The sequence below is a fragment of the Deinococcus wulumuqiensis R12 genome (assembly GCF_011067105.1).
In the GTDB taxonomy this organism is placed as follows: Bacteria; Deinococcota; Deinococci; order Deinococcales; family Deinococcaceae; genus Deinococcus; species Deinococcus wulumuqiensis.
This window is the reverse complement of the sequence record NZ_CP049357.1, coordinates 30,001-475,428: the sequence shown is the minus strand read 5'-3', so window position 1 is coordinate 475,428 and position 445,428 is coordinate 30,001. Positions and strand designations below refer to the sequence as shown.

Here is a 445,428-nt window from a genome sequence, read left to right as displayed (position 1 = left end):
CTCGCCGGTGTAGCTCGTGGGGTGGGCGGCGACCTGTTCCGGGGTGCCCGTCGCCACGATGGTCCCGCCGCGCACGCCCCCTTCCGGGCCAAGGTCGATGACGTAATCGGCGCACTTCATCACGTCGAGGCTGTGCTCGATGATGACCAGCGTGTTACCGCCCTCCGCGAGGCGTTGCAGCACCTCCATCAGCTTGCGCACGTCCTCGAAGTGCAGGCCGGTGGTCGGCTCGTCGAGGATGTAAATCGTCTTGCCGGTGGCCCGCTTGGCCAGTTCGGTCGCCAGTTTGATGCGCTGCGCCTCGCCGCCCGAGAGGGTGGTGCTCGGCTGCCCGATTTTCATGTAGCCCAGGCCCACGTCGAGCAGCAGGCTCATCTTGCGCTCGATGGCCGGAATCGCCTCGAAAAACGCCTGCGCGTCTTCCACCGTCATGTCGAGCACGTCGGCAATCGTCTTGCCGTTGTACTTGACTTCCAGCGTTTCGCGGTTGTACCGCGCTCCCTTGCACACCTCGCAGGGCACGTAGATGTCGGGCAGGAAGTTCATCTCGATTTTCATCACGCCGTCGCCCTTGCAGTGTTCGCAGCGCCCCCCCTTGACGTTGAAGGAGAACCTCCCGGCCTGGTAGCCCCGGCGCCGCGCTTCGGGGGTGCGGGTGAACAGGTCGCGGATTTCGGTAAAGACGCCCGTGTAGGTCGCCGGGTTGGAGCGCGGCGTGCGCCCGATGGGGGACTGGTCGATTTCGATGACCTTGTCCAGATGCTCCATGCCCTCGATGCGGTCGTACAGCCCCGGCGAGGTCTTGGCGCCGTTGAGTTCGCGGGCGAGCGTGGCGTGCAGCACGTCGTGAATCAGGGTGGACTTGCCGCTGCCCGAAGGCCCGGTCACGACGGTCATGGTGCCGAGCGGAATGGCGATGTCCACATTCTGCAGGTTGTTCTGCCGCGCCCCGAAGACCTTCAGGAACTTGCCGTTGCCGCCCCGGCGCTCACGCGGCACCTCGATTTTCAGTTCGCCGCGCAGGTATTTCCCGGTCAGCGAGTTTTTGGCCGCCTTGACCTGCTCCGGGGTGCCGGACGCCACCACCTCGCCGCCGTGGACGCCCGCGCCCGGCCCCATGTCGATGAGGTAATCGGCCTCCAGCATGGTGTCCTCGTCGTGTTCGACGACCAGGAGGGTGTTGCCGAGGTCACGCAGGTTTTTCAGCGTGCCGATGAGTCGCCCGTTGTCCTTGGGGTGCAGGCCGATGGAGGGTTCGTCGAGCACGTACAGCACGCCGGTCAGCCCGCTGCCCACCTGCGTCGCCAGCCGGATGCGCTGCGCCTCGCCGCCCGAGAGGGTGTTGGCGGTGCGGTCGAGCGAGAGGTAATCGAGGCCCACGTCCACCAGAAACTTCAGCCGGGTGCGAATCGCCCTCAGGATGGGCGCCGCCACCGCCGCGCCGAAGGTGTTGAGTTGATATTCGTAGTGCAGCGGGCCGTGCGCCTTCGCGGTGCCGCCGGTATGCCCCTTCAGAAACGGCTGAATGGCGTCGTGGTCGAGTTCGCCGTCCTGAAGCTGCCGGAAGAACCCGTCGGCCTCCAGCACGCTCATGCCGCCCACCTGCGAGATGTTCAGGCCGCCTGCCCGCACCGCCAGAATCTCGGGTTTGTAGCGGGTGCCGCCGCAGGTGGGGCAGGGACGCAGTTCCATGAGTTCTTCGAGCTTCTCGCGCATGAACTCGGACTCGGTGTCGGCGTAGCGGCGCTCCAGGTTGGTGACGACGCCCTCGAACTCGGTCATGAAGCGCATCGTTTCCTTGCCGCCGCGCTTATAGACCACCGGGAACGCCTCGCCGGGGCCGTGCAGCACGGCTCTCTGTGCCCGCGCAGGCAGGTTTTTCCAGGGCGTCGTGAGGTCGAAGTCGAGGTGGGCGGCCAGGGCCTTGAGCTTGTCGTGGTAGTAGATGCCCGCGTCGGCGCCCTTTTTCGTCCAGGGGATGATGGCCCCGTCGTCGATACTCAGCTTTTCGTCGATGATGCGCTCGGGCGAGAATTCCTGCTTGAAGCCCAGGCCCGCGCAGTCGCCGCAGGCGCCGTAGGGCGAGTTGAAGGAAAAGGAGCGCGGTTCGAGTTCTTCCAGCACGCTGCCGTGTTCGGGGCAGGCGAACTTTTCCGAGTACAGCTCCTCGTGGGCCTCACCGTTCTCACCGGCATCCGGCAGCAGCACGCGCAGCAGCCCCTCGCCCCGGCGCACCCCGAGTTCCACCGATTCGGCGATGCGGCTGCGGTCGCCTTCACGTAGGGTCAGGCGGTCAATCACGATGTCCACGTCGTGTTTCTCGAACTTTTCGAGCTTGAGCTTTTCGGCTTCTTCCAGTTCGTAGAGCGTGCCGTCCACCCGCACGCGCGAAAAGCCCTCGCGCTTGAGGTCGGCAAACAGCTTGCGGTACTCGCCCTTGCGCCCGCGCACCGCCGGGGCGAGGAGAATGGCCCGCTTGTCCGGGAACTCCGCCAGCAGCCGGTCGGTGATTTCGGTGGGACTCTGTTTCTCGATTTTGCGCCCGCACAGGGGGCAGTACGGCGTGCCGACGCGGGCGTAGAGCAGCCGCAGGTAGTCGTGAATCTCGGTGACGGTGCCCACCGTGGAGCGCGGGTTATGAGAAGTGGTCTTCTGGTCGATGGAAATGGCCGGAGACAGCCCGGTGATGGCGTCCACGTCGGGCTTTTCCATCAGCCCCAGAAACTGCCGGGCGTAGGCGCTGAGGCTCTCGACATAGCGGCGCTGGCCCTCGGCGTAGATGGTGTCGAAGGCGAGCGTGGACTTGCCCGACCCGGACACGCCCGTGATGACCACGAACTGGTCACGCGGAAACGAAACGGTGATGTCCTTGAGGTTGTGTTCGCGGGCGCCCCGGACGGTCAACTGTGGCACAGAGGGATGGGGTTGGGTGGGTTGCATTCGGCTCCTTGAGGGCAGGCAAAAGGGTGGGGCGGGGGGCGCTGGAAGCTCTCGGCGGCCCCGGCTTTTTCCCCTGACGGCCTGGAATCGCGTTCTGACTGCGGCGTAAGTGGCCTGACCCCCTACGCTCTGAAACAGGGCATTCTAACAGGAGGTGCGGCAAGGAGGGCACGCCGGGACCACAAAAACCGCCCGGCACGGAGCGGGCGGCAAGCTCTGTCGGGGCGGCAACGGCTCAGGCGGCTTTCTGTCCCAGCACGGCCCGGACGCCTTTGGAGGTCACGCGGTAGTCCCAGCCGCGTGTGCTCAGACACGGCTCGATGAGGTGGCGGTCTTCGAGCCAGTGCAGGGCATTGCGCGAGACGGTTCGCCAGTCGAGTTCCTGGCCCTGGGCCAGCGCCAGCAGGAAACGGTGAGCCTGCCGCACGGTGGCGGCCGCGCTCGGCACACGAGGCGGAGAGGGGGCAGGAGCAAACGTCATGGTTGACAGCTTGCCAGCTGCGCACCGCAGGCAAATGACAGTCGCCGGAACATTCCTTCATTTTGGGGGGGTGGCTCTATCCTCCTCCCCATGACGTTTTCCGAACTCGACCCCCGCACGCTCACCGCACTGGGCAGCGCCGGGGCGCTGGAGGCGGCGACCTCGCCCCGCGCCCCGGCAGACGTGCTCAGCGGCCTCTCGGCGCACCCCAGTGCCCAGGTCCGCGCCGGGGTCGCCCGCAACCCCAACACCCCCGCCGAAGTGCTGGGCCTGCTCGCCGCGCAGTTTCCGCGTGAAGTGCTGAGCAATCCGGGCCTGCCGCTGCTGAGGCTCGCCCGCCCCGGCCTGCTGCTGGGGTTTCCTGCCGAGGGGGTCACGGCGCTGCTGGCCCTGCCCGACGCGCCCGCCTGGGTGGTGGACTCGGCGCTGCGGCACGAGGACTACGGGGTGCGTACGGCGCTGGCGGCCCGGCCTGACCTCGCGCCCGAGCGGGTCACGGCGCTCGCGCAGGACGCCGGGTGGCAGGTGCGCGAGGCGGTGGCGCAGCGCCCGGACCTGCCGGAAGCCCTGCTGCGCCAGCTCGCCGGGGACGACGACTACGACGTGCGCAAGGCCGTCGCCCTGCGCCCCGACCTGCCCGGCGACCTGCTGCGCACGCTGGTGGGCGACCCGCACAGCCTGGTCCGGGCGAACGTGGCGCGGCGGCTGGATTTGCCGCTCGACTGCCTGCTTTCCCTGGCGACGGGCGGTGACCCCGACGTGCTGGCGACGCTGGCCCGCCGCATCGATCTGCCCGGCAACGTGCGCGAGTGGCTCTCGGCCAGCCCCGAGCCGCTGGTGCGCTCGGCGGCGCTGCAAGCCTGGACGGTGCCTGCCGCGTGGCTGACCCGCGCCGAAACCGACGCCGACAGTGACGTGCGCTCGGCCCTGGCCCGGCGGCCCGACCTGCGCCCGGAGGTGATGGAACGCCTCGCCCGCGACGAAGCCGAGGCGGTGCGCCGCACGCTGCTCGAACGCAACGATCTGCCCGACGGCGCGGTTCTCGCGCTCGCTCAGGCCCCCGAACCCGACCTGCGGCTGCATGTGGCGAGTGCCGAGACGCTGCCCGCCGCCGCGCTGGACGTGCTGCTGACCGACGAAAGCGCCGACGTGCGGACCATCCTCGCCGTGCGGCCCGACCTCGGCCCCGAGCGGCTGTCGCGGCTGGCCGCCGACGCGAGCGCGGAGGTGCGCCGGGGGGTGGCGCTGGCCCCGGTCCTGCCCACCGACCTGCTGGGCCGACTGGCCGCCGACCCGAATGCCGGAGTGCGCCGCACCGTCGCTTCCCGCGCCGACCTGCCCGCCGAGCTGCTGCCCGTCCTCGCCGCCGACCCGGACGAAGGCGTGCGCCTGATGGTGGCCGGACGCGCTGACCTGCCCGCCGAGGTGCGGGAACGGCTGGCGGCGGATACGGACGAAAACGTGCGGCGGGAGCTGGAGGCCGGAGTTTCGGGGTGAAGCTGCCAGAACCGCAGCCTTTTACGCCCACAACGTAAATCCCCCTGCTACAATCCCCCGGTGACTGCTTCTCCCGGTGCGCCCGACCTGCTCCAGGCCCTCAACCCCACCCAGGCGCAGGCCGCCGACCATTTCACCGGCCCCGCACTGGTGATCGCCGGGGCGGGCAGCGGCAAGACGCGCACGCTGATTTACCGCATCGCCCATCTGATCGGGCATTACGGGGTGCAGCCGGGCGAGATTCTGGCGGTGACGTTCACCAACAAGGCCGCCGCCGAAATGCGTGAGCGGGCCAGCCACCTCGTGCCGGGCGCGGGCGACCTCTGGATGAGCACCTTTCACTCGGCGGGCGTGCGGATTTTGCGGGCCTACGGCGAGCACATCGGCCTCCGGCGCGGCTTTGTCATCTACGACGACGACGACCAGCTCGACATCATCAAGGAAGTGATGGGCAGTGTGCCCGGCATCGGGGCCGAGACGCAGCCGCGCGCCCTGCGCGGCATCATCGACCGCGCCAAGAGCAACCTGTGGACGCCCGACGACCTGGGCCGCAGCCGCGAGCCGTTCATCAGCGGCCTGCCGCGTGAGAGCGCCGCCGAGGTCTACCGCCGCTACGAGGCCCGCAAGAAGGGCCAGAACGCCATCGATTTCGGCGACCTGATTACTGAAACCGTTCGGCTGTTTCAGGAAGTGCCGGGCGTGCTCGACCGGGTGCAGAACCGGGCCAGGTTCATTCACATCGACGAGTATCAGGACACGAACCGGGCACAGTACGAGCTGACGCGGCTGCTGGCTTCGCGGGACCGGAACCTGCTGGTCGTCGGGGACCCCGATCAGTGCCTGCTTCCCGGCACCCTGATCTGCACGCCGCAAGGCTGGCGGCCCATCGAGACATTGCAAGTCGGTGACCGTATCTGCGGCACGGGCGGAAAGAACCGGGTCACAGGCGGCGAAATCACGCAGGTCAAGCGCGGCGAGTCGCACGGCAGGCACTGGCGGGTCAAGACGGCGAGCGCCGAGCTGACCGGCACGCCACATCACGTGGTGCTCGCGCGGCACCAGCCCATGCAGGGGCAGTGGTACGTCTCCCTGATGCAGCGCGAGGACCGGGGTTACCGCATCGGCCTGACGATGGGGGCGCGGCAAAACGGCGAGGGGCGCACCGACTACGGCTGCCGGGTGCGGCTGAATCAGGAGCACGGCGACAAGGTCTGGGTGCTGCGGATTTGCGACTCCAGGGCCGACGCGGCGTACTGGGAAGCGTATTACGCGGCGAAGTACGGCCTGCCCACGGTGCTGTTCCACGGCGTGGGGCGGCAACTCGCGCTCTCCGAAGCCCACCTTCAGCGTCTCTTTGCCGAACTCGACACGGCGGCGGCGGCGCAGCGCCTGATGGCCGACCTGCACCTGCACCCGGAGTTCCCGCACCACCGCCCGCAAAACGGCCTGCGGCGTCAGAGCGTCAACCTGGTGATGTTTCAGGATTTCCGCAGTGGGCAGGTGGGCTATCACCGCATTCAGTGGAGCAGTAGCCGCGCGGACGTGGCCGAGCGACTCTTGCAGGCTGGGCACGCGGTGCGCTCCAATGGCCGGGGCGGCTACCGCCTGGAACTCAGCCGCAAGGATTATCCCCAGGCGCTGGCCGAAGCGCAGCAAATCGCCCGTGACGGCGGCCTCGAATTGCAGCGCATGGCCCAGATCGGCGGCGTGATGTACGCCTTCTTGCCGCTTTCGCACCTGCACCCCGGCATGACGGTGCTTGTCGAGCGAGGCGGTGAACTCGTCGAAGAAGCCGTGGAAGCGGTGGACACCTTCGACTACGCCGGGCCGGTGTACGACCTCACCGTGTCGCCGCTGCACACCTACCTTGCGGGCGGCATGCTCGTCCACAACAGCATCTACAAGTTCCGTGGCGCCGACATTCAGAACATCCTCGACTTTCAGCAGGACTACCCCGACGCCAAGGTGTACATGCTCGAACACAATTACCGTTCGAGCGGGCGCGTGCTGGAAGCGGCCAACAAACTGATTGAAAACAACACCGAGCGCCTCGACAAGACCCTCAAACCGGTCAAGGAGCTGGGCCACCCCGTCACCTTCCACCGCGCCACCGACCACCGTGCCGAGGGGGATTACGTGGCCGACTGGCTGACCCGGCTGCACGGCGAGGGACGGGCGTGGTCGGACATGGCGATTCTGTACCGCACCAACGCACAGTCGCGCGTGATTGAAGAGTCGCTGCGGCGGGTGCAGATTCCGACCCGCATCGTGGGCGGCGTGGGCTTTTACGACCGGCGCGAGATTCGGGACATCCTCGCCTACGCCCGCCTCGCCATCAACCCCGCCGACGACGTGGCCCTGCGGCGCATCATCGGGCGGCCCCGGCGCGGGATTGGCGACACAGCGCTGCAAAAACTGATGGACTGGGCGCGGGAACACCGCACGACGATTCTGAACGCCTGCGCGAACGCCGCCGAGCAGAACATTCTCGACCGGGGCGCACAAAAGGCCGTCGAGTTCGCGCGGCTGATGGAAGCGATGTCCGAAGCCGCCGACAACTACGAGCCTGCCGCCTTTTTCCGCTTTGTCATGGAAACGAGCGGGTATCTCGACCTTTTGCGGCAAGAAGGACAGGAGGGGCAGGTGCGACTGGAAAACCTCGAAGAACTCGTCAGCGCCGCCGAGGAATGGTCGCAGGAGAACGAAGGCTCGATTGCCGATTTCCTCGACGACGCCGCGCTGCTTTCCAGCGTGGACGACATGCGCACCAAAGCCGAGAACAAAGGCGCCCCCGAAGACGCCGTGACGCTGATGACGCTGCACAACGCCAAGGGGCTGGAGTTTCCAGTGGTGTTCATCGTGGGCGTCGAGCAGGGGCTGCTGCCGAGCAAGGGCGCGATGGCCGAGGGACCGGGCGGCATCGAGGAGGAGCGGCGGCTCTTTTACGTCGGCATCACGCGGGCGATGGAGCGGCTGCTGATGACCGCCGCGCAAAACCGGATGCAGTTCGGCAAGACCAACGCCGCCGAAGACAGCGCCTTTCTGGAAGACATCGAGGGCCTGTTCGACACGGTGGACCCCTACGGCCAGGTCGTCGAGTACCGCGCCAAGACCTGGAAGCAGTACCGCCCCACCGTGCCCGCCGCGACCACAGCGGTCAAGAACACCAGCCCGCTGACCGCCGACCTCGCCTACCGGGGCGGCGAGCGCGTGCGGCACCCCAAGTTCGGGGAGGGTCAGGTGCTGGCCGTGGCGGGCGTGGGCGAGCGCCAGGAAGTGACGGTGCATTTCGCCTCGGCGGGCATCAAGAAACTGATGGTGAAGTTCGCCAACCTGACGAAGCTGTAGCCCGACGCTGTGGCCCGACTCATACGGATTCCGATTGAATCTGGTAGTTTCATATTCAATCCGAGCGGATGCGAGTAGGAAAAAATACGGATTCTGCGATATGGATGCACAGGCGGCGCTTTCCCGACTGTGCAGGAATTAAGCGGAATCCGTATCAGCTCCGGATGACGAGGTGCCGCACCTCCCCCGCCGGCACGCCGAGCAGCTCACGCACGGGCAGCGGGGACACCGCCTGCCCGCCCAGTTCGGTCAGCGCCACCCACTTGAAGCCGGTGTCGGCATTGTCGAGGACGCCGAACGCGCCGTGCGGCAGAGCGGCGGGCAGCTCCTCCATACGGAAATAAAGGCCGATTTCGTGCGGCGTTTTTCTGGCGGCCCGAAAAAGTTTTCGACCACCGCCGCGGGCCGCAGCGGGCCGCAGGGCAGGCCGGCTTCCTCCTCCCACTCGCGCCGGGCGCACCTCGCGGCGTCCTCGTCGGTCCTCAGGGTGCCGCCGGGCAGAAAGAAAAAAGGTTCGGGGGCGCCCGCCCCCCGCTTGTCTGGACGAGCAGTTCGCCGTCGCGCACGCACAGCAGGGCGGCGCGGACACTGAATTTCAAGCGCTCCAGGGGCAGGCGGATATCGGTCGTGGCGGCAATGTCTTCCCCCACTCCCCCCCAGACGTCCACCGAAAGTGGGGGTGAGCGTTAAGACCCGGCTGTCAGACCGGCTGTCAGAACCCGGTAAAAGTAGAGGTGGCACAATAGTGCCATGATGCCAGTTGAGAGACAACTCGTCATTACAGCGCTGGGATTGCCGCAGCGCACTCTCAACGGCAACGGCTACCTCATCTGTCAGACGACCGAGGGCGAGGTCGTGCTGTGGCTGGCTCCCGACCCGGCGCCACAGCTGCGGGTGCTCCGCGCGTTGACTTTGCCCCGCCGGGTGCGGCTGCCGTGCCTGCCGGACCGCGAGAACGCCGGGCGCTTCTGGGTGCCCGAGTCGGCCCGGGTGGTGGTCGTGGACAGCGCCGAGTGCGCGGCCCCGGCCCACCACTGCCAGCCTGCCTAACCCGCCCCCCTGCCCCGGCCCCGGCCCGGCGCTACAGTCCAGGCATGTTCAGCGTGACCCGTGAGAAACCGGCCCCGGCGGGCCTTCTTCTTCGTCTGGGGCGTTGAGCGCGAGTTTCCCAGCCGTTCTTCACGTGCCCCCCGCAGCCGAGTAGCTGAGGGGGCGTTTTTCGTCCGAAGGATTGATCTGGGGGAGGTCCATATGGGAATGACGATTGCCGAGAAGATGCTGGCCGCGCACAGCGGGCACGACACCGTGGTGCCGGGCCAGCTCATCGAGTGTGCCACCGACTGGGTGCTGTGCCACGAAATCACCACCCCCGCCGCGCTGCGGATGCTGGAGGAACGCGGCATGGACCGGGTGTTCGACCCGCAGAAGATCGTGGCGGTGCCCGACCACTCGGTGCCCGCCATGAACATCAAGGCCGCCAAGATGTACCAGAAGCTCAAGAGCTGGGTGCAGGAAAAAGGCATCGAGCACTTCTACGACGTGGGGCGCGGCGGCATCGCTCACGTGGTGCTGGAAAACACCGGCCTGATGAAGCCGGGGCAGACGCTGGTCAGCGGTGACAGTCACACCTGCAACGCGGGCGCACTCGGGGCGTTTGCGACCGGCGTGGGCTCCACTGACCTCGCGGGCGCCATCTATGCGGGCAAGGTGTGGTTCAAGGTGCCCGAGACGATGCTGATCCGGGTGACAGGTCAAACCAACCCCGGCGTGACGCCCAAGGACATCGTGCTGGAGGTCATCAAGCGCATCGGGGCCGACGGCGCGAACTACATGGTGATGGAATGGGTGGGCGACTACATCGACAACCTCGACATGGAGGGCCGCTTCACGCTGACCAACATGGCGATCGAGGCGGGCGGCAAGACCGGCATCGTGGCGGTGGACGACATCACCCGCGCCTACATGCAGCAGCGCGGCGTGTCGCCCGAGCAGTACACCGAGTACCAGTCCGACCCCGACGCCAAGTACAAGGTCGTGGTCGAGATTGACGCCGCGCAGGTCGAACCCACCGTCGCCTACCCCCACATTCCCAGCAATGGCCGCGTGGCGGGCAGTGACCGCATCGCCGTGACCCACGCCTACGTCGGCAGCTGCACCAACGGACGCATCAGCGACCTGCGCGACGTGGCCCGAATTCTGCGGGGCCGCAAGATTGCCGAGAACGTGCAGATGATCGTGGTGCCCGCAACCCAGGCCATCTGGAAGCAGGCGGCGCAGGAAGGGCTGCTCGAAATCTTCGTGGACGCGGGTGCCAGTGTCAGCTACCCCTCGTGCGGCGCCTGCCTGGGGATGCACTCGGGCGTGCTGGGGCCGGACGACGTGTGCATTTCGAGCAGCAACCGCAACTTCGTGGGGCGGATGGGCGACCCCTCGGCGCAGATTTACCTCGCCAGTCCCGCCACCGTCGCCGCGAGTGCGGTGGAAGGGTACATCGCCGACCCGCGCCGCTACGACGCCGAGGGCAACGACCGGAACGCGGCAGACTGAACGTGACCCCTCCCCCACCCTTCACAATGAGCTGCACATGACTCTAGATCCCATGAAGCTGCTTCCCCCCGGCGTGCGTCCCTTCGAGGCCGTCCTGCACCCCGGCGGACAGATGGACATTCGCGGCCTGGACGAGGAAGCCCAGGCCAGGCAGGTGGCCGAGGCCCTCAAAGCGACCCCGCTGGCGGACGTGCGCGAGGACGCGGCGCTGTGGCGGGTGCGCGGGCTGCTGATTCGCGGTCAGGCGCAGCTGTACGAGTACGCGGTGGCCGAGTCGGGCGCGGTGTCCGGTCCGGACGGCGAGGAGGGCTGGGAGGTGCGCCCCTTTCCCGAGATGCCCGGCGTGCCGGTGCAGGGCGACGGCTCGGCGCCGAACACCTTCGACGCGCTGCACTACCGCGAGGGCCGCATCGACCTCGAACCCGACGCGCCGGACGACCTGCTCGACGCGGTGGAAGACGCCGTGCGCGAGTACCACGGCACCGAAGGCGGCCCGCCCGGACAGACCTGGGCCGAGCGGCACGCGGCGGCGGGCGGCCCGGCGAGCGCCGTGCCCGAGGCGCGGCGGGTGCGGCTGCGGCTGGACGACGCGGCGGAGTTGCGGTTCGTTGCGCTGCCCGAAACGGCGGAGTACCTGCACGGCGGCGAGTGGCACGCCTACGCCCCCGCGCCGCAGGACCTCGCGCCGGGCAACCTCAAGCTGGGCGCCCCAGGGGACACGGACGGGGACGCAGATGAGGGCACAGACGAGGGCACGGACGAGGACAGCCCCTTCGACCTGTTTTCTTCGCTGTTCGACCTGCACAGCGTGACTGCCGAGCTGCACGCCGACGGGCGGGTGCAGGTGCAGGGCGAGAACCTCGCGCCGGAAGTCACGGACGCCCTAGAGCGCCACCTGAGGGCCGACCTCGGCGCGGGCGACCCGGAGAAATGGCAAGCGACCCTGCGCGAGCTGTTCGGGCTGGAAAGCGGCGACGAGGTGCCCAGCGGCCTGCGGGTGGGCCTGCTGCGTCAGATGGTGGAGGCCGACCCCGCGCTGGCGGCGCAGGCCATCACGCCCAGCGCCGTGACCTTCGACGGGCAGACCTGGACCGAACTGGACACGGGGGACGACGATGAGGAGGAGGACGACGAATGACGCGCCGCTCTCTGGCACACTGGAGCCATCATGGGTGAAGCCAAACGACGCAAACAACTCGGCCTGATGCCGACCGTCTTTCCTTTCAGCGCCGAACTGGGACGCGGCGGCGAGGTGCGGCTGGTGCAAGGACCGGAGGACGCCGCGCAGCGGGCGCTCATCGAAAAGGCGCTGCGCGACTCGCAGTCCTTCGGGGCCGCCTGGGACGCCGAATACCGCACGGTCACGGTGCTGAGCAGCCGGGGCAGCGAGCGCTACGCCACCCGCGAGGACGTGGAGCGCATTCCGGTGCCCGCGCTGCGCCAGATTGACGGCGAGCTGGCGCTGGGATCGGCGGGCAAGCGGATGGGCGCGGTGATTCCCGTGGAGGGCGGCAGCGTGCGTCTGCGCGATCAGCGCCACTCCTTCGAGGGTGAGACCTGGCAGACCCTGCCGACGGTGCGCGACCCGCAACAGCTCGTGCGAGGCCTCCAGCAGCACCCGGCTTTCGACATCAAGGGCGAGTCGCTGGGGCAGTTTCAGGTGGACCACTGGCTTGAGGGCCGCATCGACGTGACGCCCGACGTGGGCGAACTCGACGAGCAGGGCGAAACGCTGGAATTCTTCGAGACGCTGGTGCGCGAGTTCCACGGCCAGACCCTCAAAGAATGGATCGCCGCGCACCGCGAGGTTCTGGAGGCGCAGGAGGAGGAAGGCGACCTCACCCCCGAACGCCGTGAGGCGCTGACCGCCGCGCTGGACGAGGTGCCGGTGGCGCGGCGCTCGTTCTTCGAGATTCGCCGCTCGGCCCCGCTGCAAAGCCCGCTGATGGCGACCGCCTATTTCCGCGACCTCGAGTTTTATCTGCTCAGCGGCGCGGCGTACACCCTCGACGGCGACACCTGGCACCCCTACGAGGCCCCCGACGCCGAAATCGAGGGCGGCGGCCTGGCCCCCGAACTCGCCGAGTTCTTCGACCTGAACATGATTACCGTGACCGTCCACAGCGACGGGCGGGTGGAGTGGGACGAGGACGACGAACTCAGCGAGGCCGACATCCGGCAGCTTCAGACCGACCTCACCGAGTCCACCGGGGCCGGAAACCCGCAGGCGTGGGCCGAGTGGAACCGCACCATGCTTCAGGAAGTGCTGGGCACCGAACTGACGGTCCCGGACGGCGAGCCGCTCCCGGTGCCCGTCGCCGTTCGCCTCGACATTCCCCGCGACGTGCTGGGCGAAGACAACCCCCTGTCGCAGACCTACATGGAATCCGAAGTGACCTTCGACGGCGAGCACTGGCGCGACCTCTACAGCGAGGAAGTGCCGGAGGAATTGCTGCCGTTCGCCGCCGGGCAGGACAGCAACTGAGATGACGCTGCCGGCCCTGTTCCTGTGCGCGGCGCTGCTCTACGCGGCGTGGACCTGGCTGGGCGGGCGGCAGGTGCCGGCCCGTGAGCGCCCTGATTTGCTGGGCGGCTCCCTACTCACGCTGATTTTGCCCTCGCTGCTGACGTGGTACACCCTCGTGGAATACCCGGTCTGGGCTCATCTGACCTTTCCTTTCTCGCTGCTGGCGTGGGCAGCCCTGCTCCTGGTGGCCCTGACCGCCGGGCTTATTCAACTGGCCCGGGGGCGCCGGGCGAGCGGCTGGCCGCTGCTGGGGCTGCCCGCTGCGGCGCTGGGAACGGGCCTGCTGAACGCGGCTTTCTCGATGATTTCCCCCTTATACGGATTCCGCTTAATTCCTGCACAGTCGGGAAAGCGCCGCCTGTGCATCCATATCGCGGAATCCGTATTTTTTCCTACTCGCATCCGCTCGGATTGAATCTGAAACGACCAGATTCAATCGGAATCCGTATTATTTCGGCTTGGTCATTGACTGGCCTGGAACCTCGCCACTCGTCTCTTCGCACCCGGAGGTGCTCCCATGCCCACTGTTCACGTCTTTGCCCGTGACCACATCAACACCGACGAAATCATTCCCGCCCGCCACCTGACCACCGATGTGGAGTCGGAGCTGGCGAAGTACGCGATGGAGGACTACGACAAGGACTTCGTGCGGCGCGTGAAGGCAGGCGACATCATCGTGGCCGGGGCCGACTTCGGCTGCGGGTCGAGCCGCGAACACGCGGTGTGGGCGCTGCGCGGCGCGGGCGTGGCGGCGGTCATCGCGCCCAACTTCGCCCGCATCTATTACCGCAACTCCATCAACAACGGCTTCCTGGCGCTGGAGTGTGACGGCATCGTGGAAGCCTTCGAGGACGGCGACGAGGCCGACCTCGACCTGACGGCGGGCACCATTTCCAACAGGCGAACCGGGCAGACGCTGACCTTCGTGCCGGTGCCGCAGTTCGCGCTCGACGTGCAAAAAGCGGGCGGCTGGCTGGAATACATGAAAGCGGGCGAGGACGTGGAAGGCGAGCGGCTCGACAACGCGAGCACCTCGGCGGGCCACGGCCACGCGGGCACGCCGCTGGGTGACGACCCGGCCAAGGAAGACGGCCCCCGCCCCGCGCAGGTCACGCGCCCACAGGAGAAGCATCATGCCTAAAGTCATCACCCTGCCCGGCGACGGCATCGGCCCCGAGGTGACTGCCGCAGCGGTTCAGGTGCTGCGCGAGGTGGCGCCCGACGTCACACTGGAGGAACACGCCCTCGGCGGCGGCGCCTACGACGCGCACGGCGACCCCTTTCCTGCCCGAACCCGTGACGCGCTGGCCGAGGCCGACGCGGTGCTGCTCGGCACGGTGGGCGGCGCCCACGACAGCGCGTGGAACAAGCTGCCCCGGCACCTGCGCCCCGAATCCGGCCTGCTGGCACTTCGCAAGGCCCTGGGCTGCTACGCCAACCTGCGCCCGGTGCGTGTGCAGCCGGGACTGGAGCACCTCTCGCCGCTCAAGCCCGAGCTGGCGCGCGGCGTGGACATCCTCATCGTGCGTGAGCTGCTGGGCGGCATCTATTTCGACGGGGACCGCCAGATCGAGGGCGACAGCGCCTACAACACCATGCGCTACACCACCGCCGAGGTCGAGCGGGTGGCGAAAGTGGCGTTCTGGGCCGCCGAACAGCGCAAGGGCCGCGTGACCAGCGTGGACAAGGCGAACGTGCTGGAGGTGTCCGAACTGTGGCGGCGCGACGTGCAGGCGCTGCGGGACCGCGAGTACCGCTCTATTCACCTGAACCACGAGTACGTGGACAGTGTGGCGATGCTGATCGTGGCCGACCCCAGCCGCTACGACGTGATCGTCACCGAAAACCTGTTCGGGGACATCCTTTCCGACCTCGCCGCCGTGATTCCCGGCTCGCTGGGCCTGATGCCCTCGGCGTCCCTGGGCGACGGCCCGGGCCTGTTCGAGCCGATTCACGGCTCCGCCCCCGACATCGCCGGAAAGGGCGTCGCCAACCCCGCCGCCGCCATCATGAGCGTGGGGATGCTGCTGCGTCACGGGCTGGAGCGCCCCGACGCCGCCAACCAGGTGGACCGGGCGGTGGCGCTCGCCCTGCGCGAGCAGCCCACCCGCGACCTCGGCGGGCAGGCCGACACCCGGACCTTCACCCGCGCCGTGATGAGGGCGCTGGGGGCCTCGCCGAGCGTGGGCTGAGCCGGGCAGCCGCAGTAGAGGGCACAGGAGTGGAAGGCACGGAAGTGGGGGGCTACGCCCTCCATTTCTTTTTGCGCTCGCCTACACTGCGGCTGTGTCTTCTGCCATGTCCCCCGCCGTTTCCTTTTCCGGCCCCCAACGCATTCCTTACCCCGGCGGCTGCGTGACCGAACCCGCGCCCTACGCGCTGGACTACCTGCTGAAGTGGTCTGCCGACGTGACGGTCAGGGGCGAAATTCACCCCAACAAGCAGGTGTTCGCTTTCGTGCGTGAACTGCTGGCCGACCCCGCCGCGCACGGCCTGACCCTGGCCGACGCGGAAGCGGCCCGCGACCTGTTCGTGGAGCTGGCGGGGCAGGCGCTGGAAGCCGAAGGCGGCGACCGCGAGTGGCTGCGCCGGGAGTTCAGGCGCTGAAGAGGGCGGGCGCCGCGCTGGAAGGTCTGACCCTGCTGCCCGCCGAACCCGGCGAGGCGCTGCACACCCGCACCGAGCGCACCCTGCGGGCGGCTATCTCGCAGGGGCGACTGCCGCAGGGGGTCCGGCTGCCGGGGCACCGCCCACTCGCGGCGGCGCTGGGCGTGTCACGCAACACGCTGGTGGACGCCCTGTCGCAACTGGAAATCGAGGGGTACGTGGAGGTGCGCGGGCGCAGCGGCACGCGGGTCTGTGTGCCGCCGGACGAGGACATGCCCCCCTCTCCCCCACCCCTGCCGCTGAGTGCCTGGGCGCGGCGGGCGCTGAGTGGGCAGGTGGAAGACGCGGGCGGCGAGTACCCCTTCGATCTGCGAATCGGGCAGCCGGTGCCAGAGCTGTACCCGGCGCGGGCCTGGGCGCAGGCTCTTGCCCGCCGCGCCGCCGCGCCGCGTGAGGGCGAGGGATTGCGCGACCCCCTCGGCCCGCCCGAAACCCGCCGCGCCCTGGCCGCCTACCTGCGCTCGGAGCGCGGGGCACAGGTCACGCCCGAGATGATTTTGCTGACCGGGGGCACGCAGTCGTCTCTCGACGCCCTCTCGCGCATCCTGCTGGAACCGGGGCGGCTGGCGGTGACCGAGCAGCCCGGCTACCCCGGCGCCCAGGCCGCCTTCGCCGCGACGGGGGCGCGGCTGCTCGGCGCGGCGGTGGACGACGGGGGGCTGCGGCCCGCCGAGTTGCCGCAGCGGGCCGACCTCCTTTACCTCACCCCCGCGTGCCAGTACCCCACCACCGTCACCCTCGGCGCGGCGCGGCGGCAGGCGGTCATCCGCTGGGCGCGGCAGGCGGGCGCCTTCGTGCTGGAAGACGACTACGCCGCCGACCTGCACCACCGGGGGCGGCCCCCCAGCGTGCTGCAAGGGCAGGCGCCTGACCGGGTGATTTTGCTCGGCAGCTTTTCCAAGAGTCTGGCGCCCGTGACCCGCAGCGGCTTCGTGGTGGCGCCGCCCGAAGTGACCGAGGTGCTGTCGCGCACCCGGCCCCTGACCGACCGTGTGCCCGGCGTGCTCGACGCCCTGGCGCTGGCCGACGTGCTGGCCTCGGGCGCCTACGCCCGGCACCTGCGCCGCGCCCGCGCCCTGCTCGCGCACCGCTGCGGGGCGCTGCTCACGGCGCTGCGGGCCGAACTGCCGGGGTGGAACGCCCTGCCCGCCCGCGCCGGGCTGCACCTGTACGTGCGCCTGCCCCCCGGCAGCGACGAGCAGGAAACGGTCGCCCGCGCCGCACGTCTGGGCGTCGGCCTGACCCCGGCACGGCCCCTGGGACCGGCCCACGAACCGGCGGTGCTGCTCGCTTTCGGGCACCTCAGCCCCGAGGCGCTGCGGCAGGCGGTGCGGCGGCTGCGTCCCCTGAAATAATACGGATTCCGATTGAATCTGGTCGTTTCAGATTCAATCCGACTTGCAAAGCTGCGCAGCAGAGCGGATGCGAGTAGGAAAAAATACGGATTCCGCGATATGGATGCACAGGCGGCGCTTTCCCGACTGTGCAGGAATTAAGCGGAATCCGTATAAGGCCACCATTTGAGACAAGCGTTACTATGAGTTGCAATGCGCGTTCTGTTTGTTGCTCTGGCAGCGACCCTCGCCTTGCTCTATTTCACGCTGGGGCTGCGTCTGGGCTATGTCACCCTGACCGAGACGTACCTGCTGCATGCGAAGGGCACCAACACCTACGCCTTCCGCACGCTGGAAGACAACCAGTTCGTCGGCGTGACCGGCTCGTGCCGGGTTCGCAGTGGCCGCGCGACCGTGCGCCTCTACGGACCCCAGGGCAACCAGCTCGCCGGACAGGTCTGCCAGTCGGGGGGAAAGTCGGGGGAAAACAACGAGTGGAGCCTGAACGTCCTCGGCGGCGGGGAGACGGGCAACTACCGCGTCGTGGTGGACTTCGACAGGTACACCGGCAGCATCAACCTCAAGGAAACGCGGGCGGGCAGCCAGTAGGCAGCGGGCCGCCTACCCCGGCAATGTCATACGGATTCCGATTGAATCTGGTAGTTTCAGATTCAATCCGAGCGGATGCGAGTAGGAAAAAATACGGATTCTGCGATATGGATGCACAGGCGGCGCTTTCCCGACTGTGCAGGAATTAAGCGGAATCCGTATTACTCACCCCGGCAACGTCACCTGCGGCACGAAGGTCGCCCGGTTGTCGGTCACGCGGCTGCGCCCCTCGCGGATGCCCAGGCCGCACACCTCGTCGCCCGCCACCCACACGCCCATGACCGGGTAGCGCGGGCCGTCCTCCGTCTGGAAGGCAGGCAGCTCGGTATACGCCTGCTCCACCAGCGGCAGGTCGCCGTAATCGCCGGGGGTCACGGCCTCGCCGGGCAGCTGGACGTTTTGCCCTTCCCGGGAAAATAGCGGCTTGCGCACCACGTCCTCGCCCAGGGCGCCCGGCGTGAGCGCAGCGGGCAGCAGCAGGCGGTGACCGGGGTTGAGTTCGTGCAGCAGCGCCAATAGCCCCTTGCTGGACGTGACCGCCTTCCACAGCGGCTCGATGAAGCGGGTGGTGGTGGACGCCAGAAACAGCGCGTCACGCGATTCCCAGGCGTACTCGAAGGGCCACAGCCAGGTCAGGTGGGCAATCGGCAGGTCCCAGGTGTCGAGCAGCTGGGGGTGGGCGGGGTTCGTTCCCACCTCGTCGGCGGCCAGAAAGGAGCCGCGCACGCCCGCCGCCTCTGCCAGTTCGCGCAGGTAGGTGACGGTGGCGATGTCTTCCACGTTGCGCCCCGCCGAGAAATGCGCCTGCCGCACGCCCCGCGCCGCGTACAGGTGCGCCCACTGCTCGCCCAGCCCTTCGTGAATGGTGTTCCACTGCGCCGCGCCCGCCGGAAGCTGCCCCGCCTCCAGGCGGTCTTCGAGCCAGTGCCACTGGCAGACGGCTGCCTCGAGCAGGCTGGTGGGCGTCTGCCCGTTGACCTCGAGGAGTTTGGGCGGGCCGCTGCCGTCCCAGGCGAGGTCGAGCCGCATGTACACGGTGGGGTCGTCGCGCTCCCACGACTCGCGGATGGCCGAGTGCAGGAAGGCCGGAATCCCCAGTTCGGCCAGCCGCCCCCGCTCGATGGCGTACCCCGTCGCCTCCAGAATCAGGTCGGTCAGGAGTTGCGAGTCGCGCCGCAGGTCGGCCACCTGCCCCGGCGTGAAGGCGTAGCAGGCCTCCTCGCCCCAGTAGGGCACCGGGTGTTCGGGGGCAGGCGCGTACCACGTCATGCCGACCGCCTGAAGCCGGGCTTCCCAGTTCGGGCGCGGAGCGAAAGTCAGGCGCCGCACCTCAGCCCCCGAAGCCGCCGCTGCGGGCGCTGGAGGTCAGGCCGCCCCGACGGGTGCCACCGGCCTTGAACGAGCCGTAGCTGCCGCGCTTGCTGTCGTAGCTCAGGCCGGTAGGCGCGGGGTTGCCGCTGGCGTCGTAGCCGACGTAGCGCTGGGTGCCGCTCTGGTTGTAGTAGTAGGGGCCGTAGTACATGAAAGAAGCGCCGCTGCCGGACACGGAACTGCTGCGGGCACAGGGGTTTTGCAGGCCTTGCTGAATCTGCGCCCGGTAGTACGCGGCGCACTCCTGGTAGGAATTGAACTGCATGCGCTGGTAGCGGCTGATGTCCACGTCGTCGCGGCACGACACCAGCAGCGCAGGCAGGGCGGCGAGCAGAGGCAGCACGAACGTCTTGGTCATGCTCCGAATACGGAAGGCGTGCCGAAAGGGTTGCCTGTCACGTTGGGGGGAACATGGCCCCGTGTCGAGTACACTCGCCCCCATGCCCGAAGTGCCTGCCCCGCTGACCTTCACCGCCGAACCCGGACGCCTCGACGCGGTGGTGTCTGCCCTCAGCGGGGTCAGCCGCTCGCAGGTGGCGGCGTGGATCGAGGCCGGACGGGTCGAAATCGACGGCGCCCCGGCGGGCAAGGCCAGCCAGAAGCTGCGCGGCGGCGAAACGCTGCGGGTTGCTCCCCCCGCCCCGGCTTCCGCCCATGTCGAGGCCGAGCAGGTGCCGCTGGACGTGCTGTTCGAGGACGAACACCTGATTGCCGTGAACAAGCCGCCGGGCATGGTCACGCACCCCGCCCCCGGCCTCACCTCCGGCACGCTGGTCAACGCGCTGCTGGGGCGCATGCGGCTGCCCGAACAGGAAGACTTCGACACCGAGGGCGGCTACCGCCCCGGCATCGTCCACCGCCTCGACAAGGACACCAGCGGCGTCATCGTGGTCGCCAAGACGGTGGCCGCGCACGCCCGCCTCGCCGCCGCCTTCAAAGACCGCGAAACGAAAAAGACCTATCTGGCGATTGCAGCGGGGCAGTGGAAAGCCGAGCGCCCCGTGCAGGTGGACGCCCCCATCGGCCGGCACCCGGTCCAGCGCCAGCGCATGACGGTGGGCGGGGCGGGAGCGCGGGAAGCGCAGACGCTTTTCACCCCGCTCGAGGCCCACCCCGACGGGCACGGACGCACGCTGGCCCTTGTCCGCGCCCAGCCGCGTACCGGACGCACCCACCAGATTCGCGTGCACCTCGCGCACCTCGGCAGCCCGATTCTGGGTGACGCCGTGTACGGGCGGGCGAGCGAAATCATGACCCGGCACGCGCTGCACGCGCAGTTTCTGGAGGTGCCGCACCCGGTGAGCGGCGAGACGCTGCGCCTGCACGCCGCCGTCCCCGAAGACCTGCTGAGCGCGTGGGTGGGCCTCGGCGGGCGCTGGGAGCCGGGGTGGGATGAGGACCCGGAATAATACGGATTCCGCTTAATTCCTGCACAGTCGGGCCTGTACAGTTGGGAAGGCGCCGCCTGTGCATCCATATCGCAGAATCCGTATTTTTTCCTACTCGCATCCGCTCTGCTGCGCAGCTTTGCAAGTCGGATTGAATCTGAAACTACCAGATTCAATCGGAATCCGTATAACGAAGCGCCCCGGCCTGGGTGGGAGAGCCGGGGCGAATACGGACCGCGCCGCCTACTTCAGCAGCACCGGCTTCGCGTTCAGCTTCATCCGCAGCAGGGTGTAGGGCTTCACGCGCAGGTCGCGGCCGAAGTGGTAGCCGCCCTGCCGGTTGAGCTGGTCGTTGAGGACATACAGGTAGCCGCCCTGAATCGCCAGCGTGTCGGGCCAGATCAGGCGGGGGTCACGGGCCAGCGTCTGCAGTTCGCCGGTGGGCAGGCGGCGCACCAGGGCGCCCTGCTCGTAGTTGGTGATGTAGATGTTTCCGGCGGTGTCCTCGGCCAGGCCGTCGGCGGCGCCCTTCTCGCCCAGGTCCTTCACCTGCTTTTTCACCTCGGCGTCGCTGAGGTTGGGGTCACGCAGCGCGGCGGTCGGCACGGCGTAGAGCCGGCGCGAGGCGGTGGGCGCGTAGTAGAGCGTGGCGCCGTCGGGGCTGATGGCAAGCGAGTCGGCCCCGAAGCCCAAGTGGGTGGCCGGGCCGCCCTTGGGCCGCTGGAAGAGGGCCTGCCCCTCCACGTAGGGCACGAAGCCAGGCACGGGCTTAACGGTCTCGTCGCCCGTCAGCTTGCGCCACGATTTGCCGCTGGCGAGGTCCACCACGATCAGCCCCGAGCCGCTCTTGGCCCCCGAGTCGGTGATGTACGCCACGCCGCCCGCGCCCTGCCGCAGGTCAATCCGCAGGTCGTTGAGGTAGGTGTTTTTCAGGGCGACCTCGGCGGGGAAGTGGATGGTCCTGATGACCTGATTGGTGCGGGTGTCGATGCCCACCAGCTTGACCGCCCGCTGGTCGAGAATCGGTCCCAGGTTCCTGGTGCCGGTGTCGAGCACCCACAGCCGGTCCCGGGCGTCCACCAGCAGCCCCTGCACGCCGATGAAGGTGGTGTCGGGCTTCGATAGGTCACGGGTGTTGATGGCGCGGTTGGGGTAGGGCACTTCCCGCCCGCCCTTGATCTCGGCAATCGAGAAGGGCACGTCGTCTTCCCAGTTGGGGTAGGACACGAACATGCGGCCCTGCGAGTTGACGGTCACGCCGATGGGCATGTGGCCGTAGAAGCGGTGCACGACTTCGAGCTTGCCCGCCGCCTGCGATACGGGAGCGCTCGGGAGGGCACGCGGCAGCGCGACGGCGGCGGAGGACAGCAGCGCGAGGCTGGTCAGGTAGGCGGTCAGCTTGATTTTCATCAGGGGTATAAGACGCCCGCTGCCCGGTCCGGCGGATGTGAGCGGCGGGAGCTTTAAGGAAGCATAAACGGCGGTCTGGACGTGTTTTGCCGGGGTTCTATGGCCTCTGGCGGGCGAGTCATACGGAGCTGAACTCTTCTTCAGAGCTGTCGGAAAAGCGCCGCCATCTCTTCCACGCCGCTCAGCTCCGTATTTTCTTTGCTCATACGGATTCCGCTTCATTCCTGCACAGTCGGGCCTATACAGTTGGGAAGGCGCCGCCTGTGCATCCATATCGCGGAATCCGTATTTTTTCCTACTCGCATCCGCTCTGCTGCGCAGCTTTGCAAGTCGGGTTGAATCTGAAACGACCAGATTCAATCGGAATCCGTATCAGGCGGCGGGGAACCTCACAGCCCCCCCGCCGCCAGTTCTGCCGCCCGCATCAGCGCCGCCGCCTTGCTGCGCGTTTCCTGCTCCTCCAGCTCCGGCACGCTGTCGGCCACCACGCCCGCCCCGGCCTGAATGTGAACGCGGCCCCCGGTGATGACCATCGTGCGCAGGGTCAGCGCCATGTCGAGGCTGCCGTCGAAGGCCACGTACCCGAAGCAGCCGCCGTACGGCCCGCGCCGCACGGGTTCGAGTTCGTCGATGATTTCCATCGCCCGGATTTTGGGCGCGCCGCTGACCGTGCCCATCGGCAGCACCGAGGCGAGCGCGTGCAGCGGCGTCTGCCCCTCGCGCAACTCGCCGCGCACCCCGGACACGATGTGCATGACGTGGCTGTAGCGCTCGACGGAAAAGGCGTTCTCGACCCGCACCGTGCCGTAGGCACTGACCTTGCCGATGTCGTTGCGCCCGAGGTCCACGAGCATCAGGTGCTCGGCCCGCTCCTTTTCGTCGGCGAGCAGTTCGGCGGCAAGTCGGTCGTCCTGCTCGGGCGTTTCGCCGCGCCTGCGGGTTCCGGCAATCGGGCGGGTGACCACGCTGCGGCCGTCGCTGCGCAGCAGGCTCTCTGGGCTGCTCGCCACCAGCGTCACTTCGCCCAGGTTCAGGTAGCCGAGGTAGGGGCTGGGGTTGACCCGCCGCAGGGCGCGGTAGAGCGCAAAGGGGTGCAGGTCGCCCAGGTCGGCGCTGAAGCGCTGCGAGGGCACGAACTGGAAGATGTCCCCGGCCAGCACGTAGTCCAGCCCCCGGTTCACCACCTCCATGAACTGCGGCGGCGTGAAGTTGCTCTGGAAGTGCGGTGCGGCGCTGGGCCGCGCTCCCGGCACCTCGGGCAGCGGGCCACGCAGCCGGGTCAGCAGCCGCTCTGCCTCGGCCTCGGCGTCGGCCTGCGCCGGGGCCGTCGCCACCACCACCAGCCGGTGCCGGAGGTGGTCGAACACCACCATGCCGCGCGGCGCGACGAACAGGGCGTCCGGGAGGTTGAGTTCGTCGGGGTTGCCGTCCGGCAGCGTTTCGTAAGCGCGGACGATGTCGTAGGCGGCGTAGCCCACCGCGCCGCCGATGAACGCGGGCAACCCGGCCGGAAGCGCGGCGGGGCGGGTCGTGACCGCGTAGAGCCGGGCCAGCGGGTCTTTCTCCTCGCCCGCGAAGTCGCCGAAAATCCCGCTGCTTTCCACCTGGCCTGCGCGGTACACGAAACGGCCCTGTTCGCCCACGCCGATAAACGAGTAACGGCCCAGCTTTTCACCCGCCTCCACACTTTCGAGCAGGAACGACACGTCTTCGCCCTGCGCGGCCTTGAGGTAGGCGGTCACGGGCGTGTCGAGGTCGGCATTGAGTTCATGAACGGCGAGACAGGTCTGGGGGGACATGGCAACCTCCTGGCGAGGACTGAAAAAACGCCCCTGGCAAAGAGCCGGGGCGTGTGCAGGTGAAGGAAAACGCGGCACTCAGACCCAGCGGAAGCGGGGCCACCACTGAGCGCGGCAGGCGAACATGGGCCGAGGGTAGCGCGCAGACGGCCCGGCGGGGCGGGGGTGTCTAGCGCAGCGGGAGACGCAGCGGGAAACAGACCGGGAAACAGGCGCCGCCCCCCCGCCACCGTCACCCCGCCAACGTCACCCCGCGCCCGGTTCATGAGCGGCCTTGCGCTATACTGGGGTCCAAATCCTCGAACCAGGGGGTGGGTGCTGAAGTTCTCGGCCCACCTTTTTTCGTGGAGGAGGTGGTGAAGCACGCTGACCCTGGGGACGGTCCCTGGGGAAGCAGCGAAAACAATATGAATAACAAAACGAATAACAATTCGGTGCTTTTTGACCTGGCGGACGGCGCGGTGCGTCCCCTGGGCTTCGAGGTGCTCGAAGTGACCCAGCAGCGCGAAGGCGGCGACCTGATCGTGCTGGTGCGAATCGACCGACTCGACGAGCAGCCCGTCACGATGGACGACCTGACCTCGGCCAGCCGCGCCGCCGAAGCCGAGTTCGACCGGGCCGACCCCGTGGAGGGCGAGTACCGCCTGGAATTCGAGTCGCCCGGCGGCAAGCGGCCCCTGCTGCGGGGGCGGCACTTCGAGCGCATGCTCGGTCTCAAGGCCAAGGTCCGCAGCCTGCCCGGACGCGGCGAGCACCACTTCACCGCGCCCATCAAGGCCGTGTCGGGCGATGAGGTGACCTTCGACCGGGCAGGCCAGGACCTCACCCTCAACGTGGCCGACATTCAGGCCTGGCTCGCCGAGTTTCCCGACCGGCACCGCTAAGTCCCCCGAAGTTAATCTTTAGATTGACCAAGCGGACTTGCAAAGCGGCGAAGCAGAGCGAGTCTCGAAAAAAGTACGTCGAACCGGGAATGGAGCGTTTGCGGCGCTGTTCCGAAAATACGGAATGTCAGGTTCGATGTCCTTAGGTCAGGCGCGGGGAAAGCAGGCCTGATTCCTGCCCCCGGCCCCGTTTTTCAACAGTTTTCAAGGAGTGGTTATGTCCCAGGACGTGAACTTTGCGGAGGCGCTGCGTGAAGTGGCGCAGGCCCGCAACATCAATGAGCTGCAACTGATCGAGGCCTTCGAGCAGTCGTTGCAGCAGGCGTATGTCCGCAACGTCGAACCCGACAAGCGCATCGAGGTGCACCTCGACCCCCAGAGCGGCGTGCTCGAAGTGCTGATCGTGCGCGAGGTGGTCGAAAAGGTCGAGAACGAGGACACCCAGATTTCGCTGGCCGACGCCCTCGAACTCGACCCCGGCGTGGAAATCGGGATGGAGATGGAGTTCCCGGTGGACCAGGAGAAGTTCTCGCGCATCGCGCTGCAGGCCGCCAAGCAGACCCTGACCCAGAAGATGCGCGAAACCGAGCGCAACGTGGTCTTCAACGAGTACAAGGACCGCGAAGGGCAGGTCTTGAACGCGCAGGTCGTCCGCAGCGACAACAAGGGCAACTGGTTTGTCGAACTCGGCGCGGGCGAGGCCATCTTGCCCCCCCGCGAGCAGATTCCCGGCGAGAAGCTGACCCCCGGGGGCCGCGTCAAGATCTACCTCAAGGAAGTCCGCAAGACCCCCAAGGGGCCGACCATCCTGGCGAGCCGCGCCGACGAGAGGCTGCTCGACTACCTGCTCAAGCAGGAAATTCCCGAGGTCGCCAACGGCATCGTGGAGGTCAAGGCGATTGCCCGTGAAGCCGGGCAGCGCTCCAAGGTCGCGGTGTTCTCGCACAACTCCAACGTGGACCCCATCGGCGCGTGCATCGGGCACCGGGGCAACCGGATTCAGGCCGTGACCGGCGAACTCGGACGCGAGCGCGTGGACGTGATCCTGTGGGACGCCAACACCCGCGAGTTCATCCGCAACGCGCTGTCGCCCGCCAAGGTCGGCCCCATCGAGGTGCTGACCGACAGCCGGGACGCCACCGTGACCGTGACCCCCGACCAGCTTTCGCTGGCGATTGGCAAGGGCGGGCAGAACGTGCGCCTCGCCGCCAAGCTGACGGGCTTCAAGATCGACCTGCGCGAAACCGCCGCGATCAGTGACCTCGACGCCGCCATGCAGCAGGCGCTTCAGGAGGAGCAGGAAGGCGGCGCGGGCCAGGGCGCGGCTCAGTCGGCCTTCGACGCGCTGTTCAAGGACTCCAAGTCGGTGGCGACGGCCAGCCCCGACGACGTCAGCCCCGAAAGCTGAGGCCCGCCGGGAGGTTCTGAAGATGCCTCTGCCCACGCCGACGCATGTTCCGGAGCGCACCTGCGTCGCCTGCCGCCGCAAACGGCCCCAGGGCGAACTGCTGCGCCTGACCCCGCAGGGCCAGGGGTGGGTGGTCCAGCAGCGCAACCGCACCGGACGAGGGCTGTACGTCTGCGCCGATTCGCCCGCGTGCTGGCAGGAAAAGCCGCTGCGCCGGGCTTTTCGCGCCCAGGCCGGAGTGGTCAGCGCCCTGCTTCAGACCCACCCCACACCCTGACCATGAACACCGAGAGCGCGGTCATGTAGTTCCCGCTTTTTCCCCCTTTTCACTCACCCGGAGGTGAGTCATGTCGAAAGTCCGTATTTACACCCTCGCCAAGGACCTTGGCGTCGAAAACCACAAGATGCTCGAAATCCTCGACGGTCTGGGCGTCTCGTACAAGAGCGTGAGCAGCACCATCGACGAGGAGAACGTCGAAATCATCAAGCAGATTCTGGCCGACGAAGCTGGCGGTGACGCTGCGGGCACGGCCACGGCTGCCGCTGCTGCCGACACCGCTGCCCCCACCGACACGGCTGCTCAAGCCGAGCCGGAAAACGAAACCCCCGCCGCGCCCCAGGCCGACGCCGCGCCTGCCCGGGAAATCCCGCACCGCGCGCCCGTCGTGACCATCATGGGCCACGTGGACCACGGCAAGACCAGCCTGCTCGACTACATCCGCAAGACCCGCGTGGCGGCCAAGGAAGCGGGCGGCATCACCCAGCACGTCGGGGCGTTCGAGGCCAAGACCAGCAAGGGCAAGATCGTCTTTATCGACACGCCCGGCCACGAGGCCTTCACCACCATCCGCGCACGCGGGGCGAACGTAGCCGACATCGCCATCATCGTGATCGCCGCCGACGACAGCCTGATGCCCCAGACCCGCGAGGCGATTGCCCACGCGCAGGCCGCCAAGGTGCCGATGCTGATCGCCATCAACAAGGTGGACCTGCCGCAGGCCGACCCCGAAAAGGTCAAGACCGACCTCACGCAGCTCAACCTCGTGCCCGAAGAGTACGGCGGTGACGTGGTGGTCGTGCCCGTGAGCGCCAAGACCGGCGAAGGCGTGGAAGACCTGCTGGAATACATCAGCCTGACCGCCGAACTCGAAGACCTGCGGGCCGACCCGAAGGGCGACTTCAGCGGCGTCATCATCGAGGGCCGGGTGGACAAGCAGGCCGGGGTGCTGGCCACCGTAATGGTGCAGGAAGGCACGCTGCACGTCGGGGATTTCCTGGTCGTGGGCGAGAACTACGGCAAGATCAAGGCGATGACCGACAGCAACGGCGGGCGCATCAAGGAAGCCGGCCCCAGCACCCCGGTGCAGGTTCTGGGCTTTTCCGAGGTGCCGAGCAGCGGCGAAACGGTGGTCAGCGCCAAAAACGAACACGCCGCCCGCGAACTCGTGGCGCAGCGTGCGAGTGACCGCCGCGACGAGGAAGACGCCCGCGAGCGCCGCAAGGGCCAGCGCAGCCTCGCCGACCTGCTCGGGCCGCTGTCCGAAGTCCACACCGTCAACCTGATTTTGCGCGCCGACAGCCAGGGCAGCATCGAAGCCATTCAAGGCATCCTGGCGCGCAAGGAAACCGACGACGTCAAGCTCAACGTGATGCTCGCGGGCATCGGGGCACCGACCGAAGGGGACGTGCTGCTCGCCAGCACCGCCGAGGCGCAGATTCTGTGCTTCAACGTGACGCCCTCGGCCGCCGTGACCAAGGTCGCCGAGAACAAGGAAATCCCGATCAAGGCCTACCGCATCATCTACGAGATGATCGACGAGGTCGACCGCCTGATCAAGGGCAACCTCGAACCCGTCTTCGAGGAGCAGTACCTGGGCCGCGCCGAAGTCCGCATGGTCATCCGGCACCCCAAGAGCGGCAACATCGCCGGGTCGTATGTCACCGACGGCATGTTCAAGCGCAACGCCAAGGCCAAAGTCACGCGTGGCAAGGAAGTCGTCTACGAGGGCACCGTGGTGGGCCTCAAGCGCTTCAAGGACGACGTGCGCGAAGTGCAGCAGGGCTACGAATGTGGCATCAACCTCGACTGGAACGACGTGATGGAAGGCGACATCATCGAGGCCAGCGAAATGGTGGAAGTCGAGCAGAAGTAAGGGGGCTGATGGCAGAAAGCTGATGGCTGAAGGCCGATGGCTGATGGCTAAAGGCTGAACAGGGGGCGGTTCTCCGGACGGGGGGCCGCCCCTTTTCCGTGCCAGACTTCGCCCATACCACTGGAACCCGTGGCCCTGACCGACGACCTGCTGGTGCTGCGGCCCTTTGAACCGCGCGACGTGCCCACGATTGTGGCGGCGTCCACCGAGAAGCAAAAACCCCCCGCCGCACGCTGGCAACGGGGGAAGGCTGAGGAAAGGTCAGAACGTAAAGCTGCTGTCCTGGGCAGCGCCCTGGGCGTTGGTGTCGTCCTGGAGGGTGCCCTGGTCGTGGCGATGGTCGCCCTTTCCACGTGGGCCGCGCTCCATGTCGCCGCCGCGCCCGTGCATCCCGTGTCCCCCACGCCCGCCGGGGCCGCGCCCACCGAAGGCGAAGGGGTTGTCGTTGAGGCGCTGCTTCATCTCGGCGGCGCGGTCGCTGGAAAAGTCTCCGGCCCGCACGCCCTGGTCGATGGTGGCGCTTCCGGCAGCGGTGGCCGCCGCTTTCAGCCTGTCCACGCTGACGCCGAGCTGCGCGGCGAGCTTTTGCAGAAACACGTCGGCGTAGTTGGTACCGCTGCGGGGGGCCGCCTGACCGGGCTGGCTCTGGGTTTGGTTCTGGGGAATGCCGGGCTGGTTGAGGGTCTGGCCGGACTGCGTGGGCTGGGGCTGCGTGGACTGGGTGCTCTGCGCGGCGAAGGCGAGGCCGAGGGTCAGGGGCAGGGCGGCCCAGGCGATCAGGGGAAGGCGGGTTTTCATGCGGTCACACTCCTTGAAGGGGGGGGCCTTAATAGGCGGGCCGGGGACCGTCCCCGACCGTGACCGGAGCATGCCGGGGAGCGGTTAAGGGGACGCTAAAACGCTTCCGGCCTGTTGCGGCGCCTGCCCGCACCTGTTCGGTGGTCGTCGTGCTGCCCACTGGCCCACGCCGACGAACTCCCCTGGCCTTCTGCCATAAGCCTTCCGCCTTCTGCACCATCAAGCCCCCGCCGCCCCCAAAAGGGAGCCAAAGCGGAGGCTGGGGCGTGGTTACACATATGCTACCATCAGATATGCGCGTCGTTCTGGATACCAACGTCATTTACGCCGCGCTTCGCTCCGGCACCGGGGCATCCAACGCCCTCCTGCGCCAGCTTGGAACAGGAAAATTCGAGTTTTATCTTTCTGTCGCTCTGGTGCTGGAATATGAAAGCGTCCTGAAACGGGAGGGGCAGGCGAGCCATTACACCCTGGCCGATGTGGAAGCCCTTATTTCCTATCTCTGTGCGACTGGGAAGGCGCAAACCATCCACTTTCTCTGGCGGCCCCAACTCCGTGATCCGAAAGACGAACTCGTGCTAGAGCTGGCCGCCAACGCTGGCTGTCAATACATCGTCACCTTTAATACCCGTGACTTTATTGGAAGCGAGAAATTCGGCGTTCAGACCATCACCCCGGCTCAATTTCTTGCCCTGCTTGGAGGTCAATCATGACTGCACTCAGTGTCCGCCTGCCCGAAAGCCTGCACGCCCAGCTCAAGCAACTGGCCCAGCAGGAAGGCGTCAGCATCAACCAACTGATTGTGCTTTCGGTGGCCGAGAAAGTATCCGCTCTGAGAACAGAGGACTTTTTCAGGGAGCGGGCCGCCAAAGCTGACCGCGCTGCCTTCCTCGCCGTGCTGGACAAAGCGCCCGACGTGCCGCCCCTCCCCGGCGACGAACGCCCCTAACCCCGCGCCCCTTCCATCAACCATCAGCGAAGCGAACCATCAACCATCAACATTCCGCCCCCGCCGCCCCCAAAAGGGAGCCAAAGCGGGGGCTTGAGCAGGATAGGCAATTTCAACTAGAGTAACTGTCGGACGCACAGACATGAAAATGTCAGCCAACTGCGCTAAAATTCTGTACGTGTCATCGCCCCAAATGAGGGAAGAATCTATGGATCAAAAGCCACAAAATACGCTGCCTAAAGTAGTTGAGGTAGTTCCAGAGGCGATGCGAACTCCTGTTTACGCCAATGCTTTTCGCGCCACATTTACCCCCTATGACTTTGAGGCAATTTTTGCCCATGTCTCGACAACTAATTCAGTGCGTGAAGGTGAATTTGAAGCTAGATTAACAGCGCGTGTTGTTCTTCAGCCAGTTCTAGCTAAGAGGATGCTAGCCAATCTCAAAGAAGCTGTTGAGGATTATGAACAACAATTTGGGGAGATTAGGGAGGTCGAAGATGACTTACACGAACGCACCAGTAGCGAAAAGGAATGATCTAGTTTGTGCAGTAGCCATACTAACTTCTGCTTCTGTTGTTGGAATGGGAGGTTTTGTGGTGCGGGCACCAATAGCTGAGTACAGTGTTGCCGCTTTTAGGACTGGTAATCCTGTGTCTGTTGTAAAAGCTTCTAAGAGGTCAAGCTTGTCAAAGAGAATGCAGTCAAAAAGTGCAGAAATTGCACGTTTGCGCCGGGAGAAATTTAATCCCTTGGCGGAAGACAATAATCCGTCTAGAGAGGACTTTTCTAAGTTGATTGAAGACGCGCAAGCCGCAGTCATCCGTAATTCTGCATGATACCAGGGGATGTTTACCGTTTTAATTTTCCAAAACCAGAGGCAGACCAACGAGTAATTGGTTTGCCTCATATGGTTGTGGTCGTAAGCAGTCAGGGAATTCACTATACCGTTAATGCCTGCCCAATTTCATCTGCAAAAAACTATGAGAAGGATTTAGCAAGAGGATATCCGACCTTAGTCAAATTGGATGGCTCTAAATATGGTTTCTTACGGCACGATTCTGTAATATTGGCTGATCAAATCTTTTGTCTTACAACAGATAGGCTGGAACCTTCTCCGGAAACGCCCATTGGTAGACTTTCTAACGACGATCTGGAACAGTTGAAGGGGGCAATTTTTGATTTCCTTCAACTTGGTCAGGAAGAAGAATAAATTATTGCAAGGGCAGCCTCCATCCCCCGGAGGCTGCCCCTTCCTTTTCCCCTACTTCCCCTACCTCAAGCCCCGACGTAATCCTCAATGGGCGGGCAACTGCACACGAAGTTTCGATCGCCGTACACATTGTCCACGCGGTTCACGGCGGGCCAGTACTTCCACGCCTTCTGCGCGGCGCTGGGGAACGCTCCCGTTTCGCGGCTGTAGGCGCGGTTCCACTCCGCGTCCAGCAGGTCGGCCTGGGTGTGGGGCGCGTGCTTCAGCGGGCTGTCTTCGGCAGTAATCGTGCCGTCCTGCACGTCCTGAATCTCGCGGCGAATGTTCAGCATGGCGTCTACAAAGCGGTCCAGCTCGGCTTTCGGTTCGCTTTCGGTGGGTTCAATCATCAGCGTGCCCGCCACGGGGAAGGACATGGTGGGGGCGTGGAAGCCGTAGTCCATCAGGCGCTTGGCGATGTCCTCTTCGGAGATGCCGCTGGCCTGTTTCAGCGGGCGAATGTCCACGATGCACTCGTGCGCCACGCGGCCCCCCTTGCCCGTGTACAGGATGGGGTATGCCCCTTCCAGCCGTTTGGCGATGTAGTTGGCGCTGAGCAGGGCGACCTGGGTGGATTTTTTCAGGCCCGCCGCGCCCAGCAGCTTGATGTACAGGTACGAAATGGGCAGGATGCTGGCGCTGCCATACGGCGCGGCGCTGACCGCCCCAGTCTGGCTGCCGCTGCTGTAGGCCACGCTGTGACCGGGCAGGAAGGGCGCGAGGTGGGCCTTCACGCCAATCGGCCCCATGCCTGGGCCGCCGCCGCCGTGCGGAATGGCGAAGGTCTTGTGCAGGTTCAGGTGGCTCACGTCGGAGCCGATCAGGCCGGGTTTGGCGATGCCCACCTGCGCGTTCATGTTCGCGCCGTCGAGGTACACCTGCCCGCCGTGCGCGTGAATCAGGTCGCAGACTTCCTTGACGTTTTCCTCGTACACGCCGTGCGTGGAGGGGTAGGTAATCATCAGCGCGGCGAGGTGGTCGCTGTGCTTCTCGGCCTGGGCCTTGAGGTCTTCAAAGTCGATGTTGCCCTTCTCGTCGGTCTTGACCACCACCACCTGCATCCCCATCATGGCGGCGCTGGCGGGGTTGGTGCCGTGGGCGCTGGCCGGAATCAGGCAGATGTTGCGGTGGCCCTCGCCCTGAGCCTCGAAGTACTTGCGGATGACCAGCAGGCCCGCGTACTCGCCCTGCGCCCCGGAGTTGGGTTGCAGGCTCACGGCGTCGTACCCGGTGATGTCGGCCAGCCACGCTTCCAGCTGTTGCAGCATCTCGGCGTAACCTTCCGTCTGGTCGGCGGGCGCAAACGGGTGCAGGTTGCCGAACTCGGGCCACGTCACCGGAATCATCTCGGTGGTGGCGTTCAGCTTCATGGTGCAACTACCCAGCGGAATCATGCCGTGCGTCAGGCTGTAATCCTTGTTCTCCAGTTGCTTGAGGTAACGCAGCATGGCGTGTTCGCTGTGGTGCGTGTTGAAGACGGGGTGCGTCAGGAAGTCGGACGTGCGCTTCAGTTCGGCGGGGATGCCGTCCACCGCTTCGGCGTCCAGCTTTTGCACATCGGCAGCTTTGCCCGTCACCACTTCGATGATGTCCGCGAGGTCTCCCACCGTCACGGTTTCGTCGAGGCTGATGCCGACTTTGCCATCCTGAATGCGGAAGTTGATGCCCTTCGCTTCGGCGCGGCTCTGGATGTCCTGCCCGCCTTCAAAGGTCAGCGTGTCGAAGAAGGTTTCATTCGTCCCCATTCCGGCGTCGTTCAGCGCCTTCGCCAGAATCCCCGTCAGGCGGTGGACGCGCTCGGCAATGGTCTTGATGCCTTCCGGCCCGTGGTAGACGGCATACGCGGCGGCCATGTTCGCCAGCAGCGCCTGCGCGGTGCAGATGTTGGAGGTGGCCTTCTCGCGGCGGATGTGCTGCTCACGGGTCTGCATCGCCATTCGCAAGGCGGTGCGGCCCTTTACGTCCTTGCTCACGCCAATCACGCGGCCCGGCATATTGCGCTCGAAGCCCTTCTGACAAGCCAGGAACGCCGCGTGCGGCCCGCCGAAGCCCATCGGCACGCCGAAGCGCTGGGCGCTGCCGATCACGATGTCGGCCCCCTGCTCGCCCGCAGGCTTGACCAGCGCCGAGGCCAGCAGGTCGGTGGCGACAATCAGCGCCGCGCCGCCCGCGTGGGCTTTGTCGGCAATGGGCTGGAGGTTCAGCAGTTCGCCGTGCGTGCCGGGGTACTGCACCAGCACGCCGAACGCGCCCTCGGGAATGTGGTCGGCGTGCCCGGTCTGCACTTCAAAGCCGAAGTACTCGGCGCGGGTCTTGACCACGTCCAGCGTCTGCGGGTGCACATTGTCGGCCACGTAGAACACGTTGCCTTTGCTCTTGCCCTGGCGCTTGGCGAGGGTCATCGCTTCGGCGGCAGCGGTGGCTTCGTCCAGCAGCGAGGCGTTGCTGACGGGCATGCCGGTCAGGTCCTGCACCATCTGCTGGAAGTTCAGCAGCATTTCCAGGCGGCCCTGGCTGATCTCGGCCTGGTAGGGCGTGTAGGCGGTGTACCAGCCGGGGTTTTCCAGCATGTTGCGCAGAATCACGCCGGGCGTGTGCGTGCCGGAGTACCCCATGCCGATGTAACTGCGGAACACCTTGTTTTTCTGCGCCACCGCTTTCAGGTCGGCCAGCGCCTGCGCCTCGGTCACGCCCGTGCCCGCGCTGAGGTCGCCGTCAAACTGAATCGCTTCGGGCAGGGTCGTTTCGGTCAGTTCGTCCAGGCTGGACACGCCCAGCACTTGCAGCATCTCGGCCTGCTCAGCCTCGCTGGGGCCGATGTGCCGGGCGGTGAAATCGTTGGTCTGGAGGAGGTCAGAGAGGGAACGGGTCATGGGTGCTCCTTGGGGTAGCTCTGGGCTCTGGGCCATGAGCTTCGAGAAAAAAAGAGGATTCAGCCTCGGTTGAAGAAGGTGTCGCGACGAAAAGAAGGGCGGGCCACCAGCCGCTTCTGGCTCATGGCCCACCACTCACGGCTCACGGCCCAGCTCAGTGAGCCTGCGCGTCGTAAGCCGCCGCGTCCAGCAGCTCGCCTTCTTCGGTCACTTCGATTTGGAACAGCCAGCCGCCTTCGTAGGGGGCGCTGTTGACCAGTTCGGGGCTGCCGCTCAGTTCTTCGTTGACGGCCACGATTTTGCCGCTGGCGGGAGCGTAGATGTCGGAAGCGGTCTTGACCGACTCCACGACGGCGACGGCTTCGCCTTTCTCGACTTCGCGGCCCACTTCGGGCAGTTCGACGTACACCACGTCACCGAGCTGGTCCTGGGCGTGGTCGGTGATGCCGACTTTGCCGTCCCCGGCGAGCCATTCGTGGGAGGTGGCGTATTTGCGGTCGGTGGGGGTAGTGGTCATGTCGGGTTCTCCTTGGGTTGAAAGTGCTGAAAGTGCTGATGGCAGAAGGCAGATGGCGGACGGAACTCAGGCTAGAGCAAAGCCGGGGCTTCTGCCTTCGGCCCTACGCCTTCTGCGTGTAGAAGGGGATTTCCGCGCGTTGCGCCGGGTGGTCTTTGCCGCGCACTTCCACCTCGTAGGCGTCGGCGTCGGTGCTTTCGGCGCTTACCAGGGCCATCGCAATCGGGTGGCCCAGGGTGGGGCTGGTGGTGCCGGAGGTGACGTGTCCGACGACCTGCCCGCCGACCTTGACGGGGTAGCCCTCGCGCACGGGCACCTTGTCCAGCTTCAGGCCGATGAGTTTCTGCGTGGGCGTCTGTCGCAGCCCCTCGCGCCCGAAGTGTTCCTTGTCCTTCACGACCCAGCCATAGTGGCTGCTCAGCGGGTGAATGTCGTCGCCGAACTCGTGGCCGTAGAGGGGGAATCCGGCTTCCAGGCGCAGGGTGTCGCGGGCACCCAGGCCAGCAGGCGTGATGCCGATGCCGAGCAGCCTGTCCCACATCGCCTCGGCATCTTTGGCGTCCACGAAGACCTCGAAGCCGTCCTCGCCCGTGTACCCCGTGCGGGCCAGGCGCACGTCCTGCCCGAACAGCTTGGCCGAGAAGTAGGCGTTCTTCTTCTTGGTGCCGAGGTCGGTGTCGGTGTGGGGTTGCAGCAGTTCGGCGGCTTTCGGCCCCTGCACGGCGAGCAGCGCCCACCGGTCGGACTCGTTGGCGAGCTTCACGTCGAAACCGCCCGTCAGCGCGTTCAGGTGCGCCCAGTCCTTGTCGATGTTGCCCGCGTTGACCACCATCAGGTACTCGCCTTCGGCGGCCATGTAGATGTAGATGTCGTCCACCAACCCGCCCCGGTCGTTGGGCAGCCAGTTGTACTGGGCGCGGCCCGCCCTGAGTTTGCTCACGTCGTTGGGCGTGACGTGTTGCAGGAACTTCAGGGCGTCGGGGCCGGTGATGCGGAATTCGCCCATGTGAGAGACATCGAACACGCCTGCCGAGGTCCGCACGGCTTCGTGTTCGGCTTTCAGGCCGCTGTACTGCACGGGCATGTCCCAGCCGCCGAAGGGCACCATTCTGGCCCCGGCTTTCTGGTGCGCGGCGTGCAGAGGCGTCCGCTTCAGCGGTGTGGCATTGGTTTCGGTCACAAGGAAACTTTAAGGGACGCTCACGAGGGGCGTCCGGGGGGTATGGACAGGTTGGCAGGTAGGCTGCGGGGGTGACGCCTTCTTTTCTGCTCGCGCTGCTGCCCCCACCTGAGCTGGGCGCCCGTCTCGGCAAGTTCCGCGACCGCCACGACATCCGAGACGCGGCGGCGGTGCCTCACATCACGGTCAAGGCCCGGAGTGGGTTGGACGACTCGGCGGGCGAGGTGGCGCGGGCCGTGGCCGCGAAGCAGACGCCCGTGCGGGTGCAGGTCGGCGGGCCGCGCCTCTTTGGGAACGGGTCGGCGCTGTATCTGGCGGTCCACAGTCCGGAGGCCGTCCGGCTGCATCTGGCCTTGCTGGACGCCCTTCGCCCGGCCCAGCGCTTCGGCTCCGAGGGACCGGGGATGACGCCTCACCTCTCGCTCGCCCTCGCGCGGCGGGGGGTGGACTTGAAAGCGTTGCTGCTTGCGGCTCAGGCCGAATTTGCCGACCTGGACGCGGAGGGGCTGACCTTCACTGCCCGGACCGTCACCCTGATGAAAAAACCGGGGCCGGGCGGCTTCTACGCGCCGGTGGAGGAATGGCCGCTCGGTGAGGGCGCCTACGGTGAGGAGGGGAGCACTCCCGTTTCCTGAGCGCATGACCACCCTGATCATCGGTGCGACTGGCGGCATCGGCGCCGCGACCGCGCGGGCGCTGGCGGCGCGCGGCGAGACGGTGCTGCTTTCCGGGCGCGACGAGGCGAAACTGAGCGCGCTCGCCGGCGAACTTGGTGCCTGGAGCCGCGCGGCGGACGTGGGCTTCGAGAGCCACGTCAAAGCCCTGCTGGACGCCGCTGCCGAGCAGGCGGGAACGCTGGATACCCTCGTCTACGCGGCGGGGGCGGCGCTTCCCGGTCCGCTGGCGGGGGCCGACCCCGCGCAGGTGCGGCAGGTGTGGAACGCCAACTATTTCGGGGCGCTGTGGACGCTCAAGCACGGGCTGGGGCGGCTCGGGGCCGGTGGGCGGGTCTACCTGCTCGGCGCGCGCCCCGAACTCGTCACGGCGCGCGGGTTCTCGCAGTACGCGGCGAGCAAGGCGGCGCTCGCGGCCCTGGTATCGGTCACCCGGCTGGAAGCGCGCGGCGCCGGCCTGACGCTGGTGCTGCCGCCCGCCGTGGACACCGGGCTCTGGACGCAGGTGGGCCGAGTGCCCAGGGGAGCGCTTGCCCCAGAGGAAGTCGCACGGGCCATCGTGGAGGACCGCGCCGGGGCGGGGGAAACAGAACTGCGGGTTCAGGGTTGACAGAACAGCGGCCCGGAGCTTCCCCCAGGCCGCACTCGATGTGCAGGCTCAGCGGACGCCGGGCACCAGGGCGAGGTCGCGCAGGCTCACGCCTTTCAGGGTCGAGACGAGCGTGAGGGCGTTTGCCATGCCCGCCGTCAGCGAGACGCGGTAGAGGTTGGTGTTGCCGCCGCTGCTGACGGTGGCGTAGGCACCATCTGCGCCCACGATGTCGAACCCGGTCATCCCCGCGCTCACGCTGACGCCGAGCGGGGCCACCGTCTTGAGAGTGCTGAACTGCGGCCCCACGTCGTGCAGGACGAGGGTGCCCTGCGCCGCGTCGAACGAGTAGAGGGCGGTCGTGGCTCCGGTCGGCGCCGCTCCCGCTGCGCTGTCGTTGAAGCTGTTCGTATAGGCCGAGGCCACCAGACGCGGCGTCTTGCCGGCGTTCGCGTCGCCCGGCGCGTACACAAAGGTGCCGTCCTCGGTCAAGGTGCCGGCTGGCGAGGCGGACGGCACCGGCGCCGTGTTCACCGTCAGTCGGTAGTTCTGGTTGTTCTCTCCGATCACGCGCAGGCGGTTGGCGACCGGGTTGAAGTCCACCGTGACGATTCCCCGTCCCACAGTGGAGCCGTCGGCAGTGGCTGCGCCGGTAGATGTGTTGATCGTGTAGACGCGCCCGGTGCTCGCTACCCCGTAAAGTCGCCCGTCGGTGTTGCGGTAGTCAATGCTGATGAGGGTGTCGCCCGCGCTCAGGCCAGTGACCGGCATCGTGCGGTAGCTCGCCGCCGCGTTGCCGGTGCCGAACATCGCCAGGGCGCCGCTGCTCGTCAGGCCGTAGGCGCTGACTCCGGCCGGGGCCTCGGGCGCCATCATCGTGCTGCACGAGCCGAGCAGGAGGGCAAAGGACGCGAGGGCGGTCTGGGTCCAGATTTTCATAGTGGGCCTCCAAAAAAGGAGCCAGACCGGCTGAGTGAACAGTCGACCGGGCTTCGCGGTGTCGCTGAGCCCCCACACTACAGGTCCGGGTTCCTCATCTGCCTTGGCCCAACGTTGTACCAGGGGAGGGAGATCATTTCGCCGCGCTGACACCGCGCTCGGTTGCCACCCAGCCCACCCGCACGTCGTGCGCCTCGCCGGGCAGCTCCGGCAGCAGCAGGGCGGACCACACCACGCCGACGAGCAGCCCGGCGTATCCGGGCAGCAGGCGGTCATAAAAGCCGCCGCCGTAGCCCAGGCGCGTGCCGGAGCCGTCATACGCGAGGCCCGGCAGCAGGACGGCGTCCACGCTGCCGAGCGGAAGCTGCGGCGCGGTGGCCGGGGGTTGCAGGTACCCGGCGCGGCTGACCTCGGTGGCGCTGGCGTAGGGGTGCAGGGTGAGGTGCCGCTCCGGTTTGTAGCGGGTGCGGGTGGTCAGCAACTCGAAATCGGATTGCAGGGCCGACACGTCCGGTTCGCCGGGCAGCGCGTGGTAGGCCAGCACCCGCCGCGCCCCCTGCGCGTGCAGAAAGTCACGCAGCTGGGTGGCAACGGCGGGCGAAGCGTCCGGCTGCTCACGGCGCACGGCGAAGGCCCACTCGCGCCACTCGGGTTTGGGGGCGCCGCAGGGGGGACGGGTCATCTCAGCGGCGGCGGCCCATCAGGAACCACGCGGCGGCGGCGGCCAGGAAGCCTACGCCCACATAGCTCCAGAGGTTGGGGCCGGGGGTTTGCTGCACGGTCACCGGGGGCGTGTTGGCAGGAACCGGGTTGACGTTGTTGACCACCACGTCCGGCCCGTCGAGGGCGTCGGCGACGCTGCTCACGGCGGTAAAGATCAGCGCGTATTTGAGGATGTCGTAGCCGATGCCGTGCTGGCGGTAGTAGCTCTGCGGATAGGGGTAGTAGCGTCCCGGCTGAAGCTGGTACTGGTACTGACTGCTCGGCGCGGCGCTGTAGGTGATGGCGCTGCGCGGCACCCCGGCAGGCAGCTTGACGCTTTTCCAGTTGTTCACCTGCGCGGGCTTGACCTGGGCGGCGGCGGCGCGGTTGGCGGGGTTTTGCGCGACGCTGGCGGTGGTGGGCAGGGTGCTGCGCTGCGCCGAGCTGGGCGTGCGCGTGGTGGCCGAGCCGGTAGTAGGAGGGCGGGTGTAGGTGCTGCCCGAGGAGGAGTTGGCCGGGGCCGAGTTGACAGGCGGCGAGTAACGCGGCGTGGACGGCGTGCGGTAGGTGGGCGCGCTGGGGGTGCGGTAGGACGGAGCGCGGTAGCTGCCGCCCGAGCTGCGGCTGCCGCCGAAGCCCCCACCGCTGCGGCGGGCGGCGTCGGTCGTGCCGCTGCCGAGGGCCAGGCCGGTCAGAAGAAGGACGAGCGCGCGTTTCATCACTCCACAGTACGCGGCGCGGCGGGCAGAAGTTGCGCTTCCCGCACCTGAATCAAGGGGGGATGAACACGGCTGGGATGAAGACATGAACACGACCTAGACGCCTGCGGCCCCTGCCCGCCCGCCGGGTCTACACTCCCGGGCATGTCGGCCCAGCGCGTCCCCTTTTTTTATTGGTTCGGTTCCCACCGGGCCTAGCCTCGCGCTGTTCTTTTTCCCGCCCGGTGACGCCCCCAAAAGGCCCACCGGGTTTTTCTTATCTCTCCAAAGGACGTGTCCCATGACCCAGCCCCCAGCCCCTTCCACCACCGAGAACCTCAACGTGACCGGCTTCACGCCGCTGCCCACCCCGCGTGAACTCAAGACCGACGTGCCGCTGACCCCCGCCGCCGAACGCACCGTGCTGGCCGGGCGCCAGGCGGCGCAGGCCATCCTGAGCGGCGAGGACGACCGCCTGCTGGTCGTGGTCGGCCCGTGCAGCATTCACGACCACGCGCAGGCGCTCGAGTACGCCCGGCGGCTGGCGGCGCTGCGTGAGCGGGTGAAAGACCGTCTGGAAGTGCAGATGCGCGTGTACGTGGACAAGCCGCGCACGACGGTGGGCTGGCGCGGTTACCTGCTCGACCCCGACATGGACGGCAGCAACGACATGGGCAAGGGCGTGCGCCGCACCCGTGAACTGATGGTGGCGGTGAGCGAACTCGGCCTGCCGGTGGCGACGGAACTGCTCGACCCTTTTGCGCCGCAGTACCTGTTCGACGCGGTGGCCTGGGCCTGCCTGGGCGCACGCACCACCGAGTCGCAGACCCACCGGGTCATGGCGAGCGCCGTGAGCGCCCCGATGGGGTTCAAGAACGGCACGGGCGGCGGCATCAAGCTGGCGGTGGACGCGATCATGGCGGCCCGACACCCGCACGCCTTTTTCACCATCGACGACGACGGGCGGGCGGTGATTGTCCACACCAGGGGCAACCAGCACGGGCACGTCATCCTGCGCGGCGGGCGCAAAGGCCCCAACTACGCGCCGGGCTTCGTGGCCGAGGCCGCCGACCTGATGAGCGGGGCCAAGCTGCGCCCGGCGGTGATGGTGGACTGCTCGCACGCCAACTCGGGCAGCGACTGCACCCGGCAGGGCGTGGTGTGGCGAGACGTGCTGGGACAGCGCCTCGCGGGTCAGTCGGCCATTCGCGGGCTGATGCTGGAAAGCAACCTGATGGCAGGCAAGCAGAGCATTCCGGCCGACCTCTCGCAGCTGCGCCCCGGCGTGAGCGTGACCGACGCCTGCGTGGGCTGGGAAGAAACCGAGGCGCTGCTGCTCGAAGCCCACGCGCGACTCAGCGAACAGAAGGCCTTGCAGGAGACGTTGGTGGCCCGTTAGGAAGAAGTTATACGGATTCCGATTGAATCCAGCAGATTTCTGGATTCAATCCGACTGAAAGGAGTAGGAAAAGATACGGATTTCGCTAAATTCCTGCACAGTCGGAACTACACCGCCTGTGCATCCATATCGCGAAATCCGTATCAGCCGCCTATCATCTGCCAGGGCTAGCCTCGGGGTATGCGTTTCAAGACCCTCTATACCCTTCCCGCCGCGCTTCTCAGCACTGCCCTGGCCGGAGGTGCCGGACAGCCGCAGGCCGCGCCGCTCAAGCTCTCTCAGGACACCCACGTCTACGCCTGCCAGAACGGGCAGACGGTGCAGGTGGCCTACGTCCGGGCCGACACTGCCGGGCAGGGCGGTCCCTCTTTCGCGGTGCTGAAGTACCGGGGCCAGAGCTACGGCCTGGCCGAAGCCGTTTCGGGCAGCGGCGCCCGCTACGTCGGCCACGCCGGGCTGAACACCGCCAGCGGCCTGGAATGGTGGGAACACCAGGGCGAAGCGACCCTCAGCACCTTCAGGGGAAACGACGCCCGCACCACCAGCACGCTGCTGACGTGCAAGGTCGCTCGCTGACAGGTTCGCTGGCCGCGCGAAGTGCAAACCAGAGCCATATCGCCCCCTCTCCTTCGGTCCCGTCTCCCACCCGGAGGCGGGGCTTTTTGCTGGCACAACATCCCAGCGTAAGCCCTCGCACATCCCCCTGGCCCCCAGCGCGGCAAACTGCGCGGGTGGCAAGACGCGAGAACACCTCCCCCGCAAAGCGCCCCGGCGGTGGGCGCCTTTCCAGCCAGCGGCCCAGCAAAATCTGCGTGCGCTGCGGTCTGCCTTTCACGTGGCGCAAAAAGTGGGAGCGCGACTGGGAACAGGTGCGGTTCTGCTCGGAGCGTTGCCGCCGGGGAGGAGCGGCGTGAGCGCGGTGTGCGGCACCGTGCCTCAACTCGGACTGGTGTGCCTGACGGTGGGGCCGGAGGTGCGCTTTCGCACGGTCACCCTCAGCCGGTACCGTGTCCTCTCCCCCGCCGAGCGCGAGGCCAAGCTGCTCGACATTTATTCCAGCAACATCCGGACACTGCGCGGGGCGGCTGCCTTTTGCGCGGCGCGGGGGATTCGGCTCTACCGCCTGAGTTCCAGCCTCTTTCCCATGCTCGACCTTGCGGGCGACGACACCGGAAACGGCGTGCTGGCGCACCTCGCGCCGCAACTGCTGGAAGCGGGGCAGGCGTTTGTGGATGCGGGCATTCGCGTGCTGATGCACCCGGAGCAGTTCATCGTCCTGAACTCCGAGCGGCCCGAGGTGCGCGAGTCCAGCGTGCGGGCCATGAGCGCCCACGCCCGCGTGATGGACGGGCTGGGACTGGAGCGCTCAGCCTGGAACCTGCTGCTGCTGCACGGCGGCAAGGGCGGGCGCGGGGCCGAACTCGCCGCGCTGATTCCCGACCTGCCGGAGGGCGTGCGGCTGCGGCTGGGTCTGGAAAACGACGAGCGGGCCTACAGTCCGGCGCAGCTGCTGCCCATCTGCGAGGCCACCGGCACGCCGCTGGTCTTCGACGCCCACCACCATGTCGTCCACGACAACTTGCCCGACCAGGAGCATCCCAGCGTGCGCGAGTGGGTGCTGCGATCGCGGGCGACGTGGCAGCCCCCCGAATGGCAGATTGTCCACCTCAGCAACGGCATAGACGGCCCGCAGGACCGCCGCCACTCGCACCTCATTGCCGACTTTCCCAGCGCCTACGCCGACGTGCCCTGGATAGAAGTGGAGGCCAAAGGCAAGGAAGAAGCGATTGCGGCGCTGCGGCTGCATCCGGTCTTCTCGGGACAGTCGGTTCACATTTGACAGCCAGACGTTAGAATGGGCCATGAGACACTTTTGGGTGGCGGCGTTGCTGGCGGGCCTGGGAACGGCGGGCGCGGCGGGACTTCTGGGCACTTCGCAGTCGGTGAGCACCAGCGCGTTCTGTCAGCAGTACAAATGCACGCTGCTGGGCAACGGTGGGCGCGAGTGGCTGTACGACCTGAAGGTGCCGGGCAGCCAGCTTCTGCTGGTGCAGCGCGAATCGAGCGAACCGGGCAGCCGCGTGACCGAAGTCAGCCTGCTGTCGGACAACGACGAGGTGAACGCCGAACTCGACCGCAAGACCTTCGGCGACGTGCAGAAAATGGCCCTGGGCTTCGTGTCCAACACCGGGCGACTGGAAAGCTGCTACGCCCTCGACGGCGCCACCTACCGCGTCATGGCCGACGCCCCCAACGAGCGCACCCGGCGCATTTACTGCGACTGGGACGAAGCCTATACCCGTTTCGTGATCGAGGCCGACCGCAACTTTCTGGCCCGCACCGCGCCTGCGAGTGTGCCGACCACCGGCCCGACCAAGCTCAACAACTGGTATTTCAGCGGCTGCTACGTGGCTGGAAGTGCCAGCGAAGACCTCCCCACCGGCAAGCCCGCCCGCTGCCTGCTCGTCGTCACCACGAAGGGCGCGGCGTCGCAGGTGGTCCGCGCCGAGTTCCAGTACGAAATCGAGTATGTCCAGAACGGCCAGTACGTCAAGAAAATCCTGCCCGAAAAGGAGTACTGGTGGCCGGGCCGGGTGCAAAAAGCCCTCGACCCCCGCGTGACGCAGCAGGGCCGCACCGTCAAGGCCGACCTCAGCCTCGCCATCCGGAACGTGCCGGGCCGCCGGGTCATCAGCCTGAACACCATCGCCAAACTGACCTTCGCCAACGGCGCGGTCAAGACGGCCTATGAGCCGCTGACGGTGCGCTGAGGCCCAACGACTCTGGGGAGCGGTCTCTCTCACCTTCCACACCCGCACCCCTCCCGAAGCGTCAGCCGGCGTCTGATAAGCTGACCCACTTGTGAAGCCCCCTCGCCGCGCCCCGCTCCTGCCCGCCTTGCGCTGGCCCGCAGCGGGGCGCGTGGCATTGGCGTGGCCTGGGCTGGCGGCACTCCTGTCGCTGCTGGCGGTGTGGCTGGGTGCGCCTACGCCCGCGCCCGAAGTTCCGCCCCGGCTGACCGCAGGAAGCCTCACCCCACCCCTGCCCGAACTGCGCCCCGCGCCGCAGCCTGCGCCCAGTGTGCCGCTGCCCGCCGCGCCGCCGCCCGAACCGCTGTGGCTGGCGCGGGCGCGTCCGCTGACGCTGTGGCGAGCGGCCCAGTGGCAAGCTCCCTGCTGGCGTCCCCAACTGGCGATGCTGGGCCGCTGGCAGCTTGAAGGCTGAGGGCTTAGAGCATTTGACGTAAAAAACTGGTCTGGACGCCCCCTCACCCCTCGCTGCGCGAGGCCCTCTCTGCAAGCAGCTTTGCAAGTCCCACGAGGGGAGAGGGTCAAGAACGCAAGTCTCATTCTGTCAAATGCTTTAGACCCTTAGACGCTTACACCTTTAGACCCTCAAACCCAACGGAGCCTTCATGACCTACGGCAACAAACAACCCCGCAAGATGAACGGTGCGAGTCGCCGTCCCCCACCGCCGCGCAACAACAGCGCCAACAAACCGAACCCCTGGACGGCGCTGCTGCTGCTGCTGACCCTGCTCGGCAGCCTGCTCTACATCTGGCGGCCCTGGGAGCACCGCAACAACCTCTGGTCGCTCTGGAACGACCAGTACCAGTTCATGACGCTGGGCCTGGACCTCAAGGGCGGCCTGCGCATCGAACTGGCCCCAGAGTCGGGCACCGCCACCCGCGACGAACTCGACCGGGTCAAGACCGTCATCGAAAACCGCATCAACGCGCTGGGGGTCGCTGAACCCACCGTGACCGTCTCGGGCGGCAAGCGCGTGGTGGTCGAGATTCCGGGGGCCACGCCCGCCGTGCAGGACCGCGCGCGCAACATCATTCAGCAGACCGCCCGCCTCGAATTCCGCATCGTCAACACGGATGCCCAGCCCGACCCGGCGCTGCGTGAGAAAAATCCGCGCAGTGGCGGCTACACCCTCGCGCAGCTTGGGCCTGTGGTGGCGACCGGGGAAACCATCGAGGACGCCACCTCGGGCACCGACCCGCAGTCCGGGCAGTGGGTCGTCAACTTCAAGACCACCGACGCCGGGGCCAAGACCTTCGGGGACTTTACCGGCAAGAACGTGAACAGATTGATGGCGGTGGTGCTCGACGACCAGATTCAGTCGGTCGCCACCATCAACCAGCGCCTGTTCCGCGACATCCAGATCAGCGGCAACTTCACGGCTGACGAGGCCAGCCAGCTCGCGCTGGTGCTCAAGTCCGGCGCCCTGCCCATCAAGGTCGTCACCGCCGCCGAGCGTTCCATCGGGCCGTCGCTGGGCGCCGACGCCATTCGCAGCGGCGCGATTGCCGCGCTGGTCGGTGTCGGCCTCGTGTTCGTGATGCTCTTCGCGTACTACGGCCTGTGGTTCGGACTGGTGGGCGCCCTGGGCCTGCTGTTTTCCGCCGTCATCATCCTGGGCATCCTGGGCGGCTTCGGCGCGACGCTGACCCTGCCGGGCATCGCGGGTCTGGTGCTGACCATCGGCGCCGCCGTGGACGGCAACGTCATTTCGTTCGAGCGCATCAAGGAAGAACTCGCCCGGGGCAAAGGCATCAGGAACGCCATCGGCGCCGGGTACGAGCACTCCACCGCCGCCATTCTGGACGTGAACGCCGCGCACCTGCTCTCGGCGCTGGCGCTCTACAACTACTCCACCGGGGCCGTCAAAGGCTTCGCCGTCACCCTGATTATCGGTGTCATCGCGTCCACCTTTTCCAACCTGGTCTTCGCCAAGTGGTTCATGGAATGGCTGGCGCAGCGCAAACCCAACATGACGGCGCCGCAGTGGATTAAGCAGACGAACTTCGACTTCATGAAGCCCGCCAAGATCATCACCACGCTGTCGGTGCTGCTCGCTCTGGCCGGCGCGGGCCTGCTGGCGACCAAAGGTCTGAACTACGGCGTGGACTTCGTTCCCGGCACCACCCTGACCACGCGGGTGGCCGGAAACGTGAGCACCGAGCAGGTGCGCAACGCCGTCATCGGCGCGGGCGTGGGCAAGGTCACGGGCCAGAGCGCCACCATTCAGCGCGACAACACCCCCGGTCAGCAGGGCGCGACCTATACGGTCAAGGTGCCCGAACTGACCGCCGCCGAGGTCAAGCAGCTCAACGCCGCCATCACCAAGCTGCCGCAGGGACAGGTGCTCGCCAGCGAGACGGTGGGGCCTGCCGTGGGCAAGGAACTCACCCAAAAGACCGTCTACGCCGCGCTGCTGGGCCTGGGCCTGATTCTGGTGTATGTCGGCTTCCGCTTCGACTTCATCATGGGTCTGGGCAGCATCCTCGCCGCCATTCACGACGTGGCCATCGCGATGGGCCTGTTCGCGCTGCTGGGCCTGGAATTCACGGTGGCGACGGTGGCCGCGCTGCTGACCCTGATCGGGTACTCGCTCAACGACTCCATCATCGTCTCGGACCGCATCCGCGAGAACCTGAGAACCATGCGGGGCCGCAGCTACCGCGACATCGTCAACACGGCCATCAACCAGACGCTCTCGCGCACCATCATGACCTCGGTCAGCACCATGCTGCCGCTGGTCAGCCTGCTGATTTTCGGCGGCCCGGTGCTGCGCGACTTCAGCCTGATTCTGCTCGTCGGCATCCTGGTCGGCACCTACTCCTCCATCTACATCGTCGCGCCGCTGGTGGTGTACTTCGAGGAGTGGCGGGACCGGAACAGGGCGAGCAAGCCGGTGGCAAGCTGACAGCGCAGATGGCAGAAGGCCGATGGCTGATGGCCGATGGCTAAAAAATGAAAAGCGCCCCCCGCCTACGCACTCGGCGGGGGGTGCTTTTTGCTATCTGCCATGAGCCATCAGCCTTCTGCCTCCTTCAGCTCGAAGCCCCGCTTCGTCTCGTGCAACTTTGCGAAGGCCACTTCCGGGTCGTGGGGCGTGCAGATGATGGCGCCCTGCTCGAACCACTGCGGCAGGTATTTTTTGCGCTGCTCCAGGCAGGTGACGGGGTAGAGGTCGTAGCCCATCACGTAGGGGTAGGGGGCGTGGGCGGTGGTGGGCACAAGGTCGGCGGTGTAGACCAGGGTTTGCCCGCCCGAGCGCAGCACCACGCCCTGTTGCCCGAGGTTGTGGCCCGGCAGCGGCAGCACGCTCAGGCCCGGCAGCAACTCGGTTTCGCCGTCCACGAAATCGAACAGCCCGGCCTCGTGGATGGGCAGGAAGGTGTCGGGGATATAGCTGGCCCGGCTGCGTTCGTGGGTGTGGGTGGCATCACTCCACTCCTGCTTCTGCACCACGTAGCGGGCGTTCGGGAAAGTCGGCTCGCCGGTCAGCCCAGTGTTGCGCCCGCAGTGGTCGAAGTGCAGGTGGGTGTTGATGACGATATCCACGTCGTCCGGCTCCACCCCCGCGTCGCGCAGGCCCCGGAACACGGTTTCGTCGCGTTCCAGTGCGTACATCTGCTCGAACTTCTCGCCGCCCCGGTCCCACATGCCGGTGTCTATGAGCACATTCTTTCCGCCGAGCTTGATGAGCAGGGGGTTGATTCTGAGCCGGATGCGGTTTTCCTCGTCCGGGGGCGCCACCTTTTCCCACAGCACCCGGGGAATGGTGCCGAACATCGCGCCGCCGTCGAGCCGGAAGGTGCCGTCGGTGAGCGAAAACACCTCGGCCTCGCCAATCTGCCGCCGTTTGAGCCAGGTCATGGCGTCACTTTACCCTGGCACGGGGACACGTCCCAACAAACGTTCGTTTTGTGTAGGCCCAGCTTGTGTAGGCACAGCTTGTGTAGGCACAGCCGCTTGAACCCTAATACTCTGCCCGCAGCGGCTCATCTGCCCGGCAAGACACCCCCGCAGACTGGCCGGGTGATTACCCGCATTGCTGGAAAGACCATTCTCGCCATCGTGCTGGCCGGGGGGCGTGGCAGCCGCCTCTCCCCGCTGACCGACGAGCGGGCCAAACCTGCGGTGCCGTTTCTGGGCACCTATCGCCTGATCGACTTTACCCTTTCCAACCTCGTCCACAGCGGCATCTCCGACGTGTGGGTCATCGAGCAGTACATGCCGCACGGCCTGAACGACCACCTCTCGGGCGGGCGGCCCTGGGACCTGGACCGCACGCGCGGTGGGCTGGTGGTGATGCCGCCCTTTTCCAACGCCGAGAACGAGGAAGGCGAGTTTGCACAGGGCAACGCGCACGCGCTGGCGCAGCACGCGCACCTGATCCGGGAATTCAACCCCGACCTGATCGTGGTGCTGAGTGCCGACCACGTCTACCGGCTGGACTACTCGGAGGTCATCCGGCAGCATATCGAGCACGGCGCGAGCGTCACGATGGTCACCACCGACCTGGACGATGAAAAGCAGGCCACCCGCTTCGGCAATGTCCGTGCAAAGGGCGGCGCAAAGGGTGGACAGGTCACCGAGTTCGCCTACAAGCCCGACGAGCCGCTGGGCAAGACCGTGACCGCCGAGGTGTTCGTGTACGACGCGGACATCATGCTTTCCACCCTGGGGAACCTGCAAAAGCAGGGCGCACTGGGCGACTACGGCGAGCAGTTGCTGCCCGCTCTGGTGGCTCGGGGCGACGCCTACGCCTACCCCATGTCAGGCTACTGGATGGACGTGGGCACCCTGGACGCCTACCTGCAAACCCACCGCGACTTTCTGGACGGCAAAGGCTTTGACCTGGACGACCCGAAGTGGCCGTTTATCACTTCCAGCATCAGCCGCCCGCCGACCCGCATCGAAAAGTCTGCCCGACTGGACGCGGCCTTCGTGTGCGGCGGCGCGGTGATTGCCGGGGAAGTCGTACGCAGCCTGATCGCTCCGAACGCGGTGGTCGAGGCAGGCGCCGTGGTCCGCGACTCGGTGATTCAGCCGGGCGCCGTGGTTCGCGCCGGGGCGCAGGTCAGCCGCGCCGTGGTGGACCAGGGGGCCGAGGTCGGGCCGGGGGCCAGGGTCGGCGGGCAGACGGCCAACAGCCGCCCCAGCGTCATCGGCGCTTACGCCCACCTGGAAGAAGGCGCACAGGTCGGCCCCGGACAGGTGGTCGCCCCGCGCACCCGCGTCCGGGCAGGCGAGGAAAGCCGCAAGGTTCAGCCCCTGGACGTGGACGACAGGGCAGGCAGGAAATAGGGAAACGGCAGAGGGAGGGGCACCGCGCCGAGCGAACCCAGCCGGTGCCCCTCCCCCTGTCCTGCTCAGCGCGAGATGCCCTGCTCAGCGCGAGATAAAGACGATCAGGAAAGCGAGCAGCATAAACAGCCCACCGAGGACGGCGGTGGTGCGGACCAGACCGCCTTCAACGCCGCGCCCGCCGAGCAGCGAGCCGCCCGAAGCCATGCTGGCCGAGAGGCCCGCCTGCTTGGGGACTTGCAGCAGCACGAAAAACACCAGGCCGACGCAGATGGCGGCGAACAGAATCAGAAACAGGGTCAGGATGGGGGTCATAGGGGAAACCTCGGGGAACAAGGGAATCAGGGACAGGAAATCAGGAACAGGCGCCGCGAGCGGCGTAACGGCTCAGTGTACCGGGCCGGGGGTGAGGCGGGATGAGGGGGGCATGCCCCTTAGCCCCGAATCTGCCCGTCCCCCTGCACCACCCATTTGGTGGTCGTCAGTTCGCGCAGGCCCATCGGTCCCCGGGCGTGCAACTTCTGGGTGCTGATGGCGACCTCGGCCCCCAGGCCCAGTTGCCCGCCGTCGTTGAAGCGGGGGCTGGCGTTGACCATCACGGCGGCGCTGTCCACGTCCTGCACGAAGCGCCGGGCCTGCGCCTCGTCACGGGTCAGAATCACGTCGGTGTGCCCGCCGTGCTCGGCGATGAAGTCCAGCGCCTCGTCCAGCCCCGAGACGGTGCGGATGCTGGCGGTCAGCGCCAGAAACTCGGTGCCGTAGTCGCCCGGCTGCGCGGGGCTGGCCGTCAATCCGGCGCGGCTGAGTGCTTCCAGCGCCTCGGCGTCGGCCCGCAGCTCCGTGCCGCTCTCCAGCAGCGCACGCAGCACGCCGGGCAACGCAGGCAGCGCGGCGCGGTCTATGAGCAGGGTGTCGAGCGCGTTGCAGGCACTCGGCTTCTGGGTCTTGGCGTTGCGAATCAGGTCGGCGGCGGTCTGCACGTCCTGCGGCGTGCGGGTAAACGAGCTGTCCAGGTAAAGGTGAACGACCCCGATGCCGCCCACGATGACCGGCACCGTCGCGTTTTCCACGCAAAAACGGTGCAGCCCCGCGCCCCCACGCGGAATGATGGCGTCCACGCAGTCGTCGAGCCGCAGCAGTTCGAGCATCCGGGCGCGGTCCGGGTCGCGGATGACCTGCACGGCGGCCCCGGGCAGGCCCTCCCCTTCCAGCGCGGCGCGGATGGCCTCTTCGAGGGCGGCGTTGGAATGCACCGTCTCCTTGCCTCCGCGCAGAATGGCCGCGTTGCCCGACATCAGCGCCAGCGCCGCCACGTCCACGGTCACGTTGGGGCGGCTTTCGTAGATGACGCCCAGCACGCCCAGCGGCACCCGGCGCTGCGAGACGCGAATGCCGCTGGGAAGGGTCTTTTCCCCGGTCTGCTCGCCCACCGGGTCGGGAAGCGCGGCCACCGCTTCCACGTCGCGGGCGATGGCGGCGAGGGCAGAGGCGTCCAGCCGCAGCCGGTCCACCATGTGCGCGGGCAGCCCAGCGGCTTCGGCGGCCTGCACGTCCCGCACGTTGGCGGCGAGAATCCCGGCCTCGCGCGAGCGCAACTCGTCGGCGAGCGCCCGGAGCGCCTGCACCTTGCGCTCGGTGGGCAGGGACCGCAGCACGCGGGCGGCGCGGCGGGCACGCTGGCCCAGTTCCTGAACACTCGGGGCCTGAACGGTGGGGAGAGAATCGGCCTGCGTCATCTGCCGAGTCTACGGGGTGCGTCCGGGCGGGAAAGCACGCAAATGCCGGACGCGCCCCAGGGCAACAGGTCCCAGGGCAGCGGGAGCTAGAGCAGCACCAGATCGTCGCGGTGAACGGCCTCGTCGCCGTAGGTGTACCCGAGCAACCCCTCGATCTCGCGCGAGTGGTGCCCGCCGAGGCGCCGCAGGTCGTCGGCCCGGTAACGGGTCAGGCCGCGCCCGAGTTCCTGGCCGTCCGGGGCCAGCAGGCGCACGGTGTGGCCGCGCTCGAAGTCGCCTTCCACCTGCCGGATGCCCGCCGGAAGCAGGCTGCTGCCGCGCTCGCGTACCGCCTGCGCCGCGCCGTCGTCGAGCAGCAGGCGCCCCTGGGCGATCTCGGCCAGAATCCAGCGCTTGCGGGCTTCCAGACGGGTGCCCGACGCCAGAAAGCGGGTGCCGAGGGCCTCGCCGTCCACCACCCGGCGCAGGGCTTCAGGCGCGTCGCCGGGGGCGATGACCACAGGCGTTCCGGCGCGTGTAGCGATTTCGGCGGCCTGAATCTTGGTGTGCATGCCGCCCGTGCCCCGGTGGCTGCCCGCGCCGCCCGCCAGCGCCCAGACCTCGGGGGTCACGCGCTCCACCACCGGAATCAGGGTGGCGCCGGGGTCCATGCGCGGGTCGGCGGTATACAGCCCCGGCGCGTCGGTCAGGATCAGCAGCAGGTCGGCCCCGACCAGATTGGCGACGAAGGCCGAGAGGGTGTCGTTGTCGCCCACCTTGATCTGGTCCACCGCCACGGTGTCGTTCTCGTTGATGACCGGCAGCACGCCCCGGCCCAGACAGCCTTCCAGCGTGGTCCGGGCGTTGAGGTAGCGCGTGCGCTCGCGGAAATCGTCGGCGGTGAGCAGGAGCTGCGCCGCCCGCAGCCCATAGAGGTCGGCCAGCGACGCGTAGAGGTGCATCAGTTGCACCTGTCCCACCGCCGCCAGCAGCTGCTTTTCGGCCAGGGTGCGCTCACGCGGCGGAAAGCCCAGCGCCTCCCAGCCCGCCGTGACCGCGCCGCTGGTCACCAGCACGACCTCGTGCCCTCGCGCGTGCACGGCGGCGATGTCGCGCATCAGGTCCACCAGCCGGGGCCGGTGCAGGCGGTCGGTGCCTGCGGTCAGAACACTGGTGCCGAGCTTAAGGACAACACGCATGCCAGGCATGCTAAGCCGCAAAGGGAGAGAGGAGAGGGCAGAAGGTTAGCCCTCTGCCCTCTCCTCTCTCCCTTTTACGTGCGCTTGCGGCGGCGCAGGCGGTCCATCGCCGCTTCGAGACTCAGGCGCATCCGCTCCAGGGCCTGGGCGAGATCACCGATTTCGTCGTTGCGCTCCATGCGGACCGGGCGGGTCAGGTCACCGAGCGAGATGGCGTCGGCCACCTCGACCAGCCGTTCGAGCGGCCCCACGATCTGCCGGGCGGCGCGGGCGGCGAAGGCGAGGGCGAGCAGCAGGCCCAGCAGGGTGGTCAGCACGACCAGCCCCAGGGTGCTGCGCAGGCTGGCGGCGGCCTGCGCACTGGCGACCCCCACCGTGACCCGGCGCACCACCGGGGCCGAGTTTTCCTGGCCCGCAGGCACCGCCCGCAGGACGCCCCCGCTGCCCCGCACGATGCTGACACGGCTCACGGCGTAGTCCTGGTTGCCGACCCGCAGGCGCCCCGCCGGGCGAGCACTGCCGCTCCAGGCGGCCAGCCGGGTATTGAGCGCGGCGAGGTCGGAGGTGGCCGCCGAACGCAGCGTGGCGTTGCCGCTGGGCACCTCCAGGCGCACGAAGCCCACGTTGGGGTCGCGCGCGGCCGCGCCCAGTTGCGCGGCCTGGGCCGCCGCACCGCCCGGCAGGGTGGTTCCGATCACCGAGGCGAGGGTCTGGGCGCTGCTCTGCATCAGCCGCTGCTCCAGCCGGGGCAGGGTCAGCAGCAGCAGCCCCAGGGTCAGCAGCCCCGAGAGCACCAGCGGCGCCAGGGTGCCGAGGCGAATCTGCTGGGTCAGGCTGTGACGGGGCTGGGCGTTGACCACCGCTTCGTCGCCCACCTCGGTCAGGAACTCGGTGGACTGACGCGGCGCGGCGCCCGCCGGACGCGACACCTGCAACGTGTCCGACTCGGGCATGGACAGCGAACCGGTGAAATCGGCCCAGTCGTCGTTCCCCGTTTGATTACCCGCACCGTCACCTCCCACTGCGGGCGCCTCCCGGTCCGGACGCCCCCGCGCCGGAGCGGGCGATCTGGCCCAGTCGGGCAGGACATCGGGGTCGGCGTCGTTCACGTCCAGCGGAGGAACCTGCGGTGCGGCCCCCGTGCCAGCGCCAGCGACACCCGTCAAGCCACCCGCAGTCGAGCCGGTTGGAGTCAGGCCTCCGGCCACCGCCCCGACCACCGTGCTGGAGGACGCAGGCGCCGAGAAAAGGTCGGCAAAGAGGTCGCTGCTCGGCGTAAAGGGATCGCTGGCCCCCGCCGACGCGAAGGGGTCCGGCGCCCCGGCGGAGGACTGGCCGGCGGAAACCGGGTCAGCGGGGGCTGCGGGAACTGGCACTGGGGCCGCTGCTCCCGGCCCGTCGGCGCGGACCTCTTCAAGCGACACCTGGGCGCCCACCGACTCGAACACCTGCACCAGCAGCTCGGCGCGGGCCTGCGAGGTGGGCTTCATCAGGCGGCCCGAGCGCCGGGCGGCGAGGCGCTGGGCCTGTTCGGCACTCAGGCCGAAGCGGCTGACCAGCTGCTCTTCCAGCTGCGGGCGAATCTCCTCGGGAACGGGTTGGCGAATCAGAACCGTGTACTTCATGTGGCTTTCCTCTCGGGCAGGCGGGCCTCTCGGGCAGGCAGCGGACCATCAGGGTGGGGGCAGAGACATCGGCGCGAACTCAGGCCAGCCTCCGCGCCCGCAACTGCCGCACGAACTGGTGCAGGTGCGTTTCGTCCAGTTCCGGCGCGACGGCCCCCAGCAGCGCCGAGAGGGTGGCCCCCTCCCCCACCTGCTCCAGCGCGTCGTCAATCAGGAATTCCCCGATGGGGCCGACCACGCTCACCAGAGCCTGGGTCACGTTGCCCAGCACCGCCTCGGTGACCGGCTGCTCGCGGCGCAGGGCGCGGCTGGTCCAGCTCTGCGCCTGTTCCAGCGCCCGTTCCACGTCCTCCTGACTCAGCTCCAGTTGCGAGGCGATCTGTGCCAGGGTCCGCTTGCCGTCCACCAGATCAAGAACCCGCCACGCCGCGTAGGGCAGCGAGGTTTCGTCGCGCAGGCCGCTGGGCCAACGGGGAATGTCGTGGGTCCAGCGGGTCACAGCGTCTCCAGGCCGGTGGCCGCCCAGCCGGGGCCGCGGCGCACCCCGTCGAGCGGCAGGGTCCGCAGGTCCAGCCGCAGTTGCCGCAGGCTCAGCCGGTAGGCCGCGAGCAGCGCGGGCAGCAGTTCCTGCATCGGCACGTCGTCCTCGACCGCCAGTCGGCCCCGAATCAGCGTCACCTCACCTGCAAACGGGTCGAGGACCGGGTGCCGCCCGGCCAGCTGCATGCTGACCTGCTTCCAGACCTCCTCGAACCTGGGCGCGGTCCGGGCGGTCACGGCCAGCACCTCACGCCAGGTGCTGACCAGCAACTCGCGGTTGTGCTGCTGTCTGGACGACAGCGCGTGACAGGTCGCGCCTGCGGGGGGCAGCACGCCCGAAGTCACCCGCCCCCCCTCCCAGAACGAGCAGTGGGGCCCGGCGAGCAGCACCCCCTGAAACCGCTCGCGCTGCAACCGCTCGTGGACGGCGGGCCAGGGCAGCGGCAGCGGGCGCGGCGCGGTGTGGCGGCACTCCCACAGCACCTCGGCCACCAGCGGGTCGGTCAGGGTCAGGGTGACCCAGGCGCGGGACAGGCCACGCATCGCCACGTCCAGCGTGACCTCACTGCCGCTGGCCGCGAGGCCCCCGAGCAGTTGCCCGCCCACCCACACGAACCGCGCCCAGCGGCCCTGCTGCTCCACGTCGAGCACACCGGTCAGGCCCTGCTGCTGCAACGTCTCCAGCGCCGTGAGCACCTCGGTCCAGGGGTAGAAGTCGGTTGAAAGGCGCCGGAACACGACCTGGTCCTGGGGCACAGGCAGGCGTAGCGGCGCGGCGGACGTGGGGGGATGCGGGTTCTGGGTCATGGGTGAGCAACGAACAGGATGAGCAGCAGACAGGTCGCAGGAAACGGAAGCCGGGGGCAGAGTTCAGACTTGGCCTTGCCCATCATGACACCCGCCGGGGTCTTACCCCCAACTTATACGGATTCCGCTTAATTCCTGCACAGTCGGGCCTGTACAGTTGGGAAGGCGCCGCCTGTGCATCCATATCGCGGAATCCGTATTTTTTCCTACTCGCATCCGCTCTGCTGCGCAGCTTTGCAAGTCGGATTGAATCTGGTAGTTTCAGATTCAATCGGAATCCGTATTACAATCCTCTGTCCGTCTCCCGCGCCGCCCCCACAAAAAGGCCCCGCCCGGAAGGTCCAGGCAGGGCAGGGCGGCAAGGGCAGGAGCTTAACCGAGCTGGTCGAGCACGTCCTGCACGCGGGCTTTCAGGTCGCCCCGGTCCTGCGGCGCACCGAGCTGGTGCAGGCCGCCGTGGTAGGCGTCGGGGTCCCCGAACAGGCGCGAGAGCAGGTCGAACTCGCGCTGCGAGCGCAGGCTGGCGTCGTCGCGGAACATCGTCACGTACTGGTCCTGAAACGCCCAGTCGCTGAGCTGCCCGTCGAGGTAGGCCCGCATCAACTGGCGGTAAGGCTCCACGTTGTCGTCGGTGGCGAGTTGCGCCGCGCCGCTGCGCTGGGGCACGTGCTGGCTGAACACCGGCGCCAGGGCTTCGGGGGTGATGTCCCAGTTGTTGACCTCGTACTGCGGCTGACCATTCTGAAACAGGATGAACTGCGGGCTGTGGTGGGTGATGCCGGTCATCTCCGCGACGTGGTTGCTCGCCGGGCGCCAGTCCACCACCCGGATAAAGCCGATGGGGAGTTCGTAACGCTGCAGGAAGGTCTCGATGACGCCGAAGCCCTGCATGGTCTTGTGGCAGGTTCCGGCTTTGAACACAGCGGCCTGGGGGTGGTCTTTCAGGAACTGGTCCACCTCTTCCGGCGTCGTCAGGGGTTGCAGCACTTGGTCTTGGCCTTGAGTCATGCCCACAGCTTACCCGAATGCTTTACAAAATGAACCGGCGCAACCCTTCATCGGTCACTCCACGTCCCACACCTGCACCTTGAGATGCGCGGCACCGGGATAGTCGCGCCCCGGCCCCAGCGCGGCGCTCAGACGTCCGCGCCGCCCCGCCGTGTCCAGCCCGTGCTCGATGAGGCGCGTCAGGCCGCCCGCCGACACCCCGGCGTGGTTGAGCAGCGCGAGGACGCGCCCGTCCGGAGCCGTGACCCCGCAGGCCTGCGCGAACAGCCGCCCGTAGTCCTTGTCGGCCCGCCACGTTCCGGCCTTCGAGCGGGCGAAGCCGGGCGGGTCGAGCACGACGAGGTCGAACAGGTCGCCCCGCTTGCGCAGCCTTTCGAGCCACCCGAACACGTCGCCGTACAGAAAGTCCGGGTCGGGCGCCGCCAGCCCGCTCAGGGCGTAGTTGGCCTGCCCCCACCCCAACACCTTGCGCGAGAGGTCCACGTTCTTGACGGTTTGTGCGCCGCCGAGGGCCGCGCTCAGGCCAAAGCCGCAGGTGTACGCGAAGGTGTTCAGCACCCGCCCCCCTGCCGAGTGTTCGCGCACCCAGCGCCGCGCCGGGCGAGCGTCGGAAAACAGCCCCAGGCTGAGGTCGGCACCGGGCCGAATCAGGAAGGGCACCCCTTCTTCCAGCACCGTCACCTCGGGCCGGGCCGCGCCCCACACCGGGTCGGGCGGCGAGAGCCGTTCGCGGGCCACGTTCGCCAGGTGTCTCGCCTCGGGCGGGCGGCGCTTGAGGTAGACCCCGGCCAGCCCCGCACCCTCTCCACACTGCGCGGCCAGGGCGTGTTCGGCCTCCGGCCCCAGTTCGGCGTACAGGCTCAGCACCCCGGCGTCTCCTGCCACGTCCAGCGCCCACACACCCCCGGTTTCGGTGATGTGGACCGCGCGGTAAAAGGTGGTACCCGTCTCCGGCAGCCCCGCGCGGCGGCTCAGGGCGCGGGCGAGCAGGTCAGGCGCCGGCAAAACAGTCATTCCCGGATTGTACGCAGTGACGGGAGGGAAAAGAAAAAGCCGGAGCGGTGGCCCCGGCCTGTTCATCTTCTCTGGTGCTCAGGGCCGCCCGCCCATCAGCCACCACGTCAGCGCGGTGGCGATGCCGGTGACCACCCAGAAGCGCAGGGTGACGTGGGTTTCGGGCCAGCCGCTGAGTTCGAAGTGGTGCTGAATGGGCGTCATGCGAAACACCCGCTTGCCGCGCGACTTGAACGACGCGACCTGAATCACCACGCTCAGCACGGCGATGACGGGAATGATGGCGGCAATCGGCAGCAGCCACACGTCCGAGTACAGCGCGTAGGCTCCGGCGGCCACCGCGCCGATGGCGTGGCTGCCCATGTCGCCCATGAACACGCGGGCGGGGTGGGCGTTGAACCACAGGAAGCCCAGCAGCACCGCCACCATCAGTGCGCTGATGGGCGACACGGCCACCAGCGGCAGCAGCACGATCATGCCCACCCCGGCGAGCAGACCGTCGAGGCCGTCGGTGAAGTTGAAGGCGTTGACGCTGCCCACCATCACGAAGGCGATAAAGAGCATGTCGAAGATGGGATAGCCGCCGACGGACATGAAGCCGGGCAGCAGTTGATGGCTGGCGAGCGGCGCGGCAAAGCCCGCGAACAGGAGCGCGACGAGCAGTTGCAAGGGGAACTTCTCACGGGCGAGCAGTTCCTTTTTGCCGCCGAACTTGCGCGAACGGATTTTCAGGAAATCGTCGATGCCGCCCACCACGCCCATGCCGAGCGCGGCAAGCAGAATCATCACCTCGCGGCTGAGGTTGGCCTGCCCGATGCCGCCGAAGGCCAGCAGCGCCAGAAACACCAGCACCAGCGCCAGCACGAACGCCACGCCGCCCGCCGTGGGGGTGCCTTCCTTGACGAGGTGGGTCTGCGGGCCTTCCTGCCGGACCGGCTGCCCCCAGCCGAAGCGCTTGCTGTAATGAATAAACAGCCCAAGCAAAAACCACGACAGCAGCGCCGCCAGGACCATCATGGGCGCACCTGCCGGGCGATGACCCGGCCAGAGCGCCGGTCACGAAGTGGGAAAAAAGGCAACGTCATCTCAGTGACGAAGCGTACCATGAGGGGCTGCACCCTCTCGGCTCAGAAGTGTGGGGGCCGGAAGTGACGCGTCCCGGCCCCCGCGCTCCCCTTGCCCCTTACTTTTTCATCTTGAGACTCGGCGGCACCTGACCGCCGCCGCGCGGCAGTTTGGGCATCCGCATGCCTTTGCCCTTGCCGCCGGTCATCTGGCCGAGCATCTTCATCATTTCCTTCATCTGCTCGTGCATTTTCAGCAACTTGTTGATGTCCTGCACGCTGGAGCCGCTGCCCTTGGCGATGCGCTTGCGGCGGCTGCCGTCAATCATCTTGGGGTTGCGCCGCTCTTTGACCGTCATCGAAGAAATCATGGCGTCGATGCGCTGAAGCTGCTTTTCGTCGATGGTAAAGCCCTCGGGCAGCGCGCGGCTCATGCCGGGAATCATCTTCATCAGGTCGCCCAGCGGCCCCAGCTTGCGAATCTGACGCAGTTGCAGCAGCAGGTCTTCGAGGTCGAAGTCGCCGGGTTTCTTGACGTCCATGGCCTTGAGGTCGGCTTCCTGCGCCCGCTCGATCAGGCCCAGCACGTCGCCCATGCCCAGGATGCGCCCGGCCACCCGGTCAGGGTAGAAGGGTTCGAGGCCGCCGATTTTTTCGCTGACCCCGGCAAAGTAAATCGGCTTGCCCGTGACCGAGCGGGCCGAGAGCGCGGCGCCCCCACGGGCGTCCCCGTCCATCTTGGTCATGATCAGGCCCGACACGCCGATGCGCTCGTCGAAGCTCTGGGCGACGTTGAGCGCCTCCTGCCCGGTCATGGCGTCCACGACCAGCAGCGTTTCGGTGGGCTGCAACTCGGCCTTGAGCGCGGCGAGCTGGTTCATCAGCCCTTCGTCGATCTGAAGGCGCCCGGCGGTGTCCACGATGACGAGGTCACGCGGGTCGCGGGCCAGATGCTCCTCGATTCTGGCCTTCGTCTCGGCGGGCGTTTCACCGTCGTTCACCTTCAGCACCGGCACGCCGACCTGCTTGCTCAGCACTTCGAGCTGGTCGCGGGCGGCGGGGCGCTGGGTGTCGGCGGCGACGAGCAGCACCCGGCGGCCCTGCTTCTTGTAGTGCGCGGCGAGTTTGCCCGAGCTGGTGGTCTTGCCCGCGCCCTGAAGGCCGACCATGAACCAGACGTTGTGCTTCTTGTCGAGCGAGGGCTGCGCCGACTCGCCCCCGAGGGTCTGAATCAGTTCGTCGTGAACAAGCTTGATGACGGTCTGCCCGGCATTGAGCGAGCCGAGCACCTGCTGGCCCACCGCCTGCTCGCTGACGCGGCCCACGAAGTCCTTGGCGACGGTGAAGTTCACGTCGGCTTCGAGCAGCGCCATGCGAATCTCGCGCATCGAGGCCTTGACCTGCGCCTCGGTCAGCTGGCGCTCGCGGCCCAGCTTTTCCAGAATGTCCTGCAATTTGTTGCCCAGCGACTCGAACATAGTTCGGGCAGGCTAGCAGGTTGGGGGGCGAACAACAGGGAATCGGGCGCCGTCCGCACTGCGGGGCCAGCCCGTCGCCCGGAATGCCCGCCGCTCTCACCCCCGCTTCGGCCCGCGCCCGATGCGCAGCACGTCGGTCACGTTGGGCACGGCCAGCAGCGCCGAGCGCACGACCTCCAGCTGGCCCGGGTTGCCCACGGCGAGGCGCAGGTGAATGTGGGCGGTGCCCCCCGCGTCGGCCCGCGCCTCAACCTTCAGCGAACTGGTCTTCTGGTCGCTCAGGACCTTCATCACGTCGGCCAGCAGGTGCGAGCGGTCTTCGGCGACCACGTCGAGGTCCACGATCAGTTCCTGCTCACTGACGGCGTTCCACGAGGCGGCCACGCAGCGCTCGGGTTCGCCCGCGAGCAGCCGGACCATGTTGGGGCAGTCGATGCGGTGGATGCTGACCCCGCGCCCCCGCGTGAGGTAACCCATGATCTGGTCGCCGCGAATGGGCGAGCAGCAGTTGCTGATTTTGGTCTGGGTGGTAAAGCCCTCGACATAGATGCCGTGTTCGGAGGGCTTGACGGCGGCGGGCCGGGGTGACCTGGGCGCCGCCTGCTCCTGCGCCAGCGTGGGCGAGAGGATGCGGGCCACCACGCTGGGCGTGAGCTTGCCCGCCGCGAGTGCGAGGTAAAGCTCGTCGGGGTTGCGGGTGCCGAGCAGTTTCTGGGCAGCCTCTTCGAGCAGCTTGGAGCGCATCAGCTGCCGCACCGCCAGTTGACGTCGCCGCAGGTAACGCTCCAGCAGGTCGTGCCCCTTTTGCAGCCCCTCGTCGCGCTTTTGCTGGCGCGAGTAGGCCCGAATCTTGGTGCGGGCGCTGCGGGTCGCCACGAAATTGAGCCAGTCCTCGCTGGGCTTGCCCTGCTTGCTGGTCAGCACCTCCACCATGTCGCCGTTTTGCAGTCGGTGCGAGAGCGGCACGATGGAACCGTTGACCCGCGCCCCCACCGCCGTTTCCCCGATGCGGGTGTGGATGTGGTAGGCGAAGTCGATGGGTGTGCTGCCCGCCGTGAGCGACACCGCCAGCCCTTTGGGGGTAAAGACCCGCACCCGCTGCGAGAGGATGTCGTTTTTGACCGCGTCGATGTAGTCGGACGCGTCCCCGATTTCGTTCTGGATTTCGCGCAGCTGGGCGATCCAGTTCTCGCGGTCTTTTTGCGCGAGTTGCCCGCCCTGTTTGTAAATCCAGTGCGCGGCCACGCCGTACTCGGCCACCTCGTGCATCCGCAGCGAGCGAATCTGCACCTCGATCGGCTGACCGCTGCGCGAGATGACGGTGGTGTGCAGGCTCTGGTAGCCGTTGGGTTTGGGCACGGCGATGTAGTCCTTGACCCGGCCCGGCAGCGGGGTCCACATGGAATGCACCACGCTCAGGGTGTGGTAGCACACGCGCTTTTCGCGGTTTTCCTCGGCCCGCTCACGGCGCGACTCGTCCACGCCTTCGGGCACCGCCAGCGGGCGGGTCTTGAGAATCACCCGCAGCGCGAGGAGGTCGAAAATCTGCTCGAGGGCCTTGCCCTCCTTCTGCATCTTGTTGTGGATGCTCCACAGGTGCTTGGAGCGGCCCGCAATGTCGATGTCCTCCACCCATTCGAGCAGTTCGAGGTCGTCTTCCAGCGCCCCGCGCAGTTCGGCCACCGCGTTCACGATCAGGTCGTCGCGCTCTTCCTGGCGGGTCCGCAGCCGGGTCTGCAGGTACTCGTAGGCGTCGGGGTGCAGGTACCGGAAGCTGAGGTCTTCGAGTTCCCACTTGATGCGCCCGATGCCGAGCCGGTGCGCGAGCGGGGCGAAAATCTCCATCGTTTCGCGGGCGATGCGGGCCTGCTTTTCGGGCTTCATGCTGCCCAGCGTCCGCATGTTGTGCAGGCGGTCGGCGAGCTTGACCACGATGATGCGCAGGTCCACCGTCATGGCGATGAGCATCTGGCGCAGGTTCTCGGCCTGCATGTCGCGCCCGTCGCCCGGCACCTCGGCCTGCTGGTTGCCCTGTTTGGAGAGCTTGCTGACCTTGGTTTCGCCCTCCACGATGCGCCGCACGTCAGGACCGAAATTCGCTTCGATCCGCTCGAAGGTCACGCCCTCCACGTCTTCCACCGTGTCGTGGAGCAGCCCGGCCATCAGGCTGTCGGTGTCCATGCCCAGCCGCGCCAGGATGACCGCCACCGCCACCGGGTGGGTGATGTACGGCTCGCCACTTTTGCGCCGCACCCCGGCGTGCGCGTCACGGGCAAAGACGTAGGCGGCCTCGACACGCCCACGCTCGACATCGGGCCGGGATTCGATCAGGGCGCGGAGTTCCGCCATGCCGTGGTCAGGGTCGGGGGGGAAAACGGCGGGGGACAGCTCCGGCATCGGCGCAGCATAGTGTCTGCGTCTTGAGGCCACGTTGAGGTGGCTCACACATGGGAGCGGGGACCAGAAAAAAGCCTGCCGCTCAGGGCAGACCGTCGGGGTTCAGCGGCGCTCGCGCACGCGCACGGGAATCGGCACCGGACGTGGCCGGGTCGGGCCGCTCAGCGTGCCGCGCAGCCATTCCAGAAATTCTTTCAGGCCTTTCATACCTCCAGTCTAAGAGCTGAAGGGTGAGCGGAAGTGGCCCGCAGATGATGTCCGCTTCATGTCGGCCAGCAGGGACAAAACTCCTTTCCAGAACTCCGGGCGGGCGCTGGACCCTTCACAGCTGTTTCACTGTCCCGCCCTGCGGCGGACCCAGGCGCTAGGCTCACCGCATGGATCAGGACCTTCAGATCGAGAAGTACCACGAGGGCAACGGTCAACCTGCCGAAAAAGGCAAGATGGTCAGCGTCCACTACACCGGCACCCTGGAAAACGGGCAGAAGTTCGACTCCAGCCGTGACCGGGGCCAGCCCATCGAGTTTCCGCTGGGCGTCGGCTACGTGATTCCCGGCTGGGACCAGGGCATCGCGCAGATGCGGGTGGGCGACAAGGCCCGGCTGACCATTCCCGGCCACCTCGCCTACGGTGAAGCGGGCGTGCCCGGCGTGATTCCCCCGGGCGCCACCCTGATTTTCGATGTCGAACTGATGGACGTTCGCTGACCCCAGCCAGCGCCTACAGCGAGAAAGGACCGGCCCCCTCCCACGCGGAAGGGGGCCGGTCGCTTGCGGCGCTCAGCGCTCGTCTGATACGGATTCCGATTGAATCCAGCAGATTTCTGGATTCAATTCGACTGAAAGGAGTAGGAAAAGATACGGATTTCGCGATATGGATGCACAGGCGGTGTAGTTCCGACTGTGCAGGAATTTAGCGAAATCCGTATGGCTCGCTCTGGGTGCCGCCTTCCAGCGGAGCGTCGAGGACGTTGGTGTCGTCCGAAACATAGTTGCCGTGTTCGTCGAGCATTCCGCCCTGTTCCACGCCTGCGTCGGCGGTGCCGGGGCCGTCCTGCACCACGCCCGACTGCGGGGTGGGGAACTTGGTGGCGCTTTCGGAATCGGTGCTGCGCTGCTGCTGGGGGATGTCGGTCTGTTCGTCACTGCGGCGTCCGGTCATGGCAGGCACTGTAGTCCCCCGCCACAGCGGGCAGGTGTGCCGGACTTGAGGACAGATTTATGAGAACGCGGAGGCTGGAAGCCGACTGCTACACTGGCGGACATGGCCCGTCAACCAGAAATCGGTCTTGCGCTTCTCCGGCTGGTGCTGGGTGTGGTGTTCGTGGCCCACGGAATTCAGAAAATCACCTGGGGCGACCTCAGCCCGCTGGTCGAGCAGTTCCGGGCCTGGGACGTGCCCTATCCGCTGCTGACCGCGCCGCTCGTCGCCACCATCGAAACCGTCGGCGGCGTGCTGCTGTTTCTGGGGCTGGCGGCCCGCACGGTGGCGTTTTTGCTCAGCTGCATCATGTTCGGCGCCATCTGGTATGTCCACTGGGGGCGCACCTTCTTCGCTCCGGCGGGGCTGGAGCTGCCGCTGCTGCTGCTCGGGGGCAGCCTCGCCATCATGTTCGGCGGCCCCGGGATTCCCTCTATGGACCGCGTGAACTACCGCATCCCCTATTTCGGGCGCACCACCACCCGCGTCTATGAAGAAGAGCGGCCCCGGCTCTAGACTCCCAACATGTTGAAAATACAGCGGCTGGGCGCAAGCCTGGTCTTGAGCGGCTGCCTGCTCGTCGGGTGTGACACCGCAGCGGAAAAAAAGGCCTCAACAGACGTCAAAGTGCAGCAGGACGCCGAGTTTTACCTGCGGTCCTGTGCGCGCAGCCTCGAAGCTCTGCGGACCCGGCCCGAGGGCGACGGCACGCTCCCCGCTGCGGTTGCGGGCCAGCCGTGCGACTCGGCGGCGCTCGGGGACTACAATCTGCCCGCCGAAATGTCCGATACGGTCAAGAGCAGCGTCATCCGCATTGACGACGAGCGCCTGAGCGCCTACACCATCGAGATCACGGGCCTGGACGGCAAGCTCTACAGCTACCGCGACCGGGGTGTCCATGCCGCGCAGCAGGAAGAGGACGCCATTTACGCGGACGACAAGAGCACCGTCTTTCCGCAGGAACGCGCCGAGGACGAGAAGAGGACAGGTGGCCCCAGGCTGGAAGAAGGTTCCTCCACGCCCTGACCGGGCAATTCAGAACCGCAGTTCCAGGCCCACCCCGGCCCCGAAGTGCCCGGTCAGGGTGCCCCGGGCGTAGGCCCGCCAGCCCAGCGGTCCCAGCACCGGCCCGCGCAGGCCGCCTTCCGCGTAGAGGTTGAGGCCCTGGCGATACTCGGCGCCCGCGCTGGCGAAGGCGTCCACCTTCGTCAGCGGCAGGTTGAGGTCGCGCAGGGTCAGCGCGGCGGCGTAGCGGTTTGCACCCTGCCAGCCCTTCTCGGCACTGCCTTCGACGCCCAGCGCCCCGATACGCGGTACGGCCAGCAGCGAACTGCCCAGCCGCACGCCGTAACCCGCCTTACTCACGTCCGCCCCGGCCCAGGTGGTCGCGCCCACCGTACCGGAAAGAGACATCAGGGCCAGGGCCGCCACCATCTGAAGCTGTCGCATGAAGGCAGGCTAGGGCGCCGGACCTGACGGGGGATGAGCGGGAAGGGCCACTTCCCAGCCGCCAGGCCGGGCTTCAGCCGTCCAGCCGCACCTCGGCCACCTTCGCCAGCAGGCGGAAGGTCTGGAACAGGTGATAGGCGCTGTCGCTTTCCCAGCCCACCGTCACGGCGTCCACGCGGGTGATGCCCGGCACGCGCTCGCAGGCGTCGGCGCGGGATTGGTGGTCGAAACTGAGCTGGCAGGGCGCGGGCCAGCGGGTGACGTGGGGAGCAAGCGAGGCGGCGCGGCGCACCCCGGCTTCGGCCCCGGCCCGGATGCGGCGCACGGCTTCTGCGGGGTGCAGGTGAAGGGCGGCGAAGCTGCTCAGCCCTTCCTTGACCGCCACCGTCTCGACCCCCTCGCCCAGTTCGGCGCGGATTTCGTTCATGGCGACGTCGTCGCCGGACGCAAAAGCGACAGGCACGCCGTACTGCCCCGCCAGCAGCGCGTTGAGACCGTACTCGCCCGTGTCCACGCCGCCGACCCGCACGTTGCGGACAAACCCGTTCCAGGTGTGCGCCAGGGGGCCGCGCATACTCCCGGCGCGGGCGTGGTAGCCGACAAACAGCAGCGCCCCCACGCCGCTTTCCTGTACGCCCTGCACCATGCTCAGCGGCTTGTCGTTGCCGGTGGTGTAGCGCACCCGCTCGGGCAGCAACTCGGGCAAGAGGTTGCGCATGGTGTCGTGGCTGTCGTTGACCAGCACCTCACTTGCACCCGCTGCAAAGGCACCCTCGGCAGCGGCGGCGGCCTCGCGGGTCATCTGAATCCTGGCCTTTTCATACTCGCTGCCGCTCACCGGTCCCCCGAACTCGGGCGGGCTGACCTGCACCCACGACGCGACCCCACAAATGCCTTCCATATCCACGCTGATGACGACTTTCACGCAAATCAGAGTAAAGGTGCGGCGGAAAGGAAGGTAGACTGCCCCCATGCCAGAACTCCGTAAAAACGAGCAGCAGAGCCGCTATGAAATCGTCCTGGGCGACGAGGTCGTCGGATTCGCCGAGTACCGCCAGGAGGGGGAAAACGTCGTGATGCCGCACACCGTTGTCAACCCTGACCACGAAGGCGAGGGCCTGGGCAGCCAGCTTGCCCGCTTCGCGCTGGACGATATCCGCGCGGCAGGCAAGCAAGTGGTGCCGTCATGCGCTTTTATTCGCGGCTACATCGAGAAGCACGCCGAATATGCCGATCTGGTGGCGCAGGGCTGAGAACAGGGAAAAGGGAGCGCGGCAGCGGGGGAAAAGACCCAGGCTGCCGCGCCCCCTTTTTCGTCATTGATTGCTCGCCACCCACAGCAGCAGCGCAATCAGCAGCAGGTCTATGGCCCAACTCGAAGGCCGCTTGAGCCGCTCGTCGCGCTGCGCCCGCCAGACTTGCAGGCCCAGCCGGGCAAACAGCAGCCCCGCAATCAGGTACGGACTCGGAGGGGGGCCACCACTCAGCAGCGGCCAGAGCAGCAACCCAGCGAGCAGCAGCAGAAGCAGCAGGCTGACGGCGGTCAGGGGGCCGGGGCCTGCGCGGTTCAAGCCTTTTCCCCGCCTTCCGGGTCGGCAGGTTCAGCGGTCAGGGGTTCGGCATCTGCCGGAACGCTCGGACCGTCCACGCGGGCGGGGGTGTCGGCAATCAGGCGCTTTTGCTCGTTGGGCTGGGGCGAGACGGCCCGCTCTAGTTGCACAGCCTGGGCCGATTGCCGCGCCGCTTCCACCTGTTCGGGCGTCAGGGACGGCACGGGCGACAGGGCGGGAGCGGCGGGCTGCACGGGTTCCAGTACCAGCACGCTGCTCGGGGGCAGGTTCAGGTGCAGGCGGTGGGTCTGGCCGTGGGCGGCTTCCTCACGGGCCATGAGGTCGGGCTGCTGGGTGCCGAAGCCGCCGAACTCGCCGTCGTCGGTGGAGAGCACGACCCGGTACTCGCCGCCCTGTGGCACGCCCACCGCGTAGCCCTCACGGTAGACCGGGGTCAGGTTGGCGACCACCAGACTCCAGGCCGCGCCGCGCGGGTCGCGCCGGACAAACGCATAGACCGAAGCGTCGGTGTCGTCGGCAGCAATCCAGGCCATGCCTTCCTCACGGGCGTCGCCCGCGTGCCAGTCGGGACGGCCCACGTACAGGGCGTTCAGGCGCCGCACCAGGTTCATGACGCCCCGGTGGTCGGGCTGCTCGGCGTGGTACCAGGGGAGCGCTACATCGTGGTTCCACTCGGTGCCCTGCGCGAAGTCCTGGCCCATGAACAGCAGCTTCTTGCCGGGCGTGGTCCACATCAGCGCCAGAAAAGCGCGGTAGTCGGCCCGCTGCGCGTACCAGTCGCCGGGGTGCTTGAGGACCATCGGTTTTTTCAGGTGAACGACCTCGTCGTGGCTGATGGCGAGCACGTAGTTTTCGCTGGTGCGGTAGACGTTGAAAAAGGTCAGCTTGTGGTGGTCGTACTTGCGCCACAGCGGGTCCTGCTTGAAGTACGCCAGCGAGTCGTTCATCCAGCCCATCGCCCACTTGTAGTCGAAGCCCAGGCCCTCGGGGGTCGGCGTGGTGATGCCCGGAAAGGACGTACTTTCCTCGGCGATCATCAGGCAGCCGGGGGCCATGTGGTGCGCGACTTCGTTCAGGCGCTTGAGAAAGGCGATGGCTTCGAGGTTCTCGCGCCCGCCATGAATATTCGGGACCCACTCGGTCCGCGAAAAGTCCAGATAAAGCATGGAGGCCACCGCGTCCACCCGCAGGCCGTCCACGTGAAAGTCCTGAAGCCATTTGAGCGCCGAGCCGATGAGGAACATCACGACCTCGTTGCGCCCGTAGTCGAAGATGTAGGTGTTCCAGTCCTGGTGAAAGCCCTTGCGCGGGTCGGCGTACTCGTAGAGCGGCGAGCCGTCGAAGTGCGCCAAGGCGAACTCGTCGGTGGGAAAATGGCCCGGCACCCAGTCCAGCAGGACGCCGATGCCCAGGCCGTGCAGGTGGTTGACCAGATATTTGAAATCTTCCGGGTTGCCCAGGCGACTCGTCGGGGCGTAGTAGCCCGTGACCTGATAGCCCCAGGAGCCGTCGAAAGGGTGCTCCATCACGCCGAGCAGTTCGACGTGCGTGTAGCCCATATAGGTCACGTACTCGCCCAGCCGGTGCGCGAGGTCGCGCCAGTTCAGGAACCAGCCGTCGTCGCGCCGCGCCCACGACCCCACGTGGCACTCGTAGATGCTGACCGGCTGCTCCAGTGCTTGCCCGCGCCGCACCCGCTGCGCGAGCCACTCGCCGTCGGTCCACTCGAAGCCGCGCTGCCACACGATGCTGGCGGTCTGGGGACGCACCTCGAAAAAGGTGCCGTAAGGGTCGGCCTTGTCCACCGTGCGCCCATCCTGCCCGGTCACGCGGAACTTGTAGCGCTGGCCCTGTTCGGCCCCCGGCACGAAGACCCCCCAGAAGCCGAAGTCGAGGCGCTGCATGGGATGCGAAAAGCCGTCCCAGCCGTTGAAATCGCCCACCACACTGACATGCTGGGCGCTCGGTGCCCACACGGCGAAACGCACGCCCTGAACGCCGCCTTCGGTGGTGGGGTGGGCGCCGAGCAGGTGGTCGGGCCGCACCAGGTCAGCGGTCACCAGTTTTTGCAGGTGCTCATGGCTGAGCGCGAGGGGAGGCAAAGACATGCGGCGAGTCTAGAGCAGTTCTCCGAATTACGTGATGCGCGGAACGGCACCCCGCATCACTCCATTCTCTGCTTCGCAGCTTTGCAAGTCCGCCCTGCTCAGTGTTTTGCACTCGCTCTCTTCGAGCTGTCCCAGTCCGCTCGCCAAAAAGACGTTGCGTCTTTTTGTCAAATGCTCTAACCGCGTGTCCTGCCGGGGACGGGCGCGGGGGGGCGAAACTGTGAAAGGTCTAATACGGATTCCGATTGAATCTGGTAGTTTCAGATTCAATCCGACTTGCAAAGCTGCGCAGCAGAGCGGATGCGAGTAGGAAAAAATACGGATTCCGCGATATGGATGCACAGGCGGCGCTTTCCCGACTGTGCAGGAATTAAGCGGAATCCGTATAAAGCCCGCCTCATGGTGGGGCAGCATCCCCTCGGCGCGGGCCGTCGGGAGCACAATGGACACATGACCCAGGACAACGCACCCCGCCCCGATAAAACTCTGCCCGACCACGCCCAGACTGACCGCCCGCTGGAGCAGGCCATTTTCGCCGGAGGCTGCTTCTGGTGTACCGAGGCCGTGATGCAGGACCTGCGCGGCGTGGAACAGGTCGAGAGCGGGTATATCGGCGGCAGTGTGCCCAACCCCGACTACCGCTCGGTGTGCGGCGGCCAGACCGGGCACGCCGAGGCGGTGCGCGTGACCTTCGACCCGGCGCAGGTGAGTTACCGCGACCTGCTGGGGCTGTTTTTCGCCACCCACGACCCCACCACCCTCAACCGTCAGGGCGCCGACGTGGGCACCCAGTACCGCAGCGCCCTGTTTCCGCTGAGCCGGGCACAGGAAGAAACGGCCCGCGAACTGATCGGTCAGCTCACTGCCGAGAACACCTTCGGGCGGCCCATCGTGACCAGCATCGAACCGGCGAGCACCTTCTACGTGGCCGAGGCGTACCACCAGAACTACTACAAGAACAACCCCGGCCAGGGCTACTGCATGGCCGTCATCTCGCCCAAGGTCGCCAAGCTGCGCCAGCATTACGGCGATAGATTGCGCTGATGCGGCCACTGTGGCAGACCGGGGCAGCCGGGGACACCGCGCAGCTTCTCGCCGGAGAGGGGCGGGCGGCGCTGGTGTGGGCGGGCGGCAGGCTGGAAGCCGACACGGTAGAGGAACTGCTGCTTCTGGCCGCAGCGGACGCCCGGCTGCCCGGCGAGCTGTACGCCCGATTGCTCGATGACCTCGACCTGCTGGCGGGTGGCCCGGCGCGGGCCTGGGAGCCTTGATACGGATTCCGATTGAATCTGGTCGTTTCAGATTCAATCCGACTTGCAAAGCTGCGCAGCAGAGCGGATGCGAGTAGGAAAAAATACGGATTCACCTCGGGTGCGGCGAGATTCGCGGTAGTGGGAAGGTAAAAATGCCGTGCAGAGCGCGGGAGCGGTCTCCGCCTTCCAGTCCTGCCCTCGTCATCGCGTGGATGTCCCCCCTCGCCGGATGGATTTCACTTCCGATCGCTTTCCACAGCGCCGAGCAAAAGGTCCCCCACAACATGGTTTGCGCCTCGGTTGAACACTCATTTGCCGCCGCACCCGAGGTGATTCCGCGATATGGATGCACAGGCGGCGCCTTCCCAACTGTATAGGCCCGCCTGTGCAGGAATTAAGCGGAATCCGTATTGACGCACTGAGTGAATCCCGGTGGCCCAGGGTCAGGACAGCGTTCCCTCGGCCAGATGCAGCACTTCCCGCCACACCTGCGCCGCGTCGCTGGGACGGGCCGAGCGGTCGGGGGCCAGCAGATGCTCCCGCAGGCGCACCAGCGGGTCGGTGCAGGAGGGCGCGGGTTCGCCGGGCTGGGGCAATTGCCCGTGCAGGCCCCAGTACAGCAGGATGCCCACGCTGTACAGGTCGCTTTCCGGCCCCTGCGCTTCGCCCCGGCCTGCCTCGGGACTCTGGAAGGCCGGGGTGCCGATGCGCAGCCCTGCGCCTGTCGCCTCCCCCACCGGGCCGCTGAGGTCGTAGTCCACCAGTTTGGCGCTGCCGTCCTCCTCGACCATCACGTTGTCGGGCTTGACGTCGCGGTGCAGGATGCCGCGCCCGTGCAGGTAGGCCAGGGCTTCGAGGACATGCGTCAGGGTCAGCAGGTAGGCCCGGCGGTCACGCTCCAGCGCCGGACGCCGCCGGTAACGCTCGAACAGCACCTGGCCCCGCGCGTAGGCGACCAGCAGCATCGGCTGCCCCCCGATCTGCCCACGCGCGAGCACCGGGGCGAGCCGGGGGTGCAGCAGCCCCACGCCGTGCTCGTACTCGCGCTGCGCGAAGGCGGCGAGGTCAGGCGGAAAGACCTTGACGGCCCGCACCTGCCCCCGCCCCGTCACCGCCAGATACACGACGCTGTGTGAGCCGCGCCCCAGCACCCGCACCAGCCGCGTGCCGTTGTCGAGAAGCTGGCCCGCGACGGTCATGGGTTCAGCTTAGAGCAGTTCTCCGAATGACGTGATGCGCGGAACGGCACCCCGCATCACTCCATTCTCTGCTGCGCAGCTTTGCAAGTCCGCCCTGCTCAGTGTTTTGCACTCGCTCTCTGCGAGCTGTCCCAGTCCGCTCGCCAAAAAGACGTTGCGTCTTTTTGTCAAATGCTCTAGCGAGGACGCCGGACGCCCGGTGAGGACCGGGACAAAGGGGCGCTGAGGAAGGGGGTGGCTGAGGAGAGGGGGACGTCCCCTCGTACGGATTCCGCTTAATTCCTGCACAGTCGGGCCTATACAGTTGGGAAGGCGCCGCCTGTGCATCCATATCGCGTAACCCGTATTTTTTCCTACTCGCATCCGCTCTGCTGCGCAGCTTTGCAAGTCGGATTGAATCTGAAACTACCAGATTCAATCGGAATCCGTATCAATCCTCGTCGTCCCGGAGGTCGCGGTCGTTCGCGTCCCCTTCCTCCGCGTCCCAGTCCTCCTCCAGCGCGGTGCGGCGCGGAGACACTTCATCACGCTCGGCGCGGAGGTGGTCTTCGCCTTCCTCACCGGCCAGCACCGCCTGGGCGCGGCCCAGCACCGGCACGTCGCCCGCCGTCAGGCCGTAGCGCTCGGCGAGGTAGGCCGCCACCCACGCGCCGAAATACCACAGGGCGAGCTGTCCGGCGTAGGCGCTTTCGCTTTCACCCGGGAAGGGCACGTGAATCACCTCGTCGATGCGCGATTCCAGCACCTCGCGGGCCACGGCCAGCGCGGGGTCGAGGTCCCCGAGCAGCAGGGCGAGGCGCCCGTCGCCGTGTTCGTGCTGGGCCTCGAACGCGCCGGTGACGACGGGGAGAGGGTCGCCCAGCACCGGCACCCCCAGCGTCTTGCCCATGCGGGCGAGCAGTTGCTGCCACGCCTGCGGAAGCGCGTCGGCGTCGGGCGCGGCGAGCAGCAGCGGAGCGCGGCCCCACAGACTCCAGGCGAGCGTGCGGGCCGGGTTGTCCTCCCCCGCATCGGGGCCGCAGCGCGTGGCGAGGTCAGCCAGCAGCCGCTCGGCTTCCTGCGCGTCCTCGGCGTGACCGGTGGCGTAGGCGAGCGCCTGGGCGAAGTGGTAGGTCGCCAGCGCCCCGCCGGGCACCAGCACGTCCACCTCGTGCGCCGCGCCCCCGGTCGTCACGCGCCGCACCGCCGCGCCCGCCACCTCGGCGAGTTCGGCGTAGGTTCGCGCCGCGTCCTGACTGTCGGGGCTGGACAGCACGAACTGGGTGCCGGTGCGGGTAAAGTTGCCCGTCACGCCGGGCAGCACGCTCGCCAGCTGGGCGGCCAGGGTGCCTTCGCCCACGCCGACCACCGCGTAGGGAGCGGGTTCGGGGCGCTGGGGGCCGGAATAACTGCCGGGCAGACGGGAGAGGAGAGCGAGAAAGTCGGTGCTCATGGGCAAGAGTGTACGGGGCGCCGCGCGGCAGGAACGGCGCACGGACCTCTCTTGGCGCCCGCCGCTCAGGGCAAAGGCCAGCGCACCGTGCCCAGTTCGTCGGTTCGCCAGACCTTCGCCCCGGCAGCGGCGATGCGGTCCAGCACGGCCCGCGTGGGGTGGCCGTAGGTGTTGCGCCCCACACTGATAAGAACGTCGCTGGGGGTCGTCTGCCGCAGCAGCGCCTCGCCGGTGCTGAAGCGGCTGCCGTGGTGCGCGGCCTTGAGCAGCGTGAGGTCGCCCGCGCCGACCAGGGCCTCGGCGGGGTCGGGCAGGTCGCCGAGCAGCGCGGCCCGGAACTCGCCGTCTTCCACCCGCAGCGCCACCGAGTTGTCGTTGTCCTCGGTGGACCAGACGTGTCCGGCGGGCCAGAGGGCCGTCACGCTGACCGGGCCAGCCGTCACCCGGTCGCCCCGGCGAAGCTCGCGCACTGGGACCTTCCGTTCGTGGGCAGCCGAGAGAACGGCGTCCAGCACCGGGTCTTCACCCGGCTTCTTGAGGTGGCCCACCCACAGTTCGCCCACCGGAAGGCCCCGCAGCACGCTGGACAGGCCCTCGACATGGTCGGTGTCGGCGTGCGTCGCCACCACCACGTCCAGTTTTCGCACGCCCAGCGCCCGCAGAGCAGGCAGCACGGTGCCCCGGCCCACGTCGTAGTCGCTGCCGACCGAGCCGCCGCCGTCGATGAGCATCGTCAGACCCGGCACCCGCAGCAGGGTCGCGTCGCCCTGGCCCACGTCCAGAAACACCAGTTCGCGGGGCGGGCGAAGCTGTCCGGGCAGCCAGGTCAGCGCGGCGCAGGCGAGGGCTGCCGTCAGCGCCGCCTGTCCGCGCACCCGGCCCAGCAGCCAGCCTGCCCCCGCCGCTGCCGCCAGTGCATAGGCGACAAAGCCGCCCGCGCCGAGGTTGCCCCAGGTCAGCACCGGGGCACTGCCGAAGGTCTGCGCGACCCACAGCAGCGCGGACGCGAGGGGGGCCACCGCCCAGTTCACCAGCCCCCCCGCCGGACCCAGCAGCCCCGCGACAAACCCCAGCGGCACCAGCGCGGCCATGAGGGGCGCGGCGAGCAGGTTGGCCGGCAACCCCACCAGCGGCAGTTCCCCGAAGGTGTGGGCGATGACGGGCAGCGTGGCGAGTTCGGCCAGGACGGTGGCCGAGAGCGCCAGCCGCAGCGCACGCGGCCAGCGCGCCGGGAGCCGCTCGGCCAGCCGGCCCGAGAGCAGCAGGCCCAGCACCGCCAGAAAGGAAAGCTGGAACCCGATGTCCAGCAGCCACAGCGGAAACAGCAGCAGGCAGGCGACCGCCGCCAGCGCGACCACCCCCAGCGGGTCGAGTCGGCCCCGCCCCACCATCAGCGCCAGAAGCGCCGCCCCGCCCATCAGCACCGCGCGGGTGATGCTGGGGGTCGCACCGACCAGGAGCAGCAGATACACCGGAAGCAGCGCGGCGGGCAGGCCGTACTTCCATACGGGCCGCGCCCCCAGAGCGCCGAGCAGCCAGATGAGCGTGCCGGTCAGCAGCGCCACGTTCTGCCCGCTCAGCGCCATCAGGTGCGCCAGCCCTGCGCGGGCGAAAGCGTCGCGCACCGAAAAGCCCTCGTCGAAGCTCTCGCGCCCGATGTCGCCGCGTTCTCCCAGTTCCACCGCCGTCATCAGCGCGGCGGGTCGGGAAGGCAGCCCCGCGCTCAGGCCCCGGCGAAACCAGCCGCGCAGCCCCTGTTCCGGAACGTGCCGCTTGACCTCGGCCCGCACCAGCACCGTTTTCGGGGTGGGCACCAGCAGCCCGCCCTGCGAGCGCAGCCACGCCGCTTGGTCGAAACCGCCGGGCGTGCGCCGTCCTTCCGGGCGAATCAGGCGACCAGAAACCACCAGTTCGCCCGGTCCCTGTTTGGGCTTGGGCGCGAGGGCCACCCGCGCCGCCGGGTCGTCCAGCGTCAGAAACTGCCCGTCCCAGTGCCCGCGCAGCGTCACGAGGGCGCCGACCCAGGGGGCCATGCGGTCCGGTTCGCGGGCCTGCAAGTGCGCCGAGCCGAAGCCGAGCACCGCGCCGAGCAGCACCAGCGAGGCCAACAGCGGACGGGCGTCGAGCACGCTCAGCAGCGTTCCGGCCAGCAGCGCCAGAGCGCCCCAGGACAGCCCCAGGTGCAGCAAAATCCCGCCGACCATGCCGAGCGCCAGCGGCACCGACCACGCCAGCCGCCCGCCCTGGGCACGGGAGCCGGGCGGAGGAGGCCGCACCTCGCCCGTCTGCGGGTCGTGACCCGTCACCACTTCACCAGCGGGGCGAGGTCGCGCAGGGTGGCTTCACCCACGCCCTTCACGCGGTCGAGGTCGTCGAGGGAGCGGTAGGGGCGCCCGGCAATGATCTTCCTTGCCAGGGCCGGGCCGACGCGGGGCAGGGCTTCCAGTTGTTCTGCACTCGCCGTGTTCAGGTCCACCCGCCCACTGATGAGGGGAGTCACACTCGGGGTGGCCGGATAGGTCGGCGGCTCGCCCGGCGTTCCGGCCTGGACCGGGGGCAGCGCCGTGCGGGTCACCGAAGGCACCTGCGGGCGCGGCAGCAGCGCGGGGCCGAGGGTCAGGGCGCCGACCAGCAGCGTGCCAGCAGCCAGAAGAGCTTGCCAGACCCGTTCTTGAGGGGGCATGGAGCGAAAGTAGCAGGCGAAAGCAAGAGGCGTCTATTTCGAATACGCCTTATCCAGCTCCTCCTCTTGCATAGCCCATATGAGATTGAGCAGGGCTTCACCACTGGCAGCGCGAACAAGAGTCCCAGGTCGGCGCAGTTCACCCAGGACATCGGACAACTGATGGACGGTAATACCCGCCTGCATCAGTAATTCCTTTTCCAGGGGTTCATAGAGCTTATGAATGACAACTTCTCGCGTCCAAGGGCCAGGAGCAAGCCGACTGCGTAACGCGCTTTTCTCGGGATGGTCAAACTTTTTGGCGACCCATTCCGCAACTCCCTGTTGAAGCTCGTCCAGCTCACGCTTCCGGGCACTTGTTGCCTTACGGTTAGTTGCTCGCTGAGTCGCTTGGGGTACCCGTGAAAGATAACTGGCAGGACGGTGGCTGACCTGCACTTCAAGGTGCCGACATTCCCAGCCTTGAGGGTTAAAGCGGACCGCCAGCAAATCTATCTCATGGACACCGAGCCTGACACCGCGCAGACAGAAAAATCCCTGACGGGCAAGCCACTCCTGTACAATTTCCTCGGCAAGAAGTGCCACGCCGACAGTGTAACTTTTCCCTGCTGCCCCGCTAGACTGCCCGGCGATATGCCCGCTTTTCAGACCGCCGCCCAGCTTGCCCGCGCCGTAAAGAGTGGCGAAACGACCCCCCAGCAGCTTCTGGAACAGGCCCAGGCCCGCGCCGAGGCCGTGCGTGACCTCGGCGCCCTGGTCAGCCTCAACGAGCACGCCGGGGAGCAGGCCGCCGCCGTGCAATCGCGTGTGCAGGCGGGCGAACACCTGCCGCTGGCGGGCGTGCCCATCGTCATCAAGGACAACATTAACGTGACCGGCACGCGCACCACCTGCGGCAGCAGAATCCTGGCGAACTATGTCAGCCCCTACACCGCCACCGCCGCCCAGAAGTTGCTGGACGCGGGCGCGGTGGTCGTCGGCAAGGCGAACATGGACGAGTTCGCCATGGGGTCGAGCACCGAAAACAGTGCCAGCGGCCCGGCGCTCAACCCCTGGGACCGGGAGCGGGTGCCGGGCGGCTCCTCGGGCGGCAGCGCGGTGGCAGTGGCGGCGGGCATCACGCCGGTCAGCCTCGGCAGCGACACGGGCGGCTCGGTGCGGCAACCTGCCGCGCTGTGCGGCGTATACGGTTTCAAGCCGACCTACGGGCGTGTCAGCCGCTACGGTTTGGTGGCCTACGCGAGCAGCCTCGACCAGATCGGCCCCTTTGCCCGGAGTGCCGAGGACCTCACCCTGCTGATGAACGTCCTGGCCGGACACGACCCGCGTGACGCCACCAGCCTGAACGTGCCCGCCGACTTCACCGCCGGGAACGCCGACACGCTGCGCGGCCTGCGGGTCGGCGTGGTCCGCGAGTCGCTCTCGGGCAACACCCCCGGCGTGGAAGCCACGCTCAAGGCGACCCTGGACGCCCTGCGCGGCGCGGGGGCGGTGGTGGGCGAGGTCGGCCTTCCCGCCCTGAAATACGCCATTCCGACCTATTACCTGATCGCCATGCCCGAGGCGAGCAGCAACCTCGCCCGCTTCGACGGCATGGTCTACGGCCAGCGGGCGCCGGGCAGCGACGTGACCCAGAGCATGACGCTCACCCGCGAGCGGGGCTTCGGCAAGGAGGTGCAGCGCCGCATCATGCTCGGCACCTACGCGCTGTCCAGCGGCTACTACGACGCCTACTACGCGCAGGCGATGAAGGTCCGGCGCCTGATTGCCGACGAGTTCACCGCCGCCTTCGGGCAGTACGACGTGCTGGTCACGCCCACCAGCCCCTTTCCGGCCTTCCGGCGCGGCGAAAAGACCAGCGACCCGCTCGCCATGTACGCCGCCGACGTGGACACGGTGGCCGTCAACCTCGCGGGCCTGCCTGCCCTGAGTGTCCCCGCCGGATTCGAGGAGGTGGACGGCAAACGTCTGCCCGTCGGCGTGCAGTTCATCGCGCCCGCGCTCGGGGACGAACGCCTGATTGCGCTGGCTGGCAGCCTGGAAGCCATCGGCGCGGTGCAGATGGACACGCCGCAGGACTGATTGCCAACCTCACGAAAGGGCCGGACACCTCAGCGTGCGTCCGGCCCCTTCTCTTTTCCCTTCTCTTCGGGTTACTCGCGCACGCGCAGACGCACGTCCACGTTGCCCCGCGTCGCCACGCTGTAGGGGCAAACCTCGTGGGCGGCGTGCATCAGCGCCTCGGCCTGCTCGTGGGCGATGCCGGGAAAGTGACCTTCGAGTTCCACGTCGAGCGCAAAGGCCAGCCCCGACTTTTGCAGGCCCACGCGGGCGGTGATGGTGGCGTCTGTGGGCAGTTCGACCTTCTGGCGGCGGGCGACCACACCCAGAGCGCCCTGAAAGCAGGCGGCGTAGCCAGCGGCGAACAGTTGCTCGGGGTTGGTGCCGGGGCCGCCGTCGCCGCCCATCTCTGCAGGCATGCTGAGGCTGAGGTTCAGGCGGTCGTCGCTGCTGCGGGCCGTTCCGGCGCGGCCTCCGGTGGCCGTGGCTTCGGCGGTGTAGATGTTGGACATGCCTGGAGTATGGCCGATCCCGGCTGCCGTGAACGTGAGCGCGAAGGGGCTAGACTTCCCCCCGTGCCCGGTCCCGAAGTGCTGCTCTACGGTCTCCCCCTCGCCTTTCTCGCCGGATTCATAGACGCGGTGGCGGGGGGCGGCGGCACCATCACGCTGCCGACGCTGTTTTTCATGGGCCTGCCGCCCGCGCAGGTGGTGGCGACCAACAAACTGCTCGCCATCTTCGGCTCGGCGAGTTCGACGGTGCAGTACTGGCGTAAGGGGCATGTGGACCGGGCGCTGGTGCTGCGGCTGATTCCGCTGGCGCTGGCCGGGAGTGCGCTGGGCGCGTACCTCGTGCGCTTCGTGGACCCCGACGCCTTCAAGACCCTGGTCGGGTTCGTGATTCTGGGGGTCGGCGCCCTGGTCCTCGCCAACAAGAACTTCGGCCTGGAAGACCGTTACCCCGGCCTGACGCCCCGCGTGCTGGCGCTGACGCTGCCCGGCACCTTCGTCATCGGCATGTACGACGGCTTTCTCGGCCCCGGCACCGGCACCTTCGCCATGTTTCTGTTCGCGCTGGCGGGCTTCAATCTGGTCAGGTCCAGCGGCAACGCCCGCACCGTCAATTTCGCCACCAACCTCGGCGCTTTTTTCGCCTTTCTGGTCGGCGGGCACATGGTGTGGTGGATCGGCCTGCCGATGGGCGTCGCCAACGCGCTGGGGGCCACGCTGGGCGCGAGGATGGCGATGCTGCGCGGCTCGGCCTTCGTGAAGTGGATGTACGGCCTGATCGTGCTGCTCGTGGCCGCAAGGCTGTTTCTGACCCGCTGATACGGATTCCGCTTCATTCCTGCACAGTCGGGCCTATACAGTTGGGAAGGCGCCGCCTGTGCATCCATATCGCGTAACCCGTATTTTTTCCTACTCGCATCCGCTCTGCTGCGCAGCTTTGCAAGTCGGATTGAATCTGAAACTACCAGATTCAATCGGAAATCCGTATGATACGGGTCCGGGCGGCCTGGAACAAAGGGAGGAGCGCTTTTTCGACAGTCCGGCTCTGGCGCGGCCAGCCGGTGCGAGGCCCGAACGTCAGGCCGGTTTGACCAGCACACTCTCCCCGGCCTGCAAGCGCGTTTTGGTGAGCACGTCGGGCGGAATCAGAATCAGCGCTCCCACTTCGGGGTGCCCGCGCACGGGAAAGCGGTAGCTCTTGCCGCCCTCGTCGCGTACGCCCACGTGCTCCGGCAGCCGCCCCAGGTCGCCTTTCCAGCGCTCCACGATCATGGCGTCGACCAGCACGGCTCCCGCGACCTCGTGCGTGACCGCGACCAGCAGCCGGGCGGTGCGCAGCCGCCGCTCGCGCAGCAGGCCCAGACGCGCCAGGCGAGCGGCGAGGGCCGCGGCCCCGGGGTCGGCGGCGAGGTCGCCCAGCGGCACCTGCGCCCGAATCCGGTCCAGCACCTCCCACTCGGACAGCGACCAGGGAAAGGCCGCCAGCCGTGCGGGGTCGGTCACGCGGGCCGGGCCGGTAAACGGCAGTTCGGGCGCAGGCAGCTCGCGCAGCGCGGCGTAGGCCACCACGTCGAGGGGCACGTCGAGCGGGCGGTGCGCACTGCGCACACCTTCGTCGAACTGAAAGTGTCCGCTCGGCTCCCGCAGCAGCCCCACGAGGGCCTCGGCCCCTTCCAGGTCACTTTCCCCCGGCGCGCCCCGCAGCCGACGCAGCGACACCCGCCGCACCTGTCCCCCTTCAAGCCAGCACTGAAACAGGGCGCCGGGCCGCTGCACCCGCAAGACCCCGGTGCGTTTGCCCTGGGCCAGCAGCAGCAGCAGTTGCAGGACATCGAAATCTGCAAGATTACTCAGGGTCATCACGAACCGCCTTGCCGGGAAGTCTAGAGCATTTGACAAAAAAAGCTGGGCTGGACGGCCCCCTTTCCTCTGTCATACGGATTCCGATTGAATCTGGTAGTTTCAGATTCAATCCGAGCGGATGCGAGTAGGAAAGAATACGGGTTACGCGATATGGATGCACAGGCGGCGCTTTCCCGACTGTGCAGGAATGAAGCGGAATCCGTATCACATGCTCTGGCCGAGGCCTCTGCCCCGTGTCTTCCGTCAGCCGCGCTGCTTGCGGCCTTCCTTCTGGCTTGCTCGGTCTGGACAGGCATACACCCAGGCGTCGCTCAACTGCGCAGGAGGTGCGAGAAATCGGCGCCCTGAAGCGGCGGCAACTCCTGAAGGCTGCTCAGGCCGAATTCCAGCAGGAATTTCTCGGTGGTGCCGTAGAGCAGCGGCTGGCCCACGGCGTCGCTGCGGCCCACCACCTTGACCAGTTCACGTTCCTGCAAGGTGAGCACCGTGCCCGCGCTCGCCCCGCGCATCGCTTCTATCTCGGCCCGCGTGACCGGCTGGCGGTAGGCGATGATCGCCAGCACTTCCAGCGCGGCGCTGCTCAGGGTCGGCAGCGGTGGGGGGGCCAGCAGCGGGGCGAGGTGCCCGGCCAGCGGCGGCGGCACGATCAGGCGGTAGCCGCCCGCCACGGCTTCCAGGGCCATGCCCAGTCCGGCGGCGTCCAGCGCGGCCCCGAACGCCTGCACCGCCCGCAGCGCCGCGTCCTCGCCCAGTCCCAGCACGCTCGCCAGTTCGCGCAGCCGTACGGGACGCCCCGCCGCCAGCAGCGCGGCCCCGATCAGGGCCTGGGGCGACCCCGCCGCTCGCTCTGGAGGGGAGGTGTCCGTGCTCAAAGCGTTTCCACCCGCACGCCCAGCGGGGCCAGCCGCGCGGCGAGTTCGGCGCGGCCCAGGCCCCCTTCCCGCAGCACACGGGCCACCTGCTCGCCCGGTGCGGGCAGCCGCAGCACGGTGCTCGGCACGGCCAGGGGCCGGGGGGCCTGTCCCGCCGCGTCCGGAACATCCGGCAAAAGCAGGTCGGCCAGGGCGTAGGCCTCGGCCTCGGCCTGGGAACTGGCCGCCGCCTGACCGCTGGGGTTGAGGCTGGTGGTCGCCAGCACGCCCCCGGCGGCCCGGAGCAGCGCCAGCGCCACCGGATGCGCGGGCACCCGCAGGCCCAGCCAGCCGTCCGGAGCGACGGCCCCTGCTCCCGCGCCCCACGCCCGCAGCCGCTCGGGCTGGCCGGGCGTCACGACGGTCAGCGGCCCCGGCCAGCACCCGCTGAGGGCAAGGAGTGCGGGGCTGGGCACGGCCAGGGCCAGGGCGGTGGCCGCGTCCAGGCAGGAGAGTTGCAGAGGCTTGTCGGCTTCGCGCCCCTTGCGGCGGTAGAGTTCGGCGGCAGCGGCGGGGCGGGCGGCCAGGCCCCAGACGGTTTCGGTGGGGTAGGCGACCACGCCCCCCCGGTCGAGAATCTGGGCGGCGGCGCGAAAAAGGTCAGGGTCGGGGGCAACGTCGGACATGGTCGGCAGGGCGGGCGCGGACATGTAAGGTTCGCGCAAGACGCTGCTGACTATACTCACTCCCATATGCCGGCCTACGAATATCGCGCCCGGGACCGGGGAGGACGGGTCCTCAAATCCCAGATGGAGGCCGAGTCCGAAGCCCAGGTCCGCGACGCGCTCCGGGCCCGCAACCTGATGATTCTGGATATCAAGGCCCCCAAGACGGGCCTGAACGCCGACATCAAGATTCCGGGACTGACCGACCGCCCGCCGGGCCTCAAGCAGGTGGCGGTGTTCAGCAAGCAGCTCGCCACCCTCATCAACGCCGGGGTGCCGCTGGTGCAGTCGCTCGCCATCTTGCAGCGTCAGCTCGACAACAAGACGTTCGAGAACGTCATCAAGAAGGTGCGCGGCGAGGTGGAATCGGGCGTGCCGCTCAGCGAGGCCCTGCAGGAGCACCCCAAGATTTTCGGGCGCCTGTTCATCAACCTCGTCCGCGCCGGGGAGACGAGCGGCACGCTCGACACGGTGCTCGACCGCATTGCCGACTTTCAGGAAAAGCAGCTCGCCCTCCAGGGCAAGATCAAGGGCGCCCTGACCTACCCCACGGTGGTGCTGGTGTTCGCCATCGGCATCACGTACTTTCTGCTGACCACCATCGTGCCGCAGTTCGCCAGCATCCTGACGCAGCTCAACGCGCCTCTGCCCTTCATCACCCGGATGCTGATGGCGGTGTCGAGCTTTCTCCAGAATTCCGGCCTGCTGATTCTGGCGTTCATCGCCGTCACCGTCTTCGTCTACCGCTGGTACTACCGCACGCCGAAGGGCCGCTACGTCATCGACGACATCAAGCTGCGCATGCCGGTGTTCGGAAACCTGATTCAGAAAAGCGCCATCAGCTCGTTTGCCCGCACCTTCGGCCTGCTCATCAGCAGCGGGGTGAACATCATCGAGTCGCTGGAAATCACCAAGGGCACCGCCGACAACGCAGTGGTCGAGGAAACCATCGAGAACGCCAAGAACGTGGTCGTTTCCGGCGACCAGATGAGTTCGAGCCTGGCGACGAGCAAGGTCTTTCCGCCGATGGTGGTCAGCATGGTCGCCATCGGGGAAGAAACCGGGTCGCTCGACAACATGCTGAACAAGGTCGCCGACTTCTACGACCGCGAGGTGGACGAAGCCGTCGAGAGCCTGACCGCCGCCATCGAACCCATGATGATCGTGTTTCTAGGCGGCATCGTCGGCCTGATCGTGGCTGGGATGTTCCTGCCGATGTTCAGCATCATCGGCACGCTCAGCCAGTAAGCGGCGTTTGCCGCTCCGCTGCCCCCGTCCGTGTGGCGGGGGCCAGTCCTTTACCGGCGGGCCGCGTCGAGCGCGAGCAGCACGAAGCCCGCAATCATGAGCACGCCGCCGATGGGCGTAATGGCCCCCAGCCAGCGCAGGCCGGTCAGCGCCATCAGGTACAGCGAGCCGCCGAAAATCACGGCGCCGAGCAGCAGCGGCCAGCCCGCGCGGGTCGAGAACGGCAGGGCGCCGAGCAGCATCAGCGCGAGCGCGGCGTACATCTGGTAGCGGGCGCCCGTCTCGACGTTGGCGAGCATGGCGGGGTCGAGCCGGGTTTTGAGGGCGTGCGCGGCAAAGGCGCCGATGGCGACACTCAGGGCGGCGAGCAAAGCTCCGGCTTGCAGGGCGAGACGAGCGGTCATGCCCCCAGGGTAGTGGGAAAAGGGCGGGGAGCGTGTCCTCCCTGGGCCCGCCACGCCCGGCCCAGGGTGGGAGGCCTGGGCAGGAGCGAGGGAGTTTGGGGGGGGAAGGTGGGAATCGGTGGTAAAGCGTGGTGAACGCTGTTACACTTTTCACGTCAGTTCAGGAACGTGCCCCCCGTGGTGCGGGGCTGGGCTGCCTTTACTTTTACTTTATTTCAGAGACGTCGGACGGCCCAGCCGCCCGCGTGCTGAAAGTGCCGAGGAGAGGACCCCCGTTGCCGTTTGGTGAATACCCCTATACGATTGACGACAAGGGCCGCGTGGTCATGCCACCGGCCTTCCGTGAATTCGTGGAGGACGGCCTGATTCTCACGCGCGGCATGGAAGGGTGTCTGTACGCTTTTCCTCTGCCGGGCTGGAAACGGGTCGAGGAACAGCTTGAGGGCCTTCCCCTCACGGACGCCGGGTCGCGGGCGTTCGTGCGGTTTTTCTATTCCGGGGCCAGCAAGGCGCGGCTCGACAACCAGAGCCGGGTCAGCATTCCCCAGACCCTGCGCACCTTTGCGGGGCTGGAAAGCGACGTGATCGTGGCCGGTGCCCCCGGCAGGCTGGAACTCTGGAACCCCCAGCGCTGGGAAGCGGCCATCGCGGCCGTGCAGGCCGAGCCACCTCAACCTGACCTTCTCGCCAACTTCGTGGCGTGATCATGATGACTGCAAATCAGGGGCCTGTGTCCCCTTTTCCCGAAACTCCCGACTCCGAAGCCTCTCTCTCCCACGTTCCGGTGCTGGCCGCCGAAATCGTGGAGGCCCTGGCCCCGGCCCCCGGCAAGGTGTTTGTCGACGGGACGCTGGGCGGGGCCGGACACACCCGGCTGCTGCTGGAACGCGGCGCGACCGTGTACGGCATCGACCAGGACCCCTACGCCCTGGAGCGTGCCCGGCAAGCCGGACTGCCCGGACTGCACGTTCTGCAAGGCAACTACCGCGACATGGCCGGGCTGCTCGCCTCGGCGGGGGTCACGCAGGTGGACGGCATTCTGCTCGACATCGGCGTGAGCAGCTTTCAGCTCGACGACGCCGGGCGCGGGTTTTCGTACCACACGGAAGCCCCGCTCGACATGCGCATGAGCCAGAGCGGCGAGTCGGCCGCTGACGTGGTCAACGACCTGGACGAAACCGAACTCGCCGCGCTGATCTACGAGTACGGCGAGGAAAGGCACTCGCGCCGCATCGCCCGTTTCATCGTGCAGGCGCGGGACAAAGCCCCCATCGAGACCACGGTGCAGCTCGCGGAGATCATCAAGCGGGCGTATCCGGGGTTTTCCAAGGGGATTCACCCCGCCCGGCGGACCTTTCAGGCCCTGCGCATCTACGTCAACGACGAACTCGGCGCCCTGCGCGACGGGCTGACGGCGGCGCAGAGCCTGCTGGCCCCCGGTGGGCGGCTGGCCGTGATCAGCTTCCACTCGCTCGAAGACCGCATCGTCAAGCGCTTTTTGCTCGGCAGCGACGTGCTGACCCCGCTCACCAAGCGGCCCATCGTGGCCGCCGAGAGCGAGCAGGCCGACAACCCCCGCGCCCGCAGCGCCAAGTTGCGGGTGGCCGAGCGGGCCGCCGTGCCCGCGCCGGAGGCGAGCTAGGTGCCGCGCCAGGGCCTGCTGAGCGCCGACCCAGCGCTGTGGCGGCGCCGGGCGGTGCGGCTGCTGCTGACCTACCTGCTGCTGACGTTGACGCTGCTGAGTGCCCGCTCGCTGACCCGCCACGTGCGCCCCGACCTGCTGGCCGCCCGTGAGCAGGAACAGGCGCTGACCCAGGAACGTGACCAGCGCGAACTGCGCGTCCAGACGCTGCTCGCCGACACCCGGGTGCGGCAATGGGCGCTGCAAAACGGCATGGTGCTTTCCGCCGAGGCCCCCAAGACCTTCCGCGACCTGGGCACCCAGACGGTGCCGCCGCTGCCCCAAGCTCCCGCAGAGCCCCTGAAGGTGAAGATCCAATGGAACTGAAAATTCGTAGCCGCTCCCGCCTGATGCAGATCATCGCCCTGATGATGTTCGCCACGCTGGTGTGGGCCTACGCGCAAATCGAGTGGGGACCGCCCAACTCCATCACCGTCAAACATCAAACCGTGCGCGGCAGTGTGCTGGCGAGCGACGGCACCGTGCTGGCCCGCACGCTGGGCGACAAGCGCGTCTATCCCCAGGGCACCCTGGCCGGGCAGGTGCTGGGGATGCTGGGCGACTCGGGCGGCCTCGAAGGCATCGAGCGCACCTTCGACGACTCGCTGCAGGCCGGGCAGGACGTGCGGCTCACGCTCGACCCCTCGGCGCAGGCGATTGCCGAAACCGCGCTCGCACGCGGCGTTCAGACGCACCAGGCGCAGTACGGCACGGTGGTCATGCTCGAAACCCGCACCGGGCGCGTCCTGGCCGCCGCCACCTATCCGCCCTTCGACCCGGGCAACTGGCGCGGCAAGGCGGACACCCAGGAACGGGTCAAAAACCGCGCCTTTCTCGACGCCTACGAACCCGGCTCGACCATGAAGGCTCTGACCATCGCCGCCGCCCTCAACGACGGCATCACCACGCCGGGCACGGTGTACGACACCCCCATGCGCCGCCACGTCGGCGGACGCTGGGGCCACAACATCGGGGACGCGGTGGACCATCCGCCGAGCCTCACCACCCAGCAGGTGCTGCGCTACTCGTCGAACGTGGGTATGAGTCACATCGTCGAGGGCTTTACCTACCAGAAGCTGCGCGATTACCTCGTCGCCTACGGGTTCGGGCAAAAGGTGAACCTGACCGGCGCCGTGACCGCGCAGGGCATCCTCAAACCCATCGAGAAGTGGAACGACCTCGAGCGGGCCACCAACTCGTTCGGGCAGGGGGTCAGCGGCACCACCCTGCAGGTGGCGGCGGCCTACAACGCGGTCGCCAACGACGGCCTGTACGTCTCGCCGCGCCTGATCGAGGGCGCTCCGGCAGGCGAACGCCACGAGGTGGTCCGCGCCAGCTCGGCCCGTGCCGTGCGCGACATGCTGAAAAACGTGGTGGTCGAGGGCAAGTTCGCCAGCATCGACGGCTACGACCTGAGCGGCAAGACCGGCACCGCGCAGGTGGCGACCGAAAACGGCTACTCCAGCAGCGTGTACAAAAGCACCTACGCCGGGTTTTTCCCCAGCGATACCCCCCGCGTCACCGTGGCCGTGATGATTCACGGCGCTCAGGGCGAGTACCACGGCTCGCAGGTCGCGGCGCCCGTGTTCCGCGAAATCGCCTCGGGCATGCTCTCGGAATGGGGTACTGCGCCCGAAGTCACGGCCAGCGAACCGGCCAAGTAAGACGAATTCATACGGCTTCGAGCACCGGGTCGCATATCAAATCCAGTGTTCGGAGCCGTATGATACGGGGCTGGGCTTTACTCCGCACATCCGAGGAAAGCGCCCGAATGTGCTCTGCTTCGCAGCTTTGCAAGTCTGCTTCGCCCAGCCCCGTTTTTTCTTCTACTCGCTCTGCTCGGAAAAATAGTTTGAATACCCAAACTCTTTTTCAAAGCCGTATGCCCTACATCACCGAGTCGCTTTCCCGCAGCAAAATCGGCAGCTCGAAGGCGGGCGCCAGCCACTGCCGCTGCTCGTGAATCGCCTGGGGCGGGCAGGAGCGCAGACAGGCCATGCAGCCGGTGCAGGCGGACAGGTCGAGCAGCAGCCGCACGCCGCCTTCGGGTTGCAGGTCGCGGGTGATGGCCTGGGTAGGGCAGACGTTGGCGCACACCGGGCAGTCGATACAGGTCTCGTCCACCACCGGCGCGGGCCAGTCGATGCCCACGTCCTGCGGAAGCGGCGTGCCCAGCGCCTTTTTGCGCCACTGCCACTCGGCGGGGGTGCGCTCTGCAGGTTCGGACCAGTCCACGAAGGGCAGCGGGCGCTCGGGCAGGCGCTGGGCGAGTTGCTGCGACCCGCTGCGGAACAGGGCACCGAAGGCCCCGCGCCGCGTGAGGTTCTGCGCCCGCTCGCCGTCCTCCGGCACCGCCGGGCGCAGGGTCACTTCGGCGGGGCGGCCCGTGGCGCGGCGCAGGGTCTGGGTCTCGTGCAGCGCGTTCAGGAGGCGCTGCGGCACGTCGGGGCGGCCCACCGAACAGGAGCCGCACTCGCCGTGAATCAGGGTCAGCGGAATGCCCCAGCCCCCCGCCGCCGTGAGCAGGGCGGGGGTGACGCGGCCCAGGCAGGGCAGTTGCGGCCCGCCCGCGCCGCTTTGCGAGCAGGTCAGGGTGGCTTCGCTGGCCGCGCCGCCGCGCTGCCCCTGCACACTTTCCAGGGGCGCGAGCAGGTCGTATTCCAGCGCCCCCGACGGGCAACTCTGGACGCACAGGCCGCAGCCGGTGCAGCGCTCAGGGTCGATTTCGACGGCGTAACCTCCGGCGTTCACCGTCACCGCTTCGTGCGGGCAGGCCTCCACACACACCGCGCAGCCCCCCACCGCGTGCCGGTCGAGCAGGCAGCGCGGCTGGGTGTACCGGGGCACGAGGTTGCCCATCTCGCCGAGTTGGTCCAGAACGCCGCGCAACATGGGGGCGAGTATGCGGCCCGGCGCGGCAAGGCACAAGGAGCAGGGTTACGAGGGGCCGGCCCCCTCCTCCCCCTCACCTGCACTGCCACAGACAACGCCCGTCCCACTTTCCCGGCAGGCGCTAGCCTCGCCCCGATGTCCAGTTCTCCTCTGCCCGGTCTGCGGGCCGCCGACTCGCCCCCCACCTTCTTACCCGGCCCCGCCGAGCGGCCCCTGGGCGACCTGCCGCTGACCGTGCTGGTCGGCGTGACCGGCGTGGGCAAAAGCACCGCGCTGGCGGCGCTGCGGGAGGCGGACCCCGCGCTGAAGGTGCTGCCCGACCGCCGGGAAGTGACCGACGCGGTGATGATTCTGCCGCTCTCGGGCGGGCCGGTCAGCGACCGTGAGGAACGCTTTCGCCTGACCGCGCTCTACCGCCAGACCCATCCCGGCGGCATGGCACAGGCGCTGGGGTCCCTGCTCGCCGACACCGGGCACTGGGGCGAACAGCCGGTGTTCGACGGCCTGCGCGGCGAGGACGAGGTGCGCTACGCCGCCGCGCACTTTCCCCGCTGGCGCTTCGTGGCGCTGGGGGCGCCCGACGCGGTGCGGGTCCGGCGCTTGCTGGGCCGGGGCGACCACTTCGACCAGATTCGGACGGAAGGCGCCGAAGACCTCCGCGCCGCGCTGGAAGGATTGAAGGGCAGCGCCGAGGTGTTCACCGCCGCCGAACTCGACGACCTCGCCGCGCTGGTAAAGGAAGGCCACCGCCCGGAGGACATCCTCGCCAAGACGAAAATCGTGCTGAGCGAGCGGCGCAACTACGACCCCGCCGCCGCCGAAGCCGCGCTGCGGACCCTGCCCCCCGAGCGGGCGCTGATGCTCGACACCGTGCAGCTCTCGCCCGAGCAGGTGGGCGCGGCGGTGCGGGCCTGGGCCGGGGGCAAGGCGTGAGCGCGGCGGTCCGGACGATCGAGGCGATTTCCTACCGTCTGCCGCTGACCTCGAAGCTGGCCTGGGGCGCCCACTCCGCGCTGAGTGCCGCCGAGCACGTGCTGGTGCGCGTGACCCTGACCGACGGCAGCGTGGGCGTGGCCGAGGCGACCCCGCGCCCGACCATCTACGGCGAGACGCCCGGCAGCGTGGTGGCCATCCTGCGGCACCTCGAACCCGCGCTGCTGGGGGTGGACATCGGGGACGAGGCGGCTCTGAACCGGGTCCGGAACGGCGTGGCGGGCAACCACACGGCGCGGGGGGCGCTCGACATGGCGCTGTGGGAAGCGCGGGCGGCGTCACGCGGAGAGAGCCTCTTCGACACCCTTCTGGGGCCAAAGGAGCGGGTGCGTGTCAGTTTCATCCTGGGCATCGCCACGCCCGCCGAGATGCTGGACGAGGCCGAGCGGGTGGTGTCGGCGGGCGTGCGCTGCCTGAAGGTGAAGGTGGGACGCGACGCGGCGCATGACCTGAAGGTGATTGCCGAACTGCGCCGCCGCTACGGGGACGACGTGCAGCTCTACGCCGACAGCAACGAGACGCTGACGCCCGACCTCGCGCCCGACGTGCTCGCGGCGATGCGGGACGCCGGGCTGACCTACGTGGAGGAGCCGCTGCCCGTCCGTGACCTGCGCGCCCGCGCCGCGCTGCACGCCGCCGGGGTGCTGCCCATCGTGGCCGACGACTCGTGCTTCACGCCCGCCGACCTCGAACGCGAACTCGATTTCGACACCTTCGACGTGCTCAACGTCAAGACCGCCCGCAACGGCTTTACCGACGGGCTGCACATGCTGCGCCGCGCCGCAGAACAGGGCAAACGCGGCATGGTCGGCTCTCAAGCGAGCACCGGCCTGGGCACCCTGCACGCCGCGCTGCTCTCCACCCAGGCCGAAGTGACCGAGCCGTGCGAACTGAGTTTCGTGCTCAAGCTCGGCGCCGACCTGCTGAATAAGCCCATCGAGTTCCGGGACGGCTGGCTGAACGTGCCGGAGCTGCGTGAACACGGGCTGGACGAGGCGAAGCTGGCGCAGTACCGCGTTTGATACGGATTCCGATTGAATCTGAAACTACCAGATTCAATCCGACTTGCAAAGCTGCGCAGCAGAGCGGATGCGAGTAGGAAAAAATACGGATTCTGCGATATGGATGCACAGGCGGCGCTTTCCCGGCTGTGCAGGAATTAAGCGGAATCCGTATCACTCGTCGCTGATGTCTTCGGATTCCAGAATGGCCCGGTAGTCTTCGAGGCTCTCGCCTTCGCCGAGGTCCTTGGCGATTTTTTCGATGGCGAGGCGCACGACCTCGCTCTTGCTGATCAGGCGCTCGGGGCTGGAGAGTTCGTAGGCGGTGCGGGTCAGCAGGGCGTCCTGCTCCTCGCTGATGACCACCTGCAAGCGTTTGCGTTCCTTTTTGGGCATCGCACTCCTGTTCCGCGCTGGGCGCGGCGTCAGCGGGCAGAGTAACACGCGCCCTACTCAGGGGCAACAGTTGCTCACCAGCCGCACGAGGGGGCAGATGTGTAGAACTGCCCTTTTCAGAGGGGCAAATTGAGGAGAATGTGTAGGATACACACAAGGCGCCTGACGGAGGCCGCTTCCTGCCTGGGGAGGACTCCGTATACTGGGCCGCAATGAAGTCCATCGGCTCCTATGTGGTGTTGCGCGAAGTCGTCGTGGGCGAGGGGCGCGGCGCGGCGCCCGCCTCCGCAGAGAGCGCGGCGGGTGAGGAGCTGTCATTTGAGGCCCAGCCCCGCCGCCGCGCCACTTTCCGCACGCTGTGGGCCGCCGACCGGCTGACCGGGCTGCCGGTGTTGCTGCACCCGCTGACCGCCATCGCCGCCGCGCCGCGCCTGCCCGCGCACCCGCGCCTGCTGCCGTTTACCGACATGGTGGTGGAAATGGCCGGAGCCTACCTGGTCACTGAGTTGCCCCCCCAGACCCGCCCCGCCCGCGACCCCATGCAGGCGGCGCGGGGGGCGCTGGAGGCCCTGAGCTTTCTGCACGCCCAGGGGCTGGCGCACGGCTCGCTCGACGCGGCGCAACTGTGGGACGTGGACGGACAACTGCGCGTGACTGGCGCCGGGCTGCCGCGCCCCGGCCTGCGCCCACAACCGCTCGACGACCTGCGTGACCTGGTGGCGGCCCTCGAAACGCTGGACGCCCCACCCACCCTGCTCGCGGCCCTGCGCGGCGCCCCCGACCTGAGCAGCGCCCGCGAATTCATGGACCTGCTCGACATGGGCCTGTCCGGGCAGCAACTCGCGGGCGCCCTGCCGCATGTGACCGCGCTCGGCCCGGCCCCGGAACCGCCCCCCGCCATCTTCGACAGTCCCGCCGACATCGTGCTGGGGGGCGCCCTGGCCGACGACCTGCTGGGACCGGCACCGGAGCTTTCCCCCGCATCCGGGGAAACAGGGGCGGAGACCAGGGCAGCGGAGAACGGGGCAGCGGCAGAGGGCGTGCCGGTGACCTCTGCCGCAAGCGGCGAAGCACCTGTTTCGTCCTCCTCTGCCCCCCCAGCCCCGGTTTCTTCCGCTCCCCTTCCCCGGCTTTCACGGGACCTGACCGCTCCTGCCGGGCTGCCGCTCAGGGAGGCAGCTCCCGAGCAGGACACGGTGCCCGAAGTCCTGGTGGTCGCGGCCCGGACCGGCCGTTCCGAACCGGCCCTGTCCACTTTCGCCGTGCCCACTCCCCCTGTATCGGACCTGCCCAATTCCGGCGTGACCGACTCTGACGTAACTGGGCCTGCCATGACTGGGCCTGCCATGACTGGGCCTGACCTCCCCGCCGCGCTTTTTGCGGGTCCGGGCAGTTCCGTGTCGAGCGGCCCCGCGCAGGAGGCGGCAGCGCCGGAGGTTGCGCAACCCCACGCGCCTGTGGCCCCGGAACCGGGGGCGGCACCTGGAGCGCCCGCGTCGGCCCGGCCCCGTGCCGTTCGCCGGGCGGCGGGGCGCGAAGCCCGCGAGCGGCTCAAGGCCGACCACCGCCGCCGCCTCGACCTCAGCGAGTTGCGACTGCGCCGCACGGCCGCCGAGGTGGAAAAGCTCCATGCCCCTCCCGGTCTGGTCTCCTCGCCCCTGTCCGTGGAGCCTCAGGCGGCCCCCGCCGACGAGCAGGCCGCCTCGCCCCAGGAACGCCGCCGACTGGAGCAGCAGGCCTGGGAAGAACAGGCGGCCCTCGACGCCGAGCTGGCCGCCGCCCGCCGGGCCCTGGCCCCGAGTGAGCGCCCGGCGAGCGTGCTTGTCCCCGGCGCCGCCGTGCTGGGGGGCGAACTGGCCGAAATCGCCGAGGTGCAGCGCCGGCCCCGCACCTTGCCCCTGCCGGCCCGCGCCCAGGGCGTGGTCCGTGCCGCCCGGCAACTCGCGCCGATTCGCATGGGCTGGGGCCGCGACGGTGAGCGGCAGGTGCTGCGGCGGCGCGGCCCGCGTGAGGAACTGCTGCGCTGGCTGCTGCCCACGCTGGGGGCCTTGCTGCTCGCCTTCGCGGTGGCGGCCCTGCCCCGCGCGGTCCGGGGCGGCGCCGCGCCCTGCTGCGAGGTCCAGTTCCGGCTGCTCGCCGCCGAGGCGGGCAAGCAGGCCACCCTGACGCTGCTGAGCAGTCCGGCAGGCAGCGGCTGGCAGGCCGGAACCCCTCTGGGCCGGATTCCCGGCACCGTGCGGCTGCCCGCGCCCGGCAGTTACCGCATCAAGGTCAGCGCCGACGGGTACGCGCCCGCCCGGATAGACGTGACCGCGCCGCGCCGCGAGCCGGTCACGGTTCAGCTGGGCCGCTGAACCTGCCCGCCCGGGGGCGGTGAAGGGCGCGGCTCTCCCCTGGCCCCGGCGCCGTGCCACAATCGGAGCCGTGAGCATCGTCATTCTGGATTTCGGCAGCCAGTTCACCCGCCTGATCACCCGGCGTTTCCGGGAACTCGGCGCGTACTCGGTGATTTTGCCCGGCACCGCGAGCCTGGAGCGCATCCGGCAGGAAAACCCCCAGGGCATCGTCCTCTCGGGCGGCCCCAGCAGCGTCTATGACGAGGGCGCCCCGCGCCCCGCGCCCGGCGTGCTCGACCTGAACGTACCGATTCTGGGCGTGTGCTACGGCATGCAGTACCTCGCGCACGAGGCGGGCGGCGACGTGAAGCGGGCAGGCAAGCGCGAGTACGGCAAGGCCGACCTGACCGAGTACGGCGGGCGGCTGTTCGAGGGCATTCAGGGCGAGTTCGTGGCCTGGATGAGCCACTCCGACTCGGTCACGCAGCTGCCCCAGGGCTATCAGGTGGTCGCCCGCACGGAAGACACCCCCGTGACCGCCATCGAAAACAACGAAACGCGGCGTTACGGCGTGCAGTTTCACCCCGAAGTGGTGCACACCCCCAAGGGCGGGCAACTGCTTGCCAACTTCCTCGACATCTGCGGCGTGAACCGCGACTGGAACGCCGAGCACATCGTGGACGAACTGATTGGGGGCGTGCGGGCGCAGGTCGGCGACTCGGGCCGGGTGCTGCTGGGCATCTCGGGCGGGGTGGATTCCTCGACCCTGGCGCTGCTGCTGGCCCGCGCCGTCGGTGACCGCCTGACCGCCGTGTTTATCGACCACGGCCTGCTGCGTCTGGGCGAGCGCGAACAGGTCGAAGCGGCGCTGCGGCCCCTGGGTGTGAATCTGGTCACGGTGGACGCCAGGGACGAGTTTCTGGGGCAGCTTGCGGGCGTCAGTGACCCCGAGCAGAAGCGCAAAATCATCGGGCGCGAGTTCATCCGGGCCTTCGAGCGCGAAACGGCCAAGCTGGGCGAGTTCGAGTTTCTGGCCCAGGGCACGCTGTACCCCGACGTCATCGAGTCGGCCGGGGGTGAGGGGGCCGCGAACATCAAGAGCCACCACAACGTGGGCGGCCTGCCCGACGACGTGAAGTTCAAGCTGGTCGAACCCTTCCGCACGCTGTTCAAGGACGAGGTGCGCGAGATTGCCCGCCTGCTGGGGCTGCCCGACCACATCCGGATGCGCCACCCCTTCCCCGGTCCCGGCCTCGCCATTCGCGTGCTGGGCGAAGTGACCGAGGAAAAACTCGACATCCTCAAGCGGGTGGACGACATCTTCATCTCGGGGCTGCGCGAGTTCGGGCTGTACGACGGCTGCTCACAGGCGCTGGCGGTGCTCACCCCCATTCAGTCGGTCGGCGTGATGGGCGACGAGCGCACCTACTCCTACACGGCGGCGCTGCGGGCGGTGACCACCGACGACTTCATGACCGCCGAGTGGGCACGCCTGCCCTACGAATTCCTGGCGACCATGAGCAACCGAATCGTCAATCAGGTGCACGAAATCAACCGCGTGGTGTACGACATCACCGGCAAGCCGCCCGCCACCATCGAGTGGGAATGACCGCCTGATACGGATTCCGCTTAATTCCTGCACAGTCGGGCCTGTACAGTTGGGAAGGCGCCGCCTGTGCATCCATATCGCAGAAGTCCGTATTTTTTCCTACTCGCATCCGCTCTGCTGCGCAGCTTTGCAAGTCGGATTGAATCTGAAACGACCAGATTCAATCGGAATCCGTATGACAATCCCTTTCGCCCCCGGCCCGACGGCTGGGGGTTTTCTGTCCTTTTACTTTTTGCCCTTCCCGACCCCGAACAACGCCAGCCCCCACGCCATGCTCGGCCCGGCCAGCAGCGCGAAGACGAGGGTGCCCCAGCCCAGCGGCCCGCCGAGCGCCGTGCCCGCCGCGAGCACGACGAGTTCCACCACCGTGCGGATTCGGGCCACCGGCCAGCCGTACACGCGGTTCAGGCCCAGCATCAGCCCGTCACGTGGCCCAGCCCCCAGACCGGCACCGACATACGCGCCTGTGGCGAGGCCGAGCAGCGCGACCCCCAGCAGAAACTGCGCCCAGCGCCCGGCCAGCGTGCCCGGGGTGTGGACCAGCGGGGCCAGGGCGTCCAGAAACACGCCGATGAGCAGCACGTTGAGCAGCGTGCCGACCCCCAGCGGCTCGCGCAGGTTCAGGCGGGTGTACGCGAGCAGCGCCAGCCCGACCAGAATGCTGACCTGTCCCACGCTCAGGCCGGCGTGGGCGCTCAGGCCGAGGTGAAAGACCTCCCAGGGCGCCACGCCGACCCGCGCCTCGATCATCAGGCGCAGGCTCAGGCCGTAGCCCAGCAGCCCCGCCAGCAGCAGCAGCAGGCGCGGCAGCGAGGACCGGGGCAGCGGGGGACGGGACATAGAGGCCGAGGCTAGCACCGTCAGTAACCCCGCTCTAAAGAGCGAGGCTTGTATCTGGATTCCATCGCAATTCCGCGTACCTCGAAAGGCGAGCGGCTTTGACTTCAACATCCGACACATCAGGGCGTACTGACAAAACACCCGTACTCATCCAGTCCTGCCGGACAAGCATCGTTCTCAAACCGATATTCACACTCGCCACCCTATCCGCGTGACCCCTATGACCACAGACCTCACAAACAAACTCCAGGCCAGCACCAGGGCGGTTGTCTTTCGAGACGTGGCCGCACTTGTGGCAGGCTTGGCTGGTGTAGTTGGCATCTACCCGCACGGCGAGAGAGCCGTGCAGCGGTGCCTTGTACGCCAGCATCGTTTGGAGTTCCGCGAACGACCACTGACTGCGGCGGCGCTTCGCTTTCCGCGCCTTCTTACTGGCCTTCGGATTGCTGCGCCCCTCGGTGCGGTCGCGGATGTTGGTCAGGTCTTCCAGGCCAAAGATCGAGCCTGGAAAACGGGTGAGGAGCATCTTGCTCAGAACGTGGTTGCGATCAGCGACAAACCGTCTTTCCCGTCCGCTCACGGCGACCAACCTACGAGTCGCGGAACGGGTGCCTTTGCGCTGGAGGGATTTCCTTGTACGAGCGAACTGGTCTTTTCGCTGCCCGGTTGCCGCCCCCTTCTCGAAGAGCGATTTGCCATCCTTGTCGGTGGCGACGAAGTGATACCGCTGGCCTACATCCACACCGACCACGTTTTTGTGGTCAGTCGGCTGCGGGTCGGGAAGCTCGATGTTCAGGGCGACGATCAGGAAGTATTGCTTCCTCGACTTCTGGTAGTAGAGCTTGGCGGCTCCCGTCTCGCAGCCTTGCTGAATGTAATCAAGGTGCTTCTGATGGCCGTCGAACTCCAAAACCAACCGTCCGTCAAGCGTTCCGATGCTGACCCGTCCATCTTTCTTCCACGAGTAGTCGCGCTGGTATTGGTATTCCAGCGTGCGACTGACGAACTTGGGCGCAGAATCCAAGCCCTTGTAACGCTTCTTGGTGAAGCCTTTTTCGCGGGACTTGATGTTCTGCTTCAACTTCGTCCACTGCGTCTTGTAGCTGGCAGCGACCTGCCTCTCGACGGTACACGCAAGCTGTGCCCCCAGTCCGAACTTCTCCCGCAGTGGCTTGTAGGTCACGGCGTGGAGCTTCGGGGCCGAGGACGTTTTGTCCAGCTTAAACGCTTCTTCGGAGGCGAAGTTCAGAGCGTCACGGTAGGCCAAAGAAACCGCGTCCAGCTTCGCCTTTTGTTCCGGCGAGTGACGCAACTTCAGCTTGGCGCTGATCGTAACCCTCATAAGAGCAACCTAGCATGGTGAAGAAATTGAAGCGAGAGGCTTCGGCCTATGTCTCGCCGCCTACGGCGTCGTCTCCATTCCTCCCCGCGCTAAAGCACGGGGTCTCCTGGAGTTTCCTATGAAAGTGAGGGCACCCGTGACGGCGCGGCCCCGGCCAGGGCGACTACACTCGGGCGCGTGAACATCGAGCCGCTTTTCCCCGGCGTGGCCCGGACCACGCTGTACGCCAACGTCTACCTGCTGCGCACGCCGCAGGGCCGGGTGCTGCTCGACACCGGCACGGTGAACCACGCGCCCGCTTTCACCCGGCTGCTGCGCTCCTTCGACCCCGACGCGGTGGTGGTCAGCCACAGCCACATCGACCACGCGGGAAACGCCTTTCTCGCGGCGCGGCTGGGCTATCCGGTGCTGGCCCACCCGCTGGAACACGTCCGGCTGCTCGGCCAGGACCACACCCTGCCCTACCCGGCGGGGCGGCCCAGGACCGGGCGGCTGATTTCGCGCCTTCACCCCCGGCCCGGCGCAGGGCAACTTCAGGCCGTCGGGCCGGGCGAATCGGTGCGCGGCTGGGAGGTCGTTCACCTGCCGGGGCACACCGACGGGCAAATCGGGCTGCGGCGCGGCGGGGTGCTGCTTGCCGCCGACGCGGTGCTGGGCCACCCCCGCACCGGGGCGCACCTGCCGCGTGAGGTCTACAACTGGAACCACGCCGTCGCCCTGCACACCCTGGGACGGATGGCCGCCCTCGACCTGCAGGCGGTATTGCCAGGGCACGGTCCGGCGCTGAGCATCGCGCAGCTGCGGGCGCGGGCCGGGCGTGACGTCGCTCCGGGCGCCGGGGAATAGACAGGGCCTTCACGTCCCGCACGTCATTTTCCGCGCTACTCTGCGCCCCGTCATGTCGCGTCCTCCGTCTTCCCAGCCTTCCGGCGCCGCCGCCGTGCTGATGCTGGTGATCGGGGGGCTGATCGCGGTGGCGGCTGAACCCGCCTGGCGAATGCTGACCGGGCCGCTGCTGGGGCTGCTGCTCGTCACGGTACTGGTCCTGATGGCCGGGCCGCCGCGTTCCCGCCCTGGCGCCGTTTCGCCCGCGCCCCCCCGGTCGCCTGCTCCTGTTCCGCCTTCGCCGGTCTCCCCTGCTCCTACCGCACCTGTACCCGGCCCCAGCGCACGTTCGCTGGCCGACCTCAGCCCGCGTGAGTTCGAGCTGCATGTGGCCGAACTGATTTCGGCCCTGCCCGGCTGGCAGGCGCAGGCGACGCGGGGCCGGGCCGACCAGGGCGCCGACGTGCTGGCGAGCGGTCCCGGCGGCGTGCGGGTGGCGGTGCAGGTCAAGCGCTACCGGGCGGCGGTGGGCAACGGGGCGGTGCAGGCCATCGTGGCGAGCAAGGCCGTTTACGACTGCACGCACGCGGTGGTCGTGACCTCTGGCCCCGGCTACACCCGCTCCGCCCGCGAACTCGCGCAGGCCAACGGGGTGGGCCTGTGGCAGGCGGGCGAACTGGCCACGCTGCGCCGCTGCGCCCGGCAGGGAGTGGCCCCCCCACCGGAACTGCTGCCGGGCCGGGCCGGATATAGCGGACAAAAGCCCAAATCGCCGGGAAGCAGGGGGTAAACTCGCTGCCATGAGTGCGCCCGCTGCCCCCCAGACGTCGGCCCAGAGCCAGGAAGACCGTTACCGTTACAAATTTGCCCAGGAAGGCATCACCTTCGACGACGTGCTGCTTCAGCCCCGGCACTCGCAGGTGCTGCCGCACGAGGTGAATATCGGTGCCCAGCTCACCAAGCGCGTCCGGCTGAACATCCCTTTCGTGTCGGCGGCGATGGACACCGTGACCGAGACCAACATGGCGATTGCCATGGCCCGCGAGGGCGGCATCGGCGTGATTCACAAGAACATGCCGATCGACCACCAGGCCGAAATGGTGCGCAAGGTCAAGCGCTCTGAAAGCGGCATGATCGTGGACCCCATCACCCTGCCGCCCACCGCCACCGTGCGCGACGCCGACCGCCTGATGGGCGAGTACCGCATCAGCGGCGTGCCGGTCACCGACCCCCAGGGTAAGCTGCTGGGCATCATCACCAACCGCGACCTGCGCTTTATCGACGACCTCGACGTGGCGCTGGGCGACGTGATGACCCGTGAACACCTCGTGACCGTGCCGGTCGGCACCGACCTGGAACAGGCCCGCGAACTGTTCAAGCGCAACCGCATCGAAAAGCTGCTGGTCACCGAGGGCGAGTACCTGCGCGGCCTGATCACCATCAAAGACATCGAAAAGACGGTGAAGTACCCCAACGCCGCCAAGGACGACCTGGGCCGACTGCGCGTGGCCGCCGCCATCGGCGTTTCGGCGGACCTGATGGACCGTGCGGACGCACTCGTGCAGGCGGGCGTGGACGTGCTGGTGCTCGACTCGGCGCACGGCCACAGCCAGGGGATTCTGAACGCGCTGGCGAAGGTCAAGGAGCAGTTCGACGTGGACGTGATCGCGGGCAACGTCGCCACCCGCGCTGGAGCGCGTGACCTGATTCTGGCCGGGGCCGACGCGGTCAAGGTCGGCATCGGCCCCGGCTCGATCTGCACCACCCGCGTGGTGACGGGTGTGGGCGTGCCGCAAATCACCGCCATCTTCGAGGCTTCGGCGGCGGCGATGGACGCGGGCATCCCGGTGATTGCCGACGGCGGCATCAAGCAGACCGGCGACGTGCCCAAGGCGATTGCGGCGGGCGCGAACGTGGTGATGATGGGCAGCATGCTCGCGGGCACCGACGAAGCCCCCGGCGAAACCATCCTGCGCGACGGACGCCGCTACAAGTCCTACCGGGGCATGGGCAGCCTGGGGGCGATGGACCAGGGCAGCGCCGACCGCTACTTCCAGGGCGGCAGCCGCAAGTTCGTGCCCGAAGGCATCGAAGGGATTGTGGCGCACAAGGGCACGGCGGGCGAGGTCATCTACCAGTTCGTCGGCGGCCTGAAGTCCAGCATGGGCTACTGCGGCGCACCCGACCTGCAAACCCTGCGCGATGCGGCGCAGTTCGTGCGCATCACGGGTGCGAGCCTGATCGAAAGCCACCCGCACGGCGTCACGATTACCAAGGAAGCGCCCAACTACGGCGGACGCTGAGGGACGCAGAGGGTCAAGGGCAGAGGGCAAAAGACAGGTTTTTATCTTGACGGGGTAAAAGGAAATGTAGAGGGGAATTTCATGCGCTTCTGACCCTCTACCCTGGTGGGAGAGGGCCTCGCATAGCGAGGGGTGAGGGGGCATCCGAGCGACAAAAACGCCCTATAGCCCAAGGAAAATCTTTTTGTACTGGGTGGAGATAAAAACCTGGGCAAAAGAAGGGACGCTTTCCCACGGGGGAGGCGTCCTTTTCCTGTGGCGGGCGCGGCCCTACTCGGCGCCGCTTTCGGGGGGCACGCGGCCCTCCAGTTTGGCTTCGGTGGCCTGCTCCGCCCGCGCCACGTCCTGCTCCTTGATTTCGCGCTGCTCGTGGTCGTTTTCGAACAGTTCGCGCCGCGCCCGCAGCTTGGACTGCGGCTGCTCCAGGTCGCTGCCCGACCCCTGGTGAACCTTCTGGAACAGTACCAGCGCCCCGCCTGCCAGCGCCAGCGAACCGGCGAAATACAGCGTATCCAGCGGCTTTTCCCAGCGAATGAAATGTTCCAGGAACGTGACGCCCAGAATCACGATGACCACCGACACGACCTTCTGTTCCAGGTCGGCCAGACTCTCGACGCCCAGCGCGGCGGTCAGGTTCAGCGGCTTGATAAAGAGCGAGTACAGCCCTATGCCGATGAGGTAGAACACCACCGCCTTGAGCATGGTGCCCACGACCTCCAGAAACTCCACCGCCAGGGTGCCCGACTGACTCTTGATGCCGTGCGTGAACATCTCGCGCCAGGTTTCGTAGATGGTGCTCAGGGCAATGAGGGTCCCCTGCAAAAACAGGCTGAAGGCGACGAGCAGAACGGCAATCACGGCGACCAGGACGATAAACCGGGTGCGCCCGATCAGTTCGCTGAACCACTCGCGCTTGGACGGCTCGGTGCCGGAAGGACGGAAAGCGGACATAGACCCTGAGCGTAGAGTCATTGCCTGCACGCCACACTGCGCCGCGCTTTAGCTGTCCTGCACCTTCAGGAGACCGGGGGCGCCCGCACAGGTCACCGACTCCCCCCGCCCCCCGAGGTCACCGCAATCAGCGCGTCCCAGCTGTCGGGCTGCTCGGGGTCGTCCAGCGCGGCTTTGTTGCGCCCGGTAAAGCCGCACTTCTGGCAGCGGTGAACCAGAATCCAGCCCTTTTTCCCGCTCTGCTCGGCGCCGACGGGTTTCATCAGGCCGTGACAGTCGCAGGCGCGGTCGCCGGGCAACACGTCCACATGTTTGGAATGCAGGCACACCGGGCAATGGTTCCTGACCGAGCCGTTTTGCAGCGGCTGCACCTCTGCGCCGCAGTTGCCGCAGGTGAACGAATTGTTGGTGCCCTGCACGGTAAATCTGCGCCCGGTCATGCCCGCCCCCGCGCCGCCCAGCGGCCATCCAGAAAGGCGCGAATGGCGGGGTGCCCCACCAGCAGCAGCCCGCAGGCGATAAAGGCCAGCCCCGCCGCGCTGACCACCCAGCCCTGCCAGCTCACCTGCCCGGCGAACATCCCACCCATGAACACCAGCAGCCCCGCCACGATGCTCAGGCCCACCGTGACCCGCCACGACCACACGCCGCCCCGCCACACGCTCCGCAGCAGCAGGGCGGTCCCCAGCGCGTAGGCCAGATGCCGGGGCACCTCGCTCGCCTGGCCTTGCACCAGCGCGGCCACGAAGGGAAGCACGGTCAGCACAAACAGGCCGCACAGCGTGGCGAGGGTGTAGGTCTGCCCGGCAGCGGCGAGCGCCGGGTCGAAGGGAGACGCGGGAGAAACGGGGGGCGGCACACTCACGCCCGCCATTTGAGCATGCCGCGCGGCACAATAGGGCCATGAAAATCATCAGCGTGAACGTGGGCCAGCCCACCGCCCTGCAAGTGGGCGAACGGACCGTCGTGACCGGCATCCGCAAGCATCCGGTGCCGGGGCGGGTGCGGGTGGACGAACAGGGCTTAGAAGGCGACCGCATCATGAACCGGCGCTACCACGGCGGCCCCGACCAGGCGGTGTACGTCTACACCCGCGAGGACTACGACGCCTGGGAAGAGCGGCTCGGGCGCACGCTGGAGCCGGGCGCCTTCGGCGAAAACGTGCTGATCAGCGGCGCAGAGTCGGCCGAAGTTCGCATCGGGGAGCGCTTCACGCTGGGCGAAGTGGTGCTGGAAGCCACCGCCCCCCGGATTCCCTGCGGCACGCTCGGCGCACGCATGGAAGACGCCGGGTTCGTCAAACGCTTCGTGCAGGTGCGCCGCCCCGGGTTCTACGCCCGCGTACTCACCCCCGGCGAAATCGGCAAGGGCGACCCGGTGACCCGCATCCCTGCCCCCGACGGTGCGCCCAGTATCGGGGAACTGTTCGACGCCGACTTTGCCAAGGACCGCGACCCCGCCGCGCTGCGGGCGTGGCTGGCGTTTCCCCTCGGGCAGCGCCAGCGCAAGGACGTGGAAAAGTGGCTGGCAAAGGGCGAAGGGGTTTGAGACTGCTCTGAACAATCCCCTTTCTTGCAGAGCTTTCCAGGTCTGGGGAGAGGGGTCAGGGCTGAACTCAGGCCGTTTCGCGCACCACCAGCCGGGGCATGAACTTTCTGGCCCGCGCCGGACCCTTGTACCCGCCCAGCCGGGAAAGCAGCAGCGTGGCCGCCTCGTGGCCCATGCTCTCGACCGGCTGGTGCAGTGTGGTCAGGCCCCGGCCCGCCGCCCAGGGCTGGTCGTCGAAGCCGATGACGCGCACGTCTTCACCAATCCGCAGGCCCCGCGCGGCCACTTCGTCCAGCAGGGCCGCCGCGAGCAGGTCCGCCGCCGCGAAGACCGTGCAGGGCAACTCGGCCTGGTCGAGCAGCTCCGCCGCCACACGCCGGGCGGTCAGGGGGTCGAAGCCCGCTGTGGCTTCGCCGGCCAGGGGTCGTCCGGCGGCGCCCAGCGCGGCCAGGAACCCGCTGCGGCGCTCCTCGAACACGCGGGTGACGAAGAGCTGGTCGAGTTCGGTTTCCACCCAGATGGCGTAGACAGCGCCCGGCAGCGTCGCGGCGTACTCGCCTGCCACCTGCCCCCCCGCCACGTTGTCCATGTAGGCGCAGTCCACGCCCTCGGCGTAGGCGTCGACCAGCACGGTGGGCTGCTGGGTCTTGACGCGCCTTTCGGTCAGCAGCGTGGTCAGGTTGTAGGTCGCCATCACCAGTCCGTCGGCCTGGTACGCCAGGGTGTGCGAGCCGAGATACCGCTCCAGCCGCGAGCGGTCGAGCAGCGGAAAAATCGCCACGTCGTAGCGGGCCTCCTGAAAAGCGGTTTCCAGGCCGTCGAGCAGCCGCACATAAAACTCGGTGGTGACGACCGGCAGCAGCACGCTGATGGTGTAGCTTTTGCCCCCGGCGATGCGGCGGGCGTGCGGATTGGGCGTGTAGTCCAGTTCGGCGATGGAGCGCAGCACGCTCTCGCGCGTGGAGGGCTTGACCGAAGGGTGGTTGTTCAGGACCCGCGACACGGTGCCGACCCCGACCCCGGCGGCGCGGGCCACATCCTGAATGGTGGGAGGACGCATCTGCCGGGCAGCATAGCGCGAATGGAACCCGCTTCCATGCGCCGGGGACAATCCGGCCCGCCGCCGCCGCCTAGACTGCCCGCCGATGGGCCGAGCGTTCCCCGGCCCTCAGGGAAACCCACTGTGACCACTTCCAGAAAGACGCTGACCGCCGCCGGACTCGCTGCGCTGCTGGCCCTGTTGCCCGCACTGGCAAGCCAGAGCACACACGCGGCCCCGGCGAGCAAATGGACCAAAGCGCCCGCCAAAACGCAGCCCCTGCCCGTGACCGTTCAGGGCGCGACGGTGGCCGCCGTGCCGCCGAGCATCAAGGACACCGCCGCCTACATGACGCTGACGAACAGGAGCAAGCAGCCCATCAAGCTCGTCGGCGCCGCCACCTCGCTGGCCGCGCACCCCATGCTGATGATCACCACCAGGAGCGGCGGCATGATGGGCATGAAGATGGTGCCCTCGCTGACCATCCCCGCCGGCGGCAAACTCACCCTGCACCGGGGCGGCGACCACGTGATGCTGATGGGCCTGAAACGTCCGCTGAAGGTGGGCGAGACGGTCACGCTGACCCTGACCGCCGAGGACGGGCGCACCCTGAAGGTCAGCGCCACCGTCAAGAAGAACTGAGATGAGCACGGACCTGAGCAGGCCAGGCACCCTTTCCCCCGCCGAACCGGGCCAGGGGGCGGGGCGGCCCTGGTACGTTTCGGCGCTGCTGGCGCTGCTGGCCGTCGCGCTGGTCCTCGGCGGCGCGTGGCTGTTCGTCCGCGTCCGTTCGCCTTTTCCTTTCTACGGCACGGCGTATCCGCAGACCCCCGCCGCTGCGTCCTTCAGCGGCACCGGGGCGGACGGGCAGCCCTACACCTTTTCGCCTGCGGGCAAGACCAGCGCGGTGTTTTTCGGCTTCACCCACTGCCCCAACATCTGCCCGGTCACGCTCGGCTTTCTCAATCAGGTGCGCGAGAAGCTGACCCCCGAGGAGCGGGCCGACTTCCGCGTCGTGCTCGTCAGCGTGGACCCGCAGCGCGACACGCCGGAGCTGCTGAACGAATACCTCGACTACTTCGGCGGCGGCGAAGCGGTCAACATTCCCGAACCGAAGCTGAGCGAGGTGGCGAAGGCCTACGGCGTGGGCTACCGCCGCTCGGCGGTCAAGTCGCCGCAGGAGTATCAGGTGGACCACACCACCGCCACCTACCTGATCGACTCGGCGGGCAAGCTGCGCGTGCTGTGGGACTACACCCAGCTCGGTCAGGTGGACCGCGTACTGGCCGATGTCCGTTACGTCATGAGGAACCCAGCGAAATGACCACTTCCCTGCCTGCGCCTCCCGTTTCTGCGCCTCCCGTTTCTGCGCCTCCTGTTTCCGCGCCCCCCGTGTCCGGCGGCACCGACCTGAACCCCAGCGCCGCGCAACTGCTCGCCTTTACCCCCGACTGGCCCATGCTGGCGCTGCTGGTGCTGAGCGCGGGGGCGTACTTCTGGGCTTTTGCCCGCGCCCGGCGCACGGAAGGGGGCCGCGCCCGCTGGCCCGGGTGGAAAGTCGCGCTGTTTTCGCTGGGCCTGGGGCTGTGGTACGTGGCGACGCAGACCGGCACCCGCGCCTACACCGGGCAGAGCATGGCGCTGTACATGGGCCGCCTGATGGTGCTGGCCGAGGTGGTGCCGCCGCTGCTGGTGCTGGGGCTGCCGCGCGGCATCACGCTCTCGCGCCAGTCGCCGCTGGGCCGGGTGCTGGGGCTGCTGCTCGACCCCTGGGTCGCGCTGGCGGTGTGGACGGCGGTCATCATCTTCTGGAACATTCCGGCGGGCTTCAACGCCAGCGTGGTCAGCAACACGGCGGCCCCGCTGCTGCCCACGCTGTACCTGCTCAGCTCGCTGCTGGTCTGGGGCGTGGTGCTGCGCCCGCTGCCCACCGTGCAGGCCGCTGGCGTCGGCAACCGGGGGGGCTTCGGCCTGCTCGCCGCCCTCCCGATGATGGCGGTGGCCGCCGTGTGGCTGTACTCGCGCGAGGTGCTGTACACGCCCTACGTCAATGCGCTGTGCCTGTGGAACCTCACCCCGCTGCAAAACCAGCAGATTTCCGGCTGGATCATGATGATTGCGGGGCTTCCGGCGATGGCGCTCGCCTTCGTGCAGCTCATGATGTGGCTGCTCGCGCTGGCCGACGGCGAGGGCAACCAGACCAGCAAACCCGGCTGACGATTCCGCCTGTCGCTTCGGGTAGTTGAGAGAGGCGCTTGATGCATCCGCCGCATCGAGGGCCTCTCTTTTCAGCTCCGCACCCCGTAGCATGACCCCACCATGAAACCTGTTGCCCTCTGCCTCCTGGCGGCGCTGCTGTGTGGCGCTCAGACGGCCTCTGCCGCCCCCACCGCCGCCCCGCTGCCCCTCACCCCGGCGCCGCAGGCCCGGCTGCTCTCGCCGCTCGCCCGGCCCGTGCCGCAGCCGAGAGAGGCGAGCTATCCGGCGGGCACGCTGCCGCTTGCGGGCCTGGGGCTGAAGGTGGTGGGCACCACTCCTGAACTCGCCTGGGCCGCCCGTGACCTCCGCGCCGAGTGGCAGACGCGGCTGGGGCAGAAGCTCCCCGACGGCGGCGCCAGAACGGTGACGGTGGGCACCGTCGGCGACGCGGCGCTGGCGGCCAGAGTGAAGGCGGCGGGCCTCCGGGCCGAGGGCGCCGAGGGCTACGCGCTGCTGGTGGACGCTTCGGGCGCGTACGTGGTGGGGGCCACCCCGCGCGGGGCGTATCTGGGCGCCCAGACGCTGCGGCAACTGCTCACGCCCCAGGGCCTGCGCTTTGCCCGCATCAGCGACGCGCCGGTGATTGCGGACCGAATCGCCATGCTGTATCTCGACCAGTACAGCAAGGGTGTCAATGACCGGCTGCTTCCGATGCTCGCGCAGCTCAAATACAACAAGGTCCTCATCATGGCGAACTACGTGCAGTGGGACGCGGCCAGGGCGGGCGGCTGGGCGCACCCCGGCGGCGCGAGCAAGGCCGAGGCGCGGCGGGTGGCCGAGCTGGCCCGCAGCCACGGCCTGGAGCCGATTCCGCTGATAGAAACGCTGGGACACGTGGGCTGGATGTTCTACGGAGGCAAAAATCTGGACCTGCGCCAGGACCCCGACTCGCAAAACCCCTTCGCCTACGACACCCTCAACCCGGCGACCTACGAGCGCGTCGTTTTTCCGGTGCTGAAAGAAATCGTGGAGGTCTTCGGGCCACGGGTCGTCCACATCGGACACGACGAGGTGCGCAACCGTGACCGCTTCCCGGCGCGTGAAAACGGCAAGGCGGCGGGCTTCGAGAAGCTGTTCGTGGACGACACCGTCAAGATTCACGGCTTCCTGAAGGCGCGAAACGTCGGCACGATGATCTGGCACGACGCAGCGTTCGCCGACTCGGTCATCGCCACCCTGCCCGCCCGCCTCCCCAAAGACATTCAGGTCGCCTACTGGAACTACGGCGCGAGCACCGGCAGCGACACGCTCTCGCGCATCAAGGCGCTGGGGTTTCCGGTGCTCGGCGCGAGCTGGAAGGACGCGGGCAACCCCGAAGGCATGGCGCGGGCGGCGGCGCAGGTGGGCGCGGGCATGATTCAGACGCGCTGGAACGGCTATTTCGGCAACCCGTCGGTGTGGGACGGCATGGCCGAGCAGGGTGTGGCCTACGTGCGGGCGGCGAACGCCTTCTGGAACCCGCAGGCCCCCGCCTTGCAGGGCGCCGCTGGCCTGTACCGCGACCTGTACCAGCCCGGCAGCTACTCGCCGCAGGCCGGGTACACGGTCAGCCTGAAAGGGGTCGCCAACCGCACCTTTGCCGACCAGGGCGGCGAGGGCTGGATAGGCAAAGGCCCCGACACCGACCTCCGTGCGCTGGGGCAGGGTGTCAAGCGGGTGGGGGCGTACGCCTTCGACCTGTCCGGCGCCGTGATGACGCGCGGCGAGCGGGCCGCCGTCGCGGGGCTGCCGGAGCGCGTGACCCTGAACCTCGGCGGGCGGCGGGCGGCGGGGCTGGTCTTTTTGCATACGACCGGCTGGCCCGGCAACGACCGCGAAGGGGTGGGCCGCTACGAGGTCGCCTACGCCGACGGCAGCCGCGTGAACGTGCCGCTGGAATACGGGCGCCACATTCGCGCCTGGACCGAGCCGCTGGGCACGCCGGGCGCCGAGAAGTTCAGCATGGTCGCCGCGCCCGTCTGGATCGGCCAGACCCGCGACGGCCTGGACGTGGGCCTGAGTGCCCTGGAGTGGACCAACCCCAAACCCGGCGTCGGCATCGCGTCCGTCACGCTGGTCAGCGAGGGCAAAGGCGCCAACCCGGTGCTGCTGGGCCTGACACTGCTCGGCGGGCAGTAGTCGGCCTCTGCGCCCGCGCCCCGACATTCCGTGCGGCATAGTGGGCGCCGATGCCGAGCGGACGCGTTCACAACTTCATCAACCTCGGGACGTTCGCGGTGCTGGGGGCCGCCGCCGCCTACCTGCAACGCGAACGGCTGTGGCCCGACCCGACCTTTACCCTGACCCCCGCCATGACGCTCAACTTTACCTGGGCCTTTCTGGTGGGGACGTTTCTGCTCTCGCCCGACCTCGACCTCTCGGAAGGCCGGGTGGACAGCAAACGCCGCTGGGGGCCGCTGGGCTTCCTGTGGGTGCCGTATGGCCGAATCTTCAGCCACCGGGGGCTGTCGCACACCTGGGTCGTGGGGCCGCTGACCCGGCTGCTGTACCTGGGCCTGATTGCCGCTGGCGTATGGGCACTCGCCAAGTTCGCCTTGCCGCAGCTCGGACTGGGCTGGCCGCGCCTGCCGCAACCGCTGCCGTACAAGGTGCTGCTTCCGGTGGCGGCGGGCTACTACCTCAGCCAGTGGCTGCACCTGCTGGCCGACGGGGTCTACCCCGACCACGACTTCCGGCACGCCCGGCGCAAACTGCGGCGGCGCTGAGGGCCGGTTGCTGGGGGCCGGTTGCTGGGGGCCGGTTGCTGGGGGATTGTCGAGAAGGCTCTTGCCCTGCTCTGGCGAGGTGTTGTGAAGCCGTTAAGTAGGCTGGTGTTTTCCTGAATCGTGTGCGGCCCGTGCGCTGCGCGCCCGACGGCCTCGGAATTCTGCGTTTCCCGGTGGCTCGGCGGGGAATGACTTTAACCCCCTCCAACGCCGTCTGAGCAACGCCGTCTGAGCGCGGAGGGGCCTTTTTCCATCAACCAGGGACCATCAGCGAAGCGGAACCATCAACATCACTTCTGCCCGCTCTGCTCCCACTCGGCGCGGCCTGCTTCGTTCAGCGCCCGGAAATCGTCGTCGCTGAGGGTGAGGCCAGCGGCGGCGACGTTTTCTTCGAGGTGCTTCACCTTGCTGGTGCCGGGAATGGGCAACATGACCGGGCTGCGGCGCAGCACCCAGGCGAGGGCCACCTGCGAGGGCGTGGCCCCGAGGCGGGCGGCGGCATCGGTCAGCACACTGCCCTCGGCCACGAGCTTGCCCGCCGCGAGCGGATACCAGGGCAAAAAGCCGATGCCTTCGCGCTCGCAGTGGTCGAGCACGGCTTCGGACTTGCGGTTGGTCAGGTTGTAGAGGTTTTGCACGGTGGCGACGGGAAAGACCTGCCGGGCGGCCTCGATTTCCTCCACGTTCACCTCGGACAGCCCGGCGAAACGAATCACGCCGTCGTCGAGCAGTTGCCGCACGGCGCCGAACTGTTCGTCACGCGGCACCTTCGGGTCGATGCGGTGCAGTTGCCACAGGTCAATCTGTTCTACCCCCAGGCGACGGCGCGAAATGTGCGCCTGCTGAATGAGGTACTCGGGGCGGCCACAGGGAGGCCAGACGTTGGGGCCGGTGCGGGTCAGGCCGCCCTTGGTCGCCACCACGAGGCCGGGGTAGGGGTGCAGCGCCTCGCGGATGAGTTCCTCGCTGACCGCCGGGCCGTAGGAGTCGGCGGTGTCGATGAGGTTGACGCCGAGGCCCGGCAGCGCCCGCAGGGTCGCCAGTGCGCCTGCGCGGTCGGCGGGGTCGCCCCACACGCCGTCGCCGGTCACGCGCATGGCGCCGAAACCGAGGCGGTTGACTTCGAGTTCGCCGCCGATGAGGAAGGTGCCGCTCGTTGCTGCATTCGGGGTCTGGGACATGCTGCGCAGGATAGGCGACGAGACGCCGCCAGCACAGCAAGGGAGAATAGGATTGCGAACGGAAAAGGAGACGGGGGCCGCCCCTTTCTCCGGACAGCCCCCGCCGCGAACGTCTCGCCTCTGTTCATACGGATTCCGCTTCATTCCTACACAGTCGGGCCTAGAGCATTTGACAAAAAGACGCAACGTCTTTTTGGCGAGCGGACTGGGACAGCTCGCAGAGAGCGAGTGCAAAACACTGAGCAGGGCGGACTTGCAAAGCTGCGAAGCAGACTGGTACAGCTCCGCAGGAGAGAATGGAGTGATGCGGGGTGCCGTTCCGCGCATCACGTAATTCGGAGAACTGCTCTATACAGTTGGGAAAGCGCCGCCTGTGCACCCATATCGCGTAACCCGTATTTCTTCCTACTCGCCTCCGCTCTGCTGGGCAGCTTTGCAAGTCGGATTGAATCGGAAACTCCCAGATTCCATCGGAATCCGTATCAGTTGCCGCTCGTCGCGGGCTTGAGGCGGTCCAAGCCTTCCTGCGCCTGCTTGTAACCGGGGGCGAGTTTCAGGGCCTTTTCGTAGTTCTCGCGGGCTTTGAGGTGGTCGGGAGCAACGCCGGGCACGCCGCGCTCGTAGGACAGGCCCAGGTAATAGGCGTACTCGGCGGAGCCGCTGCTCAGCGCCACGGCGCGGGTCAGGTTGTCGCGGGCGGCTTTCAGGTCGCTGCTGTCGAGGTCGAGACGCCCGAGGTAGTAGTAGAACTCGGGGTAGCGCAGGGGGTCGAGCCGCACGGCCTGCGCGAGTTGGGTGCGGGCGCCCGCGCGGTCCCCGGCGAGGTAGCTGACCACGCCGTACTGCCCGGTGGCGTAGGCGTTGCCCGGCACCAGCCGCGCCGCCTGCGCCGCTTCCACGCGGGCCGAGGTCAGGTTGCCGCTCAGGGCGAGCAGTTTGGCGTAGTAGGCGCGGTTGTACGGGTCACGCGGGTCGAGAATCACGGCCTGTTGCAGGGCGCTGATGGCGAGCGGCAGTTGCCCGGTGGCCGCGTACATGTCACCGAGGTTGAACAGAATCAGGCTGTTGTCGGGGTTGAGGGTGCTCGCCTGCCGGAACGCGTCGATGGCCTGGGCAGGCTTGCCCTGAAGGCGGTAGATGTTGCCGCGCTCGTTGAGCAGCTTGCTCTGGGCCAGGGGCCGGTCGGCTTCGGGCAGCGCCGTCACGGCGCGGTCGGCCTGCTGCAGTGCGGTGAGCGCCGCGTCGAGGTTCCCGGCCACCCCGGCGCGGTTCCCACTGCCGATGAACTGCTGCTGGTACGCCTGCGAAAGCGCCACGTACCCGCTGACGTTCTGGGGGTCCACCGTCGTCAGGCGGCGCAGGGTGTCCAGGGCAGGGGCGTAGAGCCGCAGCCGCACCTGCGAGCGCCCCAGGCCGAGCAGCGCCTGCACGTTGCCCGGGTCAAGTTCGGCGGCGGTGCGGAAGGCCACATACGCCTGGTCGAACTTGCCCTGGTCGTAGTACAGGTTGCCGACGACCACGTAGTTGGCGGCGGGTGCCCGGGGGGCGGGAGCGGCAGCAGGGGCCGGGGCAGCCGGAGCCGGAGTTATGGGAGCAGGGGTCACGGGAGCAGGGGCGGGAATGGGCGCGGCAGGCACACTGCTCTGGGCCAGGGCGCCGCCGGGGACAGCGCTGCCGAACACGGCGGCACACAGCAGGGTCAGGGTCAGGAAACGTCGCACGAAAAAAACCTCCAGAGAGGGCGAAGAGGAAACGGGAAACAGGGAAGGCAAGGAACAGCCGGAAACGGAGCAGGAGGGACGGGAAGCGGCGCGGTCTGTTCCGGCATGATACGGGGGCAGGCCTCGTCAGGCAGGAGGGAGTGCCGCAAAGCACTGACCGCCAGCATCGCCGGGCCGTGTGATGGGGGTCTGAACGAACCCTGGCTGAACAAACCTGGCTGAACGGGCCTGGCGGCGCTGGCCCCGGCTATGCTGCCCGCATGACCTCCGGCGAGTCCGCTGTCTCCCCCGCCCGCCCCCGCCGCCTGGGACTGACCGGCAGTATCGGGGCGGGCAAAAGCACGGTGGCCCGCCTGCTGCGTGAGCGCGGCCTGACGGTGATCGACGCCGACGCCGAGGCCCGGCGCGTGACCGAGCAGCCCGAGGTGCTGGCGGAGCTGGAAGCGGCTTTTCCTGGCGTGGTGGTCGGCGGCACGCTGGACCGGGCGGGGCTGGCGGCGCGGGTGTTCGGCGACCCGGCGCTGGTGGCCCGCCTGAACGCCCTGACCCACCCCCGCGTGCGGGCACGGATGGCGGCGCTGGAAGCGGAAGCCGCCGCACGCGGCGAACGCTGGGTGGTGCAGGACATTCCCCTGCTGTTCGAGGGCGGGCTGGAAAAAGGCATGGACGCCGTGCTGGTGGTGGACGCCCCGCTGGAGCTGCGGCTGGAGCGTGCCCTGGCGCGGGGCGGCCTGACCCGTGAGGACATCCTGGCCCGCGACGCCCGGCAACTGAGCAGCGAGGAAAAACGCCAGCGGGCCACCCTCGTCCTCGACAACAGTGGCCCGCTGGATGCGCTGGAGCGGCAACTCGACGCCGCGCTGCGTCAGCTCGGGATTCTTTGACCTCGCCCTGAAAAAATGGAATGGGCGCAGACGCCCCCTCCCGGTTTACTTGACCTGAATTTCCACCGAGTTCAGCACGTCGGCCTCGGTTCCAGCAATCGGCCCGGCGTTGTCGTAGTTGCGGGTCAGGCCGTTGACCGTGTCCATGCCGCTTTCCACCTGCCCGAAGATGGTGTAGCCGCCGTTGAGGAACTCGGTAGGGCCGAACGTGATGAAAAACTGCGAGCCGTTGGTGTCGGGGCCAGCGTTCGCCATCGCCAGCACGCCCGCACGGTTGAAGGTCAGGCTGCTGCGCTCGTTGGCGAAGCTGTAGCCGGGGCCGCCGGTGCCCCAGGCGTCCTTCTGGGCCAGGTCGGCGCTCTGGGGGTCGCCGCCCTGCGCCATAAAGCCCTCGATGACGCGGTGAAAGCGCGTGCCGTCGTAAAAGCGATTGAGGGCCAGGAAGACGAAGTTGTTCACGGCCAGCGGCGCGGCCCCCGCGTCCAGACGGACCACCACGTCGCCCTTGGAGGTCTTGAGAACGGCGCGGTAGCTCTTGCTCGCGTCGATCACCTGCTCGGCGGCGGTGAAGCTGGTGCGGCGCTCGGCGCTCAGGGGAGCCAGGGCCGTCCACTCGCTGACCGGCGTGACCGGGGCCGGAGCAGCGGTCTGGGGAGCAGGAGTCTGGGTGGCCGGAGTTTGGGTCACGGTGGCGGCGGTGGTTTCCGTCACGGTGGCGGGGGCCGCAGGCGCGGGCGTGGCTGGGGTGCTCGTAACCGGCGCTGGGGTCGCCGGAGTGGAGGTCACCGGAGCGGGGCTTGCCGGAGCGGGGGACGCCGGGGGCGTTTCGGTCACGGTCGTGGTGGTCGTCGTGGTCGTTTCCGTCGTGGTCTGTGCGGCGGTCGCCGGGGCCGCAGGCTCCTCGGTCACGGTGGCGACGATGCCTGGGCCTTTGAGGGGCGGGTTAGGCGTCAGCACGGCGGTCTGGGTCGGGGCGCAGGCCACCAGGCCCAGGCCGAGCAGCGGGGTCAGCATCCATTTCTTCATGCCCTCAGCCTAGGGGCCGCGCCGCAGAGGGTGATGAAGGCATGTCTACCAAAACGTTATACGGATTCCGATTGAATCTGAAACTACCAGATTCAATCCGACTTGCAAAGCTGCGCAGCAGAGCGGATGCGAGTAGGAAAAAATACGGATTCTGCGATATGGATGCACAGGCGGCGCTTTCCCGACTGTGCAGGAATTAAGCGGAATCCGTATTAGCCCTCCTGTGGCCTTCAGCCCTCGTCCAGCGGCAGGCTGGTCGTGTACTTTTCCTGCTTGACGACGATGGTGCTGTCGGTGTTTCGCACGCCGGGAATGGCCGCCAGCACGTCCACCAGAAAGCGCTGGTAAGCGTCGAGGTTGGGCACGCAGACCTTGAGCAGGTAATCGGTGTCGCCCAGGCAGAGGTAGCACTCCAGCACCTCGGGCCGCGAGCGCATCTGCTCGGCGAAGTCCTGAAAGCCCTGTTTGGTCTGCTTGTCGAGGGTCACGCGCACCATCACCATCAGGTCGCGGTTGACCAGCTTGGGGTCGAGCAGCGCCACATAGCGGTGAATCACGCCTTCTTCTTCCAGACGCCGCACCCGCCGCAGCGTGGGCGCGGGCGTCAGGCCGATTTCGTCGGCCAGTTCGGTGTTGGCGATGCGGGCGTCGCGCTGCAGGATGGACAGAATCTGCCGGTCGGTGGGGTCCAGATCGGGAAAGGGACGCGAGTTGGACATTTCGCCCTCAAATTACCCCAGTTCGCGCAACCGCGTTGCGAAAAAGCCTGCAAAGTTCCTCGCGGTGGCAATCCTCAGCGGCGGCGCCCCTGCTACCATTGCGCCACTTTCAAAGAGCAATCGCCCCCGTGCCAGACGGCAACGGGCGGCCCTGAGGTGAGACATGCACGTAGGACTTCCCAAGGAAATCAAGGTCAAGGAAAACCGGGTGGCGCTGACCCCCGGCGGGGTGGCGACCCTGGTGCGGCGCGGGCACCGGGTGACGGTGGAGCGCGGCGCGGGCGCAGGCAGCGGCCTGCCCGACCACGAGTACGAGCAGGCCGGAGCGACCCTGGGCAGCGCCGCCGACGCCTGGGGCGCCGAAATGGTGGTCAAGGTCAAGGAGCCGGTTGAGAGCGAGTACGGCCACCTGCGGGGCGACTTGCTGCTCTTTACCTACCTGCACCTCGCCGCCGACCGCCCGCTGACCGACGCGCTGATGCAGGCCGGAACGACGGCGGTGGCCTACGAAACCGTGCAGCTCGCCGACGGCAGCCTGCCGCTGCTGACCCCCATGTCCGAGGTCGCCGGGCGCCTGAGCGTGCAGGCGGGGGCCTACCACCTGCAAAAGCCGGTGGGGGGCAAGGGCGTGCTGCTCGGCGGCGTTCCCGGCGTGCAGCCCGGTCACGTGACCATCGTGGGCGGCGGCGTGGTCGGCACCAACGCGGCCAAGATGGCGATGGGCCTGGGGGCCAAAGTCACCATTCTGGACGTGTCGCACCGGCGCCTGACGTATCTGGACGACGTGTTTTTCGGTAAGCTGACCACCATGATGAGCAGCGAGGCCAACCTCCGCGCCCTGCTGCCGCACACCGACCTGCTCATCGGCGCGGTGCTGATTCCGGGCGCCAAGGCCCCGCACCTCGTCACCCGCGACATGCTGGGCCTGATGGAGCCGGGCAGCGTCATCGTGGACGTGGCGGTGGACCAGGGCGGCTGCGTGGAAACCATCCACCCCACCACCCACGACGAGCCGACCTATGTCGTGGATGACGTCGTGCACTACGGCGTCGCCAACATGCCCGGCGCGGTGCCGCGCACCTCCACCTTCGCGCTGACCAACGCGACGTTCCCCTACGTGCTGGCGCTGGCCGAGCGCGGCGTAGGCGCCCTGAAACGCGACCCGGCCCTGGCCGCAGGACTGAACACCCACCGGGGTCAGCTCACCTACGCGGCGGTGGCCGAGGCCTTCGGGCTGAGCGGGCAGGACGTGGCGGCGGCGCTGGCCTGAGCCTCCTCGCCTCCGCTTTGTCACAATGAACCTCATGGACAGCGCCCTCAACATTCCGCACCAGATTGACCTCACCGGCTTTCCTGCTGGTGTCAGCGTCACCCACGAGCGCGGCACCCAGGGCGTGTTGCTGCGGGCCGAGCAGGGAGAGCGCGGCCTGGAGCTGTGGCTGACCGACGAAGCGATGAAGATGTACGGCCCCGGCCCCGCCGTGACGATGGCGCTCAGCCACCTCAAACAGGCGGTGGAGGCCGGGTTGCCGGAGAAGGAAGAGGGCGCCTACCACCGGGCGGTGTTTCTGGGGGATTGATACGGATTCCGCTTAATTCCTGCACAGTCGGGCCTATACAGTTGGGAAGGCGCCGCCTGTGCATCCATATCGCAGAATCCGTATTTTTTCCTACTCACATCCGCTCTGCTGCGCAGCTTTGCAAGTCGGATTGAATCTGAAACTACCAGATTCTATCGGAATGCGTATTAGCCCTGACGCTGCTGGTCCTGTTCGCCTGCGTTCTGGCCGCCCGCATTCTGGCCGCTCTTTGCCGCCGCTTCCTGGCGGGCCTTTTCGGCGCTGGCCTGAAGCTCCTTCGCCATCTTTTCGGCATTCACGCGGGCCTGCTCGGCCATCTTGGTGGCCTCGGCGCGGGTCAGGTCGGCAATCTGGCGCACCTGCTGGCGGGTTTCACTGGTGGCGTCCTTGAGCTGGGCGTCCATGGCGGTCAGGCCCGCCTCGTACTGCTTTTTGGTGGCGTCGGCGCGGGCGCGGGCTTCCTCGGCGGCGGCGCGCTGGGCGGCGTTTTCGGCCTCGTCGTCACCGATGCGCGAAGCGATGTCGTAGGCCAGGGCGCGGGCGCGGTCGGCAAGTTCGTCGGCGCTCTGGCGGGCAATGTTCACCATGTCGTCGATGAGCTTCTGGTGGTCGGGTTTCGTCATGGCCCCAGCATGGCGCCCTGGCGCGCAGGGGCGGTGAAGCGGGCTTGAGGCTTTGCAATGAAAAGCAGAGTGGGGCCGGGCGCAGGCCGCTATCTTCCCCCCGTGACGCTGTTCGACCCGCCCGCTCCCCTCGCCGAACGCCTGCGCCCCCGCACCGTGTCGGAGGTGGTGGGGCAGTCGCACCTGCTGGGGCCGGGCAAACCGCTGACCCGCGTGCTGCAAAGCGGGCGGCTGGGGTCGCTGATTCTGTGGGGGCCGCCGGGGGTGGGCAAAACCACGCTGGCAAGGCTGCTGGCGGGCGAGGTGGGGGCGCATTTCATCCAGCTCTCGGCGGTGTCGGCGGGGGTCAAGGACGTGCGCGACGCGGTGGCCGAGGCCGAACGCGAGCGGGCGCGGGGGCGGCGCACGGTACTGTTTCTGGACGAAATCCACCGCTTCAACAAGGCGCAGCAAGACGCGCTGCTGCCGCATGTGGAGTCGGGCCTGCTGACCCTCATCGGCGCGACCACCGAAAATCCCAGTTTCGAGGTCAACCCCGCGCTGCGCTCGCGTGCCCGCACGCTGGTCTTGCAGGCACTGACGCAAGAAGATGTGCTGGGGCTTTTGCGCCGCGCCCTTCAGGACGAGCGCGGACTACCGGGGGTGGAGGCGCAAGACAGCGCACTGAACCTGCTCGCCCGCCTCGCCGAAGGGGACGCCCGCCGCGCCCTGAGCACGCTCGAAGTGGCGGCCACCCTCGCCGACCCCGTGACCGAGGAAGCCGTCACCGAGGCCTTCGGCAAGCACCTCCCGGCGATGGACAAGAACGGCGAGGACTTCTACAACCTGATTTCGGCGCTGCACAAGTCGGTGCGGGCCTCGCACCCCGACGCCTCTCTCTACTGGCTGGCCCGGATGCTTCAGGGCGGGGCCGACCCGCATTACGTCGCCCGCCGGATTGTCCGCATGGCGTCCGAGGACATCGGGCTGGCCGACCCGCAGGCGCTGCGGCTGTGCATTGCGGCGCGGGACAGCATGGAGTTTCTCGGCAGCCCGGAAGGCGACCTCGCGCTGGCGCAGGCGGTGGTGTACCTCGCGCTGGCCCCCAAGAGCAACAGCGTGTACGTGGCCTGGAAAAAGACCGTGCGGGCCGTGCAGGAGGGCGAAAGCCTGCCCGTGCCGCTGCACCTGCGCAACGCCCCCACCGAGCTGATGAAGGGCCAGGGCTACGGCAAGGGCTACGCCTATTACTTCGACGACCCGGCGGGGTCTTTCGCGCAGAACTACCTGCCCGACGGCGTGCAACTCGACCTCTACCAGCCCACCGGCGAAGGCTGGGAAGCCCGCATGACGGAACGCTGGCGCAAGCTGATGACCGCGCACGAGGGGGTGGATGGATGATGGGTGCGCTTCGCTGATGGATGATGGAAGAAGGCTGGCTTTTCGACCCTCGTGTCGAATGCTCTAACGGTCTCACCATTTGGCCGTTAGACGGTCTGACGGTTTGACCTTTTAAGCCCTGCGCAACATCTGGGCGTTGAACACCGCCGAAGCCCCACGCGGAATGCTAAGGCTCTGAAACTCTTCACCGCGCAGGGTCTTGACCAGAAAGACGAGCTGAAAGACGTGCCCGCTGGCGTGCAGGGCTGCCCGCTCCACTGCGCCGAGCACCGTGTGCGCCTCGCCGCGAATGGTCAGGGTCTGCGTCAGGTCGTCCGGGCGCAGGTGGTCGAGCGCGTCGAGAAAGACCTGCCAGCCGTCGTCCCAGCGGGCGATGAGTTCGGCGGGCGAAAGCTGCGCGTCCTCGAATTCGGCGTCACGGTCACGCGTGGGCGACTCGCCCTCCACGCCTTCGCGGTAGCCGCCCAGCAAGCCGCCCCAGCGCGAGCGCAGGTTGCCCGCCAGATGCTGCACGATGACCGCCACTGAGTTGCCTTCGGGGGCCAGCACCGTGTGCCAGTGCTCCTCGGGCAACTGGGCCAGCGCCCGGTCCCCGAGTTGTTTGGTTCCGCGCAGGCGCTCGCGGACTTCGGAGAGGTAAAGCGTTCCCAGGTCCATCTCAGTATTCTCCACGGCGGGCGGCCAGATGGCCGATGACTTGAGTGAGGGCCGAACGTGCCTCCGTGAGCCAGCCGCGTGGGGCGGCGCGTTCGGGTGTAGCGGTCAGTGCGGCCACCTTGCGAAAGACCTCACGGGCCTCGGGCAGGAAGGTGGCCCCCATGAACACGTGGAAACCGCCGTCCGTCAGGTGCAGCCGCGCCTCGCTGCCCGCCGCCTGCACCCGCCGGACCAGTTCGGTGCTGTCGGGCAGCAGCAGGTCCGCCGTGCCCTGAAACACCTCCAGCGGCGGCAGCCCCCGCAGGTCGGCATACAGCGGGCTGAGCAGCGGCTGGCGCGGGTCTTCGCCGCCCGCCCACCACGCTCCGGCCTGCACCGCACCGTCCACCCCCAGCATCACGTCAAAGGGTTCGAGTGCCCGCGCCGCCGGGTTCGCCAGCGTCAGGTCCACCCAGGGCGCGAACAGCAGCAGACGCCGGGGGAGCGGCAGGCCCAGGTCACGCCAGCGCAGCGCCTGTCCCAGCGCCAGCCCACCCCCAGCCGAGTCCCCGGCAAGCAGGATGCGCCCGGCGGGGACGCGCTCCAGCAGGTCACGGTAGACCTGTTCGAGCAGCGCGTAGGTGGCGCGGTAGCGGTGTTCGGGTGCCAGCGGATAAATCGGCACGGTGACGCTCGCCCCCGTCACCCGCATCAGTTCGGCCACGATGGCCCAGTGTGCGGGCAGGAGGGCATGGATATACGCCCCGCCGTGGGTGTAGACGATGTGCCAGTCGCTGGCCCCCGTGCGCGGCGTGAGGGTGAACACGGGCTGTCCGTTCACCCGGCGCTCTGTCACCTCTGCCGTGGCCCGCAGGCTGCCGGGAAGCGCGGCCATGACGGGATAATACGGATTCCGCTAAATTCCTGCACAGTCGGAACTACACCGCCTGTGCATCCATATCGCGAAATCCGTATCTTTTCCTACTCCTTTCAGTCGGATTGAATCCAGAAATCTGCTGGATTCAATCGGAATCCGTATAAGGCCGCCCCAGCGTGCGCTGCGCGAGGGTCCGGGCGTCGCCCAGCAGTTTGGGCTGTCGCCGCAGGACGGTTTTCACGAGTTCCATAGCCGGGCTGCTCATCATTTCCCCCGAATTCTTTCCAGCAGCGCCGTGTTCCTGGCCTCGCGCTGCCGGGACGCCGCGATCTGCCACGCCGAGGCCGACCCCGCCGAGAAGAAACGGTCTTTGGCCCGCGTGAGGGCCGTGTACACCAGATTGCGCGAGAGCATCGGCATGTGCGCCTCGTGCAGCACGCCCAGCACCGTGTCCCACTCGCTGCCCTGGGCGCGGTGGACGGTCAGCGCGTAGCCGAGTTGCAGGTTGAACAGTTCGGCGCCCGTCAGTTCCACCACGTTGCCGTCGAAATCCACCGTCAGGCGCGACCCCTCGGCCTTCAGCACCGTGCCGAGCGTGCCGTTGAAAATCTCGTTCGTGTAGTCGTTTTTGGTCTGCACCACCGTGTCGCCCGGTCTGGCTTCGCCTTCAGCAATCCGCACGCCACCCTCGCCGGGGTTGAACAGGCTTTGCAGGTGGTGGTTGAGGTGGTCCATCCCCAGCGGCCCCTTGCGCATGGGGGTCAGCACCTGCACCGCGCCCGGCCCGCCGAGTTCGCGCACCATCAGCGCCACGCGCCGCGCCCCGCCGTCGGGGTCGGTTTCGGTGAGGTTCAGGCGTTTGTCGCCCCAGTGCGGGGCCTGACCGTGCAGCAGGCCGTGCGCCGCCTGAATAATCGGGTTCTTGGCGGCCTGGCGGTAGACCTGCGTGAGCCGAATGGTCGGGGCCGCCTGCGCCAGCGCCAGCAGCGGCAGCCCCGCGTCCACCGGCGGCAACTGGTCGGTGTCGCCCACCAGCAGCACCCGCGCCCCCGGCGCCACCGCCGAGAGCAGCGAGAGCATCAGCGCGTCGCCCATCATGGACACCTCGTCCACAATCAGGAGGTCATACGGCGCGGGTTCGAGGGGGTTGTGCCGGAAGCCCTGCGGCCCGTACCCCAGCAGGCGGTGAACGGTACTCGCCGTGCGGCCCGTGACCTCGCCCAGCCGCCGCGCCGCCTTGCCGGTGGGGGCGCACAGCCCGACTTCCAGCCCCAGCGACTCGGCGAGGTCGGTCACGGCCCGCGTCGTGGTGCTTTTGCCGGTGCCCGGCCCACCGGTCAGCACCACCAGCCGATGTTCGCCGAGCAGGTCCAGCACGTTTCCCTGCTCGTCACTCAGGCCCTTGCGCGCCTTTTTGGGCACTTTGCCGTCCCTGTCACGGGGCCAGTCGTCGTTGCCCGCGCCGTCTACCGGCGGGGTGGCGAGCAGCGTACGAATCAGGCTCGCCAGTTTCTTCTCGGCCCGCAGGACGTGGGGCAGGTAGATGCGGGGTTCCTGACCGCCTTGCCCGGCCAGGAGCGGCGAATCGTCCTCCGCCAATCTACCGAGTTCCACCGCCGTTTCCACCGCCAGCCTCGCCTGCCCCGGCGTGACGCGGGTGTAGTGGACGACGCCCTTTTCGGCCCGCGCACGCGGCAGGAAGCTGTGCCCGGCCTGGGTGCCCGCCAGTTGCAGCGCGTACACGGCGGCGGCGGTCAGGCGGCGGGGGTCGTCGGGCGCCCCGCCCCGCGCCTGCCAGAGCTTGTCGGCGGTCAGAAAGCCGATGCCCTCGACTTCGGTCAGGGTAAACAGGTCCTTTTCCAACCTGTCCAGCGCGTCGGCCCCGAAGTGCTTGACCGCCCGCTGCGCCTGGTTGATGCTCAGGCCCAGGCCCTGCAACCCCGCCAGCAAGCGCCGCTCTAGCCCTTGCTGACTCCAGCTGCTCACCATCTTGTGCAGCGTGGACTCGGTGACGCCGGGGATTTGCAGGAGCTTTTGCGGCTCGTCTTCCAGGATGTCGAAGGCCGCCGCGCCGAACGTCTTGGCGATGCGTCCGGCCAGCACCTTGCCCACGCCGCCCACCCGCGCTTCGAGGTACGCCGCCACGCCCGCTTCGGACAGGTCGGCGGGCATGGCCTCCAGCACCATGTTGACCACCCGGTACTGGTAGCCGTACTCGCGGTGTTCTTCCATCAGCACCTCGGCGCTGAAGGTGTCGCCCACGTCGAGCGGCGGCATGATGCCGATGACGGTGGCGTCGGGGTCCTCGCCCTGGTCGTTGCGGAGGGTCGCACTCATGACGGTAAAGCCGGTGTCGGACCGGAACCGGACTTTGTTGACCCCCCCGGAGACTTGAAACGGCTCGGCAGGCAGGGCAGCAGACATGCCAGGCAGGATAGCGCGGAAGGCCGATTACGTCATGAGCGTAATCATGTGGGCGTGCCGGATCTGTTATACGGATTCCGCTTAATTCCTGCACAGTCGGGAAAGCGCCGCCTGTGCATCCATATCGCGTAACCCGTATTTTTTCCTACTCGCATCCGCTCGGATTGAATCTGAAACTACCAGATTCAATCGGAATCCGTATTACAACGTCTCACGAATGTCCGGGTGAAAAACGTGGAATTTTACGGGTCATGGCGGGGGACCGGGTGGGCATACTGCGTGACGGAGGCCCCATGCTTGCCGTGACCACCGAATCCACTGCGGACATTCTTCCCCTTCAGCTGGGATACAGCGGTATCCAGCTTTTGCCCGTGCCACTCGGCCACCAGGGCCGGGTCTACTCCGAGCGGGAGTTGCCGCCAGACCAGCTCGTCAACCTGATCCGGGCGACGGGCGAACCGGCCCGTACCCTGCCGGTTCCCGACGAGGCGGTGGCACGGACCTTCGAGGCGGCCCTCCAGAGTTCGAGGTCGGGCCGGCTGGTGCATGTCGCCTCGGGCAGCCGTTTTACTCCGCATCACGAGGTCGCGGCGCGGGTGGCGGAGAGATTCGGGGGACGGGTGCAGGTGATCGACGGCGGGACGGTGAGTTACGCGCTCGGGGTTCAGGCGCTGCACGCCGCGCACCTCGCCGATCAGGGGGCGGACTCCGGGCAGATCGGCAGTGCGCTGAGCGAGTTGCGGGAACGGACGCTGCTCACCTTTGCCGTGGAAAGCCTCGATTTTCTGCGGGTCAACGGACGCATCGGCAACGTCGCGGCCTTTATCGGCAACTGGCTCGGCCTGCGGCCCGTGCTGGCGGTGGAGGCGGGCGAGGTGGTGAACAAGTCGCGGGTGCGCGGTCAGGACGCCGCCGTTCGCACGCTGCTGAGCGCCACCCACCAGTTTCAGCGTCAGACCGGCGAGACACTGCGGCTCTACTGCGGGCACACCATCGGGGGCGAAGGAGGCGCCGGGCAGCTCCAGGCCCAGCTTCAGGCCGTCTACGGGAACCCGCCCGCCCCGCTGCACCCGCTCGGCAGCGGCCTGACCGCCAACGTCGGCCCCGGCACGGTGGCGGTGCTGGCTTTTCCGCGCCGCTTCGGGCTGGGCTACGCCTGATACGGATTCCGCTTAATTCCTGCACAGTCGGGAAAGCACCGCCTGTGCATCCATATCGCGGAATCCGTATTTTTTCCTACTCGCATCCGCTCGGATTGAATCTGAAACTACCAGATTCAATCGGAATCCGTATGAACTCGGGGACCCGGCCCTTACCTAGCTGACGGCCTGACTCTCCGGCGGCCCGCCCGGTTCTCCCTCGCCCACTGCCCCGAACGCCAGCGAAATCGCCAGCATGTCGTCGAAGCCACGCTGCGCCCCCGCGCCGTCGCCGCGCTCGATGCCGTCCACGATGCGCTCGTGGGTGGCGAGGTTGTCGGCGAGCTGCCCGGTGGCTTTCAGGTGGGCGATGCTGCGGCGCAGCTGTTCCATCAGCGGGCGCTGAATGGCCCGCATCAGCCGGGTGACCACGCGGTTGCCGGCGACCTCGGACAGCAGCAGGTGAAACCGCATATCGGCCTCGGCGTAAGCGTCCACACTGCCTGCCGCCGCCTGCATCGCGGCCACCGCGCCGCGCAGCGCCTCCACCTGGGCCGGGGTGGCCTGCTGCGCCGCCTGGGCGATGGTGAAGGCTTCGAGCATGCGCCGTGCCTGCATCAGTTCCTCGAACTCCTGCTCGTCGCCCACCGCGCCCAGCCAGCCGTCGAAGGTGGGGCCAGCGTCGCCCACACTCCGCACCACCGTGCCGCGCCCCGGAGTTGCGCTGACCATCCCCGCCGCCGAAAGCACGCTGACCGCCTCGCGTACCCCCGCCAGGCTGGTGCCGAATTGCTGCGCCAGTTCGCGCTGACCGGGCAGGCGGTCGCCGGGCTGGTAGGTGCCGCTCTGGATCAAGTCGCGTAGTTGTTCAGCGATATCGGCCCCGACCGAGCGGCGTCTGGGCAGCGGACGAATAGCGGAAGTGGAACGGGCGGACATGAAGCCCCAGTGTAGCCCCGGAGTGTAGCCCCGGCAGAACACGCGGAAAACAGCCCCCCGCACACCCCCACTTTTTGCACCCGCTCCAAAGATTGTTCAGAACAATTGACATTTGGGACAAAGGCCCTTAGTCTCAAGCCACTTTCACAAAGCTCAGAAACAGGCGGCGGGTTCAGGGCCGCCCAGGAGGAAGGCTATGGAACAAGCCGCGTCGGTCTGGACGCAGAATTACGCGCCGATTGGGGGAAGCCTCTGGCTGTCCACCCTGGCCGCGCTGATTCCGGTCGTTTTCTTTTTTGTCGCTCTGGTGGGCCTGCGGCTGAAGGGCTATGTGGCGGGCGGGCTGACCGTGCTGCTCGCCTTTCTGGTGGCGGTGCTGGGCTACGGGATGCCGGTGGCGAAAGCAGTTTGGGCCACGCTCTACGGCTTCGGCTACGGGCTGTGGCCGATCGCCTGGATTATCGTGGCGGCGGTCTTCCTGTACAAAATTGCCGTCAAGACCGGGCAATTCGAGGTCATCCGGCAGTCGGTGCTGAGCATTACCGAGGACCAGCGGCTCTTGGTGGTGCTCATCGGCTTTTGCTTCGGCGCGTTTCTGGAAGGGGCCGCCGGATTCGGGGCGCCGGTCGCCATCACGGCGGCGCTGCTGGTGGGCCTGGGGCTGAATCCCCTGTACGCGGCGGGCCTGTGCCTGATTGCCAACACCGCGCCCGTGGCCTTTGGGGCGCTGGGCATTCCGATCACGGTCGCGGGCAACCTCACCAACATCCCGCCGTTCACCATCGGCCAGATCGCCGGGCGTCAGCTCCCGCTGCTGGCGCTGTTCGTCCCGTTCTTCATGGTCTACCTGATGGACTCGGGCAAGGGCGGCATGAAAGCTGGGATGAAGGGCGTGCGTGACCTGTGGCCCGCGCTGCTGGTCGCCGGGCTGTCCTTTGCGGTCACGCAGTACCTCACCTCCAACTTCATCGGGCCGGAACTGCCCGACATCACCTCGGCACTCGTCAGCCTGGTCGCCACCGCCGGATTCCTGAAGTTCTGGCAGCCGCGGGAAATCCAACCTATCCCCGCGCCGCAGACGGTGGGGGCGGCCTACCGGCCTGTCCAGATGGCCAACATGACCGCTGGAAGCGTCCTCAAGGCCTGGTCGCCCTTCCTGCTGCTCACGCTGTTCGTGGTGATCTGGAGCCTGCCCGCGTTCAAGGCGCTGTTCGACCTCAAGGCGCCGGGGCCGCTCTCGTGGATGGTGCTGCACTGGGACGTGCCCACGCTGCACAACGGGGTGATGAAGGTCTCTCCCATCGTGACCGAGCCGACGCCCTACGCCGCGAGCTACAAGCTCGACTGGTTTTCCGGCACCGGGACGGGCATTTTCCTGGCCGCGCTGGTCAGCATGGCGGTGCTGGGCATGAAGCCGCGTGAGGGCGTGCAGACCTTCGTGGAGACGCTCAGGGAACTCGCCTATCCCATCCTCAGCATCATGTTCGTGCTGGGCTTCGCGTACATCGCCAACTACTCCGGCCAGAGCGCGACGATGGCGCTGGCCCTCGCGCAGACCGGGCACCTGTTCCCGCTGTTCTCGCCGGTGCTCGGCTGGCTGGGCGTGTTCCTGACCGGCTCGGACACCTCGTCGAACGCGCTGTTCAGCGGACTACAACAGGTCACCGCGCAGCAGATCGGCGTCAACCCCGCGCTCACCGTCGCCGCCAACACCACCGGGGGCGTGACCGGCAAGATGATTTCGCCCCAGAGCATCGCCGTGGCCTGCGCCGCCGTGGGCCTCGTTGGGCGCGAAAGCGAACTGCTGCGCTTCACCGTCAAAAAGAGCCTGGGCTTTCTGGCGGTCATCATGGTCATCACGTACCTTCAGGCGTACGTGGTGCCGGGGATGATTCCCAGGTAAGGCCCCGTCCAGGGGTCGGGGGTCGAGATTCGGCCAGCTCGACCTCTCGACTTTTTCACCCTTTTCCAGTTTTTCTTTCCAGAGGAGAACCCTCATGCACATAGACCTCTTCCTCACTTGCGTCAACGACGCGCTGTTTCCCGGCACCGGGCAGGCCACCGTGCGGCTGCTCGAGCGGCTGGGCCACAGCGTCAACTTCAACCCCTGCCAGACCTGCTGCGGCCAGATGCACCTGAACACCGGCTACGCGGGCGACGCGCTCGACCTCGCCCGCAAATTCGTGCGTGACTTCAGGGACTCCGAAGTCGTGGTCACGCCCAGCGGCTCCTGCGCGGCGATGGTGCGCGAGCTGTACCCCGAAGCGGCGAAGTGGGCCGGGGACGAGGAGCTGCTGCGGGACGTGGAGGCGCTGGCCCCCCGCGTCTACGAACTCTCCGAGTTTCTGGTGAACAAGCTCGGCGTGACCGACGTGGGCGCGTACTACCCGCACCGCGTGACCTACCACCCCACCTGCCACGCCATGCGCTCGCTGCGGGTGGGCGACGCGCCGCTGAAGCTGCTGCAAAACGTGCGCGGCATGACCCTGCTCGAACTGGAAGGCGCGAACGAATGCTGCGGCTTCGGCGGCACCTTTGCCGTCAAAAACCCCGACGTGAGCGCGGCCATGCTCTCGGACAAGACGCGGCACATCATGGACACGGGGGCCGAAGCCTGCACCGCCGGGGACAATTCCTGCCTGCTGCACATCGGCGGCGGGCTGCACCGCCTCCGCAGCGGCACCCGCACCGTGCATCTGGCCGAGATTCTGGCGAGTACCGAAGGGAAGGTGTTTGCATGAGTAACCACGGAGGACTTCACCCCGCCCAGCCCTTTCCGCAGGCCGCCCGCGAGCAGGTGCTTAAGGCGCAACTGCGGGCCAACCTGCGCAAGGTCACGCACACCATCCGCGACAAACGGGCGAACGTGGTGGCCGAGTTGCCCCACTGGGAGCAGCTGCGCGACCTCGGCGCCGCGACCAAGGACGCTTCGCTGGCGAACCTCTCCGACCGCCTGCTGGAACTGGAACAGAGCGTCCGGGCACGCGGCGGGCAGGTGCACTGGGCCAGGGACGCGCGGGAAGCCCGCGAAATCGTGGCCCGGATTGCCGAGGCGCACGCGGTGGACGAACTGATTAAGGTCAAGTCCATCACGTCCGACGAAATCGAGCTGAACAAAGCATTGGAAGAAAAGGGCATCCACGCCATCGAAACCGACCTCGCCGAACTCATCGTGCAGCTGTCCAACGACCGCCCGAGTCACATCCTGGTGCCGGCCATCCACCGCAACCGGGCCGAGATTCAGGCGCTGTTCAATGCCGAACTGCCCGGCGAAGGCCAGCTTTCCGACACCCCGGCGGAACTGGCGGCGGCGGCGCGGCGCTACCTGCGCCACAAGTTCCTGACGACCAAAATGGCCGTGTCGGGCGCCAACTTTGCCATTGCCGAAACCGGGACGGTGTGCGTGGTGGAATCGGAAGGCAACGGGCGCATGTGCCTGACGCTGCCGGAGGTGCTCGTCAGCATCATGGGCATCGAGAAGGTGCTGGAGAAGGTGGAAGACATCAGCGTGTTCATGGAACTGCTCCCGCGCAGCTCCACCGCCGAGCGCATGAACCCCTACAACTCGTTCTGGAGCGGCGTGACGCCCGGCGACGGCCCGCAGGAGTTTCACCTCGTGCTGCTCGACAACGGGCGCACGAACGTCCTCGCCGACGAGTTCGGGCGCCAAACGCTGCGCTGTATCCGCTGCTCGGCCTGCCTGAACGTCTGCCCCGTCTACGAACGGGCGGGCGGGCACGCCTACGGCTCGGTGTATCCCGGCCCCATCGGCGCGATTCTGACGCCGCAACTGCTCGGCATGCACGACAAGAACGCCAACACGCTGCCCGGCGCCTCCAGCCTGTGCGGGGCGTGCTACGACGTGTGCCCGGTCAAAATCAACATTCCGCAGGTGCTGATTTACCTGCGCACACAGGCCAATCTTCAGAAGGCCAACGTGCAAAAGGGCCTGAGCGCCGAGGCCCTCGCCATGCAGGGCATGAAATTCGTGATGTCCGAGGGCTGGCGCTTCGAGGGCGCCCTGAAACTCGCCCGCGTGGGCCAGGGGCCGCTGGTGCACGGTGACGCCATCACCTCGCTGCCGGGCCTGCTCGGCGGCTGGACCCAGGTGCGCGACCTGCGCCCCTTTCCGAGGGAGGGTTTCCGGGAGTGGTGGAAGCAGAGAGCAGAGGGCGAAACCGAAGCCGCGCCGCCCGCCGTCGTACAGAAGGCCGAGGAAGGCCCCACCCCGCCGCAGAAGGACGAAGGCGGCAGGTTCGGCGCCGAACCCTCCCGCGAGGACACGCTATGACCCCCGAACACAATTTCCCGTCCAGCACCGAAGCCCGGCTGGACATGCTGACCACCATCAACCGCGCCATTGCCGGGACCAGGCCGCAACCGCTGCCGCCCTACCCGGTGTCCGTGCCGCTGACCCGCGCCGAGATTCTGCACCAGTTCGAGGACCGGATTCTGGATTACAAGGCGGCCTACACGCACGTTTCCGCCGCCGAGCTGCCGGGGGCGATTGCGGCGGCGCTCGGAGACGCCCGGCGCGTGGTCGTGCCCGCCGGGGTGCCCAGCGAATGGCTCACGCCCGGCCTGGACGTGCTGCGCGACGAGCCCAGGCTCTCCAACGCCGAACTCGACGGGGCCGAAGCCGTGCTGACCGGGTGTGCCGTCGCCATCAGCGAGACGGGGACCATCATCCTCGACCACCGCGAGGACCAGGGCCGCCGGGCACTCTCGCTGATTCCCGACCTCCACGTGTGCGTGGTGCGCGGGGAGCAGGTGGTGCAGACCGTCCGGCAGGGCGTGGACGCCGTCGCCCAGAGTGTGCGCGAGGGCCGACCTCTCACCTGGCTTTCGGGCGGCAGCGCCACCAGCGACATCGAACTGGTGCGGGTGGAAGGGGTCCACGGGCCGCGCCGCCTGCACGTGATGGTCGTCGGCTGATACGGATTCCGCTTAATTCCTGCACAGTCGGGAAAGCGCCGCCTGTGCATCCATATCGCAGAATTCGTATTTTTTCCATGCGCTCCGCGCAAAATTGCGCCCGGACATGTCCGGGACTCAATTTGAAACCGTATGATACGGACGCTTTCTCTCCCCCTGTCCTGCCCCTGTCGCCGCGAGGTGACGGGGGCGGTTCGGCTCAGGCGAACCCTCGGGCGAGGGGAAGCCCATGCAGGGGGTACAGGCGGGCCAGGACGGATACGGTTCTGAACTCTATTCCGCCCATCCGGGCACAGCACCTCAAGTAGGCTCTGCGGCGCAGCCCCACACCACACGTCCGTTCGGAAACAGTACAACTGCTCGGCTCCGCGCTGGGGCGGGCGGTGGAGAGCGGCCCAGTTCTCTTTCCTGGCCCGTCTCTTTCCTGGCCCGTCTCTTTCCTGGCCCGAACTCCGGTTACGCTGTGCCGATGTTGCGTTCGCTGCTGTGGGTGCCGGGTCTGGTCCTGGTCGGGATAGTGGTTCACGACCTGCTCAAGGTGACGATGCAGGGCGGCGACGGCACTCTCAGCCAGACGGTGCACCAGCGGGTGTACCAGCTTCTGCACGCGCTGGCGCGGCGCACCGGCAACCGAATCGTGCTCGCCTGGGCCGCGCCCACCATAATCGTCTCGGCGCTGCTCACGTGGACGCTGGGGCTGTGGCTGGGCTGGACGCTGGTGTTCTGGTCCTCGCCGGGCAGCGTGGTGGGCGCCGACAGCGAGTCCCCGGCCACCTTCTGGAGCGTCGTGTACTACGTCGGCTACACCATCAGCACGCTGGGGCTGGGCGACCTCAAGACGACGGTGACGCCCTGGCGAATGCTGACCAGCGTGGCGGCGCTCAGCGGGTTCGTCAATCTGACCTTCGCCATCACCTTCGTCGTCCCGGTGGCCGAGGCCCGGCTTGAGCGGCGCGAACTGGCGCGGCTGCTGCGGCGCTCGGGACCGGACGCGCAGGCGCTCGTCATCGGGGCGCTTCAGGACCACCCCGACGGCCTGCAAAGCCTGATTTCGGGGCTGCACCAGACGCTCAACACTCTGGAAACCAAGCACAACCACGCCCACTACCTCCACCGCTTTCATGACCGGGCAGCCTTAGAAAGCCTGTCGCTCGCCCTGCCCGCGCTCGGCGAGGCGCTGCTGCTTATCGAGTGCGCGCTGCCCGGCCCGCCGCCGCCCGGCCTCAAGCTCAGCCGGACGCTGGTGGACAGCCTGGTGCGCGGGCACGCGAAACACTGCCCCTCTCCCCTGCCCGCCGTGCCCCCGCCGCCCTCGCTCGCGCCGCTGCACGCCGCCGGTATCGCCACCGTGGACGAGGCCGAGTTCGCCGCCTGCCTCGCGCAGCACGCCGAGCACCGCCAGTTCCTGCGGGCGATGGTGGAAGAAGGGCTGTGGAACTGGGCGCAGGTGGCGCGGACGGTCAGAGATCAGGCGGACGGAGACCGGGGAGGCCAGTCCACAGCCGCCCGGCCAGCGCCGCCTGCTCCTGTGCGCTGAGTCCGTAGGCCGCGAGATAAGCGCCCACCCCGCCCCACTTCTCGTCCAGATGGCTCAGCGCCGCGAGAATCTCTTCTGCCCGAGTGTGGGAAAACGGCTCCAATGCCGCCCATCCCTCGGGCGTCTTGCGTTCCCGCTGAGCGGCATAGAAACCGGTCAATTCTTCCCCGGTTCGGGCATAGTCCTCGCCGATCTGCGCCCGCGTCCGGCCCGCGAGTTCCCCGCACAGCGCCGCGATGAGGCCGGTGCGGTCCTTGCCCGCGTGACAGTGGATGAGAACCGGGCCGGGAGGCGCGTCCAGAATCGCGCCGAGGATGGTGACGATGTTGTTCGCCGCGTGGTCGAGGTGCGCCCGGTAGAGGTCGGCGTTCGTCCGGGCAGCGGCCGTCGCTTCGTTCATGGCCCGCACCCGCCAGGGCAGCAGCGGCAGGTTGAGGTATTCGGTGCGTCCCAGAAAAGGCGGCGCGTCTCTCAACCGTTCGCGGCGGTCACGCAGGTCGATGACGCGGCTCAGCCCCAGTGCGAGCAGTTCGGCGCGGCCCTGTTCACTCATACAATTTCAAATTGAGTCCCGGACATGTCCGGGCGCAATTTTGCGCGGAGCGCATGGAAAAAATACGGTTTTAAGGAGATGGACGGGCATCCGGCGCCTTTCCGGATGCTCGGGAATCGGATTAAAACCGTATCAGGAAACTGAGATTGGCCGAGCGCCACAGCCCCGGCAGCGGGCGGCGAAAGTTGAGGGCACCATCGGGAGAGGCAGTGAGAGGCACCCGCGCAGGATGCCCCGGTTGTGCTGCGCCCCGGGGTGCGCCGCGCCGCTGTGATGGCCGCCATTTTCCGGTAAGTTGGAAGCGTCAGAAAAAACGCCCGTCTTTCCCTGGCTGGTCCCTCGCCGGGCGCCCAAGCCCCGGTGAAAGCGCGTCAGGTCGGACCCGCAGCGGAGCACCCGCCAAGGGGCGCCCCCATGAGGGAAAAATCGCTGTTTTTCTTCGTCTTTTCCGGTAAACTGGGGGGCGTTGAGGGAAGCGGCGCTGTTATGCTTTTAACATAATATGATATGCTGTTTCCATACCTGGCAGCGTGCCGGGACACTCATCTTTCCCCGCGACTGAGGGTGCATCCGCGCCCCCACCGCCCCCTGATTGGAGTGCCATGACCGGAACCGGAATTCAACCTGTAGACATCACCAGCGAAGTCAAGACCAATTTCATCAACTACGCGATGAACGTCATCGTGGACCGCGCCCTGCCCGACGTGCGCGACGGCATGAAGCCGGTGCAGCGCCGCATCATGTACGCGATGTTGCAAGAAGGGCTGATGAGCAACGTCAAGCACGCCAAGTCCGCCAGCGTGGTGGGCGAAGTGATGAAGCGCTATCACCCCCACGGCGACAGCTCCATCTACGACGCGATGGTGCGGCTCGGGCAGTGGTGGAACATGCGCTACACCCTGGTCGATCCCCAGGGCAACTTCGGCTCGATGGACGGCGATATGGCCGCCGCCATGCGCTACACCGAAGCCCGCATGACCAGGGTGGCCGAGGAAATCCTGGCCGACCTCGAAAAAGAGACGGTGGACCTCAAGCCCAACTACGACGAGACGACCACCGAGCCGACGGTGCTGCCCAGCGCCGTGCCCAACCTGCTCATCAACGGCGCGTCGGGCATCGCCGTGGGCATGGCGACCAACATCCCGCCGCACAACCTTACCGAAATCTGCAACGGCCTGTTGGCGCTGATCGACAACCCCGCCATCACGCTCGACGAGATGATGACCCACGTGCAGGGACCGGACTTTCCCACCGGCGGGCGCATCGCCAAGGCGGGCATCCGCGAAGCCTACGCCACCGGGCACGCGGGACTGAAGGTGCGCGGCAAGGCCCGCATCGAGGAAGGCAAAAACGGGCGCACCCAGATCATCATCAGCGAGATCCCGTACCAGCTCAACAAGACCAACCTGCTCCAGACCATCAGCGCCATGTACAAGGCGGGCAAGATTCCCGACATCGGGGCGCTGCGCGACGAGTCCGACCGCAAGGAACCCGTGCGGATCGTGATTGAACTCAAGCGCTCGGCGGCGGGCATGGGCACGCTGGTCCTCAACCAGCTCTACAAGTACACCCAGCTTCAGAGCAGCTACACGGTGATGAACCTCAGCATCGTCAATGGCGAGCCGCGCGTGCTGCCGCTGATCGACACCATGCGCTACTTCCTGGACCACCGCCGTGACGTGGTGACCCGCCGCACGGTGTACGACCTGCGCAAGGCCAAGGAGCGGGCACATGTGCTGGAGGGCTTACTCAGGGCCCTCGATCACATCGACGAAGTGATTGCGCTGATTCGTGCGAGCAACACCGGCGCCGAGGCCCGCGACGGCCTGATGGCCCGCTTCGGCCTGAGCGAGATTCAGGCACAGGCGATTCTGGACATGCGCCTGCAACGTCTGGTCGGCCTGGAGCGCGAGAAGCTGCAAGGCGAGTACGACGAGCTGCAAAAGACCATTGCCCGCCTGGAATCCATCCTGGGCGACGAGAAGCTGCTGTGGCGCGAGATCAAAAAGGAACTCCGCGACATTCGTGACCGCTACGGCGACGCCCGGCGCTCGGTCATCACCGAACTCGAAGAGGACATCAACAAGGAAGACCTGATCGCGGTGGAAGACATGGTGATTACCATGACCCGCGCCGGGTACCTCAAGCGCACCAACCTCGACGCCTACCGCGAGCAAAAGCGTGGGGGCCGGGGCAGCAGCGGCGGCAAGCTGCGTGAGGAAGACGCCAACACCGGGGTCTTCGTGGGCAGCACGCACGATTACCTGTTGTTCTTCACCGACGCGGGCCGGGTCTTCCACGAGAAGATCTACGACCTGCCGGAAGCGGGCCGTGACGCCAAGGGCACCCACATCCGCAACCTGCTGCCGGGCCTGCGCGACGACGAGAACATCGCCTCGGTGCTGTCGGTGGGGGGTTTTGACCAGCCGGGCAGCTTCATCTTCGCCACCAAGAACGGCGTGATCAAAAAGAGCCTGATCACCGACTACGCCAACATCACCTCGGCGGGCCTGATCGCCATCAACCTGCAACCCGGTGACGAACTGATCGGCGTGGACATCCAGCAGGACGGCGACGACGTGGTGCTGGCGACGAAGAACGGCCAGGCGATGCGCTTCGAGGCCCACCTGGTGCGCGACACGGGCCGCGCCACGCAGGGCGTCATCGGGATTCGCCTGCGCGAGGGCGACGAGGTGGTCAGCATGGCGCTCGTCCCCGGCAGCGACACCGAGGGCGAACTGCTGGCGATCAGCGAGTGCGGCCTGGGCAAGCGCACCAAGGTCAGCGACTACCCCAGCAAGGGACGCGGCGGCCTGGGCGTCATTACGCTCGACGTGACCGACAAGACCGGCAAGCTGGTGACCCTGGCGCACGTCGCGGGCAACGAGGAACTGATGGTCCTGACCGAAAAGGGCACCGTCATCCGCACCCGCGTCGAGGAAGTCCGCGTGACGGGCCGCAACGCCCAGGGCGTCAAGGTCATCAACATCGGGGACAAGGACCGCGTGATCGACGCCTTCCCGATTCGCAAGGAAGACGAGCTGTAAGGGAGGCGGATGGCCGGAGGCAGATGGCTGATGGCTAAAGGCGAAGGGGGCTGGCGCGTGGGCGCTGGCCTCTTTTTTGCTCTCTGCCCTCCCCCCTTCACCCTCTCCCCCATTTGACTTTTGTCCTGGCTTACCGTACGGTAGGTAGGCTATTGACCGCTCGGTAAGCGGGCGGGCGTACTTCCTGACTTTGCCGGAGGCCTTACCTATGGACGAAACCATCATTCAACCCGCCGTTCACTCTGCTGTCGGCGGCATTGCGCTGCTCGTCGCCCTCGTGACCACCGTGCTGACCTGGCTGGGGGCGCGGCGCGGCACGTTCGGCAAAGCGCAGGCCGCCGCGCTCATCACCCTTCAGGTCGTGCTGATGCTTCAGGCGGCGGTGGGCATCAAGCTGCTCGACCAGGGCATGGGCGTCATTCAAAAGTACGTGCATTACCTCGGCGGCCTCGGCTCGGTGGGCCTGCTGATGCTGTTCTACTGGCTGCCCAAGCGCAGCGAGGCCGACACCGCGAACAAGGCGGCGTGGCTGACCACCGCCAGCCTGCTGTTCGTCGTCATGACCTTCTTCATCGGGCAGATGTACGTCAAGGGGCAACTCAGCGGCTAATACGGATTCCGCTTAATTCCTGCACAGTCGGGAAAGCGCCGCCTGTGCATCCATATCGCGGAATCCGTATTTTTTCCTACTCGCATCCGCTCTGCTGCGCAGCTTTGCAAGTCGGATTGAATCTGAAACTACCAGATTCAATCGGAATCCCGTATTACAACAAGCACTACGTCTCGGGGCCGGGGCAGGTGGACTACCAGAAGTTCTACGGGCAGGCCGACCTGAACACCTTCCTGAAAGGCGCGGAAACGGCTCTGAACGCCATGAAGCGTGACCCCCGCGTGGACCCCCGCCGCATCTTCGTGTACGGCTGGAGCGAAGGCAGCAGCGTGGCGGCGCAACTCGTGCGCGACCACCCCGAGTTTTGCGTCACTGAGTCACGTCATTGGGCCACGTCACCGGGCCGCGCCGCGTCCGATTTCGCAAGGCAGGCCGGTCACGGAGTTCGTCCGTCCTCGTCTGTTATGCTGCGAGCGTAATGGCGACGGTGGCAGAACTGCAAGAACGACTCCGGCGCCCCCTCGCCGCTGAGCTGGCGGGGGGCTGCCATGACCGCGTGGTGGCGGGCGGTGTGGAAAAGCTGCTGAGTACGCCGCTGGCTGGCCCATTTCCCAGGGTGCGCGAGGTGCTCAGCGGCTACGGCCAGATGCGTGAGGACGAGCGGGCCGGGGCGCTGCGGGAGGCCCTCGCCCTGCTCGGCAACAGCAGCAAACCGGCTCGCCGCGCTGCCCCGACCAAAGTCGCGCCGCCACAGGCGAAAGGAGGCGAGCGCCTGCCCATTGACGCGCCGGTGGAGCGGCTGAGCACCGGCCCCGGCGGGCCGCGCAAGCTGCAAAGTCTCGGCCTGCACCAACTGCGCGACGTGCTGCACGCTTACCCCCACCGCCACGAGGACCGCCGCGCCCTGCCGGACCTTTCGGAAGTCGAGGAAGGCCAGAAGGTCACGGTGGAAGGCACAGTGGTCAGCAAGTTTCGCCGCAGCCCCAGGCCGGGGATGCTGATTCTGGAAATCGTGCTGGAAACCCCCAGCGGCGGGCGGGTCAAGGCGACGTGGTTCAACCAGCCCTGGGTGGAAAAGGGGCTGCGCGAGGGCGCCCGGCTGGTCCTCACGGGCCGCGCCAAGAAATTCGGGCGCCAGACGCAGCTCAGCGTGGAGCACATGGAAACGGTGGACAAGGCCGAGCAGAGCCTCAGCACCGGGCGGATTGTCGGCGTGTACGACGCCAAAGAAGGCATCAGCCAGGAGTTTTTGCGCCGGGCCGCGCATCAGGCGCTTCAGGCCGCGCCGCTCGACGACTATCTGCCGGCCCACTGGCGGCGCAAGTACGGCCTGACCGACCTTGCCGACGCGCTGTGGGGCATTCACTTTCCGCACGACGAGGCGCACCTGAAACGGGCCAACGGGCGCCTGCGCTTCGACGAATACCTCTTTCTGGAACTGCGGATGCTGCTTCAGGGCGAAGACGCCGTGCTGCAAGGCAAGCGCTTCGAGGCGCGGGGTGACGACATCAATAAATTTGAAGCCGCATTGCCCTTCCGCTTCACCAACGCGCAGCGCCGGGTGCTGCTGGAAATCACCGACGACATGCGCAGTGACAAGCAGATGGCCCGGCTGGTGCAGGGCGACGTGGGCAGCGGCAAGACGGCGGTGGCGGCCTGCGCCCTGTACCTCGCCGTGCGCGACGGCTACCAGGGCGCACTGATGGCCCCCACCGAGATTCTGGCCCGCCAGCACTACGCCAACTTGCAGGGCTACCTCGGGAAACTCGACGTGCGGGTGGGCCTGCTCATCGGCGCGATGACCCCCAAGCAAAAACTCGAAATGCAGACGCGGATTGCCGAGGGCGACGTGGACGTGGTGGTCGGCACGCAAGCACTTATTCAGGAAAACGTGCAGTGGGACAACCTCGGGCTGGCGGTGGTGGACGAGGAACACCGCTTCGGCGTGCAGCAGCGGCGAAAACTGCTGGCCTCGCGCCCCGACGTGCTGGTGATGTCGGCCACGCCCATTCCGCGCTCGCTGGCGCTGACGGCCTACGGCGACCTCGAACTGAGCATCATCGACGAATTGCCACCGGGCCGCACACCCATCGAAACCAAGCTGATTCAGGACACGGCCCGCCAGCAGGCCTACGGCTTCGTGATGGGCCAGATTCGGCAGGGGCGGCAGGCGTATGTGGTCACCGCGCTGATCGAGGAAAACGAGAACCTGGAGCTGCTCGCCGCGACCCAACTCGCTGACGACCTCAAGACCATCCTGCCCGAAGCCCGCACGGAGATGCTGCACGGCAAGATGTCCGCCGCCGAGAAGGATTATGTGATGGACCGCTTCCGGGCGCACGAGTTCGACATTCTGGTGTCCACCACCGTCATCGAGGTCGGTGTGGACGTGCCCAACGCCACCGTGATGGTGATCGAGAACGCCGAACGCTTTGGGCTGGCGCAGCTCCACCAGCTTCGCGGGCGCGTGGGGCGCGGCAGCCTTCAGAGTTACTGCGTGCTGATTGCCGGGGAAACGTCCATGAAGACCCGCAAGCGGCTGAAAATCATCGAGGGGTCCACCGACGGCTTCGTGATTGCCGAAGCGGACCTGAAGCTGCGCGGTCCCGGCGAGCTGCGCGGCACGCGGCAAAGCGGCATCCCGGATTTGCGACTGGCCGACCTTGCCAACGACGAAGAAATCATCATGCAGGCGCGCGAACTCGCCAAGCACATCCTGGCGAACGACCCCCGGCTGGAGCACCCGCGGTTGCAGTATTTGAGGTCGGAATTGCAGAACAGGTCGCAGAGTGTGGCGTATAGGGAGGTGATTTGATGACCTCATACGGATTCCGCTTAATTCCTGCACAGTCGGGCCTATACAGTTGGGAAAGCGCCACCTGTGCATCCATATCGCAGAATCCGTATTTTTTCCTACTCGCATCCGCTCTGCTGCGCAGCTTTGCAAGTCGGATTGAATCTGAAACTACCAGATTCAATCGGAATCCGTATCACCCCTCATCGTCCTGCGTGGCAATTCGGGCAGCGGCAAAAGCTCGGTGGCGCGTGCCCTGCGGGAGCGCTACGGCTACGGGCTGGCGTGGGTCGAGCAGGATTATCTGCGGCGAGTCCTGCTGCGGGAGCGCGACATTCCCGACGGAAAAAACATCGGCCTGATCGAAACGAACGTGCGGTACTGCCTCGGCGCGGGGTACGTCACGGTACTGGAGGGTATTTTGCACGCCAAACACTACGCGCCCATGCTTTCGCACCTGCACACTGATTTTGGCGGGCAGTGGTACTACTTTGACCTGCCGTTTGAGGAAACGGTGCGCCGCCACGCCACCCGCCCTCAGGCCACCGAGTTTGGCCCAGAGCAGATGCGCGCCTGGTACAGGGAACGCGACTTATACGGATTCCGCTAAATTCCTGCACAGTCGGGAAAGCGCCGCCTGTGCATCCATATCGCAGAATCCGTATTTTTTCCTACTCCTTTCAGTCGGATTGAATCCAGAAATCTGCTGGATTCAATCGGAATCCGTATTACTGCCCTTCGTAAACGACACCGTGATTGGCTCAGAGCAAACGCTGACGCAGACGGTAGATACCATCCTGCAAAAGCTTCACAGCACTCCCGCGTAAATCTCGCCCAAGCTCAACTCCAGCCCCAGGCACGGCAGAGGAATGACGCCCTCACCGACATATTCGGTCAGCGTCCAGCTTGCGCCTTCGCGGGCATAGGCGTACACCCGCCGCTCGTACTGGTCCACGATCAGGTAGGTCTGCAGGCTGGGCAGGGCGGTGTAGACGGCATATTTGGCGTGCCTGTCGGTGTGGGCCGTGCCGCGTGACAGCACTTCGACCAGCAGGCAGGGCGCGGTTTCCGAGTAGGGGTCGCTGTTCTCGGGGCCGCAGACGACCATCACGTCGGGGGAGTAGAAACTCTGCTGGGCGTCTATCCGCAACTTGATTTCGCTGGCGTAGGCGCGGCAGCCCTGGCGACGGGCGGCGGGGCGCACGACCTGCATCACGTTCATGATGACTTCGGCGTGGCTCTTGCTGCTGCCCGCCTGCGCCCACACGCCGTCCGAGTTGTCCACGGCGTACACGAAGCCGCCCACATACTCGCGCTTGACGGGGCTATCCACCTCGGTGCGGAGGTATTCTTCCACGCTCATTTTTTGGAAGGCGGGCTGGGTCATGGGGAAAGTCTACCGTCGCCCTGGCTCCCGCTTCAGCGCTGCTCGTCGGTGAAGGTCAGCCGGGGCTGCTTGCCGAAGGTCGCCTGCTCCAGCCTCACCCCGCGCCACTCGGCATTTTTCTCTTCGGGCAGTTGCAGGGTCAGGAAACGGCAGCGGCCCTGTTCGCTCATCAGCACCTTGGCGACGAGTTCGCCTGCCCGGATGCACTGGACGTCAGGGGCACAGCGGCTGTCCTGTACGCGCAGCACGGTGATTTTTTTGTCTGCGAGTTGCCCGGTCTGCCCCGGTTGCAGGGTGACACTGGCGGCAGAAGCGGCGGCGCTCAGGGCAATCATACGGATTCCGATTGAATCCAGCAGATTTCTGGATTCAATCCGACTGAAAGGAGTAGGAAAAGATACGGATTTCGCGATATGGATGCACAGGCGGCGCTTTCCCGACTGTGCAGGAATGAAGCGGAATCCGTATCAGGAGGGGCAGCACTCGGCTCATGACCGGATGATGGCTGCCCAGGCTGAAGTCGGGCTGATTTCCGCCGGGCAGTCTGTCCCGGCCCCCACTCCATGCTATTTTTTCCGTCATGCGCGTACTTCATACCGCCGATTTCCATGCCGGGCGGTTGCTCAAGGGGTTTGACCGGACACCCGAAATTCATGACGCCCTGACCGAAATCGCGGGGCTGGCCCGCACCGAGGGGGCCGACGCGGTGCTGGTGTCGGGCGACCTGTTCGATACCGGCAACCCGTCCGCCGACGCCGAAGCCGCCGTGTTCGACTTTTTTCTGCGGCTGCGCGACGCCGGGATTCCGGGCATCGTCATCGCGGGCAACCACGACAGCGCGGCGCGGCTGGATTCGGTGGCGGGGCTGCTCGGCTGGGTGGGGATTCAGGTGGTCGCGCAGCCCAGCGGCGACCCGCTGGCGATGGTGCGCGAGGTGGCGACGAAATCGGGCGAGCGCCTGCGGGTGGGCGCCCTGCCGTACCTCTCCGAGCGGCGGCTGATCAAGGCGGTGGACGTGCTGCAGGGCGACCTCGGGGCGCAGCGGCAGAAGTACCGCGAGAACATGGGGTTTTTTCTGCGCGAGCTGGGCCGGGGCTTCGAGCCGGGGGCGGTGAACATGCTCATGGCCCACACCACGATGGACGGCGCGGTGCCGAGCGGCTCCGAGCGCACCTTTCAGCTCGACCTGACCAACGCCTACACGGTTTCGGGCCTGCAACTGCCGCCCGGAGCGCAGTACGTCGCGCTGGGGCACATCCACAAGCCGCAAACGGTGTCCGACGCGCCGCTCGCCTGCTATCCCGGCAGCGTGATTCAGCTCGATTTCGGCGAGGCGGGCGAGAAGAAGCAGGTCAACCTGATTGAGGTCCAGGCCGGGCGCCCCGCCCGCGTGGAGGGCATCCCGCTGGCGAGCGGACGCGACCTGAAAACCGTCTACGTGGACCTCGACAACGTGGAAAAGCGGCTGGGCGAAGTGGCGGCGAGCGGCTTTTCCGGGCTGCTGAAGGTGGTGGTGCGTGCTCCCGCCGGAACCGCGCTGCCGGGTCTCAAGGACCGGGTGCTGAACATCACCCCGAACGCCCTGAGTGTGGAACTCGACGCGCAGCAGGAAGACCTCGCCGTGCCGGAACTGCGGCGCGAGGGCCTGACCCTGATGGAACTGTTCGAGCGCTACTGGCAGGAAAAACGCGGCGAGCTGCCCGGCGACGTGCGGGCGGCCTTTCAGGAAGCCGAGGCGCAGGTGCGGGAGGGGTTGTGATGCAGAGGGCACAAGGGAAGCAGAGGGCAGAGGCGAGAGAGAGGAGAGGGCAAACCGGAGCGGCGGCGCGGGCAGGGGCGGGCGCACTGTGAAGCCGCTGCACCTCAGCCTGCGCGGGTTCACGGCGTTTCGGCAGACCACCGACCTCGACTTTTCCGACCTCGAACTGTTCGCGCTGGTGGGGCCGACCGGCAGCGGCAAATCGAGCCTGCTCGACGCGATGACCTTCGCCCTCTACGGCGAAACGGCGCGGTTGGGTGCCACCGGCCTCGACGCCCTGATTTCGCAGGGCGAGCGCTCCCTGAGCGTGGCGTTCACCTTCGAGGCGGGCGGGCAGACCTACCGCGTGACCCGCACGCGCGGGCGCAAGCAGGCCGACAACGAGGTGCGGCTCGACCGCCTCGACAGCGACGGCGAGTGGACCGGCCTGAGCAGCGGCTCGCAAAAGGACATCTCACAGCGCATCGTGGCGGTGGTGGGGCTGGACTTCGACACCTTCACCCGCTGCGTGATGCTGCCGCAGGGCCAGTTCGCCGCGCTGCTGCACGGCAAAGCCAAACAGCGCCAGGAACTACTCGGGGAACTGACCGGCCTGGGCCGCATTCAGCAGATGCACGCCGTCGCCGCCGACCGGGTCAAGGAATTCAAGCACCAGTCGCAGAGCCTGGGCAGCGTGCTGGCCAGCGAATATGCCGGGGTCAGCGAGGACGCCGCCGCCGAGGTGAGGAGCCAGCGCGAACAGGTGAGCGCCGAGGCCGAGCGGCTGGTGCAGCAGCGCGAGGAGCTGCAAACCCAGGTGCAGCGCCTGCGCGAGCAGGAAAAGGTCTGGCGCAGCCGCGAGGACACCGCCCGGCGCCTGAACGTGCAGGAAAGCCGCGCCGGGGACGTGCGCCAGGGGGCCGAACGCGCCCGCCGCGCCCGGCAGGTGGCGGGGGTGCTGCCGCTGCTCGACGCCGCCGAGCGTGCCCGGATTGCCGCCGGGCGCCAGGCCCGCGAACTGCTCAGCGCCGAGGCGGAGCTGCGCCGCGCCCAGGCGCAGAGCGACCTCGCCGCCGAGCAGATGGCGCAGGCCCAGGTGCAGCAAGAGCGCATTCCCGTGCTGGAAGAAGAAGCCAGCGCCCTGCGCGAAGCCGAAGCCGACGCCGCCCGCCTGAAACGCGCTGGGGGCACCCCGCAACTCACGCACCGCGACCCCCTGCCCTGGAACGAGGACGCCTTCGAGGCGGCGCGGGAGGGGGCGCAGAAGCTGGAAAAACTGCGGGTGGAGCGCGCCCTGATAGAAACGGAAAAGGCCGCCCTGAAAGCCGCCCAGGAGCGCTACGCCCAGGAAGAACGCCAGCAGCAGGAAGAAACGGCGCAACTCGAACGGGTCAAGCAGGACGGCCTGAATGCCAAGGCGCAACTCGAAGCTGCCCAGCGACGCGAGGAAGAAGCGCGGCGGGAGGCGGGGCTGACGGCCTACCGTGCGCACCTGCATGAGGGTGAACCCTGCCCGCTGTGTCAGCAGATCGTTCAGCAGGTGCCCGGGGGCGAACGTGTCGACCTGGACGAGCTGCACGCTGAGGTCGGTCTGCTGCAAAAGCTGGTGCAGGAGCGGCGCGAACATTTCACCGACCTGCGCGGACAGCTCAAGACCCGGCAACTGTGGCTGACGGAAAAGGCCAGCGAATACCGCGACTGGGACGAACGCAACAAACAGCGCGAGCTGGACGCCCGGCAGCTGGAAAGCCACGTGTCCGGCAACCCGCAGGACGACCTTCAGCGCCTCCTGGCTTCTCTGGCCGCCCGCGTGCGGCAGGCCGGGGGCAACCCCGCGCAGGCCCGGCGCGACCGCCTGGCTGAGATTCAGAGCCTCCGCACGCGCTTTCAGGAGGCGCAGGCCGCCCTGGCACGTGCCCAGGGCGACCTCGCCGCGGCCCAGGCCACGCAGCAGGCCGCGCAGCGCATGAACGCCGAGCGCGAGGCCGACCACGCCGCCGCCGCCGCCGCGCTCGCTGCGGCCCTTGCCGGACTGAACCTGACCGCCGAGCAGGCGCGCACCGCTGGCCTGCCCGAAAGCGAAATCGCCGCGCTGGAAGAAGGCGCCCGCAAGCACGAGGCGGAAGTGGCACAGCTGCGGGCGGCGCTGGCCGACCTGGACCGGCAACTGGGCGTCTCCCCCTTCGACCCGGCGCACCTCGCGCAGGTCAGCCGCGACCTGACCGCCAGCGACGCCGCGCTGAGTGCCGCCCGCGAGCAGGCCGGGCGACTGGCCGAGCAGGAGCGCGGGCTGCGCGAGAAACTGACCCGCAAGGCCGACATCGAGGCGCAGGCGGCGCAGGCCGGGCGGCAGCTCGACACCTGGCAGACCCTGAGCAACGCCCTCAAGGTCAACGAATTCCAGCAGTTCATGCTGGCCGAGGTGGAAGCGCAGCTGCTCACGCGGGCGGGGCTGCTGCTGTTCGACATCAGCGACGGGCGCTACCGCCTGAGCCTCGAAAAAAACGAGTACGTCGTGCAGGACCTCTGGAACGCGGGCGAGGTTCGCGCCGTGCGCACCCTCTCGGGCGGCGAAACTTTCCTCGCTTCGCTCTCGCTCGCCATCGCCCTGAGCGACTACCTCGCGGGGAGCAAGGTGCTGGGCGCCCTGTTTCTGGACGAAGGCTTCGGCACCCTGGACCCGCAGGCCCTCGAAGCCGTCGCCACCGCGCTCGAAAACCTCCGCACCCAGGGCCGTATGGTGGGCATCGTCACCCACGTCGAAAGCCTCTCCGAGCGCCTGCCCAGCCGCCTGCTGGTGAGCAAGAGCATGGCGGGCAGCAACGTGGTGCGGGTGGACAGCTGAGCTGACCTTCTATCAACATCAGGTCAGTTTCATGCTTTACGCTGCCCGCATGACCCGGCGTTTTCCTCTGCTTCCGCTGGCGGCCCTGTGCCTCCTGACGCCCCTCGCCCAGGCCGCCGACCTGCGCCTTTACCCCTCGTTCGCTGAAGTCACGACCCCCCCGCTGAAGGTGGAGGGCGGCGCGGTCACGGTGCCTTTTCCCCGCGCGGACTGGGCCTGGACCGTGCCCGGCAGCCTGCGCCTGCTGGGGGTGCCGGTGACGCGCACGCGCGTGACGCCGGGAATGCATCCGCTTCAGGCCCACGAAGGCGAGGCCGTGCGGGTGCTGCGCGGCGGCCTGAACCTGCCCGGCACGTTGGTGGACGCGGGGGCCTTGCTCGTGCAGCTCGGCAGCGGCGAGTACCTGACGGTGCGCCCCGACGAACTCGCCCTGAGCACCCGCCCGCCCAGCAGCCGGGACGTGGCCGACGTGAAGGTGCGGTTTGAAACGGGCGGCGCAGGTGAAGCCAGGCTGCTGTACCAGACCCGCGCCCTGTCGTGGAAACCGCGCTACGACCTCGACGCGAGCGGCGGCGCGGCCACCCTGCACGCCCTGGCCGAGATTCGCAACGCGGGCGAGCAGGCCTTCAGCGGCGGGGCCGACCTCTACGCCGGAGACGTGCGCCTCGTGCCGGAAAACGTGTCGACGCCAGCATCTGTCGGCGTGGGGGAGCAGGGGTTTGGAGCCGCCACGACCAGCACAGCGGGCAATGTCGCGCAGGACCGCGCCGTTCTCAGTCTGGGCGAGGTGAGGGGGCTGCAACGCTACGCCCTGAGCCGCCCGCTGACCATCGGTCCCCGGGAAACGCAGACCTTGCCTTTCCTGACGCCCAAGCTGTCCACCTTTGCCCGCTACGCCCGCGTCAGCACCTATTTTTCACCGCAAAACTCGTCGGGGCGGGCGGGCCGGTTCTACAAGTTCACCGCCGACGCCGCGCTGCCTGCCGGACCCCTGACGGTGCGCGAGGACGGCGTGCTGGTCGGCACCGTCGGTCTGGGGGCCGCCACTGCCGGGCAACTGAGCGACCTGTCGCTCGGCGCCGACCCCGACCTGCGCTTCGCCCGCCGCGTGACTCTGCTGAACACCGAAAAGGACAGCGCCGGGCGCACGCTGAGCCGCAGCTACCGCGTGACCTACACCCTGACGAGCACGAAGTCGGCGGCCATCACCACCGAGGTGCGCGAGCAGGTCTACGGCCAGGGGGTCGTGGTGGACGGCAAAGCCCAGAACGGCAACCCGGCGACGGTGGTTCGCTACGCGGCGGTGCCCGCAGGCGGTCAGGCGAACGTGACGTTTACGGTCAAGGTGCGGGGAGGCTGACGGCGGGCAGTCTCGGGCTTACCCCCGGCGCTTCCTCGCCTGCCACGCGCCCGACGACCACAGCGCCACGCCAATCAGCACCGGCTGAAAAAACAGGCGGATGAACCGTTTGCGGTCGGTGTCCAGCCCGAAGGCGTCGGTGCGGGTCAGGTACTGCGAGATGTTGCCCGGAAACACGGCGACGAAAAAGGCCGCCAGCAGCCAGCCGAGCGGAATCCTCTTTTCCTTCCACAGCATGAACGCCGTGCCCAGGCTGATTTCGGCGATGCCCGACGCCAGCACCACGAAGTCTTCGTTCAGCGGCAGCGACTTGGGCACCTGCGCCTGAAATTCATCACGGGCGAAGGTCAGGTGACTCACCCCGGCGAAGGTCAGAAATCCACCGAGGCCGAGGCGGGCGAGCGTTTGCAGCGCAGATGTGGGGCGCGGTTTCATGCCTCTACGCTACTCTGATTCGCCCACAGCCCGACGACCTGCGCCTGCCGGGTGCGCGGGTCATGCCCCTCGGCCAGCCGCTCGGCGTAGGCGTCGGCCCAGCGGCGGGACGGGTTGAGCAGGGGAAGCTGCAGTTCGTCGGCGGCCCCGATGAAGTGAAACAGCGACCCGAACGCGGCGTTGTTCAGCGTGTGCCCGGTTTCGTGCGCCACCAGGCCCAGCGCGTCCGGCGTGACGAAGGCGAACTGGCCCAGACTGTAGCCCCCGCGAAACCCCGGCCACCACAGCCAGCCGCCGACCAGCACGACGGTTCCGGTGGCCCGGTCCATCCAGACCCGCCGCACCGAGGGCCAGGCGAGCGCGTTCAGCCCGAAGGCCCCCAGCCCCAGCACCGTCGCGGGCCAGCCCAGCGGCAGCAGCCAGCCCGACCACCCCAGCAGGTGCCGGAAGCGCGGGCGACAGGTCAGGTCAGACGCGGCCAGCAGGTTCAGCGCAGCGGCGCAAAGGCCGAGCGGCCCCACCCAGGGCAGCAGAGCGGCGGCGTTCAGCCCGGCATTCAGCCCGATGAGCACGCCGCGCCAGAGCGGTTCAGGGCCGCGACTGGCCCCGACATAGAGGAGGACGCTCAGTCCCCCCCACAGCGTGAGGGCCTCCCCCGGCGGCAATCTGACCAGCCCCCATGCCAGCAGTGTCCCGAACAGGGCGCCGGGCAGGGGCAGCGGAATCACAGGGAAAGTCTGCCAGAAGCGGAACGCTGCCGATGCCCTCTGCTGAAGAAGTCCCATTCGGGACGGGATGCATGACAGCCGGGGAGTTTGAGGGGCCAGCAACACGGGACAAGCAAAACGCACCCGGAGTTGCAGCTCTGGGTGCTGGAAAGGAGGTGATTCCTTAGGGCTAGACACCGTGACCTACTCCCCGGACTTCAGTCCGGGGCTTCTCAGCCCACGCATGACTTCTGCGTTCTGGACTGATGGCAAGGCCCTTGCCAGGATGTTCTTGGCTGCGTTGTGGTCGGCATTCGCCGTATGACCACAGTTCACGCACCTGAACTTCGCCTGCCCAATCCGATTCTCTCCGCAGGCGTGACCGCACTCGTGACACGTCTGCGAGGTGTAGCGGGGGTCTACGGCGATAACTGTCCGTCCGGCGCTTGCAGCCTTGAGGGACAGGAGAGAAAAGAACTGACCCCATCCAACATCGTGGATGCTGCGGGCCAAGTTCCCTTTGCCCATTCCCAACACGTTGAGGGCTTCGTGCGCCACCAAGTCGTTCTCTCGGATGAGCTTGGCAGCCGTCTTGTGGTGGAAGTCCAGCCGTTGCCGGGCGACCTTCCGGTGCAGCTTGGCAACAGCGGCTTTGGCTGTCTTGCGGCGATTGGAGCCGCGCTTCCTCCGGCTGAGCGTGCGCTGAGCTACCCGGAGTTTCCTCATGGCCCCCTGAAAGTGCCGAGGATTCTCCACGAACTCTCCATCGGAGGTGATGCAGAACCAGGTGGTGCCCACGTCCACGCCCACCTGACTGCTCGTAGCGGGCAGCGGGGCAGCTTCCACCTCGCACACGTAGCTGACGTACCACTCCCCGCACTCCCGGCGGATGGTGGCCGTCTTGAGTTTGCCTTCCAAAGGACGGTGCAGCCGGATTCGGATGTTCCCGATTTTTGAGAAGAACGCGGTCTTGTCGGACACGCTGAACCCGGATTGCGGATAGCAGATGGAGTCGTACCAACCCGCGCCTTTGAAGCGTGGATAGCCCGGTGTCTGGCCTGCCTTGACTCTGCGAAAGAAAGCCTTGAATGCCTTCTCCAGTCGCTTGAGAACGTCTTGAAGCACCTGCGAATAGACGCCCGCGTATTCCGGCAGCGCGGCCTTGATTTCCGTCAGGTATTTCATCTGGTCGTAGGCTGTGACCGTTTTCCCGGCCTTGCGATAGGCGTCCCGGCGTTCCTGCAAGGCGGCGTTGTACAACCCTCGGCAGAGCCTCAGTTGCTCCAGCAGGGCGACTTCCTGAGCCTTCGTGGGGCGCAGACGATAGCGAAATGTCTTTAAGTGCGTGGTAGCCTGGATGTGCGTCACCTCCTCTAAAGGTGTTCGCCGTCCCCCGCGCCTGACTCCCCAGAAAGGCGGCGGGTTTTTGCTGCCCAAGCATACCACGGCGGGACGCTTTTGCCTCAGGCATAAGCATCAGCACCGCCCCCTTCGGGGGCCTGGGCTATCCATCTCCGGGTTGAAACCCGGAGCATTCCGCCCAGACCCTTTTTTGTAAGGGCCCTCTCGCCCCCGGCTTGCATCTGACAGCCCTCGCCCCGTGCGGGGGTTTTTGCGTGCGAGCCAATGAAAAGCCCCCGCCGAAGCAGGGGCCTTGTAGGACAGGAAGCGCTTACTCCTCGCTGTCGTTTTCCCAGTCGCGGGCGCGGGCCACCGCTTTTTTCCAGCGGCGCATCAGGCGGGTGCGTTCTTCTTCGCTCATCTGCGGCTCGAAGCGCTTGTCTTCCTGCCACTGGTGCGCGATGTCGTCGGTGGACTTCCAGTAACCCACGGCGAGGCCCGCAAGGTAGGCGGCGCCCAGCGCGGTGGTTTCGGTGACTTTGGGCCGGATGACCGGCACGCCGAGAATGTCGGCCTGGAACTGCATCATCAGGTCGTTGGTGCTGGCGCCGCCGTCCACGCGCAGTTCCTTGAGCTGCACGCCCGAGTCCTTTTGCATGGCTTCGAGCAGCTCGGCGGACTGGTAGGCCACCGCTTCGAGCGCGGCGCGGGCGATGTGCGCCTTGGTGGTGCCGCGCGTGATACCGACCATGGTGCCGCGGGCGTAGGCGTCCCAGTACGGCGCGCCGAGGCCGACGAACGCGGGCACCAACATCACGCCTTCGCTGCTGTCCACCGTGCGGGCGAGCGCCTCGATCTCGGTGCTGGAGCGGATGATGTTCAGGCCGTCGCGCAGCCACTGCACCACCGCGCCGCCGATAAACACCGAGCCTTCGAGCGCGTAGGTGCGCTCGCCGTCCAGCTGCCACGCCACCGTGGTGAGCAGTTTGTTCTGGCTCGGGACCGCCTCGCCCTCGGTATTCATCAGCATGAAGCAGCCGGTGCCGTAGGTGTTTTTCGCCATGCCCCTCTCAAGGCAGGCCTGCCCGAAGGTCGCCGCCTGCTGGTCACCGCCGATGCCGGCAATCGGCACCTGCGCGCCGAGCAACCCCGCCGCCGTCTTGCCGTACACCTCGGAGGAGTTGCGGACCTCGGGCAGCACGCTGCGCGGCACGTCGAGGATGCGCAGCAGTTCGTCGTCCCACTCGCCGGTGTGGATGTTGTAGAGCAGCGTGCGGCTGGCGTTGGTGGCGTCGGTGATGTGCAGTTCGCCGCCGGTCAGGTTGTAGACCAGCCAGGAGTCGATGGTGCCGAAAGCGAGTTCGCCCTTCTCGGCGCGTTCGCGGGCGCCGGGCACGTTGTCGAGCAGCCACTTGACCTTGGTGCCGGAGAAGTAGGCGTCGAGGACCAGTCCGGTCTTGTCTTGCAGGGTTTTGGCATACTGGTCGCGGATAGAGTCGCAGTAGCCGGCGGTGCGGCGGTCTTGCCAGACGATGGCGTGGTGAATGGGCTTGCCGGTCGCGCGGTCCCAGATGAGGGTCGTTTCGCGCTGGTTGGTGATGCCGATGGCGGCGAGGTCGGAGGCGCGGATGCCCGCGTTGCTCAGGGCCTGCTGCGCCACGCCGATCTGGGTGCTCCAGATTTCGTTGGCGTCGTGCTCCACCCAGCCGGGCTTGGGAAAGTGCTGCCGGAATTCCTGCTGGCCGACGCCCTTCATGTTGCCCTGGTGGTCGAAGACGATGGCGCGGCTGCTGGTGGTGCCCTGGTCGAGGGCGAGGATGTACTGGTCTGACATGTTCTTTACTCCTTTTCCTTGGAGGTGGCTTGGCGGCGGCGCTCAGCTTTCGGCCTTCTGCCTTCCGCCATCCGCCATCTGCCTCAACTCTTGACGTTGTACTCGGGGTCCACACCCTGCTGGCTGGTCAGTTGCCGCGCACTCTCGTGGGCGCGGAGCATCGCCTTGCCAATCATGGAGTCGTAGATCAGGGCGCCGAGCACCCCGCCGATCAGCGGCCCGATGACGGGCACGAGCCACACGCCGTTTTCGAAGCCGGTGTTCTTGAAGCCGGCGACGAGCGCAAAAAGGCGCGGGCCGAGGTCACGGGCGGGGTTGATGGCGTAGCCGTGCATGGCACCGAAGCTCATGCCGATGGCCATGACCACGAAGGCCACCGCCAGCGGACCCCAGGCCGCCGCCACGGGGTTGTTCAGCTTGTCGCCGATGGCGAGAATCAGCGCGACGAGCAGCGCGGTGCCCACGATCTGGTCAATCATGCCGGGCCAGAAGGTGCCCGCCACGCCGGGGAAGGTGGCGAACACGCCCGCCGTGTTGTCGAAACCGGGGTCGAACTGCTGCCACTTGGCGTAGTACACCGCGAACACGATGGCCGCGCCGAGGAACGCGCCGAGAAGTTGCCCCAGCACGTAGTGGGGCACCTTGGCCCAGGGAAAACGCCCGGTGACCGCCATCGCCAGCGTGACCGCCGGATTCAGGTGCGCCCCGCTGATGCCGCCGGAGATGAAAATCCCCATCAGCACCGCAAAGCCCCAGCCCAGCGTAATGTTGGTGTAGCCCCCGTTGACGATCTGCCCGGGAATCGGCGGGTTGGTGGAGGCGAACAGCACCACCATCGCCACCACACCGCAACCAAACAGAATGAGAACCAAAGTGCCGAGTAGCTCGGCGACAAACTCCTGCGCTGCCGTAAATTTCATTGTGCTCACCTCTCCTTTTTTTGTGACAAAGTTTACCTATTTTTCAGACGGACAGTCACGGGGGAAACCAGTCATAGGGGAAACCAGTCACAGGGGAAACACAGTCACAGGGGAAACTGGGTCGCCTGCCCGGCCACGATGTACCAGGTCAGAAACAGCGCCGAGACGAACGCCCCGAGGTAAGGCCGGTCGGTGCGGCGGGCGAAATAGGTCATGAACACGCCCAGAATCGCCAGAATCGGCAGGAACTGAATGGCGACGATCACGTTGAGCGGCTCGCCCGGCGTGAACAGTTGCCCGCGCGTGAGCAGCGTGCCGTACTGCACCGCCAGAAACAGCAGGAAGCCGCCCGCCAGCAGCAGCGCGTTGGTCAGCATGGACCCGCGTGCATGGCGGCGCATCTGGTTATGCAGCACCGTGGCCGTCATCAGTGCGTAGAGGGTGAAGGGAATCAGGTAGGCGAGGAACATCCGCAGGTGGGTCGGCGTCATGGGCTTCAGGCCGACGAACCAGAAGCGGTAATCCACCTTGAACAGGAAGTTGGTCAGCAGCAGCGACAGGTAGCCGACGCCCACCGCGCCCAGGGCCACCGCCAAAGCGCCCAGAACCTCGTTGCCCCGGCGGGGAGCAGGAGCCGTTGCGAGCGGGGCGCCCGCCGTGTCCACCGCGACCGCGAGGTCAGGCGGAGTCGTCGGAGCGGTCACAGCCTGCGCCCGGCGACCCGCGCCCGCGCGCCAGATGAGGTACAGCATCAGCGAAACGAGGGTGTTGACGAGCGCCCAGACCATGATCTGGTTGGTGATGCTCTGCGGCCACAGCGCACTCGGCTTGAGGACATTGCCCGCCCAGCGGAACAGCGGGAAGAAGGTAGCGATGGGCAGCGCCAGCATCACGAGCGCCGAAAACCACCAGCCGGCGCCGGTCAAACCACGCGGAGCGGAGGGCGCGCGGCGCAGCCCTTCAAACGAGCGGGTGTGCAGCAGCAGGCCGCCGGTGCCCAGCACCAGGGCAATAAAGCCCAGCCAGCCCAGCGTGGTGCCGACCTCGTTCCAGTGCCAGACCTGATTGCTGGCGGGCAGCGGGGTGCCGCCGGTCAGGGTGCGGCCGAACCAGTCGAGCGCATGCCCGATGGCCTCGTGCGACAGGTGGTCGCCGGGGTGGGTGGTGGCGGGCGTGTACAGCACCCGCGCCGTGCCCGCCGCCGGGTCGCCGTAGACCTTGCCGGGCTGCACTGTTTCGGTGGTCCCGAAGACCTTCTGCAGTTTGGGGCTGCTGGTCACGTCCTTGGCGCGCGGCACGTCCCACATCAGTTGCGAGAACTCGTCGTACTGGCTGAACACCAGCGCCAGGTTGCGCGGATACGTCAGGGTGCCCTCGGGAGCACGGCCCGAGCCGGTCGAGGAGCCTTCGAGCACCATCGCCTTGTACCCGTCGGGGTAGGCGGCGGCGGCGCTGAGGACGGTCCAGCCGCCCATCGAGTGCCCCTCCAGGCCGATGTTGTTCTTGTCCACGAGGTCGAGGCCGCGCAGGTAGGCCAGCCCCGCCGGGCCGCCGTAACCGCTCACGAAGGCCGGGGCGTCGCTGAAGCCGTGCCCGGCCTGGTCGAGGCTCAGGACCACGTAGCCGCGCCGGGCAAATTCGAGTGCGAAGTCCGACTGCACCTCGCGCGAGTTGATGTAGCCGTGCACCGCCAGGATGCCGGGCGCGGGTTTCTCGGCGCTCACGCCCCCCGGCACGTAGAGCAGGGCGCTGAGCTGTTGGCCGTTGGCCCCGGTAAAGCGCACGTCACGGATGCGGACCTGCCCCCCCGAGGACTGGGTCCAGGCCGCCAGCAGCCCACCGACGAGCACCAGCACCAGGCCCAGCACAAAAAGCTGAAGGCTGCGAGATGTTCTCAATTTGACTCCTTTGCAGCGGGTCGCCTGGAAAAGCGGCGCCCGGCAGCGAGCACGCCGGACACGCGGCGGGGGGAGGGGCCGGTGGAGAATGAGGCCAAAGCCCCGGTACGCCCCCACGCGGCCAGACGAGTCCAGATTTTGACGTGCTCTGACGTTGCCATCACACCACCCGCTGAACAGAAAGTCAATGCATTTGAACAGATGTTCACCTGCGGCCCTGCCCCACCGACTGCGGGTCAGGCTTCACCTATGCTGACGGCGTGAACGACGCCGCACCCGACGACCCGACCGACGACCCGACCGACGAACAGGCCGCGCAGGCCGTTCAGGTCGCCCGCCTCTACTACCACCAGGGCCTGACCACCGGCGATATCGCCCGCGAACTGGGATTGTCGCGCCCCAAGGTGAGCCGCCTGCTGGCGCTGGCGCGGCGCAACGGCACGGTGGACATCCGTATTCACGACCCGCAGGGCCACCCGCGCAGCGTGCAGGCCCGCCTGACGGGGCGCTGGCCCGGCGTGCAGGTGCAGGTGGTCGGGCTGCCGCCGCACTCGACCCAGGACCTGCGGCTCGAACGGGTGGCGCTCGCCGCCGCGCACTGGCTCGGCTCGGCGCTGCGGCCCGGCCTGGTGGTGGGGCTGGCGTGGGGCAACACCCTCGACGCCGTGAGCCGCGCCCTGACCCCGCGGCCACTGAGCGGCGTGCAGTTCGTGCAGCTCAACGGCAGCGCCAGCGTGCTGGAACTCAGCTCGGGCTTCGTGGGCGGCACCCTGACCCGCATGGCGCAGGCGGTACGCGGGCAGGCCCACCTGTTTCCGGTGCCCACCTTCTTCGACGACCCCGCCACCAAACAGGCCATGTGGCGCGAGCGCAGCGTGCAGCACGTCGTGCAGTTGCAGCGGCAGGCCGAGCTTCTCCTCTTCAGCGTGGGCAGCCCGTACGCCGCCCTGCCGAGTCACGTCTACGCCGCCGGGTATCTGGACCCCGATGATCTCGCGCAGCTCGAACGTGAGGGGGCCGTGGGCGACATCGCCACCATGTTTTTCCGCGCCGATGGCCGCTGGGACGGCCTGTCGCTCAACGCGCGTTCCAGCGGTCCCGACCTCGCGCTGATTCGCGAACACCCCAACACCGCCTGCATCGTGGCCGACCCCGGCAAGGCGGCGGCGCTGCGCGCGGCCCTGGACGGCGGGCTGCTGCGGACCCTGATCGTGGATGAGACGACGGCGGCGGGCGTGCTGGGCGAAAGCTGATACGGATTCCGATTGAATCTGGTGGTTTCAGATTCAATCCGAGCGGATGCGAGTAGGAAAAAATACGGATTCTGCGATATGGATGCACAGGCGGCGCTTTCCCGACTGTGCAGGAATTAAGCGGAATCCGTATGAGCGACCGGGCCCCCGGCTCAATCCCCAACTCGCCTTCACACCGTTATCAGGCCCGTCACCTGCGGCGGGGGCAGACTCGGGGCAACTCACCACAGGAGGTACCCCATATGACTGGACCCTACGACCGCCCGACTTCCCCGGCCAGCGAACCCACCGACACCCCGGCGCCCATGCCCGAGCGTTTGCCCGGCGGCGGCGATACGGCGCCCGTGATGGACCCGCCCACCAACCCGGACACCCCGGGAATGCCCGAGCCTCAGCCGACCTCTAATCCCGACCTGCCGGGGATGCCGGAGCCTATGCCTGCGATGTAAGCGGGGCAAGGGGAGAGGGTGGAGAGCAGAGGGTTTTGTCCCTTTTCTCTCCACCCTCTCCCCTTCCCGTTATACGGATTCCGCTAAATTCCTGCACAGTCGGAACTACACCGCCTGTGCATCCATATCGCGAAATCCGTATCTTTTCCTACTCCTTTCAGTCGGATTGAATCCAGAAATCTGCTGGATTCAATCGGAATCCGTATTACTTGCCCTTTTTGGTCAGCCGCCAGAGCGTGACGCCGTTGCTGAGCATCAGCAGCAGGCACAGCAGCACCATCGGCCACTGCTCCTTTTGCACGAAACGCATGCCCAGCATGCCCCAGCCGCAGAGCAGCGCCGTCACCAGCCAGATGCGCCACTGCGGCGCGTTCATGCTTTTTGCCTCATGCAAAGAGCATAGAGCAGTTCTCCGAATTACGTGATGCGCGGAACAGCGCCCCGCATCACTCCATTCTCCGCCCTGCTCAGTGTTTTGCACTCGCTCCGCTCGCCAAAAAGACGTTGCGTCTTTTTGTCAAATGCTCTAGAGCGCTCGCCCGGAGACAGGTGCCCCCTCAGGGTTTGGGAACCGGGGGCAGCGCCAGCGCCGCTTTGAGGGCGGCTTCGGCATTCAGCAGGCCCGTGCCACAGGTGCGGCGGGGGTCCGCGTCACAGCGTCCCGCCACGAAGGGCGTGACCTGCCGGGTCAGCAGGCTGCTCAGCGTCGCGCGGGTGAGGCCAGGGCGCACGCTGAGCAGCAGGCTCGCCACGCCCGAAACGTGGGGGGCCGCAAAGGACGTGCCGTTGGGTTCGCGTTCGCCCCCCACGCCGCTCACGCTGCTCGCCACCACGCCGTGCGCGGGGTCGCCGCCGGGCGCACCGAGCGACACCGTGCGGCCCCAGTTGGCGTAACCGGGGCGCTGGCCTGCCCCGTCCACACTCGTCACCGTCAGCACGCCCCGGCATCCGGCGGGCGAGTAGCCGCTCGCGTCGCGCCCGTCGTTGCCCGCCCCGACGACGACCAGGACGCCTCTGGCCGTCACCTCGTCCACCGCCTTCTGAATCCGGGCGTCGCAGCCGGTGAGCGGAATGAAGTCGGCAAAGAGGCTGAGGTTGAGCACCCGCGCCGGATTGGGGTTGCTCGGCACGCCGGGCACGCTCAGGCCCGCCGCCCAGCGCAGGCCGTCTATGAGGTCCTGCGGGGCGATTTCGCCGTTCACGTCGGCCACGCGCACATGCACGATGCGGGCACGCGGGTTGATGCCCGCCATGCCGCGCCCGTCGTGCGCCGCGCCGATGAGGTTGGCGATGACCTCGCCGTGGTAGGCGAATTGCCCCACCGCACTCGCGTCCCGGTCACGCCCGCCGCCGTCGCCCGCCCGCGCCGGGTCCGACACGAAGTCGTAGCCGCCGAACACCCGTCCGGCCAGTTCCGGCGAGGCCACGTGGCCCGTGTCCAGCACCGCCACCGTGACCGGAGACAGGGTTTTTTGCGTCTGCCACAGCGCCCACGCCTGCGGCATGCGAATGGCGGCGAGGTTCCACTGCCGGGCGTAGAGCGGGTCACGCGGAGAAAAGGGGGACAGGGCAGCCGTCACCGGGGAAGAAGCCGTCGCCGGGGAAACGGAAGGCGCGAGCGGGCCAGGCAGCAGGGGTCCGGCGGGCAGGGGGGCGAACGTGCCCCGCAGCGCCGGAACGGACGCGGGCGGCGGGACGGGTTGCAGGGTGGGCAGCGCGGGCGGCAGGGCGGACTGGGCGACCCCCGCCCCGGCGACCAGGGCAGTGAGCAGCAGGGCACGTCTGAACATTCGCCCAGTCTCCCCTGTCCGGCTGACCCACAGCTGAGCAAGCGGCCAAGGCGAGGCGAGAAGTGCCCCTTCTACAATGCCCGCATGACCCCCACCTCTTCCCCGACCCGGCCCGTCGTGGTGCTGACCGGCGCGTCCAGCGGCATCGGCCTCGTCACCGCCGAAGCGCTCGCCGCACAGGGGTACGCGCTGGTTCTGGCCGCCCGCCGCGCCGACACGCTGCACGCGCTCGCCCGGCGGCTGGACCCCAGCGGCAGCCGCATTCTCGCCGTGCCCACCGACGTGACCGACGACGCCTCGCGCCGCTCGCTCGTGCAGGCGGCCCATGACCGCTTCGGTCAGGTGGACGTGCTGGTGAACAACGCGGGCGTAACGGTGGAAAAGGGCTGGTGGTGGGACGACCCCGACCCGTTGCGGGTCCTGCGCGTCAACCTGGAGGCCCCCATCGAACTTACCCGGCTGGTGTTGCCGGAGATGCGCACGCGGGGCAGCGGCCACATCGTCAACATCGGCTCGGTGGCGGGGCGGGCGGCCACCAACGGCATGTACTCGGCGAGCAAGTTCGGCCTTCGCGGGTTCTCGCACGGTCTGCGGCGCGAACTGCTCGGCACGGGCGTTCACGTCAGCCTCATTGCCCCCGGCTTCGTGCAGAGCGAGATGACGGCGAAGGCCAACCTGCCCATGCCGGGGCCGGACGTCGTGGCGCGGGCGGTGGCCGACGTGCTGCGCCGCCCGCAGCCGGAAGTCATCGTGCCGCGCGCGTACGCCGCGCTCGCGCTGCTGAACAGTGCCGCGCCGCGCCTGGGCGACCTGCTGGTCAGCCGGGTTCTGATTGCGCGGCGGTATCAGCACGGGAAGAAGGGTCAGCACGGGAAGAAGGGAGAGTGACGGGCGGGGGGCGCCCCACAACGCGGAAGGGGACGCCCCAGCCCCCGGAGCATCCCCCCCTTTTTGCCCTCCAACTTCAGGGATGGCACCTGTCTGCGAAGGTCTGCTGGGCGCTGAGGTCACCCGCGATTTTGAGGTAAGCGCCGTTCTCGCCGAGTTCCCAGCTTCCGCGTTCGTCGGCCCACTCGGTATCCATGATCTGGAGGAAGGTGGCGCGGTGGCCGTCTTCGAGCACCGGGGCGATGACTTCCACCCGGCGGTCGAGGTTGCGGCTCATCCAGTCGGCGCTGCCGAAATAGACTTCGGGCTGCCCGCCGTTGCCGAAGGCATAGATGCGGGCGTGTTCGAGGTAACGCCCGAGCAGGCTGCGCACGCGGATGTGCTCCGAGAGGCCCGGCACGCCGGGGCGCAGGCAGCACACGCCACGAATCACCATGTCGATCTTGACGCCCGCCTGCGACGCGCGGTACAGGGCCTCGATCATGCCGGGGTCGGTGAGCGAGTTGAACTTGAGCCGCGCCCAGCCGCCGCGCCCGGCCTGCGCGTGCTCGATTTCGCGCTCCAGCAGGGCCTCGAAGCCGCTGCGGGCGGTATCGGGCGCGACGAGCAGGTGCTGGTACTCGGCCTCGGCGTAGCCGGTGAGGTGGTTGAACAGCTCGGCCACGTCCGCCCCGAGTTCGGCGTCGGCGCTGAGTACGCTCAGGTCGGTGTACAGCCGCGCCGTCTTGGGGTTGTAGTTGCCGGTGCCGACGTGGACATAGCGCCGCAGGCCCCCTTCCTCGCGCCGCACGATCAGCGTGACCTTGGCGTGGGTCTTGAGGCCGGTGATGCCGTACACGACATGCGCCCCAGCGCGTTCGAGTTTGCGGGCCGAGGAAATGTTGCGCTGCTCGTCGAAGCGGGCCTTGAGTTCGATCATGGCGACCACCTGCTTGCCGTTTTCGGCGGCGGTGCGCAGGGCGCCGAGGAGCCGGGGGTCGTCGCCGGTACGGTAGAGCGTCTGCTTGATGGCGAGCACCTGCGGGTCGCGGGCGGCTTCCTCCAGAAAGTTCAGCACGTTGACGAAGGAGTCGTAGGGGTGGTGCAGCACCACGTCGCCCTGCCGCAAGGTCTCGAAGATGCCGCCCTCGTCCTCGTCGAGGTCCGGCACGGCGGGCGTGAAGTCGGGGTAGGACAGGTCGGGGCGCTTCACCGGCAGGCCCATCAGGTCGGCGGTGCCGAGCGGCCCTTCGAGCATGAAGATGTCGGCAGGGTCGAGGTGCAGCTTGTCCTGCAGCAGTTCGAGCATTTCCGGCGGCATGCCGCCCACCATCTCCAGCCGCACCGCCGACCCGAAGCGGCGACGGCGCAGCCCGTCCTCGATGGTGGCGAGCAGGTCCTCGGCTTCTTCTTCCTCGAACTCGTAGTCGGTGTTGCGGGTCACGCGGAACACGTGGGTGGACAGCACCTTGCGGCCCTTGAACAGCTCGCCGATGTGCTCGGCAATCACGTCTTCGAGCAGCAGCAGATGTTCGCCCACGGCCACCACGCGCGGCAGCACACCCACCGGCACCTTGACGCGGGCAAAGTCGGGGTCCTCGCCCTTTTTGGTCCCCAGCAGCACCCCAAGGTTGAGGCTGAGGTTGCTCATGTACGGAAAGGGGTGGCTGGGGTCCACGATCAGCGGGGTCAGCACCGGCTGAATCTGGGCGAGGTAATGCTCGCGCAGCCCCGCCCGTTCGCGCTTGCCGAGGTCGGCCACCGTGCCCAGGCGCACGCCCTGGCCGCGCAGTTCGTGCAGCACCTGCCGGGCGGCCCGTTCGATTTCGCGCAGCATGGCGTGGGTCTGCTCGCGCACCAGTTTCAGGGTTTCGCGCGGCAGCAGGCCGTCGGGACTCGGGGTCTGCACGCCCGCCGCGATCTGGCGGTGAACTCCCGCCACACGCACCATGAAAAACTCGTCGAGGTTGCTGCCGCAAATCGCGGCGTACTTCAGCCGCTCCAGCAGCGGGTTGCGCTCGTCCCGCGCCTCGGCCAGCACGCGCTCGTTGAAGGCCAGCCACGACAGCTCGCGATTCAGAAAGCGGCTTTCGGGGTTGGCGACGGTGGTCAGCGTCCGCACCTGACCGGACGCGGCCCGGAGGGACTTCTTGTGTTCTCCCTTGGCTTCGGCAGGGGCAGACGGAACGGCAAAATCAGCAGGCACGGTGTTCACTCCTTGAGACATAGCGCACGGCTGCCAAGCGCAGGTCAGCCGACAACCGGCAAACGACAGAGAGACAAAAGAGACAGGCGCCGCAGCGCCGTGAGACTGGAACCGGACCCAGCATAGCGCCCGCACCGCCCGCCTAATACGGATTCCGCTTAATTCCTGCACAGTCGGGCCTATACAGTCGGGAAAGCGCCGCCTGTGCATCCATATAGCAGAATCCGTATTTTTTCCTACTCGCATCCGCTCTGCTGCGCAGCTTTGCAAGTCGGATTGAATCTGAAACGACCAGATTCAATCGGAATCCGTATAACCGGACGTTCAGCTCCCCGTCATGCCCCCAGCGCACACTGCGGGAATGACCTTCCTTTCTTCCCTTCTCCTGTCCGCCGCACTGTCGGGGGGCGGCGCCCCCACCCCGCCCGCAAGCCTGACGGCCCGCACCTGGGTTCTGACCGAGATTGCCCCAGGGGGCCGGGTGCGCCGGGTCAGCGGCGAGCGGCCCACCCTGACCGTGACCTCCCCGAACGTGACCCCCCCAACTGCAACCTCGCAGAGCGGAAGCCTGACCGTCAGCGGCAGCACCGGCTGCAACACCTACCGTGGCCCGGCGACGCTCAGCGGCCAGCGGCTCAAGCTCTCGGCGCTGGCGACCACCCGGCGCGGCTGCGCTCCGGCGGCGGCCCGGCTGGAAAACGACTTTCTGACGCTGCTGCGGGGGGCCAGCCACTACCGACTCAGCGGACAGACCCTGACGGTGTACGCGGGCGGCCTGTCGCGCCTGGTGTTTACCGCTGCTCCTGCCGCTGCCCCCGGAGGTTCCATGCCCACCCCACCGAGAACGCCCGCCACTGCAACGCCCCCCGCTGCGACCCCCCTGACTGCCGCGCAACTCGCGGGCGAGTGGCAACTGACCCGCCTGCGCGAAGGCGGGAAAGCGGTCAACGTGCCCGCCGACGCCCTGTTGACCTTCACCGCGAGCGGCGCGAATACCCTGCGGCTGAGCGGCTCGGCAGGCTGCAACCGCTTGATGGGCGAAGCCACCCTCGGCGGCGCGAACCTCACCTTCGGTCCCCTCGCCGGCACGCGGATGTTCTGCGAGGACATGGCGGCGGAGCAGGCCCTGACCCGCATGCTGCGGGGGACAGGGCAACTGGCCGTGAGCGGCAACCTTCTGACCTGGCGGGGGACCGGGGGCGAGCTGGAGCTGACCCGCCGCGCTGCGGTGACTGTGGCGGCTGATCTCGGCGGCACCTACCGCCTGCTGAGCGTCAGCGGCACCCCCGCCGACGCCAGCCGCGCGGTGCGCCTGACCTTCAACGCGGGGCAACTCGGCGGCTTCGACGGCTGCAACAGCTTCGGCGGCGAGTACCGGCTGGACAAGGCCGGGCAGCTCACGGCGGACAGCCTCATCTCCACGCTGCGGGCCTGCCCGGAGCAGACAGACCAGCCGAGCCTGACCGCGCTGCTGGGTAAGGCGCCCATGCTCCGGCTCAGCGGGCAAACACTGACGCTGGAAGCCGGGGGCGAGCAGTGGGTGTTCGAACAGGAATGAAAACGCCCGGCACGCTGTAGGCCCTCTACAGGGGGTGAGGGGGCCGTCGAGGAGGGGGGGCCAGAGAATCAATCTCTCTGGCCCCCCCCTCTCCCCTTTCTTCTCTTCAGACGCGCTTGAACAGCAGCGCCGCGTTCTGCCCACCGAAGGCGAAGGAATTGCTCAGCGCGTACTCCACCTGCGCCTCGCGTGCCCCTTCAGGGACGTAATCGAGGTCGCACTCGGGGTCGGGGTCGGTCAGGTTGATGGTGGGCGGCAAAATGCCGTCTTGCAGCGCCTGCGCCACCGCGATGGCCTCAATCGCGCCCGCCGCGCCGAGCAGGTGCCCGGTCATGGACTTGGTGGAGCTGACCGCCAGTTTCTTCGCGTGGTCACCGAAGACGTGCTTGATGCCCTGCGTTTCGTGCAGGTCGTTGAAATGGGTGCTGGTGCCGTGCGCGTTGACATAGCCCACCTGCTCGGGGTTCACGCCCCCCGTTCGCAGGGCCATCTTCATGGCGAGCTGGGCACCCGCACCCTCGGGGGCAGGCATGGTGATGTGGTGCGCGTCGGCGCTGACGCCAAAGCCGACCACTTCGGCGTAGATGGTGGCGCCGCGCTTCACGGCGTGCTCGTACTCCTCCAGCACCACCACGCCCGCGCCCTCGCTGAGCACGAAGCCGTCGCGCGACGCCGAAAAGGGACGGCTGGCATGCTCGGGGTCGTCGTTGCGGGTGGACAGCGCCTTCATGTTGGAAAAGCCGCCCACCGCCATCGCCGTGACCGAGGCCTCGGCGCCGCCCGCCAGCATCACGTCGGCCAGACCGAGCTGGATATACCGCGCCGCCTCGCCGATGGCGCCGGTGCCGGTGGCGCAGGCGGTGACCACGGTGCTGCTCGGCCCCATCGCGCCGTAGCGCATGGCGACGTGTCCGGTGGCCATGTTGGCAATCTGCATGGGAATGAACATGGGCGAGATGCGCCCGGCGCCGCGCTCCACGTACACCCGCGCCTGGTCCTCGAACGTCTTCATGCCGCCGATGCCGCTGCCGACCAGGGTGCCGGTGCGCTCGCCGCGAAGCTGCTCGGCGCTCAGGCCGCTGTCGCGCACCGCGAGTTCGGCGGCGGTCAGTGCCAGCAGGGTATAGCGGTCGAGCTTGCGGGCTTCACGCGGGTCCACAAATTCGTCGAGGGTTTCGCGCACCTCACCGGCAATCTTGCTGGCCGTGTCCTTGGGGTCGAAGTGGGTGATGGGGCCGATGCCGCTCCTCCCCGCCCGCTGCGCCTCGGCGTAGGCCGCCGCCCCGACGCCGATAGGCGTGACCGGACCGAGGCCGGTGATGACCACCCGTTTGAGTCCCGAAATCATGTCCTCTCCTTTTGAATCTTGCGGAATGGGAGCGGGGCACGGGAGAACTTCCCCCGCGCCCCGCCTCAAAACTGCGCCAAGGAGCGCGTTTTACTTGTTGTTCTCGATGTAGTCCACCGCCGCCTGCACGGTGCGGATGGTTTCGGCGGCTTCGTCGGGAATGGTCACGCCGAACTTGTCTTCCAGGCCCATGATCAGTTCCACGGTTTCCAGGCTGTCGGCGCCGAGGTCTTCCACAAAGCGGGCTTCGGGGGTCACCTTATCGGCGTCCACGCCGAGCTTGTCCACAATCACATCTTTCACGTCATCAAAAGTCGCCATTATCAAATTCCTCCTGAAACTGAAGTGCCCGCAGTGTACACGCCGGGCGCAAAATGGGGCGCGAGGCTGAACGGGGTGCAACGACCGCTGTCACACGCCCCTCAGTTCGGGTTCATGCCCCCGTCCACCCCGATGGTCTGCCCGGTGACGTACCCGGCACCGTCGGAGGCGAGAAAAGCCACCACAGCGGCGACTTCTTCCGGCTGACCGAAGCGGCCCAGGGGAATGTTCGCCTGGTACTTCTGCTTGGTGTCGTCGGGGAGCTTGCCCGTCATGTCCGACTCGATAAAGCCCGGCGCAATCGCGTTGACGGTGATGCCGCGCCCGCCGTACTCCTTGGCGAGGGCGCGGGTCAGGCCAATCAGGCCCGCTTTGCTGGCGACGTAGTTGACCTGACCGGGGTTTCCGGCGAGCGCGACCACGCTGGACACGTTGACGATGCGCCCGCTGCGGGCCTTCATCATGAACTTGAGGGCGGCGCGGCAGGCGGCGAAGGCGCTGGAGAGGTTGGTGGCGATGACCGCCTCCCAGTCCTCGTCTTTCATGCGCACGGCGAGGCCGTCACGGGTAATCCCGGCATTGTTGACCAGCACGTCCAGGCGCCCCATCCTGGCGAGGACGTCCTCGACGAGCTGTCCGGCATGGGCCGGCTGCGAGAGGTCGGCGCCGAACACTTCTGCCTGCCCGCCCGCCGCACGGATTTCGCTGGCCACCTGCTGCGCCTCGGCTTCGCCCCGGCCATAGTGCACGGCCACCGCGAACCCGTCCTGGGCCAGACGCAGGGCCATCGCCCGGCCCAGGCCCCGGCTCGAACCGGTGATGAGGGCGACGCGGGCGGGGGCGGAGGGGGTTTCGTTTTGGGTCATGGCGTTCCTTTTGTCATGGGCCTTTCGTCATTGGCCTTTCGTCATGGGCCTTTCGATATGGCCTTTCGGTACGGGCCTGTCATGGCCCAGCGTGGGGCCAGTTCGCGCGTGTTGCCGCGCTCAGTTCACCGGCGTCAGGGTCAGGCGCGATACCCACGCCGACGACAGCCGCTCGCCTCCGGTTTGGGTACTCAGGGCGCAGGTCCAGACGTTGGCGGCAGAGCGTTCGCAGCTCAGGTCGTAGACTTCCCGGCCGCCTCGCAGCAGTTGCGCCCCGAATTGCGGGCCGCTTTGCCGACCCTGCACCCCGAAGGTGCCCGCCTCGTTCCAGGCCAGGGCCGGAAGTTCGGCCTGACCGCGCACCTGCCCGCCTTCCTGGGTCAGCGCCAGGCGCAGGGCGGCCTGCTGCACGTCGGCGGTCCACTCGCCTGCCAGCGTGCTTCGCGTCTGCTGGGGCGTGAACTGTGTTTCAGGGGCCGCCGAGCCGCACGACGCGAGAAGGGGAAGCAGAAGGAGAGAGGAGAGGGCTGGCTTCATAGCAACGTCTATTTTCGCGTCAGAGGCCAAAGGCTTGGACCTGCTCGGTTGAGCCGACATTCATGGTTCGTGCCCCGGGCAGGATGCGCTTGACCAGCCCGGAGAGCACCGTGCCGGGGCCGAACTCGACAAACACGTCCACACCGAGTTCGCCCAGCGTCTGCACCGTCTCGAACCAGCGCACGCTGCCGGTGATCTGCCGCTCCAGCAGCCCGGCGGTGTGCCGGGGGTCGTCTACCAGTTCGGCGCTCACGTTGGCGACCACCGGAAACAGGAAGGGGCCGTACTCGGCGGCGTGCAGTTCGGGCGACAGCCCTTCGGCGGCGGGGCGCATCAGTTCGCAGTGGAAGGGGGCCGACACCTTGAGCGGAATGGCCTTGAGACCGCGTGCCTTGAGTTCGGCGCTGGCGGCGTCCACGGCGGCCTTTTCGCCCGAAATCACCGTCTGGGTCGGCGCGTTGAAGTTGGCGGGCTGCACCACGCCCCGGCTGCCCGCGCAGACTTCGGCCACCACCGCCGGGTCGCCCATGACCGCGCTCATGGCGCCGACGCCTTCGGGCACGGCCCGCTGCATCAGCTCGCCGCGTTTGCGGGTCAGGCGCAGCGCGGCTTCCAGGTCCAGCACACCCGCCGCCACCAGCGCGGAGTATTCGCCCAGGCTGTGCCCGGCAGCCACCATCGGCGTGAGGCCCGTGTGCGCCTGCCAGGCCCGGTACGCGGCCACCGACGCGGCGACGAGGGCGGGCTGCTGGTTGGCGGTGAGGGTCAGGTCGTCGAGCGGGCCTGTTTCGATAAGTCCGCGCAGGCCGGGCAACGTGCGTTCGGCGGTGGCGTAGACCTCCTCGGCCTGGGCAAAAGTGCGGGTCAGGTCGGCGCCCATGCCCACGGCGTGCGACCCCTGACCGGGAAACAGCGCGGCGATTTTGGGGGCGCTCATGCGGGCACCTCCCCTCGCTGCGGGGCCGCCGCCTGAAGGGAGGGCGCCCCGGCCCACCACTTCATGGTGCAGGCCGCCCAGCTCAGACCGCCGCCGAACACCACCATCAGCAGTTCGTGTCCGTCCTGAATCCGTCCGTCGTTCACGGCCTCGTACAGCGCCAGCGGCACGGTTCCGGCGCTGGTGTTGCCGTAGCGGTCGAGGTTGATGACGGTCTTTTCCATCGGAATCCCGAAGCGCTGCGTGGCGGCCTCGATGATGCGGATGTTGGCCTGATGGGGAATCAGCCAGTCCACGTCGCTGTTTTGCAGGCCGGACTTTTGCAGCACCTGCGTCCCCGAATCGCCCAGCACGCGCACGGCGAACTTGAAGACCTCGCGCCCGTTCATGGTGGGCACGTCGCGCATGACCTGTCCGTCGGGAAACTGGTCGGCCAGGTTGGAGATGTAGAGCGCCGGGCCGCCCGCGCTGTCGGCCCCCAGCACGAAGTCCTGAAAGCCATACCCGGCGGGCACCTCGCCCACCACCGCGCAGCCGCAGCCGTCGCCGAAGAGGATGGCGGTGTCGCGGTCGTTCTGGTCGAGCGCTTTGCTCAGGACTTCGCCGCCCAGCACCAGCACTTTGCCCGCGCTGCCGCCCAGAATCATGCCCCGCGCCATGCTCAGCGCGTACACGAAACCGCTGCACGCGGTGGACAGGTCGTAGGCACCGACTCCAGTCAGCCCGACCTGCCCGGCGACCAGCGCCGCCGTCGAGGGAAACATGGCGTCGGGCGTGCAGGTGGCGTAGATGACGAGGTCCACACCACTCAGCGCCTCCGGGTCACGCGAAAGCATGTCCTGCACGGCCCGGACGCCGAGGTGACTGGCAAACTCGCCGGGGGCGGAAAAGCGGCGCTCGCGGATGCCGCTTCTGGACTCGATCCAGCCCGCTTCGATGCCCATGCGCGATTCGAATTCCTCGTTGGAGACGACCCGCTCCGGCACGTACATGCCGATGGCGGTGATGCCGATACTGGTCATGGGGTCACGCTAGCACCCGCAGGCGGGCAGGCCGGAAAACGTGGATTGGGTTCAAGGCCCGGCCCACCACCGCGCAGCCGCCGCGCCCCAGCTCAGGCCGCCGCCGAAGCCCGCGAGCAGCAGCTGGTCGCCGTCCCTGAAACGGCCCTGCGACTCGGCCTCGGCCAGCGCCAAAGGGATGCTCGCCGCGCTGGTGTTGCCGTAGCGCTCAAGGTTGGTCACGGCGCGTTCGAGCGGCAGCCCGAAGCGCTCGCAGGCGGCCTCGATGATGCGGATGTTCGCCTGATGGGGAACGAGCCAGTCGATGTCGGCGGTGGACATCCCGGCCTGCCGCATCGCCTGTTCCGCGCTGTCGCCGAGGGTGCGCACCGCGAACTTGAACACCTCGCGCCCGTTCTGGGTCAGGTGCGGCCCCATCTCGGTGCCTTCGGGCAGCCGCAGCGCCGCGCCGCGCAGGTAGAGGTGCGGCCCGCCCGCGCTGTCGGCCCCCAGCACGAACGACTGAAAACCGTAGCCCTGCGGCACCTCCCCGATGACCACGCAGCCCGCCCCGTCACCAAACAGGATGGCGGTGTTGCGGTCGTTCTGGTCCACTGCGCCGCTCATGACTTCACTGCCGACAATCAGGGCTTTCCTGGCGAGTCCCGCCCGAATCATGCCGTAGCCCACGCTCAGGGCGTACAGAAAGCCGCTGCACGCCACGCTCACGTCGAAAGCGGCGGCTCCGCGTAAGTTCACGCCCCCGGCAATCAGCGCCGCCGTCGAGGGAAACATGGCGTCGGGGCTGCTGGTCGCGCAGATGACGAGGTTCACGCCGTCCAGGGCGCCGGGAAAGCGCTCTGACAGGTTCTGCGTGGCCCGGATGCCCAGCACGCTGCTGCTCTCGTCCGGGGCCGCGTGCCGCCGCTCGCGGATGCCGGTGCGCGAGGTGATCCAGTCGTCGGTGGTGTCCAGCCGCGCCGCGTAGTGGGCGTTGCTCACCACGGCCGCCGGAGCGTAGGCGCCCACCGCCAGAATGCCGATGGCGGGGGCCGAATGAGGTGCCGTCATGACCCTGACCGTAACACCTGCCCGGCGACTTGGGCAGGGCAACGGGGCTGTCTGAACCGGGTTCAAGGGGAGACGGCAGCCAGAAAACGAACACGCAGAAAACGAGCGGCCAGAAAACGGAAGGAGGCGCATCCCGCAGGACACGCCTCCCCTCATCTGAAAAAGCCTTATTCGGACTTCTGCTCGCCTTCGCCCTCGGCAGTTTCGGTCTGAGCGGTGTTGGTCTGGGCGTCTTCGGTGCTTTGGCCGTCCTTCTGGCCTTCGCCGCTGAGCTGCGCCAGCGCCTGCTGAAGGCCGCGTTCACGCAGCAGGCTGACGTAGTACGACTGGATGCCGTTCTGACCGAGCTGCTGCACGAGCTGCTGGGGGGCCATGCCGTTGGTCTGGGCCAGGTTCATCAGGGTCTGGTTGAACTCGGCGTCGCTGACCTGCACGTTCAGGTCGGTGGCGAGCTGCTCGAGCGCGAGGTCACGGCGCACGCGGGTCTCGGCATTCTTGGCGAGGTCGGCCTGGAACTCCTCGAGCTTGCCCTGCTCCTGCATGAAGGCTTCGTATTCCTTCCACTGCACGCCCTGACGGCGCAGGTCGTCCTGAATCTCGCTCATCATGCCTTCGCGGCGGCGGTCGATCAGGGCCTGGGGAATCTCGACCGTCATGCCCTGCACGAGGTGCTCGACGAGTTCCTCGCGGCGCAGGTTGTCGCCTTCCTGCTGGGCGCGGCGCTCGAGTTCCTCGCGCAGGTCGGTGCGCAGCTTGTCCATGGACTCGTAGTTCAGGCTGCTGGCGAACTCGTCGTTCAGCTCCTGAAGCTTCTTGCTGCTCACTTCGACGACCTTGACGCGCACGGTGTGCTCGGGGTGCTCGTGGTCGCCGTGCTGGTGGGCGGGCACGGTGATGTCCACCACGTCGCCCGCGCTCTTGCCCAGCAGGGCGGTGCGGACGTGCTCCTCGGCCATGTCGAGGTAGATGGGGTAGCTGCCGCCGTCCTCGCTGCCTTCCTCGCCGAGTTCCTGAATGGTCACCTGGTCGGCGGCCTCGATGGGACGCTCGGCCTTCTCGAAGGCGGCGTTGCGCTCGCGCAGGTCGTTCAGGGTCTGCTCCAGCACCTCGTCGGTGATTTCGGGGGCCTGGGCGCTGACCTTGAGGTCCTTCCAGTCACCGAGCTTGACCTCGGGGTAGGTTTCGCCCTTGACGGTGAACTCGAAGCTCTGGCCGCTCTTGACGTCCTGGGGGTCGATGGTGGCGTCGACGAGGTTGAGCTTGAGGTCACGCAGGCCCTGCGAGTAGTGGGTTTCGAGCAGGCGGTCGCGCACCTGAGATTCCACGTAGCCTTTGCCCACGCGGCTCTCGATGACCTTGCGGGGCGCCTTGCCGGGGCGGAAGCCGGGCACGCGCACGTCGCGGGCCAGTCCCGCCCACACCTGGTCATAGGCGCGGTTCACTTCGGCGGCGGGCACCGACACCTTGAACTCGACCTTGTTGCCTTCCTTGCTGATCAGCTCTGCCATGAGTCTCCCATCCTGCCACCCCTCCACGACTGGAGCGGTGGCTGTCCTTATCAGGTTGTGTTGCCGCCCTCTTTGTGCCGGGCCGGGGTCTGGACCCTGCGGCGGGCGGGCGGCAAGCCAACGGGGATGATACGGCTTTTGCCGCTGCAAATGCGAGGGCGAGGCAGCGGCGGCCCGGAGCGCCCGCTATCCTGCCCCCCATGACCGTGCCTTCCACCACCCCGGACTGGGCTTACGAGCGCGAACACTGGCGGCGCGGGCACTTCCGGGTGGCGGGCGTGGATGAGGCCGGGCGCGGCGCGTGGGCGGGGCCGGTGACGGTGGCGGCGGTGGTGTTGCCGGGGACAACGCAGGATTATCCCTTCCGCGACAGCAAGCAACTGAGCGCGGCGCAGCGCGAGGAGTACGCCGCCGAGGTGCGCCGGGTGGCGGTGAGCTACGCGGTGGAACACGCCTGGCCCGAAGAAATCGACCGCCTGAACGTGCTGGGCGCCACCCACGCCGCCGCGCTGCGGGCGATTGCCCGGCTGGAGCCGCCGCCGCAGGCCCTGGTGACCGATTACCTGCGCCTGCGCACCGACCTGCCGCTCAGCGCCCCCCCCAGGGCCGACGCCCTGAGCTACAGCGTGGCCGCCGCCAGCCTGCTCGCCAAGACTGAGCGCGACCGGCTGATGCGCGAGCTGGACGCGCAGTTTCCCGGTTACGGGTTCGCGGCGCACAAGGGCTACGGCGCCCCCGCCCACCGCGCCGCGCTGCGCGACCTCGGCGTGACTGAGCAGCACCGCCGCAGCTACGCGCCGATTCGGGCGCTGCTGGCGGCCCCGGAGCTGCTGCTTTGAGGGCCGACATCTGGCAGACTCCGGCCCATGAGTGAGCGTGTACTGGCTGGACAGGTGGCGGAGATGCCCGCAGGCTTTCAGGGCGAAGTGCAGGTGAACGGCGTGGGCGTGGTCGTCGTCAACTATGAGGGCGAGTTCTACGCCCTGCGGAACAACTGCACCCACAAGGACTTTCCGCTGCTGGGCGGCGACGTGTCGAGCGGCAAAATCACCTGCGAAAAGCACGGCGGCAAATTTGAGCTGACGACGGGCAAAGCGCGGGCCTTGCCTGCCGTCAAAGCGGTGAAGATTTATAAGACTGAGGTGGAAGGCGGGGCGGTGTACGTCTCGGAACTCTGAAGGCAGACGGTCAGGGTTTGGGGAGGAAGATGCCGGATTTGAGGTTGTTGAACGGCGTGTTCGTCAGCCGCAACAGCAGCACATCGTTTCCCGGCTGGGCAGGTTGCGCCGTCACGAAGTGGGCGTCCGGCGGGACTTGCAGGCTGACCTTGCCCTCAGCGTCCACCGTCCCAAGGCTTAGCGTGACAGTGTTGGCGACGTAAGCCCCGGCGGGACTCGTCGCAGGCTGAGAGGCTTTCCAACGGTAGGCGGCCACGACCTCACCGGGCCCGATCCCCGTCAGGAGAGTGCGCTTGGAGGTGTCCACCGCTTCGGTCAGGTCAATGCTCCACACACGCTGCCGGGAAAAGTCGAGCAGATTGTGGGCGGCACTCTGGGCGACCGCGCGGTACACGCGGGGCGCCGCCCCTTCCGCCTCGCCTGTCAGGGAGAAGTTACCCAACCCACCGACCTTGAACACGGGCCGGTCTGCGTCCTGCACAGTCACCGGAACGGGGAAGCCGGACATCGCCATCATGAAGAGGTCAACCGCGTCCAGGTATGCTTCGTCACCGCGCTTGAACCGGGGGAACAGCCCGCCGACCCGCCGCCCGCCCAGGGGCGCGTCGTAGAAGTGGATTTCTCCGTTCTGCGCCGTCTCTGCGCGGAGGCCGAGGGGCTGCATGGCTTTGGACATTTCGGAGAAGCTGATGTACCCTCCTGCGACGCGCCAGCGTCCTGATAGCAGTTAACCATCTCCGTCTTGACCAGCAGTGGTAAAGCAGGCTGAGCAGCGGTGGGCTTCACGCAGACCTGACGCGGCGCACTTGTCAGCACCGGCACCTGCAAGGTGGGTCCGGATGGCTGCGCCAGCGCGTACAGCCCCGCAGTCACGATGAGCGCGGCCAATCCTCCAATCGCTATCAATTTCGGCATGTTATGCACTCCGTTCATTCCGGCACTGACCCGCAGGGGTGGCCCCAGGTGCAACTCACGTCGGTAGGGGAAGAAGCTGCTGTAAGAGGCGTTCTCGAAATTCGTCATCCCAGCCTGCCCGCTTACGGTTCTTATTGACGGCACCCACTGACCCTTCACGACGCATCAGGTTCAAGGCCCATCTTCGCAAAGTCGCCAGATTCTGGGGGCCGTGGTCAGTCCGGGTTGTACTGTCATCTTCCGCAAAAGCAACGTCCAAAACCCAGTGGAGTGAATTTTCAATTTTCCAATGTGTCCTGACCGCGTACAACGCGGTCACTGAGCAGGCAGGTAACGAGGTGAGGAAAAATCTCTGCTCTGTCGCAGTTTTTCCGCGTACTGTTCGTGTGCTTTCGACCATAACCACGCTGCGCAATCCAGGCCAGTGGTAGTCGTCAAGATCAGGATGAGCGGGGAGAACCCAACTCGTTCGTTTCTCTGAGCGCCGTCGGTCTTCCCAGGTGCTGGCTCCGTGCAATTCTGTTTCTGAAATTTGACGTCTCAGTGCATCTGAGAACATCTCCTGAACGTCTTCAAACAGGTAGCCCTGATTCCCTTTGAGCGCCAGGAGATACTGGGCATGGAGAGCAACCAGCTTCTCAGCAACGGCGCGCTGGGTTCCCATGGCGTCAATCGTGACAATGCATCCAGAAACCTCAAGAAGTGCCAAGGTGTCGATCAGAGAGGGCAAGATGGAAATCTCATTTTGCTTTCCTGCAACTGGCTGAGCAGCGAGGCACAAGCGGTGCCTCGCAGACCAAACATTGACCATATGAACGCCCTGAACCTCGTGCTCAGATGTGCCGCGCAGTCTTTTTCCGTCAATGGCAACGATATCCCCTTCGAGTTGTCCGCCAATCGCTTGCTTGATCCAGTCCAGCGCGCTGGACTGGAAAGCCACGGGATCAAGACGAGCAAAGACACGACGGAACGTTTCGTGGTCAGGAACACGCCGGAAGTCGAGGAAGCGTCTCAACCAGTCCCGCTTGGACTCCGCGAATGCCTGAATCTCTGGAAAGGTGTCTGCCCCGCTCATCACTGCACACAGCGCCATGACCACGATAGTCACGAGGCTATGGTTCAGCCCACGGTGTTTACGCTCATCTGGAAGCTGGGCGAAGAGGCTCACAGCTAACTTCAACTGCTCATCGGTCATTCAAAGAGCTTGCCGGTTATTTCCTCCCGACGTGAGTTGCACCTGGGGGTGGCCCCAGTTCGGCCAGTGCCTGGGCAAGGGCTTGTTCGGGGGCCGCGCCTTGCCATTCGAGTTGCTCGGCGCGGCAATAGACGTGTTCTTCGAGTTCGTCCCAGACTTCCTGACGCTTGGCCGGGGGCAGCCCGGCGGTGGCGCGGCGCAGGTACGCTTCCAGGGCGGGGGGCGGGGCGGTCACGGCGGTCATGCTCAGGCCCCGGTGAGACGGTGAACGGCTCCGGTGAAGGTCTGAAATTCCTCGCGCTTCTGGGCCAGGCGCTCTCGCCCGAGGTCGGTGAGGGCGTAGTACTTGCGCGGCTTGCCGTTGCGCCCCGCTTCGCCAAACTGCGGCGCGAGCAGGCCGTCCACTTCCAGGCGGTGCAGCGCCGGGTACAGGCTGCCTTCCTTGAAATCGAAATACCCGTTCGTCCGCTCCCTGGCCTCCTGAATGATGGCGAAGCCGTACAGGGGCCGCCGCTCCAGAATGGTCAGCAGAATCAGGTCGAGGTTGCCGCGCAGCAGGTCAGGGTTCATCAGGGCTTCTCCTTGCGGGCGTGGGCTGTCCGGCGTCCCGGTCAGTTGCCGCCCCACATAGCTATGTCTGTCTACATAGTCTGTCTGGGTTACCCGAATGTCAAGCCTAGTCCGCCTATGGTTCATTCGGCAGATGTGCCGACAGAGACAGAGCGTCAAGCTAGGAGGATGCAACCCTGGATGCTGCGGGCGCCTGCTTACGACCTCTCCCCTGCCGATGAGGAGGCTTGCCAGGCAGCGCTGGGGGTGAAAACGGCGGCGTTGCTGCCGGAAGCACTGCCCAGATGGGTCTTTTTACGGTGGCTGGCGGAACAGGGGTTTTTGCTGCACGGGTCGCCTGTCAATGACCTCAAAGAGTTGCACCCAGCAGACAAGGCTTACAGACAACCCGACGAATTCAGCAACACAATCGGCGTCTACGCGGCGTCGGACGGCATCTGGGCGATGATGTACGCCCTCCGTAACCCTCAGACCACTCAAATGAGCGACATGTGCCTACGGCTTCGGGAAGAGGGACAGTGGAGCGAGATGCTTTATTTCATGTCTCTGGCACCCAGACAGGGGCAGGTCAACAGGGCAGAAGAATTGCTCACAAGAGGCTCGGTCTATGTTCTGAGCCGGGAAGGCTTTCAAAGCTCACCGCCTTACCATCATTCTGGTCTCGGTGAAGTTCAGGAAAGTCACTGGGTTTCCCCCTCCCCCGTCCGGCCCCTGTTTACCGTGCCCGTGCAGCCCGCCGATTTTCCCCTGCCCGTGCGCCTGCACGACCGGGCAACGGTGGACGCCCGCTGCCGGGCCGACCCCTGGGGCTTTCCCTGGCTGACTGCGCACCCTGGCTGGATGCGGAAGAATGACCTATGACCGACCGCCGCCTGTCCGCCCTGCTCTCGCTGAGCGCCGCTGACGCGCTGGGGGCCGCCACCGAGTTCAAGACGCCAGACACGATTCGCGCCCGCTACGGCCAGAGCATCACGACCTATCAGCCCGGCAGCGTGTTCGGGTTCGCGCCCGGCGAGGCCACCGACGACAGTCAGATGGTGGTCGCCACCCTGCTCGGCTACCGCAAAGGCGACGGGCTGAGTGGCGTGCTGGCGGGCCTGCGCGACTGGCTGTCCACCGCCCCCCCGGACGTGGGCGGCCTGACCCGTGCGGCCCTACATTTCGGCACCCTGGACGGTGGCGTGCGGGCCTGGGCGCAGAGCGGCTTTCAGTCGGCGGGCAACGGCGGCCTGATGCGAATCGCGGCGGTGTGGCTGCGCGGCTTTCGGGGCGAAGAGTTGGCCCGCGAGAGTGCGGCGGTCACGGCGCTGACCCATGCCGACCCGCGCTGCGTGTTCGCGTCGGTGTTTTTCACGGCCTTTCTGGAAGCGCTGGAACAGCAAAGCGCCTACGCCGACGCTGCCGAGGCCGCGCTGAAGGTGATGGACGCGACGGACGCCCGCACCCTGCTGCTGGATGCGGGTCTGTTCGGGGTGGACACCCGCGCCGCCTTCGACGCCTTCAAGAGTGCCGAGCGGCAGGCCAGAGCCGACGTGCGCCGGGTGGTCCACGAAGGACTGGGCGGGCGGGTCAAGTCGCAGAGCGGCTACGTGCTGGACACCTTGCAGGCGGCGCTGGCACACGCACAGGCCGACACCTGGCTGGGCTGCGTGGAGAGGGCCGTACTGCTGGGCGACGACTCGGACACGGTGGCCTGCGTGGTGGGCGCGATTTGCGGGGCGCGGGGCCTGAACGTGCCGGAGCATCTGCTGCCCGACCTGCGGTTGGGGCACAGCTGGGCAGGGTGGCAGCGGGAGTGGGCGTGTACGGCGCATTTTCCGGCGCTGCTGGCATGACCGAGCAGGAATTTCTGGCACTGGTGCGGCAAAACCCCATCAACGCCGCGATTCTGGACCGTCTGCCCCAGCTCGAAGCCTTCGCGCCGGGGGTCATGCTGGTGGCGGGGTCACTGTTCGGCACGGTCTGGAACGCGCAGGCGGGCAACGCGCCCACCGACCACATCAAGGACTACGACCTGTTCTCCTGGGACGCCGACCTCAGCTCCGAGGCCGAGGACGCCGTGATTCGGCAGACGGCGGAGTTGTTTGCCGACCTGAACGCCCCCATCGAGATTCGCAACCAGGCCCGCGTTCACCTGTGGTTCAACCCCAAGCACGGCCTGAATCGTCCGCCGCTCTGCTCTGTGCGCGAGGGTATAGAGCATTTGACAGAAAAAGCGCAGCGTTTCTGTCCGACTTGCAAAGCTGCGAAGCAGAGCAGAGCGAGTGAATTTCGACGAGCAGGACGGACTTGTAAAGCTGCGAAGCAGAGAATGGAGCAGGTGGCGGTGTTGTCCCGGCGCACGCGTAATTCGGAGAACTGCTCTAGACCAGTTTCTGATTGAGTGCACCTGCCTGGGCATCAACGCGCAGGGAACCGTCTACGCGCCCTACGGACTGGGCGACATGGAGGCGGGGCGGCTGAAACGCAACGCCCTCAACCATTCACCGGGGCTGTACGCCGCCAAAGCTGCCAGTTACCTCGCCCGCTGGCCCTGGCTGCTTGATACTGAGCAAGTGTCGCCCGGTGAACAGCAGGGGGCCGGGCCGCGCCGCTAGACTCTGGGCATGTCTGAAAACATCGTGATCGTGGCGGCCAAGCGCACGCCCATCGGCAGCTTTATGGGCAGTCTGAAAGACGTGTCGGCGGTGGACCTGGGCGTGACGGCGGCCAGAGCCGTGCTGAGCGGCGTCAGCGACGAGGTGCAGGCCGACATCGCCGACGTGATCGTGGGCTGCGTGCTGCAGGCGGGCCAGGGCATGAACGTGGCGCGGCAAATAGGGCGCGGGGCGGGGCTGCCCGACGCAGTGCCCGGACAGACGGTCAACCGCATGTGCGGCAGCGGCCTGCAATCGGTGGTCAGCGCCCTTCAGGGCCTCAAGTCGGGCGACGGGCAGATTTACCTCGCAGGCGGCACCGAGTCCATGAGCCGCGCTCCGTACCTGCTGCCCCGCGCCCGCGAGGGCTACCGGCTGGGACACGGCGAGCTGCTCGACACTATCCTGACCGACGGCCTGACCGACGTGTTCCACAACTACCACATGGGCATGACCGCCGAGAATCTGGCCGAGAAGTACAGCATTTCCCGCGAGGAGCAGGACGCCTTCGCCCTGGAATCCCAGAACCGCGCCGCCGCCGCGCTGGAAGGCGGGTTCTTTGCCGATGAAGTGGTCTCCGTCGAAGTCCCGGGCCGCAAGGGGCCAGTCACCTTCAGCCAGGACGAGTACCCCCGCGCGACCTCTCTGGAGGCCCTCGGCAAGCTGCGGCCCGCGTTCAAGAAGGACGGCGGCACCGTGACGGCGGGCAACGCCAGCGGCATCAACGACGGCGCGGCGATGGTGCTGCTCGCCACCGAGAGCTACGCCCGCGAGCGTGGTCTGCCCGTCCTGGCCGAAGTCAAGGGCTACGCGAACGTCGGTGTGGACCCCGCCGTCATGGGCATCGGCCCGGCCTACGCGGTGCCTCTGGCGGTCAAGAAGGCCGGGCTGACCATGAGCGACGTGGACCTCTTCGAACTCAACGAGGCGTTTGCCGCGCAGAGCCTCGCCGTGCTGCGCGACCTGGGCCAGCAGGGGGCCGAGGTGGACCCCGCCAGGGTCAACATCACGGGGGGCGCGATTGCGCTGGGCCACCCCATCGGCGCGTCGGGCACCCGCGTCCTGACCACCCTGATTCACCAGTTGCGGCGCACCGGCAAGGAAACCGGCGTGGCGAGCCTGTGCATCGGCGGCGGCATGGGGATTGCGCTGGTGGTGCAGGCCCGCTGAGGGCGCAGAGGGCAGAGGGGGAAGGGTGGAGGGTGAGCGGCCTCCGTACCCTTCCCCCTCTCCTCTCCACCCTCTACCCTACCCCCATGTCCGACGCCGCCACCGACCTCTTTACCGCCATCCACGCCAACAACCCCGAGGGCGTGCGGCTCCTGATTCAGGCCGAGCCGGAGCTGCTGCACTCGCGCAGTCCGTCCGGCCTCTCCCCCGTCCTGTTCGCGGCGTACTACCACCGGCCCTACGTGCTGGACGTGCTGCTCGCGGCCGGGCCGGAACTGGACGTGTTCGAGGCGGCGGCGACGGGACAACCTCTGCCGGAAGGGGCCGACATAAACGCCTGCAACGTGGACGGCTTCACGCCCCTGCACCTCGCCGCCATGTTCGGGCGCACCGAGGCGGCGCGGGCCTTGCTGGGCAGCGGCGCAGACCTGCACGCACCCAGCCGCAACCCACAGGCGGCAACGCCGCTGCACTCGGCGCTCGGGGGGCGGCAGTGGAACACGGCGCGGTTGCTGCTGGAGCGGGGCGCCGACGTGAACGCCGCGCAGCCCGGCGGCTGGACCCCACTGCTGCTGGCCGTGCGTGAGGGCGAGGCGGAGATGGTGGCCGAGTTGCTGTCACGCGGGGCCGACCCCCATGCCCGCACCGAGGACGGCGAGAGTGCGGCCGACCTCGCACGGGAGAACGGGCACGAAACGTTGCTGGGGCAGTTTCCGGCGTTGAGTGACCCGACTGACGAGGCAGGCGCGTGAGCACCCAGGACGACTTCAGGGCGCGGCGGCAGGCGGCCTTCGGCGCATCGCAGGTCGGGCAGAGCTACACCACACAGCCTCGCCTCCGGACAGATTAAACGCAGCAAGCAATGCGCCCACGCTGCACTTGGCTCAGCGTGGGCGGGATTTTACGGGGTTTTAGCGTCCCAGCTTTACTTCTTCGAGGCGTTCACCGTCAGCACGGGCGAGGTCCAGACTTCCTGGTGGGCGGGGTTGCTCGCGTCGCCCAGCGCCTTGAGCACCGTCAGGCGCACCACGTACTGACCGTTGGGCACGGGCTTGCGCTTGTCCTGCGCGTTGTCGCTCACGCCCCGGCTCCAGCGGACCTGGCCGTCCCAGGCGAAGTTGAAAAATCCGGTCGGGGTGCTGCTGCGCGGCAGGTACTCGTCCTCGCTGCTGTTGAAGAACTGGGTGTTGACGGGCTGCCCCGTCCGGGCGTCGAGCACGTCCATCCGCAGCGAGCGGGCAAAGTGGTCGAGGTGCACCTGGAAGACGGGCACGTCGCTGTCACGCATGGTGAAGGTCAGGTTGTCGGTGGGCACAGTGGTTCCAAGTGCCTCGTCGAAGCGCGCCACGCGGGGCGCCACGGTCAGCACCTTGAGGCTCTGGTAGTCGCCCGCAAAGCCTGCGTAGGGCACGCTCAGCGCCGTGCCGCCGCCCTGCGGGGTCAAGACCACGTAGCCGCCGTACACCGCCTGCGCGGGGGTGCTGCCGGGGTTGACCGTGACCGTCACCTGCGCGGCGCCGCCTGCCGGAACCGTCACGGTGGGGGCGCTGAAGCTCACGCTGGCGGCGGAAGGCTGGGACTTGACCGCGTAGTTGCCGGTGCTCGTCAGGGCACCCTGGTGCGACAGGACGTAGGTGACGGGCGCGGCGCCGCTGTTGTGTACGGTCAGCGTCTGGGGCGCCACGCCGCGCTCACTTTCCCCGAGCGAGAGCTTGGAGGGGGTCACGGTGGCGGTGGTCGTCACGGCACGCACCACGTCCACCATTCCGGCGCCCTGGCGGTGCACGTAGTCGAGCAGGCCGAGGCCCGGGTTGCCGTTCCAGGGCTTGGGGCTGGCGGTGTTTTGCAGCAGCGTGCGCATGTCCCCGGCGCGGATGGGCTGCCCGGCGCGGCGCTTGGCCTCGATGACCAGGGCCGCCACCCCCGCCACGTGGGGCGACGCCATCGAGGTGCCACTGAGGGTGGCGTAGCCGCTGGGGTCAATGCTCAGAGGGTAGGCCGCGCGAATCATGCCGCCGGGGGCGCCCACGTCGGGCTTGAGGTCGAGTTCAGCGCTCAGACCGAAGGAGGTGGAGGTATCGAGGGTGTTGCCCGTCGGCAGCGGGTAGCTGCCCACCCGGTCGGTCCAGGTGATGGTCGCGGCGGGGTCGGCGGCCACGCGGTCGTTGAGCACCTTGCCGAACGCGTCGGACACGCCCACCACCGGAATCTTGATTTCGGGGCTGCCGGTCACGCTGGCGGCGAGGGCGCCGGGCGCGTTGTTGTAGAGGATGACGGCAGCGGCGCCCGCCGCCTGCGCGTTGGCGGCCTTGGCATGGAAGGTGCAGCTGCCGCGCCGAATCAGCACCGCTTTGCCGCTCAGGCTGCCCTCAGGCAGCGGCGCACAGCCGTCGGCAGTCGAGGCCGGGGTGCCGGTGCGGGCCAGCGGCAGACTGCCGCTCGTCGGGGCGGCGGGCGAGGGGCTGGCCTGCTGGTAGCCGATGCGGGTGCCGTCAGGCGAGACGGTCAGTTCTTTCAGGGTGACGTGGGTGTTCATGAAGTTCGCCACGCCGATGACCTTGTCGCCCACGCCGGGCGCGCCCGCCGCCCACACGCCACCCGAGCCGCTGTTGCCGATGGACGCGGCCACGACCACCCCGGCGTCCACGAGGTTGCTCGCCGCCACCGCGCTGGGGTACTGCGGCCAGGAGTTGAACGACGAGCCGATGCTCATGTTCAGCACGTCCATGCCGTCTTCGAGCGCGCGCTCCATCGCCTGAATCATGATGTCGGCGCTGGTGCTGCCCTCGCAGCCGAACACGCGGTAGACGCCGAGTTGCGCTTCGGGCGCGACCCCGGGCACGTCGCCCGCCCCCGCCGCAATGCCGGCGACGTGGGTGCCGTGCCCGCCGCAGTCGTCCACGTTGTCCTGCCCCGGAACCGGCGTGTTGCGCCCGGTGTAGGCGTCGCCCACCAGGTCGTACTGCTTGACCACGCGCCCCGCGAACGCCGGGTGGTCGAGGTCGATGCCGGTGTCCATGATGGCGATTTTCACGCCCTTGCCGGTCAGCCCCAGCTCGTTGCGGGCCACGTCGGCGCCGGTCTGGGCCAGGGCGGTCAGCATTTCGGGGCGGCTTTCGTTCACCACGGCGGCGTCGGGCAGCGCCACGTTCAGCACCGGGTACACGCCGCGCACCCCGTCGAGGCTCTGGAGCTTTTTCAGTTCGCCGGGCGCCACGCGCACCGACAGACCGTTCCAGAGCCGGTCGAACTCCAGCCGCTCCTGAAACTTGATGCCCGCCGCTTTCGCCTGCTGCCGGAAGAGTTGCTTCTCGGCGGCGATGGCCGAGCGCTGCCCGCCCTTGCTCGTGGGACGCTCTCCGAACTCGATAAACCACAGCTGCGGCGTTTCGTCCTGGGTCAGCGGACCCGTCACCGTCTGGGCCTGGAGGGAGGTGCCCGGTGCAGCGGCCTGGGCCAGCGTGGGCGCGGTCCGGGCCTCCGAGGCGGCGGGCGAACCCTGCTGACCACAGGCGGCGAGGGAGAGCGAAAGCAGCAGCAGAGCAGCGTTGCGGGGAGCGTTCTTCATCAGGACTCCAGAAAAAGAATGAGGGCCAAGGAGCGTGAACCGGGCCTGCCAGCACTCGGGGGAACCAGTAGCAAAACGAAATTGTGAACCTTGTGAAGAAGACTATATAGGCTTCTCACTTGACGGTGTGAATTGGTTGACATTCAAGGGGGTGACTGTTGGGGCGAAGTGCGGTGGTTTCCCCAGGCTCCCGCTCCTCAAGACACGTCAAGGAAACTCCAACGCGCCGCCGCCCCCCAGCGCCCACAATGCCGCTATGGACGAACAGAACAAGACGACGGCCACCGGCACCGTGACCACCCACACCGATGCCGGAGCCGACAGCGCCCGTGACGTGCATCAGGCGACCTACACGACCACGCCTCTGGACAGCCGCGTGAGCAGTTCCAATGAGGGTCTCGGCGGTGCCGTCAGTCCGGTCATGCCCGACCCCAAGGAAGTGACGGGGCAATTCGACCACCTCGCCACCCGCGACCCCGAAGCGATGGAGCAGCGCCTGCAGACCCCCGAATTTGCCGGGGCCGAAACGACGGCGGGCCTCGGCAGCGAGTCTCTGGCCGGTCTGCCTGCGGGCGGTGACGTGGCGGGCTTCGGCGGTGCGGGGATGTTCGAAACTGGTCTGGGGCCAAGTGGCACCCGTACGAATGCCGACCCCAACGCCGGCTACACCGCCCCTGCCCTGAGCGGTCCGCCCCACGTCAGCGAGCAACCCGGCGACCTGCCCCCCGGCGAAACCGAGGAACTCAAGAGCCAGATCGAAAACCGCTGAGCCTCGCCCAGAAAGCGCCGCCCACAGCGAGAAATCCGGTGTGGGCGGCGCTTGTCTGTTCGCGTTCTGACCGTTGCTGCCCAAACGGGCGAAGGAGCGTTCAGGCCCGCATCAGCGGCGGCCAAACCCCCCAGGGCGTCCGGGGTCGTTGCGACCCGACGCGGGCGTGGCCGGAGCTGCCGGGGCCGCCGCACCCCGTCCGAAGTCGCCGCCGCGCCCGGCACCGCTGCTGGCCGCGCTGCTGTAGGCCGGAACCGGCGGCGCGGCGGGCGTCATGGCCGCGCCCCCCAGACCCGCCGAGGGGTCGTTGGCGAGGCGGGCGAATTCCTTGGGGTCGATGGCACGTTCCAGGCCCTTGTCGTAGGTGATCAGGTGCTTGCGGAACAGTCCGGCGAGGTAGGCGTCCATGGTGACCATGCCCTCGCGGGCGCCGGTCTGCATCACGCTGGTGATCTGGAAGGTCTTGCCCTCACGAATCAGGGCGCGGACTGCCGGGTTCGCCAGCAGAATCTCGTAGGCCAGCACGCGGCCCTGACCGTCGGCGCGGGGCAGAAGCTGCTGGGTCATCACCGCGACGAGGTTGTTGGCGAGCTGCACGCGAATCTGTTCCTGCTGCTCTTCGGGGAACACGTCCACGATACGGTCGATGGATTCGGGCGCCGAGTTGGTGTGCAGCGTGCCCATCACGAGGTGCCCGGTTTCGGCGGCGGTCACGGCGGCCTTGATGGTTTCGTAGTCACGCATTTCGCCCACCAGAATCACGTCGGGGGCCTGCCGCAGCGCGGCCCGCAGCGCGTCGTCGAAACTCAGGGTGTCGGCCCCGACCTCGCGCTGGTTGATGATGCTGGCCTTGTTGGGGTGCATGAACTCGATGGGGTCTTCGATGGTCAGGATGTGCAGCTTCTTGGTGGTGTTGATGTGGTCGATCATCGACGCCAGGGTGGTCGATTTGCCCGACCCCGTCGGCCCCGTCACCAGCACCAGCCCACGCGGGGCGCTCGCGATGTCGATGACGGTCTGCGGCAGCCCCATCTCGGCGATGGTGCGGACGGTGGTGGGAATCAGTCGCATGACGCCGCCCACATTGCCGCGCTGCATGAAGGTGTTCACGCGGAAACGGGCCTTGTCGCCCAGCGCGAAGGAAAAGTCGAGTTCGCGCTTTTCCTCGAAGGTGCGCTGCTGGCGCTCGTTCATCATCGAGTACATCAGCTTGCGGGTGTCGGTGGGCGACAGGGCTTCGAAGCCCTGCGAGTCGTAGGTGCCCGAGAGCTTGAACTGCGGGGGCAGTCCGGCGGCGAGGATGACGTCGGACGCGCCCTGGTCGGCGGCGACGCGCAGGATGTCGGTGATGTCGATACCGGAAGTCATGGTCATGGGTCAGGGTTCCTTTGGCGTTGCGGCTTCGGCGGGCTTCAGTTGGCGGTGGCGGCCAGCACTTCTTCGAGGGTGGTCAGGCCCTGCAAGGCTTTCTCGATGCCGTCCTGACGCAGGCTGCGCAGGCCGCTTTCGTTGAGCGCGATGTCACGAATCTCGGCGGCGGGGCGCCCGGCCCCGATGGCGCGGCGCAGCGAGTCGTCAATCACCATCAGCTCGTGAATCCCCATGCGGCCCTTGTAGCCGGTGCCGCCGCAACGCGGACACCCGGCCCCGCGCACCAGGTTGGCGCCGCGAATCTCGCGCTCGCCGATGCCCAGGCGCCGCAGCACTTCGGGGTCGGCGTTGGTGGGCTGCTTGCACTCGCTGCACACCCGGCGCACCAGCCGCTGCGCGAGCACGCCCATGACCGACGCCGAGATGTTGAAGTTCTCGACGCCCATTTCTTCCAGTCGGGTCACGGCGCCCGGCGCGTCGTTGGTGTGCAGCGTCGCCAGCACCATGTGGCCGGTGAGCGCGGCTTCCACGGCAATCCTGGCGGTTTCAGTATCCCGGATCTCGCCCACGAAGATGATGTCGGGGTCCTGACGGAGAAAGGCGCGCAGCGCGCGGGCGAACGTCATGCCGGTGGTGTTGTTCACCTGCGACTGCACGATGCCCGGCACCTCGTACTCGATGGGGTCTTCGATGGTCGTGGTGTTTTTCTCGGGCTTGGCGATGCGCTTGAGGGTCGAAAAGCAGGTGAACGACTTGCCCGACCCCGTCGGCCCGGTGACCAGAAAAATCCCGTTGGGCCGCTCGATGATTTCGGTGTAGCGGGCGTAGTTGTACTCGGAGAATCCAAGCTGCTCGAGTTCGGGGATGTTGCTCGCCTTTTGCAGCAGACGCATCACGGCCTTTTCGCCGTACACGGTGGGCAGGGTCGAGAGACGCAGGTCGAGGTCGATGCTGCCCTTTTTGAAGCGGATGCGCCCGTCCTGGGGAATGCGCCGCTCGGCGATGTCGAGGTGCCCCATGATTTTGAGGCGGGCCATAATCTGCTGCGCCGCGCCCTTGGGAAAGGAGTTCTGGTCGCGCAGCGCTCCGTCGATGCGGTAGCGCACCTTGACGCCGTCGTCGGTGGTTTCGATGTGGATGTCCGACGCGTCCTGCAGCGCGGCCTCGCGGATGATCGAGTCCACCACCTGCACGATGGCGCTCTCGTCGGCCACCGAGAGGTCGACTTCCTGCGACTGCTGGGTCTTGTTGCGCTCGGCGAGTTCCTTGTTGAGCTTCTCGAAGCCCTTTTCCCCGAAGTAGCGCTCGATCAGGCGGATGATGTCCTTTTCCGCCATCACGGCGGGCAGGATGTCCTTGCCGGTGATCAGCTTGAGGTCGTCGAGCGCAAACACGTTGCGCGGGTCCTTCATGGCGACGACGAGCGAGTTGCCCTGGAGACGCACCGGAACCACCACGTACCGCCGGGCGGTGGACTCGGGAATCATCAGCGCGACCTTGGGGTCCGGCGGGTTCTGGATGGGGTCGAGAAACTCGTAGCCGAGCTGCGCGGCCAGCGAGCGGGCGAGCATTTCGGGGCTGAGCTTGCCCGACTGCACCAGGGTGTCTTCGAGGCGGCCCCCGCCCACGTTCTGCTTTTGCAGCGCCGAATCCACCTCGTCGGGGCTGGCAAAGCCCAGTTCGGTGATGATCTCGCCCAGCGGCTTGACCTTGCCCTCGCGGGCCTGGACCTGAAGCGCCTCACGAAGTTGATCGCGTGACAGCGCCCCTTCCTGCACGAGCTGTTCGCCCAGGCGCCCGCGCTGGGGGTAGAACTGCTCGATCAATCGCTCGATGTCGCGCGGGCGCGTGAGCATCAGCTGCACCGGGCGCCCGATCAGCGCGCCGATGTCGGGGCGCTTGCGCGGGTCGCTGGTGAGCACCGTCACGCCCTGCTCGGTTTCGTCCACCGGCACGGCCAGGAGGCGCAAGGCGTCGGCGCGGAGCATACTGCCGAGCACTTCCTCGCCAGGGTGAAAGCCGCTGGGGTTGGGAAGGAAGGTGGTGCCTTCCTGCTCGGCCAGCACTTCGTAGAGCTGGTCTTCGGTAATCGCCCGCTGCGAGATCAGGGTGGCCCCGAGCGCCTCGCCGGTCTGCTGCTGCGCGTCGAGCGCCACCTGAAGCTGCGCGTCGGTGATGTAGCCGTGCATGATCAGCCGGTCACCGAGCTTGCCCCCGGCGCGCCCCGTTTCCGACACGCCGCTGGGCACCACGATGTCGAGGCCCAGTTCGGGATAGTGCGTCGCGAGCGCCCACAGCACTTCCTCGCGCAGCGCCTGATACGGTTCGATATCGAGGCCGCTGTCGTCCTCCAGGGTCTCGATAGAAAAGCTCGACAGCGGGTCCACCAGCGCCACCCGCAGCCGGTCGCCCTCCAGTGCGAAGGGAAACGCTTGCAGGTTGAGGGCCGTCTGGGGCCGAATCGAGCGCAGCGCCGCCGGGTCGGGCTGCACCGCCAGCAGGTTGACCAGCGGGATGCCCAGCGCCTCCTCGATGGCGCGGGCAATGCGTCTTTCGCCCACCATGCCCGAGTCGATAAGGACGTCGGCCAGCCGCCCCCCCACCTCGGCGTGCCGCTCCAGCGCCCGCTGCAAGTCGTTGTCGCCCAGATACCCCTGGTCCAGCAAAATCGCGCCCAGACGGCGGTCACCGATCGAAAGAGCCAAGTTCCATCCCTCCAGTCGCTCTGCCCGGCAGAAGCGTGAATCGTCGAGACTCAGGGTAAAGCCCCGCTTGTCACAACTTTATGCCGCAGGCGACACAGTGGGGCAGGCGACACAGTGGGGAGGTCATGCCACCCGGAAAAGGAGAGAAGGCATGTCACCACTTTTTCCGAGCAGAGCGAGTGGAAGAACGTGCGGGACGGACCTTCGCCTGATTCCTGGCACGTCTCCCGAGAGTTACCGGCGGGCCTGCCAGTCGTACCCGTAGCGCCTGAGCACCTGCCGCTCCACCATCCGGGCCAGGCGGGTGTGGGGCAGCGCGTTGTCGATCAGCGGCTCGACCAGCACCGTGTGCATTCCGGTCAGGTTGCCGCCCAGCACATCGGTAAACACCTGGTCGCCCACCATCGCCACCTGATGCGCGGGCAGGCCCAGCGTGTGCAGCGCCCGGCGAAAGGCGCGGGGGTTGGGTTTGCCCGCCATGCCCACGCCCCCGAACCCCAGTTTCGGCAGCCAGAAGGCCGCCCGCTTTGCAGTGGCGTTGCTCAGCAGGTACAGCCCGATGCCTGCGCCGCGCAGGTCGGCAGCCCAGGCAATCATTTCGGCGGCGTCCTCGTAACTGCGGTACGGAATCAGCGTGTTGTCGAGGTCCAGCACCAGCCCGCGCAGGCCCCGCGCCGCCAGAAACTCGGGCGTGATCTGCGAGACGTGGGCGATCAGGTCGTCGGGACGCAGCAGCGGTTTCATGCCTGCTCCCCCGCGTGAACGGGCAGCCCGATGACCGCCCACATGCGCCCGGTCTGCCCGTTGTCCCGGCGGTAGGAGTAGAAGTCGGCCTCGGTGGAGCAGCGCCCACTGACCCAGACGTCCCCCACTCCAGCTTCTTCGAGCAGGGCGCGGTTGGCCCCGGCGAGGTCGAGATGAATGCGCCCTCCCACGTCCAGCACGAAGTCCCCCAGCCTGGCGGCGCGAAACTGCGCGGCCACTTCCCCCCCCACCTCGTAGCGCTCGCCGCAGATACCGGGGCCGACGGCGGCGCGAATTCGTTCGGGGCGGGCGCCGAGGTTCACCATCTGCTCCACCGTCCTCTGCCCGATGCGCCCCACCGTGCCTTTCCACCCGGCGTGCGCCGCACCGACGACGCCCGCTTCCACGTCGGCGAGCAGCAGCGGATAGCAGTCGGCGGTGCCGATGGCGAGCAGCACACCGGGGGTACGGGTCACCAGCGCGTCACCCTCCCAGACGCCGGGGGCCTGCGCGTGAACGACCTGCACGCCATGCACCTGACTTAGCCGGGCAAAGTCCGCCGCCCCGAAGCCCAGCGCCGCCGCGAGCCGGGCGCGGTTTTCGGCCACCGGGCGCGGGTCGTCCCCCCGGTCGTCCAGATTCAGGCCCGCATAAGGCCCCTGCGAAACGCCGCCCGCCCGGGTGGAAAAGGCGTGTGGCAGCGGCAGGTTCGGCGCGTGAAGCAGCGGGAGGCCGGGGGCAGTCATCCCCAGAGTGTACCGGGGCCGCCGCCCTGGCTGAACCTGCTCCAACCATCTTTACCCCGCCACGCGTTAGAGTCCCCCGCATGAGTGTGACGATTGACCTTTCGGGCAAGACGGCCCTGGTGATGGGGGTCGCGAACGCCCGCAGCCTGGGCTGGGCGATTGCCGAACAACTGCTTCAGGCGGGCTGCCGCGTGGGATTTTCCTACCAGGGCGAGCGCCTGCGCGGTGAACTGGAAAAACTGACCAAGGACTGGGAAGGCACCTGGATTCAGCAGGCCGACGCCACCAGCGACGAGGACATGGACGCGCTGTTCGCCCGCGTGAAGGACGAATTCGGTGAGCTGCACCTCCTGGTCCACTCCATCGCCTTCGCGCCGCGTACCGCGATGGACGGGCGCTTTATCGACACCACCGCCGACGACTGGAACACCGCGCTGAATGTCAGCGCCTACACGCTGGTGTCGGCCTCGCGCCGCGCCGAAGCCCTGATGCCCAATGGCGGCTCCATCATCAGCTTGACCTACCACGCCTCGCAGCAGGTGGTCCCCAAGTACAACGTGATGGGCGTCGCCAAGGCCGCGCTGGAGGCCGCCACCCGCTACCTCGCCGCCGACCTCGGCGAGCGCGAGATTCGCGTCAACACCATCAGCGCCGGGCCGATGCGGACCATTGCCGCCCGCTCGATTCCCGATTTCGGCAAGCTGTACAACAAGGGGGCCATGAACGCGGCCTTCGGGCGCAACGCCACCTCCGAAGAAGTCGGCAAGCTCGCGCTCTTTCTGCTTTCCGACCTCAGCAGCGGCATCACCGGGCAGACCGTGTACGTGGACGCGGGCCTGAGCATCATGACGGTGAAAGAAGGTGCCGAAGGCTGAGCGCGAGTACGACAGAAAGCAGGACCGGAACAGAGTCGTCCGGTCCTGCTTTTTTGTTGCGCTGCTCAGGAAAATCAGTAGAACTTGGCGACCCGCTCCACGCTGTGGCGGTGGTGGGGGTAGCCTTCCTCGGCCCGCTTGCCCAGGGGCAGAATCCCGGCGAACTGCACGTGCTCGGGCAGGTCCAGAATCTGGCGCACCTTGCCGTGGTCGAAGCCCAGCATGGGCACGGTGTCGTAGCCCAGGCCACGCGCGGCGAGCATCAGGAAGCCGAAGGCGATGTTGGCCTGCGACAGCCCCCACTGCCCACGCTGCGCGGTGTCCTGCGCCCCGAAAGCGCCGTCGAACGTCGCCCGCTGCTGGGTGCGGCCCGCGTCGCCGAGGCCAGGGTGGGCGGTGTCTTCCGCCGTTTGCAGGGTGTCTTCCATGTCGCTGTAGATGACAATCACGGCGGGCGCGCTCGTCACCTGGGGCTGACCGTAGGCGGCTTCGCGCAGTTGCTCCTTGAGTTCGGGGGTCTGCACCACCGCAAAGCGCCAGGTCTGGGCGTTCCAGGCGCTCGGCGCGAGGCTGGCGAGGCGCAGGATTTCGCGCAGGTCATCCTGATTCATGGGTTCCTGCACGAACTTGCGGATGCTGCGGCGGGCTTCGATGGCTTCGGTCATGCTCAGCGGGCGCTGGGTGGCGGCGGGGGGCGTCTGGGTCGCAGTCATGGGCGACAAGTTAGGTCAATCGCTTTAAAAAGTCAAGCAATATGGTTTTTGTCATGCTTTGCTCTCCGACATGGTGTAGGATGCTTGGCATGAGCGACGCTGTTTTCACCACCCTCTGTCCTGCCTACCGCGCCATCGGCGTCTTGCAGGAAAAATGGGTGCTGCACATCGTCCGCGCTCTGCTGGGCGGTGAAAAAGGCTTCAACGAACTTGCCCGCGCCGTGGGGGGCTGCAACAGCGCCACCCTGACGCAGCGCCTGGAGAGCCTCGAAGACCTGGGGGTCATTGCCAAGCGCACCGAGGACGGCGGCGGCAAACTTGCCCGCAGCGTCTATTCCCTGACGCCTGCCGGGCAGGAACTGCAAACGGTCATCAACGCCATCGACGCCTGGGCCAGGGCGCACCTCAGCGAAAGCGAGCTGCCGCGCTGCACCGGATAATACGGATTCCGATTAATTTTGGCATAAAGGCCACAGTGGAAAAGGGTGTACTGGGAGAGAAGGTCTAGCTGCGTCTCAAGCCAAGCGCATTGCTGTCCGAGAACTTCACTAAGGGCGTCAAGGCTTTCAAAGCATCTGTTGGCTATGGTGGCGTCGGTTAGTTGCCAGAGTCGTTCAGCAGGCTGCAACTCTGGTGAATATGGGGGGAGGCGAACCGTTTCTATACCGCTTGGATGTCCCTGCTGTGCAGGGACGTGGAACCCACCACCATCTTCAACGACAAGAACGTGATGGTCTGGCCCCGCGTCCACACTTTCAGCAAAGGCCGTCATCACTGCTTGGTATGCGTCTTTGTTCAAAGTGGGAACAAGCCAAAAACGGCCTTCACCTGTTTCAGGGTTAACAAAGGCATAGATATAGAGCCATTCGTAGCGGGGTTGTACTGGACGAAGAGGTGTTTGCCTCGTTGGTGCCCATATTCCAGCGGATATGGGAAGCAACCCTACGCGGTGTTCGTCCATGCACCAGAGTGAGACGCGGGAATGGAGAAGCTCCGCTTGGCGAAGCTTCTCCCCTAATACGGATTCCGCTTAATTCCTGCACAGTCGGGAAAGCGCCGCCTGTGCATCCATATCGCGTAACCCGTATTTTTTCCTACTCGCATCCGCTCGGATTGAATCTGAAACTACCAGATTCAATCGGAATCCGTATAAAACTTTGTTTTGAATGCTTCCCTTGCCTCGTCACTGCTTCCAGTATGTCTGGGACGCGGTTTTTGTTTTGAAAATCCAGCAGCATCTAGCCACTCGTAGACTCTAGCCAGATGTACCTCTTTACCAAATTCACGCTGCACCCACTCATGAAGCTTTTTACCGTCCCAGAGGATACCTTGAGCAAAATCATCGTGAAGCTGAGCAGCAATGCGTTGCTGCTCAGCAGCAGTCAGAACAGTAGGCGCTCCCCGATTATCATGACGGGCGTCGCGTAGACCAGCTAGACCCAACTCGTGGTAGCGGCGGACAGTACGACGTGCCGCGTTGACTGAGTATTTAGTGAGGTCAAATACCTCGGATTCCGGTTTTCCCTCAGCGATGAGAGCAAGGAACTGTGCCCGTCGGCGTTCTACAGCACAAGTGCTACGCCGGTAGATGTCCCAAAAATCCTGGGGAACGTGACTGAACTGGACAGTCATATAGAGCTTTTTGACGGTCATATTCTGCCAATTTTAATCGGAATCCGTATAAGCCGTCAACAGGCGAACAAGCAGCGGAGGGAGCCTCGAAATCGGTGGCTCCCTCCGCTTTGGTGGTCCGGGCTTCAGTACTCGATGCTCTTCACCTTGTACTTCATCTGCTTGCCGCCTTCGAGGGTGACGACGAACGCCTCGCCCTTCTTGCGGCCCATCAGTTCCTTGCCCACCGGGCTGTCCTCGCTGATGCGGGTCAGGGTCCCGCCGACCATCGCGGCTTCGGCGGCGCTGACGACCTGAACCTTCATGTCCTTTTTGCTGGTTTCGTTGGACAGCTGCACGATGGCCCCGAGTTCGACGCGCCCGCCGTTTTCGTGGTCCTCGATCAGGGTGGCGCGGGCGAGCGTGTCCTCGAGTTCGTCGATGCGGGCCTCGATGTTCATCTTCTCGCGCTTGGCGTCTTCGAGGCCGGTGTCCTCGTTGTCGGCGCTCGTTTCCATCTGCTCCTGAAGGATGCGGGTGGCTTCGTTCAGGCGGTTTTGCTCCTGGGCCAGCGCCTTTTCGAGACGCTCGAAGCCTTCACGGGTGAGTCGGACTTGTTTGGGCTGGGTCACTTCGTTGCTCCTTACGGCGGCCGGTACCGGGCCGCTGCTTGATGGCAAATCACAGGTTCGGGGCTAGAATTCGCCGCGCATTCTGCCACAGCCCCCCGTCCCTGACAATGCGCTGGCAGGGCCGCACGTTAGCGCCGCCGTGACGCCCGCCGAAAGCGCCAGGGCCAACCAGGGCCAAACCGCTACTCTGCGTCCCGATGCCCGCTGCCGACCCTGCCCCTCCCCTGCCCGCACGTCTTTCCGCTTCCGTTCTGGGGGCCGGGGCCGCGACCTTCCTGACCCTCGGGGTGCTTCAGGCCATCTACGGCCCGGCCTTTCCCGCGTTCGAGGCCCGCTACGGGGTCTCTACCGCGCAGGTCGGGGTGATCGCCAGTGCCCACTTCATCGGGTCGGCGGCGGCCCCGCTGCTCGCCGGGCTGCTGCTCACGCGCCTGGGCCTGGGGCGGGTGGTGACGGGCGCCTCGCTGCTGCTCGCCGCCGGGGTCGTGCTGGTGGCCATGTCCCCCACCTGGCCGCTCGCGCTGCTGGGCGCCCTGCTGGGCGGGCTGGGGCTGGGCGGGGTTTCGGGGGCACTCAACGCCGCCTACGCCGTGGCGGGGACGCAGGCCATCAATTTCGTGAATGCCGTGTTCGGGGTGGGCAGCATGGTCGCGCCGCTGCTGCTGACCTTCGCCTCGCGGCAGGCGGGGGACGTGGCGGGGGGCCTGCCGCTCGCGTTCGCCACCATCGCCGGGCTGGTGGGACTGAGCCTGGTCGCCGCCGCCGCCTGGGGCCTGCCCCGGCTGGCCCACACCGCTGGCGACACCGCCGGGGCCGTGGACCGGGGCACCCTGGCGCTGTTCGCTGCCCTGATGCTGGTGTACGTGGGGGTCGAGGTCGGCACCGGGGCCTGGGCCGCCAAGACCCTCGCGGCGAGCGGGCACACCCACCCCGCCCTGGTCGTGAGCGCGTACTGGGGGGGCCTGACCGTCGCGCGGGTGCTGACCAGCCTGCTGGGGGAGCGGGTGGCCCCCGGGCGGCTGGTGCTGGGCGCGGCGCTTCTCACCCTGGTCGCCTCGGCGCTGACAGCCCTGACCACGCTCGCCCCCCTCGCCTACGCGCTGGTCGGGCTGGCGTGCGGCCCCATCTTTCCCACCGCGCTGGCCTGGGCCGCCCGGCACCTTCCGGCGCGAATGGTGCCCTTTTTGCTCGTCGGCGGCAGCGCAGGCGGCATCCTGATGCCCTGGCTGCTGGGGCTGGGCTTTACCCGGCTGGGACCGGGAGCGGTGCCGGGACTGCTCGCAGGGGCAGCGGGTGTGCTGCTCCTCCTGGTCGTGCTGACGCTGCGGCGGGTGGGCACCGGCGCGCGTGCCGGGTAGCGAAAAGAGCACGGCGCGACAGGAAAAGACAGAAGACAAGCCTCGCCTCCTCACCTCGCCCACTTTCGGACTTTCGCTGGCGTGCGATAATGGAGGTTATGAGTGTGATTCCCTACGTCATCGAGCAGACCGGACGCGGCGAGCGGTCTTACGATATTTACTCGCGGCTGCTCAAGGACCGCATCATTTTCGTGGGGACGCCCGTCGAATCGCAGATGGCGAACTCCATCGTGGCGCAGCTCCTGCTGCTCGACTCGCAAAACCCCGAGCAGGAAATCCAGATGTACATCAACTGCCCCGGCGGTGAGGTCTACGCGGGTCTGGCCATCTATGACACCATGCGTTACATCAAGGCGCCCGTCAGCACCATCTGCGTGGGTATGGCGATGAGCATGGGCAGCGTGCTGCTGATGGCGGGCGACAAGGGCAAGCGCATGGCCCTGCCCAACAGCCGCATCATGATTCACCAGGGGTCGGCGGGCTTCCGGGGCAACACCCCCGACCTCGAAGTGCAGGCCAAGGAAGTGCTGAAGCTGCGCGACACGCTGGTGGGGATCTACCACAAGCACACCGACCTGCCGCACGAAAAACTGCTGCGTGACATGGAGCGCGACTACTTCATGTCGCCCGACGAGGCGCTCAAGTACGGCCTGATCGATCAGGTCATCGACCAGACCCGCGACAGCCGGGGGGCCGAACAATGACCCGCGCCGCCGACCGCTGCTCCTTCTGTGGCCGCCAGCACCCGCAGATCGCGCAACTCATCGAAGCGCCGGGCCGTGCCGCCTTCATCTGTAACGAGTGCGCCGAGCGCGCCTTCGACCTCGTCAAGCAGCAGCGCAAGGAAGCGGGCAGCGAGTTTTCGCTGGAGGAACTGCCCAGCGCCAAGGAAATCAAGGCCTACCTCGACGAATTCGTGATCGGGCAGGACGAGGCCAAAAAAGCCCTCGCTGTCGCCGTGGTCAGCCACTACCACCGCCTGTCCAACCCCGACGCGGGGCTGCAAAAGAGCAACATCCTGCTCATCGGCCCGACCGGGACGGGCAAGACGCTGCTGGCGCAGTCGCTGGCGGAGATGCTGGAAGTGCCCTTCGCCATCGCCGACGCCACCACGCTGACCGAAGCCGGATACGTGGGTGACGACGTGGAAAACGTCATCGTGCGCCTCTTGCAGGCCGCCGAGTACGACGTGTCGGCAGCCGAGCGCGGCATCATCTACGTGGACGAAATCGACAAGATTGCCCGCAAGTCCGAAGGCACCTCGATTACCCGCGACGTGTCGGGCGAGGGCGTGCAGCAGGCACTCCTCAAGATCATCGAGGGCACGGTGGCGCAGGTGCCGCCGCAGGGGGGCCGCAAGCACCCGCAGCAGGAACTGGTGCAGGTGAACACCAAGAACATCCTGTTCATCGTGGGCGGCGCCTTCGAGAGCATGGCCGAAATTGCCCGCGCCCGCACCAACGTCCGCGCGGTGGGCTTCGGTGCCGAGCACAAGGGCGAGGAAAAGGAGGAAGTGCGTTTCCTGCCCGAAGACCTCGTGAAGTTCGGCCTGATTCCCGAGTTCGTGGGCCGTCTGCCGCTGGTCGTGCAGCTTCAGGACCTCGACGAAGACGCGCTGATTCGCATCCTGAGCGAGCCGCAGGGCGCCATCATCAAGCAGTACCAGGCGCTGTTCGGCTTTCAGGGCGTGAACCTGACCTTCAGCGAGGAAGCGCTGCGCGAGGTCGCCCACCGCGCCGCCGAGCGCAAGACCGGGGCGCGTGGCCTGCGGGCGGTGCTGGAAAAGGCCATGACGGACCTGCTGTTCGAGCTGCCCCGCGAGGACGTGAAGGACATCCGTTTCGAGGCCGAGCATATCGACGAGCCGCTGAAGGCACTTGAGTCGAAGGGACTCAAGAAGTCTGCATAAAGCAACTTAGCTTACAGCCAAAAACCCACCTGCGGCCCTAGACTCCGGGATACACCGCAGGTGGGGCTTTTGCCCTCCATGCAGTTGACTTTCCGAACTTTTCCGCATGCAAAGCGGCTTTCAAGGAGCAAACATGATTTGGGAACTTCCCGTCGTCGCACTCAGAAATATCGTGATTCTGCCCGGCGTCACCATGAACGTGGACGTGGGGCGCCCCAAGAGCAAGCGGGCGGTGGACGAGGCCCAGGCCGCCGACCGCCGCGTGCTGCTGCTCACCCAGCGTGACCCCCGCACCGACGACCCCACCCGCGCCGAGCTGTACGAGATGGGTGTGCTGGGTGTGGTCAAACAGGTCGTGCGGATGCCCGACAACACCTATCAGGTGCTGGTCGAGGCGCAGGAACGCGCCAAGGTGCTGGACGAAGTGCCCAGCGCCTACCTGCGCGTGCGGGCCGACACCCAGCCCGTGACCGAGCTGGCAGACGAGGACGCCCGCGTGGTCGGCGTGCTGGCGAGCGAAGTCAAGTCGGCCTTCGAGGAGTACCAGCGCCAGAATAAAAACCTGCGCCTGGACAACTATCAGCTCGAGGGCCTCAAGGCGCTGACCGACGTGGGCGCCCTGGCCGACCAGGTCACGCACCACGCCACCTGGACCCCGGAAGAAAAGCAGGCCGTGCTGGAAGCGAGCGACCTGCGAGCACGCCTGGAAGAGGTGCTCAAGCTCCTGACCCGCGACACCGAGCGCTTCAATATGGACAAGAAAATCGCTGGGCGCGTCAAGGAGCAGATGGACGCCAACCAGCGCGAGTACTACCTGCGCGAGCAGATGAAGGCCATCGGCAAGGAACTCGGCGGCGGCGAGGACAGCCCTGCCGAAGTGGACGCCCTGCGCGAGAAGATCGAAGCGGCGGGCATGCCCGAGTCGGTCAAGGAAAAGGCCCTCAAGGAGCTGCAACGCCTGGAACGCACTCCCGGCGGCAGCCCGGAAAGCACCGTCGTTCGCAACTACATCGACTGGCTGACCGACGTGCCCTGGAGTAAGCGTGACGAGGAAATCCTGGATATTTCCCGCACCCGCGACATTCTGGACAGCGACCACTACGCGCTGGGCGACGTGAAGGACCGCATCCTGGAATTTCTGGCCGTGCGGCAGCTGACCCACAAGGAAGGCGAGACCGAGGAGCAACGCAAGGAGCGCAGCGCCGAGGAGCGCACCGACGACGCCGAGCTGCGTGCGCCGATTCTGTGCCTCGTCGGGCCTCCCGGTGTGGGCAAGACCTCACTCGGCAAGAGTATTGCCCGCTCGCTCAACCGCAAGTTCGTGCGCATGGCCCTCGGCGGCGTGCGTGACGAGTCGGAAGTGCGCGGCCACCGCCGCACCTACATCGGCTCCATGCCGGGGCGCATCATCCAGGGCATGAAGACGGCGGGCGTGGTCAACCCGGTGGTGCTGCTCGACGAGATCGACAAGATGAGCAGCGACTGGCGCGGCGACCCCAGCAGCGCCATGCTGGAAGTCCTCGACCCCGAGCAGAACCACACTTTCCAGGATCATTACCTCGAAGTGCCCTACGACCTCTCGCAAGTCATGTTCATCACGACGGCGAACAGCCTCCAGACGATTCCCCGCCCGCTGCTCGACCGCATGGAAGTCATTCAGATTCCCGGCTACACGCAGCAGGAGAAGGTGGAAATTGCCCGCCGTTACCGCGTGCCGCGTCAAATCAAGTCGCACGGCCTGCTGGGCAAACTGGAAATCACGGACGCGGCGCTCAACCGCATTGTCGAGGAGTACACCGCCGAGAGCGGCGTGCGCAACCTCGACCGCCAAATCAGCAAGCTGGCCCGCAAAGCCGCCCGCGAACTGCTGGAAACGCCCTGGGACGGCGTGAAGGTCATCGACGCGCCGCAGATTCCCGACTTCCTGGGTGTGCCGCTGCACCGCCCCGACAAGATGGAGAAGGAACCGCAGGTCGGCGTGGCGCAGGGGCTGGCGTGGACTTCGGTCGGCGGCACCATGCTGCTGGTCGAAGCCCTGGCGACCCCCGGCACCGGCAAGGTCGTGATGACCGGCAGCCTGGGCGACGTGATGAAGGAAAGCGTGGGCGCGGCCATCGCCTACCTGCGGGCGCACGCCGCCGAGTACGGTGCGGACCCCGACTTCCACAAGAACCTCGACCTGCACGTCCACTTCCCCGACGGCGCGACGCCCAAGGACGGCCCCAGCGCGGGCATCACGATTGCCACCGCCGTCATCAGCGCCATCACGGGCCGCCCGGTGCGCCTCGACGTGGCCATGACCGGCGAAATCAGCCTGCGCGGGCGGGTGCTGCCCATCGGCGGCGTGAAGGAAAAACTGCTGGCGGCGCACCAGGGCGGCATCCGCGAGGTCATCATCCCGAAGGACAACGAAGCCCACCTTCAGGAAGTCCCCGACAGCATTCGCGGCGAACTGACCATTCACACCTTCGAGCGTGTGGGACAGGTGCTGGACCTCCTGCTGCTGCCCAAGCCGGAGCAGGAGGAGCAGGCCAGCGTGCCGCCGACCCTGAGCAAGAGCGTGCAGCCGGGAGCGTAAGCCTCAGCCTCAAATCCCACAGGGCATCCTGCCTGCGAGCGTTAGACTCCGGCAGGATGCCCTCCTGTTTGCCCGAGTTCACCGCCCAGACGCCCGAGCAGGCGCGGCTGCTGCTTTTGCCCCGTTATCAGGCGGTCCTGGGCGCGACGATGCAGGCGGAGGCGGTCAGCGCGGGCGAAATCGCGGGACACACGGGAACGCCGCTCAAGCAGGTGCATCACTGCCTGACCCGTTTACAGGAACACGGACTGGTCGCGGTGGTGGCCGAGCGCAAACGTGGCGGGCGGGCCATCAAGCTGTATCAGGCGGTGGCTGCCGAGTACCGCGTGCCGCTAGAATTGACCGACGGGGTGGATACCCTCGACCTGTTCGAGCGGTTGTTTCGCCCCTTCGTGTCAGGGTTTATGGAGGGTGCGGCGCAAGTTCAGCGGGGACATGCCGAAGAAGTGGTGCTGCAATGCGACCAGTTCGGCAATCTGGGCGCCAATTACGGCAGCTACAAGGGTGTCATTCCTGCGGGCGCTTACGGTACCTTCGGACAGCACAAGCTGACACCCCAGACACGGCAGGAACTCGAACACCGCCTGCGTGCGCTCAAAACGTGGGTGCAGGAACAGGCCCACACCGAGGAGAACGAGCCGGACGCTGAGGATTGCCTGCTGGGGCTGCTCTACACGCGGGGCGGACTGGAATGAGCGGGGTATTTGTAGCGCAAACGCGGGAGCAGGTGCGCTTGCTGCTGGATTCCAACTATGCCGGGCTTCTGAGCTGCCTCCTGACGCGGGAAAGCAGCGCTTCGGAAATCGCCGGGCACACAGGTCAAAATCTTCAACAGACCCACCACAAACTGACTCGGCTCCTTCAGGCGGGTCTAATCGTTCAAAGTGGTGTTCAACCCCGAAAAGGCCGCCCTATCAAGTTTTACCGGGCCATAGCCGACGAATACCGTATTCCTTTTGAACTGACGGACGCCGCCACGTTGGGCGAGCTGATTCAAATGGAACATAGCCCGCTGCTGCGCTCACATTACGCGGCGCTCAGTCGGGCAGGTGGACAGGATTTGCGGCTCTTTCGCTGTGAAGACGGGATGGCGCTCAAGGTGGATGATGAAGTCAAGCAAGCCAGAGGTATTTCGCACAGTGTTTTTCTGAATTACCGCCTCAGCGACGAGAAGGCGCGGGAACTGGAAAAGCGTTTGCAGGAGCTGGCGGGGTGGCTTTCTAAAGCGAGCGTAGGCCCGGCGGAGGAAGGGAAAGATTACCTGCTGGGGCTTCTGCTCTCGGAGGGCAGGCTGAACAGCTAGTGGATGACCAAGGGCATGAGAAGGCTTATAATGCTGCATGGGACGCCAAAAGCGATTCGTCGTCAACCTTCCTGAAGCTGAGCGTCAGAAGCTCATCGATATGACGAAGAAGGGAATGATCAGTGCGCGAGTCATGACTCGCGCACGTGTCCTTCTCCTGGCAGATGAACAGCTGCATGACAAGGTGATCGCTGAACGGCTGGCCGTCAGCAAAGGAATGATCGGTCAAATCCGCAGAAAATATGCGACTGACGGGGTAGCTGCTGCTCTTTACGAAAAACCGCGCCCCAAGCAGCCCCCAAAACTTGATCCGAAAGCCACGGCGATCCTGATCGCAGAAACCTGCTCGGATGCGCCAGAGGGGTACGCGAAGTGGACGATGCAGCTTCTCGCTGATCGTCTTGTCGCTTTAGGCGTCGTAGACAGTATTTCTGATGAGACCGTCCGAAAAACGCTTAAAAAAACGCACTCAAACCCTGGCAGGTCGAGAGCTGGTGCGTCTCCAAAGTAGGGGCAGACTTTGTCTGGCGTATGGAGGAAGTGCTGGATACGTACGCTTTGCCCTATGACCCTGAATATCCAGTGGTCTGCCTCGATGAAAAATCTGTCCAGCTTCTCGATCATGTTCGTGAGCCGCTCCCACCCGTGCCGGGATACCCGGCACGGGTCGATCACGAGTACAAGCGCTGTGGGACAGTTAATCTCTTTATCGAATTTGAGCCGCTGACGGGGCAGCGCAGTGTGACGGTGACTGAGCGGCGAACGTCACAGGAATACGCAGCTCGTTTGCAAGCATTGGATCGACGCTACCCAGAGGCGAAGAAAATCCGGCTGATCCAGGACCAGCTTTCGACCCATTCACCAGCAGCGCTCTACGACACATTGCCCGCAGAAGAAGCGAACCGCTTGAGAAAGCGGTTCGAGTGGATCTATACGCCAAAACACGCGTCCTGGCTGAATATGGCCGAGATGGAATGGGCCGCTCTGCAACGTCAGTGTCTGGATCGCCGTATAGCGGCGAAAGAAGCACTTGAGACGGAAGTTGCCGCCTGGGAGCGGCACAGAAACGCCAGGGCAGTCAAAGTGAATTGGGAATTCACGACCCAGGCAGCAAGAGGCAAAATGGCGCGTCACTACAAGCAAGTCGAATAGCCTCAATCATGCCCTTGGTCATCCACTAGTCAGCGCATTCTGGCTTTGAGTGCTTTGACTGCCGCGTCTGGCCCCCGCACACTCCCGCGCACGGAAGCCCGCCCCACTGCCTCCTCTATCAGGCTGGGAGTCACGTCGTCAGCGATGGTCAGAACGCCGATGATATTCAAATCGAGGCGGCGACGCTTACACTTTTGCGCTTCCAAGACGCTCCGGCTCAGGTGAGCAGTCCCTACAGTGAAAATCAAGCTGCTCATGCACTCACCTCTCCGGTTTCTGCATCGCGCCGCAAAATCCCCACCCAGGCCAGAGCACCCAGCACCGTCACAATGCCGCACACGGCGAAAATGCTGTTGATGCTGAGGCGGTCAGCGAACGGCGTGAGGGCCAGCAGCGTCAGCGGCATGCCTGCCATACCGACCATGCCCAGCAGACTCCCCACCCGCCCGAAGTATTCGGGGGCCACTCTTTTCTGAAAAATCACACCGATGCCCATGTTGCAAAAGGCGTTGCCCAGGCCCATACACACGGCCAGGACGTACATTTGCACCGCTGTCTGTGTAAAAGCCAGCGCGAGGACTGCCAGCCCCATGACCGTCATCCCCGCCACCGAAGCGGCGCGGGCGTTGACCCGCTGCCCCAGCCCAGCCACCAGAAAGCTGCCGCCTGCCGCGCCTGCCAGCAGCAGCCCGAAAAAGAGGCCGTAGCCGCGTTCGCCTGCGCCCAGGCTCAGCATCCTCTTGGGCAACAGCATGTCTATGGGAGCAAAAGAGGCGTTGACCAGCAGAGAGAGCAGCGGCAGGCCCATCAGCAGAGTGCTGCCGCGCACGTAACGCACCCCGGCCTTGAAGGTGTCCCAGTACCGTTCGTCGGCGGCGTGGGACGCACGGGCGGGCAACTGCACCAGCAGCAGCACCCCGGCGAACACGAGAAAACTCAGGCCGTCGAGCATCAGCGTCTGGGCGCGGCCCAGCGTGGCGACCAGAAACCCGCCCGCGACCAGGCCCAGCATGGTCATGGTCTGGGTGGCCCCCTGCATCAGCCCCGTGGCGCGTTCCAGCTCCCCGGCGGGCACCAGCCGCGCCACCATGCCCTGCGTGGCAGGCGCATAGAAAGCCCCCACCAGCCCTGTCATACGGATTCCGCTTAATTCCTGCACAGTCGGGAAAGCGCCGCCTGTGCATCCATATCGCGGAATCCGTATTTTTTCCTACTCGCATCCGCTCGGATTGAATCTGAAACGACCAGATTCAATCGGAATCCGTATCAGGAACGAGGCGGCGTAGATGATTTCGGTGGGCAGGTGGCCCCGCAGCGCCCAGAAGCCGACGCCCAGTTGCAGCAGGACGCGCAGGACGTTCCCCGCGACCAGCGGGATTTTGAGCGGAATGCGGTCCACCCACGCCCCCAGGAACGGCTGCAGCAGCGCGGGCAGCATCGCGAGCGCCAGATTCAGCCCCATCGCCGAGGCGCTGCCCGTCTGGTGCAGAACCAGAAAACTGGTGGCAATGCCTGCGAGCGCTGTCCCGAAGGCACTCTGGGCACTTCCTAGAGCAGTTCTCCGAATTACGTGATGCGCGGAACGGCACCCCGCATCACTCCATTCTCCGCCCTGCTCAGTGTTTTGCACTCGCTCCGCTCGCCAAAAAGACGTTGCGTCTTTTTGTCAAATGCTCTAGCCACCACAGCACGAAGTTTTTGTTCCAGAGCTTGACAGGCGCGGCAGCAGAGGAGAAGGTCATGCCCCTCAGCGTGCGCCGGGAGCTACTCCATGCGGGAGGTGGGGGCGTGGAGTAGAGGAGCCACCCTCACCGCTTCACGTTCACAATCGTGACGCCGTGCCCGCCCTGGTTGGCCTCGGCGTCGTGGAAAGACTCCACATTTTTGTCGGTCTTGAGGTAGTCGCGCAGGGTGCGGCGCAGCACGCCCATGCCCTTGCCGTGAACGACCCGCAGCGGCGATTCTTTCAGCGCCCGCGCCTCGGCGATGGCGGCGCGAAGTTCCTCCACCGCCGCTTCCACGCTCAGGCCGCGCAGTTGCAGTTCGTTGTCGAAGCGGCTGGGGGCGCTGCCGACGAAGCTCGGCTTGGGGGCCTTGACCTTGGCTTCGGGCACGAGGCGCACGTCACGGCGTTTGACGCCCACCTTCATCAGGCCGAGCTGCACCACGAGGTCGTCGCCGCGCATTTCCAGCACCTGTCCCTGGGCACCGTAGGCGGGCACGTCCACCTTGTTGCCCACCCGGATGGGGTCGCCGCGTTCCTCACGCTTGGGGGGGACAGGGCGGGCCTTTTGCGCCTGCACCCGCAGCTCGCGCAGTTCCTGCATCACGCGGGGGCGAGCGCTTTCTTCCTGGGCGCGGGCGCGGAGGGTGCGGACGCGCTCCACCGCGTCGGCGTACAGGCTCTCGGCCTTCTGCGCGGCCTCGGCCATCATTTCATTGCGGCGGCTTTCCAGGGTCTCGCGTTCGTGCCGCACCCGGCCCAGCTCGGCCTCGGCGTCACGGCGGGCGGCGGCGGCGGTTTCGAGTTGCTCGCCCAGTTCGCGCCGTTCGCGTTCCAGTTCGCCCAGCATCCGTTCCATCAGCCCCGCTTCCGGCCCCAGCAGTTCCCCGGCGCGGGCCAGCACGTCACGCGGCAGGCCCATGCGGTTGGCAATCGCCAGCGCGTAGGAGCGGCCCGGCTGCCCGACCTGAAGGTGGTAGGTGGGCGCGAGCGTCGTGACCTCGAAGCCCATGCTGGCGTTTTTCAGGCCCGGCGTTTCCAGCGCGAACAGCTTGAGCGGCGACAGGTGCGACGTGATGATGCCGCGTGCGTCCTGCTGCAACAGGGTTTCAATGAGCGCCTGAGCCAGCGCCGCGCCCTCGTCGGGGTCGGTGCCGCTGCCGAGTTCGTCCACCAGCACCAGCGTGTCGGGGGCCGCGTGCCGCAGCACATAGCGCAGGTGCTTGAGGTGACTGGCGAAGGTGGACAGGCTCGCCTCGATGCTCTGCTCGTCGCCGATGTCCACCAGCACGTCACGCACCACGGGCAGCCGCGCCGAATCCGCCGCCACGTACAGCCCGCACTGATGCATCAGCACGGCGAGGCCCAGCGTCTTGAGGGTCGCCGTCTTGCCGCCCATGTTGGGGCCGGTAATCAGCAGCAGTTTGGTTTCGCCCAAGTTGATGTCGTTGGCGACGGGGTTTTCGATGAGGGGATGCCTGGCTCCGCGCAGGTCGTACAGGCCGTCTGCCAAGGCCTCGGGGCGGTTGAGGCGCCAGTCGCGGGCGAGTTTGGCCTTGCTCGCAATCAGGTCCAGTTCGCCGATCGTGCTCAGGGTCATCGGCACGGCGCTGTCCTGGGCGAGCAGGGCCGACAGCTCGGTCAGAATCCGGCGCACCTCGGCTTCCTCGTCCAGAATCAGGCGGGTCAGTTCGTTGTTGAGCTGCGTGACGGCGGCGGGTTCTACAAAATAGGTCTGCCCGGTGGCGGAGGCGTCCACGATGATGCCCTGCACGCTCCCCACCCGGCTCGCCAGCACCGGCAGCACGTAGCGGTCACGGCGAATGGTGACGAGGTGTTCCTGCAAGACCTCCGACCACTGTTCGAGTGTCTGCGTCAGTTTGTCGCGGATGCGCCCGCGCAGAGGCTCGATGCGTTTGCGCAGGTCGCGCAGCCGGGGCGAGGCGTCGTCGCGCACCTGCCCTTCCCGGTCCAGGCTTTGCAGCACCCGCCGCACCAGTTCCGAGTGGTCGCCCAGGCCCTGCCCCACGTCGCGCAGCGGGCCGCGCGAGTTGGCCTCGATGGCCCGCTTCACCGTCATCGCCCCGTCGAGCGAGTAGGCGGCGTTGAGCAGGTCCTGCCCACTCAGCACCCGGCCTTCCCCGGCGCGGGCGTGCAGTTCGCGGATGTCATGAATGCCGCCCAGACTCAGGCTGACGCCGAACAGGGCGTCTTCCACCTCGTCGAGTTCCTGAGCGATGCGGTAGGCGTCGTCGCTCGGGCGCAGCGCGAGCGCCCGTTCTCGGCCCAGCGTGGTCGAGGCGCGGTCGGCCAGAGCAGCGGTAATTCGGGGAAAATCAAGTGCAGAAAGAGCGCGGGAATCGAAAGCCATCTTGAGACTGAGCATACGGGAGGGCCGGGCAAGACAACGTGCGCCGGGTGGCTTAGCCGCGTCCCGTCATCCAACCCGTGTCCCCGCACCCCGGCCAGGCGGCTTACATTGATCACGCGGCATGTCCGTATCCCCTGCCGAGGAGCCATATTCCCCTTGCCATGAGTGATACGGATTCCGATTGAATCTGGTAGTTTCAGATTCAATCCGAGCGGATGCGAGTAGGAAAAAATACGGATTCCGCGATATGGATGCACAGGCGGCGCTTTCCCGACTGTGCAGGAATTAAGCGGAATCCGTATGATAGGCCATGAGTGCTGGGCCATAAGCTCTGAACAGCCTCTTCATGGCTCATGGCTCAGAGCCAGTCGGCACAGCAGGCTTGAGACCAACTTGGCACGTTCTCAATAACTTCTGCCCCCGCCTGGTCCACAATGAACGCATGAAACTCGCCGAAGCCCTCATCGAACGCGCCGACCTGCAAAGGAGGGCCGCGCAACTCGAAGAACGCCTCACGCAGAACATGCAGGTGCAGGAGGGTGAGGTCCCCGCCGAGGACCCCCACGAACTGCTCAACGAGCTGCTGACCGTCCTGGACGCGCTGGAGCGGCTGCTGCCGCGCATTCACCGCGCCAACCTGACCGCCACGCTGCCCGGCGGCCAGAGCCTGACCGACGCGCTGACCCGCCGTGACCTGCTGGACCTGCGCCTGCGTGCCCTGCGCCGCGCCGCGACTGCCGCCGCCGAGCGCCAGACCCGCTACAGCAACAGCGAATTGAGGATGGTGGCCGTGATTCCCGCCCGCGAGTTGCAAAAACTGGCCGATACGCTGGCAAAGGAGCGCCGCGAACTGGAAGTCCAGATTCAGCAGGCCAACTGGCTGACCGAGCTGCCCGCCTGACGGCTGGACACCCTGCCTGACGGCTTGACACCCTGGCCTTCCTCCCCCACCCTGAGACGCGGAAGTGGGGGAAGCGCCCAGGCGAAGGCCTCCCTCGCGGCGGGGAAAACAGCCGCACCCATGAGGCTCCGGGACGGGGCCACCCCCGAACAGCGCACGTCCAGCACGTTTCACCCCTGACCGCGCACCGTTCACCTTGACCACCGTGGCCTTGATGGGCCTGCCCCCCGCTTCCGCCGCCGCGCCCCTCCCGGTGCGGCGGTTTTTCTGCTTCCCCAACCCCCGCTTATTGCCCTTCCCATCCACCGGCCCCGGCGACACCACACAATGCGGCCTATGGCTGAGCAAGCAGAACATTCTCCCCGCATTCTCGTGACCGGCGCGAGCGGCTTCGTGGGCCGCGCGGTCGTGGCCGAACTCACCCGGCGCGGCCATGAGGTCTTCGCGGGGTCCCGCCACGGCAAGGGCGTCGGGCAGGGCGTCGGCATCAAGCTCGACGTGACGAACGAAAAGAGCGTGCGTCAGGCGCTGCGGGACGTGCAACCGAGCGCCGTCATCCACCTTGTCGGCATCATCGCCGAGAGAGGCAAACAGAACTTCGAGCGGGTGCATATCGAGGGCACGCGGCATGTGCTGAGCGCCCTGCGCGACCACGACGACGCCCGGCAAAAGGCCCACACCGGCGACGAGATGGAGCGGCCTCGCCCCACCCGTTACCTGCACATGAGTGCCCTGGGTGCCGACGTTCTCAGCCCCAGCGCCTACTCGTGGAGCAAGGGCGAGGCCGAGGGGCTGGTGCGCCTGAGCGGGCTGCCCTGGACCATCTTCCGCCCCAGCCTGATTTTCGGCGTGGGCGACGATTTCTTCGGACGGGTGCTGAAAAACCTGGTGTCGGCGGCCCCGGTGGTGCCCCAGATCGGCGACGGCAAGTTTCCCTTCCGCCCCATCAGCGTGGAGGACGTGGCCCTGGCCTTTGCGGGCGCCCTGGAAAAGCCGGAGACGGTGGGGCAGACCTACGCCCTGACCGGACCGCAGGAATTCACCTTCCGCGAACTGCTCGACCTGGAGCAGCGGGTCCTCGGCCAGCGCAAGAAGGTGGTCCCGATTCCCCAGAAACTGATGGACCTCGCGGTGCCGGTCATCAGCAGACTGCCCGCCGCCCCCATCACGGGCGACCAGTACGCGATGCTCAAGGCCGGGAACACCGCGCCGAACGACGCCGCCCGCGCCGCTTTCGATCTGCCGCTGCACCGCCTGCAAGACCGCTTGCCGCACATTCTGGCCCGGAAGTAATCGCTGTTTTTAAGCAGAGGAAAGCCGCCCGGAATCGTTCCTGGGCGGCTCTCCTGCGCTTCTTTATTCCAGCTCGTCGTAGTGGTGCAGCAGCGCCGCTTCGGGGTCCCCCACCGAGGCGTGGTGGCGGGCCACGAGCTGCGCGACCCGGGGCCGGGCGCCCGCGTGGGCAAGCAGTTCGGCACCCAGTTCGGGATGCGCGGCGCGAATGCCCACGGCCCCGGCAGGCGGAAGCAGAATGCTCAGGCGGTGAGGAATCAGGCCGACCAGCACGCGCTCGACCACATGGTAGGGCCGCACGCTCTTGCCGCAGTCGTGCAGCAGGGCGGCGGCAAGCAGTTCGGGGCTGGCCTGCGGGTGGTCACGCAGCAGGTGCCGGGTCACGCGGCAGGCGTGTTCACGGTCACGCGGGTCCATGCTCCGGTAGACCCGCGTTTCTCCCGGGTTGAGCAGCGTCTCGGCCCAGCGGTCATCGGGGTGGGCGGCATCGGCCCGCAGACTGCGCGACAGCCGCCGGACCTTGCCCATGTACCCCCCCAGCTTGCGCCGCAGCCGGTCAGGAAAAGAAAGGCGCAACATGGGGGCCATCGTACCGCCTGCCGCTCGCTGTGGCCGCTTGGCTGACGGAAAAGACAAGAGGTGTCCGGGCACCACAAACAGGAGCGCCCCGGCATGAGGCGCTCCTGTGCAGCAAAGCGGCGTTCAATCAGCCGCCGTCTGTGCCCCACCTTCCTCGCCTTCCACTTCCAGCGCGGCGAGCTGACGCTCCACCGTCATGGCGGCGCGGGTGCCGGCACCGACGCTGGTGGCGAGCTGGCGGTACACGTAATCGCTCACGTCTCCGGCGGCAAACAGCATGGGAATGTTGGTGTAGATATCGTCGCGCACGTCCACGTAGCCGTCGTCGCGCAGCTTCACGAGGTCCTTGACGAATCCCGTGTTCGGCACATGCCCGATGAAGATGAACACCCCGTCGGTCGCCAGTTCGCTGACCTCGCCGGTCTTGAGGTGGCGCAGCTTCACGCCACTGACGCTGTCGCCGCCTTGGATTTCCTCCACCGCCGTGTCCCAGATGAACTTCATCTTGGGGTTGGCGAAGGCGCGGGCCTGGGCCACCTTGTTGGCGCGCAGGGTGTCGCGGCGGTGAATGACCGTGACCTCATCGGCGAACTTGGTCAGGAACAGCCCTTCTTCCACGGCGGCGTCGCCCCCGCCGACCACCACAACCTTCTTGCCCCGGTAAAAGAACCCGTCGCAGGTGGCGCAGGTGCTCACGCCTTTGCCCCAGAAGTTTTCCTCCCCAGGAATACCGAGTTTGCGCGGTTCGGCGCCGGTCGCCAGAATCACCGCCTTGGCGCGGTACTCGCCGTTGTAGCCCCGGACGGTGAACGGGTAGGGGTGGGCGCCCGCGTCGTGCTGCACGCTCTGCACCTCTTCCATTTCGACCTTGGCACCGAATTTTTCGGCCTGCTGGTGCATCCGCTGGGCGAGTTCCATCCCGGGAATCGGTTCGGGAAAGCCGGGGAAGTTCTCGACCTCCTCGCTCCAGGCGATCTGGCCGCCGGGCATGCCCTTTTCCAGAATCAGGGTGCTGAGTTGCGCCCGCCCGGTGTAAATCGCCGCCGTGAGTCCCGCCGGGCCACCGCCGATAATCACCACGTCATAGTCGTGAGAAGTAGGTGCTGTCATGCCGCTCAGCATAGCACGAAAGTCCCTTCTCCGGTTTACTTTTTAAACCATCGCGCAGGGCCGGGACGACAAGAAAAAAGAGAGAAGCCGCGTGAGCTTCTCCCTTTCTTTGGCTGGGGTACTAGGACTCGAACCTAGATTAACGGTGCCAGAAACCGACGTCCTGCCATTAGACGATACCCCAACGGTGTTCATCTGGCTGGGCCTTTCGTAAGGCGGAGGGGAGTATAGGGGGCCATGCGGGTCAGCGTCAAGCCCCCAGTTGCCTGTGTCAGCCGCCTGCATCCACGCACCGGGCAGGCAGCAAGGGGGCGAAACGCTTGACCGGGTCCAAGTCAGAGCGGCGGCGCAGCGGGGCGGACACCTGCCCTTCCCCTTGCCCCTGACGCATTTTTTCTGGTAAGATAAGGTGTTGCCGTGCGAGCAAGCCCTCTACCGACGCACTGTTCATCTGGACCCATCCGGAGCACCAGTCGGGGCAGGCGGCGAAAGCAGAGGGCAAAAGCACAGGTATCAGGCTAGGCCCGGAACGTTCCAACGTGAAGGTTTCGGGCCAGGAGGACAGGAGTTCATGGAAGACAACACCCAGACCCCCGCTGTCAACGGCGGGACTCAGCCCGCGACGGGCGACACCGGCACCCAGCAAGCGATGAGCGCCCAGACCGAACAGGCCCAGACGGAAGTCAGCCAGGGCGAGCAGGCGCGTCAGCAGGAGCAGGCGACCAAGACCCAGGCTCAGGAAGAGCGCGAGTACCCCGAGATGACCATGGAGGACATCCTCGCCGCCGAGGCGCAGGAACCCCAGTCGGTCACCCGTGGCGACATCGTGGACGGCACCGTGGTCTTTATCGGCCAGGAAGGCATTGCCGTGGACATCGGCGCCAAGGTGGAGGGCGTCATTCCCCTCAACCAGCTCGGCGAAGAACCCGTGACCCTGGAGCAGGCGCAGGAAATGTACAAGCCCGGCGACGCGATTGAAGCGTATGTCGTGCGTGTGGACCTGCCCAACAGCCAGATCGTGCTCAGCAAGAAGCGTGCCGAGCAGGACAAGGGCTGGCGCGTGCTGGAGCGCATGCAGGAAGCCGACGAGGCTTTCGAAGTCGAGGTGCTGGAAAAGGTGCGCGGCGGCCTGGTCGCGCAGGTCGAGGGCATCCGTGCGTTCCTGCCCGCCTCGCAGGTGGACACCCGCCGCGTCAACGACCTTGACCCCTACGTGGGCAAGCCCCTGATGGTCAAGCTCATCGAGCTCAACCGCAAGCGCAACCGCGTGATCATCAGCCACCGCGCCATCATGGAAGCCGAGAAGGCCAAGGCCCGTGAAGCCACGGTCGGCCAGCTTGAACCCGGCGCGCAGTTCGAGGGCGAAGTGGTCGAGATCACCGACTTCGGCGTCTTCGTCAACCTCGGCGGCATCGACGGTCTGGTGCACCGCAGCGAGCTGACCTACGGCCGCTTCAACCACCCCCGCGACGTGGTCAAGGTGGGCGACAAGGTGCAGGTTCAGGTCATTGACGTGGACGAGGGCCGCGAGCGCATCAACCTGAGCATGAAGGCCCTGACCCAGGACCCCTGGGAAGGTGCCACCGAGCGCTACAGCATCGGCCAGCGCGTGAAGGGCAAGGTCACCAACCTGACCAACTTCGGCGCCTTCATCGAACTGGAATCCGGCCTCGAAGGCCTGGTTCACGTCAGCGAGATGAGCTGGACCAAGCGCGTGCGTCACCCCAACGAAGTGATGAAGGAAGGCGACGAGGTCGAAGCCGTTATCCTGCGCATCGACCCCAAGGACCGGCGCATCAGCCTCGGGATTCGTCAGACCACCGACGATCCCTGGAGCGCCCTGCCTGACCGTTACCCCCCCGGCACCCCGGTCAAGGGCAAGATCACCGGCATGACCGACTTCGGCGTGTTCATGGAAATCGAAGAAGGCATCGAGGGCCTGATCCACATCAGCGAACTCGACCTCAACCGCGTGAACAACCCCGCCGACCTGTTCAAGAAGGGCGACGAGATCGAAGCCGTCATCCTGAACATCGACCCCGTGGAGCAGCGTGCCAGCCTGAGCCGTCGCCGCTTCCTGGGCGGTGGCCCCGTGCCCCAGCGCGGTGAAGGCGGCGGCCAGCGCGACTACGTCAGCCAGGGTGGCGGCAGCCGCCGTGACTCCACCTTCGGCGGTGGCGCCCAGCGCGGCGGTGGCCGTGGCGGACGCGGTGGCGCCGACTACGCCTACAACGCCAAGGACGCCCAGCAGGGTGGCAAGATCAGCACCAAGCTCGGCGACGTCTACGCGGACCTGTTCGCGCAGTTCGGCCTCGGCAGCGACAAGAAGGAAGAAGGCAAGAGCGAGGAGTAATCCTGCACCCTGCCTAGAAAAGACCGCCTCCCAGTGAGGCGGCTTTTTTTTGGTTTTTTTGGTTGTGGGCTTGACCCTCTAGATTTCTCCTCTGCGCATTTCTCCCCTGCGCTCTGTCCGGTCCACGATGTGGTGGACCCGGCACCGGGCCTCGTAGCTCTCCTTTGCACCGACCAGCACCACCGGGTCGTCGAAGCGGGCGGGCTGGCCGCCGATCAATCGCTGGGTGCGGGTGGCGGGGGCGCCGCAGACCGTACAGATAGCGGTCAGCTTGTCCACACTCTCGGCGCGGGCGAGCAGCTCCGGCATACACCCGAACGGCTCGGCGCGGAAATCGAGGTCAAGCCCGGCGAGAACGACCCGCACGCCCGCATCGGCAAGGTCGAGGGCCAGCGGCACCAGTTCGGGACCGAAAAACTGCGCCTCGTCGATGCCGACCACGTCCACGCCCTCGGGGGTGGCGCTCAGCAGTTCACCCTGGCCGGACAGGTGGGCGCGGATGGCCCGGGCGTCGGGCACCGCCACCGCTTCGAGGGTGCGCCCGGCGTGGCTGGCGACCTCGCTGGCGTGATAGCGGTTGTCGATGGCGGGCTTGAACACGGCGACCCGTTGCCGGGCAATCAGCGCACGGGTCAGGCGGCGAATCAGCTCCTCGCTTTTGCCGCTGAACATGGGGCCGACCACCACCTCAAGGTGACCACCGGAATAGGGAGAACGCAACACCCGGGGAGTATGCCAGAGACACCCGGAAACAGGAACGGTGCGCTGGTCTCATACGGATTCCGATTGAATCTGGTAGTTTCAGATTCAATCCGACTTGCAAAGCTGCTCAGCAGAGCGGATGCGAGTAGGAAAAAATACGGATTCCGCGATATGGATGCACAGGCGGCGCCTTCCCAACTGTATAGGCCCGACTGTGCAGGAATGAAGCGGAATCCGTATCAGGGCCGCTGCTGCGCTCCCTCGACCGCGTCGGCCTTGGCCCGCTCGGCGGGGGTGGCCGTGGGCAGGGGCGAGGTTGGGGCGCCCTGAGGCCGCTGCTTGCCCAGCACCTCGTCCACAGCCGCATTGATCCAGGCGAAGGCCCGGCGAGTGTTGGGCATGGTGTAGGTTTCATCGGCACCATGCTGCATGAACGCGTAGACCACCCGGCGCCCGTCCCTGGTCTGGAAGTAGCCGCTGTAGGTCAGCAGTTTCCAGCCGTTGCCCCCCTTGCCGCCGAAATAATTGATGTTGCCCGCGTGCTGCGCCTTCAGCGCCGAACGTCCGAAGCCCGTCGCCATGACCTCGCGCTGCCACTTCTGGGCACGGGGTGAGAGCCCAGGGCGCAGAAACTCGTGCGTGACCAGGGTGGCGAACTCGTAGGGGGTGCTGACGTTGTGCACCTTCAGGTCGTCGGCCGGGTCGTAGCGGTGGTCGAAATAGTCGTCGAGCTGCCGCTGAAGCTGGTCATAACGCTGTTTCTGGGCGTCGGCATCGATCTGCCGGGCGAGTTGCAGGCGCTGCGTTCCGGTGGCCGTGTCCCAGTCGCGGGCGCCGTTGAAAGCAGGCGACAGCCCCGTCTCGGCCACCCACCACGCCTTGGTCGGCAGAATCAGGCGGGTGCGGCACAGATGCAGGCGGTCGGCCACGTCCTGCACCTGCCGCAACCCGGCGCGGCGGTGCAGGATGTCGGTGGCGGTGTTGTCACTGAACTGAATCATGCGCTGCGAGAGTTCGCGCACATTGCTGTCGTCATAGGGATAATCGCCCAGGCTCTGGTTTTGCACCGTCACGTCGAACCGCTCGTTCGGCGACACCCGGCCCGCGTCGAACTCGCGCAGCAACGCCCACAGCACGGCCTGTTTGTAGGTGCTCGCCAGTGGAAACACGTCGTCGGGGTTGGAGGCCACGGCCCGGCGCGGCTCCAGGGTGCGGGGGTCCACCTCGGCCACCCACAGCCCCAGTCGCCCGCTGAGGGCCTGGGGCGGAGGCGGCGCCGGGGCCACCGCCGGGGCCGGGGGCAGGCAGTCGGAAGGGGTGGGGGGCACGTCAGGGGCGGTCGCCGGGACATCAGAAGCAGGCGCCGGGGTCGCGGGGCGAGCAGGTTCCGTCGGCACACCCGCCCGGACGTGGGACGAGTTCGCCGTCCGGTCCACCGCTTGCGGAGAGGGGGCCGGGTCCTGGCTTTCGCGGCTGCGGCAGGCGTTGATGGCGCCGCCCAGCAGCAGCAGCGCCAGAGTCAGGCGAATGGTGCCGCGCACGGTCAGGCGCTCAGGGGTTCGAGGGCCACCCCGACGGCGCCCGGCCCCGCGTGGGCCGTGACCACCGCGCCGATTTCGTGGTCGCCCATGTCACGCACCTGCCCGCCCCAGTCCAGCCCGCTCAGCTCGGCCCGCACGGCGGCGCGGTCCTCTTCCCCGCCCACCGTCGCCAGAAACGCCACCCGCGCTCCCCCGTGCTCGGACACGTAGCGGCGAACATGCTCGACCAGATCGGCCAGCGCCTTTTTCTGCCCGCGCACCCGGCCCCCGGCTTCGACCCGGCCCCCGCGCACGACCAGCAGCGGCTTGATGTTGAGCAGCCCGCCGAGCAGCGCGGACGCGCCCCCGATCCGGCCATTGAGCCGCAGGAAATCCAGGGTATCGACCGTGAAGCGCAGGTCGGCCTGCGAGGAGACGCGCTCCAGGGTCTGCACGACCTGCGCCGCGCTCTGGCCTGCCTGCACCAGTTCGGTGGCCCGCACCACCTGAAGTCCCAGCCCCAGCGTCACGGTGCGGCTGTCCACCACCGTCACCCGGTCCCCGAAGTCCTGCGCCGCCAGCCGGGCGCTGCCCACGGTGCCCGAAAGCTGCCCGCTCAGGTGCAGGCTGAGCACCTCGTCGGCCTGTTCCAGAGCGCGGGCATAGGCCTGAGCGAACTCGGCAGGACTCGGCTGCGACGTGCTGGGCATCGCGTTGCCCGCCCGAACCTGCTCCACCAGTTGCCGGGCGCCGAGCTGCACCCCGTCCTGATAGAGCTGACCGCCGAGCAGCACGTAAAGCGGAACACTCGTGACCCCCAGAGAGGCGAGGTGTTCCGGTGTCAGGTCACTCGTGGAATCCGTGACGATGGCAATTGACATTCCCGAATGTTAGCGCGCAAGGGCAAGGTAAAACACAATTCGCTTCCAGGTGCCCCTGTCCTGGCCTGTGGCAAGACAGAAAAAGGGCCAGCTCCCGCAGGAACCGGCCCCTCATACGGATTCCGATTGAATCCAGCAGATTTCTGGATTCAATCCGACTGAAAGGAGTAGGAAAAGATACGGATTTCGCGATATGGATGCACAGGCGGTGTAGTTCCGCCTGTGCATCCATATCGCGAAATCCGTATCAGTTCGGAAAACTCAGGCGCTGACGATTTCGCCGCCGTGCTTGCTGACGGCTTCCATCAGCACGTCCTGGGGCACGTTGTCGTCCACGGCGACCGCACGGCCACCCGCGTTCACGCGCTCGTGGATACGGTTGTAGTAGGCGTCGTCGGCCTCGTAGGTGTCGTAGCTGCTGCGTACGGCGCCGCCGGTTTCATCCACGCCCGCCGCGCCCCCCGCCGCGCCCACGGCCGCGCCGACGCCCGAGCCGAGGGCCGCCATGCCCAGAATCACCGGGAGGGCCAGGCCGCCGGTCGCCACCGTCGCCGCAGCAGCGGTGCCCAGCGTGGCTGCCGTGCCGAGCACACCCGCCGCCGCGCCGGTCAGGGCGCCTGCAACGGTGCCCTTGACGGCGCCCGCACCGGCGTCTTCAGCGGTGCCGCCGCCCTCCACGTAATCGGTGGTGGTGGTCGTCGTGGTCGTGGTGGGGGTCGCCACGGTTCCAGCCGTCGCGGCCTGCTGCACGCGGCGGTTCATGTTCATGGTGCCCACTTCAGGCTGCACCACGCCACGGCTCTGGAGGTCGGCAATAAAGGCGTCGGCGGCGGCCACGGTCGGGAACAGAATGTGTTTCATAGGTCGCAGTCTCACAGCCTGCCCGGTCAAGCAAATGAGAGTTCAGGAAATGTGGCTTGGGTTGCAGGGGAGGCGACGTTTAAGGAAGGGGGGCCTCCCACCCCCACCCGAAGCCGCATGACAGCACGCACCGGGCCTCGACCATCAGGCGGAGACCCGGTGCGTGCTGTTCGTGTTTTGCCGATTTGCCCAGCGGGTGCTGAGGGGGTGCTCATACGGATTCCGCTTAATTCCTGCACAGTCGGGAAAGCGCCGCCTGTGCATCCATATCGCAGAATCCGTATTTTTTCCTACTCGCATCCGCTCTGCTGCGCAGCTTTGCAAGTCGGATTGAATCTGGTAGTTTCAGATTCAATCGGAATCCGTATCAGTCGCGCTCGTCCTTCAGTCGCGCTCGTCTTCCGGGATGCTCGCCAGTTCGCCCCGGCGGGCGGCGCGGCGGTCTTCCTCGGCCTGCTCGGCGGCGTCGTAGGCTTTGATGATGCGCCCGACGAGGGGATGACGCACCACGTCCACCTCGGTGAACTCGTGCCAGCCGATGCCCTCAATCTGGCTCAGCACGCGCTTGGCGACGGCGAGACCGGACGTGATGTGGCGCGGCAGGTCAATCTGCGTCACGTCGCCGGTCACGACGACCTTGGAGGAAAAGCCCATGCGGGTCAGGAACATCTTCATCTGCTCGCCGGTGGTGTTCTGCGCCTCGTCGAGGATGATGAAAGCGTCGTTGAGCGTGCGCCCGCGCATGAACGCCAGCGGCGCAATCTCGATGACCCCGCTCGTGAGGTACGACTCGAACTTTTCCTGGTCGAGCATGTCCTGCAGCGAGTCGTACAGGGGCCGCAGATACGGGTCGATCTTGGCCTGAAGGTCGCCGGGCAAAAACCCCAGCTTCTCGCCCGCCTCGACCGCCGGACGGGTCAGGATGATGCGCTTGACCTTCTTGGCCTTGAGCGCCTGCACCGCCATCGCCACCGCCATGTAGGTCTTGCCGGTCCCGGCGGGGCCGACGCCGAAGGTGATGTCGGACTCGTTGATCAGGTCGAGGTAGACCTTCTGCCCCGGTGTCTTGGGCTTGAGGCCGCGCGGCAGGCTCAGGCCACTGACCTGGGTTTCCTGGGCCAGGCTGCGGCCCTCGCTGCTCAGCCGCGCCGAGCGCAGCAGGCTCTCGGGGGTGAGTTCACCGCCCGAGCGCACCACGTCCAGGGCGTCGCGCACCATGCGCTCGGCGCCTTCCACGTCTGCCGCGTCTCCCGTGATGGTCACGGTTTCGCCCCGCGCAATCAGTTTGGCCCGGGTCAGCTCGCGCATCCGGCGCAGGTTGGCGTCGTTCGCGCCGAGCAGAGCGTAGGCCTCGCGCTGGTCGGTCAGGGTGACCGTCGCCGTTGCGGCAGGTGCGGTGCCCGCAGAAGTGGGGGCGGAAGGCGTGCCAGTTTGAAAATCCGTCAACTTGTCTCCTGTTGTGGCCCGTCCGGGCACAGGTCTTCCCCATGAGGCGGGAAGGGAAAGAGGGCGAAAAAAGGCATTCGGATAGCGCCATTGTGTGACGAGGAGCGTCAGACCTGGGTATGCCGGTCCACATTTGCTTTCGGGCGGGCCGCGCCCCTGCAGGGTCGGGTCCCCACAGGCAGGATGACACCCGGCGCCCGTCCGGGCATCGGCCACTTGGCCGGGTCAGGCGGCCGATACCGGACGGAAGTCATCTTCCTGCCCCTCCATCCCATATGTTCGACTCGCTCGACTCGGAAAAAGGCTCCGAAAAAGAGATGACGCGCCTTATTTCCCGAAGTGTTCCGACACCGGCACAGCCCAGCAGCGCTCGGTCGGCCCCGGCAACCAGACGAGCGCCGCCCGTGAGCCGACGCCGAACAGCACTGCTTTTTGCCCGAACGCCTCGCCCCAGCTCCGCGCCTGCGCCAGAGACGCGCCGGGCACGAGCAGACTTTCCTCGGCCCACTCGCCGCTGCCGTTGACGGCAGGACGTGGGATCAGGCCCGCCTGGAGAACGCAGGCCAGAAGCCGCTCCTGCGCGGCGCAGTTGGCACTCTCAGGGGCCTGCTGCGCGTCCGGGTTCCAGGCGGTGACGATGGCCCATGAACCGCTAGCCCAGCGAGGAACGGGGCCGGGAATGGGGCTGAGGCGCACGCGCTCGCCGGGCGGTCCATAAAGCGCCGCCAGAAATGCAGCCCGCAGCGCCGGGTCGGGACGGGGGCAGGTCAACGCCCGCCGCCCAGCAGCCGGGCGTGGGCCGTTCACTCGTGGTCCTCCGTCGCGCCTTCTGCCGGAGTACCTTCTGCCGGGCCAGCTTCGTCGTCCGGGCCGCTGGTGTCCACCTCGGTCTTCATCACCTCGCGCAGGACACTGGTGGCGAAACTGCCCTTGGGAAGGGTGAAGGCCAGCACGTAGCCGTCGTCCTCGGGGCGCACCTCGGTGCCGGCGGGAAACACCCGAATCAGGCGGCGGTCGCCCTTGCGCGAGGCGAAGACCTGCGGGGTCAGGCCGAAAAGGGAAAGGGCTTCGGTTTCCAGCGCGCCCGCGTCGGCGGTGAGTGGCCTGACCTTGCGTCCGAACAGGGTGCCGGTGGCACTCACCTCGCCTCGCTGCGCCCGGGGGGTTTCGACCTGCGCGTCCTCGACCAGAAAGACGCCGCCGGTGTCATGTTTTTTCGCCATGTCGCCGGTCAGCAGCCGGTCAAAGGCGCCGCGTTCCAGCCGCAGACTGACCAGGGCGTTGAACACCGCGCTCTGCACGCTGCTTGTCAGGAAGCGGCGCACGCGGGGGTCACGCAGCTCCGACTCGCCGCGCAGCACCCGCAGGCCTTCCTCGGCATTGAGTCCGCCCAGGCCGAAGCGCTGGGGGCCGAAATAGTTGGGCACCCCGTGTTCGGCCAGCGCCGCCAGCGTCTCCCCGGCCTGTTCCGCCGTGCCCGGCGCCCCGCGCACCCGCACCACGAAGCGATTGCCGTGCAGATGCCCCAGGCCGAGCTTGTTGCTGTGGCGCGACGTGTCCAGAATCCGCACGCCGGGCAGCGAGAATTCCCCCAGGCGCGGCTCGACCTTGCCGGGCAGGCTCAGCCACTGGGTGGTCACGGCGTGGCGGTCCTTGAGTCCGGCCACCCCCACGTCGCGGTCACGCACGCCGAGCTGGGCGCACAACTCGCGGACCACATGGGCGGTGGTGTGCCCGGTCTTTTCTATGTGAAGGTACAGAAAGTCGCCGCTGCCGCCGGGCAGGTAAGCGGGCACCTCCTGCACCTGAAAGTCGGCGGGTTCGGCACGCAGGCGCCCGCCCGTGCCGGGAAACGTCGTCCGCTCGCGCAGCGCCGACCAGTCGAAGATGAGACTCATTGCGCCCGATTGTAAGCGCCCGCCGCCGGGCGAGGCTGCCAGCGGCGCCCGCGCTGCATGAACGGCCCCTCGCCCGCGCCGCATTTTTCTCCTGACCCGGCGGCGGACACTGGGGGCATGACGCGCCCGCCTCCCCCGCGCCCTTTTCCTCCACAGCCCCCCTCGCCCCTGGCCCCCGGACGTCCTCACCTGAAGGGAGCGGCGGGCCTGACGGCAGGTCTGATCGCCCTGCTCTGGGGGCAGGAGGTGGCCGACCAGTTTCTCTTCGGCACCCGGCTGGACGGCTACGGCATCGTGCCGCGTCAGGCGGGCAGTTTCTGGCACGTGTTCACCGCGCCCTTCCTGCACGACGGCTTCGCGCACCTGATCGCCAACACGGTGCCGCTGGCGGTGCTGGCCTTCATGACCGCCGTGCGCTCGGTGAGCCGGTTTCTGGTCGCCACCTTTTTGATCGTCCTGATCGGCGGCGGGCTGGTGTGGCTGTTCGGGCGCGGGGGCAGCGTACACCTGGGGGCGAGCGAACTGGTGTTCGGCTACCTCGCCTACCTGCTCGGCGTGGGGTGGTGGGAGCGCACGCCGGTCGCCGTCGTGGTGGCCGTGATCGCCTTCGCCCTGTACGGCGGCGTGCTGTGGGGCGTGCTGCCGGGCAACCCCGCCGTGTCCTGGGAAGCGCACCTCTTCGGCTTCGTGGGCGGGCTGATCGCGGCGGCCGTGCTGCACCGCACCCCCAAACCGGGCCGGGCGCGGCGCGGGGGATGAAGGGCGGCCTAAACGGGGTCACGCTTCTGTCAGACCGCGCGTGTCAGACTGCACGGCACGTCACCGGCTCCCCCCCGGAGCCTGACGAGGGACCCGCCTATGCGCTGTGAAATCCGACACACCACCGAGTACCGTTATCCCAAGCCCGCCTGGGATTCGTTCAACGAGGTCCGCCTGCACCCGGTGCAGGAGGTCCGGCAGACGCTGCGCTCCTTTCACCTGAGCGTGACGCCGGAAGCCGAAATCACGTCCCACAAGGACTATTTCGGGGCGCTGGTCCACCATGTCCACGTCCACGAGCCGCACACCGAGTTGCGCATCGAGGCGCAGGCCATCGTGGACACCCACGCGGTCACGTTGCCGCTTGCGGCCCCCATGAGCGTGCTGGAAGGGGCACGCGCAGCGAACATCGAGTTTCTGGTGCCCTCTCCCCGCGTGCCTGCCGGGGACTGGCCGGAGATCTTCGAGGTGCGCCGCCCGGCGCCGGACGACGACCTGCCGGGCTTTCTGAGCGACCTCAACACCGGGCTGCACCGCCGCTTTACCTACGACACCAAGGCCACTGCCGTCAGCACCCCACTGGCCGAGTTCGCGCGGCACGGGCGCGGCGTGTGCCAGGACTTTACCCACGCCATGCTGGGCATCCTGCGGCAGCTCGGCATTCCGGCCCGCTACGTCAGCGGCTACCTCTACAGCGGCGGCGAAATGCTGGGCGCCGAGGCCACCCACGCCTGGGTGGAGGCGCTGATTCCGGGCTACGGCTGGCTGGGCTACGACCCCACCAACAACTGCCTCGCGAACGAAAAACACATCAAAATCGCTCACGGCCGCGAGTACAGCGACGTGTCCCCCGTGCGCGGCACCTACTACGGCGGCGGGCAGGGCAAGCTGGAAGTGGCGGTCCACGTGTACGGCGAGCAGTAAACCAAAGCCCCCCCGCGCCTCTCAGCCGGGGGAACGCCTTCAATGGGCTTGACCTTTACGGGACGGCCTTCTTCTTCGCTCTGCTCGGGCAAAGAGAGAGGGCCTGTCATCCCTTTTTCAAAACACTGCTACCGTCCCAGCAGCAAACCGAGCAGCAGCGCCCCGACGGTGCCGTACGCCAGGGCCGAGAGCACCAGCGTCACCCCGGCGCCCACCGGGCTACGCAGGTTCATGCTCGACTGCACCGCCAGAAACCCGAAGAAGGCCAGCGCCAGAGCGATGACCACGTTCTGCACGAGCCAGCCCAGCACCGGCACGATGCCGATGAGGGTGCCCACGATGCTCAGCGGCACGAAGAACAGGGCGAAGGTGTAGGCGACTTCCGAGTACCGGCCCGTGCCGCCGAAGAGAAAGCGGCCGATGAGGTACACCGCGCCGGTAAAGACCAGAAACTGCGCGGGAATCCCGATCAGGCGCGAGAACAGCTGGCCGAAAAAGGTCACGTCGCTGTGAAAGACCGAAAACAGCGCGGCGATCACGCCGGAGACGGCGGCGGCGAGCAGAACGTAGAGCAGCGCCTGCCCGGTCCCGCCCCGACGCTCGAACCGCTCGAAGGTGCTGGGGGCCGGGCGGGCAAGTACCGCCGCACTCTGCGCGAACATGTCCGAAATCCGGGTGGGGGCCGTGAAGGGGGAAAGAGGAGGACGGGTCATGCCTTCCAGTACGTCCGGTGGTCGCCCCGGGTTGCGGCTGGGCGCCCTGGCCTAACGTTCATCTTCCTCGGCGTCCCGGCTGAAGCTGGGCGGCACCGGGGGCCGGGTGCGGTCTTGCCCGGTGACCGGGGCCGGAGCCGGAGCGGGCACCTGCGCCCCCTCGCCCGGACGCGCCAGCTTGACCTCCAGCGGACCGGAGGCGAAGGTCACGCTGCGCTGGGGCGAAGGAATCTCGATACCGGCCTGGTCCATCGCGATCTTGATGCGGCGGTTGAACTCACGGCCCAGGGCGTACTGGCTTTTGGGCAGCACCTTGAACAGCGCCCGCAGCGTGACGCCGTCGGGCGCGAGGGCCGTGACCCCCTGAATCTCGGGCGCATCGAGGAAATGGTCGTCCCACGCGGGGTCGCGGTAGAGTTCCTGGCTCACAGCGTCGAGCACCCTGAGCGCCTCGTCCACGTCGGCGTTGTAGGTCACGTCCACCGTCGCCACCACCCGCGACCAGTCCTTGCTGCTCACGCTGACCGTCTGGATCTGGCCGTTGGGAATGATATGCACGGTACCGTCGAGCGCCCGCAGCGCCGTGACGCGCAGGTTCAGCCGCTCCACCGTGCCGGAGAGCTGCCCGGTGCCCACGGCGATCACGTCGCCCACGCCGTACTGGTCCTCAAGCAGGATAAAAAAGCCGGTGAACACGTCGCGCACCAGACTCTGCGCCCCGAACCCCACCGCCACGCCCAGGATAGACACCCCGGCGAGCAGCGAGGTCGCGTTGACCCCGAGCGTCTGAAGCATTGCGATGGCGCTGACCACCACGATGATGACCTTGAGGGTCGAATCGGTCACGCCCTTGAGGGTCTGCACCCGCACGCTGCGGCGGTTGAACTCGTCTTCCACCACGATGCGCCCGGTGGCGGTGCCGACGAGGTTCCAGGCGATCATCGCCATCGCCAGCACGACCACCACCTTGCCCGCGCTGTTGCGAAAGCCCTCGCGGATATCGGCGCCGAGGTCGAAGAGAAAGGGCACGTCCGGCAGGTAGACGATGTGCGTGGCGCTCGCCAACCAGCCCACCACGACGCTGAGCAGCAACAGCCCTTTGAGCAGGGCGGTGAGCCGGGGGTGCTGGTACCTTTCCAGCCCCCGCAGCAGCGTGCGCCCCAGTCGGTAGAGCGCGTAGGCGACCACCAGGGTCAGCGCCAGACCCACCCACACCTGCGGCTTGGCGAGTTGAATCGTCAGAGCATCGAACATCCCCCCACTGTCTCATGAAGGCGTGGGGGGACGCAAAAAGAACCTGTGCCTTACCTCTTGTTCAAAGCGGTGTCAGGCGTCAAGTGCTTGCCTGAAACGCCGCTTCCAGCCGCTGCACGAGGTTGGCTTCGTGGGCGCGGGCGGCCCGCAGCACGGCGTTTTTGACGGCGCGGGCGTCGGCGCTGCCGTGGCCGATAAAGGCGAGGCCGCGCACCCCGATCAGGATGCTCGCTCCGTAGGTGCTGGGGTCCATCCGCTCGGCCAGGCCACGCAGCGAGTCGCGCACCAGCAGGCCGCCGAGCTTGCTCTTGACATTGCTGTTCAGCGCTTCCTTGACCCAGCCGAGCAGCACTTTGGCCTCGCCCTCGGCGAGCTTGAGCACCACGTTGCCGGTAAAGCCGTCGGTCACCACGATGTCGGTGGTGGACCGGAAGATGTCGCGGCCCTCCACGTTGCCGTAGAAGTTGATGCCCTGGCCGTGCAGCGCCCGCAGCAGGCCATGCGCCTCCACCACCAGAGCGCTTCCCTTGTGGTCCTCTTCCCCGATGGACAGCAGGCCCACGGTGGGGTCTTCGCGGTCTTCGAGCACGCGCAGGTACACCGTCGCCAGCCGCGCCCACTGCGCGAGATACGCGGCCTTCACGTCGGCGTTGGCCCCGGCGTCGAGCAGCGTGGTAAAGCCGCCCTGCGCGGGCAGGTGGGTCAGGATGGCGGGGCGGTCCACGCCCCTAATGCGCCCCAGGGTGAGCAGCGCCGAGGCCATCGTGGCCCCCGAGTGGCCCATGCTGACGGCGGCGGCGGCGCGGCCTTCCTTGACCAGCCGGGTGCAGACGTTGATGCTCGCCCCGGTGCGGCTGCGCACGTCGCTGGCGTGTTCTTCCATGCCGATCACGTCGGGGGCGTCCACCACCTCGATGGGCAGGCGGCTGCTGCCCTCGTGCTTGCCGAGTTCGGCGTGCAGTTTGACCCGGTCTCCCACGAGCAGCACCGACACCCCGCTGCGGGCGGCCTGCACCGCGCCGTCCACGTTGGGCGCCGCGCCGTGGTCGCCCCCCACCGCGTCGAGCGCGACCGGCAGGCGGCCCGCCGCCTTGGGCGCCGGGGCCTGGGCCGTTACCTGAGTCTGGGCGGTCGGCGGGGCCTCAGCGGTCATCGCCCACCCCGCCCGCTCCGGCCCCGTAGAAGGACGCCCGCAGCTCGCGGTCCTGGAAGCGGCCCTCGCTGCGTTGCCCCTCGCTGCGCTGGCCCTCGCTCGGCAGGCGGTAGCCGGGGCGCTCCACCTGCTCGCGGATGCTGGCGAGGTCCACGTACTCGTCGGCGGCGTTGCGCAGCTCGTAGCTGGTCATTTCGGGAATGCTCGCCACGATGACCCGTTTGCCGCGTGCCCGCAGCACCTCGACGGGCCGCTCGAAGTCGCCGTCGCCGGAGAGCAGCACCGCCACGTCGTAGCGGCTTTCGGTGGTCAGCAGGTCGGTCACGAGTTCGATGTCGAGGCTGGCGCGGCGCGAGGTGTCGCCGTGTTCGTCGGTGTTTTCGCGCAGCGGGCGGGTGCGGACGGTGTAGCCCATGTAGGTCAGCGCGTCCACGAAGCGCTTTTGCTTGTCGTCAATCTGCGCGGGCACGGCGGTGTAATAAAAGGCGTTGTAGAGGGCGCCCATTCCCGCGAAATGTTCGAGAATCTTGCGGTGGTCGAAGTTCCACCCCAGCCGCTTGGCCGCCGCGTAGACGTTGGCGCCGTCAATAAAAAGTCCAATACGTTCCATGAGTCTCCTGTCCCGTGCAGGATAGCCGATGCCCCCCGGCCCGGCGGAGGGCGCAGGCGTCCCGTCACCTGATGCCTGCATGACCCTGGACATTGAGAATGATTCTCAATATGGTGACACGGAGCTTCTGCCCTTCCCGCGAGAAGGCGCCAGGAGGCGAAAAGGAGAGCTTATGAGCGACGAAAACAACAAGGGCGTCGGCACGGCGGTGCAGGGCGTGGGCGGTCCCCGCGACGGGCGCACGGCTCCCGGCGAGCAAGGCACCACCCTGACCACCCGCCAGGGCCACCCTGTGCACGACAACCAGAACAGCCGCACCGTGGGCAGCCGTGGCCCGATGACGCTGGAGAACTACCAGTTTCTGGAAAAACTCTCGCACTTCGACCGCGAGCGCATTCCCGAGCGCGTGGTGCACGCCCGTGGCGCCGGGGCACACGGCGTGTTCAAGGCGACGGGCAAGGTCGGCGACGAGCCGGTGAGCAAGTACACCCGCGCCAAGCTGTTTCAGGAAGAAGGCAAGGAAACGCCCGTCTTCGTGCGCTTTTCCACCGTCGGTCACGGCATCCACTCGCCCGAAACGCTGCGTGACCCGCGCGGCTTCGCCGTCAAGTTCTACACCGAAGACGGCAACTGGGACATGGTGGGCAACAACCTCAAAATCTTCTTCATTCGCGACGCCATCAAGTTCCCCGACCTGATTCACAGCCAGAAGCCCAGCCCGACGACCAACATCCAGAGCCAGGAGCGCATCTTCGACTTCTTCGCGGGCACGCCCGAAGCGACCCACATGATTACCCTGCTGTACTCGCCCTGGGGCATCCCGGCGAGCTACCGCTTCATGCAGGGCAGCGGCGTAAATACCTACAAGTGGGTCAACGACAAGGGCGAAGGCGTGCTGGTCAAGTACCACTGGGAACCCGTGCAGGGCGTGCGCAACCTGACGCAGGCGCAGGCCGACGAAATCCAGGCGACCAACTTCAACCACGCCACCCAGGACCTGCACGACGCCATCGAGCGCGGCGACTTCCCCAAGTGGGACCTGTTCGTGCAGATCATGGAAGACGGCGAGCACCCCGAACTCGACTTCGACCCGCTCGACGACACCAAAATCTGGCCCCGCGAGCAGTTCCCCTGGCGGCACGTGGGCCAGATGACCCTGAACCGCAACCCCGAAAACGTGTTCGCCGAAACCGAGCAGGCCGCCTTCGGCACGGGCGTGCTGGTGGACGGACTGGACTTCAGCGACGACAAGATGCTCCAGGGCCGCACCTTCTCCTACTCCGACACCCAGCGCTACCGCGTCGGCCCCAACTACCTGCAACTGCCCATCAACGCGCCCAAAAAGCACGTCGCCACCAACCAGCGCGACGGGCAGATGGCCTACCGCGTGGACACCTTCGAGGGTCAGGACCAGCGTGTGAACTACGAGCCGAGCGTGCTGAGCGGCCCCAAGGAAGCGCCTCGCCGCGCCCCCGAGCACACCCCCCGCGTGGAAGGCAACCTCGTGCGCGCGCCCATCGAGCGCCCCAACCCCTTCGGGCAGGCCGGGATGCAGTACCGCAACTTCGCCGACTGGGAGCGTGACGAACTGGTGAGCAACCTCTCCGGCGCTCTGGCGGGCGTGGACAAGCGTATTCAGGACAAGATGCTCGAATACTTCACCGCCGCCGACGCCGACTACGGCCAGCGCGTGCGCGAGGGCATTCAGGCCAAGGAAGCCGAGATGAAGGGCCAGGACAAGACCGCGCCCGTCTACGGCACCGAGGCGAGCAGCCTGTACTGAGCTGTCCCGTTAGCCAATCAGCCAAAAGGTCGCCCCATGTGGGCGGCTTTTTTCATGCTCCGCCACTTTGCGTATTGGTCCGGCCCCCGCTCACCGTTAGCCTGACACATGGACAAGCCCACCTTCGTTCGGCCCCCACCTCTGCGCCCCGGCTCCCGCGTGGCGGCCCTGAGCCTCAGCGCGGGCTTCGTCACCGAGGTGCCGCACCGGTACGCGGCGGGGGTGCGGCAGGCCGCCGAATCGCTCGGCTGGGACATCGTGCCCGCGCCCAATGCCTTTCGCGGCCCGGAGTATCTGTACGCGCACCCCGAAGCCCGCGCCGATGATCTGCGCTGGGCGCTGCAAAACCCCGAGATTGACGGCATGGTCAGCATCATCGGCGGGGACGATTCCATCCGGCTGCTGCCTTATCTCGACCCCGAGCTGATTCGGGCGCACCCGAAAGTCTTTCTGGGCTACTCGGACTCCACTGTCACGCTGACGCAGTTTCTGAAAGCGGGCGTGATGGCCTACCACGGCCCCGCCGTCCTGACCGACCTCGCGGAAAACGGCGGCATCCATCCTTTGACCCGGCACGGGCTGGAACAGGCGTTCGGGACTGAGCCTTACGACCTCTCCCCCGCCCCGGAATGGACCGAAGCGAAACAGGTCTGGGACGAAGCCAGCCAACCCCACCGGCGCGAGTTTCAGCCCGGCGACGGCTGGACCTGGCTCCAGGGCGACGCTCCCGCCGAAGGGCACCTGCTCGGCGGCTGCGTCGAGATTCTGGACATGCTCAGCGGCACGCCCGGCGAACTGCCGCCCGCCCTGTGGCAGGGCGCGGTGATGGCGCTGGAAACGAGCAACGACGTGCCGCCGCCCTCTCAGGTGGGCTACTGGCTGCGGAACTGGGCGGCCAAAGGCGTGCTGCAAGGGCTGAGCGGGCTGCTGCTGGCCCGGCCCCGCGACTACTCGCCGCAGATGGTCGAGCAGCTTTACGTCTGGGTGCGCCGCGTGCTGAAAGAAGCGGGCCGCGAAGACCTGCCCGTCGTCGCCAATGTGGATTTCGGGCACACCTCGCCGCAACTCACGCTGCCGCTGGGCGCACGGGTGCGGCTCGACCCGGCGGCGGGACGGGTGACGGTCTGGCCGTAATACGGATTCCGCTCATACGGATTCCGCTTAATTCCTGCACAGTCGGGAAAGCGCCGCCTGTGCATCCATATCGCGTAACCCGTATTTTTTCCTACTCCTTTCAGTCCGATTGAATCTGAAACTACCAGATTCAATCGGAATCCGTATAAATTCCTGCACAGTCGGAACTACACCGCCTGTGCATCCATATCGCGAAATCCGTATCTTTTCCTACTCCTTTCAGTCGGATTGAATCCAGAAATCTGCTGGATTCAATCGGAATCCGTATAAGGCTCACGGAAAGGCAGCTTTGCCCGGTTGCCAGCCCCCCCCCGGCCCCCCGGCCCAGTGCCACACCCCCTGCGCGGGCCTCCGCTCCAGCGCGGCGCGAATCTCGGCCAGGGCGACGCGGCGGGCAAAGCGGGTGCGGGCGTGCCACGCGGCCAGGGCTTCCGGGCGGCCCAGACCGCGCACGGCGGCGGCGGCCCGGTTCACGGCGAGGTCGAACAGCGCGTCCGGCACCGCCCCCGCCGCGTCCTGCCCTGCCGGATTCGGCCCGGAAAGCGCCAGAAACGGGTGCTCCTCGGACACCTAGGCGCTCCCGGTCCGGCCCGCCAGGGCAGCAAGTTGCCCGGCGTGCCACACGCTGTGGCGGGCATTCAGGCGAATGAGTTCGGCCACCGTCATGACCTGCCCGCTGTAGGTCAGCTCGGCGCAAAGCTGCTCGGGCGAAAGCTGCCGCGCCTGCTCCACTTCCCAGGCCATCAGGCGGCGCAGTCCGGCGTCGTCGGGAGGGGGCACGGTGCCGGTCGCGGCGGCAACGGCGGCCCAGGACGCCCGTTTGGTCTGGGTCAGGTGCGAGATCAGCCCGCTGACGCGGTGATGTTGCACCCCGTCCAGCCCCGCCAGCGCACTCTGCACGCTTTCCTGCGGGGCGTGGTTGGCCTCGTCCAGCAGCAGGGCCAGTGCTTGGGGGGACAGGTCGGCGGCGTTCATGACAGCCCCCCTCATGACAGGCGCCCTCATGACAGACGGTAACCGTCACCGTCGCGCTGAAGCACACCGCGCTCCAGCATCCGCCCCGTCACCTCACGGGCCTGCTCGAAGCTCAGCGGGCTTTTTTCCTCCAGGTCACGCAGGGTAAAGCGCCCGCCGCTGCGGTAGGCGTATTTCAGCACCATGCGCTCCTGCACGTCGGCCCGCTCGCCGCCCGCCTCGGCCCGTTTCAGGCGGCGTCCGAACAGCGTCCAGACGAGGGCCGCGACCACCACACCAATCAGGAGGGCCACCGGCAGCATCTGCGTGGCGAAGGCGGGGTCGGCAAACCCCTGGGCAATTTCCAGCGCCCGCGCTTTGGCCGCCGCCACCTGCTCGGCACTCGCGCCCGCCGCTTCCAGTCGCCGCGCCTGACCGCGTGCCCGTAGGAAGCGGAAGACGCCGCCCGTATCGCCCCGCGTGTAGAACGCAGAAAAGGCGATCAGGGCGGCGGACGCTCCGGCAATCAGCGAGAGAAGAAAGCGGGCAAGACTCATGACCAGGAGAATAGTCCAGAGGCCGGCGCTGAGGGCAGACCGGAAGCACAAAAAAACTGCCCCCCCACCTGGGAGAGCAGTCTCGGGCAAACGCCCCGCCTTATACGGATTCCGCTAAATTCCTGCACAGTCGGAACTACACCGCCTGTGCATCCATATCGCGAAATCCGTATCTTTTCCTACTCCTTTCAGTCGGATTGAATCCAGAAATCTGCTGGATTCAATCGGAATCCGTATTACTGACGAGCGTTGCGCGAGGCGTCCACGAGCGCCTTGAAGGCTTCGGGTTCGCGGGCGGCGATATCGGCGAGCACCTTACGGTTGAGGTCGATGTTCGCGCGCTTCAGACCGTTGATGAAGGTCGAGTAGTTCATGCCGTGCAACCTTGCGCCCGCGTTGATGCGCTGAATCCACAGGCGGCGGAAATCGCGCTTCTTGTTGCGGCGGTCACGGTACTCGTAGGTCGCGGCGTTGAGCAGGGTCTGGAAGGCGTTGCGGTACTGCTTGGAGCGGCTGCCCCAGAAGCCCTTGGCGCGCTTGAGGACCTTCTTGTGACGGCGGCGGCGGACAATCCCGGTTTTGGCGCGTGGCATGGTTTATTTCCCCCTCGGGAGCATGAGTTTCATCCGGGACCACTCGGCCTTAGCGAGCACGAAGCCCTTGCCCTTGCCGCGAATCTCGTCGCCGCTCTTGCCGGTGTTCTGGTGGCGCTTGCCGCTCTTGAACGCCATGACCTTGCCGGTGCCGGTGATCTTGATCCGGCGCTTGGCCATCTTGTGAGTCTTCATCTTGGGCATACAGCCCTCCTTCGTAGTCCAGTCGCGCTCCCTCGGGAGGCTTCTGTCTGGGGTTCGGGCCGCGCACGCGCACAGGCGCGGAGCCGTTGGTCGCCCTGCCCCACTTGACCAAGCGAAGATTTTACACGCTGCGCCCCTGCTCAAGCAAGGGGGCCAGACAAGGGGCCAGGCAAGGGGGCCGGCAGCAGCGGTGGCCCGCCGCTTGCGGCTCAGGCTGGGGGCAAGCCCGCCGCCAGGCCCTCGGGCAGCGCCTTGGCGACGCGTTCCAGCGTGCGGCCCGCCGCCGCCTGCACCATCTTTTCAAAGGCCGCCCCGCCCCAGCCCTCGGCCTCCGGGGTGGCGAGGTGGGCCTCGAACTGAAACTGGAAGGTCATCTCGCCCGCCCCGCCTGCCGCCGCCTGCCCCGACACCGCGACCCAGGCCCGCTCGCCGGTCAGAGGCCGGGGAAGCAGCTCGGCGCCCTGAGGCGTGCGGCGCAGTTCGCTGCGAAACGGCAGGTCCACCTCGCCCAGCAGCGGAACAGTCACCAGCAGTTCGCCCCAGACCTCCGTCTCGCTGGCGTCCAGCCCCCGCAGGAAGCGCACCCCGGCGAGGGCCGCCGCCGGGTCACGCACGAAGGCGAGCGCCGCCGCCTGCCCGTGGGGGTGGCGCAGGCCGAAGGTCTGCTCGGCCCGCAAAATCACGTCTGCACCTTCTGCCTGCCCACTCAGTCCACCCACTTGATCACGAGCCGCCCGCTCTGCGCCGCTTCCTGCACCTCGGCGTCGCCCGCGCTGCGCAGCCGGGGCAGGTGGGCAAACCGTGGCGCGGCCGAGGCGTACCCCAGGCGAACCACCACGTTGTCGCTGAGTTCGTCCTTGCCGATGCGCCACACCAGTTGCCCGCCGAGCGCTTCCAGTTGCCGCGAGAGGTCGGGGGACAGCGGTGCAAAAGCCATGCCGGGCATTGTACGCCCGCGCCTCGCTTGACCCCCCGTGCCCCACCCACTACCCTGACCGCATGAGTGCTTCGGCTGTCACTGTGGCCCCCTGAGGGCGGTGCGCCGGGCCAGCCGCCCCGCAAGACATGCGCGGGCGGTTTTTTCCGGTCAGGAGGGAAGATATGCGCGTCGCCATTGTGGGAGCCACCGGGGCCGTCGGCCACGAACTGATGAAGGTGCTGGAAACGTCGAGCCTCAAGTTCAGCGAGCTGCAACTCTATGCCTCGCCGCGCAGCGCGGGCAGCACGCTGGAGTTTCGCGGGCAGCCGCTGACGGTGCAGGCCACGCCGGAGGGTGCGCTGCCCACCGACCTGGTGCTCGCCTCGGCGGGCGGGTCCATCAGCAAGGAAAAGGCCCCCCGCTGGGTGGAGGGCGGCGCGGTCGTCATCGACAACTCCAGCGCCTTTCGCTACGACGAGGACGTGCCGCTGGTCGTGCCCGAGGTCAACGGGGAAGCGGCCCTGAAGCACCGGGGCATCATCGCCAACCCCAACTGCACCACCGCCATCGCCGTGGTCGCCGTCGCGCCGATTCACCGCAAATACGGCGTGAAGCGCATGATCGTCAGCACCTATCAGGCCACCAGCGGCGCCGGGCAAAAGGGCATGGACGAACTGCTCGCCGAGACGCACAAGGTTCTGCACGGCCAGGACGCCGGGCATCAGGAGTTCGCCCACCCCATTCCCTTCAACGTGATCCCTCATATCGACGTGTTTCAGGACAACGGCTACACCAAAGAGGAAATGAAGGTCGCCTGGGAAACCCGCAAGATTCTGGGGGACGAAAGCCTGCTCATCAGCTGCACCGCCGTGCGTATTCCCACGCTGCGCACCCACAGCGAAGCCATCACGCTGGAACTGGAGCGGCCTGCCACCCCCGAAGACATCCGCGAACTTCTGGCAACGGCGGCAGGCGTAGAAGTGCGCGACAACCCCGACCAGAAGCTCTACCCCATGCCCCTGACCGCCAGCGGCAAGTACGACGTGGAAGTGGGCCGCATTCGCCAGAGCCTCGTGTTCGGCGGCGGCATCGACCTGTTCGTCGCGGGCGACCAGCTCCTCAAGGGCGCCGCGCTCAACGCCGTCCAGATTGCCGAGGACCTTCAGCGGCGCGGCGGGCTGCCGGGCCACTGAAGCCCTGAAGCACTCCTGATACGGATTCCGCTTAATTCCTGCACAGTCGGGAAGGCGCCGCCTGTGCATCCATATCGCAGAATCCGTATTTTTTCCTACTCGCCTCCGCTCTGCTGCGCAGCTTTGCAAGTCGGATTGAATCTGAAACTACCAGATTCAATCGGAATCCGTATGAAACGCCACGGAACACCTGCCGGGCCGCAGCGCGAGTTGCCGCCCGGCTTTCGGCGTTCCCCCGGGGTTCCGCCCCCCCTGGCGGCGGGCAGATGGCGCGGGCGGCTGGTCTACAATGCCCGCCATGAACAGTGACCCCGCAGACCTCACCCTTTTTCTGGCGCAGAGCGTGGTGGACCAGCCTTCGCTGGTGCGCGTGAGTCGGCGCGGCCCGACGGTGCTCGTGCGGGTGGCCCCCGGCGAGGAAGGCCGACTGATCGGCAGACAGGGCCGGGTGATTCAGGCGATTCGCACCCTGGTCCGTGCGGCAGGCGACCCCCGTGAGCGCGTGAACGTGGACCTCGACGCGCCGCGCAAGGCATGACCACGCCGCTGGAAGGTCCGCAGGGCACCACCCGGCTGGGGCACCTGCTGGGGCCGCACGGCGTTCAGGGCGGCGTCAAGCTCTACGTGCTGGGCGACCCGGCGCAGGTGCTGGCGCTCAAGCGGGTGTACGTGCAGACGCGGGGCTGGCTGAACCTTCGCCGCGCCGAGAGTGCCCCGCCCAGCGTGGTGCTGCACCTCGCGGGCGTGACCACGCGTGAGGGCGCCGAGCAGCTGCGCGGCCTGCACGTCTACGCCGCCGACGCCGAACTGCCCGCGCTGGAAGAGGGCAGCTTCTACTACCACGACCTGCGCGGCCTGGACGTGTACGGCGCCGGGGGCGAGCACCTGGGCAACGTCAGCGACGTGCTGGACGCCGGGCACCAGGACCTGCTGGTGGTGGATTACGGCGCGGGCACCTCGTTCGTGCCGCTTCAGGCCCCGTATGTGGAGATTGCGCTGGACGGCGGCAAACCGAGTGCCGTGCGCCTGAGCGCCGACGCTCCCGCCGGGCTGATCGGGCCGGAAAGCGCCGAGGACGACAGCGGCGCGGCGGAGTCCTGAGCAGGTGCTGACCTTTTCCTTTCTGACACTGTTTCCCGAACTGCTCGCTCCGTTCGCCTCGGAAGCCATCGTGGGCAAGGCGCGGGAGCGGGGGCTGCTCGACGTGCGGCTGGTCAACCTGCGTGACTTTGCGGGCAACAAGCACCTCAAGGTGGATGACACGCCCTATGGCGGCGGCGCCGGCATGGTCATCCGGGTGGATGTGGCGGCCCGCGCCCTGGCCGCCGCATGTGAGACCGGGCCGCCCCCCGACGAGGTGATTCTGTTTACCCCGGCAGGCCAGCGCTTCGACCAGCAGGTGGCCGAGGAGCTGGCGGGCAAGCGGCACCTCGTCTTTCTGTGTGGCCGCTACGAGGGGTTCGACGCGCGGGTGGAAGGGCTGGTGACACGCGAGCTGAGCCTGGGGGACTTCGTGATGATGGGCGGCGAGGCGGCGGCGGCCTGCGTGCTGGAGGCGGTGGCCCGGCTGCGCCCCGGCGTGCTGGGCGACGAGGACTCGCACCGGCAGGACTCCTTTTCCAGCGGTCTGCTCGACTACCCCGAGTACACCCGCCCCCCCGAGTGGGAAGGCCAGAACGTGCCCGACGTGCTGCGCGGCGGCAACCACGCGGCGGTGGGGCGCTGGCGGCGTGACCGGGCGCTGGAACGCACCCTGCACCGCCGCCCCGACCTGCTGCCCGGCGCGGGTCTGACGCCGCAGGACAGCGCCACGCTGCTCACGCTGGGCGCGACCCCCGAGCAGCTCACGGCCTGGAACGCGCCCCCGCCGCCCACCCCGAAAGGACGCCGCAGGAAAAAGGCGCCGCCCGGCGAGGAAACGGCCCCGTCCGGCCCTGACCGCAGCGAAGCCCTAACGCCCGAACAGCAGTGAGCTGAGGCGCCGCCCGCTCAGCACCCGCCCGATGACCGCCGGCAGCATCAGCACGAACAGGCCGTAGGCGGTGGTCACGGCGATGGTCAGGGCCACCGAGTCGGTGCGTTCGGGGGCGTACCAGCGCTCCAGCACCTGAAGCAGGAAGGGGTGAATCAGGTACACCTGCAAGCTGACCGTGCCCAGCGTGGCGACCAGGATGCGCAGCGGGTGCGCCGAGCGTTGCCACTGGTACGCCAGCCCCAGCAGGCCCAGGGCCATCAGGGCGCTGTAGGCCCAGTTCAGGGCGTGGTAGGCCACCGAGTCCACCGACTCGCCCAGCATCTGCCGGGTGGTGATGCTCAGGTACGGCGGAAACACCAGCACCAGCAGCCCCAGCACCCACCAGCGCCAGCGGCGGAACCACTCGGAAAACTCGCCCAGGCGGGCGCCGACACTGATGCCCAGCACGATGGGCAGGACGTACCACAGCACGGTGCTGCCGGGGTAGCGCACCTCCAGCACCTCGCGGTTGAGCAGGTAAGCCCCGGCCTGAAGCGCGGCGCCCAGCAAGAACGCGGCCCAAATCGGCGGGCGGCGCCGGGCAAACGGCAGCAGCAGCGGCAGCAGGAGGTAGACCTGCAACGCCACCAGCATGAAGTACAGGTGGTAACTCGCCTTGCCGTAGAGCAGGTAGAACGACCAGCGCTCGGGGTCGGTCAGCACCTCCGGCGGGCGGCGGCCACTGGCGACATACCACAGCACGTACAGCACGCTCCACAGCAGGTAGGGCCACCCGCCGCGCACGACCCGGCGCGAGTAGTAGCGCAGCGGCTGAAAGTCACGCAGCAGACTGCGCGTGAGCACCGTGGCCGACAGGAAGATAAAAGCGGGCACCGCGAAGTGCAGCGTGCGGTTGACAGCCGCCGTGACCAGGTAGGCGGCACTGCCTTCGGGCAGGTGGCGCAGGGTCACGGCGGTGGTGTGGTGGGTGACGACTTCCAGAATCGCCAGCCCCCGGAAAAAGTCCACCGCACTCAGCCGCGCGGTCGAAGCCGCCTGCCGCGATACCGTGACCGGCGCGGGAGCACTCGGCAAGGCGGGCGAGAGCGCCCCGGCCCCCGCTCCAGCCAAACCTGTTCCGGCCAGTGCCGCTTCGTGGGGCCGGACCAGGGCCATCGCGCCGTGTTCGGGCAGGCCGGGCAGTTCGTAGGGAGAAGCCAGGAGGTGCTGGCGCAGGCCGGGCTGCGACCCCGTCTGGCGGGCAAAGTAGTTGAGCGCCTTGTCGAGCTGCACCAGTCCCAGGCGGCGCAGCAGCGACGGCGAGGAGCGCCAGCCGGAGGTCACGGCCGGAGGCGGCCCGGACGCGAGACCGGCCGGGCGCGGCGGAGGGGCGAGAAGCGGGGCACGCTCCAGGACAGAAGAACCATTCGATTTCCCAGCATACCGGCTGCGGGACCGGGGCAGGTAGGGACAGGTCGGCCCGCCCCACGTCCGGCAGGCGCCGCGCTGTCACCCCGCTGGTCCTGCCGGGCGTGGAACCGCTCCCAGCGGGCACTGGCGGCGGCCGACGTGTTAGCGTTCGGGTCATGACCAAGCGCACGACCGACCCCGGCCAGACGTCTTTCGAACATGCCCTGGTGCTGGAAACCGCCCGCGTGACCGAAGGCGCGGCGCTGGCCGCCAGCCGCTTCATGGGCCTGGGAGACAAGAACGCGGTGGACGGCGCGGGCACCGAAGCCATGCGCACCCTGCTCAACAGCCTCGACATTCGCGGCACCGTGGTGATCGGTGAGGGTGAGATGGACGAGGCGCCGATGCTCTACATCGGGGAAAAGGTCGGCAACGGGCAGTACGAGGTGGACATCGCCGTGGACCCGGTCGAGGGCACCACCGTGACCGCCAAGGGCCTGCCCAACGGCCTGGCCGTCATCGCCCTGAGCGAGCGCGGCGGCCTGATGCACGCTCCCGACTGCTACATGGAAAAGCTGATCGTGCCCCCGCCCGCCGCCGGGCGCGTCAACCTCGACTGGCCGGTGGAAGCCAACCTGAGCGTCATCGCGCAGAGCCTGGAGCGCGACGTGGAAGACCTGATGATCACCATTCTGGACCGTGACCGTCACGCCGACCTGATTCGGCGCGTCCGCGCTGCCGGTGCCCGCGTCAAGCTGATCGGCGACGGCGACGTGGTGGCGGGCCTGGCGGTGGGCGTGCGCGGCACCGGCGTCCACGCGCTGATGGGTTCGGGCGGCGCGCCCGAGGGCGTGCTGTCGGCGGCGGCGTGCAAGTGCCTGGGCGCCGAGATTCAGGGCCGCTTCATCGCCGAGGACGACGCCATGCGCGAGCGCTTCGCCGCGATGGGCGTGGACGAAAAGCGCGTCTACCACACCGACGACCTCGCCCCCGGCAAGCAGATGGTCTTCAGCGCCACCGGCATCACCTACGGCGAACTCCTGAGCGGCGTGCGGCGCTTCGCGGGCGGCGCCCGGACCCACACCCTGGTCATGGGGTACGCCAGCCGGGTGGTGCGCTTCATCGACACCGTCCACCTCGAAGAAGACCACGCCCGCGTGACCATTCGCGTCTGATACGGATTCCGTCCAATTCCCCCATATTCGGAACCACACCGGATATGGGTCCATTTCCCGAAATCCGTATTTTTTCCTCCTCTGCTTCGCAGCTTTGCAAGTCCTTCCAGTCGGATTTCATCCCCCAAATCGGGGGATTCAATCGGAATGGGTATGAGGCCAGAGGGAGCAGACAGGGGGAGGCGTCCGGGCCTTCCCTTTTTTCTTTCCCCTCTTTCCCCCGCTTCGTTGTGCCGAGTTGTGCCTACACCTTCCAGCGTCCCGCCGCCAGCCCGTCCCGCACTTCGGAGACCAGCGGCGTCACAGTGTCCGCCGCCGTGACCCCCAGGAGCAGTTCTCCGAATGACGCATGCGCCCTGACAGCACCGCCACCTGCTTCATTCTCTCCTGCGGACTCGAAGAGCTGCTTCGCAGCTTTGCAAGTCGGACAGAAACGCTGCGCTTTTTCTGTCAAATGCTCTAAAAGGAGGCGTCGGGGCGCGGCAGCTTTGAGCCGGAGACCCCCATCACAGCGTCACCAGCCCGTCCGGGGTTTGCAGTTGGGCCGACAGCTCGGGTTGCGGCGCCTCGTAGACCTCCACTTCACCCACGAAGTTCAGGGCGTCCAGCGTGGCCCGCAGGGGGCCGGGGTCGGGGGTGCCCAGCCGCAGGGTGAGCAGCCGCACGCCCGAGTCGGGCAGCCGGGTGGGGGGCGCGGGCGTGTCCCAGACAATCAGCGAAGGCTCGACCCCGCCGCCGGGCAACTCGCCGCTGGCCGGAACCGTCAGCCGCCAGCGGTTCTCTCCCCGGCTCAGCGCCAGCACGTCGGGGTGATCGGGCAACCCGGGCACCGCCGCCACCCAGTGAATCAGGGCCGGGCCGTGTGCCAGCCTCTCCCGCATCTGCGGCGTGTCCAGCCCGAACCAGCGCGGGCGCGGCGGGGCCGGGGCGCCTGGGTTGACGGCGATGACTTCGAGGTAGCTCTCCCCCAGCGACAGCAGCCGGTTGTGGGTGCCGAAGGCGGGATGTTCGCCGCCGGGGAGCAGCCCCACGCCCAGGCGACCTTCCAGCCACGCCGCGCCTTCTTCCAGCGTGCGGGCGGCGACGACGAGGTGGTCGAGGCGGGCCGGGCCGGGCATGGCCTGCATGGGGTCAGGCCCCCCGGGGACGGCTCATGCCCGTGAGGTCGCCCAGCACGATGGCCGCCGCCTTTTCGCCGCTTTCCAGGGCGCCCTGGATGCCGCTCATGGACGTGACCTCGGAGGCAAGCAGCACGCCCGGCAAGCGGGTGGCGTGGCCCGGCAGCGTGGCCGCGTACCCGGCGGGCTGCTCGAACTGCGCGTAGGGAAGGCGCTCCAGCCCCAGCAGCCGCAGCGTGCCCGCCGCTTCCGCGCCGTACCAGCGGGACAGTTCGCCGCGCACGCGGGCGTCGAGCGCGGCGTCGTCCACCTCCGGCAGACCCAGCACCGTGACCGTCAGCAGATGCTGTCCGGCAGGGGCGCGCCCCGGCACCGCAAGGCTGGTCCACTGCGCGTTGTTGATGAGGCCAGCTTCGGCGTTCAGCAGCAGTCGGTGCTGGCCGGAAATCCGGCGCGAAGTGGCGTAGTAGAGGTAGGTGCTGGACAGGGCGCCCCGGGTCAGCGCCTCGCCGGTCAGGTCGCTGGCCGCAGGCGCGTCGGTCGCCACGATGACCTGCCGGGCGTCGATTTCTCCGGCGCTCGTCACGGCGGTCACGTGGCCGGGCCGGGGCAGCAGCCGCAGGACCTTCACGCCGGTCAGCACGTCGGTGCCCTGCGCGAGCTGGCGGCTGATTTCCCCCATGCCGCGCCGGGGCAGCGCCGCGCCGCCGTCCATGAGCATGCGGAAGTAGTAGCGAAACAGCCGGGCCGAGGTCGCCAGGTCGCGCCGCAGGAAAATGCCGCCGAAAAAGGGCCGGAAAAAATGGTCCAGGGCGGCCTCCGAAAACCCCTGGGCACGCAGGAAAGCCTCGGTGCTCTCGTCCGGGCCGGTCAGCAGTTCGTGGGCGGGTGAGGCACGCAGGGCCGCCGCCAGCCGCGCCACCCGCAGCTTGTCGGTCAGGGTCAGGGCGCCGGACTTCAGCGTGGCCGGCAAGCTGGCGAGGTCGTCCAGAGGACTGCCGAGGACGTCTTCCCGCTCGCCGCGCCGCACCGCCGCCGCCGAGGGCAAGGGCACGAGGTCGAGCGCGTCTAAGTCGAGTTGCCGCCGCGCCGCCGGATAAGCGGGAAACAGCACCTGAAACCCGGCGTCGAGCGTAAAGCCCTCCACCTCGCGTGAGCGCACCCGGCCCCCCACCTCTGCCGCCGCTTCCAGCACGCGCACCCGCCGCCCGGCCTTCGTCAGTATCCGCGCCGCCGTCAGGCCCGCAAGCCCACCCCCGACCACCAGTCCGTCCAACATATGCTCCAGCATAGGCGAGGGCTGAGCACATACGGTTGGGCACATACGGTTGGGCATGTAAGGCCGGGCAAGGACACCGCCCAGCCCGATTCGTCCACAAGAGTTCTGTCAGAAACGCCCCCTTATCCTGCGGTCATGTTCGGTCGCCGCGTTCCTCCCAACGTCGTCTTTCTGCTGAGCCTGCTGCTGGCGGTCGTGTGCGGCCTGGTGTGCTACAAGGCCCTGAGCGTGAGCAACACCGTCGGGGGCGTCATCGCGGGCATCTTCGCGCTGTGGTTCGCGGTGGACGCGGTGCGGTCGTTCGGCTGGAACCGGCAGAAATAAGAACTATTGATAACGTGCAAAGTTGGTCTCAAGCCTCCGCCGACTGGCGCTGAGCCATGGGCCATAGCTCATGGCAAGGGGAATATGGCTCCTCGGCAGGTGATACGGCCATGCCGCGTTCTCAAGAAGCGCCTGCCCGCTCCCCGACCGGTGCTAGCCTCGCTCCATGAGCAACCATCTGGAACAGGCGCTGCTGGACCGGCATGTGGCGCGCGGCCTGGACGACCTGCGGGCGCTGGTGGCCCTGCCGAGCGTGTCCGCACAGGGCCGGATGCTTCCGGAAACCGCCGAGGCCGTCTCGTCGCTGCTGCGCGAGGAGGGCTTCGCCGTGCGGCAGTTTCCCGGCACGGTGGCGCCCGTGCTGCTCGCGGAAGCGGGCGACGGCCCCTTTACCCTGCTGATCTACAACCACTACGACGTGCAGCCCGAAGACCCGCTGGAGCTGTGGGACACGCCGCCCTTCGAGCTGACCGAGAGGGACGGGCGGCTGTACGGACGCGGCGCCAGCGACGACAAGGGCGAACTCGCTTCGCGGCTGGCGGCGGTGCGGGCGGTGCGCGAGCAGCTCGGGCACCTGCCGGTCAAGGTCAAGTGGCTGATCGAGGGCGAGGAAGAGGTCGGCAGCCCCACCCTGGAACGCTTCGTGGCCGAGCACGCCGCCGACTTGCAGGCCGACGGCTGCTGGTGGGAATTCGGCGGCATCAGCCCCGAGGGGCAGCCCATCCTGTCGCTGGGACTCAAGGGCGTGATGTGCGTGGAGCTGCGCTGCCGGGTGGCCGAGAGCGACCTGCACAGCAGCCTGGGGGCCGTGATCGACAATCCGCTCTACCGCCTTGCCCGCGCCGTCGCCAGCCTGCGCGACGAACAGGGCAACGTGACCATTCCCGGCTTTCACGACGACGTGCGGGGAGCGAGCGAGGCCGACCGGGAGGCCATCGCCCGGATTCCCGGCGACGGTCAGGCGGTGCGCGACACCTTCGGGGTGCGCCGCCCGCTGGCGACGGGGCCGGAGTACCACCGCCGTACCAACCTGCATCCGGTGGTCAACATCAACGGCTGGGGCGGCGGCTACCAGGGCGAAGGCAGCAAGACGGTGCTGCCGGGGGCAGGCTTCGTCAAGCTCGATTTCCGGCTGGTGCCCGACCAGGACCCGGAGCGGGTCTTGACCCTGCTGCGCGAACATCTGGCCGCGCAGGGACTGGACGACATCGAGGTCGTCGAACTCGAGGCCCACCAGAAACCCGCCCGCGCCGACGCCGGACACCCTTTCGTGCAGGCGTGCATAGCCGCCGCCCGCGCCGCACACGGCAAAGACCCCATCGTCCACCCGTCGAGCGGGGCCAGCGGACCGATGTTTCCGTTCACCGGGGGCGCGGGGGGCGGCGGGCTGGGGCTGCCTTGCGTGGCGGTCGGCATCGGCAACCACGCCGGTCGGGTCCACGCGCCCAACGAGAACGTCGTGCGCGAGCATTTCGCCCGGGGGGTGGCGTTCGGCGCAGAGCTGCTGACCCGGCTGGGCCAGTGGGATGGGGGGCTGCCGAACCCAGGAACGCCCCCCGATGGGGGCAAGACCGCGCCCGGCGAAAGCGGGAGACAGGGCCGCTAGACTGAGGGGCGTGTACACCTGGTTCGATGCCCTGCTCGTGACGCTGCTCGCCATCGTGACGGCGCTGGGGGTGCGGCGCGGACTGACCGGGCTGATCTGGGGCCTGTGCGCCCTGCTGCTGTGTCTGCTGGTCAACGCCATGACCTCCAGCGCGGCCCTCGCGGCGCTGCTCTCGCTGCTGCTCAGCGGCGCGGCGGCCTACGCGGCGGCGAGAATCGTTCCTCAGCCCTACGCGCAGCCCTGGTTTCAGGTGGCGGGCGGGGTGGGGGGCTTTTTGCTGGGCACGCTGCTGATCTCGGCCCTGGCCCTGAGTTTTCCGCTGGAACGGCGCGGCGGGCAGGTCAGCTACCCGGCCCGCACCCTTCCCGAACCTCTTTACGGCGCAGTGGGCAACTCGGTGATTCAAAAGCGGCTGCTGGGCGTCTGGAACGGCAACCGCGTCCTTCGCCTGCTGGTGGTGCCGGACCGCGCCCACCCGCAGCCCTGAGCCGACTTTTTAAAGCCGTCCTATTCCCGCAGAGCTGCCCCTGTTCCCTCCCCCGCCGGTCGGAGTTCATCCCGTTTTCGACCCGACTTCAGCGGGACGCGTCATACACTGGGCGGGTGCCGTTTTTTGCCTCTGCCCGTTTCCCCAGGGTCTGCCGCCCCGCCGCGTCCCTGCTCGCCCTGCTTGTCCTGAGCGGCCCGCTGCCTGCCCAGGCGCAGCTCTGGGAAACGCCGCAGACCACGGCCCGCCAGCCCCTCCTGCGCGGCGCCAAGGCGGAACAGGGAGGCAAAGTTCTGCGTCTGGGCAGCACTGCGCTGACGCTCGACGTGGTGGCGGGCCGGGTGGTCGGTGTCCTGATCGAGGGCCGCGACACGGCGGGCGTGACCCGCGCCCTGGCCGGGGTCTGGGGCAGCACTGCCGAGGGGGCGGCGTCGTTGCAGCAGGCTTTTTCGCGCCCCGCTTTTCAGGACCGCGCCCGCCTGGGCAGCGTGCAGACCGCCGACGAAACCGGCACCGACCTGCTGGCCCTGCGGCTGACGGGCCGGGGCGCCGAGCAGCGCTGGCGGGTGTACGCCGCCGTGAACGTGCTGCCCGAAAGCGTTTTTCCGGCCACCCGCAACGTGACCGGGCAACGTGGGGCGCCCCATGTCCTCCACGTTCTCAGCGACTTCCAGTGCCCGGCCTGCCGCCAGTTGTGGGCCGAACAGCTTGCGGCGTGGCGGGCGCAGCCGGGCAAGTACCGACTGCACTACCACCACTTTCCACTCGACTACCATGCCAACGCCTTTGCCGCCGCCGAGGCCAGCGAGTGCGCGGCGAAACAGGGCACCTTCTGGAAGTACGCCGACCGCCTGTTCAAAGGCTTCGACGAGTGGGGGCAGGCCGGGGCGCCGCAGGCCGCCAAGCTGTTCGGCAGCTATGCCGGAACGCTTGGGCTCGACCGCGCCGCTTTCGAGCGCTGCCTGAGCACCCGCCAGACCAAGGCGGAGGTGCGCCGCCAGATGCAGGGGGCCGAAAAAACCTATCTACGCGGGACGCCCACCGTCTACCTCAACGGCGTCAAGCTGACCTCCTTCAGTGCCGGGGAACTGGAGCGCATTCAAGCGGTGACCCATGCCCGCCCCAGCGCCGCCCGCGTGATCGAGGAGCGGCTCAAGACCTTCCGCTGAGCGGGCGTGGCTCAGGGAGGGGCGCGGTGGCGGGCGTGGGAGGGAGATGTCCTTTGGCCTGAGCGAAGACCTGCCTCTTTTCACACCGCTGAGGAGCTGTCTCCTGTTCGGTGTGCTCAACCTTCGTGCTCTTGGTCAGAAGTGATACGACTTTGCAAAATCACGCCTTGAAGCCTGGGGTGCCAGAGGGGCTTATGCCCTGTCATACGGATTCACCTCGGGTGCGGCGCAAGAAGGGGCGAAAAAAGCGAAGCTGGGGTTATGCGAACCAGCCAGCTTCTGGAATATTTTAGCCTGCCCGACCTCTTCACACTGGCCTACGTCCTTGTCGACGACCATCTCCAACTGCTCAGCGCCATGGGAAGCTACCAGCTTCCCATGGCCCGCAACCGTCAGGCCACTCCTTCTGAACTGATCACTATCGCCCTCGTGGGCGACCTTCTTGGTCAGAAGAACAGCGAGACCTGGTTCGCCCTCGTTCGTCAGCTTTACGCCGACCTCTTCCCACACCTCCCCGAACGCAGTCGCTACCACCGCCATTTACTCGCAGCCAGGCATCTCATCGCATCTTTCGGGCTGTCCCTCAGCCCGAAAGATGCAGACATCCTCATTATCGACAGTAAACCCCTCCCCATTGCTCAGGGTGCCCGAATGAAGCGGCCCAGACAGCAGTCAGAAGCAAAAATAGGCCCAGGGAGTATGGGCTGGGTGATGGGCTACAAGCTTCACGGCGTCGTCGACACGCAGGGCTACTTCACGAAGTTTGCCATTGTCGCTGCCAACGAATCCGAGCAGGGCGTGGCCCGTGAGCTGCTCTCTGAATACGAACGCAGCCGCACGCTTGGGGACAAAGGCTACGTCGGGAGTGGCGTGTACGCCAAGTCACGGGAGAACGCGAAGACACCGGTGGCATGGCCACCGGTGCTGGGGAAACTAAGAAAGCGCATAGAATCGGTCTTTTCCAGGTTAGCGAGATGCTGCTCTCTGGGTGAGGTGCAGCTGAATTCCTTCCAGGCCGTCGTAGCCCGCACGTGCCGTGCGGTTGCGGCCCACAACCTGATGCTGCACCTAGAGCGCTACGTGCGTTCAGCAGCTTAGATTCCGCCGCACCCGAGGTGATTCCGATTGAATCCAGCAGATTTCTGGATTCAATCCGACTGAAAGGAGTAGGAAAAAATACGGATTTCGCGATATGGATGCACAGGCGGCGCTTTCCCGACTGTGCAGGAATTAAGCGGAATCCGTATCAGACTGGCCCTCTATTTCAACCCGTCGTCAAAGAGTCACTATTCTGGGAGGGCATGCAAAGCAGGAATAAAGGACGCGTTCTCATGGCACAGTCAATAGCTGTGCTCCTTCATCACGACGTTACGACCAAGCCACCGAAGGTGATGGCGTCGTGAATATCTTTGAATTCCGCACTGACATCATTGACCAGTACCGGAGTTATGTTTCGTCCTTCGTGCATATCCGCGACCCCCGAATCCGGGACTACGTGGACGGTGAGTTCGCTACAGGCACGTTCTGGCCAGACCCCCTGGTCCAACTCAACCCCAGTTTTCACGCTGGTGGCAACGTCGCGGATCTGGTGCGTGAAGGCGTCTTGCACCCGGCCTGTGCGGAGATCTTTGCGGTCCCTCAGAATGGTCAGCTCGCCCCGCTGAACTTACACCACCATCAACGCCAGGCCATCGAGCTGGCACGGCAGGGAAAGTCCTATGTCGTGACAACCGGTACGGGTTCCGGGAAGTCGCTGACATACATCGTTCCGATCATTGATCATGTGCTGCGGCGAGGCTCTGGGCGAGGCATTCAGGCCATCGTGGTCTATCCCATGAACGCCCTGGCCAACAGCCAGCTGGGAGAACTGGAGAAATTCATCGGCGACAGTGGCAAGGTCACTTTCCGGCGCTATACCGGTCAGGAATCCTTGGAGGAAAAGCGCGAGATCATCGCCCGTCCCCCGGACATCCTGCTGACGAACTACATGATGCTGGAGTTGATCTTGACCCGGCAGGACGAAGTGAAGCTGCTGGAGAGTGCTCAGGGGCTGCCCTTCATCGTGTTCGACGAGTTGCACACCTACCGGGGGCGTCAGGGAGCGGACGTCGCCCTCTTGATTCGCCGACTGCGTGAACGACTCAATGCTCCAGAGGCCATCTGCATCGGCACGAGCGCCACCATGTCCTCCAGCCCGAAGTACGCGGAGCGGCAGAGTGCTGTCGCCGGGGTGGCTTCCCGCATCTTTGGCGTGAGCATCCAGCCGGATCAGGTGATTGGTGAGACCCTGGAACGCTTCACGGTGGGTGACGTGAATTCAGTGGGACTGGCAGCAGCGGTCTATCAGGAGGTGTCTCCCGACTTTCATGCCTTCCGAAATGACCCACTGGTGCGCTGGCTGGAAGACGAGATCGGGCTTCGGTGGGATCAGGAGGCCCACCGCTACGACCGCCTCAAGCCGCAGGCGGTCTCGGGGAGCGGGGGCCTGGCCGAGCAACTTGCCCAGAAAACGGGACGCCCCGCCTCAGACTGTCAGAAAGCCTTGCAACAGCGACTGCTGGTGGGCAATGCGGTGCGGCATCCGGCCACGGGCAAGCCAGTCTTCGCCTTTCGTCTACACCAGTTCATCAGTAAGGCGTCCACCGTATACGCCACGCTGGGAGGCAGCGCGGAGCGAAGGGAAAATCTCACCCTACGCGGGCAGGTGTATGCGGACACCGAGCGTCAGCAGCGCCTCTACCCGCTGGAGTTTTGCCGCAACTGCGGTCAGGAGTACTACTCGGTCAGGCACACGCAGTCCAGAGGCGTGGAGGCGTTCGTGGCGCGGGGCGGTGAAGTACGCGAGGAAAGCGACCAGCGCGAAGGCTATCTGTACCTGAGTGAGGATTCCCCCTGGCCGCTGGATGAGGAGCGGATGCTGGGACGCCTTCCAGACGGCTGGCTGGAAGAAAAGAAGGGCGAACTGCGCCTCAAGAGTTCGCATAAGAAAGACCTGCCGACCGTGTATCACGTCAACCGACTCGGTGAGGTCGTCAGTCCAGCGGACGGCATACAGGTCGCATTCGTTCCCGACAACTTCAAGTTCTGCCTGCACTGCGGCGTGAATTACGTGGGGCGGGCGGGGAAGCTCACCAAGCTCGCCACCCTGTCGAGCGAAGGGCGCTCCACCGCCACGACGCTCCTGAGCATGGTCACCGTGCAGGAGCTGCGCAAGAGCGACCTCGGGGAAGCGGCCCGCAAAGTTCTGTCCTTCACGGACAACCGCCAGGACGCCTCCTTGCAGGCCGGACACTTCAACGACTTCGTGTTCGTGGCCCTGCTGCGGGCTGGCCTGGCGAAGGCGTTGCAGGCCGGGGAACTCACGCAGGAGAACGTCGCTCAGAAGACCTTCGAGGCGATGGGTCTGGACTTCGCCAGTTACGCCGCCGACCCGAAAGCCCGCTTTGGGGAGAAAGACCGGACCGTCAAGACCGCCCAGAACCTGGTGGGGTATGCGCTCTACACCGATCTGGCCGAAGGCAAGCGCCTGACCATGCCCAACCTGGAAGGCGTGGACCTCGTGCGTTTCGAGTACCCGTACCTGCGTGAGGTGTGCGAGGCGCAGGACCTCTGGGAAGGACTGCACCCGGCCCTCTCTCTGCCCCGCGAGGGGATCGTCGAGATCCGTATGGACGCGGCCCGCGCCCTGCTCGACTGGATGCGGCAGAACCTGGCGATCAAAGTGCCTTACCTGGACAGCGAGTACCTGAATGCGGTGATGCTCAACGTCGGGCTGATCAGCGAGGACAGTCACCTGTGGCTGCCACCGGACGAAGCTTTACGTCCCGTGACCAACGTGAACATCACGCTGCACAAGCAGGACTTCTTTCGTAAGGACTGGCAGACCCTCACCCTCGGGCCGATGAGCGCGGTCGGAAAGTACCTGATGCGCGAGAGCACCCTGAAGTGGACGCACAAAATCGGCCAGGCGGAAGTGGCCGTGATCCTGCCTGACCTCCTGAAGGCCCTCGGTGAATTCATTGAGTACAGCGAGGAGACCAACTCGTATCTGCTCAAGGGCACCGCCTTTACCTGGAATCCTGGGCCGGGCCTGCACGCTTACCTGGATTCCCTGCGGGTGGTGCGCCCACCAGATACGGACCCGCCGCGCGTCAACTCCTTTTTCCTCAATCTCTACCGCCAGCCGCCTGCGACTTTCCACGCCCTGCGCGGGCTGGAGCACACCGCGCAGATCCGCGCAGACGAGCGCGAGAAGCGGGAGAAAGAGTTTCGCGCTGGCACCCTGCCGGCCCTCTTCTGCTCGCCCACGATGGAACTCGGCGTGGACATCAGCGACCTGAACGTGGTGCACCTGCGCAACGTCCCCCCCACGCCCGCGAACTATGCACAGCGTTCAGGCCGGGCAGGGCGGGGCGGACAACCGGCTCTGGTCCTGACGTATGCCACCACGGGCAACAACCATGACCAGTATTTCTTCCGTCGCCCGAATCTGATGGTGGGAGGCACCGTCTCGACGCCCCGCATCGAACTGGGGAACGAGTCGCTGATCCGGTCACACGTTCACGCCATCTGGCTGGCGGAGACTCAGGCCGAGTTGCCCAGGTCGCTCGCGGAGCTGGTGGACATGAATGGTGAGCGGCCCAGCCTGAACCTGCAGCCGACGTACCAGCAAGCGTTCGGGGACGCGGGGGTGCAGCGGCGCACGTCGGCGCGGGCGCAGGTGCTCCTGGACTCACTGGACGTGGACCTGACGCAGACCGCCTGGTTTGGCCCGGACTGGCTGACGTTGACGGTCACGCAGGCTCCCAAGGAATTTGACCATGCACTGGACCGCTGGCGGGACCTGTACCGCAGCGCCCTGTCACAGATGAACCTCAACCACGCGGTCATGTCGGACGCGGGCAAAAGCCACCTGCACAAGCAGGCCAAGCAGCTTCACGCCGAAGCCTTCAGTCAGTTGCAACTCCTGCAAAGTCCGGACAGCGAACTCTCGGACTTCTACACCTACCGTTATCTGGCGTCTGAAGGCTTCTTGCCCGGGTACAACTTCGCCCGTCTGCCGCTTGCGGCGTACATGCCGGGGCAGCGCATCGGCAAGAAGCAGAACGACAGCTACCTCTCGCGCCCGCGCTTCCTGGCGCTCAGCGAGTTCGGGCCGAACGCCATCATCTACCACAACGGCGCAAAGTACGAGGCGCACAAAGTCATCGTCCCGGCACGCGGCGAAACCAGCGAACTGCCCGTCGTCACGGCGCAACGCTGCCCGCACTGCGCTTACCTCCACCACGGCGGCGAGCAGCACGCCCGTGACGTGTGCGAGCGTTGCGCTCAGCCCCTCGGACACCCGCAGCCGAACCTCTTCCGGATGACCAACGTCGCCACCCGCAGGCGTGAACGAATCGGAAGTGATGAAGAGGAACGCCGCCGCATCGGCTTTGAGGTCAGGAGCGGCCTGCGGTTTGCCATGCGTGGCGGAGTCACGGACCGTCTGGAAGCGGCGGCCATGAGCGGCGACCAAGCCCTGCTGAACCTCACCTACGGGGACAGCGCGACCCTGTGGCGCATCAACTACGGCTGGCGCAACCGCAAGGACAAGAACGAGCAAGGGTTCCTGTTCGACCCCGAGAGTTCCCAGTGGCTCTCGGACAGCGCGCTGGAACGCCGCAGGAAAGAGGCCAAAGGCAGAGAGCTGCCCGTCCAGCGCGTGATTCCTTACGTGGAAGACACGCGCAACGTGCTCTTGATCGAGCCGCGCGAGGGGCTGGACCTGAACACCATGGCGACCCTGATGAGCGCCCTGAAAAACGCGGTGCAACTCGTGTATCAGCTGGAAGACAGTGAACTGAGCGCCGAGCTGCTTCCCGAAGGAGACCACCCCGTTCAAATCCTGCTGTACGAAGCGTCCGAGGGTGGGGCGGGCGTCCTGAGCGACCTGGTGTTCCGTGACGGAGCACTCGGGGACGTCGCGCGTGAGGCGCTCCACCTGCTGCACTTCGACCCCCTGAGCGGGGAGGACCTCAGACGCGCCCCGCATGCCACGGAAGCCTGCGTCGCGGCCTGCTACGACTGCCTGATGTCGTACAGCAACCAGAACATGCACGACCTGCTTGACCGGTTCCTGGTGCGTGAGCTGCTGCTGCGGTTGACGGGCAGCCGTGTGGAGACGGGGACTCAGGGGCAACCGGAACACGGGGATCACCTCTCGGCGGCATGTCAGACCCCGCAGGAAAGCGAGTGGCTGGGCGCACTGCGGGAACGCGGTCTGCGGCTTCCAGCCCACGCGCACGCGGAACTGGAAGGGTTCATCCGTCCGGACTTCCTGTACCCGGGCAGCTTCGCCGCTGTCTTCGTGGACGGTGCAGCCGACGACAGGCCAGGGCGGGACGCCGCAGCGCGGGAGGAACTGGACAACATGGGCTGGCGCGTCATTGCATTCGGCGATTCAAGCGGCTGGGATGAACTGTTCAGGCGGCATTCCAGCGTTTTCGGGGAAGGGTAAACAGATGGCATTCGATATCGGTTCGATGGTGAAGGTACGTGGGCGTGACTGGGTGGTGCTGCCCGACAGCACAGAAGAATTTCTGCTGCTCAAGCCACTTGGAGGCAACGACGCGGAAGTCACCGGAGTCTTCGCCGGTCCCGGCGGTGAGGAGGTGCAGTCTGCCGCTTTCGCACTCCCCGACCCACGCGGCTTTTCCAACGCTGGGCGGGCGAAACTGCTGGTGAACGCCGCCAAACTCGCCATCCGCAGTGGCGCAGGCCCTTTCCGCTCGCTCGCGCGGTTGGGGGTCGAGCCGCGTCCCTACCAACTCGTGCCCCTCCTGATGGCCCTGCGTCAGACCCCGGCCCGCCTGCTGATTGCAGACGACGTGGGGGTCGGCAAGACCATCGAAGCGGGCCTGATCGCCCGTGAACTGCTCGACCGTGGCGAGATCAGCCGTATGGCCGTGCTCTGCCCGCCCCACCTCGCGGAGCAGTGGGTCGAAGAACTCCGGGCCAAGTTCGGGATCGATGCGGTGGCCGTGCTGCCGGGAACGGCCCGCCGTCTGGAGCGCGGCTGTAACCCAGGTCAGAGCGTCTTTGACCGCTACCGATTCGTGGTGGTCAGCCTCGACCTCGTAAAGTCGGACCGCTGGCGGCAGGATTTCCTGACCAACGCGCCCGAGTTCGTGATTGTGGATGAAGCGCACGCCAGCGCGGAAGGCGAAGGGATGGGCAGCAAACGGCACCAACGCTACCGCCTGCTTGAAGAACTTGCCAAAGACCCCGAACGGCACCTGATTCTGGTCACGGCCACCCCCCACAGCGGCAAGGAGGACGCCTTCCGCAGCCTGCTCAAGCTGCTCAACCCTGATTTTGCGAACCTGCCGCTCGACCTGAGTGGTGCGCAGAACGAAGCGGCCCGCCGCAGCCTCGCCCGGCACCTCGTGCAGCGCGGGCGGGCCGACATTCAGGACTACCTGCGCGAGGACACCCCTTTCCCGAAGCGGCATGACGCCGAACTCAAGTACACCCTGCACCCCGAGTACGCCGCGCTCTTTGACGATGTGCTCGCTTACGCCCGTGAGAGCGTGCACGTCCCCGGCGAAACGCTGGGCCGCACCCGCATCCGCTGGTGGGCCGCGCTCGGCCTGCTGCGTGCCCTGGCCAGCAGTCCGCAGGCCGCCGCCGCGACCCTGAAGGAACGGGCGCTGACGGCGGAAGGCGGAGAGGAACCCACCGACCTCACCCTGATCGACGCGGTGGGCCGCGAGCAGGTGTACGACCCGGATGCCGAGACCAGCGAAGCCACCGACCTCACGCCGGGCGCACAGGTGGAAGCGCCGGATACGGAAGCCACGCGCCGCCTGCTGAAACTGGCGGACCGGGCACTGGCCCTTGCGGATGGGAAGGACAACAAGCTGGGGCTGCTCACCACGCAGGTCAGGGACCTGGTGAAGCAGGGCTTTGCCCCCATCGTGTTCTGCCGCTTTATCGCGACGGCGGAGGCGGTGGCCGCGCATCTCGCGGGCGAGCTGAAAGGCGTAGCGGTGGACGCGGTGACGGGCCGCCTCACCCCGGACGAGCGCGTGACCAAAGTGGGCGAACTTGCCGCGCAGGAAAAGCGCGTCCTGGTCGCCACCGATTGCCTCTCGGAAGGGATCAACCTGCAGCAAGCCTTCAGTGCCGTCATTCACTACGACCTGCCCTGGAACCCGACCCGTCTGGATCAGCGGGAAGGCCGCGTGGACCGCTACGGTCAGGCGTCGGGGGAAGTGCGCGTCCTGACCATTTACGGCGAGGACAACCGCATCGACACCCTGATTCTGGACGTACTGGTTCGCAAGCACCGCCTGATCCGGGCCACCCTCGGCACCAGCATTCCCGCGCCCGAAGAAGCCGAGAGCCTGCTGGACGTGCTGCTGGCGAAAGTACTCGACATGGACACCCGGCAGGCCATCCAGCCATCGCTTTTCGCTGAGGTGCAGGACTTCGACGTGAAGTGGCGTGACGCGGCGGAAGGCGAGAAGAAATCGCGCAGCCGCTTTGCCCAGAACGCCATTCAGCCCGGTGAGGTGGCGGGGGAACTGGCTGCCGTGAGGAGTGCCCTGGGTGACACGAAAGCCGCGCAGGAGTTCGTGCTGGACGCCTTGCAAGGGGCGGGCGTGATCGTCTCGCCGCGCATGGACGGCACCTTTCAGGCCAACCCTGGACAGGCCGATGTGCGAGCAGAATTCCGCGACTTTCTGGAGCAGGCGCCTTCCTTCCGATTTGGGGGTACGCCTGAGCGTAACGTGACCGTCCTGGCGCGGAACCATCCCCTCGTGGAGCAACTCGCCAGCACGGTGCTGGGGCAGGCTCTGGACGACCCACAGCACGCCCTTGCCAAACGGGTGGGTGTCATCCGCACCAGTGGGGTAAGCGTGGTGACCACTCTGCTGCTGCTGCGTCACCGCTTTCACCTCACCGGGCGCAAAGGCAACCGCACCTGGCAGACGCTGGCCGAAGAACTCGACACGCTGGCCTACGTGCGCCGCGCGGGGCAGATCGAATGGTTGCCCGCCGAACAAGTTCAAACCCTGCTTGATCTGCCTGTGGAAGGCAACGTGGACGCCGCCGACAAGGAAACCCGTCTGAGGACCGCCGCCGAACTGCTCCAGAGTGAGGACATGCAAGCCGCCCTCAGCGAGCGGGCCAGGGCCAGAGGTGCCGAACTGCTTGCAGCGCACGAACGGGTGCGGGGCGCGGCGAGCGGGCAAGGAGCCACTTACAGCGTGGAACCCCCCGGCCCGCCTGACGTGCTGGGCGTGTACCTCTTCCTGCCAATTCCGAAGCTGAGCTGAAACCATTAAAATGACCACCAAGGTAGCCACATCTCTCGCTGCTCAGGAGAACCGCCTATGACCGTCAACACCACCAAGGGCAAGACCCCGCGCCCCAAAACCAGTGGCAGCAAGTCCCAGGATGCCCCCCGCCTGACCCGCGTAGGGGTCAAGGAATTTCGTGACAAGGCCACGCAACTGCTCGCCCAGGCCACCCCGTTTGCGGTAGAGCGGCATGGAAAAGTCATCGGGTTTTACACGCCGCTGGGGACCTCGCCCGAGCAGCAAGACAGGGTTGTGCAAGCCGCCACGCGCCTGGACCACACCATGAGCCGCGTGGCGGACGAACTGGGCCTCAGCCTGGATGAACTCGAAGACCTGCTGGTGAGGGAGGCGCAGTGACAGGAGAGCTTTTGCCTGAACGTCTGGTGGTGGATACCAATGTTCTGGTTTCGGAGTTGCTGCGGCGACGTGGGCGGCAGTGGCTGGCGCGAAGCAGCGTCTTGCTGTTTGCGAGCGAGCGGGTAGACGCTGAATTTCGCTATGAACTGGAGCGGCGCTTGCGGGCTGTTGGGGAGCGCGGTTCGGTTGGCACCAGCACGCTCACCCAGATGCACGCCGAAGCCCTGCTGCTCTACCGCGAACGGGTCAATATTCTCCCCGCCGAGCAGTACGCCGCCCTGGAAGCGGCTGCCTCCCAACGCATTCCCGCTGACCCAGACGACTGGCCCAGCGTGGCGCTGGCGCTGCTGCTGGACTGCGGCCTGTGGACGGAGGACCGCGACTTCTTCGGCTGTGGCCTGAGCGTCTGGCAAACAGCGGTTCTCTATGGGGTCAGCGCATGAAAGCCACTCAACTCGCCCACGTCCGCGTGCATGGCCTGGGCCTGACCGACGACTTTCTGCTGCAACTCTCTGACCGTGCCCAGACGAACAAGGTCAAGGAGGCCACGCCGCAGAGTTACGACCTGCCCCCCAAAACGAGCCTGGACGAAGCCATCCTGGACGCCTGGGAAAGCGCCCGCAAAGCCTGGAGCAAGCACCAGGAGTTCGGCACCGATCCCTTCACCGGCTGGGTCAGGCCGCTGCTGAGGGCGCTCGACATTTCCTTTGCTGGCACGGGAGCAGGTCGCATTCAGATCAGCGAAACCGGAGACGTGCCGCTCTACTTTGCCGCGCCCGTGAAGGTGGGGGACGAATGGCAGACGGTGAACCTCGACCGCGTGACCACACACGGCACCTTGCGCGCCAGTCCGCACGGGCTGATGCAGGGCTACCTGAATGCCGAGGACAAGTACCTGTGGGGCATCGTCACGAACGGCGAAACGTTGCGCCTGCTCCGCGACAACGCGCAGGTCACGCGCCCTGCCTACGTGGAGTTTGGCATTGCCGAGATGATGCGGGCCGAGGATGCCCGCGCCTTCCGCGTGCTGTGGCTGCTGCTGCACCGCTCACGCCTGATCGGGGGCAAGGGCGGCAAGCTGGAGATTTGGAACGAAGCGAGCAAAGAAACCGGAGCGCGGGCCACCGACACCCTGCGCGACGGTGTAAAAGTCGCCATCGAGCACCTGGGGACGGGCTTCTTGCAGGCCAACCCCACACTCAACGAAGCCATCAAGGATGACCGCCCCCTGCTGACCGAACTGCACCGCGCCTGCCTGAAGCTGGTGTACCAGTTGGTGTTCCTGTTCGTGACCGAGGACCGTGACCTGCTGTTCGCCCGCAATGACAGGGGCGATTACGTGCCCAACGCGCAGACCCGTGAGCGGGCCACGCACTACCTCACCCGCGCTCTGCGGGACAAGGCCGAGCGCCTGACCGGGCAACCCAGCCACTTTGACGCCTACCAGGGCTGGGAGCGGCTGCTGGGCTACGTCCGCACCGGATTTGCGCCGCTGGGATTGCCTGCGCTGGGCAGCCACCTGTTTGCCCCGCCCGAGCGCCCCGAACTGCAAGACCTGCGGCTCAGCAACCGCCAGTTCTACGCCGCCGTGCGTGCCCTGAGCGAAATCACGGTGGACGGCACGCGCCGACCCGTCAATTACGCGGGCCTGGACAGCGAAGAACTGGGCAGCATCTACGAAAGCCTGCTGGAACTCCTGCCCCGTATCGCGCCCGGCCCACGCTTTGAGTTGCAAACCCTGGCGGGCAACGAGCGCAAGACCACCGGCAGCTACTACACGCCGAGCAGCCTGATCGAGTTGCTGCTGGAAAGTGCCCTCGACCCCGTGATTGAGCAGGCCGTGCAAAAGGGCCAGACCCCCGCCGAGAAAATCAGTCACCTCAAGGCCCTCAAGGTCATTGACCCCGCCTGCGGAAGCGGCCACTTTCTGATTGCCGCCGCCCGCCGCATCGGGCTGAAGCTGGCGCAACTGGAAGAGGACACCACGCAGCCCAGCCCCGCCGCCCAGCGCCGCGCCACGCGCACCGTCATCGCCCACTGCATCTACGGGGCCGACATCAACCCGATGGCGACCGAACTGGCAAAAGTCGCCCTGTGGCTGGAAAGCCAGGACGCAGGCAAGCCGCTGGCCTTCCTCGACCACCGCCTGCGCGTGGGCAACAGCCTCCTGGGAACCACGCCGCAGGTGATGAACAGCGAGGACGAAATCCCCGAAAAGATGGTCAGAAACGTCCTGAAGCCCGCTGTCAAGGCCGAAACCCTGCACTTGCCCGACGCCGCTTACGCCGTGCTGGAAGGCGACGACAAAAAGACCGTTGCGGAACTGAAAAAGAAAAACAAAACCGAGCGGGAAGACCTGATTAACAAGGCGCACGGCGCACAGACCCTCTTTAACCTCACCGAAGACCTCGCCCCGATTACGGCGATGGTCAAGGCGCTGGGCAACATCGAACCCGAAAGCCTGGAGAGCGTGCAGGCGCAGGAAAGCACCTGGAACGCCATTCAGCACAACCGACAGCTCCAAGACCGCAAGCTGCTGGCCGACGCCTGGTGCGCTGCCTTCGTGCTGCCCAAAGTCCCGCACGCCCCCGCCATCACCACCCTCACCCTGCACGCCCTGAAAGCCAACCCGCAGGCCGAGAGCCTCGCCCCCCTCCGGCAGGCCGTGGCCGAGGCTGCCGCGCAGTACCACTTCCTGCACCCCCACATCGAGTTTCCCGACGTGTTTGGCGACGCGGGCAAAGGCGGCTTCGACTGCGTGCTGGGCAACCCGCCGTGGGAACGAATCAAGTTGCAAGAAAAGGAATGGTTCGCCCAACGTGTGCCCGAAATCGCTGCCGCGCCGAACGCTGCCGCCCGTACCAAACTGATTAAAGACCTCAAGACCGAGCGCCCGAAGATTTACGCCGACTTTTTGCGCGACCTACGCCAAGCCGAAGGCGAAAGCCATTTCATCCGTGCCAGCGGGCGCTATTCCCTCACGGGGCGCGGCGACGTGAACACCTACGCCATTTTCAGCGAAGCGAACCGCGACAGCCTGAACGCGCATGGGCGCATGGGCATCATCGTGCCGACGGGCATCGCCACCGACGACACCACCAAATTCTTCTTTCAGGATTTGATGGACAAAAAAGAACTTCATAGCTTGCACGACTTCCAAAGTGGCGGCGGGCTATGGAATGAAATCGGTCATGCAAGATTCAAGTTTTGCATTCTGACTGTGACAGGCGGAGAAACGTGCGAAGCCGCCACCTTCAGTTTCTTCTCGCGAACTGCTGAAGAGAGCCTAGAAGCTGGAAAACGCTTCACCATTTCGCCGCAGGAAATCGCCCTGCTGAACCCCAACACCCGCACCGCGCCCGTGTTCCGCAGCGCCAGAGATGCCCGAATCACCAAAGAGATTTACCAGCGCGTGCCCGTGCTGCTAAACGAGGCGACGGGGGAAAACCCGTGGGGCATTTCGTTTATGCGGATGTTTGACATGTCCAACGACTCTGGCCTGTTCCGCACCGCCGAGGGGCTACAGGCCGACGGCTACATGCTGGACGGCAACCGCTACCGCAAAGGCACGGTGGAAATGCTGCCGCTGTACGAAGCCAAGCTGATGCACCAGTTTGACCACCGCTTTGCAACCTACACGCCAGAGGGCGACACGCGGGATATGACAACCAGCGAAAAAGCCGACGCCGACGCCTTGCCCCTGCCGAGGTACTGGATACATAGGGATGAAATTGCTTCAAAGTTATCTGCTAAATCTATTAACGTAGGCGAAGGATATTTAATCGGTTGGCGAGACATAGCACGCAACACAGATTTCAGAACAACTATCCCAAATATCTTTCCGTCTGTAGGAATTAGCGGAGTTAATCTGATGTTTCCAGACATCTCCACGCCCATTTCAGCTCTGATAGCTCTATTGAATTCATTTGCAGTTGACTATGCTGCACGCCAGAAGGTGGGCGGAACACATGTAAATCAGGCCTACATTAAGCAATTCCCCGTCCTCCCTCCATCATCCATCACCCATCATCTATCATCCTTCATCACTCCCCGTGTTCTCGAACTGACCTACACCGCCCACGACCTCACGGCCTTTGCGCGTGACCTGGGCTACGGGGGCGAGCCGTTTATCTGGAACGACGAGCGGCGCTTCTGGCTGCGGGCCGAACTGGACGCGCTGTACTTCATCCTGTACGGGATTGCGCGGGAGGACGTGGACTATGTCATGGACACCTTCCCGATTGTGCGGCGCAAGGACGAGGCGGCACACGGGTCTTACCGGACGAAGGAAGCGATTCTGAGCGTGTACGACGAACTGCAAACGCTGGGGCTGGAGCGGCTGGGCGAGTACCGCAGCCGGGTGCCGGGCGGGGACGTGGCGGGGGGCTGGGGGCCAGCATGAAGACTTACGTCAGTTTGCGTAAGAATTCTGGTACTATGGAGCAGTACCATGACTAAGGTAAGCGGCAAACACAGGCGGACGCTGGAACAGATCTTCACGCGTCCAGTGCCGAATACCATTCGCTGGGACGATATCGAGAAGCTACTGATTCACCTGGGGGCAAAGATGTCAGAAGGCAGAGGCTCGCGTGTACGGGTTTATCTTCATGGCGAAGTGGCGGTATTTCACCGCCCCCATCCGAAGCCGGTAACTGACAAGGGTGCTGTAGCTTCAGTGAAACAGTTTCTGGAGAATGCCGGAATTCGCCCCTGAGTCAGACGGTGAGCTTTCTCAACTGATCTCTTAAGGCTCTTCAGAGAAGTAAGGATAAAAAAATGACGACTTTAGAACACAAAGGCTACGTCGGTAGTGTCACCTTTGACGCAGAGGCCGAAATCCTGCATGGCACGGTGATCAACACCCGTGACGTGATTACCTTTCAGGGCGAGAGCGTGACTGAAATCAAGACCGCATTCGTAGACAGCGTGGAGGATTATCTGGAATTCTGCGCTGAGTTGGGTCGTGAACCGGAAAAGCCGATGAGCGGCAAGTTTAATATCCGTATTTCGCCGCTGTTACATGCTCAAGCCGTGGCTACGGCAGCTTCCCTTGACATCAGTTTGAATAGGCTCGTTGAAGAGGCGCTATCGGAGAAAGTGGGACATAGCCGGGCCGTAGCAGCAGAAATTAGAGAAATTTTTGAGGAAGAGCCTTGTCGCAGCTCCATCAAAACAAGTTACACTCAGACCCTTTCCCGCGCTCTGGAACAGAATATTCGCTTCATGCCACCTCAAAGTATTTCCCTGAAGCAGGAAAACGAGAGCAAAAAGTCCAAGGTAGGAGGCTGAGCTATGCCCCGTGCTAAGGCAGAGCCTAAGACCCCAGTTCCAATGGACGGCGCTACATATAACCGCTTCGTAGCTGGAGTACATCCCGTCCGAATTGAGTTGAGCGAAATCGCTGCTCACGTCCAACCTTCTGATGCAGAGCAAATGACTCTCCAGGTGGAAAGCCAGTTTGAAACCAAGTGCATTAGCTCGGACGGCAAGTCCCGGAGTTTTCTCGTTGAAGCCCGGTTGCAATTGCACTTTTCAACCGGGGAGGGTCAGGAGGCTGGTCAATTCCTTTGCGTCTATCGCATGGCCTATCAATCGTCTGAGGCACTGACAGACGGCGCGGTTGATTTGTTTGTTCGGCGAAACGCTCCGCTGCAAGTGTGGCCTTTCATGCGCGAACTGGTCTTAAGCCTGACCCAGCGTTTCGGATGGGCTGGTTTTATGTTGCCCAGTTTCCTGATACCTCCTGCCTCAGCAGCTTCTGAAAATGCCTCGTCTCCTGTTCCAAAAGAGGGCACAGCAGCAAAAGACAAGAAACCGAGAAAAGCAAAGGCTGAGAAAAAGGAGTAGTTAGAGCATTTGACAAAAAGACGCAACGTCTTTTTGGCGAGCGGAGCGAGTGCAAAACACTGAGCAGGGCGGAGAATGGAGTGATGCGGGGTGCCGTTCCGCGCATCACGTAATTCGGAGAACTGCTCTAGAGGCTGTCAGGCTAGCGAGCCAAGAATTGGCTTTAATTTGTTTAGGAGCGTAACAGATACCGCGAGCCAGTGAAAGCCGAGGAGACTGCTTTGCAGCCTCTCCAAATCACGTGATAGACGGCGAAAACGTGCTGTCCAGGCGAATGTCCGTTCAACCACCCATCGCAACGGAAGCAGCACAAAGCCCGTCGCTCCAGTCGGGCGTTTCACCACAACAAGTTCCACATCGTTCAAGGAAGCATCAATCTGCGGCTGCTCTCCGGTGTACCCCTGGTCGGCGATAACGACATCAATGTGGTCACCAGTGACCTGCTGCACCTCGCGGCACAAGTCATAGACCTGCTCTCGGTCTTGCTCATTGCCAGGGGTGACGAGCAACGTCATGACATTACCCATCGTGTCGACAGCAGCGTGGATTTTGCTGCCCTTACGACGCTTTCCACCGTCATATCCAGCACGTCCGCCACTCTCGGGCGTGCTTTGCAGAGTGCGGCTATCCACGATGGCAACGGTAGGAACGCCCTCTTTGAGGGCGTCCTCGCGAACCAGTGAATGCAGGTCGTGAGCGAGGTTCTCGAAGCAACCTCGTTCAAACCACCGCATCAGTTGCTGATGGACAATTTTGTATGGCGGAAAGTCGTGTGGGAGGTACTCCCACTGACTCCCTGTGCGGCCAATCCACAGAGCGGCATTGAGGACTTCACGTATCGGGTAGACGCGCTGGTGAGCGTCTTCTGGAGCAAGCAGAAAGTAAGGCAGGATGAAGAGGTAAGTTTCGTCGTCCAGGTCGCTCTTGTAGGGTTTTCGCTCTGACAGCATGTCCCAGTTCTACACCCAGCCGTGACACCCTTACTATGCTATTTACATATTTTTTATAAAAAGTCAGATTGCTAGACTGACAGGCTCTAGAGCTTTCCGCCAAATTCGAGTCATGACTCCATCCCGTCCCAGTGAGCTTCCGCACGAGTCTCTCTGCATGAAGAAAGCCATCCTGTCGGTGTACAACGAACTTCTTACGCTGAGGCTGGAGCGCATTGGGGAGTATGTGAGCCGCGTGGAGCGCCTTGGACTGGGCGGGGACGTGGCTGGGGGCTGGCGGTCCACAACTGAGGGGGCGAAGGCATGACCCGACTGGTTGATGATTGGCGGAGCTTGGCGGCTGTGCGGCGTCAGCAAAGCACGAAATGGATTCTTCACCCGATCCCACACCAAACTGAGGAGACAAGATGACGGATTCACTTTCACCTGCGCCTTCGCAGGGGGCCGGGCCAACGTTTGAACTGAGGTCGGAGCACGGACAGGCCAGGGGTCAGCTGCGGGGGAACCAGTTCGTGGTGCTGGCGGGCAGCCACGCCAGAGCAGCCGAAGTGCCCTCACTGGCAAACCACGCCTACAATTCGCTGCGGCCCGCCCTGATCGCCCAGGGCAAATTGCAGGCGAACGCGGCAGGCCAGTTGATTTTTACCGAGGATGTTCCTTTCAACTCCGTCAGTGCCGCCGCCGTCGCCGTGCTGGGCCGCAGCGCCAATGGCAAGTTGGAGTGGCGGCTGGAGGCTCGGCCCGAAATCTCGTTCGGTGACTGGGCGGCCCAGACGCAGGGCGGCCCGGAGCAACCGACCGACGAGATCGAATCGGTGCAGAGCAGTTGGCAGCCTTTTTTTCACGCCCTGGCCGTCAAGGTGCTGGACTACCAGCAGCGTCAGCCCGAACTGGTGCAGGTGCTCAAAGACGCGGGCGTGGCCATCAACCACGATGAGGGGCAGCCGCTGGCCGAGATAGACCCTTTCACCTTCTTCTCGCTGATTCTCAAACATACGTCGGACGCCACGGCGCTGCCGCTCCTGGCGCGGGTGGGGGCGGGTCTGGGTCTCTCGCTCCCGGCCCCCACCGACCTGAAGGGCGTGCCCTGGAGCAACCCCATGAACGCCTGGTTCTTTGCCTACCGCAGCCAGAGGAAGGATTCGGATATTCCGACCCTGTGGGCGCTGGCACGTCAGGCCGTGGCGGGGCAACTGGACGCGCAGACCTTCAGGGAGGCCCTGGAAATTCGGAAGGTGGCCCTCCCGAAGCTCACGCAGGGGCTGTTCTGGCTCAATCCTGGGGCGTTCCTGGCACTCAACAGCGTCAATGTGCCCTTTTTGCAGTGGCACGGCGTCAAGACTGCGGGCAAGGTGCAGACGCTGGCCGAGTATCAGGAGGTGTTGCGGGCCGCCCAGGCACTGGCACCGGACTTCCTCTCTCTGTCCCATGCGGCGTGGCTACGGGGGCCGACCAGCAACAAAGTGGCGACGCTGAGGGACGGGCGCTTTCCCTTCACGGAATATCGGCAGGATGTGCAGGGACTGGTAGGCGACAAGGTCAAGGGCAACATGCTGCTGGAACAGCGTTACTCGCCGCTGCTGGTCGAACTGTTCCGGGAGGCCGAGCCTGAGCACCTGACCCCTTCACAGTCGGCCTACGGGGGCGGCCAGCAGTTGGCGGTCAAGGTCAGCTTGGGCGGCGGCGTGAAGATGAGCAGTGGGGTATTTGGACGCGCCCTGTTGTTTGCAGACGACAGCGGCTTTGAATATGTGCGCTTTCCGGCGGGCCTGACGTTGGAGATCGGCATTCCGGACGGCAAAGGCGACGGCCCCCGGCAAGCCCTGGAGAGGGAAAGTGTTCGGCAAGACCTGCTGGACGCGATGGTCAAGAGCTTGCCGCTCAGCACTCCGCCGACCCTGACACTCAACACGGATTTTGGCCCTCTCCAGTTGCTTCCCCTGACGCCGGAGGGGAGACAGGTCGCCAGTGACGCCCTGAGCACGTATGCGGCGGGCACGGGCAAAAGTCGGCGTCTGCGCGTGGGCATCTCACTGCTTCCCGCAGAGTTGGAAAGTCAACAGTTCACGCAACTTCTGGAAGCAGCCGTGAACTATGCCGATGAACTCAAGGCCGCCTTGGAACCCATCGCCCAGACCCCGGAGCGCCCCTCCCTTGATGACCTGGGCAAGGACGACGAAGAGGAGCTTGCTCCCAGTGTCGATGCCAGAATTCCCCTGAATCAGATTCTCTACGGCCCGCCAGGTACAGGGAAAACATACAATGTCGTCACTAAGGCTTTGGTCATTCTGGACGCAGGATTCATGGCCGGGCAACCTGACCGCCCGGCCATGAAAGCCCGCTACGACGAGCTTGTGGCCCAGGGTGCCATTTCGTTCGTGACCTTTCACCAGTCCTTCGGCTACGAGGACTTCGTTGAAGGCATCAAGCCTGTGATGCAGGGCGGACAACTGAGCTATGTGCTGGAAGACGGCATTTTTCTGGAAGCGGTTCGGGCGGCGGGCGGCGCGTTGCACCGGATGGGCGAACAGACAGCCCCCGCAGCGCGGGAGAGTGCCCTGGCGCAGACGCCGCAGCCAGAACCGTCGCCACTGCTCTCTCCCAATGCCCAGGTGTGGCGCATTTACATAGATGGTGGTGCGCCCATCAGCCAACTGCGCGACAAGGTGCTGGCGCGGGGCGAGATGCGCGTGGGGCACTTCGGGATGTCCCCACGGGACTGGAATACGGTCAGCGCCGACGAACTGCACAGCACCGCCGCCCTCTTCCGCGACGGCGTGCGCGTGGGCGACCTGGTCTTGCTGGCATCGGGGGTAGACACCGTATCGGCGGTGGGCGTGGTCACGGACGAGTACGCTTACGACCCGACCACTGATCCCACACTGAACCTGGAATATGTGCATAGCCGCACGGTGAACTGGCTGCAAACCGGGCTTAAGGCGAACGCTGAGGAATTGACGGGCAAGAGGTTTTCCCCGGTCACGCTCCAGCGGGTCAAGGACGTGAGCGCCGAAACAGTGCTGCAACGCCTGGGCATCGCGCCTTTGCCCTTCAAATCGCCCACCGCCAGCGAACCCGACCCGGTTCAAACCGAAGAAGCCGCGCCGCCGCGCCGTCACGTCCTGATCATTGACGAGATCAACCGTGGCAACGTCGCCAAGATTTTCGGTGAACTCATCACCCTCCTTGAAACTGGCAAGCGTGCTGGGCGGGCCGAAGCACTGACCGTCAAGCTGCCCCTGAGCCGCCGTGCCCTGAGTGTGCCGGACACCCTGTACGTGGTCGGCACCATGAACACCGCCGACCGCAGCCTCACCCAGCTGGACACGGCCCTGCGGCGACGCTTCACCTTCCAGCCGGTCTGGCCCGAGCCGGAGGTTTTGCGCGAACTGACGATCGACGGAATCACTCTGGACCTGCGCAAGTTCCTGTATGCCATCAACGAGCGCATTGAGCGTCTGCTCTCGCGCGAACAGATGATCGGGCATGCCTACCTGCTGGACATTCCGGGTGATCTGCCCGGGGTAGCGGGCGCCCTGCGCGAACGCATCCTGCCGCAGCTCGAAGAGTATTTCTTCGACGATTGGGGCAAGATCCGGGAGGTGCTGGACGACCCCCACAAGGAAGAACACCTGCAATTCGTTCAGGAACGCAAAATCGGCGGCGAAAAACGCCACCGCATCAACGAGGCGGCCTTTGGCGAACTGGAAGCCTTCCGCCTGGTGTACTCGCGCCTGAGCGACGACACCTTCCCCTTTGAAGCCTGATGGAAACCCACCTCACTTTGCGGGAGCACGACACCCTGGTCAGAGGTGAAGTGACGGCGCAGGGAGAGTGGAACGTCAGTACCCTGGCAGCTGAAGCCTTTGACGCTCTGCAAGCCCTGCTGACCGATAAGAGCGGCGAACTGGGTCCGGTAGCCACGCCGACCAAATTCAGTGGCAAGGACGCGCTCAAGCTCACCCAGTGGGTCGGGCTGATCCGCACGCCAGATGGCACGGCGGTGGAGATCTTACCCAAGACCCACGAGCGTCCTGGCTCACGTCATCACGACCCGGTGAATTCTCTGCGAATGAGCCGCGAAGTGCTGATGCGGATGCTGGTTGCCACCGACGAGCGTTTCCGTGCGGCTCCACCTGCCGACCTCGACCCCGCCAGGATGCCCCTCTTCGAGATGTTGCTGCGCTCGGTGCTGGAGGGCATCAAGCTGGCCGTCAGGCGAGGTGTGCCTCATATGTATGTGGCTGTGCAGGAGGAGCGGGCCAGCTTCAGAGGCCGCCTTGACCTGCCACGTCAGACCAGGCAACTGCCGCAGCGCCGACACCTGCTTCACGTCCAGTACGACGAGTTTTTACCAGATCGGCCAGAAACCCGCTTGACGCGCCTGACCGCCCAGCGCGTTCTCCGCCTCAGTCGTGTGGAGAGCACGAGGCGGCTGGCCCGTGAACTCTTGGTGGCTTTAGATGATGTGCCGCCCAGCCAGAACATTGACCGCGACTTCGCGCAGTGGCGTCTGGAGCGTGGGCACGTTCACTTTGCGCCCCTTGAGGGGCTGTGTCGCCTGGTACTCTACGAACTCAACCCCTTGGTCGGGGGAATGGCGGCGAGAGCGCAAGCGGTGCTGTTCGATATGAACAAGGTGTACGAGTCCTATGTGGCCTGGCTTCTGCGGGAACAGCGACCCAAGTGGACGATTCAGACGCAGGTCACGGAGGCTGCCCTGGGGACTGCGGGGACGCAAAGGGCTTTCCCGCTGCGGCCCGACTTGCTGATCACGACGGAGACTGGGCAAGTCATCGTGGCCGATACCAAATGGAAGCGGTTGAAGCCAGAAAAGGCCCCGACCTACGACATCCCGAATGCCGATGCCTACCAAATGCTGGCCTACAGCGAGGTCTTTCAGGCACAGCAGGCCATCAAGGAGGTGTGGTTGATCTATCCCCACCTTCCTGGGCTGCCGGAGAGTTTGACGCCCATCGCGCTGCCTGGAGAGCGCGTGCTGCAACTGTGCACGGTCAGGCTGTCGGATTCTTTTCCAATGGCCCCAGGAGCATCAGCGTCCTGATGGGGTGAAGCGTGATCGTTCTGGTCACGCAGTCACAGCCATACAGAGCATTTGACAAAAAGACGCAACGTCTTTTTGGCGAGCGGACTGGGACAGCTCGCAGAGAGCGAGTGCAAAACACTAAGCAGGGCGGACTTGCAAAGCTGCGAAGCAGACTGGGACAGCTCCGCAGGAGAGAATGGAGTGATGCGGGGTGCCGTTCCGAGCATCACGTAATTCGGAGAACTGCTCTAAGCGAACAGCTTCTTCGCACGCTGGAGTGCGCGTTCGCTTTCTCGCGCAAGCCATGCAGCCCTCTGATACGGATTCCGCTAAATTCCTGCACAGTCGGGAAAGCGCCGCCTGTGCATCCATATCGCGGAATCCGTATTTTTTCCTACTCGCATCCGCTCTGCTGCGCAGCTTTGCAAGTCGGATTGAATCTGAAACTACCAGATTCAATCGGAATCCGTATAAACAGAAAACCCCGCACGGGGCGGGGCTTATTTCTGGTGGGTCGCCTCGGACTCGAACCGAGAACCCGCTGATTAAAAGTCAGCTGCTCTACCATTGAGCTAACAACCCGAACCGGATGGCGTAGGGACCGCCAAAGCAGCGAGGGGGAAGATAGCATCTGTCGCCACCCAGCGCAAGACGCCACAGCACAAGCCCGGCACTCAGCGCCGCTTGCGCAGAAAATTGAGCCACCCGGCCTTCTGTGGCGCGGCTGCGGGCGCCATGTCTCCCAGGGCCATCTCGGGGTCGGGGTGGGGTGCGGTCTGCCACTCCTCGCCCACGGCAATCAGTCCGCCGTACCGTCCCGCCGCGTAGAGGGCGTGCCTGTGCTCCTCCTCCGGCGTGCGGGCGCGGGGGTCGGCCATCGCCTCAAGCATGGAGCGCAGACTGTCGTCCTCACAGTCCCAGCAGCCCTGAGAAAAGCTGGCTTCGATGCCGTAAATGCGGATTCTGACGGGCATGGACCCTCCGTGAAATGAGCAGGAGCAGTTGCAGGCCACCGGGTGCGGGCCGCAGGCAGATTGTCGAGCGGCGTCCAGCATAGCGCGGCGGCCTGCCCCTGACGGAGAGCGCTGTTTATCTTTGCCCAGTGCCCCCCCGCGCCCGCAGAACATACGGCGCAGAGCAGACTTCAGCCACTGTGGCTTTCAGGAAGCAGAGTTTTGGGAAGTCGATGTCCCCAGGTGCTTTTCCTGAAGCCCTCTCATACAAGTTTGAACTATACTACGCGCATCCAGAAAAAGCACCTGAATGCGCTCCGCTTCGCTCAAACTTGTATATTCTTCTACTCGCTCTGCTTCGCAGCTTTGCAAATCCGCTCGGAAAATAGATTTTATAGGAAATCTATTTTTCAAAGTGGCATCAGGACACCTTTTCGCCCAGCCGCCGCTCGGTGCCTGCCTGCAATTTGCGGACATTTTCCCGATGTTGCCACACCAGCAGCGCGGCGAGAAACAGCACGGCGGCGCGGTCCCAGTCGGGGCGCGGCAACACGAGGACCAGCGCAGCCACGATGAACGCCCCCATGATGCTTCCCGCACTCACGAAGCGGGTCAGCCACATGCAGGCGATGGCGAGGACGAAGGCGACCAGTCCGATCACCGGGTCGAGTATGGCGATCACCCCGAAACTGGTCGCCACCCCCTTGCCCCCCCGGAAGCCCAGAAAGGGGCTGAAGTTGTGCCCGATCACCGCCAGCAAGCCGCACAGCGCGGCCCAGCCCTCGCTGAGGCCCAGGGTGCGGGCGAGCAGCACCGCCAGCACGCCCTTGAGGATGTCGAACACCGCGACGGCCAGGGCCGGTCCCTTGCCCAGCGAGCGCAGCACGTTGGTGGCGCCGCTGTTGCCGCTGCCGACCTTGCGAATGTCCACGCCCCGCGTCCGTGCCAGCCACGCCGCCGCCGGGACCGCGCCGATGAGGTAGGAGAGCAGAAGGGCGAGCAGCGCGGTCGGGGTCACGGTTCAGAGTGTAGCGGGCGGCCCCGCCTACGAGAAAAACCCTGGTCCCGGTTCATTTTTGTTCTTGCCGCCTGTTCCGGGCGGTAGAGCATTTGACAGAAAGACGCCACGTCTTTTTGGCGAGCGGACTGGGACAGCTCGCAGAGAGCGAGTGCAAAACACGGAGCAGTGCGGACTTGCAAAGCTATGCGGGGCAGCTCTGCGAGTCCGGAGGAGAGAATGGAGTGATGCGCGGTGCCGTTCCGCGCATCACGTCATTCGGAGAACTGCTCTAAGCTGGGGCCATGCTGCTCGACCACGTCGCCATCGTCACCCCCGATCTGGACCAGGGCGCCGCGCCTTATGTCGCGCTCGGCCTGCGTCCCGAAGGCCCCGACGAGGACGTGGGCACCCAGGGCGTGCGCGTCCGGGCCTTCGTGGTGGGCGAAACCCTCATCGAGTTGCTGATGCCCACCCGCCCCGACAGCCCCATCGCCACCTTCCTGGAAAAAAGAGGCCCGGGCCTGCACCACACCGCCTACCGGGTCGAACACCTCGACGCCGAGATGACGCGGCTGCGCGGCGAGGGCGCCCGCTTCCTGTCCGAGACGCCGGGACCGGGCCGCGCCGGAACCCGCGTGGCCTTTTTGCATCCCAAATGGGGCCAGGGCACCCTCATCGAACTCGTCGAGCATCCTGCGGGCGGGCACGCCCACGGCGCCGTCCGTTGAGCCGCCGCCCCCCCCAACGGCGCTGGTGGCTGCCCGCGCTGGCGCTGCTGGCGGCCATCTGGACCCTGAGCAGCTCCGCCGACACGCCGGGGCCGCCACTGGCCCACCCCTTTGACTGGCTCGCACACTTCGTCACTTACCTCGCGCTGGGCTACTGCCTGGGCCGCGCCACTGGGCGACCCCTGACCGCGCTGGTGCTCGCCGCGTGGTGGGGCGCGCTCGACGAGGTGCATCAGGCGTTCGTGCCGGGGCGTGAAGCGGGCCTTACCGACTGGCTGTTCGACTTTCTGGGCGCCCTGATCGGCGCGGGCGTGGCCGGACGGCGCCGTTCCTTGCCGGAGGAAGGGCCCGAGGCCTGAACCTCTCTGTCGGCGTCCGGTCTTCTCGAGGTCGTGTGCCTTCAGCGTCCGGCGCGGGACACCCACCACGCCAGCAGCGGTTGCAGCGGCAGGCGGGCAAGCGCGACCCACGGGGGCGTGCCGAACTTTTCCGGATGCTGCGCCATGTAGAGATTGGCCGGAAAAACGGCGACCAGCAGCGCGAGCAGGCCCCAGCGGGCAGCGGGCCGGGTGGCGGGGTGCAGCAACCCCAGTCCGCCCGCGATTTCCGCCGCGCCGCTGACCAGCGTGGCGGTGCGCGGACTCACCGGCACCCACGGCGGCACGATCCGGTCGAAGAATTGGGGCCTGAGAAAGTGCAGGACGCCGATGGCGCCGAAGCCCAGCGCGAGAGGCAGGACGGAGCGGGGAGGGCGGTTCATGGCTCACCCTGCCATCCCGCCAGCCGACGTTTGCCCCGGCGTATCCTGACAGGTGATGACCTCACCTGATCTGTCCGCTCTGCTCGACCGTGAGCAGGCCAACGCCGAACTGTTCGAGCTGCTGCGTATTCCCTCGGTGAGCGCCGACCCCACGCGCAAGGCCGACATGACCCGCGCCGCCGAGTGGCTGCAACTCAAATTGCAGTCGCTGGGCTTCGCGGCCCGCGTGGACACCACGCCCGGCCACCCCATCGTGTACGCCGAGCGCCTGAACGCCCCCGGCAAGCCCACCGTGCTGATCTACGGCCACTACGACGTGCAGCCCGAAGCGCCGCTGGAAGAGTGGGTCACGCCTCCTTTCGAGCCGACCATCCGTGACGGACGCATCTACGCCCGGGGCAGCACCGACGACAAGGGGCAGGCGTTCGCGCACGTCAAGGGCGCGGAGCTGCTGCTCTCGCAGGGTGAGCTGCCGGTCAACGTCAAGTTCCTGCTCGAAGGCGAGGAGGAAATCGGCAGCGCCAGCATCGGCGACTACCTCACCGCGCACCGGGAAGAACTGAAGGCCGACGTGATCGTGGTGTCCGACGGCAGCCGTTTCGCCCCCGACGTGCCCACCATCACCTACGGCGTGCGCGGCCTGAGCTACGTGGAAATTCACGTGCAGGGCGCCAACCGTGACCTGCACTCCGGCAGCTACGGCGGCGCGGCGCCCAACCCCATCAACGCGCTGTGCGACATCATCGCCCGGCTCAAGGACGAGCAGGGCCGCGTCACCATCCCCGGCTTCTACGACGGCATCGAGCCGCTGACCGACGAGGAGCGGGCGATGTGGGCCAGCTTGCCCCACTCCGACGACGAGTTCGCCGCCAGCATCGGCGTGCCTGCGCTGCCCGGCGAGGAAGGCTACACCACGCTGGAGCGCATCTGGGGCCGTCCGACCCTCGACGTGAACGGCATCTGGGGCGGCTATCAGGGCGAAGGCTCCAAGACGGTGATCGCCGCCAAAGCGGGCGCCAAGGTGTCCATGCGACTGGTGCCGGGGCAGGACCCCGACCGGATTACGCAGCTCATCAAGGACTACGTGCCCACCATTGCGCCCAGGGGTGTCAAGGCCGAAGTCATCGGGCACCACGGCGGGCAGCCGGTCAAGTTCGACACGAACAGCGTGTGGGTGCAGGGCGCGAATCGGGCCTTGAAACGCGTGTACGGGCGCGAGGCCGCCTTTGCCCGCACCGGCGGGAGCATTCCCATCGTGGCCGACTTCGACCGCATCCTTCAGACCCCGGTGCTGTTCGTGGACCTCGGCCTGAACGAGGACGCGCCGCACTCGCCCAACGAAAGCTTCGCGGTGGCCGACTACCACAACGGCATTCTGACCAGTGCCTACCTGCTTCAGGAACTCGGCAGCGAGCAGCCGGGAGCGGCAGATTGACCCTGCGCCTCGCGTTTCTCGCCTCGCACGGGGGCAGCGCGGCGCGGGCACTCGTGCAGGCGTGCCGCGCCGGGGAGCTGGGCGCCGAAGCTCTCGCCCTGGCAAGCAACAACAGCCGCTCCCCGGCGCTGGCGTGGGCGCGGGAAGCAGGACTCCAGACCGCCCACCTCAGCAGCGCGAAGTACCCGGACCCGGACGACCTCGACGCCGCCATCCGTGACTTTCTGCTCGCGTCGGGGGCCGACACCCTGATTCTCAGCGGGTACATGAAGGCGCTGGGGCCGCGCACGCTGGGCGCCTTCGCCGGGCGGGTGCTCAACATTCACCCCAGCCTGCTGCCCCGGCACGGCGGACGCGGGCTGTACGGCGACCGGGTCCACGAATCGGTCCTGGCGAGCGGCGACCCGGAAAGCGGCGCCACCGTTCACCTCGTCACGGCGGGCATCGACGAGGGATCGGTGCTGGAGCAGGTGCGGGTGCCGGTGCTGCCCGGCGACACGCTGGACACCCTGAAAGCCCGCGTGCAGGCCGAGGAAGCGGCGCTGATGCTGCGAGCGGTGCGGAACTTCGCGGCGCAGCACGGCTAAAGCGAGTGTCAGAGGCGGAAGGTGGCTCCCGAGCTGCCTTCCGTTTTTATTAGAGCTTTCAAGCCCTGCTCGAGCGTCACCTTTCGCCTACCGCCCCCTAAAAAGCTGAGAAACGCAGGATTCCAGGGCCGTCGGGCGCGCAGCGTACGGGCCGCACGCGAACCAGAAACCCTATTCTCTCAGACCGCCCGTGCAACCGAAAATCACCGCCTGCCAAGCGATATCACCGCCAGGTGCATAGCGCCAGCGTCTAGAGCAGTTCTCCGAATTACGTGATGCGCGGAACGGCACCCCGCATCACTCCATTCTCCGTCCTGCTCAGTGTTTTGCACTCGCTCCGCTCGCCAAAAAGACGTTGCGTCTTTTTGTCAAATGCTCTAAGCCCCTGTCCCCCCTGGGGATAGGGGTTTGGGGTTGGGGCCAAAAGCTAAAGCTGAAGCCATTACGCCCTTGCCACGCCACCCCCGTCATCCCTGCACCAACTGCCCGAGAGCATTGGACATAAGAGAGCCACCGCCAAAAGATCCTTCTGCCGAGCGACTTTTCGGCCTCCCTCAGCTCAGGCAGAGGGTCGAAAAAGCAACCCTTCTTCTGTTAAATGCGCTAGTGGATGACCAAGGGCATGATTGAGGCTATTCGACTTGCTTGTAGTGACGCGCCATTTTGCCTCTTGCTGCCTGGGTCGTGAATTCCCAATTCACTTTGACTGCCCTGGCGTTTCTGTGCCGCTCCCAGGCGGCAACTTCCGTCTCAAGTGCTTCTTTCGCCGCTATACGGCGATCCAGACACTGACGTTGCAGAGCGGCCCATTCCATCTCGGCCATATTCAGCCAGGACGCGTGTTTTGGCGTATAGATCCACTCGAACCGCTTTCTCAAGCGGTTCGCTTCTTCTGCGGGCAATGTGTCGTAGAGCGCTGCTGGTGAATGGGTCGAAAGCTGGTCCTGGATCAGCCGGATTTTCTTCGCCTCTGGGTAGCGTCGATCCAATGCTTGCAAACGAGCTGCGTATTCCTGTGACGTTCGCCGCTCAGTCACCGTCACACTGCGCTGCCCCGTCAGCGGCTCAAATTCGATAAAGAGATTAACTGTCCCACAGCGCTTGTACTCGTGATCGACCCGTGCCGGGTATCCCGGCACGGGTGGGAGCGGCTCACGAACATGATCGAGAAGCTGGACAGATTTTTCATCGAGGCAGACCACTGGATATTCAGGGTCATAGGGCAAAGCGTACGTATCCAGCACTTCCTCCATACGCCAGACAAAGTCTGCCCCTACTTTGGAGACGCACCAGCTCTCGACCTGCCAGGGTTTGAGTGCGTTTTTTTAAGCGTTTTTCGGACGGTCTCATCAGAAATACTGTCTACGACGCCTAAAGCGACAAGACGATCAGCGAGAAGCTGCATCGTCCACTTCGCGTACCCCTCTGGCGCATCCGAGCAGGTTTCTGCGATCAGGATCGCCGTGGCTTTCGGATCAAGTTTTGGGGGCTGCTTGGGGCGCGGTTTTTCGTAAAGAGCAGCAGCTACCCCGTCAGTCGCATATTTTCTGCGGATTTGACCGATCATTCCTTTGCTGACGGCCAGCCGTTCAGCGATCACCTTGTCATGCAGCTGTTCATCTGCCAGGAGAAGGACACGTGCGCGAGTCATGACTCGCGCACTGATCATTCCCTTCTTCGTCATATCGATGAGCTTCTGACGCTCAGCTTCAGGAAGGTTGACGACGAATCGCTTTTGGCGTCCCATGCAGCATTATAAGCCTTCTCATGCCCTTGGTCATCCACTAGTTCCGGCCTTCTGGCACGACATACTCGATTTCACGGCGGTGCACGTAGGTTCTCTCACTGCCGGGCCGGTTGCTGGACGCCTCGATTCGCATTTCGGTCCAGTGGCCGTAGTCGTCATCCTGATAAGTGGTGCGGCTGACTTCGAAGATGTCGTCGAGATTGCTGTAGGACTCGTTGTAGATTTCGCGGCCCGCCGCATCGTATTCGCGCAACTCCACCGTGATGAGGCCGTCGGGGTAGGACGACGTGACCTCTTCCCGGCGGTGCCCACCTTCCTGCGGCAGCTGGGGCAGCACGGTGCTTTCGACCCAGCCCATGTCGCTGTCCGACACCTGCTCGTACACGCTGGCCGACACCAACTGCTCGCCGTCGAACACCCGCCGCGCCACCTCGCGCAGGGCGCCGCGCAGCCCTTCTTCCTCGCGCACCGGGCGCCCGGCTTCGTCGAAATGGGTGAGATGGACCCAGGTGTCGGGGGCCTGTTCCTCGCGCGGTGTGTAGGAGATGGTCAGCGTCCGCGCTTCGGGGTCGGCCCATTCGTAGCCGGTCACAGACGGGGAACGCTGAATCAGGCTCAGGCCGTCGGCCGCCCACTCCGCCGTGCGGGTTTCCATCGGGGCGTGGGTCACGATGCGGCGCACCTGCCCCGTGTCTCCGAGGTCGTGGCGGCGGCGCAGGGCGGCGAGGGGTCCACTGGCAGGCATGCCCCCACTTTGCCTGCTGGCGGGTGCCCTAAGCTCAGGCATGAAACACAAACGCGCCGATTACCGGAACTGGCACCGGGTGGAGCCGGGCACCGGCGAGCAGACGCAGCTGGAACTCCCCGGCGGCTGGCTGGTGGACTACCGCGCCGGACAGGTCCTTAAGCCTCTGCACGTGCCGGTGTGCGGTCAGCAGCGCACCATCCTCGACACGGGCTACCGCTGGGTTCACTACGCCCCGCGTGACCGGCAGCACGCGCTGACCGTTCACCTCGACCCGGCGGGGGTGCCGCAGCAACTTTACGTGGACATCTGCGCGGGCAGCGGCGTGGACGCGGACGGCTGGCCCTACACCGACGACCTGTATCTGGACGTCATCGCCCTGTGCGAGGTGCAGCCGGGTGGACGGTGGCACGTCACCGAAACCGAAATCATTGACGTGCCGGAACTCGAAGACGCCGTGCACAACGGCAAGGTCACGCCCGCGCAGTATGACCTCGCCTGGGCCGAGGCCCGCGCCGTGGAAGCCGCCTTGCGGGCGCAGGAGTTCGCGCCGCTGGAGGTGGTGCGCAGTTACCTGACCGACCCGTATACTTGAACCGAGTCCAAATTCACCCCACCGATGAGGTTCCCCATGACGCAGCAACCCCTACCCGCCCCCGCCGCCGACGCGGTCAAAGCCGCCCTGCACGCCATTCCCATGAACGCCACCGTCGGTGTGCACATCACCGATGTCGGCCCCGGCTGGGCGACCGGCGAGTGCCCCGACACGCCGCCCTTTCGCAACCACCTGGGCACCATTCATGCTGGAGCGCAGTTCCTGCTCGCCGAGGCGGTCAGCGGGGCAGCGTTTGCGGGCGCCTTCGTGCAGTACGTCGGCGAAGCGGTGCCGCTGATCGAAAAGCTCGACACCCACTACGTGGGCCGCGCGGTGGGCGACCTGACCGCCCGCGCCGAGATCGACCCGGCCACGCTGCCCGCCGCCTACGCCGAGTACGGGGCCGATGGCCGCGCCCGGCTGCTCGTGCGCGTCACGGTCAAGGACGGCGAGGACAAGCCGGTGATGGAAGCGCAGGCGCACTGGTATCTGCGCCGCCGCCCGCAGGACAAATAAGCGAGTCAGGCCAGGGGCCGGTTTTCCTTGACCTGGCCCCTGCCTCTGGGCTAATGTGTCTGCCGCTGCTGGAACTGGGCCTGCCCAGGAGTTCAGTCGTCAGTCCAGTTGTGGAACGGTGTCCGAGTGGTTGAAGGAGCACGCCTGGAAAGCGTGTATAGGGGCAACTCTATCGAGGGTTCGAATCCCTCTCGTTCCGCCAGAATTGAAAAAAAGACCGCACCTGCCTGGGCGGTCTTTTTTCTTTGGTCGGTGTCAATGGCTTTGCCCGCGACGATGGCCCGCCCGCCACGCGCTCAGCAGCGGCAGCAGCGACAGTGCGGCGCACACGTAAGCCAGCGCCGGAAAGCCCGAGCGCGCAATCACCACGCCGCCGAGCAGCGTTCCGGCCCCCGCCGCCACGTAGCCGAGGCCGTCGGTCACGCCCTGCGCGGCGGGAAACCGGGCCATTTCCTTGCTGCCGCTGACATTGACGAGGTTCCAGCCCAGACCCAGCAGGAACATGCTGACCGCCAGCCACGTGTGCCCCGGCAGCGGCGCGCTCAGGGCGGCGGCGGAGAGCAGCAGGGCGCCCGACACGTAGCCCGGACGCACACCCACCCGGTCAATCAGCGGGCCGGTCAGCCACCCGAACCCGAACATGCCCAAGATGTGCCCGCTGATCAGACCGGCGATGCCCGCGTGGTCCATTCCCATTTCGTGGGCGCGGTGGGGGGTCAGGCTCATCAGCGTGACCATCAGGCCCTGCGCCGCAGCGAGGGCCAGCGCCGTGCCGCGCACCCCCGGCAACGCGAAGGCTTGCCGCAGCGGAAGCCGGGCCGCCGCCGCCCCCGGCGCACGCAGCGGGCGCCACAGCCCCATCAGCCCCGCCGCCACAGCGAGGAGCACGCCGCCCAGCAACCAGCCGAAGATTTCCGCCGTGGTCCCCAGGCTCGCCGCCGCCCGCTCGATGGGGTGCGAGAAGCCGGTCATCAGGAACGAGCCCACCACGCTCATCAGCATCAGGGCGCCGAGTGCGGTGCCGCGCCGCTCCTCGGACACGCTCTCGGCCACCGCGTAGCGCGCCTGTTGGTAGCCGCCCTGCGCCGCGCCCATCAGCGCCGCCCCGACCAGAAAGACCGGCAGCGACCCCAGCTTGCCCCCGGCAAACCCCGCCACCGCGCCGAGTGCCCCCACCGTGAACGCCAGGCCCAGCCCCAGCCGCCGTCCGCGCGCGAGCATCAGCGCCCCGAACAGCCCCGCCGAGAGCGCCGCCGACGTGCTGATGAGGGTGGAGGGCAGCCCCACCAGCGACTCGAATCCCAGGTTGCCGACCACCAGCGCGGCCAGGATGGTGCTGACGTTGACCGCGCCTGTGGCGAGGGCCTGCGCGGCATAAAGCGGAAACAGCCGCCCCAGGTTCAGGGAAGCGGCTGGGACGGCGGCAGAATCGGACACCGGGACAGTGTAGTGCGGCGCACGGGCGGCTCAGCCTTCACCCAGTCGGGTCCAGCGCTCCCTGACCGCCTCGCGCAGGTAGGCGGCGGCGTCCTCGGTGCTGGCGCCGGGGGTAAAGACCTGGCCCACGCCCATTTCTTTCAGTTTGGGCAGGTCCTGGTCAGGGATGATGCCCCCGCCGAACACGATGATGTCCTCCGCGCCCTGCTGGCGCAGCAACTCGGTGACTTCCCTGAAGTAGTGCATGTGCGCGCCCGAAAGCACGCTCAGGCCGATGGCGTCCACGTCTTCTTGCACCGCAGCGTTCACGATCATGTCGGCAGTCTGGCGCAGGCCGGTGTAAATGACTTCCATGCCCGCGTCGCGCAGCGCCCGCGCCACCACTTTGGCGCCCCGGTCGTGCCCGTCCATGCCGGGCTTGGCAATCAGGACCCGTATACGGCGGTCTGTCCCGTCCATCTGTCTTCCTCCTGTTGGTGCTGGTCTGCCCGGCATTCTAACGGGCGTTAGGCATTCAGGGGGCAAGAGAGCAAAACGCCGCCCCTCACGTGGAAGGGCGGCCTCCGAACCCGGAGTTTTATTTGACGAACAGCATCTGACGGTAGGTGGGCATCGGCCAGTGCTTGAAGCTCATGATGCCCTCGAGCTTGTCGGCGGCGGCGCGCACCTCGTGCATGGCGGGCAGCACCCGGTCGCGCATGTGGTAGGCCTTCTCGTGGACTTCCTCGCCGCCAAGGTCGTTGTTGACCGTTCGCAGGCCGTCGAGCGCGTCGTAGAGTTCGTCGGCGAGGCGGGTCACTTCGCCGCTGATGCCCTGCACGGCGCGGCTTTCGCCCGCCCGCCCGAGTTCACCGAGGTAGGTCACGGCGGCGGGCAGAATCTGCGTCTGGGCCATGTACTGGGTGGTTTCGCCCTCGATGTTCACGGTCTTGAAGTAGATGTCGTACATGATTTCCTGCCGGGCGGCGAGTTCGCGCTCGTTCAGGATGCCGTGCTTCTCGAACAGTTCGAGGTTCTTGGGGTCAGTGAGGTGCTCGACCGCGTCGAGGGTGGTCCGCAGGTTGAGCAGGCCGCGCTCCTTCTCGGCTTCCTGGTGCCACGCCTCGGAGTAGCCGTCGCCGTTGAAGACGATGCGCTGGTGCTTCTTGTAGGTGTCACGCACCACCTCGGTCACGGCGTGGGCGAGGTCGGCGCCGCTGCGGAGCTTGCCCTGGAGTTCGCCGGTCAGTTGCTCGACGCTCTCGGCGATGATGGCGTTGAGCACCGTCACGGGAAAGGAAATGCTCTGCGAGCTGCCCACCGCGCGGAACTCGAACTTGTTGCCGGTAAAGGCGAAGGGGCTGGTGCGGTTGCGGTCCCCGGCGTGTACCGGAATCTCGGGCAGCACCTGACTGCCCAGGCCCATCAGCCCCGCCGAGTGGCTGCTGCCGCCCTCGCCACTGAGGATGCGCTCGAAGATGTCGGTCAGTTCGTCGCCCAGAAACACGCTGAGGATGGCGGGCGGCGCTTCGTTGGCCCCCAGTCGCCAGTCGTTGCTGGCACTGGCGACGCAGGCGCGCAGCAGCGCCTGGTAGTCGTCCACCGCCTTGATGACCGCCGCGCAGAAGAACAGGAACTGCATGTTCTCGCTGGGGGTGTCGCCGGGGTCGAGCAGGTTCTCGCCGTGGTCGGTGCCCATGCTCCAGTTGCAGTGCTTGCCCGAGCCGTTGACGCCCGCGAAAGGTTTTTCGTGCAGCAGACACACCAGACCGTACTTGCGGGCGGTGGTCCGCAGCACCTGCATGATGAGCTGCTGGTGGTCGGCGGCGATGTTGGAGTCCTCGAAGATCGGCGCGATCTCGAACTGCCCCGGCGCCACCTCGTTGTGGCGGGTCTTGACCGGAATGCCCAGCGCGTAGAGCTGCGTTTCGGCGTCGGTCATGAAGCTGAGCACACGGTCGGGGATGGCGCCGAAATAGTGGTCTTCGAGTTCCTGTCCGCGCGGGGGCCGGGCGCCGAAGAGGGTGCGCCCGGTCATGATCAGGTCGGGGCGGCGGTAGAAGTACTCCTCGGTAATCAGGAAATACTCCTGCTCGGCGCCCAGAGTGGAGCCCACGCGGGTGCCTTCGCTGGCGCCGAACAGTTCGAGCGCCGGGGCCACGGCCTTGTTCAGCGCTTCGACGGAGCGCAGCAGCGGGGTCTTGAGGTCAAGGGCTTCGCCCTTCCACGACGCGAACACGCTGGGGATGTACAGGGTGGCGCCGTTGGCGTGCCGCACGATAAACGCCGGGCTCGACGGGTCCCAGGCCGTGTAGCCGCGCGCCTCGAAGGTCGCCCGCAGGCCGCCCGAGGGAAAGGAGCTGGCGTCGGGTTCGGCCTGAATAAGCTCCTTGCCGGAAAACGACATGATCGCCACGCCGTCGCCCGCCGGGTTCAGGAACGAGTCGTGCTTCTCGGCGGTCGAGCCGGTGAGCGGCTGAAACCAGTGGGTGTAGTGGGTCGCGCCCTTTTCCATCGCCCAGGTCTTCATGGCGAGCGCCACAGTGTCGGCAATCGAGGCGTCGAGCGTTTCGCCGCGCTCGGCGGTCGCCTGCAACTTGCGGAAATCGGACTTGCTCAGCCGGGCACGGAGCTGGTCGAGCGTCAGCACGTCGCGGGCAAAGAGGGTGTCCACCAGTTCCTTGGGGCTGGCGGTCTGCTTGGCGTCCACGCGCCAGTTGCGCGCCACCGAGTTCACGTCGAAGTTCTGCTGGGTCATGGGACTCCTTCTCTGAAAGGGGGGGCGAAAGCCGACGGCCCGAAGTATAGGCGGGCCAGTGGCAAGGCGTCAAAGGTTCGTTCGCCTGTGTGGACCTAACTGTTTGACATTTTGCACGAAATGACCTGAAATTTGCGAAATGTTGTGATTTTTGTTCCCACCTGGTCAGACAAGCGAGCGCCCCGTGCAGCCCTTCACCCTCTGCACGGGCCGACGGAAGGGCGAGACACGCGAACCGCCCCTTGCGGATACGTTCTGGCCTGCCGGGGCGTAGACTCGGGGGCGTGCTGAACCTGCTGCGCCGCCCCGCCGTGACTCCCGCCGACCTCGACCGGGGACTGGACTCGCTCGGCCTCGACGGTACGCAAAGTGTGATTGTCCACGCCAGCCTGCGCGCCTTCGGGCAGCTCGAAGGCGGCGCCCGGACGGTGGTAGACCGTCTGGAACAGCGGACCTCGACGCTGGTGGCCCCGGCCTTTACCTACGCCACGCTGCTCTCGCGCCCGAGTTCACCCGTAAGGGCCACCTTTCACCGCGACTCGCGGGTCAGCCGCGACATCGGCAAAGTGCCGCAGGAAATGGTCGAGCGGGCGGCGGCGCGGCGCTCCTTTCACCCGGCGCTGAGCTTCGTGGCGCTGGGCGACGAGGCCGAGCGGATTGCGGCGGCGCAGAGCCTCGACAGCCCTTACCAGCCCATCGGGGCGCTGTACGACCTGGACGGCCACGCGCTGCTGATGGGCGTGGACTTCGGGTCGAACACCACCGTCCACTACGGCGAACACCTGGCCGGAATGCCACTGCTCACGCGCTGGGTGCCGCTGGACGGTCAGGTCTCCCCCACCGCCTTTCCCAACTGCTCGGCGGACTTCGCCAACCTCGAACCCTACGTGCGCGGGCGTGAGGTGCAGGTCGGCCCGGCCACCCTGCGGCTTTACCGGGTGCGCGACCTGGTGGACGAGACGGTGCGGCTGCTCTCGCACAACCCCGAAGCGCTGCTGTGCACCCTGCGCAGTTGCCGCTGCCAGCAGGTGCGTGACCTGGTGCGGCAGGATGGCCTGCGCCCCCGCTCCCATCAGGGTCTGCTCTAATACGGATTCCGCTTAATTCCTGCACAGTCGGGAAAGCGCCGCCTGTGCATCCATATCGCGGAATCCGTATTTTTTCCTACTCGCATCCGCTCGGATTGAATCTGAAACGACCAGATTCAATCGGAATCCGTATAAGCTGGACGCATGCTCCTGCTGCGTCCGCCCACGCCCGCCCAGGTGGCCGCTTTTCTGGCCCGCAGCCGCGAGCAGGCCCCCAGCTACGCCGAAACCGGCTGGAGCCTGAACGGGCGCGCCCCCGCCTGGGCACTCACCGGGCGCTGCCGTGTCCGGGTGGGTCAGGGGGAAGCGTGCTGGACGCGGGCCAGAGCGGCGCTCCGTGACGGCAGGATGTTTCAGGGCTGGGTGCTGAGGCCGCAGGAAGGCGTCCCCGTTCCGCTTGCCGAGCAGGGCGGCACGGTGGTTCTCCTGGTGCGCCACCTGGGGCCACTCGGACACGGACGCTGGGGCCTGTACAGCCTGATCGCCAACCGGGTGCTGTACCTCGTGGACGAACCGGCCCGTTACGGCTTCGGCTACGGCACGCTGCCGGGCCACCTCGTGCGCGGCGAGGAGCGGTTTTTGCTCGAACGGGACGCGGCGGGCACTGTCTGGCTTGAACTCACCACCTTTTCCCGCGCCGCCCTCCCCTTTTCCCGCTTCGCGCAGCCCTTCGTGCAGGCGGCGCAGCGGCGGGGCGCCCGGCACTACGCCCGGATGCTGGTGCAGTCGGCGGGATGTTGAGCGGTTTCAAAAAAGCCTCTGCCATTTGAATTTCTCCCGGCGCACAGTATCGGCATGACCAAAACCCATATCGTTCGCCGTGAGGAAGAACTCCTGGCGCTGCTCAGCCCGCAGTTCGGGTTCCATCTGCTCGGCCAGTTCGTTCAGCCGACCACCGCCAGCGAAGCCGCCCGGCGCCTGGGCGAAAGTGCCAGTAAGGTCAGCTACCACGTCGGCAAGTTGCAAAACCTCGGCCTGCTGGAACCTGCCGGGAACGGTGAAGGACGCGGGCAGCACTTGCAGGCCAGGGCGCAACGCTTCGTTCTCGACCCCGCTCTGCTGCCCGCCCTGGACAGCGAAACAGTACGCCCCATGCTGACCGCGCTGACAGAGGCGTTTCTGGCCGCCAGCGCCCAGGCCGAACCCGACCCGGCGCGGGAATACGTGCTGATGGACCTCACGCCGGACGCCGCCCACAGTCTGGCCCCCGACTGGAAGACCGAACGGCGCGGGGTGCTGGTGCAGCAGTTCCGCCTGCCGCGCGAACGCTACGCCGCGCTGATGACCGAGTTGCAGGAGCGGTTGCAACGTGAAGCCGATACGGGCGCAAAGGCCGAGCGGGACCAGTGGCACACCGTCGCCCTGCTCGGCTTTCCCGGCACGATGCTGCCTGTGGCCGAGAAGTAGCCCTGAACACTGGACTTTGAACCGCTTCCAATCCATAGAACCCCTACAATTTTCGGCATGACGCAAGCACAACCGGAGTGGTACAAGAGTGCCGTCTTCTATGAACTGTCGGTGCGGACCTTTCAGGACGGCAACGGCGACGGCAAGGGCGATTTTCCCGGTCTGACCTCGCGGCTGGACTACCTGAAAAACCTCGGCGTGGACTGCCTGTGGCTGCTGCCCTGGTTTCCCAGCCCCCTGCGCGACGACGGCTACGACGTGGCCGACTACCGGGACATTCACCCCGACCTCGGCACGCTGGACGACTTCAAGGTCTTTTTGCGCGAGGCCCACGCGCGGGGGCTGCGGGTCATCGGCGACCTCGTGACCAACCACACCTCCAGCGACCACCCCTGGTTTCAGGCGGCGCGGCGCGGCCCGACCCTGCCCGACGGCTCGCCCAACGAGTACCACGACTACTACGTCTGGAGTGGCGAGGGCAAGGAATACGCCGACACCCGCATCATCTTCACCGACACCGAGGTCAGCAACTGGACGCTCGACGAGCAGGCGGACAAGTACTACTGGCACCGCTTCTTCGCCAGTCAGCCGGACCTGAACTACGACAACCCCAGGGTTGTGGAGGAACTGCACGACGCCGCCCGCTTCTGGCTCGACCTGGGCCTCGACGGGTTCCGGGTGGACGCGGTGCCCTACCTCATCGAGCGCGAGGGCACCAACTGCGAGAACCTGCCCGAAACGCACGACATCCTGAGGGGCTTCCGGGCAATGGTGGACCGCGAATATCCGGGCCGCCTGCTGCTCGCCGAGGCGAACCAGTGGCCCGAGGAAGTCGTGGAGTATTTCGGCACCGAAGCCGAACCCGAGTTTCATATGTGTTTCAACTTCCCGGTGATGCCCCGGCTGTACATGAGCCTGAAAAAGGAAGACACGACCAGCATCCGCGAGATCATGGGCCGCCTGCCGGAAATTCCCAGTTTCGGCCAGTGGTGCACCTTCCTGCGCAACCACGACGAACTGACGCTGGAAATGGTCACCGACGAGGAACGCGCCTTCATGTACGCCGCCTACGCGCCCGACACCCGCATGAAAATCAACGTGGGCATCCGCCGCCGCCTCGCGCCGCTGCTCGACAACGACCGGCGCCGCATCGAGCTGCTGAACACCGTGCTGCTCGCCCTGCCCGGCAGCCCCATCCTGTACTACGGCGACGAAATCGGCATGGGCGACGACCTCGGCCTGCCCGACCGCAACGGCGTGCGCACCCCGATGCAGTGGAACGCGGGCACCAGCGGCGGCTTTTCCACCGCGCAGCCGCAAGGGTGCTTTTTTCCGCCCATTCAGGACCCGGTGTACGGCTTCCAGCGCGTGAACGTGCAGAGCCAGCAGCAGGACCCCAGCAGCCTGCTGAAGTGGACCGCCCGGCAGCTCGAACTGCGCCGCGCCCACCCCGCCTTCGCGCACGGCGACCTGAACTTCATCGAAACGGGCAACCCCGCCATTCTGGCTTTTACCCGCCAGCATGACGGCGAAACCCTGCTCATCGTCAGCAACTTTGCGGGCAACGCGCAGGCCGCCACCCTCGACCTCGCCGCCTACGTGGGCCGCGCCCCGGTCACGCTCGCCGGGGCCAGCCCGCTGGCGGTGGTTCCGGAGGGCGGCCAGTACCCGATTGTCATGGGCAAGTACGACTACTACTGGCTGCGGCTGAACTGACGCCGGACCGAAAAACGCCTCCCCGCCAAAGTTCGACGGTGGGGAGGCGTTTTCTGATTCCTTCTACTTGAGCACGCCCGTCCACACCAGCACGCCCCAGAGCAGCAGCGGCCCGATGCAGATGCCCGCCACCAGTTTGAAGAGGCGCCAGAGGTCGGTCAGCAGTTCACGCATGGGGCCAGGGTAACAAGTTCAGTCGTCTGCCGCTGTGACCGTCACCCAGGCCCGGCGCGGCTCTGTCCAGACCCGTCTCACTCCTCGTCGCCCAGCAGCGCCTGCACCTCGGCGGCGAGGTCGAGGCCGTACTTGTACGCCGCTTGACCCCCCACCAGCCCGGTGCCGTACTTGACCGGATAGTTCTTCACCTCACGCTCGAACACCGTCGCCTCGGCGCTGGCGTTCGTCTGGGGCATGACCGTTTGTAAAATCGGCGGGGTGTCCTCGTTCGTGTAGGCGAAGGCGGCTTTCAGGTCGCCCGGCAGCCGCGCCAGCCCCTGCTTGTGCTGCGAGGAATTGCTCTGGAACTTGGTGACGACCACGCCCAGGCAGCGAATCCTGAGGTTGCGGTCACGCCGCAGCTCGTCGATTTTGCCCGCAATCTGCGGAATCCCGTAGGTGCTCATCCGGTCGGGAATGGTCGGAATCAGGTAGTGGTCGCTGACCTCCAGCCCGTTTTGCGTGATGAACCCCAGGTTGGGCGGGCAGTCGATCAGCACGTAGTCGTAGCGCCCGAACAGCGGCCCGACATATTTCTGCACCACCGCCATCGGACTCAGGCTGTAGTTGGTGCGGGCCGCGATGTCCTGCATCCGGTCCTGCACGTCGATCAGCCGAATCGAACTCGGCAGCACGTCCACCCGGCCGTACTGAACGTCCTCGGGCAACTGGTCGATCATGTCCGCCGGAATCGTGTTGAGGTTGCTCGCGCCCCGTACGATGGCCCGCTCGGGACTGAAACTGCGGGTGCCGCCCAGCAGGTCCAGGAACAGGTGCGCCAGCGTCTGCCCGCGTTCGTCGGCCTGCTCCCAGCGCTCTTCTCCAATCAGCGCCAGGGTCGCGTTGGTCTGCGGGTCGAGGTCGAGAACGAGAACCCGCTTGCGCTTCATGAAGGCCAGCGTGTCGGCGAGTTGCACCGCCGTGGTGGTTTTGGCGACGCCGCCCTTGAGGTTGATGAAACTGATGACGTGCGGCATGAACAGGCCGAGTATAGAGCGGGCCAGAGCAGGTGCTGAGTGTTCGTCAGCAGCCTGCCCTGGCCGGTAGTGGAGGTCGGCGCTATTCCTGCGCGAAATAGGCAGCGGTGATGGCCGCGCCCACCCGGTTGAAGTCGCCGAGCAGTTCTTCCAGCGACGGATTGTCGTCGCCCACGATGTCCTCGATTCGGGCGTATTGCAGCCGGGCCACCAGCCAGCGCGACAGCCGCAGAATCTCGGGATGCTGCCCCGGATGCCAGCGCTCGATCTGCATCAGGGCTTCTTGCAGGTTTTCCGAGCTGTAGCGCACGCTGCGGGGAAAGTACTCGTCGAGCAGCAGAAACTCGCTGATCTTCTGCGGGTCGATGCCCGAATGCACCTGCTTGCGGTAGGCCTCGTAAGCGCTTGACCCCTTGAGCACGCTGACCCAGCGCTGGGTCTGGATGGCGCGGCCCGCCGGGTCCGACACCGGGGTCGCGTCGATGCCGCGCAGTCGGCTTTGCAGCACCCGCAGGCCGTTGTCGCCGCGCTCCAGCATCTGCCCGGCCCGCAGGAACGACCAGCCCTCGTCACGCGGCAGGGTGGCGAAGGCGATACCGAAAAACAGCTGCGAGGCGTCACGCGCTGCGTTGCAGTACTCGAACAGACCGTCGCGCTCCAGCATCGAATTGTTCTCGAAGCACAGCGTGAGGTAGCTGCGGTTGAGCGATTCCCACATCTCGCTGGGAATCCGGTCACGCAGCCCCCGCGCATTCTCACGCGCCCGCGTGACCGACGACGCGATGCTCGACGGGTTGTCGCGGTCGAAGGCCAGCCACGCACTCACCGAGCGGGCGTCCACCCGGCCATACTTGGCCCGCAGCTCGGTGTCTCCCCCGGTGTGTTCCAGCAGCGGCAGCCAGATTTCCCGCGCCCGCCCGCCCATTTCGAGGCTGGCGAAGTAGTTGACGTTCAGCAACCGGGCGGTGTTCTCGGCCCGCTCGACATAGCGCCCGATCCAGAACAGGTTCTCGGCCAGACGGGAAAGCAGCATCAGCGGTCCTCCTTACGGGCCGTCTCCGGGGACATGGCGTCCGCCGCGCCCTGGGCTTCCAGGTCATGTGGCTCGATCAGCGGCGGATGCACCGCTTCCTGCGCTTCCATCTCGACCTCCAATTCCGACTTTTCCAGTTCCTGCTGGTAAGAGTGCTGTTCCTGTCCGGTCACGCCCGGCGCCTCCTCTCCTGTGGGCCGCTCGGGAGCGTGTCCCGGCTCGTCCTGACTTTCCTCGTAGGCGTGGATGAGGGCCTGCTCCGCCAGCGCCTCGTGGCGCTCACCCAGGGGACTGCCCAGACCGACGGGCACGGCCCCGAAGCCCCCCTGAAGCTGGGTCTGCCCGCCCGCGCCCTGAGACTGGCTCTGGGACTGCCCGCCACCGCTCTGCGTCTGGCTCTGAGACTGGCCCCAGCTTTCGCCGCCCGAGAGGAGCTGGCTCATGTTGCTCGGCTGCCCCGGGCCGTCGTGCTCCAGCACCCAGGTGTCTTTGGAGCCGCCCCCCTGCGAGGAGTTGACGACCAGACTGCCGCGCCGCAGCGCCACGCGGGTCAGGCCGCCGGGCACGATGGTCACGTCCTGCGGGCCGACGAGGATGTAGGGCCGCAGGTCGATGTGTGCAGGCTCGAACGCCTCGCTGTCGCCGTAGAAGGTGGGGTGACGCGAGAGACCCACCACCGGCTGCGCGATGAACTCGCGGGGCGCGGCCTTCACCTTTTCCACGTACTCCGCGATTTCCTGCCGGGTCGAGGCGGGGCCGATCAGCATGCCGTAGCCGCCCGCCTCGCCCACGCCCTTGAAGACCAGCTCGGCGGCGTGCTCGACCATGTAGGCGAGGTGCTCGGGGTTCAGCCCCAGGTAGGTGGGCACGTTGCCCAGCTTCGGCTCCTCGTTCAGGTAGTAGCGAATCATGTCGGGCACGTAGGCGTACACCGCCTTGTCGTCGGCCACCCCGGTCCCGATGGCGTTGGCAATCGCCACCCGGCCCTGACGGTAGACCTCGACCAGCCCCGCCACCCCCAGCGTGCTGTCCCGCCGGAAAGCCAGCGGGTCGAGAAAATCGTCGTCTATGCGGCGGTAGATCACGTCCACCTGCTTGCGCCCGCCCGTGGTGCGCATCCAGACCCGGCCCCCGTCCACAAACAGGTCACGGCCCTCGACGAGCTGTACCCCCATCTGCTGGGCGAGGTAAGCATGCTCGAAGTACGCCGAGTTGTACATGCCCGGCGTGAGGACCACCACCGTGCCGTCCTCACGCGCCGACATCGACTTGAGCAGCGACAGCAGGGCCGTGGCGTAGTGCTGCACCGAGCGCACACCCTGACCCTCGAACATGCCGGGGTAGATGCGGCGCATGGCGTCCCGGTTGGACAGCAGGTAGGACACGCCGCTGGGCGAGCGCAGGTTGTCTTCCAGCACCAGATACTCGCCCTTCTCGTCGCGGATCAGGTCGGTGCCGACGATGTGGGTGTAGATGCCCTGCGGGACCTGGACCCCATGAACCTCGCGCCGGAAGTGGGCCGAGGTGTAGATCAGTTCGGAAGGAATCACGCCGTCGCCCAGAATCTGCGCGTCGTGGTAGATGTCGTTCAAAAAGGCGTTGAGCGCCCGCACCCGCTGGGTCAGGCCCGCTTCCAGATGCGCCCACTCCGAGGCCGGAATGACGCGCGGCACCGGGTCGAAGGGAAAGGTGCGCTCGGTGCCCTGGGCGTCGCTGTAGACGGTAAAGGTGATGCCCTGGTTGCGAAAGGCGAGGTCGAGCAGTTCGGTGCGGCGGCTGAACTCGGGCACCCCCAGTTGCTCCAGGTACTTGCGCACACCCGCGTAGTGGGGACGCACCTCACCCTCCGGGGTAAACATCTCATCGAAAAAACGCTGTCCTGGGTCGTAGTTCATCGGCACGGCGGACTTCCTCCCTCACTGGAATAGCGTCCAGCATAGCGGAGGCTGGGCGCCTCGCAGCTCCCACCGACGGTTCCCGGGCGCACAAAGTGCCAACCATAAAAAAACCCCCAACCGCTTGGGCTGGGGGCTGCACTCCGGTGGGAGGAAGCTTTTGCTCGCTCCACTCGGGTGATCAGGGCTGGGCCTGACCACCGAAGCAGGCTTACTTGAGTTCGACCTTGGCGCCAGCGGCTTCGAGCTGGGCCTTCATCTTCTCGGCTTCTTCCTTGGCGACGCCTTCCTTCAGCACGCCACCCTTCTCGCTCATGTCCTTGGCTTCCTTCAGGCCCAGGCCCGTGATGCCGCGGATTTCCTTAATGACGTTGATCTTGCTCGCGCCAGCGTCCACCAGCACCACGTCGAATTCGGTCTTCTCTTCAGCGGCGGGGCCAGCAGCGGCAGCGCCGCCACCGCTCACGGCCACAGCGGCGGTGACGCCCCAGGTTTCCTTGAGGCCGTCGATGAGGTCCGCGAGTTCCATGATGGTGAGTTGGCCGAGTTGGTCGATCAGAGCTTGTTTGTCGTATGCCATGAGTGTGTCCTCCGAAATTGGATTTTGGGTTGGAGCTGCAAAAATTGGGGCCAGGAAAGGGGCAGCGGGCGCTCAGGCGCTTTCGCTGCTGCCCTCGCCTTCGAGTTTCTCGCGGTAGGCTTCGAGGATGCCCACGAAGTTGCTGAGGTGGGCGCTGAGCACGCCAACCAGTTCCGCCTGCAGGGTGGTCTTGCTGCCGAGGCTCGCCAGACGCTGCACGACGGCCACGTCCACTTTGTTGCCTTCGACGAAGCCGCCCTTGATGGCAGGAATGCCGCGGTCGTTGCTGCCTGCCGCGTCGCTGAGGGCTTTCGCCACGCCAGCGGGATCTTCCTGCGCGAGCACCAGGGCGCTCGGGCCTTTCAGGGCGTCCGTGAAGTCACGGCCCCCGTCTTGCAGCGCGAGGTTGATCAGGGTGTTCTTGGCAACGATAAGCTGCCCGCCCTTTTCACGGATGTCTTTGCGCAGCTGGGTGAGCTGCCCGGCAGTCAGGCCCTGGTAGTCGACGACGTAGAACGTCTCGACGCCCTGGAGGCTGTCCTTGAGGCTGCCCAGCGTCTGCTGGTTTTTTTCGTTCGCCACGTTTGACCTCCTCTGTGGTGAACAAGTTCAGGTGCAATGTTCGCACGAATGCGCTTTCACCTGACAACTCGGCGGGATCTTTAAACGTGGCTAGCGTCCCCGCTGTCTTGGATGCCGAATGGAGGGCGAATTGGAAAGGTGCGAAGTTGCACCGGGGTGCCGAAATTGGGTGGAAGGAGCAGCGTGGCCCCTTCCGGAACAGCTTAGACCTGAGCCGCGCTGCCCAGGGCCAGCGGAATGCTGGGACCCATGGTGGTGGTCAGGTAGGCGCTCCGCAGGAACACGCCCTTGGCGGTCCCGGGCTTGGCGCCTTCGAGGGCCGAGATCAGGGCCTGGTAGTTGGCGCTGAGGTTCCCGGCTTCGAAGCTCGCCTTGCCGATGGGCGCGTGAACCACGCCGGTCTTGTCGTTGCGGAACTCGATGCGGCCAGCCTTGAGGCCCCGGACCATACCCGCCACGTCGGCGCCCACGGTCCCGCTCTTGGGGTTGGGGAGCAGGCCACGCGGCCCGAGCAGACGCGCGAGCTTCTGGCCGATCTGCGCCATCATGTCGGGGGTCGCCACCACGGCGTCGAACTCCATGAAGCCGCCCGCGATGCGCTCGATCAGTTCGTCGCTGCCGACCACGTCGGCGCCGGCGGCTTCGGCGGCCTGGACGTTTTCACCCTTGGTGATCACGGCCACGCGCACGCTGCGGCCGGTGCCGTGAGGCAGGGCCACCGTGCCACGCACGTTCTGGTCGCTCTTGCGGGGATCGATGCCCAGGCGGAAGTGGACTTCCACCGTTTCGTCGAACTTGGCGGTGGCGATTTCCTTGACCAGCGCGGCAGCCTCGTCGATGGAGTACTGCTTGTTGCGGTCGACCTTGCCCTCCAGGGCGCGGTAACGCTTGCCGTGCTTAGGCATTGGGGCCTCCTTCCACGGTCACGCCCATGCTGCGGGCGGTGCCGGCCACGGTGTTGGCGGCGGCTTCGACGCTGCCCGCGTTGAGGTCGGGCATCTTCGTCTTGGCGATTTCCAGCACCTGCTCCCAGTTCAGCTTGCCGACCTTGGCCTTGTTGGGGGTCGCGCTGCCCTTTTGCAGCCCCGCCGCCTTGCGGATCAGGTAGCTCATGGGCGGGGTCTTGGTGATGAAGGTAAAGGAGCGGTCAGCGTAGATGGTGATCTCGACCGGAATGATCGCGTCACCCTTGTCGGCCGTCTGGGCGTTGAACGCCTTGGTGAACTCCATGATGTTCGCGCCGTACTGACCGAGCGCGGGACCGACAGGGGGGGCCGGCGTGGCCTTGCCTGCCGGGAGTTGCAGCTTCACAATCCCCGTAACTTTCTTCATTGCGTTCCTCCTTAGCTCCCCCAGCAAGCCATCTCCGGGCTGGGGTGCCAGCGCTAAGTTCTGCCTACCGGGGTAGACAGCAACTTTTCTAGTGTAGCGGCTTTGGCATGCTTATGCCAAGCCCCCTGGGAAAAGACCCCAGGAAAGCCGCAGCGTTACTTGGCGACCTGCGAGAAGTCGAGTTCGACCGGCGTTTCCCGGCCAAAGATGCTGACCAGCACCTTGACCTTGGCCTGCGGTGCGTTGACCTCACTGACCACGCCGCTGAAATCGGCAAACGGCCCGGAGGTCACGCGCACCATGTCGCCTGCCTTGAGATCGACCTTGATGCGGGGGGCTTCTTCGGCGACCGGCTGCGCGGCGACACCCACCGAGGTGAGGAGCCGCTGCACTTCCTCAGGCGACAGGGGCACCGGCCGGGTCGCCGTACCGACAAAACCGGTCACGCCGCTCGTGCCGCGCACCACTTCCCACGACTCGCCCAGTTCGCCGGGCGCGTCGTCGTCCTCGACGTCCATCTGTACAAAGACGTAGCCAGGAAACAGCTTGCGTTTGACGTTGACCTTCTTGCCGCCTTCTTGCAGTTCGACGGCGTCTTCTTCGGGCTGGATGACCTGGAAAATCTTGGTGCGGTACATCCCCAGGCGGCGGGCACGGTCCATCAACTGGTCCTGAACCCGGTCCTCCTGGCCGACATAGGTGTGGACGGCATACCACTCGATACTCATGCGCTTACCTCCACTCCAGGGCCGCCCGGATGCCCGTTCCAAACAGCAGGTCCAACACCCAGACGATCAGGGTCAGGGCCACCACGAAAATCAGCACCGCCTGGGTGCCTTCGAGCACGTCCTGACGGCTGGGCCACGTGACCCGCGCAAGTTCCTCGCGGGCGTCACGGAAGTACTGAATCAGGTTCATGCCTTCACCTGCCTTCCAGGCAGAAAAAAGACCGAAGCTGCCCGGCTTTCACGCAGAAAGCCAGCGGCAGACTTCAGACCTTCTTCTCCTTGAAGACCACGTGCTTTTTGGCGACGGGGTCGTACTTCTTGAGTTCCAGCTTGGCCTGGGTGTTGCGGCGGTTCTTGGTGGTCGTGTAGTAAAAGCCCGTGCCAGCACTGCTTTCCATCTTCACGATGATGCGGGGTCCGTCTTTCGCCATGATGCTCTCCTTTGCGCCGCTCTCCCTTTGGCCGCTTGGGCCGGGAAAGCTGCTCCTAGCGCCTGCCTGGGCAGGAACAACGCTAGTAAAAACCCGCCGGTTGGCGGGCAACATTCCGATTATAGGCACTTGGGGAGGCCATGTCCACCCTGGCTGCCAAAAAGAAAGAGGGCCCGCAGGCCCCCTGATCGGTCAGGGTCTTACTCCAGGACCTTGGAAACGACGCCGGCGCCGACGGTGCGGCCACCTTCACGGATGGCGAAGCGCAGGCCTTCTTCCATGGCGATGGGCTTGATCAGTTCCACGGTGAACGTCACGTTGTCACCGGGCATCACCATTTCCACGCCTTCGGCCAGTTCCACCACGCCCGTCACGTCCGTCGTGCGGAAGTAGAACTGCGGACGGTACCCACCGAAGAACGCGCTGTGACGGCCACCTTCGTCCTTGCTCAGCACGTACACGCTGGCTTCGAACTTGGTGTGCGGCTTGATGCTGCCGGGCTTGGCGAGCACCTGACCACGTTCCACGTCGTCACGCGCCACACCACGCAGCAGCACGCCGACGTTGTCGCCCGCCATGCCGGAGTCGAGCAGCTTGCGGTGCATTTCGATGCCGGTGACGGTGGTCTTGCGGGTATCGGTCAGGCCGACGATTTCGACTTCGTCCTGGACCTTGACGGTGCCGCGTTCCACGCGGCCCGTGGCGACGGTGCCGCGGCCGGTGATGGTGAACACGTCTTCGACGGGCATCAGGAAGGTCTTGTCGGTGTCGCGCTCGGGGGTGGGGATGTAGCTGTCGACCGCGTCGAGCAGTTCCCAGATGTGGTCGACCCACTTGTCGGCGCCACGGGCAATCTTGGGATTGCCCTGCAGGGCTTCCAGGGCGCGCAGCGCACTGCCCTTGACGACGGGGAGGTCGTCACCGGGGAACTCGTACTTGCTCAGCAGCTCGCGCACTTCCATCTCGACGAGTTCGAGCAGTTCTTCGTCGTCGACCATGTCCACCTTGTTCATGAAGACGACGATGTAGGGCACGCCGACCTGACGGGCGAGGAGGATGTGCTCGCGGGTCTGGGGCATGGGGCCGTCAGCGGAACTGACGACGAGGATCGCGCCGTCCATCTGCGCCGCGCCGGTGATCATGTTCTTGACGTAGTCGGCGTGACCGGGGCAGTCGACGTGCGAGTAGTGCCGGGTTTCGGTCTGGTACTCGACGTGGGCGGTGTTGATGGTGATGCCGCGGGCCTTTTCTTCGGGGGCCTTGTCGATCTGGTCGTAGGCCAGGGTCTCGATGCTGGGGTCAGCCGAGGCCGCGGTGAAGGTGATGGCGGCGGTCAGGGTGGTCTTGCCGTGGTCGACGTGACCGATGGTGCCGATGTTCACGTGGGGCTTGGTGCGCTCGAACGTTCCTTTTGCCATGAGTCTTTTCCTCCTGGGTTTTGCCCGCAAGCGGACAAGCCTGAGCACTATATCAAAACTGCACTGGTCAGAGCAGGGTCAGCACCGCTCAAAATCGAAATGCGGCCTATGTAGCAGGCCGCATTTCTTTGTTGGAGCTCCTGATCAGACTTGAACTGATGACCTCTCCCTTACCAAGGGAGTGCTCTACCGCTGAGCTACAGGAGCACTTAAAAAGCGGGAAACGAGACTCGAACTCGCGACATTCAGCTTGGGAAGCTGACGCTCTACCAACTGAGCTATTCCCGCGCGGTGGTGGGCAGGGGCGGATTCGAACCGCCGTACACTTACGTGAACAGATTTACAGTCTGTCGCCTTTAACCACTCGGCCACCTACCCAAGTTGTCACTGCCTTCTCTCGCTTGGCCTTGATCAGCGGAAACCGCAGACAAGACTTGGAGCCACCCAGGAGAATCGAACTCCCAACCTTCCGATTACAAGTCGGGTGCTCTACCAGTTGAGCTAGGGTGGCACCTTCTCTGCACGGAGGGGGTTTCCAGGAAAACCCGGCCTCTGGGCGCGGAAATTCGCGTTTGTCGCGCTCACTTCCGGCTGTGAATAGTAGCACCGCCCCCCATACCTGTCAATCACCCCCGCACCTGCCCACGGAAAGGCGTCCGCATGGGCCTGTGCCCCTCTCCCCTCCCGGCACTGCCGCCCCCCTGGAATGAGCCATTTCGCGCATTCGCGGCCTCGGCCAGGAGGCGTATGCTGGCTTGCTTCCATGCCAGGGACACCCTCCGGGCACTGCTCCCTGACAGTGTGCTGGCTGCTCCGTTTTCCCTGTCGTCTTCCGCCTGTTTTCCGTGAGGTTTTCCTTGGACAGTTTCAGAACCCTATGGCCGTACCTGAAAATGCACCAGCGCCAGTACCTGATCGGCATCGTGGCCGTGATGATCGCCAACGCGGTGGTGCTGCTCCCGGCCTACTTCATCCGTCTGACCATCGACGGGCTGACCCGTGCGCTCGACCGCGACCCGGCCACCGTCGGCATTACGGCGGCGCAGGCCGGGCAGTACGCGCTGGGCATGGTGGGCGCGGCGCTGGTGTCGGGGGCATTCATGCTCCTGATGCGCCGCATGATCGTGATCGCGTCGCGTCAGACCGAGTACGAAGTCCGCCGTGACCTGTTCGCGCACCTGCAGACGCTCGACAAGAACTACTACGACCGCGCCCGCACCGGCGACCTGATGAACCGCCTGACGGGTGACCTCTCCGCCGTGCGCGAAATGCTGGGGTTCGGGGCCTGGCAGATCGTGAACATCATCTCGGGCTTCGTCACGGCCTTCGCGGTGATGTTCAGCCTGAGCTGGCAGCTCACCTTGATTGTGATCGCCGTGATTCCGATCATCGTGGGCCTGCTGGCGTACATGGCGCGGCTGATCAACGCCCGGCACAAGGCGGCGCAGGAGCAGAACAGTCTGATCGCGGCCAAAGCCCAGGAGAACTTCAGTGGGGCGCGGGTCGTCAAGGGCTACGCCATCGAGGAGCGCGAAATCGAGGACTACCGCGCCATGAACCTCGAACTGCTGCGGCGCAACATCGCCCTGATCAAGGTGGACGGACCGCTGCGGTCGTTCAGCAACCTGCTGCTCGGCGTGGCCTTCGGGCTGATCCTGCTGGTGGCGGGGCGGCTGATTCTGCAGCCCGACGCGACCTTTACGGTGGGGATGCTGACGCAGTTTCTGCTCTACATCGAGCGCCTGGCCTGGCCGATGCTGATGGTCGGTTGGATCACCGGGGTCACGCAGCGCGGCCTGGCGTCGTGGAACCGCCTTCAGGAACTGTTCGACGCCCACCCGCTGGTGCAGGACGAACCGGGCCGCACCGAAAGCGGGCTGCGGCCCACGCGGGGTGACCTCAGCTTCGAGAACGTGTCGCTGCGCTACGGGCAGACGCAGGTGCTCGACCACATCAATCTGCAGATTCCGGCGGGAACCTTTCTGGGCATCACCGGGCCGACCGGCAGCGGCAAGACGGTGCTGGGGCAGCTGATGACCCGCAGCATGGACCCCAGCGAAGGCGTCGTCCGTATCGACGGGCACGACCTGCGCACCGTGCCGCTTCAGCACCTGCGCGACGCGATTGCCGTGGTGCCGCAGGAGCCGTTCCTGTTCAGCGACACCATCGCCAACAACATTGGCTTCGGCCTGAACAACCACGAACTGCCCGAGGTGCCGACCCGCGTGAGCGTGGTGGGGCTGCCGATGCCTCCGGTGATTCCGCAGCACCCCGACCCCGAGCGGGTGCGCGAAGCGGCGCGGCTGGCGGGCCTGTCGGACGACGTGGAGAACTTTCCTGACGGCTACGACACCGTGCTGGGCGAGCGCGGCGTGACGCTCTCGGGCGGGCAGCGCCAGCGCACCGCGATTGCCCGCGCCATCGTGCGCGAACCGAAAATCCTGATCCTCGACGACTCACTGAGCGCGGTGGACACCGAAACCGAGCGGCGCATCATCGAGGGGCTTCGGCAGGTGGCGCAGGGCCGCACCGTCATTCTGATCGCCCACCGCGTCAGCACGCTGCGGCACGCCGATCAGATCGTGGTGCTGGAAGAAGGCCGCATCACCGAGCAGGGCACCCACGACGAACTGCTCGCGCAGGGTGGGCACTACGCCGAGCTGGAACGGTTGCAGCGACTGGCGAGCGACCTGGACGAGCACCCGACGCAACCCACGCCACAGGAGGTGTCCGCATGACCAACCCGTCTTCCGAGTACGACAAGGGCTTCGACATGGGCCTGACGCGGCGCATCATCGCCTACCTCGGGCCGTACAAGACCCTGGCGGCGTCGGGCGTGCTGCTCGCGCTGCTCACGGCGGCACTTCAGCCGCTGCCCACGCTCCTGCAGCGCTACGCCATCGACCATTACCTCGTGCCGTACACCAACGGCAGCAACCTCGACGCCGCCGCGCTCTATCAGGGCCTGACGATGGTGGTGCTGGGCTACGTGGGACTGAGGGTGCTGGAGTTCGCCCTGACCTACCTCTCCACCATCACGGTGGGGTATCTGGGGCAGAACGTGCTGCGCGACATCCGCGCCGACGTGTTCGGCAAGTTGCAGCGCCTGCACCTGCGCTACTTCGACCAGAACCCGGTGGGCCGCCTGATTACCCGTGTGACCAGTGACGTGGACGCCATCAACCAGTTCATTACCGGCGGACTGATTTCGCTGCTCACCAGCACCTTCCTCATCATCGTGTTCATGACGGTGATGCTGACGGTCAACTGGCGCCTCGCCCTGATCGCCTTTACCGTGCTGCCCTTCCTGTTTTTCGCCACCAACTTTTTCCGGGGCAAGCTGCGCGAGGCGTTCCGGGAAACCCGCACCCAGCAGGCCATTGTGAACTCCAAACTCAACGAGAACATCACCGGGATGCTGACGGTGCAGCTGTTCGGGCGCGAGCGGCGCAGTTCGCTGGACTTCGACCATTCCAACCGGGCGCTGCTGGGGTCGCTGGAAAACTCGGTGAAGTGGTTTTCGCTGTTCATGCCCACCGTGGCGGTGCTGGGGCAGGTCGCCATCGCCCTGGTGCTGTACTTCGCCGCCCGGCAGCTTCTGGGGGTGGACGTGGTCGGCACCGGCGCCGCCGCCGCGATTTCGGTGGGGACGCTCTTTGCCTTCGTGCAGTGGACCCAGCAACTCTTTCAGCCGATTCAGGACCTCGCCGACGTGTTCAACAACCTCCAGGCCGCCACCGCCAGCAGCGAGCGCATCTTCGGGGTGCTCGACACCGAGGAAGAAATCACCGACAAACCCGGCGCCAAGCCCCTGGAGAACTTCCGGGGACAGGTGGATTTCGACCGGGTGTGGTTCGCCTACAGCGAGGACGTGACGGCGCAGACGCCCGATGCCGACGACCGCTGGATTCTGCGTGATTTCGACCTGCACATCCGCCCTGGCGAGAGCGTGGCGCTCGTGGGGGCCACCGGCGCGGGCAAGACGAGCGTGACGGCGCTGGTCAGCCGCTTCTACGACGTGCAGCGCGGCGCGGTGAAGGTGGACGGCATAGACGTGCGCGACCTCGCGCAGCACGACCTGCGGCGGCATGTCGGGGTGGTGCTCCAGGACGTGTTCCTGTTCGCCGGGACCATCGAAAGCAACCTCACGCTGAACAACCCCGACATCCCGCACGAACGGGTGGTGGAGGCCTGCCAGTACGTCGGCGTCCACGACTACATTCTCTCGCTGGAACAGGGGTACCAGACCGAGGTGCGCGAGCGCGGCGCCACCCTCTCCACCGGGCAAAAGCAGCTCCTGGCCTTCGCCCGCGCCCTGATTCAGAACCCCGACATCCTGCTGGTGCTGGACGAGGCGACCGCCAACGTAGACACCGAGACCGAACTGCGGATTCAGGACGCGCTGAAAAAGGTGATGCAGGGCCGCACCTCCATCATCATCGCCCACCGCCTCAGCACCATCGAGCACTGCGACCGCATCATCGTGATGCGCCGGGGCCGCATCGTGGAGCAGGGCAGCCACGCCGAGCTGCTCGCACAGGGCGGGTACTACGCCAAGCTCAACCAGCTCCAGTACGCGGGCGCCGCCGACTGACCCAACCTCGACCCTGACCCGCTTGTCCGCCCCCGCTCCGGCTGGGGCGTTTTTCGCTGCGCCCAACTTGCAAGGCTTGATGACGGGCGAGCCTGACCCACCCATCACACCGAGTGGTGATAATCAGCACATGTCCGACCTTTCCCACCCCACCCATCTGGCCCAGGCCCAGGTGACGGGGCGGTTTCTGCGCATGCTGAGCATCATTCTGGAACTGCTCGCCGCCGTGCGCGACGCCGACGGGCGGGCCGAGTTCGCCGGGTTGACTGCGCGGGCGCACGAGTTCGAGAGGGAAACGAACCGGCTCGAACGCGAAATCGAGGACACCTGCCTCAGTGCCTTCGCCGCCGGGCTGAGCGAGGCCGACCTCGCCTTTCACCTGATGGTGTTTCGCAGCCTCGCCAACCTCGAACGGGTGGGCGACTACGCCTTCAGCGTGGCCCGCGACCTGGAAGCCTACGCGCCGCGTGCCCGCAGTTCGACCCTGCAGGACCTGCTGCCGCTGATCCGGCTGCTGAGCGAGATGGTCGAGCGCCTCGCCTACGCCTTTGCCGAGCGCGACCTGACGGCGGCCCGCGACGTGATTCGGCTGGACTTCGAGCAGGTGGACTCGCTCTATGAGCAGATGCACCGCGCTTCGCTCACCCGCCTGATGGAGCGGCCCGAGGACAACGAGGTGGCGCTGACCGCCGGGCGCATGGCCCGCAGTCTGGAGCGGCTGGGCGACCACCTCGTCAACGTGGCCGAGCGCCTCGAAACCCTGCTGCTGCGTGAGGGGCGCGTGGCGACGGGCCTGCACTGAGCGTCCGGGAGAGGGCGAGAGCATTTGACAGAAAAAGCGGAGCGTTTCTGTCCGACTTGCAAAGCTGCGAAGCAGAGCGGACTCGGAGAGCTGCCCGGCAGAGCGAGTGAATTCCAATGAGCAGGACGGACTTGTAAAGCTGCGAAGCAGAGAATGGAGCGGGTGGCGGTGCCGTCAGGGCGCACGCGTAATACGGATTCCGATTGAATCTGGTAGTTTCAGATTCAATCCGACTTGCAAAGCTGCGCAGCAGAGCGGATGCGAGTAGGAAAAAATACGGATTCTGCGATATGGATGCACAGGCGGCGCTTTCCCGACTGTGCAGGAATTAAGCGGAATCCGTATAATTCGGAGAACTGCTCTAGACTGGCCCCCATGTCAACACAAGAGATGCCGCGCTGGCGGACCGACGACCTGTACACCGGGCTGGACGACGCCCGCTTCACCGCCGACCTGGAGGCCCTGCGGAGTGAGGTTCGGGAGCTGACCGAGCTGTTCGACACGCAGGGCATTCGCAAGGGAGGCGCCGCCGTCAGCGCTGAGGCGCTCGCGCAGGCCATCGACGCGCTCAACAGCGTTTCCCGGCGACTGGGCGAAGTGCGGGCGTATGTCAACGCTTTTACGTCCACCGACAGCCGCGACGCCGCCGCGCAGCAGCGCATGGGCGAGCTGACCACGCTGGCACTGCCCCTCTCGCCGCTGCACTCCCGGCTGACCGCGTGGCTGGGCGGCGCGGAGGAAGGGCAACTGCACGACCTGTTCGCCGGGTCCGAACTGGTCCGGGACCACGAGCATTTCGTGCGCCGCGCGGTGACGTTCGCCCGGCACCAGATGACCCCCGCCGAGGAAGACCTCGCCGCGCAGTTGCGGCCCAGCGGCGCGGGCGGCTGGGCCAAGCTGCACGGCAACTTCACCAGCCAGTTGCGCGGCGAGTACCGGGGCGAGTCGCTGCCGGTCACGGCGCTGCGGGCACTGGCGACCGACCCCGACGAGAGCGTGCGCCGCGACGCCTTCGACGCCGAACTGAAGGTCTGGGAGCAGAGCAGCACGGTCACGGCGGCCTGCATGAACGGGGTCAAGGGCGAAGACGGCACGCTGGCCCGGCGCCGGGGCTTTGCCGAGCCGCTCGACGTGAGCCTGCTGCAAAACGGCATCGACCGCGAGACCCTCGGCGCCATGCAGGGCGCGGTGGTGCGCTCGCTGCCCGACTTCCGGCGGTATTTCGCGGCCAAGGCGCGGGCGCTGGGCAAAGAGAAGCTCGACTGGTGGGACCTGTTCGCGCCGCTGGGTGAGTCGCAGACCGAGTGGACCTACCCGGCGGGGGCAGACTTCGTGGAGCGGCAGTTCCGGGGCTACTCGGACAAGCTGGGAGACTTTGCCGCCCGCGCCTTTGCCGAGGACTGGGTGGACGCCGGACCCCGCGACGGCAAGCGCGGCGGGGCGTTTTGCATGGGCTGGCGGCAGGGCGACAGCCGCATCCTGATGAACCACAGCCCCAGCCTCGACAGCGTGTCCACCCTGGCCCACGAACTCGGGCACGGTTACCACAACCTCGTCAAGGCCGGGCGCACCCCGCTGCAAAAGCAGACGCCCATGACGCTGGCCGAAACCGCCTCCATCTTCTGCGAAACCATCATTCAGAATGCCGCGCTGGAGAGTGCCGAGGGCGCCGAAAAGCTGTACGTGCTCGAAACGCAGCTCCTGGGGCACGCGCAGGTCGTGGTGGACATCCACAGCCGCTTCCTGTTCGAGCGGGCGGTGTTCGAAAAGCGGGCCGAGCGTGACCTGACCGCGCAGGAACTGTGCGACCTGATGACCGGGGCGCAGCGCGAGAGCTACGGCGACGCCCTCGCCACGCTGCATCCCTACATGTGGGCCGTCAAGCCGCACTACTACGGCTCGACCTTCTACAACTACCCCTACACCTTCGGGCTGCTCTTTGGCCTGGGCCTGTACGCCCAGTACGAGAAGGCCCGCGCCGAGGGTCAGGCGCAGGACTTTCAGCGCCGTTACGACGAACTGCTGTCCGCCACCGGACTGGCCGACGCCCGCACGCTGGCGCAGGATTTCGGCATCGACCTGCACGCGCCCGACTTCTGGGAAGGCAGCCTGAACGTGATTCGGCGCCAGATTGACGAGTACGAACGCACGGTGGACTGAAGTCCGGGATGGGGGCGGCAGGGCGAGCCACAACAGGGCCAGCCCTGCCGCTTGCGCGTTTGGGGAGTGCGTGCTACTATCCCTCTCGCGCCGGAAACGGCACGCCACGCGCAAAGCGCACAAGTGTTCGGCAGTAGCTCAGTGGCAGAGCATCCGACTGTTAATCGGACGGTCGTTGGTTCGACCCCAACCTGCCGAGCCAGACAAAAACCCCCGCCCCCGTGGTGGGGGTTTTGCTTTGCTCTTGGGCAGGACAAAGGTTGGGCAGGGCAAAGGGAAGCGGCGGAGCACCCGGTTTTCTCAAGCTCCGGTCCGGTTGACCTTATCCTTGGGGGCGGGCCAGGACACTACACTTGGTTCATGCTGCCTCTGCTCAAACAGGTGCTCGACAACTTCAACTTCGATGTGGACGCCGAGCGTTCCAGGGAAGAGAACGTCGAGGAAGTCATCAAAAGCGCCGCGCTGCTTTCGGGGGCGGTGTCGGCCGAGCCGATTCCTTTTGCCGACATGCTGCTCATCACGCCCCTGCAGGCCAAGATGGTGCTGCACATCGGCAAGATCTACGGGTTCGATATCACCCCCGAGCGCAGCCGCGAAATCGCGCAGGAACTCGGCGCGACGCTGGCCTACGGCATGGTCGCCCGGCAGGTCATGCGCGGCGTGGCGAAGATGGCGCTGCCCGTGATCGGCGGCATCATCACCGCGCCCGCCGTGTACGGCTGGACCTTCGCGCTCGGGCGCATGGCGCAAAACCACTTCGAGCGCAAGGCGCAGGGGCTGCCCCCCGCAGGCCGACAGGAGCAGACCCGCGTGATTCAGGAGTCCAAGGCCCAGACCCGCCGGGTGCTGCCCAGCCCGCAGGACTTCAGCGACCTCGCCAGCGAACTGCGCCGCCGCGCCGAGGAAAAGGAAAAGGGCACCAAAGGGGCCTGATACGGATTCCGCTTAATTCCTGCACAGTCGGGAAAGCGCCGCCTGTGCATCCATATCGCGGAATCCGTATTTTTTCCTACTCGCATCCGCTCTGCTGCGCAGCTTTGCAAGTCGGATTGAATCTGAAACGACCAGATTCAATCGGAATCCGTATGATCAATGGTTCGGACAGTTTTGAGAACCTGGCTTCTGAATTGCGATGAATGCGGTGTTTTTAGCTCCTCCCCCCTTGCGGGGGAGGCTGGGAGGGGGGTAACATAAATGGCGTCCCAGACAACTAAATCGCAGTTTCTTCAGCCGAAAATTATGAATCTGTCCGAACCGTTGATGATACGGGGCTGGGCTTTACTCCGCACATCCGAGGAAAGCGCCCGAATGTGCTCTGCTTCGCAGCTTTGCAAGTCCGCGTCGCCCAGCCCAGTACTTTCTTTCCTCCCCGCGCTGAAAGCGGGCTAGGGAGCGGTTCTATCGGCCCTGCGCCGCTTCGCTCCGCTCGGAAAAACAGTTTGGATCCCCAAACTATTTTTCAAAGCCGTATGACCCGGCCTCCCCCATTCCCCCCTGCCCATCCCCTGCGGATGGGTTTTTCTCTGTCCAGGAGGCCCAGGCAATCGGTTCATTGCTCAAGAGAACGGGGTTGCGCAACTCACACACAGTCAATAGGCTGAAGCATGATCAAAGGCACCTTTTCTCTGCTTGCTGCGGGCCTGCTGTTGGTGGCCTGCGATTCCACGTCCGCGCCGCGCCCGCCGGTCAGCTACGCGCCCGAAGTCACGCTGAACAGCGACCCGGTGACCGACCCGCAGCGGGTGGACCTGCGGGCCACTGTGACCGCCCGTGACGCGGTGGAGCGTGTGGCGTTCTACCGCGACGGCAAACTGCTCGGGGAGGACCGGGAGGCGCCCTACACCTGGACCGACCGCATCGAGGACGGCGTGACCTACACCTATCAGGCCTACGCCTACGACGTGGCGGGGCGGCGAGGCGTCAGCGACTATTACGACGTGAGACAGTCCCCCGCCCTCGAAAGCGTCAGCGGCCAGCTGTACGACTTCACGTCCCTGACCGCGCCTGCCGAGGTCAAGCCCTGGTCCGGGGGCGCCGGGACAGCCGAACTGCTCGCCGGGGGACAGAGCGTGCAGAAAGCGCCGCTGGCCGCCGACGGCACCTTCACCTTCGACCTGAAGCAGAAGGCGCCTCAGAGCGGCTGGCTGCCTGCCACCCCACAAAGCCTGCTGACCCTGCCGGGGCTTTCCGGCTGTCAGGGAACGGCCAGCAGCAGCGACCCGGCGGCGCGGCTGGTGCTGGGCCAGGTCAAGGTCAGCGCGGGCAAGAGCGGCGACGCTGCGCCCCTTAAGGTGCTGCCGCCCACCCAGGCAGGCAACGCCCAGCTCAATTACTTTTCGCTGGGTACGCTGGTCTACGCCGACCGCGCCGTCAGCCTGACGGGTCGGCTGACTTGCCCAGCGGGCCAGAGCCGCACGGTGGTGGATTTCCAGTTGCCGCTGCAAAAAGGCTGGAACAAGGTCACGCAGCAGATCACGAAGCCTTCCGGCGCAGCGTTGCCCTCGCAAATCAGTTTTGCCAGCAACTTCCCGCAACCCGAGCAGTGGGTGCTGGTGCCGCAACTGCCCTGACCGGCGGCCCGCCAGCTTGACCCCCTGCCCCGCCCCGCGTCACAATGCGCGGGAGGCGACGAACCGCAGGAGTAACCGCAAGGGCGTTCACGAGCGAGCCTGAGACGGTGAGAGTCAGGCGAACAGGCAGGCGGCGAAGGGCAGCGGGGAGCCACAACCGGAAGGAAAGGTGCCAGCGAGTGTCTGGAACTGGGGTGGAACCGCGCATGTCCCGTGCGTCCCCGGATGAGCAAGCCACGAAAGGGGTGGCGACTCGTCCGGGACGTTTTTTGGTTGATAGTCGATAGTTGATGGTTGATAGAAAAATCCTTTCCCCATCAACCATCAACCATTGACCATCAACGGCGACTGAAAGGAGCCATATGCCCGCAACTTCAATGGAAGAACTCGTCAGCCTGTGCAAACGCCGGGGCTTTATTTTTCAGGGGTCCGAGATTTACGGCGGCCTGCAGGGGTTCTACGACTACGGCCCGCTCGGTGTGGAGCTGAAAAACAACATCAAGGCGGCGTGGTGGCGCTCCAACGTGTACGAGCGCGACGACATGGAAGGCCTGGACGCCTCCATCATCATGCACCGCATGGTGCTGCGGCACTCGGGGCACGAGGCGACCTTTTCCGACCCCATGATCGACAACAAGAAGAACAACAAGCGCTACCGCCTCGACCACCTGCTCAAAGACCAGAAGGCCGACGTGCAGGCCAAAGTCGCCGAAATCATGGGGGAAAGTGCGGACAACTTTGCTGCGCTGGTGGCCGCCCTGAACGCCAAACCCGCGCAGGCTTCAGCCGCGTTCAAGGAAGCGGGCGTGCGTGACCCCTTTTCCGGCGAGGTGGGCGACTGGACCGACCCCAAGCCGTTCAACATGATGTTCAAGACGACCATCGGCCCGGTGGCGGACGACGAGAGCTACGGCTACCTGCGCCCCGAAACCGCGCAGGGCATCTTCACCAACTTCAAGAACGTGGTGGACTCCACCAGCCGCCGCCTGCCCTTCGGCATCGCGCAGATCGGCAAGGCGTTTCGCAACGAAATCACGCCGCGCAACTTCATCTTCCGGGTGCGTGAACTCGAGCAGATGGAAATCGAGTTCTTCGTCGTGCCGGGTACCGACGAGGAGTGGCACGAGCACTGGCTGGAAAAGCGCCTGAAATGGTGGGAAGACCAGGGCGTGCCGCGCAGCAAGATCGAGATTCTGGACGTGCCGAAAGAAGACCTCGCGCACTACTCCAAGCGCACCTACGACCTGATGTACGACTACCCCACCCTGGGGCACGAGGAAATCGAGGGCATCGCCAACCGCTCCGACTACGACCTGGGCAGCCACACCAAGTCCCAGAGCGAACTCGGCCTGGTGGCGAAGGTGGAAGAAAACGCCGACTCCATCGCCAAGCTGACCATTCCACACCCTGAGACGAATAAGCCGGTCGTGCCGTTCGTGATCGAGCCGTCGGCGGGCGTGGACCGCGCCATGCTGGCGGTGCTGAGCGAAGCCTTTACCAAGGAAACGCTGGACAACGGCAACGAGCGCATCGTGCTGAAGCTGAAGCCCCACCTCGCGCCCATCAAGGTCGCCGTGATTCCGCTGGCCCGCAACAAGGAAGAAATCACGAGCGTGGCGAAGAAAATCAAGGCCGAACTGCAAGGCCTGGGCCTGGGCCGCGTGCTGTACGAGGACAGCGGCAACATCGGCAAGGCCTACCGCCGCCACGACGAGGTGGGCACGCCGTTTTGCGTGACGGTGGACTTCGACACCGTAGGCAAGGGCGAGGACGCTGCCCTCACCGACACGGTGACGGTGCGTGACCGCGACACGCTCGCGCAGGAGCGCGTGAAAATCAGCGAGTTGGCGGGCTGGATTCAGGCCAAACTGCGCTGATGAGCCTCAAACCGTCAAACCGCTGAATTCCTGTTCAGCACCAGCCCTCGCCTCTGCGCGGGGGTTTTTCGTTTTTCGGTTCCTCTGCCACAATCTCCCCATGACCCAACGAACCGAGGAGCAGTATCTCGACCAACTGATGCAAATTGAATTTGCTGTGCTGGGCTTTTTCGACGACCATCCGGAACTGACCGACGCGGTGGTGGACAGCGCCTACGAGGAACTCGCCAAACGCTACCGCGCCGAGGCGACGGCCCATGAGTACAAGCCGGGCAAGCTGGACGGCCTGCGGCTGGAACTCCACGACACCCTGCTGCCGCTCGCCGAGATGCTGGTGGGGCGGCCCGACAACGTGATGCCGTATGCGCCGGTCAGCGCCCAGGCCATGCAGGACGTGTTCAAGCGGCTGCGCGTCAGCATCAAGCGCTGGGGCAAGGTAGGCGGGCGGCAGGCGTATCTGAACTTCATAGGCGGGCAACTCGGCGGCCTGGAGCTCGACGGGCTGGACGAGGACTGAACCTACTCGCGGCGCAGCGGCAGCCAGTGGCTGAGCGTTCCGCCGCGCGTGATGGCCCACAGTTCGCCCGCCGCGCTCACCCCCACATCGGCGTAGTCGCCGCCGACCGTTTCCAGCCGCCGCAGCCGCCCACCTGAGGTTCCCAGCAGTTCCAGACCCCGGCCCGTGGCGGCCACCACTCTGGTTCCGCCCGGAATCCGGACCACGGCGCCCAAACGTTCCCCACACGGCAATGACGCCAGCGCCCGGCCCGTCGCCGCGTCCCAGAGGCGCACCTGACCGTCCGCCGAGGCGCTGAGCAGGCGCGCAGGCGAGAGAAACAGCAGGCCGACGAGTCGGGCGCGGTGGGGCGCCTTGCCCGGCTCGTCACCCAGCACCCGCAGGGGCCGCCCGGTCACGCCGCTGCGGAGAATGACCCCGCCGCCCAGCGAACCGCTCGCCACCCGCTTGCCGTCCGGACTGAAGGCGAGGGCCGAGGTCCAGTTGGGTTTCAGGCCGTCCCTGGCCGTGGGCGGCGTGACCGGCCAGAAGGCACGGGGGCGACCGACCACCACACGGACCAGCCACGTCTGGCTTACGGTATTGACCCCAGCCAGCACGTAGCTCTGACCGTCGGGCGCAAATGCCAGGGCACTGACGCCCGCGCCGTCGCTGCCCTCGCGGTTGTCCCTCAGCTTGCCCGTCCAGGCGTCGTAGTCGAGCGTCCCGGTGTGGGCCGACCAGAGGGTGCGGCTGTCGGGGCTGAACAGCAGCGTCTTGCCGTCTCCATTGGCGGCGGGCACCCGGTAGAGCCGCTGCATCTTCGCGGTGTCGCGCACCTCGATGCGGGTGTCGTAGGGCGCGTAGGCGGGCGTGCGCGGCGCCGGGCGGGTCAGCGCCAGCAAGCGCCCGTCGGGACTGACGGCGATGGGGGCGTGGCCCAGCCCAGGCCAGGTTTGCAGCAGGGTAAAAAAGCTGCCGGACGCCCCAGCGAAGCCGCTGAGTAGCGCCAGCATCAGCACCAGATGGCGGGTCATGCCGCCAGCTTAAAGGCCGGGCAGGGGCGGGCGCGTCCGCCTTTCGGTGGATGTTCCTTTCCTGGGAGCAGCCGCGGGCTAGACTGCCCCCCATGATTGGAAAGACCTTTACCACGGTGCTCGGCGGACGCGAACTGAGCATCGAGACGGGCAAGCTCGCCAAGCTGGTGAGCGGCAGCGTGACCGTGCGCTACGGCGACACCCTGCTGCTTGTCACCGCCCAGGCCAGCGACACCCAGAGCAAGCTCGACTTTTTGCCGCTGACGGTGGAATTCGAAGAGCGCCACTACGCCGTGGGCAAGATTCCCGGTTCCTTTCAGCGCCGCGAGGGCCGCCCCGGTGAAAAGGCCATTCTCTCGGCGCGCATCACCGACCGCCAGATTCGCCCGCTGTTTCCCAAGGGCTACCGCCACGAAACGCAGGTCATCATCACGGTGCTTTCTGCCGACGGCCAGAACGCGCCCGACGTGCTGGGGCCCATCGGCGCCGCCGCCGCGCTGAGCGTGAGCGACATTCCCTGGGCCGGCCCGACCGCCTGCGTGCGCGTGGGGCAGATCGACGGGCAGTACGTGGTCAACCCCACCACCGAGCAGCTCACCCGCAGCCGCATGGACCTCGTGGTGGCGGGCACCCGCGAGGCCGTGATGATGGTCGAATGCGGCGCCCAGACGGTGAGCGAGGAAGAACTGGTCAGCGCCATCGAGTTCGCGCACCGCGAAATGCAGGGCGTGATCGACCTGATCGAGCGGATGCAGGCCGAAGTAGGGCGCGAGAAATTCAATTTCCTGGTCGAGCAGGACCTCGCCCACGACTATGTGCCCGAACTGACCGAGAAGGCGCTGGCGGGCGGCCTGAAAGACGCGCTGCTCACCCACAGCAAGAAGGAACGCGGGCAAAAGACCAAGGCGCTGCGCGACTCCATCATCGCCGGGTACGTGCCCGACCCCGAGGCCGAGGGCGCCGCCGAACTCGTCACTTCGCTCAAGAACGCCTACTACAAGGTCGAAAAACAGGAACTGCGCCGCCTGATTCTCGAAGACGACCTGCGGGCGGATGGGCGCAACTCGAGGACCGTGCGTCCCATCTGGATTGAGGCCCGGCCTCTGCCGACCGCGCACGGCAGCGCCATCTTCACGCGCGGCGAAACGCAGGTGCTGGGCGTGACCACCCTGGGCACCGAGCGCGACGAGATTCTGATCGACGACCTGAGCGCGGAAAACGGCGACAAGTTCCTGCTGCACTACAACTTCCCGCCCTACTCGACGGGCGAGGTCAAGCGCATGGGCGGGCAGTCGCGCCGTGAAATCGGGCACGGCAACCTCGCCAAGCGGGCCATTCGCGCCGTGCTGCCAAGCTTTGAGGAGTTCCCCTACGTGATTCGCGTGGTGGGCGAGGTGCTGGAATCCAACGGGTCGAGCAGCATGGCCACCGTCTGCGCGGGCACCCTCTCGCTGATGGACGCGGGCGTGCCGCTCAAGGCCCCGGTCGCGGGCGTGGCGATGGGTCTGGTCATGGAAGGCGACAAGTACCGCGTGCTGACCGACATCCTGGGCCTGGAAGACGCGCTGGGCGACATGGACTTCAAGGTCTGCGGGAGCGCAGAAGGCGTGACCGCGCTCCAAATGGACATCAAGGTGGGCGGCATCACCCCGCAAATCATGCGTGAAGCGCTCGCGCAGGCCCGTGAAGGTCGCCTGCACATCCTGGGCAAGATGGCCGAGGTGCTCGCCGCGCCGCGCAGCGAACTCTCGCCCACCGCCCCACGCATCCTGAGCATGAAAATCAACCCCGAACTCATCGGCAAGGTCATCGGGCCTGGGGGCAAGCAGGTGCGCGAACTCGAAGCGATGGGCGCACAGGTCACCATTGAGGAAGACGGCACCGTCCGCATCTTCAGCGCGTCGGGCGAGAAGGCGGAGGCGGTCAAGGCCCGAATCGAGGAAGTCACCCAGGAAGCCAAAGTCGGCCAGGAGTACGAAGGCACCGTGGTCAAGGTCGCTCCTTTCGGTGCGTTCGTGAACCTGTTCCCTGGTCAGGACGGGATGCTGCACATCTCGCAGATCAGCGAGGACCGCATCGAGAGCGTGGACGAAGTGCTCAAGGTGGGCGACAAGCTGAAGGTCAAGATTGTCAACGTGGATGACCGGGGCAAAATCGACCTCATTCGCCCGGAGCTGGAAGGCAAGGTCGCCCCCCGCGAACCCCGCGCCCCACGCGGCGGCGACCGTGGCTCGCGCCCTCCCCGTGATGGGGACCGTGGCCCGCGCCGCGACTTCGGTGAGCGTGGTCCGCGTCCTGAGCGTCCCGAAGGCCAACGCACCGAAACCCAGCCCCGCAGCGATAGCCCCCGCGCCGAGCGCCCGGCGACGGCTCCGGCCCCCCAGGAAGGCGGCCAGAGCAGCGACACGCCCGCCGCGCCCGTGTTCCCGAGGCGCGAGGACTGAGCGCACAACCAGAGCTTCCGCCTGGGAGGAAGGGGCCGTGCAGGTGCCCTTCCTTTCTTTATGTGCGGGTGGCTTTGCGGCGGGCCATCAGCCCTGCAAACAGGCTCAGGGTCCCCAGCACGAGCGGAGCGAGGCCGGAGTAGACCGAAATTCCCGCAAAGAAGCCGAGGTAAAGAACCTACCCCCGCCAGTTCGCCCAGCACAGCCAGAAAGGTCAGTTTGGGCAAGTGCCGCCCCAGCGACCAGCCTCCCAGCAGGGCCAGCAAAGAGGCCGTGACGGTCACCGCCCAGTGCAGCGAGGTGACGACAGCAGGGGAACTGGCGACGGGCATATCCAAACTGCCGTTACGTCCTCTGCTCCCTGACAGTTCCCTGTGACGCCCTGGCCCGTAGGCTGGGGGGCGTGAATGCCGACTCCCTCATCGTCCTCTTCGCCGGGCTGCTGGGCCTGCTGGTGGGGTCTTTTTCCAACGTGCTGATCTGGCGTCTGCCGAGGGGCGAAAACATTGCCTTTCCACCGAGCCACTGCCCCAAGTGTGACCACGCGCTCAGCCCGCTCGACCTCGTGCCGCTGTTTTCCTGGCTGTCGCTGGGGGGCAAGTGCCGGTATTGCCGCGCGCCCATCAACCCGCGTTATCCGGTGGTGGAAGTGCTGACGGGTATCGGATACGCCGCCATTGCCGCCACGTTTCCGCTGGGGGTGTACGGGGCGGGCACGCTGGGGCTGATGGTGCTGTTCACGATTCTGCTCGTCGGCAGCGCGATTGACCTCGACACCATGACCATTCCCGACGAACTGACGCTGCCCGGCACCCTGCTCGGCGTGCTGTTCGGGCTGGCGGGCGCGGGCGTGTACGCAAGGGAGGGTCAACTGGGCCTGCCCAACGTGGCGCAGGCGGTGGACGGGGCACTGATGGGGGCAGGCGTCATCGTGCTGATCAGCGTGTTCGGGTCGTGGGTGCTGCGGCGCTTCCGTGAGCGGCAGTGGCCCGAAATGCCCATCGGCTACCAGCAGATCAGCCTGGGCTTGCTGGCGGGCGCGTGGCTGGGGCCGTGGTGGGGGCTGGGCGCGGCACTCCTCTCGGCGGGGGTCAACTTGGCCGCAAAGAAGGCCGTGCGGGTGCCTGAGCTGCTGACCCTGGGCGGCTTTCTGGTCAGTCTGACCCTGAGCAGCGCGGGCACGGGGCCGGGCCTGCTGGACATGCTGCGCGGCGGCCTGATGGCGGCGGGCGCCGTGTCCCTCGTGTGCGGCGTGTACTGGTGGATTTACTGGCGGCGCAACAAGGGGGCCGAGGACGACAGCACCGACGAGCAGAGCGACCCGGTGGCGATGGGCTTCGGGGACGTGAAGCTCGCCGCCGTGATCGGGGCCTTTCTGGGCTGGGAGCGGCTGCTGCTGGCGGTGGTGGTGGCGATTTTTGCCGGGGCCGTGCTGGGGCTGGTGCAACTGGCACTGAAAAAGGAAAACCGCGTCAAATTCGGCCCTTATCTCGCCCTGGGCGCCCTCGTCGCGCTGCTGTGGGGCGGGCCGCTGATCGCGTGGTATCGGGGCGTGCTGGGGCTGTAGGACGAGCTTATACGGATTCCGATTGAATCTGGTCGTTTCGGATTCAATCCGACTTGCAAAGCTGCGCAGCAGAGCGGATGCGAGTAGGAAAAAATACGGATTCCGCGATATGGATGCACAGGCGGCGCTTTCCCGACTGTGCAGGAATGAAGCGGAATCCGTATAAGGAGTCGAAGATGGACCCGACCAGAGTGAGATAGAGAAAGAGAAAGAGAGGGGGCCTTTCTGCTGAAACTTGCAGAAAGGCCCCTCTCCTTCATTCCGGCCTACAGCACCCGGAAGGCAAGGAACGCCGCGAAAATCCCGATGAGCGTCCCCACGAACACTTCGAGGTAGGTGTGCCCGAGCAGCACCCGCAGCGGCTGGGGCGCGAAGCCCTCGCGGACCACGGCACGGAGTTCATCCACGAGCTCGTTGAGCAGTCTGGCCTGCACGCCGGACGAGTGGCGCACGCCGGTGGCGTCGTACATCACGATCAGGGCGAAGGTGGCCGCGACGGCGAACAGCGGCGTGTTCCAGCCTTCGGTCAGGCCGATGCCAGTGCTCAGGGCCGCCACCATCGCCGAGTGGCTGCTGGGCATGCCGCCGGTTTCCATGAAGGCGCCGGGGTGCCAGCGGCGTTCGAGCAGCAGAATCAAAAGGACCTTGATCACTTGCGCCGACGTGGACGCGACGATGGCCGTCCACAGCCAGCGGTTCCCGAGCAGATCGGTCAGGGTGTTCACGGCGGGCGGAGAGGATCAGTCCTCGTGGCGGGGGTCGGGGCCGGGTTCGCTCACGGCGGGTTCGCCGCTTGCCCCCTCGTCTGCCCGCAGGTTGCGCGACAGTCCGGCCAGCACCCCGTTGACGAAGCGGCCCGAGTCGTCGCCGCCGAATTTGCGGGCGATACGCACGGCGCTTTCGATGACCGGGGGGTGGGCTTCGGGGGTGTAGAGCAGTTCGTAGGTGGCGAGGCGCAGCACGTTGAGGTCGGTCTGGGCCATCTGGTCGAAGGTCCAGCCCCGGATGGTGCGGTGCAGCAGGTCGTCGATTTCGTCCCGGGACTTTTCCAGCCCGCCCACGAGTTGCCCGGCAAACGCCAGCGCGTCGGGGCCGAGCTGCGGGAAGGTGTCGTCGCCCTCCCGCATGATGCCCTCGGCGCGGGTAAAGACGGCCTGGAGGGGCATTTCGCCCCGGTCGGCCTCGAACAGCACCCGGAAGACGAACTCACGGGCGGCGCGGCGGGTGCCCACCGGCTGCGCGGCTTTCTCGCGGCGGCGGGTCAACTCGCTCCCTGACCCTTCTGGACTCCTTGCCCCTTGTGGCTCTGCTGGGCGTCCTGGCTTTTGGGCAGGCACACGCCCTGCACGGAAACATTGACGGTCTTGACCTTGAGTCCTGTCATCAGCTCGATGTTCTCACAGATCGAGCGCTGGGCCTGCTGCGACACCTTGACGAGGTGCTGGCCGTACTCGATGTTCAGACCCACGTCCACCGACACCTCCTGCCCCTCGCGGGTCACGCGCAGGGCGCGGGGGCGCCGGGCGCCGGGCTGGTTGCGGATGACTTCGCCCACCTTGATGGGCGCGGGCGCGATTTCGATGCCCTCGATGCCGTCGAGGGTGGTGCTGGCGATGTCGAGCAGCACGCTCTTGCTGATGTCTACTTCGGGGGTGGTCATGCTCGGAAGCCTCCGGGCGCGGGAGAGTGAAAGTCCGCGCCACTTGTGGGAATCAGGGTAGCAGCCGGCGGTCAGCTTTCGGCAGCGGATTCAGATGAAGTGGGGACAGATGAAGGCTCGGCCCCGGTGCCGGCCTGCCCGCGCTCCAGCAGCAGCGCCGCCAGTCCCGCTTCGTCCAGCACCGGCACGCCGAGTTCGCTGGCGCGGGCGAGTTTGCTCCCCGCGTCCTCGCCCGCGACCAGATAACTCGTCTTTTTGGTCACGCTGCCGGTCACGCGCCCGCCCGCCGCTTCCAGTTCGGCCTTGATGAGGTCACGCGGGCGCGAGAGGGCGCCGGTCAAAACAAAATTTAGCCCCCTGAGCTGGTCGGTGCGGCTGACCTGTTCGGCCTCGGGAGACACGCCGCTGGCCCGGAGCCGGGCAATCAGGTCGCGCATGGCGGGGTCGGCCAGCGCCGCCGTCACGCTCTGCGCGATGATGCCGCCCATGCCGGGCACCGCCTCGATTTGCTCCGGCGTAGCAGAAAGCAGCTCATCCAGCGTTCCGAAGGCCCGCGCGAGCGCCTGCGCGTTGCGTTCCCCGACATGGTTCATGCCCAGCGCGTTGATGAGTCGCCACAGCGGGCGGGTCTTGCTCGCTTCCAGTTGGCCCAGAATGTTCTGCGCCTTCTTGTCGCCGCCGCGTTCCAGTCCGGCGAGCTGCTCGGCGCTCAGGCTGTACAGGTCAGCGGCGTCGCGCACCAGCTCCTGCTCCAGCAGTTGCGTGACCAGCTTTTCCCCGATGCCGCGCACGTCCATCGCGCCGCGTGAGACGAAATAGCGCAGGCGCTCGAAGCTCTGCGCGGGGCAGGCCGGGTTGGGACAGTAGGTGTTGGCGTCGCCTTCCGCCCGCACGGCCACGTGCCCGCAGACCGGGCAGTGGGTCGGGAACTCGAAGGGGGCGGCGTCCGCCGGGCGCCTGTCCAGCACCACGCCCATGATCTGCGGAATGACCCCACCCGACTTGCGAACCCGCACGGTGTCCCCTGGCCGCAGGTCCATCTCGCGGATGTAGTCCTCGTTGTGCAGCGTGGCTTTGCTGACGGTGCTGCCCTCGATCAGTCGGGGCGAAAGGTGCGCGAGCGGCGCGAGTTTCCCGGTGCGGCCCACGTTCACCGTGATGCTTTCGAGCACCGTTTCGACTTCTTCCACCGGGAACTTGTAGGCAATCGCCCAGCGAGGCGCGCGGGAGGTGAAACCCGATTCCTCCTGCAAGGCCAGCGGGTCGAGCTTGAGCACCGTGCCGTCGGCGTCGAACTCGAAATCGGCGCGGGCGGCCACCATGCGGGCGTGGTAGTCGGCGGCGGCGGCGAGGCCGTGCAGACGCTCGGCGTGGCGGCTGGTGGGAAAGCCCCGCGAATTCAGCCACTCCAGCACCTCCCATTGGCTCTGCGCGGGCACGCCATCGCGCTTGCCCAGGGCATAGAAAATCGCCTTGAGATGCCGGGTGCGCGTGACTTCGGGGTCTTTTTGCCGCAAGGCTCCGGCGGCCCCGTTGCGCGGGTTTTTCAGCAGCGGTGTGCCGAGTTCTTCGGCCTGCGCGTTGAAAGCGGCGAAGTCGGCCCGCGACAGGTAGACCTCGCCGCGCACTTCGAGTTCACCCTTCAGCCCGTCGAGGTTCTGCGGCAGACCGGGAATGGTGAGCACCTGCGCCGTCACCATCTCCCCCACCCGGCCATTGCCCCGGGTGGCCGCCCACTGCAACTCGCCGCCGAGGTAATACAGATTGACGCTCAGGCCGTCGATTTTCAGTTCGCCCGTAAAGGTGAAGTCGTCATGCTCGGGCGGCAGGTTGAGCGAGCGGGCCAGCTTTTCCTGCCAGTCGCGCAGCTCGTCGTCGTCGAACACGTTGTCGAGGCTGGTCATCTGGGTGGGGTGGGTCACCGGCAAAAACGCGCTGCCCGGGGCGCCGCCCACTGTCTGGGCCGGGCTGTCTCCCGCGGCCAGTTCGGGGTGCGCCGACTCCAGTTCGCGCAGTTCGCGGGCCAGACGGTCATACACGTCGTCGGGGACGGTGGGCGCGTCCTGCTCGTAGTAGGCGCGGTTGTGCCGGGCCACCTCGTCACGAAGGGCGAGGTAACGGTCGCGCAGGTCGGGCGACACGCCAGATGCGGCGTCCGGGTCGGTCACGGCGTCGGTCAGGTCGGCGGGGTCGGTCATGACTTCAGGGTAACGCACCCGCCAGTCGGGTCAGGGCAGAATGAACGGCTCGATTCCTGAAGCAGCGAACTCTGGCCCTCACCCCCGTCAGGGGAACGTCAGTCTTCTTGCCTTAAGCTCACCGTGGCTTCTCTATACTTGGTGCAGGTCTGACCAGACAACTTTTGCAGACCCCAGGCAGCCGTCATCCGCCTCCCTCTGCTTTCCACTTCCTTTCTGTTTTCCTCATTTCTGTTTTTCTAGGAGACCCATGAAAAAAATCGTCACCCTGGCCCTGACCCTGAGCACCCTCGGCGCTTCCGTCGCCTCGGCGCAGGCCGTGCGCGTGGGCATGGCCTACGACGCGGGCGGCAAGGCCGACAAGAGTTTCAACCAGAGCGCCTATGAGGGCAGCCAGCTCGCCGCCAAGAAACTCGGCGTGCAGGTCAAGGACTTCGAGCCGAGCGACCCCAGCCAGATCATCCAGGGCGTGCGCTCCTTCGCCAAGGAAGGCTTCGACCTGACGGTGGGCGTGGGCTTTGCCAACAACGCCAGCATCACCCAGGTCGCCAAGGAAAACCCCGACCTGTACTTCGGTCTGGTGGACGACGTGAGCACCGGCAAGAACGTCGCCAGCCTGGTGTTCAACGAGGAGCAGGGCAGCTACCTGGTCGGTTACCTCGCCGCCATGAACAGCAGCACCGGCGTGGTGGGCTTTATCGGCGGCATGAACATTCCCCTGATCCACAAGTTCGAGGCCGGCTACAAGGCGGGCGTCAAGGCCGCCAATCCCAAAGCCGTCGTCATCTCGCAGTATGTGGGCAACACCCCCGAAGCCTGGAACAACCCCGGCAAGGCGAAGGAAATCGCCGCCAGCATGAAGGGTCGCGGCGCCGACATCATCTTTGCGGCGGCGGGCGGCTCCGGCAACGGCCTGATCGACTACGTCAAGCAGACCCAGTGCCTCAAGGCCGCGCAACTGCCCAAGGGCGTGACCTTCAAGTCCAACAACTTCAAGAACGTGAAAAAGAGTGCGGCCTACACCAAGGCCTGCGCGGGCAACACCCGGCCCATGTTCTTTATCGGCGTGGACAGCAACCAGAACTACCTGGGCGACTTCGACAAGAACCCTGGCACCATGAACCACGGCCTGACGAGCATGGTCAAGCGGGTGGACAATGCCGTGTACGCCCTGATTCAGGAAGTCAAGAACGACAAGTTCAGGGGCGGCGAGCGCCGCTTCGGCCTCAAGGACGGCGGCGTCACCTACGCCGTGGACCAGTACAACAAGGGTCTGCTGCCCGCTGCCCAGATCGCCAAGGTCGAGGCCGTGAAGCAGAAGATCATCAAGGGCCAGATCAAGGTGCCGACCAAGTAAGCCTAAGCCCCTCCATCACCTGCCGCTCCTTCGGGGGCGGTTTTTTGTGGTGGAGGGTGGAGGGGAAAGGGAAGAAGAAGGCCCGGTTCTCCGTGAGGAGGCCGGGCCAGTCGGGCGAGGGAGCTTCAGGCTCCGGCGGCTCCGCGTTCCTCGACCACTTTGGCGACGGCAGCGGCAATTTCGTGAATCTCGGCTTCGTCCTGGCCCTCGACCATGACCCGAATCAGGTTCTCGGTGCCACTCGGACGCAGGTTGATGCGGCCCTTGCCTGCCAGTTTGCGTTCGGCGTCGACCACCGCCTGCTGCACGGCGGCGTCACGGGCGATGGCCTTCTTGTCCCCCACGCGCACGTTGACCAGGGTCTGCGGGAACATGACCAGGTCGTCGTGCAACTCGTCGAGGGTCGTTTCCAGCTTTTTCATGCTGGCGAGGGTCAGCAGCGCGGTCAGCACGCCGTCCCCGGTAGGCGACACGTCGAGGAACAGCACATGCCCGCTCTGCTCGCCGCCCAGGTTCAGGCCCTTGGAATGCAGGCGTTCGTGAACATAGCGGTCACCGACGGCGGTGCGCTCCAGCGGAATCCCGGCCTCGCGCAGTTTCACCTCCAGCGCCATGTTGGTCATGATGGTCGCCACCACCGCCTTTTCGCCGCGTGCCCGCGCTCCCAGCAGCAGCATGTGGTCGCCGTGAATCAGGTTGCCGCGCGAGTCCACCAGCAGCGCCCGGTCCGCGTCGCCGTCGAAAGCCACACCGAGGTCATAGTCGCCCTCACGCACGATCAGGCGCAGGTGGTCCATGTGGGTCGAGCCGCAGTCGCGGTTGATGTTGCGCCCGTCGGGGGTGGTGTAGACCGCGAACACGTCGGCCCCCGCCGCCTGAAACACCTTGGGGGCCACCCGGTACGCCGCGCCGTTGGCACAGTCGAGCGCGATTTTCAGCCCCGAGAGGTCGGGCGCGTGCGAGCGCAAAAAGGCAGTGTAGAGCCGCTCGGCCTCCGTATAGTTGGTCACGCTGCCGAGGTCCACTCCGGTCACCGGGGCGAAGTTCGCCACGTCGTCGATAGCCGCTTCGATTTCGAGTTCGGTGGCGTCGTTGAGCTTTTGCCCGTCGGCGCCGAAGAACTTGATGCCGTTGTCCTGGTAGGGGTTGTGCGAGGCGCTGATGACCACGCCCGCGTCGGCCTGAAGGTGCCGGGTCAGGTAGCTCACCCCCGGGGTCGGCAGCACGCCGAGATGAATCACGTTCACGCCCCGGCTGGTCAGGCCCGCCGCGAGTGCCGCTTCCAGCATGTCCCCGCTCTGGCGGGTGTCCTTGCCGATGACCACACTGGCGCGGGAGTTGCGGCGCTTGAGGACTTCGCCCGCCGCCGCACCGAGCCGCATGACCCAGTCGGAGGTCAGCGGAAATTCACCGGCGACAGCGCGCACGCCGTCCGTCCCGAAATACTTACGTTCAGTCATACCGCTGCCATGATACGTCGGTGAGTGGGATGTGTACGAGGCTCAAGATGTTCCACCGGAAGGCAGCCCGCTTGTTTCCGCATCTCCGGCACGGACGACGCTCCCGACGCGCCCCAGCCGGAGAGATGAAGTCTCTGAGGGAAGGGTCAAGGCAACCTTTCACCCCTGAGCGGCGTAATGGGAGCATGAGCAGCTTTTCAGGTGGGGGATTTTTCGGACGCAGCCATTCCAGCGGGCACCGGCGCGGCGGCATGATGCCCGGTGGGTACGTGCGGGGCGGGTACGCGCGGGGCCACTCGCACTCCAGCGGTCTGCGCGGAGGCATGATGGGCGGCCTTCTGGGCGGCAGCCACAGCAGCGGGCACCGGGGGCGCTACGTGCAGGGCGGGCATTACCGCCCCGCGCGGCGTGGTGGCCTGGGCTGCCTGGGCGTCTTTGCGGTGGGCGCGGCGCTGGTCGGCAGCGGGGTGGCGGGCCTGCTCTCGCTGCTGGGCTGAGCGCCCCTGAAGGCTTTCTGGTTTCAAGACGGCTGGGCCACCCTGCGCGCGGCAGGCCCGGCTTCTTTTGCCCGCTGCTGGCCGCGTGACCTCACGGCGGCGTTTCCCGGCCCCCGGCGGCTGGTCGAGAGCTGGCCGGGAGACGGCGCGAACTTTGCCCGCTACGACACGGCACACGGCCCGCTCTTTCTGAAGTACCTGCCTGCCGGAGAGCGCACGACGCGCTATTTCCGGCGGTTTCAGCGTGAAGTCACGTACCTGCGCGACCTCGCCCCGCTGGTGGACGTGCCGCACGCGCCGCTGCTGCATGCGGCGCTGAACGCCGAGCACCGGCGGGCGCACCTGCTCACGCCTGACCTGACCGCAACCACCTGGGGCTGGGGCCACTTCGGGACCGACGCCGAGCGGGAAGCGGGCCTGCATGACGTGGCCCGGCTGCTGGCGCACCTGCACGCGGCCTGGGCTGGGCATCCGGCGCTTGGGCATCCGGCGCTCAGGGGCGACTGGGCCTGGCGACCGGACGAGGTGACGCAGGAAGGGCAGGGGCTGGCGAAAAGGTACACCGGACCCCACGCGGCGGAGGTCGGCGCGGCGGGGGAACAGTTGCCCGCATTGCTCGCCGCCGCGCCGCTGCACACGCTCACGCACGGCGACATTCACTCCGGGCAGGTGCTGTGGCCGCGCGACGGGTCGCCGCCGCTGCTGATCGACTACGGACAGGCCCACCCCGGTCTGCCCGGTGACGACCTCGCCCACCTGCTCGCTGTGCGGTTGGATGCGGGGGAAAGGCAGCGCTACGGCGACGGCATGCGCGGGGCCTACTGGGACGAACTGGCCCGGCGCGGCGTGCGGCTGAGCCGGGCAGAGCAAACCGCGCAGGAGCGGGCCGGAGTCGCGCTGAACCTGCTGGCGACGGCGCGGCAGGCCGGGCGGGAACCGGGAGAAGGCGTGCGAGCAGCCCTGGACAACGTGGCGCAGGCGTGGGCGGAACTGGCCTGACAGGACTTTGGGAAAAGGGAGAAGCCCCCGAACGCGCTCCGCTCAGTCCAGACCCAGAAACGCCCGGTAACGTCCCAGTTCCCTTTCCAGCCCTGCCGCCAGTGCCCTGGTCTGCCGGACAGCGGGGAGAAAATGCAGGTCGGCCCGCAACTCTCTCCCCTCCACCTTCAGATTTGCCCAGCCCACCGCCTGTTCGCCGCTGAAGACGGGCAGGGCGTAGTACCCGAACTGCCGCTTTTCGGCGGGCGTGTACGCTTCGAGTTTGTAGGCCCAGCCGTGCAGATGCTCGAAGCGGCGGCGGTCCCACACCAGCGGGTCGAAAGGGCCGACGAGACGCACGCCCTGCGGGACAGGAGCGTCGGCCAGGGTCCATTCGGCGGGCCAGACGTAACGCACGCCCTCCACCACCGCGCCCGACAGTTCCTCGCGGACCGCACGTTTGAAGGCGGCCCGGAGTGCGCCGTGCAGATGCGGAAAGCCGGAGCGCGAGAGGGTGACCAGATACCCCAGGCTGGCTTCGGGAAGGGGGCCGTACAGGGCCGCGAGCAGATGCACCGCGCCGCGCAGCCGCTCCTCCTCGGGCAGCGGGCGCCCGCGCAGGGCCGCCAGATGGGGCGCCGGGCCGTAGAGCCGCACGCCGGACACGCGGCGGGTGACGCGGGCCTCGCCCCGGCGGTGCAGCGCGTCGAGGGCGCGGGTGGTGGCGCTGCTCTGGCCGCCCCAGGCGTTGCCGACCCGTCCGCGTCCGAGCAGGGCGTCGGCCTCGCGGGGGTGAAGTTCTCCGCGTTCCTGAAGCAGCCCGCGCACCTCGCCCAGCAGCTCGGGGTGTTCGCGTTCGATGCGGGACAGGCCGACCTCACGCGGATGCAGGAGCTTTTGCACGCCACGCGGAAAAAAGCCGTAGTTGGGCAGCATGTCCTCCTCGGCGTCGAGCTGGGGATAAAGGCGTTCGAGGTCGCCCGCGCGGTAGCCCCTGACCCGCTGCATCAGCGTCAAATCCTGCGCCCTGGCGGGAGCGCGGATGGGGTCGGCCTGCACGAAGCCCATAGCACCAAGGGCCGCCTGCACGTCCGGTTGCGGCGCGAGGGTGCGGAAGGTAGCAGCGCGAAGGGTGGGCAGGTCAGGCATGGTCGAGTTCCATGCTCGGCACGCCCGGCGACACCCAGGCGTTTCCCCGAATCAGAAAGCGCCAGGGCAGGTGACGCCCTTCCTTGATGCCCACACGGGCCGTTACGCTGATTTCCTCGTCCGCGAGGGGCTTTTCGGGGGCCAGCAGGTGCAGTTCCGGGCTGTTCACGGGCAGGTGACTGACCTTCATCGGGTCCAGGCCCAGCGCGTAGACCAGCTTGGCGGGGCCGCTCGTCAGGTCGCGCTGCCGGGTGACAGGGCGGTGGTCGAGCATTCTGGGCACGCCTTCCAGCGGCTCCAGCGCCCGAATCAGCACACTGGCGCTGATGCCTTCTTCGCGGCAGGCGACTTGCAGCAGCGGATGCCCGTGCGCGAACCAGAACAGCCAGTGCCCCGGCGGAATGCTCATTTCTATGCTGCGGGCAGCGTGAAAGCGTCCCGCCGTGCAAGCGGGGTCACGCGGGCAGTCGTAGGCCTCGGTTTCCACGACTTTCCCGCTCAGGCGGTGGCCGTCCGGGGTCACGCGAACCAGGGTCGCGCCCAGCAGCTCACGGGCGAGGCGCACGGGGTCGGCGCCGAAGTGGTCAGGAGAAAGGGTCAAGGGGTTCAAAGTCCAGGGTCTGCTCCCGATGCCGAGCAGCGAAACAGACGCCGCTTTCGCCACCGGCCAGCGGCTCTCCGCCCCTGTCCTCAGCCCTCGGTGCTCGCGCCGGGGCGGGTGGTCCACTGCGGGTCGGGCTGAATCACGTCGGCGATGGCCTTGCCGCGCTCCAGACCGCTGTTTTGCTCGGTCTGCACGGGGCGCAGCGCCATCCCCTCGGCGCACTCGATCTGGCACGACAGCCGCGCCTCGCCCAGCAGCCCCTTTTCCAGCAGTTTGTCGTGCTCGGCCAGGGTCATGGCGTCGGGTTCGCCCGCCGTAAAGACCACCCGGCAGGTCGTGCACTTGGCGACGCCGCCGCAGCGGTGCAGGATGTCCACCCCGCCACGTTCGAGGGCGACGTTGAGCCGCTCGCCCGAGAGGGCCTGAATCTGGCCGTAGCCTTCCACCTTGAGAGTGACAGGCTGGCCTCGCTGCTCGGCAATCACGGGTTCGGTCATGCGGTCAGGATACGGGATACTCCGGGCATGACCGCGCCGTTCCCCTTTCCCGTGCTGGGCAGCCTGCACGCCCTGCAAGTGCCGATTCCCTACCCCATGAAGACGGTGACGGTGCTCATCGACGCCCCGGCGCGGGGGCCGCTGACCCTGATCGACTGTGCGCTCGACACCCCGGAGGCGCGGGCGGCCATCGAGGACGGTCTGGCGCAGTTCGGCGCCCACTGGCCCGACATCGAGCGGCTCATCGTGACCCACCACCACCCCGACCACTACGGGCTGGCGGGACTGATCGAGGAGCGCAGCGGGGCGAGCGTGCAGATGCTGGACGTGGAAATCGGGCGCGGTGAGCGGTACTGGCACATGCTGCGCGAGTGGCTGCCCGGCCACCGCAAACACATGCGCGACCACGGACTGCCGGAAGCCTCGGTGGAGGGCATCCGCGCCGAGAATCCCCGCGTGCGCCCGGCCAGCCGCGTGCAACCGCTGCGCGAGGGGCAGACCGTGGACCTCGCCGGGCACACCTGGGAAGTGCTGTGGCTGCCGGGACACGCCGACGGCCACCTGGGGCTGTGGAACGAAGCCGAGAGCCTCCTGATCGCCGGAGACGCCATCTTGCCGCGCATCAGTCCCAACGTCGGCCTGTACGCCTACACCCGGCCCGACCCGCTGGGCGACTACCTGCAGACCCTCGGCAAGCTCGAAGCCCTCAACCCGCGCCGGGCGGTGGTCGGACACCATGGCCCGGTCATGGAAGGCGTGCAGGCCCGCGCCCGCGAACTGCGTGGCCACCACCACGAGCGGCTCGACTTTATCGGCGCCGAGGCCCGCCGGGAAGCCCGCAGCGCCTACGACCTGTCGCTGGCGATGTTTCCCCGTGACCTCGACGAGGGGGGCCGCCGCTTCGCCCTGGCCGAGACGCTCGCTCACCTCGAACATCTGCGCCTGCTGGGGCAACTGGGCCGCACCTGGGACGAGGCGGCAGAGGTGTGGCGCTACCACGGCTGACACGGGTTCCGGCTGGTTCCCCATGGAGAACGGGAAGCCGCGAAATGGGTGCTCCGTGACGCCCGGACTCGCTTTTTTGTCCACTCGCTCCGCTCGAAACAATGGGCCGGATGCCCAATCTCTTTTTCGAAGCTCTATCAGCCTTGGGCGGGGGCCTGCCCTCTATACTCGCCCGCATGACGGCATCCCAGACCGAGCTGCGGCGCATCATGGCCGCGCTGCAAGAACGTGGCCTGACCGTCGAAGCGGTGGAAGACGGAGCCTTGATTCACGACGGTGACGCCCGCGTGGCGCTGTTTGCCGAGCCGGACCACCGCGGCGGCGTGCTGGTGCGGCTGCACCTCGACCTCGACCTGTACGTCGAGGAAGACTCGCTGCCCGACATCCTGATGGGCATGAACCTGCTCAACCAGGGGCTGGACTACGGCGCCCTGATTCTCGACCCCCTCGACCAGGACGACACCGACCAGAATGGCAACGGCGAGGACGCGCCGCTGACTTTCGCCGTGCTGGGGCGCAGCGTGCTGTGGCTTTCGGACCTCGGCCCGGCTGAGCTGGAACGGCTGCGCGAGCACCTACGCCGCTTCGAACAGGAAGTCACCGAAACGGTGGAGCGCACCCTGCACGGCGGCGGCGGCATCAGCGCCTGACTTCCCCTGGCGCCTGACCTGCCCCGGCTCCCAACTGCCCCGTTCTGCCTTCCTCAGCGGTGGATAAAGTCGCGCACCTGACCGTAGACGGTCGCGTCATCGTGGAGGGCCGAGTGGGTCAGGCAGGCGGCCTTGGTGTTGGTGGCCCCGCTGAGCGCCACGCTGCTGTCGGGGTTGATGATGCCGTCGCACGGCGACCACCAGGTGCCGTAGCGGACGGCGCCCGGCGTTTCGTCCACGCTGTTGAGCGCGGCCAGGAAGGTCGAGCCTTGGCGCATCTCGGTGCAGGACGTGGTGAGGCAGGCCAGCGCGAAGTCGGTGCCGTGGTTGGGACCGCCGAGCGACACCCAGGCGTCCACCCGGGCGTCACCGCCGAGGTTTTTGAGGTAATAACGGCTGGAAAGCCCACCCATCGAGTGCGTGACGATGTCCACTTTCGTCGCTTTGGTCTGCGCCAGGATCGCGTCCACCTTCTGGCGAATCAGTTCTGCCGTCACCGCGTTCGACTGGGCCGTGTCGTACGACCAGGTCCACAGCAGGGCGTCGGACCACCCGTTCTGCCTGAAGCGGTTCATCATCGGCCCCCAGACGGAACCGTCGGAGTTGAATCCGTGTACGAACAACACCGGATGGCGTGCGGGCGCCTTGACCCCCTGGGCGGCGAGGTCCGCCGGGGCCAGAGGAGCAGAGGTCAGACTGCCGCAGCCCGCCAGCAGAGCGGCCGACAGGGGCAGCAACATGAAACGTTTCAGGGAAGTGAGCACAGGCGCCTCCACAGCACAGAATTTAAGGGTTCTACACAAAACTTATCAGGCACTCACAAAACCGGCAAAGGTGGGGGTCGGCTCATCCCCTCTTTCCCTGCACACTTCTTTGTCTTACTATGTAGTCATGCAAGGTAGAACTTCTGACGGCAATCTCCTTCGTGGCACGCTGGACTTTCTGCTGCTTGCCAGCCTGGAGGACGGCCCGCTGTACGGTCTGCGGATTATTCAGGACGTGCAGGAGAGAACCGGTGGGCACTTCAGTTTCAAGGAAGGCACGCTGTATCCGGCGCTGCACCGCCTGGAAGGGCGCGGGCTGATCACCGGCGAACTGCGCCCCAGCGACGCGGGCGGCCCGCCCCGCAAGTACTACGAACTGACCGAAGGCGGCAGGACCGAACTCGCCCGGCAGCGCGAAGCCCAGCGTGCCCATGCCCGCGCCCTGGCCCCCTTTTTGCAACTCCGGCGGCTGATGCGGGGAGGTCTGGCATGACCCCCGAAGACCGCTTTCTCCGGCAGGCCACGCGGGGCCTGAGCCACCGCAAACGGGCCGAAGCCCAGGCCGAACTGCGCTCGCACCTGCACGAACGCACCAACCAACTGATTCTGGCGGGCAAGCCGCTGCCCTCGGCCCAGGCGCAGGCGATGGAGGAACTGGGGGCACCGGCGGCTATCGCGCGTGGATTGCAGCGCACGGAGCAGGTGCATCCTCTGCTGAGTGCGGCCGTGTTCACGGCTTTGGCCGGGGTGCTGCTGGGGTTTCCGGTGGCCGACGCCTGGCTGGGCTGGCGCAGCAATCAGCAATTGGAAGGGATGCACCGTTCCGCTGCCGAACTGCGGGCCGAGGGCTACCTGACCCTGCCGGAACTGCGCCGCCAACTCAGCGAACAGGGGGTGACCCTGGCCGGATTTGGCCGCTGGCCCCGCCTGGAAGCCGCCGGACTGCCGAGCATTCCACTGAACGACGCCGCCTGTCCGGCACCAGTCGCCCCTGGTCTCCTGTTTCCCGAATTACGCTCCTCTCGGCTTTACGTCCAGCCGTACAGCCTGCCCTCCTGCATGGCGCAGGCTGGCTGGCCGCTGCAAGTGCAGCACGACTCGGTGATGTTTCGCGGCAAGACCATTCAGTATCTGCCGCCTCAAACGGCCCACTCCGCTCTGAGCCAATGGCCGACCTTCTGGCAGAGTCTGCTCTACCGTCCCCGCGTGGAAACGCTGATCGGCGCAGGCTCTCATCTCCTTCCCCTCACCGGGCAGAGTCGGCCCCAGCGCTACCGGGTAGACCGTCCCGCGCAAAGCCCGGTGCTGTTGCTGCTGAGGACGGAGAACCGGAACTTCAACTTCCTCGTGGCCCGGGTGGGACAGGACGGCACGGTCAATTTGCCGACGCTGACGCCCAAACTCGGCCTCGGCCCTGGAAGTCCCCTTCCCGTCAAGCTTTTCGAGAATGCCGCCACTTGGCGTCGAGCCGACCCCAAAGTCGCCGCTGCTGTCCTCGTTCCTCTCAGCACCAATACCGCCGACCCTATTCAGCTCAATCCGCTCAAGCTGACGCCGGTCGAGTAGCACGGGAACACGAAAAAGCCGCCCCACAACGGAGGCGGCCCTTTTTTCACATAACTTACGAACGGCTCTGCTTGCGCTCCAGCAGTTCGGCTTTCAGTTCGTCGAACTTCACGCCCTTGCGCTCCCTGGTGCCTTCGGGGGTGCGTTCGCGCACGCTGACTTCGCGGCCCTCCTGCTCCTTGTCGCCCACGATCAGCATGACCGGAATCTTGTGCAGTTCGGCGTCGCGCACCTTGGCCTGCATGCGGTTGGAGGAGTCGTCCACCTCGGCCCGCAGCCCGGCGCGGTGGAGTTCTTCGCGGAGTTGCTCGGCGTACTCGTTGTGGCGGTCGGCGATAGGAATAATCATCACCTGGCGCGGGGCCAGCCACAGCGGGAAGTCCCCAGCGTAATGCTCGATCAGGATGCCGGTAAATCGCTCGATGGAGCCGAAGGGTGCGCGGTGAATCATGATCGGGCGGTGGTCCTGGCCGTCTTCCCCGACGTAGGAGATGTCGAAGCGTTCGGGCAGGTTGTAGTCCACCTGAATGGTCCCGAGCTGCCACTCGCGGCCCAGCACGTCCTTGACCACGAAATCCAGCTTGGGGCCGTAGAAGGCGGCGTCACCGGGTTCGACGGTGTAGGGCAGGCCGACTTCCTCGACGGCCTCGATAATCTGGCGCTCGGCCAGCGCCCAGTTCGCCTCGTCACCCACGTACTTGTCGCTTTCAGGGTCGCGGGTGCCCACGCGGAAGCGCACCTCGTTCATGCCGAAGGTCTTGAGGACCAGCACCGTCAGGTCGAGCACGTCCAGGAACTCTTTTTTCAGCTGGTCGGGGCGCACGAACAGGTGGGCGTCGTCCTGAGTGAAGCCGCGCACGCGGGTCAGGCCGTTGAGTTCGCCCGACTGCTCGTAGCGGTACACCGTGCCGAACTCGGCCAGACGCACCGGCAGGTCGCGGTAACTGCGCGGCTTGCTGGCGTAAATCCGCACGTGGTGCGGGCAGTTCATCGGCTTGAGCATGTACTCCTCGTCGTCCACCTCGATGGGGCGGAACTGGCCGTCGGCGTACTTCTCGTAGTGGCCGCTGGTGCGGTACAGGTCGAGGTTACCGATGTTCGGCGTCACCACGCCCTGATAGCCGCGCTGGAACTGCTGCTCCTTCATGAAGTTGGTCAGTTCTTCGCGCAGCACCGTGCCGTTGGGGAGCCACAGCGGCAGCCCCTTGCCCACCAGCGGGTCGATGGTGAACAGTTCGAGTTCCTTGCCCAGCTTGCGGTGGTCGCGGCGCTTGGCTTCTTCGAGGTTATGCAGGTACTCGTCCAGTTCCTTCTGGGTGGCGAAGGCCACGCCGTACACGCGCTGCAGGATCGGGTTTTTCTCGTTGCCGCGCCAGTACGCGCCCGAGGTGCTCATCAGCTTGAAGGCCTGGGGCAGCTTGCCGGTGTTGGGGAAGTGCGGCCCCCGGCACAGGTCGGTGTAGTCGCCCTGCGTGTAAAAGGTGATCGGCTCGTCGTCGGGCAGCCCCTCAATCAGTTCGGCTTTATAGGGATCGTGGGCGAACTGCCCCAGGGCCTCGGCCTTGCCGATTTCGCGGCGGGTGAAGTCGAGGTTGCGGCCCAGGATGTCTTTCATCAGGCGCTCGATTTCGGGCAGGTCCTCTTCCCTGAGCGGCTCGGGCAGGTCGAAATCCTGGTACCAGCCGTTTTCGATGGCCGGACCGACCCCGCGCTTGACGCTTTCCGGCGCGTGCCCCTTGGCGCGGTAATACTCTCCCACCGCCTGACTCATGACGTGCCCGAGCGAATGCCGGAACAGCGGCGCGGCGTCGCCCGGGTTTTTCTTGGTGATCAGGGTGATGTTCGCGCCGTCGGGCAGGGGCGTCATCAGGTCGGTGAGTTCACCATTGGCCGTGGCCCCCAGCGCGTCCTGCGCGAGGCGGGGACCGATGGCCGCCGCCGCGTCCAGCGCCGTAGCACCGTCTTTGAGTTCAAGTTGTTTGCCGTCGGGCAAGATTACGTGCATGGTGTCTCCTTAAAGTTTCAAATCATGAAAAGACCCGGCCTGAATGCCAACCAACAAAACGCCTGAAAACCGCAGCGGGGGTTCTCAGGCGCTCAGAGTTCGCGTGTTCAGTCCGGGCATGGGGTAACTTCGGCGGCCCGCACCGCGCATCACCAGACCGGAGTGATGGGGTTCAGGCTTCATGCGGCCAGGATAGCGCGGGCCGGGGCGAAGGGTCTAGAGCATTTGACAGAAAGACGTAACGTCTTTTTGGCGAGCGGAGCGAGTGCAAAACACTGAGCAGGACGGACTTGCAGAGCTGCGAAGCAGAGAATGGAGTGAGGCGGGGTGCCGTTCCGCGCATCACGTAATTCGGAGAACTGCTCTAGGCCGCGTGTCGGGGAACTTCATGTCACAAAACCGCGTATCTCAGGGCATGACGGCGAAGCTCCCCTCCCCCGCCGCCCTCGCCCCCGTGCAGGTGCCGACGCCGAAGTGGTGGCCTCTCGCTGCTGGCGTTGTGGTGCTGGCCTTGTTGCTCCCGCTGGCCCTGACGGTGGCTCCCTCTCTGCTCGGCCTGCCGCGCTACGAGGTGGCAGGCGGGCAAATCGTGGCCCGTTCGCTGGCCGCCAGCACGGTGATTCCGGCGGCAACACCTGTCGAACGGGCGACGCTGCCACGTCTTTCCAAACGCATCGGCAGCAACATGCCAGGGTACATGGTGGGCCGCTTCACCTCGCCTGCCGGAGAATTGGCGGTATTTGGCAACGGCTCACGCGAAGGGCTGCTTTTTGCGACGCAGCCCCCGACCTTCATCACCCCCGCCGACCCCGACGCCCTGCTGAATGCCTGGAGCAAGGGAAACGTGATGACTTTCCGGCCTGCCGGGGTTCCAGCTGAGCAAAATATCTGGCCGCTGCTCCTGTTTCTGCCCCTGGCGGGTGTCGTCGCCTCTCTTTTGCTCACAAAGCCCCGTCTCACCTACGAAATCCATGACGACACCCTCACCGTCCGAACCCGTGCCAGCACGACCACGTTTCCCCGCCAAAACACGCAGGCCAGCCTGACCACCGACCCGCTGGGGATGCGCCTCTTCGGAACCGGAATGCCCGGCTACCACACCGGCAGCTTTGCCACGCGCTCGGGCAACGTGCAGGCGGCAGCGACCAGCGCCCGCCCTGTTCAAGCCCTCTTGCTGGAGCACGGCGGCAAGCGCTACTACCTCACGCCCAGCGACCCGGCAGCGGTGGCGGCGTGGTTCGGGCAGGGCTGATTTAGGGCTTCTCGGCAAGCACCTTCTTCAGCAGGTCGGGCCGGTCGGTGATGATGCCGTCCACGCCCAGGTCGCGCAGGCGGCGCATCTCGGCCTCGTCGTTGACGGTCCAGACCTGCACGGCGACGCCGCGTGCGTGCATGGCACGGACAAAACCGGGCGTGACAATCTCGATGCCCCGCGCCCGGACCGGCACCTGCATGGTCCGGCCCGGCGCGGGGGCCAGCCCGCTCAGCCCGACCTTGCTCAGCAGCACCAGTGGCAGCAATTCCCGCTCGGTCATGGAGGTCATGACTTCGGGGCACAGGCGGCGAAACTCGTTCAGGGCGAGGTCGCTGAAACTGGCCGCAATCACGCGCCCGGTGGCCCCAGCCTCACGCAGCGCGGCACAAAACGGCGCGGCGATGCTGGGTGACACCTGCTTGAGTTCGATGATCATCGGCGTGTTCGGAAACTCGCGCAGCACCTCGCGCAGTTGGGCCACCTGCACCCCCTGACCCCGGAAGGGAAACCCCTGTCCGCCCGCCGGGGTAAGGGTATATCCGGCGTCGGCTTTCAGGACCTCTTCCAGCGTCAGTTCTGCGATGCGGCCTTTCGTGTCGGTCAGGCGGTCGAGTGTTTCGTCGTGCGAGAGGACCAAAGCGCCGTCACGGGTGGCGTGCAGGTCCATTTCCAGCATGTCGGCCCCCAGCGCGACTGCGCCCCGGTAAGCGGTCATGGTGTTGCTGGGCCAGAGGTGTTCGCCGCCCTGGTGGGCGATGTTGAGCGTGCGCCCGGACACGTAGGGGTTGGAGGCGGCGGGCGTCACCGCACAGCCGACGAGCAGCAGGGCCAGGGCCGCAGGCCAAGATGTTCTGGACATGTGGCCCAGTCTGCCGCCCCGCTGTCAGCCGCAAGACAAGAAAAAGCCGGGCCACCCCACCTTCAGGGCGGCCCGGCCAGGAAAGGCTTTACAGCCCGGCTTCGGCCAGAAAAGCGTCCAGCTTCTGGGGTCGGAACCCGCTGAGGCTGTGCGCCACGTCGCCGCTGACCAGCGTGGGGACGCTGCGCTTGCCGCCGTTGACGCTCATGACGTACTCGGCGGCCTGCTCGTCCTGCTCGATGTTGATTTCCTCGAATGCAATGCCTTTTTGCGTCAGGGCGCGTTTGGCGACGTGGCAGTCGGGGCACCAGCTCGTCGTATACATCTTGATCATAGGCTCAGTTTACAAAATAAAGCACCCGGCGATGATGCCGGGCCTTGAGCGGAAGTTGAACCTGGGGCCGTTTCCCCGATGAAGACCTCAGCGCAGCAGCCGCGCCAGCAAGCTCAGGACCACGCTGACGATCAACATGCTCACCCAGGGCACGAAAACAAAGGTGTTGCCGTTCTGGTAGCGGATGTCCCCCGGCAAGCGTCCGAACCACCCGAAGAGGGTTCGCAGCAGCCCCGGCTGATATGCCCACAGCAGGCCGAGCACGATGGCAAGCACGCCCGCCAGAATCAGCAGTTTGGGAAGGGTGGTCATATTTAGCAGCCTAAAGGGGCTGGGCGCAGGCAAGCTGAGCCGTTCTGGAGCGCAGCTTTATGCAGCCCCGGAATTCAGCCCTAGAGCATTTGACAGAAAGACGTTATACGGATTCCGATTGAATCTGGTAGTTTCAGATTCAATCCGAGCGGATGCGAGTAGGAAAAAATACGGATTCCGCGATATGGATGCACAGGCGGCGCTTTCCCGACTGTGCAGGAATTAAGCGGAATCCGTATTACGTCTTTTTGGCGAGCGGACTGGAACAGCTCGCAGAGAGCGAGTGCAAAACACTGAGCAGGGCGGACTTGCAAAGCTGCGCAGCAGACTGGGACAGCTCCGCAGGAGAGAATGGAGTGATGCGGGGTGCCGTTCCGCGCATCACGTAATTCGGAGAGCTGCTCTAAGCGGCAAAAAAAACTGGCCTGTCACAGGGACAGGCCAGCGGGAGACAAAAGGGAATCATACGGGACTGGGCTTTACTCCGCACATCCGAGGAAAGCGCCCGAATGTGCTTCGTGTCGCCCAGCCCCGTATTTTCTTCTACTCGCTCTGCTCGGAAAAACAGTTTGGATGCCCAAACTCTTTTTCAAAGCCGTATCAGGCGCTCGGAGCGCTCTCGGGGGCCGGGGCAGCGGGCGCCGGGGCCACCACCGCTTCGGCCTCGCCGTCTTCGGGGCGCTCGGCCTTTTCCTTTTTGGGGGCAGCCGGGGCCTTGGGGGCCATGATCATGTTCATGTCCATGCCCATCATGCTGGGGTTGCCTTCGGGCGCGCCGATGTCGGCCAGCGTCTCGGCCACGCGGACCAGGATGCGCTCCCCGAGTTCGGGGTGGGTGCGCTCGCGGCCACGGAACATGATGGTGACCTTGACCTTGTGCCCGTCTTCCAGAAAGCGGCGCACATGCCCGGTCTTGGTCTTGAAGTCGTGGTCATCGATCTTGACGCGGAACTTGATCGCCTTGACTTCCTGGGAACGGGCACGCTTGCGGTTTTCCTTCTCGTTTTGCTGCTGCTCGTAGCGGAAGCGGCCATAATCGAGGAGGCGGCAGACGGGCGGCACAGCCTGCGGACTGACCATCACGAGGTCCAGCCCCTTTTCACGGGCCATGCCCATGGCCTCGCGGGTATCGATAATCCCGATCTGCTCCCCTTCCGCACCGATCAGGCGGACCTGCCGAACGCGGATCTGCTCGTTGACCTTAAGATCTTTCGCTATGGTTATCACCTCCGCCGCGCCCCACAGACCGGAGCGCGAAGGCGATCAGGACCTGTGCCGGGCGGCTTGCAACTGCGCCGTGTCTCGGCCAGTTCAGGAAGCCAGTCTACCACGCCCCGCGCCATTTTCCCTGCACCGCAGGCAAGAACGGTCAGCGATGAAGAAGTGCCGAACCCCGCCCCCCCCTGGCCTTCAGAAACCGATGTTGATGTCGAGCAGTTCGGTGGCGGCTTCGCCCAGCGCACTCTCGCTCTGCGACTGGGCGGCGCTGAAGTCGTCGAGGCTGGTCAGAGAATGGACCTGGATATGCCCGATGAGGTAGCGGTTGGTGCGAATCACCGCCCAGGGCGTGAGCAGCCCCAGGGACACGATGCGGGCGAGCGTGTTGGTCACCCCGATCCAGACCAGTCGCCAGGGCCGGAAGGTGGCCCCGGTCCGCACGACGCCGCCCAGCTCGAAATGGTTGAGCACGTAATGCATGCTGGCGGCGCGAACGTACTGCCACGCCAGCCCGTACAGCAGCCCCAGCGCGAGATACCCGCCCACTATGGCGATGATCAGGCCGGAACTCAGCCCCTCGAAGTCCAGGCCATCCAGCCCGCCGAGGAGGGTGACGCCACCGAAGGCCAGCGCCGCGACCAACGCAACCCCGAGCAGCGTCAGCGCGAAGCCCGCCAGCCCGATCAGGTAAAACGGCCCCAGACTGCCGCGAAAGTGCCCCCGCGCCGTGCCGTACTCCAGGCCCTGAGCCTGGTAGCGCCGCTGCATGAACCACGCCCAGGGCAGCGCCAGCGAGCCTGACAGCCCCGACACCAGGTTGGCGACCCCGTAGGCCACATAAGCCTCGCCCAGCGAGCCGCTGAAGCGGAAGGGCAGGCCCCGGTACACCGTGCTGCGGGCCTGAAAGCGCATGGACTGCCGCACCAGCCAGGGATAGGCCAGCGCGAACAGGGCGCCCAGCCCCCCCACCACCCACTGCCAGCCGCTGAACTGAAGCTCCTGCGCCGCCGTGAACAGCCCGAAAAAGGCCGCCACGATCAGGTAGCCGCGCAGCAGTGCGATAGGGCGGGCCGAATACTCGAAGTTCTGCCCGTCGAGCCAGGTGTGGCCGTAGAGGTACTGCCGGGTGCGAATCCGCGCCCAGGGGGTATACAGCCCCAGCGTGACCACCGTGAGCGCCATATTTACGATCCAGATGCGGAAGTATTCGCCGGGCTGCCCGGTAAACCGCAGCGGGTGGGTCTGGACCCCGGCGACCTGCGGCGCCTGCACCGCGCCCAGGGAATCGGCCGCAAAAGCCTGGGTGGAGGACGGCTCCCGGTCGGGCAGGGTCATGGCGCCCATAGTAGGGGACGCAGGCCGGTCCAGACGCCTGTGCTACCTTTGGCGACAAGATCATTTCCGGTGTGGTGGGCTTTTTTGGCCTTCAGGCGCCCGCTCCCACGCCCTGGCCTGGAGGCCCGATGCCGCTGCATACCCTGGACGACCTGACCCCCGACGTTCACCCCACCGCCTTCGTGGCCCCGAGTGCCGACGTGATCGGCCGGGTGAGCGTGGCGGCAGGTGCGAGCGTCTGGTTCGGGGCGGTGCTGCGCGGCGACAGCGAGGCGCTGCGGGTGGGCGAGCGCAGCAACGTGCAGGACGGCGCGGTGCTGCACGCCGACCCCGGCTTTCCCTGCACCCTGCACGAAGACGTGACGGTGGGCCACCGCGCCGTGGTGCATGGCGCGACCTGCGAGGCCGGAAGTCTGGTCGGGATGGGCGCCGTGATGCTCAACGGCTCACGCCTGGGCCGGGGCGCCGTGCTGGGTGCCGGGGCGCTGCTGCCCGAGGGCAAAGAGGTGCCGGACGGCATGCTCGCCGTAGGCACGCCGGCCCGGGTGGTGCGCCCGGTGACGGCGCCCCCCAACGCGGGCAGCTATGTCCGCAACGCCGAGCGCTACCGTGCGGGCCTGCGAACCCTGACCCCGACCGGGCCAGCGGCACCCACCGATCCCGCAGGAGAACCCACATGACAGACCCCCGCCGCCGCAACACGCGGCCTGACCGAATCCAGCCCGACCACGACCAGCCGACTCGCCTTGAAGCCGGCGTTCCGCATTCTGCGGTCACCCCGCATGCCCCGCCCCCTGACGCTCCGGTGCAGATTCGTCCGGTGCGGCGCGGTCAGGTGCCCACCACGTCCATCGAGGCGCTGAGCGGCGCGGTGTCGCCTGCGCCGCGTTCCGAAGAGCCGGTGCAGGTCCGGGCCTACCGTGACTCTGGCCGCTCTGCTCCCGCACTGGGGACAGAGGAGCCGGTGTTACCTGCCCGGCCCCGGTCTGCCCGTGCCCAGCCGCCCCGGGAACAGACGGCCTCCGCGCCCACCCAGCCTGGGCCTGCACCCCGGCCTTCCGGCAGAAAGGTGGTCCCGGAAGCCGCTCCCGATGCCGCTGCCCCCCAGGAAACTGCCCCCCAGGAAGCCGGGACAGCGCCGGTCAGCCCTCGCAGCGGCTGGCTGAGCAGCGCCCTGAACGACTGGCTCAAAGAACCCGACCCCAAGGCGGCGCCTCCTTCACGCCGCGAGCAGGCCGCTTCCCCCGAGGTCCGGCGCGAACCCTCTACGCGCACCCAGGTGATTCAGGCGGCACCTCAGGAAGGGCCACTGACCCCCACCAGCGATGACCGCGCCCTGCCGCGCACCCTGCAAGAAGCCCTGGCTTCCGACATGCTGCCCGACCTGCCGGTCGAACTGCTCGAGCGGCTCTGGGCGCAGGAAGAGGAGGCAGAAAGGGCACGTCCGCAGGACGCGGAACCCGCTGCACTGTCCCCTGAACCCGCCCGCCCGGAGGCCAGGCCGGAGCCGACGACCCCCGCACCGGCCCCCCGCGTCCCGCTTCAAGCGGTGCCCACGTCCCTGCCCGAACCGGCGCTTCCCCTCAGACCCATGCCGGAGGACGCGCACGCCGTCGTGCCCACCTTGCAGCCGATGTTTCCGGGCGCCGCGCCCTTCCTGGCCCGGTTCCTGCCGCTGAGCGCCCCGCTGCAACTGGGCCTGAGCAACCGCTTTTGCGACCTGCACGCCTTCCTGAAGTACCTGCACGAACTGAGCTGGTACGGCTACCTGCACGTCTCGGTGGGCGACCTCAGCACCTACGCGCTGGTCTACGAGGGCCGGGTGGTGGCCGCCGCCGCCGTCAACGCCACCGGCGAGCAGGCGCTGGGCGAGCTGTTGTCGCTCTACGAGCAGGGCGCCACGATGGCGACCTATCCCCTGCCGCCCACCTACGCGCACGTGCTGAGCGGCGTCGGGTCGCGGGCCTGGAAATTCGACCTGAACGAGGACTTCACCGGGCTGTATGTCCACCCGGACGGCGCCCTGTTCTACTCGCGCGGCGAGGTGGTCGCCGCCATGCCCGCCGGACTGCCCTACGAGGGGGCTTTTCCCGCACCCTTGCGGCCCCAGACGTTGATTTTGCCGCGTTCCTTCGCGGGCTGGGCGCACCGCATCTACGTGCCCACCCTGCGCGGACGCGACGCCAACAACCCGATTACCAGCGTCTACCACGGCTTCCGGGAAAAGTACGGCTCGGCGGGCGCCCAGCTCATCCGGGCGCTGGGCGAAGGGCAGACCCCCGCCGAGTACGCCGTGCGGGCCGACATGGCGCTGCACGACCTCGAACCGCTGCTGCAGGAACTGACGCAGGGCGGGTTTCTCAAGGAGCAGGGCAAGGACACCTGAACGCCTGCTCCCCTCAGGGCAAAGTCCGCTCTAAGGGGCGTTTGCGCTCCGGGTCACGGTGCGCGGGGCGGGCAGGCGCAGAATGCCGCCTATGAATGCCCCCTCTTCCCCGGTTCTCCGCTCTCTGGTGACGGGGACCCCACCCCACAGCGCCCTCCAGAGCGAGGTTCAGGCCGCCGCCCGGACCCTCTTTCCGCGTATGAGCGAGCGGCGTCAGATGCTCGACGTGTTCGCCAACGCGCAAATCGAGCGCCGCGCCCTCTCCCGGCCGCTGGAGTGGTATCTGGAACCGCGCGGCTTTGCCGAGAAAAATGCCGTGTTTCTGGAAGAGGCCCGCACCCTGATCGTCCGGCTGTCGCGCGAGGCGCTGCGGCAGGCCGAGCTGTCCCCCGCCGACGTGGACGCGGTGGTGGTGGTCAACACCTCCGGCCTGAGCACGCCCAGTCTGGACGCCTTCCTGATCGGGGCGCTGGGTATCAACCCCCACGCCGCCCGGCTGCCGATCTGGGGCCTGGGCTGCGCGGGTGGGGCAAGCGGACTGGCCCGCGCCGCCGATCTGGTGCGGGCCGGATACCGGCGGGTGCTGTACGTGGCCGTGGAGCTGTGCAGCCTGACGTTGGTCAGGGGCGACGAGTCCAAGAGCAATTTCGTGGGCACGGCCCTTTTTGCCGACGGCGGCGCGGCGCTGGTCGTCACGGCGCCCGAGGTGCCCGGCCCCCCGCCGCTGCTGTCGCTGCACGGCGCGTTTTCGACCCTGATCGAGGACAGCGAGGACATCATGGGCTGGGACGTGGTGGACGACGGCCTCAAGGTCCGGTTTTCCCGCGACATTCCGACCCTGGTCCACTCCATGATGCGTGAGAACGTGGCGCAGGCCCTCGCTGCCCAGGGCTGGACGCGGGAGGACGTGCAGACCTTCGTGGTCCACCCCGGCGGCGTGAAGGTGGTCGCCGCCTACGAACAGGCGCTGGGCCTGCCGGACGGTGCGCTGGACAGCAGCCGCGCCGTGCTGCGCGAGTACGGCAACATGAGCAGCGCCACCGTGCTGTTCGTGCTGGCCGAGGTGCTGCGACAGCGTCCCCAGGGCCGGGGCCTGCTGAGCGCGATGGGACCGGGCTTCAGCGCCGAGCATGTGCTGCTCGACTTCGCTCCCCAGGCGTAGTTCGGCGTTTGCCCCCACTTCGCTGCGCCCTCTACACTCCCCCCCATGATTGACCTGATCGCCCGCAAACGTCCCCCGGCTGGCCTGCGTCCGGCGCTGCGGGCCAGCCTCACGGCGGCCATGCGGCATTTCGGCGTGGAGGAGCGCGAGGTGACGGTGGTGCTGGTCGGTGACCGCGAAATCCGCTCGCTCAAACTGGAACACTGGGGCGAAGACGCCGCCACCGACGTGCTGAGTTTTCCGACCTGGGAACCGGGCGACCCCTTCATGCCGCCGCACCTGGGCGACATCATCATCAGCCTCGACACGGCGCAGAGACAGGCCGACAGCCGGGGCCACAGCCTGACCCACGAGGTGGCGCTGCTCGCCAGTCACGGCCTGACCCATCTCGTCGGCCACGACCACCCCCACGCCGAGGGGCTGGGCTTCGAGGAAGGGGCGACGGGCGCGGAGTGGCAGGTCTTTCATGACGCCTGGGCCGCTGCGCGCTCGGCGCTGCCTGCCGGGTGAGGCGGTGAACTCGGCGGGGTCGGCCCTCTCCTGGAAGCGCTGGCGGCGCTCGGCGGGGTTCGCCTGGGCGGGCGTGACGCACGCTTACCGCACCCAGCCCAACTTCCGCATCGAAACCTGGGCGGCGGCGCTGGCCGCGCTGCTGGCCCTGTGGCTGCGGGCGCCGCTGGCCCCGGTCGCGCTGGCCTGCGCCCTGGTGCTGGCGCTGGAACTGGTCAACACGGCGCTCGAAGCCGTGGTCGATCTGGTCAGCCCCGAGCGTCACCCGCTGGCAAAGGTGGCGAAAGACGCCGCCGCCGCCGCCGTGCTTCTCGCCAGCCTGGGCGCCCTGCTTGTGGGCCTGAGCACCCTGGGACCGCCGCTGTGGGCGTGGCTGCGGGGGCTGCCCGGGGTCGGCTGACCACAGACGCCAGAGTCAGCCGGAGAGACGGCGGGGTCAGAGGCCGGGCGCGTACTGCCCTTCGATCTGCACCAGTCGGGCGTGTTCGCTGCGCTCACTCTCGGCAATCAGGTCGGCCAGCGTCGTGCCGCCGAGGACCTCCCGCAGCGCCGCGTCCACGCGAAACCACAGGTTCTGGGTGCCGCACACCGACTGGCTGCCGCACACATGGTCGTCTTCCACGCAGGACACGGGGGCGATGCTGCCTTCCAGCGCCGTGACCACGTCGTAGGCGTTGATGGCCGAGGCGGGACGGGCGAGGCGGTACCCGCCGTGGGCGCCGCGCACGCTGCGCACGAAGCCCGCGCGGCGCAGGTTGCTGGCAATCTGTTCCAGGTAATGCTGACTCAGGCCCTGGCGCTCGGCAACGTCCTTGAGGGGCACCGCTTCACCCGAGCGGCGACCGATTTCAACCAGTGCCCGCAGGCCGTACTGAGCTTTGGTGGACACCCACATACAGGCCATTCTACCGCCCCCGTGCCCGGGCAAACGTAGGCTTTTCCTGTGGGGAAACGGGACAGGACGGAAGCACCCAAATGGCCGCTGAGCGCGGGCAAACGCCCCCTGACCGTGTGGTAGCCTGCGGCATATGAAGAACACCTTCGCCGTCACCATGACGCTGCTGCTGGCGCTGACCATCGGCGGGTCCTACGCGGGCTACCGCATTGCCACCACGCCGCATCACGAAGGGAGCGCCGCCGGGCACGAAAAAGGCGGCGAAAAGGCCACCGATGCGACGCACGCCGGGCAGCCCGGCAGTGAGGACAGCACCGCCGAGACCAGCCAGGACCACACCACCACCGAGAGCGCCGAGGCCGGTGCCCAGCCGGGCGAACCCAACCCCGAGGCCAACACCGACACCAGCGAGGCGACCGACGGCGTCAACAACGCGGGCAGCACTGCCGACGGCAACGACAACGAACCCGGAACCACCGGCAACACCCCCGAGAACATGGCCGCCGCGCAGCCCGACAACAACAAGGCGAGCGCGGGCGGCGACGTGACGGCGGGCCAGGAGAAGTACGCGGCGACCTGCGCGGGCTGCCACGGGGCGAACGCCGAAGGGGGCGTGGGACCGGCCCTCGCCGCCGTCAAGGACTGGAGCCTGGAAGACTTCAGCGTGTCTCTGCGCCAGGGCCGCACTCCCGAAAAGACCCTCAGCCCGGTGATGCCGCGCTTCGTGGCAACCCAGGTCAGCGACCAGGACATCGCCAACATCCACGAGTACCTCAAGGGCCTCTGAGCTTCTCCCTCACTTTCCGGTTTCCCCGCCTCCGATGTGGAGGCGGGGAAATCTTTTTGAGCTGTCGCCCGGAACTTTTCGCCTCCGGCCCGCGTACCCTCTGACGATGAACATTCCTTTCCTCGGCAACCTGCTCGACCTGCCCGCAGGCGTGACCCGTCCGACCTGGGTGGTGCTGGACGTGACCGGAACCTACCCGGAGCGTCAGCCGACCCAGCCGCTGGCCGCGCTGCTGAACAAGGCCGACACCATCGAAGCGCTGAGTGCCAAGGCGGAAAAACTGGCAGAGGCCGACTGGCTGCACGGCGTCCTGGTCAGAATCCATGAATTTGCGGCGGCCCCGGCGACTGCCCACGCTGTCCGCGAGATTCTGCGCCGCCTGAGCGAAAAGAAGCGCACGGTGGCTTACGTCCCGCAACTCACGATGACCGCCCTGATTGCCGCGAGTGGCGCGAAGGAAATCGCCGCGCCCGAGTCGGCAGATGTGCTGCTCGGCGGTTTCGCCCTCGAAACCACGTTCATGGGCGCTTTTCTCAAGAAGCACGGCATCGAGTTCGAGAACCTGCGCATCAGGGAGTACAAGGCGGCGCTGACCCGCTTCTCGCAGGACCACATGGACGACGCCAACCGCGAGCAGCTCGCCGCTTACGTGAGCGGCCTGGAAGCGGCCTGGGCCACCGACCTCGCTCAGGGACGCGGGGTGAGCGAGGCCGAGGCGCTGGCGTGGCTCGGCGCGGGGCTGACCTCGGCGCAGGGGGCGGCGGAAGCGGGCCTGATCGACAAGGTGGCCTACGAGGACGAGCTGATCGGCCCCGGCACCCGGCCTCTGGCGGCGGTGCTCGACCTGCTGATGCCCAAGAAGCCCAGCAACCCCAAAGCAGGCAAGGTGGCGGTGGTCCCGGTGGTCGGCGGCATCGTGACCGGGAAGAGCAAGAACAACCCCCTCCCCCTTCCGCTGCTCGGCGGACCGATGGCGGGGGCCGATACGGTGGTCGCGGCCCTGAAGCACGCCAGGGAGGACAGGGCGACCAAGGCCATCGTGGTCTATGTCAACAGCGGCGGCGGATCGGCGCTGGCCTCCGACCTGATCTGGCGCGAAATCGCCACCAGCGAAAAGCCCGTGGTGGTGGTCATGGGCGAGTACGCGGCGAGCGGCGGCTACTATCTGGCGACCCACGCCGACAAGATCGTGGCGAGTCCCTACACCCTGACCGGCAGCATCGGCGTGGTGAGCGGCAAGCCCGTGACCCAGGAATTCAACCAGCGTCAGGGCTTCCGGCCCGAGCGGGTAGGCCGTGACCGCGCCCTGATGTACAGCCCCAGCCGCCCCTACACCGACGAGGAACGGGCGCACATCGAAAAGGGCATCGAGGAAGTGTACGGGCGTTTCATCAGCCGCGTGGCCGAAGGCCGTGACCTGAGCCAGGAGCGCGTGGACGAACTCGGACGCGGGCGCATCTGGTCGGGCCACGACGCGCTGGAGCTGGGGCTGGTCGACGAACTCGGCGACCTGCACCGGGGCCTGGAACTCGCCCGCGAACTGGCCGACCTGCCCGCCGACGCCCCCACCTGGAACGCCACGCCGAAAAAGCAGGGGCCGTTCCCCGAATTCGTGGAAGAAGCGGCGCAGGCCGCGCAGGTCGGCGTGTGGCCCTTTGGCCGGGAGCGCGTGCTGACCTGGTTCGACCAGGACGTGAAGGTACGCTGATACGCTGAGCCGCAGGCCGCGCCGGGGTGCTCACCATGCTTACGCTCCGGCGTGCTGAGGTAGAGAGATGCTCAGCGACAACGCCATTCAGTTGATTTCCATTCTCGGGGCCGTGCAGATTCTGGCGGCCTATGTCCTGGGACAGATGGGCCGGATGCAGGTCGGCAGCCGCCCCTACAGCCTGCTGAATTTCGTGGGCAGCGGTTTGCTGGCCTTCGTGGCCGTGCTGGAGGTCAACTGGGGGTTCATCCTGCTTGAGGGCGTCTGGGCGCTGGTCAGCCTGGCGGCGCTGCTGTGGCCCAGACGCTTCGGGGGGCACTGAATTTCGTTTCATACGGGTCTGGACTTCACTCCAGCCAGCGCATCGCCACCCCTTTCTCCTCGACTACCGCGTCCTGCATGGGGCCGTCTACCTGCGCGATGTCCAGCGGAGTGTGCTGGTCGTCGTCGCCAAAGCGGTTCATCATGTCCAGCACATACACGGTTTCCCGCTGCGAAAGTGCCAGCACCTGCGCCAGCGTGGGGGCCATTTCATTGCGGCTGTAGCAAAAAAGTTGCGTGGGTTCCCCGCCGACCTCCACCAGGCGATAGAGCCAGTCGGGGAGGTCGTAGTTCAGGCTGGTGCGGTCAGATTGTGTCCACTTCGCCACGTCCAGCTTGGTCTGCCAGAGTCGCTGGAACTGTTTTCCGCTGAACACCTTGCCCAGCAGCGTGTCGCCTTGGGCCACGATTTCCAGCGTCAGGGCTTTCTTTTCGCGGTACTCTACGCGGCGGTCACGCACCTTGATGCGCACCCGAATCCAGGCCTGGGCCTCGGCGGGGGACAGTTCGTCGCGGGCAGTGCCAGGGTAGCTGACGCGCAGGGACGCCGTTTTGCGCTTGAACGAGGTGACGTAGTCGCGCCGCGCGGCGGGGGCGTTCTCCGCCAGCAGCTTCAGCAGGGCCGTCACCATCGGCAGCGGGTGACGCGGAGCCAGCGAACCCTCTATGCCGATGCGCTGTTGGACTCCACCCGACCACTTTTCACGCTTTTCGCGGGTCAGGCGGTGCTCTTGCATGAAGTCCCAGTCCTCATCCGAAAGCTCAGCGCCAGAGTGGGCCAGATTGACCGCTTCGCGCCCACCCTGGGCGACCACGGCTGCCATCATTTCACTGCTGCTGCCTGCCAGCGCGACTTCCAGATAATCCGTCCAGCAGTCGAACAGCGACAGCCCGAATTCCTGATTGTTGTGGCCCATGACCACGGCATACAGGCTATGGAGTTGCCCCTGGTCGTCTTGCCACTGCACGAACATGGGACGGTCATCCAGCCAGTTCCACGGCCTGGCCTTCATAAAACCGTCGAAGGCAGCCAGCACCTCCTTCGCTTCCTCTGGGGTGTGGCCCTGCAAAAAGGGCACGGTCTGTCTCGCGCCACCATTCGCCATGGCCAGCGCAAACTGTTGGGCGGCCTGACGCACCATGGCGTCCAGGTCGGGTGGCACGCCCATGTTGACCTGAATGCTTGCCTCGCGCAGCAGGTTGCCCCAGGTGAAGGCCAGTTGAGTGTCGTTGACCAGGAATTGCGCGGGGACATAGGCTTCCCAGGCGTTGTCCCCCTCGCCCTGGCCCATGCCCATGCTTTCCACCACGAAGCGCAACAGCTCTTCGGCGTTTTCCAGCGGCTGAAACAGCAGTGGCTCCGGGCTGTCGGGGCAGACCACCAGCGAGAGCAGCGCCTCCGACTCGCCTAAGCTCACCGGATGCGTGACCACCAGCCAGCTTTCGGGGCGGCGCGGCAGGTCTTCGAGTTCGCCCGCGATGTACCCAGCGGTCATTTCAGGCGGCGCAAATCCCATGAACATCTGCTGAATAGCCTCGGCCAGTTCGGGCGGCATTCCAGCGGGCTGGGTGCGTTTTTTAGGCATGGTTTCAGGATAATGGGAATTGGCCTTCTGGTACGGATTCCGATTGAACCTGGTCGTTTCAGATTCAATCCGACTTGCAAAGCTGCGCAGCAGAGCGGATGCGAGTAGGAAAAAATACGGATTCCGCGATATGGATGCACAGGCGGCGCCTTCCCAACTGTACAGGCCCGACTGTGCAGGAACGAAGCGGAATCCGTATGGCATAAACTGGGCTATGGCTCCTCAGCAAAAAGGAATGTGCCATGCCTGCGGGTATCTCGGCACCAAGGCCAGCATGACCGAACATCAGGCCAGTTGTCAGCAGCGGCAGACCGCCTCTGGCAAATCCCGCGAGGTGTTCCGGCTGCGCGTATCGGGCGGCGGCCCGTTCTGGCTGGACATCGAAGCGGCAGCCGATGCCAAACTGGACGATCTAGACGGCTTTCTGCGCGGCATCTGGCTGGAATGTTGCGGCCACCTCAGCGAATTCACGATTGGCCCCGAACCCGACTGGGCCGACGACCTCTGGGAAGCCAAGCCCAAGCCCAAAAAGGGCAAGAAGGCCGCGCCTAAGCTGTCTGAATTGCTGAGCGTGGGCCAGAAATTCGGCTACACCTACGACATGGGCAGCTCCACCGACCTGGAATTGACCGTACAGGCGCAGGAAATGGCCTGCGGAACAGAAAAAGTCGCGCTGCTGGCTCGTAACCTGCCGCCCGTATGGAAGTGCAGCGAGTGTGATCAGCCTGCCACCGTGCTCAACAGTTGGGAATACGACGAAGAAACGGGCCTACCCCTGATGTACTGCGACATTCACGCCGAGGAAGTGGACGAGGACACACTGCTCCCCGTGGTCAACAGCCCCCGCATGGGCGTATGCGGCTACGAGGGCGGCAACATGGACGAGTGGCCGCCAGCGGACGGGCAAGGGACAGCAAAAGAGTGACTCTCCGTCTCAATTCCACCGACTTCTGGCGATGGGCATACTCCGATTTTCTGTCCAATGCCCTGCGTGGCGTTCTGGCCGAATACATCGTGGCACAAGCCGCAGGTTGTACCCATCGTGCCCGCACCGAGTGGGACGCCTACGACTTATACGGATTCCGATTGAATCCAGCAGATTTCTGGATTCAATCCGACTGAAAGGAGTAGGAAAAGATACGGATTCCGCGATATGGATGCACAGGCGGTGTAGTTCCGACTGTGCAGGAATTTAGCGGAATCCGTATTACTGACCGACGACGGTATCAGAATTGAGGTCAAGTCTGCGGCCTATCTGCAAAGCTGGGAGCAGGAAAGGCCCAGCGAAATCCGCTTTGGTATCGGCCTCAAGCGCGGCTGGGATGCCACGACAAACTCGCAAACCAACGTTCCTGGCCGCGCTGCCGACCTCTACGTGTTCTGTTTATTCCACGAGCAGGCACGTGAACAGGCCGACCCGCTGAACCTGCATCAGTGGACTTTCTGGGTTTGCCCAACGAGCGTATTGAACGAACGATTTCCCAGGCAGAAAACCATCGGATTGGCCGCGCTGGAACGTCTGGGCTTGCCTCGGGTCGGTTTCGCTGCGCTGGCTCAACAGATTGAAGCGGCCAGCCTCCGCAGAAGCTGACCGCCACAGGCTAACGGCTCAGGCCGCCCCGACCTTCTCGGCAATGATGCCTTCGATGTACTTCACGACGCTCTGAAGCGGCACGCGGCTCAGCACGTCTTCCAGGAAGGCCGTGACCAGCATCTTCTCGGCCAGCTCCTTGCTGATGCCGCGCGAACGCAGGAAGAACAGGGCTTCCTGATCCACCGGGCCAGTGGTGCTGCCGTGGCTGCAACGCACGTCGTTGGCATTGATTTCGAGCTGCGGCACGCTGAAGTTGCGGGCCTCGCTGCTCAGCATCAGCGTGCGGTGCTTCTGGTAGGCGTCGGTCTTCTGGGCGTTCAGGTCCACCTTGATCATGCCGCTGAACACGCCCACAGACTCGTCGCTGTTCACGCCCTTGTACAGCAGGTCGCTGTGCGCGTGCGCGGCGGCGTGGTGCTGCAGGGTGTAGTGGTCAAAGTGCTGGTCTTCCGAGGCAAAATACAGCGCCAGCATCTCGGAATCCGCGCCCTGACCTCGCAGGTAGCTCTGCATCTCGGTGCGGCTCAGCGTCCCGCCCATCGTCACGACCAGGCTGTTCAGCGTGCCGTCGCGCTCCACGTCGCCGCGCTGACGCTGGATGTGGGTCACGCCCTTGCCCCAGTTCTGGATGGAGACGTAACGCAGACGCGCGCCCGACTTGACAACCAGTTCCACCGCGCCGATGGCGTAGGTGCTGGGGAGCTCCTCACTGTCCTGCTCGTCGATGAACGTGACCTGGCTGTTTTCCTCGGCCACGACCAGCGTGCGGGTCGCGGTGTACGTCCCGGCCTCGCTCATCACGCGGAAGGAGCCGAGGGGCAACTCCACTTCCACGCCGCGCGGCACGTACACGAACGCGCCGTTTGTCCACAGGGCCGCCGCCAGCGCCGAGAACTTGCCCTCGCTGGGGTCGGGCGACTTGCTCGGCGTGGTACCGGGGGCCGCAATGGTGGTGTCGTCGGGCACTTCGGCGGGCACGACCGAATAGAGGTACTGCTGCACCTTATCGGCGTGCTGCTCCACCGCCGTTTTCAGGTCGGTGAAAATCACGCCCTTCGCGGTCAGGTCGGCGGGCAGTTCGGTGCGGTACACCACGTCCGGCCCGTCGAACACCAGGAACGCCCCGGCATCGGTGCTGCTCAGGCGCTTTTGCACGCTCTGGGGCAGCTTGGCCTTGTCGCTGATGCTCTCGCGCTTGGGGTGGGGTTGCAGCGCGTCGAAATCCACGTCCACGCGGGTGTATTTCCAGGCTTCCACGCCCTCGCTGGGCACGTCCAGCGACGTGAACAGGTCAAGCGATTCCTGGCGCTTGGCGGTCAGCCACTCGGGGCCGCCCGTCTGTTGCAACTGTTCGGTGAATTTGGTCATGGATTACCCGACGCTCCCTTCCATCTCAAGCTCAATCAGGCGGTTCAGCTCCACCGCGTATTCAAGCGGCAGTTCCTTGGCAATCGGCTCAATGAAGCCGCGCACGATCAGGCCCGCCGCTTCGTCTTCGCTCAGGCCCCGGCTTTGCAGGTACAGGATCTGCTCGTCGTTGATTTTGGACACCGTGGCTTCGTGGCCCACGCTGGCGTCTTTTTCTTCAATCTCGATGTAGGGGTAAGTGTCGGTGCGGGCTTCTTCATCCAGCAGCAGCGCGTCACATTCCACGTTGGTCTTGCTGCCCTTCGCGCCTTCGTAGATCTTCACGAGGCCACGGTAAGAGCTGCGGCCCGAGTCCTTGGAAATGCTCTTGGACACGATCGTGCCGCTGGTGTGCGGGGCGAAGTGGACGATTTTCGCGCCCGCGTCCTGGTGCTGCCCGCGTCCGGCCATGGCGATGCTCAGCACCTCGCCCCGTGCGCCTTCTTCGAGGAGGTAGCAGGCGGGGTACTTCATGGTCACCTTGCTGCCCAGGTTGCCGTCCACCCACTCCATCACGCCATTGCCATACACGGCGGCGCGCTGGGTCACCAGGTTGTAGACGTTGTGGCTCCAGTTCTGAATGGTGGAGTAGCGGAAGCGTGCGCCTTCCTTCACCACGATCTCGATCACGCCGGAGTGGAAGGAGTCGGCGTTGTAGGCGGGCGCGGTGCAGCCCTCGATGTAGTGGGCCTGCGCGCCCTCATCGATGATGATGAGGGTGCGCTCGAACTGGCCGCTGCTCTCGGCGTTGATGCGGAAGTACGTCTGGAGGGGAATATCCACCTTGACGCCCTTGGGCACGTACACGAACGAGCCGCCCGACCACACCGCCGAGTTGACCGCCGCGAACTTGTTGTCCTCGGGCGGCACGATGGTGGCGAAGTGCTCGCGGAACAGGTCGGGGTACTGGCGCATGCCGTCCTCGATGGACAGGAACACCACGCCGAGCTTCTCCCACTCCTCTTTGAGGTTGTGGTACACCATTTCACTCTCGTACTGCGCGCCCACGCCGGCCAGCGCAGCGCGTTCGGCCTCGGGGATGCCCAGGCGCTCGAAGGTGACTTTCACGTCCTCGGGCACGTCATCCCACGAGCGGGCGTTGAAGCCTTCGGGCTTGATGTAGTAGTAGATCTCGTCGAGGTTCAGGCCGCTCAGGTCAGCGCCCCAGGTGGGCATGGGCTTGCTGTAGAAGATCTCCAGCGCCTTGAGGCGGAAGTCCAGCATCCACTGCGGCTCGTCCTTGGCCTTGCTGATCATCTCCACGACTTCGCGGCTCAGGCCCTTGGGCGCCTTGATGGCGTACTTTTCGGGGTTGCTCCAGCCGTACTCGTACTCTTTGTTGATCTGACTTGCTTCGGGATTGACAGTCATTTGGACTCCTTGAAAGGTGCAGAAGGCGGAAGGCCAGAGGCAGAAGGCAAAGATGCTAAAGCCGAAGCATTAGATGGCCTTTTGCCATCTGCTTTCAGCCTTCTGCGTTTTTAAGCCGTCGCCAGCTCTTTCACCCAGTCGTAGCCTTCGGCGTCCAGCTTCTTGGCCAGCTCGGGGCCGCCCGACTCGACGACGCGACCGTTCACGATGATGTGAACCTGGTCGGGAACGATGTAGTCCAGCAGGCGCTGGTAGTGGGTGATGATGAGGCCGCCCAGGTTCTCGCCGCGCATGGAGTTCACGCCCTTGGCGACGATCTTGAGCGCGTCCACGTCCAGGCCCGAGTCGGTCTCGTCCATGATGATGTAGTTGGGTTCCAGCATCAGCATTTGAAGGATTTCGTTGCGCTTCTTCTCGCCGCCCGACATCCCTTCGTTCAGGTAGCGCTCCACGATGCTTTCGTCCCATTCCAGTACGTCCAGGGCCTTCTTCAGCTTGCCGTAGAACTCGGTAAAGCTGACCTCTTCACCCTCACCTTTGCGGGCCTGCATCGCCAGGCGCAGGAAGTTGGCGATGGTCACGCCGGGAATCTCGACCGGGTACTGGAAGGCCAGGAACACGCCGAGGCGGGCGCGTTCGTCGGGTTCCATTTCCAGGATGTTCTGGCCGTCCACCAGCACTTCGCCCTCGGTGACGGTGTACTCGGGGTCACCGACGATCACCTTGGCGAGGGTGCTCTTGCCGTTGCCGTTCGGCCCCATGATGGCGTGCAGTTCGCCGCGCGGCACCACGAGGTTGATGCCCTTGAGAATCTCCTTGTCGCCGACGGTGGCGTGCAGGTTGCGGATTTCGATCTGGTGAGGTTGGGTCATAGCGGCTCCTTCAGCGAGAATTCTTTTTGAGAATGGTTCTCAACTTCCTCCGCCATTTTATCGGGCGCGCGGTCTAAAGTCGAGTAAGCTGGTGAGGATTCCGCGGGAAAGCCAAAAGAAAAACCCCAGCATTTCTGCTGGAGTCTTCTGGTGCCGAGGATGGGATTTGAACCCACACACCTCGCGGCGCTAGTCCCTGAAACTAGTGCGTCTACCAATTCCGCCACCTCGGCATGGTCTTTCGCTGCTCACTTTCGCGCTCAGCGCGTTTCAGGCTCAGTTAATTTACTCAGCGCTTCGAAATCTGTCAAGGGGTCCACCGCGGGGGCTGGGGGCAGGCGCACCGGAACAGCGGCCCAGGCACACTTTGCAGGTCATAGACGGCCCGCGCGCGGTCTGCTATCATCCCTATTTGTGCATCTTCCCTGTGAACTCTTCACGGGGTGACTGGTTGGAAGATGCGGCTGCGACTCGGAGACATCCGCGCAGCTTCCAGGCGGACTTTCCCCGCCAAGGAGAAAAAGCATGGCGAACAAGAGCAAGCTTGCCAAGCAGAAGCAGCGCGAAAAGACGGTGGCCAAGTACGCCGCCAAGCGCGCTGAACTCAAGGCTGCGGGCGACTACTACGGCCTGAGCCAGCTGCCGCGCGACGCCAGCCCCACCCGGCTGCACAACCGCTGCGAGTTCACGGGCCGTCCCCGTGGCTACGTCCGGTTTTTCGGCGTGAGCCGCATCGTGCTGCGCGAAATGGCCCACCGCGGCGAACTGCCCGGCGTCAAGAAAGCCAGCTGGTAAGGTCCGTCCTCTGAGTTCCGGCCCCGTGCCGGTCCCTGTCCGTGCCCTGCCGGATACGAACCACCCGACAAGCCGTGGTCATCGTCCGGAACTGGGAACAAGCCCAACAGAAGAAGCGTGGCGCGGTCACCGACTGTTCCGCCCATTTTCGAGAGGGAAGCCTGACCCGAAGTCGCCCGCAAGGGCCGATACCCGGGCCAATTGCGGGGCACTTTTGCCCCCGCCAACATGCCCCTGGAGGCATCATGTTGAGTGATCCCATCGCAGATATGCTGACGCGCATCCGCAACGCGACGCGCACGCATAAGGAAACCGTGGACATCCCGGCTTCCAAGTTCAAGGAAGAACTCGCCAAGCTGCTCGTACGCGAAGGCTACGTTCAGAGCGTTGAGCGCACCCGTCCCGAAGGCCAGAAGTTCGACGTGCTGCGCGTGACCCTCAAGTACGGTGACAAGCGCGAGCAGGTCATCAAGCACATCGAGCGCATCAGCCGCCCTGGCCGCCGCGCTTATGTCAGCGCCGAGAACCTGCCCCGCATTCAGCGCGGCCTGGGTGTGGCTGTGGTGTCCACCAGCAAGGGCCTGCTGCCTGACCGTGAAGCCCGCCAGCAAGGTGTGGGCGGCGAAGTCATCTGCGTCCTCTGGTAATTCCAGGACGCACCTGCCCAGACCGCACCTGTCCAGAATGTTCCTGGCAGGACGCTTAGACCTGACCCCGCCTGCCTGAGCAGCGCGGCTTAAGGAAGAAGGAGGACAAGATGTCCCGTATCGGTAGACAACCCATCGCCGTGCCCAGCGGCGTGACCGTGAACGCCCAGGACGGCGTGTTCAGCGTCAAGGGTCCCAAAGGTGAGCTGACGGTTCCCTACAACACGGAACTCAGCATCAAGCAAGACGGCGATCAGCTGATCGTCGAGCGTCCCAGCGACGCCCAGAAGCACCGCGCCCTGCACGGCCTGACCCGCACCCTGGTCGCCAACGCCGTGAAAGGTGTGAGCGACGGCTACACCATCAACCTCGAACTGCGTGGCGTGGGTTTCCGTGCCAAGCTCGCGGGCAAGGCGCTCGAACTGACCATCGGTTACAGCCACCCCGTCGTGATCGACCCCCCCGCGGGCGTGACCTTCGCTGTGCCCGAGCCGACCCGCATCGACGTGAGCGGCATCGACAAGCAGCTCGTCGGTCAGGTTGCGGCCAACGTCCGCAAGGTGCGTAAACCCGACGCCTACCACGGCAAGGGTGTGCGTTTCGTCGGCGAACAGATCTCGCTCAAGGCCGGTAAAGCTGGTGCGACCGGCGGGAAAGGGAAGAAATAATGGCCACCGCTACGACCATCCGTCGCAAGCTGCGGACCCGCCGCAAGGTACGCACGACCACTGTCGCCAGTGGCCGCCCGCGCCTGAGCGTCTACCGTTCCAGCAAGCACATCTACGCCCAGATCATCGACGACAGCCAGGGCCAGACCCTCGCTGCCGCCAGCAGCGCCGCCCTGAAGTCGGGCAACAAGACCGACACCGCCGCCGCTGTGGGCAAGGCACTCGCCCAGGCCGCCCAGGAAAAGGGCATCAAGCAGGTTGTTTTTGACCGTGGTTCGTACAAGTACCACGGACGCGTGAAGGCGCTGGCTGACGCCGCGCGGGAGGGTGGCCTTGACTTCTAACCGTCGCAACGACCGTATGGAGAGCAGCGAGTTCGAAGAGAAGATGCTCTTCGTCAACCGCACCTCCAAGACCTACCAGGGCGGGCGCCGCTTCCGCTTCGCCGCCCTCGTGATCCTCGGCGACCGCAACGGTCGCGTGGGCATGGGCATCGGCAAGGCCAAGGAAGTGCCGGTCGCTATCGAAAAGGCGAAAGCCGTGGCCCGCAAGAACATGATCACCGTGCCCGTGGAAAACGGCACCATTCCCCACGAAATCGTGGGCGAAAACAGCACCAGCCGCGTGCTGCTCAAGCCCGCAGGCCCCGGTACCGGCGTGATCGCGGGCACCGTGCCCCGCTCGATCGCCGAACTTGCCGGCATCACCAACATGCTGTCCAAGGAACTCGGCAGCCGCAACAAGGTGAACGTCGCCTACGCCGTGTTCGACGGCTTCAAGAACCTGCGCACCGCCAAGCAGGTCCGTGCTCTGCGCGGCACCGAAGCGCCCATGGGCCGCAGCGCTGCCAGCGAAGCCAGTGAGGGTCAGGCGGCGATGGGAGGTACCCAGTGAAGATCAAACTCGTGCGCAGCGTGATCGGTCGCCCTGGCAATCAGGTCAAGACCGTTCAGGCGCTGGGCCTCAGGAAAATCGGCGACAGCCGTGAAGTCAGCGACACCCCCGCCGTGCGCGGGATGGTCAAGACCGTCAAGCATCTGCTGGAGGTGCAGGAATGAAGCTCCACGACCTCAAGCCCACCCCCGGCAGCCGGAAGGACCGCAAGCGCGTGGGCCGTGGCCCCGGCGGCACCGACAAGACCGCCGGCCGTGGTCACAAGGGCCAGAAATCCCGCTCGGGTGCTGGCAAGGGCGCGTTCTTCGAGGGTGGCCGCAGCCGCCTGATCGCCCGCCTGCCCAAGCGCGGTTTCAACAACGTGGGCACCACCTACGAAGTCGTCAAGCTCTCGCAGCTTCAGGACATCGAGGAAACCACGTTCGACCGCGACATGCTGGAGGCCTACCGCCTCGTGCGCCGCAAGAACCGTCCCGTCAAGCTGCTCGCCAGTGGTGAGATCAGCCGCGCCGTGACCGTTCACGTGGACGCCGCCAGCGCCGCCGCCGTGAGGGCCGTCGAGGCCGCCGGTGGCCGGGTCGTCCTGCCCGAAGTCCAGACCCAGCCAGACGACGCTCAGAAGGCGGAGTAATGCTCCGCGCCTTCCGCGACGCTTTCCGGATTCCGGATCTTCAGCGGAAGATCGTCTTCACCCTGCTGCTGCTCGCCATCTACCGCCTGGGAAGCGCCATTCCCACCCCAGGTGTCAACAGCGCCGCCCTGAGTCAAGCGAACTCGGGCGGCCTGTTTGGGTTGATCAGCATGATTTCGGGGGGCAATCTTTCGCAGTTCTCGATCTTCGCGCTTGGCGTGTTGCCCTACATCACGGCGAGCATCGTGATTCAGCTGCTGACGACCACCATTCCTGCCCTGGAAAAGCTCTCCAAGGAAGGCGAGGAAGGGCGCAAGAAGATCAACCAGTACACCCGGTACGCGGCGGTGGGCCTGGGGGCTGTGCAGGCGCTGTTCTTCTCGCTCTACATCACCAGCAATCCGTCGTTCGTGGCGGTGGGCTGGGACCCCGGCGTCTTCACGGTGCTGGTCATGGTGCTGACCCAGGTGGCCGGCATCGCCTTCACCATGTGGATCGGTGAGCGCATCACCGAAGTCGGCGTCGGCAACGGCATCAGCCTGATCATCACGTCGGGCATCATCGCGGTGTATCCGCGTGAAATCGCGGCCACCGCCGAGCTGCTGCGCAGCGAGCAGACCAGCCTGCTGAGCATCCTGGCTTTCTTTGCCGTGATCGTGGCGACCATTGCCGGCATCGTCTACGTCTATCAGGCCGAGCGCCGGGTGCCCGTTACCTACGCCCGCGCCCGGGGCGGGGCCGCCGGTCAGGCACGCGGGGCCGGTCAGGCCACCTGGCTGCCCATCAAGGTCAACCAGGCCGGCGTGATTCCGGTGATCTTCGCCAGCGCCATGCTGATCCTTCCCAACCTGATCGCCAGCGCCACCGCGACCCGCGCCCCGGAAGTCAACGCCTGGATCAACTCCAACCTCACCTTCGGCCAGCCGCTGTATCTGGCGCTGGAATCGCTGCTGATCTTCGGGTTCACGTACCTGTACAACAGCGTGCAGTTCGACCCCAAGCGCATTTCCGAGCAGCTGCGCGAAGCGGGCGGGTTCATCCCCGGTGTGCGTCCGGGCGGCCCGACCGCCGAGTTCCTGGGGCGCATCAGTGGTCGCCTGAGTCTGTGGGGCGCGATCTTTCTGGTGCTGCTGACGGTGTTGCCGCAGATCGTGCAGCGGGCCAGCGGCATCACCACCTTCCAGTTCAGCGGCACCGGCCTGCTGATCATCGTGGGGGTGGCGCTCGAAACCCTCAAGCAGCTCGAGGCCCAGCTCACGGTGCGCCGTTACGACGGCTTCATCAGCAAGAGCCGCCTGCGTGAGCGCCGCAACAACTGAGTCCGGCTGTGCCGAGACCGCTCTCCTGACGGGGGGCGGTTTTTTGTGGCCGCTTCCTGCCTGGCACGGCGCGAGTTGCAACCTGATCTGGGCAGCGGGACGCCGGAAATGGACGGAGCCTTTATTCTGTATCTCACGGAGGACAAACACCCATGACACACAACAACAAGGTCGTGATTTTTCTCGGCCCCCCCGGCGCAGGCAAGGGCACCCAGGCGGCGCGGCTGGCGCAGGAACAGAGCCTCGTGCAGCTCAGCACCGGCGACATTCTGCGTGACCATGTGGCCCGGGGCACCGAACTCGGCCTCAAAGCAGGGCCGCTGATGGAAGCCGGACAACTCGTTCCCGACGACCTCTTGATCGCGCTGATTCGTGACCGGCTGGCCGACATGGAGCCGGTGCGGGTGATTTTCGACGGCTTTCCCCGCACCCAGGCCCAGGCCGAGGCCCTCGACCTGCTGCTGGAGGAACTGGGCGCCCCGGTGAGCGCCGTGCCGCTGCTGGAAGTGCCGGATCAGGTGCTGATCGACCGCATCGTGGAGCGTGGGCGTCAGGCGGTGGCCGAGGGCCGCGCCCCCCGTGCCGACGACAACGAGGAAACGGCCCGCAAGCGCCAGCTCGTCTACCGGGAGCAGACCCAGCCGCTGATCGACCACTACGCCCGGCGCGGTCACCTGTACACGGTGGATGGCCTGGGCACCCCGGACGAAGTGTACGAGCGGATTCTCAGCGGCGTGCACTGAGCCGCCTGCACTGATACGGGACCGAATAGAGCAAGGGAAGAGGGCGGAGGCACGCAGCACTCCGCCCTCTTCCCTGCTCCGGTTATACGGATTCCGATTGAATCTAGTAGTTTCAGATTCAATCCGACTTGCAAAGCTGCGCAGCAGAGCGGATGCGAGTAGGAAAAAATACGGATTCCGCGATATGGATGCACAGGCGGCGCTTTCCCGACTGTGCAGGAATTAAGCGGAATCCGTATTATCCCCCCAAGTAAGCGTGCAGCACCCGCTCGTCGTCCACGAGTTCGCTGCTGATGCCGCTGAAGGTCAGTTGCCCCGCTTCCAGCACGTAGGTGCGGTGGCTGGCGTTCATGGCGAGCTTGGCGTTTTGTTCGACGAGCAAAATGGTCATGCCCTGTTCGTTGAGTTCGCGGATAATGGTGAAAATCTCGCGCACGATGAGTGGCGCCAGCCCCAGCGAGGGTTCGTCGAGCAGCAGCAGCCTGGGGCGGCTCATCAGGGCGCGGGCGATGGCAAGCATCTGCTGCTCCCCGCCCGAGAGGGTGCCCGCGAGCTGGGCACGGCGCTCGCCGAGGCGGGGAAAACGCTCGTACATCTGCCGCAGGTCGGCCTGTACCCCGGCCCGGTCTCCGCGCACGTAGGCGCCGAGTTCGAGGTTGTCTTCCACACTCTGCCGCGCCAGCACCTGCCGTCCCTCAGGACTCTGCGCGACGCCGAGCTTGACCGCTTCGTCGGGCGGCAGGCGGGTGATGTCGCGCCCGGCGAAACGAATGGTGCCCGACACGGGGCGAAGCATCCGCGACACGGCCCGCAGCGTGGTGGTCTTGCCCGCGCCGTTGGCCCCGATCAGGGTGACCACTTCTCCCTCGCCGACTTCCAGGCTCAGGCCGCGCACCGCCTGAATCGCGCCGTAGTTGACGCTCAGGTTCTCGATTTCCAGCAGTGCCATCTACTCGCCTCCCAGATACGCTTCGATCACCTTCGGATCGCGCTGCACGCTCGCCGGGTCACCGATGGCGATCAGCTGTCCGAAATTCAGCACCGCCACCCGGTCACACAGGCCCATCACCAGCGGCACATGGTGCTCGATCAGCAGCACCGTCAGGTCGAAGCGGTCACGCACCTCGCGGATGAAGGCCGTCAGCTGTCCCTTTTCCGAGGTGTTCATGCCCGCCGCCGGTTCGTCGAGCAGCAGGATGCGCGGCTCGGTCGCCAGGGCGCGGGCGATTTCCAGTTTGCGCTGGTCGCCGTAGCTGAAGTTGGCGGCGAGTTCGCCCGCCCGGTCACTCAGGCCCACGAGGTCGAGCAGTTCCCAGGCGCGGCGCTCGGCCTGCCGCTCCTCGGCCTGCGCGGTGCCGAACACGCCCTGCCACAGGCCGGCGCGGGTCTGGCGGTGCGTCGCCACCTTCACGTTGTCCAGCGCCGAGAGGCCCCGGAACAGCCGGATGTTCTGAAAAGTGCGGCTGATGCCCAGTCCCGCCACCCGGTGCGGCGGCAGGCCGGTGACCGTCTGCCCGCGTGAAGTCAGCGTGCCGCTGCTCGGCGGGGTCAGGCCGGTCATCAGGTTGAACAGCGTGGTCTTGCCTGCTCCGTTCGGCCCGATCAGCCCGAAAATCTCGCCCTCGCGCACGTCAAAGGACACGTCGTTCACCGCCACCAGGCCGCCGAAGCGCCGCGTCATGTGGCGGGCTTCGAGCACGACGGGGCGCTCGCCCGGCGCGGTCATGGTCGGCCCTCCGCTGCCGTCACGGGCGGCAGGTCTGCGGGGCGGCGCGGCGGCGCGGGACGGCGCCAGCGTTCGAACGCCCCCACGATGCCCTGCGGCAGATACAGGCTGGCGACCACCAGCACCAGACCGTTGATGACCAGGCGCCAGTCGGCCAGAAAGCGCAGCACTTCCGGCACGGCGGTCAGCAGTGCCCCGCCCACCACCGGCCCCCACAGGTGGCGCGAGCCGCCGATCAGCACGAAGGCGAGAACCGCGATCGAGGCGTCGAAGGTGCCCTGCTTGGCGTTCCAGGTGTTGAGAAACGGCGCACTCATCGCGCCGACGATGCCCGCCAGCACCGCGCCGATCACGAAGGCCAGCACCTTGTAGTGGGTGGGGTTGATGCCCATCGCGTCGGCGGCGAGTTCGTCTTCCCGGATGGCGTGAAAGGCCCGGCCCACCCGCGAACGCGACAGTTGACGGGTAAACAGCAGGGTCAGCAGCAGCAGCGGCCCGAACAGCCACAGGTACTGAAGGGGCCGCTCGAACCCGAAGGCCTGCGGAATGGCGAAGATGCCGATGGCCCCCCCGGTGACCTTGAGGTTGAGCGCCAGCGTCTGCATGATCTGCACGAAGGCGATGGTGGCGAGCGCGAGGTAGATGCCGCGCAACCGCAGCGCCGGAAGCCCCAGCACCAGGCCCAGCACGCCCGAAAGCAGCGCCGCCACCAGCCAGGTCAGCGGAAACATGCCGTTTCCAAGCGTTTCACGCAGGCCCGAGAACGCCGGATTGGTCAGCAAAATGGCCGCCACGTAGCCGCCCAGAGCATAAAAGCCGGGGGTGGCGAGGCTGAGCTGCCCGGCCTGCAACGGAAAGTACAGACTCAGGCCCAGCAGTCCGGCCTGCACCATCATCACGATGAGCGAACCGTAGGTGGAAAAGAAGTCGTTCATGGGTTCACACCTTCTGAATCTGGGCCTTGCCGAGCAGACCCTGGGGCCGCAGCAGCAGCACGGCGAACAGCAGCGCGAAGGCCACCGCGTCCTTGTAGGCGCTGTAGTCGGCGGGCACGAAGGCCTCGGCCAGTCCGATCAGCAGGCCGCCCAGCACCGCGCCGGGAATGTTGCCCAGACCGCCGAGCACGATCACCGCCAGCCCCTTGAGACCGAAGGCCTGCCCGAAATACGGCCCGCCGATGCCGAAGGCCAGCGACACCAGCGTGCCTGCCAGCCCGCCCAGGAACCCCGAGAGGAAGAAAGTGATCAGCACGTAGCGGTCCACACTGATGCCGAGCAGACTCGCCGTACCGGGATTCTCGGCCACCGCCCGCAGCGCCTTGCCGACCTTGGTGCGCCCGATCACGTAGCCCAGAATGCCCAGCATGACCATGCTGACGGCGAAAATCACCAGTTGCACGCTGCGGATGACGACCACCTTGTCGCCCACGTTGAAGGTCAGGGCGGGCCGGAATTCGCCGTAGGCATTCGCCGGAAAGCTGTAGCTCTCGGCGCCGACGAGCAGCTGAATCAGGTTGACGATCACCAGCGCCACCCCCAGGCTGCTCACCAGCGCCAGCAGCGGCTCGGCCCCCCGCGCCCGCATGGGCCGGAAGGCGAGGCGCTCGATCAGGACCGCGATCAGCCCCGCCAGCGCCGCGCCGATCAGGGTCGCCAGCCCGAAGGCCCAGGGGTTGCCCGCGAACGGCGACCCGGCGGGAAAGAGGTTGATGCCTTTGAGCAGGCCGTTGTTCTCGAATTGCCCCGACACCAGCGCGTAGGTGAAGTACGCCCCCAGGGTAAACACGGCCCCCTGCGCGAAATTGATGATGCCCAGAATGGAAAACACCAGCGTGTACCCCAGCGCGAAAATCGCGTAGACGCTGCCGATTGCCAGACCGTTCATCAGGTTCTGAATCAGTTGACTGGGTTCCATGACCCCTCCAGAGGCTCAGCCCGGCACACAGAGTGCACAAAGAGTTCAGCCGTCAGAGCAAACAGCGCACCCGAACGGGGCGAAACGCTGCTGCCTGACGGCCGAGACATGCACGTGGGGCCTGCGTCGCTTATTTATCGAAGACGAACGAACCGTTCTTGGCGTCTTTCATCTTGATGCGGGCCACGAAGAATTCCTTCTGGTTGACCTCGCCGTCCTTGTCGAAGCGCAGTTCGCCGAGCGGCGTGCTGTATTTGCCTGCCAGCACCTGCTTGTTCAGTTCGGTGCGCAGGGCGGCCAGGTCCCAGGTGCTGAGCTTCTTCTTCTTGTCGATCACCTTCAGCGCGTCCACGAAGACCTGAATGCCTGCGTAGGCCTGCGCCGCGAACTGGGGCGGGTCCTTTTTGTAGAGCTTGCGGTACTCGCTGACGAACTTCTGGTTGACGGCACTCTTCTGCGAAGGGCTGTACGCCTGAGCGACCAGCACGCCGTCGCAGTCCTTCTGGCAGACCGGAAAGACGTTGGCGGTGTTGAAGCCGTTGCCGCCCACGATCAGGCCTTTGTAGCCGAACTGCCGCAACTGCTTGACGATGTTGCCCCCGTCGGCGGCCAGCGCCGAGACGACCACCAGTTCGGCGCCCGAGTTGATGACCGCCGTGACCTGGGTGGTGAAGTCGGTGTCGGTGGTCAGCGACTTCTGCACGGTCACGATGTTCAGGCCCTGAGCCTTGAGCGTGGACTGGAAGGTTTCGGTTTCGCTCACCGAGAAGGCGTCGTTCTGGGCGTACATCACGGCGACTTTCTTGATCTTGGGATTGAGCTTGAGCGCCTGCTTGACGGCGGCGGGCGCAATGACGGCAATCGGCGCCGAGACGCGGGCCACGTAGGTGCCGATCTGGGGAATGCCCTTGGCGGTGTTGCTGATGCCCAGCACCGGCACCTTGGCCCGCTCCGCGACCGGGTCGGCGGCGAACGCCTGCTGCGAGAGGGTCGGTCCGACGATGCCCAGCACCCGGCTCTTGTTAATCAGGGACTGAAAGGCGTTGATGGCCCCGTTTTCGTCGCCGCCCGCGTCCTGATAGACCAGCTTGATCGGGGTGCCGTTCACGCCGCCCGCTGCGTTGATCAGCTTCTCGGCGACTTTGGCCCCGGCCACCTGCTCCTGCCCGAACAGCGACACGTTGCTGGTCTGCGCCACGGCGACCCCCAGCGAGATGGAACTGACCTTCTGGGCCGCCGCCGGAGCACTGGCGAGCGCCGCACCCAACACCAGCAGTTTCGTCACGTTGTTCATACGTCCTCCCCACCCCAAGAAATGAGGCGCACATCAAAAGAAACTGAATGGTCCTTTCACTATGAAAAGACGCGGCAGTGAAGTCAAGCCGGCGGCGTGATTCTTCTAAACAGCCCGCTTTGTCCGTTATTGAGGGACACAGAGGCGGTGACGCGGCGCGGCGCGAGTGGTCGCCAGAGCTGCGCTTGCCCGCCGCGCCGTCAGGTGGTACTTTTATGTTTGGCTTGTATCAAGCCTGGAGGTTGCGTGGCAAGACGAAAGATGCCGGAACAGCGGGAAAAGAAGAAGAAGGACGAGTCCGATACCGTGCGGGCCGAGGGCGTGGTGGAAGAGGCGCTGCCCAACACCACGTTCCGCGTGAAGCTCGACACGGGGCACGACATCCTCGCTTACATCAGCGGCAAGATGCGAATTCACTACATTCGTATTCTGCCCGGGGACCGTGTGGTTCTGGAAATCAGCCCCTACGACACCACTCGTGGGCGCATCGTCTACCGCCGATAAGGCGCGGCCTTCAGGCTCTGACGACACCAAACAGATTCCCTTGGGTGCCTGCCGAGCAGGCCGGGGGTCGAGCGCTGCTCAAACGTCATGATGGACGAAGGCGGCGCGAGGAGGAAGCATGAAAGTTCGTAGCAGTGTCAAGAAGATGTGCGACAACTGCAAAGTGATCCGCCGCCACGGTCGCGTGCTGGTCATTTGCTCCAACGTCAAGCACAAGCAGAGGCAGGGTTAAGCATGGCACGTATTGCTGGTGTTGACCTCCCCCGCGAGAAGCGCGTCGAAATCGCGCTGACCTACATCTACGGCATCGGTCTGACCCGTTCCAAGGAAATCCTGGAGCGCACGGGCATCAACGCCGATACCCGCGTCAAGAACCTCAGTGAAGCCGAGCAGTCCACCCTGCGCGAAGCCATCGAAAAGACCTACAAGGTCGAAGGTGACCTTCGCAACGAAGTCGGCCAGAACATCAAGCGCCTGATGGACATCGGCGCTTACCGTGGTCTGCGTCACCGCCGCGGCCTGCCCGTGCGTGGGCAGCGCACCAAGACCAACGCCCGCACCCGCAAAGGTCCGAAAAAGACCGTCGCCGGGAAGAAAAAGGCCACGAGGAAGTAAGCCATGGCGAAACCCACCAAAGGCAAGGCTCCGCGCCGCTCCCGGCGCAACATCAGCGCTGGTCGCGCCTACGTGCACGCCAGCTACAACAACACCATCGTCACCATCACCGACCTGGACGGCAACTCGGTGGCGTGGTCCTCGGGCGGCACCATCGGTTACAAGGGCAGCAAGAAGGGCACCCCCTACGCTGCTCAGCTCGCCGCCGCCGACGCCGTGAAGAAGGCCCAGACCTCCTTCGGCATGGCCGCCGTGGACGTGATCGTGCGTGGCAGCGGCTCGGGCCGTGAACAGGCGATCCGCGCCATTCAGGCTTCGGGCATCGAAGTCCGCAGCATCATGGACGACAGCCCCGTGCCCCACAACGGCTGCCGCCCCAAGAAGAAGTTCCGCGCCTAAAGCGCACGCGCGCGCCCACCTGCCCCGGTTTCGTCGGCTCAGGCCTGAAGCTGTACCACCAGCGAGAAGCCGGGCACCAGAGGGCCGCAAGACCCAGTGCAAGCTGACACAACCGACACAGCGCACTGTGACAAGGAGTTATTACATGGGTCGTTTCCGTGGTTCCATCACCAAGCAAAGCCGCCGCGAAGGCATCAACCTCGCGGAAACCGAAAAGGTCCAGAAGTACCTGGACCGCCGTCCCTACGGCCCCGGTCAGCACGGCCAGCGCCGCAAGGGTCGCCCCAGCGACTACAGCGTGCGTCTGCGTGAAAAGCAGAAGCTCGCCCGTCTGTACGGCATGAACGAAAAGCAATTCCGCAACCTCTTCGAGGAAGCGAGCAACGTTCCCGGCGTGACCGGCACCGTGTTCCTGCAACTGCTGGAGCGCCGCCTGGACAACGTCGTGTTCCGCATGGGCTTTGCCAGCACCCGCCGTCAGGCCCGTCAGTTCGTCGGCCACGGTCACATCCTGGTCAACGGCAAGAAAGTGGACATCGCCAGCTACCGCGTGAAGATCGGCGACGAGATCAGCGTGGCCGAAGGCAGCCGCAGCATGGGCTTTATCCAGGAGAACATGGACGCGCAAAAGCGCCGCCGTGTCAGCCCCTGGGTCGAGATGGATCATGACAACTTCAAGGGCACCTTCTCGCGCCTCCCCGCACGCGAAGACCTCGCCCTGCCGATCAACGAAAACTTCATCATCGAGTACTACTCGCGCTAAATCAGGAGGCCCCAGTGGAGCAAAAGCGCCCTCAACTCAAGGCCCGCGTGGACGGCGACTACGGCGAATTCGTGCTGGAGCCGCTCGCGCGTGGTTACGGCGTCACCATCGGGAACCCTATCCGGCGCATCCTGATGTCCTCGATTCCCGGCACCGCCGTGACGAGCGTGTACATCGAGGATGTGCTGCACGAATTCAGCACCATTCCCGGCGTCCGGGAAGATGTCATTCGCCTGATTCTCAACCTCAAGGAACTGGTCGTGAAGTTTCACACCCCCGGTCCCAAGACCCTGACCCTGCGTGCGCAGGGCGAGGGCGAGGTTCGTGCCAGCGCCTTTGAAGTGCCCACCGACGCCGAGATCGTCAACCCCGACCTGGTCATCGCCAATCTCGCCGAAGACGGCAAGCTGGTGATGGAAGTCCGCGTCGAGGAAGGCGAAGGCTACGTGTCGGCCGACAAGCACGCCACCAAGGACCGCATCAACTCGATTCCCGTCGACGCGATGTTCAGCCCGGTGCGGCGTGTGGCCTACCACGTGGAAAACACCCGCGTGGGTCAGCAGACCGACCTGGACCGCCTGATTCTGCGCGTCTGGACCGACGGCAGCGCCGGTCCGCAGGAAGCGCTGGACAAGGCCGTCGAGATTCTGCGTGATGAACTGAGCGTGTTCGGCAACGTCGAAACCATGCCCGCGCTGGAAAACAGCTACGCGGCTGCGGCTCCGGCGGCGGTCTACGACCCGGCGACGGCCACCCTGCCCGCCAGCGTCTACGACAGCCCCCGGCAGCCCGACCTCGGCAGCCTGAGCATCAACCCGCAGCCCTTCCCCACCGATCAGGACACGCCCCGCGTGACCCTGGAAGGCCTGGGGCTGACCACCCGCGTGCTGCACTCCCTCAAGGAAGAAGGCATCGACTCGGTGGACGCGCTGTGTGCGCTTTCCGACCGCGACCTGAAAAAGGTGCCCGGCATCGGCGAGCGCAGCCTGGACGAGATCAAGCAGCAACTGGCCCAGTTCGGCCTCGCGCTGCGCGACTGACGTTCCTGGCGGCCTGAGCTGCCCACGCTGCCTGTTCCGTATCTTCCCCGGCCCCCACTTTCCCCGGCCCCCGCAGGGCCGCCGATCCAAGGAGAACCACCATGCGTCACGGTAAAGCCGGTCGCAAGCTCAACCGCAACAGCAGCGCCCGCGTCGCCCTGGCCCGTGCCCAGGCGACCGCCCTGCTGCGCGAGGGCCGCATCCAGACGACCCTCACCAAGGCCAAGGAGCTTCGTCCCTTTGTTGAAAGCCTGATCACCACCGCCAAAGGTGGCGACCTGCACTCCCGCCGCCTGATCGCCCAGGACATCCACGACAAGGAAGTCGTGCGCAAGGTCATGGACGAGGTGGCCCCCAAGTACGCCGAGCGTCCCGGTGGCTACACCCGCATCCTGCGCGTGGGCACCCGTCGCGGCGACGGCGTCACGATGGCCCTCATCGAACTGGTCTGAGCTTCACCACACCTCTTCTCCCCTGCTTCGGCGGGGGAGTTTTTTTGTCGGGACAGGGTGCCTTTCTCCAGAACGGGAAGGGCACCCTGTCCCAGACCTTCAGAGCATGGGGAGCGCAGGCAACACGTCGAAGCCTTCGGGCACGAACAGGCTGCCTTCCGTCACCCCTTGCTCCGAGACGGTGCGCAGGCGGGCTTCGAGGTCCCGGACACCGATTTCACCGTTCAGGAAGGCCCGGTGCGCCTGAACCACTTCGCGCACCTGCTCGGGCGATTCATGAACGAATTCGAGGCGGAAGTGACGCAGCCCGGCCTTCAGCCAGTCGTGCAGGTGAGGCCCGGCAATCTGGGGGCGGCCCTCGAACACCGTGTTGCGGCAGCCCACGTCGGCCATGACCGGGTGCTGCACGCCGCGTTCGTCCTTCAGCGCCACGCGGTGAGACTCGCAGGGGTGGCCGCAGTTGGTGTAGTCGGTGCCGTCGCTGAGAAAACGGCAAAACACGCAGTGCTCGGTGTGGAAGACAGGGAGGTGCTGGTAGGCGATGACTTCCAGACGTTCGGGGCCGACCAGCCCGGCGAGTTCCGACACCTGCCGGGCGTTGAGGTCGTGGGTGGGGGTCAGCCGGGTGAGGTTCATGTCCAGCAGGGCGCGGGCGGTCAGCACGTTGGCGGCGTTGAGCGAGAAGTCGCCGGTGAGCGGCGGCAGGTTTTCCACGTCCTGCAAACCTTCCAGCAGGCCGCCGGAGCGCACCAGCAGCTCGGCATTCAGCCCCAGCAGGAACTTTTCGAGGTTCTGCTCGGTGGGCTTGAGGATGCGCGGAGAAGCGACCCGCACCGGAATCCCCGCCGCCCGGACTTTTTCCACACTGGGCTTGAGGCCGTACAGCTCCAGATAATCGAGCGTGACCGAGTCGGGGCGCTCGGTCAGCGCGGCGCCCAGTTGCTCGGGCGTGCGCACGAGGACATGAATCTGAGGGGAGGTGCCGCTCGCCGTCTCTCTCCCCCCGCCCCCGGTCATCAGCGTCTGCTCCAGCCTTGCAGCGGCGTGACGCTCCGGCGCCCGCCCGCGCAGCTCCGTCAGGCGCTCCACCGCTTCCCGGCGCAGGGCGTTGAGCGCCGAGACGGGAAGAAAGCCCGCGCCCTGCAACTCCGCCGTCAGCCCGGCGAGGTGGTAGCCGGTGCCGCCGAGTTTGCCGAGCTGCTCGGTCAGGGCCGCTTCGTCCAGAGCGCGGTTGCGGGCCTCGGACAGCGGGGCGTCGCCACGGACGGTCACGCTCTGGCCCTGCTCGTGGGTCAGCGTCAGCGTGGCCACCTCCCCCACCCGGCCCACGAACCGCGCCGTGACCGGGCGGGTGTAGAGCGGGTCGGAAGCGTCGAGCAGCGGTTTGACGCGGGCGCTGAGCGTCGGGTCCTGGGTGCGCCACACCGGGTCGCCGGGCCGAACGCGGTCGGGGTTGACGGCCCCTTTGGCGAAACGGAGTTCGGCGGTGGTTTTGCCATCTGCCATTTGCCTTCTGCCTTCCGCATTCACCTGATAAACAAACCCTCCCTCCTCCTTCCCCTCAGGTTTGCGCCAGTTGGCGGGGTCGAACACCAGACCGTCGCCGGGCCTGACTGGCTCGGTGAGTTCGACGAGGACGCCGCGCTCGGTCAGCCCCACCACCGTGCCGACGCGCACGCCCCGGTGCCTCGGCGCCCGGCCCCGCACGACGCGCTGGTGGTTGGTGCCCGCCATGAAGTGCGGCCCCAGCCCGCGCGAGTAGACCTGTTCGAGGTCCTGTTCCTCCTGCGGGGTGATGCTCAGCGGGCGCCCGGCCCACGCCTCGTCCACCGCCTTGCGGTAGGCGGCGGTGGTCAGCGCGACGAACTCGGCGTCCTTGTAGCGGCCCTCGATTTTGAGGCAGTCCACGCCGATGCGGACGAGGTCCGGCACCTGATGCAGCGCGTAGAGGTCGCCCGGCGAGAGCAGGTAGCGGGCGTCGCCGAGGTCGCGCTGAACGCCGTCCACGAACATTTCGTAGGGCAGTCGGCACGCCTGGGCGCACTGGCCCCGGTTGGCGCTGCGCCCGCCCCACGCTTCGGAGGAAAAGCACTGGCCCGAGTAGCTGACGCACAGCGCCCCGTGCACGAAGGTTTCGAGTTCCACGTCGGTCTGCTGGGCGATGCGCTCGATGTCCTTGAGGCTCAGTTCGCGGCCCAGCACCACCCGCGAGGCCCCGAAGCGCCGCGCCAGCTCCGCGCCCTCCGCACTGGTGATGCTCATCTGGGTGGAGCCGTGAATGGGCAGGTCGGGGCAGATGTCGTGAATGAGGCGGGCGACGCCGAGGTCCTGCACGATCAGGGCGTCCACCCCCGACTCGGCCAGATGGATGATCTGCCGCTCGGCGTCGCGCAGCTCACGGTCGAACACCAGCACGTTGAAGGTGACGAAGCCCATGACGCCGCGTTCGTGCAGGCCGCGCATCATCTCGGGCAGCGCCTCGGCGTCGAAGCCCACCTTGGCCCGCGCATGGAAGCCCGCGCCCGTGCCGTCGGCCCGCCCGTCGCCCTGCAAAGGATTGACGCCAAAAAACACCGCGTCGGCCCCCGCCTCCACAGCGGCTTTCAGTTGGGCGTGACCGCCGACGGGACTCATGACTTCAGGTTTGACGGCAGGGCGCGGCATAACGGGTCACTGTAGCGCGCAGACACGAAAAGAGGTGTGGGGCAGGCGCCCTTTTCCTCCCTTGCCGGAAAAATCCTCGTGCCGGAGACCGCTGCTCGGGCCTCACGGCCCCCGGGCGTACAGGTCCACGCGGGTGCTCGGGCGCACGTCGTCCCGCGCCGCGATGCTGATGACCGCCGCACTGTTGCCCTTCTCGCGCAGGGTGGTGAGCAGGGTCACGAGGTCGCCCACGTCGAGACTGGGGTTGACGATGTACTCGCCCGGCACGCCACGCAGGGTCAGTTCGAGCACCGTGTCCTGCATCAGTTCGGACAGCTGGTTCTGGAGCGTGGCCGGGTTCTGGAGGTTGACCGTCGCCCGGCGAATCGGCTGCCCGGCGCGGTAAAGCAGCGTGTTGGCGCGGGCGTCGCAGATGAGTTCGACCGGCAGGCCCACCACGCTGTTCTGAGCAGCGCGGCAAATCACGAAGGCGCTGGTGTTCAGGCCGCGCAGCTTGGTTTCCAGGGAAGCGCGCGCCGAAGGCCCCAGGCGCACGGCCGGACCCTCGGCCCCCGGACGGGCACCGCGACCGGCGGCGGTGGCCCCGGCGACCTTGAGAAAAGTGTCGAGATTGCGCACCGAGGGCACCACCCCGGCGTAGACGAGTTCGTTTTTGGGGTAGGCGAGTTCAGCCGTGCGGCTGAGGCTGAGTTCGTTTCGGGTGCTGGAATACTCGGCCTGCAGGCGCGAAAGGCTCTGACGCGTCTGGGCAAGGTCCTGGGAGAGTGCGGCGTTGCTGTCCTGCAGTTGCCGCTGCTGGCTGCGGAGCGCGGCGAGGTCCTGCCGCACGCGGTCGCGGTCCTGCACCGCGCGGTCACGGGCCTGCACCGCCTGGGTGCGCTCGGTCTGCAGGCGGTCACGCTCGGCCACCAGTCGGTCGCGGGCCTCCAGCGCCGCCTGACGCTCGGCCACGGCCTGGGTCCGGGCGGCGACGGCGGCGTCACGCGCCCCGACCGCCTCGTCGCGGGCCGCGCCTGCCTGCTGCGCCTGCGCCTCCAACGTCCCGACCTGGGACCGCAGCGCCGCCGCCCGCTGCTGGGCCTGCCGGACCTGCGCCTGGGCCTGCCGCTGGGCCTGGGCCACCTGCTGCGCGGCGCCGGAACGCACCTGTCCGAGCTGGGTCTGGGCGGCCTGCTGCGCCTGCCGAACACTCGCCTGCGCGGCGGCCTGGGCCTGGGCCTGCACCTGTTCGGCGCGGGCCTGGGCCTGCCGCGCCTGCTCACTCACCCGCGCGGCGCGGGCCTGCGCGGTCTGGGCCGCCGACTGAGCCGCCGCCGCCTGACGCTGCAACGCCTCGGTGCGGGCCTGGGCCGCGTCGGCGCGGGCCTGGGCGTTCTGGGCTTCCTGCTCGGCCTGGGCGCTGCGGAGCTTGAGGTCGAGCACCTGCGAGTCGAGCTGCGCGGCGCGGGCCTCGCTCGCCTCAAGCTGCTCCTGAGACGCCGCGAGACGCTTGCGGCTGGCCTGGGCCTGGGCTTCCAGGGCGCGGCGCTGCTTGCCCAGCGCGGTAAGGCGGGCCTGAAGTTCCTGCGCCTGCCCGGTGAGCTTGGCGCTCTCCGCCCGTGCCGCCGCGAGGTTCTGGCGGGCCACGGCGAGTTCCTGCCGGGCGGCCTCGCGTTCCCCGGCGGCCCTTTGCGCCTCGCTGCGGGCGGCCTCACGCTCGGTGCGGGCGGCCTGCAACTCGCCCTGAACGGTGCTGACCTCCTTTCTCAGCGCCTCGATCTGGGGCCGGAGCTGGTCGGCCTGCGCGATGGTCTGCACCGCCGAGCGGTTGAGCAGCAAAAACGCCGCCAGACTCGCCGCGCTGATGCCCATGCCCGAGAGCACCGCCACGATGGTCGCCGTCTGCTTGGGCCGCAGACCGAACCAGCGCAGATGCTTGCGGCCCGCTTTCTTGGCGATGGTGTCGGCGGCGTAGGCCACCACGCCGGAAAGCACCACCACGAAGGGCAGAAAGAGCCACAGCACGCCTCAGCCTCCCCTGACCCTACTTCACAACTCGAAGTCGTCGCCGAGGTAATGGCGCCGGGCGTCCTCGTCCTGGGCGAACTGCTGCGGGGTGCCCTCGAACTTCACTTCGCCGTCGAACATCAGGTACACCCGGTCACACAGGGCGATGGTTTCGCGCACGTTGTGGTCGGTGATGAACACGCCGATGCCCCGGCGGTCGCGCAATTCGCGGATGAGGCGCTGAATCTCGCGGATGCTCTTGGGGTCCACGCCGGTAAAAGGCTCGTCGAGCAGCAGGTAGTCGGGGTCGGTGGTCAGCGCCCGGGCGAGTTCCAGCCGCCGCCGCTCGCCGCCCGAGAGCTGGTAGGCGTAGGCGCCTGCGAGGTGGGTCAGGCCGAACTCGGCCAGCAGGTCGTCGGCCCGTTTTTCCTGCTCGGCGCGGGAGAGTTTTTGGTATTCCAGAATCGCCAGCAGGTTGTCGCGGGCGGTCAACTTGCGAAAAGCGCTCGGTTCCTGCGGCAGGTATCCCAATCCCAGCCGCGCCCGCTCGTGCATGGGCAGCCGGGTCAGGTCGCGGCTGCCCAGCGCAATCTGGCCCCCGCCAGGGCGAATAAAGCCCACCACCATGTAAAAGGTCGTGGTCTTGCCTGCGCCGTTGGGACCGAACAGCGCCACGATTTCACCGGGCGACACCCGGAAGTCCACCCCCCGCACGACCTGCCGCTTGCCATAGGTCTTGCTCAGGCCCATCGCCGTCAGTTCGGGGCGGGCGGGCGTGGGCGCAGGAACAGGCATGGCGGCGGGGGCAGTCACGGTTTTCAGCGTAGCACGGGCCTTTTAGGGGTCTGTGAGGAGGGCGGAGAGTCGAGGGTGGTGGGCCAAAAATATGTTCTGGCTCCCTTTGAGGGGAGCTGGCAGCGAAGCTGACTGATACGGATTCCGCTTAATTCCTGCACAGTCGGGAAAGCGCCGCCTGTGCATCCATATCGCGTAATCCGTATTTTTCCTACTCGCATCCGCTCGGATTGAATCTGAAACGACCAGATTCAATCGGAATCCGTATGAGGGGTAGACCACGGCCATCTGCCATTTGCCATCCGCCTTCAGCCATCCGCCTCCCCCCGCTATCCTCTCCCCATGCACTTCACTGTCATCGTTCTGGATTCCGTGGGGGCGGGGGCGCTGCCCGACGCCGAGCAATTTGGCGATGGGGGCGCACACACCCTCAACCACACCCTCGAAAAGGCCCCTGTGGCGCTCCCCAACCTCGCCCGCCTGGGCCTGGGCCGCGTGCCGACGGTCCAGACTTCGGCCCAGACCATTCCCGCCGATGTGGACGTGGCAGGCGCCTATGGCCGGATGCGCGAAGTCAGCCCCGGTAAGGACACCAGCACGGGCCACTGGGAATTCATGGGCGTGCAGCTTCAGCACCCGTTTCAGGTGTTTCCCGACGGCTTCCCGCCTGCCGTGATGGACAAATTCGACGCGGCGACGGGGCGCGGGCATCTGTGCAACCAGCCCTACAGCGGCACCGACGTGATTCGGGATTTTGGGGAAGAACACGTCAGGACGGGGTTCCCCATCGTGTACACCAGCGCCGACAGCGTGTTCCAGATTGCCGCGCACGAGGACGTGGTGCCGCTGGAGACGCTCTACGCCTGGTGCCAGGCCGCCCGCGAGATTTTGCAGGGCGAGTACGCGGTGGCCCGCGTGATTGCCCGGCCTTTCCGGGGCCAGCATCCCTTCGAGCGGGCAAACGAGCACCGCAAGGATTACTCGCTCACGCCGCCGCCCACCGTGCTCGATGCCCTGAAGGAGGCGGGCAAGGACGTGGTGGGCATCGGCAAGATTCCCGACATCTACGCCGGGCAGGGCTTTACCGAGAGCATCCACACCGACGACAACGCCGACGGCATCCGCAAGACGCTGGAGCGCATGAAGCGCGGAGTAGACGGCCTGATTTTCACCAATCTGGTGGACACCGACGCCAAATTTGGACACCGCCGCGACCCGGCGGGCTACAGCAACGCCCTGGCCGAGTTCGACCGCGCCCTGCCCGAAATCCTCGCCGCGCTGCCGGAAAGCGGCACCCTGCTGATTCTCTCCGACCACGGCAACGACCCGACCTGGCACGGCACCGACCACACCCGCGAATACGGCCTGCTGCTGGCCTATCGCCCCGGCCTGGGTGCGCGGGATTTGGGCGAACGCGAAACCTTTGCCGACGTGGGTGCAACGGTAGCGGAAGCGCTGGGGGCGGCGTGGAACGGCCCCGGCACGTCCTTCTGGAACGACTTGCAATGAGCCTGCCGAGTGCCGAAACCTTCGCCATGACCCTGACGCTGGGAGGACGCTACGCCGGGCAGCAGGACTGGGCCATTCACAGCGAGCGCGGCACCCTGACCGCCCGCGTGCAGACCGAGTTCGGCGGCGTGCTGCCCGAAGTGCGCCGGGTACAGACCAGCCGGATGCACGCCCAGACCCTGACCAGCCTGCACTACGCCGAGGGCGACGGCTATGGCCGGGCGAACTTCGAAACCGGCTTCGACCGCAAGACCGGCGTGGTCACGCTGCGCCAGGGCCGCGACGAGGCGCAGGCCCCACTGACGGTAGACCACCACGACCCGGTCAGCCTGCTGCTGTGGCTGCGCACGCTGGGCGGACAGGACCGCGCCGAGGCGCACCTCACGGGCGGCAAGGCATTGATTCAGCGCCTCGCGGACCTGGAGGTGGACGGGCACCCCGCCTCCGTCTACTTTCTGCGGCCCGGCGGGGCTTACGTGTACGTGGAGCAGGCCGCGCCCTGGCGGCTGCTGCGCCTGATTCAGCCCACCGACTTCGGCCCCATCGAGGCGAATCTGGGCGGCAGTGCCCCACCCCGGCGGCAGGGTGGCAGCAAGGGGCGGCGGCGGGTCGGATGAACCGGCAGCTGTTTGCCGCGCTGCTGAGTGTCTGCTCGCTGGCGACGGCAGCACCGGCCACCCTGCGCGACCCCCGCGTGGACGCGGCGCGCCAGACGTTTACCCCAGCGCAGCAGCGCATCCTGGACGCGCTGGCAACCCGGATTCAGGCCCGCCCGGCGGCGGTTCCGGCCTTGCAATGGCGGGGCGGCGGGCTGGACGGCGGCGCGGCGTGGCTGTCGTTCAGTGCGCCTTTTCGCACCCGGACCCCCGAACGGCTGGACGTATTTTCGGTGGGGCAGACGGAAGGTCTCCACTTCCTGCTGGTCCTGACCCGGCCCGGCGAGCGCGAGCAGGTGTGGCTGCTGGAGCCGACCGACATGGGCAACTGGGCCAATTACTACGCCCCCAAAACGATTTATACGGATTCCGCTTAATTCCTGCACAGTCGGGAAAGCGCCGCCTGTGCATCCATATTGCAGAATCCGTATTTTTTCCTACTCGCATCCGCTCTGCTGCGCAGCTTTGCAAGTCGGATTGAATCTGAAACTACCAGATTCAATCGGAATCCGTATTACACGGCCCGCGACCTCAATCTGGACGGGCGGCGCGAACTGGTCATCGAGTACGCGGGGGGCATCGGTGACGGCGGGGGTGGACAGTCCAGCACGTCCCTGCTGCTGCTGGATTTCAATGCCCAGGGGCCGAAAATCTGGGGCAGTCTTCCCGTGAACGACGCCGCATTCGGCCCCGACGGTGAAGTGTTCCGGCAGGCGGCCTACGTGGTGCAGGTCGAAAAGGGCAAAACGCCCCGCTTTCAGGGCCTCTTTCTCAAGACGCTGAGCAAGTCCTTTGCCGAGCGTGAGCAATACGCCGCGACAGGGAAAGTCGTCCCGCTCAAGCTGGACCCCACCCCCCCCTTCAAGTTGACGCGGCTGTGGTAAGGGCAGGCGGCACGACCTCTACCACCTCGTCCTCCCCCAGCGGCTCGAACTGCGACCTCAGCATGCGGTAGGTGTTTTCGGCGACGTGCAGATGCCCCGGCTCACGCTCGTTGCGGGCGAGTACACGGGCAAGGGCTTCCTCGTCGGGCAGGGACAGGGCGTAGAGGCGAAATTCGGCCCCCACCTCTGCCGCTGCCGCCCGCAGGTGGTCGCGCTCCGAGCGTTTCCAGGCCCCGCCGTCCAGAATGACGTGCTGACCGAGTTCCAGACACCGCCGCCAGCACCTTTCCATCAGGCCGCGCACCCGTTCCTGGGCCGCGCGGTATTCGCTTTCGGGCGGGTCCACGCCGTAGAGCGACACCATCCATTCGTCTGCCGAGAAACGGATGCCGGGCAACTCGCGCTCCAGCCGCCGCGCCAGCGTGGTTTTGCCTGCGCCGATGTAGCCGTGAAGGACGTGGAGGGTACCGGGCATACGGGCAGTCTAGGGGCTGGGACGTGCGGCCACGTCGCCGCGCCTATCCTCTCCCCATGCAAGTGCTTCAAGGGGCCGAGGCCCGCGCCGCCCTGACCCGCAGTTTTTCGCAGATTCCCGTGCCGGGCGCGGTGCTCGCGCGCATCGAACAGACTTTTGGCGAGCGCCTGACCCCCGAACAGGTCGTGGAACGCATCCTGACCGACGTGCGGGGGCGCGGCGACGACGCCCTGCGCGACTGGACGGAAAAACTGGACGGCTCCCGACCCGCAGAGATAGAAGTTTCCGCCGCCGAACTGCACGCCGCGCAGGTGGACCCCGACCTGCACGCCGCCATTCGCCTCGCCGCCGAGCGGGTGCGGGCCTTCTACCTGCAGCAGCCCGCACACGGCTTTCTGGAACACGGGCCGGACGGGGCGCTGGGGCAACTCGTGCGCCCGCTGGGACGGGTGGGCGTGTACGTGCCGGGCGGCCTCGCGCCCCTGATTTCCACCCTGATTCACACGGCGGTTCCGGCGCAGGTGGCGGGCGTGCCCGACATCGTGGTCACGACGCCGCCGGGCAGGGACGGGAATGTTCACCCGGCGATTCTGGTGGCGGCCCGCGAACTGGGGATTTCCCGCGTGTTCAAGGTCGGCGGGGCGCAGGCCATCGGCGCCCTCGCCTACGGCACCGCCAGCATTCCAGCGGTGGACAAGATTGCCGGGCCGGGCAACCTGTTCGTGGTCATCGCCAAGCGCATGGTCTACGGTCAGGCCGGAATCGAGAGCCTGCCGGGGCCGACCGAGACGCTGGTGGTGGCCGACGACTCCGCCGACCCACGCTTCGTCGCCGCCGACCTGCTCGCCCAGGCCGAGCACAACGGGGCCGAACCGGTGCTGGTGAGCACCAGCCGCGAGCTTTTGCTGCGTGTTCAAACCGAACTGAATGAACAACTGGAAAACCTGCCTGAACCCAACCGCTCCTGGGCGCGGGACAGCGTACAGGCCCGCATGAAGGTGGTGCTGGCGAGTGACCTCACCGAGGCGCTGGAGCTGGCCAACCTCTACGCGCCCGAACACCTCTGCCTGCTCACCCGCGACCCCTGGAGCCTGCTGGGGCAGGTGCGGCGGGCGGGCGGCGTGTTCGTGGGCGAGGCGAGCATGGAGGCGCTGGGCGACTACGTGGCCGGGCCGAGCCATGTGATGCCCACCGGGGGCACCGCCCGCTTCATGAGTCCGGTCAACGTGCGCGACTTTCAGAACATCATCAGCGTGGTGGGCATAAACGCAGACACACTGCGCCGCATCGGGCCTGCCGCCGCCGTGCTCGCCCGCGCTGAGGGGCTCGAAGCCCACGCCCGCGCCGTGGAGAGCCGTCTTTCATGACCGCCGAGGGACAGGTGCAGACCGACCCGGTGAGCCTCGTCATCCGCCGCCGCATCCGGCCCGGCAAGGAGGCCGAGTACGAGGCGCTGCTGGCCGAAGCGATCGGCATGCTCGCCCGGATGCCCGGCCACCGGGGAACCGGCATCGTGCGCCCCGCCGCCGGGGACCGCGAGTACACCCTGATGGCCCGCTTCGACAACGTGGACAGCGCCGCCGCCTGGGAGGGGTCGCCGCAGCGCCTCGCCTGGCTGGAGAAAATCGGCAGGGTGGTGGACGAGGACCTCAGCTTCGAGCGGCAGCCGGGGCTGGACTTCTGGTTCACGCCGCCCGCCGCGCCCACCCTGCGCCAGCCGCCGCGCTGGAAAATGGCGCTGCTCACCCTGGGCGTGCTCTACCCGGTCAGCCTGAGCCTGAACTGGCTGCTGGGGCCGCACATCGGTCACTGGGCGCTGCCGCCGCGTGTGCTGGTACAGTCGGCGCTGGTCGTCATGCTGATGACCTACCTGTTCATGCCCCTGGCGACGCGGACAGCGGCGGGGTGGCTGAGCAGCAAGGTTTAGAGCAGTTCTCCGAATTACGTGATGCGCGGAACAGCACCCCGCATCACTCCATTCTCCGCCCTGCTCAGTGTTTTGCACTCGCTCCGCTCGCCAAAAAGACGTTACGTCTTTCTGTCAAATGCTCTAAGGGTCAAAAGGTCGAAGGGTCTAGGGTAAGGCGCATGCCTCCTTAGACCCTTCGACTCTTGGACTACGCCTTCAGCCGCTTTTCCTCCTGCACCACCAGCGTCGCGCCGTCCACGCCGACAATCCGCACGGGGGTTCCGGCGGGCAGTTCCGGTCCCCGCGCCCGCCAGTCGCTGTCGCCCACACGGACACGGCCCACGCCGTTTTCGATGGGGGTCACGACGGTCACGGTGCGCCCGACCAGCCGCTGAGCGCCCGTGTTGAGGGTGTCGCCTTCCGTCCCGCCGAGGGCGAGCCGCGCGACGTAGCGGCGGCCCAGCCACACGGCGGCCACGCTCAGCCCGGCGAAGAGAAGCAGTTGCCCCGTTACGTCGAGAAAAGGCAGCACGAAGGTCAGGAGGCCCACGCCGAAGGCCGAGAGCGCCAGCCACACGAAAAAGACGCCGGGCGCAGCCACTTCCAGCATCAGGAGGATGGCCCCCAGCACCCACCAGTGCCAGGGGTGGACCGAGTTCCAGGTGGGAAGCCAGTCGGGCACGGCTCAGCCCTGCCGCTTGGGGGGCACGGCACCGACCGGCACCGGCGAGGACACGGGAACGGGCTGCACCGGCTGCGGCTGGCGCGGCATCTGTGGCATGGGCGGCATCTGGGCGGGCTGGCTCTGGCCGGGGCCGAAGGCTTCTTTCGCCACTTCCGCGATGCCCTGCAAGCTGCCCAGGATGCTGGTGGCTTCGATAGGCAAAATCAGGGTCTTCTGGTTGGGGGCCGAGGCCACGTCGCGCAGGGCCTCGACGTACTGCTGGGCGATGAAGTAGTTCACGGCCTGCACGTTGCCCCCGGCAATCGCCTGACTGACCACGCGGGTCGCCTCGGCCTCGGCCTGGGCGCGGCGTTCGCGGGCTTCGGCCTCCATGAACGCGGCCTGTTTTTCACCCTCGGCCTTGAGGACAGCGGCCTGCTTCTCACCGTCGGCCTTCAGAATCGCGGCCTGCCGGAAGCCCTCGGCGTCGAGGATGTTGGCGCGCTTTTCGCGCTCGGCCTTCATCTGCCGGGCCATGCTCGCCACGAGGTCGGCGGGCGGCTTGATGTCCTTGACCTCGATGCGCGTGACCTTGACGCCCCACGGCTCCGTGGCCTCGTCCACCACGACGAGGAGTTTGGCATTGATGGTGTCGCGGTTGCTGAGCAGCTCGTCGAGGTCCATGCTGCCCGTCACCGTGCGGATGTTGGTCATGGTGAGGTTGAGCACCGCCTGTTCGAGGTTGCGGACCTCGTAGCTCGCCTTGGCCGCGTCGAGCACCTGATAGAACACCACCGCGTCCACCGTGACCAGCGCGTTGTCCTTGGTGATGATTTCCTGGCTGGGCACGTCGAAGACCTGCTCCATCATGTTGACCTTACGCCCGATCTGGTCGATGTACGGAATGATGAGGTTGAGCCCCGGCTTGAGGGTGCGCTGAAATTTGCCGAAGCGCTCCTGCGTCCACTCGTTGCCCTGCGGCACGCTCTTGATGCCCGCAAACAGCGTGATAATGACGAGCAGCAGCAGCACGACCACGAAGATGGTGAATCCCATAAGTTGCCTCCTTACTGCTGTCTACGCGGCGTTCATGGGGAAGGTTCCCTAAGCCGCAGCGTGTCGGCGTCCAGCGTCAGCACGTCCAGACACTTCAACCTGTCCCACAGCGCGAAGGCGTCCAGGCCGTTTGCCCGCGCCGCCAGCAGGCTGATGACGGTCCCGTGCGCGACGATGGCGACAGACGGCTGAGGGTTGACCTTCAGAACGGCGCCCACCGCGTTGGCAAAGCGGCGATGGGCGTCGTCGGCGCTTTCCTCGCCCACCACGACCTGCCCCGGCTCGGCGAAGAAACGGCGGAAACGGGCCTGAAACTCGTCTGGGGACGTGACCTCCTGGCCGTAGCGCAGATGCTCGTGCAGGCCCAGCATCGGGCGGCAGGGCACCCCCAGCGCGGCGGCGAGGGCCTGCGCGGTGGCCTTCGCCTTGGGTTCCTCGCTGCACACCACGAGGTCGGGGCGCGGGTTCAGGCGGGCGAGGAGGTCGGGCAGGCGGACCAGCGCGTCCGGCGCGAGGAACCACTCGTGGGCGGGCACACCGGGAACGAGGGTCGGCTGGCCGTGTTTGATGAGGTGCAGGGTGCGCGGCATAGGCTATGCAAGCACGGAAAAGGCCGCATGGCGCCCGCCAGATGGCGGATTATACGGATTCCGCTTAATTCCTGCACAGTCGGGAAAGCGCCGCCTGTGCATCCATATCGCAGAATCCGTATTTTTTCCTACTCGCATCCGCTCTGCTGCGCAGCTTTGCAAGTCGGATTGAATCTGAAACGACCAGATTCAATCGGAATCCGTATTACACTTCGCCCTATGGCCCTGCCCCTCGTTCAGCTCGAACACGTCAACGTCGTCGCCGGGGGCCAGACCCTGCTGCGGGGCGTCTCGCTGACGGTTCGGCCCGGCGAGGCGCTGCGGTTGACCGGGCCGAACGGCGGCGGCAAGACCACGCTGCTGCGGCTGCTGGCGGGTGAAGTCGCCCCGGTGGGCGGCACGCGGCGTTACGCGCTCGGCGGCGAGTGGCAGCCCTCGGCGGTGCAGGCGCGGCGCACCCTGAGCGTGGTGGGGCCGGACGCCGAAGCCTTCTACCTGACCCGCGACTGGGAAGTGGCGGTGCGCGACGTGCTGCTGGCGGGCGCGGAAGGCGAACACCTGCGGCTGTGGGAGGCGACCCGCGAGCAACTCGCCCGGCTGGAAGAAGTCGCCGCCCTGACCGGGCTGGAGCCGCTGCTGGAGCGCGACTTCCGCACCCTCTCGCACGGGCAGCGGCGCCGCGCCCTGCTCGCCCGCGCCCTGATGCCCCAGCCCGCGCTGCTGCTGCTCGACGAATTCACCGACGGCCTCAGCGAAGCCGCCCGCGCCGAACTGGGCGAGGTGCTGCGCGAGGTTCACGCCTCGGGCGTGGCGCTGGTGCTGGCGACCCACCGGCCCGAGGAGGTGCCGGAGGTGGGGTGGCGGACGGTGTGGGTGGAGGGGGGGGGAGTTGTAGAGGGGAGAGAGTGGAGAGAGGAGGGAAAAGAGCAGAAACCCTCCGCCCGCACTTTCTTTTCTCCCCTCCACCCTTCACCCTCTCCCCTCATCCAGCTTCATCACGCCCAAGTCTTCCGCAACGGCCACCGCGCCCTCGGCCCGCTGAACTGGACGTGGGAAACGGGGCAGCACTGGCTGGTCACGGGCGAGAATGGCAGCGGCAAAAGCACCCTGCTGCGCCTGATTGCCGGAGAGCTGCACCCGGCGCTGGGGGGCGAGGTCAGGCGTCCCTTCCTGACGCGCGACGTGCTGAGCGAGCGGCGCAGGCACATCGGGCTGGTGTCGGCGGAAGTGGGCATCCGGCAGCGCGTGAGTCTGTCGGGGCGCGAGTGGACGGGGCGTGACGTGCTGGCGAGTGCTTTCGCCGGAACGGAAGGCTTTGCCGAGGCCCCGACCCCCGAACAGGCGCGGGCGGTGGACATGCTGGCCGAGCGCCTCGACCTACAAGACCTGCTTCCCCGCCCCGCCGAAACGCTTTCGCAGGGGCAACTGCGCCGCCTGCTGCTCGCCCGCGCCGCACTGCCCCGCCCCCGGCTGCTGCTGCTCGACGAGGGCCTGGACTTCGTGGACGCCCGCAGCCGCGCCTTGTTTCTGAGCCTGCTGCCCGAACTGGTGGCAGGCGGCACACATTTGCTGGTCGTCGCGCACCGCGAAGCCGACGCGCTGCCGGGCCTGACCCATCATCTGCATCTGGACGGCGGGCGACGGGCGTGAGCGTCAGACTCGGCTCACTTTCAGGCCCTAGTCTGGCGGACATGAAGTTTGCTGCCCTTTTCTTCTCTCTGCTGCTGGCTGCCCCCCTCGCGGCGGCGCAGGCGGCGGCTCCCTCGGCGTCCGCGCCCACCGTCGCCAAGTCCAACCTCGTGACCCTGCCCGGCTACAGCCTGACGGCGGCGGGCGGCTGGATCATGCTCAAAAACACCTACCAGGGCGACCCCACGCTGGCGGGCGTGGCGCTGGCAGGCCCGGCGGTCAGCGGAAAACTCAACCCCAGCTTCATCGTGACCGTCACCGATGTCAGCAAGGTGCCCAAGGTCAACCGCACCCTGGGGGTCGCCCGGGACGTGCGGGCCGAAGAACTGCCCACCGTGGTCCAGGACTTCAAGTGGCTGGGCGAGCGCACCGTCAAGGTCGGCGGCACCCTGGGCGTGCTGTGGAGCTACAGCGGCAAGGAGCAGGGCGTGACCCACCGCTGGACCCAGCTCATGACCCTGAAGGCCGACCGGCTCTACACCGCCACCCTCGCCCTGCCCGAAGGCACCCGCACCGACGTGGCCGCCGCCGGGCGCGAGATGCTCGACTCGTTCAAGCTGCGCTGAACCCGGAAGACAAAGGGGCGCCTCAGCTTGTGCTGGTGCGCCTTTTTGCTGGCCCGCCACCGGGAATTCTACCGCCCTTCCAGTCCGTCCGCGATTCCGTCGAGGTAGGCCGCCAGCGCTTCGTGTCCCGGCAACTGCCAGTCGGCGTGGCGGGCCAGCAGCGGCAGGGTGCCCACCTGCACGGCGTATCCGGCGACTTCGAGCATCACCTCGTCGTTGTCGCTGTCCCCGAAGGCCACCGTGCGCTCCAGCGGCACCTCCAGCAGCTCGGCAATGCGGGCCAGCGCCGCCGCCTTGTGCGCCCCGGTGGGGGTCACGGTCAGGAAGTGCGGGTAGGGGTCCTGTGCGCCGGTCAGCACCAGATGGGGGTGAGACTCACGCAGCCGCCGCGCCAGGGTCACCACCTCGGGGTGGTAGAAGCCCGCCTTGACGATGCCGGTCTGCGGGGCCTCGCTCAGCGGGTGGTAGCCCCGCGCCAGCATCCAGGGTTCGGGGTCGCGGTCCGGCGGCAGGTCCACGTAAATCGCTTCCGGGGTAAACAGCACCAGCCGGACGCCCTGCAACTCGTGGGCGAGCACCGCCTGCAGGTCTTCGGGTGAGAACTCGGCCTGCGCGTGAAGCTGACCGCCCACCTCGATGCGCCCGCCGTTGTTGGTCGCGGTGGCGTCGGCCTGCACGCCCTCGCGCACGCTGCGCGGCGGAATGTCGCGCCCGGTCACGATCGCGAGCTTGACCCCCAGCGAGCGCAGCCGGGCCAGTGCCCGCGCCGTTTCGGGGGGCAGTTCGGTGCCGCCGTCCTGAATCAGGGTGCCGTCGAGGTCGAAGGCGAGCAGCAGCGGCAGGCCGGTGGGAAAGGGAAGGGAGGAGGAAGCCGTCATGCGGCTCAGGATACGGGCGCGCAGGGGGAGGCCGGGGAGGGGCGCGGCCCTCCGGGGCAGGGGCCGTCGCTTATGGGGGCCGTCGCTTATCATGGTCGCTGTGAGTTTTCCTCCGCCCAGCCCCCGCGCTTCTTTTTCCTCGCCCGAAACCACCCGCGAACGCATCCAGACCGAGGCGGCGCGGCTGTTTGTCGCCAGCGGCTACCACGGCGTGAGCATGCGCGAGGTGGCCGAGGCGGTCGGCGTGACCAAACCGGCGCTCTACCACCACTACGCCGACAAGGAAGCCCTGTTTCTGGCGATGCTCGACGGCGCCCTGGCGACCCTGGGGCGGCTGGTGGAGCACGCCGGGCAGGAACAGGGCATCCGGGCGCAGCTCGACACCCTGATTCGTGACCTGCTCGACACCGCCCCCGAGCAGCGGGTGGGCCTGCAACTCGCCTCCGAACTGCGCCACGTCTCCCCCGAGCGCCGCGCCGCCTTCGAGGGCGAGTACCGCCGCGTGTGGATGGGCGGCCTGACCACCCTGATCGAGGAAGCGGCGGAACGCGGCGAACTGCGCACCGACCTGCCCCCCAGCGTGCTGACCCGCGCCCTGCTCGCCCTGACCTATCCCCTGGTGAGCGGTCCCCCCATGCGCGAACCCCATCAGGCGGCCCAGGCCCTGCTCAGCGTGTACCTCGACGGCGCCGCGCCGCGCTGAGCCACACACGCCGCGCTGAGCCAAGACAGGAAAGCCGCCCCACTCACGGCGAGTCGGGGCGGCTTTCGTGACGCTTTGACTTCTTTATACGGATTCCGATTGAATCTGGTAGTTTCAGATTCAATCCGAGCGGATGCGAGTAGGAAAAAATACGGGTTACGCGATATGGATGCACAGGCGGCGCTTTCCCGACTGTGCAGGAATTAAGCGGAATCCGTATTACTTCTTGGGCGCGTCGATGGTCTTGGTCACGGTGGTCTTGGTTGCCGGGCGGGTGCCGGGGGCCACCTTCTGCACGGTCTGGCCCAGGCTGGCGGTTTCCTTTTCGACCTGCTTGTTGATGATGACCTGCTGCACGATCCCGATGATGGTCGAGAGGATGATGTACAGCGTCACGCCCGCCGGGAAGGTCAGCGCGAAGTACAGGAAGACGAGGTAGATGATGGCCTGCTGGCGGAACATCTCCGGGGTCTTGCGCGTCATCACGTACAGCTGCCCCAGGTTCACGATCAGGTACAGCACCGCCAGGATGTAGAAGGGGTCAGGGATGGCGAGGTCGGGCAGCCACAGGAAGCCGCTGTCGAACTCGAAGTTGCGGACGGTGGACCACAGCGCGATCAGGACCGGGAAGGGCAGCAGCGTGGAAAAGCAGCCCGCCGGGTTGACCTGGTAGTCGCGCATGAGTTGCGCCATTTCCATCTGCATGGCCCGCTGCGACTCGGGGTCGGTCTTGCCCTTGTACTTCTCCTGAATTTCCTTTTGCAGCGGCTGAATCATCTGCATCCGGGCGGTGGTGCGGCCCTGCGCCTGCATCAGCGGCCACATCACCAGCCGCAGCAGCACGGTCAGCGCCATGATGACCAGGCCCCAGTTGCCGATGACCTTGTACAGCGACTCCATCAGCTTGACGATGAGCAGGCTGATCTGCCCGAAGAAGTTGGGCTTGAACAGCCCCGGCATCTCGGTGTAGCCGCTCTGGTACAGGTGAATGAGTTCGTTCTTGCCGCCGTACACCTCAATGTTGCTGGTGGCAGGCAGCACGGCGGTCACGAGGCCCTGTGGCCCGCCGGTCAGTTGCACGTCTACCCGCGTGCCCTGCTGAGGCCGCACGATCAGCGCGTGGGCAATCTGGCTGGGGTTTTCCTGAAGCGCGGCGTACTGGATGTTCTGAACGCTCAGGGTGCCGCTGCCCTGCACGCTGGCGGGCTGCCCACCGACCGGAACGGCCTGCACGCGGGGGTTGTCGGCCTTGCCCAGCCCCGGAAACAGCATGTTGACCTGTTCCGGCCCGTTCTTTACCTCGGTCCTGACATCCACCTTGAAGTTGCGCGGGTGCAGCGTGACCGTCTTGGTGACCTGCACGCCGTTCTGGGTGTACCGGAACACCGCGTCCTGACGGTTGGCGGCGAGGTCGGTCTTCACCTGGGCGGGCTGCGTCTGGGCAGGCCCCGCCGGGTCGAGCACGTCGGCGGCCTGCACCGCGAACGCCTTGCGCCCGGCCACCATGTTGACGATGCCGCCCTTCTGGTTTTGCAGGGCGCCGAAATCGTAGGTGCCGTCGGCCTTTTTCTTGATGTACGGCGTACCGGCGTAGCTCTTGACGTACCAGCCGATGACCTCGCCCCGGGCGTTGAACACCACGTCCTGAAGGTTGCTGGTCGCGATGTACTCGTCACCGGGCTGAGCGTCGAAGTCGGCGACGATCCACTCGGGGGTGATCGCCTTGCCGAAGGTGGGCAGCGGGCCGGTCTGGGCACAGCCGCTGAGCAGCGCCGCGCCGAGAACGGCAGACAGGGGAAGCAGAAGTTTTTGTGTGGAATTGGTCATGAAGGTTGGTCCGTTGGGGGATGGTCGTGGGGACGCGGGCGGCGGGCGGGAAAACGGGCAGGCACCGGGTCATGCCCCCCCGGCACCAGGGGATTACAGCGCAGGACGCGCCACAGGGCGAGCCAGCCGCCCCGCAGGGTTCCGTGCCTTTCCAGCGCCTGTGCAGCGTACTCCGAACAGGTCGGGCTAAAGCGGCAGGTCGGCGCAGGCTTGCGCGGCGAGAGCGCACGCTGATACCAGCGCACCGCCCGCACCAGCACCCGAGCGGCACTCATGACTTTTCCACCGGGCTGCCCGGAGAAGCGGAAGTCGGATTCACCTCAGCGGATACGCGCCCGCCAGCAGAACGGTTCCCGTCGCCCGGGCGACCCGGTTTGCCTCCCCTGCTCTTGCTGCCTTTTTTCAGGCCCGCTGCGCCCCGGTCCAGCGCCCGGGCGAGGGCGGCCTGCAACTCGGCAAACGGCGCGGTCAGCACCCCGGGATTGAGCATCAGGATGGCGCGGCAGGCGGGCAGCCCCCCCGGCAGCAGTTCGGGCGGCATGGTCCGCAGCGCTTCACGCACCCGGCGGCGGGCACGGTTGCGTTTGACGGCGTGTTTGAGGGTCTTTTTGGACACCACCAGTCCCACGATGGCGCGGGGCCGCCAGCGTTCGCCGTGGCGGGGGCGGTAGTCGGTCAGGCGCAGGGTGAACAGCGGGTCACGCACCGCCGCGCCGTGCGCCCGGACCTTGCGAAACTCGCGCTCGCCCCGCAATGAGGCCAGCGCCAGCGGGCGGCGAGGTGAAACCTCGGTGCCCGTGGCGCTGGTGGTGGAACGCTGAGAAATAAGTGGCTCCCGAGCCCGGGACTTACTCGTCGCTGACGGTGAGCTGGTGACGGCCCTTGGCGCGGCGACGGGCCAGGATGTTACGGCCGGACTTGGTCTTCATGCGGGCGCGGAAACCGTGGGTCTTGGCCCGCTTGCGGTTGTTGGGCTGGTAGGTACGCTTCATTGCTACTCACTCCTTGGGGGGGTCTGTTCGTCTGCTTCCGGCGCGGCGCACCCGACAGAGTGCGGAACCGGCGAAACGATACGCCCCGAATTCGGGGCAAACTCGACCAGTGTATCACGGCGCGGCCCGGGGCGGTACATCCCCGCCGGGCGCACGCGGGCAGGCGCTATGCTGCCTGCTGTCCGTACAGCACCAGCGTAAACAACAGGTTTTCTCACTCATGTTCCCCGGTTTCCCGAGCCAATCATTCACGGGAAAGAGCAGGGGCATCCAAGGAGTAGGCGACATGGCCGAAGTGATTCTCGAACACGTCAACAAGCATTACGGCACCAAGCACCACGCGGTCAAAGACTTCAACCTGCACATCGCCGACCGCGAATTCATGGTGTTCGTCGGGCCGTCGGGCTGCGGCAAGTCCACCACCCTGCGCATGATCGCGGGCCTGGAAGACATCAGCGACGGCGTGCTGCGCATCGGTGACCGCATCGTCAACGACGTGCCGCCCAAGGACCGCGACATTGCGATGGTGTTTCAGAACTACGCGCTCTACCCGCATATGAACGTCTACGAGAACATGGCGTTCGGCCTCAAACTGCGCAAGACGCCCAAGGAAGAAATCGACAGGCGCGTGCGCGACGCCGCCCGGATTCTGCAAATCGAGCACCTGCTCGGGCGCAAGCCCAAGGAACTTTCGGGCGGGCAGCGTCAGCGCGTGGCGATGGGCCGCGCCATCGTGCGCGAGCCTTCGGTGTTCCTGATGGACGAGCCGCTGTCCAACCTCGACGCCAAGCTGCGCGTGGAGATGCGCTCGCAGATTTCGCAGCTGCACCGCCGCCTGGGGGCCACCATCATCTACGTGACCCACGACCAGGTCGAGGCGATGACCCTGGGCAACCGCATCGTGGTGATGCGCGACGGCGTGATCATGCAGGTCGACACCCCCATGAACCTCTACGACTTCCCGCAGAACAGGTTCGTGGCGGGCTTTATCGGCAGCCCCTCCATGAACTTCCTGACCGCCCGCGTGCAGAACGGGCAGTTCGTGGTCGGCCAGAGCGGTCAAGGACAGCAAGGACAGGTCGCGCCGCTGGGCCGCCTCGCCGAGAGCCTCAAGGCGTATGAAGGCCGCGAGGTGTCGCTGGGCATTCGCCCCGAGCATGTGGGGCTGGTGGGCCACAGCGACCTGCCGCAGGGCAACAACGTGCTGCGCGGCGAAGTGGTGGTCGTGGAGTCGCTGGGCGCCCAGACCGACCTGATTGTGGACGTGGCGGGGCAGCATCTCACCGCCAAGGTCGAGGGCATGGCCCCGGTGCAGCCCGGCGACAGCGTGGACCTGCTCATTGACCAGACCCGCCTGCACGCCTTCGACAACGAAACCGAACTGGCGATTGACCGGGGCACCCCCACCGGCACGCGCGGCCAGATGGACACCGGGGGCCTGGGCTACGAATACCCCGGGCAGGCGGCGACCACGGCGGGCCAGAGCGTGCCCGGCAGCGTCACGGTCATCCAGACCGACGCCCCCCGTTGAGGCGCTGAAGTCATGAACTGCCGGGAGGTCTCCAACAGGGGGCCTCCCGCTGCCTTTGGCGGGCGGGCCGTAGCCAGCCCAGGCACCCGTATAACTTGACAGACGGAAGGCCGTTTCCCAGTTTATTTGACGATTGGCAACTTCTCATCTTCTCTTGGTTTACAAAGGAGCGCTATGAAGAAGGTTCTGCTTGCCCTGACTGCCCTCACCCTGCTCGCCACCGGCGCCGAAGCCCGCACCTGGGCCGAAATCAAGAAATCCGGGACCGTCAAGGTCGCCACCGAGGGCGCCTTTCCGCCCTTTAACCTGATGAAGGGCAAGACCCCCACCGGCTTCGAGGTCGAACTGGCCGAAGCCCTCGGCAAGCAACTGGGCCTGAAGGTGCAGTGGACCGTGCTGCCCTTCGACAGCCTGCTCATCGGGCTGAATCAGGACCGCTACGATTTCGTGATCGCCTCGCACGGCATCACCCCCGAGCGGCAAAAGGCGGTGGACTTTTCCAGTCCCCACTACTGCACCGGCGGCGCCATCGTGACCCGGCCCGGTGGCCCCCTGACCGCCAAAGCTCTGGCAGGCAAGTCGGTCGCGGTGCAGGTCGGCACCACCTACCTGGAAAATGTCCGCAAGGTGCCGGGCGTGCGTGACGTCAAGACCTTTCCGAAAGACACCGACGCCCAGGCCGCGCTGATGGCGGGCCGGGTGGACGCCTGGGTGGGCGACAAATTCACGGGCCTGGACCTCGTCAAGGCGCAGAAAGGCAAGGTCGTGCAGGGTGAGCTGCTGTTCCGGGAAAAAATCGGCATGGCGGTCAAGAAGGGCAATGCGACGCTGCTTGGGGAACTCAACGCCGCGCTGTCGAAGGCGCAGGCCAACGGCACCTACGCCAAGCTGAGCAAGCAGTACTTCGGTCAGGACGTGCGCTGCCGCTGAACTGGCGAATGTAAGCCCGTTTTCCCGCGAAGCTGGCACCTGCAAAGTCAACAACGGTCGCCAGGAGGACGGGCAGCGCCTGACCGTCAGGAAGCGCAGATATAGTAGTTCCCGATGCCGAAGATTTCTTTCCTGCTGTGGACCGCTCAAGGTCGCCCCTGGAGGCGGCACCGATGACTTCTTCCGCTCCGACGCCCGGCAAGACGCCGCAGGGGGCCGGCACCCTCGCGCTCTGGATTCTGGGCGCCGCCGCCGCCTTCGCCGCACTGTTTTTCCTGATTACCCTGGTGCTGCGCCAGATGCCCGAGCCGGTGGGCCAGTACGCCGACCTGTTCGTGGAAGGGGCGCAGATGACCCTCAAGCTCACGCTGGTCAGCGGACTTATCGGCCTGCTGGTGGGCATGCTGGCGGGCATCATGAAGACCAGCCCGAGTGCGCTGCTGCGGGTGCCCGCGAGCTTTTTCATCTGGCTGATTCGCGGCACGCCGCTGCTGGTGCAGATTCTGTTCGTGTACAACGCGCTGCCGCCGCTGCTGGCCGCTATCGGCATCAAGCTCGAACTCAACGAGTTCTGGTCGGCGGTGATTGCGCTGGCGCTCAACGTGGGCGCCTACAACGCCGAAGTGATTCGCGCCGGGATTCTGGCGGTGCCCAGGGGCCAGACTGAGGCCGCCCGCAGCCTGGGCCTGAGCGCCGGGCAGACCATGAACACGGTGATTTTGCCGCAGGCGCTGCGCATCGTGGTGCCGCCGCTGGTCAACAACCTCGTGGCGCTGCTCAAGGATTCCTCGCTGGCGTCCACCATCGCCCTGCTCGAACTCACCCTGTCGGGCCAGCGCGTGAGCAGCGAGAGCTTCCAGCCTATTCCGGTGCTGACCACTGTGGCCGCCGTGTATCTGGCGCTGACCACCGTGCTGACCCTGTTTACCGACCAGCTGGAAAAGCGGGTGAAAATCGCCAGCCGCTGACCCGGAATCAGGCGAGCGGAGGAAAGAGAGACGGGCTGCTCTCTGCCCTCCGCTCTCTGCTCTATGCTGTGGGGCGTGAGTGCTGCTGAACCGCCTGCCGGGGGACGCGCCGCCATCCGGCTGCTGCAAGGCTACCTCTGGCACCCCGAGGGAGCCGACGTGGACCTGGAATCGTTCCTGCCACGTGAGCTTGACCTGTCGAATACGCCCGGCCTGTCGGAAGACGACGCCCATGTGCTGTGGGACCAGGTGCAGCCGCCCTTTGCCTTTTTCGAGAACGGCGAACCGACCGCCAGCCAGACCTTCTACCAGTTCACGGTGCTGCGCGTGTACGACGAGCGCCCCAGCAACGAGGACCTGCACGACGACGCCACGGTGGCGAGTCAGGCCCTGAACCCGCTGCTGGAAGGCACGCCTGAGGGTGTGGGCTGGCAGATCTGGGAAGACCTGCGCGACCTGTGAGCGCCTGGAGGCTGTGGTGATCGCCTGGGTGGACCTGCTGATCGAGGGGGACTCGCACCCCCGCCGCTTCGATTCGTATGCCACGCTGCGGGCCTACGTGCTCAAGCTCGAGCGCCTGAGCGAAGACGCCGCCGACGAACTGATGGTCGCGGGCGTGGTGCGCCCTCCCCTCGCCCGGCGCGAGTACCGCATTCAGCGCCTGCCGCTGCCGGACGCGAACGGGGCGGACTGAGCCGAGACTGGCCGGGACGAGTTCTAGACTGCTCACGCTCTAGACTGCTGCCATGTCCGCTCTTTCCCGTTTCGCCGTGCTCGGCGTCCTGCTGCTGACCCCGGCCCTCGCTGCCGTGACTCCACAGGAGGTCGAGCGGACTGCCGATACTGCCGCCCTCGCCGTGGACGGCCTCATCGCTCCCTGCCCGGCCAGCGTGCGGCAGGCGTCGGCGTCGGCCCGCTGCGTGACGTCCGACCTGAACCTGGCCGCGACCCGCAAGGCCCTCTCGGCAGCGAGCAAGCTGAGTCTCTACGGGGCGTGGCGCACCGACGGGCAGGGGCGGGTCTACAACTGGGTCACGCTGCCGAGCGGCTACGTCAACATCGGCATCGTGCCCGGCAGTGACGGGGCCGGGACATCCCTGATTCTGCTGACGCCCTCGGCGCAAAAGCCTGCGCCCCAGCCAGCGGCGACTCAGCCAGCGGCACAGCCGCCGACCACCCAGCCCACTGCCGCAGCCAAAGCCCAGGCTCCGGCGCCCGTTCCTGCTTTCAAACGTGCCCTGCGCCTGACCCACCCCCGCATGAACGGCGCGGACGTGCGGCAGCTTCAACTGCGCCTGATGGTCGTCTCGAAGGTGGACCCCGGCCAGGGCGGCGACGGCTGGTTCGGGCCGGTGACCGAAGCCCACGTCATCGTCTTTCAGATTGCCAACGGCCTGAAACCGACCGGCGTGGTGGACCTGACGACGTGGAACGCGCTGTTCTCGGCGAACGCCAGATACTTCGACGCACAGGCCGCGCAGGAACTGGCGAAACGGCGGCGCTGAGGGGCGTCCGTCACAGCCTGCCATGTCCGGGCGACCTATCCTCTTTTCATGACCTCTGTGCCCACCGCTCGCCCCCGCCGCCTGCGCCTGACCCCCGGCCTGCGCGCGCTCTCGCGTGAAACCCGCCTCAGCCCCGAGCAGTTCATCTTCCCGATGTTCGTGCATGAGGGCGAGAGCGACACCGAGATTTCCACCATGCCCGGCGTGCTGCGTCACTCGATTCCCAGCGCGGTGGACAAGGCGCGGGAAGCGCAGAGCCTCGGCATCCGTGCGGTGATTCTGTTCGGGATTCCCGATGAGAAAGACGAGGTGGGCACGCAGGCCTACGCCGAGGAAGGCGTGGTGCAGCGGGCGACCCGCGCGATTAAGGCCGCGCTGCCCGAGATGGTCGTGATTGCCGACACCTGCCTGTGCGAGTACACCTCGCACGGCCACTGCGGGCACCTGCACGAGGTCAGCGGCCACTGGACGGTGGACAACGACCCGACCCTCGACCTGCTCGCCCAGACCGCCGTGTCGCAGGCCCGCGCCGGGGCCGACATCATCGCGCCGAGTGCCATGATGGACGGTCAGGTGGCGGCGATTCGGGCCGCTCTGGACGCGGCGGGCTTCGCGCACATTCCGGTCATGAGCTACGCGGTCAAGTACGCCAGCGCCTACTACGGCCCCTTTCGTGAGGCGGCGGGCAGTGCGCCCAGCAAGGGAGACCGCGCCAGCTACCAGATGGACCCCACCGGCGGCTACCGCGAAGCCCTGCGCGAAGCCCGCCTGGACGCAGAGCAGGGAGCCGACTACCTGATGGTCAAGCCCGCACTGGCCTACCTGGACGTGATGCGAACGGTGCGTGACGCCTTCGACCTGCCGATGGTCGCCTACAACGTCAGCGGCGAATACTCGCTGGTCAAGGCCGCCGCAAAGTTGGGCTACATGGACGAACGCCGCACGGTCCTCGAAACCCTGACCGGCATGGTGCGGGCGGGGGCCGATGCGATTATCACTTATCACGCTCTGGACGCGGCGCGGTGGTTGAAGGAGGCGTAAACGCGTATAAGGGTCTAAAGGTCGAAGGGTCTAAGGAAGCCGGAGCCGAAGCTCTAGCCCTTAGACCCTTCGACTCTTCGACCCTTAGACTTTCCCCATGACCTCCTCCCCCATCCGCGTGGACTGGATTCCCACGGCCCTGTGGCCGGGGCAACTTGGCCTGACCTTCGCCCCCGGCAAGAAGGGCGAGAGTCTGCTGCAACCCGGCGTGGTGCACCGGCGCAGCGTGGAAGGCGACATGCAGGAACTCGCGCGGCAGGGCACGAACGTCATCGCGCCCTTGATTGAGGAGTTCGAATTCGAGATGCTGGGCATGGACGGCTACCACGAAAAAGCCGAGGCCCACGGCCTGAGCATCAGCGCCTGCCCCATCGTGGACGGCGACGTGCCGAGCGACCCGCAGCGCTTCGGGGAATTTCTGGACGAACTGATGGAGGGGCTGCTCGACGGCAAAAACGTGGTCGTCCACTGCCGGGGCGGGCTGGGACGGGCGGGGCTGACGGCGGCGTGCCTGCTGGTGCAAGCCGGAATGGAGCCGGGAGAGGCGATGGCCCTGGTCAGAAAAACCCGCCCCGGCGCGATTGAAAACAGCCGTCAGGAGAAGTTCGTGCGCGAGTTCGGCGGGCTGGGGGCCTGAGCGTGGCCGACATCCACCCCGTCCTGACCGGAGAAAAAGTCATCCTCGCCCGCGTGCGCCCGGAGGACGTGCCGGTGATGGCGCGGCACTTCGCCAACCTCGAACTCACGGCGTATCTGGGGGCCATCGGCGGCGCGTTCAGCCTGGAAGACGAGCAGGCGTATTTCGAGAGCATCAGCAAGAGCAAGCCCGACGGGGTGACCTTCGGCATCTACACGCGGGAGGGGCAGACGTACATCGGCGGCGTTGACCTACGCACCATCAACCACCGGCACGGCACCGCCGAACTGGGCGTCAGCATCCACGACCCCGAATACTGGGGCGGCGGCTACGGTTCGGAAGCGGTGCGGCTGATGGTCGAGTACGGCATGTACTTTCTGGGGCTGCACAATATTCAACTGAACGTGTTTTCGTACAACACGCGGGGCATCGCGGCTTACAAGAAAGTGGGTTTCCGCGAAATCGGGCGGCGGCGCGGGGCGATTCGGCTGGGCGGGGAACGCTTCGACGCGGTGCTGATGGACATCACGGCGGACGAGGTGGACATGTCGCGGATGCGCGGGCTGGTGCGGCTTTTGGATGATAGATGATGGGTTCGCTGTCTTGGGCAGAACGGCACCTGTATAGGGCCTGCCCGCTGCGCTGATGGATGATGGAGGGGAAAGTCAGCCCTTTGAAGGACGACAGCGGAAAAGATGTGGGATAAGGTCAACTCGTGCAAAAGCTTCGGCCTGCCCTAAAATTCGCGTTCTGGACGTACTTTTGGACGCTGGTTTTCTTCTCAGTGTTCATTCTGTTGGCTAGGAAGATGGATAATTTTCGGCGGGCCGAATTGGGCGATACCTCCCCTTGGTGGAGTCCCGTAGGCCTCTGGGATGACCTCCAAATCTCCTGGTTTCTCCCACTGCCCATTTTTGCCGCTGCGCTGCTGGCGTTTTGGCTCGCGCCGCGCTGGGGCAAAGGGCTGATGCTGTTGCTGACGCCGCTGCTTCTGACGGTCTGGGTCTGGTCGCCTTACGGGATGGACGCAGAAGGAATCGTTTCGCTGATGCTGCTGATTCTTCCCGCTGCCCTGCTCGCCTCCGTCCCCGAAACACTGCGCTCGCGCCGGGGCCGCCCACAGCTCAAATAATCTTCAACCGCTTTTCTTCCTCGTAGACCCGCTCCAGCACAAATTCTTTGAGCAAGGTTTGATAGGTCGTGTTTTTCCGCTCGGCCAGCACGCGCAGGCGCTGCTCAAGGTCGGTGCCGAGGCGAATGCTGGTCGGTGTGGATTTGCGTGGGCGTGGAGGCGGCAGGAAGTCGGCCTCCTTATGCTCCGGCTGCAGCAGATGCTCAGCCAGGGCGTGGGTGTTCCAGAAAGCGACTTCCTCAGCCTCGCTCTCGAAGGCGGGAATCTGGCTCATGTCGGTGATGATGGTCAGGTCAGTCATTTGGCATTCCTCCGGTAAGCAGGCGCAGGCACCCTCTGGGCATCAGTCGCCGCTTCCTCGGCTTCCTCTGACTCGATATTGTGCCGGGATATTGACATCGTCCCACACAAAACCCATGAGCATGTTGTAGCGCATCTGTGACTACACAGATACTTTACACCGCAGCCGCGTAGCATAGCCCCATGACTGTTGAACGCATCCATCTCGCCAAACCACGCGGCTTTTGCGCGGGCGTGGTCATGGCGATTCAGGCGGTAGAAAAAGCCGCCCTCCGCGAAGAAAAACCCGTCACCGTCTATCACTCTATCGTGCATAACCACACGGTGGTCGAGCGGCTCTCCGAAGGCGGGCGGGTGCATTTCGTGGAAGATTTGGACACGATTGAAGCCCTGCCGGACAGCGGCGACACCGTGATTTTCAGCGCCCACGGCATCAGCCCGGCGGTACGCGAACGGGCGCGGGCGCTGGGCCTGAGCACGATTGACGCGACCTGCCCGCTGGTCACCAAAGTCCACACCGAGGCCAAAAAATATGCGCGGGAAGGCTACACCATCCTGCTGATTGGCGACAGTGCCAAGCATCAGGAGGTCATCGGCACGCGGGGAGAAGCGCCCGAGAACACCATTCTGGTCGGCGTGCTGGGCAAAACGGGCGCAGGGCTGCACGACCCGCACACGGTCGAGGTGCCCGACCCCGAGCGGCTGGTGGTGCTGACCCAGACGACCCTCAGCGTGGACGACACCCGCAAGACCATCGAGATTCTGAAGGGGCGTTTTCCCGCGCTGGTGGTGCCGCCGAGCGAAGACCTCTGCTACGCGACCAAAAACCGCCAGGACGCCGTGAAGAACATCGCCCCGCAGGTGGACGCCTTTCTGGTGCTGACCTCCACCCACAGCAGCAACGGGATGAGGTTGCTCGAACTGGCCGAGGCCGAAGCGGGGCGCGCCTACCGCCTGGAAACCGCCGCCGATTTGCAGGCCCTTGAGCAAAATGGTGACCTGGACGGCGTGCGGAGCCTGGGCATCACCTCGGCGGCCAGCACCCCCGACGACCTCGTGCAGGACGTGGTGGCACACTTCCGCCGCCTCAATCCCGAGTTGCAGGTCATCGAGGAAGGCGAATGGGAAAACATCGAATTCCGCGAGCCGAAGAAGATTTTGCCGACGCAGGCGCTGCCGCGCACGATGCAGTCATGACCCCGGACTAAAGTCCGAGGCTTGTGTCTGGACTCCACCGCAACTCCGAGTACCTTTTCAGGCGTTCAGCTTTGGTTTCAGTGTCCGACACATCTCGCCCAGCAGACCCAGCTTGCGGGTCTGCGCTTTGAGGGCGACCAGGGGTGCATGACAAACACCCCGTGCTTGCCCAGTCCTGCCGGACAAGCAATGCCCTGAGTCCTACGTTCCTTGCCCCTACGAGGTCGCTATGAAGCTGATACCCACAGCTTTCACAGACAAACATCAGTCCCTTGTGCGGCCTGTTCTCTTTTGAGCAGTGTCCACACTTGGGGCAGGTTTGGCTGGTGTAGTGGGCATCCACTTTGATCACCATAGAACCGCGCAGAGGCGCTTTGTAAGCCAGGAAGCCCAGCAATTCGGCGTAACTCCACCTTGCACGTCTACGGTTTGCCTTCCGGGTTTTCTCGGAACTGTTCTTCCGGCTGCGCCGTTTGGTGCGGTCACGGACTCCAGTGAAGAGGCGAGGGGAAAGGGAGGAGGGCAGAACGCCCCCAAACCCTTTCCCCTCTTCCCTTTACTCTCTACACTTACACGTTGAACCCAAACATCCGCATCTGCCGCTTGCCGTCTTCGGTCATCTTGTCCGGCCCCCAGGGCGGCGTCCAGACGAATTCCACGTTGACATCGTTCACGCCGTCCAGACGGCCCACGGCCATTTCGGCGTCGGCGCGGATGAGATCCTGCACCGGGCAGCCCACGCTGGTCAGGGTCATGGTGATGTCCACCTTGCCATCTTCCATCACGTCCACGCCGTAAATCAGGCCCAGGTCGACCACGTTGACGGGGATTTCGGGGTCTTTGACGACCTTGAGGGCCTCCAGCACCTGCTCTTCGGTAGGCAGCGTCATTGGCCGCGCACCGAGGGGAGGCCGTCTTCGAGCCAGGCGTTCGTGCCGCCCTTGAGGTTGACCACGTCGCTGTAGCCCTGTTCCAGCAGCAGTTCTCCGGCACGCTGGCTGCGTGCCCCGCTGCGGCAGATCATGACCAGCGGCTTGTCCTTGGGCAGTTCGGCGTAGCGGCTTTCGAACTCGCTGAGCGGAATGAGCTGTGCGCCCTCGGCGTGGACGTTGTCGAACTCCTCCTGTTCGCGCACGTCCACCAGCAGTGCGCCGCCCTGCACCAGCTTTTGCCCCTCGGCGGGGGTGACTTCTTTGAGATTCGTCATGAGGCCAGGATACCGAATGGGCTACCCTGTCGATATGAGCATTCATCTCAATGCCGAACCCGGCCAGATTGCCGAAACCGTCCTGCTGCCCGGCGACCCGCTGCGGGCCAAGCACATCGCCGAAACGTTCCTCGAAAACCCCGTGCAGCACAACACGGTGCGCGGCATGCTGGGCTTTACCGGCACCTACAAGGGCCAGCGCGTGAGCGTGCAGGGCACCGGCATGGGCATTCCGAGCTGCATGATCTACACCGAGGAACTGATTACCCAGTACGGCTGCAAAAACCTGATTCGCGTGGGCACCTGCGGCAGCTACCAGGAGGACGTGCGGGTGCGCGACATCATCATCGGGCAGGCGGCCAGCACCGACAGCAATGTCAACAAGATTCGCTTCGGCGAAAAGACCTTCGCGCCCATCGCCGATTTCGAGCTGCTGCTGCGGGCCTACCAGATTGCCCAGGAGCGCGGCTTTCGCACCCACGTCGGCAACATCATGAGCAGCGACACCTTCTACCATGACGATTTCGACCAGTACAAAATCTGGAAGGACTTCGGCGTGCTGGCGGTGGAGATGGAAGCGGCGGGCCTGTACACCGTCGCCGCCAAGCACGGCGTGCGCGCGCTGACCATCCTGACCGTCAGCGACCACCTGATTACCCGCGAGGAAACCACGTCCGAGGAGCGGCAGCTCACCTTCAACGGCATGATCGAGGTCGCCCTCGACGCCGCGCTGGGACTGGGCCAGAAAGCCTGATACGGATTCCGCTTAATTCCTGCACAGTCGGGAAAGCGCCGCCTGTGCATCCATATCGCGGAATCCGTATTTTTTCCTACTCGCATCCGCTCTGCTGCGCAGCTTTACAAGTCGGATTGAATCTGAAACGACCAGATTCAATCGGAATCCGTATGAGCAGAGCTTCCCGCGTTCCTCCCCTGGCCGCGGGGGAGGTTTTTTTGACCCTGGCCTGACGCTCGCCCTCAGCCAGTTCACCGGGCGAGGCGGTAAAACGCGGCGCATGAACCGGGTTCTCTCCCTCCTGCTTGCCCTCACCCTCGGCAGTTCCGCGCTGGCCTGCACGCCCGCGCAGTCGGCGCAGCGTGCCCAGGCGGCGGCGCGGGCCACCGTCACGCAGCGCATGAACACGGCGGCCTTCGTGTACGGCTTCCTGTACAGCAACGTGCGCCATGACGTGCAAATCGGGGCACCGACCATCCGGGGCAAGGTCGCCACCGTGCGCGGCACCCTGAGCATCCGCGCCACCGAGCGGGCGAGCGGCAAAGCGGTGCAGGGGCGCTATCCCGGCACCGTCACGCTGAGCAAGGTGGACGCGTGCGGCTGGAAAGTGACCGGGTACAAGCAGGGCTAGAGCAGTTGAGACAGGCTGATACGTCGGTAGGACTTGAAAAGAAGGCTCTGGCGGGGTCGTAGCGTAGAGGCTTTAGCTTCAGCTTTTGGCCCCAACCCCAAACCCCTCTCCCCAAAGGGGACAGGCGGCTCTAACGCTGGCGCTGTGCAAATGGCGGTAGTTTCGGTGGCCGGGCGGTTTTCCTCATACGGATTCCGCTTAATTCCTGCACAGTCGGGCCTGTACAGTTGGGAAGGCGCCGCCTGTGCATCCATATCGCAGAAGTCCGTATTTTTTCCTACTCGCATCCGCTCTGCTGAGCAGCTTTGCAAGTCGGATTGAATCTGAAACGACCAGATTCAATCGGAATCCGTATGAGGGGTTGAAAGGAGGCGAAGCAGCGACCTCTTTACGTCAAAGCTCCGAAATCGCCTCCCCTTTTCGCCGCAGCCTTGCCATGAAAAAGCCGTCCACGCCGCCCACCGGCACGGTCAGCACGCCCGCGCCTGCTGGGACGTGCGGCACGTCCAGTCCGGGCACCGCTTCCGCTGTGAAGTCGGGGTGGGCTGCCAGAAACCCGGCCACGACCCCTGGCCCCTCCTGCAGCGTGACCGAGCAGACGGAGTAGACGAGCACGCCCCCCGGCTCGACCAGCGCGGCGGCGTTGGGCAGCATCCGGGCTTGCAACTGCGCCGCCGCGTCCACCGCTTCCGGCGTGAGCCGCAGCTTGATTTCGGGGTGAGAGCGCAGGGTGCCGCTGCCGGTGCAGGGCGCGTCCAGCAGCACGAAGGGCGCGGGCGGCAGGTCGAGCGGCGCGGTCAGGTCGTGGGTCACGAACTCGGCCCGCAGCCCCAGCCGCCTGAGGTTGGCGCGGGCCGCCTCGTGCTTGCGGGCGACCACGTCCACGCTGGTCACGTCGGCCCCCCGCGTCGCCAGCATCGCCGCCTTGATGCCCAGCCCCCCGGCGAGGTCAAGGACTCGCGCCCCCCTGACCTCACCCAGCGCGTCCACGCAGGCGAGGCTGGCGGGGTTGATGGGCTGCGCCTGCCCATCGGCAAAGGCCCGCGTCTCGCGCAGCGGCTGGGCCAGTTCGACCCGCTCGGTGCCCTGCTGGCCGGGAAACACCACGTTCCCGTCCTCTTCCAGCATCCGCACGCCCGCGTCCGAGAGGCTCAGCCACAGCGGTTGCGGGGTCAACAGGTCGGTGAGCACCGCCTCCGTCTGCTCGCCGTACGCCTCGCGGTACACCCCCGCCAGCCACGCGGGAAGCTCGGGCACGTCGGCCTTCTCGACCCGGCGCAGCACGGCGTTCACCAGTCCGGGCGGGGCCAGTCGGGCGTCACGGGCGAGGTTGACGTATTCGTTGACCACCGCGTGCAGCGGCGTGTTCAGATGCAGTTTTTCGAAGGCCCCGGCCAGCAGCAGCGCCCGCGCCTTGGGGTGGGTCTTGCCCGTCAGCAGCGGCGTAAGCGCGGCGTCCAGCGAAGGAAAATGCCGCAGCGTGCCGTAGACGATGTGGGTCGCCAGCCCCGCGTCCCGTCCCGGCAGCCGGGCACTTTGCAGCGCCGCGTCAAGCGCCGTCGCCGCGAAGCCCTCGCCCGCCAGCACCCGAATCAGGACGCGCACGGCGACTTCGCGGGCCGGGTTGAAAGGCTGGGGACGACGGGGAGCAGCGGAGCGGGCAGGCGGGCGAGTCATCCGGGGCAGGATACAGGGAGGGGGTAGAGGGGGAAGGGTGGAGAGCGGAGGGTTAAAGACCCCTCTCCCCTCTCCACCCTCAACCCCTTCAGGCCGTCGGCGTCGCCTGCGGCTGAACCTTGGGGCGCATCAGCAGCGTCAGCACGAACAGCACTGCCAGAATCGCGCCACTGGCGACGTAGGGCGCACCGTGCCCGACGCTCTGGTAGAGGTTGGTCGCCAGCAGCGGCCCCACCATGCGGCCCAGGGCCAATGCCGAGGAGTTCAGGCCCGCCACTGCGCCCTGTTCGTCGCGGCCTGCGCTGAGGCTGAGGGCCGCGCTGAGGGTCGGGCTGAGAATCGCGCTGCCCACGCCGACCAGGGCCAGCGCCGCCGTGATGGGCCAGTAGGCGTGGGTCTGCGGAATCAGGAACATCCCGGCGGCCATGACGACCAGCCCGGCCAGAATCAGCGGGGTGGGGGGCAGTTTCTTGCTCAGGGGCCGAATCGCGCCGCCCTGCACCAGCGCCGCCAGAATCCCGAAAATGGCGAGCATGCCGCCCACCGTCTTGGCGGTCTGGGAGCCGCTGAGGTTCATGGCGTCCTGCACGTAGAAGGCGATGGTCTGCTCCATGCCCACGCTGGCGAGGGTCGAGAGGGCGCTGACCGCCAGAAACAGCGGAATGGCCCCCTTGCCGAGCAGGGCGCGGCGGTCTCCCTGCTGGGCCTGCGCCATGCCGGGGTGACGCGTTTCAGGCACCAGAAAGTAAGCCAGCGCCGCCGTGAACAGGCCCAGGCCCGCGCTGAAGTACACCGGCGCAATCAGACTGATGCCACTCAGGGCCGCGCCGATGGCCGGGCCGAACACCACGCCCAGGCCGAACGCCGCGCCAATCAGGCCCATGCTGGCGGCGCGGTCTTTTTCGCTGCTGATGTCGGCCATCATCGCCTGCGCGGTGGGCAGGGTGGCGCTGGAAAAGATGCCGCCGATGACGCGCGAGGCCACCAGCAGCGCGAACAGGGTGCCTGCCGCCAGGCCGCCGTTCATGCCGAGTTGTGCCAGCAGGCCGAACAGCCCGAAACTCACCGAAAATCCGACGAGGCCCATGATGAGGGTCGGGCGGCGGCCCTGACGCTCACTGCGGCTGCCCCAGATGGGCGAAAAGATGAACTGCATCAGCGAGTAGGCGGTGGAAAACCAGCCGATTTGCGCCGGGGTCAGCCCCAGCTCGCGGCCCAGCGGCCCGATGATGGGAAACAGCACGCTCAGGCCCAGCATGGCGATAAAGATGGTCAGAAACAGGATGATTTTGGTGCGCCCCGTGGCCTTGGTGTCCATGCCAGTGGCGGCGGGAGGAGGAGTCGCGGTCATGCAGCGGAGTATATACCTCTGGCTTACCGAGCGGTCAGGAGTCGTTGTGAGATAGATCGCAGTTCATCTTTGGATGAACCGAGCGAACTTGAAAAGCTGCAAACGCGGCCTTTTATGCGAAATGCTCTGAGTCACTCTCGCCCGCTATGCTGCCCCTCATGCGCCGTGTACGCCCGCCTGTTCTGAGTCTGAGCCTGCTGATGGCCTTGCCGCTCACGGCCTGTGCTCCCGCCAATACTCCGCTATACTGCTTTGCTGACCCCGCCCAGGTCTGGGGCGTGTCTCCCCTCCCCGCCGACGCCCAGCCCGAATGCCCCGATTCCGACACGGTGCGCGGTGAGGTCAGGAGCGGCAAAACCCGCATCGAGCAGTTCGCCCTCCCCGCAGACCAAGCCGAAACCGTCTTGAAACTGATGCAGGGCGCGGGCTACGCGGTGGTCAGCCGCAAACCCGACGACGGCATTCAACTCGAAGCCATCCTCAGAAAGGGCGGCGACCAGGTGATGTACTTCGCCGAGCACCAGCCGGGGCGAACTTTTGTGACGCTGACGGGGTACGGGCATGGGGAGTAAAGCGAAAGCAGGCATTGCCCGCAAACGCCTCATTTCAACTGCGTGCCGATTCGTATTTCCAGAGGGCGTGGTCTACAGCGGCCGCAGGCTGCCCTAGCCGCTCAGCGGCGCAGGAGATCGCCTGACGAATCAGTAGATAATCTGCCTCATCGCCGCTTTTGGGTTGCCAGCCACGACCGACGATATGCCCCACACGGCGCAGCAGGAGAGTATCCGGTTTGACGAAATCGGTGCGCCCCAGACACATCAGCAGGTAGGCTCCCAACGCGAGGCCCATACCTCTGACTTTGTACGGCGATTTGCCGTCCAAATTGACGATGCCTTGCATGACCAGACGCTCAAGCTCGCCACTTTCGCCCGTATCTGTGCAGGTGAAAGGTTGACCTGCCGGAAGTGCTTGCAAGTCGCGTTTGGTTTCATAGCCCTTGGCGGCAAAAAACTCGCACACGTCATACGCCACTTCAACTTTGGTGCGCCCAGAGATTTTGCCTCTATAGCCGAAGATATGTTCCGCCACCCAATCAAATCGTTCGGTGCTGGGACGAACGTCAGTCTCATCTCTCACGAAAGCAAGGAACCCGGAGAAAGTGAGTTCTGGAGTATCTCGCAACCCCGACTTTTCGGCAAAGGTAGCCAGCGCCTTTTCGACCACCGAAAACCTGACCTGAGAACTAAAAACGCAGTCCAGAACGGCGTATACACCACTTTTTCGCCAATCGGCATCAAAGAGGCCATTCGGCGCTATCCCTTCGTCTGCGAGGAAGGTGATAATCCTGTCACTCAATTCGAAGACGGTAGGTCGAGACATGCCCCAGGATAATGGAATGTCTCCCGACATTTCCCTTTGCCCGCCCCTATCCAATCCGTTACACTTGACCCGTGATTCGCTCTGCGCTTACCGACCGGGGACGCCTCGCCTAGCTTCAAGCTGCGTGCGAGTCGTCCCCGGTAGCGTGTGCGCCGGGGCGATTTTTTGTTGATGGTCGATGGGTGATGGTTGATAGACCAGCCTCAGCATTTGCAAAAGCCTCAGCCTCTTTTCTCCATCAACCATCAGCGAAGCGGAACCATCACCCATCAACCCCTCAAGGAGCACCTATGACCCAACCGACCAAACCCAACATCGTCCCCCCCCGCGCCGAGCGCTACAACCCGCACGCCATTGAGCAAAAATGGCAAACACAGTGGCAGGAGTCGGGCCTGTACAAGTTCGACGAAAACGCGCCCGGCGAGAAGTTCTACGCCCTGACCATGTTCCCCTATCCCAGCGGCAACCTACACATCGGGCACTGGTACGCCAACGTCGCGCCCGACGCCCGCGCCCGCTGGCTGCGGATGCGCGGGTACAACGTGCTGTTTCCGATGGGCTTCGACTCGTTCGGCCTGCCCGCCGAGAACGCCGCCATCAAGCATGGCATCAACCCCGCCGACTGGACGTACAAGAACATCGAGCACATGACGGGGCAGTTTCAGCGCATGGGGACGATGATCGACTGGAGCCGCCAGTTTGCGACCTCCGACCCCGAGTACTACCGCTGGAACCAGTGGTTTTTCATTCAGATGTACAAGCGCGGGCTGGCCTACAAGAAGGGCGGCCTGGTCAACTGGTGCCCCAAAGACCAGACCGTGCTGGCGAACGAACAGGTCGTGAACGGCCACTGCGAGCGCTGCGGCAGCCCCGTGGAGCGGCGCAACCTGAGCCAGTGGTACCTGAAAATCACCGACTACGCCGACGAACTGCTGGACTTCTCGCACACCGACATGCCCGAAAAGGTGCGGGCCATGCAGACCAACTGGATCGGCAAATCGGTCGGCGCGGAAGTCACCTTCGACACGCCCGTGGGGGGCGAAACGGTGTTCACCACCCGCCCCGACACGCTGATGGGCGCGACCTTCATGGTGCTGGCCCCCGAACATGCCAAGGTCGCGGCGCTGACCACCGACGAGCAGCGCGGCGCGGTGGAAGCCTACGTGGAAGCCGCCGGGCGCAAGACCGACGTGGAGCGCCAGCAGGAAGGCGAGAAAACCGGCGTCTGGACGGGCAGTTACGCCACCCACCCGGTCACGGGCGAGCCGTTGCCCATCTGGATTGCCGACTATGTTCTGGTCACCTACGGCACCGGCTCCATCATGGCTGTGCCCGCCCACGACGAGCGTGATTTCGCCTTTGCAAAGGCGTTCGGCCTGCCCATCAAGGAAGTCATCCGGCCCGAAGGCGCAGAAGGCATGGGCGAGAATCCCGAAGCCCCCTATTCCGGCGAAGGCCACATCGTGAACTCCAGCGAGTTCGACGGGATGCCCGGCGGCAAAGCGAGCATCACGGCCATCGTCGCCAAGCTGGAAGGGCGCGGCATCGCCAGGGCCAAGACCACCTACCGCCTGCGCGACTGGCTGTTTGCCCGCCAGCGGTACTGGGGCACGCCGATTCCCTTCGTCCACTGCCCCGAACACGGCGCGCAGCCCGTCCCCGAAGACCAGTTGCCGGTCAAGCTGCCGAAGGACGTGGAATTCACCCCCACCGGCCAGAGTCCCCTGAAGCTGGACGCGGAATGGAAGGCCACCACCTGCCCCGTCTGCGGCGGCCCCGCCGAGCGCGACACCGACACGATGGACACCTTCGTGGACTCCAGCTGGTACATGTACCGCTACCTGTCGCCCGACTACCATGAAGGGCCGTTCGACCCCAGCAAGGCGGGGCTGCTGCCCGTTGACCTGTACACCGGGGGCATCGAGCACGCGATTTTGCACCTGCTGTACTCCCGTTTCTGGACGAAGGTGATGCGCGACATGGGCCTGACCACGCAGCACGAGCCGTTCGCCCAGTTGCGCAACCAGGGCATGATTCTGGGCGAGGACGGCGAAAAGATGTCCAAGTCGCGTGGCAACGTCGTAGACCCCGACGACCTGGTGAGCGAGTACGGGGCCGACACCGTGCGGGCCTTCCTGATGTTCATCGCGCCGTGGGAAATTGGCGGCCCCTGGGACTCGCAGGGCATCAACGGCCCCTCCAAGTGGCTGGCCCGCGTCTGGAACCTGTTCTTCGAGGAAAAAGTCAGTGGCCCCGAGGAAAAGATGACGGACGCCGACGTGCGCTTTGCCGTTCACTCGGCACTGAAAAAAGTGGGCGACGACTTCGAGCGCATGAGCTTCAACACCATCATTTCCACGCTGATGGAACTGACGAACGCGCTGGTCAAGGCCAAGCGCAGCCCCGTGTACGGCACGCCCGTCTGGGACGAGGCGCTGGACATCTTCAACCGGATGCTGGCCCCCGTCGTGCCCCACATCGCCGAGGAAATCTGGAGTGAGCGCGGCAAAGAAGGCAGTGTCCACACCGCCCAGTGGCCTGCCGTAGACGAGGCAGCCGCCGTGCGCGACACCGTGACCATCGGCGTGCAGGTCAGCGGCAAGGTGCGCGGCGAGGTCAGCATTTCCAAGACCGCCACCCAGGAAGAAGCGCTGGGCGCGGCGCGGGACAACGCCGAAGTCGCCAAATACCTGGAAGGCAAGACGGTGGTCAAGGAGATTTACGTGCCAGGGCGGATTATCAACATCGTGGTGAAGTAGGCAAAGCCGAATCAAGGTGAACCGAGGTAGAGAGGCCAGGACAGACTCCTGCGCCTCTCTTTTCGTCGCCGGGAGAGTCACAGAGGCAGCCAAAGTCACCTCTTGCACCTTTAGCTTGTCTCGTGTCAAGATTGGGGTCGAAGCAAGTCTTTCTTCTCGTCACCCCAGGTTTTCCTGCACGCCCTGCGTCGGCGGGAACAGCCGTCCTATCCCCTGCCCGGAGACCGTATGCCTGACCTGCCGCCCCTGCCGCCTTCCGTTTTCAGCCTTCCCGCGCTGCCCCAGCGCTGGCACAGTTCGCCGGACTGGGTGCGCGACCTCAACGGCGAGCCGGTGTTCAGGAGCGTGGCGGGGCGCCCCGTGCTGGTGGCGATTCGCTGGGCGGACGACTGCGCTCCCCCCGGCTTCGCGCGGCTTGGGCCAGGGATGTTCTTCCCCGACGACACCGCCGAGGGGCAACGCTGGAAGACCCGCATGGCCTGGACGCAGCCGCACCCGCACCCGCCGCACGAACTGGCCGCCCGCCCCTGATACGGATTCCGCTTCATTCCTGCACAGTCGGGCCTATACAGTTGGGAAAGCGCCGCCTGTGCATCCATATCGCGTAACCCGTATTTTTTCCTACTCGCATCCGCTCTGCTGCGCAGCTTTGCAAGTCGGATTGAATCTGAAACTACCAGATTCAATCGGAATCCGTCTGAGCCGACGCGACCCCGGACCGAAGCGACCTCGGTGGGCCGAAAAAAAGCCCCTGCCGCAGCAGGAGCCGTTTCCTTCCAGTCGAACGGAATTATTCGCTATCGAGCGCGGTGTACTTGGTGTTGCCGGTGTCCACGTTCTCTTCCAGGGTGTCCTGGGACATGTCGGCACCAGGCTCCTGGCGAGCGCCCCGGCCAGGTTCCATGTTCATGTCGCGGGCCTGACCTTCTTCCACGGCGGTGGAGTTGGCGGGGTTGGGGTTCTGGGCATCGTCTTTGGTCATGGGTCCATGCTGCCGGGCCAGCCGACCGACCGAGTGAGAGGAAGGCCAGAAGACCTATACCGACAGGTTTTCCCCTTCCCAGGGGCCGCGCACTTCGCTGCGCCATCAGAGGGCAGTCAGGGTGTCAGGAGCCGAACAATTGAGGCGGGGGCACGTGGTATAGTCGCCGCTGCTATGGAGCCTCCCAGTTCTGGCTCTTCACGAGCGCCCAGCGAAGCCCGCCAGCAGGCGGATTTTTTACTGTGGCTGATTCCCATGACCGGACACCGACGCCGCCTTGCCCTGTTTTCTGAACGGGGCCACGCGGCGGGCAGCATGTGCCAGGCGGATGACCGGGACGCGAACATGGAGCGCGTCACTGCATGAACGACATTCTTGGAATCGTGGCGCTGTTTGCCCTGGTGCTGATGAACGGCTTTTTCGTGGCCGCCGAATTCGCCCTGGTCAGCGTGCGCCGCACCCGCATCGACCAGCTCGCCGAGGAAGGCAACGCCACCGCGCAGGCGACGCAAAAGGCCCTGCAAAACCTGGACCTGTACATCGCCGCCACGCAGCTCGGCATCACGATGGCGAGTCTGGCCATCGGCTTTGTCGCTGAACCGGCCATCGAGCACCTGCTGGAGCCGCTGCTGCAAGACACCGCCCTGAGCGAAAGCCAGCGCAAGGCGATTGCCTTCGGGGTGGCCTTTGCCATCAGCACCATCCTGCACATCGTCTTCGGTGAGCTGGCGCCCAAAAGCTGGGCACTGCAACGCGCCGAGCAGGTCTCGCTGCTCGTGACCCGCCCGCTGCTCGCTTTCACGCTGGTGTTCAAGTGGGCCATCAAGGGCCTGAACGCGCTCGGCAACGGCGTGGTCCGGGCCTTCGGCCTGCGTGGGGTCGCCGGGCACCATGCCGCCTACTCCGAAGAGGAAATCCGCATGATCGTCAGCGCGTCGAGTCAGGAGGGCGTGCTGGAAGACAGCGAGAAGGAACTCGTCTACAACGTCTTCGACCTGTCCGACACCACCGTGCGCGAAGTCATGCGCCCGCGCGTGGACATGGTGACGGTGGACAGCGCCCTGCCGCTGCGCCGACTGCTCGAACTCAACGCCGAGCACGGCTACTCGCGGGTGCCGGTCTATCAGGACACCGCCGACAACATCGTGGGCATCGCGCACACCAGCGACGTGTTGCGGCACCTCGACGAACTCGACCACCTCACCATCGCCGACGTGATGCGCCCGGTGTTTTTCGTGCCCGAAGCGATGAAGATCAAGGACCTGCTCGCCAAGATGCGGGCCAAGAAGTCGCACATGAGCATCGTGGTGGACGAATTCGGCGGCACGATGGGTCTGGTCACGCTGGAAGACGCCATCGAAGAAATCGTGGGCGAAATCTACGACGAGACCGACGAGGAAGAGGAGCAGCCCATCATCGTCATCGCCGAGGGCATCTACCTGATGGACGCCGGGCTGACCGTCCACGAGGTCGAGGAGCGGCTGGGCACCGACATCGAGGAGGGCGAGGCCGAGTACGACACGCTCGCGGGCTTCATGACCAACCACTTCGGGGACATTCCCGAGGTCGGCCAGAGCTTCGTCCACAGCGGCTGGGCCTTTACGGTGGAAGAGGCCGACCAGCGCCGCGTCGCCCGGGTGCGCGTCGAGCGGGCGCCCGAGTACGACCCCTTCGACGTTCCCGTAGAGTTGCCCCGTGACTGAACCGACTGCGGCCAGACCGACCCAGAACGCCCTGAACCTGACCCCCGACCCGCAGCTGCTTGCCGGGGCGCAGGCCGCCTTCAAGCAGGCCTACGCGCCGTACAGCCGCTTCCGGGTGGGCGCGGCGCTGCGGACCCCCGACGGGCAGGTTTTTTTCGGCGCCAACGTGGAAAACTCCAGCTTCGGCCTGACCCGCTGCGCCGAGCAGTCGGCGGTGCAGGCGCTGGCGACGGCGGGCGGGCGCACCTTCACCGACCTCGTGGTGTACTCGGAGGCTTCTCCGCCCGCGAGTCCCTGCGGGGCCTGCCGACAGATTCTCTTCGAGTTTGCGCCGGACGCCCGGGTGGTCTGCACCAACAGCCAGGGCGACATCGTCAGCGGTCTGGTGCGTGACTTTCTGCCGCACGGTTTCCGGCTGTCACCCGGGGACGCCGGAACGCAGGACAGCTGAATTTTCGGCCCTCGCGTGGGGCGCCGCTCCGTATCCGTTACCCTGAGCGGCGATGATTGACCGCTACCTGACCCCCGAAATGAAGGTTCTCTGGAGCGAGGCGAACAAGTACCGCGCCTGGCTCAAGGTCGAGCTGAGCGCCATGGAAGCGCAGTCGCGGCATGGCGAAGTGCCCGCCGAGGCCTACGCCACGCTGATGGAGAAAAGCGCCGCCGACCCGCTCGACGACGCCTTCGCGGTCAAGGTGGCCGAAATCGAGGCCGTGACCCGGCACGACATCGTCGCCTTTACCCGCGCCCTGACCGAGCGCTACGGCGAGGAGGCCCGCTTCATCCACCACGGCCTGACGAGTACCGACGTGGTGGACACCGCACAGAATCTGCTGCTCGACGAGGCGCTGGGCCTCATCATCACCGACGTGCAGACGTTGCGCGAGGTGTGCCGCACGCAGGCGCTGACCTACAAGCACACGCCGACGGTGGGCCGCACCCACGGCATCCACGCCGAGCCGATGACCTTCGGCCTGAAGTTCCTGAACTGGATGGCGACGCTCGACCGCGACCTCGAGCGCTTGCAGGTTGCCCGGAGCCGCGTGCAGGTGGTCATGCTCTCAGGCTCGGTGGGCACCTACGCGCACGTCTCACCCAAAATCGAGGAAGAAGTCGCCGAGAGCTGGGGCTGGCACGCCGCGCCGGTCACCAACCAGACGCTCGCCCGTGACCGCCACGCCGAGGTACTGGCCGCGCTCGCCATCCTGGGGACCACGCTGGAGAAAATCGCGGTGGAAATCCGCCACCTACAACGCAGCGAGGTGCGCGAGGCGATGGAGCCGTTCGGCAAGGGGCAGACCGGCAGCAGCTCCATGCCGCACAAGAAAAACCCCATCCTGACCGAGAACGTGACCGGCTTTGCCCGGTTGCTGCGCGGCTTTCTGGCGACGGGCCTGGAAAACGTGGCGCTGTGGCACGAGCGCGACATTTCCCATTCCAGCGCCGAGCGGGTGATTCTGCCCGACGCCACCGCCAGCGCCAGCTACGCCACCCGCCGCCTGACCGGGGTGCTGCGCGACCTGGTCGTTTTCCCCGAGCGGATGCTCAAAAATCTGGACGACCTCGGCGGTCTGGTGTTCAGCCAGCGCGTGCTGCACGCCCTGATCGACGACAAGGGCATGACGCGCGAGGCGGCCTACGGGATCGTGCAGCGCAACGCCCTGAAATCCTGGGAAAGCGGCGAGGGCCTGCGCGACCTGCTCCGCGCCGACCCCGAAAACCCCCTGTCAGACGAGGAACTCGGCGCCGCCTTCGACCTCCAGTGGTACCTGCGGCATGTAGACGACATCTACGCCCGCTTCGGGATGTAGACAAAACGAAAAAGAGGGGCGCGTCCAAATTGCGGGGTAGTTGTCTGGAACTATGACCGACAGGGGTTGAAATGGGAGCGCCCGGAGCCTATCTCCGGGCGTGTTTTCATCTCTCCCGCTCGATAGTTTCGTTTGCCAGACCCCCCATTGTCCAGACTTTCAGCAGTCAGGCCGTCAGAACATCACGCTTCGGAGGTTTTACGGATCAGACAAGCGCCGTCTTTTGCGGTGTCGCACCTGTGGAACCACTTTCAGTGAGACCAAGGGCACGCCGTACTGGGGTAGCAAATTACCACCTGAGCGCATTGACAGCGTCGTTGACCATCTCACCCATGGCAATTGCTTCTCATCTACAGCATCCCTCACACGCTGTCATCGCACAACCGTTGCCCGAATTATGCGTCAGGCTGGCGTTCATTTACAGCAGTTCCATAGTCAGCATGCTCGTGACCTTGAGGTCACGAGCATGCAAGCCGACGAGCGGCATAGCTTCGTTGGCGAGAAAGCTGAGCAAGCTTGGGATTTCACCGTCGTTGACCCCAAAAGCAAGTTCGTCATTGAAGGTCAAGTTGGGGCCAGAACAGCCGAATTGACGAAGGTTCTGCTGATCGGCGCAAGGAAACGACTTGCCACTCCCAACAACCTTGTCCTATTCACTGATGGATATTTGCCCTACCAGAGCTTATTTCCAGAATTGTTCGGTACGTCGTGGCAGCCACCGAGACAGGGAAAGCGTGGTCGCTTTCCACAAAAGGCTTACCGCATCCCACGGAGCCTGGCCCACGTCCGCGTCATCAAGGAGTACAGCGGGAAGCGGGTCGTGGGCGTAAGGACAGAGATTGCAGCTGGAACGCAGAAACGGGTCAACCAAGAATTGCAGAGCCTTGGCTACACCACGCCAAATACCTCAGCAGTGGAGCGCCAGAACGCGACGGCTCGACGGATGAATCCACATCTGGTACGCAAAAGCCTCGCGTTTGCGAGGCTTCCCTTTCATCGAGTGACATTGGCTCATCTGGTTCAGGGTGTCTACAACTGGTGTAGGACGCAAAGGGGACTACGTCAGTCGCTGATAGAACCTATCGGACGGAAAAAGTACCTTCAGCAGACACCAGCGATGGCGATTGGGTTGACTTCGCAGTGCTGGACAATCCGCGATCTTCTGAGCTTGCCCTGTGGCGCTCCCTGTCGGTCATAGTTCCAACGAACTACCAAATTGCGGACGTGCCCCTCTTTTGCTGCCTGTTTAGAGCGGGCTGAACACGAAGCGGTCGTACTCGCCGCCGCGCAGCACGCTCTCGGTGTGCTCGCCGAGGAAGGTCTGGCCGGTGATGGCTTCCAGCGCGCCCCACACTGCGCCGAGGGTAAAGGTGCACTTGCGGTCGCTGCCCTGCTCCTCGCCCGCGCTGCACACGGTGTCGAAGCAATCGACGATGTAGTTGTCGCCGTCCTTGACCACGCTGTGCACGCCGGTCAGGCGGGTGCCGTCCTTGCCGATGGCGCTGTTGAGCAGGTCAGCAAGTTGCTCGGTGGGCACGTTGCTGCCGGTCACGCCGAGTTCACCGGCGAGCTTGTGGCCGCGCACTTTGCCCGCGCGGGTAAACACCACGGCAGCGCCGTCCGGGCCGAGGGTGTCTTCGATGCCGGTAATCACGGCCTTGAAACAGACGACAGAGTTGTAATCACCGAGGGTGGGGCGCAGTTCGTTCATGGAAGGACTCCTTGAAAAAGGGAAGGTTCAGGAAGAAGGAAACGAGCGGAGTGCCGATCAGCCGATCAGAGGACGAGCGCGACGGTGCGCGCCGCGTCACGGGCTTCCATGTGCAGCAGGCCGAGGTTCATGCCGGTGGGGGTCACGACGGCGAGCACGCCTTTGCGCCCGGTGGCGTACACGTACACCTGACCGTCGACGCCGCTGACCGACATTTCCGTCAGGTCGCCGGTGCCGAGGGTGTCGTTGATGCGCTTGCCCAGACCCAGGGCGGTGGCAGCCATCGCGGCCACGCGGTTGGAGTCGGTGGTGTCGCTGAAGGTCTGGGCAATCGGCAAACCGTCGGTGGTCGCCACCAGGGCGCCACGCAGTTCGGGCAGGGAGGTGCGGAGGCTCTGGAGGGTGGCCTGAAGTTGTTGCTGCTTGCTGGCGGGTGCGGTCATGCGGTCTCCTTGTCGAGCTGAGAATTGGGGTCGAGCTGAGAATTGGGGTCGAGCCGAGGCTCGGGGGTCAGTTGGGCTTCGAGCAGGTGAATCAGCACCTGCCGGGCGCTGTCGGGCTCGGTGGCCTGCAAACCGATCACCTGTTCTGAAGGCAGGTCGAAATAGCTGGCGATGTCTTGCGGACTCCAGACGTCGTCCAGGTCCTGTCGGGTCACACCGACCACGAACGGCACCGGGTTCCGGCTGGTGATGAATTCGAGGATGTGCCGGGCATGCAGGAAGTCCTGCGGGCGGTCCCCGGCGACGAGAAGCACCAGACCCAGGGCGCCTTCGCACAGCACGTCCCACATGAAGTCGAAGCGGTCCTGGCCGGGGGTGCCGTACAGGTGCAGCTCAGTGCCGTCGAGAACCAGCGTGCCGAAATCGAAGGCGACGGTGGTGGTGGCCTTGCCGATGTCCTCGCTGGCGTCTGCCTCGGTGCTGACCACCGGCGTTTCGGACAGGGTTTGAACGAAGGTGGTTTTGCCTGCCCCGACCGGGCCGGAGACGACGAGTTTCATGGGAATCATGCGGCACTTCCTCCAGTCAGTCGGCGCAGGGCACTCAGCAGCCTGCGGACAGGGCCTGCGGGCTGGGCGCTGGCCTGGGCCTGCGCGGCGGCCCGTTGCGGGGCAATCAGGCCAGCGGCGCGAAAACGGTAAAGCTCGGCCCGGGCTTCAGGGAGGCTGACCCGCAACTGGCTGGCCAGGTCGCTGGCCGAGGCCCCACCGCGCAGCAGCGGGGAGAGAGACGCCCAGCTCGCCCGCAGCGACTCCGGCAGGGGCATGGACTGGGCCGACGCCACGACCTCGAAGCGGGTGTCCTGATGCGGCAACTGCTGATCGGGAATGGCGCTGCCGCTCAGCGCTTCCCGGATCAGCTCGTTCATGGGCAGCGCGAGCTGATACTCGGTCGGTCCCGCCTCAAAGCTGTACTCGCCGCGTGCGCCGCTGACCAGTTGTCTTACCGTGTCGCGGACCCGCAGCGGCTCGTTGACGGGAAAGCCGTCGACAAACACCGCCTGCAAGGTGCCCTGCCGCAGATGCAGCTCGACGCTGCGTCCGGCCAGAGCGGTGCGCATGAACAGCACCCCGCTGTGGCGCTGAAGCACCTTGATGATGTCGTTGAACGCGTGATACTCGAAGTCGCCGTAAATGGCCAAGATCTATCATCCGCCTCTTTGCCTGAATCTGGGGCCAGTCGGCTGAACACTTGCGCTCCCTTGGGCACCCGTCAAGGACTGTAAGCGCGGGGGTCTTACACTTGTCTCACCCTGCTCGGCGTTCCACTCTCCTTACCCTGGCCCAGCGGTCAGGGCTTGCGAAACCGGACACTGCCATAAGTCACAGCATACCGTCCGGGCACCAGAGCGCCGGCTCCGTGAGCGTCCGCGCCCATCAGGGGGACGTTCTCCCCTCGCTTTCCTGCGGTGTTCCGTCTGCCCCTGACTTCCCTGCCCCCTCCACCGGCCAGCCCGTGACCAGCGGCCCGAAATCCACCTCGCCGTGCGCCGATACCGCCAGCACCCGGCGTTCGGCCAGGCCCCAGATGGCCCGGTGTATGGCCATTTCACGCCCGGCGTCCCCTCCCGGAGCCAACGCGTCGAGCAGGGCGGTGTAACGCGGGGCGGGCGGCTGGCCCCCGCTGAGTGGGCAGGCGTCGGCCACGCGGGTGAGCACCCGTCGCTCCTCGGGGGTCACCGCGTGCTGGAGGGCCTGCGCCCGTATCTGCTGCTGGGCGGCCCGCTGCTCGCGTTCGTGGCGCCGGGCGGCCAGGGCCGCGTCCACTTCCGGCGACAAACCGCGCTCCTGCCGACGCTGCTCGATCAGTTCTTCCAGCCGCTGCTCGGCCCGGTCATGCACCTGACCGCGCAGTTCCTCGCCGCGCCCGCGCAGGCTGCCGGTCACGTCCTGCACGCGGGGGTCGGTCAGCGCCCGCCCGGCGAGCTGCGTCGCCAGCGCCCGCACACGCCCCGGCAGGTCCCGGCCCACGTCGCCCTGCGTGCCCGGTTCGTGGTCCCGCCGCTTTCCTGAGGGTTTGAACATGCTTCACGGTGTCATGTTCCGGCCACCTGCGAATGTGAGGTGGGAACCGGGGGCCTGGGCCGTCAGAGCCTTGAACAGAAAAAACTTAGTGTTTTCGTCCGACTTGCAAAACTCCGAAAGAGCGAAAGAAGTGACCTGGGGCGCCTTTCCACAGGGCGCGTACTTCGGAGAACTGCTCTAGCATCGGGCCATGTCTGCCCCCACCCGCCGCTTTCGCGCTGTCGCCGTGCAGCCCCGCTGGTCGGTGCAGGACTTCGGCGACAACGCCTCTTTTCGCCGCTGGCTGCGCTCGCAACTGGAAGCGGCGCGGCCCCACCTCGCGGCGGACCGGCCCACCCTGGTCGTCCTGACCGAACTCAACGGCCTGCCGCTGGTCCTGCGCGGCGACAGCTGGGCGGCGCGGCTCGGCACCTTCGAGCGGGCGGCGGCGGCACTGTTCGTTCGGCGGCTGCGGCGGGCTTTGCCGGTGCTGCTGCGCGAGCGCGTTTCTCCCATTCGCGCCCTGCAACTGGCAGGCAGCGACGCAAACGCCGCGCTGTACCTGGAAACCTGCCGCGACCTCGCCCGCGAGTACGGGGTGTACCTCTGTTGTGGCTCGGCCCCACTGCCGCGCTACCGACTGAGCGCTGCCGGACTAGAGCGCGAACCCGGCGTGCTGACCAACCAGACGGTGCTGTTCGGGCCGGAAGGCGAACTGATCGGCTGCACCGACAAGGTTCACCTCACCCCTGCCGAGGAGGCGGGCGGCGTGGACCTGACGCCGGGCCGACTGGGCGAGCTGCGGGTCTTTCCCACCCCGGTCGGGGACCTGGGAGTGGCGATCAGCCTGGACGCCTTTCGCCGCGACGTGATTGGACGCCTGGAAGAGCAGGGCTGCACGGTGCTGCTTCAGCCCGACGCCAACGCCGCGCCCTGGACCGCGCCCGAGGGCCTGCCGCCCGACCCGGCCCATGTGCGCGACCAGCCGGTGGCCTGGCTGGAATCGAGCTGGGCCGTCACCGAGAACAGCCCGACCATTCGCTACGCCGTGAACCCGATGGTGGTCGGCAACCTGCTCGACCTGACCTTCGACGGTCAGAGCGCCATTACCGGCCCCGCTGCCGAAGCGCCCGAGCCGCGCAGTTACGTGCTGACCGAGCCGCGTCCCGGCTTTCTGGCGCTGGCGCCCTGGGTCATGCCGAACACCACCGACCCCGCAGAGCTGCGGCGCACCGGCCAGCAGCTCGCGGCCCGCAGTGGGCACCCCCAGGAAAACAGGTACCTGACGACGGTGCTGCACGCCGATCTGGAGTTGCCCCCGTCCACCTGCCCCGCGCCACCCGCCACCCCGCACGAGGAGGCTCTGCGGGCCTGGCTGGAAGGCCGGGCCGCGCTGGAACGCCCGCAACGCGCCCGGACAGGCTGGTCGGGCCTGGCCGCCCTGGGCCTTCTGGGGGCCGTCCTGCTGCGACGTGCGCGTGACCGTTGACAAGTTTCGGGGTCGCCCCTATACTTCCTCTCGCGCTTGAGACGGCAAGGAGCGCACCCGCCGAGTCAGGGGGGTTGGCCGAGTGGTTGAAGGCAACGGTCTTGAAAACCGTAGTGGGGCAACCTACCGGGGGTTCGAATCCCTCACCCCTCGCCAAAGCTTCGCAAGAAGCACATGACAACCTGGAGAGGTGGGTGAGCGGCTTAAACCAAGCGTTTGCTAAACGCTCGTACGCCTTAAAAGTGTACCGCGGGTTCGAATCCCGCCCTCTCCGCCAAAGCAGTACCACCACAGGATGTGCCCGTAGCTCAGCTGGATAGAGCGTCTGACTACGGATCAGAAGGCCAGGAGTTCGAATCTCTTCGGGCACACCACAGCAAAAGCCTCCGCTTGTGCGGGGGTTTTTTCTTTTGTCTCGCGGCGCTTGTCCCCATCTTCGAGGCACCGGACCTTCAACTCACCGATGGGCCGTTTCCTCTTGAAACCCGTGCCCGGCGGCCACAGGAAAGTTAAGCAGGGCAGGCCTCGCCGCCTCCGGCCCGGCATAGGGTGAAGACATGAACGACCCGCTTTCGACGCCCGATGCCGCCTGGAGCTACGACACCGCCGCAGTACAGACCGGCATTTCGCGGGGCCTGGGCGAGACCATCGGCTTTCCCATCCACGCGGCGGCGGCCTTTCAGTTCGAGACGCTGGAGCAGGCGCAGGACGAGTTTCAGCACAATCAGGGCCTGAGTTACGCCCGGATTCAGAACCCCACCGTCCGGGCGCTGGAGGAGCGCATCACCGCTCTGGAAGGCGGGGCGGCCACGGTCGCACTCGCCAGCGGGCAGGCGGCCAGCCTCACCGCCCTGCTCAGCGTGTGCCGCGCCGGGGACCACGTGGTGTCGAGCGCCAGCCTGTTCGGGGGCAGCACCGGCATGCTGACCAACATCCTGCCGCTGATGGGCATCACGGCGACGCTGGTGGAAGGTGGCCCGGAGGAGATTGGCGCCGCCATGCAGGACAACACCCGGCTGGTGTGGGCCGAGATGATTTCCAACCCTTCGGGCGCGGTGGCCGACCTCGCCGCGCTGGCCGGGGTCGCCCACGAGCGCGGCGCTCTGCTCGCCATCGACAACACCTGCGGCGGAGCAGGCTACCTGTGTCGCCCGCTGGACCACGGCGCCGACATCGTGAGCCAGTCGCTCACCAAGTGGGCGGGGGGGCACGGCAGCGTCATGGGCGGCAGCGTGACCGTGGGCAAGCGGCACGACCTGAGCCGCAACCCGATTTTTGCCGGGGGCGAACCCAGCCTGCTCGCGCAGCGCGGCCCGGACGCCCTCGCCTGGCGGCAACGGTGGTTCGGGGCGCACCAACTCGGGATGACCTTGGCTCCCCACAGCGCCTTTCTCATCGCGCAGGGGCTGGAAACGCTGGCGCTGCGGCTTCAGCGCGAGTCGGACTCGGCGCTGGCCCTGGCCCGCTGGCTGGAGCAGCACCCCCGCGTGGGGGGCGTGAGCTACGCGGGCCTGCCCGGGCACCCGAGCTTCCCGCTGGTGCAGAAGTACCTGCCGCGTGGGGCGGGCGCGGTGCTGACCTTCGACGTGGACGACCCGTCGCGCTTTCTCTCGCGGCTGCGGGTGCTGCGGATCGCCCCCAACCTCGGCGACGTGCGCACCCTGGTCGTTCACCCCTGGACCACCACCCACGGACGGGTGCCCGAAGCGGCCCGGCTCGCGGCGGGGGTCCGGCCCGGCACCATTCGCATGAGCGTGGGCGTGGAAGACGTGGCCGACCTTCAGGCCGACATCGAGCAGGCGCTTTAGAGCATTTGACAAAAAGACGCAACGTCTTTTTGGCGAGCGGAGCGAGTGCAAAACACTGAGCAGGGCGGAGAATGGAGTGATGCGGGGTGCCGTTCCGCGCATCACGTAATTCGGAGAACTGCTCTAGAGCTGATAGCAGATAGCCCCTGCGCCTTAGCCATCCGCCATCAACCATCTGCCATTCGCCCTCCGCTCAAATCACGAATTCGCCCGCCCGCATCACCGGCTCGCGGTTGCCGTCCCTGGTGATGCCGTCCACGTCGATCTGGTCACTGCCGATCATCCAGTCCACGTGGGTCAGGCTGTCGTTGCCTCCTTTCGCGGCAAATTCCTCGGCGGTCATGTCCACGCCGCCCACCACGTTGAAGCGGTAGGCGCTGCCGATGGCGATGTGCGAAGCGGCGTTCTCGTCGTACAGGGTGTTGTAGAAAAACAGGCCCGAGCGCGAGATGGGGCTGGAGTGCGGCACCAGCGCCACTTCGCCGAGGCGGTGGCTGCCCTCGTCGGTGTCGATCATCTTGAGGAGGGCCGCCTCGCCCTGTTTCGCACTCGCCGCGGTGATGCGCCCGTCCCTGAACTCGATGCGGATGCCGTCGATCAACGTGCCCGCGTAGGACAGCGGCTTGGTGCTGACCACCACGCCGTCCACCCGCTCGCGGTGCGGAGCGGTCCAGACTTCCTCGGTGGGAATGTTGGCGGTAAACGTGATGCCGCCGGGGGTGTCCGCCGCGCCGCCGCCCCAGAGGTGGTCGTCGGCCAGGCCCACCGTCAGGTCGGTGTCGCCGCCCCGGAAGTGCAGGGCGCTGTACTGCTTTTGCGTCAGGACCTCGCGGCGGCGCTTGAGGTTAGCGAGGTGCTCCTCCCACAGCGCCACCGGGTCGGGCTGGTCGGCGCGGACGGCAGCAAAAATGGCGTCCCACTGCTGCTCCACAGCTTTCTCGGTGCCCGAATCGGGAAACATCAGCGTGGCCCAGCCGGGAATGGGCGCGCTGACCAGGTTCCAGTTCAGGCGGTTGGTCATCACCTGAAGGGAGTACGGCTTGCGGTAGGTCGCCAGCGCCCGCTGCCAGGTCGCTACGCGCTCAGGGTCCACCTTCGCCAGCAGGTTGGGGTCGGTGGCGCGAATGGCGATCACGGCGCCGCCCGCGTTCGCCGTTTCGAGCTCGGCGTCCACCCGCCACTTGCTGATTTCCTCGAAGGTGCCTTCGGGGGCGAGTTCGAAGCGGGCGAGCTGCACGTCGTCATCGTCCCAGCGCACGTCCACGAAGCCGGCGCCCGCCGCGTAGGCCTCACGCACGATCAGGCGGGCGAGCGGCGCGGCGTCCACCGGCGACTGCACCAGCACGCGCTGGCCGGGCTTGACGCCGAGGCCCACGCGCACGGCGAGGCGGGCATAGTTGTGCAGCTTCTGGTCGAAACTCAGGGTTGAAGTCATAGGCCGCAGCATACCGGGGGCCGGCAGAACGTGCGGCGACCCCTTCGTGCCTGGACCCCTGCCCCTTGACGAAAGGTGCGCCACCCCCTATGATTCTCCCCGCTGGTGTGACGAGGCGTAGCGCAGCCTGGTAGCGCACTACCTTGGGGTGGTAGGGGTCGTGAGTTCAAATCTCGCCGCCTCGACCAGCAAAGAAACTCCCTCCCTGTGAGGGGGTTTTTCTTTTTTACCCCTCCCTACGGATGCCGTTTTTTGGCCCCTCTGTGCTACGGCTGTGCTACGCGCTTTGGGGTGTCTGCTTTGCCCACTCCCTGCGGGAAATACGTAGAACTGGATTGGGCTGAGTAAGGGCCGAGGCGTCTGGGCGTCGAGAAGGGACCGACCTCGATTTCCAGGCGCCTCCCGAGTCCTTCCCCGGAGCGGGATGCCTTCCCACCCCCCGGCCTATGCTGGGGGCGATGAGTCCGACTTCCGCCACGCCGCCCGCCGCTCCTCCGCCCACGCCGCCGGAACCCGTGCTGGAGGGCAAAATGGCGCTTCAGAGCGTGCGGCTGTCGGACCGGGTGCGGCTGGTGCGCAACGTGCTGCCGCCGCTGATCGTGCTGGTGGTGGTGGTGGTCGAACTCCTGATCGCGCAGCTTCCCACCCGGGACGCCGAACTGGTGGCACACCTGCTGTTTTACGGGCTGGTCGGCCCCGCCGTGACCTTTTTCAGCGTGGAATGGATCGCCCAGGGCACCCGCGCCCGCGAACGCGCCGAGCGCGAGTTGCGCGACCTGTACGTCGAACTCAGCACGTCCAATGGTCAGCTCCGAGCGGTGCAGGAACTGATGCGCGACCTCGCCGACGCCCCCGACCTCGCGGCGGTGGTGGAGGTGGCGGCGCGGGGCGCGGTGCGCGTGACCGGCGCCACGCACGCGACCCTCAGTGTGCCCGGCGGCCTGAGCGCGACGGCGCGGGGCGAAACGCTGCTGTCCGGCCCCAGCGCCGACCTGCACCCGCTCAAGGTGCTGATTCCTGGCGGCGGCGCCATGACGCTGCATTTCCAGGCGCCCCCCACGCCGCCCACCGTGGCGCTGGTCGAAGCCCTGGCCGGGGAAATCGCCAACGGAGTCGAGGCCGCCCGGCAGCGCACGCTGGACCTGATGACGCTGTTCAGCGTGGACCAGTCCATTCGCGCCGAGCGCAACATGCGCCGCTTGCTCTCCCGCGTGACCCGCAACATGGCCGAACGTCTGCGGGCCGACGCCCGCGCCGCGTACCTGTTCGACCAGGACGGCGTGCTGCGCCTCGAATACGCCCAGGACTTTTCGGGCCGCGAGGAGGTGGGGGGCAGCCCCGCGCCCGCCTTCGCGCTGCGGGTGGCGCACTCGGGCACGCCGCTTCAGGCCGAGGGCGACGAGGCCGCCGGGGTCTTTGCTCACGCCGCCAGCGTCCTCGGCCTGCCGATGCGCGACGACCAGGGGCCGGTGGGGGTGCTGGTGCTCGGGGACGCCCGCGCCGACGCCTTCGAGGGCGCCCGGGTGCCGCTGCTGGCGTTCATGGCGGGGCAGGCGACGCTGGCGGTGCGCAACGCCCGCGCCTACCTCTACTCGGAAGAACTCGCCATCAGCGACGAGCGCGCCCGCATCGCCCGCGAGATTCACGACGGGGTGGCGCAGTCGCTCGCCTTCGCCGCCATCAAGCTTGACCTCGTGGCCCGCAAGCTCCGCACCGACCCCGAAAAGTCCGAGGACGACGTGAAGGAAGCGTCTGCCCTGCTGCGCGAACAGATTCGGGAGGTGCGGCGCTCGATTTTCGCGCTGCGCCCGGTGGACCTCGAGCGCTACGGGCTGCTCGAAACGGTGCGGCGCTACGTGGCCGACTTCGGCGAGCAGAACAGTGTGCGCACTTCCCTGGACGTAACCGGCGACATTCACCTGTCGCCCGGCGACGAGGCGGTGGTGTTCCGGATTTTGCAGGAGAGCCTCAACAACGTCGCCAAGCACGCCCGCGCCCGTGAGGTCACAGTCTCGCTCCACGGCGGCGAGCGGGTGAAGCTGCGCGTACAGGACGACGGCGTGGGCTTCGACCCCGAGGCCATCACGGGCCGCGTGAGCAGCGCCGGGGGCCTGGGCCTGGTGCAGATGCAAGAACGCCTTGAGGCACGGGGCGGCAGCTACCGCATCCTGTCGGCACCGGGGCACGGCACGGTGGTGGAGGCGGCGTTGCCGCAGCTTTAGAGCATTTGACAAAAAGACGCAACGTCTTTTTGGCGAGCGGAGCGAGTGCAAAACACTGAGCAGGGCGGAGAATGGAGTGATGCGGGGTGCCGTTCCGCGCATCACGTAATTCGGAGAACTGCTCTAGGGCAGATGGCAGAGGTCCGAAGGCAGATGGCTTTCGGTGGGGGGTGACTTGTCGACGGCGGGCATCAGGTCCATGCCGACTGAAGCTCCGTTTATTTTCCTGCGCTGGAGGAGCGGCGTCCTCTGACCTGCAGCGCCTCGTCCAGCAGCCGCCGCGCCACCTCGCGTTTGCTGACGCGCGGCCAGTCCTGATGCGAGCCGTCGGCGCGGACCAGCGTCACCTGATTGTCGTCGCCGCCGAACGCGGTGCCCTCGCGGGTGGGGTAGTTGAGCAGGATGAAGTCGGCGTTCTTGCGCCGGGCCTTGAGCGCCGCCCGCTCGACTCCGGCGTGCGTTTCCATCGCAAAGCCGACCAGCACGCGGCGCGGGTGGGCTGGCTGCTCGGCCCCCAGCCCGGCCAGAATGTCGGGGTTGGGCGTGAGATGAATGGTCACGTCGCCCGGCGTCTTGGCCTCCTTCTCGGTCTTGGGCGCGGCGGCGCGGTAGTCGGCAATCGCGGCGGTCATCACCACCATGTCGGCGCCCTGCGCGGCCTGCATGATTTGCGCCTGCATCTCCAGCGCCGTTTCGATGCGGACGGTCTGCACGCCCGCCGGGTCTTTCAGGTTCACCGGCCCTGTCACGAGCACCACGTCGGCCCCCCGCGCACGCGCTTCCTCGGCCACCGCGAAGCCCATCTTGCCGCTGCTGGGGTTGGAGATGAAGCGCACCGGGTCCAGATACTCGCGGGTCGGCCCCGCCGAGACGACCACCTTCAGCCCGGCGAGGTCCTGCGGCGTGTCCTCGCCCCTGAGCAGCTCCAGCGCCCGCGCCGCAATCTGTTCCGGCTCGCTCATGCGGCCCGTGCCCGACCCCTCGCCCGGCGTGCCGAAGGCGCCCGTTTCCGGTCCCAGAAACAGGTGCCCCCAGCCGCGCAGCCGCTCCACGTTGGCCTGCACGGCGGGGTGCAGCCACATCCGCTCGTTCATGGCGGGCACCCACAGCACTTTCCCCCCTACGCTCAGCAGCGTGGCGGCGGCGAGGGTGGCGGCATGGCCCCCGGCAGCTTCGGCCAGCAGTTCCGCCGAGGCCCCCAGCACGACCACCACACGGGCGCGGGCAAGCGCGAGGTGCTGGGCGCGGGGCTGCGGCGCGAACCACGTTTCGTCGGTGGCGACCTCACAGTTTCCGGCAGTGGCGAGGCTCAGCGGCGTGATGAACTGTTGCGCGGCGCGGGTGGCGATGACGGCGGTGTCTGCGCCCCCCTCCCGCATCCGGCGCAGGGCGGTGGGCGCTTTGACGGCGGCCATGCTGCCCCCCACGATGACGAGAATATCGGGGGTGTCGGCGGGGCCGGGAACGCGCGCGGTCATGCGGTCAGGATAGCGGCCCCCGGATGGTCAGGGCTGCACGGTCACGGGCAGGTCGAACACGCCCAGATCCAGATTTTGCCGGTCTACACTCATGTCATTCAGTTGCCCGCCTGCGTCCTGTTATGCATACGACCTTCTCTCGCCCTCAACTGACCGCGCCCCGCTCCCAGGAGACACACCATGTCTGCACCACTTCTCTTTCTCGTCGGCCTCGTTCTCGCGGGCATCCTGCTCCCCAGCGCCCCGGCCCGCCCTGCTCCCGCCCGTCCTGTCCCACCCCTGCCCGCCGTCGGCCTGAAAGTTTGAAGGAGCCTGCCATGAGCGATTTTGTCCCAACCCTCTCGCCCGTCCTTGACTTCCTCGACGACCACGGCGCCCCGAAGATTCACCCTTTGCCCGTCGCGCCCAGCGGGACACCATTCGAGGAGCGCCCTCAAGGAGTGTGGCGGGCGTGGGACGCCTTGCCTAAAACGCCCCTCATGGTCAGCGTCGGCGTGGACGGCGAGCCGGACTCGGGCGACCTGAACCTGGACGCGGCGCTCAGCGTGGCGGCGCTGCGCTCCTCTGAACGGTACTGGAGCGGTGGGGCGAACGATGTCTGGGTGACGCCCCTGCCCCTGGCCCTGCTCGGCATCGTGCAGCTTCCGCATTCCAGTGCGGGCAAGAGAACAGACCGCTCCCCCCGCCTGCCCGTGTGGGCGTCCACCGTGTTCGCCCCCGTCAGCGGGCAGCCGGGGAGGTGGGCCGCGCTGTGCATCGGACACGCCGACGAGGTGCGCGAGCTGCTCAGCTACATTCACGAGGTCGGGAAGCGCCCCGCCTGGGGGTGGACGGTGGAGCCGCTGCCCTTGCCGATGGAGCAGGCCCGCGCCCTGATTGAAGCCCAGCGCCCCATGCCGGGTCGAGATGCCCGGTGGACGCCGCCCTACCATCATGACTGGGGGGGGGCGGCCCTGGAAAAGCTCGCCGCAAGTGAGCGGGCTGCCCTTGCCGCCCAGCGTTAGCCGCAGGCACTCTCAGGGGGCGCCCTGTGTTCGGGGCGCCCCACGTAATCCCCAGTCGCCAGCGTGCCGAAGTCCAGCGCCTGCACCTGCTCCACCAGCCAGCGGGCCAGCGTGGACGGGGTGCGCTCGTGGCGTTCATAGACCCCCCCGTTCAACCGGAAGGCGGGGCAGGGAAGCGGCCCAGACCAATGCCGACGGTCTGTTCATGGGCGGAGTTTAACCCCTCTTGACAACCCCGACCGGCCTATTGCTTTAAGAGTTAAAGTACCCCCATGACCTGGCTGGTGCCCATTGCTATCGCTTCCGACGCGCAGGACGTGTTCGACCGCTTTCTGGCCGAACTCGAACGGCGACTGGCCGACCCGCAGACCGACCGCTACGTGCTGTGCCGCGAGGTGCTGGCCCAGGTGATGTACGGACGCGAGTATGCCGAGTTGCTCGCGCAGATGCCGATTGCCGCGCTGAACTGTGACGCCCGCAACGTCACCTTCGAGGCCGAGTACTACATGGCGACCGACCAGGAGAAGTTCGCCCGCGTCAAGCCGCTGCTGTGGCTGTGGAAAAACCTCGACCTCACGCCGTTCGGCCAAAACCCCGTGACGGGCATTCCGCTGCGGCGCGTCCTGGCGGGGTACATCTTTAGGAAGGTCGGCAAGAACTTCAAATGCTGGCAGAACGTGGAGTTCTCGGTGGGCTACAACATGGAAGTCGGGGACGACGTGGTGGTGCATCGGCACGTCCTGCTCGACGACATCGGCGGCATCGAACTGCACGACGGCGCCTCGGTCAGCGACTACGTCAACATCTACAGCCACACCCACTCGGTGCTCGACGGCCCCGACGTGACCCTGCGCAAGACCGTGATCGGCCGGGGCGCGCGCATCACCTACCACTCCACCGTGCTCGCGGGCAGCGTGGTGAGCGACGACGCGCTGCTGGCGACCCACGCCCTGCTGCGCAGCGACATTCCACCGCACGGCATCGCGATGGGCCTTCCGGCCAAAGTCACCCGCTTCAAGCAGCGCCCGCCGCAGGGGGCCTACGGCGTAGACGCCGCCCGCTGGGAACGCACGCCCGACCGCAAGGCGAACCCCGATTTTCCCGACCCGACGCCCAACCAGACCCGCACTCCGGACGAAGAAGTGGTGGCCGGGGAAGGTTGAATAGTCAGGAAGTGGGCGTTTGTCCGTCCGGCCCGCCCACTTTTTTCTTTGAGATTGGATTATTTGCGAAGGGTCGCGGTGCAGACCACTGTGTTGGCGGCGGACTGCTTGCAATTCGTCAGCGTGGCTGTCCAGTTTCCTGCAATGTTGAGGTTGGCGGCGGTTGTAGGAGCTGAGGCAACTTGGGCGCCAGTAGTGCTGCGAATAGGGACGTTGTCTACTCTTTCCCCAGAAATAGTGAGAACACGGAAGGTGTTTTGCGTTTTGGGCAGGTCAAAGAGGACACTCAGCTTTACTGGAACACCTCTGTAAGCATTTACGGAAGCCCCATATCGCTCAAAAGGCTTGCCACCAACGCTGATGGCAGAGGCTTTGAGATTGCCGCCATCAGGTGTAACCGTTTCAAAAGAAGAAGGCACCCAAGTCAAACCGGAATCACTTCTGACCGAATAAACAAAATCACAGCGCACGCCGTCTTTCGTTTGATAGCAGCCTGATAGCGCATAGGTGCCATTGCTCCCCTGCCATGTTTGTGCCCCGACCATCCCGCCAGCTAAAGCTAGGACAAGCGTGGTCCGCCAAAGAATTTTTGTCATGAGGTCAGACTACTCAACCGCCTGTCAGTCCTCAAAGTATTGCAACCGCTCTGTCTCCTGCGGGTGAATGTTCAGGCCACGTTCAGGTCGCTCACTGCGCCGCGTCCTAGAATTTCCATCATGACGAACCGTAAATCTTCTGGTGTGGGTGCCGCTGTCCTCGTCACGGTGGCGACCGTCGGCGCGGCGGCGGGGGCGGCGATGCTGGCCCGCAAGCGCAAGGGTGAAATCAAGGAGTTCGTGGTCGCCAACGTGCTGGAAAAACCGGCGGGCCGCTCCAGCTTCACCGACCTGGGGCAGGGGCTGGAGCGCGGCGGCACCTTCCTGACCGGGCGGGCGGAGCGGGCCGCCGACACCCCGGAAAACCGTGAGGTGCTGGCCCACATCATCGGCATCGAGCGCTGGGGCCAGAGCCGCCTTCAGGTCGCGCTCGGTCAGCGCGAGTTCGTGCGCGACGAGTACCGGGGCTACCGGCCCGCCGAGGGCGCCACGCTGCGGCAGTTGCAGGTGCTGCTCTCGCAGACCCGTGCGCGCACGGTGGACCTCGCGCGGCAATTGCACCTCAGCCCGCCGGACGACGACTTCGTGGTCGAGCACAACGGCCTGGGGCCGCTGACCGCCAAGGGCTGGCTGCGGTACCTCACCCAGCACGCCGACCTCGAAAGCCGCAAACTGAAAAGCGCGGGCGGCGCCGCCGTTCACGAGGAAGAGTCGCAGCAGGCACCGGCTTCGTAAACCGGCCAGGAGAGACGGACAGGAGAGAGGGGAGGAAGCGACATTCAGGCTTCCTCCCCTCTCTCCCGTTCAGGCCCCTTCCGGATGCAGGGTGCCTCCCTGGGGAACGGGCGCTTCTGGCCGCGCCGCGCCGGGCAGGTCGGGCAACGTGCCGCCCGCGAGGACGGTTCGCAACTCCTCTCCGCTCAGGCTTTCGCGGGCGACGAGTTCGTCGGTCAGACGGTGCAGGACGTGGGCATGCTCGCTGAGCAGCGCGTGGGCGCGGGCGTACTGGCCATTGAGGATGTCGGCCACCGCCGCGTCGATCTGCTCGGCGGTGTGGTCGCTGTAGGACGTCGGCTGTGGCCCGAAGCCCAGATAATTGCCGCTTTCCTGGGCCAGCGCCAGTTGCCCGACCTCGCTCATGCCCCATTCGGTGACCATGCGCCGGGCGAGACCAGTCGCCTGCTGAAAGTCGTTCTGGGCGCCCGTCGTCACTTCGCCGCAGGCCACGTCCTCGGCGGCGTGCCCCGCCAGTGCCACACAGATGCGGTCGAGCAACGCGGCGCGGGTGTGGTGCATCCGGTCTTCGGGCGTATACAGCGCCGAGCCGAGGCTGCGGCCACGCGGCACGACCGTCAGCTTGTGCACCTTGTCGGCGTGGGGGAGCAGCTGCGCGGCCAGCGCGTGCCCGACCTCGTGGTAGGCGGTCACCTTGCGGTCGGCTTCGCGCACCACCAGCGAGCGCCGCTCTGGTCCCATCAGCACCCGGTCCCGCGCCTCGTCCACGTCCCGCCCCGTAATCCGGCTGCGGCCTTCCCGCGCCGCCAGGAGTGCGGCCTCGTTCAGCAGGTTTTCCAGGTCGGCCCCCACCATCCCGGCGGTCCTTCGGGCAATCACGCCCAGGTCCACCGACACGTCGAGCGGTTTCTTGCGGGCGTGAATGCGCAGAATCTGTTCGCGCCCCCGCACGTCGGGGGCGTCCACCACCACCTGTCTGTCGAATCTGCCGGGACGCAGCAGCGCTGCGTCCAGCACGTCGGGGCGGTTGGTGGCCGCGAGGACAATCACGTCCTGCCCGCTGCCGAAGCCGTCCATTTCTACGAGCAGCTGGTTGAGCGTCTGTTCGCGCTCGTCGTTGCCGCCTTGCAGGTTCATGCCGCGTTTGCGGCCCACGGCGTCGATTTCGTCGATGAACACGATGCAGGGCGAGGCTTTCCTCGCCTGCTCGAACAGGTCACGGACGCGGGCGGCGCCGACGCCGACGAACATTTCCACGAAGTCGGAGCCGGAGATGGAGAAGTAGGGGACTCGGGCTTCACCGGCGACGGCTTTGGCGAGGAGGGTCTTGCCGGAGCCGGGGGGACCGACGAGGAGGACGCCGTGGGGGATGCGGGCGCCGAGGAGGTGGTATTTGTCGGGCTGGCGCAGGAAGTCGACGACTTCCTGCAGGTCCTGCTTGGCCTCGTCGCAGCCCGCGACATCGGTGAAGTTGAGCTTGATCTGGCCTTCGCTGACGACCGCCGCCTTCGACTTGGCGAAGGTGCCCGCCGCGTCGCCGTTTGCCCCGTTGCGGCTGCGAATCAGCAGGACGATCAATCCGCCGATCAGGGCCAGCGTGAGCAACATGCTCAGGGCGCCCAGAACGCTGACGCGCGGCGGCGCGACGTAGGTGACGGTGACGCCCCGCGCTTCCAGGGTGCCGAGCTTGAGCACCGGGTCGGCAGGCAGGGTACGGGCGCGGTAGGGCTGCCCGTTCGTCAGCCTGCCCGACACGAGGGCGGTGCCGCCCTGAAACGCGATGTCGGCGGTCTTGACCCGCTGCTCGCGCACGGCCTGCGTGAACTCGCTCAGGCCGAGTTCGCCCAAATTGCGCGGCGACCCCGACAGAATCAGCGCCAGCAGCAGCCCGGTGCAGGCGATCAGCGCCCAGCCCCACCACTTCATGCCGCTTCTCCTCCGCGCCCCCGTTTCATGGCGTCAGTCTACGGCGGCGCCCAAAAGCGCACTGGGGGCCGGGCAGCAAACGGGTCAGGGCCGGGTCAGAACACCACGGTCTTGTTGCCGTCCACCAGCACGCGGTCTTCGACGTGCGCCTTCACCGCGCGGGCCAGCACCTGCCGCTCCACGTCGCGCCCCAGCCGCATCAGGGTGTCGGGCGTTTCGCGGTGGGTGACGGGCACGACGTCCTGCGCGATGATCGGCCCGGCGTCGAGTTCCTCGGTCACGTAGTGGCTGGTCGCGCCGATGAGTTTCACGCCCCGGTTGAACGCCGCGCGGTAGGGGTTGGCCCCCACGAAAGCGGGCAGGAACGAGTGGTGGATGTTGATGACCGGGCGCCCGAACCCGCGCAGAAAGTCGCCGCTCAGAATCTGCATGTAGCGGGCCAGCACCGCGAAGTCGGCCCCCGCCTCGCGCAGCAGCCGGACCTGCTCGGCTTCGGCCTGCGCCTTATTGTCCTTCGTCACGGGAATGACGTGAAAGGGAATCCCGAACATCTCGGCGTCGCGGCGCAATTCCTCGTGGTTGGAGAGAATCAGCGGAATCTCGACATTCAGTTCGCCCCGGCGCTTGCGCCACAGCAGGTCCAGCAGGCAGTGGTCGTACCGGCTCACCAGCACCGCCATCTTCTTGGGTCTGGACGTGAGGTTCAGGTGCCACTCCATGCCGAAGTCCCGCGCCACCGTCTCCCCGAAGGCCCGCTCGAACGCTTCCCGGCTCTGCTCCAGGCCGCCGAGAAAAAACTCCATGCGCATGAAAAATCGCCCGCCCGAGGGGTCGGTGCTGTGCTGGTCGCTGTGGACGATGTTGGCGCCCTGGCCGTGCAAAAACTGCGAGACGGCGGCCACGATGCCTGGGCGGTCGGCACAGGAGATGGTCAGGGTCGCGGTCTGCGGAAACTGGGGAGCGGGCGCACTCATCCGGCGAAGATACCCGACGCTCGCGCCGCCGGGCCGTGAGCGGTCTGGACGGGGCCGGATGCCTTACCCTCGGCCCATGACCTCGCTGCTCGCCTACGACCCCGAACGCCACGCCGAACTGCTCGCCCACTACTGCCTGTCCGCGCAGCCGGGCGAGCGTCTGCTGGTCGCCGCCAGCACCGCCGCCGAGCCGCTGGTCGCCGCGACCAGCCGCGCCCTGCTGCGGGCTGGGGCGCGTCCCGCCGTGCGCCTGAGCTACCCCGGACAGGACGAGGACTTTGCCGCCCTGGGCGCAGACGCGATTCTCGACGAGGTGCCGCAGGCCGACCTCGACGACATGCGCGGCATGGACGGCTCACTGCGGATTCTGACGCCGGACGCCGCCCGGCCCACCGACGCGGCCCGCACCGCCCGGCTGCTGGCCGCCCGCGCGGGCCTCGCCGCGCTGCGCTCGCAGAAAAAGTGGAGCCTGACGCTGTATCCCACCCCCCACGCGGCGGCGCAGGCGGGCATGTCCCTGCCCGAGTTCGAGGACTTCGTGATGCGGGCGATGTTCCTGGACCGTCCCGACCCGGTGGCCGCCTGGGGTGAAGTGCGCCAGACGCAGGCCCGGCTCATCGAGCGCCTGACCCGCGCCGACGTGGTGCGCATCGAGGCGCCCGGCACCGACCTGACGCTGCGGGTGGGGGGCCGGACCTGGGCCAACAGCGACGGCAAGCGCAACATGCCCAGCGGCGAGGTCTTTACCGGGCCACTGGAAGACAGCGCCGAGGGGGTCGTCACCTTCACCGTGCCCGCGTCCTATCAGGGCGTGGTGGTGCGCGGCGCCCGGCTGGTCTTCCGCGCCGGGCAGGTGGTCGAGGCCAGCGCCGAGGAGGGGCAGGAGGTGCTGCTCGCCGCGCTGGACACCGACCCCGGCGCCCGGCGACTGGGCGAACTGGGCATCGGCACCAATTTCGGGATTCAGCGGGCGAGCGGCAACATCCTGTTCGACGAGAAAATCGGCGGCACCGTTCACCTCGCCCTCGGCAAGAGCTACCCCGAAACGGGCGGCCTGAACGCGAGCGCCGTCCACTGGGACCTGATCACCGACCTGCGCGGCGGCGGGCGGCTGTCGCTCGACGGCGAAGTCTGGCAGGAAGGGGGGCAGTTCCGGGTCTAAACCCTGGCAGGCGGGCGGGCGCCCTATTCTCGGGCCATGACCCGCCCGCATGTTCCCTCCGGCGAGGGCCGCACCCAGACCCTGGAACGCACCGAGACGAGGCAGCCCCGGCTGTGGCGCGTGCTGCTGCTCAACGACGACTACACCCCGATGGACTTCGTGGTCATGGTGCTGGAACGGTATTTCCGCAAGGCCGAGCAGGAGGCGCAGCTCATCATGCTCGCCGTGCACCACAAGGGGCAGGGCGTGGCGGGCGTCTACACCCGTGACGTGGCCGAAACGAAGGTCGCGCAGGTCACCGCGCACGCCCGGCAGGAAGGCCACCCGCTGCGGGTGGTGGCCGAACCGGAAGGGGAAGGATAGTGGCGGTTCCCGACTTTCAAGCGTTTATGCGCCCGATTCTGGAGAAGATAGACGACGGCAACCCTCACCGCCTTTCGGAGCTTTACCAACGCTTGGCCGCATTTTTCGCCCTGACTCCGGAGGACCTCGAAGAACTGCTTCCGAGTGGCAAGCAGGCCAAATATCACAACCGTATTCTCTGGGCCAAGTTTCACCTTGACCGGGCAGGGCTGCTCACGACACCGGCCCGGGGCGTTTTACAAATCACGGAGTTGGGCCGAGACTTTTTGAGGCGTTATCCACAGCATATCGGGATGCGTGAATTGCAGACCGTTCCGGCCTATGCCGAATTTATCCGGAGAAACCGTACGCCTGCCCAGGCGGAACCTACGCCCGGGGCGCTTTCCGCCGAGTTGTCTGTCGGCTTGGCGCCCGCTGAGCAGATAGACGCCCTTTACGCCGAACTCAATACCAGTCTGGCCGAGGAACTGCTCACTCAGGTCAGTGCGCTGTCGCCCGCACAGTTCGAGCGGCTGGTGGTCGAAGTGCTGGTGGCGATGGGCTACGGCGGCAGCGTGCGCGACGCCGGGCAAGCTCTGGGACGCAGCGGCGACAACGGAATTGACGGGCTGATTAAGCAGGATCCGCTGGGCCTGGACCGCATCTACTTGCAGGCCAAACGCTGGCAGAACACGGTCCACAGCCCGGAAATCCGCACCTTTTCGGGAAGTCTGACCTATCACAAGGCCGCCAAGGGCGTGTTTATCACCACGTCCACCTTCAGCGAGGGTGCCCGGGCGACTGCTGGACAAATCGGCAACATCATTTTGCTCGACGGTCACGCACTGTCCAGGCTGATGATTGAGTACGGGGTGGGCGTGCTGACCCGCGAGACGTATCAGATTCGCCGGGTGGACCTTGAATATTTCGAGGAACTTTGACCTCGCCCGCTTAAACTGCGGGCATGTTACTGGTCACGGGTGCGGCTGGACATCTGGGCAACGTTTTTATCCGGCATCTGCTGGAACGCGGGGAGCAGGGCGAACAGGGCATTCGTGCCATGATTTTACCCGGAGAGGACCGCTCGCCGCTCGCCGGGCTGGACGTGGACATCGTGGAGGCCGACATCACCCGGCCAGAGATGCTGCCTGCCGCCTTTGGGGGCGTGACGCAGGTCGTGCATCTGGCCTCGCTGGTCAGCATCGGGGACGCGCAGGGTAAGCGGGTGGAGCACGTCAACGTCGGCGGCACCCGCAACATTCTCGACGCCTGCCGCGCGGCGGGGGTGCGGCGGCTGCTGTACGTGGGCAGTGTCCACGCTTTCCTCGCGTCCGGGCGGTCCCTGGACGAGTCGGCGCCACTGGCCCTGAACGCGGCTTCGGCCTACGAGCGCACCAAGGCCGCCGCGACCCGGATGGTGGTGGTCGCGCCCAGCGGGGTGTTCGGCCCCTTCGATTTCAAACGCAGCGAGGTGGGCACCAGCATCCGCAACTGGGTGGCCCGGCCCTTTACCGTGATGCTGCCGGGCGGCTACGACTTCGTGGACGTGCGCGACGTGGCCGAGGGGCTGCGGCTGGCGCTGGAAAAGGGCAGGCGCGGCGAGGTCTACCTGCTGAGCAACGACTGGATTGAAATGGGCGGCATGGCGCGGGAAGTGATGAACCGGGTGCATGGCCGCAGCCGGATGCTGACCCTGCCGCTGTCCGTGTCACGCAAACTGGCCCAGGTCACCCTGCGCGACAGCCAGCGCCGGGGCGTGCGTCCGGTGCTGACCCCCTACGCCCTGGAAACCATGCAGGCCACCTACCGCGTGGACTGGAGCAAAGCCCGGCAGGAACTGGGATTCAAGCCGCGTCCACTGCGCCAGACCATCCACGACACGGTGAAGTGGTGGCAGGACAACTGGGACGCCGGGGGCCAGAGACGCTAGAGCAGTTCTCCGAATTACGTGATGCGCGGAACAGCGCCCCGCATCACTCCATTCTCTCCTGCGGAGCTTTGCAAGTCCGCCCTGCTCAGTGTTTTGCACTCGCTCTCTGCGAGCTGTCCCAGTCCGCTCGCCAAAAAGACGTTGCGTCTTTTTGTCAAATGCTCTAGGCGGCGCGGGCCACCGGAGCGGTTCATAATGACCGTTCCCCGGGGCAGGCGAGGAGAGCGGCTGCCCCGGCGCCCGCCCCCGTTTCCGAAGATTCCGAGGAGTTGCCCGTGATTTCCGACCCCCTGCAAGTGTCCATCCAGCACGCCGCCGACCTCGCGCAGGCGGCGGGGCACGAGTACGTGACCCAGGAGCACCTGCTGCTCGCGCTGCTCGACGACCCCGACACCAAAGAGGCCCTGACCGCGCTGGGGGCCGACCTGGACGCCCTGCGCGAGGCCCTGACCGAGGCGCTGGCCGACCTCGACATCCTCGACGACCCCGACCCCGATTTCACCCTGGGCGTGCACCGGGTCGTGCAGGGCGCGGTGCTTCAGCTGCACGCGAGCGGCAAGGGCCACGAACAGGCCACCGGAGTGCGGGTGCTGGCCGAACTGCTCGACGAGGACGACTCGCCCGCCCGCGCCGCGCTGGAGCGTCAGGGCGTGACCCGGCTCGACCTGCTGAACTACCTCTCGCACGGGGTGGCGAAGGTGCCGGGCAAGACCCGCGAGCGCCGCGTGGCCGGGGTGGACGGCGAAGCGGCGGCGGAAGGCGAGGCCACCGAGGAAAACCCGCTGGACGCCTACGCCCAGAACCTCACCGAGCAGGCGCGGCAGGGCGCCTTCGACCCGGTGATCGGCCGGGCGTCCGAACTCGAACGGGTCGTCCACATCCTCGCCCGGCGCGGCAAGAACAACCCGGTGCTGGTGGGCGAACCCGGCGTGGGCAAGACCGCGCTGGCCGAGGGGCTGGCGCAGCGGGTGGTGGGCGGTCAGGTGCCCGCCTTCCTGAAGGGGGCCGACGTGTACGCGCTCGACCTCGGCGCCCTGCTCGCGGGCACGCGCTACCGGGGCGACTTCGAGGCGCGGCTCAAGGCGGTACTGGCGGCACTGGCGGGCAAAAACGCCGTGCTGTTCATCGACGAGCTGCACACCATCGTCGGCGCCGGGGCCACCGAGGGCGGCAGCGTGGACGCCGCGAACCTGCTCAAACCGGCGCTGGCGCGGGGGGGGCTGCGGGTGCTGGGGGCCACCACCCCCGCCGAACTGCGGCAGCTCGAAAAGGACCGGGCGCTGTGGCGGCGCTTTCAGACGGTGGACGTGCCCGAACCCAGCGAAACCGACGCGGTGCAGATTTTGCAGGGCCTGGCCCCCCGCTACGCCGCGCATCACGGCGTGACCTATGCCCCGGACGCGCTAGAAGCCGCCGTGCGCCTCTCGGCCCGGCACCTGCGTGACCGCTTCCTGCCCGACAAGGCGATTGACGTGCTGGACGAAGCGGGGGCGGCCCGCTCCAGCAGCGGCAAAGGCGGCGAAATCGGCGTGGCCGACATCGAAAGTACCGTCGCCCGCATGGCCCGCGTGCCGGTGGGGGCGGTGAAGGCCGAGGAAGTGCAGAGCCTCGCCACGCTGGAAGCCGATCTCAACCGCCGCGTGTACGGGCAGGAACCGGCAGTGAAGGCCGTGTCCTCGGCGGTCAAGCTCGCCCGCGCCGGACTGCGTGACCCCCGCAGGCCGCAGGGGGCCTTTCTGTTCGCCGGACCGACCGGGGTGGGCAAGACCGAACTCGCCCGCGCCCTGGCCGAGCGGTTGGGGGTCGAACTGATTCGCTTCGACATGTCCGAGTATCAGGAGCCGCACGCGGTCGCCCGCCTGATCGGGGCGCCTCCCGGATACGTGGGCTTCGACCAGGGCGGCCTGCTGACCGACGCGGTGGCGAGGCACCCCCACGCGGTGCTGCTGCTCGACGAAATCGAGAAGGCGCACCCGGACGTGTACAACATCTTCCTGCAACTGATGGACCACGGCACCCTGACCGACCACGCGGGCAAAAAGGTGGACGGGCGCGGCCTGCTCCTGACCTTCACCACCAACGCCGGGGCCGAGGACGCCAGCCGCCCCGCGCTGGGCTTCTCGCGTCAGGGCCGCAGCGGAGAGCAGGCCGAGGCCGTCCGGCGGACCTTTACCCCCGAGTTCCGCAACCGCCTTGACGCGGTCATCCACTTCGCGCCGCTCTCGCGCGAGGTGATGCAGAGCGTGGTGGACAAGTTCCTGCGTCAGCTCGGGGAGCAGCTGACCGAAAAGGGCGTCACCCTCACCGTGACCCCCGCCGCCCGTGCCCGGCTCGCCGAACTCGGGTACGACCCCCTGCTCGGCGCCCGCCCGCTGGCCCGCGTCATCGAGGAACGGCTCGGGCGCCCGCTGGCCGACGAACTGCTGTTCGGACGCCTGCAAGGGGGCGGCGCAGTGACGGTAGACGCGGCAGACGGGGACCTCGTCTTGCGCTGAGGGTTCCTGGCTGGGGACGCCTGCCCTGGCCCCGAAGCCCCTGCGCCGTGCCGCGCCCTGGGGGGGGGCCGATGATTAAAAGGGTTTGGAAATCGGCTCACGTTTGAAACCTGCCGCGCTCCCATGATTCGGGGTATGAAAAATGTTCTGATGCTTCTGCTGACCGCGGGCCTGCTGGCTTCCTGCGCTCCCAAGACCGAAACCACGACCACCACGACGTCCACCGACACCACCGCGACTGAGCCGGTCACCACCGAGACCACCACGGAAACCACGACCACCGAAACCACCACCGAGAGCACCGACACCTCGACCGACAGCACCATGGCCAACGACGACCAGGCCGATGTGGGCGAGGAAATGGATATGGCGGCCGGGAACGGTCTGGAAGGCACCGTGATGAACTTCGACGGCACCGCCCGCACCTTCGGCCTGAACGAGAACGACAAGAACTACACCGTAAACATCTCCGACAGCACCGAGTTTGCTGGCATCGCCACCACCGCCGACGAGTTCTTCGGCGCTGACCGTGAAGGCGCCAACATCGCCGTCGAGGGCGCCATCAACGGCGACGCCATCGACGCGACCAAAGTCACCACCTCGCAGTAAGCCGCTTCCCCGGCCCCAGCAGCTCCCACACCGGGGGCTGCTTTTTTCTCTGGCTCCGGTCAAGACGGGGCCATTTTTTCTGGCCCGTTCGCGCTGCCAACGCTTTAGAGCATTTGACAAAAAGACGCAACGTCTTTTTGGCGAGCGGAGCGAGTGCAAAACACTGAGCAGGACGGAGAATGGAGTGATGCGGGGTGCCGTTCCGCGCATCACGTAATTCGGAGAACTGCTCTAGCCTGAGTTATGTCCACAATTGACCGACTGGCCCTGCAAGGCATCCGCTTCTACCAGCGCTGGCTCTCGCCGCGCAAGGGGTTTCGCTGCGCCCACGCCGCGCTTCACGGGGGCGAAAGCTGCTCGGCGGCTATCGCCCGCATCATCCGTGAAGACGGGTTGCGGGCCGGTCAGCCGCACGTCGCCGCCCGCTTTGCCGCTTGCCGGACGGCGCATGTGGCGCTGCGTTCCGGCTCTCCCCTCGCCTTCGGCACCCGTACCCAGGTGCAGGGGATGTGCTGCTGCGGGCCGATTCCGATTCCCTTCCGCTGCGGCTGATACGTATTCCGATTAAATTGTGTAGACTGAAGCCTTGAAAAAGTTCTATAAAACGGTGGCGTTCAAGCACGAAGCTGAAGATTTCTGGGCTATCTACAAGGTCAGTACCTGTGCGGTAGAACGGCGACGCGCCCAGTTCTTTGCCTTCCTCGCGGAAGGCAAGAGCGAGACGGAAACGCTGGAACTTACGCGCTATTCAGTGAGCGGCGCACGTCAAATCATCGAGCGCTACAACCGCCTAGGACTCAGTGGCCTCAAAGATGCGCGCCACGAGAACCAGGGAGCGCCACCTGTCCTCACCGCTGAGGAACAGCAGCAATTTGCTGCTGCCCTTCAGCAAGATTTTGACCAGGGCGTCGTTTGGGATGGCAACAGGGCGCAATCATGGGTCAAGGAGGTGCTCGGCAAAGAAATCTATCTGGGGCGCGGGTACGAACGAATGCGTCAAGCAGGCTTTAGTCCTCAAAAGCCACGCCCACGACATAAGAAAGGCGACCCGGTGGCCAAGGAAGCGTCCAAAACAAAGTCCTGATGGAGCAGCTCCGCATGGCGGAGCTGCTCCATCCCAAGGTGTCGTTATGGGCACTGGACGAACACCGTCTGGGCCTCAAGCCCATTCTTCGCCCCGTTTGGGCACCCATAGGCCAGCCTTTGACGGCGACTGTGCATCCTCGATATGAATGGCTCTACATTTACGCCTTTGTGAACCCCGAGTCTGGAGAAAGTCGGTTCTACCTAGTGGATGACCAAGGGCATGAGAAGGCTTATAATGCTGCATGGGACGCCAAAAGCGATTCGTCGTCAACCTTCCTGAAGCTGAGCGTCAGAAGCTCATCGATATGACGAAGAAGGGAATGATCAGTGCGCGAGTCATGACTCGCGCACGTGTCCTTCTCCTGGCAGATGAACAGCTGCATGACAAGGTGATCGCTGAACGGCTGGCCGTCAGCAAAGGAATGATCGGTCAAATCCGCAGAAAATATGCGACTGACGGGGTAGCTGCTGCTCTTTACGAAAAACCGCGCCCCAAGCAGCCCCCAAAACTTGATCCGAAAGCCACGGCGATCCTGATCGCAGAAACCTGCTCGGATGCGCCAGAGGGGTACGCGAAGTGGACGATGCAGCTTCTCGCTGATCGTCTTGTCGCTTTAGGCGTCGTAGACAGTATTTCTGATGAGACCGTCCGAAAAACGCTTAAAAAAACGCACTCAAACCCTGGCAGGTCGAGAGCTGGTGCGTCTCCAAAGTAGGGGCAGACTTTGTCTGGCGTATGGAGGAAGTGCTGGATACGTACGCTTTGCCCTATGACCCTGAATATCCAGTGGTCTGCCTCGATGAAAAATCTGTCCAGCTTCTCGATCATGTTCGTGAGCCGCTCCCACCCGTGCCGGGATACCCGGCACGGGTCGATCACGAGTACAAGCGCTGTGGGACAGTTAATCTCTTTATCGAATTTGAGCCGCTGACGGGGCAGCGCAGTGTGACGGTGACTGAGCGGCGAACGTCACAGGAATACGCAGCTCGTTTGCAAGCATTGGATCGACGCTACCCAGAGGCGAAGAAAATCCGGCTGATCCAGGACCAGCTTTCGACCCATTCACCAGCAGCGCTCTACGACACATTGCCCGCAGAAGAAGCGAACCGCTTGAGAAAGCGGTTCGAGTGGATCTATACGCCAAAACACGCGTCCTGGCTGAATATGGCCGAGATGGAATGGGCCGCTCTGCAACGTCAGTGTCTGGATCGCCGTATAGCGGCGAAAGAAGCACTTGAGACGGAAGTTGCCGCCTGGGAGCGGCACAGAAACGCCAGGGCAGTCAAAGTGAATTGGGAATTCACGACCCAGGCAGCAAGAGGCAAAATGGCGCGTCACTACAAGCAAGTCGAATAGCCTCAATCATGCCCTTGGTCATCCACTAGTTCCAGTGCTCAACAAGGACGCGTATCAGGCGGTGATGGCTGCTTTTGCTCAGAGTGTCGGTGCAGGGCCAGAACATCATGTCCTGGTCGTTGAGGACGGCGGCGGCTTTCATGTCCCTGCACTGCAGGGACATCCAGTAGGCATACAAACGGTGACTCTGCCGCCCTATTCTCCCGAGTTGCAACCCGTTGAACGGCTCTGGAAACTGACCGATGCAACGCTAGCAAACCAATGTTTCGAAAGCCTGGATGACCTTCAAACAACACTCGGCGAACAGTGCGCTTGGCTGGAAACTCAGCCTGACCTCCTCACCCGACACACCCTTTTCCACTGGTGGCCCTTGTACAGGAATTAATCGGAATCCGTATAACTCATGAGTTGCATTTATGCAGCCTGCCCAGTTTTTGCCGACAGCAACGTCAGTTCAGCAGCATCCAGGCGGTAAAGGGCCGCAAGGAGCGTGCGGCGGACGACGTGCGGCATGAGGACGAGGCGGACTTCTTCCCCCGCTTCACTCAGGGTCAGGCACCAGGCCGGGCATTGCCCCCCTGTCATCCCTGCCCTGAATTGCTGGTAGAGGGCCAGAGAAATGCTAAGCCACACGAGAAAGATCCAATTGTCGATGCCCGTCTCCGTTCGGAGACGGGTTTCCTTTAGTCCAAAGTCATGCTTGGCCGATTTGAAGAAAGACTCGATGAGCCACCGTCTTTTGTGGCGTCTGGTCAGTGTTCGCGCCGTTCCCGGTTGCGTGTCCAGCACGTAGAAACGCTTCATCTTGTCGTTACGCGGCAGGTCTACCCAGGACACATAGAGGGGCACCCCCGGTAAACCGGCCAGTTCAACACATTCGCCGCGCCCTGCCTCCTTGAGTTGACGACCATCAGCCAAGAGGAGGTTAGACCGGCCACCGATACTGATGTGCTCAAACCCCCACCAACGCAGCAAATCCAGTGCATCTGCGCTGTAGAAGCCCGAATCCATCACCAGGAACTGAGGGAGATCTCCCCAGAGATAGGGGTGAAAGCGCCGGATGAGCTTCAGGGCCAACTGGATCGGTGTTTCTTCCTGTGCTGGGTCATAGATGGCGTGGCCCATCGGAAAGCTGAGCTTTCCGATGCTGACGTGGATGACGACGAGATGGAGACCGAACACACCGTTGTAGGTTCGCGTGTACGGGAGGCTCTTTCCCGTTTTCTCGATGCTGGTCAGGTCCACCCGAATCACCAACCAGGGTTTTTGACCACGCAGACGGTCATAAGCAGCACGGAGAGCCTTCACTTGGAAGCGCAGACGCGCTTTTTCCAGTGGTTGGGTGTTCATTGTATTGAGCAGTCGGCTGACAGTGCTGGGTGAGCAGGTCTTGACCTGACGGAGTTGCTTGCGACTTCCCCCTTCGAGAAACATGCTCAAGGTGCCCTCGAACGTGCGCCATTTCGTCGGGGCCAATTCGGCCTCCAGGGCGCGGTAGAATTCCTGTACGTCTGGGAGCGAGTTTTTCTTTTTGGTCACGCAAGACAGAAAAGCACGTTCCAGACGTGCTTATTGGGACTATTCACTCAATGCAACTCATGAGTATAAGGCGGCAGGAAGAGGAGCGTGCACCCACGCTCCTCAATCAGTTGCTTCACACTGGCCCGATGATGCGCGGAGAGATTGTCGAGCACGGCCATTTGCCCTGGGGTCAGGGCTGGACACAACACTTCGCGGATGTACCACTCGAAAATAGTGCCGTTTACGGCACCCTCAATAACGAGAGGCGCAAAAGGACCGCTCGCCTGGAGTGCACAAATCAGCGTCTGATTTTTGCCCCAGTTGCGTGGAGTCTGCCCTGTTGCCCGTTGATGACTTGGCGCTCGGCCATACAGACGAGTGAGCGCGGTGTTAAAGCCGCATTCGTCCAAAAAAACCAATTTTGCTGGTGTCGGGGTAGGACCACAGAAGAGCGTGGAGTTGTCGTAGTCGCGGTTTTTAGCTCATCCTGACCCAGGGGGGAAGCCGGGAGAGAGGTTGTGAAGCGTTCCACCTCTCAACTTGGAAAATGTGGGGATTGGAAATTTGCCGCTCTAGGACACCTTTTGCGTTACCCCCCTCCCAACCCTCCCCCGCAAGGGTGGAGGGCTATCAAGGCATCTTGCCGCGTTCAAAGTCGCTCCACGCTGTCTTGTGGTCCTACCGGTGTCGGAAGCACAGCGGAAATATCGCCCTGGAACTGCGTTCGCAGTTCCTCATTCCGCTCGCTGGCGACCAGCGTTTTTTTTATGGGTGATCCCATGCCGTCGGAAGACGCGATCAACGGTGCGATACGACGTTTTGAAACCAGTGCATTCAAAGAGCTTGTCGGCATGCTCCTGTAAAGTGTCGTCTGGACGCTCCTCAACTTGCTTGAGGAGCTGTTCTTCGTGTTCTGGTTACATCTTCCTGGGGCGGCCCGGTGGACGGATACGTTCAGTGAGTGTCCCAGCCTTCTCTTTACGGAGATACTTCTGAACCGTGATCACACCAACTTGAAAGCGCGCTGCCACTTCACGGGTACTCATCCCGGCATGCCTGGCCTCAACAATGCGCTCCCGCAGATCGTTCCCGTACCCTGCTCCCCCGACCCTTCGCATGTCTTGATTATGTCAAATGCTCTAGGCATGCATCCCAGCCAGCAGGAAGGCTTCGAGCGCGGCCACAGTCACGCGCCAGCGACCGCCGATACGGTGGCCCTGGAGCTTGCCGAGACGCAGCCACTGGGTGACCGCCGAGTGAGTGACGCCGAGCTGCCGACTGACTTCTTTGGGGGTGAGATCTTTACTCATGCCCCGGAAGATGCGGAGTGGGGTGGGCATCGAAAAACGACAGCTGAAAGAACTGCAACAATCACAACGGCAAGACGTCGGAGTGCAGCCGGTCGAGGATTCCCTCGAAGGGTCGCTTTGCGCTTACTCTTCGCCCTCTGCCCTCCCCTCTCCGCCCTCCCCCTGCTCCACCTTCCACTTCACCTGCCGCAGAAAGCCGCGAAACAGGCGACTCTCGGCGCTGCTCATCAGGGCGCGGTCGAGCATCGCCCGCCACAGCCGCATCGTGTGCCGCGCCCGCACCGCGTCGGTGTAGCCGATCAGGTGCATGGTGCCCTGCAGGTGGCCGTACATCGCTTCCATTTCCTCGCGGGTCGCCACCTTGCGGCTGTGCTCGGGCACGTCGTCCTGACCCTGCAAGAACTCATAGCACACCAGCAGCACCGCCTGCGCGAGGTTGAGGCTGGCGTAGTCGCCGGTGGGAATCCGCACCGTGACCTGACACTGCTCCAGATCGGAGTTGATGAGGCCGGTTTCTTCCGGGCCGAACACCAGCGCCGGGGCCGCCGCCTCACGCACCAGCGGACGCACCAGCGCCGGGTGCCGGGGGGCAGGCAGGTCGGCGCGGAGGCGGGCCGAGGTGCCCACGCTGAGGTCGCGGTCGGCCAGGGCCTCGCGCAGGGTGGGGAAAATCTGGGCCGAGCGCAGCAACCCTTCGGCGTGGACCGCCATCGCCACCGCCTGCGGGTCGAGGTGGTCGCAGCGCGGCGCGACGATGCGCAGGTCGCTGGCCCCCATGTTGAGCATGGCGCGGGCGGCGGAGCCGATGTTGCCCGGCGTTTTGGGCGACACGAGAACGACAGCGAGAGACATGGCGGCGAGCGTAGAGGGTTGGGGGTGGAGAGTAAAGGGCGAAAGGGCCAGTGCCACGCCCCTTATACGGATTCCGATTGAATCTGAAACTACCAGATTCAATCCGACTTGCAAAGCTGCGCAGCAGAGCGGATGCGAGTAGGAAAAAATACGGGTTACGCGATATGGATGCACAGGCGGCGCTTTCCCAACTGTATAGGCCCGACTGTGCAGGAATTAAGCGGAATCCGTATTACGCCCCGGCACGCCCGCGGCTTGAGTCTCCCCCGCTCAATTCCCTTACGCCCGCCCGACTGAAATCGTTCAGATGAATGTCATGCACTCGGGCTATACTCGGCGGGTCATGTTTCGTGTCCTGAACAAAGTGTTCGACAACAATAAACGCGATGTCGAACGCATTATCCAAACGGTGGTGAAGCCGGTCGGTGCGCTGGAGGAAGAAACGATGCGCATCGACGACCTCGCCGGAGCCTTCATGGACCTGCGCCGCCGCGTGCAGGAGGGGGGCGAACCCCTCGACAGCCTCATCGTGCCCGCCTTCGCCCTCATTCGTGAAGCGGGGCGCCGCTCCATCGGCAAGCGCCACTACGACACCCAGCTCATCGGCGGGGCCGCGCTGCACCAGGGCCGCATCGCCGAAATGCGCACCGGCGAAGGCAAGACGCTGGTGGCGACCCTGGCGCTGGCCTTCAACGCGCTCGAAGGCAAAGGCTGCCACCTCGTCACCGTCAACGACTACCTCGCCCGCGTGGGCATGGAGGAAATGGGGCTGCTCTACCGCACGCTCGGTCTGACGGTGGGCCTCGCCAACCGCGAGCTGTCGCCCGCAGAAAAGCAGGCCGCCTACGCCTGTGACATCACCTACGTCACCAACTCCGAACTCGGCTTCGACTACCTGCGCGACAACATGGCCCAGAGCCGCGAAGCGCTGGTGCTGCGGGCCGACACGCCGCTGCACTTCGCCATCGTGGACGAGGTGGACTCGATCCTGATCGACGAGGCGCGTACCCCCCTGATCATCTCGGGCGCGGCGGAAAAAGCCACCGACCTCTACTACGTGTTCGCCAAGCTCGTCCGCCGCCTGCAAAAAGGCGAACCCGCCGAACCCGGCGTCCGCAGCGAGCCGACGGGCGACTACACCATCGAGGAAAAGAGCAAGGCCGTTCACCTCACCGAAGCGGGCATCACCAAAATCGAGCGGCTGCTGTCGCTGAAAGACCTCTACAGCCCCGAAAACATGGACAAGGCCCACATGATCACCCAGGCCATCCGTGCCCGCGAGCTGTACCACCGCGAAAAGGACTACATCGTCAACGCGGAGGGCGAAGTGGTCATCGTGGACGAGTTCACGGGCCGCTCCATGCCGGGCCGCCGCTACGGTGAAGGGCTGCACCAGGCCATCGAGGCCAAAGAAGGCGTCAAGATCGAGAACGAGAACCAGACGCTCGCCACCATCACCTACCAGAACTTTTTCCGCCTGTACGACAAGTTCGCCGGGATGACCGGCACCGCCAAGACCGAAGAAAAGGAATTCCTCGACATCTACGGCAGCGACGTTCTGGTGATTCCCACCAACAAGCCGGTGATTCGCGTGGACAGCGACGACCTGATCTACCGCACCCGCATGGGCAAATACGCGGCGGTGGTGCAGGAAGTGCAGCAGATGCACGCCAGCGGGCGGCCCATCCTGATCGGCACGGCGAGCATCGAGACGAGCGAGCAGCTCAGCGCCCTCCTTCAGCAGGCCGGGGTGCAGCACGCCGTTCTGAACGCCAAATTCGAGGCGCAGGAGGCCAGCATCATCGCGCAGGCGGGGCGCAGCGGCACCGTGACCATCGCCACCAACATGGCCGGGCGCGGCACCGACATCATGCTGGGCGGCAACGCCGAATACATCATCGGGGAAAGCATCGAATCTCAGCTCGGCGTCAGCCGCTACGCGCCCGAGGTCGAAGGGTTCATCAAGGCCATCAGCCGCGAAGACCCCGACACCGAGCGTCTGGGCATGCAGATTCCCGGCATCACCCCCGACTTTATCCGGCAGGCGCAGGAACTCCACCGCGCCACCGTCGAAGACCGCCAGCGCGTGCGCGACCTTGGCGGACTGCACATCATCGGCACCGAGAGGCACGAGTCGCGCCGCATCGACAACCAGCTGCGCGGGCGTGCCGGGCGTCAGGGCGACCCCGGCAGCAGCCGCTTTTACGTCAGCTTCGAGGACGACCTGATGCGCCTCTTTGCCAACGACCGCGTGGTGGGCATGATGGACCGTCTGGGCATGGACGACAGCCAGCCCATCGAGGCCAAGATGGTCACGGGCGCGATTGAAAAGGCGCAGGCCCGCGTGGAAGACCGCAACTTCGGTATCCGCAAACAGCTGCTCGAATTCGACAACGTGATGAGCAAGCAGCGCGACGAAATCTACGCCCAGCGCCGCGAAGTGCTGCTCGGGCCGGACGAGGACATCGAGGAAACCACCGAAGGCATGATCGGGGACTTCGTGGACACCCAGCTCGCCACCTACGTGCCCATCGAGGCCAGCCCCGAACACTGGGACCTCGACGGTCTGCGCACCGCCCTGGTGGACGCCGTGCCCGTGCTGGAGACCTTCGATTTCGACGGTCTGCGCGGCCTTTCGCCCGCCGAGGTGCAGGACCGGCTGCTCACGGCGGTGGCCGACGCCTTCGACCAGCGCAAGGAAGAACTCGGCCCGACCATGATGAACAGCCTCTCGCGCTACGTGCTGCTGCAAGTCGTGGACCAGCACTGGAAGGAGCACCTGCACGGCATGGACGTGCTCAGGCAGGGCATCGGCCTGCGCGGATACGGTCAGCGCGACCCCTTCACCGAGTACAAGTTCGAGGCCACCAACATGTTCAACGAGATGATCGACAACCTCAAGGCGGACGTGACCAAGTTCGTGTTCCGGATGCAGTTCGGCGGGCAGTAGAGCATTTGACAAAAAGACGCAACGTCTTTTTGGCGAGCGGACTGGGACAGCTCGAAGAGAGCGAGTGCAAAACACTGAGCAGGGCGGACTTGCAAAGCTGCGCAGCAGAGAATGGAGTGATGCGGGGCGCTGTTCCGCGCATCACGTAATTCGGAGAACTGCTCTAAAGCGGGAAGGGTGGAGGGTGGAGAGTGAAGGGAAAAAACCCTCTACTCTCCACCCTCTCCCCTTCGCCTCTTATACGGATTCCGATTGAATCTGGTAGTTTCAGATTCAATCCGACTTGCAAAGCTGCTCAGCAGAGCGGATGCGAGTAGGAAAAAATACGGATTCTGCGATATGGATGCACAGGCGGCGCCTTCCCAACTGTATAGGCCCGACTGTGCAGGAATGAAGCGGAATCCGTATTACGGCACCAGCCAGGCCAGCGCCCGGGCGTCGTTCAGGCTGCCCAACAGGGTGCGGGCCTGCCAGTTGCCGCTCTGCACGCCCAGCACCGCGTCGAAGCGGGTCAGCGCGGTGCGCGAGAGCACGTACAGGTTGCCGTCGGGGGCCAGCGTCACGTCGCGCAGGTCGGTGACGTAGGCGACGTTCTGGGCGGTGCTGGGCGGAGTGCCACTGGCCGCGCCGTCCCAGACGCGCAGGTAGGCGTCGCCGCCCGAGAGCGCCGGGTCATGCCAGCCGAAAAGCAGGGTGCGGGCGCCCAGCGGCTCGCCCCACAGCCGGTCCAGCCGCCGCTCCCCGAAAGCCGCGACGCGGCGGGTCAGGTCGGGCAGGCCGGTGTCGAGCAGCGGGTACACGCCGCTGTCGGTGGCCGCGTAGACGGTGCCGCCGCTCAGGGCCGCCAGGTCACGCACCGCGACCGTGCGCTCCGGGAGTGAGGCCACCGCCACCGGGTCGCCCACATTGCGTGGCGCGGCCCGCACGACCTCGCTGCCGCCGCCGAGGGCCGGGCGGCTGACCACCGCCACGTCGCCCACCACGGCGATGTTGACCGGCGGGGCGTCGGGGGTGCTCAGGGGGGGCACCGCCGTGCCGAGCGTGGCGGTCCAGACCACCGTGCCGTCCATGCGGTAGAGCGCCAGCCGCTGCACGTCGCCACTGCACTCGCTCAGGACCAGCAGGCGGGTCCGGGCCGCGTCCACCGCCGAACGGGTCAGGCAGGTGGGAAACGGCAGCCCCGCAAACGGCGTGCCGGGGGTCAATTCTGCACGGCGCCGCTCGGCCCCGGTGCGGCGGGTGAGCAGCAGCGAGCGGCCCCCGTCGGCGGTGTGCAGGTCGCGGCCCCCGTCCACCGGGCCGACCGGGGTCAGGGTGGGAGCGGCAGGGGTGCTGGCGTCACTTTCGGGCGGCGCCGTGTCCACGTAGCCCAGCGCCTCTCCCCCCGCCGTCAGCACGGCGAGGCGCAGGTTGGGGGCACGCTCCTCGGTGCCGGTGCAGGCGGTCAGGGAGACCGTGGCAGCCGTCAACAGGGCGGCGAACAGAAAACGGGCGCGGGAAGCAGAGAACGCAGGGGTCATGGCAAAAACCCTCCTGGGGATGAAGTCAGCGCACCGGGTCGGCAGGCCGAGAAAGCGAGGGAATCAGCGGCACCCGGGTGCCCTCGGGTCCACCTTCGAGCAGCGGGTAGAACTGTCCGGGCAGGCCCACCGTCAGGCGGTAGCGGCCCTTCACCACGTCCCACTCGCCCTGCATCGCCCAGCAGCAGCGGTCGAGGGTAAACCCCAGCACCGGGGCCAGCGGGTCGTCGCCCTGGCGCTGGCCGTCCACGTACACGAGGCGCTGGCGCAGCGCGGCGGTGAGGTACACGCTCGGCTGCTCGGCCTTGCCCAGCGCCACGCCGAGGCGCAGCGGCTCGAAGGTGTAGGTGTCGGTGGGTTTGTCTTCCGGTGCGGCGCCGCTGCGCACCCGCGTGTAGCTGGCGTAGCCCGAAACCGAGAAGCGGCCGCGCTGCCACTCGCCGTCGAGGGCAGCGCGGCCCAGTTCGGCGTGCGGCTGGTCCAGGCCCGGCAGGTTGTAGCTCAGCGACGTGTTCAGGCGCTGGCCCGGGCGGCTGGTGGTCAGCGTGCCGGTGAGCGCAGGCCGGGTAAAGCCCCCCCGCCGCAGGTCGTAGGCGCCCCCGTAGGCGAGCTGCCAGTTGGTCGCCCGTCCGGCGCGGTTGCCCACGCTGAAGCTGACGGTGCCGCTCTCCCGCGCCGTTTCGGCCTGATCGAGGTTGAGGTCGTGGGCGTGGGTGAAGGTGTAGTCGCGCCAGGTCACGCTGTGGGTGCCGGTCACGCGGGGAAACTGCACGCCCAGCGTTTCCCGGCCCGAAACGGTCAGCGGGCTGAGCACCGTGTCGAAGCCGCGCACCAGCGAGTACTCGGTGCCCACGCTGCTGAGCAGCGGTGTCAGGTCGGGGTCGAAGGTGGCCGACACGCTGAAGTTGCTGCTGCGGTCATCGCCCGCGACGGTGGCCCGCAAGGTGAAGGGTTGCAGGCCGCTGGGGGCCGCCTTGTCCGGCGTGCCTACGCTGGTCACGCGGGCGTAGCCTCCGTTCAGGCCCAGCGTCAGGCGCGGCGCGGGCCACGCGCTGCTGCGCTGGTAATACGCGGGCCGGGCGGGTTGCGCGGGCGTGGTCGGCGTGGCGGGCTGCGCGGGCACAGCGGGCACCAGGCGCAGCTTGCCCGACTCGGGGTCGCCCAGCGTGACGGCGTAGGTGAAGCTGTCGAGTTCGCCGGTGCCGAGACGATAGGCCAGCGCCGCGTTCAGGTTCAGCGGGCGGCGGCCCACCGTCACCCCGAAGCGGGCGGGCTGCTGGTGTTCGGCCTTGAGGAAGGGGTCGCGGACATACCCCACGGTAAAGGTCGTGTCCGGCACCGGCACGGTGTTCAGGTTGAGGCTCAGGGGCGCACTCAGGCGGCGGCCCGACACGGCGTCGAAGGCGAAAGGCCCGGTGCCCTCGTAGCGCAGGTATTCCTGCCTCAGGCTCAGGCTCTGACGGCCCTGCACGCCCCAGCGCTGGGTCAGCTGCCCGGAGGCCGACAGCTGCACCGTCCGCGCTCCGGTGCCGTAGTAGCGCCCGACGAACGAGTTGGACAGTTCCAGCGACGCGCCGGTCCACAGAGGCCGCGCATAACGCAGTTCGTGGGCTTCTTCCAGGCGGGTGGTCGTGATGTTCGGTCCCTGGCGCACGGCTGACGGGGAAAAGGGGTTGCTCGCCGCGCTGTACTCGCCCGCCGTCACCTTGAAGTCGGCGCTGAGGTCGCCCCCCGGCAGAGGCACCGTGAAGGGCTTGGGGTCGAGCACCACTTCCTTTTTCTCGTAAGGCTGGGTGACGGCGGTCTGAGGCTCGGGACCGCTGCGGCCCAGCACGTTCAGTTCGGCGCGGTAGCGGGGGTACTCCACGCTGGCCCTCAGTTCGCTGCGGGTAACCCCACGCTCGGGGTCGGTGTCGCTGCGCCCGATGTCGCGCCGCTGCATGGTGAAGGCGTAGTCGAGGTCGCGGGTGGCCTCGCTCAGCGGCACGCGCCCACGCACGCTGAAATTCAGGTCGGTGTCCAGGCCGCCTTCGCCCCGCACCTTGCCCTGAGCGTCCAGCGGCCTGGGGAGCAGCAGCAGGTACAGGTCGGCGCGGTCCACGGCGGCGAACGGCGCGTAGGCCCGCAGGTCCACCCCGCCGCCCAGACTGGGGGCGCGGTTCTGGTAATAACGCAGCAAGCCGGTGCCCAGCACGCTGCTGCCCACCGCGAAGGGCAGGTCGGCCTCCACCGTCAGGCCGTCTACGGCGTCGCGGCCCACCTGCACTTTGGGCTGCCGGGCCTCGTCGTTGAGCGGCAACACGACCACCGGCAGGTACAGCACCGGCACCTCGGCAACGAGAAGCTGGGCGCGGTAGGCGATCAGGCGGTCGCCGGGGTAGACCACCAGCCGCTCGGCGCGAAAGGCGTAGTCGTTGGTGGTGCGCCCGCACTTGGCGCAGGGGGTGAAATACCCCTTGTTCGCCCGCAACTGCCCCGGCACCCGCTCGACGTCCTCGCCGCGAATTTCCAGCTCGCGGTCACTGATCAGCACGTCCTGGCCGGTCAGCGACTCGGTGCCGAGGTCGACCACCAGATTGTCACCCCGCAGGGTCTGCCCGTCCTTGGCGGTGCGGTAGCTCGCCGCGCCGATCAGGGTCAGGGTGCGCCGGGTGCGGTTGAACTCGACCCGCCGCGCCCGCACGAGGTCGTCGTCCACCTGCAACTCGACGCCTGCCGCCTCGGGCGCGGAAGAGTCAGCACTCTGGTTCCCGGCACCGCTGATGATGACCAGTTCCTGCCCGTCCACGTTGCGCAGTTCCAGCGTCTGGGCGGTCACGATCTTGACGGTGCGGGCCTCGGCCAGGGTGCCCAGGGCCGCGCTGCCCAGGGCGAGTACCGCCGCCAGTCGCCGCGCGAGTCGAGCGGAGCGGCGGCCCGTTTTCGCGCGGCGCCGGGGGGTCCAGACCTTCACGGCTGCCCCTGGCCGACCGGGGACGCGGCCAGCAGGTCCAGGGTCGTGCCCGGATAGTAGAAGTCCAGCATACGCAGGTGATCGTAGCCCGCCCGCGCCATGCCCAGGGCACCGTACTGTGAGAGACCCACCCCGTGCCCGTTGCCCGCGCCGGTCAGCTGCAGCGCCGCGCCCTGTCGCGTGAGCTGGACGCGGGTACTCCTGGCCCCCAGCGAGCGCAGGAACCCGCCGACCTCCGCGCCCGAGAGCGCGGCGCTGCCCCCCGCGCCCCGGAAGGTGAGCTGCTGCGCCCGCCCGGAGGCGCTGGTGCGCGTGACTTCCACGCCGCTCAGGGTGCCCACCCGCACCCCGTACCCGGCGGCGAGCTGCTGCACGCGCGTCAGCGGCACTTCGGCGCTCCACTTCGCGCCCGGTCCGCCTGCCGAGACCGAGTAGGGGTCGGGCTGCGCGACCAGGTAGGGCAGCGGGGTGTTCCAGACCTCGGCGCTGGACGCCACGTAGCCGCCCGAGTCGCTGGAAAAGTACGTCTGCGCGGGCTGCCCCCCGTAGGCGAGCACCTGTCCGGCAGTCCGGGCGATGGCCGCGTCGGTGGCGGGGTGCTCGCCGCGCACGCCCCGGTAGACCTGACACTGCTCGGTGGCGCAGGTGTCGTAGGGCTTCGCCGGGTTGATTCGCGCCGCCACGTAGGTGCGGGCGATGACCGCCTGGGCGGCCAGCGCAGCGGCGGGCCAGCTCGCGGGCATCTCGGCGGCGACCACCCCGCGCAGGTAGTCCTCGACGTCCACCACGTTGATTGCCTGCACGCCCTGGCCCTGCACCCGCAGCAGCACGCCGCCCCGGTAGGTCTGCCCCCCGAGTTCCACCCGACTGCCGGGCGCGGGCGGCAGGTAGAGGGTGGAACTGCCCGCGCTGCGTCCGTCGAGCGTCAGGTTCGCCCCGGCCACGCCCACCTGCCAGCTCTGGCGCAGAGCAGCGGGGGCCGGGGTGGGCGCAGGCAGCGCGGCAGAGGGCTGAGGCGCCGCCGACGCGTCCGCCGGAGCGGGCGGCAGGACCGTCACCCTGACCGCCGGGCCACTGGTCACCAGCACCCGCACGTCCAGGGCCGGGGCCAGGCTGCCCCACCCGAGCAGCGCCCACCCGAGCAGTGCCCGCCGCACTCCGGACCGACCCGCGCCTTCCGGTCTCGCCGCTTCCGGACCGCCTCCTTCCAGACCTGCCACCCGTCGCCGCACCTGTTTCCGCATCGCCCGCGAGTATAGGCAGCCACTCTGTACCCCGCCTGACAGACCGGTGAGAGCCTTTCGCGTCTGTGGCGGCGAGCAGTTTCCGTTTTCCTGTCGGGGCGGCATCATGCGGGCATGACCGGACCCGAGCCTCACCCCGCCCAGGCCCCTGCCCCGAGCCTCCCGCACCGCGCCGGGCGGGTGTGGGCGCACGTCGGGCAGCCGTTTCATGAGGACGCCTGCGACTTTCTGGTGATCGGCGCCGGACGGATGGGCGCGGCCTGCGCCCTGTACCTGCGCCAGCTCGCGCCCGGGCGTTCCCTGCTGCTCGTCGAGGAAGGCGGACTGCCCAACGAGGAGGGGGCCACCATCCTGGCACCGGGCGTGTGGACCGCACACGACATTCCAGCCGGGTACGGGGCGCAGGCCGAGTGGACGCGGGAGCAACTGCTCGGCGCCCTGGGAAGCGGCAAGGCGCTGGAGGTGGAGACGCGGCCTCTGGTAGAGCTTTTTCCCCCAGGCACCGACGCCTTTCCTGACCTGCTGCCGACCCCCGACGCCCTGGCGAGCGCCCCGGACGCCCTGGCCCTGCTCGACCCGGCGCGGCTGCCGCTGGCCCGGACCGACCCCCGCGCCCTGACCTACCGCCCCGGCAGCGTGAGCCTGCTCGCCGCGCAGCAGGCCATCTCGCTGGGGGCGGGGCTGCTGCTCAACACCCGCGCCGAACTGGTGCCGGGCGGCGTACGGCTGCACCGCCTGACCGTGACCAACACCCACCAGATTGTCGTTCACGAAACGCGGCAGGTCCGGGCGGGCGTGGTCATCGTGGCGGCGGGGGCGGCGGGGCCTCTCCTCGTCGAGCAGGGCCTGGGACTGCACACCCGGCATGGCCGCGCCTACCGGCAATTTCCGCGCCTGAACCTGCCCAGCGGCCCGCACACGCCCGCACTGCGAACCGGGGGCCTGACCCTGCGCCCGCAAAACGGCGGCTACACGCTCGTCCCCGCCATTCACCACCGCGACCCCCACGGTTACCAGCCGGGCGGCGGCTCGCTGACGGGGGTGCCCACCGGCCTGCGCCGCGAGGTGCTTGAGGACCTGGTCGGCCTGATGGACGCCGTGCCCGCGCTGGCCGGTGGGGGCCTGGAACTGGGCCGCTCCAGCGCCGACGTGCCCGGCGCGTGGCTGGCCCTGCCCGGAGGCCGCCCCGACGCGCCCCCGCAGGCCGAAGAACTGGCCCCGGGGCTGCACCTGCTGCTCGGTGGTCCCCTGGCGGATACCCTAGGCCTGGCCGCCGCGCATGGGCTGGCCGCGCACCTCGCCCGGCTGGGCTGACCCCTCTCTCCTTACCCGTCCCTGAGCTGCGCCTGCAACTCGGCCACCGTGCCCCGCCAGGCCCGGGCGTCCAGCCCGTCGCTGCGCAGGTAGCGGGCGGCGAGGTCGGCCTGGGTGCCGCGCGCGCACACCACCAGCAGTGGCTCCGGCGCGGGGGTCAGCCCATGCTGCCCGTCCTCGATTTGGTCCAGTGTCAGCGCGGTCACGCGGGCACCCGTCAGGGGCGACAGCGCCTGCTCTGCCGATGGGCGCAGGTCAATCAGGTGGGCCGTTCGGGGGTCAGGGTCAGCCATGCCCCGGAGTCTAGCCAGCCGCTTGAGCGTGAAGTGTTCTCTTGCCACCGGGCTTCAGCGCCGGGCAGAGTGTCGGCCCCCACCTCCGCAAACCAGCAGGAAGAAGCCAAAGAAAAACCCCCGCCTGGGCGGGAGTTTCTGTTGGTAGAACCGAGGGGATTTGAACCCCTGACCCCTACCGTGTCAAGGTAGTGCTCTACCCCTGAGCTACGGTTCTACACCTGTGGGTAACGGATTTGGAGGCGCTGACCGGACTCGAACCGGTGGTGGAGGTTTTGCAGACCTCTGCCTTACCACTTGGCTACAGCGCCGGGAAGGGTCGTGCTCGTTCCTGCTCGGGCGTGTCCCTCGCGGGGGCTGGGGGCCTTTTCCTCTCCAGCGGGAGGCATGGTAGCACGGCCCGGGCAGGGTGTAAACCCGTGCGCGGTGAGGCCGGACAGCCGCCTTTGCCAGGCCGCAGCGCCGCTATGCTGGGCCGTATGGACAACCTGACCATCACCGTCGGTGACGTGACACGCACCCTCCCCACTGTCCGGGTGGGCAACCTGGGGCGGGTGCCGCTGGTGGAGTTCATCGGAGACAGCGACCTGACGAAAGCGGCGGCGCAGGCGATGCTGCCGCTGGTTCCGGACGGCACCGAGCTGCTGCTTTCGGTGGTCACCAACGCGCTGCCGCTGGTGCACGAACTGAGCGACCGCAGCGGGCTGCCCTACGTCGTGGCCCGCAAAAAACGGCGCACGTACATGCAAGACCCCCTGATTCAGGAAGTGCCCAGCATGACCCTCGGGGTCGGTGAGACGCTGTGGCTCGACGGCCCGCACGCCGCCCGGCTCAGGGGCAAGCGGGTGGCCATCGTTCAGGACGTGGTGGCTTCGGGCGGCACGGCGCAGGCACTGGCGCGGCTGGTCGAGCGCTCGGGCGGGCAGGTCAGCGGCTATCTGGCGGCCTTCAAGCAGGGCGAAACCGAGTTGCCGCTCAGCTACCTTCAGGAACTGCCCCGGCGCCTCTGAAGGCGTCATAGATGAAGGCGTCATAGACATTCCCCCGGCGGCGGTGCCCGTTCCGGCCTATCTTCGGCCTCAGACAGCGGCCCGCCTCCCGGCTTCCAACGTACCGGTCTCTGCCCCCGACCGCTCCACTTCCCCGCTGCTGGCGGGGCTTTGTTTTTGTCTCCTGCCCCCTTCCCTTTCTGCCCCCTCACCTTTCTGCCCCCTCACCTTTCTGCACTTTGACCTTTCTGGACTTTGACCTTCACTTCTGCCGAGGTTTTCCGATGCCTGACCTGCTTCCCCCACCCTCCCCCACTCCCCTGCCCGGCACGCTGGACGGGTTGGACGTGCTGCGACTCGCGCTGACCAGTCAGGTCTACGGCGCGGCCACCGAGACGGCACTCAGCCCCGCGCCGCGCCTGAGTGCGCGCACCGGCAACCGCGTGCTGCTCAAGCGTGAGGACCAGCAGCCGATTTTTTCCTTCAAGCTGCGCGGGGCCTACAACAAGATGAGCCAGCTCAGCGCCGAGGAACGCGCCCAGGGCGTGATTTGCGCCTCGGCGGGCAACCACGCGCAGGGGGTGGCCTTCGCCGGACAGAAGCTGGGGATTCCCGCCGTCATCGTGATGCCCGCCACCACGCCCGACATCAAGGTGCAGGCGTGCCGGGCGCGGGGGGCCGAAGTGATTCTGCACGGCGACTCGTTCAGCGACGCCGAGCAGCACGCGCTGGCGCTGCAACAGGAGCGCGGCCTGACCTTCGTTCACCCTTATGACGACCCGCTGGTGCTGGCTGGTCAGGGCACCATCGCGCTGGAGTTGCTGCGGCAGGTGGAAGGCGGTGAGTACACGGTGTTCGTGCCGGTCGGCGGCGGCGGGCTGATCGCGGGGGTGGCGAGCATCCTGAAAGCGCTCCGGCCCGGCGTGCGGGTGATCGGCGTGGAGCCGGACGACTCCGACGCGATGTACCAGAGCCTGCAAGCGGGCGAGCGGGTGCGGCTGGACAGTGTGGGCATCTTCGTGGACGGGGTGGCGGTCAAGCAGGTCGGCGCCTACACCTTCGACCTGACCCGGCGCTACGTGGACGACTGGGTGCGGGTGAGCACCGACGAGGTGTGCGCCGCCATCAAGGACGTGTTCGACGACACCCGCGCCGTGCTGGAACCCGCCGGGGCGCTGAGCGTGGCCGGACTGAAGAAGTACGCGGCGGCCCACGAGCTGCGCGACCGGACGCTGGTGGCGCTGACCTGCGGGGCCAACATCAACTTCGACCGCCTGCGCCATGTGGCCGAGCGCACCGAAATCGGGGAGCAGCGCGAGGCGATTGTCGCCGTCACCATTCCCGAGCGGCCCGGCGCCTTTCTGGAATTCATCGACCTGATCGGCTCGCGCGCCATCACCGAGTTCAACTACCGCTACGCCCCGCGTGAAGACGCCCGCATCTTCGTCGGGGTGCAGCTGGGACAGCCCGGCGAGCGGCAGGAACTGCTGACGCTGCTGCGCGGGCGCGGCTACCCGGTGCTCGACCTGACCGACGACGAACTCGCCAAGGTGCATGTGCGCCACATGGTCGGTGGCCGCGCTCCCGAGGCGGTGGACGAACGGGTCTACGCCTTTACCTTTCCCGAGCGGCCCGGCGCCCTGCACGACTTTCTGAGCCACCTGCAAGGCGAGTGGAACATCAGCCTCTTTCACTACCGCAACCACGGCTCGGCGCACGGGCGGGTGCTGGCAGGCGTGCAGGTTCCGGGCGCCGATTTGCCGCGCTTCGAGGACTTTCTGTCCGGCCTGGGCTACCCGGCGCACGAGGTCACGGCCAACCCGGCCTACCGACTGTTCCTGACCTGATGAGGAACAAGACTGCCAGCCGCCGGGAAGTTGCTCTCCGGTGGCTGGCAGTCTGTTAAGGATTCCGCTCAATTCCAGCACAGTCGGGACTCCACCGCCTGCGCCTCCATACCGCAGAATCCTTATTCTTTCCTACTCGCATCCGCTCTGCTGAGCAGCTTTGCAAGTCGGATTGAATCTGAACATGCCAGATTCAATCGGAATGTGTATGAGGGTTTCAATTCAGCGGCGGCGCGAGTGGGCCAGCACCCGCACGGGCTGAGGCTGGCGTTCCCGGCTGTCCTGCCGGGCGAGCAGCAGCGAAACGGCGATCACGAGGGCTCCCAGCAGCAGTTCCATAGCGCACTATGGCAGGGGCACTCTGACGAAACCGTGACAGAAGGCGCAGGCGGCTAGGCAGGCGAACTTCCCCCCGCCGGGGGCAGGGCCACCCCCACGGCGGCGAGCGCCTCGCGCACCTGTTCGCCGGTCACGGGAAAGACGCTCAGGCGGGTGCCCTTGCGGGTCAGGGGCGAGTCCTGCCACGCGGGCAGGTCGCGCAGTTCGTCCAGCGGCAGCAAGCGGGGCAGCGCCAGCACGGGCGCCACGTCCACCATGCTCCAGCGCGGGTTCTCGGGGCCGGAGCGCGGGTCGTGGTACTCGCTCGCCGGGTCGAATTGCAGGTCGTCGGGATAGGCGGCCCGCACCACCCGCGCCACCCCCGCGAGGCCAGGCGGCCGGGCATTGGAGTGGTAAAAGAGGCAGAGGTCGCCCTCCTGCATCTGGCGCAGGAAGTTGCGGGCTTGGTAGTTGCGCACGCCGTTCCAGGGTTCACGGCCTGCCTGCGTCAGGTCGGCATAGGAAAACACATCGGGTTCGGACTTGATCAGCCAGAAAGCAGGCATGGAGCGAGGCTAGCGCACCCCCCTACCCCTCCCGCACTCAGTCCCGCGTCATCCCGCGCGAAAAGCGGCGTTCGAGTGCCCGCTGCACGACTTCGAGCAGGCTGGAGATCAGCCAGTAGATCAGCGCGGCGGCGAGGTACGGCCCGAACGGTTCGAAGGTGCGGGCGATGACGAGCTGGGCGCTGCGCAGCAACTCCACCACCGTGATGACCGACACCAGCGAGGTGTCCTTGACCAGCCCGATCAGGGTGTTGCTCAGGCTGGGCAGCGCCACCCGCGCCGCCTGGGGCAGCACGACCAGCCGCATGGTCTGCGCTCCGCTGAGGCCCAGACTGGTCGCCGCCTCGCGCTGGCCGGGCGGAATACTGAGAATGGCCGCCCGAATCGTTTCACTGAGGTACGCCGCCGCGTTGAGCGTCAGCGCGATGACGCCGCCCACCACCGGGCTGAGTTCGATGCCCAGGCTCGGCAGGCCGTAGTAGATGACGAAAATCTGCACCAGCAGCGGCGTGCCGCGAATGAACGACACGAACAGCCCGCTCAGTGCCCGCAGCCAGCCCAGCCGCGAGAGCCGGGCCAGCGCCACCGCGAAGCCCAGCGGCAGCCCCAGCAGCATGGCGGCCAGCGCAAAGCCCAGCGTCACGGGCGTGGCGGCCAGCAGGGTGGGCAGCGCCTGCCACGCACTCTGGACGATCTGTTGCAGTTGCTCGGTGTTCATAGGCGCCCGTCAGCTCAGGGCTGACCCACGTCCTGACCGAACCATTTCTGGCTGATGGCCTGGAAGGTGCCGTCACTGCGCATCTCGGTCAGGGCCTTGTCGATCTGGTCCTTCAGGGCCGAGTTGCCCTTTTTCAGGGCGATGCCCACCGGAGCCGCTTCCCCGATCTGCTCCGCGCCGCGCACGGCGAGCTTCTGGTCGTTGATGATGTGGTTGACCACCAGGCGGTCGTTGTACGCCGCGTCGATGCGTCCGGCCACCAGGTCGGCCAGAATCTCGGGGGCGCCGGGGTAGGTCACGATGGTGATGCCGCCCGTGTCGATCAGCTGCTTTTCGTAGTTGCTGCCCAGCGTGCTGCCCACCCGCTTGCCCCGCAGGTCTTCGAGCGATTTGGGGTCAAAGGTGCTGCCTTTCGCCACGATAATTTGCGGGCGGCTGTAGGCGTAGGGCTGGCTGAACCCGATAGAGTTTTGCCGCTCGGGGGTGATCCCCACCTGGTTGACGATCACGTCGTACTTGTTCGCCTGCAGGCCCGCCAGAATGCCGCTCCACTCGGTGAGTACGAATTCGGGTTTCAGGCCCAGCTTCTGCGCCACCGCCCTGGCGATGTCCACGTCGAAGCCCACCAGCTCGCCCTGCTCGTTTTTGGAGGTGAACGGCGGGTAGGTGCCCTCCATGCCGATCTTGAGGGTGTCGCCTTCCAGCGTGCTGCGGGGCGAACTGCACGCGCCCAGCGACAGCGCCAGGGCAACCGGAACCAGCAGACTCAGCAACGACTTTTTCATAGGGGCCTCCTCGGGTGCTCTGTTCCCGAACTCTATGCCGCGCCGCCCTCCGCCCGCTTTGGTGTTCCGTTCGGAAACCGGCGCGAACACAGCAACCCCTAAAGGATACAAAAAAGGTCATCTTTCGTGGCGCGGCGCACGGCCAGAAAAAACCCCCCACCCGTGACGGTGGAGGGGTGCGAGAACCAAGGTGGGGAGGAGGCTACTCCTTGACCCCGCCCGCCGTCGCGCCACCGACGAAGTAGTTCTGGAAGGAGTAGAACAGCGCCACGATAGGCAGCGCCCCCAGGGTGGCGGCGGCGGCAAACACGCCCCACTTGGTCGAGAACTGGCCGCTGGTAAAGGAGCGCAGCATCACGCCCACCGTCCACTGCTCCACGCCGGTCAGCAGCACGCTCGCCAGGATGAACTCGGCGTAGGTGCCGATGAACTGGTTGAGGAAGATGAACACCAGCATGCTGCCCGACAGCGGCAACACCACCCGGCGGAAGGTCTGCCAGCGGGTCGCGCCGTCCACCATCGCCGCTTCTTCCAGCGACTCGGGCAGCGACTCCACGTAGCCCTTGTAAATCCAGGTGTTGAAGGCGATGGCACCGCCCGAGTACGCCAGGATCAGCCCGGTGAAGGTGTTGATCAGTCCCAGCGCCGAGAGCAGCGAGTAGATGGCGACGAGCGCCAGAAACACCGGGAACATCTGAATGAAGATGAAAAACAGCAGCATCTGGAAGCGGCCCGGAAAGCGCAGCCGCGCCATCGCGTAGCCCGCCGTGGTCGAGAGCAGGATGGCGAGCAGGCCGGTCACGGTGGACACGAACAGCGTGTTGCGCACCGAGAGCAGGAACTTGCTTTCGTTGGTGGCCCCCTGAAACTGCGCCGGAGTCACCACCAGCAGCAGCAGCACGCCCACCGCCAGCACGATTCGCGTGACCCAGCTTCGTGCCCTGGCCATGCCTTCCGATGTGTTGCCCAGGCGTGAAGCGAGCGCCATCAGCGCCAGCGCCGCCAGGCCCGCCCCGCCGAGCGCCGCCAGCCCCAGCTGATAGCCGGGAATGGTCACGGCCTCGAACAGCTTGGCGAAATTCTCGGTGGTCAGCCGCTCGAACTGCGGCAGCAGGCCGGTGCGGTAAAAGATATTGGGGTCGTTGAAGTTGGGAAAGGCGAACAGACTGTTGCCGGGGTCGAAGGCCGCCAGCAGCACGTAAAGGAGCGGGTAGACGGCGATCAGCACCACCAGAATCAGGAACAGGTGTGTGAGCTGGTCGCCCAGCACCGCGAGGTAACTGATGTTCTTGCCGGTTCGCGCCTGCCCGAAGCGCTGCCCGATCAGGCTGGTCAGCGCCAGCACGCCGCTCGCCGCCAGGAGAAACAGCAGGAACTTTTTCCAGCCGCCCTCCACGAAATAGATGGAAAAGCCCTTGCGCAGCTCGATCTGCCAGAGCTGGGACACCAGATACCCCAGGCCCGCGAGCAGCGCGAGCAGCACCAGCCAGGGCGCGGCGCGGCGCAGCAGCGAAGGCTCGCGGTGGACATAGCCGCCGGGCGGCAGGTCGGGGGACAGTTGGGGAGACAGGTCGTCGGGTCGCGTGGTCATTTGCGGGCCTCGTCGAATACGCCCGCCGCCTTGAAGTTGACCAGCGAAATGGCGAGCGTCAGGAAAAAGATGATCAGGGCGATGGCGCTGGCGAGGGCGTAGTTCTGCCCGCCGCTGGCCGCGAAGGCCGTGTTGTAGCCCCACGACAGCAGAATGTCGGTGCTCTGCGCGGTGCTTTCGCGCCCTTCCTGGGCCGGGCCGCCTGCGGTCAGCAGATAGATGATGCCGAAGTTGTTGAAGTTGAAGGCGAAAGTGGAAAGCAGAATCGGCGTGAACGACTGCCTCAGCAGCGGCAGCGTGATCCCCGTGATCTGC

The 445,428-nt window shown here is 66.5% G+C and carries 439 protein-coding genes, 15 tRNA genes and 3 pseudogenes (2 of these 457 cut by a window edge); 236 read left to right on the top strand and 221 right to left on the bottom strand.

What is annotated here, in order from left to right:
* Positions 1-2,940: the 5' portion of an excinuclease ABC subunit UvrA gene (gene uvrA, locus G6R31_RS02400; RefSeq protein ID WP_029732734.1), read on the bottom strand. Its footprint begins 144 nt before the window's first position; the window shows 2,940 of its 3,084 coding nt (coding positions 1-2,940); the start codon lies at positions 2,938-2,940; the stop codon falls past the left edge of the window.
* 235 nt (positions 2,941-3,175) lie between these two features.
* Positions 3,176-3,421: a hypothetical protein gene (locus G6R31_RS02395; protein ID WP_161617829.1), complete on the bottom strand. Its 246-nt coding sequence runs from the start codon at positions 3,419-3,421 to the stop codon at positions 3,176-3,178.
* A gap of 90 nt (positions 3,422-3,511) precedes the next feature.
* Here G6R31_RS02395 and G6R31_RS02390 point away from each other — a divergent pair, with 90 nt between their 5' ends.
* Both G6R31_RS02390 and G6R31_RS16820 read left to right on the top strand, forming a co-directional pair.
* Positions 3,512-4,918 carry a hypothetical protein gene (locus G6R31_RS02390; RefSeq protein ID WP_017869415.1) on the top strand — a complete coding sequence of 469 codons (1,407 nt, stop codon included), beginning with the start codon at positions 3,512-3,514 and terminating at the stop codon, positions 4,916-4,918.
* A 60-nt stretch (positions 4,919-4,978) separates the two neighbouring features.
* The gene (locus G6R31_RS16820; protein ID WP_017869416.1) at positions 4,979-8,266 is read left to right on the top strand and encodes a UvrD-helicase domain-containing protein; all 3,288 of its coding nucleotides are present in this window, start codon (positions 4,979-4,981) and stop codon (positions 8,264-8,266) included.
* Positions 8,267-8,420: 154 nt separating this feature from the next.
* Here the strand turns inward: G6R31_RS16820 and G6R31_RS16815 are convergent, their stop codons facing one another.
* Complete coding sequence (locus tag G6R31_RS16815; RefSeq protein WP_017869417.1) at positions 8,421-8,600, bottom strand: hypothetical protein; 180 nt, start codon at positions 8,598-8,600, stop codon at positions 8,421-8,423.
* Positions 8,516-8,836, bottom strand: coding sequence for an NUDIX domain-containing protein (locus tag G6R31_RS16810; RefSeq protein ID WP_229664832.1), 321 nt, complete (start codon positions 8,834-8,836; stop codon positions 8,516-8,518). The genes G6R31_RS16815 and G6R31_RS16810 overlap by 85 nt, the downstream gene beginning before the upstream one ends.
* A gap of 180 nt (positions 8,837-9,016) precedes the next feature.
* Between G6R31_RS16810 and G6R31_RS02375 the strand changes: the two genes are divergently transcribed.
* From G6R31_RS02375 to G6R31_RS02330, 10 genes are all read left to right on the top strand, one after another.
* Positions 9,017-9,316, top strand: a complete 300-nt coding sequence (locus tag G6R31_RS02375) for a hypothetical protein (protein WP_051056460.1) — start codon at positions 9,017-9,019, stop codon at positions 9,314-9,316.
* Positions 9,317-9,517: 201 nt separating this feature from the next.
* A complete protein-coding gene (locus G6R31_RS02370) occupies positions 9,518-10,813 on the top strand; it encodes a homoaconitate hydratase family protein (RefSeq protein ID WP_017869420.1) in 1,296 nt (431 codons plus the stop codon).
* A gap of 37 nt (positions 10,814-10,850) precedes the next feature.
* On the top strand, positions 10,851-11,951 hold the full coding sequence (locus G6R31_RS02365; RefSeq protein ID WP_152423476.1) for a hypothetical protein: 1,101 nt from the start codon (positions 10,851-10,853) through the stop codon (positions 11,949-11,951).
* Positions 11,952-11,981: 30 nt separating this feature from the next.
* On the top strand, positions 11,982-13,298 hold the full coding sequence (locus G6R31_RS02360) for a hypothetical protein (RefSeq protein WP_017869422.1): 1,317 nt from the start codon (positions 11,982-11,984) through the stop codon (positions 13,296-13,298).
* A gap of 1 nt (position 13,299) precedes the next feature.
* On the top strand, positions 13,300-13,755 hold the full coding sequence (locus G6R31_RS02355) for a hypothetical protein (RefSeq protein WP_017869423.1): 456 nt from the start codon (positions 13,300-13,302) through the stop codon (positions 13,753-13,755).
* Between the two features lie 102 nt (positions 13,756-13,857).
* Positions 13,858-14,481: a 3-isopropylmalate dehydratase small subunit gene (locus G6R31_RS02350; protein ID WP_017869424.1), complete on the top strand. Its 624-nt coding sequence runs from the start codon at positions 13,858-13,860 to the stop codon at positions 14,479-14,481.
* Positions 14,474-15,532 (top strand): 3-isopropylmalate dehydrogenase, encoded by a 1,059-nt coding sequence (gene leuB / locus G6R31_RS02345; RefSeq protein ID WP_017869425.1) that lies wholly within the window; start codon positions 14,474-14,476, stop codon positions 15,530-15,532. The genes G6R31_RS02350 and leuB overlap by 8 nt, the downstream gene beginning before the upstream one ends.
* Positions 15,533-15,638: 106 nt before the next feature.
* Positions 15,639-15,947 (top strand): hypothetical protein, encoded by a 309-nt coding sequence (locus tag G6R31_RS02340; protein ID WP_017869426.1) that lies wholly within the window; start codon positions 15,639-15,641, stop codon positions 15,945-15,947.
* A complete protein-coding gene (gene pdxR / locus G6R31_RS02335; RefSeq protein WP_017869427.1) occupies positions 15,920-17,362 on the top strand; it encodes a MocR-like pyridoxine biosynthesis transcription factor PdxR in 1,443 nt (480 codons plus the stop codon). The genes G6R31_RS02340 and pdxR overlap by 28 nt, the downstream gene beginning before the upstream one ends.
* 192 nt (positions 17,363-17,554) lie before the next feature.
* Positions 17,555-17,950, top strand: coding sequence for a hypothetical protein (locus G6R31_RS02330; RefSeq protein WP_017869428.1), 396 nt, complete (start codon positions 17,555-17,557; stop codon positions 17,948-17,950).
* 165 nt (positions 17,951-18,115) lie between these two features.
* On the opposite strand, the gene G6R31_RS02325 is transcribed toward G6R31_RS02330, so the two are convergent.
* Together G6R31_RS02325 and G6R31_RS02320 are read right to left on the bottom strand one after the other, a co-directional pair.
* Positions 18,116-19,279, bottom strand: a complete 1,164-nt coding sequence (locus G6R31_RS02325) for a glutathionylspermidine synthase family protein (protein ID WP_017869429.1) — start codon at positions 19,277-19,279, stop codon at positions 18,116-18,118.
* A 1-nt stretch (position 19,280) separates the two neighbouring features.
* Positions 19,281-19,679 (bottom strand): hypothetical protein, encoded by a 399-nt coding sequence (locus G6R31_RS02320; protein ID WP_017869430.1) that lies wholly within the window; start codon positions 19,677-19,679, stop codon positions 19,281-19,283.
* An 82-nt stretch (positions 19,680-19,761) separates the two neighbouring features.
* On the opposite strand from G6R31_RS02320, the gene G6R31_RS02315 reads away from it, so the two are divergent.
* A complete protein-coding gene (locus tag G6R31_RS02315; RefSeq protein WP_017869431.1) occupies positions 19,762-20,730 on the top strand; it encodes an RluA family pseudouridine synthase in 969 nt (322 codons plus the stop codon).
* A 222-nt stretch (positions 20,731-20,952) separates the two neighbouring features.
* Here G6R31_RS02315 and G6R31_RS02310 read toward each other — a convergent pair whose 3' ends face one another.
* Together G6R31_RS02310 and trpE are read right to left on the bottom strand one after the other, a co-directional pair.
* Positions 20,953-22,119 (bottom strand): L-dopachrome tautomerase-related protein, encoded by a 1,167-nt coding sequence (locus G6R31_RS02310; RefSeq protein ID WP_017869432.1) that lies wholly within the window; start codon positions 22,117-22,119, stop codon positions 20,953-20,955.
* A 389-nt stretch (positions 22,120-22,508) separates the two neighbouring features.
* Complete coding sequence (trpE, locus tag G6R31_RS02305) at positions 22,509-23,918, bottom strand: anthranilate synthase component I (protein WP_025566858.1); 1,410 nt, start codon at positions 23,916-23,918, stop codon at positions 22,509-22,511.
* A gap of 407 nt (positions 23,919-24,325) precedes the next feature.
* Here trpE and rimP point away from each other — a divergent pair, with 407 nt between their 5' ends.
* The 4 genes from rimP to infB all read left to right on the top strand — a co-directional run bounded on the left by rimP (position 24,326) and on the right by infB (position 28,363).
* Positions 24,326-24,802 (top strand): ribosome maturation factor RimP, encoded by a 477-nt coding sequence (gene rimP / locus G6R31_RS02300; RefSeq protein WP_025566860.1) that lies wholly within the window; start codon positions 24,326-24,328, stop codon positions 24,800-24,802.
* 217 nt (positions 24,803-25,019) lie between these two features.
* Positions 25,020-26,210, top strand: coding sequence for a transcription termination factor NusA (gene nusA, locus G6R31_RS02295; protein WP_017870199.1), 1,191 nt, complete (start codon positions 25,020-25,022; stop codon positions 26,208-26,210).
* Positions 26,211-26,232: 22 nt separating this feature from the next.
* Positions 26,233-26,487, top strand: coding sequence for a DUF448 domain-containing protein (locus tag G6R31_RS02290; protein WP_017870200.1), 255 nt, complete (start codon positions 26,233-26,235; stop codon positions 26,485-26,487).
* Between the two features lie 70 nt (positions 26,488-26,557).
* Positions 26,558-28,363: a translation initiation factor IF-2 gene (infB, locus tag G6R31_RS02285; RefSeq protein WP_017870201.1), complete on the top strand. Its 1,806-nt coding sequence runs from the start codon at positions 26,558-26,560 to the stop codon at positions 28,361-28,363.
* A 261-nt stretch (positions 28,364-28,624) separates the two neighbouring features.
* Here the strand turns inward: infB and G6R31_RS02280 are convergent, their stop codons facing one another.
* The gene (locus G6R31_RS02280) at positions 28,625-29,161 is read right to left on the bottom strand and encodes a hypothetical protein (protein WP_017870202.1); all 537 of its coding nucleotides are present in this window, start codon (positions 29,159-29,161) and stop codon (positions 28,625-28,627) included.
* Between the two features lie 293 nt (positions 29,162-29,454).
* Between G6R31_RS02280 and G6R31_RS02275 the strand changes: the two genes are divergently transcribed.
* The 5 genes from G6R31_RS02275 to G6R31_RS02255 all read left to right on the top strand — a co-directional run bounded on the left by G6R31_RS02275 (position 29,455) and on the right by G6R31_RS02255 (position 31,320).
* Positions 29,455-29,874, top strand: coding sequence for a putative toxin-antitoxin system toxin component, PIN family (locus tag G6R31_RS02275; RefSeq protein WP_017870203.1), 420 nt, complete (start codon positions 29,455-29,457; stop codon positions 29,872-29,874).
* Entirely contained in the window at positions 29,871-30,110 is a 240-nt protein-coding gene (locus tag G6R31_RS02270) for a toxin-antitoxin system HicB family antitoxin (RefSeq protein WP_017870204.1), read from the top strand. Before G6R31_RS02275 ends, G6R31_RS02270 begins: the two co-directional genes overlap by 4 nt.
* A gap of 208 nt (positions 30,111-30,318) precedes the next feature.
* Positions 30,319-30,645 carry a DUF3467 domain-containing protein gene (locus G6R31_RS02265; RefSeq protein WP_164993952.1) on the top strand — a complete coding sequence of 109 codons (327 nt, stop codon included), beginning with the start codon at positions 30,319-30,321 and terminating at the stop codon, positions 30,643-30,645.
* Positions 30,608-30,946 (top strand): hypothetical protein, encoded by a 339-nt coding sequence (locus G6R31_RS02260; protein ID WP_152423578.1) that lies wholly within the window; start codon positions 30,608-30,610, stop codon positions 30,944-30,946. Before G6R31_RS02265 ends, G6R31_RS02260 begins: the two co-directional genes overlap by 38 nt.
* The gene (locus G6R31_RS02255) at positions 30,943-31,320 is read left to right on the top strand and encodes a type II toxin-antitoxin system PemK/MazF family toxin (protein ID WP_081608233.1); all 378 of its coding nucleotides are present in this window, start codon (positions 30,943-30,945) and stop codon (positions 31,318-31,320) included. Before G6R31_RS02260 ends, G6R31_RS02255 begins: the two co-directional genes overlap by 4 nt.
* Before the next feature lie 65 nt (positions 31,321-31,385).
* Here the strand turns inward: G6R31_RS02255 and gcvP are convergent, their stop codons facing one another.
* From gcvP to gcvT, 3 genes are all read right to left on the bottom strand, one after another.
* A complete protein-coding gene (gcvP, locus tag G6R31_RS02250; RefSeq protein ID WP_017870205.1) occupies positions 31,386-34,232 on the bottom strand; it encodes an aminomethyl-transferring glycine dehydrogenase in 2,847 nt (948 codons plus the stop codon).
* A gap of 154 nt (positions 34,233-34,386) precedes the next feature.
* Positions 34,387-34,749, bottom strand: coding sequence for a glycine cleavage system protein GcvH (gene gcvH, locus G6R31_RS02245; protein WP_017870206.1), 363 nt, complete (start codon positions 34,747-34,749; stop codon positions 34,387-34,389).
* 103 nt (positions 34,750-34,852) lie between these two features.
* Positions 34,853-35,929, bottom strand: coding sequence for a glycine cleavage system aminomethyltransferase GcvT (gene gcvT, locus G6R31_RS02240; protein WP_017870207.1), 1,077 nt, complete (start codon positions 35,927-35,929; stop codon positions 34,853-34,855).
* Between the two features lie 71 nt (positions 35,930-36,000).
* Here gcvT and G6R31_RS02235 point away from each other — a divergent pair, with 71 nt between their 5' ends.
* Together G6R31_RS02235 and G6R31_RS02230 are read left to right on the top strand one after the other, a co-directional pair.
* Complete coding sequence (locus tag G6R31_RS02235) at positions 36,001-36,564, top strand: 2'-5' RNA ligase family protein (RefSeq protein ID WP_017870208.1); 564 nt, start codon at positions 36,001-36,003, stop codon at positions 36,562-36,564.
* Between the two features lie 4 nt (positions 36,565-36,568).
* The gene (locus G6R31_RS02230; protein WP_017870209.1) at positions 36,569-37,213 is read left to right on the top strand and encodes an SDR family NAD(P)-dependent oxidoreductase; all 645 of its coding nucleotides are present in this window, start codon (positions 36,569-36,571) and stop codon (positions 37,211-37,213) included.
* 48 nt (positions 37,214-37,261) lie between these two features.
* Here the strand turns inward: G6R31_RS02230 and G6R31_RS02225 are convergent, their stop codons facing one another.
* The 3 genes from G6R31_RS02225 to G6R31_RS02215 form a co-directional block, all read right to left on the bottom strand.
* On the bottom strand, positions 37,262-38,131 hold the full coding sequence (locus G6R31_RS02225; RefSeq protein ID WP_017870210.1) for a DUF4394 domain-containing protein: 870 nt from the start codon (positions 38,129-38,131) through the stop codon (positions 37,262-37,264).
* Between the two features lie 133 nt (positions 38,132-38,264).
* On the bottom strand, positions 38,265-38,813 hold the full coding sequence (locus G6R31_RS02220; RefSeq protein WP_017870211.1) for a 5-formyltetrahydrofolate cyclo-ligase: 549 nt from the start codon (positions 38,811-38,813) through the stop codon (positions 38,265-38,267).
* 1 nt (position 38,814) lies between these two features.
* Positions 38,815-39,552: a hypothetical protein gene (locus G6R31_RS02215; RefSeq protein WP_017870212.1), complete on the bottom strand. Its 738-nt coding sequence runs from the start codon at positions 39,550-39,552 to the stop codon at positions 38,815-38,817.
* 280 nt (positions 39,553-39,832) lie between these two features.
* On the opposite strand from G6R31_RS02215, the gene G6R31_RS02210 reads away from it, so the two are divergent.
* The 7 genes from G6R31_RS02210 to secD all read left to right on the top strand — a co-directional run bounded on the left by G6R31_RS02210 (position 39,833) and on the right by secD (position 46,646).
* Positions 39,833-40,930: a 3-deoxy-7-phosphoheptulonate synthase gene (locus G6R31_RS02210; RefSeq protein ID WP_017870213.1), complete on the top strand. Its 1,098-nt coding sequence runs from the start codon at positions 39,833-39,835 to the stop codon at positions 40,928-40,930.
* Between the two features lie 180 nt (positions 40,931-41,110).
* The gene (locus G6R31_RS02205) at positions 41,111-41,506 is read left to right on the top strand and encodes an MliC family protein (protein ID WP_017870214.1); all 396 of its coding nucleotides are present in this window, start codon (positions 41,111-41,113) and stop codon (positions 41,504-41,506) included.
* Positions 41,410-41,844: a DUF2256 domain-containing protein gene (locus G6R31_RS17130; protein WP_152423579.1), complete on the top strand. Its 435-nt coding sequence runs from the start codon at positions 41,410-41,412 to the stop codon at positions 41,842-41,844. The genes G6R31_RS02205 and G6R31_RS17130 overlap by 97 nt, the downstream gene beginning before the upstream one ends.
* Positions 41,841-42,770 (top strand): UV DNA damage repair endonuclease UvsE, encoded by a 930-nt coding sequence (gene uvsE, locus G6R31_RS02195; RefSeq protein WP_017870215.1) that lies wholly within the window; start codon positions 41,841-41,843, stop codon positions 42,768-42,770. Before G6R31_RS17130 ends, uvsE begins: the two co-directional genes overlap by 4 nt.
* A gap of 22 nt (positions 42,771-42,792) precedes the next feature.
* Positions 42,793-43,701, top strand: coding sequence for a hypothetical protein (locus G6R31_RS02190; RefSeq protein ID WP_081608235.1), 909 nt, complete (start codon positions 42,793-42,795; stop codon positions 43,699-43,701).
* Between the two features lie 91 nt (positions 43,702-43,792).
* Entirely contained in the window at positions 43,793-44,155 is a 363-nt protein-coding gene (locus G6R31_RS02185) for a hypothetical protein (protein WP_017870217.1), read from the top strand.
* A 190-nt stretch (positions 44,156-44,345) separates the two neighbouring features.
* Positions 44,346-46,646 (top strand): protein translocase subunit SecD, encoded by a 2,301-nt coding sequence (gene secD, locus G6R31_RS02180; protein ID WP_017870218.1) that lies wholly within the window; start codon positions 44,346-44,348, stop codon positions 46,644-46,646.
* Positions 46,647-46,756: 110 nt separating this feature from the next.
* On the opposite strand, the gene G6R31_RS02175 is transcribed toward secD, so the two are convergent.
* Positions 46,757-47,602, bottom strand: coding sequence for an MBL fold metallo-hydrolase (locus G6R31_RS02175; RefSeq protein WP_017870219.1), 846 nt, complete (start codon positions 47,600-47,602; stop codon positions 46,757-46,759).
* Between the two features lie 96 nt (positions 47,603-47,698).
* Here G6R31_RS02175 and G6R31_RS02170 point away from each other — a divergent pair, with 96 nt between their 5' ends.
* Positions 47,699-49,036 (top strand): glucose-1-phosphate adenylyltransferase family protein, encoded by a 1,338-nt coding sequence (locus G6R31_RS02170; protein WP_026138719.1) that lies wholly within the window; start codon positions 47,699-47,701, stop codon positions 49,034-49,036.
* Between the two features lie 84 nt (positions 49,037-49,120).
* Here the strand turns inward: G6R31_RS02170 and secG are convergent, their stop codons facing one another.
* The 11 genes from secG to G6R31_RS02115 all read right to left on the bottom strand — a co-directional run bounded on the left by secG (position 49,121) and on the right by G6R31_RS02115 (position 61,883).
* Positions 49,121-49,351 (bottom strand): preprotein translocase subunit SecG, encoded by a 231-nt coding sequence (gene secG / locus G6R31_RS02165; RefSeq protein WP_017870221.1) that lies wholly within the window; start codon positions 49,349-49,351, stop codon positions 49,121-49,123.
* 119 nt (positions 49,352-49,470) lie between these two features.
* A complete protein-coding gene (locus tag G6R31_RS02160) occupies positions 49,471-50,772 on the bottom strand; it encodes a glutamate-5-semialdehyde dehydrogenase (RefSeq protein WP_017870222.1) in 1,302 nt (433 codons plus the stop codon).
* 86 nt (positions 50,773-50,858) lie between these two features.
* Complete coding sequence (gene proB / locus G6R31_RS02155; RefSeq protein ID WP_025566869.1) at positions 50,859-51,950, bottom strand: glutamate 5-kinase; 1,092 nt, start codon at positions 51,948-51,950, stop codon at positions 50,859-50,861.
* A gap of 74 nt (positions 51,951-52,024) precedes the next feature.
* On the bottom strand, positions 52,025-53,575 hold the full coding sequence (locus G6R31_RS02150) for a HAMP domain-containing protein (RefSeq protein ID WP_017870224.1): 1,551 nt from the start codon (positions 53,573-53,575) through the stop codon (positions 52,025-52,027).
* A 79-nt stretch (positions 53,576-53,654) separates the two neighbouring features.
* A complete protein-coding gene (locus G6R31_RS02145; protein WP_017870225.1) occupies positions 53,655-54,074 on the bottom strand; it encodes a DUF8082 domain-containing protein in 420 nt (139 codons plus the stop codon).
* Positions 54,071-54,922 carry a hypothetical protein gene (locus tag G6R31_RS02140; RefSeq protein ID WP_017870226.1) on the bottom strand — a complete coding sequence of 284 codons (852 nt, stop codon included), beginning with the start codon at positions 54,920-54,922 and terminating at the stop codon, positions 54,071-54,073. The genes G6R31_RS02145 and G6R31_RS02140 overlap by 4 nt, the downstream gene beginning before the upstream one ends.
* Positions 54,923-55,294: 372 nt before the next feature.
* The gene (abxC, locus tag G6R31_RS02135) at positions 55,295-55,930 is read right to left on the bottom strand and encodes a monothiol bacilliredoxin AbxC (RefSeq protein WP_025567523.1); all 636 of its coding nucleotides are present in this window, start codon (positions 55,928-55,930) and stop codon (positions 55,295-55,297) included.
* 54 nt (positions 55,931-55,984) lie between these two features.
* Positions 55,985-56,944: a class I SAM-dependent rRNA methyltransferase gene (locus G6R31_RS02130; protein WP_025567521.1), complete on the bottom strand. Its 960-nt coding sequence runs from the start codon at positions 56,942-56,944 to the stop codon at positions 55,985-55,987.
* Between the two features lie 78 nt (positions 56,945-57,022).
* Entirely contained in the window at positions 57,023-57,961 is a 939-nt protein-coding gene (locus G6R31_RS02125; RefSeq protein ID WP_017870229.1) for a phospho-N-acetylmuramoyl-pentapeptide-transferase, read from the bottom strand.
* 166 nt (positions 57,962-58,127) lie between these two features.
* On the bottom strand, positions 58,128-59,486 hold the full coding sequence (ffh, locus tag G6R31_RS02120) for a signal recognition particle protein (RefSeq protein ID WP_017870230.1): 1,359 nt from the start codon (positions 59,484-59,486) through the stop codon (positions 58,128-58,130).
* Between the two features lie 96 nt (positions 59,487-59,582).
* Positions 59,583-61,883, bottom strand: coding sequence for a RelA/SpoT family protein (locus G6R31_RS02115; RefSeq protein ID WP_017870231.1), 2,301 nt, complete (start codon positions 61,881-61,883; stop codon positions 59,583-59,585).
* A 377-nt stretch (positions 61,884-62,260) separates the two neighbouring features.
* Here G6R31_RS02115 and G6R31_RS02110 point away from each other — a divergent pair, with 377 nt between their 5' ends.
* Entirely contained in the window at positions 62,261-62,590 is a 330-nt protein-coding gene (locus tag G6R31_RS02110) for an FKBP-type peptidyl-prolyl cis-trans isomerase (protein WP_017870233.1), read from the top strand.
* 205 nt (positions 62,591-62,795) lie between these two features.
* Here the strand turns inward: G6R31_RS02110 and G6R31_RS02105 are convergent, their stop codons facing one another.
* Entirely contained in the window at positions 62,796-63,044 is a 249-nt protein-coding gene (locus G6R31_RS02105) for a hypothetical protein (protein WP_017870234.1), read from the bottom strand.
* A gap of 102 nt (positions 63,045-63,146) precedes the next feature.
* On the opposite strand from G6R31_RS02105, the gene G6R31_RS02100 reads away from it, so the two are divergent.
* Positions 63,147-63,599, top strand: a complete 453-nt coding sequence (locus G6R31_RS02100; protein WP_017870235.1) for a DoxX family protein — start codon at positions 63,147-63,149, stop codon at positions 63,597-63,599.
* Between the two features lie 9 nt (positions 63,600-63,608).
* Positions 63,609-64,109 carry a hypothetical protein gene (locus tag G6R31_RS02095; RefSeq protein WP_017870236.1) on the top strand — a complete coding sequence of 167 codons (501 nt, stop codon included), beginning with the start codon at positions 63,609-63,611 and terminating at the stop codon, positions 64,107-64,109.
* Positions 64,110-64,118: 9 nt separating this feature from the next.
* On the opposite strand, the gene G6R31_RS02090 is transcribed toward G6R31_RS02095, so the two are convergent.
* Both G6R31_RS02090 and G6R31_RS02085 read right to left on the bottom strand, forming a co-directional pair.
* Positions 64,119-64,532, bottom strand: a complete 414-nt coding sequence (locus G6R31_RS02090; protein ID WP_025567516.1) for a hypothetical protein — start codon at positions 64,530-64,532, stop codon at positions 64,119-64,121.
* 73 nt (positions 64,533-64,605) lie between these two features.
* Positions 64,606-65,457 (bottom strand): M55 family metallopeptidase, encoded by an 852-nt coding sequence (locus G6R31_RS02085; protein ID WP_025567514.1) that lies wholly within the window; start codon positions 65,455-65,457, stop codon positions 64,606-64,608.
* 46 nt (positions 65,458-65,503) lie between these two features.
* On the opposite strand from G6R31_RS02085, the gene G6R31_RS02080 reads away from it, so the two are divergent.
* Positions 65,504-65,785 (top strand): GNAT family N-acetyltransferase, encoded by a 282-nt coding sequence (locus G6R31_RS02080; RefSeq protein ID WP_017870239.1) that lies wholly within the window; start codon positions 65,504-65,506, stop codon positions 65,783-65,785.
* 63 nt (positions 65,786-65,848) lie between these two features.
* Here G6R31_RS02080 and G6R31_RS02075 read toward each other — a convergent pair whose 3' ends face one another.
* Both G6R31_RS02075 and G6R31_RS02070 read right to left on the bottom strand, forming a co-directional pair.
* Entirely contained in the window at positions 65,849-66,103 is a 255-nt protein-coding gene (locus G6R31_RS02075) for a hypothetical protein (RefSeq protein WP_017870240.1), read from the bottom strand.
* Complete coding sequence (locus G6R31_RS02070; protein ID WP_017870241.1) at positions 66,100-68,211, bottom strand: 1,4-alpha-glucan branching enzyme; 2,112 nt, start codon at positions 68,209-68,211, stop codon at positions 66,100-66,102. Before G6R31_RS02070 ends, G6R31_RS02075 begins: the two co-directional genes overlap by 4 nt.
* Positions 68,212-68,661: 450 nt before the next feature.
* On the opposite strand from G6R31_RS02070, the gene msrA reads away from it, so the two are divergent.
* Both msrA and G6R31_RS02060 read left to right on the top strand, forming a co-directional pair.
* Positions 68,662-69,255: a peptide-methionine (S)-S-oxide reductase MsrA gene (gene msrA / locus G6R31_RS02065; protein WP_017870242.1), complete on the top strand. Its 594-nt coding sequence runs from the start codon at positions 68,662-68,664 to the stop codon at positions 69,253-69,255.
* Entirely contained in the window at positions 69,255-69,482 is a 228-nt protein-coding gene (locus G6R31_RS02060; protein WP_017870243.1) for a hypothetical protein, read from the top strand. The genes msrA and G6R31_RS02060 overlap by 1 nt, the downstream gene beginning before the upstream one ends.
* A gap of 425 nt (positions 69,483-69,907) precedes the next feature.
* On the opposite strand, the gene G6R31_RS02055 is transcribed toward G6R31_RS02060, so the two are convergent.
* The 5 genes from G6R31_RS02055 to G6R31_RS02035 form a co-directional block, all read right to left on the bottom strand.
* A complete protein-coding gene (locus tag G6R31_RS02055) occupies positions 69,908-70,663 on the bottom strand; it encodes a serine/threonine-protein kinase (RefSeq protein ID WP_017869596.1) in 756 nt (251 codons plus the stop codon).
* A 430-nt stretch (positions 70,664-71,093) separates the two neighbouring features.
* Positions 71,094-72,095: an SIS domain-containing protein gene (locus G6R31_RS02050; protein WP_017869597.1), complete on the bottom strand. Its 1,002-nt coding sequence runs from the start codon at positions 72,093-72,095 to the stop codon at positions 71,094-71,096.
* A gap of 65 nt (positions 72,096-72,160) precedes the next feature.
* Entirely contained in the window at positions 72,161-74,404 is a 2,244-nt protein-coding gene (locus tag G6R31_RS02045; RefSeq protein ID WP_017869598.1) for a DNA internalization-related competence protein ComEC/Rec2, read from the bottom strand.
* On the bottom strand, positions 74,398-74,778 hold the full coding sequence (locus G6R31_RS02040) for a ComEA family DNA-binding protein (protein WP_017869599.1): 381 nt from the start codon (positions 74,776-74,778) through the stop codon (positions 74,398-74,400). The genes G6R31_RS02045 and G6R31_RS02040 overlap by 7 nt, the downstream gene beginning before the upstream one ends.
* A gap of 33 nt (positions 74,779-74,811) precedes the next feature.
* Positions 74,812-75,363: a hypothetical protein gene (locus tag G6R31_RS02035; RefSeq protein WP_152423500.1), complete on the bottom strand. Its 552-nt coding sequence runs from the start codon at positions 75,361-75,363 to the stop codon at positions 74,812-74,814.
* A 48-nt stretch (positions 75,364-75,411) separates the two neighbouring features.
* On the opposite strand from G6R31_RS02035, the gene gatA reads away from it, so the two are divergent.
* Positions 75,412-76,860, top strand: a complete 1,449-nt coding sequence (gene gatA, locus G6R31_RS02030) for an Asp-tRNA(Asn)/Glu-tRNA(Gln) amidotransferase subunit GatA (RefSeq protein ID WP_025568004.1) — start codon at positions 75,412-75,414, stop codon at positions 76,858-76,860.
* A gap of 71 nt (positions 76,861-76,931) precedes the next feature.
* On the opposite strand, the gene G6R31_RS02025 is transcribed toward gatA, so the two are convergent.
* Positions 76,932-77,351: an organic hydroperoxide resistance protein gene (locus tag G6R31_RS02025; RefSeq protein ID WP_017869602.1), complete on the bottom strand. Its 420-nt coding sequence runs from the start codon at positions 77,349-77,351 to the stop codon at positions 76,932-76,934.
* A 63-nt stretch (positions 77,352-77,414) separates the two neighbouring features.
* On the opposite strand from G6R31_RS02025, the gene G6R31_RS02020 reads away from it, so the two are divergent.
* Positions 77,415-78,167, top strand: coding sequence for a TSUP family transporter (locus G6R31_RS02020; RefSeq protein WP_017869603.1), 753 nt, complete (start codon positions 77,415-77,417; stop codon positions 78,165-78,167).
* 258 nt (positions 78,168-78,425) lie between these two features.
* Here the strand turns inward: G6R31_RS02020 and G6R31_RS02015 are convergent, their stop codons facing one another.
* The 3 genes from G6R31_RS02015 to G6R31_RS02005 all read right to left on the bottom strand — a co-directional run bounded on the left by G6R31_RS02015 (position 78,426) and on the right by G6R31_RS02005 (position 80,772).
* Positions 78,426-79,208 (bottom strand): DUF4388 domain-containing protein, encoded by a 783-nt coding sequence (locus G6R31_RS02015; protein WP_017869604.1) that lies wholly within the window; start codon positions 79,206-79,208, stop codon positions 78,426-78,428.
* Between the two features lie 314 nt (positions 79,209-79,522).
* Complete coding sequence (gene scpB, locus G6R31_RS02010) at positions 79,523-80,083, bottom strand: SMC-Scp complex subunit ScpB (RefSeq protein ID WP_017869605.1); 561 nt, start codon at positions 80,081-80,083, stop codon at positions 79,523-79,525.
* Positions 80,080-80,772, bottom strand: coding sequence for an L-threonylcarbamoyladenylate synthase (locus G6R31_RS02005; RefSeq protein WP_017869606.1), 693 nt, complete (start codon positions 80,770-80,772; stop codon positions 80,080-80,082). The genes scpB and G6R31_RS02005 overlap by 4 nt, the downstream gene beginning before the upstream one ends.
* Before the next feature lie 42 nt (positions 80,773-80,814).
* On the opposite strand from G6R31_RS02005, the gene pilC reads away from it, so the two are divergent.
* Complete coding sequence (gene pilC / locus G6R31_RS02000; RefSeq protein ID WP_025567367.1) at positions 80,815-82,035, top strand: type IV pilus assembly protein PilC; 1,221 nt, start codon at positions 80,815-80,817, stop codon at positions 82,033-82,035.
* 50 nt (positions 82,036-82,085) lie between these two features.
* Here the strand turns inward: pilC and G6R31_RS01995 are convergent, their stop codons facing one another.
* Positions 82,086-82,439, bottom strand: a complete 354-nt coding sequence (locus tag G6R31_RS01995; RefSeq protein ID WP_017869608.1) for a DUF423 domain-containing protein — start codon at positions 82,437-82,439, stop codon at positions 82,086-82,088.
* A gap of 275 nt (positions 82,440-82,714) precedes the next feature.
* Here G6R31_RS01995 and mraZ point away from each other — a divergent pair, with 275 nt between their 5' ends.
* Genes mraZ through G6R31_RS01975 form a run of 4 tightly spaced genes read left to right on the top strand, consistent with a single transcriptional unit; the run spans position 82,715 to position 85,784 of the window.
* Positions 82,715-83,143: a division/cell wall cluster transcriptional repressor MraZ gene (gene mraZ / locus G6R31_RS01990; RefSeq protein WP_017869609.1), complete on the top strand. Its 429-nt coding sequence runs from the start codon at positions 82,715-82,717 to the stop codon at positions 83,141-83,143.
* A 5-nt stretch (positions 83,144-83,148) separates the two neighbouring features.
* A complete protein-coding gene (gene rsmH / locus G6R31_RS01985; protein ID WP_051056467.1) occupies positions 83,149-84,081 on the top strand; it encodes a 16S rRNA (cytosine(1402)-N(4))-methyltransferase RsmH in 933 nt (310 codons plus the stop codon).
* Positions 84,082-84,447, top strand: coding sequence for a hypothetical protein (locus G6R31_RS01980; RefSeq protein WP_017869611.1), 366 nt, complete (start codon positions 84,082-84,084; stop codon positions 84,445-84,447).
* The gene (locus G6R31_RS01975) at positions 84,438-85,784 is read left to right on the top strand and encodes a peptidoglycan D,D-transpeptidase FtsI family protein (protein WP_017869612.1); all 1,347 of its coding nucleotides are present in this window, start codon (positions 84,438-84,440) and stop codon (positions 85,782-85,784) included. Before G6R31_RS01980 ends, G6R31_RS01975 begins: the two co-directional genes overlap by 10 nt.
* A gap of 223 nt (positions 85,785-86,007) precedes the next feature.
* Here the strand turns inward: G6R31_RS01975 and G6R31_RS01970 are convergent, their stop codons facing one another.
* Entirely contained in the window at positions 86,008-87,012 is a 1,005-nt protein-coding gene (locus G6R31_RS01970) for a 4Fe-4S binding protein (protein ID WP_017869613.1), read from the bottom strand.
* Positions 87,013-87,147: 135 nt separating this feature from the next.
* Between G6R31_RS01970 and G6R31_RS01965 the strand changes: the two genes are divergently transcribed.
* Positions 87,148-87,945 carry an ATPase gene (locus tag G6R31_RS01965; protein ID WP_017869614.1) on the top strand — a complete coding sequence of 266 codons (798 nt, stop codon included), beginning with the start codon at positions 87,148-87,150 and terminating at the stop codon, positions 87,943-87,945.
* Entirely contained in the window at positions 87,942-89,027 is a 1,086-nt protein-coding gene (locus G6R31_RS01960; RefSeq protein WP_017869615.1) for an enolase C-terminal domain-like protein, read from the top strand. Before G6R31_RS01965 ends, G6R31_RS01960 begins: the two co-directional genes overlap by 4 nt.
* A 153-nt stretch (positions 89,028-89,180) precedes the next feature.
* On the opposite strand, the gene G6R31_RS01955 is transcribed toward G6R31_RS01960, so the two are convergent.
* A complete protein-coding gene (locus G6R31_RS01955) occupies positions 89,181-89,402 on the bottom strand; it encodes a hypothetical protein (RefSeq protein WP_010888507.1) in 222 nt (73 codons plus the stop codon).
* Between the two features lie 212 nt (positions 89,403-89,614).
* Between G6R31_RS01955 and G6R31_RS01950 the strand changes: the two genes are divergently transcribed.
* Together G6R31_RS01950 and guaA are read left to right on the top strand one after the other, a co-directional pair.
* Positions 89,615-91,756: a hypothetical protein gene (locus G6R31_RS01950; RefSeq protein WP_025567372.1), complete on the top strand. Its 2,142-nt coding sequence runs from the start codon at positions 89,615-89,617 to the stop codon at positions 91,754-91,756.
* Between the two features lie 70 nt (positions 91,757-91,826).
* Entirely contained in the window at positions 91,827-93,347 is a 1,521-nt protein-coding gene (guaA, locus tag G6R31_RS01945) for a glutamine-hydrolyzing GMP synthase (protein ID WP_017869616.1), read from the top strand.
* Between the two features lie 225 nt (positions 93,348-93,572).
* Here the strand turns inward: guaA and G6R31_RS01940 are convergent, their stop codons facing one another.
* Positions 93,573-94,187 (bottom strand): YczE/YyaS/YitT family protein, encoded by a 615-nt coding sequence (locus G6R31_RS01940; protein ID WP_017869617.1) that lies wholly within the window; start codon positions 94,185-94,187, stop codon positions 93,573-93,575.
* A 34-nt stretch (positions 94,188-94,221) separates the two neighbouring features.
* Positions 94,222-95,529: an RNA-guided endonuclease InsQ/TnpB family protein gene (locus G6R31_RS01935; protein WP_017869618.1), complete on the bottom strand. Its 1,308-nt coding sequence runs from the start codon at positions 95,527-95,529 to the stop codon at positions 94,222-94,224.
* Positions 95,530-95,706: 177 nt separating this feature from the next.
* Between G6R31_RS01935 and G6R31_RS01930 the strand changes: the two genes are divergently transcribed.
* Genes G6R31_RS01930 through guaB form a run of 3 tightly spaced genes read left to right on the top strand, consistent with a single transcriptional unit; the run spans position 95,707 to position 98,657 of the window.
* Positions 95,707-96,375, top strand: coding sequence for an MBL fold metallo-hydrolase (locus G6R31_RS01930; RefSeq protein ID WP_017869619.1), 669 nt, complete (start codon positions 95,707-95,709; stop codon positions 96,373-96,375).
* A gap of 52 nt (positions 96,376-96,427) precedes the next feature.
* On the top strand, positions 96,428-97,144 hold the full coding sequence (locus G6R31_RS01925) for a restriction endonuclease (RefSeq protein ID WP_017869620.1): 717 nt from the start codon (positions 96,428-96,430) through the stop codon (positions 97,142-97,144).
* 10 nt (positions 97,145-97,154) lie between these two features.
* Positions 97,155-98,657 carry an IMP dehydrogenase gene (guaB, locus tag G6R31_RS01920; RefSeq protein WP_017869621.1) on the top strand — a complete coding sequence of 501 codons (1,503 nt, stop codon included), beginning with the start codon at positions 97,155-97,157 and terminating at the stop codon, positions 98,655-98,657.
* A 270-nt stretch (positions 98,658-98,927) separates the two neighbouring features.
* Here guaB and G6R31_RS01915 read toward each other — a convergent pair whose 3' ends face one another.
* The 3 genes from G6R31_RS01915 to G6R31_RS01905 form a co-directional block, all read right to left on the bottom strand.
* Complete coding sequence (locus G6R31_RS01915) at positions 98,928-99,608, bottom strand: YqhA family protein (RefSeq protein WP_017869622.1); 681 nt, start codon at positions 99,606-99,608, stop codon at positions 98,928-98,930.
* 92 nt (positions 99,609-99,700) lie between these two features.
* Positions 99,701-100,048, bottom strand: coding sequence for an RNHCP domain-containing protein (locus G6R31_RS01910; RefSeq protein ID WP_017869623.1), 348 nt, complete (start codon positions 100,046-100,048; stop codon positions 99,701-99,703).
* The gene (locus tag G6R31_RS01905) at positions 100,045-100,482 is read right to left on the bottom strand and encodes a hypothetical protein (RefSeq protein ID WP_017869624.1); all 438 of its coding nucleotides are present in this window, start codon (positions 100,480-100,482) and stop codon (positions 100,045-100,047) included. Before G6R31_RS01905 ends, G6R31_RS01910 begins: the two co-directional genes overlap by 4 nt.
* A gap of 29 nt (positions 100,483-100,511) precedes the next feature.
* Between G6R31_RS01905 and G6R31_RS01900 the strand changes: the two genes are divergently transcribed.
* Positions 100,512-101,156, top strand: a complete 645-nt coding sequence (locus G6R31_RS01900) for an MOSC domain-containing protein (protein ID WP_017869625.1) — start codon at positions 100,512-100,514, stop codon at positions 101,154-101,156.
* Positions 101,157-101,223: 67 nt separating this feature from the next.
* Here the strand turns inward: G6R31_RS01900 and G6R31_RS01895 are convergent, their stop codons facing one another.
* Complete coding sequence (locus G6R31_RS01895; protein WP_017869626.1) at positions 101,224-102,216, bottom strand: substrate-binding domain-containing protein; 993 nt, start codon at positions 102,214-102,216, stop codon at positions 101,224-101,226.
* 123 nt (positions 102,217-102,339) lie between these two features.
* Between G6R31_RS01895 and G6R31_RS01890 the strand changes: the two genes are divergently transcribed.
* From G6R31_RS01890 to G6R31_RS01870, 5 genes are all read left to right on the top strand, one after another.
* On the top strand, positions 102,340-102,837 hold the full coding sequence (locus G6R31_RS01890) for a copper chaperone PCu(A)C (protein WP_017869627.1): 498 nt from the start codon (positions 102,340-102,342) through the stop codon (positions 102,835-102,837).
* A 1-nt stretch (position 102,838) separates the two neighbouring features.
* Positions 102,839-103,519: an SCO family protein gene (locus G6R31_RS01885; protein WP_017869628.1), complete on the top strand. Its 681-nt coding sequence runs from the start codon at positions 102,839-102,841 to the stop codon at positions 103,517-103,519.
* Between the two features lie 134 nt (positions 103,520-103,653).
* A complete protein-coding gene (locus tag G6R31_RS01880; RefSeq protein ID WP_152423506.1) occupies positions 103,654-104,412 on the top strand; it encodes a cytochrome c oxidase assembly protein in 759 nt (252 codons plus the stop codon).
* Between the two features lie 102 nt (positions 104,413-104,514).
* The gene (locus G6R31_RS01875; protein ID WP_017869630.1) at positions 104,515-106,572 is read left to right on the top strand and encodes a beta-N-acetylhexosaminidase; all 2,058 of its coding nucleotides are present in this window, start codon (positions 104,515-104,517) and stop codon (positions 106,570-106,572) included.
* A 50-nt stretch (positions 106,573-106,622) separates the two neighbouring features.
* A complete protein-coding gene (locus G6R31_RS01870; protein WP_017869631.1) occupies positions 106,623-107,159 on the top strand; it encodes a metal-binding protein in 537 nt (178 codons plus the stop codon).
* Positions 107,160-107,449: 290 nt separating this feature from the next.
* Here the strand turns inward: G6R31_RS01870 and G6R31_RS01865 are convergent, their stop codons facing one another.
* Both G6R31_RS01865 and G6R31_RS01860 read right to left on the bottom strand, forming a co-directional pair.
* Entirely contained in the window at positions 107,450-108,340 is an 891-nt protein-coding gene (locus G6R31_RS01865; protein WP_017869632.1) for an aldo/keto reductase, read from the bottom strand.
* Positions 108,341-108,822: 482 nt separating this feature from the next.
* Positions 108,823-110,061 (bottom strand): tetratricopeptide repeat protein, encoded by a 1,239-nt coding sequence (locus G6R31_RS01860; protein ID WP_017869633.1) that lies wholly within the window; start codon positions 110,059-110,061, stop codon positions 108,823-108,825.
* A gap of 260 nt (positions 110,062-110,321) precedes the next feature.
* Here G6R31_RS01860 and coaE point away from each other — a divergent pair, with 260 nt between their 5' ends.
* Positions 110,322-110,945 (top strand): dephospho-CoA kinase, encoded by a 624-nt coding sequence (coaE, locus tag G6R31_RS01855; RefSeq protein WP_017869634.1) that lies wholly within the window; start codon positions 110,322-110,324, stop codon positions 110,943-110,945.
* A 45-nt stretch (positions 110,946-110,990) separates the two neighbouring features.
* On the opposite strand, the gene G6R31_RS16805 is transcribed toward coaE, so the two are convergent.
* Together G6R31_RS16805 and G6R31_RS01845 are read right to left on the bottom strand one after the other, a co-directional pair.
* Complete coding sequence (locus tag G6R31_RS16805) at positions 110,991-111,971, bottom strand: peptidylprolyl isomerase (RefSeq protein ID WP_017869635.1); 981 nt, start codon at positions 111,969-111,971, stop codon at positions 110,991-110,993.
* Between the two features lie 230 nt (positions 111,972-112,201).
* Positions 112,202-112,690, bottom strand: coding sequence for an Lrp/AsnC family transcriptional regulator (locus G6R31_RS01845; protein ID WP_017869636.1), 489 nt, complete (start codon positions 112,688-112,690; stop codon positions 112,202-112,204).
* Positions 112,691-112,853: 163 nt separating this feature from the next.
* Here G6R31_RS01845 and ald point away from each other — a divergent pair, with 163 nt between their 5' ends.
* Both ald and G6R31_RS01835 read left to right on the top strand, forming a co-directional pair.
* On the top strand, positions 112,854-113,960 hold the full coding sequence (gene ald / locus G6R31_RS01840; RefSeq protein WP_017869637.1) for an alanine dehydrogenase: 1,107 nt from the start codon (positions 112,854-112,856) through the stop codon (positions 113,958-113,960).
* A gap of 34 nt (positions 113,961-113,994) precedes the next feature.
* Positions 113,995-114,270: a hypothetical protein gene (locus G6R31_RS01835; protein WP_161617853.1), complete on the top strand. Its 276-nt coding sequence runs from the start codon at positions 113,995-113,997 to the stop codon at positions 114,268-114,270.
* A 167-nt stretch (positions 114,271-114,437) separates the two neighbouring features.
* Here G6R31_RS01835 and G6R31_RS01830 read toward each other — a convergent pair whose 3' ends face one another.
* Complete coding sequence (locus tag G6R31_RS01830) at positions 114,438-114,893, bottom strand: hypothetical protein (protein ID WP_017869639.1); 456 nt, start codon at positions 114,891-114,893, stop codon at positions 114,438-114,440.
* Positions 114,894-114,995: 102 nt separating this feature from the next.
* Here G6R31_RS01830 and G6R31_RS01825 point away from each other — a divergent pair, with 102 nt between their 5' ends.
* Positions 114,996-116,273 (top strand): replication-associated recombination protein A, encoded by a 1,278-nt coding sequence (locus tag G6R31_RS01825; RefSeq protein WP_025567004.1) that lies wholly within the window; start codon positions 114,996-114,998, stop codon positions 116,271-116,273.
* A gap of 111 nt (positions 116,274-116,384) precedes the next feature.
* Here the strand turns inward: G6R31_RS01825 and G6R31_RS01820 are convergent, their stop codons facing one another.
* The 3 genes from G6R31_RS01820 to recD2 form a co-directional block, all read right to left on the bottom strand.
* Positions 116,385-116,930 (bottom strand): DUF1572 family protein, encoded by a 546-nt coding sequence (locus G6R31_RS01820; protein WP_017869641.1) that lies wholly within the window; start codon positions 116,928-116,930, stop codon positions 116,385-116,387.
* 1 nt (position 116,931) lies between these two features.
* Entirely contained in the window at positions 116,932-117,804 is an 873-nt protein-coding gene (locus G6R31_RS01815) for an alpha/beta hydrolase fold domain-containing protein (RefSeq protein WP_017869642.1), read from the bottom strand.
* Between the two features lie 246 nt (positions 117,805-118,050).
* Entirely contained in the window at positions 118,051-120,210 is a 2,160-nt protein-coding gene (recD2, locus tag G6R31_RS01810) for an SF1B family DNA helicase RecD2 (protein WP_017869644.1), read from the bottom strand.
* A gap of 293 nt (positions 120,211-120,503) precedes the next feature.
* On the opposite strand from recD2, the gene G6R31_RS01805 reads away from it, so the two are divergent.
* Positions 120,504-121,370 (top strand): DegV family protein, encoded by an 867-nt coding sequence (locus G6R31_RS01805; RefSeq protein ID WP_017869645.1) that lies wholly within the window; start codon positions 120,504-120,506, stop codon positions 121,368-121,370.
* Positions 121,371-121,526: 156 nt separating this feature from the next.
* Here G6R31_RS01805 and G6R31_RS01800 read toward each other — a convergent pair whose 3' ends face one another.
* On the bottom strand, positions 121,527-122,288 hold the full coding sequence (locus G6R31_RS01800; protein ID WP_025567640.1) for a FadR/GntR family transcriptional regulator: 762 nt from the start codon (positions 122,286-122,288) through the stop codon (positions 121,527-121,529).
* A 196-nt stretch (positions 122,289-122,484) separates the two neighbouring features.
* Here G6R31_RS01800 and G6R31_RS01795 point away from each other — a divergent pair, with 196 nt between their 5' ends.
* The 5 genes from G6R31_RS01795 to G6R31_RS01775 all read left to right on the top strand — a co-directional run bounded on the left by G6R31_RS01795 (position 122,485) and on the right by G6R31_RS01775 (position 128,760).
* Complete coding sequence (locus G6R31_RS01795; RefSeq protein ID WP_017869647.1) at positions 122,485-124,191, top strand: lactate permease LctP family transporter; 1,707 nt, start codon at positions 122,485-122,487, stop codon at positions 124,189-124,191.
* 94 nt (positions 124,192-124,285) lie between these two features.
* A complete protein-coding gene (locus tag G6R31_RS01790; protein ID WP_017869648.1) occupies positions 124,286-125,029 on the top strand; it encodes a (Fe-S)-binding protein in 744 nt (247 codons plus the stop codon).
* Positions 125,026-126,579 (top strand): lactate utilization protein B, encoded by a 1,554-nt coding sequence (locus tag G6R31_RS01785; protein ID WP_017869649.1) that lies wholly within the window; start codon positions 125,026-125,028, stop codon positions 126,577-126,579. Before G6R31_RS01790 ends, G6R31_RS01785 begins: the two co-directional genes overlap by 4 nt.
* Positions 126,576-127,223, top strand: coding sequence for a LutC/YkgG family protein (locus G6R31_RS01780; protein WP_017869650.1), 648 nt, complete (start codon positions 126,576-126,578; stop codon positions 127,221-127,223). Before G6R31_RS01785 ends, G6R31_RS01780 begins: the two co-directional genes overlap by 4 nt.
* A gap of 469 nt (positions 127,224-127,692) precedes the next feature.
* A complete protein-coding gene (locus G6R31_RS01775; RefSeq protein ID WP_017869651.1) occupies positions 127,693-128,760 on the top strand; it encodes a potassium channel family protein in 1,068 nt (355 codons plus the stop codon).
* Here the strand turns inward: G6R31_RS01775 and G6R31_RS01770 are convergent.
* Positions 128,684-129,313, bottom strand: coding sequence for a tyrosine-protein phosphatase (locus G6R31_RS01770; protein WP_017869652.1), 630 nt, complete (start codon positions 129,311-129,313; stop codon positions 128,684-128,686). The genes G6R31_RS01775 and G6R31_RS01770 overlap by 77 nt on opposite strands.
* Before the next feature lie 602 nt (positions 129,314-129,915).
* On the opposite strand from G6R31_RS01770, the gene gyrA reads away from it, so the two are divergent.
* From gyrA to G6R31_RS01740, 5 genes are all read left to right on the top strand, one after another.
* Positions 129,916-132,360: a DNA gyrase subunit A gene (gyrA, locus tag G6R31_RS01760; RefSeq protein ID WP_017869653.1), complete on the top strand. Its 2,445-nt coding sequence runs from the start codon at positions 129,916-129,918 to the stop codon at positions 132,358-132,360.
* 208 nt (positions 132,361-132,568) lie between these two features.
* Positions 132,569-132,970, top strand: coding sequence for a hypothetical protein (locus tag G6R31_RS01755; protein WP_017869654.1), 402 nt, complete (start codon positions 132,569-132,571; stop codon positions 132,968-132,970).
* 104 nt (positions 132,971-133,074) lie between these two features.
* Positions 133,075-133,449, top strand: coding sequence for an alpha/beta hydrolase family protein (locus G6R31_RS01750; protein ID WP_017869655.1), 375 nt, complete (start codon positions 133,075-133,077; stop codon positions 133,447-133,449).
* Positions 133,449-135,785 (top strand): ATP-dependent DNA helicase RecG, encoded by a 2,337-nt coding sequence (recG, locus tag G6R31_RS01745; RefSeq protein ID WP_017869656.1) that lies wholly within the window; start codon positions 133,449-133,451, stop codon positions 135,783-135,785. The genes G6R31_RS01750 and recG overlap by 1 nt, the downstream gene beginning before the upstream one ends.
* A gap of 223 nt (positions 135,786-136,008) precedes the next feature.
* A complete protein-coding gene (locus G6R31_RS01740; RefSeq protein WP_017869657.1) occupies positions 136,009-136,374 on the top strand; it encodes a P-loop NTPase family protein in 366 nt (121 codons plus the stop codon).
* Between the two features lie 198 nt (positions 136,375-136,572).
* On the opposite strand, the gene G6R31_RS01735 is transcribed toward G6R31_RS01740, so the two are convergent.
* Together G6R31_RS01735 and G6R31_RS01730 are read right to left on the bottom strand one after the other, a co-directional pair.
* Positions 136,573-137,151, bottom strand: coding sequence for a Uma2 family endonuclease (locus tag G6R31_RS01735; RefSeq protein WP_017869658.1), 579 nt, complete (start codon positions 137,149-137,151; stop codon positions 136,573-136,575).
* A 32-nt stretch (positions 137,152-137,183) separates the two neighbouring features.
* Positions 137,184-137,486: a hypothetical protein gene (locus G6R31_RS01730; RefSeq protein ID WP_017869659.1), complete on the bottom strand. Its 303-nt coding sequence runs from the start codon at positions 137,484-137,486 to the stop codon at positions 137,184-137,186.
* Between the two features lie 245 nt (positions 137,487-137,731).
* Here G6R31_RS01730 and G6R31_RS01725 point away from each other — a divergent pair, with 245 nt between their 5' ends.
* From G6R31_RS01725 to G6R31_RS01715, 3 genes are all read left to right on the top strand, one after another.
* Positions 137,732-138,910 (top strand): metallophosphoesterase family protein, encoded by a 1,179-nt coding sequence (locus G6R31_RS01725; RefSeq protein WP_025567846.1) that lies wholly within the window; start codon positions 137,732-137,734, stop codon positions 138,908-138,910.
* Positions 138,911-138,998: 88 nt separating this feature from the next.
* The gene (gene sbcC, locus G6R31_RS01720) at positions 138,999-141,734 is read left to right on the top strand and encodes an exonuclease SbcCD subunit SbcC (protein WP_017869661.1); all 2,736 of its coding nucleotides are present in this window, start codon (positions 138,999-139,001) and stop codon (positions 141,732-141,734) included.
* Between the two features lie 49 nt (positions 141,735-141,783).
* Positions 141,784-143,094, top strand: a complete 1,311-nt coding sequence (locus G6R31_RS01715) for a DUF4139 domain-containing protein (protein WP_029732870.1) — start codon at positions 141,784-141,786, stop codon at positions 143,092-143,094.
* An 18-nt stretch (positions 143,095-143,112) separates the two neighbouring features.
* Here the strand turns inward: G6R31_RS01715 and G6R31_RS01710 are convergent, their stop codons facing one another.
* From G6R31_RS01710 to G6R31_RS01685, 6 genes are all read right to left on the bottom strand, one after another.
* Complete coding sequence (locus G6R31_RS01710; protein ID WP_017869663.1) at positions 143,113-143,529, bottom strand: DoxX family protein; 417 nt, start codon at positions 143,527-143,529, stop codon at positions 143,113-143,115.
* Positions 143,526-144,257 (bottom strand): hypothetical protein, encoded by a 732-nt coding sequence (locus G6R31_RS01705; protein ID WP_017869664.1) that lies wholly within the window; start codon positions 144,255-144,257, stop codon positions 143,526-143,528. The genes G6R31_RS01710 and G6R31_RS01705 overlap by 4 nt, the downstream gene beginning before the upstream one ends.
* 183 nt (positions 144,258-144,440) lie before the next feature.
* The gene (locus G6R31_RS01700; protein ID WP_229664831.1) at positions 144,441-145,604 is read right to left on the bottom strand and encodes an RNA-guided endonuclease InsQ/TnpB family protein; all 1,164 of its coding nucleotides are present in this window, start codon (positions 145,602-145,604) and stop codon (positions 144,441-144,443) included.
* Positions 145,605-145,908: 304 nt separating this feature from the next.
* A complete protein-coding gene (gene glpK, locus G6R31_RS01695; protein WP_017870196.1) occupies positions 145,909-147,411 on the bottom strand; it encodes a glycerol kinase GlpK in 1,503 nt (500 codons plus the stop codon).
* Between the two features lie 83 nt (positions 147,412-147,494).
* Positions 147,495-148,331 carry an MIP/aquaporin family protein gene (locus G6R31_RS01690; protein WP_017870195.1) on the bottom strand — a complete coding sequence of 279 codons (837 nt, stop codon included), beginning with the start codon at positions 148,329-148,331 and terminating at the stop codon, positions 147,495-147,497.
* Positions 148,332-148,435: 104 nt separating this feature from the next.
* Positions 148,436-150,229 carry an alpha/beta hydrolase family protein gene (locus tag G6R31_RS01685; protein WP_200858956.1) on the bottom strand — a complete coding sequence of 598 codons (1,794 nt, stop codon included), beginning with the start codon at positions 150,227-150,229 and terminating at the stop codon, positions 148,436-148,438.
* Positions 150,230-150,489: 260 nt separating this feature from the next.
* Here G6R31_RS01685 and G6R31_RS01680 point away from each other — a divergent pair, with 260 nt between their 5' ends.
* Together G6R31_RS01680 and G6R31_RS01675 are read left to right on the top strand one after the other, a co-directional pair.
* Positions 150,490-151,482, top strand: coding sequence for a sugar-binding transcriptional regulator (locus G6R31_RS01680; protein ID WP_017870193.1), 993 nt, complete (start codon positions 150,490-150,492; stop codon positions 151,480-151,482).
* 242 nt (positions 151,483-151,724) lie between these two features.
* The gene (locus tag G6R31_RS01675) at positions 151,725-151,931 is read left to right on the top strand and encodes a hypothetical protein (RefSeq protein ID WP_017870192.1); all 207 of its coding nucleotides are present in this window, start codon (positions 151,725-151,727) and stop codon (positions 151,929-151,931) included.
* Positions 151,932-152,136: 205 nt separating this feature from the next.
* Here the strand turns inward: G6R31_RS01675 and G6R31_RS01670 are convergent, their stop codons facing one another.
* Both G6R31_RS01670 and G6R31_RS01665 read right to left on the bottom strand, forming a co-directional pair.
* The gene (locus G6R31_RS01670; protein WP_017870191.1) at positions 152,137-152,307 is read right to left on the bottom strand and encodes a hypothetical protein; all 171 of its coding nucleotides are present in this window, start codon (positions 152,305-152,307) and stop codon (positions 152,137-152,139) included.
* A 181-nt stretch (positions 152,308-152,488) separates the two neighbouring features.
* A complete protein-coding gene (locus tag G6R31_RS01665; protein ID WP_017870190.1) occupies positions 152,489-153,721 on the bottom strand; it encodes a S8 family serine peptidase in 1,233 nt (410 codons plus the stop codon).
* Positions 153,722-153,805: 84 nt separating this feature from the next.
* On the opposite strand from G6R31_RS01665, the gene G6R31_RS01660 reads away from it, so the two are divergent.
* The gene (locus G6R31_RS01660) at positions 153,806-154,609 is read left to right on the top strand and encodes an SDR family NAD(P)-dependent oxidoreductase (RefSeq protein ID WP_017870189.1); all 804 of its coding nucleotides are present in this window, start codon (positions 153,806-153,808) and stop codon (positions 154,607-154,609) included.
* 76 nt (positions 154,610-154,685) lie between these two features.
* Here the strand turns inward: G6R31_RS01660 and ppk1 are convergent, their stop codons facing one another.
* Positions 154,686-156,815, bottom strand: coding sequence for a polyphosphate kinase 1 (ppk1, locus tag G6R31_RS01655; protein WP_029732939.1), 2,130 nt, complete (start codon positions 156,813-156,815; stop codon positions 154,686-154,688).
* A 340-nt stretch (positions 156,816-157,155) separates the two neighbouring features.
* Between ppk1 and G6R31_RS01650 the strand changes: the two genes are divergently transcribed.
* Positions 157,156-158,352 (top strand): META domain-containing protein, encoded by a 1,197-nt coding sequence (locus G6R31_RS01650; protein WP_017870187.1) that lies wholly within the window; start codon positions 157,156-157,158, stop codon positions 158,350-158,352.
* 106 nt (positions 158,353-158,458) lie between these two features.
* On the opposite strand, the gene fabF is transcribed toward G6R31_RS01650, so the two are convergent.
* From fabF to tig, 8 genes are all read right to left on the bottom strand, one after another.
* Positions 158,459-159,700 carry a beta-ketoacyl-ACP synthase II gene (gene fabF / locus G6R31_RS01645; RefSeq protein ID WP_017870186.1) on the bottom strand — a complete coding sequence of 414 codons (1,242 nt, stop codon included), beginning with the start codon at positions 159,698-159,700 and terminating at the stop codon, positions 158,459-158,461.
* Positions 159,701-159,790: 90 nt separating this feature from the next.
* Positions 159,791-160,021, bottom strand: a complete 231-nt coding sequence (gene acpP / locus G6R31_RS01640; RefSeq protein WP_017870185.1) for an acyl carrier protein — start codon at positions 160,019-160,021, stop codon at positions 159,791-159,793.
* Positions 160,022-160,122: 101 nt separating this feature from the next.
* Positions 160,123-160,887 (bottom strand): 3-oxoacyl-[acyl-carrier-protein] reductase, encoded by a 765-nt coding sequence (fabG, locus tag G6R31_RS01635; protein ID WP_017870184.1) that lies wholly within the window; start codon positions 160,885-160,887, stop codon positions 160,123-160,125.
* Positions 160,888-161,007: 120 nt separating this feature from the next.
* Complete coding sequence (locus tag G6R31_RS01630; protein ID WP_017870183.1) at positions 161,008-161,424, bottom strand: hypothetical protein; 417 nt, start codon at positions 161,422-161,424, stop codon at positions 161,008-161,010.
* A gap of 19 nt (positions 161,425-161,443) precedes the next feature.
* Complete coding sequence (fabD, locus tag G6R31_RS01625) at positions 161,444-162,361, bottom strand: ACP S-malonyltransferase (RefSeq protein WP_017870182.1); 918 nt, start codon at positions 162,359-162,361, stop codon at positions 161,444-161,446.
* The gene (locus G6R31_RS01620; protein ID WP_017870181.1) at positions 162,358-163,383 is read right to left on the bottom strand and encodes a ketoacyl-ACP synthase III; all 1,026 of its coding nucleotides are present in this window, start codon (positions 163,381-163,383) and stop codon (positions 162,358-162,360) included. Before G6R31_RS01620 ends, fabD begins: the two co-directional genes overlap by 4 nt.
* A gap of 51 nt (positions 163,384-163,434) precedes the next feature.
* The gene (locus G6R31_RS01615; RefSeq protein ID WP_017870180.1) at positions 163,435-164,433 is read right to left on the bottom strand and encodes a beta-ketoacyl-ACP synthase III; all 999 of its coding nucleotides are present in this window, start codon (positions 164,431-164,433) and stop codon (positions 163,435-163,437) included.
* Between the two features lie 167 nt (positions 164,434-164,600).
* Positions 164,601-165,941: a trigger factor gene (gene tig, locus G6R31_RS01610; protein WP_017870179.1), complete on the bottom strand. Its 1,341-nt coding sequence runs from the start codon at positions 165,939-165,941 to the stop codon at positions 164,601-164,603.
* A gap of 200 nt (positions 165,942-166,141) precedes the next feature.
* On the opposite strand from tig, the gene G6R31_RS01605 reads away from it, so the two are divergent.
* Entirely contained in the window at positions 166,142-166,780 is a 639-nt protein-coding gene (locus G6R31_RS01605) for a ribonuclease HII (RefSeq protein WP_017870178.1), read from the top strand.
* Positions 166,781-166,807: 27 nt separating this feature from the next.
* Positions 166,808-167,119 (top strand): Rieske 2Fe-2S domain-containing protein, encoded by a 312-nt coding sequence (locus G6R31_RS01600; protein ID WP_025567579.1) that lies wholly within the window; start codon positions 166,808-166,810, stop codon positions 167,117-167,119.
* A 10-nt stretch (positions 167,120-167,129) separates the two neighbouring features.
* On the opposite strand, the gene G6R31_RS01595 is transcribed toward G6R31_RS01600, so the two are convergent.
* From G6R31_RS01595 to G6R31_RS01580, 4 genes are all read right to left on the bottom strand, one after another.
* Positions 167,130-167,795 (bottom strand): hypothetical protein, encoded by a 666-nt coding sequence (locus G6R31_RS01595; RefSeq protein WP_017870176.1) that lies wholly within the window; start codon positions 167,793-167,795, stop codon positions 167,130-167,132.
* A 294-nt stretch (positions 167,796-168,089) separates the two neighbouring features.
* On the bottom strand, positions 168,090-169,229 hold the full coding sequence (locus tag G6R31_RS01590; RefSeq protein ID WP_017870175.1) for an ISAs1 family transposase: 1,140 nt from the start codon (positions 169,227-169,229) through the stop codon (positions 168,090-168,092).
* A gap of 16 nt (positions 169,230-169,245) precedes the next feature.
* Complete coding sequence (locus G6R31_RS01585) at positions 169,246-169,473, bottom strand: permease prefix domain 1-containing protein (RefSeq protein ID WP_017870174.1); 228 nt, start codon at positions 169,471-169,473, stop codon at positions 169,246-169,248.
* 2 nt (positions 169,474-169,475) lie between these two features.
* Entirely contained in the window at positions 169,476-169,799 is a 324-nt protein-coding gene (locus G6R31_RS01580) for a PadR family transcriptional regulator (protein WP_017870173.1), read from the bottom strand.
* Positions 169,800-169,979: 180 nt separating this feature from the next.
* Between G6R31_RS01580 and G6R31_RS01575 the strand changes: the two genes are divergently transcribed.
* From G6R31_RS01575 to G6R31_RS01550, 6 genes are all read left to right on the top strand, one after another.
* The gene (locus tag G6R31_RS01575) at positions 169,980-170,660 is read left to right on the top strand and encodes a hypothetical protein (RefSeq protein WP_225983426.1); all 681 of its coding nucleotides are present in this window, start codon (positions 169,980-169,982) and stop codon (positions 170,658-170,660) included.
* Positions 170,657-171,634, top strand: coding sequence for an ADP-ribosylglycohydrolase family protein (locus G6R31_RS01570; protein ID WP_017870171.1), 978 nt, complete (start codon positions 170,657-170,659; stop codon positions 171,632-171,634). Before G6R31_RS01575 ends, G6R31_RS01570 begins: the two co-directional genes overlap by 4 nt.
* Positions 171,631-172,182, top strand: coding sequence for a nucleotidyltransferase family protein (locus G6R31_RS01565; RefSeq protein ID WP_017870170.1), 552 nt, complete (start codon positions 171,631-171,633; stop codon positions 172,180-172,182). The genes G6R31_RS01570 and G6R31_RS01565 overlap by 4 nt, the downstream gene beginning before the upstream one ends.
* Positions 172,064-172,396, top strand: coding sequence for a nucleotidyltransferase family protein (locus G6R31_RS01560; RefSeq protein WP_229659278.1), 333 nt, complete (start codon positions 172,064-172,066; stop codon positions 172,394-172,396). The genes G6R31_RS01565 and G6R31_RS01560 overlap by 119 nt, the downstream gene beginning before the upstream one ends.
* Positions 172,397-172,405: 9 nt before the next feature.
* On the top strand, positions 172,406-173,605 hold the full coding sequence (locus G6R31_RS01555; RefSeq protein WP_017870168.1) for an acetyl-CoA C-acetyltransferase: 1,200 nt from the start codon (positions 172,406-172,408) through the stop codon (positions 173,603-173,605).
* An 86-nt stretch (positions 173,606-173,691) separates the two neighbouring features.
* A complete protein-coding gene (locus G6R31_RS01550; RefSeq protein ID WP_017870167.1) occupies positions 173,692-174,357 on the top strand; it encodes an ankyrin repeat domain-containing protein in 666 nt (221 codons plus the stop codon).
* A gap of 173 nt (positions 174,358-174,530) precedes the next feature.
* On the opposite strand, the gene G6R31_RS01545 is transcribed toward G6R31_RS01550, so the two are convergent.
* Positions 174,531-177,173 carry a S8 family serine peptidase gene (locus G6R31_RS01545; RefSeq protein ID WP_017870165.1) on the bottom strand — a complete coding sequence of 881 codons (2,643 nt, stop codon included), beginning with the start codon at positions 177,171-177,173 and terminating at the stop codon, positions 174,531-174,533.
* Between the two features lie 256 nt (positions 177,174-177,429).
* Between G6R31_RS01545 and G6R31_RS01540 the strand changes: the two genes are divergently transcribed.
* Positions 177,430-177,942, top strand: coding sequence for a hypothetical protein (locus tag G6R31_RS01540; RefSeq protein ID WP_017870164.1), 513 nt, complete (start codon positions 177,430-177,432; stop codon positions 177,940-177,942).
* A gap of 111 nt (positions 177,943-178,053) precedes the next feature.
* Here the strand turns inward: G6R31_RS01540 and G6R31_RS01535 are convergent, their stop codons facing one another.
* The 4 genes from G6R31_RS01535 to pgeF all read right to left on the bottom strand — a co-directional run bounded on the left by G6R31_RS01535 (position 178,054) and on the right by pgeF (position 183,508).
* Positions 178,054-179,310: a type IV pilus twitching motility protein PilT gene (locus tag G6R31_RS01535; protein WP_164993995.1), complete on the bottom strand. Its 1,257-nt coding sequence runs from the start codon at positions 179,308-179,310 to the stop codon at positions 178,054-178,056.
* Between the two features lie 44 nt (positions 179,311-179,354).
* Entirely contained in the window at positions 179,355-182,018 is a 2,664-nt protein-coding gene (locus G6R31_RS01530; protein WP_017870162.1) for an ATPase, T2SS/T4P/T4SS family, read from the bottom strand.
* Between the two features lie 234 nt (positions 182,019-182,252).
* A complete protein-coding gene (locus G6R31_RS01525; protein WP_017870161.1) occupies positions 182,253-182,762 on the bottom strand; it encodes a YqeG family HAD IIIA-type phosphatase in 510 nt (169 codons plus the stop codon).
* Entirely contained in the window at positions 182,759-183,508 is a 750-nt protein-coding gene (pgeF, locus tag G6R31_RS01520; protein WP_017870160.1) for a peptidoglycan editing factor PgeF, read from the bottom strand. Before pgeF ends, G6R31_RS01525 begins: the two co-directional genes overlap by 4 nt.
* 80 nt (positions 183,509-183,588) lie before the next feature.
* Here pgeF and G6R31_RS01515 point away from each other — a divergent pair, with 80 nt between their 5' ends.
* Complete coding sequence (locus G6R31_RS01515; RefSeq protein WP_017870159.1) at positions 183,589-184,383, top strand: enoyl-ACP reductase FabI; 795 nt, start codon at positions 183,589-183,591, stop codon at positions 184,381-184,383.
* A 74-nt stretch (positions 184,384-184,457) separates the two neighbouring features.
* Here G6R31_RS01515 and G6R31_RS01510 read toward each other — a convergent pair whose 3' ends face one another.
* Positions 184,458-185,096 (bottom strand): nitroreductase family protein, encoded by a 639-nt coding sequence (locus G6R31_RS01510; protein ID WP_017870158.1) that lies wholly within the window; start codon positions 185,094-185,096, stop codon positions 184,458-184,460.
* 89 nt (positions 185,097-185,185) lie between these two features.
* On the opposite strand from G6R31_RS01510, the gene G6R31_RS01505 reads away from it, so the two are divergent.
* Positions 185,186-185,536: a winged helix-turn-helix transcriptional regulator gene (locus G6R31_RS01505; protein WP_017870157.1), complete on the top strand. Its 351-nt coding sequence runs from the start codon at positions 185,186-185,188 to the stop codon at positions 185,534-185,536.
* Here the strand turns inward: G6R31_RS01505 and G6R31_RS17125 are convergent.
* The 3 genes and pseudogenes from G6R31_RS17125 to G6R31_RS01490 all read right to left on the bottom strand — a co-directional run.
* A pseudogene (locus tag G6R31_RS17125) lies at positions 185,428-186,069 on the bottom strand (IS630 family transposase); the annotation flags it as partial. The gene G6R31_RS01505 and the pseudogene G6R31_RS17125 sit on opposite strands and share 109 nt — an antisense overlap.
* Positions 186,070-186,230: 161 nt before the next feature.
* On the bottom strand, positions 186,231-186,749 hold the full coding sequence (locus tag G6R31_RS01495; RefSeq protein ID WP_081608229.1) for a winged helix-turn-helix domain-containing protein: 519 nt from the start codon (positions 186,747-186,749) through the stop codon (positions 186,231-186,233).
* Positions 186,750-186,853: 104 nt separating this feature from the next.
* A complete protein-coding gene (locus G6R31_RS01490) occupies positions 186,854-187,339 on the bottom strand; it encodes a GreA/GreB family elongation factor (protein WP_017870154.1) in 486 nt (161 codons plus the stop codon).
* A gap of 197 nt (positions 187,340-187,536) precedes the next feature.
* Between G6R31_RS01490 and G6R31_RS01485 the strand changes: the two genes are divergently transcribed.
* The 7 genes from G6R31_RS01485 (at position 187,537) to G6R31_RS01455 (ending at position 195,639) form a co-directional block, all read left to right on the top strand.
* Positions 187,537-188,697: an MFS transporter gene (locus G6R31_RS01485; protein ID WP_025567032.1), complete on the top strand. Its 1,161-nt coding sequence runs from the start codon at positions 187,537-187,539 to the stop codon at positions 188,695-188,697.
* An 89-nt stretch (positions 188,698-188,786) separates the two neighbouring features.
* Positions 188,787-189,401, top strand: coding sequence for an ATP-dependent Clp protease proteolytic subunit (gene clpP / locus G6R31_RS01480; RefSeq protein ID WP_114671139.1), 615 nt, complete (start codon positions 188,787-188,789; stop codon positions 189,399-189,401).
* A complete protein-coding gene (gene clpX / locus G6R31_RS01475) occupies positions 189,398-190,606 on the top strand; it encodes an ATP-dependent Clp protease ATP-binding subunit ClpX (RefSeq protein WP_017870150.1) in 1,209 nt (402 codons plus the stop codon). The genes clpP and clpX overlap by 4 nt, the downstream gene beginning before the upstream one ends.
* A 133-nt stretch (positions 190,607-190,739) precedes the next feature.
* Positions 190,740-193,184, top strand: a complete 2,445-nt coding sequence (lon, locus tag G6R31_RS01470) for an endopeptidase La (protein WP_017870149.1) — start codon at positions 190,740-190,742, stop codon at positions 193,182-193,184.
* 56 nt (positions 193,185-193,240) lie between these two features.
* A complete protein-coding gene (locus G6R31_RS01465) occupies positions 193,241-193,879 on the top strand; it encodes a winged helix-turn-helix domain-containing protein (RefSeq protein WP_152423571.1) in 639 nt (212 codons plus the stop codon).
* A 32-nt stretch (positions 193,880-193,911) separates the two neighbouring features.
* Positions 193,912-194,487, top strand: coding sequence for a hypothetical protein (locus tag G6R31_RS01460; protein ID WP_025567030.1), 576 nt, complete (start codon positions 193,912-193,914; stop codon positions 194,485-194,487).
* Between the two features lie 37 nt (positions 194,488-194,524).
* Positions 194,525-195,639, top strand: a protein-coding gene (locus G6R31_RS01455) for an IS630 family transposase (protein ID WP_164993948.1) whose coding sequence is annotated in 2 segments (ribosomal slippage) — positions 194,525-194,951 and positions 194,951-195,639 — 1,116 coding nt in all. Because the reading frame shifts where the segments join, the coding sequence is not laid out codon by codon here.
* Between the two features lie 29 nt (positions 195,640-195,668).
* On the opposite strand, the gene G6R31_RS17120 is transcribed toward G6R31_RS01455, so the two are convergent.
* The 5 genes from G6R31_RS17120 to G6R31_RS01435 all read right to left on the bottom strand — a co-directional run bounded on the left by G6R31_RS17120 (position 195,669) and on the right by G6R31_RS01435 (position 199,733).
* Positions 195,669-195,896: a hypothetical protein gene (locus G6R31_RS17120; protein ID WP_017871737.1), complete on the bottom strand. Its 228-nt coding sequence runs from the start codon at positions 195,894-195,896 to the stop codon at positions 195,669-195,671.
* Positions 195,893-196,774 carry an MFS transporter gene (locus G6R31_RS01445; RefSeq protein WP_017871738.1) on the bottom strand — a complete coding sequence of 294 codons (882 nt, stop codon included), beginning with the start codon at positions 196,772-196,774 and terminating at the stop codon, positions 195,893-195,895. Before G6R31_RS01445 ends, G6R31_RS17120 begins: the two co-directional genes overlap by 4 nt.
* A gap of 75 nt (positions 196,775-196,849) precedes the next feature.
* Positions 196,850-197,269 (bottom strand): MFS transporter, encoded by a 420-nt coding sequence (locus G6R31_RS01440; protein WP_152423800.1) that lies wholly within the window; start codon positions 197,267-197,269, stop codon positions 196,850-196,852.
* Complete coding sequence (locus tag G6R31_RS17010) at positions 197,256-197,381, bottom strand: hypothetical protein (RefSeq protein ID WP_264149125.1); 126 nt, start codon at positions 197,379-197,381, stop codon at positions 197,256-197,258. The genes G6R31_RS01440 and G6R31_RS17010 overlap by 14 nt, the downstream gene beginning before the upstream one ends.
* Positions 197,382-197,447: 66 nt before the next feature.
* Positions 197,448-199,733: an endonuclease MutS2 gene (locus tag G6R31_RS01435; protein ID WP_025568159.1), complete on the bottom strand. Its 2,286-nt coding sequence runs from the start codon at positions 199,731-199,733 to the stop codon at positions 197,448-197,450.
* A 442-nt stretch (positions 199,734-200,175) separates the two neighbouring features.
* Here G6R31_RS01435 and G6R31_RS01430 point away from each other — a divergent pair, with 442 nt between their 5' ends.
* A complete protein-coding gene (locus G6R31_RS01430; RefSeq protein WP_017871741.1) occupies positions 200,176-200,634 on the top strand; it encodes a DIP1984 family protein in 459 nt (152 codons plus the stop codon).
* Positions 200,635-200,970: 336 nt separating this feature from the next.
* The gene (locus G6R31_RS01425; RefSeq protein WP_017871742.1) at positions 200,971-201,927 is read left to right on the top strand and encodes a complex I NDUFA9 subunit family protein; all 957 of its coding nucleotides are present in this window, start codon (positions 200,971-200,973) and stop codon (positions 201,925-201,927) included.
* 63 nt (positions 201,928-201,990) lie between these two features.
* Here the strand turns inward: G6R31_RS01425 and G6R31_RS01420 are convergent, their stop codons facing one another.
* The 3 genes from G6R31_RS01420 to G6R31_RS01410 all read right to left on the bottom strand — a co-directional run bounded on the left by G6R31_RS01420 (position 201,991) and on the right by G6R31_RS01410 (position 203,800).
* Positions 201,991-202,506: an HD domain-containing protein gene (locus G6R31_RS01420; protein WP_025568036.1), complete on the bottom strand. Its 516-nt coding sequence runs from the start codon at positions 202,504-202,506 to the stop codon at positions 201,991-201,993.
* A 123-nt stretch (positions 202,507-202,629) separates the two neighbouring features.
* A complete protein-coding gene (trxB, locus tag G6R31_RS01415) occupies positions 202,630-203,616 on the bottom strand; it encodes a thioredoxin-disulfide reductase (RefSeq protein WP_025568038.1) in 987 nt (328 codons plus the stop codon).
* Positions 203,617-203,726: 110 nt separating this feature from the next.
* Positions 203,727-203,800 (bottom strand) — tRNA-Gln (locus G6R31_RS01410).
* A 387-nt stretch (positions 203,801-204,187) separates the two neighbouring features.
* Here G6R31_RS01410 and G6R31_RS01405 point away from each other — a divergent pair.
* Complete coding sequence (locus G6R31_RS01405; protein ID WP_017871745.1) at positions 204,188-205,969, top strand: 30S ribosomal protein S1; 1,782 nt, start codon at positions 204,188-204,190, stop codon at positions 205,967-205,969.
* A gap of 78 nt (positions 205,970-206,047) precedes the next feature.
* On the opposite strand, the gene G6R31_RS01400 is transcribed toward G6R31_RS01405, so the two are convergent.
* From G6R31_RS01400 to G6R31_RS17005, 8 genes are all read right to left on the bottom strand, one after another.
* On the bottom strand, positions 206,048-206,692 hold the full coding sequence (locus G6R31_RS01400) for a thymidine kinase (RefSeq protein ID WP_025568039.1): 645 nt from the start codon (positions 206,690-206,692) through the stop codon (positions 206,048-206,050).
* A 218-nt stretch (positions 206,693-206,910) separates the two neighbouring features.
* Entirely contained in the window at positions 206,911-208,212 is a 1,302-nt protein-coding gene (locus G6R31_RS01395) for a serine hydrolase (RefSeq protein ID WP_017871747.1), read from the bottom strand.
* A gap of 2 nt (positions 208,213-208,214) precedes the next feature.
* Complete coding sequence (locus G6R31_RS01390) at positions 208,215-209,072, bottom strand: DegV family protein (RefSeq protein ID WP_017871748.1); 858 nt, start codon at positions 209,070-209,072, stop codon at positions 208,215-208,217.
* 261 nt (positions 209,073-209,333) lie between these two features.
* Positions 209,334-209,933: a hypothetical protein gene (locus G6R31_RS01385; RefSeq protein ID WP_017871087.1), complete on the bottom strand. Its 600-nt coding sequence runs from the start codon at positions 209,931-209,933 to the stop codon at positions 209,334-209,336.
* 384 nt (positions 209,934-210,317) lie between these two features.
* Entirely contained in the window at positions 210,318-211,379 is a 1,062-nt protein-coding gene (locus G6R31_RS01380; protein WP_017871086.1) for a PhoH family protein, read from the bottom strand.
* 327 nt (positions 211,380-211,706) lie between these two features.
* Positions 211,707-212,186 (bottom strand): DUF3293 domain-containing protein, encoded by a 480-nt coding sequence (locus G6R31_RS01375; RefSeq protein WP_229659281.1) that lies wholly within the window; start codon positions 212,184-212,186, stop codon positions 211,707-211,709.
* Positions 212,183-213,277 carry a tRNA pseudouridine(13) synthase TruD gene (truD, locus tag G6R31_RS01370; RefSeq protein WP_017871084.1) on the bottom strand — a complete coding sequence of 365 codons (1,095 nt, stop codon included), beginning with the start codon at positions 213,275-213,277 and terminating at the stop codon, positions 212,183-212,185. Before truD ends, G6R31_RS01375 begins: the two co-directional genes overlap by 4 nt.
* Positions 213,274-213,396 (bottom strand): hypothetical protein, encoded by a 123-nt coding sequence (locus G6R31_RS17005; RefSeq protein ID WP_264149123.1) that lies wholly within the window; start codon positions 213,394-213,396, stop codon positions 213,274-213,276. The genes truD and G6R31_RS17005 overlap by 4 nt, the downstream gene beginning before the upstream one ends.
* Here G6R31_RS17005 and G6R31_RS01365 point away from each other — a divergent pair.
* Both G6R31_RS01365 and G6R31_RS01360 read left to right on the top strand, forming a co-directional pair.
* Complete coding sequence (locus tag G6R31_RS01365) at positions 213,395-214,036, top strand: rhomboid family intramembrane serine protease (protein WP_017871083.1); 642 nt, start codon at positions 213,395-213,397, stop codon at positions 214,034-214,036. The two genes, G6R31_RS17005 and G6R31_RS01365, sit on opposite strands and share 2 nt — an antisense overlap.
* Before the next feature lie 99 nt (positions 214,037-214,135).
* On the top strand, positions 214,136-214,960 hold the full coding sequence (locus G6R31_RS01360; protein WP_017871082.1) for a transglutaminase family protein: 825 nt from the start codon (positions 214,136-214,138) through the stop codon (positions 214,958-214,960).
* A 128-nt stretch (positions 214,961-215,088) separates the two neighbouring features.
* Here the strand turns inward: G6R31_RS01360 and G6R31_RS01355 are convergent, their stop codons facing one another.
* From G6R31_RS01355 to G6R31_RS01340, 4 genes are all read right to left on the bottom strand, one after another.
* Complete coding sequence (locus G6R31_RS01355; RefSeq protein ID WP_017871081.1) at positions 215,089-215,673, bottom strand: YIP1 family protein; 585 nt, start codon at positions 215,671-215,673, stop codon at positions 215,089-215,091.
* A gap of 51 nt (positions 215,674-215,724) precedes the next feature.
* A complete protein-coding gene (locus G6R31_RS01350) occupies positions 215,725-216,927 on the bottom strand; it encodes a mechanosensitive ion channel family protein (RefSeq protein ID WP_017871080.1) in 1,203 nt (400 codons plus the stop codon).
* 79 nt (positions 216,928-217,006) lie between these two features.
* The gene (plsX, locus tag G6R31_RS01345) at positions 217,007-218,080 is read right to left on the bottom strand and encodes a phosphate acyltransferase PlsX (protein WP_017871079.1); all 1,074 of its coding nucleotides are present in this window, start codon (positions 218,078-218,080) and stop codon (positions 217,007-217,009) included.
* Positions 218,070-218,690, bottom strand: a complete 621-nt coding sequence (locus G6R31_RS01340; protein ID WP_017871078.1) for a LabA-like NYN domain-containing protein — start codon at positions 218,688-218,690, stop codon at positions 218,070-218,072. The genes plsX and G6R31_RS01340 overlap by 11 nt, the downstream gene beginning before the upstream one ends.
* Positions 218,691-218,862: 172 nt before the next feature.
* On the opposite strand from G6R31_RS01340, the gene katA reads away from it, so the two are divergent.
* Positions 218,863-220,473, top strand: coding sequence for a catalase (katA, locus tag G6R31_RS01335; RefSeq protein ID WP_017871077.1), 1,611 nt, complete (start codon positions 218,863-218,865; stop codon positions 220,471-220,473).
* 108 nt (positions 220,474-220,581) lie between these two features.
* On the top strand, positions 220,582-221,607 hold the full coding sequence (locus G6R31_RS01330; protein ID WP_017871076.1) for a S66 family peptidase: 1,026 nt from the start codon (positions 220,582-220,584) through the stop codon (positions 221,605-221,607).
* Between the two features lie 273 nt (positions 221,608-221,880).
* On the opposite strand, the gene G6R31_RS01325 is transcribed toward G6R31_RS01330, so the two are convergent.
* From G6R31_RS01325 to G6R31_RS01295, 7 genes are all read right to left on the bottom strand, one after another.
* Positions 221,881-222,177: a hypothetical protein gene (locus tag G6R31_RS01325; protein WP_017871075.1), complete on the bottom strand. Its 297-nt coding sequence runs from the start codon at positions 222,175-222,177 to the stop codon at positions 221,881-221,883.
* Complete coding sequence (locus G6R31_RS01320) at positions 222,178-222,597, bottom strand: hypothetical protein (protein ID WP_225983306.1); 420 nt, start codon at positions 222,595-222,597, stop codon at positions 222,178-222,180.
* A gap of 11 nt (positions 222,598-222,608) precedes the next feature.
* Entirely contained in the window at positions 222,609-223,118 is a 510-nt protein-coding gene (locus G6R31_RS01315; RefSeq protein WP_017871073.1) for a hypothetical protein, read from the bottom strand.
* 236 nt (positions 223,119-223,354) lie between these two features.
* Positions 223,355-223,711, bottom strand: coding sequence for a 50S ribosomal protein L20 (gene rplT, locus G6R31_RS01310; protein WP_010888637.1), 357 nt, complete (start codon positions 223,709-223,711; stop codon positions 223,355-223,357).
* 3 nt (positions 223,712-223,714) lie between these two features.
* Positions 223,715-223,915 carry a 50S ribosomal protein L35 gene (gene rpmI, locus G6R31_RS01305; protein WP_017871072.1) on the bottom strand — a complete coding sequence of 67 codons (201 nt, stop codon included), beginning with the start codon at positions 223,913-223,915 and terminating at the stop codon, positions 223,715-223,717.
* A gap of 209 nt (positions 223,916-224,124) precedes the next feature.
* Entirely contained in the window at positions 224,125-224,598 is a 474-nt protein-coding gene (locus G6R31_RS01300; protein ID WP_025567209.1) for a DUF3809 domain-containing protein, read from the bottom strand.
* Between the two features lie 23 nt (positions 224,599-224,621).
* Complete coding sequence (locus tag G6R31_RS01295; protein WP_017871070.1) at positions 224,622-224,861, bottom strand: DUF3248 domain-containing protein; 240 nt, start codon at positions 224,859-224,861, stop codon at positions 224,622-224,624.
* 155 nt (positions 224,862-225,016) lie between these two features.
* Here G6R31_RS01295 and G6R31_RS01290 point away from each other — a divergent pair, with 155 nt between their 5' ends.
* The 4 genes from G6R31_RS01290 (at position 225,017) to trmD (ending at position 227,999) form a co-directional block, all read left to right on the top strand.
* Positions 225,017-226,027, top strand: a complete 1,011-nt coding sequence (locus G6R31_RS01290; RefSeq protein WP_017871069.1) for an aspartate-semialdehyde dehydrogenase — start codon at positions 225,017-225,019, stop codon at positions 226,025-226,027.
* A 298-nt stretch (positions 226,028-226,325) separates the two neighbouring features.
* Positions 226,326-226,565: a KH domain-containing protein gene (locus G6R31_RS01285; RefSeq protein WP_025567680.1), complete on the top strand. Its 240-nt coding sequence runs from the start codon at positions 226,326-226,328 to the stop codon at positions 226,563-226,565.
* Positions 226,562-227,128 carry a ribosome maturation factor RimM gene (rimM, locus tag G6R31_RS01280; protein WP_017871067.1) on the top strand — a complete coding sequence of 189 codons (567 nt, stop codon included), beginning with the start codon at positions 226,562-226,564 and terminating at the stop codon, positions 227,126-227,128. The genes G6R31_RS01285 and rimM overlap by 4 nt, the downstream gene beginning before the upstream one ends.
* A 4-nt stretch (positions 227,129-227,132) precedes the next feature.
* A complete protein-coding gene (gene trmD / locus G6R31_RS01275; protein ID WP_017871066.1) occupies positions 227,133-227,999 on the top strand; it encodes a tRNA (guanosine(37)-N1)-methyltransferase TrmD in 867 nt (288 codons plus the stop codon).
* Here trmD and G6R31_RS01270 read toward each other — a convergent pair.
* Positions 227,979-229,325, bottom strand: a complete 1,347-nt coding sequence (locus G6R31_RS01270) for an acyltransferase (RefSeq protein ID WP_017871065.1) — start codon at positions 229,323-229,325, stop codon at positions 227,979-227,981. The genes trmD and G6R31_RS01270 overlap by 21 nt on opposite strands.
* Before the next feature lie 242 nt (positions 229,326-229,567).
* Here G6R31_RS01270 and glpX point away from each other — a divergent pair, with 242 nt between their 5' ends.
* Positions 229,568-230,566, top strand: a complete 999-nt coding sequence (gene glpX / locus G6R31_RS01265) for a class II fructose-bisphosphatase (protein WP_017871064.1) — start codon at positions 229,568-229,570, stop codon at positions 230,564-230,566.
* Positions 230,567-231,072: 506 nt separating this feature from the next.
* Here the strand turns inward: glpX and G6R31_RS01260 are convergent.
* On the bottom strand, positions 231,073-231,693 hold the full coding sequence (locus G6R31_RS01260; protein ID WP_017871063.1) for a VOC family protein: 621 nt from the start codon (positions 231,691-231,693) through the stop codon (positions 231,073-231,075).
* 4 nt (positions 231,694-231,697) lie between these two features.
* The gene (locus tag G6R31_RS01255; protein WP_017871062.1) at positions 231,698-232,963 is read right to left on the bottom strand and encodes an NAD(P)/FAD-dependent oxidoreductase; all 1,266 of its coding nucleotides are present in this window, start codon (positions 232,961-232,963) and stop codon (positions 231,698-231,700) included.
* A 135-nt stretch (positions 232,964-233,098) separates the two neighbouring features.
* Here G6R31_RS01255 and G6R31_RS01250 point away from each other — a divergent pair, with 135 nt between their 5' ends.
* The 13 genes from G6R31_RS01250 (at position 233,099) to G6R31_RS01190 (ending at position 252,100) form a co-directional block, all read left to right on the top strand.
* The gene (locus tag G6R31_RS01250) at positions 233,099-233,287 is read left to right on the top strand and encodes a hypothetical protein (protein WP_017871061.1); all 189 of its coding nucleotides are present in this window, start codon (positions 233,099-233,101) and stop codon (positions 233,285-233,287) included.
* Positions 233,288-233,453: 166 nt separating this feature from the next.
* Entirely contained in the window at positions 233,454-234,893 is a 1,440-nt protein-coding gene (locus G6R31_RS01245) for a M20/M25/M40 family metallo-hydrolase (RefSeq protein ID WP_017871060.1), read from the top strand.
* 10 nt (positions 234,894-234,903) lie between these two features.
* Positions 234,904-235,380: a hypothetical protein gene (locus G6R31_RS01240; protein WP_017871059.1), complete on the top strand. Its 477-nt coding sequence runs from the start codon at positions 234,904-234,906 to the stop codon at positions 235,378-235,380.
* A gap of 116 nt (positions 235,381-235,496) precedes the next feature.
* The gene (locus tag G6R31_RS01235; protein WP_017871058.1) at positions 235,497-236,549 is read left to right on the top strand and encodes a DsbA family protein; all 1,053 of its coding nucleotides are present in this window, start codon (positions 235,497-235,499) and stop codon (positions 236,547-236,549) included.
* Positions 236,550-236,810: 261 nt separating this feature from the next.
* Positions 236,811-237,647 carry a transposase gene (locus G6R31_RS01230; protein ID WP_114671024.1) on the top strand — a complete coding sequence of 279 codons (837 nt, stop codon included), beginning with the start codon at positions 236,811-236,813 and terminating at the stop codon, positions 237,645-237,647.
* Between the two features lie 301 nt (positions 237,648-237,948).
* Positions 237,949-243,048, top strand: a complete 5,100-nt coding sequence (locus G6R31_RS01225; RefSeq protein WP_025567382.1) for a DEAD/DEAH box helicase — start codon at positions 237,949-237,951, stop codon at positions 243,046-243,048.
* A gap of 4 nt (positions 243,049-243,052) precedes the next feature.
* Positions 243,053-245,872: a helicase-related protein gene (locus tag G6R31_RS01220; RefSeq protein WP_017871686.1), complete on the top strand. Its 2,820-nt coding sequence runs from the start codon at positions 243,053-243,055 to the stop codon at positions 245,870-245,872.
* A gap of 57 nt (positions 245,873-245,929) precedes the next feature.
* The gene (locus tag G6R31_RS01215; RefSeq protein ID WP_017871685.1) at positions 245,930-246,253 is read left to right on the top strand and encodes a hypothetical protein; all 324 of its coding nucleotides are present in this window, start codon (positions 245,930-245,932) and stop codon (positions 246,251-246,253) included.
* A gap of 11 nt (positions 246,254-246,264) precedes the next feature.
* Positions 246,265-246,696, top strand: coding sequence for a PIN domain-containing protein (locus tag G6R31_RS01210; protein ID WP_017871684.1), 432 nt, complete (start codon positions 246,265-246,267; stop codon positions 246,694-246,696).
* Positions 246,693-250,655 carry an Eco57I restriction-modification methylase domain-containing protein gene (locus G6R31_RS01205; RefSeq protein WP_017871683.1) on the top strand — a complete coding sequence of 1,321 codons (3,963 nt, stop codon included), beginning with the start codon at positions 246,693-246,695 and terminating at the stop codon, positions 250,653-250,655. Before G6R31_RS01210 ends, G6R31_RS01205 begins: the two co-directional genes overlap by 4 nt.
* Positions 250,656-250,703: 48 nt before the next feature.
* Entirely contained in the window at positions 250,704-250,967 is a 264-nt protein-coding gene (locus tag G6R31_RS01200; protein ID WP_081608330.1) for a type II toxin-antitoxin system HicA family toxin, read from the top strand.
* A 62-nt stretch (positions 250,968-251,029) separates the two neighbouring features.
* Positions 251,030-251,542 carry a type II toxin-antitoxin system HicB family antitoxin gene (locus G6R31_RS01195; RefSeq protein WP_017871682.1) on the top strand — a complete coding sequence of 171 codons (513 nt, stop codon included), beginning with the start codon at positions 251,030-251,032 and terminating at the stop codon, positions 251,540-251,542.
* Positions 251,543-251,545: 3 nt separating this feature from the next.
* Positions 251,546-252,100, top strand: a complete 555-nt coding sequence (locus G6R31_RS01190) for a hypothetical protein (RefSeq protein ID WP_152423789.1) — start codon at positions 251,546-251,548, stop codon at positions 252,098-252,100.
* Between the two features lie 137 nt (positions 252,101-252,237).
* On the opposite strand, the gene G6R31_RS01185 is transcribed toward G6R31_RS01190, so the two are convergent.
* Positions 252,238-253,050, bottom strand: a complete 813-nt coding sequence (locus tag G6R31_RS01185; RefSeq protein ID WP_010884088.1) for an IS5-like element ISDra5 family transposase — start codon at positions 253,048-253,050, stop codon at positions 252,238-252,240.
* Positions 253,051-253,207: 157 nt separating this feature from the next.
* Between G6R31_RS01185 and G6R31_RS01180 the strand changes: the two genes are divergently transcribed.
* The 3 genes from G6R31_RS01180 (at position 253,208) to G6R31_RS01170 (ending at position 258,115) form a co-directional block, all read left to right on the top strand.
* Positions 253,208-253,357, top strand: coding sequence for a hypothetical protein (locus tag G6R31_RS01180; RefSeq protein WP_017871837.1), 150 nt, complete (start codon positions 253,208-253,210; stop codon positions 253,355-253,357).
* Between the two features lie 100 nt (positions 253,358-253,457).
* Entirely contained in the window at positions 253,458-256,817 is a 3,360-nt protein-coding gene (locus tag G6R31_RS01175; RefSeq protein WP_152423818.1) for a DUF4357 domain-containing protein, read from the top strand.
* The gene (locus tag G6R31_RS01170) at positions 256,817-258,115 is read left to right on the top strand and encodes an McrC family protein (RefSeq protein ID WP_017871839.1); all 1,299 of its coding nucleotides are present in this window, start codon (positions 256,817-256,819) and stop codon (positions 258,113-258,115) included. Before G6R31_RS01175 ends, G6R31_RS01170 begins: the two co-directional genes overlap by 1 nt.
* 489 nt (positions 258,116-258,604) lie before the next feature.
* Here G6R31_RS01170 and G6R31_RS01165 read toward each other — a convergent pair.
* The 3 genes from G6R31_RS01165 to plsY form a co-directional block, all read right to left on the bottom strand.
* Positions 258,605-258,679, bottom strand: a tRNA-Lys gene (locus tag G6R31_RS01165).
* A 92-nt stretch (positions 258,680-258,771) separates the two neighbouring features.
* Positions 258,772-259,071 (bottom strand): hypothetical protein, encoded by a 300-nt coding sequence (locus tag G6R31_RS01160; protein ID WP_017871840.1) that lies wholly within the window; start codon positions 259,069-259,071, stop codon positions 258,772-258,774.
* A gap of 400 nt (positions 259,072-259,471) precedes the next feature.
* Positions 259,472-260,068, bottom strand: a complete 597-nt coding sequence (gene plsY / locus G6R31_RS01155) for a glycerol-3-phosphate 1-O-acyltransferase PlsY (RefSeq protein ID WP_017871841.1) — start codon at positions 260,066-260,068, stop codon at positions 259,472-259,474.
* A 284-nt stretch (positions 260,069-260,352) separates the two neighbouring features.
* Between plsY and G6R31_RS01150 the strand changes: the two genes are divergently transcribed.
* Entirely contained in the window at positions 260,353-260,778 is a 426-nt protein-coding gene (locus tag G6R31_RS01150; protein WP_017871842.1) for a VOC family protein, read from the top strand.
* The gene (locus tag G6R31_RS01145) at positions 260,775-261,137 is read left to right on the top strand and encodes a VanZ family protein (RefSeq protein ID WP_017871843.1); all 363 of its coding nucleotides are present in this window, start codon (positions 260,775-260,777) and stop codon (positions 261,135-261,137) included. The genes G6R31_RS01150 and G6R31_RS01145 overlap by 4 nt, the downstream gene beginning before the upstream one ends.
* 41 nt (positions 261,138-261,178) lie before the next feature.
* Here the strand turns inward: G6R31_RS01145 and G6R31_RS01140 are convergent, their stop codons facing one another.
* Entirely contained in the window at positions 261,179-261,538 is a 360-nt protein-coding gene (locus G6R31_RS01140; protein ID WP_017871844.1) for a DoxX family protein, read from the bottom strand.
* A 55-nt stretch (positions 261,539-261,593) separates the two neighbouring features.
* Between G6R31_RS01140 and G6R31_RS01135 the strand changes: the two genes are divergently transcribed.
* Positions 261,594-262,973 carry a dipeptidase gene (locus tag G6R31_RS01135; RefSeq protein ID WP_017871845.1) on the top strand — a complete coding sequence of 460 codons (1,380 nt, stop codon included), beginning with the start codon at positions 261,594-261,596 and terminating at the stop codon, positions 262,971-262,973.
* A 2-nt stretch (positions 262,974-262,975) separates the two neighbouring features.
* The gene (purN, locus tag G6R31_RS01130; RefSeq protein WP_025568085.1) at positions 262,976-263,560 is read left to right on the top strand and encodes a phosphoribosylglycinamide formyltransferase; all 585 of its coding nucleotides are present in this window, start codon (positions 262,976-262,978) and stop codon (positions 263,558-263,560) included.
* 632 nt (positions 263,561-264,192) lie between these two features.
* Here purN and G6R31_RS01125 read toward each other — a convergent pair.
* Positions 264,193-265,307, bottom strand: a protein-coding gene (locus G6R31_RS01125) for an IS630 family transposase (RefSeq protein WP_164993948.1) whose coding sequence is annotated in 2 segments (ribosomal slippage) — positions 264,193-264,881 and positions 264,881-265,307 — 1,116 coding nt in all. Because the reading frame shifts where the segments join, the coding sequence is not laid out codon by codon here.
* A 37-nt stretch (positions 265,308-265,344) separates the two neighbouring features.
* On the bottom strand, positions 265,345-266,052 hold the full coding sequence (locus tag G6R31_RS01120) for a hypothetical protein (RefSeq protein ID WP_017871479.1): 708 nt from the start codon (positions 266,050-266,052) through the stop codon (positions 265,345-265,347).
* A 40-nt stretch (positions 266,053-266,092) separates the two neighbouring features.
* Between G6R31_RS01120 and G6R31_RS01115 the strand changes: the two genes are divergently transcribed.
* The 3 genes from G6R31_RS01115 to G6R31_RS01105 all read left to right on the top strand — a co-directional run bounded on the left by G6R31_RS01115 (position 266,093) and on the right by G6R31_RS01105 (position 267,365).
* Positions 266,093-266,647: a ribonuclease FAU-1 family protein gene (locus tag G6R31_RS01115; protein ID WP_017871480.1), complete on the top strand. Its 555-nt coding sequence runs from the start codon at positions 266,093-266,095 to the stop codon at positions 266,645-266,647.
* 36 nt (positions 266,648-266,683) lie between these two features.
* The gene (locus G6R31_RS01110; protein ID WP_017871481.1) at positions 266,684-267,163 is read left to right on the top strand and encodes a PaaI family thioesterase; all 480 of its coding nucleotides are present in this window, start codon (positions 266,684-266,686) and stop codon (positions 267,161-267,163) included.
* 112 nt (positions 267,164-267,275) lie between these two features.
* A tRNA-Ser gene (locus G6R31_RS01105) sits at positions 267,276-267,365 on the top strand.
* A gap of 53 nt (positions 267,366-267,418) precedes the next feature.
* On the opposite strand, the gene G6R31_RS01100 is transcribed toward G6R31_RS01105, so the two are convergent.
* From G6R31_RS01100 to G6R31_RS01090, 3 genes are all read right to left on the bottom strand, one after another.
* Entirely contained in the window at positions 267,419-268,600 is a 1,182-nt protein-coding gene (locus tag G6R31_RS01100) for an MFS transporter (RefSeq protein WP_017871482.1), read from the bottom strand.
* Between the two features lie 30 nt (positions 268,601-268,630).
* Positions 268,631-269,059, bottom strand: coding sequence for a cobalamin B12-binding domain-containing protein (locus G6R31_RS01095; RefSeq protein ID WP_017871483.1), 429 nt, complete (start codon positions 269,057-269,059; stop codon positions 268,631-268,633).
* A 118-nt stretch (positions 269,060-269,177) separates the two neighbouring features.
* A complete protein-coding gene (locus G6R31_RS01090) occupies positions 269,178-271,337 on the bottom strand; it encodes a glutamine synthetase III family protein (protein WP_017871484.1) in 2,160 nt (719 codons plus the stop codon).
* A gap of 284 nt (positions 271,338-271,621) precedes the next feature.
* Here G6R31_RS01090 and G6R31_RS01085 point away from each other — a divergent pair, with 284 nt between their 5' ends.
* The 4 genes from G6R31_RS01085 to treS all read left to right on the top strand — a co-directional run bounded on the left by G6R31_RS01085 (position 271,622) and on the right by treS (position 275,548).
* Positions 271,622-272,425 (top strand): AAC(3) family N-acetyltransferase, encoded by an 804-nt coding sequence (locus G6R31_RS01085; protein ID WP_017871485.1) that lies wholly within the window; start codon positions 271,622-271,624, stop codon positions 272,423-272,425.
* A gap of 144 nt (positions 272,426-272,569) precedes the next feature.
* Positions 272,570-273,166 (top strand): DUF1990 family protein, encoded by a 597-nt coding sequence (locus tag G6R31_RS01080; RefSeq protein WP_025567232.1) that lies wholly within the window; start codon positions 272,570-272,572, stop codon positions 273,164-273,166.
* Positions 273,167-273,220: 54 nt separating this feature from the next.
* A complete protein-coding gene (locus G6R31_RS01075) occupies positions 273,221-273,832 on the top strand; it encodes a winged helix-turn-helix domain-containing protein (protein ID WP_017871487.1) in 612 nt (203 codons plus the stop codon).
* Between the two features lie 57 nt (positions 273,833-273,889).
* Complete coding sequence (treS, locus tag G6R31_RS01070) at positions 273,890-275,548, top strand: maltose alpha-D-glucosyltransferase (protein ID WP_017871488.1); 1,659 nt, start codon at positions 273,890-273,892, stop codon at positions 275,546-275,548.
* 251 nt (positions 275,549-275,799) lie between these two features.
* Here the strand turns inward: treS and G6R31_RS01065 are convergent, their stop codons facing one another.
* The 15 genes from G6R31_RS01065 to G6R31_RS00995 form a co-directional block, all read right to left on the bottom strand.
* Positions 275,800-276,741, bottom strand: coding sequence for a ParA family protein (locus tag G6R31_RS01065; protein ID WP_017871490.1), 942 nt, complete (start codon positions 276,739-276,741; stop codon positions 275,800-275,802).
* An 82-nt stretch (positions 276,742-276,823) separates the two neighbouring features.
* A complete protein-coding gene (locus G6R31_RS01060) occupies positions 276,824-277,774 on the bottom strand; it encodes an alpha-E domain-containing protein (protein WP_017871491.1) in 951 nt (316 codons plus the stop codon).
* Positions 277,774-279,669: a circularly permuted type 2 ATP-grasp protein gene (locus G6R31_RS01055; RefSeq protein ID WP_017871492.1), complete on the bottom strand. Its 1,896-nt coding sequence runs from the start codon at positions 279,667-279,669 to the stop codon at positions 277,774-277,776. Before G6R31_RS01055 ends, G6R31_RS01060 begins: the two co-directional genes overlap by 1 nt.
* 211 nt (positions 279,670-279,880) lie before the next feature.
* Positions 279,881-280,249, bottom strand: a complete 369-nt coding sequence (gene rplL, locus G6R31_RS01050) for a 50S ribosomal protein L7/L12 (protein ID WP_017871493.1) — start codon at positions 280,247-280,249, stop codon at positions 279,881-279,883.
* Positions 280,250-280,321: 72 nt separating this feature from the next.
* On the bottom strand, positions 280,322-280,831 hold the full coding sequence (rplJ, locus tag G6R31_RS01045) for a 50S ribosomal protein L10 (protein ID WP_017871494.1): 510 nt from the start codon (positions 280,829-280,831) through the stop codon (positions 280,322-280,324).
* Between the two features lie 203 nt (positions 280,832-281,034).
* On the bottom strand, positions 281,035-281,736 hold the full coding sequence (rplA, locus tag G6R31_RS01040) for a 50S ribosomal protein L1 (RefSeq protein ID WP_017871495.1): 702 nt from the start codon (positions 281,734-281,736) through the stop codon (positions 281,035-281,037).
* Positions 281,729-282,163: a 50S ribosomal protein L11 gene (gene rplK / locus G6R31_RS01035; RefSeq protein ID WP_017871496.1), complete on the bottom strand. Its 435-nt coding sequence runs from the start codon at positions 282,161-282,163 to the stop codon at positions 281,729-281,731. Before rplK ends, rplA begins: the two co-directional genes overlap by 8 nt.
* A gap of 155 nt (positions 282,164-282,318) precedes the next feature.
* Positions 282,319-282,891 (bottom strand): transcription termination/antitermination protein NusG, encoded by a 573-nt coding sequence (gene nusG / locus G6R31_RS01030; protein ID WP_017871497.1) that lies wholly within the window; start codon positions 282,889-282,891, stop codon positions 282,319-282,321.
* 4 nt (positions 282,892-282,895) lie between these two features.
* On the bottom strand, positions 282,896-283,081 hold the full coding sequence (gene secE, locus G6R31_RS01025; RefSeq protein ID WP_017871498.1) for a preprotein translocase subunit SecE: 186 nt from the start codon (positions 283,079-283,081) through the stop codon (positions 282,896-282,898).
* A gap of 73 nt (positions 283,082-283,154) precedes the next feature.
* Positions 283,155-283,322 (bottom strand): 50S ribosomal protein L33, encoded by a 168-nt coding sequence (rpmG, locus tag G6R31_RS01020; protein ID WP_017871499.1) that lies wholly within the window; start codon positions 283,320-283,322, stop codon positions 283,155-283,157.
* A gap of 200 nt (positions 283,323-283,522) precedes the next feature.
* Positions 283,523-284,740: an elongation factor Tu gene (gene tuf / locus G6R31_RS01015; RefSeq protein ID WP_164993950.1), complete on the bottom strand. Its 1,218-nt coding sequence runs from the start codon at positions 284,738-284,740 to the stop codon at positions 283,523-283,525.
* A gap of 132 nt (positions 284,741-284,872) precedes the next feature.
* Positions 284,873-284,947 (bottom strand) — tRNA-Thr (locus tag G6R31_RS01010).
* Between the two features lie 8 nt (positions 284,948-284,955).
* Positions 284,956-285,028: transfer RNA gene (locus G6R31_RS01005), tRNA-Gly, on the bottom strand.
* Between the two features lie 4 nt (positions 285,029-285,032).
* Positions 285,033-285,118: transfer RNA gene (locus tag G6R31_RS01000), tRNA-Tyr, on the bottom strand.
* Between the two features lie 57 nt (positions 285,119-285,175).
* Positions 285,176-285,251, bottom strand: a tRNA-Thr gene (locus tag G6R31_RS00995).
* 382 nt (positions 285,252-285,633) lie between these two features.
* On the opposite strand from G6R31_RS00995, the gene G6R31_RS00990 reads away from it, so the two are divergent.
* From G6R31_RS00990 to G6R31_RS00950, 9 genes are all read left to right on the top strand, one after another.
* Positions 285,634-287,478, top strand: coding sequence for an ABC transporter ATP-binding protein (locus G6R31_RS00990; protein ID WP_017871978.1), 1,845 nt, complete (start codon positions 285,634-285,636; stop codon positions 287,476-287,478).
* Entirely contained in the window at positions 287,475-289,334 is a 1,860-nt protein-coding gene (locus G6R31_RS00985) for an ABC transporter ATP-binding protein (protein ID WP_017871979.1), read from the top strand. The genes G6R31_RS00990 and G6R31_RS00985 overlap by 4 nt, the downstream gene beginning before the upstream one ends.
* A 130-nt stretch (positions 289,335-289,464) precedes the next feature.
* Entirely contained in the window at positions 289,465-290,136 is a 672-nt protein-coding gene (locus G6R31_RS00980; RefSeq protein WP_017871980.1) for a phosphate signaling complex PhoU family protein, read from the top strand.
* A 375-nt stretch (positions 290,137-290,511) separates the two neighbouring features.
* On the top strand, positions 290,512-292,296 hold the full coding sequence (locus tag G6R31_RS00975; RefSeq protein WP_225983390.1) for a M3 family oligoendopeptidase: 1,785 nt from the start codon (positions 290,512-290,514) through the stop codon (positions 292,294-292,296).
* A 127-nt stretch (positions 292,297-292,423) separates the two neighbouring features.
* Positions 292,424-292,498: transfer RNA gene (locus G6R31_RS00970), tRNA-Asn, on the top strand.
* Positions 292,499-292,656: 158 nt separating this feature from the next.
* On the top strand, positions 292,657-293,229 hold the full coding sequence (locus tag G6R31_RS00965; protein ID WP_017872039.1) for a YcjF family protein: 573 nt from the start codon (positions 292,657-292,659) through the stop codon (positions 293,227-293,229).
* Positions 293,230-293,900: 671 nt separating this feature from the next.
* Complete coding sequence (locus G6R31_RS00960; RefSeq protein ID WP_017871057.1) at positions 293,901-294,866, top strand: Ig-like domain-containing protein; 966 nt, start codon at positions 293,901-293,903, stop codon at positions 294,864-294,866.
* A gap of 362 nt (positions 294,867-295,228) precedes the next feature.
* Positions 295,229-296,743: a glycine--tRNA ligase gene (locus G6R31_RS00955; protein WP_025567000.1), complete on the top strand. Its 1,515-nt coding sequence runs from the start codon at positions 295,229-295,231 to the stop codon at positions 296,741-296,743.
* 100 nt (positions 296,744-296,843) lie between these two features.
* The gene (locus G6R31_RS00950; RefSeq protein ID WP_017871055.1) at positions 296,844-297,260 is read left to right on the top strand and encodes a hypothetical protein; all 417 of its coding nucleotides are present in this window, start codon (positions 296,844-296,846) and stop codon (positions 297,258-297,260) included.
* A 2-nt stretch (positions 297,261-297,262) separates the two neighbouring features.
* On the opposite strand, the gene G6R31_RS00945 is transcribed toward G6R31_RS00950, so the two are convergent.
* Positions 297,263-298,276 (bottom strand): hypothetical protein, encoded by a 1,014-nt coding sequence (locus G6R31_RS00945; RefSeq protein ID WP_017871054.1) that lies wholly within the window; start codon positions 298,274-298,276, stop codon positions 297,263-297,265.
* A 92-nt stretch (positions 298,277-298,368) separates the two neighbouring features.
* On the opposite strand from G6R31_RS00945, the gene pnp reads away from it, so the two are divergent.
* Positions 298,369-300,720, top strand: a complete 2,352-nt coding sequence (gene pnp, locus G6R31_RS00940) for a polyribonucleotide nucleotidyltransferase (RefSeq protein WP_017871053.1) — start codon at positions 298,369-298,371, stop codon at positions 300,718-300,720.
* A 403-nt stretch (positions 300,721-301,123) separates the two neighbouring features.
* On the top strand, positions 301,124-302,287 hold the full coding sequence (locus G6R31_RS00935; protein WP_017871052.1) for a prepilin peptidase: 1,164 nt from the start codon (positions 301,124-301,126) through the stop codon (positions 302,285-302,287).
* 266 nt (positions 302,288-302,553) lie between these two features.
* Here the strand turns inward: G6R31_RS00935 and G6R31_RS00930 are convergent, their stop codons facing one another.
* The 4 genes from G6R31_RS00930 to ligA all read right to left on the bottom strand — a co-directional run bounded on the left by G6R31_RS00930 (position 302,554) and on the right by ligA (position 306,145).
* On the bottom strand, positions 302,554-303,012 hold the full coding sequence (locus tag G6R31_RS00930; protein WP_017871051.1) for a divergent PAP2 family protein: 459 nt from the start codon (positions 303,010-303,012) through the stop codon (positions 302,554-302,556).
* A gap of 15 nt (positions 303,013-303,027) precedes the next feature.
* Positions 303,028-303,552 (bottom strand): transcription antitermination factor NusB, encoded by a 525-nt coding sequence (gene nusB / locus G6R31_RS00925; protein WP_017871050.1) that lies wholly within the window; start codon positions 303,550-303,552, stop codon positions 303,028-303,030.
* Positions 303,549-303,947 (bottom strand): Asp23/Gls24 family envelope stress response protein, encoded by a 399-nt coding sequence (locus tag G6R31_RS00920; protein WP_017871049.1) that lies wholly within the window; start codon positions 303,945-303,947, stop codon positions 303,549-303,551. The genes nusB and G6R31_RS00920 overlap by 4 nt, the downstream gene beginning before the upstream one ends.
* A gap of 71 nt (positions 303,948-304,018) precedes the next feature.
* On the bottom strand, positions 304,019-306,145 hold the full coding sequence (ligA, locus tag G6R31_RS00915; RefSeq protein WP_017871048.1) for an NAD-dependent DNA ligase LigA: 2,127 nt from the start codon (positions 306,143-306,145) through the stop codon (positions 304,019-304,021).
* Positions 306,146-306,395: 250 nt separating this feature from the next.
* Between ligA and G6R31_RS00910 the strand changes: the two genes are divergently transcribed.
* Positions 306,396-307,502: a BMP family lipoprotein gene (locus G6R31_RS00910; RefSeq protein WP_017871047.1), complete on the top strand. Its 1,107-nt coding sequence runs from the start codon at positions 306,396-306,398 to the stop codon at positions 307,500-307,502.
* 125 nt (positions 307,503-307,627) lie between these two features.
* Here the strand turns inward: G6R31_RS00910 and glmM are convergent, their stop codons facing one another.
* Complete coding sequence (gene glmM / locus G6R31_RS00905; RefSeq protein WP_017871046.1) at positions 307,628-308,962, bottom strand: phosphoglucosamine mutase; 1,335 nt, start codon at positions 308,960-308,962, stop codon at positions 307,628-307,630.
* A gap of 185 nt (positions 308,963-309,147) precedes the next feature.
* Here glmM and G6R31_RS00900 point away from each other — a divergent pair, with 185 nt between their 5' ends.
* Both G6R31_RS00900 and G6R31_RS00895 read left to right on the top strand, forming a co-directional pair.
* Positions 309,148-309,459 carry a hypothetical protein gene (locus tag G6R31_RS00900; RefSeq protein WP_017871045.1) on the top strand — a complete coding sequence of 104 codons (312 nt, stop codon included), beginning with the start codon at positions 309,148-309,150 and terminating at the stop codon, positions 309,457-309,459.
* Between the two features lie 120 nt (positions 309,460-309,579).
* Complete coding sequence (locus tag G6R31_RS00895) at positions 309,580-310,458, top strand: phosphotransferase family protein (RefSeq protein WP_326923796.1); 879 nt, start codon at positions 309,580-309,582, stop codon at positions 310,456-310,458.
* A gap of 42 nt (positions 310,459-310,500) precedes the next feature.
* Here the strand turns inward: G6R31_RS00895 and G6R31_RS00890 are convergent, their stop codons facing one another.
* From G6R31_RS00890 to G6R31_RS00880, 3 genes are all read right to left on the bottom strand, one after another.
* Positions 310,501-311,586 carry a DNA glycosylase AlkZ-like family protein gene (locus tag G6R31_RS00890; protein WP_025566994.1) on the bottom strand — a complete coding sequence of 362 codons (1,086 nt, stop codon included), beginning with the start codon at positions 311,584-311,586 and terminating at the stop codon, positions 310,501-310,503.
* Positions 311,579-312,187, bottom strand: coding sequence for a DNA-3-methyladenine glycosylase (locus G6R31_RS00885; protein WP_017871042.1), 609 nt, complete (start codon positions 312,185-312,187; stop codon positions 311,579-311,581). The genes G6R31_RS00890 and G6R31_RS00885 overlap by 8 nt, the downstream gene beginning before the upstream one ends.
* 89 nt (positions 312,188-312,276) lie before the next feature.
* Positions 312,277-312,687 carry a 2Fe-2S iron-sulfur cluster-binding protein gene (locus tag G6R31_RS00880; protein WP_017871041.1) on the bottom strand — a complete coding sequence of 137 codons (411 nt, stop codon included), beginning with the start codon at positions 312,685-312,687 and terminating at the stop codon, positions 312,277-312,279.
* Between the two features lie 27 nt (positions 312,688-312,714).
* On the opposite strand from G6R31_RS00880, the gene G6R31_RS00875 reads away from it, so the two are divergent.
* Positions 312,715-313,692, top strand: coding sequence for an MBL fold metallo-hydrolase (locus G6R31_RS00875; protein ID WP_017871040.1), 978 nt, complete (start codon positions 312,715-312,717; stop codon positions 313,690-313,692).
* Positions 313,693-313,868: 176 nt separating this feature from the next.
* Positions 313,869-314,342 carry a hypothetical protein gene (locus G6R31_RS00870; protein WP_017871039.1) on the top strand — a complete coding sequence of 158 codons (474 nt, stop codon included), beginning with the start codon at positions 313,869-313,871 and terminating at the stop codon, positions 314,340-314,342.
* Between the two features lie 53 nt (positions 314,343-314,395).
* Here G6R31_RS00870 and G6R31_RS00865 read toward each other — a convergent pair whose 3' ends face one another.
* Positions 314,396-315,106, bottom strand: coding sequence for an esterase/lipase family protein (locus G6R31_RS00865; protein ID WP_017871038.1), 711 nt, complete (start codon positions 315,104-315,106; stop codon positions 314,396-314,398).
* 127 nt (positions 315,107-315,233) lie between these two features.
* On the opposite strand from G6R31_RS00865, the gene G6R31_RS00860 reads away from it, so the two are divergent.
* Together G6R31_RS00860 and G6R31_RS00855 are read left to right on the top strand one after the other, a co-directional pair.
* A complete protein-coding gene (locus tag G6R31_RS00860; protein WP_017871037.1) occupies positions 315,234-315,599 on the top strand; it encodes a PadR family transcriptional regulator in 366 nt (121 codons plus the stop codon).
* Positions 315,596-316,672, top strand: coding sequence for a permease prefix domain 1-containing protein (locus G6R31_RS00855; protein ID WP_017871036.1), 1,077 nt, complete (start codon positions 315,596-315,598; stop codon positions 316,670-316,672). Before G6R31_RS00860 ends, G6R31_RS00855 begins: the two co-directional genes overlap by 4 nt.
* A gap of 55 nt (positions 316,673-316,727) precedes the next feature.
* Here the strand turns inward: G6R31_RS00855 and thrS are convergent, their stop codons facing one another.
* Positions 316,728-318,677 carry a threonine--tRNA ligase gene (gene thrS / locus G6R31_RS00850; RefSeq protein WP_017871035.1) on the bottom strand — a complete coding sequence of 650 codons (1,950 nt, stop codon included), beginning with the start codon at positions 318,675-318,677 and terminating at the stop codon, positions 316,728-316,730.
* A 388-nt stretch (positions 318,678-319,065) separates the two neighbouring features.
* On the opposite strand from thrS, the gene G6R31_RS00845 reads away from it, so the two are divergent.
* Positions 319,066-319,929 (top strand): PH domain-containing protein, encoded by an 864-nt coding sequence (locus tag G6R31_RS00845; RefSeq protein ID WP_225983117.1) that lies wholly within the window; start codon positions 319,066-319,068, stop codon positions 319,927-319,929.
* Position 319,930: 1 nt separating this feature from the next.
* On the opposite strand, the gene G6R31_RS00840 is transcribed toward G6R31_RS00845, so the two are convergent.
* From G6R31_RS00840 to G6R31_RS00820, 5 genes are all read right to left on the bottom strand, one after another.
* Complete coding sequence (locus G6R31_RS00840) at positions 319,931-320,791, bottom strand: glycerophosphodiester phosphodiesterase family protein (protein ID WP_025566991.1); 861 nt, start codon at positions 320,789-320,791, stop codon at positions 319,931-319,933.
* An 88-nt stretch (positions 320,792-320,879) separates the two neighbouring features.
* The gene (locus tag G6R31_RS00835) at positions 320,880-321,125 is read right to left on the bottom strand and encodes a glutaredoxin family protein (protein ID WP_017871032.1); all 246 of its coding nucleotides are present in this window, start codon (positions 321,123-321,125) and stop codon (positions 320,880-320,882) included.
* 87 nt (positions 321,126-321,212) lie between these two features.
* Positions 321,213-321,437: a DUF2905 domain-containing protein gene (locus G6R31_RS00830; RefSeq protein ID WP_017871031.1), complete on the bottom strand. Its 225-nt coding sequence runs from the start codon at positions 321,435-321,437 to the stop codon at positions 321,213-321,215.
* A gap of 600 nt (positions 321,438-322,037) precedes the next feature.
* Positions 322,038-322,664 (bottom strand): translation initiation factor IF-3, encoded by a 627-nt coding sequence (gene infC, locus G6R31_RS00825; RefSeq protein WP_017869787.1) that lies wholly within the window; start codon positions 322,662-322,664, stop codon positions 322,038-322,040.
* A 183-nt stretch (positions 322,665-322,847) separates the two neighbouring features.
* Complete coding sequence (locus G6R31_RS00820; protein ID WP_225983274.1) at positions 322,848-323,990, bottom strand: YjgN family protein; 1,143 nt, start codon at positions 323,988-323,990, stop codon at positions 322,848-322,850.
* A gap of 128 nt (positions 323,991-324,118) precedes the next feature.
* Between G6R31_RS00820 and G6R31_RS00815 the strand changes: the two genes are divergently transcribed.
* The 5 genes from G6R31_RS00815 to G6R31_RS00795 all read left to right on the top strand — a co-directional run bounded on the left by G6R31_RS00815 (position 324,119) and on the right by G6R31_RS00795 (position 328,448).
* A complete protein-coding gene (locus G6R31_RS00815) occupies positions 324,119-324,670 on the top strand; it encodes a gamma carbonic anhydrase family protein (RefSeq protein ID WP_017869789.1) in 552 nt (183 codons plus the stop codon).
* Positions 324,667-326,376 carry a hypothetical protein gene (locus G6R31_RS00810; protein WP_081608214.1) on the top strand — a complete coding sequence of 570 codons (1,710 nt, stop codon included), beginning with the start codon at positions 324,667-324,669 and terminating at the stop codon, positions 326,374-326,376. The genes G6R31_RS00815 and G6R31_RS00810 overlap by 4 nt, the downstream gene beginning before the upstream one ends.
* A gap of 82 nt (positions 326,377-326,458) precedes the next feature.
* Complete coding sequence (locus G6R31_RS00805) at positions 326,459-327,538, top strand: type III polyketide synthase (RefSeq protein ID WP_025566774.1); 1,080 nt, start codon at positions 326,459-326,461, stop codon at positions 327,536-327,538.
* 45 nt (positions 327,539-327,583) lie between these two features.
* On the top strand, positions 327,584-328,048 hold the full coding sequence (gene ybeY / locus G6R31_RS00800; protein ID WP_017869792.1) for an rRNA maturation RNase YbeY: 465 nt from the start codon (positions 327,584-327,586) through the stop codon (positions 328,046-328,048).
* Entirely contained in the window at positions 328,005-328,448 is a 444-nt protein-coding gene (locus G6R31_RS00795; RefSeq protein ID WP_017869793.1) for a diacylglycerol kinase, read from the top strand. The genes ybeY and G6R31_RS00795 overlap by 44 nt, the downstream gene beginning before the upstream one ends.
* 36 nt (positions 328,449-328,484) lie before the next feature.
* On the opposite strand, the gene G6R31_RS00790 is transcribed toward G6R31_RS00795, so the two are convergent.
* On the bottom strand, positions 328,485-328,943 hold the full coding sequence (locus tag G6R31_RS00790) for an RrF2 family transcriptional regulator (RefSeq protein ID WP_025566769.1): 459 nt from the start codon (positions 328,941-328,943) through the stop codon (positions 328,485-328,487).
* Positions 328,944-329,076: 133 nt separating this feature from the next.
* Here G6R31_RS00790 and G6R31_RS00785 point away from each other — a divergent pair, with 133 nt between their 5' ends.
* The 3 genes from G6R31_RS00785 to G6R31_RS00775 all read left to right on the top strand — a co-directional run bounded on the left by G6R31_RS00785 (position 329,077) and on the right by G6R31_RS00775 (position 331,760).
* Complete coding sequence (locus G6R31_RS00785; RefSeq protein WP_017869795.1) at positions 329,077-329,730, top strand: c-type cytochrome; 654 nt, start codon at positions 329,077-329,079, stop codon at positions 329,728-329,730.
* A gap of 106 nt (positions 329,731-329,836) precedes the next feature.
* Positions 329,837-331,438: a signal peptide peptidase SppA gene (gene sppA / locus G6R31_RS00780; RefSeq protein WP_017869796.1), complete on the top strand. Its 1,602-nt coding sequence runs from the start codon at positions 329,837-329,839 to the stop codon at positions 331,436-331,438.
* A 67-nt stretch (positions 331,439-331,505) separates the two neighbouring features.
* Entirely contained in the window at positions 331,506-331,760 is a 255-nt protein-coding gene (locus G6R31_RS00775; RefSeq protein WP_017869797.1) for a CBU_0592 family membrane protein, read from the top strand.
* A gap of 25 nt (positions 331,761-331,785) precedes the next feature.
* Here the strand turns inward: G6R31_RS00775 and G6R31_RS00770 are convergent, their stop codons facing one another.
* Entirely contained in the window at positions 331,786-333,345 is a 1,560-nt protein-coding gene (locus G6R31_RS00770; RefSeq protein ID WP_152423528.1) for a DUF7309 domain-containing protein, read from the bottom strand.
* Between the two features lie 214 nt (positions 333,346-333,559).
* Between G6R31_RS00770 and G6R31_RS00765 the strand changes: the two genes are divergently transcribed.
* Positions 333,560-334,270 (top strand): plasmid pRiA4b ORF-3 family protein, encoded by a 711-nt coding sequence (locus G6R31_RS00765; RefSeq protein WP_017869799.1) that lies wholly within the window; start codon positions 333,560-333,562, stop codon positions 334,268-334,270.
* 684 nt (positions 334,271-334,954) lie between these two features.
* Here G6R31_RS00765 and sufD read toward each other — a convergent pair.
* The 4 genes from sufD to G6R31_RS00745 all read right to left on the bottom strand — a co-directional run bounded on the left by sufD (position 334,955) and on the right by G6R31_RS00745 (position 338,822).
* Entirely contained in the window at positions 334,955-336,307 is a 1,353-nt protein-coding gene (sufD, locus tag G6R31_RS00760) for a Fe-S cluster assembly protein SufD (protein ID WP_017869800.1), read from the bottom strand.
* Between the two features lie 3 nt (positions 336,308-336,310).
* Entirely contained in the window at positions 336,311-337,717 is a 1,407-nt protein-coding gene (gene sufB / locus G6R31_RS00755; protein ID WP_017869801.1) for a Fe-S cluster assembly protein SufB, read from the bottom strand.
* Positions 337,718-337,827: 110 nt separating this feature from the next.
* On the bottom strand, positions 337,828-338,589 hold the full coding sequence (gene sufC, locus G6R31_RS00750; protein WP_017869802.1) for a Fe-S cluster assembly ATPase SufC: 762 nt from the start codon (positions 338,587-338,589) through the stop codon (positions 337,828-337,830).
* A 148-nt stretch (positions 338,590-338,737) separates the two neighbouring features.
* Positions 338,738-338,822, bottom strand: a tRNA-Leu gene (locus G6R31_RS00745).
* A gap of 292 nt (positions 338,823-339,114) precedes the next feature.
* Here G6R31_RS00745 and rpsN point away from each other — a divergent pair.
* The 9 genes from rpsN (at position 339,115) to G6R31_RS00700 (ending at position 344,286) form a co-directional block, all read left to right on the top strand.
* The gene (gene rpsN / locus G6R31_RS00740; RefSeq protein WP_017869803.1) at positions 339,115-339,384 is read left to right on the top strand and encodes a 30S ribosomal protein S14; all 270 of its coding nucleotides are present in this window, start codon (positions 339,115-339,117) and stop codon (positions 339,382-339,384) included.
* Between the two features lie 245 nt (positions 339,385-339,629).
* Entirely contained in the window at positions 339,630-340,031 is a 402-nt protein-coding gene (gene rpsH / locus G6R31_RS00735) for a 30S ribosomal protein S8 (RefSeq protein ID WP_017869804.1), read from the top strand.
* Positions 340,032-340,141: 110 nt separating this feature from the next.
* The gene (gene rplF / locus G6R31_RS00730; protein ID WP_017869805.1) at positions 340,142-340,699 is read left to right on the top strand and encodes a 50S ribosomal protein L6; all 558 of its coding nucleotides are present in this window, start codon (positions 340,142-340,144) and stop codon (positions 340,697-340,699) included.
* Positions 340,699-341,043: a 50S ribosomal protein L18 gene (rplR, locus tag G6R31_RS00725; RefSeq protein WP_017869806.1), complete on the top strand. Its 345-nt coding sequence runs from the start codon at positions 340,699-340,701 to the stop codon at positions 341,041-341,043. Before rplF ends, rplR begins: the two co-directional genes overlap by 1 nt.
* Positions 341,033-341,593: a 30S ribosomal protein S5 gene (gene rpsE / locus G6R31_RS00720; RefSeq protein ID WP_026138702.1), complete on the top strand. Its 561-nt coding sequence runs from the start codon at positions 341,033-341,035 to the stop codon at positions 341,591-341,593. Before rplR ends, rpsE begins: the two co-directional genes overlap by 11 nt.
* Positions 341,590-341,757, top strand: a complete 168-nt coding sequence (gene rpmD / locus G6R31_RS00715) for a 50S ribosomal protein L30 (RefSeq protein ID WP_010888745.1) — start codon at positions 341,590-341,592, stop codon at positions 341,755-341,757. The genes rpsE and rpmD overlap by 4 nt, the downstream gene beginning before the upstream one ends.
* The gene (rplO, locus tag G6R31_RS00710; RefSeq protein ID WP_017869808.1) at positions 341,754-342,224 is read left to right on the top strand and encodes a 50S ribosomal protein L15; all 471 of its coding nucleotides are present in this window, start codon (positions 341,754-341,756) and stop codon (positions 342,222-342,224) included. The genes rpmD and rplO overlap by 4 nt, the downstream gene beginning before the upstream one ends.
* Positions 342,224-343,543, top strand: a complete 1,320-nt coding sequence (gene secY, locus G6R31_RS00705; protein WP_017869809.1) for a preprotein translocase subunit SecY — start codon at positions 342,224-342,226, stop codon at positions 343,541-343,543. Before rplO ends, secY begins: the two co-directional genes overlap by 1 nt.
* A gap of 152 nt (positions 343,544-343,695) precedes the next feature.
* Positions 343,696-344,286 (top strand): adenylate kinase, encoded by a 591-nt coding sequence (locus G6R31_RS00700; protein ID WP_017869810.1) that lies wholly within the window; start codon positions 343,696-343,698, stop codon positions 344,284-344,286.
* Between the two features lie 238 nt (positions 344,287-344,524).
* Here G6R31_RS00700 and G6R31_RS00695 read toward each other — a convergent pair whose 3' ends face one another.
* From G6R31_RS00695 to G6R31_RS00675, 5 genes are all read right to left on the bottom strand, one after another.
* Positions 344,525-345,235 (bottom strand): ABC transporter ATP-binding protein, encoded by a 711-nt coding sequence (locus tag G6R31_RS00695; protein ID WP_017869811.1) that lies wholly within the window; start codon positions 345,233-345,235, stop codon positions 344,525-344,527.
* On the bottom strand, positions 345,236-346,012 hold the full coding sequence (locus G6R31_RS00690) for an ABC transporter ATP-binding protein (RefSeq protein WP_017869812.1): 777 nt from the start codon (positions 346,010-346,012) through the stop codon (positions 345,236-345,238).
* Positions 346,009-346,947: a branched-chain amino acid ABC transporter permease gene (locus G6R31_RS00685; protein WP_017869813.1), complete on the bottom strand. Its 939-nt coding sequence runs from the start codon at positions 346,945-346,947 to the stop codon at positions 346,009-346,011. Before G6R31_RS00685 ends, G6R31_RS00690 begins: the two co-directional genes overlap by 4 nt.
* Positions 346,948-346,951: 4 nt before the next feature.
* Complete coding sequence (locus tag G6R31_RS00680; RefSeq protein ID WP_017869814.1) at positions 346,952-347,926, bottom strand: branched-chain amino acid ABC transporter permease; 975 nt, start codon at positions 347,924-347,926, stop codon at positions 346,952-346,954.
* A gap of 130 nt (positions 347,927-348,056) precedes the next feature.
* Positions 348,057-349,220 carry an ABC transporter substrate-binding protein gene (locus G6R31_RS00675; RefSeq protein ID WP_017869815.1) on the bottom strand — a complete coding sequence of 388 codons (1,164 nt, stop codon included), beginning with the start codon at positions 349,218-349,220 and terminating at the stop codon, positions 348,057-348,059.
* Between the two features lie 261 nt (positions 349,221-349,481).
* Between G6R31_RS00675 and infA the strand changes: the two genes are divergently transcribed.
* The 7 genes from infA (at position 349,482) to rplQ (ending at position 352,993) form a co-directional block, all read left to right on the top strand.
* Positions 349,482-349,724 carry a translation initiation factor IF-1 gene (gene infA / locus G6R31_RS00670; RefSeq protein ID WP_017869816.1) on the top strand — a complete coding sequence of 81 codons (243 nt, stop codon included), beginning with the start codon at positions 349,482-349,484 and terminating at the stop codon, positions 349,722-349,724.
* 118 nt (positions 349,725-349,842) lie between these two features.
* Entirely contained in the window at positions 349,843-349,956 is a 114-nt protein-coding gene (gene rpmJ / locus G6R31_RS00665) for a 50S ribosomal protein L36 (RefSeq protein WP_012693977.1), read from the top strand.
* Positions 349,957-349,958: 2 nt separating this feature from the next.
* Positions 349,959-350,339, top strand: coding sequence for a 30S ribosomal protein S13 (gene rpsM / locus G6R31_RS00660; RefSeq protein ID WP_017869817.1), 381 nt, complete (start codon positions 349,959-349,961; stop codon positions 350,337-350,339).
* A gap of 3 nt (positions 350,340-350,342) precedes the next feature.
* Positions 350,343-350,738, top strand: coding sequence for a 30S ribosomal protein S11 (gene rpsK / locus G6R31_RS00655; protein WP_010888757.1), 396 nt, complete (start codon positions 350,343-350,345; stop codon positions 350,736-350,738).
* A gap of 145 nt (positions 350,739-350,883) precedes the next feature.
* Positions 350,884-351,501, top strand: a complete 618-nt coding sequence (rpsD, locus tag G6R31_RS00650) for a 30S ribosomal protein S4 (RefSeq protein ID WP_017869818.1) — start codon at positions 350,884-350,886, stop codon at positions 351,499-351,501.
* A gap of 14 nt (positions 351,502-351,515) precedes the next feature.
* Positions 351,516-352,541: a DNA-directed RNA polymerase subunit alpha gene (locus G6R31_RS00645; RefSeq protein WP_017869819.1), complete on the top strand. Its 1,026-nt coding sequence runs from the start codon at positions 351,516-351,518 to the stop codon at positions 352,539-352,541.
* 101 nt (positions 352,542-352,642) lie between these two features.
* The gene (gene rplQ / locus G6R31_RS00640; protein WP_017869820.1) at positions 352,643-352,993 is read left to right on the top strand and encodes a 50S ribosomal protein L17; all 351 of its coding nucleotides are present in this window, start codon (positions 352,643-352,645) and stop codon (positions 352,991-352,993) included.
* Between the two features lie 99 nt (positions 352,994-353,092).
* On the opposite strand, the gene G6R31_RS00635 is transcribed toward rplQ, so the two are convergent.
* The 3 genes from G6R31_RS00635 to lptB form a co-directional block, all read right to left on the bottom strand.
* Positions 353,093-355,657, bottom strand: coding sequence for a U32 family peptidase (locus G6R31_RS00635; protein ID WP_025566752.1), 2,565 nt, complete (start codon positions 355,655-355,657; stop codon positions 353,093-353,095).
* A gap of 102 nt (positions 355,658-355,759) precedes the next feature.
* On the bottom strand, positions 355,760-357,661 hold the full coding sequence (locus tag G6R31_RS00630; protein WP_017869822.1) for a DUF3084 domain-containing protein: 1,902 nt from the start codon (positions 357,659-357,661) through the stop codon (positions 355,760-355,762).
* Between the two features lie 24 nt (positions 357,662-357,685).
* The gene (gene lptB / locus G6R31_RS00625) at positions 357,686-358,456 is read right to left on the bottom strand and encodes an LPS export ABC transporter ATP-binding protein (RefSeq protein WP_025566750.1); all 771 of its coding nucleotides are present in this window, start codon (positions 358,454-358,456) and stop codon (positions 357,686-357,688) included.
* 324 nt (positions 358,457-358,780) lie between these two features.
* Between lptB and G6R31_RS00620 the strand changes: the two genes are divergently transcribed.
* Genes G6R31_RS00620 through G6R31_RS00605 form a run of 4 tightly spaced genes read left to right on the top strand, consistent with a single transcriptional unit; the run spans position 358,781 to position 361,487 of the window.
* On the top strand, positions 358,781-359,947 hold the full coding sequence (locus tag G6R31_RS00620; protein WP_017869824.1) for a phosphopentomutase: 1,167 nt from the start codon (positions 358,781-358,783) through the stop codon (positions 359,945-359,947).
* Complete coding sequence (locus G6R31_RS00615; protein ID WP_017869825.1) at positions 359,944-360,564, top strand: hypothetical protein; 621 nt, start codon at positions 359,944-359,946, stop codon at positions 360,562-360,564. Before G6R31_RS00620 ends, G6R31_RS00615 begins: the two co-directional genes overlap by 4 nt.
* Positions 360,561-360,980, top strand: coding sequence for a hypothetical protein (locus G6R31_RS00610; RefSeq protein ID WP_017869826.1), 420 nt, complete (start codon positions 360,561-360,563; stop codon positions 360,978-360,980). The genes G6R31_RS00615 and G6R31_RS00610 overlap by 4 nt, the downstream gene beginning before the upstream one ends.
* Positions 360,981-361,019: 39 nt before the next feature.
* Positions 361,020-361,487 carry a hypothetical protein gene (locus tag G6R31_RS00605; RefSeq protein ID WP_017869827.1) on the top strand — a complete coding sequence of 156 codons (468 nt, stop codon included), beginning with the start codon at positions 361,020-361,022 and terminating at the stop codon, positions 361,485-361,487.
* On the opposite strand, the gene G6R31_RS00600 is transcribed toward G6R31_RS00605, so the two are convergent.
* Positions 361,465-361,962 carry a P-loop nucleotide/nucleoside kinase family protein gene (locus tag G6R31_RS00600; protein ID WP_017869828.1) on the bottom strand — a complete coding sequence of 166 codons (498 nt, stop codon included), beginning with the start codon at positions 361,960-361,962 and terminating at the stop codon, positions 361,465-361,467. The two genes, G6R31_RS00605 and G6R31_RS00600, sit on opposite strands and share 23 nt — an antisense overlap.
* A gap of 56 nt (positions 361,963-362,018) precedes the next feature.
* Here G6R31_RS00600 and hisD point away from each other — a divergent pair, with 56 nt between their 5' ends.
* Both hisD and G6R31_RS00590 read left to right on the top strand, forming a co-directional pair.
* A complete protein-coding gene (gene hisD, locus G6R31_RS00595; RefSeq protein WP_017869829.1) occupies positions 362,019-363,329 on the top strand; it encodes a histidinol dehydrogenase in 1,311 nt (436 codons plus the stop codon).
* Positions 363,326-363,889 (top strand): antibiotic biosynthesis monooxygenase, encoded by a 564-nt coding sequence (locus tag G6R31_RS00590; protein WP_017869830.1) that lies wholly within the window; start codon positions 363,326-363,328, stop codon positions 363,887-363,889. Before hisD ends, G6R31_RS00590 begins: the two co-directional genes overlap by 4 nt.
* A 190-nt stretch (positions 363,890-364,079) precedes the next feature.
* Here the strand turns inward: G6R31_RS00590 and G6R31_RS00585 are convergent, their stop codons facing one another.
* From G6R31_RS00585 to G6R31_RS00575, 3 genes are read right to left on the bottom strand one after another with little or no spacing between them, the layout of a single operon-like run.
* Positions 364,080-364,553: an NfeD family protein gene (locus G6R31_RS00585; protein ID WP_017869831.1), complete on the bottom strand. Its 474-nt coding sequence runs from the start codon at positions 364,551-364,553 to the stop codon at positions 364,080-364,082.
* Positions 364,554-364,556: 3 nt separating this feature from the next.
* Positions 364,557-365,591 carry an SPFH domain-containing protein gene (locus G6R31_RS00580; RefSeq protein WP_017869832.1) on the bottom strand — a complete coding sequence of 345 codons (1,035 nt, stop codon included), beginning with the start codon at positions 365,589-365,591 and terminating at the stop codon, positions 364,557-364,559.
* Positions 365,592-365,623: 32 nt separating this feature from the next.
* Positions 365,624-366,181, bottom strand: a complete 558-nt coding sequence (locus G6R31_RS00575; RefSeq protein ID WP_017869833.1) for a histidine phosphatase family protein — start codon at positions 366,179-366,181, stop codon at positions 365,624-365,626.
* A gap of 291 nt (positions 366,182-366,472) precedes the next feature.
* Between G6R31_RS00575 and G6R31_RS17115 the strand changes: the two are divergent.
* From G6R31_RS17115 to G6R31_RS00565, 3 genes and pseudogenes are all read left to right on the top strand, one after another.
* Positions 366,473-367,012 (top strand): annotated as a pseudogene (locus G6R31_RS17115) (ATP-binding cassette domain-containing protein); the annotation flags it as partial.
* Positions 366,989-367,831 (top strand): ATP-binding cassette domain-containing protein, encoded by an 843-nt coding sequence (locus tag G6R31_RS00570; protein ID WP_479684297.1) that lies wholly within the window; start codon positions 366,989-366,991, stop codon positions 367,829-367,831. The pseudogene G6R31_RS17115 and the gene G6R31_RS00570, both read left to right, overlap by 24 nt.
* 41 nt (positions 367,832-367,872) lie before the next feature.
* The gene (locus G6R31_RS00565) at positions 367,873-368,436 is read left to right on the top strand and encodes a hypothetical protein (RefSeq protein WP_017869835.1); all 564 of its coding nucleotides are present in this window, start codon (positions 367,873-367,875) and stop codon (positions 368,434-368,436) included.
* A 68-nt stretch (positions 368,437-368,504) separates the two neighbouring features.
* On the opposite strand, the gene G6R31_RS00560 is transcribed toward G6R31_RS00565, so the two are convergent.
* Positions 368,505-369,314 (bottom strand): HAD-IIB family hydrolase, encoded by an 810-nt coding sequence (locus G6R31_RS00560; protein ID WP_017869836.1) that lies wholly within the window; start codon positions 369,312-369,314, stop codon positions 368,505-368,507.
* A gap of 91 nt (positions 369,315-369,405) precedes the next feature.
* On the opposite strand from G6R31_RS00560, the gene G6R31_RS00555 reads away from it, so the two are divergent.
* Positions 369,406-370,017 (top strand): TetR/AcrR family transcriptional regulator, encoded by a 612-nt coding sequence (locus G6R31_RS00555; RefSeq protein WP_017869837.1) that lies wholly within the window; start codon positions 369,406-369,408, stop codon positions 370,015-370,017.
* A 219-nt stretch (positions 370,018-370,236) separates the two neighbouring features.
* On the opposite strand, the gene G6R31_RS00550 is transcribed toward G6R31_RS00555, so the two are convergent.
* The 4 genes from G6R31_RS00550 to rpmH form a co-directional block, all read right to left on the bottom strand.
* Positions 370,237-371,844, bottom strand: coding sequence for a membrane protein insertase YidC (locus G6R31_RS00550; RefSeq protein ID WP_017869838.1), 1,608 nt, complete (start codon positions 371,842-371,844; stop codon positions 370,237-370,239).
* Entirely contained in the window at positions 371,841-372,119 is a 279-nt protein-coding gene (yidD, locus tag G6R31_RS00545; protein ID WP_081608218.1) for a membrane protein insertion efficiency factor YidD, read from the bottom strand. Before yidD (G6R31_RS00545) ends, G6R31_RS00550 begins: the two co-directional genes overlap by 4 nt.
* On the bottom strand, positions 372,116-372,598 hold the full coding sequence (gene rnpA / locus G6R31_RS00540) for a ribonuclease P protein component (protein ID WP_017869839.1): 483 nt from the start codon (positions 372,596-372,598) through the stop codon (positions 372,116-372,118). The genes yidD (G6R31_RS00545) and rnpA overlap by 4 nt, the downstream gene beginning before the upstream one ends.
* Positions 372,599-372,692: 94 nt before the next feature.
* Complete coding sequence (rpmH, locus tag G6R31_RS00535) at positions 372,693-372,836, bottom strand: 50S ribosomal protein L34 (protein WP_010888783.1); 144 nt, start codon at positions 372,834-372,836, stop codon at positions 372,693-372,695.
* 286 nt (positions 372,837-373,122) lie between these two features.
* Here rpmH and G6R31_RS00530 point away from each other — a divergent pair, with 286 nt between their 5' ends.
* The 10 genes from G6R31_RS00530 to G6R31_RS00485 all read left to right on the top strand — a co-directional run bounded on the left by G6R31_RS00530 (position 373,123) and on the right by G6R31_RS00485 (position 380,580).
* A complete protein-coding gene (locus G6R31_RS00530) occupies positions 373,123-374,367 on the top strand; it encodes an ABC transporter ATP-binding protein (protein ID WP_017869840.1) in 1,245 nt (414 codons plus the stop codon).
* A gap of 174 nt (positions 374,368-374,541) precedes the next feature.
* The gene (locus tag G6R31_RS00525) at positions 374,542-375,297 is read left to right on the top strand and encodes an ABC transporter substrate-binding protein (protein WP_017869841.1); all 756 of its coding nucleotides are present in this window, start codon (positions 374,542-374,544) and stop codon (positions 375,295-375,297) included.
* A gap of 173 nt (positions 375,298-375,470) precedes the next feature.
* Complete coding sequence (locus tag G6R31_RS00520) at positions 375,471-376,265, top strand: amino acid ABC transporter permease (protein WP_017869842.1); 795 nt, start codon at positions 375,471-375,473, stop codon at positions 376,263-376,265.
* A 63-nt stretch (positions 376,266-376,328) separates the two neighbouring features.
* Positions 376,329-376,727, top strand: a complete 399-nt coding sequence (locus G6R31_RS00515; RefSeq protein WP_017869843.1) for a DUF3208 domain-containing protein — start codon at positions 376,329-376,331, stop codon at positions 376,725-376,727.
* Between the two features lie 16 nt (positions 376,728-376,743).
* Positions 376,744-376,959, top strand: coding sequence for a hypothetical protein (locus tag G6R31_RS00510; RefSeq protein WP_025567601.1), 216 nt, complete (start codon positions 376,744-376,746; stop codon positions 376,957-376,959).
* 52 nt (positions 376,960-377,011) lie between these two features.
* Entirely contained in the window at positions 377,012-377,770 is a 759-nt protein-coding gene (locus G6R31_RS00505) for a peptidoglycan-binding domain-containing protein (RefSeq protein WP_017869845.1), read from the top strand.
* A 48-nt stretch (positions 377,771-377,818) separates the two neighbouring features.
* Positions 377,819-378,811, top strand: a complete 993-nt coding sequence (gene hemB, locus G6R31_RS00500) for a porphobilinogen synthase (RefSeq protein ID WP_017869846.1) — start codon at positions 377,819-377,821, stop codon at positions 378,809-378,811.
* A gap of 97 nt (positions 378,812-378,908) precedes the next feature.
* Positions 378,909-379,448: a cyclin-dependent kinase inhibitor 3 family protein gene (locus tag G6R31_RS00495; protein ID WP_025567597.1), complete on the top strand. Its 540-nt coding sequence runs from the start codon at positions 378,909-378,911 to the stop codon at positions 379,446-379,448.
* Positions 379,449-379,450: 2 nt separating this feature from the next.
* Positions 379,451-380,038: a GNAT family N-acetyltransferase gene (locus tag G6R31_RS00490; protein ID WP_017869848.1), complete on the top strand. Its 588-nt coding sequence runs from the start codon at positions 379,451-379,453 to the stop codon at positions 380,036-380,038.
* A gap of 125 nt (positions 380,039-380,163) precedes the next feature.
* Positions 380,164-380,580: a hypothetical protein gene (locus G6R31_RS00485; RefSeq protein ID WP_017869849.1), complete on the top strand. Its 417-nt coding sequence runs from the start codon at positions 380,164-380,166 to the stop codon at positions 380,578-380,580.
* Here G6R31_RS00485 and G6R31_RS00480 read toward each other — a convergent pair.
* Positions 380,573-380,881 (bottom strand): CopG family antitoxin, encoded by a 309-nt coding sequence (locus tag G6R31_RS00480; RefSeq protein ID WP_017869850.1) that lies wholly within the window; start codon positions 380,879-380,881, stop codon positions 380,573-380,575. The two genes, G6R31_RS00485 and G6R31_RS00480, sit on opposite strands and share 8 nt — an antisense overlap.
* 182 nt (positions 380,882-381,063) lie before the next feature.
* Here G6R31_RS00480 and ispH point away from each other — a divergent pair, with 182 nt between their 5' ends.
* On the top strand, positions 381,064-382,077 hold the full coding sequence (ispH, locus tag G6R31_RS00475; RefSeq protein WP_025567593.1) for a 4-hydroxy-3-methylbut-2-enyl diphosphate reductase: 1,014 nt from the start codon (positions 381,064-381,066) through the stop codon (positions 382,075-382,077).
* Positions 382,078-382,084: 7 nt separating this feature from the next.
* On the opposite strand, the gene G6R31_RS00470 is transcribed toward ispH, so the two are convergent.
* The 3 genes from G6R31_RS00470 to G6R31_RS00460 form a co-directional block, all read right to left on the bottom strand.
* Positions 382,085-382,474 carry a zinc ribbon domain-containing protein gene (locus G6R31_RS00470; RefSeq protein WP_225983275.1) on the bottom strand — a complete coding sequence of 130 codons (390 nt, stop codon included), beginning with the start codon at positions 382,472-382,474 and terminating at the stop codon, positions 382,085-382,087.
* A gap of 172 nt (positions 382,475-382,646) precedes the next feature.
* Positions 382,647-382,967, bottom strand: a complete 321-nt coding sequence (locus G6R31_RS00465; RefSeq protein WP_017870951.1) for a metal-sulfur cluster assembly factor — start codon at positions 382,965-382,967, stop codon at positions 382,647-382,649.
* The gene (locus tag G6R31_RS00460; RefSeq protein ID WP_017870950.1) at positions 382,964-383,284 is read right to left on the bottom strand and encodes a rhodanese-like domain-containing protein; all 321 of its coding nucleotides are present in this window, start codon (positions 383,282-383,284) and stop codon (positions 382,964-382,966) included. Before G6R31_RS00460 ends, G6R31_RS00465 begins: the two co-directional genes overlap by 4 nt.
* A 34-nt stretch (positions 383,285-383,318) precedes the next feature.
* Here G6R31_RS00460 and deoD point away from each other — a divergent pair, with 34 nt between their 5' ends.
* Together deoD and G6R31_RS00450 are read left to right on the top strand one after the other, a co-directional pair.
* Positions 383,319-384,038: a purine-nucleoside phosphorylase gene (gene deoD, locus G6R31_RS00455; RefSeq protein ID WP_017870949.1), complete on the top strand. Its 720-nt coding sequence runs from the start codon at positions 383,319-383,321 to the stop codon at positions 384,036-384,038.
* A 262-nt stretch (positions 384,039-384,300) separates the two neighbouring features.
* Positions 384,301-384,651 (top strand): hypothetical protein, encoded by a 351-nt coding sequence (locus tag G6R31_RS00450; RefSeq protein WP_017870948.1) that lies wholly within the window; start codon positions 384,301-384,303, stop codon positions 384,649-384,651.
* A 393-nt stretch (positions 384,652-385,044) separates the two neighbouring features.
* Here the strand turns inward: G6R31_RS00450 and G6R31_RS00445 are convergent, their stop codons facing one another.
* Both G6R31_RS00445 and G6R31_RS00440 read right to left on the bottom strand, forming a co-directional pair.
* Positions 385,045-386,328, bottom strand: coding sequence for an RsmB/NOP family class I SAM-dependent RNA methyltransferase (locus G6R31_RS00445; protein WP_081608286.1), 1,284 nt, complete (start codon positions 386,326-386,328; stop codon positions 385,045-385,047).
* An 88-nt stretch (positions 386,329-386,416) separates the two neighbouring features.
* A complete protein-coding gene (locus G6R31_RS00440) occupies positions 386,417-387,679 on the bottom strand; it encodes an MFS transporter (RefSeq protein ID WP_025567973.1) in 1,263 nt (420 codons plus the stop codon).
* Positions 387,680-387,837: 158 nt separating this feature from the next.
* Here G6R31_RS00440 and G6R31_RS00435 point away from each other — a divergent pair, with 158 nt between their 5' ends.
* A complete protein-coding gene (locus G6R31_RS00435; RefSeq protein ID WP_152423679.1) occupies positions 387,838-388,251 on the top strand; it encodes a hypothetical protein in 414 nt (137 codons plus the stop codon).
* 34 nt (positions 388,252-388,285) lie between these two features.
* Here G6R31_RS00435 and G6R31_RS00430 read toward each other — a convergent pair whose 3' ends face one another.
* The gene (locus G6R31_RS00430) at positions 388,286-389,059 is read right to left on the bottom strand and encodes a hypothetical protein (RefSeq protein ID WP_017870944.1); all 774 of its coding nucleotides are present in this window, start codon (positions 389,057-389,059) and stop codon (positions 388,286-388,288) included.
* Between the two features lie 290 nt (positions 389,060-389,349).
* On the opposite strand from G6R31_RS00430, the gene leuS reads away from it, so the two are divergent.
* Together leuS and G6R31_RS00420 are read left to right on the top strand one after the other, a co-directional pair.
* Positions 389,350-391,818 (top strand): leucine--tRNA ligase, encoded by a 2,469-nt coding sequence (leuS, locus tag G6R31_RS00425; protein ID WP_017870943.1) that lies wholly within the window; start codon positions 389,350-389,352, stop codon positions 391,816-391,818.
* 228 nt (positions 391,819-392,046) lie between these two features.
* Positions 392,047-392,349: a hypothetical protein gene (locus G6R31_RS00420; protein WP_017870942.1), complete on the top strand. Its 303-nt coding sequence runs from the start codon at positions 392,047-392,049 to the stop codon at positions 392,347-392,349.
* Between the two features lie 259 nt (positions 392,350-392,608).
* Here G6R31_RS00420 and G6R31_RS00415 read toward each other — a convergent pair whose 3' ends face one another.
* Positions 392,609-392,800, bottom strand: a complete 192-nt coding sequence (locus G6R31_RS00415; RefSeq protein ID WP_017870941.1) for a hypothetical protein — start codon at positions 392,798-392,800, stop codon at positions 392,609-392,611.
* A 362-nt stretch (positions 392,801-393,162) separates the two neighbouring features.
* On the opposite strand from G6R31_RS00415, the gene G6R31_RS00410 reads away from it, so the two are divergent.
* From G6R31_RS00410 to G6R31_RS00395, 4 genes are all read left to right on the top strand, one after another.
* Positions 393,163-394,503: a hemolysin family protein gene (locus G6R31_RS00410; RefSeq protein WP_017870940.1), complete on the top strand. Its 1,341-nt coding sequence runs from the start codon at positions 393,163-393,165 to the stop codon at positions 394,501-394,503.
* Complete coding sequence (gene cdd, locus G6R31_RS00405) at positions 394,496-394,954, top strand: cytidine deaminase (protein ID WP_017870939.1); 459 nt, start codon at positions 394,496-394,498, stop codon at positions 394,952-394,954. Before G6R31_RS00410 ends, cdd begins: the two co-directional genes overlap by 8 nt.
* A gap of 52 nt (positions 394,955-395,006) precedes the next feature.
* Positions 395,007-396,314, top strand: coding sequence for an adenylosuccinate lyase (gene purB / locus G6R31_RS00400; protein WP_017870938.1), 1,308 nt, complete (start codon positions 395,007-395,009; stop codon positions 396,312-396,314).
* Positions 396,315-396,414: 100 nt separating this feature from the next.
* Complete coding sequence (locus G6R31_RS00395; RefSeq protein WP_444542367.1) at positions 396,415-397,512, top strand: IS1 family transposase; 1,098 nt, start codon at positions 396,415-396,417, stop codon at positions 397,510-397,512.
* A 48-nt stretch (positions 397,513-397,560) separates the two neighbouring features.
* Here G6R31_RS00395 and G6R31_RS00390 read toward each other — a convergent pair whose 3' ends face one another.
* The 5 genes from G6R31_RS00390 to G6R31_RS00370 form a co-directional block, all read right to left on the bottom strand.
* Positions 397,561-398,025, bottom strand: coding sequence for a hypothetical protein (locus G6R31_RS00390; RefSeq protein ID WP_017870936.1), 465 nt, complete (start codon positions 398,023-398,025; stop codon positions 397,561-397,563).
* A gap of 65 nt (positions 398,026-398,090) precedes the next feature.
* Positions 398,091-398,468, bottom strand: a complete 378-nt coding sequence (locus G6R31_RS00385; RefSeq protein WP_017870935.1) for a roadblock/LC7 domain-containing protein — start codon at positions 398,466-398,468, stop codon at positions 398,091-398,093.
* Complete coding sequence (locus G6R31_RS00380; protein WP_017870934.1) at positions 398,465-399,037, bottom strand: GTP-binding protein; 573 nt, start codon at positions 399,035-399,037, stop codon at positions 398,465-398,467. The genes G6R31_RS00385 and G6R31_RS00380 overlap by 4 nt, the downstream gene beginning before the upstream one ends.
* A complete protein-coding gene (locus tag G6R31_RS00375) occupies positions 399,034-399,669 on the bottom strand; it encodes a DUF4388 domain-containing protein (RefSeq protein ID WP_017870933.1) in 636 nt (211 codons plus the stop codon). The genes G6R31_RS00380 and G6R31_RS00375 overlap by 4 nt, the downstream gene beginning before the upstream one ends.
* A gap of 235 nt (positions 399,670-399,904) precedes the next feature.
* Positions 399,905-400,552 (bottom strand): hypothetical protein, encoded by a 648-nt coding sequence (locus G6R31_RS00370; protein ID WP_017870932.1) that lies wholly within the window; start codon positions 400,550-400,552, stop codon positions 399,905-399,907.
* Between the two features lie 190 nt (positions 400,553-400,742).
* On the opposite strand from G6R31_RS00370, the gene G6R31_RS00365 reads away from it, so the two are divergent.
* The 5 genes from G6R31_RS00365 (at position 400,743) to G6R31_RS00345 (ending at position 403,828) form a co-directional block, all read left to right on the top strand.
* Positions 400,743-402,020, top strand: a complete 1,278-nt coding sequence (locus G6R31_RS00365) for a nitrilase-related carbon-nitrogen hydrolase (protein WP_017870931.1) — start codon at positions 400,743-400,745, stop codon at positions 402,018-402,020.
* Positions 402,021-402,088: 68 nt separating this feature from the next.
* Positions 402,089-402,176: transfer RNA gene (locus tag G6R31_RS00360), tRNA-Ser, on the top strand.
* A gap of 28 nt (positions 402,177-402,204) precedes the next feature.
* Positions 402,205-402,297, top strand: a tRNA-Ser gene (locus G6R31_RS00355).
* Positions 402,298-402,317: 20 nt separating this feature from the next.
* Positions 402,318-402,394, top strand: a tRNA-Arg gene (locus G6R31_RS00350).
* 183 nt (positions 402,395-402,577) lie between these two features.
* Positions 402,578-403,828 carry an aminotransferase class V-fold PLP-dependent enzyme gene (locus G6R31_RS00345; RefSeq protein WP_017870930.1) on the top strand — a complete coding sequence of 417 codons (1,251 nt, stop codon included), beginning with the start codon at positions 402,578-402,580 and terminating at the stop codon, positions 403,826-403,828.
* A 193-nt stretch (positions 403,829-404,021) separates the two neighbouring features.
* Here the strand turns inward: G6R31_RS00345 and G6R31_RS00340 are convergent, their stop codons facing one another.
* Positions 404,022-405,275 (bottom strand): aminopeptidase, encoded by a 1,254-nt coding sequence (locus G6R31_RS00340; protein WP_025567121.1) that lies wholly within the window; start codon positions 405,273-405,275, stop codon positions 404,022-404,024.
* Between the two features lie 99 nt (positions 405,276-405,374).
* Here G6R31_RS00340 and G6R31_RS00335 point away from each other — a divergent pair.
* Positions 405,375-405,451, top strand: a tRNA-Pro gene (locus G6R31_RS00335).
* Positions 405,452-405,721: 270 nt separating this feature from the next.
* A complete protein-coding gene (locus G6R31_RS00330) occupies positions 405,722-407,485 on the top strand; it encodes a GAF domain-containing sensor histidine kinase (protein ID WP_225983315.1) in 1,764 nt (587 codons plus the stop codon).
* A gap of 218 nt (positions 407,486-407,703) precedes the next feature.
* Here the strand turns inward: G6R31_RS00330 and coaBC are convergent, their stop codons facing one another.
* Positions 407,704-408,963: a bifunctional phosphopantothenoylcysteine decarboxylase/phosphopantothenate--cysteine ligase CoaBC gene (coaBC, locus tag G6R31_RS00325; RefSeq protein ID WP_017870927.1), complete on the bottom strand. Its 1,260-nt coding sequence runs from the start codon at positions 408,961-408,963 to the stop codon at positions 407,704-407,706.
* Positions 408,964-409,143: 180 nt separating this feature from the next.
* On the opposite strand from coaBC, the gene G6R31_RS17000 reads away from it, so the two are divergent.
* Positions 409,144-409,269 (top strand): hypothetical protein, encoded by a 126-nt coding sequence (locus G6R31_RS17000; RefSeq protein ID WP_264149119.1) that lies wholly within the window; start codon positions 409,144-409,146, stop codon positions 409,267-409,269.
* An 11-nt stretch (positions 409,270-409,280) separates the two neighbouring features.
* Positions 409,281-409,967 carry a hypothetical protein gene (locus G6R31_RS00320; RefSeq protein WP_017870926.1) on the top strand — a complete coding sequence of 229 codons (687 nt, stop codon included), beginning with the start codon at positions 409,281-409,283 and terminating at the stop codon, positions 409,965-409,967.
* On the opposite strand, the gene G6R31_RS00315 is transcribed toward G6R31_RS00320, so the two are convergent.
* Positions 409,964-410,122 carry a hypothetical protein gene (locus G6R31_RS00315; RefSeq protein WP_017870925.1) on the bottom strand — a complete coding sequence of 53 codons (159 nt, stop codon included), beginning with the start codon at positions 410,120-410,122 and terminating at the stop codon, positions 409,964-409,966. The two genes, G6R31_RS00320 and G6R31_RS00315, sit on opposite strands and share 4 nt — an antisense overlap.
* A gap of 117 nt (positions 410,123-410,239) precedes the next feature.
* Between G6R31_RS00315 and G6R31_RS00310 the strand changes: the two genes are divergently transcribed.
* Entirely contained in the window at positions 410,240-411,130 is an 891-nt protein-coding gene (locus G6R31_RS00310) for an acyltransferase (protein WP_017870924.1), read from the top strand.
* A gap of 59 nt (positions 411,131-411,189) precedes the next feature.
* Here G6R31_RS00310 and G6R31_RS00305 read toward each other — a convergent pair whose 3' ends face one another.
* On the bottom strand, positions 411,190-411,726 hold the full coding sequence (locus tag G6R31_RS00305) for a hypothetical protein (RefSeq protein WP_152423678.1): 537 nt from the start codon (positions 411,724-411,726) through the stop codon (positions 411,190-411,192).
* Positions 411,727-411,846: 120 nt separating this feature from the next.
* Between G6R31_RS00305 and G6R31_RS00300 the strand changes: the two genes are divergently transcribed.
* The gene (locus G6R31_RS00300; protein WP_025567125.1) at positions 411,847-412,461 is read left to right on the top strand and encodes a DinB family protein; all 615 of its coding nucleotides are present in this window, start codon (positions 411,847-411,849) and stop codon (positions 412,459-412,461) included.
* 69 nt (positions 412,462-412,530) lie between these two features.
* On the opposite strand, the gene ftsH is transcribed toward G6R31_RS00300, so the two are convergent.
* Positions 412,531-414,387, bottom strand: a complete 1,857-nt coding sequence (gene ftsH / locus G6R31_RS00295) for an ATP-dependent zinc metalloprotease FtsH (protein ID WP_164993949.1) — start codon at positions 414,385-414,387, stop codon at positions 412,531-412,533.
* Between the two features lie 95 nt (positions 414,388-414,482).
* On the bottom strand, positions 414,483-415,361 hold the full coding sequence (gene purU / locus G6R31_RS00290) for a formyltetrahydrofolate deformylase (RefSeq protein ID WP_017871886.1): 879 nt from the start codon (positions 415,359-415,361) through the stop codon (positions 414,483-414,485).
* Positions 415,362-415,437: 76 nt separating this feature from the next.
* Here purU and G6R31_RS00285 point away from each other — a divergent pair, with 76 nt between their 5' ends.
* From G6R31_RS00285 to G6R31_RS00240, 10 genes are all read left to right on the top strand, one after another.
* A complete protein-coding gene (locus G6R31_RS00285) occupies positions 415,438-416,523 on the top strand; it encodes an aminopeptidase (protein WP_017871885.1) in 1,086 nt (361 codons plus the stop codon).
* A 36-nt stretch (positions 416,524-416,559) separates the two neighbouring features.
* Positions 416,560-416,886 (top strand): ATP-dependent Clp protease adapter ClpS, encoded by a 327-nt coding sequence (gene clpS, locus G6R31_RS00280; RefSeq protein ID WP_017871884.1) that lies wholly within the window; start codon positions 416,560-416,562, stop codon positions 416,884-416,886.
* Positions 416,886-417,806: a restriction endonuclease gene (locus tag G6R31_RS00275; RefSeq protein ID WP_017871883.1), complete on the top strand. Its 921-nt coding sequence runs from the start codon at positions 416,886-416,888 to the stop codon at positions 417,804-417,806. The genes clpS and G6R31_RS00275 overlap by 1 nt, the downstream gene beginning before the upstream one ends.
* Before the next feature lie 23 nt (positions 417,807-417,829).
* Entirely contained in the window at positions 417,830-418,795 is a 966-nt protein-coding gene (locus tag G6R31_RS00270) for an NAD-dependent epimerase/dehydratase family protein (RefSeq protein ID WP_017871882.1), read from the top strand.
* Between the two features lie 275 nt (positions 418,796-419,070).
* A complete protein-coding gene (locus G6R31_RS00265; RefSeq protein WP_025567832.1) occupies positions 419,071-421,290 on the top strand; it encodes an AAA family ATPase in 2,220 nt (739 codons plus the stop codon).
* A 150-nt stretch (positions 421,291-421,440) separates the two neighbouring features.
* The gene (locus G6R31_RS00260) at positions 421,441-421,899 is read left to right on the top strand and encodes a hypothetical protein (RefSeq protein WP_225983314.1); all 459 of its coding nucleotides are present in this window, start codon (positions 421,441-421,443) and stop codon (positions 421,897-421,899) included.
* A gap of 243 nt (positions 421,900-422,142) precedes the next feature.
* The gene (yidD, locus tag G6R31_RS00255) at positions 422,143-422,451 is read left to right on the top strand and encodes a membrane protein insertion efficiency factor YidD (protein ID WP_017871880.1); all 309 of its coding nucleotides are present in this window, start codon (positions 422,143-422,145) and stop codon (positions 422,449-422,451) included.
* A 34-nt stretch (positions 422,452-422,485) separates the two neighbouring features.
* Positions 422,486-422,983, top strand: coding sequence for a helix-turn-helix domain-containing protein (locus G6R31_RS00250; RefSeq protein ID WP_017871879.1), 498 nt, complete (start codon positions 422,486-422,488; stop codon positions 422,981-422,983).
* A 244-nt stretch (positions 422,984-423,227) separates the two neighbouring features.
* Positions 423,228-424,342, top strand: a protein-coding gene (locus G6R31_RS00245; RefSeq protein ID WP_164993948.1) for an IS630 family transposase whose coding sequence is annotated in 2 segments (ribosomal slippage) — positions 423,228-423,654 and positions 423,654-424,342 — 1,116 coding nt in all. Because the reading frame shifts where the segments join, the coding sequence is not laid out codon by codon here.
* Between the two features lie 34 nt (positions 424,343-424,376).
* Entirely contained in the window at positions 424,377-424,727 is a 351-nt protein-coding gene (locus G6R31_RS00240; protein WP_164993947.1) for a transposase, read from the top strand.
* Positions 424,728-424,756: 29 nt separating this feature from the next.
* Here G6R31_RS00240 and G6R31_RS00235 read toward each other — a convergent pair whose 3' ends face one another.
* The 5 genes and pseudogenes from G6R31_RS00235 to G6R31_RS00215 form a co-directional block, all read right to left on the bottom strand.
* A complete protein-coding gene (locus G6R31_RS00235) occupies positions 424,757-425,881 on the bottom strand; it encodes a transposase (RefSeq protein ID WP_164993946.1) in 1,125 nt (374 codons plus the stop codon).
* A 47-nt stretch (positions 425,882-425,928) separates the two neighbouring features.
* Positions 425,929-426,273, bottom strand: coding sequence for a transposase (locus tag G6R31_RS17110; RefSeq protein ID WP_164993945.1), 345 nt, complete (start codon positions 426,271-426,273; stop codon positions 425,929-425,931).
* A gap of 195 nt (positions 426,274-426,468) precedes the next feature.
* Positions 426,469-426,759, bottom strand: a pseudogene (locus tag G6R31_RS00225) (hypothetical protein); the annotation flags it as partial.
* Between the two features lie 243 nt (positions 426,760-427,002).
* Positions 427,003-427,173 carry a helix-turn-helix domain-containing protein gene (locus tag G6R31_RS00220; protein WP_161618015.1) on the bottom strand — a complete coding sequence of 57 codons (171 nt, stop codon included), beginning with the start codon at positions 427,171-427,173 and terminating at the stop codon, positions 427,003-427,005.
* A gap of 123 nt (positions 427,174-427,296) precedes the next feature.
* Complete coding sequence (locus tag G6R31_RS00215) at positions 427,297-428,025, bottom strand: RNA methyltransferase (RefSeq protein WP_025568129.1); 729 nt, start codon at positions 428,023-428,025, stop codon at positions 427,297-427,299.
* A 343-nt stretch (positions 428,026-428,368) separates the two neighbouring features.
* On the opposite strand from G6R31_RS00215, the gene secA reads away from it, so the two are divergent.
* Positions 428,369-430,975 carry a preprotein translocase subunit SecA gene (gene secA / locus G6R31_RS00210; RefSeq protein ID WP_017871367.1) on the top strand — a complete coding sequence of 869 codons (2,607 nt, stop codon included), beginning with the start codon at positions 428,369-428,371 and terminating at the stop codon, positions 430,973-430,975.
* Between the two features lie 407 nt (positions 430,976-431,382).
* On the opposite strand, the gene G6R31_RS00205 is transcribed toward secA, so the two are convergent.
* The 3 genes from G6R31_RS00205 to G6R31_RS00195 are packed head-to-tail and all read right to left on the bottom strand — an operon-like array spanning position 431,383 to position 436,692.
* Entirely contained in the window at positions 431,383-432,495 is a 1,113-nt protein-coding gene (locus tag G6R31_RS00205) for a hypothetical protein (RefSeq protein WP_017871368.1), read from the bottom strand.
* 25 nt (positions 432,496-432,520) lie between these two features.
* Positions 432,521-435,448, bottom strand: coding sequence for a hypothetical protein (locus tag G6R31_RS00200; protein ID WP_017871369.1), 2,928 nt, complete (start codon positions 435,446-435,448; stop codon positions 432,521-432,523).
* A complete protein-coding gene (locus tag G6R31_RS00195; protein ID WP_081608318.1) occupies positions 435,445-436,692 on the bottom strand; it encodes a SpoIID/LytB domain-containing protein in 1,248 nt (415 codons plus the stop codon). Before G6R31_RS00195 ends, G6R31_RS00200 begins: the two co-directional genes overlap by 4 nt.
* Positions 436,693-436,806: 114 nt before the next feature.
* Here G6R31_RS00195 and G6R31_RS00190 point away from each other — a divergent pair, with 114 nt between their 5' ends.
* Positions 436,807-438,006, top strand: coding sequence for an FAD-dependent oxidoreductase (locus tag G6R31_RS00190; RefSeq protein WP_017871371.1), 1,200 nt, complete (start codon positions 436,807-436,809; stop codon positions 438,004-438,006).
* Positions 438,007-438,017: 11 nt separating this feature from the next.
* Here the strand turns inward: G6R31_RS00190 and G6R31_RS00185 are convergent, their stop codons facing one another.
* The 3 genes from G6R31_RS00185 to G6R31_RS00175 all read right to left on the bottom strand — a co-directional run bounded on the left by G6R31_RS00185 (position 438,018) and on the right by G6R31_RS00175 (position 438,610).
* Complete coding sequence (locus G6R31_RS00185; RefSeq protein WP_017871372.1) at positions 438,018-438,299, bottom strand: rhodanese-like domain-containing protein; 282 nt, start codon at positions 438,297-438,299, stop codon at positions 438,018-438,020.
* A 142-nt stretch (positions 438,300-438,441) separates the two neighbouring features.
* Positions 438,442-438,516: transfer RNA gene (locus G6R31_RS00180), tRNA-Val, on the bottom strand.
* Between the two features lie 20 nt (positions 438,517-438,536).
* Positions 438,537-438,610 (bottom strand) — tRNA-Cys (locus G6R31_RS00175).
* A 168-nt stretch (positions 438,611-438,778) separates the two neighbouring features.
* Between G6R31_RS00175 and G6R31_RS00170 the strand changes: the two genes are divergently transcribed.
* Both G6R31_RS00170 and ilvA read left to right on the top strand, forming a co-directional pair.
* Positions 438,779-439,309, top strand: a complete 531-nt coding sequence (locus G6R31_RS00170; protein WP_025567274.1) for a phosphoribosyltransferase family protein — start codon at positions 438,779-438,781, stop codon at positions 439,307-439,309.
* Between the two features lie 263 nt (positions 439,310-439,572).
* A complete protein-coding gene (gene ilvA, locus G6R31_RS00165) occupies positions 439,573-441,135 on the top strand; it encodes a threonine ammonia-lyase, biosynthetic (RefSeq protein ID WP_017871374.1) in 1,563 nt (520 codons plus the stop codon).
* A 392-nt stretch (positions 441,136-441,527) separates the two neighbouring features.
* Here the strand turns inward: ilvA and G6R31_RS00160 are convergent, their stop codons facing one another.
* From G6R31_RS00160 to G6R31_RS00140, 5 genes are all read right to left on the bottom strand, one after another.
* Entirely contained in the window at positions 441,528-442,019 is a 492-nt protein-coding gene (locus G6R31_RS00160) for an EVE domain-containing protein (protein WP_017871376.1), read from the bottom strand.
* 37 nt (positions 442,020-442,056) lie between these two features.
* Positions 442,057-442,737, bottom strand: coding sequence for an amino acid ABC transporter permease (locus tag G6R31_RS00155; RefSeq protein WP_017871377.1), 681 nt, complete (start codon positions 442,735-442,737; stop codon positions 442,057-442,059).
* 14 nt (positions 442,738-442,751) lie between these two features.
* Complete coding sequence (locus tag G6R31_RS00150) at positions 442,752-443,522, bottom strand: transporter substrate-binding domain-containing protein (RefSeq protein WP_017871378.1); 771 nt, start codon at positions 443,520-443,522, stop codon at positions 442,752-442,754.
* A gap of 202 nt (positions 443,523-443,724) precedes the next feature.
* Positions 443,725-445,113 carry a sugar ABC transporter permease gene (locus tag G6R31_RS00145; protein ID WP_017871379.1) on the bottom strand — a complete coding sequence of 463 codons (1,389 nt, stop codon included), beginning with the start codon at positions 445,111-445,113 and terminating at the stop codon, positions 443,725-443,727.
* Positions 445,110-445,428 carry the final stretch of an ABC transporter permease subunit gene (locus G6R31_RS00140; protein ID WP_025567278.1) on the bottom strand. The gene runs 1,088 nt beyond the window's last position, so the window shows 319 of its 1,407 coding nt (coding positions 1,089-1,407); its start codon lies off the right edge, out of view; the stop codon is at positions 445,110-445,112. The genes G6R31_RS00145 and G6R31_RS00140 overlap by 4 nt, the downstream gene beginning before the upstream one ends.

Excerpts from the sequence above, each read along its gene's own strand:
- G6R31_RS01485 (WP_025567032.1), top strand. The coding sequence starts at position 187,537 with ATGCCCGCTGCCGACCCTGCCCCTCCCCTGCCCGCACGTCTTTCCGCT.
- rplQ (WP_017869820.1), top strand. The coding sequence starts at position 352,643 with ATGCGTCACGGTAAAGCCGGTCGCAAGCTCAACCGCAACAGCAGCGCC.
- G6R31_RS01535 (WP_164993995.1), bottom strand. The coding sequence starts at position 179,310 with ATGACTTCCGGTATCGACATCACCGACATCCTGCGCGTCGCCGCCGAC.
- G6R31_RS17010 (WP_264149125.1), bottom strand. The coding sequence starts at position 197,381 with ATGACCTTCTCCTCTGCTGCCGCGCCTGTCAAGCTCTGGAACAAAAAC.
- G6R31_RS00685 (WP_017869813.1), bottom strand. The coding sequence starts at position 346,947 with ATGAACGACTTCTTTTCCACCTACGGTTCGCTCATCGTGATGATGGTG.
- G6R31_RS01845 (WP_017869636.1), bottom strand. The coding sequence starts at position 112,690 with ATGTCCAACTCGCGTCCCTTTCCCGATCTGGACCCCACCGACCGGCAG.
- G6R31_RS02175 (WP_017870219.1), bottom strand. The coding sequence starts at position 47,602 with ATGACCTGGCTCAAACGGCGGCAGATTGGCGAGGCCGAGGTGTTTTCG.
- clpS (WP_017871884.1), top strand. The coding sequence starts at position 416,560 with ATGACCCGCCCGCATGTTCCCTCCGGCGAGGGCCGCACCCAGACCCTG.
- G6R31_RS01895 (WP_017869626.1), bottom strand. The coding sequence starts at position 102,216 with ATGCGTCCTCCCACCATTCAGGATGTGGCCCGCGCCGCCGGGGTCGGG.
- G6R31_RS00820 (WP_225983274.1), bottom strand. The coding sequence starts at position 323,990 with ATGACCCTGCCCGACCGGGAGCCGTCCTCCACCCAGGCTTTTGCGGCC.
- G6R31_RS02220 (WP_017870211.1), bottom strand. The coding sequence starts at position 38,813 with ATGACCCGTCCCCCCTGCGGCGCCCCCAAACCCGAGTGGCGCGAGTGG.
- G6R31_RS02255 (WP_081608233.1), top strand. The coding sequence starts at position 30,943 with ATGATACCAGGGGATGTTTACCGTTTTAATTTTCCAAAACCAGAGGCA.
- G6R31_RS02190 (WP_081608235.1), top strand. The coding sequence starts at position 42,793 with ATGAGACACTTTTGGGTGGCGGCGTTGCTGGCGGGCCTGGGAACGGCG.
- G6R31_RS00515 (WP_017869843.1), top strand. The coding sequence starts at position 376,329 with ATGCTGTGGGGCGTGAGTGCTGCTGAACCGCCTGCCGGGGGACGCGCC.
- G6R31_RS00805 (WP_025566774.1), top strand. The coding sequence starts at position 326,459 with ATGCCGCCTATGAATGCCCCCTCTTCCCCGGTTCTCCGCTCTCTGGTG.
- G6R31_RS02140 (WP_017870226.1), bottom strand. The coding sequence starts at position 54,922 with ATGACCCAGAACCCGCATCCCCCCACGTCCGCCGCGCCGCTACGCCTG.
- G6R31_RS00620 (WP_017869824.1), top strand. The coding sequence starts at position 358,781 with ATGCACTTCACTGTCATCGTTCTGGATTCCGTGGGGGCGGGGGCGCTG.
- rpmG (WP_017871499.1), bottom strand. The coding sequence starts at position 283,322 with ATGGCGAAAGACGGACCCCGCATCATCGTGAAGATGGAAAGCAGTGCT.
- proB (WP_025566869.1), bottom strand. The coding sequence starts at position 51,950 with ATGCGTGTTGTCCTTAAGCTCGGCACCAGTGTTCTGACCGCAGGCACC.
- G6R31_RS01885 (WP_017869628.1), top strand. The coding sequence starts at position 102,839 with ATGAGCACGGACCTGAGCAGGCCAGGCACCCTTTCCCCCGCCGAACCG.
- G6R31_RS01095 (WP_017871483.1), bottom strand. The coding sequence starts at position 269,059 with ATGGACGGGACAGACCGCCGTATACGGGTCCTGATTGCCAAGCCCGGC.
- leuS (WP_017870943.1), top strand. The coding sequence starts at position 389,350 with ATGACCCAACCGACCAAACCCAACATCGTCCCCCCCCGCGCCGAGCGC.
- G6R31_RS00870 (WP_017871039.1), top strand. The coding sequence starts at position 313,869 with ATGACGGCATCCCAGACCGAGCTGCGGCGCATCATGGCCGCGCTGCAA.
- G6R31_RS01135 (WP_017871845.1), top strand. The coding sequence starts at position 261,594 with ATGACCTCACCTGATCTGTCCGCTCTGCTCGACCGTGAGCAGGCCAAC.
- G6R31_RS00525 (WP_017869841.1), top strand. The coding sequence starts at position 374,542 with ATGAAGAAGGTTCTGCTTGCCCTGACTGCCCTCACCCTGCTCGCCACC.
- G6R31_RS00465 (WP_017870951.1), bottom strand. The coding sequence starts at position 382,967 with ATGACGCTGCCTACCGAAGAGCAGGTGCTGGAGGCCCTCAAGGTCGTC.
- G6R31_RS01735 (WP_017869658.1), bottom strand. The coding sequence starts at position 137,151 with ATGACCCAGCCCGCCTTCCAAAAAATGAGCGTGGAAGAATACCTCCGC.
- G6R31_RS01405 (WP_017871745.1), top strand. The coding sequence starts at position 204,188 with ATGGAAGACAACACCCAGACCCCCGCTGTCAACGGCGGGACTCAGCCC.
- G6R31_RS00215 (WP_025568129.1), bottom strand. The coding sequence starts at position 428,025 with ATGTCTCTCGCTGTCGTTCTCGTGTCGCCCAAAACGCCGGGCAACATC.
- G6R31_RS00205 (WP_017871368.1), bottom strand. The coding sequence starts at position 432,495 with ATGACCCCTGCGTTCTCTGCTTCCCGCGCCCGTTTTCTGTTCGCCGCC.
- rpmJ (WP_012693977.1), top strand. The coding sequence starts at position 349,843 with ATGAAAGTTCGTAGCAGTGTCAAGAAGATGTGCGACAACTGCAAAGTG.
- G6R31_RS02150 (WP_017870224.1), bottom strand. The coding sequence starts at position 53,575 with ATGAAGTACACGGTTCTGATTCGCCAACCCGTTCCCGAGGAGATTCGC.
- G6R31_RS01540 (WP_017870164.1), top strand. The coding sequence starts at position 177,430 with ATGGACGAACAGAACAAGACGACGGCCACCGGCACCGTGACCACCCAC.
- G6R31_RS00410 (WP_017870940.1), top strand. The coding sequence starts at position 393,163 with ATGAACGACATTCTTGGAATCGTGGCGCTGTTTGCCCTGGTGCTGATG.
- G6R31_RS01390 (WP_017871748.1), bottom strand. The coding sequence starts at position 209,072 with ATGTCAATTGCCATCGTCACGGATTCCACGAGTGACCTGACACCGGAA.
- G6R31_RS01800 (WP_025567640.1), bottom strand. The coding sequence starts at position 122,288 with ATGTCCGCCCGTTCCACTTCCGCTATTCGTCCGCTGCCCAGACGCCGC.
- G6R31_RS00910 (WP_017871047.1), top strand. The coding sequence starts at position 306,396 with ATGAAAAAAATCGTCACCCTGGCCCTGACCCTGAGCACCCTCGGCGCT.
- rimP (WP_025566860.1), top strand. The coding sequence starts at position 24,326 with ATGAATAACAAAACGAATAACAATTCGGTGCTTTTTGACCTGGCGGAC.
- G6R31_RS01915 (WP_017869622.1), bottom strand. The coding sequence starts at position 99,608 with ATGTCCGCTTTCCGTCCTTCCGGCACCGAGCCGTCCAAGCGCGAGTGG.
- fabG (WP_017870184.1), bottom strand. The coding sequence starts at position 160,887 with ATGACCCAAAACGAAACCCCCTCCGCCCCCGCCCGCGTCGCCCTCATC.
- G6R31_RS00810 (WP_081608214.1), top strand. The coding sequence starts at position 324,667 with ATGACAGACCCCCGCCGCCGCAACACGCGGCCTGACCGAATCCAGCCC.
- G6R31_RS00320 (WP_017870926.1), top strand. The coding sequence starts at position 409,281 with ATGAGCGATTTTGTCCCAACCCTCTCGCCCGTCCTTGACTTCCTCGAC.
- gatA (WP_025568004.1), top strand. The coding sequence starts at position 75,412 with ATGCCCGCTTTTCAGACCGCCGCCCAGCTTGCCCGCGCCGTAAAGAGT.
- rimM (WP_017871067.1), top strand. The coding sequence starts at position 226,562 with ATGACCACGCCGCTGGAAGGTCCGCAGGGCACCACCCGGCTGGGGCAC.
- purU (WP_017871886.1), bottom strand. The coding sequence starts at position 415,361 with ATGAGTGCGCCCGCTCCCCAGTTTCCGCAGACCGCGACCCTGACCATC.
- rplO (WP_017869808.1), top strand. The coding sequence starts at position 341,754 with ATGAAGCTCCACGACCTCAAGCCCACCCCCGGCAGCCGGAAGGACCGC.
- G6R31_RS01200 (WP_081608330.1), top strand. The coding sequence starts at position 250,704 with ATGACTAAGGTAAGCGGCAAACACAGGCGGACGCTGGAACAGATCTTC.
- infB (WP_017870201.1), top strand. The coding sequence starts at position 26,558 with ATGTCGAAAGTCCGTATTTACACCCTCGCCAAGGACCTTGGCGTCGAA.
- sppA (WP_017869796.1), top strand. The coding sequence starts at position 329,837 with ATGAACATTCCTTTCCTCGGCAACCTGCTCGACCTGCCCGCAGGCGTG.
- G6R31_RS00150 (WP_017871378.1), bottom strand. The coding sequence starts at position 443,522 with ATGAAAAAGTCGTTGCTGAGTCTGCTGGTTCCGGTTGCCCTGGCGCTG.
- glpK (WP_017870196.1), bottom strand. The coding sequence starts at position 147,411 with ATGTCAGACCAGTACATCCTCGCCCTCGACCAGGGCACCACCAGCAGC.
- G6R31_RS01730 (WP_017869659.1), bottom strand. The coding sequence starts at position 137,486 with ATGATTGCCCTGAGCGCCGCCGCTTCTGCCGCCAGTGTCACCCTGCAA.
- plsX (WP_017871079.1), bottom strand. The coding sequence starts at position 218,080 with ATGACCGCTGAGGCCCCGCCGACCGCCCAGACTCAGGTAACGGCCCAG.
- clpP (WP_114671139.1), top strand. The coding sequence starts at position 188,787 with ATGGAGGTTATGAGTGTGATTCCCTACGTCATCGAGCAGACCGGACGC.
- G6R31_RS02105 (WP_017870234.1), bottom strand. The coding sequence starts at position 63,044 with ATGACCGGACGCCGCAGTGACGAACAGACCGACATCCCCCAGCAGCAG.
- G6R31_RS01880 (WP_152423506.1), top strand. The coding sequence starts at position 103,654 with ATGCTGGCGCTGCTGGTGCTGAGCGCGGGGGCGTACTTCTGGGCTTTT.
- G6R31_RS01150 (WP_017871842.1), top strand. The coding sequence starts at position 260,353 with ATGCTGCTCGACCACGTCGCCATCGTCACCCCCGATCTGGACCAGGGC.
- G6R31_RS00420 (WP_017870942.1), top strand. The coding sequence starts at position 392,047 with ATGCCTGACCTGCCGCCCCTGCCGCCTTCCGTTTTCAGCCTTCCCGCG.
- G6R31_RS00690 (WP_017869812.1), bottom strand. The coding sequence starts at position 346,012 with ATGACCGCGCCGGGCGAGCGCCCCGTCGTGCTCGAAGCCCGCCACATG.
- G6R31_RS00530 (WP_017869840.1), top strand. The coding sequence starts at position 373,123 with ATGGCCGAAGTGATTCTCGAACACGTCAACAAGCATTACGGCACCAAG.
- G6R31_RS01465 (WP_152423571.1), top strand. The coding sequence starts at position 193,241 with ATGCCCTCCTGTTTGCCCGAGTTCACCGCCCAGACGCCCGAGCAGGCG.
- G6R31_RS00845 (WP_225983117.1), top strand. The coding sequence starts at position 319,066 with ATGTCACAAAACCGCGTATCTCAGGGCATGACGGCGAAGCTCCCCTCC.
- G6R31_RS16805 (WP_017869635.1), bottom strand. The coding sequence starts at position 111,971 with ATGAAGAAATGGATGCTGACCCCGCTGCTCGGCCTGGGCCTGGTGGCC.
- G6R31_RS00590 (WP_017869830.1), top strand. The coding sequence starts at position 363,326 with ATGACCGCCGAGGGACAGGTGCAGACCGACCCGGTGAGCCTCGTCATC.
- G6R31_RS00305 (WP_152423678.1), bottom strand. The coding sequence starts at position 411,726 with ATGACAAAAATTCTTTGGCGGACCACGCTTGTCCTAGCTTTAGCTGGC.
- leuB (WP_017869425.1), top strand. The coding sequence starts at position 14,474 with ATGCCTAAAGTCATCACCCTGCCCGGCGACGGCATCGGCCCCGAGGTG.
- truD (WP_017871084.1), bottom strand. The coding sequence starts at position 213,277 with ATGAGTCTCATCTTCGACTGGTCGGCGCTGCGCGAGCGGACGACGTTT.
- G6R31_RS01780 (WP_017869650.1), top strand. The coding sequence starts at position 126,576 with ATGACCCCCGAACACAATTTCCCGTCCAGCACCGAAGCCCGGCTGGAC.
- katA (WP_017871077.1), top strand. The coding sequence starts at position 218,863 with ATGAGCGACGAAAACAACAAGGGCGTCGGCACGGCGGTGCAGGGCGTG.
- G6R31_RS01315 (WP_017871073.1), bottom strand. The coding sequence starts at position 223,118 with ATGAGTCTTGCCCGCTTTCTTCTCTCGCTGATTGCCGGAGCGTCCGCC.
- rplT (WP_010888637.1), bottom strand. The coding sequence starts at position 223,711 with ATGCCACGCGCCAAAACCGGGATTGTCCGCCGCCGCCGTCACAAGAAG.
- G6R31_RS00955 (WP_025567000.1), top strand. The coding sequence starts at position 295,229 with ATGCCCGCAACTTCAATGGAAGAACTCGTCAGCCTGTGCAAACGCCGG.
- G6R31_RS01355 (WP_017871081.1), bottom strand. The coding sequence starts at position 215,673 with ATGACCCGTCCTCCTCTTTCCCCCTTCACGGCCCCCACCCGGATTTCG.
- G6R31_RS01445 (WP_017871738.1), bottom strand. The coding sequence starts at position 196,774 with ATGACAGGGCTGGTGGGGGCTTTCTATGCGCCTGCCACGCAGGGCATG.
- gyrA (WP_017869653.1), top strand. The coding sequence starts at position 129,916 with ATGACCGGAACCGGAATTCAACCTGTAGACATCACCAGCGAAGTCAAG.
- G6R31_RS01230 (WP_114671024.1), top strand. The coding sequence starts at position 236,811 with ATGCGAACCAGCCAGCTTCTGGAATATTTTAGCCTGCCCGACCTCTTC.
- G6R31_RS01770 (WP_017869652.1), bottom strand. The coding sequence starts at position 129,313 with ATGAGTGAACAGGGCCGCGCCGAACTGCTCGCACTGGGGCTGAGCCGC.
- G6R31_RS02215 (WP_017870212.1), bottom strand. The coding sequence starts at position 39,552 with ATGAAACGCGCGCTCGTCCTTCTTCTGACCGGCCTGGCCCTCGGCAGC.
- G6R31_RS00960 (WP_017871057.1), top strand. The coding sequence starts at position 293,901 with ATGATCAAAGGCACCTTTTCTCTGCTTGCTGCGGGCCTGCTGTTGGTG.
- G6R31_RS00555 (WP_017869837.1), top strand. The coding sequence starts at position 369,406 with ATGGTCGCTGTGAGTTTTCCTCCGCCCAGCCCCCGCGCTTCTTTTTCC.
- G6R31_RS00440 (WP_025567973.1), bottom strand. The coding sequence starts at position 387,679 with ATGACCGCGACTCCTCCTCCCGCCGCCACTGGCATGGACACCAAGGCC.
- G6R31_RS00445 (WP_081608286.1), bottom strand. The coding sequence starts at position 386,328 with ATGACTCGCCCGCCTGCCCGCTCCGCTGCTCCCCGTCGTCCCCAGCCT.
- G6R31_RS01715 (WP_029732870.1), top strand. The coding sequence starts at position 141,784 with ATGACCCGGCGTTTTCCTCTGCTTCCGCTGGCGGCCCTGTGCCTCCTG.
- G6R31_RS02210 (WP_017870213.1), top strand. The coding sequence starts at position 39,833 with ATGACCCAGCCCCCAGCCCCTTCCACCACCGAGAACCTCAACGTGACC.
- sufB (WP_017869801.1), bottom strand. The coding sequence starts at position 337,717 with ATGACTGTCAATCCCGAAGCAAGTCAGATCAACAAAGAGTACGAGTAC.
- G6R31_RS02040 (WP_017869599.1), bottom strand. The coding sequence starts at position 74,778 with ATGCCCCCTCAAGAACGGGTCTGGCAAGCTCTTCTGGCTGCTGGCACG.
- G6R31_RS01755 (WP_017869654.1), top strand. The coding sequence starts at position 132,569 with ATGGACGAAACCATCATTCAACCCGCCGTTCACTCTGCTGTCGGCGGC.
- G6R31_RS01815 (WP_017869642.1), bottom strand. The coding sequence starts at position 117,804 with ATGGCCGCGCTTCCCGGCAGCCTGCGGGCCACGGCAGAGGTGACAGAG.
- G6R31_RS02270 (WP_017870204.1), top strand. The coding sequence starts at position 29,871 with ATGACTGCACTCAGTGTCCGCCTGCCCGAAAGCCTGCACGCCCAGCTC.
- G6R31_RS00830 (WP_017871031.1), bottom strand. The coding sequence starts at position 321,437 with ATGACCACCCTTCCCAAACTGCTGATTCTGGCGGGCGTGCTTGCCATC.
- pgeF (WP_017870160.1), bottom strand. The coding sequence starts at position 183,508 with ATGACTGCCCCCGGCCTCCCGCTGCTTCACGCGCCGAACCTGCCGCTG.
- ilvA (WP_017871374.1), top strand. The coding sequence starts at position 439,573 with ATGCCTGACCTGCTTCCCCCACCCTCCCCCACTCCCCTGCCCGGCACG.
- G6R31_RS02100 (WP_017870235.1), top strand. The coding sequence starts at position 63,147 with ATGGCCCGTCAACCAGAAATCGGTCTTGCGCTTCTCCGGCTGGTGCTG.
- G6R31_RS00550 (WP_017869838.1), bottom strand. The coding sequence starts at position 371,844 with ATGACCAATTCCACACAAAAACTTCTGCTTCCCCTGTCTGCCGTTCTC.
- G6R31_RS02275 (WP_017870203.1), top strand. The coding sequence starts at position 29,455 with ATGCGCGTCGTTCTGGATACCAACGTCATTTACGCCGCGCTTCGCTCC.
- G6R31_RS01430 (WP_017871741.1), top strand. The coding sequence starts at position 200,176 with ATGAAACTCGCCGAAGCCCTCATCGAACGCGCCGACCTGCAAAGGAGG.
- G6R31_RS00560 (WP_017869836.1), bottom strand. The coding sequence starts at position 369,314 with ATGACGGCTTCCTCCTCCCTTCCCTTTCCCACCGGCCTGCCGCTGCTG.
- G6R31_RS02350 (WP_017869424.1), top strand. The coding sequence starts at position 13,858 with ATGCCCACTGTTCACGTCTTTGCCCGTGACCACATCAACACCGACGAA.
- G6R31_RS01710 (WP_017869663.1), bottom strand. The coding sequence starts at position 143,529 with ATGAAACCGCGCCCCACATCTGCGCTGCAAACGCTCGCCCGCCTCGGC.
- G6R31_RS00565 (WP_017869835.1), top strand. The coding sequence starts at position 367,873 with ATGAAGTTTGCTGCCCTTTTCTTCTCTCTGCTGCTGGCTGCCCCCCTC.
- G6R31_RS00575 (WP_017869833.1), bottom strand. The coding sequence starts at position 366,181 with ATGCCGCGCACCCTGCACCTCATCAAACACGGCCAGCCGACCCTCGTT.
- clpX (WP_017870150.1), top strand. The coding sequence starts at position 189,398 with ATGACCCGCGCCGCCGACCGCTGCTCCTTCTGTGGCCGCCAGCACCCG.
- G6R31_RS01870 (WP_017869631.1), top strand. The coding sequence starts at position 106,623 with ATGCCGAGCGGACGCGTTCACAACTTCATCAACCTCGGGACGTTCGCG.
- G6R31_RS01725 (WP_025567846.1), top strand. The coding sequence starts at position 137,732 with ATGCGCGTACTTCATACCGCCGATTTCCATGCCGGGCGGTTGCTCAAG.
- ligA (WP_017871048.1), bottom strand. The coding sequence starts at position 306,145 with ATGACCGACCCCGCCGACCTGACCGACGCCGTGACCGACCCGGACGCC.
- G6R31_RS01195 (WP_017871682.1), top strand. The coding sequence starts at position 251,030 with ATGACGACTTTAGAACACAAAGGCTACGTCGGTAGTGTCACCTTTGAC.
- G6R31_RS00975 (WP_225983390.1), top strand. The coding sequence starts at position 290,512 with ATGTCAACACAAGAGATGCCGCGCTGGCGGACCGACGACCTGTACACC.
- G6R31_RS01790 (WP_017869648.1), top strand. The coding sequence starts at position 124,286 with ATGCACATAGACCTCTTCCTCACTTGCGTCAACGACGCGCTGTTTCCC.
- G6R31_RS00340 (WP_025567121.1), bottom strand. The coding sequence starts at position 405,275 with ATGCTGCGGCCTATGACTTCAACCCTGAGTTTCGACCAGAAGCTGCAC.
- G6R31_RS00600 (WP_017869828.1), bottom strand. The coding sequence starts at position 361,962 with ATGCCCGGTACCCTCCACGTCCTTCACGGCTACATCGGCGCAGGCAAA.
- secE (WP_017871498.1), bottom strand. The coding sequence starts at position 283,081 with ATGAACCTGATTCAGTACTTCCGTGACGCCCGCGAGGAACTTGCGCGG.
- G6R31_RS01675 (WP_017870192.1), top strand. The coding sequence starts at position 151,725 with ATGACTGGACCCTACGACCGCCCGACTTCCCCGGCCAGCGAACCCACC.
- G6R31_RS01505 (WP_017870157.1), top strand. The coding sequence starts at position 185,186 with ATGAGCGACGCTGTTTTCACCACCCTCTGTCCTGCCTACCGCGCCATC.
- G6R31_RS01215 (WP_017871685.1), top strand. The coding sequence starts at position 245,930 with ATGACCGTCAACACCACCAAGGGCAAGACCCCGCGCCCCAAAACCAGT.
- G6R31_RS17120 (WP_017871737.1), bottom strand. The coding sequence starts at position 195,896 with ATGAGCAGCTTGATTTTCACTGTAGGGACTGCTCACCTGAGCCGGAGC.
- G6R31_RS02050 (WP_017869597.1), bottom strand. The coding sequence starts at position 72,095 with ATGAGCACCGACTTTCTCGCTCTCCTCTCCCGTCTGCCCGGCAGTTAT.
- G6R31_RS01905 (WP_017869624.1), bottom strand. The coding sequence starts at position 100,482 with ATGGCGGGCGTGAGTGTGCCGCCCCCCGTTTCTCCCGCGTCTCCCTTC.
- G6R31_RS00890 (WP_025566994.1), bottom strand. The coding sequence starts at position 311,586 with ATGCCTGACCTGCCCACCCTTCGCGCTGCTACCTTCCGCACCCTCGCG.
- G6R31_RS02390 (WP_017869415.1), top strand. The coding sequence starts at position 3,512 with ATGACGTTTTCCGAACTCGACCCCCGCACGCTCACCGCACTGGGCAGC.
- G6R31_RS00155 (WP_017871377.1), bottom strand. The coding sequence starts at position 442,737 with ATGAACACCGAGCAACTGCAACAGATCGTCCAGAGTGCGTGGCAGGCG.
- G6R31_RS01260 (WP_017871063.1), bottom strand. The coding sequence starts at position 231,693 with ATGCAGGCCATGCCCGGCCCGGCCCGCCTCGACCACCTCGTCGTCGCC.
- G6R31_RS02055 (WP_017869596.1), bottom strand. The coding sequence starts at position 70,663 with ATGACCGTCGCGGGCCAGCTTCTCGACAACGGCACGCGGCTGGTGCGG.
- G6R31_RS00860 (WP_017871037.1), top strand. The coding sequence starts at position 315,234 with ATGCAAGGTAGAACTTCTGACGGCAATCTCCTTCGTGGCACGCTGGAC.
- rpmH (WP_010888783.1), bottom strand. The coding sequence starts at position 372,836 with ATGAAGCGTACCTACCAGCCCAACAACCGCAAGCGGGCCAAGACCCAC.
- G6R31_RS01570 (WP_017870171.1), top strand. The coding sequence starts at position 170,657 with ATGACCGACCGCCGCCTGTCCGCCCTGCTCTCGCTGAGCGCCGCTGAC.
- G6R31_RS02265 (WP_164993952.1), top strand. The coding sequence starts at position 30,319 with ATGGATCAAAAGCCACAAAATACGCTGCCTAAAGTAGTTGAGGTAGTT.
- trxB (WP_025568038.1), bottom strand. The coding sequence starts at position 203,616 with ATGACAGCACCTACTTCTCACGACTATGACGTGGTGATTATCGGCGGT.
- G6R31_RS00900 (WP_017871045.1), top strand. The coding sequence starts at position 309,148 with ATGAGCAGCTTTTCAGGTGGGGGATTTTTCGGACGCAGCCATTCCAGC.
- G6R31_RS01220 (WP_017871686.1), top strand. The coding sequence starts at position 243,053 with ATGGCATTCGATATCGGTTCGATGGTGAAGGTACGTGGGCGTGACTGG.
- yidD (WP_017871880.1), top strand. The coding sequence starts at position 422,143 with ATGTCCACAATTGACCGACTGGCCCTGCAAGGCATCCGCTTCTACCAG.
- G6R31_RS01925 (WP_017869620.1), top strand. The coding sequence starts at position 96,428 with ATGTCGCGTCCTCCGTCTTCCCAGCCTTCCGGCGCCGCCGCCGTGCTG.
- G6R31_RS02090 (WP_025567516.1), bottom strand. The coding sequence starts at position 64,532 with ATGCGACAGCTTCAGATGGTGGCGGCCCTGGCCCTGATGTCTCTTTCC.
- G6R31_RS02130 (WP_025567521.1), bottom strand. The coding sequence starts at position 56,944 with ATGACTGTTTTGCCGGCGCCTGACCTGCTCGCCCGCGCCCTGAGCCGC.
- G6R31_RS00790 (WP_025566769.1), bottom strand. The coding sequence starts at position 328,943 with ATGTGGGTGTCCACCAAAGCTCAGTACGGCCTGCGGGCACTGGTTGAA.
- G6R31_RS00855 (WP_017871036.1), top strand. The coding sequence starts at position 315,596 with ATGACCCCCGAAGACCGCTTTCTCCGGCAGGCCACGCGGGGCCTGAGC.
- G6R31_RS00300 (WP_025567125.1), top strand. The coding sequence starts at position 411,847 with ATGACGAACCGTAAATCTTCTGGTGTGGGTGCCGCTGTCCTCGTCACG.
- G6R31_RS00385 (WP_017870935.1), bottom strand. The coding sequence starts at position 398,468 with ATGACCGCACCCGCCAGCAAGCAGCAACAACTTCAGGCCACCCTCCAG.
- G6R31_RS02315 (WP_017869431.1), top strand. The coding sequence starts at position 19,762 with ATGCCCGAAGTGCCTGCCCCGCTGACCTTCACCGCCGAACCCGGACGC.
- G6R31_RS01830 (WP_017869639.1), bottom strand. The coding sequence starts at position 114,893 with ATGACGAAACCCGACCACCAGAAGCTCATCGACGACATGGTGAACATT.
- G6R31_RS01340 (WP_017871078.1), bottom strand. The coding sequence starts at position 218,690 with ATGGAACGTATTGGACTTTTTATTGACGGCGCCAACGTCTACGCGGCG.
- G6R31_RS01295 (WP_017871070.1), bottom strand. The coding sequence starts at position 224,861 with ATGCCCGGCATGGCTTTTGCACCGCTGTCCCCCGACCTCTCGCGGCAA.
- G6R31_RS02110 (WP_017870233.1), top strand. The coding sequence starts at position 62,261 with ATGGATCAGGACCTTCAGATCGAGAAGTACCACGAGGGCAACGGTCAA.
- rpsD (WP_017869818.1), top strand. The coding sequence starts at position 350,884 with ATGGGTCGTTTCCGTGGTTCCATCACCAAGCAAAGCCGCCGCGAAGGC.
- G6R31_RS01170 (WP_017871839.1), top strand. The coding sequence starts at position 256,817 with ATGGAAACCCACCTCACTTTGCGGGAGCACGACACCCTGGTCAGAGGT.
- G6R31_RS01670 (WP_017870191.1), bottom strand. The coding sequence starts at position 152,307 with ATGAACGCGCCGCAGTGGCGCATCTGGCTGGTGACGGCGCTGCTCTGC.
- G6R31_RS00990 (WP_017871978.1), top strand. The coding sequence starts at position 285,634 with ATGCACCAGCGCCAGTACCTGATCGGCATCGTGGCCGTGATGATCGCC.
- G6R31_RS01555 (WP_017870168.1), top strand. The coding sequence starts at position 172,406 with ATGTCTGAAAACATCGTGATCGTGGCGGCCAAGCGCACGCCCATCGGC.
- rplR (WP_017869806.1), top strand. The coding sequence starts at position 340,699 with ATGGCCACCGCTACGACCATCCGTCGCAAGCTGCGGACCCGCCGCAAG.
- G6R31_RS01545 (WP_017870165.1), bottom strand. The coding sequence starts at position 177,173 with ATGAAGAACGCTCCCCGCAACGCTGCTCTGCTGCTGCTTTCGCTCTCC.
- G6R31_RS01160 (WP_017871840.1), bottom strand. The coding sequence starts at position 259,071 with ATGCCCGTCAGAATCCGCATTTACGGCATCGAAGCCAGCTTTTCTCAG.
- rplA (WP_017871495.1), bottom strand. The coding sequence starts at position 281,736 with ATGCCTAAGCACGGCAAGCGTTACCGCGCCCTGGAGGGCAAGGTCGAC.
- G6R31_RS02230 (WP_017870209.1), top strand. The coding sequence starts at position 36,569 with ATGACCACCCTGATCATCGGTGCGACTGGCGGCATCGGCGCCGCGACC.
- G6R31_RS00390 (WP_017870936.1), bottom strand. The coding sequence starts at position 398,025 with ATGAACGAACTGCGCCCCACCCTCGGTGATTACAACTCTGTCGTCTGT.
- G6R31_RS02205 (WP_017870214.1), top strand. The coding sequence starts at position 41,111 with ATGCGTTTCAAGACCCTCTATACCCTTCCCGCCGCGCTTCTCAGCACT.
- G6R31_RS00310 (WP_017870924.1), top strand. The coding sequence starts at position 410,240 with ATGACCTGGCTGGTGCCCATTGCTATCGCTTCCGACGCGCAGGACGTG.
- rplK (WP_017871496.1), bottom strand. The coding sequence starts at position 282,163 with ATGAAGAAAGTTACGGGGATTGTGAAGCTGCAACTCCCGGCAGGCAAG.
- G6R31_RS01285 (WP_025567680.1), top strand. The coding sequence starts at position 226,326 with ATGAACAGTGACCCCGCAGACCTCACCCTTTTTCTGGCGCAGAGCGTG.
- infA (WP_017869816.1), top strand. The coding sequence starts at position 349,482 with ATGCCGGAACAGCGGGAAAAGAAGAAGAAGGACGAGTCCGATACCGTG.
- G6R31_RS00875 (WP_017871040.1), top strand. The coding sequence starts at position 312,715 with ATGACCGCGCCGTTCCCCTTTCCCGTGCTGGGCAGCCTGCACGCCCTG.
- G6R31_RS02320 (WP_017869430.1), bottom strand. The coding sequence starts at position 19,679 with ATGACCAAGACGTTCGTGCTGCCTCTGCTCGCCGCCCTGCCTGCGCTG.
- abxC (WP_025567523.1), bottom strand. The coding sequence starts at position 55,930 with ATGACTCAAGGCCAAGACCAAGTGCTGCAACCCCTGACGACGCCGGAA.
- G6R31_RS01350 (WP_017871080.1), bottom strand. The coding sequence starts at position 216,927 with ATGTTCGATGCTCTGACGATTCAACTCGCCAAGCCGCAGGTGTGGGTG.
- treS (WP_017871488.1), top strand. The coding sequence starts at position 273,890 with ATGACGCAAGCACAACCGGAGTGGTACAAGAGTGCCGTCTTCTATGAA.
- G6R31_RS02375 (WP_051056460.1), top strand. The coding sequence starts at position 9,017 with ATGATGCCAGTTGAGAGACAACTCGTCATTACAGCGCTGGGATTGCCG.
- G6R31_RS00635 (WP_025566752.1), bottom strand. The coding sequence starts at position 355,657 with ATGCCGCGCCCTGCCGTCAAACCTGAAGTCATGAGTCCCGTCGGCGGT.
- G6R31_RS02280 (WP_017870202.1), bottom strand. The coding sequence starts at position 29,161 with ATGAAAACCCGCCTTCCCCTGATCGCCTGGGCCGCCCTGCCCCTGACC.
- G6R31_RS00680 (WP_017869814.1), bottom strand. The coding sequence starts at position 347,926 with ATGGAACCCAGTCAACTGATTCAGAACCTGATGAACGGTCTGGCAATC.
- G6R31_RS00330 (WP_225983315.1), top strand. The coding sequence starts at position 405,722 with ATGAGTCCGACTTCCGCCACGCCGCCCGCCGCTCCTCCGCCCACGCCG.
- G6R31_RS01950 (WP_025567372.1), top strand. The coding sequence starts at position 89,615 with ATGAAGTCCATCGGCTCCTATGTGGTGTTGCGCGAAGTCGTCGTGGGC.
- G6R31_RS02290 (WP_017870200.1), top strand. The coding sequence starts at position 26,233 with ATGCCTCTGCCCACGCCGACGCATGTTCCGGAGCGCACCTGCGTCGCC.
- G6R31_RS01795 (WP_017869647.1), top strand. The coding sequence starts at position 122,485 with ATGGAACAAGCCGCGTCGGTCTGGACGCAGAATTACGCGCCGATTGGG.
- G6R31_RS01650 (WP_017870187.1), top strand. The coding sequence starts at position 157,156 with ATGACCTTCCTTTCTTCCCTTCTCCTGTCCGCCGCACTGTCGGGGGGC.
- hemB (WP_017869846.1), top strand. The coding sequence starts at position 377,819 with ATGACCTCTGTGCCCACCGCTCGCCCCCGCCGCCTGCGCCTGACCCCC.
- G6R31_RS01090 (WP_017871484.1), bottom strand. The coding sequence starts at position 271,337 with ATGACCCAGCAGAACTTCGACGTGAACTCGGTGGCGCGCAACTGGCGC.
- G6R31_RS01620 (WP_017870181.1), bottom strand. The coding sequence starts at position 163,383 with ATGACCAGTATCGGCATCACCGCCATCGGCATGTACGTGCCGGAGCGG.
- G6R31_RS02115 (WP_017870231.1), bottom strand. The coding sequence starts at position 61,883 with ATGCCGGAGCTGTCCCCCGCCGTTTTCCCCCCCGACCCTGACCACGGC.
- G6R31_RS01785 (WP_017869649.1), top strand. The coding sequence starts at position 125,026 with ATGAGTAACCACGGAGGACTTCACCCCGCCCAGCCCTTTCCGCAGGCC.
- G6R31_RS01775 (WP_017869651.1), top strand. The coding sequence starts at position 127,693 with ATGTTGCGTTCGCTGCTGTGGGTGCCGGGTCTGGTCCTGGTCGGGATA.
- rpsN (WP_017869803.1), top strand. The coding sequence starts at position 339,115 with ATGGCGAACAAGAGCAAGCTTGCCAAGCAGAAGCAGCGCGAAAAGACG.
- rpsK (WP_010888757.1), top strand. The coding sequence starts at position 350,343 with ATGGCGAAACCCACCAAAGGCAAGGCTCCGCGCCGCTCCCGGCGCAAC.
- G6R31_RS02095 (WP_017870236.1), top strand. The coding sequence starts at position 63,609 with ATGTTGAAAATACAGCGGCTGGGCGCAAGCCTGGTCTTGAGCGGCTGC.
- G6R31_RS02025 (WP_017869602.1), bottom strand. The coding sequence starts at position 77,351 with ATGTCCAACATCTACACCGCCGAAGCCACGGCCACCGGAGGCCGCGCC.
- secY (WP_017869809.1), top strand. The coding sequence starts at position 342,224 with ATGCTCCGCGCCTTCCGCGACGCTTTCCGGATTCCGGATCTTCAGCGG.
- G6R31_RS00795 (WP_017869793.1), top strand. The coding sequence starts at position 328,005 with ATGACGCCTGGGCCGCTGCGCGCTCGGCGCTGCCTGCCGGGTGAGGCG.
- G6R31_RS01910 (WP_017869623.1), bottom strand. The coding sequence starts at position 100,048 with ATGACCGGGCGCAGATTTACCGTGCAGGGCACCAACAATTCGTTCACC.
- G6R31_RS02225 (WP_017870210.1), bottom strand. The coding sequence starts at position 38,131 with ATGAAAATCTGGACCCAGACCGCCCTCGCGTCCTTTGCCCTCCTGCTC.
- G6R31_RS01970 (WP_017869613.1), bottom strand. The coding sequence starts at position 87,012 with ATGTTGCGCGGCGTTCTGGACCAACTCGGCGAGATGGGCAACCTCGTG.
- G6R31_RS01690 (WP_017870195.1), bottom strand. The coding sequence starts at position 148,331 with ATGAAATTTACGGCAGCGCAGGAGTTTGTCGCCGAGCTACTCGGCACT.
- G6R31_RS01420 (WP_025568036.1), bottom strand. The coding sequence starts at position 202,506 with ATGTTGCGCCTTTCTTTTCCTGACCGGCTGCGGCGCAAGCTGGGGGGG.
- G6R31_RS00700 (WP_017869810.1), top strand. The coding sequence starts at position 343,696 with ATGACACACAACAACAAGGTCGTGATTTTTCTCGGCCCCCCCGGCGCA.
- fabF (WP_017870186.1), bottom strand. The coding sequence starts at position 159,700 with ATGATTTCGGGACTCAAACGGGTGGTCATCACCGGCCTCGGTCCGGTC.
- G6R31_RS01060 (WP_017871491.1), bottom strand. The coding sequence starts at position 277,774 with ATGCTGCTTTCCCGTCTGGCCGAGAACCTGTTCTGGATCGGGCGCTAT.
- secG (WP_017870221.1), bottom strand. The coding sequence starts at position 49,351 with ATGACCCCCATCCTGACCCTGTTTCTGATTCTGTTCGCCGCCATCTGC.
- G6R31_RS01805 (WP_017869645.1), top strand. The coding sequence starts at position 120,504 with ATGCTTGCCGTGACCACCGAATCCACTGCGGACATTCTTCCCCTTCAG.
- rplF (WP_017869805.1), top strand. The coding sequence starts at position 340,142 with ATGTCCCGTATCGGTAGACAACCCATCGCCGTGCCCAGCGGCGTGACC.
- ald (WP_017869637.1), top strand. The coding sequence starts at position 112,854 with ATGCACGTAGGACTTCCCAAGGAAATCAAGGTCAAGGAAAACCGGGTG.
- G6R31_RS00840 (WP_025566991.1), bottom strand. The coding sequence starts at position 320,791 with ATGTCCAGAACATCTTGGCCTGCGGCCCTGGCCCTGCTGCTCGTCGGC.
- G6R31_RS01185 (WP_010884088.1), bottom strand. The coding sequence starts at position 253,050 with ATGCTGTCAGAGCGAAAACCCTACAAGAGCGACCTGGACGACGAAACT.
- rsmH (WP_051056467.1), top strand. The coding sequence starts at position 83,149 with ATGACTGCAAATCAGGGGCCTGTGTCCCCTTTTCCCGAAACTCCCGAC.
- G6R31_RS00965 (WP_017872039.1), top strand. The coding sequence starts at position 292,657 with ATGCTGCCTCTGCTCAAACAGGTGCTCGACAACTTCAACTTCGATGTG.
- G6R31_RS02340 (WP_017869426.1), top strand. The coding sequence starts at position 15,639 with ATGTCCCCCGCCGTTTCCTTTTCCGGCCCCCAACGCATTCCTTACCCC.
- G6R31_RS01365 (WP_017871083.1), top strand. The coding sequence starts at position 213,395 with ATGACGCGCCCGCCTCCCCCGCGCCCTTTTCCTCCACAGCCCCCCTCG.
- tig (WP_017870179.1), bottom strand. The coding sequence starts at position 165,941 with ATGGCAGAGCTGATCAGCAAGGAAGGCAACAAGGTCGAGTTCAAGGTG.
- glpX (WP_017871064.1), top strand. The coding sequence starts at position 229,568 with ATGACCAAGCGCACGACCGACCCCGGCCAGACGTCTTTCGAACATGCC.
- G6R31_RS01425 (WP_017871742.1), top strand. The coding sequence starts at position 200,971 with ATGGCTGAGCAAGCAGAACATTCTCCCCGCATTCTCGTGACCGGCGCG.
- G6R31_RS00380 (WP_017870934.1), bottom strand. The coding sequence starts at position 399,037 with ATGATTCCCATGAAACTCGTCGTCTCCGGCCCGGTCGGGGCAGGCAAA.
- G6R31_RS00270 (WP_017871882.1), top strand. The coding sequence starts at position 417,830 with ATGTTACTGGTCACGGGTGCGGCTGGACATCTGGGCAACGTTTTTATC.
- ispH (WP_025567593.1), top strand. The coding sequence starts at position 381,064 with ATGACTGTTGAACGCATCCATCTCGCCAAACCACGCGGCTTTTGCGCG.
- G6R31_RS02360 (WP_017869422.1), top strand. The coding sequence starts at position 11,982 with ATGGGTGAAGCCAAACGACGCAAACAACTCGGCCTGATGCCGACCGTC.
- G6R31_RS01205 (WP_017871683.1), top strand. The coding sequence starts at position 246,693 with ATGAAAGCCACTCAACTCGCCCACGTCCGCGTGCATGGCCTGGGCCTG.
- G6R31_RS01330 (WP_017871076.1), top strand. The coding sequence starts at position 220,582 with ATGGACAAGCCCACCTTCGTTCGGCCCCCACCTCTGCGCCCCGGCTCC.
- G6R31_RS01120 (WP_017871479.1), bottom strand. The coding sequence starts at position 266,052 with ATGCCTGCCAGTGGACCCCTCGCCGCCCTGCGCCGCCGCCACGACCTC.
- rpsM (WP_017869817.1), top strand. The coding sequence starts at position 349,959 with ATGGCACGTATTGCTGGTGTTGACCTCCCCCGCGAGAAGCGCGTCGAA.
- trpE (WP_025566858.1), bottom strand. The coding sequence starts at position 23,918 with ATGTCCCCCCAGACCTGTCTCGCCGTTCATGAACTCAATGCCGACCTC.
- rpmI (WP_017871072.1), bottom strand. The coding sequence starts at position 223,915 with ATGCCCAAGATGAAGACTCACAAGATGGCCAAGCGCCGGATCAAGATC.
- G6R31_RS00580 (WP_017869832.1), bottom strand. The coding sequence starts at position 365,591 with ATGGGATTCACCATCTTCGTGGTCGTGCTGCTGCTGCTCGTCATTATC.
- G6R31_RS00785 (WP_017869795.1), top strand. The coding sequence starts at position 329,077 with ATGAAGAACACCTTCGCCGTCACCATGACGCTGCTGCTGGCGCTGACC.
- G6R31_RS00945 (WP_017871054.1), bottom strand. The coding sequence starts at position 298,276 with ATGACCCGCCATCTGGTGCTGATGCTGGCGCTACTCAGCGGCTTCGCT.
- G6R31_RS00770 (WP_152423528.1), bottom strand. The coding sequence starts at position 333,345 with ATGCCTAAAAAACGCACCCAGCCCGCTGGAATGCCGCCCGAACTGGCC.
- ffh (WP_017870230.1), bottom strand. The coding sequence starts at position 59,486 with ATGTTCGAGTCGCTGGGCAACAAATTGCAGGACATTCTGGAAAAGCTG.
- G6R31_RS01435 (WP_025568159.1), bottom strand. The coding sequence starts at position 199,733 with ATGGCTTTCGATTCCCGCGCTCTTTCTGCACTTGATTTTCCCCGAATT.
- G6R31_RS01965 (WP_017869614.1), top strand. The coding sequence starts at position 87,148 with ATGTCCAGTTCTCCTCTGCCCGGTCTGCGGGCCGCCGACTCGCCCCCC.
- G6R31_RS01575 (WP_225983426.1), top strand. The coding sequence starts at position 169,980 with ATGCTGCGGGCGCCTGCTTACGACCTCTCCCCTGCCGATGAGGAGGCT.
- recD2 (WP_017869644.1), bottom strand. The coding sequence starts at position 120,210 with ATGTCTGCTGCCCTGCCTGCCGAGCCGTTTCAAGTCTCCGGGGGGGTC.
- ybeY (WP_017869792.1), top strand. The coding sequence starts at position 327,584 with ATGATTGACCTGATCGCCCGCAAACGTCCCCCGGCTGGCCTGCGTCCG.
- G6R31_RS01190 (WP_152423789.1), top strand. The coding sequence starts at position 251,546 with ATGCCCCGTGCTAAGGCAGAGCCTAAGACCCCAGTTCCAATGGACGGC.
- G6R31_RS00985 (WP_017871979.1), top strand. The coding sequence starts at position 287,475 with ATGACCAACCCGTCTTCCGAGTACGACAAGGGCTTCGACATGGGCCTG.
- G6R31_RS01935 (WP_017869618.1), bottom strand. The coding sequence starts at position 95,529 with ATGAGGGTTACGATCAGCGCCAAGCTGAAGTTGCGTCACTCGCCGGAA.
- G6R31_RS01600 (WP_025567579.1), top strand. The coding sequence starts at position 166,808 with ATGAGTGAGCGTGTACTGGCTGGACAGGTGGCGGAGATGCCCGCAGGC.
- G6R31_RS01590 (WP_017870175.1), bottom strand. The coding sequence starts at position 169,229 with ATGACCGATGAGCAGTTGAAGTTAGCTGTGAGCCTCTTCGCCCAGCTT.
- G6R31_RS17005 (WP_264149123.1), bottom strand. The coding sequence starts at position 213,396 with ATGCCCCCAGTGTCCGCCGCCGGGTCAGGAGAAAAATGCGGCGCGGGC.
- G6R31_RS00460 (WP_017870950.1), bottom strand. The coding sequence starts at position 383,284 with ATGACGAATCTCAAAGAAGTCACCCCCGCCGAGGGGCAAAAGCTGGTG.
- G6R31_RS02060 (WP_017870243.1), top strand. The coding sequence starts at position 69,255 with ATGCGGCCACTGTGGCAGACCGGGGCAGCCGGGGACACCGCGCAGCTT.
- G6R31_RS01660 (WP_017870189.1), top strand. The coding sequence starts at position 153,806 with ATGACCCCCACCTCTTCCCCGACCCGGCCCGTCGTGGTGCTGACCGGC.
- G6R31_RS02330 (WP_017869428.1), top strand. The coding sequence starts at position 17,555 with ATGCGCGTTCTGTTTGTTGCTCTGGCAGCGACCCTCGCCTTGCTCTAT.
- G6R31_RS01955 (WP_010888507.1), bottom strand. The coding sequence starts at position 89,402 with ATGCCCAAAAAGGAACGCAAACGCTTGCAGGTGGTCATCAGCGAGGAG.
- fabD (WP_017870182.1), bottom strand. The coding sequence starts at position 162,361 with ATGAGCGCCCCCAAAATCGCCGCGCTGTTTCCCGGTCAGGGGTCGCAC.
- G6R31_RS00430 (WP_017870944.1), bottom strand. The coding sequence starts at position 389,059 with ATGTCTCGACCTACCGTCTTCGAATTGAGTGACAGGATTATCACCTTC.
- G6R31_RS01585 (WP_017870174.1), bottom strand. The coding sequence starts at position 169,473 with ATGACCGCCGTGACCGCCCCGCCCCCCGCCCTGGAAGCGTACCTGCGC.
- G6R31_RS00415 (WP_017870941.1), bottom strand. The coding sequence starts at position 392,800 with ATGACCAAAGACGATGCCCAGAACCCCAACCCCGCCAACTCCACCGCC.
- G6R31_RS01290 (WP_017871069.1), top strand. The coding sequence starts at position 225,017 with ATGCGCGTCGCCATTGTGGGAGCCACCGGGGCCGTCGGCCACGAACTG.
- G6R31_RS02080 (WP_017870239.1), top strand. The coding sequence starts at position 65,504 with ATGCCAGAACTCCGTAAAAACGAGCAGCAGAGCCGCTATGAAATCGTC.
- rplL (WP_017871493.1), bottom strand. The coding sequence starts at position 280,249 with ATGGCATACGACAAACAAGCTCTGATCGACCAACTCGGCCAACTCACC.
- G6R31_RS01630 (WP_017870183.1), bottom strand. The coding sequence starts at position 161,424 with ATGAAGCCAGCCCTCTCCTCTCTCCTTCTGCTTCCCCTTCTCGCGTCG.
- G6R31_RS00765 (WP_017869799.1), top strand. The coding sequence starts at position 333,560 with ATGGCTCCTCAGCAAAAAGGAATGTGCCATGCCTGCGGGTATCTCGGC.
- G6R31_RS00260 (WP_225983314.1), top strand. The coding sequence starts at position 421,441 with ATGCTTCTGCTGACCGCGGGCCTGCTGGCTTCCTGCGCTCCCAAGACC.
- G6R31_RS02310 (WP_017869432.1), bottom strand. The coding sequence starts at position 22,119 with ATGAAAATCAAGCTGACCGCCTACCTGACCAGCCTCGCGCTGCTGTCC.
- ftsH (WP_164993949.1), bottom strand. The coding sequence starts at position 414,387 with ATGAAGTGGTGGGGCTGGGCGCTGATCGCCTGCACCGGGCTGCTGCTG.
- G6R31_RS01510 (WP_017870158.1), bottom strand. The coding sequence starts at position 185,096 with ATGACTGCGACCCAGACGCCCCCCGCCGCCACCCAGCGCCCGCTGAGC.
- G6R31_RS02395 (WP_161617829.1), bottom strand. The coding sequence starts at position 3,421 with ATGACGTTTGCTCCTGCCCCCTCTCCGCCTCGTGTGCCGAGCGCGGCC.
- G6R31_RS01550 (WP_017870167.1), top strand. The coding sequence starts at position 173,692 with ATGTCCGACGCCGCCACCGACCTCTTTACCGCCATCCACGCCAACAAC.
- lon (WP_017870149.1), top strand. The coding sequence starts at position 190,740 with ATGATTTGGGAACTTCCCGTCGTCGCACTCAGAAATATCGTGATTCTG.
- G6R31_RS01385 (WP_017871087.1), bottom strand. The coding sequence starts at position 209,933 with ATGAAACACATTCTGTTCCCGACCGTGGCCGCCGCCGACGCCTTTATT.
- rpsH (WP_017869804.1), top strand. The coding sequence starts at position 339,630 with ATGTTGAGTGATCCCATCGCAGATATGCTGACGCGCATCCGCAACGCG.
- G6R31_RS01515 (WP_017870159.1), top strand. The coding sequence starts at position 183,589 with ATGAGTGTGACGATTGACCTTTCGGGCAAGACGGCCCTGGTGATGGGG.
- thrS (WP_017871035.1), bottom strand. The coding sequence starts at position 318,677 with ATGCACGTAATCTTGCCCGACGGCAAACAACTTGAACTCAAAGACGGT.
- G6R31_RS00495 (WP_025567597.1), top strand. The coding sequence starts at position 378,909 with ATGACCTCCTCCCCCATCCGCGTGGACTGGATTCCCACGGCCCTGTGG.
- deoD (WP_017870949.1), top strand. The coding sequence starts at position 383,319 with ATGAGCATTCATCTCAATGCCGAACCCGGCCAGATTGCCGAAACCGTC.
- G6R31_RS00220 (WP_161618015.1), bottom strand. The coding sequence starts at position 427,173 with ATGAGTAAAGATCTCACCCCCAAAGAAGTCAGTCGGCAGCTCGGCGTC.
- hisD (WP_017869829.1), top strand. The coding sequence starts at position 362,019 with ATGCAAGTGCTTCAAGGGGCCGAGGCCCGCGCCGCCCTGACCCGCAGT.
- G6R31_RS02355 (WP_017869423.1), top strand. The coding sequence starts at position 13,300 with ATGACGCTGCCGGCCCTGTTCCTGTGCGCGGCGCTGCTCTACGCGGCG.
- yidD (WP_081608218.1), bottom strand. The coding sequence starts at position 372,119 with ATGAGTGCCGCTCGGGTGCTGGTGCGGGCGGTGCGCTGGTATCAGCGT.
- G6R31_RS01495 (WP_081608229.1), bottom strand. The coding sequence starts at position 186,749 with ATGACCGTCAAAAAGCTCTATATGACTGTCCAGTTCAGTCACGTTCCC.
- sufD (WP_017869800.1), bottom strand. The coding sequence starts at position 336,307 with ATGACCAAATTCACCGAACAGTTGCAACAGACGGGCGGCCCCGAGTGG.
- G6R31_RS01615 (WP_017870180.1), bottom strand. The coding sequence starts at position 164,433 with ATGACGGCACCTCATTCGGCCCCCGCCATCGGCATTCTGGCGGTGGGC.
- G6R31_RS01320 (WP_225983306.1), bottom strand. The coding sequence starts at position 222,597 with ATGAGGGGGGCTGTCATGAACGCCGCCGACCTGTCCCCCCAAGCACTG.
- secA (WP_017871367.1), top strand. The coding sequence starts at position 428,369 with ATGTTTCGTGTCCTGAACAAAGTGTTCGACAACAATAAACGCGATGTC.
- G6R31_RS00345 (WP_017870930.1), top strand. The coding sequence starts at position 402,578 with ATGAACGACCCGCTTTCGACGCCCGATGCCGCCTGGAGCTACGACACC.
- G6R31_RS01835 (WP_161617853.1), top strand. The coding sequence starts at position 113,995 with ATGGACAGCGCCCTCAACATTCCGCACCAGATTGACCTCACCGGCTTT.
- G6R31_RS00880 (WP_017871041.1), bottom strand. The coding sequence starts at position 312,687 with ATGACCGAACCCGTGATTGCCGAGCAGCGAGGCCAGCCTGTCACTCTC.
- G6R31_RS00285 (WP_017871885.1), top strand. The coding sequence starts at position 415,438 with ATGACCTCGCTGCTCGCCTACGACCCCGAACGCCACGCCGAACTGCTC.
- tuf (WP_164993950.1), bottom strand. The coding sequence starts at position 284,740 with ATGGCAAAAGGAACGTTCGAGCGCACCAAGCCCCACGTGAACATCGGC.
- G6R31_RS00450 (WP_017870948.1), top strand. The coding sequence starts at position 384,301 with ATGAACCGGGTTCTCTCCCTCCTGCTTGCCCTCACCCTCGGCAGTTCC.
- G6R31_RS00185 (WP_017871372.1), bottom strand. The coding sequence starts at position 438,299 with ATGGCTGACCCTGACCCCCGAACGGCCCACCTGATTGACCTGCGCCCA.
- G6R31_RS01140 (WP_017871844.1), bottom strand. The coding sequence starts at position 261,538 with ATGAACCGCCCTCCCCGCTCCGTCCTGCCTCTCGCGCTGGGCTTCGGC.
- G6R31_RS02125 (WP_017870229.1), bottom strand. The coding sequence starts at position 57,961 with ATGATGGTCCTGGCGGCGCTGCTGTCGTGGTTTTTGCTTGGGCTGTTT.
- G6R31_RS02160 (WP_017870222.1), bottom strand. The coding sequence starts at position 50,772 with ATGACGCAGGCCGATTCTCTCCCCACCGTTCAGGCCCCGAGTGTTCAG.
- G6R31_RS01875 (WP_017869630.1), top strand. The coding sequence starts at position 104,515 with ATGAAACCTGTTGCCCTCTGCCTCCTGGCGGCGCTGCTGTGTGGCGCT.
- G6R31_RS01595 (WP_017870176.1), bottom strand. The coding sequence starts at position 167,795 with ATGTCCAAAGCCATGCAGCCCCTCGGCCTCCGCGCAGAGACGGCGCAG.
- gcvH (WP_017870206.1), bottom strand. The coding sequence starts at position 34,749 with ATGACCACTACCCCCACCGACCGCAAATACGCCACCTCCCACGAATGG.
- G6R31_RS01115 (WP_017871480.1), top strand. The coding sequence starts at position 266,093 with ATGAAACACAAACGCGCCGATTACCGGAACTGGCACCGGGTGGAGCCG.
- G6R31_RS00160 (WP_017871376.1), bottom strand. The coding sequence starts at position 442,019 with ATGCCTGCTTTCTGGCTGATCAAGTCCGAACCCGATGTGTTTTCCTAT.
- G6R31_RS01900 (WP_017869625.1), top strand. The coding sequence starts at position 100,512 with ATGAAAATCATCAGCGTGAACGTGGGCCAGCCCACCGCCCTGCAAGTG.
- G6R31_RS01065 (WP_017871490.1), bottom strand. The coding sequence starts at position 276,741 with ATGCCGCACGTCATCAGTTTCATCAACCTCAAGGGCGGCGTCGCCAAA.
- msrA (WP_017870242.1), top strand. The coding sequence starts at position 68,662 with ATGACCCAGGACAACGCACCCCGCCCCGATAAAACTCTGCCCGACCAC.
- G6R31_RS01525 (WP_017870161.1), bottom strand. The coding sequence starts at position 182,762 with ATGAAACCGCTGCTGCGTCCCGACGACCTGATCGCCCACGTCTCGCAG.
- G6R31_RS01080 (WP_025567232.1), top strand. The coding sequence starts at position 272,570 with ATGCTCCTGCTGCGTCCGCCCACGCCCGCCCAGGTGGCCGCTTTTCTG.
- G6R31_RS01245 (WP_017871060.1), top strand. The coding sequence starts at position 233,454 with ATGAGCAACCATCTGGAACAGGCGCTGCTGGACCGGCATGTGGCGCGC.
- gcvP (WP_017870205.1), bottom strand. The coding sequence starts at position 34,232 with ATGACCCGTTCCCTCTCTGACCTCCTCCAGACCAACGATTTCACCGCC.
- G6R31_RS00775 (WP_017869797.1), top strand. The coding sequence starts at position 331,506 with ATGCTCAGCGACAACGCCATTCAGTTGATTTCCATTCTCGGGGCCGTG.
- G6R31_RS01665 (WP_017870190.1), bottom strand. The coding sequence starts at position 153,721 with ATGTTCAGACGTGCCCTGCTGCTCACTGCCCTGGTCGCCGGGGCGGGG.
- G6R31_RS00980 (WP_017871980.1), top strand. The coding sequence starts at position 289,465 with ATGTCCGACCTTTCCCACCCCACCCATCTGGCCCAGGCCCAGGTGACG.
- G6R31_RS00520 (WP_017869842.1), top strand. The coding sequence starts at position 375,471 with ATGACTTCTTCCGCTCCGACGCCCGGCAAGACGCCGCAGGGGGCCGGC.
- G6R31_RS00835 (WP_017871032.1), bottom strand. The coding sequence starts at position 321,125 with ATGATCAAGATGTATACGACGAGCTGGTGCCCCGACTGCCACGTCGCC.
- G6R31_RS02365 (WP_152423476.1), top strand. The coding sequence starts at position 10,851 with ATGACTCTAGATCCCATGAAGCTGCTTCCCCCCGGCGTGCGTCCCTTC.
- G6R31_RS17130 (WP_152423579.1), top strand. The coding sequence starts at position 41,410 with ATGGTGGGAACACCAGGGCGAAGCGACCCTCAGCACCTTCAGGGGAAA.
- G6R31_RS02015 (WP_017869604.1), bottom strand. The coding sequence starts at position 79,208 with ATGACCCTGAGTAATCTTGCAGATTTCGATGTCCTGCAACTGCTGCTG.
- G6R31_RS01820 (WP_017869641.1), bottom strand. The coding sequence starts at position 116,930 with ATGGACCTGGGAACGCTTTACCTCTCCGAAGTCCGCGAGCGCCTGCGC.
- G6R31_RS01580 (WP_017870173.1), bottom strand. The coding sequence starts at position 169,799 with ATGAACCCTGACCTGCTGCGCGGCAACCTCGACCTGATTCTGCTGACC.
- G6R31_RS01565 (WP_017870170.1), top strand. The coding sequence starts at position 171,631 with ATGACCGAGCAGGAATTTCTGGCACTGGTGCGGCAAAACCCCATCAAC.
- G6R31_RS01995 (WP_017869608.1), bottom strand. The coding sequence starts at position 82,439 with ATGACCGCTCGTCTCGCCCTGCAAGCCGGAGCTTTGCTCGCCGCCCTG.
- G6R31_RS00365 (WP_017870931.1), top strand. The coding sequence starts at position 400,743 with ATGTCTGCCCCCACCCGCCGCTTTCGCGCTGTCGCCGTGCAGCCCCGC.
- G6R31_RS00615 (WP_017869825.1), top strand. The coding sequence starts at position 359,944 with ATGAGCCTGCCGAGTGCCGAAACCTTCGCCATGACCCTGACGCTGGGA.
- G6R31_RS00145 (WP_017871379.1), bottom strand. The coding sequence starts at position 445,113 with ATGACCACGCGACCCGACGACCTGTCTCCCCAACTGTCCCCCGACCTG.
- G6R31_RS01110 (WP_017871481.1), top strand. The coding sequence starts at position 266,684 with ATGACGCAGCAACCCCTACCCGCCCCCGCCGCCGACGCGGTCAAAGCC.
- G6R31_RS00815 (WP_017869789.1), top strand. The coding sequence starts at position 324,119 with ATGCCGCTGCATACCCTGGACGACCTGACCCCCGACGTTCACCCCACC.
- G6R31_RS00480 (WP_017869850.1), bottom strand. The coding sequence starts at position 380,881 with ATGACTGACCTGACCATCATCACCGACATGAGCCAGATTCCCGCCTTC.
- G6R31_RS00195 (WP_081608318.1), bottom strand. The coding sequence starts at position 436,692 with ATGCGGAAACAGGTGCGGCGACGGGTGGCAGGTCTGGAAGGAGGCGGT.
- G6R31_RS00920 (WP_017871049.1), bottom strand. The coding sequence starts at position 303,947 with ATGACCACCCCCGAAGTAGACATCAGCAAGAGCGTGCTGCTCGACATC.
- G6R31_RS00505 (WP_017869845.1), top strand. The coding sequence starts at position 377,012 with ATGTCCGCTCTTTCCCGTTTCGCCGTGCTCGGCGTCCTGCTGCTGACC.
- G6R31_RS02370 (WP_017869420.1), top strand. The coding sequence starts at position 9,518 with ATGGGAATGACGATTGCCGAGAAGATGCTGGCCGCGCACAGCGGGCAC.
- G6R31_RS01175 (WP_152423818.1), top strand. The coding sequence starts at position 253,458 with ATGACGGATTCACTTTCACCTGCGCCTTCGCAGGGGGCCGGGCCAACG.
- G6R31_RS00190 (WP_017871371.1), top strand. The coding sequence starts at position 436,807 with ATGACCGGACCCGAGCCTCACCCCGCCCAGGCCCCTGCCCCGAGCCTC.
- G6R31_RS01180 (WP_017871837.1), top strand. The coding sequence starts at position 253,208 with ATGAAGAAAGCCATCCTGTCGGTGTACAACGAACTTCTTACGCTGAGG.
- acpP (WP_017870185.1), bottom strand. The coding sequence starts at position 160,021 with ATGGCGACTTTTGATGACGTGAAAGATGTGATTGTGGACAAGCTCGGC.
- G6R31_RS02260 (WP_152423578.1), top strand. The coding sequence starts at position 30,608 with ATGACTTACACGAACGCACCAGTAGCGAAAAGGAATGATCTAGTTTGT.
- nusG (WP_017871497.1), bottom strand. The coding sequence starts at position 282,891 with ATGAGTATCGAGTGGTATGCCGTCCACACCTATGTCGGCCAGGAGGAC.
- G6R31_RS01360 (WP_017871082.1), top strand. The coding sequence starts at position 214,136 with ATGCGCTGTGAAATCCGACACACCACCGAGTACCGTTATCCCAAGCCC.
- G6R31_RS00370 (WP_017870932.1), bottom strand. The coding sequence starts at position 400,552 with ATGTTCAAACCCTCAGGAAAGCGGCGGGACCACGAACCGGGCACGCAG.
- coaBC (WP_017870927.1), bottom strand. The coding sequence starts at position 408,963 with ATGACCGCGCGCGTTCCCGGCCCCGCCGACACCCCCGATATTCTCGTC.
- G6R31_RS01250 (WP_017871061.1), top strand. The coding sequence starts at position 233,099 with ATGTTCGGTCGCCGCGTTCCTCCCAACGTCGTCTTTCTGCTGAGCCTG.
- guaB (WP_017869621.1), top strand. The coding sequence starts at position 97,155 with ATGAGTGCGCCCGCTGCCCCCCAGACGTCGGCCCAGAGCCAGGAAGAC.
- G6R31_RS01255 (WP_017871062.1), bottom strand. The coding sequence starts at position 232,963 with ATGTTGGACGGACTGGTGGTCGGGGGTGGGCTTGCGGGCCTGACGGCG.
- G6R31_RS01075 (WP_017871487.1), top strand. The coding sequence starts at position 273,221 with ATGACCAAAACCCATATCGTTCGCCGTGAGGAAGAACTCCTGGCGCTG.
- G6R31_RS01605 (WP_017870178.1), top strand. The coding sequence starts at position 166,142 with ATGACCGTGCCTTCCACCACCCCGGACTGGGCTTACGAGCGCGAACAC.
- pilC (WP_025567367.1), top strand. The coding sequence starts at position 80,815 with ATGCCGGCCTACGAATATCGCGCCCGGGACCGGGGAGGACGGGTCCTC.
- pnp (WP_017871053.1), top strand. The coding sequence starts at position 298,369 with ATGATTGGAAAGACCTTTACCACGGTGCTCGGCGGACGCGAACTGAGC.
- G6R31_RS01055 (WP_017871492.1), bottom strand. The coding sequence starts at position 279,669 with ATGAACTACGACCCAGGACAGCGTTTTTTCGATGAGATGTTTACCCCG.
- glmM (WP_017871046.1), bottom strand. The coding sequence starts at position 308,962 with ATGACTGAACGTAAGTATTTCGGGACGGACGGCGTGCGCGCTGTCGCC.
- G6R31_RS00170 (WP_025567274.1), top strand. The coding sequence starts at position 438,779 with ATGGACAACCTGACCATCACCGTCGGTGACGTGACACGCACCCTCCCC.
- secD (WP_017870218.1), top strand. The coding sequence starts at position 44,346 with ATGACCTACGGCAACAAACAACCCCGCAAGATGAACGGTGCGAGTCGC.
- G6R31_RS00695 (WP_017869811.1), bottom strand. The coding sequence starts at position 345,235 with ATGGCACTGCTGGAAATCGAGAACCTGAGCGTCAACTACGGCGCGATT.
- G6R31_RS02070 (WP_017870241.1), bottom strand. The coding sequence starts at position 68,211 with ATGTCTTTGCCTCCCCTCGCGCTCAGCCATGAGCACCTGCAAAAACTG.
- G6R31_RS01865 (WP_017869632.1), bottom strand. The coding sequence starts at position 108,340 with ATGTCCCAGACCCCGAATGCAGCAACGAGCGGCACCTTCCTCATCGGC.
- G6R31_RS16815 (WP_017869417.1), bottom strand. The coding sequence starts at position 8,600 with ATGGAGGAGCTGCCCGCCGCTCTGCCGCACGGCGCGTTCGGCGTCCTC.
- purB (WP_017870938.1), top strand. The coding sequence starts at position 395,007 with ATGATTGACCGCTACCTGACCCCCGAAATGAAGGTTCTCTGGAGCGAG.
- sufC (WP_017869802.1), bottom strand. The coding sequence starts at position 338,589 with ATGACCCAACCTCACCAGATCGAAATCCGCAACCTGCACGCCACCGTC.
- G6R31_RS17000 (WP_264149119.1), top strand. The coding sequence starts at position 409,144 with ATGTCTGCACCACTTCTCTTTCTCGTCGGCCTCGTTCTCGCGGGCATC.
- nusA (WP_017870199.1), top strand. The coding sequence starts at position 25,020 with ATGTCCCAGGACGTGAACTTTGCGGAGGCGCTGCGTGAAGTGGCGCAG.
- coaE (WP_017869634.1), top strand. The coding sequence starts at position 110,322 with ATGACCTCCGGCGAGTCCGCTGTCTCCCCCGCCCGCCCCCGCCGCCTG.
- G6R31_RS01975 (WP_017869612.1), top strand. The coding sequence starts at position 84,438 with ATGGAACTGAAAATTCGTAGCCGCTCCCGCCTGATGCAGATCATCGCC.
- recG (WP_017869656.1), top strand. The coding sequence starts at position 133,449 with ATGGCGACGGTGGCAGAACTGCAAGAACGACTCCGGCGCCCCCTCGCC.
- G6R31_RS02005 (WP_017869606.1), bottom strand. The coding sequence starts at position 80,772 with ATGTCCGCGCCCGCCCTGCCGACCATGTCCGACGTTGCCCCCGACCCT.
- G6R31_RS00435 (WP_152423679.1), top strand. The coding sequence starts at position 387,838 with ATGCGCCGTGTACGCCCGCCTGTTCTGAGTCTGAGCCTGCTGATGGCC.
- G6R31_RS00675 (WP_017869815.1), bottom strand. The coding sequence starts at position 349,220 with ATGAACAACGTGACGAAACTGCTGGTGTTGGGTGCGGCGCTCGCCAGT.
- G6R31_RS00610 (WP_017869826.1), top strand. The coding sequence starts at position 360,561 with ATGAACCGGCAGCTGTTTGCCGCGCTGCTGAGTGTCTGCTCGCTGGCG.
- G6R31_RS00950 (WP_017871055.1), top strand. The coding sequence starts at position 296,844 with ATGACCCAACGAACCGAGGAGCAGTATCTCGACCAACTGATGCAAATT.
- ppk1 (WP_029732939.1), bottom strand. The coding sequence starts at position 156,815 with ATGTCTCAAGGAGTGAACACCGTGCCTGCTGATTTTGCCGTTCCGTCT.
- G6R31_RS01940 (WP_017869617.1), bottom strand. The coding sequence starts at position 94,187 with ATGTCCCGTCCCCCGCTGCCCCGGTCCTCGCTGCCGCGCCTGCTGCTG.